Origin of the sequence: Microbacterium paraoxydans (genome assembly GCF_020524545.1) — a bacterium.
In the GTDB taxonomy this organism is placed as follows: Bacteria; Actinomycetota; Actinomycetes; order Actinomycetales; family Microbacteriaceae; genus Microbacterium; species Microbacterium paraoxydans_C.
Genome location: NZ_JAIVLG010000004.1, coordinates 56,809 through 514,237, shown reverse-complemented (window position 1 = coordinate 514,237; position 457,429 = coordinate 56,809). Strand labels below are relative to the sequence as shown.

The window sequence follows — 457,429 nt, the reverse complement described above, 5'->3', positions numbered from 1 at the left end:
TTCACCCGTACGCCGACCCCGGGCGTGTCGGCTGCGTTCGTCGCAGGGATCGTCGACCTGATCGAGGAGCGTCTCCAGGGCCGTCCCAACGAGGAGCGTGACCACGTGACATCGCTCCCCGGGGCGTTCGACGTCTGTCGGCCCGGCTGCTGCGAGAACGTCCGCGCGGGCTTCAAGCCTGCGGCTGCCGGCCTCGTCCCCTGACAGTCCGATCGCCCATCCGGCACTTCTAGGATGGAAGTCATGCGCATCCACATCGCCACCGACCACGCGGGACTCGACTTCTCCACACGGCTCCAGGCTCACCTGCGTGCCGCGGGCCACGAGGTCGTCGATCACGGTCCGATCGAGTACGACGCCATCGACGACTACCCCGCGTTCTGCATCCGCGCCGCGCAGGCGGTCGTCGCCGATCAGCGTGCGGGTGTCGAAGCGCTCGGTGTGGTGTTCGGCGGTTCCGGGAACGGCGAGCAGATCGCTGCGAACAAGGTCGGTGGCATTCGCGCCGCCCTCGTGTGGAATCTGTCGACCGCGGAGCTCGCTCGCGAGCACAACGACGCCAACGTGATCTCGATCGGCGCGCGGCAGCACTCCTACGAGGAGGTCACGTCGTTCATCGACCGGTTCATCGAGACGCCGTTCTCCGGCGATGAGCGCCATGTCCGTCGCATCGGCCAGATCGCGGACTTCGAGCGCGACGGCTCCCTTCTTCCGGACCCCCGGGCCTGACATGCCCGAGGGGCATTCCGTCCACCGGATCGCACGGCAGTTCGACCGGAACTTCGTCGGCAAGACTCTGAGCGCGTCGAGCCCGCAGGGACGATTCGCCGAAGGCGCCGCCGTCCTCGACGGGCGGGCGGCGGTGAGCGTGCAGGCCGTCGGGAAGCAGATGTTCCTCGAGACGGAGGGCGACATCTGGCTGCGGGTGCACCTCGGTCTCTACGGTGCCTGGGACTTCGCGGGCGAGATCCTCATCGACCCGACCATCGCATCGGCGAACGGCCGGATGGGCCAGACGAATCAGCGGGGCACCGTCCTGGACGAACCGATACTGGACGATGCGGGCGAGAACTCACTGGCATCGATCGGCGCACCTCGCCGCACGCGAGTCCACGTGCGCATGTCGGAGCAGACGAAAGGCCTCGCGGACGAGGGGCTGGAGTGGCCTCCTCCGGTCGTCGGGCAGGTGCGTCTGCGCCTCATGACGGACATCACCGCTGCGGACCTTCGCGGGCCGACGGCCTGCGTGTTGCAGACACCGGAGGAGATGCTCGCCACGGTTGCGAAGCTCGGCCCTGATCCGCTGGTGGGTGATCCCGTGGAGAACGAGGAGCGTTTCGTCCGCGCCGTGCGGAAGAAGCCCACGGTCATCGCGCTGCTGCTGATGGACCAGGCGGTCGTCAGCGGGATCGGCAACGTCTACCGCGCCGAGATGTTGTATCGGCAGCGGTTGAATCCGCACACGCCGGGGCGCGACGTCCCGGAGGAGACCGTGCGGGCACTCTGGCACGACTGGGTGCGCCTCCTCGCCGTCGGTGTCGAGACCGGACAGATGATGACCATGGACGGTCTCACCGGCGAGGACTATCGGGCGGCGATGGCGAACCGCGACGATCGACACTGGGTGTACCACCGGGCGGGACTTCCCTGCCGGATCTGCGGCACCGAGATCGCCCTCGAGGAGATCGGCGCGCGCAAGCTCTACTGGTGTCCTCGCTGCCAGGCGTGAGTTCGGTTCCCCGGACACGCGGGTGACCATCCGCCCCGGTCCGCTTCCTGTGAATATGGTGACAGCGTCGAAGACGCCGACACAGACAGGAGCCGAGATGGATCTCACCAACCTCCAGACAGTTCTCGAGACCGTGAGCGGATTCATCTGGGGACCGTTCTTTCTCATCCCGCTGTTGCTGGGCACGGGCCTGTACCTCACCATCCGACTGGGGGGCTTGCAGTTCGTCCGCCTCGGTTCGGCGTTGCGACTCGGACTCTTCACCCGAAACGACCCCGGTGCGGACGGCGACATCTCCCAGTTCCAAGCCCTCACGACGGCACTCGCTGCCACGGTCGGAACCGGGAACATCGTCGGCGTCGCGACGGCGATCGGCATCGGTGGGCCCGGCGCTCTGTTCTGGATGTGGATCACCGGTCTGCTCGGCATGGCGTCGAAGTACTCCGAGGCGTTCCTCGGCGTGCGCTTTCGCAAGACAGACGACGCGGGGGAGAAGTCCGGTGGCCCCCAGTACTACCTGGAACGAGGCATTCGCGGCCCCTTCGGCAAGGTCCTAGCGCTCTCCTTCGCCGTGTTCGCGGTGATCGCCTGCTTCGGCATCGGCAACATGACGCAGGGCAACTCGATCGCGCAGAACCTTCAGGCGAGCTTCGACGTGCCCACCTGGGTGACGGGCATCGTCCTCACGGCGTTCGCGCTCGTGGTCCTGGTGGGCGGGATCAAGTCCATCGGGCGTGTGACGGCAGGCCTCGTGCCGATCATGATCATCTTCTACGTCCTCGGGGCCCTCTACATCCTCATCGCGAACGTGGGGGCGATCCCTGCCGCGTTCGCACAGATCTTCTCCGAGGCGTTCACGGGCACCAGCGCCGTGGGCGGTTTCGCCGGATCGGCGATCATCATCGCCGTGCAGTTCGGCGTCGCGCGCGGCATCTTCTCGAACGAGTCCGGCATGGGATCCGCGGCGATCGCCGCGGCAGCCGCGAAGACCAGCCACCCGGTGCGGCAGGGTCTCGTGTCGATGACGCAGACGTTCATCGACACGATCATCGTCGTCACGTGCACAGGTCTCGTCATCATCTCGACCGGCACGTGGAAGGAGATCGACCCTGCGACGGGCGAGCAGCTGAGTCCCGCTCTGATGACCGGCGCAGCGTTCTCCCACGGACTCCCTGGGGACTGGGGACACATCATCGTGACACTGGGCCTGGTGATGTTCGCGGGCTCCACCATCCTGGGGTGGTCGTATTACGGTGAGCGCAACATCGAACGACTCATCGGCCGTCGTGCAGTCTTGCCCTTCCGGATCATCTTCTCGCTCGTCGTCTTCATCGGGTGCACCGTGCAGCTCGGCGTCGTATGGGCCTTCTCCGACGCGATGAACGGCTTGATGGCGCTGCCCAACCTCATCGGTCTCCTGCTCCTCTCCGGCCTGGTGGCGAGGGAGACCAAGAAGTACCTCGACAACGATCCGAAGCTGCGTGCGGACCGCGAGCAGATCGATGCCTTCATGGCCGGTACGCCGGGCTGGGAGGAGTGGAAGACCCAGGCGATCCCCGTGGTCGGGCGCCGTCGACGGTGACACGGCGAGTCGCTCGATGTCGCGGCTCTAGGCTATTGGCATGCGACAGAACCCCAGCTTCACCCTGGCGGATGTCGACGAGATCCGCCGTGTGATCGCCGCCCATCCGTGGGCCACGATCATGAGCGCGGGTGAGGGCGGACTCGTCGCTTCCCACTATGCGGTGCTTCTCGACGAGGAACGCGATGACTTGACGATCGTCGGGCATGTCGGGCGGCCGGATGATCTCATCCACGGCATGGGGGAGCATGAGCTGCTCGTCGTCTTCCAGGGGCCGCATGGCTACGTGTCTCCGGGGTGGTACGGGGATGTACCGGCGGTTCCCACGTGGAACTACACGGCCGTCCATCTCGCGGGCGTCCCCGAGATCCTCGACCCGGAGGAGAACCTCAGGGTTCTCGATCGCCTGGTCGCACGATTCGAGTCGCGCTTGCCGGACCCGAGGCTGATGTGGGAGCGGCCGAACGATCCCGCCTTCGTGGAACGTCTGGCCGCAGGAACGGTGGGCTTCCGACTCGAGCCGACACGCGTGGTCGCGAAGCGGAAGCTCAGCCAGAACAAGCCTCCGGAGACGATCGAGACGGTGATCGCCGCCCTCGACGCGGAGGGCCCCTATTCGAACCCGGCTCTGGCCGCGGAGATGCGGCGTGCACAGAACGCACGCAGCGGAGGAGAGCAGTGACGGAACGTGGAGCGGCGATCAGCACCGTTCGGGCCGCACGGATCGCGGGACCGGGGCGCGAGTTCCTGATCGATGACGAACCGGTCGACATCCACATCGCTGACGGACATATCGTCGACATCGCACCGACCGGCGCCTTGCGTTCCCGGGGCGCGGTCATCGATGCCGAAGGCGCGTGGGCGGTGCCCGGTCTCTGGGACAACCACGTCCACACCGTCCAGTGGGCGTTGGCGTCGGAGCGGGAACAGCTCGGGCACGCTCAGTCGGCTGCGGAGGCGGCGCGGACGATGAGCGGTGTCGAACCGCTGCCGGACGGCCGCCGTGTGGGCACCGGTTTCCGGGATGCCCTGTGGCCCGATCGACCGACGCAGGGAGTCCTGGATGCGGCGACCGGGGAGGTGCCGACGTATCTCATCAACGCCGATGTCCACAGCGTGTGGCTGAACAGCGCAGCCCTGGCTCGCGAGGGTTTCCGGAGCCCGGATGGGATGCTCCGGGAGACCGAGGCGTTCGAGATCTCCCGGCGCCTCAACGCGGTCGACGCCGAGCACGGCGATCGGGCGATGGAGCGTGCCGGACGGCAGGCGGCTGCTCGAGGCGTCACCGGACTCGTCGACTTCGACATGGCTTGGGGTGCGGAGGCGTGGCCACGACGAGTTCGGAACGGTTTCATGTCTCATCGAGTCGAGTTCGCCGTGTATCCCTTCGACCTCGACCGGGCGATCGCAGCCGGACTGCGTACCGGTGAGCTCCGGGAGGAGCCGGATGCCCCCGAAAGCGGGCAGGGGCTCGTGCATGTCGGATCGTTGAAGATGATCACCGACGGCTCGTTGGGAACGCGCACGGCCGCGTGCTCGCACCCGTATCCCGGTGATCCCCACAACTTCGGGATGTTGACCGTGCCCGCCGAGGAGCTGCTCGCTCTGTTGACGCGCGCGACGGGGGCAGGCTTGGCCGTCGCCGTGCACGCGATCGGGGATCGCGCCATCACGAACGCCCTGGATGCGTTCACGACGACCGGGGCTGTCGGTTCGATCGAGCACGTGCAGCTCGTGCGTCATACGGATCTGGCGCGTTTCGCGCGTCTCGGCGTGATCGCGAGCCTGCAGCCACAGCACGCCGTCGATGACCGCGACCTGGTCGAGAGACATTGGGCAGGACAGACGGCGATCGGATATCCTCTCGCCTCGCTGCACGCGGCCGGTGCAGAGCTGCGGTTCGGTTCGGACGCCCCGGTCGCGGCGCTCGACCCGTGGCACGCGATCTCAGCGGCCGTCTTTCGAACCGACGATGATCGGGAACCATGGCACCCCGAGGAACGACTCGGTATCGAGCAGGCGCTCCGGGCGAGTGTTCGCACTGCCCTGCGGCCGGGCGAACCCGCTGACATCGTCCTCTGCGGTGCGGATCCGCTCACCGCGAGTGGCGACCTGCTCCGGCGGATGCCGATCAGCGCGACGCTGCTGGCAGGAAACGTCACTCACTTCGGTTAGTCCGAACGAGGAATACCGAAGGGCCGGTCCGCCGACGTGCGGAGGACCGGCCCTTCGACGTGTTGGTCAGGCGGCGATGTGCGAGAGGAGGAACCAGCGGTCCTTCTCGAGGCCGCGCTGGATCTCGATCGCGACGTCCTGGCTGGTGAGGTCGACCTCGTCGAGGCCTTCGACTGCGGCCTTGACATCGACGAGGATCGCGTCGATGTCGGAGATGACGGCACGGATCAGCTCGTCGGACTGCGTGAAACCGGCCGGAACCGCAGTGGCCCCTGCCTTGTCGGCGACCGCGCTCACACGAGCGTCGATCGGAAGGCCCAGCGCAACGATTCGCTCGGCGGCGGTGTCTGCGAAGTCGCCGGCGTGGGCGACGATGGTGTCCAGCAGCTCGTGGACGCCGACGAAGTTCGCGCCTCGCACGTGCCAGTGCGCCTGCTTCCCGTTGACGGTCAGCGCCTGGAGGCCGAGGACGACGGGGGAGAGGAACTGGGCCGCCCCCGCAGCCACGGTCGGATCGATGGCGGTGGTGGAAACGGTCTGTGCCTTGCTCATCCTGTGCTCCTCTGGAACGGGTTCTGTTACCTGATGAAGACAACGCTACTCAGGCTCAGGCATTCCGCAAGCAAGCTGAGGCTCGGCTCACTTCCGCGTCATTCCGCGGGTTTGAGGCTAGTCTCGCCTTATGAGCATTGCGGCTGAAGCCTCCCTCATCGCCCTGCCGAACAGCAAACCGTCGATCGATCCCACGGCGTTCGTCGCAGCCGGAGCGCGCATCATCGGAGAGGTCTCCCTCGCCGCCGGGTCCAGCGTCTGGTACAACGCCGTGCTCCGCGGCGATTCGGCGGAGATCGTCATCGGCCCGGGGTCGAACGTGCAGGACAACGTCTCGGTCCATGTGGATCGAGGGCACCCGGTCCTCGTCGGTGCGAAAGTATCGATCGGGCACAACGCCGTGGTCCACGGCTGCACGATCGGAGATGGCTCGCTCGTCGGCATGGGCGCGATCATCCTCAGCGGGGTGGTCATCGGCGAGGGGTGTCTGATCGCCGGCGGTGCGGTCATCCTCGGAGGGATGGAAGTCCCCGCGGGCTCTCTCGTGGCCGGTGTGCCTGCGAAGGTCCGGCGCGCGCTCAGCGAGGAAGAGCGTGCGGGCCTGATCAGCAATGCCGACGTCTATCTGGGACACTCGCAGACGCACTCTGCGGCGACCTCGGTGTGCCCCGCCGAACGATAGGCTGAGCTGTGTACGGGGCGGTGGCCAAGCTGGTTAAGGCAGTGGGCTCATAACCCAACGATCGCGGGTTCAAGTCCCGCCCGCCCTACCCTTCTCCGCTGAGGTCCTCGCGCTCGCGGAGGCGACGAGTGCGCCATCCCAAGCCGATCCGCTGCTGTCAACCCCCTCCCGAAGGCATCTGAGCCACGCCATTCTTCGACCGAGCGGCATCGCGTCGCAGAACGGGAGAAACCATGAGCATCGGCAGCGGAATCGCGCTCTTCGTGATCGGAGCAATCCTCGTCTTCGCGGTGAACGTCGACATCCAGTGGGTCGACCTCGACATGGTCGGGTACATCCTCATGGGCGCGGGAGTCGTGATCTTCCTCATCGGGATCATCCTCCTCGCGCGGCGTCGTCGGACGGAGACGGTGTCACGGACATTCGTCGACCCCGCGACAGGGGAGCCGACGACTCGCCGCTCCGTCAGCTCGAGCGGCGACGAGGCGGTCTGAGGCGGAACCGAGGGGCCTCGGGCGGTCGCGCCACCGCAGGCCCCTCGGTCGCAGGGCGGCTCCGAGTCGGGAAGGCCCGTGGGCAACTCGTAGACTCGGATCATGACCGTGCCTTCCCCGTATGCGGACCGCTTGCGGCGCCTCCCCGTGCAGCGACTCGAGGTCGAGGTGCGTGGTGCGATCACCGCCTATTGGGTGTACGGGCCCGCGGACGCCGCGACCACCGTGATCGCCGTGCACGGCTTCCGCGGTGACCATCATGGCCTGGAGCCGGTGTTGGCCTATCTTCCGGAAGTGCGCGTGATCGCCCCTGATCTTCCCGGGTTCGGCGAGTCAGCGCCATTGCCTGGCCGGCGACACGACGTGGACGAGTATGCCGGCTGGCTCACGGACTTCGCAGCCGCGGTGGGGCCCGGCGCCGTGATCCTCGGGCACTCGTTCGGCTCGATCGTCACAGCCGCGGCTGTCGCGCGGGGCCTGGCGACCTCTCGGCTGATCTTGTTGAATCCCATCGGTGCTCCGGCGCTGGAGGGTCCGAAGGGCGTGATGACACGCCTTGCGGTGCTCTACTACGCGCTCGGCGCTCGTCTCCCGGAGAAGCTCGGAACCGCGCTGCTGCGCAACGGCCTCATCGTCCGCGTGATGAGCATCACGATGGCGAAGACGCGGGATCCTGCGCTGCGCCGGTTCATCCACGATCAGCACGACACGTACTTCTCCCGTTTCTCGGATCGCGACGTGCTGCGCGATGCGTTCGTCGCGAGTGTCTCGCACGATGTCCGGGAATTCGCGCCCGCGATCGATATCCCGACGCTGCTCGTGGCTGCGGAGCGCGACGACATCACCCCCATCGAGGCGGAGCGGAAGCTCGCGAAGATCTTCCCCGACGCCGAACTGGTCGAGATCGCTCATGTCGGGCATCTCATCCACTACGAGACGCCCGCAGAGGCGGCGGGTGCCGTTCGTCGCTTCCTCAGGATTCCCGTCGCGCGAGGCCGATGAGGCCCGCGACCCGGAAGGGGATGACCTCGCCCATCGCGAGGGAGGTCTCCGTGCGTTCCACTCCCTCGATCGACAGGATGCGGGCGTCCGTGTCGAAGAGATGGCGTGCGTCACGACATGCGACGCGCGCCAGCAGGTCGATCGATCCGCTGAGTCCGTGCGCCTGGAGGACCTCCGGGATCCGGGCCAGCTCATTGATGATGCGGGGAAGTTCGGTCTGTCGGACTCCGATGCTCACGAAGGCCTGTAGGGGGAAGCCCAAGACATCCGGGGAGAACGACCGCTCGTAGGAGAGGAAGATCCCGCTCTGCTCCAGGCGCGCCATCCGCGCTTGAATCGTGTTGCGCGAGAGCCCCAGATTCTCCGCCAGCGCCACGATCGTCGTCCTCGGATCGTCGGCGAGCGCAGCGAGAAGTTCGAGATCGATACGGTCCAGTCCGGGCATAGTGCCAAACCTTAGCAGCAGTGACCTGGCGCAAATTGAGCAACATGCTCAAGCCCGCTTCGAATGCTTGAGCGAGGTGTTGAGCGGACGTACTCTCGGACCATGCCGGTGATGACGCTGGCATCAATGCGCGGAGCCTCATGAGGGCCGCCGAGGACGAGGAGGACGATGATGTCACCGCAGATCACCCCCATCGCAGACACCGCCCAGGACTTGGAGCTCTCCGAGCGCATTCTGGGCCCGGATGGAAGCCGCGTCGCGAACCCTCGGTTGGACCCGTTCGTGTCAGATGTCGACGCGGAGCAGTTGCGCGCCTTGCTGCGCGACATGGTCATCCTCCGTCGGATCGACGCCGAAGGGGTGGCACTCCAGCGACAGGGGCAGCTCGGTCTCTGGGCGCCATGCCAAGGACAGGAGGCCACGCAGATCGGTACTGCCAGGGCGATCGCGAAGAACGACTTCGTGTTCCCCAGTTACCGTGAGACCGGCGTCATCTATGCGCGCGGCGCGCAGCCCGGAGACTACGTGCGCATGTGGCGTGGCGAAGAGGGAGCCGCCTATGACCCGGCCGCACTCGGCGTGGCGCCCCTGCAGATCATCATCGGCGCCCAGACGCTTCACGCGGTCGGCTACGCCCTGGGCATCCAGCATGACGGCGCCGAAGAGGTCGCGGTGACCTACTTCGGAGACGGAGCGACGAGCCAGGGCGACGTGAACGAGGCGATGATCTTCGCCGCGTCCTATCAGGCCCCCGTCGTCTTCGTCTGCCAGAACAACCACTGGGCGATCTCGGAGCCGGTCGCCGTGCAGTCGCAATATCCGATCGCCGGGCGGGCGCCCGGATTCGGCATCCCCAGCGTTCGCGTCGACGGCAACGACGTTCTCGCCTGCATGGCCGCGATGCGGTGGGCACTCGATCATGCCCGCTCCGGAAAGGGGCCCGCATACATCGAGGCGGTCACCTACCGCATGGGTCCGCATACGACCGCCGACGATCCGACGCGCTACCGCGACCAGGACGAACTCGAGTCCTGGCGCCGCCGCGATCCGATCGCGCGGCTGGAGGCGCACCTGCGCGCCACCGGAGACCTGTCGGAAGAGCATCTCGCGGAGACTCAGGCGGCCGCCGACGCCATCGCCGCGGAGATGCGGGCCGCGTGCCTGAACATGGTCACGCGCCCACCGTTGGCCGTCTTCGACGGGGTCTACGCCGATCCGCACACCGGGCTCGAGCGCCAGCGCGACGAGTACGCGGCGTACCTCGCCTCGTTCGAAGGCGAGGTCTGAGCATGACTGAACTCACGCTCGGAAAGGCCCTCGGGGCGGGGCTGCGCCAGGCGATGCGCGACGACGACAAGGTCGTTCTCCTCGGTGAGGACATCGGCAAGCTCGGTGGGGTGTTCCGCATCACCGACGGGCTCCTGGACGAGTTCGGCGCTGCGCGCGTGATCGACACCCCGCTGGCGGAGTCCGGCATCGTGGGAACGGCGGTGGGGCTGGCGTTCCGTGGCTACCGACCGGTGGTCGAGATCCAGTTCGACGGCTTCGTCTACCCGGCTTTCGATCAGATCGTGGCGCAGGTCGCGAAGCTGCACTACCGCACGCAAGGGCGCGTCAAGATGCCCATCACCATCCGGATCCCGTGGGCCGGAGGCATAGGCGCAGCGGAGCATCACTCGGAGTCCCCGGAGGCATACTTCGTGCACACGGCCGGATTGCGCGTGATCGCTGTCTCGAACCCGGAGGACGCGTACCGAAGCCTGCGGCAGGCGATCGCCTCCGATGATCCCGTGATCTTCTTCGAGCCGAAGCGGCTCTACCACCACAAGGGGGAAGTCGACCTGGACGCACCGCTCGCCGACGCACCCCCGATGGGACTTGCACGTGTCGTGCGGGCCGGCACGGATGCGACGTTGATCACCTACGGCGCGATGGTGTCCACCGCGCTCCAAGCCGCCGAAGCCGCCGAAGACGAGGGCGTCTCCCTGGAGGTCATCGACCTCCGCTCCCTCTCACCGGTGGACTACGACTCGGTCGCCGCCTCTGTGCGCAAGACCGGACGTGTCGTCGTCGCACACGAAGCTTCTCGCGAGGCCGGTGTCGCAGCCGAGGTGATCGCGAGCATCACGGAGCGCTGTTTCGAGTACCTCGAGTCCGCACCGTTGCGCGTCACCGGTCACGACGTGCCGTATCCGCCGGCGAAGCTCGAGAAGTACCACCTGCCGGACCTCGATCGGCTGCTCGACGCCGTCGATCGGGTGCTCGACCGGCCGAACAGTCTGACGGGAGCAGACGCATGAACGCCGAGTTCCGCCTTCCCGATCTCGGCGAAGGACTCACCGAGGCCGAGGTGGTGACCTGGCTGGTCTCGCCGGGGGACACGGTCACGCTCAACCAGACGCTCGCCGAGGTGGAGACGGCGAAAGCGATCGTGGAACTTCCCTCTCCCTATGCGGGGACGGTGTCGACGCTGCACGCCGAGGCCGGCGAGACCGTCGCCGTAGGAGCAGCTCTCATCGACTTCGAGATCGGCGGCGACGAGGCCGAGTCGGCTCCGGCCGCGTCGGCGGAGAAGGCCCAGCCCAACCTCGTCGGCTACGGGGCGGCGCCAACGGCCACAGGACGCCCGGCTCGACGTGCTCGACGCGTCGGTGTGACGGCGGCGGCGGTCGACACGGCCGTCTTGGAGGCCGCGCCGCATGATGCGACCTCGTCCGCCGCCGTCGATGCGCCGATCGAGCGACCACGGTCCACACCGCCGGTCCGCGCCCACGCCAAACGCCTCGGGATCGATCTGGTGCTCGTCGCCGCGGAGGTAGGGGACCGGGTCGTCACCCGCGCCGACGTCGACGCATATGCGGAGCGGATCGAGACGGCGGGAGCAGGGACCGAGCGATCCAGCAACAGCGGATCGTCTGCGCCGTCCAGTGCCGCAGCTGTCGGGGATGAGCAGCGCGAGACGCGCTTCCCGATCCGCGGTGTGCGCAGACACACGGCTGCGGCGATGGTGCAGAGCGCGTTCACGGCACCGCACGTCACCGTCTTCCACACAGTCGATGTGACCGCAACGATGGAACTCCTCGCCCGCCTCCGCGAGGACCGTTCGCTCGCGGAGCACCGCATCGGTCCACTCGCCGTCGTGGCGAAGGCCGTCTGTCTCGCCCTCAGCCGCACGCCGGGCCTGAACTCCCGGTGGGACGATGCCGCAGGTGAGATCGTTCAACACAACTACGTCGACCTCGGGATCGCCGCCGCGACGGATCGAGGTCTCATCGTTCCGATGATCAGGGATGCGGAGCAGCTCACCTTGATCGGCCTGGCGGATGCGGTGAGGTCGCTGGCCGAGGTCGCGCGTGCCGGCAAGACCTCGCCCGCCGAACTCGCCGGTGGCACGTTCTCGATCTCGAACATCGGTGTCTTCGGGGTCGATGCGGGTACACCCATCCTCCCGCCCGGACAGTCCGGGATTCTTGCAATCGGTGCTGTTCGGCGCCAGCCGTGGGAGTATCGCGGCGAGATCGCGCTTCGGGACCTCATGACGCTCAGCCTCTCCTTCGACCACCGGTTGGTGGACGGTGCGGAAGGTGCGCGGTTCCTCAAGGACGTCGCCGATCTCCTCGAGGAACCGGGACGGGCGATGCTCCTCAGGTAGTCGCGCGCAGAGCGGCCTCCGCCATCGCGATCAGCACGGTCGCGGTGGCGGAGCGCTGCCGGGTGGCGGCGCGTGTGCTGTGAGGGGTGGAGTTGATGAGTCCGAAGCACGCCTGGACGCGCAGCCGCAGTTCGTCCTGCTCGGCGGCGCCCGCGGGCGTCGTGTGCAACGGCGACAGCGCCGACATCCAGAGTTCGATGTACGAACGCTGCAATCGGCGGACGTCGGCGCGGTCCGCGTCGCTCAGGTATGCCAGATCGCGGTCCTGCACCTGAATGACCTCGGCGTTCCCGAGCGCGAAGTCGACGTGGAATCGGATCAGCGCGCGCATCCGCTCAGCGGGGATCGATGCCTCTTCGGCGACACGCCGCCCCCCTTGGATCAGGTCCTCGCTGACCTTGACGAGAACCGCGCCCAGCAATGCCTGCTTGCCGGCGAAGTGGCGGTATACGGCGGGACCGGAGACGCCGACGGCCGCGCCGATGTCTTCCAGGCTCACGCCGCTGTATCCCCGTGCGGCGAAGAGCCGTGCGGCGGCATGCAGGATCGCATCGGACCGTTCGGCCTTGGCACGGTCTCGGGCGGTGACCGGGCTTGTCATCTCAGTTAATCCTCGCTAACCTGAAGCAACGGGTTAGTGAACACTAACCGAAAATGCATGCACCGCGCCAGGGCTCGCCCGCGCGGACGTGGGTCGAGGAGGACATCACGATGCCCGCAACTCAGGAGTCCCTCGCACGGGAGCTGAGAGATCGCCTCGCGACGGCCGCCCTCGGCGGGCCCGAACTCTCCCGAGAACGTCATGTCTCGCGCGGGAAGCTCCTTCCTCGTGACCGTGTCGCACGCCTCCTCGACGAGGGCAGCCCGTTCGTGGAGGTGGCCCCGCTCGCCGCCGACGGCCTGTATGGAGGAGAAGCACCGGGAGCGGGCGTCATCGCCGGGATCGGGCTTGTGCACGGGCGCCACGTCATGGTGGTCTGCAACGACGCGACGGTGAAGGGAGGGACTTACTTCCCGCTCACGGTCAAGAAGCACCTACGCGCCCAGGAGATCGCACTCGAGAACCGCCTGCCATGTCTGTACCTGGTCGACTCGGGAGGGGCGTTCCTGCCGAAGCAGGACGAGGTGTTCCCGGATCGTGAGCACTTCGGCCGGATCTTCTTCAATCAGGCGCGGATGTCCGCAGAGGGCATCCCTCAGCTCGCCGCCGTGCTCGGGTCCTGCACCGCGGGTGGCGCGTACGTGCCGGCGATGAGTGACGAGACCGTGATCGTGAGAGGGCAGGGCACCATCTTCCTCGGCGGGCCACCGCTCGTGAAAGCGGCGATCGGTGAGGTCGTGACCGCGGAGGAGCTCGGCGGCGGCGAGATGCACGCGCGGCGCAGCGGTGTGGTCGACCATCTCGCCGAAGACGACGAGCACGCGCTCGAGATCCTGCGCGACATCGTCGCCACCCTCCCACCACCCGCCGCGCCGGCGTGGGACGTGGTCAGCAGCCGGCCGCCGTCGGAGTCGTCCAGTCTGTACGAGGCCGTTCCCGTCGACGTGAACGCGGCCTACGACGTGCACGAGGTCATCGTGCGACTGGTCGACGGCGGCACCTTCCTCGAGTTCAAGCCCGAGTACGGCACGACTCTGGTCACCGGCTTCGCCCGGCTCCACGGGCATCCCGTCGGTGTCGTCGCGAACAACGGGGTGCTGTTCGGCGAATCCGCCCTCAAGGGAGCCCACTTCATCGAACTGTGCGACCAGCGCGGCATCCCGTTGCTCTTCCTTCAGAACATCACGGGATTCATGGTCGGATCCGATGCAGAGGCCGGGGGGATCGCCAAGGACGGCGCGAAGATGGTGACAGCCGTCGCAAGCACAAGGGTGCCGAAGCTCACGGTCATCATCGGGGGATCCTTCGGTGCCGGCAACTACTCGATGTGTGGACGCGCCTACTCACCCCGCTTCCTCTGGACCTGGCCGGCCAGCCGCATCTCCGTGATGGGCGGGGCGCAAGCGGCCTCGGTCCTCGCGACCGTCAAGGAGGACCAGCTCTCCGCGCGCGGCCAGGACTGGAGCGACACCGAGCGCGCCGCCTTCGAGGCGCCGATCCGCGAGCAGTACGAACACCAGGGAGAGCCCTACTACGCGACTGCTCGACTCTGGGACGACGGCATCGTCGATCCTGCTCAGACCCGCGACCTCTTGGGGCTCGCCCTCGATGTCGTCGCCCGTAGTCCGCTGCCCGAACCGCGCTTCGGCGTCTTCCGGATGTGAGTGCCATGTCATCGTCACCCGAGATCTCCTTCCATACCGTCCTCGTCGCCAACCGCGGCGAGATCGCCAGGCGCGTGATCCGCACTCTTCGCGCCCTCGATATCCGCAGCGTCGCGGTGTACAGCGACGCCGATGCCTCGGCACCCCACGTGCGAGAAGCGGACATCGCCGTGAGGATCGGTCCGGCACCGGCCGCGGAGTCGTATCTCGATATCGATGCCGTGATCGCGGCCGCTCGCAGCACCGGCGCCCAGGCCGTCCATCCCGGCTACGGCTTCCTCTCCGAGAGCGTCGGACTCGCTGAGGCCTGCGCCGAGAGCGACATCGTCTTCATCGGCCCCTCGGTGAAGGCTCTGCAGATCATGGGGGACAAGGCTCGTGCTCGTGATCATGTGCTGCGCTACGGCGTCCCCGTGGTCCCCGGTTTCGATGCCAAAGGGCTGTCCGACCTCGAGATCGCCGAGGAGGCGGAGCGCGTCGGCTACCCGTTGCTGGTCAAGCCCAGCGCCGGCGGGGGCGGCAAGGGTATGGAGGTCGTCGCCGACGCGAAGGGGCTTCCAGGTGCTCTCGCCTCTGCACGACGCGTGGCCGCCGCGGCGTTCGGGGACGATGCTCTGATCCTCGAACGCCTGATCAGGCGCCCCCGGCACATCGAGGTGCAGGTCTTCGGAGATGCGCACGGTACGGTCGTCGCGCTCGGCGAACGGGAGTGCACGCTGCAGCGAAGGCACCAGAAGGTCATCGAGGAAGCGCCGTCGGCCGGCATCCCGGCAGATACCAGGGAGCAGCTGCTCACGGCGGCCGTGCTCGCGGCCGAGAGCGTCGATTACGTCGGTGCGGGCACCGTCGAGTTCCTCATCGACGCCGATGCTCCCGGCGAGGTGTTCTTCATCGAGATGAACACTCGTCTCCAGGTCGAGCATCCGGTCACAGAGGAGGTCACCGGGCTCGATCTCGTCGCGCTTCAACTTCGCACGGCCGATGGGCTCGCGCTGGAGGTCGCTCCACGTGTACGCGGGCATGCCGTCGAGGCGCGCGTCTATGCGGAGTCCCCGGAACGCGGGTTCCTGCCCTCCACCGGGACGGTGTTGCTGTTCGAGCCCCCGGCCGGTGTCCGCGTCGACGCGGCGATCGAGACAGGGAGCGCGGTGACCGGCTTCTACGACCCGATGATCGCGAAGGTGATCGCGGTCGCCGACGACCGAGCGACTGCGCTCGCCCGGCTCGATGAGGCGCTCGCGCACACGGTCGTGCTGGGCGTCGAGACGAACATCGCGTTTCTGCGTACGCTCTGTCAGGACGAGCGTGTGATCGCAGGCGACCTCGACACCGGCCTGATCGACACCTTGCTTCCCCTCAACGGAGTAGCGCCTTCACCCGCGCAGCTCGTCGCCGCGAAGGCGGCGGTCTCCGGGCCTTCCGAGCCGACGCGGACAAGCACCTTATGGCGTGAGCTACCGGGATGGCGCTCGGGCGCCCCGGCCGCGGGCGAGGCACCGTTCGTTGCGCTCACAGACGGCGACGAAGAGTTCACGCTCGACGCGACCTCGACCACGGGGTCGCGCGGCGCCGTCCGTTCCGCCGTCGATGGCGACGGAGCGGTGTGGGTCGCGGAAGGCGGTCGCACGCTGCGCCTCCGCCCCCTCGACAGGAAACAGCGGATGCACCGACGACTGTCGGCGCGCGAGGCGGGGGCTACGGCGACGGAACCGGAAGGACGTGCCCCGATGCCGGGCAGCGTCGTGGCGGTGCACGTCGTGGACGGCGATCCCGTGTCCGCCGGCGACGCGCTCGTCTCGATCGAGGCGATGAAGATGGAGCACCCCGTGCTCGCACCCCACGACGGGGTGGTGCATCTGCTGGTCGCGGTCGGCGATCAGGTACGGCGCGACCAGCCGGTCGCCCGTGTGACGACGGAGGAGAGCTGAACATGGAAGATCTGTCCGAAGAGGAGCGCGAGCTGGCCGCCATGGTGCGCGAGTTCGCCGACACCGTCGTCGCGCCGCAGGCCTACGAGGCCGATCGCACGCACACACTGTCGATGGATGTCGTGGCGCAGATGGGTGATCTCGGATTGTTCGGGCTGCCGTTCCCAGAGGAGTACGGCGGACAGGGCGGCGACTACATGGCGCTCGGTATCGCCATCGAGGCGCTCGGTCGCGTGGATCAGTCGATCGCGATCACGCTGGAGGCAGGCGTAAGCCTGGGCGCGATGCCGATCTTCCGCTTCGGAACCGAGCAGCAACGTCGCGAGCTGCTGCCGGATCTTCTCGCAGGACGAGCCTTGGCTGGTTTCGGTCTCACCGAGCCGGAAGCGGGAAGCGATGCCGGTGCGACCAGGACCACGGCTCGACTCGACGGTGACGAATGGGTCATCGACGGCTCCAAGCAGTTCATCACGAACTCGGGCACATCCATCACACGCTTCGTCACAGTCACCGCTGTCACGGGGAACGAGAACGGTCGCAAGGAGATCTCGACCATCATCGTCCCCAACGGCACGCCGGGGTTCACGGTCGAGGCACCATACGACAAGGTGGGCTGGAACGCATCCGACACGCATCCGCTGACCTTGGACGGGGTACGGGTGCCCGCATCGAACCTGCTGGGTGCGCGCGGAACCGGTTTCCGCAGCTTTCTGAGCATCCTCGACGAAGGGCGCATCGCGATCGCGGCGCTGTCGACCGGCGCGGCCGAGGGGTGCTTGGAGGCGGCCGTCGACTACGCGAAGAGCCGCACGATCTTCGGTGCCGCGCTGAGCACTCGACAGAACGCGCAGTTCACCCTGGCGCGGATGCGCGCTCGGGTGCACACGGCCCGACTCGCCTGGCATCACGCGGCGAGGCTGCGGGACACCGGGAAGCCGTTCGCCGAGGCGGCGGCCATCGCCAAGCTCGTCGGCGGCGAAGCCGCGATGGACAATGCCAGGGATGCGACCCAGATATTCGGAGGTAACGGGTTCATGAACGAGTTCCCGGTGGCGCGACACTACCGTGACTCGAAGATCCTCGAGATCGGCGAGGGCACGACCGAAGTGCAGCTCCTCGTGATCGCTCGGGGACTCGGGCTCGCCGGGTAGCGTGGCCGGTATGACCACGCACGACATCCTCCAGCGGGGCCTCTACTACGAGGAGTTCGAAGCCGAAGCCCGTTACCTGCATCGCCCGGGTCGTACGGCGACCGAGGCCGACAACGTGCTCTTCACGACGCTCACCATGAACACGCAGGCGCTGCATCTCGACGCGGCGTTCGCCGATGCCCAGGCACCGTTCCACGCGCGGTTGATGAACTCGATGTGGACGCTGTCGACGATGGTGGGCAGCTCGGTCGCCCAGCTCACGCAGGGGACGCTCGTGGCGCAGCTCGGCTTCGGTGACGTGGCGTTCCCGCATCCGCTGTTCGCCGGCGACACGTTGTACACCGAGAGTGTCATCGTGGAGAAGCGGCTGTCCTCATCCAGACCGGGACAGGGAATCGTGAAGGTCGCGCACACCGGACGCAATCAGGACGGGACGATCGTCGCCACCGCCGTGCGATCCGTGCTCGTGCACTGCCGTCCGGAAGGAGCCACCGAATGAGTTTCGACCTCGGGCCCGCTTTGCTGTTCTGTCCTGCTGATCGCCCTGAGCGCTTCCAGAAGGCCGCCGAGCGAGCCGATGCCGTCATCCTCGACCTCGAGGATGCCGTGCTCCCGGATGCGAAGGAGGCCGCGCGCAGGAACGTGATGGCTGCGGATGTCGACCCCGATCGAGTGATCGTCCGGGTGAACGCCCCCGACACCGACGCCTTCGCGTCCGACCTTTCGGCGCTCGCGAAGACAGATTTCCGCACGGTGATGGTGGCGAAGACGGAGAGTGCGGAGAGCCTTGCGGCTTTCGATGAGAGCTACTCTCTGATCGCCCTCTGTGAAACCGCCCGTGGCATCCACGCAGCGGACCGCATCGCCGCCCACCCACGGGTCTCCGCGATGATGTGGGGGGCTGAGGACCTCGTCGCCTCTCTCAGCGGAACTTCGTCACGGAAAGCCGATGGAACCTATCGCGACATCGCCCGCTACGCCCGCTCGCGCGTGCTCCTCGAGGCGGGAGCGCACGGCAAGGCCGCCATCGACGCCGTGCACATCGCGCTCGACGATGCCGAGGGACTCGATCGAGAGGCGAGGGATGCTGCGGCCTCCGGGTTCCGTGCGACCGCATGTATCCACCCGAGTCAGGTCGAGCCCATCCGCGTCGCCTACCGGCCCGACGACGCGACGATCGACTGGGCGCGCGCGGTGCTCGTGGCCGCCGAGAGCGAACGCGGTGTGTTCCGATTCGAGGGACGCATGATCGACGAACCCGTGCTTCGCCACGCGCGCTCGGTCGTCTCCCGCGCTCGCTGACGCCGCGGGCGGCGGTCCGATCAGAGGACCGGCGATTCCTCCAGGAGTCGCAGGTACCCGGGGGCGGCGACGAAGCGGTGCACGGAACCGTTTCGCAGGACGTCGCCCTCGCGGGGGAGCGTGCCACCGGAGACGTGGTCGATCACCGCGCGGATCACGCCACCGTGTGCGACGACCAGAACGGACTCCGCCTGCGGTGCCGATCGACGCCGTGCTTCGCGGGCGATCGCATGGAGCGCGGCGATGGCGCGCACACCGACCTCGTGCAGCGTCTCGGCCCCGGGCACCTCGGCGTGCCAGTCCCCATAGGTCCGGATGTAGTCCTCCACGAGCATGCCTTCGCCATCGCCGAACTCGCGCTCGCGGATGTCCGGGACGACGGCCGCGAGTTCCAGTCCGAGCCTGTCGGCGATGATCTCCGCCGTCTCCCTCGCCCGAAGCAGTGGGCTGGAGTACACGGCGTGATGGGTCGTCCCCGCGAGCGTCTCCGCGGCCCAACGCGCGTCTTCTCGACCGGTCTCGTTCAGCGGGATGTCCGTCGATCCCTGGATGCGCCGCGCGAGGTTCCAGTCGGTCTGGCCATGGCGGACGAGCGTGAGATAGGTCACGTGAGGAGCTCCTGGAGTGCGGGGAGCACGTCGCTGGTACCTGCGGCGATGGTGAGATCGGCCCAGGTGTCCGCACGTGTCGGCTCCCGGTTGACGATGATCAGGGGAATGCTGCGGCGGCGGGCACGCTCGACGAGGCGCACCCCGGAGTTGACCACCAGCGAGGAGCCGGCGACGATCAGAGCGGAGCTGGAGCGGAGCAGGGACTCGGCCGCACGGAAGCGGTCCTGCGGCACGTATTCGCCGAAGAAGACCACATCCGGCTTCAGCATGCCGTGGCATACCGTGCACACCGGGACGATGAACCCCTCCGTGCTCTCGGGCAGGACGTCGCCGTCAGGCGCGAGGGCGATGTTCTCGGGGACCGTGATCCAGGGGTTGAGCTCCTCGATCTGCACGGCGATGTCGCGGCGATCGAAGACCTGGCCGCAGCGCAGGCAATGCACCCGGCGCATGGTGCCGTGCACCTCGATCACGTGCGAGCTTCCGGCACGCAGATGCAGTCCGTCGACGTTCTGGGTGATGATCCCGGACACCTTCCCGGCCGCTTCGAGCCGGGCGAGAGCGATGTGCCCGGGGTTGGGGGCGGCGCTGGCGAATGCTCGCCAGCCCAGGTGCCCGCCGACCCAGTATCGTCGTCGCGCTGCTTCGTCGCCGAGATAGGTCTGGATCGTCATCGGATCGCTGCGCGTTCGTGCGCCCTCGCCCCGATAGGCGGGGATACCCGAGTCGGTGGAGATGCCGGCTCCGGTCAAGAGGGCTACGCGCTTGCCCTGCAACAGCTCAGCGGCGTAGGCGACCGAGGCCGACAGCTCGGCGGTGTTCGACACGCTCACGGGGACCTCCTCGAGCGAGTCTACGGTGTGCCGCGCACCCGGGCGCTCCGCGTCCACGGGAGGAGCGTGGCGATGGCAGAGTGGGAGTCGTGCAACTGTTCCCGGTGACCGACGTCCACGATCCGCGCCTCGACGACTACCGCGGGCTCACGGACACGGCGCTCAGAGCTCTGAGCGAGCCTTCGGGTGGCCTGTACATCGCGGAATCCACGAAGGTCATCGCCCGCGCGATCGCCGCCGGACACCGCCCACGCTCCGTCCTGGTGCAGGAGCGTCGTGTGGAGGACATCCGTGCGATCGTCGGCGGCTTCGACGTGCCGGTGTATGTCGTCCCGGACGAGGTCGCAGAGGCCGTCACCGGGTTCGCCGTGCACCGCGGGACGATCGCGTCGATGCACCGCCCGGAGCTCCCGTCCGTTCGTGATGTGCTGGAGGGCGCCACGCTCGTCCTCGTCCTGGAGAACATCGGCGACCACACGAATGTCGGGGCCGCGTTCCGCGCGGCGGCGGGACTCGGCGCCGATGCCGTGCTGGTGTCGCCGGGTGGTGCGGATCCGCTGTACCGGCGCAGCGTGCGCGTCAGCATGGGTACGGTGTTTCAGGTCCCGTGGACGCGTATCGTCGACTGGGGCTCCGCGGTCGAAGACCTCCACCTCGCGGGCTTCGACATCGCCGCGCTTGCTTTGCGTGAAGATGCGGTGACGCTCGATGCGTACGCAGGCATCCGGCCCGAGCGTGTCGCGCTCGTCATGGGATCTGAGGGAGACGGTCTGTCCCGCACGGCGATCGATGCGGCGGATCACATCGTCACCATCCCCATGAGCGGGGGAGTGGACTCGCTGAACGTGGCGTCGGCGGCCGCGGTCGCGCTCTGGGCGATGCAGCGCTGAGGCTCAGTCCTTGTCGGGGAGCTCGACCGGTGCGGGCTCCGGCCGCTTGGCGGCGACGTTGTCACCGGAAGACTGATGCCGCAGCCGACGCAGCACCCACGGAACGAGGTGCTCTCGTGCCCAGCCGAGGTCCTCCGATCGCGCTTCGCGCCAAGTCCGCAGTGGGAACGGCTCGGGCTGCATGGACTCGAGATCGTTCGGGACGTTGAGGGCGCGCAGCACCATCCGGGCGACTTCGTGGTGGCCGAGTGCGTTGTAGTGGAGGCGGTCATCGTCGAAGAAGCGCATGTCCTGCACGACCTTGAGCGCCCATTGGTCGGCGACGATGCAATCGTGGCGCTCGGCGATCGCTCGGACGTTCTCGTTGTAGATCGCGACCTTTCCACGGAAGGCGCGGAAGACCGGAGTGAAGCCGGTGTCGATACCGGTGAAGAGAAGCACGGCCGCTCCCGTCGACGCCAGGCGGGCGACGGCATCGTCGAGCTGGCTGGCGATCGCATCGGGGTCGGTCCCGGGGCGGATGACGTCGTTGCCGCCAGCGCAGAGGGAAACGAGGTCCGGTCGCAGCGCCACGGCCGGCTCGACCTGGTCGGCGACGATCTGCGCGATCAGCTTGCCGCGCACCGCGAGGTTCGCATAGGCGAAGTCGTCCACCTGCGCGGCGAGTACTTCGGCGACGCGGTCTGCCCAGCCGCGGTGGCTTCCCGGATGCGCCGGATCGGGGTCGCCGATCCCCTCGGTGAACGAGTCGCCGAGCGCGACGAATCGACGCCACGGATGCGCCGTCTCATTGGGTACGTAAGGAGTCCGAGTCGAATCCTGGTCGGTCATCCAGCTCTCCTTCGCGAACGTTCTGCGCAGCGATGATGGCCGCAGCGCAGTGACAGATCCTACCCCGAGCGACCGACCATCGGGCGGGGCGCGCGCGGGGGAGGGCGGCGGGTGATGCAGTGTCGTCGGCAACGATTATCGTGGAGTCGATGCTCTCTCCGTCCTTTCCTCAGCGTGCCCCATGGGGAACCGCGAGCAAGCTGCGTGCCTGGCAGCAGGAAGCTCTGGAGCAGTACTTCCGTGACGACCAAAGAGACTTCCTCGTCGCCGCCACTCCCGGTGCAGGCAAGACGACTTTCGCCTTGACGCTCGCGGTCGAGCTGATGCGCATGGGCGAGGTCAATCGCATCATCGTCGTGGCGCCGACCGAACACCTCAAGACACAGTGGGCGGACGCCGCCTCTCGAGTGCATATCCGTCTCGACCCCCGGTTCCGCAACAGCGATTGGGCACCGGCGCGGCACTATCACGGTGCTGTCGTGACGTACGCACAGGTCGCGGCGAAGTCGTCCGTGCACCGGCATCTGACCGAGGACGCGAAGACCCTCGTGATCCTCGACGAGGTGCATCACGGAGGGGATGCGTTGAGCTGGGGCGATGCCATCCGTGATGCATACGGCCCGGCGAAACGGCGCCTGCTGCTGTCGGGAACACCGTTCCGCAGCGATACGGCTCCGATCCCGTTCGTCGAGTACCACCCCGACGAGTCCGGTGCGCGCATCTCGCGGACCGACTACAACTACGGCTACGGGCGCGCCCTGGTGGACGGCGTCGTGCGGCCGGTGCTGTTCCACATGTACGCCGGAAAGATGCGCTGGCGCACGACCACGGGCGACGAGCTCGAGACGCATCTCGGTCAAGACAACACGAAAGACGTGACGTCACAGGCCTGGCGCACGGCACTCGATCCTGAAGGCGACTGGATGCCGGCGGTGCTGTCTGCGGCCGATCGACGTCTCACCGAGATTCGTCACCACGTTCCCGATGCCGGCGGACTCGTCCTGGCCACAGATCAGACGGTCGCTCGCGCCTACGCCAAGATCCTTCACAGCATCACGCGCCAGCAGCCGACGATCGTGCTCTCCGACGATGCCACGGCCTCCGAGCGCATCGAGAAGTTCAGCGCGAGCACAGACCGGTGGATGGTCGCGGTGCGCATGGTCTCCGAAGGCGTCGATGTTCCGCGGCTCGCCGTCGGCGTGTACGCCACGTCGTCCTCGACGCCCCTGTTCTTCGCGCAGGCGATCGGTCGGTTCGTGCGAGCGCGTCGTCGCGGCGAGGCCGCCAGCGTCTTCCTTCCGCAGGTGCCCGTGCTCATGGGCCTCGCGAACGAGATGGACAAGCAGCGCGACCACGCGCTCGACCGGCAGTCGAAGGAAGACGACGGCCTGGACGATTCGCTCCTGGAGAGCGCGAACCGCGAAGAGGAGACCTCCGACGCGCTGACACAGGAATTCAGCTATCAGGCGCTGTCGTCGGTGGCCCACTTCGATCGGGTCGTGTTCGAGGGCAAGGAGTTCGGGCAGCTGGCTGAGCCCGGAACGCCGGAGGAGGAGGAGTTCATCGGATTCCCCGGGCTCCTCGAACCCGAGCACGTGCACGAGCTCCTCATGCAGCGACAATCTCGCCAGTCCCGACTGCGCGAGGCTCGCGAGGCCGCTGCGGGGCCTGCCGAGACGACGACGCTGCCTGCGCCACTCCACCGCACGCTGAAGGAGCAGCGCCAGCTGTTGAACAGCCTCGTCGGCCTGTACGCCCGGCAGAAGGGCGAGCCGCACGGTGCGGTGCATGCAGAGCTTCGACGCATCTGCGGCGGTCCGGCAGTGGCACAGGCGACGGTCACTCAACTGCAGTCGCGCATCGATGTCCTGCGCAAGCGCGTGCGCTCCTGAACACGCGCTGCGCGTTGCTTCGGATGCCCGAAATGCTGTCAATCCGCGTCTGAGCGAGGTGTCGTAGCGACGGCCCGGATAGCGTGGAACGGTTGCCCACGCATCGGGCACCGTCACTTCTGGAGGAACCATGACAGCGCCTGCCGCAGCTGCCGCCACCCCCGCAGACCGTCGACGCTGGGCCCGCTATCTCGTCGAGGAACGCGCCGAGGGCTCCGTCTATCAGAAGCTCGCAGCACGGCGAACCGGGGAGGAGCGGGAGATCCTGCTCAGCCTCGCGGACGCGGAGCGTCGGCACGAGCAGCACTGGCTTGACCTGCTCGGCGCGGAGCCCGAGCGACTCCCTCGGGCGGGCATCAGATCGAGGATGCTCGGCTGGATGGCCGGTCGGTTTGGATCCATCTTCGTCCTGGCCCTCGCGCAGAACGCCGAAGCGCGTTCGCCCTATGACTCCGAGCAGTATGCGACGCCGGCGATGCGTGCCGACGAGAAGGTCCACTACGAGGTCGTCCGCGGACTCGCGGCGCGAGGTCGACGACGTCTCTCCGGTTCGTTCCGTGCTGCCGTCTTCGGTGCCAACGACGGCCTCGTCAGCAACCTCGCGCTCGTGCTCGGCATCGGTGCGACCGGGGTCAGCTCAGGATTCGTCCTCTTCAGCGGCATAGCCGGTCTGCTCGCGGGCGCCCTGTCGATGGGCGCGGGGGAGTTCGTCTCGGTACGGTCGCAGCGTGAGTTGCTCGCCGCCACAGCGGCGAACGAGGATGCGACGGCCGCCGCGGGGGACCTCGACATCGATGAGAACGAGCTGGCACTCGTCTACCGCGCGCGAGGCATGGCGCAGGACGAGTCGCTGGCGCGTGCGCGACGTATCGTCACGGCCGCTCAGGCAGGTGTCCGCGGGGCGGCGACCGGTCCGATCAACGCGCAGCGGGCGGACGACCACGAGATCGTCGGCAGCGACTGGACCGCCGCGATCTCAAGCTTCCTGCTGTTCGCGTCCGGTGCGATCGTCCCCGTGCTCCCGTGGATCTTCGGTCTGGACGGGACGAACGCGATCGTCGTCGCGCTGGTCTTGGTCGGTGTCGCGCTGCTGAGCACCGGCGCCATGGTCGGCGTTCTTTCGGGCGGACCGCCCCTGCGGCGCGCTCTCCGTCAGCTCGCGATCGGCTTCGGAGCGGCGGCGATCACGTATGTGCTCGGCGTGCTGTTCGGGGTCGGGGCCGTCTGACAGCTGCTGCTGGCGGGTGGCCGCCGGGGGCGGCGGCGTCTGCGCAGTCGGCTGCGCTGGAGCGGCTCCCCGGCCGCCATGACAGAGGGAAACGAAGAAGCCCCGGGGCATTCCTGGCGAACCAGTCATGCTCCGGGGCTTTACGTGCGCGGAGGGGGACTTGAACCCCCACGCCCTTACGGGCACTACGACCTCAACGTAGCGCGTCTACCATTCCGCCACCCGCGCAGGTGTTGGATGATCGTTGCCGACCGAAGAATGACATTACCACGTCCTCAGCGGGCACTCGAACCGGACCATACGCCCGGGCGTGGCGCGCGCTTTCGATAGCCTGGAGCCATGACCGATCCGTCTCTTCCTGAGGTCGCGCGCATCGCGAGCGATCTGATTCGCTTCGACACATCCAACTTCGGCGGAGGGAATGCGAAGGGCGAACGCGAGGCGGCCGAGTACGTCGGGGCCTACCTGGAGGCGCTCGGGCTCGACGTCGAGTACTACGAACCCGTTCCGCGGCGTACCAATCTGATGGCACGGGTTCCCGGGCGTGACCGTGACAAGCCGGCACTCGTCGTCCATGGGCACCTGGATGTCGTCCCGGCCATGGCCGAGGACTGGAGCGTCGACCCCTTCGCCGGCATCGTGCGCGACGGCATGCTGTGGGGGCGCGGTGCTGTCGATATGAAGAACATGAACGCGATGATCCTCACCGCGGTAGCGGAGATCCTTCGAGCCGGGGAGCGACCGGAGCGTGATCTGGTCCTGGCGTTCTTCGCAGACGAGGAGAACGGCGGCGTCGAAGGGTCGACGCTGGTCGTGCAGAACCGACCGGAATGGTTCGCCGGGGCGACGACGGCCATCAGCGAGGTGGGCGGCTACTCCATCACGGTGGACGACCGTCGGGCATACCTCCTGCAGGTCGGCGAGAAGGCGCTGATCTGGATCCGACTGGTGGCGAAGGGGCGCGCGGGGCATGGCAGTCGCCTTCATCCGGACAATGCCGTCACGAAGCTCGCGGAAGCGGTGGCGGCGATCGGTCGCACTCGCTGGCCGATCCGGCTGACGCCGACGACGTCAGCGCTGCTCGAGGGGCTCAGCGCACTGAGCGGGCGCAGTGTGGATGACCCCGATGCGCTTGCAGAGGCTGCCGGGCCGGCCGAGGCGTTCCTGCGTTCGTCGTTCCGGACCACCACGAACCCCACTGCTCTCAACGCAGGCTACAAGCACAATGTGATTCCCGAGCGCGCCGAGGCGCTCATCGACGTCCGTGTGATCCCCGGGACCGAGGACGATGTGCTCGCCGAGCTCCAGAGCATCGTGGGGGACGACATCGAGATCCAGACGGTCGTTCGGGACATCGGCATGGAGACGCCCTTCGAAGGCGAACTGGTCGAGGCGATGGTCGCAAGCATCGGGCGTCATGACCCCGGAATCCCGGTGATCCCGTACCTCCTGGGCGCTGGTACGGACAACAAGGCGCTCGCCTACCTCGGGATCACGGGGTACGGATTCGCTCCGCTCAAACTCCCCGCGGACCTCGATTTCACAGGGATGTTCCACGGTGTCGACGAGCGGGTACCCGTAGAATCGCTTGTCTTCGGCCAGCGGGTGCTGACCGATCTGCTGCGCACGTACTGAGCGCCGCGCGCTCCGTGCCTCCTCCGAACTGAAAGCCCTCCATGCACCTGCTCGAAGCCCTGATCCTCGGCATCGTCCAGGGACTCACCGAGTTCCTCCCGATCTCCTCCAGCGCCCACCTCCGTATCCTCGGAACCTTCCTCCCCTCGGGCGAGGACCCGGGCGCGGCCTTCACGGCCATCACGCAGATCGGTACCGAGGCAGCCGTCGTGGTGTTCTTCTGGCGCGATATCGTGCGCATCATCTCGCAGTGGTGCCGATCCCTCGTCGGCAAGGCCCCGCGCAACGATCCGGACGCCCGCATGGGGTGGATGATCATCATCGGCAGCATCCCGATCGTCGTGCTGGGGCTGCTCTTCCAGGACCAGATCGAGACCGTTCTGCGATCGATGTGGATCGTCGCGATCATGCTCATCGTCTTCGGAATCCTGCTCGGCGTCGCCGACCACGTCGGCGCGAAGCGTCGCAAGCTCAACGATCTGACCTACCCGCACGGCGTCGCCTTCGGGTTCGCGCAGGCACTGGCTCTGATCCCGGGGGTATCGCGGTCGGGTGGCACCATCACGATGGGACTGTTCCTGGGCTACGAGCGCGCCGCGGCCGCTCGCTACGCGTTCCTCCTGGCGATTCCCGCTGTCTTCGGCAGCGGCTTCTACCAGGTTTTCAAGAGCTGGGACGAGCCGTCCTTCTTCTCGTTCGGTGACACCCTCGCCGCCACAGGCATCGCCTTCGTCGTCGCGCTCGGGGTGATCGCGTTCTTCATGAGCTGGATCTCGAAGCGCAGCTTCCTGCCGTTCGTGATCTACCGGATCCTGCTGGGGACGGTGCTGCTCGTGCTGCTGGGAACCGGCGTCATCGCCGCCTGATCCGAGTTCAGCGCTTACGGTCGCCCGGGCCGTCGTCGCGCCGACGGAGGTACCGCTCGAATGCCTGCGCAATCGCGTCGCCGGAGGCTTCGGGGGAGTCCCAGGTGTCTCGGGTGCGCTCGAGTTGGCGGATGTACTCGGCCATGTCCTCGTCGTCGGCCGCGGCCGCGTCGATCGACGCTTCCCAGGCGGCGGCCTCGGTGCGGAGCGTCTGGCGATCGACGTCGACGCCTGTCAGCTCCTCGAGCCGGTCGAGGAGCGCGAGCGTGACCTTCGGCGAAGGTGTCGCCGAGGCGACGTAATGGGGAACGCTGGCCCAGAGGCTCGCCGTGGGGATCCCCGCGTTCTCGGCGAAGTGCTCGAACACGGTCAGGATTCCGACCGGGCCTTCGTAGAGCGAGCGCTCGAGTCCGTGCGCCTCGCGGACCTGCTCGTTCTGACTCGACGCGAAGATCGAGATCGGGCGGGTGTGCGGGACATCCGACAGCATCGCGCCGAGGGTGACGAATCCTGTGATGTCGTCGCGCAGAGCCACGTCGATGAACTCGGAGGCGAACGCCTGCCAGGTGCGTGCGGGCTCGGCGCCCGTGAGCAGCCAGAACTCGGGGCCGGGCGCGGGGTTCCGCGGGCGCCAGAGTCCGGCCTCGGGCCAGGTGAGCTGACGGCGACCCTCGGAGTCCATCCGGGTGGACGGGCGTGTGTACTGGTAGTCGAAGTAGAGCTCGGGGTCGACCGAGTGGACGAGGTCGTATTCCGTCGACGCTCGCAGTGCTTCTATGGCGGCGCTGGCAGCTTCACCCGCGTCGTTCCAGCCGTCGAAGGCTGCGATGACGATGCGCGGACCGAGAACATCCATCGAGGGCTCCCTTCGATTCGGCAGATGCGGTCCTTCCAGGCTAGTCCGCGACGGCGGGATGCGGGCGGCACCCCGGCTAGCATGGGTTCAGTGAGCAGAAAGCCCAGCGCAGTCCTGTGGGACATGGACGGAACCCTCGTCGACACCGAACCGTATTGGATGGCGGCCGAGACGGCGCTGGTCGAGTCCTTCGGTGGTTCGTGGACCCATGAGGATGCGCTGCGACTCGTCGGCAGCGGTCTGATCGACAGCGCCGTGATCCTGCAGAACGCAGGGGTGGCGATGGAGGCCGAGGCGATCGTCTCCCACCTGACCGACGTCGTGCAGCAGTCGCTTCGCACCCAGGGCGTCCCGTTCCGGCCTGGGGCGCGCGAACTGCTCCGTGACCTCCGGGCTGCGGGAATCCCCACCGGCTTGGTGACGATGTCCCTGCGTCGGATGGCACTGGACGTCGTCGAACTGATCGACTTCGCGGCGTTCGACATCATCGTCGCCGGGGACGACGTGGAGAACCCCAAACCGCACCCCGAGCCCTACCTGCAGGGAGCGGCACTCCTGGACGTCGACATCGCGGAGGCCGTCGTGATCGAGGACTCGCCGACCGGGGTGCGCGCGGGACTGGCCTCGGGGGCTGTGACGCTCGCGGTACCGCACATCGTGCCGCTGGACGGACTGGGAGCGCACGATCTCTGGGCGACACTCGCCGGACGCGGCGCCGATGACCTCACCGAGCTGGTCGACAACCACAGTGCCGCGACAGGAGCGATTCGATGACCGACACCACCGCGCCGCGGCCGAGCGGCCCGTTCCGCGCGGGTGACCGTGTCCAGCTCACCGGCCCCAAGGGGCGCCTGCACACCGTGACGCTCCGCGAGGACGGCGAGCTCCACACCCATCAGGGCGTCTTGCGCCACCGTGACCTGATCGGGCTCCCTGACGGCTCCGTCGTGGCCAACAGCTCGGGGCACGACTATCTCGCGCTCCGACCTCTCCTTCGCGATTTCGCGATGTCGATGCCTCGCGGCGCAGCCATCGTGTACCCGAAGGATGCCGCACAGATCGTGATGCAGGCGGATGTCTTCCCCGGGGCGACCGTGGTGGAGGCAGGTGTCGGCTCCGGCGCGCTCTCGCTTTCGCTGCTGCGCGCGGTGGGCCCGGCAGGAAAGCTGATCTCCTTCGAACGTCGCGCGGACTTCGCCGACGTCGCGCGCGCGAACGTCGAGACCTTCTTCGGCGAGAATCCCGACACCTGGCGCGTCGTCGTCGGAGACCTCGTCGAAGCCCTGCCGAACGAGGTGCCGGCGGCATCGGTCGACCGTGTGGTGCTCGACATGCTCGCGCCGTGGGAGTGCATGGATGCCGTCGCGGATGCGCTCACGCCGGGTGGCGTCGTCCTCTGTTATGTGGCCACGGCGACCCAGCTCTCGCGAGTCGCGGAGTACATCAGAGGAACCGGTCTCTTCACTGACCCGGATGCGTCCGAGACGATGGTCCGCGGATGGCACGTCGAAGGGCTGGCGGTGCGTCCTGACCACCGGATGGTCGCCCACACCGGATTCCTCCTCACCGCGCGCAGGCTCGCACCGGGAGCGATCGCCCCCTCGGTCAAGCGTCGTGCGTCCAAGAGCAGTTACGGCGATGAGGACGTGGAGGCCTGGACACCGGGAGCCGTCGGCGACCGTGAGATCACCGACAAGAACCTGCGCAAGCGTGCCAGGGAAGCGGAGAAGGCGGCGGAGGGGGCGCGCCTGGCCGCCGCCTCGCGCGATTCCTCGCACACGACGGAATAGACTGGAGCGCGTGCGTAAAACGTCCGCCGTTCTGGCCTCTCTCAGCCTCGCCGTCCTCGCCTTGACGGGCTGCACCGCGACAGCATCCGGCGGCGTCGCCGCCTGCGATCGTGGCGGCAACGACAAGATCCTGAACATCGCCGATGTGAGCGGTGACCTCGGCTCGGTCCCCGACGTCGAGGTCTTCGGCCCGGTCGAGACGGACGAGACCGCTTTCGCCGACGTGGTCGTCGGAGACGGCCCGGCACTGGGCTCGGATTTCCAGCCGGTCGTGTTGGACATCGCCTTCTTCGCTGGAGACAGCGGCACCGCGCTCTACACGTCCGAGTTCAACGGCGACCAGAGCCGCGTGCACAGCATCGACTACTGGGCTCAGCGTTCCGCGGGGCTTTCCGATGTGCTCGAGTGCGCCACGGGTGGCAGCCGTATCCTCGCCGTCCTGACTCCGGAGGACTTCGGGGCACAGAACGTCCAGGCGTTCGGACTCGACGAGGGCGAGAACATCGTCGCGGTCATCGACGTGCTCGACGTCATGCCGTCGAAGGCCTCCGGTGCGTTGCAGTTCAACGACGCGCGCGGTCTTCCCACCGTCGTCCGTGCTCCCGACGGCACGCCCGGCATCATCATCCCCGACGTTCCTGCACCGACCGAGATCGTCACGCAGACGCTGATCAAGGGAGACGGCCGAGAGGTCGAGGAGGGCGACATCGTCGTCTCCAATGTCATGGCCGTCGGCTGGGACGAGAAGACCGTGACCACGACCTCGTGGGGCAAGGACGCTCTCGTGAGCGTGGCTGACGAGCAGCTCGTGGGCGCCACCGTCGGTTCGCAGCTGCTCGTCGTGTCCCCCGCATCCGAGAGTGCTCCGGCCACGGCGATCGTCATCGACATCCTGGGCGCGGTCACGGCGCCGACGCAGTGATGGCTGCCCGTATCCCCGCGGAGGAGCGCCTGACGAATCTCGTCGTGGCGCTGATGGCCACGGAGATCGGGCTGACGAAGCAGCAGATCCTCGACAACGTCTCCGGCTACCGTCAACGCGCGGACGCGGGCACCCGCTCCGACGCGCTCGAGAAGATGTTCGAGCGCGACAAGGACGAATTGCGGACACTCGGCGTTCCGATCGAGACGATCGGTGACGCCACCGATCCGAACGATCTGCGCGAGGCCCGATACCGTATCCCACAGGCCGAGTACGACCTTCCCAGCGACATCGTGTTCTCCCCGGCGGAACTGGCGGTGCTGCGTCTGGCCGGAAGCGTCTGGAGCGCCGAGTCCGTCTCCGGGGACGCGCAGTCCGGTGTGCGCAAGATCCGCGCCCTCGGAATCGACGGCGACGAGCCGATCATCGGCTTCGCCCCGCGTATCACGGCGCGCGACCCCGCGTTCGCTCCACTCCAAGACGCCATCGAGCGCTGCCGGGTCGTCGCCTTCGACTACCTCAAGCCCGGTGAGGACGCGCCGCGGCGACGACGCATACGCCCGCTCGCCCTCGTGGACTACGAGGCTCGGTGGCATGTGTTCGGGGTCGATGTCGATGTCGACGAGGACCGGACGTTCCTGCTGGGGCGGATCGTCGGAGACGTCAAGGTGAGTTCGACGACCTTCGACGCGAGTCTGCGAGACGGCGCAGGGGAGAGGGCACTCGCCGGGCTCGAACGCGTCGCCTCGGCGAACTCGGCGCTGCTCGAGGTCACACCCGGGACCGAGGCTGCGCTTCGTCTCGGGCGGCGCGCGGTGTCAGCGACGCAGGGAATCCGTGTTCCGTTCGTGGATCTGCACATCCTCGCGGACGAACTCGCGTCCTACGGCCCGGAGGTCCGCGTGGTCGAACCCGCCCCTCTGCGCGATGCGGTGATCGCCAGGCTCCGAGCCGTCGTCGCGGCACATCACGATGCGCAGGAGGCAGGATGAACGCGAAGCCCAAGCCACTTCTCGCCGCTGACCGCGTCCGGCTCTATCTGACGCTCGTTCCCTACCTGCTCGAACACGGCCAGGTCTCGCTCGCCGAGGCTGCAGACGAGTTCGGCGTCACGCCTCGGGAGATGCGCGGCATGGTGGAGAAGCTCACCGTCATCGGGCTTCCCGGGGAGTCGGGGTACTGGCAGCAGCCCCAGGAGATGTTCGACATCAACTGGGACCTGCTCGATCTCGAGGACGTGATCGAGATCACGAATGACGTCGCGCTGCGCCGCGTGCCTCGATTCACTGCGCGCGAAGCCGCGGCCCTGCTCGCAGGCCTCCAGATGGTCGCTGCCGTGCCTGCGGTGTCGGACTCCGGACTCGTCGCGGGACTCATCTCGAAGCTGTCACGTGGCGCCGCCGATGCGCCGGCCGACGTCGTGGTCGCACCGAGCGCGGTCGACGAGGTCCGCGAAGCAGTCGCGCGTGGCCTGCACGAGGGCGTCGCGATCTCCTTCACTTACCAGGCACCCGATGCGGCTCCCACCACGCGCACGGTCGACCCCATGCAGATCCTGATCACCAACGGGCAGTGGTACCTGCAGGGCTGGTGCCATCTGCGGCAGGCGATGCGGACGTTCCATCTCGACCGGGTGAGTGCGCCGCAGCTGACGCAGATCCCGATCACGCACGGCGGGGACCAGGTGCCCGAGGCGTTCGCCGGCCTCGACGACGAGCGCGAGGTCACGGTGCGCGTGCCGGAGCGCCTCGCTCCATTGCTGGCCGGCTTCGTCCCCACCGGGGAGTTCGAAGTGGTCGACGGGTTCGTCGCGACGCAGCTGCACCTCGCAGACCCACGCGGGATCAAGCGACTCGCGGCGCGGTTCGGCGGAGCGATGGAGGTGATCGATCCCGGTGTCGCACGCACGTCGACGAGGGATTGGGCCGCTGCCGGACTCGCGCTGTATCACCAACCCGATGCAGAGAATTGATCTGTAGACTGAATCGAACGCTCACCGACGACGGGAATCCTGACATGTTCGCTGGAATGCAAGGCTGGCACCTGCTAATCGTGCTCGCCGTGATCCTCCTTCTGTTCGGTGCCGCCAAGCTGCCGGCGCTCGCGAAGAGCATGGGTCAATCCGCTCGTGTGTTCAAGGGCGAGATGAAGGCGATGAAGGAAGATGACGCAACTCGCGCCGACTCGTCGATCGCCGACCCCACCTCGACCAAGGACTCGGGCGCTGACCCTGAGACTCCGCCCCGCGCCTGACCGGCCGTGGCAGCCATCGAACCGTCCGTGATGCCGAAGGCGGATCGGGATCGGCGGATGTCGCTCGGTGCGCATCTCGTCGAACTGCGCAAGCGTCTGATGTACGCGGCGCTGGCGTTGGTGGTCGGAATGGTCGTCGCGTTCATCGTGGCAGACCCCGTGATCCACTTCATCACCGAGCCGATCCGTATCATCACCGAGAAGCGCGGGGATGATTTCAGCGCCCTGAACTTCGGCACGGTCACGGCCGCATTCGACATGCGCATGCGCATCGCTTTCTCGATCGGCCTGTTCATCTCCGCCCCGGTCTGGCTCTGGCAGATCTGGGCGTTCATCATGCCGGGATTGACACGCAAGGAGATCAAGTACACCGTCGGGTTCGTCATCGCCGCAGTACCGCTGTTCTTCGCCGGCTGCTACCTCGGTGTGATGATCATGCCGCACGTGATCGAGTTGATGTGGAGCTTCACCCCCGATGGCGCGACCAACTTCTACTACGCGCAGGAGTACTACGACTTCGTCTTCAAGTTGATGATCGTGATCGGCGTCTCCTTCGTGCTTCCCGTGTTCCTGGTCGCGCTCAACCTGTCCGGGGTCATGTCGGGCAGAGCGATCCTCAAGGGATGGCGCGTGGCCATCCTCATCGCCACCGTGTTCGCGGCGCTCGCGACGCCCGCCGCGGACGTGGTCAGCATGCTGATGCTCGCAGGAATCCTGATCGTCCTGTTCTTCGCGGCGGCCGGGCTCTCCCTGATCTTCGATCGGCGCAAGCGGAAGCGTGACGATGCGTCAGGGCTCCTGCCGGACGCGGTATGAGTTCACCCTCCGAGAAGTACGCCCAGGCGCGACAGACGGCGCAGCATCCGGAGTCCTCCGCGTTCGCGGCGTTGCAGAGGTTCCAGCTGGACCCCTTCCAGGTGGCGGGATGCCACGCGCTCGAAGACGGACGCAGCGTGCTCGTCGCCGCACCGACCGGCGCGGGGAAGACGATCGTCGGTGAGTTCGCGATCCACCTCGCGATGCGGACACCGACCGACAAAGCGTTCTACACGACGCCCATGAAAGCGTTGTCGAATCAGAAGTTCCGCGAGCTGGTCGACGTCTATGGTGCGGACCAGGTGGGATTGCTCACCGGCGACACGAACATCAACGGCAATGCGCGCGTCGTCGTGATGACCACCGAGGTCCTGCGCAACATGATCTACGCCGACTCTTCGGCGCTCCGGGATCTGCGGTACGTGATCATGGACGAGGTCCACTACCTCGCGGACCGCTTCCGCGGCGCTGTGTGGGAAGAGGTCATCATCCACCTGCCTGCCCAGGTGCGCCTCGTGTCTTTGAGCGCCACCGTCTCGAACGCGGAGGAGTTCGGGGATTGGCTCGACACGGTGCGCGGGGACACCGAGGTGATCGTCTCCGAGGTCAGGCCCGTTCCCCTGGAGCAGCACGTGCTCGTGCGGGACGACTTGCTGCCGCTGTTCGACGACCGCGCCGGCCTCGCCACCGCCCAGGTCAATCAGGAGCTGATGCGCATCCGCTCATCGACGGCGTCCACCTACGACAACAATCGGCAGGCGCAGGCGTATCGCAGCAACCGGCACGCGGGTCGTCAGGCCCAGCGCCCGCCTCGAGGAGGTCGTCGTCCGGTCCGCGCGGCGAACGCGCGTCGGATCGAACGGATGGATCGACCGGATGTCGTGCGACTTCTGGAGCGCGCGAACCTGCTCCCGGCGATCTTCTTCATCTTCAGTCGCGTGGGTTGCGACGCCGCCGTGCAGCAGGTCCGTCGCTCCGGCGTGCGTCTGACATCGACGCAGGAGCGGGCGGAGATACGCGCCATCGTCGAGGACCGCACCCGCACGCTCCAGGACGAAGACCTCGATGTCCTCGGATACTGGGAGTGGTTGGACAACCTCGAGCGTGGGGTTGCCTCTCACCACGCCGGTCTCCTGCCCGCCTTCAAGGAGGTCGTCGAGGAGCTGTACCAGCGCAAGCTCGTCAAGGTGGTCTTCGCTACCGAGACCCTGGCTCTGGGCATCAACATGCCCGCGCGGACGGTCGTGCTCGAGAAGATGGAGAAGTTCAACGGGGAGGCACGCGTCGCGATCACGTCGGGGGAGTACACCCAGCTCACCGGTCGCGCCGGACGCCGTGGAATCGACGTCGAGGGCCACGCCGTGGTGCAGTGGACCGAGGGGATGGACCCCCAGGCTGTCGCAGCGCTCGCGTCACGACGCACCTACCCGCTGAACTCGAGCTTCCGCCCGACATACAACATGGCCGTGAACCTGATCGACATGTTCGGCAAGCCCCGAGCGAGGCAGATCCTCGAGTCATCCTTCGCGCAGTTCCAGGCGGATCGTGCTGTCGTGGGACTCGCTCGACAGGTGCGCGAGGCGGAGGAGTCGCTCGCGGGCTATCAGAGCGCGATGGCCTGTGAGCACGGGAGTTTCCCGGAGTACGCCGCGATCCGCCGCGAGTTGAGCGACCTCGAGAAGAAGAACCGCCAGGACTCCCAGGCGCCGCGGGCGTCACGGGACAAGCGCATGAAGCGCATTCAGACGCTGCGGACACAGATGCAGCGCCACCCCTGTCACCGGTGTCCCGATCGCGAAGCGCATGCTCGCTGGGCGGAACGATATTGGAAACTCAAACGGCAGACGGACCGGATCCGGCGCCAGATCGAGACACGGACCGGAACCGTCGCGCGCGTGTTCGACCGCGTCGTCGAGGTCTTGGAGACTCTCGACTACGTGACACATGACGGTGCGGACACGAGCCTGACCGATGCCGGGCGCACGATGCGCCGCATCTACGGCGAGCGGGATCTGCTGGTGGCCGAGTCTCTGAGGCAGGGGCTGTGGTCGGGGCTGGATGCACCTTCGCTGGCCGCCATGGCGTGCTGCCTCGTGTACGAGCCGCGTCGTGATGAAGCCAACTCCGGGGAGCGTGGGCTGCCGCGAGGTGCATTCCGCTCCGCCTACGAGAAGACCACCACGCTGTGGGCGGAACTGGACGATCTGGAACAGGATCATCATCTCCCCGGCAGCGAGCCTCTCGCCGCCGGTCTTGCGGGAGCCATGCACGCCTGGGCCCGCGGGGGAGCGCTGGAGCGGGTGCTGATCGACGCCGACATGGCAGCGGGTGACTTCGTGCGCTGGGCCAAGCAGACGATCGATCTGCTGGATCAACTCTCGATCGTCGCGGAGGATGCCGCGCTGGCGCGGACGGCGCGGAGCGCTCTCGACGGAGTCCGCCGCGGCATCGTGGCGTACTCGACGATGTGAGGGGGGTCTCGATGCCCGAACGCCCCGCTCCGCAGCGCGCCCTTCTCCCGCTCTGGGCCGCGGCGCTGACGGCGGCCGCCGGAGCCGTCCTGATGAATCTGGCGTATCCGGAGGAGGCCGTCTGGGGCCTCGCCTTCCCCGCCGTAGGGCTTCTGCTCGTGTCGCTGATCGGGCGCCGCCTCGGTGGTGCTCTGCTTGTCGGACTCGTCTACGGCGTCCTCTTCTTCGCGCTGTTGGTCTCGTGGACCTCGCGCTACCTCGGCCCCCTTCCCTGGGGCGCACTCAGCGTCGTCGAAGGCGGGCTCACGGCCTTCGCCCTGGTTCCGATAGCTTTGGCCTACAGGTGGCTTCCTCGCGCGTTCCCCGGTGCCGCAGGACGCCTCCTGGGGCTTCCTGCGGTCGTCGCAGCTCTCTGGGTGGGCAGGGAGCTCTTCGTCGGCTCCTGGCCCTACGGAGGCTTCCCCTGGGCACGGATCGGCATGAGCCAGGCGGAGAGCCCGCTCGCGCCGGTGTCTTCCTGGTTGGGAGTCAGCGGGCTCAGCTTCCTGATGGTCCTGCTGGTCGCGATGCTGATCGAGGTCGTGCGGCTGGGCGTGTGGCGTCGACCGCTCCGATTGTCGGCGCCGGTCGTCGTCCTCCTGGCGTTGCTGTTCACACCGATCTTCCCGACATCCCCCTCGGGATCGATGCGGATCGCGGCGGTGCAGGGGAACGGACCGACGGGATACTTCGACGAACGCGAAGCGTTCTCCGTGATCCAGGCGCAGACCGACGCGACCGCACCCTTGTACGGCGAGGACGTCGATCTGCTCGTATGGCCGGAGGGGTCGTTGGACGCCGACCCGTTCCAGAACGACGCGATCGCCCGGAGGATGACGCTCGTCTCGAATCGGATCGACGCGCCTCTGCTCGCCAACGCGGCAACGGGTCGCGATGACGTCTATTTCAACACCTCGATGCTTTGGACTGCCGATGGCACGGCCTCGCAGTTGCACGACAAGAGACATCCCGTCCCGTTCGGCGAGTACGTGCCGGATCGAGCCTTCTTCAATGCCCTGGCGCCGGATCTGATCGGCCTCATCCAGCGGGAGTACACACCGGGATCGAATCCGCCGGTCATCGACGTGGATGGCGTCACGATCGGCCTGGCGATCTGCTTCGACGTCATCTACGACGACGTCATCTGGGAAGGGCTCAACGACGGCGCCGAAGTCCTGGTTTTCCAGACCAACAATGCCGACTTCCGTGGCACCGACGAGAACCTCCAGCAGCTGGCGTTCGCACGCATGCGCGCGATCGAAACCGGACGCAGTGTGGTGAACGTGTCGACGGTCGGTACCAGCCAGGTGATCCGCGCGGACGGCTCGACCGTCACGAGCCTGAACGCAGGAGAGGCCGGTGCGATGCTCGAAGATGTCGAGCTCCGCACCGGCCTCACGGCGGGTGTCGTCCTGGGCCCCGTGATCCAGCAGCTGCTGCTCTGGGGCGGTGTCGGCGCGCTTCTCCTCGGGTGGTGGCGCGCCAGGAGCCGTTAGGCTCCGATCTTCTCGCGGGTGGGGTCTTCTCCGGCGCCGCGTCGTGCGCGGATGAAGGCGAGGCGCTCCTCGAGGAGCTCCTCGAGTTCCGCACGCGTGCGTCGCTCCATCAGCATGTCCCAGTGGGTGCGCGCGGCCTTCTCGTCGCTGGCTTCGAGCGTCACGGCCTCGCCGTCGACGTTCAGGCGAGCCTCGGCGCCGCAGGAACGGCACTCCCAGGTCTGAGGCGGCTCGGCGTCCGCCGCGAACATCAGGTTCGTGACGTGTCCGCACGCGTCACAGGTGTAGGTGGTCTCGCGGCGCTCCATGAAAACGACGCCCTCTTCGCTCTGTAGGCTCTGGGCGCCGAGCCGGATGCCGCGCAGGCTGCGATCTGCCATTTTGTGGTCCTCTCGTCGCTGTCAGGTATAACGCTCCAGCCTGTGCGCTTCATCCACGCAGGCGACTTGACGGCGGAATTCACAGCCGAATCCCAGCGCCGGAGGTTATGGGGCGCGTCGACGCCTACTCAGGAGGAAGCGTTCGCATCGCGACATCGGCTCGGTCGGAGACGATGCCGTCCACTCCCGCCGCGACGAGTCGGAGCATGTCCGCCGGATCGTTCACGGTCCAGACGTGGATCTCGACGCCTCGTCGCCGAGCAGCGCGGAGAAGCGCGGGGGTGAGCACGGTCAGCATGCCGTGGCGCTCCGGGATCTGGAGTGCATCGATGTCCTGGAGGATGCGCCCGGGGGAGAGGCGCAGTGCGGAGAGAGCTCGGAGCGCGGCGATCGTGCGGCTTCCTCCGGAGGTGGCCGGGCGGAGCGCGGCGCCTGCCCGCAGTACGGAGGCGACAGTGTCACGGCGATTGGCGTCGGAGAAGCTCGTGACCAGTACGCGGTGGGTGTGATCGGCGAGGATCGGCCCGAGCGGCTGGACGGCGGAAGACGTCTTCACGTCGATGTTGAAACGGACCGCCGGGAAGGATGCGAGCGCCTCCGAGACCGTGAGCAGCCCGCCATGGTCGGCGAACAGTTCGCGAAGTTCGCGCGTCCGGACATCCCGGACGGCTCGTTTGTCGCCGAGGAGACGCTCGAGTGTCGAATCGTGGAACAGCACCACGTCCCGGTCGGCGGTCACCTGGCAATCGGTCTCGACGTACTCGACGCCGGCGGCATGGGCTGCGGCTATGGCCGCGGCGGAGTTCTCCCAGACGCCCGAGTCCTCGCCTGCCGCGGTGATCAGACCGCGGTGGGCGAGGACTCGGGGGCGCCGTGCCTTCGTGAAGTAAGGGTGCGTCACGCGCCCGGCAGCGTGTTGGTCGGACTCTGACCCGGCTTGGGGGTGAACGCACTGCCGATGCCCTTGAGCGCCTCGGTGAGCTCGCTGGGGATGATCCACAGCTTGTTGGACTCTCCCTCGCTGATCTTCGGCAGCATCTGCAGGTACTGATAGGCGAGCAGCTTGTCGTCGGGAGCTCCCTGATGGATGGCACTGAAGACGTTCTGGATTGCTTCGGCCTCACCCTGCGCACGGAGCACGGCAGCCTGCTTGTCGCCTTCCGCCCGGAGGATCTCGGCTTGGCGGGAGCCCTCCGCCTCGAGGATCGCCGACTGCTTGGTGCCCTCAGCGGTGAGGATCGCCGCTCGACGGTCACGCTCGGCGCGCATCTGCTTCTCCATGGAGTCCTGGATGGAGATGGGCGGGTCGATGGCCTTCAGCTCGACGCGCCCGACGCGGATGCCCCACTTGCCCGTCGCCTCGTCAAGCACGACACGCAGCTGCCCGTTGATGTTGTCGCGACTGGTGAGCGCTTCTTCGAGATTGAGTCCACCGACGACGTTTCGCAGTGTGGTCGTCGTCAGCTGCTCGACGGCGCCGAGGTAGTTGGCGATCTCGTACGTCGCAGCGCGGGCATCGGTGACCTGGAAGTACACGACGGTGTCGATCGACACCACGAGGTTGTCCTCGGTGATCACCGGCTGCGGCGGGAACGAGACGACTTGCTCGCGCATATCGATGAGGGGGCGAAGACGGTCGATGAAGGGGACCAGGATGTTCAGGCCGGGCGTGAGCGTCTTGTGGTAGCGCCCGAGGCGCTCCACCACGCCGGCAGTCGCCTGCGGAATGATGCGGATTGCTCGGGCGACAGTGACCACCACGAAGATGATCACGGCGATGGCGAGAATCCATCCGATCGCTGCGGGGATGAACGATGCGTCGTCCACGGGAGCTCCTAGTCGTTGACGGGTCGGACGATGGCGGTGGCGCCGTTGATCGCACTCACGGCGATCGGCGCCCCGGGGGGAATCGGTACCGGGGTCGAAGTCCGCGCGGTCCACGTGTCGCCGTTGGCGAGCTTGACTTGCCCGGAGATCTGCGTGATCTCGTTGAGGGCGACTCCACGCAGGTCGACGAGTGCGTCGACGTTCGACTTGGTCGGGTCTTCGCCCCGGTGCAGCCGCTTGAGCAACGGGGGTCGGAGGAACAGAATGAAGATCGCCGCGGCGGCCGCTGCGATGATCACCTGAACCCATACCGGCACGCCAAGCAGATCGGTGACGAGACCGACGACGCTGCCGAAGGCGAGCATGAGGAACGTGAAGTCCAGCGAGAGCATCTCGATGACGAGGAAGACGGCGATCAAGACCAGCCAGCCGATCCACGCCCATTGGTCGATGAACGAGACGAAAGTCGTGAAGTTGTCCATGCGGCCTCCTTTGTGGTCAACGTATCACGCGGAGGCCCGTCGATCAGGGTGCCTCGGCGCGCGCTTGATAGTGTGAGAGGGCCGTGCGATCACGGCTTTTTCACGCATCATGAGGAGTCACCGTGACCGACGTTCTTCCCGCAGGATCCCTCGAAGGCAAGGTCGCGCTTGTCACCGGCTCATCACGCGGAATCGGCGCCGACACCGTGCGCTACCTCGCCGAGGCCGGTGCGGATGTGGTCATCAACTTCCGCAACAAGGCGCCGCGGGCGGAGAAGCTCGCGGCGCAGTTGCGCGAGCTCGGGCGCCGCGCGCTCGTCGTCGGTGCGGACCTCACCGATCCCGCCTCGATCGCGGAGATGTTCGAGGCGGTCCGCGCCGAGTACGGTCGCCTCGACGTTCTGGTGCTGAACGCGTCCGGGGGCATGGAATCGGGGATGGCGGAGGACTACGCACTCACGCTGAACCGTGATGCACAGCTGAACGTGCTCGAGGCCGCGACGCCGTTGCTCGGCGACGGCGCGCGAGTGGTCTTCGTCACCAGTCACCAGGCGCATTTCATCCGCACCACCCCCACGATGCCCGAGTACGAGCCGGTCGCACTGTCGAAGCGCGCCGGGGAGGATGCGCTTCGTGAGCTCATCCCTGGCCTCGCGGAGAAGGGAATCGGGTTCACCGTCGTCTCCGGGGACATGATCGAGGGGACGATCACCGCCACCCTGTTGGAGCGGGCGAACCCCGGCGCGATCGCCGAGCGGCGGGAGTCGGCGGGCAAGCTCTACAACGTCTCCGAGTTCGCCGCCGAAGTGGCCAAGGCTACGGTCGACCCCGTTCCGGCCGACAACACACGTCTGGTCGGCGATGTGAGCGCGTTCGCAGCCGAGTGACTTCAGATCACGCCAACGGCCCCGCCCTGCTGGACGCAGGACGGGGCCGCTCTGTTCGTGACGAAGAGGTCAGCTGGCGGTGTCGCCTTGGACAGCGGCCACATACTCCTTCTCGTCCTTGCCGAGCGTGAACGCACGCACGATCTGGATGATGCCGAGAACGATCAGCGAAATGCCGAGCAGCAGCCAGAAGGCGAAACCTGCGATCAGGGGCGAGAACAGAACGATGATTCCGGCGACGATGCTCAAGAGCGCGTAGAGAACGGTCCAGACACGCGATCCATCGCTGCCCAGGAGCGTCAAGGCTACGACTCCGTCGACGATCCAGCTGATGCCGATGAAGATCACGACCACGAACGCGAGCGTGGCGGCGGCCGCGTTCAAGTTGAAGAACGCGATGATGCCGGCCGCGACGTAGAGCAGTCCGAGGACGATGTGCCCTACGCGCGCCCACCCGCCCTTGGCGCTGGAGAAGATCCCGAGACCGATATAGACCAGCCCGGCGATGACGAGGTAGGAGGCGAAGATCGCCGTCACGATGACCGCGGACTTCACCGGCCAGACGAGGAGGACGATTCCGGCGATGAGCGCGAGAACACCTGCGACTGCGAGAGAGATGCGAATCGACTTGAACAGCGACTTCGCCTCGGTGAGTGGTTCAGACATGGTGGGGGACCCCTTTCTGAGAAGATCCTGTGAGGATGCCTCCTCAGGTTAGCGCTCTCACCGCCCCAGAGGGGGAGGAGTCGCGTTCCGCGTTTCTTTCTGTCACACCACGACACGCGGGGTCGTGGCAAGATCGACTCGTGACGGGCCTGGATGACGCGCGCGTGCGTGAGCTCACGGTGATGCGAAGGGTGCGGGATCGCATCGACCGGGAGTATGCCAAGCCCCTCGATGTGGAGGCACTGGCCAGAGGCGTCCACATGTCGGCCGGCCACTTGAGCCGGTGTTTCCGGGATGCGTACGGCGAGTCCCCTTACTCGTACCTGATGACGAGACGGATCGAGCGGGCGATGGCGCTTCTGCGTCGCGGGGATCTGACGGTGACCGAGGTGTGCTTCGAAGTCGGATGCTCGTCGCTCGGCACGTTCAGCACCAGGTTCTCCGAGCTCGTCGGTGTCTCACCCCGCGTGTACCGTGAACGGGCAGCCACTGTCGAAGGGATTCCCTCGTTCCAGGCCAAGCACGTCACGCGACCGATCAGGAATCAAGAAGCGCCACGCATCGATGCCCATCTAACGTGAAGACCATGAACATCAGCATTCACTATGCCTTCCTCCCGCACACCGATGCCGATGCTGCGCTCGACTTCTACCGGGACGCACTCGGGTTCGAGGTGCGAAACGATGTCGGCTACGACGGTCTCCGCTGGCTCACGGTCGGCCCGAAAGGGCAGCCCGAGACCTCGATCGTGCTCCATCCGCCGGCAACGGATCCCGGGATCACCGACGCCGAGCGCCAGACGATCCTCGAGTTGATCGCCAAGGGCAGCTTTGCCGCTCTCACCCTCGCGAGCGATGATCTCGACGCGCTCTTCGAACGTCTCGTCGAAAGCGGGGCGGACGTCGTGCAGGAGCCCATGGACCAGCCGTACGGCGTCCGCGACTGCGCTTTCCGTGATCCGGCGGGCAACCTGCTCCGTATCAACCAGTCCGTCTGAACACTCCACCGAACCGACGAAGGACGCCGATGACCGCCGAGCACCCCGCCGATACGCACGACCTGATCCGCGTTCAGGGAGCGCGCGAGAACAACCTGAAGGATGTCAGCGTCGATATTCCCAAGCGACGCCTCACGGTGTTCACGGGTGTGTCGGGGTCCGGGAAGAGCTCCCTCGTCTTCGACACGATCGCGGCGGAGTCTCGTCGGATGATCGATGAGACGTACAGCGCGTTCGTGCAGGGGTTCATGCCGTCCGTGCCACGCCCCGATGTCGACGTCCTGGAAGGTCTGACCACGGCGATCATCGTCGATCAGGAACGACTCGGGGCGAATCCGCGCTCGACGGTCGGCACGGTCACCGACGCGAACGCGATGCTGCGCATCCTGTTCAGCAAGCTCGGACAGCCCTACATCGGGGGACCGACGGCATTCTCGTTCAACATTCCGACGCAGAAGGCCAGCGGCGTGATGACGGGACCCGGCGGCGAGAAGAAGATCGTGAAGGACGCGATCTATCTGGGCGGCATGTGTCCGCGTTGCGAGGGGAGGGGAGCGGTCTCCGATCTCGATCTCGCCCAGATCGTCGACGAATCGAAGTCGCTGGACGAAGGCGCCATCATGGTGCCCGGCTACACCGCCGACGGATGGATGGTCAAGGGCTTCTCTCAGTCCGGGTTCTACCCGTCCGACAAGCCGATCGCCGAGTTCACGGAGAAGCAAAGGCATCTCTTCCTCTACGGCGAGGTGACGAAGGTGAAGATCTCTGGGATCAACATGACCTACGAAGGTCTGATCCCGAAGATCACCAAGTCGATGCTCTCGAAGGATCTCGAGGCTCTCCAGCCGCATATCCGGGCGTTCGTCGAACGCGTCGCCACCTTTGCGGTCTGTCCGGAGTGCGACGGCACGCGACTCACGGAGGGCGCGCGCTCCTCGAAGATCGATGGTGTCAGCATCGCCGACGCGTGTCGTATGCAGGTGACGGACCTCGCCGAGTGGGTGCGAGGCCGTGACCTCCCCGGTGCGGGACCGCTGTTGCAGGCGCTCAGCGCCAACCTCGACGCTTTCGTGACGCTGGGACTGGGGTATCTCAGTCTCGAACGTCCGTCCGGCACGCTGTCCGGGGGAGAGGCGCAGCGAATCAAGATGCTGCGGCATCTCGGTTCCTCGCTCACGGATATCACCTACGTGTTCGATGAGCCGACGATCGGCCTGCACCCGCATGACATCCAGCGGATGAACGGCCTCCTGCGTCAACTGCGCGACAAAGGCAACACCGTACTCGTCGTCGAGCACAAGCCCGAGACCATCGCGATCGGCGATCACGTCGTGGATCTGGGGCCGGGAGCCGGAAGCGCGGGTGGGGAGATCTGCTATGAGGGTTCGGTCGAGGGGTTGAAAGCGAGCGGGACGAAGACCGGAGACCATCTCGAGGATCGCGCGAAGCTGAAGGACGAGGTGCGTACCGCGACGGGAATGATCGAGGTGCGCGGCGCCTCGGCGAACAACCTGCAGGATGTCGATGTCGATATCCCGACCGGAGTCCTCACGGTCGTGACCGGCGTGGCCGGTTCGGGAAAGAGCTCGCTCATCCATGGTTCCGTGTCCAATCGAGAAGGTGTCGTCGCGATCGACCAGGCCGCCATCAAGGGCTCCCGCCGAAGCAACCCCGCCACCTATACAGGCCTCCTCGAGCCGATCCGAAAGGCGTTCGCGAAAGCGAACGGTGTGAAGCCGGCTCTGTTCAGCGCGAACTCCGAAGGCGCCTGTCCGTCGTGCAAGGGTGCGGGGGTCATCATCACCGAGCTCGGCTTCATGGACACGATCGAGACGCCGTGCGAGGACTGCGGCGGCAAGCGCTTCCAGGCAGGAGTGCTGGAGTACAAGCTCGCGGGCAAGGACATCACCGAAGTGCTCGATCTGCCGGTCGCCGAAGCGCGCCTCTTCTTCGGCGACGGCGAGGCGAAGCTGCCCGCCGCAGCAGCCATCCTCGCGCGCATGGAAGACGTGGGTCTTGGCTATCTGTCACTCGGTCAACCGCTCTCGACGCTCTCGGGTGGCGAGCGCCAGCGTCTCAAGCTCGCGATCCAGATGGGGGAGAAGGGCGATGTCTACGTGCTCGACGAACCCACGACGGGTCTGCACCTCGCCGACGTGGACAAGATCCTGGGCCTGCTCGATCGACTCGTCGACGCGGGGAAGACAGTGATCGTGATCGAACACCATCAGGCGGTCATGGCACACGCGGACTGGATCATCGACATCGGCCCGGGTGCAGGCCATGACGGCGGGAAGATCGTCTTCGAAGGAGCCCCGGGTGATTTGGTATCCCAAAAGTCGACGCTCACGGGGGAGCACCTCGCGGAGTACGTCGGAGTCTGAGCAAGACGCGAACTCGGTCCGCCCGAGGCTGTGCCGCCTGTGAATCGGTGTCGGTGCCGACATGGCGCTATAGCTGCCACAGGACACTCGTGGTGAGCCAGCCATCCGGAAAAGGGTTCATCGCCATGTGGCGGCGGGCACGACGTCGTTGACCTGGTCCGGGTGGCCGAGTACGTCGTGACCACCCGGACCTTCGTGCGCAGGCGCGCAATCTGCCAAACCTCGCGTTTCATGCGTCGCGCTGCCTTCTTCACCGTGTATCTGTTCGGGGGCGAGCTCCCATGGACCGTCATCACGTTGGAAGAAGTATCCGATAATGCACATTATGTCAGGTCGAGTCAGTCCGGCCCCTTCTCCCGCTGCGGCGGATGACTCCCCCCGGCGGTGACTCCACGTGTCTCGTGATCTCGCGCCCGATAGGCTCCGATCGTGGACAGAGTGACAGATGACGTGGATGCGTTCCTCATGGCGGCGTCACGCGCCGAAGAACTCGTTCGCTTGGATGAGATCATCCGTGAAGCGCTGTCCGGTTTAGAACGTGTGCTGTGGCGAGGAAAGATGTGGGGCGGTACGGAGCAGGCGATCGTTGGCTACGGCATGATTGCTCAGCCCCGCCCTCGGGGTGGAGACGTCGACTGGTTCCTTGTAGGGCTCGCGGAGCAGAAGAACCACTTGTCGGTCTACGTGAACGCGGCCGAGAACGACGAGTACCTCGTGCGTGCGCACGCGCATCAGCTCGGGAGGGTAAAGGTCGGCGCCGCGGCGATCACCTTCCGATCCATCGACGACCTTGACCTCGCGAGGTTCCGCTCGTTGCTCCAACGGGCGCGGGAGCTCGAACTCCCCCGTTAGACGCCCCGTAGCGTCTGGGGCGCAGTGCCCTGTGCGCCTCCGCGGAGCGCCTACTGTGTGGACCAGACGCCGAGCTCGTTGCCCGTCGGGTCCGCGAAGTGGAGACGTCGTCCACCGGGGAACGCGTACGGCGCCTGGAGGATCGTGCCGCCGGCTCTCTCGATTGCAGCCTGCGTGGCGTCGAGGTCTTCGGAGTAGAGGAGCACCAGAGGACCACCGACCGGCCGCGGTTCATCCGCGAGCATCAGTCCACCGGCTTCATTGCCGTCGTCGCGCGGCGAAACGATCCCTGCGTATCCGGGGCCGTAGTCGTGGAAGCCCCATCCGAAGGCCTCACGGAAGAAGTCCTTCGACTTCTCCAGATCGGTGACGACGAGCTCGATGTAGTCGAGTGAATGGTGCAGAGGTGATCCTGTCATGACGCCACCGTAGCCACCATCACCGACAGCGCTCCGACGGCGCTGAAGCGCGACGACAGAAGAGTAGCGTGGAGGCGTGCCGCCGCTCTCCCCCTCCCCCGTATCGACGCCGGGGTTCCGCGCATGGATCATCTGGTCCGTCGGTGTCGCGGCCTATGTGCTCGCCATCACGAATCGCACATCCCTCGGCGCCGTCGGCGTCGAAGCAGCGGACCGCTTCCACGCCGACGCGTCAACGCTCGCCCTGTTCGCCGTGGTGCAGCTCGCCGTCTACGGCGGAATGCAGATTCCTGTCGGGGTGCTCCTCGATCGCTTCGGATCACGCCCGATCATGACGGTCGGAATGCTGTTGATGGCGGCTGGTCAATTGACGATGGCGCTGTCCCCGAACATCGGGATCGCGATCTTCGCTCGTGTTCTGCTCGGCGCCGGCGATGCCGCGATCTTCCCGGCCGTGCTGCGGCTCGTCGCGACCTGGTTTCCCGCGCAGCGCGGACCGCTCATGGTGCAGTTCACCGGGATCATCGGACAAGCAGGCCAGTTGGTCGCGTTGGTCCCGCTCGCGGCTCTGCTCCATGCGACGACCTGGAGCATCACATTCGGAAGCATCGCGGGACTCGGGCTCCTTTTCGCGATCCTCGTGGCGTTGGTCATCCGCAACCACCCCCCTGAGCGGGGTGCGGACGTCACGGTCAACACGGATACGGGCGTGGTCCGGGTCGTCACGTCCGCGATAGATACCGGTGTCGGCATACGCGCGGCATGGGCGCACCCCGGCACCAGACTCGCCTTCTGGTCGCATTTCACCACGCCATTCGCGGGTACAGCCTTCGTCTTGCTGTGGGGCATGCCCTTCCTCACCGCGGGCGAAGGCCTCGATACGGCGCATGCGGCCGGAATAATCTCTGTATATGTCGTTGCGGGAATGTTTCTCGGGCCGATCATCGGCGACCTGTCACGCCGGCATCCGAACCACCGCTCCCTCGCGCTCGTACTTCCCGCCGTCGGAGTGCAGATGGCTGCGTGGATCGTAGTCATCACCCTCCCCGGGTCGGCGCCTTTCTGGCTCCTCTACGCACTGGCAGTCGCTCTCGCCACCGGCGGCCCCGCTTCGATGATCGCCTTTGATCACGCGCGGACGCACAATCCGAGTCATCGTCTGAGCACCGCGACAGGAGTCACGAACGCCGGAGGCTTCATCGCGGCATTGATCGCGATCTTCCTCATCGGTCTTGCGCTCGACGTGCAGGGCGCCGGTACTCCCGAAACCTACACGCTCGAGGCCTTCCGGATCGCCTTCCTGATGCCGATCCCGCTGTGGATCATCGGGACGACCTTCATCGTGATCGAACGCAAACGCACTCGGATCCGCATGGGCCTCGACCCGGATCGCCGGCGCTGAGTCCGACTCATCACAGCAGGTGCTGGAGTGTTTCCACGATCAGCTCGACGCTGACATGCTCCGGTACGTCAGCGTCGCCGGCTTCGAACTCCGCGAGTTCGATCCCCCGCACGGAGTCCGACGGCAGAGCCGCGAAGATGGCGGCGATCTGGTGCGGCAGCAATCCTCCCCCGACACGATACGCGGCCGGGATGTAGCCGGGTTCGAGGACATCCCAGTCGACGTGGATCCACACCGGGCGTCCGGCGACCCACTCGAGGATGCGCTCGGGTGTGCTCCCCGACGGGGGGATGACGGTGACGCCGGCATCGGCGAGCAGTTGCCCCTCCGTAGCGTCGATGTCTCGGCCCCCGACCACCAGCACCTGTTTCGGGTCGAGACCGGCGCCGTGGCCGCTCTCCCAGAGGCCGCACGCGGCGGCCAAGACCATTCCCCCCAGGTATCCGGATTCGGTCGTGTCCGGGGTGTTGAAGTCGCCGTGCGCATCGATCCAGAGCACGACGGCCTCGGGATGATGCGCGGCCGCCGCCGGCAAGGTGCCGAGGCTCGCCGCGCAGGTGTTGGTGATCAGAAGCGGCGTCGTGCCCGTCGCGAGGGCATCCTTCACGGCAGTGCGCAATCCGCTCAGTGTCGCCTCCGCCGCGGGAAGCGCCACCGACCAATCGTCGATCGCGCTCGGCGACGGAGTGCCGATGATCCGCGATTCGATCGCGAGCAGCGTCGACACCGCCTCGCCCACGCGTCGCGCACCCACGAGCGCTCCGTCCGTGCGATCGGCGACGCGGCCCTGGGAGACGATGACGGAGTATGCGGATGCCATGGATCCAGTTTTCCACCCGTGTGGGCCTCGGGAGAAATCTGAGTGTGAAGATCCTCGCAGCGCCTCCCCCGGAACCCGCGAGCGACAAGTCACCGTCCTCGCGGCGTCCAACCCGAAGGGAGCGGTCCGTCCTGCACGGCGCGCTCGCGATCGGCCTGCGCCGACCAGCCCTGTGCCTGATCGACCGTGTCGAATGCTCCTCGAGCGAGCCGGAGTCCGACGTCTTCATGATGCATCCGTGGCGCTCCCCCACGGCGGACAGAGGCTCGGACGCTCCACGCATCGTCGGCGAATCCTCCACCGCGGAAGACGCGGTAGTCGTCATAGCGGGCAGGATCCAGCAGGTCCCAGCACCACTCCCACACGTTGCCGAGGGTGTCAAAGAGACCGTGGAGGTTCGGGAGCTTCCCGCCGACATCCTGCGGCGACGAGACACCGTCGGCATTCGTCCACGCCGCATCGGCGAGTGGCGCGTAGTGCAGACCGGTCGAACCTGCCCGACACGCGAACTCCCATTCCGACTCGGTGGGGAGCCGGTACCCGTCAGCAGTCGTGTCCCAGGAGACCTCCTCGCCGTCGAACAAATAGACCCTATCCAGTCCTTCCCATTCGGATGCAGCGTTGCAGAAGTGGACGGCGCGCAACCAGCTCACGTCGGATGCGGGGCGCCGCGGGTGCCGCATCGGAATGCCCATCACTTCCGTGAGCTGCGCCTCCGTCACCGGATACACACCGATCTCGAATGGTTCGAGCGTCACCTCGCGATGCTCACCGCGTCGTGCATCGTGCAGGGTCAGGACCCCGGCGGGGATCTGCGCGAGCTCTATGTCCGTCACGCCGAGTCGCTCCGCCGACTCACGAGGGAACCCGTTCGACCCAGGACGGGTATTTCGCCGTCCGACCGTCGCCGGACGAGGTGCGCGTCACTCGACGGCGCACCCAGGGGCCGACGAACTCGCGGTAGTACGCGAAACCCGATGGTCCAGCGCCCATGCAATCGCTCGGCGCCCACCAAGACTCCGGAGGCTCGAACCCGAGTGCATGGAGCACCCTGGCCGCGACGCGGTGATGGCCGGCCGCGTTCATGTGCAGCCGGTCGTCGGCCCAATAGGCGCCGCGAGACAGTTCACGATCCGGCCAGTTGAGCGCCCGGATCACGTCGGGGCGCCCTTCGATGCGCCGGAGCACCGCGTGGGAGAGCAGGTCTCCCCTGCGCTGGACGAGGGAACCCATCGGTAGCTGACCGCTCGGGTTGGCACCGGAGAGCAGGATCATGGTCACGCCCTCCTCGTCGCATCGGCGCAGCACCCGGCTGAAGGCATCGTCGATGTGCTCGACGTCCGTGCGCGGTCGCAGCATATCGTTGCCACCACCGTTGAAAGAGAGGTGGGTCGGGCGGAGCGCGAGCGCCGGCTCCAGCTGCTGTTCGACGATCGGCCAGGCCAGCTTGCCACGGATCGCGAGGTTCGCATACTGGATCGGGTGGCCGGCGGCATCAGCCCATCCTTGTGCAGCGAGGTCCGCCCAGCCGCGCTCCCGCCCATCCGGGAGGACGTCACCGACACCCTCGGTGAATGAGTCGCCGATCGCCACGAACCGAACCTCTGCCATCGTCCCAGCCTATTGCGGGTCGGCGACACCGGGTGTCAGCGGTCGTCGAGCGCCCGTCCGCGTCGATCCACGAGTCCCCAGGCAGCGGCCGCCGCTCCGAAGAAGCACGCCCCGAAGACTGCGAACAGCAGCGGCGCTCCCCCGGCGACCAGCAGCACGGGAACCGCGAGCGGCGCCACGATCGACGCGATGCGACCCACACCGGCCGCCCAGCCCGCTCCTGTGCCCCGCAACGACGTCGGGTAGATCTCGGGGGTCACCGCGTAGAGCGCACCCCACGCGCCCAGATTGAAGAAGGACAGCGCCATGCCGGCCGCGATGATCGCCCCCTCTGTCGTCGCCGTGCCGAAGATCACGGCCGAGACGGCCGAGCCGAGAAGGAACACCGACAGTGTCGACCGTCGCCCCCACACCTCGATCAGCCACGCCGCGACGGCGTACCCCGGGAGCTGGGCCAGGGTGATGATCAGGGTGAACCCGAACGAGCGCACCAGGTCGAACCCGGCATCCACCAGAATGCTCGGGATCCAGATGAAAGCTCCGTAATACGCGAAGTTCACACCCAACCACACGACCCACAGACAAAGGGTGCGCAGGCGGAACTCGGAACTCCAGAGCGTCGTCAGCCGCGCCCGTGCTGTGACCGCGATCGCACGGGAGGCAGGCTCCTTCCGGATCGCGGGGACGCCTCCCACGCCGGCGTCGGCCTCGAAGGCCGAGACGATGCGGTCCGCCTCCGCGATGCGTCCTCGCGAGGCGAGCCAGCGGGGCGACTCCGGCATGCGCCAGCGCACGAAGAGTGCGTACACCGCAGGGATGGCGCCCAGCGCGAAGGCCCAGCGCCATCCGTCATCAAAGGCCGGGATGACGAGGAAGCCGATCACCGCCGCAGCGGTCCAGCCGAGTGCCCAGAATGCCTCCAGGACAACGATCAGGCGTCCGCGGATCCGCGCCGGAGCGAACTCGCTCACGTAGGTCGACGCCACTGGCAGCTCTGCGCCGAGGCCGAGTCCCACCAGGAACCGCAGGACCAGGAGTGCCACGAGCCCTCCGACGAGCGCACTGGCTCCGGTCGCGATGCCGTATACGAGAAGCGTGAGCGCGAACACCTGCCGCCGGCCGAAACGATCGGCGAGGAGGCCGCCGAGCGTTGCACCGAGTGCCATGCCGATGAATCCGACCGAGGCGATCCAGCCGGCTTCGCTCTTGGTCAGTCCCCACTGCTGCGTGAGCGCTGCGAGAATGAAGGAGATCAGGCCGACGTCCATCGCGTCCAACGCCCAACCGACCCCTGACCCCGTCAGCAGGCGGAAGTGTCGACGTGTGAACGGCAGGACGTCCAGGCGCTCAGCCAGCGATGAGCGGCCCGGCAGGGCGGTGTTGGCCATGTCCTTCATCGTAGAGCCGAGTACCCGATGTCCTGAGCGTGATGGCGTCAGTCCTGCGCGTCGAGGATCCGCTTCACACGCGGGATCACTTCTGTCCCGTACAGCTCGATGCTGCGCATCATCGACTCGTGCGAGAGGGTGCCGGTGGCGTACTTCAGGTCGAACCGCCCGAGGCCGAGAGTGGTGACCGTCTCTGCGATCTTCGCGGCGACCCGATCCGGCGAGCCTGCGTAGATGGCTCCTTCCGGTCCGACGTCGTTCTGGAAACGGGCGCGGCTGTACGCGGGCCAGCCGCGCTCGCGGCCGATGGTGTTGTTCATCGCTTCGAACCCCGAGTAGGCGGCGTCCCAGGCCTCTGCGTCCGTCTCGGCGATATGGCCGGGCGAGTGCACGGAGACGGGGTGCGAGGTGGTTCCGAACGACGTCACGGAGCGATGGTAGAGGTCGACGAACGGCTTGAATCGCGCCGCCGGCCCGCCGATGATCGCGAGCATCAGACCGAGACCGTGACGGGCGACCCGCACGACGGATTCGGGGCTTCCGCCCACGCCCACCCAGGTGCGAAGGCCCTTCTCGGTCTTGGGGAACACGTTCGCGTTCTCCAGGGAAGCGCGCATGGTGCCCGACCACGTCACGGGCTTCTCCTTGAGGAGCTCGACGAACAACTCGAGCTTCTGCTCGAACAGTGCGTCGTAGTCCCGCAGGTCGTAGCCGAAGAGCGGGAAAGACTCGATGAACGACCCTCGACCGAGGACGACCTCTGCCCGGCCGTTCGAGAGAGCGTCCAACGTCGAGAAGCGCTCGAACACGCGGACGGGGTCATCGGACGACAGGACGGTCACCGCCGTGCCGAGACGAATGCGCTCTGTGCGGGCCGCGATCGCAGCCAGCACCATCTCCGGCGCGGACACCGCGAACTCCTCGCGGTGGTGCTCCCCCACCCCGAAGAAGTCCACTCCGACTGTGTCAGCGAGCTCCGCCTGCTCCACGACGTTGCGGATCGTCTGCGCCCCGGTGAGAAGCTCCCCGTCCGCGTTCCGCGTGATGTCGCCGAAGGTGTCCAGTCCGAATTCGATGCCCATGTCATCCCTTTCTATTCAGGTGAATGAACACTCTCCGGCTGCACCGCATTCCCGTCAGTGTGGGAGCAGAGCACTGCGCAGCGTGTCGAGGCCGACGCCACCGAGGTCGAGGGCCTTCTTGTGGAACTCCTTGAACGAGAAGGCCTCCCCCTCAGCGGTGCGGACGCCGTCACGCACCTGCTCCCAGATGCGCTGACCGACCTTGTACGACGGTGCCTGGCCCGGCCAACCCAAGTAGCGGTTCACCTCGAACTGCACGAACTGATCTGACATGTTCACGTTCTGGCGCATGAAGTCGAGCGCGTACTCCGCGTCCCACACACCGGTGCCGTCGAGACGCGGCTTGCCCAGGTGCACACCGATGTCGAGGACCACGCGGGCTGCCCGCATCCGCTGTCCGTCGAGCATGCCGAGCCGGTCGGCAGGGTCGTCGAGGTAGCCGAGCTGCTCCATCAGGCGCTCAGCGTACAGAGCCCAACCCTCGGCATGGCCCGAGGTACCTGCGAGCAGACGGCGCCACGAGTTGAGCTCGGCCCGGTTGTACACCGCCTGTGCGATCTGCAGATGGTGACCCGGCACGCCCTCGTGGAAGACCGTGGTGAGCTCCCGCCAGGTGTCGAACTCGGTGACCCCCTCGGGCACGGACCACCACATGCGTCCAGGACGAGAGAAGTCGTCGGTCGGGCCGGTGTAGTAGATCCCGCCCTCCTGCGTGGGGGCGATCATGCACTCGAGCGTGCGGATGGCTTCAGGAATATCGAAGTGCGAGACACCGAGTTCCGCGACCGCACGGTCACTCGTCTCCTGCATCCACCTCTGGAGAGCATCGGTGCCGACGAGCTTGCGAGCCGGGTCGGCTTCCAGATGCGCGACCGCTTCCTCGACGGACGCACCGGGAAGGATCTCGTTCGCGATCGCTGTCTGCTCTTCGACCATGCGCGCGAGCTCTTCGCGGCCCCACTCGTAGGTCTCGTCCAGGTCGATGGTCGCCCCGAGGAAGCGACGCGAGTTGAGCGCGTAGAGGTCACGACCCACCGCGTCCCCGTCGCCTGCAGCGGGAGCAAGCTCCTCCGCGAGGAAACGGCGCAGCTCGTCGTAGGCGACGCGCGCGGCCGCCGAGTTGTCGGCGAGGGTGCGAGCGAGAGAAGCCGGCAGCTGGCCTTCCTCGGGGTCCGCGTTCGCGACGAAGGCGGCGAAGAAGCCGTCATCGGCTGTGTAGCGGCCGATCTGCGTCGCCACCTCGGTCACCTGCCGGCGCGCCGGGACGATGCCTTCCGCGATACCCGTTCTGAGGGTCTCGACGTAACCGCGGAGGGCATCGGGCACGGCTGCGAGGCGGGTCGCGATCACGTCCCAGTCCTGCACCGTCGCGGTGGGCATGAGATCGAATGCCGCGCGCACATCCTGCGCGGCAGAGGCGATCACATTGAGATCGCGCAGGTGCCACTTCGCGTCGTGCAGCTCGAGGTCGAGCCGGAGTTCGGCGCCGAGGTCGGTCTTCGTCACCTCGTCGATCGCGTCCACAGGCTCGAGTGTCGAGAGCTTGTCCAACGTCGCGCGCGTCGCCGCGGCGATCTCTTCGTGCCCCGCAGGACTCAGGTCGCCGAAGCGGTCGTTCACCTCGTCACGCCCGATGTAGGTGCCGAGAGTGGGTGCCAGAACCGCGATCGTGTCGACCCATTCATCGGCGACGGCGTCGATGGCGGAAGGGGTGCGGGGAGCTGAAGTCATAACTGCCAGCCTAGCCCCGGCCCGTTCCCATGGCTGAGGTCAGTGCGCGGCTTCGTTCCAATCACGGCCGCGCCCGACCTGAACGTCGAGCGGCACCGAGAGTTGCGCTGCATCGCCCATCCGCGCGCGCACGATCTGCTCCGTGGCGTCCCACTCCCCCGGGGCCACCTCGACGACGAGTTCGTCATGGATCTGAAGCAGCACGCGCGAGGAGAGCTGCTGGGAGCGAAGGTCATCGTGGATGTGGAGCAGCGCGATCTTCATGATGTCGGCTGCGCTCCCCTGGATCGGCGCGTTGAGAGCGGCACGTTCGGCGTTCTCCCGAAGAACGCGATTGGGGCTTGCGAGATCAGGGAACGGCCGACGACGACCGAAGATCGTCTCGGTGTAGCCGACCTCTTTCGCCTTCATGACCGAGGCGCGCAGGTAGTCGCGAACCGCACCGAATCGTGCGAAGTACTCCACCATCAGCTGCTTGGCCTCGGACTGCTCGATGCGCAACTGCTTGGAGAGACCGAACGCCGACAGCCCGTAGACGAGACCGTAGGACATCGCCTTCACCTTTGTGCGCATCGCTGACGACACCTCGCTCGGCTCCACCCCGAACACGCGCGCTCCGACGAACCGGTGCAGGTCTTCGCCGCTGTTGAACGCCTCGATCAGCCCCTCGTCGCCGGAGAGGTGGGCCATGATCCGCATCTCGATCTGTGAGTAGTCGGCTGTCAAGAGAGCCTCATACCCCTGGCCGACTTCGAACGCGCTGCGGATACGGCGTGACTCCTCCGTGCGCACCGGGATGTTCTGCAGATTGGGATCAGTGCTGGAGAGTCGTCCGGTCTGGCTCCCCGTCTGCACATACGTCGTGTGCACACGGTGATCGTCGCCGATCGCGGTGTCGAGGGACTCGATGATCTGACGAAGCTTGGTGGCCTCACGGTGCTGCAGCAACAGGCTGAGGAACGGGTGCGGGTTGCTCTCCTGGAGGTCTGCCAGCACGGCGGCGTCGGTCGAGTAGCCGGTCTTGGTCTTGCGCGTCTTCGGCAGCTGCAGGTCGTCGAACAGGACCTCCTGCAGCTGCTTGGGCGAGCCGAGGTTGAACTCGCGACCGACGACCGAGAACGCCTCCTGCGCAAGGCCCTCGGCGCGGGCGGCGAGCTCTCCGGAGAACGTGGACAGCACCTCGTGTGAGACCGCGACGCCTGCGACCTCCATGTCGGCGAGTGTGAGCAGGGTCGGCAGCTCGATGTCGACCAGGACAGCGGCGACCGACTCGGGGATGTCTTCGCGCAGCGCATCGGCGACGCGCAACGCGAACCAGGCCTCCTGAGACGGCGTGGCTCCCTCGGTCTCCGGCACCAGCTGGGACGGGTCGGCTTCGGGCAGCTTTTCGCCCAGATAGCGCTCGACCAGATCCGAGAGGGTCTTGTCCGGGAAGCTCGGTCGCAGCAGCCAGCCGGCCAGGCTCGTGTCGTAGGCAAGGCCACGGAGACGGATTCCCTGTCGGATCAGAGCCTTGACCTGGGGCTTCGCGTCGTGCAGGACCTTCGGCGCGTCGGATTCGATCCATTCGCGCAGCCCGTCTACGGGTTCCTCCGTCCACTCCGATTCGCGGAGGTCGGTGAGGGTGGCGGCCCCGATCCGCGTGGGGACACCACCCTGAGTCATGATTCGAAGGGAGACACCACCCTCCTGTGCGGCTGCCCAGGCTGCCAGCTCGGCGGGCGTCACCTCGACGGGTGCGGGTACGACGACGACCGATGCCGGGTCGTCGGCCACCTCTCCGGCTCCGACGGCCTCGAACACCCGCGGCAGCAGCGTGCGGAACTCGAGCCGGGCGAAGATGTCGCGCACAGCCTGCGCGTCGATCGGTACCACCGCCAGGTCGGAAGGCCCCACCGGGAGTTCGACGTCGGTGAGGAGTCGGTTCAGCTTGCGGTTCCGACGGACATCGTCGATGTGGTCGCGCAGGTTGCCGCCGACCACTCCCTTGATCTCATCGGCGCGGGCGATCAGCTCATCGAGCGATCCGAACTGCGTGAGCCACTTGACCGCCGTCTTCTCTCCGACCTTCGGCACGCCGGGGAGGTTGTCGCTGGTCTCGCCGACCAGGGCCGCGATGTCGGGGTACTGTTCGGGACGGACTCCATAACGCTCCTGCACGGTCGTCGGGTCGTAGCGCTTGAGTTGCGAGACACCCTGCACCGAGGGGTAGAGCAGCGTTACGTCGTCGTTCACGAGCTGGATGGTGTCGCGGTCTCCAGAGACGACGAGCACATCGAAGCCCTGCTCGACGCCCTGGGAGGCGAGCGTCGCGAGGATGTCGTCGGCTTCGATCCCCTCCTTCGTCAGAACCGGAATGGACATGGCGGTGAGGCAGTCCTGCAGGAGAGGGATCTGACCCTTGAACTCCTGCGGCGACTCGGAGCGCGTGGCTTTGTACTCCGGGTACTCCTCGGTGCGGAACGAATGACGCGAGGTGTCGAAGGCGATCGCGAGGTGCGTCGGCTGCTCGGCCTTGATGAGGTTCACCAGCATCGACAGGAAGCCGTAGATGCCGTTGGTGTGCTGATTGTCCTTGGTGGTGAAGTTGTCGACCGGGAGCGCGAAGAAGGCGCGGTAGGCGAGCGAGTGGCCGTCGACGACCATGAGGGTAGGCTTTGCGGAGTCCGTCACCCTGTCAGCCTAACGAGGAGGACAGACACCCGCTGAGGAGGATGCATGAGCGACGTCGCGACGAGCGAGGGACTCGACTGGGCCACGGCCCGCGGAATGGGCGCCCTGGCCGAGAAGATGGGCATGGAGTTCGTCGAGTTCACCATCGACCGTTGTGTGGCGACCATGCCCGTCGAAGGCAACACCCAGCCCGTCGGACTCATGCACGGCGGTGCCTATGTGGTGCTCGGGGAGTCCCTCGGATCGATGGCGGCGAATCTCCACGCCGGCGTCGGCCGACTCGCCGTCGGCGTCGACATCAACGCGACGCACACCCGATCGGCGACGTCGGGCGTCGTCACGGGGGTCTGCACACCGGTGCACCTGGGGCGCAGCATCACCGTGCACGAGATCGTCGTCACCGATGATCAGGGCCGCCGCTGCTCCACGATCCGCATCACCAACATGATCAAGGACCTTCCCGCCGCGAGCTGAGCGGTTCCTCGAGCAGTCGCTGGAAGAGAACGTGGTCCTGCCACTCCCCCGCGATGCGGAGGTACTTCGGTGCCATCCCGATGCGCTCGAAGCCGTTGCCGAGCAGGACCCGCTGGGAGCCGAGATTGTGGAGCAGGGTGGCCGCCTGGAGCCGGTGAAGGCGCAGCTGCGTGCGTGAGTACTCCGCGAGCTGAGCCACGGCGCGGCCGGCGAGCCCGCGACGCAGCCGTTTGGCATCGACCCAGTAGCCGAGGTCGGCGCTCCAGAACGCACCCCGGACGATGTTGTTGATGTTCATCCGGCCGCGGATCTCCCCGTCCTCGGATTCGATGACGAAACGGATGCTGCGACCGGCGTCCGCGTCCTCGACGCACTGTCGCGCATGCTGCTCCTGCGCGGCGACGGTGAAGAACGCTTCCGATCGCGTCGGCTCCCACGGCGCCAGGTGCTCGCGGTTCACGAGATACGCGCGCGCGAGCGCAGGCCCATCCCCCACCTGCACCGGACGCAGGATGTGCTCGGCGTCGAGCCGGATCGCGCCGGCGGCCACCGCTACTTCTTGGGGGCGAGCTGTTCGATGATCGCCTTGGCGACGTCTTGCATCGTCAGTCGGCGGTCCATGGACGCCTTCTGAATCCAGCGGAAGGCCTCGGGTTCGCTCAGGCCCATCTTCTCGTTGAGCAGGCCCTTGGCTCGGTCGACGAGCTTGCGGGTCTCGAAGCGCTCGACCATGTCGGCGACCTCGGCCTCGAGCGTGATGATCTGCTCGTGGCGGGCCAGCGCGATCTCGATCGCGGGCAGCAGGTCGTTCGGGGTGAAGGGCTTCACGACATACGCGAGAGCACCGGCCTCGCTCGCCCGTTCGACCAGTTCCTTCTGGCTGAAAGCCGTGAGCAGGACGACCGGCGCGATGTTGCCCTTGTGCAGCTTCTCCGCGGCGCTGATGCCGTCGAGCTGAGGCATCTTGACGTCCATGATGACGAGGTCCGGGCGGAGCTCTGTCGCCAGCGCGACCGCGGTCTCTCCGTCCCCTGCCTCGCCCACGACGTCGAAGCCGTTGTCACGAAGGATCTCGACGATGTCGAGACGGATCAGCGACTCGTCTTCAGCGACGACGACGCGTCGGGGTGCGGATGACGTGGGCTGCTCAGCCTGCTCTTCTTGCTCTGTCACACCACCATCCTAGTAGAGAGCCCCTGTTCGCAGGCCTCAGGCTGCCGGTGCGGAGAATCCGAGTCCCGCCCTGCGCTAAAGTCGTAGACGCGACACACGAGCCGGCGTGGCGGAATGGCAGACGCGGAGCACTCAAAATGCTTTGTCCGAGAGGGCGTGTGGGTTCGAGTCCCACCGCCGGCACCGTTTGATCGAGATCTCTCAGGAGGGCTGCTCGGCGAGCACTGCCAGCTCGGCGAGCACCCGCGGATGCGCCAGTATCCGGAAATGACCTCCGGTGTCGAGGCGGACGTTCTTCGCGCCGACGAGCTCACTCCCTTCCGGGATGTGAGGGTCGAACTCGGCGAAGATCGACACGATCCGATCGTTGACCGACCGTCGCTGTGCGAGGCTCACGATGCCCGGGGCGTCCGGAGCGAACTCGCGCAGGGTCCGCGAGAGCATCAGCCGGGCATAGCTCGAACCGCCGAACGGCGTCGCGATCGCGAGCATCGAGCGCACACGACCGGCCGCAGGCCCCGTCATGACCAGCTTCCCGGCGAGCCCGCCCTTGCTGTGGGCGACCAGGATCACGTCGGTGAGGTCCTGGGATTCCAGGAAGTCGCTGACGCTCCGCGCCATGTCCACGACCGGTCTTCGATTGCGATGGAGGGTGTCGACGACCTGGACCGGATGGCCTCGATCGTGCATCGCTGTCACGAGCGGTTGCAGGAACTTCCAGGTCTCGTACACGCCCGGGAGAACGACGATCCTTGCAGCGGTTCCGGAGGCGAAAGACGCTGGATCCGTCCGATCGAACATCGCGCGCAACTGCCAGAGCCCCGCGTACGCGTAATCGGCGCACCACCATCCCGCCTTCGTCAGCGCGCCGATGACGTGCTCCTCGGAAGACGATACCGGCCCATGAGGGAAAACTACCGGATCGCACGACAGAGGGGGCGAAGCCGAAGCTCCGCCCCCTCGATGCGCTGTGTCAGACGCCGGCCTTGTAGATCGGCGCGGCCCCGCGGATCGCATCGCCGACCTTGTGCACGCGAAGGTCGTTCGTGGAACCGACGATTCCGGGAGGGGAACCGGAGATCACGACGACCTTGTCCCCCTCTTGAGCGAGCCCGTTGCCGAGCAGATATTCGTCCACCTGGTGATACATCAGATCGGTGTGCTGAACCATGTCGACCAGGGTGGAGCGGATCCCCCAGGTCAAAGCCATGCGGCGACGGATCCCCGGCTCCGGGGTGAACGCGATCATCGGGATGCGTGAGCGCAGACGCGAGAGACGACGAGCGGAGTCCCCAGACTGGGTGAACACGCAGAGGAACTTCGCCTCGACGAACTCCGCGACCTCGAGAGCGGCGAGAGTGATCGCACCACCCTGTGTGCGGGGCTTGGTCGTCAGCGGCAGGATGCGCTCGAGGCCGTGCTCCTCCGTGGAGGCGATGATCCGCGCCATGGTCTCGACCACCACGACCGGATAGTCGCCCACACTCGTCTCGCCCGAGAGCATGACCGCGTCCGCGCCGTCGAGGACGGCGTTGGCGACGTCCGAGGTCTCGGCACGCGTCGGGACGGGGCTGCTGATCATCGACTCGAGCATCTGCGTCGCGACGATCACGGGCTTCGCCATCCGGCGGGCGATCTCGACAGCACGCTTCTGGACGATCGGCACCGCTTCGAGAGGAAGCTCGACACCGAGATCGCCGCGGGCGACCATGATCGCGTCGAACGCATCGACGATCTCTTCGAGGGCATCGACGGCCTGCGGCTTCTCGACCTTGGCGATCACGGGGACCTTGACGCCCTCCTCAGCCATGATCTCGTGCACGCGGGTCACGTCGGCCGCATTGCGGACGAACGACAGCGCGATCAGGTCGGCGCCGATGCGCAGGCCCCAACGCAGGTCGTCTTCGTCCTTCTCGCTGAGAGCGGGAACGTTGACGGCGACGCCGGGAAGGTTGATGCCCTTGTTGTTGGAGACAGCACCGGCGACGATGACCTTGGTGGTCACCGTGACACCGTCGCTCTCGACGACCTCGACACGGACCTTGCCGTCGTCGATCAGCAGGAAGTCACCCGGCTTGACGTCCTGCGGGAGACCCTTGAAGGTCGTTCCGCAGATGTCCTTGTTACCGATGATGTCTTCGGTCGTGATCTTGAAGATGTCGCCCTTGGCGAGCTCGTACGGCCCGTCCTCGAACTTCCCGAGACGGATCTTCGGTCCCTGCAGGTCGACGAGGATCGCGACGGCACGACCGGCATCCTCTGCGGCGCGACGTACGTTCGCGTAGTTGTTCTCGTGGACCGAGTAGTCGCCGTGGCTGAGGTTCAGTCGCGCGACGTCCACCCCCGCATCGATCAGTGCGCGCACCGTCTCATACGTGGAAGTTGCGGGGCCCAAGGTGGCGACGATTTTCGCGCGTCTCAACAGATACTCCAGGGTAGAAATGGGGGATGTAAATCAGGCGACGGTGCCCGCCTCAGCCTACGCGGGCTGGAGACCGATCGCGACATCACTCGGGCGCACCGGCTCGGGAAGAACGGTGGTGCCCATGAGGAAGCGATCGACGTTCGCAGCGGCCGCGCGGCCCTCGGCGATGGCCCATACGATGAGCGACTGACCGCGACCGGCGTCGCCGGCGACGAACACTCCGGGGACGGTGGACTCGTACGACGAGTCACGACGGAAGGCACCGCGGTCGGTGACCTGGGGAAGCGTGTCCTCGGTGTACCCCTCCTGCTCGGGCCCGGTGAAGCCCATCGCGATGAGCACGAGATCCGCGGGGATCTCACGTTCGGTGCCGCTCTTGGGCACGCGACGACCGTCGATGTACTCGGTCTCGGCCACGCGCAGCGCACGGACTTCGCCGACCTCGTTGCCGAGGAACTCGACGGTGGACGCGAGGTACACCCGCTCGCCGCCTTCTTCGTGCGCGGAGGACACCTCGAAGAGCGTCGGCATCATCGGCCACGGCTGGTGGTCCGGACGGACGTCGCCGGGCTGCTTGCCGATCGCCAGGTTGGTGACGCTGAGCGCGCCCTGGCGGTGCGCGGTCCCGATGCAGTCCGCGCCGGTGTCTCCGCCACCGATGACGATGACGTGCTTGCCCTCGGCACTGATCTGGTCGGTGACCTTGTCGCCCGCGACCGCGTGGTTCGACTCGACCAGGTACTCCATGGCGAAGTGCACGCCGTCGAGGTCACGGCCGGGGACGGCGAGGTCGCGCGGAACCGTGGACCCGGTCGCGATGACGACGGCGTCGTAGCGCGCGCGCAGGTCCGGCCAGGAGATGTCCTTGCCGATCTCCACGCCTGCACGGAAGCGCGTGCCCTCCTCCTGCATCTGACGAAGTCGCGACTCGAGCTGCGACTTCTCCATCTTGAAGTCCGGGATGCCGTAGCGCAGCAGGCCGCCGATGCGGTCGTCCCGTTCGAAGACCGCGACCGTGTGCCCGGCTCGGGTGAGCTGCTGGGCGGCGGCGAGACCCGCGGGGCCCGATCCGACGACGGCGACCGTCTTTCCCGTGAGTCGCTCGGGCGGCTCCGGCTCGACCCACCCCTTCGCGAAGGCCTCATCGATGATCGAGACCTCGATCTGCTTGATCGTGACCGCCGGCTGGTTGATGCCGAGCACGCACGAGCTCTCGCAGGGCGCGGGGCACAGCCGCCCCGTGAACTCCGGGAAGTTGTTCGTGGCGTGCAGGCGCTCGATCGCCGCGCGGCCCTCACCGCGCCAGGTGAGGTCGTTCCACTCGGGGATCAGGTTGCCGAGCGGGCATCCCTGATGACAGAACGGCACACCGCAGTCCATGCAGCGACCGGCCTGGCGACGCAGAACCTGCTTGTCGCCCGGCTCGTAGACCTCTTTCCAGTCCATGATGCGCACAGGCACCGGACGTCGTGCGGGAAGTTCCCGCTCGGTCACCTTCAGAAAGCCTTTGGGGTCAGCCACCGGTCACCTCCAGGATGCGGTTCCATACGATGTCGCCGTCGGGGTCGATCCCCTCGGCCAGTGCTTCTTCGCGCATGCTCCGCACCGCGGCGAAGTCACGGGGAAGAACCTTCACGAACTCCGCCGCGACCTCCTCGAAGTTCTCGAGGAGTGCGGAGGCGCGCGGCGAGGCCGTGCGTTCGGCGTGCGTGACCAGGAGGCTGCGCAGAACCTCGAGATCGGCGCGATCCAGTGGCTCGAGCAGCAGCTCTCCGCTGCCGAGCGACTGGGCGTTCACCTTGCTGGTGTCGAGGGCATGCACGTAGGCGACACCCCCGGACATGCCGGCGCCGAAGTTGCGTCCGGTCGATCCGAGGATCACAGCCAGACCACCCGTCATGTACTCGAGCGCGTGGTCGCCCACGCCCTCGACGACGGCCGTCGCGCCCGAGTTGCGCACGAGGAAGCGTTCGCCGACGACGCCGGAGATGAACATCGTCCCCGATGTCGCACCGTAGCCGATCACGTTGCCGGCGATCACATTGTCCTCCGGAGCGATGGCGGAGCCCCGCGGCGGGCGGATGGTGATGTCACCCCCGGACAACCCCTTGCCGACGTAGTCGTTCGCATCGCCCTCGAGCCGGAGCACGATGCCCGGCGGCAGGAACGCGCCGAGCGACTGCCCGGCGGTGCCGTGCAGCGTGACATCGATGGTTCCCTCGGGCAAGCCGGCGGCGCCGTGGCGCGACGTGACCTGGTGACCCAGCATCGTCCCGACGGCACGCTCGGTGTTCGCGATGGGCAGCTCCGCCACGACGGGCTCGCCGTTGAGCAGCGCCCCCTTCGCGATGTCGATGAGCTGCACGTCGAAGTGCTTGTCGAGTTCGTGATCCTGGGCGCGACCGCTGCGACGCGGCTCTCCTGCCGGGAAGGCCGGGCCTTCGAGCACGGGCGTCAGGTCGAGGCCCTCTGCCTTCCAGTGCTCCACGGCGGCGTTCACCTCGATGAGATCGGCGCGTCCGATCACCTCGTCGAGCGAGCGGTAGCCGAGTTCGGCGAGGAGTTCGCGCACTTCCTCAGCGATGAACTCCATGAAGTTCACGACGAACTCCGGCTTTCCCGTGAAGCGCTCGCGCAGCACCGGGTTCTGGGTCGCGACGCCGACCGGGCAGGTGTCGAGATGGCAGACCCGCATCATGATGCAGCCGCTGACCACGAGGGGCGCCGTGGCGAAACCGAACTCCTCCGCGCCCAGCAGCGCGCCGATGATGACGTCACGGCCGGTCTTGAGCTGTCCATCGACCTGCACCACGACGCGGTCCCGCATGCCGTTGAGCATGAGCGTCTGCTGGGTCTCGGCGAGGCCGAGTTCCCACGGCGTGCCGGCGTGCTTGAGCGAATTCAACGGGCTCGCTCCGGTTCCGCCGTCGTGGCCGGAGACGAGGATCACATCGCTCAGAGCCTTGGCGACACCCGCCGACACCGCACCGATGCCGGACTGGCTCACCAGCTTGGTGTGGATGCGCGCCTCGGGGTTCGCTCGCTTCAGGTCGAAGATGAGCTGCTTGAGGTCCTCGATCGAGTAGATGTCGTGGTGCGGTGGTGGCGAGATGAGACCGACGCCCGCGGTCGCATGACGGGTGCGGGCGACCCACGGGTAGACCTTGGTCGGCGGCAGCTGTCCTCCCTCGCCCGGCTTCGCGCCCTGAGCGAGCTTGATCTGGATGTCGTCCGCCTCGGTCAGATAGAGGCTGGTCACGCCGAATCGTCCGGAGGCGACCTGCTTGATCGCACTCCGGCGTTCCGGGTCGACCAGACGATCAGGATCCTCGCCGCCTTCACCGGTGTTCGACTTCCCGCCGATCCTGTTCATGGCGATCGCGAGCGTCTCGTGAGCCTCCCTCGAGATTGAGCCGTAGCTCATCGCCCCCGTGGAGAACCTCTTGACGATCGCGGACACGGGCTCGACCTCGTCCAGCGGGACGGGCTTGCGCGTGCCGGTGCGTAGCGTGAACAGTCCGCGGAGCGTCTTCAGCTCCGCCGCCTGCTCGTCGACGAGCTTCGTGTACTCACGGAAGATGTCGTAGCGACGGGTGCGGGTCGAGTGCTGCAGCTTGAACACCGTCTCCGGGTTGAACAGGTGCGGAGACCCGTCCCGACGCCACTGGTACTCGCCGCCTGTCCACAGGCGCTCGTGCGCACGCGCTGCCGCGTCCTCCGGGTAGGCATAGTCATGGCGCGCCTGGTTCTCGGCGAAGATCTCCTCGATGCCGACGCCGCCGAGCTTGGACTCGGTGCGCGTGAAGTACGCGTCGATGAACTCCTGGCTGAGACCGACCGCTTCGAACACCTGAGCGCCGGCATAGGACGACACGGTCGAGATGCCCATCTTCGACATGATCTTGAGCACACCCTTGCCGAGGGCGTAGATCAGGTTCTTCACCGCCTTCTCGGGCGTGATCCCGTTGATGTAGCCGGTGCGCACCAGGTGCTCGACCGTCTCCATCGCGAGGTACGGGTTCACCGCGGAAGCGCCGTAGCCGATCAGCGTCGCGACGTGGTGCACTTCACGGACGTCACCGGCTTCGACGATGAGACCGACCTTCATGCGGTTCTCACGGCGGATGAGGTGGTGGTGGATCGCCGACACCATCAGCAACGACGGGATCGGGGTGAGGTCCTTGTTCGAGTCGCGGTCGGACAGGATGATGAACTCCGCGCCGTTCTCGATCGCCTCGTCGACCTCTTGGCACATCTCCGTCAGACGGTCCTGCAGCGTCTGAGGGCCTGCATCGAAGTGGTAGAGGCCGCGGATGGTCACGCTCGACCGGCCGGGCATCGCCTTGTCGATGTGACGGATCTTCGCGAGCTCGTCGTTGTCGATGACCGGGAAATCGAGCGACACGGTACGCGTGTGCTCCGGACCCCAGGAGAGCAGATTGCTCTCCGGCCCGAGGCCCAGCTTGAGACTCGTGACGACCTCTTCCCGGATCGAGTCGAGCGGTGGATTGGTCACCTGTGCGAACTGCTGCGTGAAGTAGTCGAAGAGCAGGCGCGGACGCTTGCTCAGCACGGCGATCGGCGTGTCGGATCCCATGGCCCCGAGCGGTTCGACACCGGTCTGCCCCATCGGCGTGAGCAGGATGCGGACCTCTTCCTCGGTGTACCCGAAGGTCCGCTGGCGGCGGGTGATCGACGCCGGAGGGTGCACGATGTGCTCGCGCTCCGGCAACTCGGCGAGACGGACGGCGCCGGCGTCCAGCCACTCCTGCCAGGGGTGCATGGTGGCGAGGTCGTTCTTGATCTCGCTGTCTTCGACGATGCGCCGCTGCGCCGTGTCGACGAGGAACATCTTGCCCGGCTGCAGCCGACCGCGACGCTTGATGCGCTCCGGCTCGAACTGCAGCACACCGGTCTCGGAGCCGATCACGACCAGACCGTCGGTCGTCTCCGTCCATCGCCCGGGGCGGAGACCGTTGCGATCGAGCGTCGCGCCGACGAGCGTGCCGTCCGTGAAGATGAGCGCGGCAGGGCCGTCCCACGGTTCCATCTGGTTGGAGTGGTACTCGTAGAACGAGCGCAGTTCGGGCGAGATGTCGGTCTGCTTCTCGTAGGCCTCCGGGACCATCATCATGATGGCGTGCGGCAGGCTCCGACCGGTGAGTGTGAGCAGCTCCAGGACCTCGTCGAACGAGGCGGAGTCGCTGGCGCCGTCCGTGCAGATCGGCAGCAGCGGGGCGACGTCGCCGAGCAGCTCCGACTCCAGCTGCGACTGGCGTGCGCGCATCCAGTTGCGGTTCCCGCCGACGGTGTTGATCTCGCCGTTGTGCGCGAGCATGCGCAGCGGCTGCGCGAGCGGCCACGACGGGAACGTGTTGGTCGAGTATCGGGAGTGGACGACCGCGAGCTCGGAGGCGAAGCGCTCGTCCTGCAGGTCCGGATAGAACGGCTCGAGCTGCAGCGTGGTGACCATGCCCTTGTAGCCGAGGGTGCGGGCGGAGAGCGAGACGAAGTAGGCGCCGAGTTCGTGCCCGGCGCGCTTGCGCAGGCGGTAGGCGACACGGTCGAGGGCGATGCCCGTCAACGGTGCGTCGGAGTGGCTCGCTCCCCCGGCGCTCACGAAGAGCTGCTCGAACGCGGGACGCGCCTCATCGGCGAGCTTGCCGAGGTTCTCGTTGGCCGTGGGGACATCACGCCAGCCGAGGACGCGGAGTCCTTCCGAGCGGGCGATCTTCTCGATCCCGGCCTTCTGCTGGCGGCGCTCGCTCGAATCGCGAGGCAGGAACGCCAGCCCGGCGGCGTACTCGCCGACCGGCGGGAGCTCGAAGCCGACCACGGCGCGCAGGAATGCGTCGGGCATCTGGGTGAGGATGCCCGCACCGTCTCCGGTTCCGGCGTCGGAGCCGATGGCTCCGCGGTGCTCCAGGTTGCGCAGCGCCTGGAGGGCCAACGCGATGATGTCGTGCCCGGCTTCGCCGCGCAGGGTGGCGACCATGGCCAGGCCGCAGGCGTCCTTCTCGAACGCCGGGTTGTACATGCCCTGCTTCGGGGGGTATGCGCCAGAGGCGCCGTAAGGGGGCTGGAAGTACACCAGTTACCGTCCTCAGATCGTCGAGTGAAACCCGGGGACGACGTCGGCCCGCTCGTTCAGTGCAATGGTTCTCCCGCTACGAGGCGGCGTTATCGAGAGCCGTCCTCGCTGGTGGGAGCAACGCTTGTGGCGGTGGCTCCTGCGGTGACTTCTTCGGTCGGAGGCTCGCTCACGTCTACGAAGTCAGAGGGATTGTTCTGCGATTGTACATCAGCGTCCGCATCGGTCCGTTCGCGGCCCGGCTGATACGGCGAGGGCTCGAGACCGGGGTGGCGACGCGTCTGCACGATGAGGATCGCGAGGCCGACGAGGACGCCGATGATCGCCGCGAGAACGTTGCTGCGCAGCCCCAGGATGATCTCGCTCGGGTCGATACGGATCGACTCCCAGACGATGCGACCCGCGCTGTACCAGATGAGGTACATCGCGAACAGCCGCCCCCACTGGAAGAAGAGCTTGCGACCGAGCCACAGCAGGACGATGACGCCGAGACCGTTCCAGATCACCTCGTACAGGAAGGTCGGGTGAAACAGCGTGCCCTCAGGGAGTCCCGGGGGGAAGGCCGAGTTGGTGGACGGGATCTCCAGCCCCCAGGGCAGATCGGTGGGAAGCCCGAAGAGTTCGTTGTTGAACCAGTTGCCGAAGCGACCCATGGCCTGTGCCAGCAGCAGACCGGGTGCCAGCGCGTCCGCGAACGTCCAGAACCGGATGCCCGTCCATCGGCACCCGAGGTACGCGCCGATGGCACCGCCGATGAGTGCGCCGAAGATCGCGATGCCGCCCTCCCAGATGGCCCAGACGGAGCCGGGCTGGAAGGGGTTCCAGGTGTTGATGCCCTCGCCGAAGTAGTCGTTCGGATGGGTGAGCACGTGGAAGATGCGTGCGCCGATGATCGCCAGCGGTACCGCGAGGATCGAGATGTCGATCACGACCCACGGCTCCGCGCCGCGCTTGGTGAGACGGCGGTTGGTCAGGAACGTCGCCGCGATGATGCCGGCGATGATGCACAGCGCGTAGAAGTGGATCCGTACGGGCCCGAGATCGAAATAGGAGACCGTGGGGCTCGGGATGCTGGCGAGCACGTCGGTGAAGGTGCTGTGGAGCGCGAGTGACATGAGTGCGATTCTAGTTCTCGTGATCGGGGCGCGCCGACGCGGTGCCGGAGGCCAGGTTGCGGGTGACTTCTGCGAGGGCCGGAACTCCGCCGTCCCGCAGAGCGCGGACGAGCGCCGTACCGACGATGGCGCCGTCCGCATACTCGGAGACTCCGGCGATCTGCTCGGCGGTGGAGATGCCGATGCCCACGCAGGCGCGGTGGGCTCCGTGCGCCCGCAGACGGCCGACGAGGGTGCGAGCAGCGCGGTCGAGTTCGGCGCGCTCCCCCGTGATGCCCATCGTCGAGACCGTGTACACGAAACCGGTGGAGGACTTCACGACGAGGTCGAGGCGTTCGTCGGAGGAGGTCGGCGCGGCGAGGAACACGCGGTCGAGGCCCGTCCGCTCGCTGGCGGCGATCCACTCCGCTGCCGCGTCGGGCGTGATGTCCGGCGTGATGAGGCCGGCGCCGCCCGCGGCGAGCAGGTCATCGGCGTAGCGGTCGACGCCGTACTGCATGACCGGGTTCCAGTAGGTCATGACGAGGACCGGCACATCGGTCGCGGCGGTGATCGCGCGAACTGCCGTGAAGAGGTCGGCCATCCGGAAGCCCGCGGCCAGGGCCGTGGTGGTGGCTTCCTGGATGATCGCGCCGTCCATCACCGGGTCGCTGTACGGCGGGCCCAGCTCGATGATGTCCACACCGTTGTCGGCGAGAGCGATGGCCGCCTGGATGCTCGTCTCGAGGTCGGGGAACCCGACGGGCAGGTAGCCGACGAAGGCGCTGCGGCCGGCATCCTGGGCGCGCTGGATCGCCTGTTCGACTCGGCTCATAGCTGCGGCTCCCCCTTCGACGCCAGCTCTTCCTCGGCGCTCTCCTCGGCGACCTCGTGGGCCGGCGCGGTCTGGTCGTAGAGCTCGAAGTAGCGGGCCGCGGTATCCATATCCTTGTCGCCACGTCCCGAGAGGCAGACGGCGATGAGTCCTTCTGGGCCGAGTTCTCGGCCGATGCGCAGCGCACCGGCGAGGGCGTGGGCCGACTCGATGGCGGGAATGATCCCCTCCGTCCGACTCAGCAGACGCAGAGCCTGCATCGCTTCGTCGTCGGTCGCCGGGATGTACTCCGCACGGCCTATGTCTGCGAGCCAGGCGTGCTCGGGTCCGACACCGGGATAGTCGAGCCCTGCCGAGATCGAGTGCGACTCGATCGTCTGACCGTCCTCGTCCTGGAGCACGTACGTCTTGGCGCCGTGCAGCACACCGGGACGGCCGCGCTCGATCGATGCCGCATGCTTCGCCGTGTCAACGCCGTCACCCGCAGCCTCCACTCCGTACAGAGCGACCCCCTCATCGTCGAGGAAGGCATCGAACATGCCGATGGCGTTCGACCCGCCGCCCACGCACGCGAGGACCGCATCGGGGAGCCGACCGACCTCGTCGAGGAGTTGCGCCCGCGCCTCTTCGCCGATGATCTTCTGGAAGTCGCGGACCATCGCCGGGAACGGGTGCGGCCCTGCGGCGGTGCCGAAGATGTAGTTGGTGGTCTCGACCGACGCCACCCAGTCGCGGTAGGCATCGTTGATCGCGTCCTTGAGCGTGCGTGAACCAGAGGTCACCGGCACGACCTCCGCACCGAGCAGGCGCATGCGGGCCACGTTGAGCGCTTGACGCTCGGTGTCGACCTCACCCATGTAGATCGTGCAGTCCAACCCGAACAGCGCCGCAGCGGTCGCGGTCGCCACGCCATGCTGCCCGGCGCCCGTCTCGGCGATCACCCGCGTCTTGCCGAGCCGCTTGGTCAGCAGCGCCTGTCCGAGCACGTTGTTGATCTTGTGCGAACCCGTGTGGTTGAGGTCTTCCCGCTTGAGGAAGACGCGCGCCCCGCCGGCGTGCTCTGCGAACCGCGGCACTTCGGTGATCGCGGAGGGGCGGCCGGCATATGAGCTCAGGAGGTGCGCGAGCTCGGCCCGGAAGTCCGGGTCAACGATCGCCGCCTCGTAAGCCACGGTCAGTTCGTCGATCGCGGCGATGAGCGACTCGGGCATGTAGCGCCCGCCGAACTCGCCGAAGAAGGGTCCGTGTTGGTCGCGCAGGCTCATCATGCCTCCAGGAAACTCTTGAGCGTGGCGACGGGGTCGCCGGTGACGAGCGCCTCGCCGATAAGGACGACATCGGCGCCGGCGGAGCGATAGTGCGCGACGTCTTCGGGGGCGAGCACTGCGGACTCGGCGATCTTCACCGCGGTCTCCGGGATCCGATCCACGAGGCGTCCGAACAGGTCGCGGTCGAGTTCGAGCGTCTTCAGGTCTCGCGCGTTCACTCCGATCAGCGGAGCCCCGAGGTCGATGGCGGCTTCGAGCTCGTCGGCGGAGTGCGTCTCGACGAGAGGCGTCATACCGAGCTCGGTGATGAATCCGAAGAGGTCGCGAAGGACATCGGCGTCGAGGCCGGCGACGATGAGGAGGACCAGATCAGCGCCCGCGGCTCGGGCTTCGAGCACCTGGTAGCGGGTGGCGATGAAGTCCTTGCGGAGCACCGGCAACGAGACCCGAGCGGTCACCGCCTCCAGGTCGGCGAGGCTCCCGCCGAAACGTCGTTCCTCTGTCAGCACGCTGATGGCGGAGGCACCCCCCGTCTCGTAGAGAGAAGCCTGCAGCGCCGGATCGGGGATCTCCGCGAGAGCGCCGCGGGACGGACTCGCGCGCTTGACCTCGGCGATGATCTTCACGCGATCAGCCGGCGCGAGGAACGCCAGAGCATCCTTCGCGGCCGGACGCGCGAGCGCATCACGCTCCACGTCGGCCAACGGGCGCACGGAAGCGCGACGCTCAGCGTCTGCGACAGCGCCGGCCGTCAGGTCGGCGAGGACCATTAGTGCGCCTTCGGAGCGTACTTCGGACCCTTCACGCCGTAGCCGGCCTTGGCCAGCACCCAGCCCATGATCGCGCCGATCGGAACGAGAGCGATCGAGATCATCACGAGGACCGGCTGCTCGAAGCAGAACGCGACAGTGGCGGCGGCAACACCCACCAGCATGATGACGACGGCGGTCCAGGCTGCAGGCGAGTGTCCGTGGCCGGGATCGGCGATCGGGTTGGTCATGTTCTCCTCCGGGGGGACGACGTGCAGTTCGAGAATCAGTCTATCGGGGTCAACGCGTCGGATCGGTTCCGCGGGACAGCTCGTCCCAGGAATCGACAGCGTCCACAGGCCCGTCGTGGGCGACGTCGACACGATCGGTGCGATACCGCCGTCCGCCCGCCTTCCACCCTCGCCACGTCAAGAGGACGACGACGGACGCCGCGAGCAGGATCGCCCAGCCCACGAGAGCGATATAGGGCCATGCGGACGGCACGATACGCAGGACCGTCTCGTGGACGGCATCCCCACCCGCCAGACCCGTCACCTCGGTCACGGTCGCCGCGACGGCTCCGATCGGCTCGGTGAGCAGGAGCTGCAGCGTCGACCAGCCGAGGAACAGCGCGGTCGCTGCCGCCAGCAGGCCGAAGATGAAGCGGACCGCCTTCCCGGCGATCGAGAGCGCCGCACCGAGGGCGAGCACCGCGAGGCTGAGCGGGGCGAGCAGCACCAGCGCAGAGGCGCCGGGCACGAGGATGGGTTCTCCCGCATCCGCGCGCTCGACCGTGAACCAGGTCTGTGTCGACGAGATGATGCCGATCGCGCCGGCGAGCAGGAATCCGGACACGGAGATCGAACGACCGCGTCTCGCGAGCGTCATCACTGCTCCTCCCCTGAGACAGCGCCGAGGTCGGTCGTGTCGAAGCAGGTGTGTGTGCCCGTGTGGCAGGCCGGACCGTGCTGCGCCACCAGGAGCAGAATGGCGTCCCCGTCGCAGTCGAGCCGCGCTTCTCGCACGACCTGGATGTGACCCGAGGTGTCACCCTTCCGCCAGTACTCCTGACGAGAGCGCGACCAGTACGTGGCGCGCCCCGTGGTCAGGGTCCGCCGCAGAGCCTCCGCGTCGACCCAGGCGAGCATGAGGACCTCTCGCGTGTCCCACTGCTGCACGATCACCGGCGCGAGACCGTCCGCGTTGAACTCGACCTGCGCGATGCGCTCGTCCCCAGCGGTCATCGGATCACCACTCCCTCTGCGCGCAGCGCATCCTTGACGTCGCCGACCGTGAGGGCACCGGTGTGGAAGACGCTCGCGGCGAGGACCGCGTCGGCTCCTGCTTTGATCGCGGGGGCGAAGTCGGCAGCCTTTCCCGCACCGCCTGAGGCGATCACGGGCACCGCGGCGACCTCGCGCATCAACCGCACCAGCTCGAGATCGAAGCCGTCCCGGGTGCCGTCGGCGTCGATGGAGTTCACGAGGAGTTCGCCGGCACCGCGTTCGACGGCTTCACGAGCCCAGTCGAGGGCATCGAGCGTGGTCTCCGTGCGACCGCCGTGCGTGGTCACGACGAAGCCGGAAGTCGTGGTCGGAGCGCGCTTGACGTCGAGGGAAAGGACGAGCACCTGGGCTCCGAAGCGGTCCGCGATCTCTCCGACGAGCTGCGGACGTGAGATCGCGGCCGAGTTGACGCCCACCTTGTCGGCGCCGACCGAGAGCAGTCGGGCGACGTCGTCCACGGTGCGCACTCCCCCACCGACGGTCAACGGCACGAAGACCTGCTCGGCCGTGCGCTGGACCACGTCGTAGGTCGTCGCGCGTGCGTCGACGGTGGCGGTCACGTCGAGGAACGTGATCTCGTCAGCACCCTGGGCGGCGTAGTGCCGCGCCAGCTCGACGGGGTCGCCCATGTCGCGCAGGTTCTCGAAGTTCACGCCCTTGACGACGCGACCGGCAGCGACGTCGAGGCAGGGGATGACACGACTGGCGAGCGTCATCACAGCCTCGCGTTGTGGATGGCTGTCACGAGGATCGCGCGCGCTCCGAGAGCGTAGAGCGCATCCATCACGGGGTTGACGCGCGAGCGCGCCACCATGACGCGCACGGCCACCCACTCGGGATCGCGCAGCGGCGAGACGGTCGGAGACTCCACACCACCGGCGATCTTCACCGCGTCGTCGAGGAGCGCGACCGGCAGGTCGTAGTCGATCATCACGAACCGTCGCGCTACCATCACGCCGCGCAGACGGCGGAGGAGCGTTTCCGCGCCGTCGGCATCGACCGGGCCGGCGATGAGCACGGCCTCCGACTCCAGGATGACCGGACCGAACACGTCGAGACCTGCCTGACGCAGCGTCGTACCGGTCTCGACGACGTCGGCGACCGCATCTGCGACCCCGAGGCGGACCGCGGACTCCACCGCGCCGTCGAGGGGCACCAGATCGACCGCGATGTCGCGCTCGTCGAGGAAGGCATCCACCAAACCCGGGTAGGAGGTGGCGATGCGCAAACCGTCGAGCTCCGTGACGTCCGTGTAACGGCCCGTCGGAGCAGCGAAGCGGAAGGTGGAACCGGCGAAACCGAGCGCCTCGATCTCGCGGGCGCCGGGCATCCGGGCGTCGAGCAGGAGGTCGCGTCCGGTGATCCCGACATCGATGGCGCCGGAGCCCACGTAGGTCGCGATGTCCTTGGGACGGAGGAAGAAGAACTCGACGTCGTTCTCGGCGTCGACGACGTGAAGGGTCTTGGGGTCACGGCGCCCGGCATAGCCCGCTTCGGCGAGCATGTCGGCGGCGGTCTCGGAGAGTGAGCCCTTGTTGGGAACGGCGATACGCAGCATGGATGGCTTTCAGTTCGAGGAGGTCGGAACGGAGCGCATCACAGATGTCGGTACACGTCCTGCAGGGTGAGGCCTTTCGCGAGCATCATCACCTGGACGTGGTAGAGCAGCTGGGAGATCTCCTCCGCGGCGGCTTCATCGGACTCGTACTCCGACGCCATCCACACTTCGGCGGCTTCTTCCACGATCTTCTTGCCGATCGTGTGCACGCCGCCGTCGAGCTCGGCGACCGTCCCCGATCCTTCAGGGCGAGTCTCTGCCTTGACGCTGAGCTCGGCGAACAGCTCGTCGAAAGTCTTCACGCTTCCAGGCTAGCGGCTCGCGCGAGGTCTCTCAGCCGGGTGACGGCCGCTTCGACGTCTTCGGCCCCGTACACGGCCGATCCCGCGACGAAAGTGTCGGCGCCAGCGGCGGCGGCCATCTCGATCGTGCGGTCTGAGATCCCGCCGTCGACCTGCAGCCAGATCTGGGATCCCCGCCGACGCGCCTCTGCGGCGAGTGACTCGAGTTTGGGCATCGTCTCCGGCATGAAGCTCTGCCCACCGAACCCCGGCTCGACCGTCATCACGAGGATCTGATCGAATTCGTCGAGGATCTCGAACAGGGACTCCACGGGCGTCGCCGGCTTGACCGCGACGCCCGCACGGGATCCGATGTCGCGCAGCCGACGGGCGAGGCCCACCGGGTCGGAGGCAGCCTCCAGATGGAACGTGACACTCGCCGCCCCGATCTCGGCATACTCCGGTGCCCACCGCTCCGGGTCCGTAATCATGAGGTGGACATCAAGGGGGATGGGGCTGGTCGCCTGGATCCGGTCGACCATCTGCGGGCCGAAGGTCAGGTTCGGCACGAAGTGGTTGTCCATCACGTCGACGTGAGCGAAGTCCGCGCTGGAGATCCGGGCGAGCTCCGCCTGCATGTTCACGAAGTCGGCGGCGAGGATGCTGGGGTTGATGCGCGGGGCGAGAGGCAGTTCCACGGTCCTAATCTTCCTTCCCGGATGAGGTGTCCTCGGTCGATGGGCGCTGCAGGAGCGCGAGGAACATGGCGTCCGTGCCGTGTCGATGCGGCCAGAGCTGAGCGCTGCCGGAACCGGATCGGCCCTCCTCTGCGAGATCGATCGGCGACATCGAGACAGCGGCGATCGCTGCGCGGGCATCGAGTTCCACGACGTCCGCGCGTCCGCGCAGCACCTCCTGCACGACGCCGGTCGTCTCCGCAAGATGCGGTGAGCACGTCACGTAGGCGACGAGGCCGCCGGGCGCGAGGGCATCGACCGCGGCCGACAGCAGCTCCACCTGAAGCGGGACGAGCTCGGCGACATCCGCCGGCGACTTCCGCCACCGCGCCTCGGGACGGCGACGGAGTGCGCCGAGCCCGGTGCAGGGCGCGTCAACGAGGATCCGGTCGAACTCCCCCGGTCGAGATTCGGCGAGAGCCCGTCCATCCTGCTCGTGGACGACGACCTCCCCCGGCACTGCCTTGAGCGCCTTACGCACGAGTCGTGCACGAACGGGGACGACCTCGTTGGCCTCCAGCGTGACGTCGTGCTCGCGCGCGATCGCGGCGAGGAGCGCGGTCTTCCCACCAGGGCCGGCGCAGAGATCGAGCCAGCGCTCGCCCGGCGTGATGCGAGCAGCGCCCGACAGCGCTAGGGCTACGAGCTGAGAGCCCTCGTCCTGCACGCGAACGGTGCCACCGGAGGCTTCGACCGAGCGTCGGGGGTCGCCTCCGGGCGACGCGAAAGCGGTCGATGCGTAGGGAAGATGCGGCGCGGCAGGCTCGGCAAGCCCCGGTAACGCGACGAGGGTCACCTCGGGCGAGACGTTGTCGGCTTCCAGGAGCGCCTCGAGCTCGTCGACACGGCCCTCCGCAGCGAGCGATCGACGAAGCGCTCTGATCACCCAGACCGGATGCGCGACCCGCAGAGCGAGGCGCTCGTCGTCGGACCGCGCCTGCTCCTCGACTCGCTCCTGCCAGGCCTCTCCTGAGTCACGGGTGATGCGACGGAGGACAGCGTTCGCGAAGCTCGACGCCCCGCGCCCCGATGTCGTCGCCACGAGGTTCACGGACTCGTTCACGGCCGCGTGCGAGGCGACGCGGGTGGCGAGGAGCTGATGCACCGCGAGCCGTAGCGCGTCGAGTACTGCGGGGTCGATGTCGTCTGTCGATCGGTCGGCGGCGGATGCGATGATCGCGTCATACGTGCCGAGCCGACGCAGGGTGCCGTAGGTGAGCTCCGTCGCGAGCGCCGCATCCTGCGGCGCGAGACCCGCATCGGAGATCGCGGTCGGGAGCACGAGGTTCGCATAGGCATCGGTCTCGGACACCGCGCGCAACACGTCATACGCGACCCGTCTCGCGGGTTGGACGGTGCGGACGGGACCACGCCGTTCGGCGCCTCCCCCGCCACGGGAGCCGTGGCCGGAAGGGCGCCGCATCTGCTGTTTCGAGGATCGTCTTTCCCGCTCTTGCCCGCTCATGAGCCTGCCTGCAATTCGTCGCCGCCGCGCTGCCCGCGCCACCAGTCGACCGCGTTCATCGCTCCCTTGCCAGCCGGCTGTACGCGCGTGACCGCCAGCGGCCCCGATCCCGTACCGATGAGGAGGGCCGTCTTGGTCCCGCGGAAGCGACCAGGTGCGAGGGGTTCCGCATCGACCGCGGGGATTGCCTCGAGCACCTTGAGTGCCTGCCCGCCGACCGTCGTGTGCGCGCCGGGTTCGGGCGTGACGCCTCGAAAACGCGCGAATACGGTGTCGAGAGGCTCGCTCCAATCGAGCATCCCGTCGGCGTGCGACAGCTTGGCGGCGAAGCTCGGCTCCCCCGCCTGCGGTCGCGCGCTGGCGGTGCCCTCGGCGATCGCGTCGACCACTTCGGCCGTGAGGTCGGCACCATCGCGGGCGAGGATCTCGAGCCCCTCGCCCGCAGTCGCCGTCTCCGGGATCGCGACCTCGCGGGTCGCATAGACGTCTCCCGCATCGAGTTCGGCGACCAATCGGAAGACACTCGCGCCGAGAACGTCGTCTCCTGCGATGAGCGCTCGTTGCACGGGCGCGGCGCCGCGCCACGCCGGAAGGAGGGAGAAGTGCAGGTTGATCCATCCCCGCATCGGCATCGACAGGAGCGGCTCGCGGACCAGGCCTCCGTAGGCCACGATCACCCCGAGTTCGACGTCCAGAGCCGCGATCGCCGCGGTCGCCTCATCGTCGAGCCGCGCGGCCTTGATCACGGGCAGACCGAGTTCGGCGGCCGCGTGCGCGACTGGCGACGGAGTGAGCACCCGCCGACGACCGAGTGCGGCATCGGGCCGTGTCACGACCGCGGCGATGTCGTGCGAGGTCGCGAGACGACGCAGTGTGGGCACAGCCGCAGCGGGTGTGCCGGCGAAAACGATGCGCATGAAGGTTCTCCGGAAGGGTCAGAGCTCTGGATCGAGGATATCGAGACGGACCGAGAGCGTGCTCTTCGTTGCCCGCCCCTTTCGCCGGCGGCCACTCACGGCTTCGGCGACCACGGCGGCGCGGAGGGCTGTGGCGACCCGGCTGCCTGCGCTGTAGTCGAATCGCACGAGGGCACGCACCCGGGGAGGGAGGTCGTCGGACTCGACGGGGACGGGACCGAGGACGGCATCGTTGGGCAGGGCGAGTTCCTTGAGCGCGCCGAGCGCGTCACCGACGGCGGAGACGGACCCCTGCACGAGTGCGACGCGCGTCGTTGGCGGCATGTGCAGAGGCGCGCGACTCTCCAGCTCGGCGCGTGCGTGGGCCGCATGGCTCCAGGTCGCGAGCGCCTTCGCCGCGGCTCCGTTCACGCCGACCAGGTGGACGGGTGCTCCGGGTGCGGCGAGTGCCGCGGCATTCGACCACCAGCGCAGACACGATTCGGCGACACGGAGGTCGGGTGCCTGGAGCATACGCGGACCGTCGAGCAGGACGACGGCGCGGTAGCCACCGTCGGCGATCGGCTCCGCCCCGCGGGTCGCGACCACGAGTGCGGGTCTGTCGGTGACGCGGTCGACCTGATGCGCACCGTCGGCGACGATCACACGAACGCCGGGAAAGGCGCGGCCGAGCTCATCGGCGGTCCGTTCGCTCCCGGACGACGCGAGGCGCAGCTTCGTCGAGGAGCACGAGGGGCACGTCCACGCACTCGCACCTCGCCCGCACCAGCCGCACACGGGCACGGCGCCACGATGTCTCGCGCCGAGCGGCCCTCCGCAGTGCGGACAGCGCGCAGGTGCGCGGCACTCGGCACACACCAGGGATGGGGAGAATCCGGGACGCGAGACCTGCACGAGAACGGGTCCTTCGGCCGCGGCCTTGCGAGCAGCGAGAAACGCCGATGACGGCATGCGCTGAGCCGTCGGCTGCTCCATCTCCTGTGCCGTGCTGAGGACGACACGAGGAAGCACGCGACGAGCGGCCCTGACATCCTGCAGCCAGCCGAGCGCGACGAGGCGCTCGACGTCGGTCGTGCGCGAATGCCCCGCGAAGAGGAGCGCCGAGCCTTCGAGTTCCTGGCGAAGCAGCGCGGCGTCGCGGGAATGGACGTACGGAGCGAGGGGTTCCCCGAGCAGCGGGTCGCCATCGTCCCAGATCGCCACCAGCCCGGCGACCACCGGCGAATAAACAGCAGAGCGGTTGCCGACGACGATGCACGGAGCGTCCTCGAGTGTGCGCAGAAAGGCGCGATAGCGATCGGGGTTGGTCTGTCGGGAGTCGTGGCGCACCACCGTACCGGCAGGTACGAGTGGCTCGAGCGCGGCAAGCAGGCGGTCGAGATCGCGATGGTCCGGAACGACGATGATCGAGGACTTGCCAGACGACAGCATCCGCGCGGCCGCCGAGGCGAGGAGCGTGGCCCACCCCTGCACACCGTCGAGGAGCTGCGGGATCGCTTCGACCGCGGCGCGTCCTCCCTCATCGAGCACGGCGCCGAGACCGTCATAAGCCGCGACGGTTTCCTCCGCGTTCTCGAGGGCAGCGGCATCCGGCTCCATCACCGGTGAGTCCGCGGTCCAGGCCTTCTCGACCCGCACTTGACGCTTGGGGATCACGAGGCGGAGCACATCCGAGGCCGACCCCGCAGCGCGATCGGCGACCCGCCGTGCGAGCGTGTAGAGGTGCTCGGGAAGAACGGGCACGGCGGAGACGACGCTCTCGACCTCGGAGAGAGGTCGGTCCGCGTCATCCTCGGTATCGATCGCGACGATGTATCCGTCGATGACCCGCCCCGCGGTGCGCAACGGCCCCCGCACACGAACGCCGAGCGGGACGTCGCCGAGCTCGGCGGGAAGTGCGTAGTCGAAGAGCCGATCGAGTTGAGGCAGCGGCGAATCGAGGAGCACACGCGCGATGCGCCGGCTCACCGGAGTCATCAGGACCGCGGGCCCATCAGAGACCGGCAGCGCGGCGAAGCTCTTCGGCGCGGTCGGTGCGCTCCCAGGTGAAGTCGGCGAGCTCTCGACCGAAGTGACCGTACGCCGCTGTCTGCGCGTAGATCGGGCGCAGAAGGTCGAGCTGCTCGATGATGGCCTGTGGACGCAGATCGAACACATCGGTGATGGCTCGGGTGATCACCTCGTCCGACACCTTTCCGGTACCGAAGGTCTCGACGTACAAGCCGACCGGACGCGCTACACCGATCGCATACGCCACCTGCACCTCGAGACGGTCCGCGAGTCCGGCAGCCACCGCGTTCTTGGCCACCCAGCGTGTGGCGTAGGCGCCGGAGCGGTCGACCTTCGACGGGTCTTTGCCGCTGAAGGCTCCGCCGCCGTGGCGCGCTGCCCCGCCGTAGGTGTCGATGATGATCTTGCGTCCGGTGAGGCCGGCGTCACCCTTCGGGCCTCCCGTGACGAAGGGACCCGCGGGGTTGATGTAGAGCGTGACGTCGTCGAGATCGAGGCCCGTCGTGGCGAGGACCGGCTCGATGACGTGCCTGCGGACCTGCTCCTGCAGGTCGCCCTGCGAGATCTCCGGGTGATGCTGGGTGGAGACGACCACCGCGTCGACCGTCTTCGGTGTGAAGCCGTCGTAGCCCAGTGTGACCTGGGTCTTGCCGTCGGGGCGCAGGAACGGCAGCTCTCCGCTGCGACGGACCTCGGCGAGGCGCTCCGCCAGACGGTGCGCGGTCCAGGCGGCCATCGGCATCAGCTGGGGCGTCTCGTTCGTCGCGAAGCCGAACATGATGCCCTGGTCGCCGGCTCCGAGTCCGTCGAGCGGATCGACGGACGACCCGTCGCGGTGCTCCTGTGCGCTGTCGACACCGTGTGCGATGTCGGTCGACTGCTCCCCCACCGAGACGCTCACGCCGCAGGACGCGCCGTCGAAGCCGGTGTCGCTCGAGGTGTAGCCAATGCCGTTCACGACCTGGCGGACGATCGTCGGGATGTCGACGTAGGCGTCGGTGCGGATCTCACCGGCGACGTGGACCAGGCCGGTCGTGACGAGCGTCTCGACGGCGACGCGGGAACCGCGGTCCTTGGCGATCAGGCCATCGAGGATGCTGTCCGAGATCTGGTCGCAGATCTTGTCCGGGTGCCCTTCGGTGACGGACTCGGACGTGAACAGACGCAGGGCGCTCATCGATTCTCCAGAACGGGACGGACAGAAGGGGGTGTGGCACCCATTCTGGACTGCGCCTCCGACAGACGGGAGGCGCAGCCTGGAATATCACTCCGCGTGACGCAGGCGGAGCTTGTCCTCGTTGATCTCGTGCAACGCGATGGTGAGCGGCTTGTCCTCGACGGAGGAATCGACGAGCGGGCCCACGTTGTCGAAGAGGTTTCCCTCGTGCAGGTCGGAGTAGTAGTCGTTGATCTGGCGCGCGCGCTTTGCCGCGTAGATCACGAGTTCGTACTTGGAGTCGACGCGGTCGAGCAGGTTGTCGATGGGGGGATCGATGATGCCGTTGTTGTGTCCGGCCATGGTGAGACCTCCTGATCAGGCGACGGGATCGTCGCGAAGACGGTGCGAAAGGCGCGCGAAGACGCTCAGCGCGCAGAGCTTGAAGACAATTCTACGACCTCGCGGGCCGCCGTGGCGACGTCCTCGTTCACGATCAGGTGATCGAACTCGTTCTGAGCCGCCAGTTCGACCTTCGCGGTACGCAATCGTCGCGCCCGCTCCTCGGCCTCTTCCGTGCCACGCCCGACCAGTCGATGCACCAGCTCGTCCCAGCTCGGCGGCAGCAGGAAGATGAGGGTCGCGGCGGGTTCAGCCTTCCGCACCTGACGTGCCCCCTGCAGGTCGATCTCGAGGAGGACCGTCTTGCCCTCCGCCAAGGCGGCATCGATCGGCGCGCGCGGCGTTCCGTATCGGGAGCGGTTGTGCACCACTGCGTACTCGAGGAGTTCGTCGTCGGCGATCAGCCGATCGAACTCCTCATCGTCCACGAAGTAGTAGTGGACGCCGTCGATCTCGCCGGGGCGTGGTGGCCGCGTCGTCGCCGAGACGGACAGATGGATCTCCGGGTTGTGCTCACGGATGTGCGCGGCCACGGTCCCCTTGCCCACGGCCGTCGGGCCGGCCAGCACCAGAAGGCGGCTGAGCTCTCCGCGCGGCGCCGGTATGGGGAAGCGCGCATCAAGCCACGTCTCCAGCGCACGGCGCTGGCGTGCGCCGAGGCCTCCGAGACGCTTGACCGGTGAGATGTGCAGCTCGTCCAGGATCCGGTCGCGCTTGCCCGCTCCGATCGCGGGAAGAGCCAGCAGGAAGTCTGTGATGCGCATCGAGCCCTCGACGGAATCGGCATCCGCCGTGGCACGACGTAGCACCGCCTGCGGCGTGACCACCCGCATCGTGAGGTCGCGCTTGACGGATGCCCTGGCACGGCGGCGTTCGACGGCACGGCGCGCGGCCGCCGCTCGATCGACTTCCGGAACGGTCCGCTGGGGGTCAGACACCGGCCACCTCGAGGTACTCGGCCGCGCGTGCGGCGACGGTCCGGGCCAGGTCCACCGGGCCTGCGGAGAGGATACTGCGACTCTCGCTCGCGACCACGGCGTCCGTCAGCGCACCGAAGCGAGGCCGAAGGTCGGAGGGAGCAGCCCCCTGTGCGCCGAAGCCCGGCGCCAGGATGGGGGCGACCGGCGCGAACGGCGCGATTCCCGCGCGACTCCAGTCCACCGTGGCCCCGATGACGAAGCCGAAGCACCCCCATTCCTCAGCCCCGAAACGCTCGGCGTTGCGAGCCGAGACCTCGGAGATGATCGATGCCGAGACAGTCGCCCCGCTCGAGGCTGTGGCGCGCTGAAGCCCCTGGGCCTCGGGGTTGCTGGTCGCCGCGAGGACGAAGAGCCCCTTGCCGTGCTCCGCGGCGAGAGCGAAGGCACCGTCGAGGGCACCGACGCCGAGGAAGGGACTCACGGTGAGCGCGTCGGCCTCCAACGGCGAACCCGGCGTGAGCCAGCCGCGGGCGTAGTCATCCATCGTCGAACCGATATCACCCCGCTTGGCGTCGGCGATCGCGACGAGGCCGGCGGCGCGCGCTGCGGCGAGGACGTCTTCGAGCGCGGCGATGCCCCGGGAACCGAAGCGCTCGAAGAACGACACCTGCGGCTTCACGAAGCCCACTCGTCCGGCGGCAGCCTCGACCGTTCGCAGGCCGAACTCGCGCACGCCCTGCGCGTCGTCGGACAGTCCCCAGGACGCGAGCAGCGAAGCATGGGGGTCGATGCCGACGCAGAGCGGTCCCCGCGCACCGAGCGCGGAGCGGACCCGCTCGCCGAAGCCTGCGCTCACAGCGCCGCCTTCCGGTCCAGCGCGTACTCCTGGAGGCTCTTGACCTGGAAGCCCTCGTGGGCGGCGTCCATTCCGCTCACCGCTGCCCCGAGCACCGCCATCGTGGTGAACAGCGCCTTGTCGGCGGCCACCGCTGCGGCGCGGATCTCGTAGCCGTCCGCACGAGCCGTACCACCGGAGGGCGTGTTCACGACGATGTCGATCTCGCCCTCGTTGATGAGGTCGACGATGTTCTTCGCCCCCGTCTCCTGGGTCGAGCTGTACTTCTCGACGACCGTGACGGCGATGCCGTTGCGCGAGAGGATCTCGGCGGTGCCCTCGGTCGCGACGATCGTGAAGCCGAGCTGCCGCAGACGGTGCGCGGGAAGGATGACGGCGCGCTTGTCCGAGTCGGCGACCGAGATGAACACCGTCCCCGACGTGGGCATGCCTCCATAGGCTGCTGCCTGGCTCTTCGCGAATGCCGTCGGGAAGTCGCGATCGATTCCCATGACCTCACCGGTGGAGCGCATCTCCGGTCCGAGCACGGAATCGACCGTCTTGCCGTCGGCGGTGCGGAACCGCTTGAAGGGAAGCACCGCTTCCTTCACGGACACCGGTGCGTCGAGCGGGACGCGCGATCCGTCCTGTTCCGGAAGCATGCCTTCCGCGCGCAGTTCGGCGATCGTCGAACCGGTCATCACACGGCTCGCGGCCTTCGCCATCGGGATGCCGAGCGCCTTCGAGACGAAGGGCACGGTGCGGCTGGCCCGCGGGTTCGCCTCGATCACGTAGAGCACTCCGGCGCTGATGGCGAACTGCACATTGAGCAGTCCACGCACGCCAACACCCTTCGCGATGGCGAGGGTGGCCTCACGCACACGGTCGACGTCGGTGCGGCCGAGCGATACGGGCGGCAGAGTGCAGCTGGAGTCGCCGGAGTGGATACCGGCCTCTTCGAGGTGCTCCATGACACCGCCGACGAACAGCTCGTTGCCGTCGTAGAGGGCGTCCACGTCGAGTTCGATCGCGTCGTCGAGGAACCGGTCGACCAGGAGCGGCTTGCCCTCCTCGATCACGACTTCACCCGCGGTGCGCACGAAGTAGTCCCGGAGCGACGCGGTGTCGTAGACGATCTCCATGCCGCGGCCGCCGAGCACGAAGCTCGGACGCACCAGCACCGGGTAGCCGATCTCCTCGGCGATGCGGACAGCTCCCTCGACGTCGATCGCGGTGCCGTTGCGCGGCGCGACCAGACCGGCGTCGTCGAGGAGACGCGAGAAGAGCTCGCGTTCCTCCGCCAAGTCGATCGCCTCGGGGCTGGTGCCGAGCACGGTGTACCCCGCGGCTTCGATGCCCTTCGCGAGACCGAGCGGCGTCTGGCCGCCGAGCTGGCACACCACACCGAGGATCGTGCCGCTCGCGGCCTCCGCGTCCAGCACCTCCAGCACATCCTCGAGCGTCAGCGGCTCGAAGTAGAGGCGATCCGAGGTGTCGTAGTCGGTCGAGACCGTCTCCGGGTTGCAGTTCACCATGACGGTCTCGAAGCCGGCATCCGAGAGCGCGAACGACGCATGGACGCATGAGTAGTCGAACTCGACGCCCTGGCCGATGCGGTTGGGGCCGGAGCCGATGATGACGACCTTGGTCCGGTCGGAGGGAGCGACCTCGGTCTCGAAGTCGTAGCTCGAGTAGTGGTAAGGGGTCAGAGCCGGGAACTCACCGGCGCAGGTGTCGACCGTCTTGTAGACCGGTCGGATTCCCAGACCGTGGCGCACCCCGCGCAGCTCCGCCTCCGAGGTTCCGCGGAGTTCGGCCAGCTGAGCGTCGGAGAAGCCGTGCTCCTTGGCATAGCGGAGGGTGGCGGCATCGAGCTCGGGAGCCGTGCGCACGATCTCGGCGACCTCGTTGATCAGCACGATCTGGTCGAGGAACCACGGGTCCATCGCCGTGGCCTCGAAGGCCTGCTCGACCGTGGCGCCCTTGCGCAGCGCCTGCTGCAGCGTGACGATGCGGCCGTCGGTCGGCGTCTTCGAGATCTCCAGCAGCTCCGCCACCGAACGCTCCTCCGCGCCCCAGTGGAAGCTGGAACCGCGCTTCTCCAGCGAGCGGAGCGCCTTCTGCAGGGCTGTCGCGTAGTTCCGACCGATCGCCATGGCTTCGCCCACCGACTTCATGGTCGTGGTCAACGTCGCGTCCGCGGCCGGGAACTTCTCGAACGCGAAGCGCGGCACCTTGACGACCACGTAGTCCAGTGTCGGCTCGAAGCTCGCCGGCGTGACACCGGTGATGTCGTTCGGGATCTCGTCGAGACGGTAGCCCAGCGCCAGCTTGGCCGCGAGCTTCGCGATCGGGAAGCCGGTGGCCTTCGAGGCCAGGGCGCTCGAGCGCGAGACACGCGGGTTCATCTCGATGACGATGATCCGACCGTTCTTCGGGTCGACCGCGAACTGGATGTTGCATCCGCCGGTGTCGACGCCGACGGCGCGGATGATGTCGATGCCGATGTCACGCATCTTCTGGTATTCACGGTCGGTCAGGGTCAGCGCCGGCGCGACCGTGATCGAATCTCCTGTGTGCACGCCGACCGGATCGACGTTCTCGATCGAGCAGACGACGACCGTGTTGTCGGCCGTGTCGCGCATGAGCTCGAGCTCGTACTCCTTCCATCCGAGGATCGACTCCTCGAGGAGCACCTCGGTGGTCGGAGAGTCGCGCAGGCCCGCTCCGGCGATGCGACGAAGGTCTTCCTCGTCGTACGCGAAGCCTGATCCCAGACCGCCCATCGTGAAGCTCGGACGGACCACCATCGGGTAGCCGAGCTCGTCTGCGGCGGCGAGTACCTCGTCCATCGTGTGCGCGATACGGGAGTCCGCCACGTCCGCACCGGCATCGATGACCAGCTGCTTGAAGATCTGGCGATCCTCACCCTTGTTGATCGCCTCGAAGTTGGCGCCGATGAGCTCGACGTCGTACTTCTCGAGGATGCCGTGGTTGTGGAGTTCGATCGCGGCGTTCAGCGCGGTCTGTCCACCGAGCGTCGGCAGGATCGCGTCGGGGCGCTCCTTGGCGATGATCGTCTCGATGACCTCCCAGGTGATCGGCTCGATGTAGGTCGCATCGGCGAAGTCGGGGTCGGTCATGATCGTGGCGGGGTTCGAATTGACGAGGATGACCCGGACGCCCTCCTCGCGCAGCACCCGACAGGCCTGGGTACCGGAGTAGTCGAACTCGCAGGCCTGGCCGATGACGATCGGGCCGGAACCGATGACGAGGACGGAGTTGATGTCGTCGCGCTTGGGCATTACTTGGAGTCCTTCTGGCTGGCGATGACCAGGTCGCGGAACCTGTCGAAGAGATAGTTGGCGTCGTGCGGGCCCGCTGCCGCCTCGGGGTGGTACTGCACCGAGAAGGCCGGGATGTCGAGGGCGCGGAGGCCCTCGACGACGTTGTCGTTGAGACCGACATGGCTGACCTCGACCTTGCCGTACCCGTTCGGGCTGTCGAAGATCCCCTCGATCGGGGCATCGACGGCGAAGCCGTGGTTGTGGGCGGTGATCTCCACCTTGCCCGTCTGCTTGTCCAGCACAGGCTGGTTGATACCGCGGTGGCCGAACGGCAGCTTGTAGGTGCCGAGGCCGAGCGCACGGCCGAGGAGCTGGTTGCCGAAGCAGATGCCGAAGAACGGCAGCCCGTCGTCGAGCACTGACCGCAGCAGCTCGACGTGGTCACCGGAGGCCGCGGGATCGCCGGGACCATTGGAATAGAAGACGGCGACGGGATCGACAGCGCGGATCTCATCGATGGTCACGTTCTGCGGAAGCACGTGCACTTCGAAGCCACGTGCAGCGAGGTTGTCGATCGTCGCCTGCTTCACGCCGAGGTCGAGAACGGCGAGGTTGCCGAGCCGCTCCCCCATCGCGGTCGTGACGGTCGCGACGTCGACGGAGACCTCCGCGGACAGATTGCGTCCCGCCATCTCGGGTGCTTCTCGGACGATGCGCACCTGCTCCTCGGGGTCGAGCGATGCATCGGCACCGGAGAAGATGCCCCCGCGCATGGAGCCGGCCGAGCGGATGTGGCGCGTGATCGAACGGGTGTCGACTCCGCTGATGCCCACGACGCCGTCCTGGACGAGCACATCGTCGAGCGACGCGTTGGCACGCCAGTTCGAGACGACGCGCGAGGGGTCGCGCACGATGTACCCGGAGACCCAGATACGGCGCGACTCGGCGTCTTCGTCGTTCATACCGGTGTTGCCGATGTGCGGTGCCGTCTGCAGGACGATCTGGCCCGCGTACGAGGGGTCCGTGATGGTCTCCTGGTACCCAGACATGCCGGTGGCGAAGACGACTTCGCCGAGGGTGCGTCCGCGAGCACCGTAAGCACGCCCGGCGTGACGTGTGCCGTCTTCCAGGACGAGGACGGCGGGGTCGGGGAGCTGGGCCGCGGGGGCCTGCCCGGAGGGTGTCGAGAGAGTCATGACGTTGCTCCTGTGTCGGGGGCCGCGGGGACGAGCCGCTGCAGGTCGGAGATGAGGTTCTGAGGTTCGCCGGTGGCGAGGCGGAGATAGCTGTCGACGACGGTGCCGTCGGCGATGTTCCAGGCGATGCGGACGAGGCCGCCCGGCTCCACGACGCGATCGATCGTGACCGTGGCGCGATCGACGGAGACGAGCCGGTCGTTCGCGAGGAAGACCGTCGGGGTGCCGTCGAGGCAGAGGGCGATGCCGCGATCCGTGAGGGCGAGTTCGCCGCGTGCCCGATACGCGAGCGGTGACACCGCGAGTCTTTCGAGCGGCTGTTCGTGTCGTGTCGTCGATACGTACAGCACCTCGTCGCGGCGGACGACCTCCGCATGCTCGGGGACTCCGAGCGGCGCCGTGAACACGGAATCGCGCCGCACTCGTCGTCGCCAGGCGAAGAGCATCGCCAGCAGCACCAGGAGCGCTATCGCGATCATGATCGCGACGGCGAGGTCCCGAGCGCTCATGCGCTGAGCTCCTCGACGAGGCTTCCGCCGTCGACGGTGAGCGTGCCGCCGTGGATCGTGTACTCCACGCGTCCCGGGAGCGTCCGGCCGAGGTAGGGCGAGTTCACGCTCCGGCCGTGGAGATCCGCCTCCGAGAAGACGCCGTCGACAGAGGCGTCGTACAGCGTGAGGTGGGCGGGCTGTCCGACTTCGATCGGCGTACCGTGATCGGCGAGCCGACCGATGCGCGCGGGCGTGGAGCTCATGACGCGTGCGACGTCCGACCACTCGAGCAACCCGGTCTGCACCATCGACTGGTGCACCACGCGGAGCGCGCTCTCCAGGCCCACCATGCCGTTCGCCGCCGCCTGCCACTCGCAGGCCTTGTGCTCGCTCGGGTGCGGTGCGTGGTCGGTGGCCACGATGTCGATCGTCCCATCGGCGAGGCCCTCGCGGACGGCGAGCACATCCTCTTCGCGGCGCAACGGCGGATTGACCTTGTACCGCGCATCGTAGCCGCGGACGAGTTCGTCCGTCAGCAGCAGATGGTGAGGGGTGACTTCAGCCGTGACGTCGATGCCGCGCTTCTTGGCCCAGCGGATGATGTCCACCGAACCCGCTGTGGAGAGGTGGCAGACGTGCAGGCGGGAACCCACGTGTTCGGCGAGCAGCACGTCGCGGGCGATGATCGACTCCTCGGCGACCGCGGGCCAACCGCTTAATCCGAGCTCGGCCGACACGGTGCCCTCGTTCATCTGTGCCCCCTCGGTGAGGCGAGGATCCTGAGCGTGCTGGGCGATGACGCCGCCGAAGGACTTCACGTACTCCAGTGCGCGGCGCATGATGAGAGGGTCGAACACGCAGAAGCCGTCGTCGCTGAAGACGCGGACCTTCGCGCGGGAGGACGCCATCGCGCCCAGCTCCGCGAGACGCTCGCCCTTCTGGCCGACCGTGACGGCGCCGATGGGTTGCACGGTCGCGTACCCGGCCGCCTCCCCCAGCCCGAGCTCCTGCTCGACCACTCCAGCGGTATCCGCCACGGGAGAGGTGTTGGGCATCGCGAACACCGCGGTGAAGCCGCCGGCCGCTGCGGCTCTCGTCCCGGTGAGGATGGTCTCGGACGCTTCATAGCCGGGTTCCCGCAGATGCGTGTGCAGGTCGACCAGACCGGGGAGGGCCACGAGCCCCGCAGCGTCGATGACGCGAGCTCCGGAGCGATGCAACGCCTGGCCGATGTCGGCGATGCGGCCGTCTTGGATCATGATGTCGGCGCGCTCGGCACCGAGCAGCTGTGCACCGGTGATGACGAGGGTCTCGCTCACAGGTCTCCCCCTCGTTCGTCGTCTCGTTCTCCTGCCAACAGCAGGTACAGCACCGCCATGCGGACGGATACCCCGTTCGTCACCTGTTCCAGCACCGTCGAGCGGGGGGAATCGGCTGCTTCCGAGGAGATCTCCAGTCCCCGGTTCATGGGTCCGGGGTGCATGACAATGCTACCTGCCGGAAGCGATGCCACACGCCGCGCGTCCAGGCCCCAGCGGCGGGAATACTCCCGCTCAGTAGGGAAATACGCCGCATTCATCCGCTCGAGCTGGATGCGCAGCATCATCACGGCGTCCGGTTCGTCCGCCAGCGCCTGATCGAGGTCGTAGACGACCCGGACCGGCCAGAGCGACACGTTCTGCGGCACCAGAGTGGGCGGCGCCACCAGCGTGACCTCGGCCCCCAAGGTGGTGAGCAGCCAGACATTGGAACGGGCGACCCGCGAGTGCAGCACGTCACCGATGACCACGACCCGCAGCCCGCTGAGGTCTCGACCCCGGCTGGCGTCACCGAAGCGGCGCTTGCGGATGGTGAACGCGTCGAGCAGAGCCTGCGTCGGGTGCTCGTGAGTGCCGTCGCCGGCGTTCACCACGCCGGCGGAGATCCAGCCGCTGGTGGCGAGCGTCTGCGGGGCCCCGGAGCCCGGGTGCCGGACCACGACGGCGTCGGCGCCGATCGCCTCGAGCGTCTGCGCCGTGTCTTTCAGGCTCTCGCCCTTGGAGACGCTGGAGCCCTTCGCGGCGAAGTTGATGACATCGGCAGAGAGACGCTTGGCGGCTGCCTCGAACGAGATGCGCGTGCGGGTCGAGTCCTCGAAGAAGAGGTTCACAACGGTCTTGCCGCGAAGCGTCGGGAGTTTCTTGACCTCACGGGACTGCGTGTCCGACATGTCTTCGGCGACGTCCAGGATGCGCAGGGCGGTCGCCCGATCGAGGGTGCGGGTGTCGAGGAGGTGCCTCATTCGCCGATCGTCACCTCCTCGGCCCCGTCGTTCTCGAAGAGGCGCACATTGACGCGCTCCGTTCGCGCGGAGGGGATGTTCTTGCCGACGAAGTCCGGCCGGATCGGAAGTTCGCGGTGCCCGCGGTCGACCAGGATCGCCAGCCGGACGACAGCGGGGCGGCCGATCGACTGGATCGCGTCCAGCGCAGCCCGGATGCTCCGTCCGGAGAAGAGCACATCATCGACGAGCACGACCGTCTTGCCGTCGATGCCGCCGACCGGGATCTCCGTAGGCTGCGGCGATCGCGTCGGATGCTTGGCGAGGTCATCCCGGAAAAGGGTGACGTCGAGCGCGCCGACGGGAACGGACTGTTGTGCGATCTCGCTGATCAGCAGCCCGAGGCGGTGGGCGAGAGTGACGCCGCGGGTCGGGACTCCCAGGAGGACGAGATTCTCGGCTCCCCGATTGGATTCGAGGATCTCGTGCGCGATACGGGTCAGCGCGCGTGAGATGTCGGCTTCGTGCAGCACGGTGCGCATGCTCATCGGCCGCTCCCTTCTCCGCCTCACAGGACGGTGTTAAAGGTTGCTAGTCACGCCAGTCTATCGGAGCGCGGGCTCTCCGCGATCAGCTCGCCTCCTGCAGCACCGGGTCGGTGACGTCGTCGACTTTGGCCGAGCGAATCGGGTGCCCGGCCGTGGAGAGGCATCGACCGCTCTTCAGATCCCACTTCCAGTCGTGCATGCTGCACGTCAGGATGCCGTCTTCATCGACCGTGCCCGTGCGAGTGAGGTCGGCGCGCAGGTGCGGGCAACGCCGCTGCACGATCCAGTCGCCGATCTCCGCGTCCTCGGTCTGATCCGTCTGCTCCTGGTACCAGTTCTCGACGTATTCGATCCGGTCGACCGAGAGGCATTTGAGGAAGGTCGTGAGGAACTCGTTGAACTTGCCGCTGCGCCCCACGGAGAACTGCATCGAGAGGAAGATCGAATTCGACCAGTCGATCTCGTGGTCGACGATGTTCGTGGAGACGAGATCTGCGGGGATCGTGTACCAGTACACGCACTCCTCCCCCGCATACTCGCGGACCTTCGCGCGAGGGAAGTCGACGACCATGTCGAGTTCGCCGATGCGGAAGCGCACGCAGCCGCCGACGCCCAGCCGGATCGTGCGGGACTTCTTCAGCAACGGCTCCCACCAGGTCTTGATCGCCTCGAGCATCTCGGCCGGAGGGATGATCTCGGCACGAGACGCCTCTTCGTCGCGGATCTCCTGCTGACGGCTCGCGCGCTGCTCCTCGAGGTACTCCCACTTCTCGTCGAAGATGTGAGCGATCTCGGCCTCGGTGTAGAGCGTCTGCTCGGAGGAGACACTGCCTCCCTCGACCGTGACGACGGTCCCGGGGATGAAGAGCTGACCGTCGTACTGCGGTGCGAGCTCCTTCATGTGCGCGAGGAACTGCTTCTGGTCCGTGAAGATCGATTCGCCGTTCTTGCCGAGACCGTTGAAGTCGAACAGGTCGTCGCGCAGGAACATCGGCGGACCGGCCATCGGGAAGACGTGCGGAGCATCGACCTTCTCGATGTAGTACATGGCGCGCTTGTTCTGTGCTTCGCGCTTGAGGCGGGCGAAGTTCTGCTTCGCGTCGAGCGGGAGATCGTAGACCATGGGCCACCAGATCGCACCGGAGACTTGGGTGAAGTACGCGTCTGGCTTGCCGAAGTCGAGCAGCTTCTCGAGATCGAGCGGATGCGAATCGTTCTGGTTGAGCACCGAACCCGTTCCGTCGTCGACGCTCAACGAAGAGTCGCCGATCGGTCCATCGCTGGGGGCGCGGAGCGGCGTGATCATCATCTTGAGGTCGCCGCGCTGGATCACCTGGCCGGCCGGGGCGTAGGTGATGTTCGTGTAGCCGAGGGCGCGGATGTCCTTCTCGAGATCATCGGTCGGATACTCCGGGAGCAGCACCTCGATGTCCTTGCGGATGAAGCGCTCGAGGAGCCTCGGATCGAAGTGGTCGCGGTGCCGGTGCGAGATCCAGAGAAAGTCGGCTTCGCGGCCGAATCGCTCCCAATCCAGCCCTCGGTTGTCCGGGAAGGGGAACCAGGATCCGTAGAAGGAGGGCCCGAGCACCGGGTCGCAGATGATGTTCCCGCCCACGGTCTCGATGAACATCCCGGCGTGGCCGAGTCCGGTGATCCGCATTGCATTCCTCCCGAAAGTGAACGGTTCGATTGTACCGAGGGCTCCCTGTGCGGCCGGTCGACCGAGCCGGGAGTATTCATCTCATCCCTCGAACAAGCCGCGGATGTCGTCGGCGGTCAGCGATTGCGCGAACAGCGCCTCTTCATCGAGGACGGCGGTGAACAATCGGGCCTTCCGGCGCTGCAGTTCGAGCACCTTCTCTTCGATGGTCCCGGTGGAGATCATCCGGTAGACGAACACCTGACGGTCCTGTCCGATGCGGTGCGTGCGGTCGATCGCCTGTGCCTCCGCGGCGGGGTTCCACCATGGGTCGAGAAGGAACACGTAGTCGGCCTCGGTCAGTGTGAGGCCGAATCCCCCGGCCTTCAAGCTGATCAGGAACACCGGCTGCTCCCCGGCGGTGAAACCGTCGACCACCTTCTGGCGATGCCTGGTCGTTCCGTCGAGATGGGCGTACGGGATTCCCGCGGCCTCCAGCCGGGCTGCGGCCAGATCGAGGAAGGACGTGAACTGACTGAACACCAGGGCACGGTGCCCCTCGGCCTGGAGCTCGATCACCCGCTCGAGGAGGACGTCCAGCTTGCGCGAGCCGATCTTCGCGTCTTCCGGGTCGATGAGACCCGGAGCGAGGCTGAGCATGCGCATCAAGGTGAGCGAGCGGAACACGATGAAGCGGTTGCGATCGAGGTCTTCGAGCAGGCCCAGCACCTTCTGCCGTTCCCGCTGCAGTACCGTCTCGTACAGAGCACGGTGGGACGCACCGAGCTCGACCTCGAGGATCTGCTCCTGCTTCGCCGGGAGTTCCGGAGCGACGATCTCCTTCGTCCGCCGCAGCATCAACGGGCGTAGCCGTCGCCGCAACTGCACGAGGCGTCGTTGCCGATACTCACCGCCCTCCTCGTTCTCCGGCACCTTTCCCCGCTCGATCGGCTGGATGTACTGCTCGCGGAACTTCCGTGCGGACGGGAAGAGTCCGGGCGCCGTGAGCTTCAGCAGTGCCCACAGCTCACTGAGGCTGTTCTCCATCGGGGTTCCGGTGACGGCGAAGGTCACATCGGCGGAGAAGGAGGCGACGGCGCGGTGCAGTTTCGTCGCCGGGTTCTTGACGAACTGCGCTTCGTCGAGGATGAGCCCCGCCCAGTCGACAGCCGCGTACTCGGCTTCATCGAGCCGCGCCACGGCATAGGTCGTGATCACGAGGTCGGTCTCGTCGAGGAGGTCGGCCATCGCCGGACCCTGTGTGCTCGTCCGGAGCAGTACTCGAAGAGAGGGCGTGAATCGAGCGGCCTCGCTCCGCCAGGTGGCCAGCACGGATGTCGGCACGACGACAAGGAACGGGCGACGCTCCCCCGTCTCCCTGGCGTGTGCGACGAGTGCGAGGAGCTGGAGCGTCTTGCCGAGGCCCATGTCGTCGGCGAGAATTCCGCCCAGGCGGTGGTTCCAGAGGAATGCGAGCCAGTCCAGTCCCTCCTTCTGGTACGGCCGGAGTGCAGCAGACAGCCCCGATGGCACCGGAGCAGAAGGGACGGAGGAGGCGCGACGGAGCGCATCTGCGGTGGCACGCCAGGAGACAGCGGGGAGCGCCTCGTCCGCGAGGTCCTCGAACTCCTCCCAGAGGTCCGTCTGATACCGGCTGATCCGAGGGCCGGTCTCCCACTCGTCCAGGGCTCCCGCTTCCTCGATGAGCTCCCGCAGGTGATCGAGGGCTCGATGGTTCAGCGCGAAGTAACTGCCATCGACGAGGAGGAGCTTCTTCCGCCCGGTGCTCAGCGCCGTGAACAGCGGTTCGAATGGAATCGTGCGTCCATCGATCTTGACCAGCACGCCGAGGTCGAACCAGTCCGGATCCGTGCTCTCGACGGTCGACACGGTGATCTCCGGCTCACCCGTCAGCTCCTGGTAGCTCTTGCGCCGGCCCGACACCACGACCGTGACGCCTTCGGCCTCGAGAGCAGGAACGACCCGTGTGACGAACTCGGCTGCCGCGACGTCGTGGAACGAGCCCGACGCCGAGAGGTCCTCCCCCAGCTGCTCCGTCCAGACGCTCTGAATCGCGTCGCGATGCAGCGCCTCCGCCGCAGGGTCACGAACCCCATGGTCGCTCGCGGCGAACGGAACCTGTCCGAATCCGCGATACTCCCACGCGAAGGCGTACGAGACCGTGTCACCACGGCGGAACGACAGTTCCAGCACGGCGCGAGGTGCGGGGAGCTCGGGCAGCTCGACGCCGCCCGCCGCACGCACGGCGACCCGACGCCCGAGCAGCGGGTACGCATGCTCGAAGAACGCCGCTTCCTCGCCCGCCGGAACCTCGAGACCTTCTGCGGCGCCGACGAGAGCGTGGACGGGATCGCTGAGCGATAACTCGGCGAGTGTCACGTGCAGGCGCGCGCCCCGCTGCACGACCTCATACACCCCGCTGCGACCGATCGTCCGGACGGCCAGGGGGTCGACCCCGCGTCCGTCGATCGTGAGGTCGGGGCGGACCACCAGCCCTCCCTCGACCTCACGTCCGATCGTCGCCCCGATCGAAGCGCGCTCGGCCAGAGCGACACTCGTGCTCTTCTGCGTGGCGACGAGAGGTATCCCGAGGTCCGCGGCCGCTCGCAGGTGCCCCCACAGCAGGCCGGAATCGATAAGATCAGCGACCAACCAATCACCGGCGGTACCCGACAAGAGAGTGTCCCGTGCGATGCTCAACAAATCGGCGAACCACCGGGATCGATTCCGTCCGTACTGCGAGGACGAACGCCGAACCGCGTCCCAGGTCGCGGCTCCGTGCACCCAGGCGTCCGTCGCGGCGCTCCGCTCGAGCGGCCGGATCCCGAGGAGGATCTCTCCCGTGCCCTTCGCCACGTCGCGCGGGGTCGCCGAGCGCTGCGGGCGCGAGGCCCAGGGATTCGCGCCACGTCCATCGCGCACGCGCAACTCGACACCGAGCGCGAGCGACGTCTTCGCGTCGTCACGGGAAGCTCCGAGCATCGCGCGCCAGTCGGCAGACGACGGGCCCCCGGATCGGGACGGTTCGGACGGAAGAGCCATGCGTCCATCCTCTCCGCCACCGCCGACAGTCGGGCGCGTCGGACGGTTCAGGCCGCGCGGGCCACCCGCGCGAGGACGCCGTGCACGAAGGCACCGGATTCGTCGGTGGAGAACTCTTTCGCGAGTTCGACCGCTTCATCGATCGCGACAGCCGTCGGCACCTCGTCGTTGTACAGGATCTCCCACACGGCGATCCGGAGCAGGGCTCGATCGACGGCGGGCATGCGCTCCAGCTTCCAATCCCGACTGTGCGTCGTGATCTGCTCGTCGATCTCGCCACGAGTGTCGATGATGCCGTCGACGATCTCGCGCGCATAGAGCCACGAGGCTTCGCGCGCGGGCTCACTCGCGGCGCGCTTCGCCTCGGCGGCCAGCGTCACCGCCAGGTCATCCCCGCGCACATCGGAGGAGAAGAGGATGTCGAGAGCGCGCTTGCGCGCCTTCGTCCGGGCGCTCACGCCTTACTTCTCGCGGCCGAGGTAGTCACCCGTGCGGGTGTCGACCTTGACCTTGGTGCCGGTCTCGACGAACAGCGGCACCTGGATCTCGTAGCCGGTCTCGAGCGTGGCGGGCTTGGTGCCGGCCGACGAGCGGTCGCCCTGCAGGCCCGGCTCCGTGTACGTGATCTCGAGGATCACGGACGCCGGGAGGTCGAGGTACAGCGGGTTGCCGTTGTTCAGGGCGATCGTGACGTTCTGGTTCTCGAGAAGGAAGTTCTTCGCATCGCCCACGGTGGCGGCCCCGACGGTGATCTGGTCGAAATCGCTCTGGTCCATGAAGACGTAGCCGTCCCCGTCGGTGTACAGGTAGGTGTAGTCACGGCGGTCGACGTTCTCGATCTCGATCTTGGCGCCCGCGTTGTACGTGCGGTCCACGACCTTGCCGGAGACGACGTTCTTGAGCTTGGTGCGCACGAAGGCGCCGCCCTTGCCGGGCTTCACATGCTGGAACTCGATGACGCTCCAGAGCTGCCCGTCGATGCTGAGGACGACGCCGTTCTTGATGTCTGCGGTAGATGCCATGCGCTGCGAGTTCCGTTCGTGTGTCTGCGGGGTCGGACGAGACCGACAGTCGATTCTACGGGATGAGTGCGGTGAGCTGCCGCACAGCGTCCGCGTACCCGTCGACGCCCCGGCCTGAAACGCGCACGGCCGCCACATCTTCCAGGTAGGAGTGGTGACGGAAGTCCTCACGCTGGAGGATGTCGGAGATGTGCACCTCCGCGAACGGCAGCGCCACTCCGGTGAGCGCATCGCGGAGCACCACGGACGTGTGCGTGAGTCCGCCGGGATTGATCACGATCCCGGCGCAGTCCTCCCGTGCCGCATGGATGGCGTCGATCAGCACGCCCTCATGGTTGCTCTGCAACGCCCGGATCTCGAATCCGGCCGCGGCAGCGGCGTCGGCGGCGATCCGCTCCACGTCTGCGAGTGTGGCTGTGCCGTACACGTCGGGCTCACGGGTACCGAGAAGATTCAGGTTCGGTCCGTTGAGCAAGAGGATCCGGCGGCTCATTCCCCGACCTCCTGATAGGCGGCGAACAGCAAAGACTCATCCGGCGCCTGCAGGACGGTGGGCTTCGCGAGATCGTCGAGGAGGATGAAGCGCAGCATCCCTCCCCGGCTCTTCTTGTCGCGCTGCATCGTGGCGAGCAACTGCGGCCACGCACCCGCGCGGTACGACGTCGGAAGGCCGAGTGATTCCAAGATGGAACGATGCCGTTCGGCCGCAGAGTCGGACAGACGCCCCGCGAGGCGCGAGAGCTCTGCGGCGTAGAGCATCCCGACCGAGATCGCCGCACCATGCCGCCAGCGGTACCGTTCCGCATGCTCGATCGCGTGTCCGAGCGTGTGTCCGTAGTTGAGGATCTCGCGGAGTCCGGCCTCGCGGAAGTCATCCGAGACGACCTTCGCCTTCATGTCGATCGCCAGTTCGACCGCGCGACGGAACTCCTCGGATGTCGTGTCAACGGCGCGGAGCGGATCGGCCTCGATGATGTCCAGGATCTCCGGAGCCCAGATGAACCCGGCCTTGACGACCTCGGCGAATCCGGCGGTCGCCTCGTTGGCACTGAGGCTGGCGAGTTCATCGAGGTCACCCACCACGGCACTCGGCGCCCAGAACGCACCCACGAGGTTCTTGCCCTCGGCCGTGTTCACGCCGGTCTTGCCGCCGACGGACGCATCGACGAGTCCCAGCACCGTGGTCGGCACCTGGATCAGCTGCACGCCACGCAGCCAGGTCGCGGCGACGAACCCGGCGAGGTCCGTCACCGCTCCCCCACCGTATCCGATGACCGCATCGCTACGGGTGAAGTCCGCCTGTCCCATGACCTGCCAGCAGAAGGCGGCGACCTCGATGCGCTTGCCCTGCTCCGCATCCGGGATCTCCGCGAGCAGTACCTCACGCGGTCCGTCAGCGGCGTCGGCGAGGAGCCGGTCGCGCAGCTCAGCCGCGCGGGTCGCGAGCGTCGGCGGGTGCACCACCAGGACTTTGCGGACGCCCGGCGCGAGCGCGGCGGAGACCCGATCGAGGATCCCGCGTCCGATCGTGATGTCGTACGCGTCGTTTCCCGTCACGCTGATGGTCGTCGTACTCATCGCTGTTCTCTCCTCCATGCCACGATGTCGTCCGCGATCTTCTGCATCGGACGACGCGAGGTGTCGAAGGTGGTCGAGGCGACCTCGGCGTACCACCCCCGGCGTTCCTCGAAGATCTTCTTCCAGCGCTCCACCGGATCCTCGTCCCCTGCCAGGAGGGGACGGCTGCTGCCGCGGAGTCTGTCCGCCACCGCGCTCGCATTCACCGTCAGGAAGACGACCGGATGCGCCTTCAGGAGATCTCGGGTGGCCGCCTGCGTGACCGCTCCGCCACCGAGGGAGATCACACCGCCTTCGGCGAGGGCCTCGGCAACCGCGGCGCGTTCGAGCTCCCGGAAGTGCGCTTCTCCGTACTCGGCGAAGATGGCGGGGATCGGTCCGTGTTCCGCCACGATGCGCTTGTCCGTATCGAGGAAGGCGACACCGAGCCTCCGAGCGACGCGGCGTCCGACGCTGGTCTTGCCGGCGGCCATCGGCCCCACCAGCACCAGCGTGAGCGGCTCAGTCGCGCTCGTCATGCGCGATGAGCGCCGCCTCGGACGCCGGTGTCGTGCGCAGTCCCGCCGGGATGCCGTCGAGGTACGCCTCGAGGTTGCGACGGGTCTCGCGGATGCTGTCGCCACCGAACTTCTCCAGCACGGCGTTCGCGAGCTCGACGGCGACCATGGCCTCGGCGACCACTCCGGCTGCGGGCACGGCGCACACGTCGGAGCGCTGGTGGTGAGCGGTGGCGTCGTCACCCGTGGCGGTGTCGATCGTGCGCAGAGCATGCGGGACCGTCGCGATCGGCTTCATCCCGGCGCGGACGCGTAACACGGTCCCGGTGGACATGCCGCCTTCCGTGCCTCCGGCTCTGTCCGAGCCGCGAGTGATGCCGTCCGCGGTGGCGAAGAGCTCGTCGTGCGCGGCCGAGCCTCGGCGGCGCGTGGTCTCGAAGCCGTCGCCGACCTCGACGCCCTTGATCGCCTGGATGCTCATGAGCGCCTGAGCGAGACGCGCGTCGAGCCGGCGGTCCCAGTGCACGTGCGAGCCGAGTCCCGGAGGAAGCCCGTATGCGAGCACCTCGACGATACCGCCGAGCGTGTCACCGTCCTTCTTCGCGTCATCGACCTCGGCCACCATCAGCGCGGAGGTCGCGGCGTCGAAGCACCGCAGCGGATCGGCGTCGAGCGCCTCGACATCGTCGGGCGTGGGGAGCGGAGACCCCTCGGGCACCCGCACGGGCCCGATCGACAGGGTGTGACTGACGAGGCGGATGCCGAGCTCACCGAGGAACGATCGGGCGATCGCCCCGAGCGCGACACGCGCAGCCGTCTCCCGAGCACTCGCTCGTTCGAGGATCGGACGCGCCTCGTCGAAGTCGTACTTCTGCATGCCCACGAGGTCCGCGTGCCCTGGACGTGGACGGGTGAGGGGCGCGCTGCGCCCACGGGACTTGTCGGTGAGCGCCACGGGCTCGGGGTTCATGACCTCGATCCACTTCGGCCACTCGGTGTTGCCGATGCGCAGAGCGATCGGGCTGCCCAGGCTCTTGCCGTGCCGCACGCCGCCGGAGATGGTCAGTGCGTCCTGCTCGAACTTCATGCGCGAGCCACGGCCATAGCCCAGCTTGCGACGAGCGAGATCGGACTGGATGGCTTCGGAGGACACCGGGACGCCGGAGGGCAGGCCCTCCATGACGGCGATGAGTTCTGGGCCGTGCGATTCGCCGGCTGTGAGCACGCGGAGCATTGCTCCAGTCTCCCACGGGTTGGCCCCCTCGCCGCGCCGCGTTTCGACGCGGCCCGCTCAGAGCGCGGCGCGCATGGCTGCGACGACGGCCGCCTCGTCCTCGAGCGGGATCACGGGGTCACCGTGCACGAAGATCCGGATCTGCCGCACGGCCTGATGGAGCAGCATCCCGAGCCCGGAGACCACCGGCGCCTCCCCCCAGGCGGAGCCCAGCGCGGATGGCCAGGGCGCGTAGGCGGCATCGAACAGCGCTCCCCCATCGGCGGCGAGCGAAGATGACGTCTGCGCCGGCAGCACGGTGCCGCTGGGCAGGGTGGCTATGGTGAGTTCCACGGACGAGGAGGACTCTTCCAGCGGGTGCGCCTGCACATCGAGACCGATTCGAGCACCGAGTGCGATCAGCGCCGCGGCCTTGTCGGGGCGCCGCGCATGCACCGAGACATCCGTCGCGCCGATCTCGGCCGAGGCGACCAGTGCAGAGGCCGCCGTCGCTCCCGCGCCGAGGATCCGCACGCGGGAGACTTCAGTGATGCCGGACTCGCGCAGCGCATCGACGATGCCGCCCACATCCGTGTTGAACCCTTTGATGTCGGCCCCCAGCAACAGGGTGTTGACGGCCCCTGTGAGTTCGGCGTGCCGATCCACGCTCGTCGCAGCGCGAAAGGCGGCCTCTTTCAGCGGCATGGTCAGGGAGAGGCCGCGCCACGTGCCGTCGAGGCGATCGAGGGCCGCCCCGAAAGCGTCTGAGGTGACTTGACGACGCCCGTACTCCCAGTCGAGACCGAGCACACGGTAGGCGGCAGCGTGCAGCTCGGGAGACTTGGAGTGCGCGATCGGGTCGCCCCAGACCGCGAGACGAGTGCGCGTCACCGGGTCAGCACCCGGCATCCGGGTTCGCGCGGCACCATTCGCGCCACTTCTCGATCCCCTGCTCATGCTCGGCCATCGTCTCGGAGAACTGCGTCTCCCCCGTGCTGAGGTTGATCGTGACGAAGTAGAGCCATGGGCCGTCGACGGGGTTCATCGCCGCCAGGATCGCGGCGTCGCTCGGATTCGCGATCGGCGTCACGGGGAGCCCCTCGTGCACGTACGTGTTCCAGGGGTTGTCGTCTTCCAGCGCCTCCTTGGAGCTCGACACGACGCCCTCGTGCAGCGAGCCGTAGCCGTACTGCGCAGTCGAGTCCATCTGCAGCTTCATGTCGATGTCGAGACGGTTCTGGATCACCCGCGACACCTTCGCGAAGTCATCGAGCCGACCTTCTCGCTGGATGATCGAGGCGATCGTCAGCACGCGCTCCTCATCGCCGGCCGGGACGCCCGCAGAGGTCAGCGACTCCCTGGTGCGGTCGACCATCCGCTGGATCACCTGCGTGGCCGTCACCCCGGGATCGAACTCGTACACCGCGGGGAACAGCCAGCCTTCCAGGCTCTGCGCCCCGACACCGTAGGCGGACGGATCTGCGACGGCCGCTTCGAAGTCGGCGAGCGGGATGCCCAGTGTCTCGGCCATGGTCGGCAACGACGACGCGATGGTCCCGCCTTCCGTCAGCCCCACCGCGTTCGCGACCCGGTTGTCCTCGTTCCGGAGAGCCTCGAGCGCCGCCTCCGCTGTCATCTTCTTCTGCAGCGTGTACACACCCGGGTAGAACGTGACCGCGATGTTCTCGTCGACGAGGTAGTCGTAGAACACGTCCTCCGTCTTCGTGACGCCGGCTTCGAACAGCGCGGTGGACACGGGCGCGCCTGTGTCGCCCTGCTTGATCGTGACCGTCGCCTCGCCGGTCGCCATCCCGGGCTCCCAGTCCTTCGGCTCACCCCAGCCCATGGCGTCACTGATCTTCTCGCCATAGGTGTTCGCCACCCAGACGCCGGCAGCGGCGATACCGCCAAGGATTGCCAGCCCGATGATCAGGGCGATCAGGCATCCCTTTCGGCGCTTCTTCCTCGGCGCCGCTTCGACGTGATCGTCATGGGGCACGAAGAGGTCGTCCAGCCCGCCGCCGAGCGCAGGCTCTGGCGTCGCCGCGGCACCGGACGACGACTCGATCCGGGGCACGACCCGCGTGGGGGTGTCTGCGGCATCTGCCGAGGCACGGACCGGAGTCGGCGATGGCAGCCCACCTGCGGCGGCGACGGCGTCGTCCGCAGAGGCACGAACCGGCACGGGCGAAGCCTCGGTCGGCGTATCAGCTCCGCGTACGGCGCGCGACTCCCCCGCAGCCGCCGCTCTCGCCGCCCGACGCGACCCCGGAACGGGCGCGCTGTTGTCGACCGTGGGAATCTGCGCGGTCGGCTCTGGCAGGTTCTCGAAGAGATCCCCCAGGCGGGAATCTGCGTCGTGCCGCGGCGTTTCGTTGTCGCGTTCGGACATCGTCAGGCGTGCTCCTCGTCAGGCGAGATGATGGCACCGGCCGGGTTTCCGGTGCTCTTCTCCATGTCGATCGCCTGCTGCAGAAGCACCACGGCGGCGACCTGATCCACAATGCTACGAGACTTCTTCTGGGATCTCCCGGAACTGCGCAATGCGGCATGCGCCGTCACGGTGCTCAACCGCTCATCCACCAGCCTCACCGGAGTGCCGCTGCGGCGGTGGAGTTCCGCCGCGAACTCCCGCGCGTCCGTGGTCGACGGGGTATCCGTGCCCTGCAGGTTCACCGGCAGGCCGACCACGAACTCCAACAGGTCGTAGTCGCTCGCGATCTGAAGGATTCTGGCGATCGAGGCCTCGTCGCGGGGCACCGTCTCCACGGGGACGGCAAGCATGCCGTCGGGGTCGCAGCGCGCGACACCGACCCGCGCGCGCCCCACGTCGATGCCGAGCCGTACGCCGCGGCGGAAAGTGCTCACGCGCCGCGCAACTCCTGAGCGATGGCCTCGAGCGCCGCGGGCAGAGCCGCCGCGTCTGCGCCGCCGCCTTGTGCGACATCGTCGCGCCCACCGCCACCACCGCCGAGCACGCCGGCCGCGCGCTTCGCGAGCGCACCGGCCTTGGCTCCCGCCGAGCGCGCCGCGTCGTTCGTCGCGACGACCACGACCGGCCGGCCGCCCACGACGGCGCCGAGGGCCACCACAGCGGCGTCCGAGCCGAGTCGATCGCGCACGCCGTTGACGAGGTCTCGCACGTCATCCGCCGATGCGACCTCACCCAGGCTCTGCGCGGCCAGTCGGAACGCGCCGACGCGCGTCGCGGCGTCGACGATGGCTGGCACCTGCCCGGCCCGCTCCTTCGCCTCGAACTGGGCGATGCGCTTCTCCGCGGCCTTGAGGCTGGCGGCGAGATCGGCGATCCGCTCCGGCAGCTGCTCACGCGGCGTCTTGAGGGAACTCGTCAACTGCGACACGATCGCCCGCTCAGCGGCGAGTTCACGGAACGCGTCGGCACCGACGAGCGCTTCGATACGACGGTTGGAGGCACCGACCGAGGACTCCCCGACCAGACTGACCAGCCCGATCTCGGCACTGGTGCTCACGTGCGTCCCGGCGCAGAGCTCGCGGGACCAGGGCCCACCGATGTCGACCATGCGCACGACGTCACCGTACTTCTCGCCGAACAGCGCCATGGCCCCGGCTTCCTTCGCCTCATCGAGCGAGACGATGCGCGTGGTCACCTCCAGGGCGTCCTGCACCGCGCGGTTGGTGATCTCCTCGATCTCGCTGCGTGTGTCGGTCGAGAGCGCCTGCGACCAGGCGAAGTCGAATCGCATGTAGCCGGCGCGGTTCAAGGATCCGGCCTGCGTCGCCGTCGGACCGAGGGTGTCCCGGAGAGCAGCGTGCACGAGGTGAGTGGCAGAGTGTGCCTGGCGAGCTGCACGGCGGTTCGCCGCGTCCACCACCGACGTCGCGACGTCGTCGACCGCCACGCTTCCGCGCGTGACCTCGACGGTGTGGCTGATGAGTCCGGGAACCGGCTTCTGCACGTCGAGCACTTCGAGCGCGTAGCCCGGGCCCACGATCGTGCCCTTGTCAGCCACCTGACCCCCGGACTCGGCGTACAGCGTCGTCTCGGCGAGCACGACTTCCGCGATCTGTCCCTCGGATGCGCTGCGCACCGGCATGCCGTCGACGAGGAGACCGAGCACCCGGGACTCGACCTCGAGTGCGGTGTATCCGTCGAAGCCGGTCTCTCCCAGGGCACGCAGCTCTCGGTAGACCGATACGTCGGCGAGCTGACGCTTGCGGTTGCGGGCGTCGTCCTTGGCTCGCTGACGTTGCTCCTGCATGAGCGAGTCGAAAGCGGTGCGGTCGACGTCCAGTCCGGCTTCCTCGGCGACTTCGAGGGTGAGGTCGATCGGGAACCCGTACGTGTCGTGGAGCAGGAACGCCTCGGAACCGCTGAGCGTCTTCCCGCCGCCCTTCCTCGTCTCGTCGAGGGCGAGATCGAGGATCGTGGAGCCGGCCACAAGGGTCCGGCGGAACGTCTCCTCTTCCGCGAACGCCGATGCCGAGAGCACCGGCCAGTCCTTCTCGAGCACCGGATACGCGGACTTCATCGCGTCGCGCGAGGCGGCGAACAGTTCCGGGAACACGGGCTCGTCGACGCCGAGCAGCCGCATGGCGCGGACTGTGCGACGCATCAACCGGCGGAGGATGTACCCGCGGCCCTCGTTCGATGGACGCACGCCGTCGGAGAGGAGCATGAGGGAAGAGCGCACGTGGTCGGCGACGACACGGAATCGCACGTCGTCCTCGTGCTGGGCACCGTAGGCGCGGCCCGAGAGCTCGATCGCACGGTCGAGCACCGGACGCACCTGGTCGGACTCGTACATGTTGTCGACGCCCTGCTTGAGGAAGGCGACGCGCTCGAGTCCCATCCCGGTGTCGATGTTCTTCATCGGCAGCTCGCCGACGATGTCGAACTCCGTCTTGCTGCGGATGTTCTCGATGAAGTCCTGCATGAACACGAGGTTCCAGATCTCCAGGAACCGTGAGTCGTCGACGGCGGGGCCACCGTCCTTCCCGTACGCCGGGCCACGGTCGAAGAAGATCTCCGAATCGGGACCGCCGGGTCCGGGCTGTCCCGTGTTCCAGTAGTTGTCCGCTCGCCCGAGACGCTGGATGCGCTCCGGCTTGAGACCGATGATGTCGCGCCAGATGGCCTCGGCCTCGTCGTCCGTCTCGTAGACGGTGACCCACAGATCCTTCTCGTCGAAGCCGAGACCGCCATCAGACTCGGAACTCGTCAGCAGCTCCCAGGCGTAGCGGATCGCGCCTTCCTTGAAGTAGTCCCCGAACGACCAGTTGCCCAGCATCTGAAAGAACGTGCCGTGACGGGCGGTCCGGCCGACCTCTTCGATGTCGTTGGTGCGGATGCACTTCTGCACGTCGGCGATCCGCGGATGCGGCGCGGGAACGACGCCCGTGAGATACGGGATCATCGGCACCATGCCGGCGACCGTGAACAGCAGCGACGGGTCGTCGCTGACGAGCGAGGCCGAGGGGACGATGAGGTGGTCGTTCTTCTCGAAGTAGTCGAGGTAACGCTGCGCGATCTCCGCAGTTTTCATAGAGTGCCGGGTGTCCTTGCGTGAAGATGCCGCGCCGGGGCGCTGCTGCGGTGGTTCAGTTGTCGCCCGGCTCCGTGAGCCGTGCCTCCTGCTCGCGGTAGGCGTCGCCGAGGATCGCGGTGAATCCGTTGATCCTGGCGTCGACCTCGGCGAGGATGTCGTGACCACGCGGGTCCTTGTTCATGAAGTGAGCCGCGACGAAGCCGCCGATCACACCGATCAGGAACCACAGCACGTTCTTCATGTCGCCATCCTTGCCTTTGACCCGCGAAGGCGCGGTGTCACCATCGTATGCGGAAACGACAGGAGGCGTCGGGAATCCCGACGCCTCCTGCCCGATTGCTCTTTCGCTGGATCAGCGAGCTGCGTAGTACTCGACGACGAGCTGCACTTCACAGGTCACGGGGACCTCGGCACGCTTCGGACGACGGACAAGACGCGACTGGAGCTTGTCGAGCTCGACCTCGAGGTAGCCGGGAACGGGGGGCAGGACCTCGGCGTGACCGCCGGCTGCTGCCACCTGGAAGGGCTCGGTGCCCTCGCTCTTGGCCTTGACGTGGATGAGCTGACCCGGCTTCACGCGGAAGGACGGGCGGTCGACGAGCTGGCCGTCGACGAGGATGTGACGGTGCACGACGAGCTGGCGAGCCTGTGCGGTGGTGCGGGCGAAGCCCGAACGCAGCACCAGAGCGTCGAGACGCATCTCGAGGAGCTCGACCAGGTTCTCACCGGTCAGGCCGTCGTGGCGACGGGCCTCGTTGAACGTGTTGCGCATCTGCTTCTCGCGGATGCCGTACTGCTCGCGAAGACGCTGCTTCTCACGCAGACGGACGGCGTAGTCGCTGTCTGCCTTGCGCTTGGTGCGGCCGTGCTCGCCGGGAGCGTAGGGACGCTTCTCGAGGTAGCGGGCGGCCTTCGGGGTGAGCGGGATACCGAGGGCACGGCTCAGACGAACCTTGCGACGATCCTGGGACTTCGTGGTCACGAAGCTTTCCTTCCGATGACGTGGTCGCGTCTTTCACGACTCACGGACGTATCGTCCGCGTTCTGCCTTGGAGCGCACGCCGGGGCGCCAGCAAGGTGGGGTGTGAACGAGGAGATGCCCGAAAACTCGGTTTCGAGCCGATCAAGTCTAACAGATCGCGGTTTGGCCCTGCGTGAGGGCTCAGCGGTCGCCGAGGATGCGGCGGATGCGCTCGAGCCGTGCGGCGATGTCGCGCTCGGCACCGAGGTTCTTCGGCTCGTAGTAGTGCTTGCCGTCGAGCTCATCGGGCAGGTACTGCTGCGGCACCACCCCGTAGTCGCTGTCATGGGAGTACACGTACCCCTTGCCGTGTCCGAGTCGCTTCGCTCCCGGGTAGTGGGCATCGCGCAGGTGCAGCGGCACCCGACCGAACCCGCCGGAGCGGATGTCGGCGATGGCCGCGTCGATGCCCACATAGGCCGCGTTGGATTTCGCCGTGGTCGCGAGGTACACCGTCGCCTCCGCGAGCGGGATGCGCCCCTCCGGCATGCCGATGAACGCGACCGCATCCGCCGCCGCGACCGCGATGCCGAGCGCCTGGGGATCGGCGAGGCCGACATCCTCCGACGCCGAGATGACAAGACGTCGGGCGATGAACCGAGGGTCCTCCCCCGCCTCGATCATGCGTGCGAGGTAGTGGAGTGCGGCATCGGGGTCGGAACCTCTGATCGACTTGATGAACGCACTGATGACGTCGTAGTGCTCGTCGCCTTGACGGTCGTATCGCAGCAGAGCCTTGTCGACGGCCTGCGCGATGTGGTCGGCGGTGATCTCCACAGCACTCGACGACGCATGCGTGGCTGCTGCCTCGTCGCCGGTCTCACCCTCGTCGCCGGTCTCACCCACGTCGACGGTGTCGGTCGCGTGCGAGACGGCGACCGCTGCGCCTGCTTCGAGACCGGTGAGGGCGCGCCTGGCGTCGCCCGACGCGAGGCGGATCAAGGCCGCACGCGCCTCGGGGCTCAAGACCACCGCGCCGTTCAGCCCCCGCGGGTCGGTCACGGCGCGATCGACGAGCAACCCGATGTCCTCGTCGGTGAGGGGCTGGAGCGTGAGCAGCAGGGAACGCGACAACAGCGGCGAGATCACCGAGAACGAGGGGTTCTCGGTCGTCGCCGCGATCAGGATGACCCATCCGTTCTCGACACCGGGAAGCAGCGCGTCTTGCTGGGCCTTGGTGAAGCGATGGATCTCGTCGAGGAAGAGGATCGTCGTCTGCCCGTAGAGATCGCGCTGCGTGATCGCCTCCTGCATCACCTCCCGGACATCCTTCACGCCTGCGGTGATCGCCGAGAGTTCCACGAAGCGGCGTCCTGATGACCGCGCGATCGCCTGAGCGAGGGTGGTCTTACCCGTTCCCGGTGGGCCCCACAGGATCATCGACACGGCGCCCGGTGACGTCGCCTGTGGGTCAGCGAGGGCGACGATGGGGGAACCGGCTCGCAGGAGATGACGCTGCCCCGCGACTTCATCGAGGGAGACCGGGCGCATGCGCACGGCGAGGGGCGTCTGCCCGGAGAGCAGCGCAGCGGGGGACGTCATCCATCCAGGCTACCGGCGGGTCCGGACACTTCGGGCGACCGCAGGCATCCCGGTAGGCTCTCAGGCGACGTCCTGTCCTGACGTCGAGATGGGAGATCCAGGCATGGCCGCACGCGGTTCCAAGAAGGCACAGTCGCGCACGACAGCCGAGCGCGCACGACTGCACGCCGCGCGCACGCAGTGGCACGAGGGCCAGATCCGTCGCCGCGCCCGGGACAACACGATCGCCGCGATCGCCGCGAGCCTCATCGTCGTCGCCGCGATCGGCAGCCAGGTCGTGCATGCTCAGGTCACCGCACCGGAGCCTGAACCCACGCCCGCCCCCACCGTGGAACCGACGACCTCTCCCACGGATGCCCCGTCGGAGACCCCCACGCCGCTTCCCTCGGACAACCCGGCTGAATAGAACGACGGAGAGAAGCCGTCCGGGTTCCGGGATCTGATCGCTACTCGGTGACGGCCAAGCGATAGCCGCGCTTGACGACGGTCTGCACCAGATCGATTCCGTCGAGCGACTCGCGAAGACGCGCCACCGCGACCTCCACCGCTCGGCCACTGCGCTGCCCGCCCGGGAGGACTCTGCCGATCTCCGCGCGCGAGAGCACCCGACCCCCGGCGAGAAACAGCGCCTCGATGACGCCCGTGGCCCCGCGGGACAACGGGATGAAACGTTCGTCGACCACGACACCTCCGCTTCGCACCTCGAGGCGGCCGGCGTCAGTGACCAATGCGGTCTTCCCGCTGTCGTAGTGCGCAACGACACCCCGGGCGAGTACTGCGGCGCTCGATCCCTCGGTGTGCATCACGGCGAGGCCGGCGAGGCGCAGGCGCTCCGCATCCTCCTCGTGGAGTGCCCCCAGGAGCAAACGACCTGAATCCGACCGCCGACGGATGGCCTCGAGCGCTCCGATGCTCTCGGCCGTCTCGAGCCAGGGAGCTGTGGGGGCGAGGAACAGCACGGCGTCGATCCCGCCCTTCGCTGCACGCTGGACGACGCTCCGCAGCGCGGCGGACGTCCGCGCACCGCTTCGCGGCACAGCGACCCGCCACACCGCAGCCCCCACCTCCGACAGGACCTCGGCGAGACCGTCCGACCGTCCTTCACCGGCGCGCACACCGTCGCGCGGAGGATCCGCGGATCTGGCGTCATCCGACACGATGATCCTGCACCCCGCTAGCGGCGGGCGGCGGCCGCTCACCGGGGTCATGAGGAGGGACTCCCCACTCGACGCAGCGACACTCGGGGGCTCACCTCGCCGGCGCGGGCGTTCCCCGCCTTCCCCCGATGGCCGCTTCCCCGCGCGTCCGATGCGTCTCGCGATTCGCCCAGCCGCGGGAGGTCCTCGGCGACGAGGCCCACCGCGTCTTCGCCGACGCCGGGCACTGACGAGAGTCCTGCCGCGGTGAGACGGGCGAGCACGGGCCCCACATCGTCGGCATGCACGCCTCGCAACTCGATCGTCGCGCCGGTAATGCGCGGTCGCAATCCACAGTGCTCTGCGAGCTCCCCGATCGCCAGCAGCTCAGCCGGGCTGAGCGTGCCGTCAGGCATCACCGGAGCGACGACGTACGTTCCGTCCGCCAGGAGGCCGGTCCTCACCCCCCTCTGCACCCCGAGCTCCCGTGTCTGGTGCAGGAGATCCTGCTGCGCGGCGAACTGCAGGAGCACCCGCGCGATCCCCAGGGTGCAGCGACGGCAGCCTCGTACGAAGCCGTAACGGGAGCGGATCGCCGTGAAGGTCGAGCCTCCGGTTTCGCCCACGGCGGCGAGGAGGTCCTGCGGTCGCACGGCCGTGTGATCGCAGATGTCCCCTGTGTCCGCACCGCCGACCGTCGAGAGCAACCGTGCGGCATGAGCGGGACGCCAGGCTTCTGAGACGAGGGCGCGCAGCGCCGCGTACCCGCTCGTGTCGCCGACGAGGATTCCACCGACCACCGTCCGCCCGTCATCCGAGATCACGAGCTTGCGATAGATCCCGGCCCCCGGATCCTCCTGGGTGACGACTTCGACCGCAGACACCGTCGAGGCCAGCGGATCTCCGAACGTCGCGATGTCGACCCCGCCGAGCGCGACGTTCCCTCCCTCGAGGTCGCGTGGGAATCGTGCATCCCCGCCTCCCACATTCGCTGCTGCGACGTCAGCCGTGGCCCGCACCGCCCCGACGAACCCGGGGCCACGTCCCTCGAGGCGCGCCACCTCGCCGATCGCGAGGATCCCCGGGACCGAGGTCTCACCTCGCTCGTCGACGAGCACGCCGCCTTCCGGGTGCACGGCGAGTCCCGCGTTGCGGGCGAGTTCATCGCGCGCACGCACGCCGACGGTGAGCACGACCACGTCGGCGCGTTGGAACGACCCGTCCTGGAACTCCAGCGAGGCGACCGAGCCGGAATCGCCCGGATCGATTCGAGTCGTGCGGATGCCCGTGCGCACCGATATCCCGCGCTTCAGGAGCGCCGCCTGCACCACTGCTGCGGCACTCCGATCGAGTTGGCGGGGCATCACACGATCCGAGAACTCGATCACCGTGGTGTCGACCCCCATCGCGTTCAACGCCTCGGCGGCCTGAAGGCCATGCAACCCTGCACCGACCACGGTGCCGCGAAGGGGGCGCCCGCGTTGTCGGGACGCCGACTCCACGAACGTCCGGATCGACTCGACGTCTTCGACGGTGCGGTAGCCGAAGCACCCGGGAAGACTCGCGCCCTCCACGGCGATCTTCGCGCCGAAGGAGCCGGTCGCCAGCACGAGAGTGTCGTAGCCGTAGGTGCGCCGTGCCCGGGTCCGCACCGTATGACCCGAAGGATCGATCCGAAGCACCCTGTCGTCCCGGATGAGTCGGACGCGGACGTCGCGGAACACGGAACGATCCAGTTGGATCTCCTCTGCGTCGACGCCCGACAACACCTGCGCGAGCGCCGAGCGATCGTACGGACCACGGTCTTCCTCACCGATCACCGTCACCCGCACCGGAGCATCGGGATCACGGAGGACCTGCTCGACGAATCGATGCGCACCGACACCCGCTCCGACGACCAGGATCTCGCTCGTCGCGGGTGCCGTGCCGTTCATCGTGCTCCTGTCGACCGGAAGACTGTCGTTCTGGTGACGATAGGAGGGTCGTGTTTCCCGAAGATGACGCAGCGTGTTTCCTCCGTCGAACTTTCTGCTCACAGAACGGTAACGACGCGGGGCCTGAAACCGCGGCCTCAACCCCGGAGGCTCTGGCGTACTAGGCTGAGCCTCGTCCTTTCCGCCTCCCGCGGCCCTACCGCGCAAGGAGAATCACGTGTCTGCCACCGAGCCCTCGAAGCCGACTCCCCCCGTCCCCGGACCGCCCGCCGTGCCGATGCCGCGAAAGGCGCCCACGCCGGCGGCTGTCGCCCCCGTCGCCTCCGTGCCTGCCGCATCATCGACCTCCGCCGAATGGGGCCGCGTCGCCGATGACGGCACCGTAGAGGTCCGCGAGGGCGAGAACTGGCGTGTCGTCGGACAGTATCCCGACGGCACACCGGAGGAGGCTCTCGCCTACTTCGTGCGCAAGTTCGACGACATCGCCTTCAAGGTGCACACGCTCGAACAGCGCCACCAGGCCGGAGGCGCATCCGCCGCAGACCTCGTCAAGCAGGCGGGTCATTTGCTCGACGAGGCGACGGATGCCGCCGCCGTCGGCGACCTCGAAGGGCTCCGCGTCCGGCTCAATGCCCTGACCTCCTCACTCTCGGAAGCCACTGAGCAGGAGGCGCAACACGCCAAGGAGCTCGTCGACCAGGCGATCGCCGAACGCACCGCACTGGTCGAGAAGGCCGAGGCGATCGCCGCCCGCGACCTCAGCAAGGTGCAGTGGAAGCAGGTGACCGCCGAGCTCGGAGAGTTGTTCGACGAGTGGCAGGCCCAGCAGCAGAACGGCCCTCGTCTGTCCAAGGGCATCTCGCAGCAGTTGTGGAAGCGTTTCCGAGACGCACGCGCCGTGGTCGACAAGCAGCGCAGGGCCTTCTACTCGGAGCTCGACGATGCGCACAAGATCGCGCGCGACGCGAAGACACGTCTGGTCGAGCGCGCCGAGGCTCTCGCTCCGCGCGGAACGGACGGCATCCCGGCGTACCGTAACCTGCTCGATGAGTGGAAAGCCGCCGGACGCGCGGGGCGCAAGGCGGACGACGCTCTCTGGGCCCGGTTCAAGACCGCAGGCGACGCCCTCTATGCCGCTCGCGCGGAACAGTCCGCCGCCGAGGAAGCGGAGTCCGCGCCGAAGATCGAAGCGCGCGAAGCTCTCCTCGTCGAGGCGAAAGCCGTCGCCGACGAGTCGAACATCAAGCGCGCACGCGCTCTTCTCACGCGCATCCAGCGACAGTGGGACGAGATCGGTCGCATCTTCCCTCGCGAGAAGGAGCGCGCTCTCGACGACAGACTCCGCACCATCGAGCAGGCGCTCAAGGCGCGAGAGGACGTGGACTGGAAGAAGAACAACCCCGAGACCAAGGCTCGCGCGAACGACATGAGCTCACAGCTGCTCGAGGCGATCGAGAAGCTCGAGGCGGAGGTCGCCGCCGCAGAGAAGACCGGCGACAAGAAGGCCGCGAAGGATGCGACGGACGCCCTCGAGGCTCGCCGCGCGTGGCTGAGCGCTCTGGGCGGCTAATCGGTCTCTCCACAGTTCTCCGCGATCACGGCGCAGGCGGGGTGCACTACGTCAGACTGGCGTGATGCACCCCGCTTTCCTCTATGTGCCCGGCGAGCGACTGAGTGAGAGCGAGCTCAGCGCAGCGCGGATCGATGGTCATGTCGTCGAGGTGGGCGACGCCTACATCCCCGCCGACCTCGTCGCAGGGCCCGACGTGCGAGCGAGCTCGGTGTCGATGCTCGTCCAACCGGGCACCGCCGCCTGCACGCAGACGGCCGCGTGGATTCACGGTGCCGGCGACGCTCCCCCGGTCGTGCATCATGTGAAACGCTGCATCGACCGTCGAATCCGACCGATCACCAGCGCACGCCTGGTCTTCCACGACACCGTGCTCCCGGACGTCGACATCGAGCTGATCGGCGGCGTTCCGGTCTCCACCCCTGCGCGCACGATGCTCGATCTCGCCACGACGCTCCACCGCGACCCTCGTGTCCTGATGTGGATGGATCGGCTCGCAGCCGCGCTTCCCGGCACGCCGAAAGCCGCCATCGCCGCGCTGCGCGATCTCCATCGCGTGCCGGGAAGTCGGGCCGGGCTGGCGGCGCTGGAGCGGCTCGTGCTCAGGAGGAGGTGACGCGATAGACGTCGTACACGGCGTCGATGCGGCGGACGGCGTTGAGCACACGGTCCAAGTGCACCGCGTCACCCATCTCGAACACGAAGCGGCTCAGCGCCAGTCGCTCATCCGTCGTCGTCACCGTGGCGGAGAGGATGTTGACATGGTGCTCGCTGAGGACGCGCGTCACATCGGAGAGAAGCCCCGACCGGTCGAGCGCCTCCACCTGGATCTGGACGCGGAACACGCTCTTCGTGGTCGGGGCCCAGGACACCTCGACGAAACGATCCTGCTCGGATCCCAGCGCCTTCACGTTCACGCAGTCCGCGCGGTGCACGGAGACCCCACTGCCGCGGGTCACGAATCCGACGATCTGGTCCCCGGGAACCGGGGTGCAGCACTTCGCGAGCTTCACGAGGATGTCGTTGGCGCCGCGCACGAGAACACCCGAGTCGCCGGAACGCGGCTCCCTGGTCGGCACGCTGCTACCCGGCAAATCGATAGCACCGGTGGTCGTGTCGTTCGCCGCCACGAGAGCGGTGACCTTCTCCAAGACCGACTGCGTTGAGACGTGCCCCTCGCCAACGGCGGCGTACAGCGCGGAGACGTCTTCGTAGTGCATCCCCCGAGCAACCTCGGCGAACGAGTCATGACTCATCAGACGCTGCAGAGGAAGGTTCTGTCGACGCATCGCCCGTGCGATGGCCTCCTTGCCCTGCTCGATGGCTTCTTCGCGCCGTTCCTTCGTGAACCACCCGCGAATCTTGTTTCGGGCGCGCGTGCTCGCGACAAAGCCGAGCCAGTCCTGGCTGGGGCCGGCATCGGGGTTCTTCGACGTGAAGACCTCGACGACGTCTCCGCTCTTGAGCTCGGACTCCAACGGCACGAGTCGGCCGTTGACCTTTGCCCCCATCGTCCGATGGCCGATCTCGGTGTGGACGGCGTACGCGAAGTCGACCGGAGTCGCACCGGAGGGGAGGCCGATCACGCGTCCCTTCGGCGTGAAGACGTACACCTCCTTCGCTCCGATCTCGAAACGGAGCGACTCGAGGAACTCCCCCGGGTCGGCCGTCTCGGCCTGCCAGTCGGAGATGTGAGCGAGCCACGCCATGTCGGTGTCGGAGGCGCGCACCTCGGTCTTCCCGCCGCCGTTCATCCGCTCCTTGTACATCCAGTGCGCGGCCACTCCGTACTCGGCCTGCTGGTGCATCTCGTGGGTGCGGATCTGGATCTCCACCGTTCGACCGGACGGCCCGATCACGGTCGTATGGAGCGACTGGTAGAGGTTGAACTTCGGAGTCGCGATGTAGTCCTTGAACCGTCCGGGCAGCGGCGTCCACCGTGCGTGGATCGCGCCGAGGACCGCATAGCAGTCGCGCACGGAGGCCACGAGCACGCGGATGCCGATCAGGTCGTAGATGTCGTCGAACTCCCGGCCGCGGATGACCATCTTCTGGTACACCGAGTAAAGCTGCTTCGGCCGGCCGACGACCTTGCCGCGGATGCGGAGGTCGCGCAGATCCTCGTCGATCTCCTCGACGACCTGGTTCAGATACTTCTCCCGCTGGGGAGTGCGCTGGGCGATGAGGCTGTGGATCTCGTTGTAGATCTTCGGGTGCAGGACCGCGAACGAGAGGTCTTCCAGCTCTGACTTGATCGCCTGGATACCGAGCCGATTCGCCAGCGGCGCATAGATCTCGAGGGTCTCCTTGGCCTTCTTCGCCGCCTTCTCGGGCGGGACGAAGCCCCAGGTGCGTGCGTTGTGCAGGCGGTCGGCGAGCTTGATCAGCAGCACGCGGATGTCCTTCGACATCGCCACGATCATCTTGCGGACCGTCTCCGCCTGGGCGCTCTCGCCGTACTTGACCTTGTCGAGCTTGGTGACGCCGTCGACGAGCATCGCGACCTCGTCGCCGAACTCGGCGGTCAGATCAGTGAGCGCGTAGCCCGTGTCCTCGACCGTGTCGTGAAGCAACGCGGCTGCGATCGCTCGCGGACCGAGACCGAGTTCGGCCAAGATCTGAGCGACCGCGAGCGGGTGGGTGATGTAGGGCTCACCGCTCTGACGCTTCTGCCCCTCGTGCTTCTCCTTGGCGACGGCATACGCGCGCTCAATGACGGAGAAATCGCCTTTGGGGTGGTTCACACGCACCGTGCGGATCAGATTGTCGAGATCGTTGATCCGCGACGCGCGGGAGAAGATCCGGGGAACCAGTCGTCGCAGACTAGAACCCTGCGTCGACGTCTGCGGTTCCGCCATCAACCCACCTCCAGATCAGTTCATCCTACGCGTGCTGAGCGGGTCGAGCTCCCGCTGAGGGTGGCCGATCAGGCGTCGACGGACGTCCTGCTACGGGCATCACGGATGCGCGCGTCCCGTTCCTTGATCTGCGGTTCGTTCTCGCGGAAGAGCGAGTACAGCGGTGCCGCGACGAACAGCGTCGAGTAAGTGGCCACCAGAATCCCGACGAAGATCGACAGGGAGATGTCGGTGAGCGACTCGGCACCGAGCCAGAAGGCACCGATGAAGAGGACGGCGCCGACCGGAAGGGCAGCGACGACGGATGTGTTGATCGAGCGAACGAGCGTCTGGTTCACCGCGAGGTTCACCGACTCGCCGAACAGACGGGCAGACTTCTCCCCGTCCTCCGTCGTGTTCTCTCGAATCTTGTCGAAGACGACAGTCGTGTCGTACAAGGAGTAGGCCAGGATCGTAAGGAAACCGATCACCGCCGCCGGCGAGATCTCGAATCCTGCCAGGGCGTAGACGCCCACCGTGATCACGAGCACGTCGAGCAGTCCGATGATCGCCGCAGCCGACATCTTCCAGGTGCGGAAGTAGATCGCCAGAATCAGGAAGGTGAGGGCGAGGAAGATCGCGAGCCCCCACAGGGACTGCTTCGTGACGTTCTCGCCCCACGCCGGACCGATGAACGACGATGTGACGTTCGCAGCCTCGACACCATAGGCGTCTGCGAGTGCTTCGGCGACCTGCTGCGTCTCGGCCGCGCTCATCTGGTCGGTCTGCACGCGGATGTCGGCGTTGTTCACCACGACGACCTTGGTCGACGCACCGGGCACGACGGATTGGACGGCCTCGGTCGCGACGCCCTGATCGAGCGTCGCCGGCGCCTGCACGGTGAACTGCGACCCGCCGGTGAACTCGATCGAGAACTGAATGGGCCGGAACAGCGGGACGAGCGCGGAGCCGACCACGAGGGCGATCGCGATGATGAACCAGAGCCGACGCTTGCCGACGAACGGGAAGGAGGTCTTCCCCGAATAGAGATTGTTGCCGAACTCATTCATGGAAGGCATCAGGCGTCTCCCTCACTTCCGGCGGTGGTCTGTCTGTCGCTCGCGAGCGCTTCCGCACGCTTGCGTTCGGCGATGGTCTGTCGGCGTTCGGCTTCGCCGCGGGATCTCGAGTTCTTCGCACCACGCCCGGCCGAGGACGTCGAGACCTCTCGGTACTGGGAGCGGCTTCGATAGACGGCTCCGAGCGCGGCGGGATCCAGCCCCGACAGCTTGTGCCCTCCGCCGAAGAAGCGGGTGCGGGCGAGCAGTTGCATCACCGGGTGCGTGAAGATCACGAAGATGAACACGTCGATGAGGGTCGTGAGCCCCAGAGTGAAGGCGAATCCCTTCACGGTGGCGTCGGCGAGGATATACAGCACGAGTGCGGCGAGAACGTTGATCGACTTCGAGATGTAGATCGTCCGCTTCGCACGACCCCAGCCGTCTTCCACGGCAGCCGTGATGGACTTGCCGTCTCGGAGTTCGTCTCTTATTCGTTCGAAGTAGACGATGAACGAGTCGGCGGTGAAGCCGATCGAGACGATGAGACCCGCGACACCGGCGAGCGACAGGCGGAAGCCGATGCGCCAGGCCAAGATGCAGATGATGATGTAGGTCAGGACGGCCATCACCGCGATCGAGGCGATGATCACGGATCCGAGGGCGCGATAGACGATGAGCGAGTAGATCGCGACGAGGGCGAGACCGATGAGTCCCGCGATCAGACCGATCTGGAGCTGCTGGGTTCCGAGCGTCGCGGAGATCGTGTCGGAGCTCTGCACGGTGAAACTGAGCGGCAGCGCTCCGAACTTGAGCTGATCCGCGAGCGTGGTCGCGGTCTCCTGCGTGAAGCTACCCGAGATGCTGGGGCGTCCGTCGAGGATGACGCCGTTCATCCGGGGGGCGCTGATCACGTCGCCGTCGAGCACGAAGGCGAACTGGTCCCGCGGAGACAGTCCGTCGAGCCGGTACTGGTTCAGACGAGTGCTGACCTTGCCGAAGGCGTCTGCGCCCTCACCGTTCATCGTCAGCTGGACGATCCACGCACCGGACTTCTGATCGCGACCGGCGGAGGCGTCGGTGATGGCGGTGCCGTCGAGTTCGGTCGGGCCGAGCAGGAACTTCTGTGAATCATCCGGCGAGCAAGCGACGACCGGCTCATCCTTCGGTGCCCGAGCCGGGTCGTTGTCGGGGTTCGCGCAGTCGTAAGCCTGGAACTCCGCGGCGAGCTTCTCCGTGACCCACGAGAGGTCGCTCGCATCGGTCGGCGTGGCGGTCGGCGTGGCATTCAACGTCGGATCGGGCGTCGGGAACGGTGTGGAGTTCCCGTCCTCGCCGACGAACTCGGTTCCCGCGGCATCCGTGTAGAGGACGGGGCGAAGCTCGAGCTGCGCACTCGCCTGGATCCGCTCGCGCGTCTGTGCGTCAGCCTCGCCAGGGATCTGGACGACGATGTTCTGGCCGCCCTCGGTCGTGATGTCGGCCTCAGCCACGCCCGAGGCATCGACGCGCTGCCGGATGATCGCCGCGGCCTGGTCGAGCTGCTCCTGTGTGGGAGCGGCCCCGTCTTCCGTTTCGGCGCTGAGGACGATCTGGGTGCCACCCTGGAGGTCGAGAGCGAGCTCAGGGGTCCAGGAACTCGCCGGCGCCCCCTCAGCGTCCTTGAAGACGTACACGCCCAACGAGTTGATGCCGAAGAGCACGCCGGTCACGAGGAGCAGGCCGAGGAGGACCCGCCAGGCGTGACGGACGGGAGAGGATGAAGCCACGTGTGTTCAGCTTTCTGAAAGGACGGAGATCCGACGGGCCGTATCGGCCGTGGAGTTACTTGTCGTCAGCGTCCCGCTCAAGACGGGCACGGGTCTCCTCGGGGGTCTCGACGGGAGGTGCGATCGACTCATCCGTCTCCTGCTCCTCGTCGGCGTCGACGGGCGTCTCGATGACGGCGTCCTTCGGCTCGACGACGCGCAGGATCGCCTGGCTGTGGACATCGATGATCGTGCCGGGCGCGATCTCGACGAGAGCCGGAGTGTCGAGGTCCTCGGGGTCGTACGAGACGATCGTCCCGTAGATGCCCCCCTGAAGGAGCACCTTGGCGCCGGGAACGGTCTTGGTCGCCTTCTCCTCCTGCTCGGCCTTCATCTGCTTCGTGCGCTTGCGCGTGTTGAAGATCATGAAGACGAGGAGGACGGCAAGAAGGCCGAAGAGCAGGAATTCCATGGGCATGGGGAAGCGCCTTTCTCAGGTGCACGCTCCAGCCTTTGGGCGCGCGAAGGTATCCGGGAAGTCTTCAGCGATTATAGGTCATCCAATTTAAGCATTCCGTCCGGATGCGGAACGCCCAGGTGCGTGTACGCCTCGGGCATCGCCACGCGGCCGCGGGGAGTCCGGCCGAGGAAGCCGATGCGCACGAGATACGGCTCGACCACGCTCTCCACGGTCTCCCCCTCCTCCCCAACCGCCACGGCGAGTGTGCTCAGACCGACGGGGCCGCCTCGGAAACGTCGCACCAAGGCATCGAGGACGGCCCGATCCAACCGGTCGAGACCGATCGCGTCCACATCGTAGAGATCCAGCGCTGCACGCACATCGCGGATCGTCGCCGAACCGTCACCGTGCACGAGCGCGTAGTCCCTCACCCTGCGAAGCAGACGGTTCGCGATACGCGGTGTGCCGCGAGATCGTCGCGCGATCTCGGTGAGCGAATCGGTGGGCAGGTCGACTCCCAGCACCGCGGCGGAGCGCGCGATGACCTGCTCCAACTCGGATTCTTCGTAGAACTCCAAATGCCCCGTGAACCCGAAGCGATCCCGCAAGGGGTTGGGCAACAGACCGGAACGGGTCGTGGCGCCGACGAGTGTGAAAGGCGAGAGCTCGAGCGGGATGCTCGTCGCGCCCGCTCCCTTGCCCACCATGATGTCGATCCGATAGTCCTCCATCGCGAGGTACAGCATTTCTTCCGCAGAGCGCGCCATGCGGTGGATCTCGTCGATGAACAGAACTTCCCCGGGCACCAGACTCGACAGGAGGGCCGCCAGATCCCCCGCATGCTGGATCGCAGGACCGCTCGAGAGACGCAGCGGACGCTCGCTTTCATGAGCGACGATCATCGCGAGGGTCGTCTTTCCGAGCCCCGGGGGGCCCGCCAGAAGAATGTGATCCGCCGGGCGGCTCTGGAGTCGCGCCGCCTCGAGGAGCAGCTGCAACTGCCCTCGCACCTTCTGCTGACCGACGAAGTCACCGAGGCTGGTGGGGCGCAGCGCGCCTTCGATCGCGAGTTCGGTCTCGTCTGAGGGTTCGGTCGCGTCGAGCGGGTCAGACATGCGACTGGCCTCCCTTCGCCGGCCCCAACAGGGCGAGCGTGCGGCGAAGCAGTGCCGCGACGGACGCGCGCTCGGCGTCCGTCGCCTCCTCCGCCGTCTGGGCCGCGGCGTCGGCGGCGATCTTCTCCGACCATCCGAGACCGACCAGGGCGGCGGAGACCTGGGTGATGACATCTGCGCTCCCCGCGGTGACCGCCTTGGGCGCGACAGCGAACGCCTGGACCTTGCCCGCGAGCTGAAGCACGATGAGCTTGGCCGTCTTCGGACCGATTCCGGAGACACGGCGGAAGGGAGCGTCGTCCTCCGCGGTCACGGCCTCCGCGATCTGGTCGGCGGTGAGATGCGACAGCACGCCGAGCGCCGACTTCGGCCCGACGCCCGTCACTCCGAGCAGGAGGCCGAAGATCTCGAGTTCACCGCGATCCGCGAAGCCGAACAGAGACAGCGAGTCCTCCCGCACGATGAGACTCGTGTGCAGAAGCAGCTTCTCCCCCACGGTCGCCGTATGTGCGACATCGGCTGGGACGGCGACGGCGAACCCGACCCCGCCCACGTCGATGACGACCTGATCGGACGTCGCGTGCAGAACGACGCCGTGCAGAGAGGAGATCATCCTCTCAGCCTACGGCGTCGATCGTAGCTATGTTCGAGCGACACGCTCCGCGGCGGCCCACGCGCGTTGGGCGGGCGTCAGCGCATGCTGTCCGGGCGCGGCCGGTCCCCCGCGACGCCAGGCGTGGCAAAGCGCGATCGCGAGGGCATCCGCGGCATCCGCGGGTTGCGGCAGCGCTTCCAGGCGCAGGATCCGGGCGATCATCGTCTGCACCTGGCGCTTGTCGGCAGCGCCATAGCCGGTGACGGCGGCCTTCACCTCGCTCGGAGTGTGTGTGGCGGCCGGAAGCCCGGATTCGGAGGCGATCAGCAGCGCGACCCCGCTCGCCTGCGCCGTTCCCATCACGGTGTGGGTGTTCTGCTGGGCGAACACCCGCTCGACGGCGACGGCATCGGGCCGGTGCTCGGCGATCACGGCGCGGATCCCCGCGGCGACGATCGCAAGGCGATCACCGATCTCCGCGTCCTGCGACGATCGGATCACCCCGACGTGCACGAGCGTCCCCCGACGCGAGCGGTCGACGTCGACCACACCGACGCCGCACCGGGTGAGGCCCGGGTCGATGCCGAGCACGCGTAGAGAGGAGGCCACTCCCCCAGGCTAGGCGGCGACGACGACACCGTCGGTCCGGCGCGCCTAGCCTTCCTCGTTCTCCAGCTCGGCCTGGACCTCGGTGCTCAGGTCGAAGTTGGTGAAGACGTTCTGCACGTCTTCACTGTCTTCGAGCGCATCGATGAGACGGAAGACCTTGCGCGCGGTGTCTGCGTCGATCTCGACCTTGAGATTCGGAACGAACTCGACGTCGGCGGACTCGTAGTCGATCCCCGCGTCCTGGAGGGCAGTGCGTACGGCCACCAGATCGGTCGCCTCGGTGATGATCTCGAAGCCCTCAGCGTGCGGCTCGATCTCCTCGGCACCGGCCTCGAGCGCCGCCATCATGACGTCGTCCTCGGTGGTGCCCTCTGACCCGACGACGATGACGCCCTTGCGGCTGAAGTTGTACGCGACACTGCCCGGGTCGGCCAGGGTCCCGCCGTTGCGGCTGAGAGCCGTACGGACCTCTGCGGCTGCGCGGTTCTTGTTGTCGGTCAGACACTCGATCATGAGCGCGACGCCGTTGGGCCCATAGCCCTCGTACATGATCGAGAGATACTCGACGGCTTCGCCGCCGATGCCGGCACCGCGCTTCACCGCACGGTCGATGTTGTCCTTGGGGACGGACGTCTTCTTGGCCTTCTGGACCGCGTCGAAGAGCGTCGGGTTGCCCGCAAGGTCGGGACCACCGAGCTTCGCCGCGACCTCGATGTTCTTGATGAGCTTGGCCCAGGACTTCGCGCGCCTGGAGTCGATGATGGCCTTCTTGTGCTTCGTGGTCGCCCACTTGGAATGCCCTGACATAAGTCTCCGCTCGTCGTATCCGCGTGAGCTCGCGCTCAGCGCGTCGTCCATTCTAGCGAACGGCGACGAGCGCCCGAGTGGCGCCTACCGAGTCACTCTGGCGCGAGCCGGCCCCCGGGTGTAGGCCTGAGGAATGAGAGAGATGGCTCCCGACGACCGGGCCCGCGCGCTCGAGACCGCACACCACGCCGCTCTTCGCTTCCTGGATTCGGTGGCCGAGCGCCCGGTGTGGCCGAGAGCATCGCTCGACGAGATGCTCACCCGCTTCGGCGGGCCCCTCCCGGAGCACGGTGTGGACGCCGCGACGGTGGTGGAGGAGATGGCCGTGCTCGCCGACCCCGGACTCGTCGCGATCCCCGGCGGCCGGTTCTTCGGCTTCGTGATCGGCGGCACCCACCCGGCTGCCCTGGCCGCTGACTGGCTCGTCTCGGCGTGGGATCAGAACTCGGGATCGTCGACTCTCACACCCGCCACCGTCGCGATGGAACGCGTCGCCGGACAATGGATGCTCGATCTCTTCGGCCTCCCCGCGACGGCCAGCGTCGGCTTCGTCACGGGCGGGCAGCTCGCCAACTTCACCTGCCTCGCCGCCGCACGACACTCCGTGCTGGCGCGCGCCGGGTGGGACATCGCCGAGCACGGATTCCGTGGTTCACCCCCGCTCCGCTTCGTCGTCGGCGCTCACCGGCACGGATCCATAGACCGCGCCGCCCGGTTCTTGGGTGTCGGACGGGCGGAACTGACAGTCGTCGCGTCCGACGACCAGGGGCGCATGAACCCGGATGCACTCCGGCACGCACTCGCTGGGGAGGAAGGGCCCCTCATCGTGTGCCTGCAAGCGGGCGAGGTGCACACCGGCGCCTTCGACGACTTCGCGGAGTTGATTCCCATCGCGCGCCGCTACGGCGCATGGGTCCACGTCGACGGCGCGTTCGGGCTGTGGGCGGCGGCCTCCCCCGGGCTGAGCCACCTCACTGCCGGCATGGCGGATGCCGACTCCTGGGCGACCGACGCGCACAAGACGCTGAACGTGCCGTACGACTGCGGCATGGCGATCGTGCGCGACCCGGCCGACTCCATCGCCGCCTTCCGCACCGGAGGCGACTATCTGATCTATTCCGGGCTCGACCCGTGGGATGTCACTCCAGAGCTCTCACGACGCGCCCGCGGGGTTCCCGCCTGGGCCGCATTGCGCAGTCTCGGCCGGTCGGGCATCGCCGCGCTGATGGACCGTCTGCATGCGAACGCCGTCGAGATGGGCGCGGGACTCCGAACGGTGGAGCCGCTGGAAGTCATCAACGACGTCGACTACACACAGGTGATGTTCCGCCTCGATTCGGATGAAGCCACACGTGCGCTCGGCGCGGCGATCCTCGTCGAGGGGACAGCCGCGATGACGGGTGCCGAATGGGAAGGTCGTGCGGCTCTACGGTGCTCGATGTCGTCTTGGGCGACCACCCCAGAAGACATCGCCCGCACGGTCGAGGCCGTCCGCGGCCTGGTCGCCGCAGGGTCACCCGCCGGTTGACCGAGACCGTGGGCTCCACATCCGGCTGCCCGCTCCGCACATCGTTCCCTCGGACGACCGCCACGGATGGCGCAGGATGGACACATGCGCAGATCGCGACACATCACTCCCGCCTCCCGCTCTTCGGGCATGCGGAACGGCGAGCCGACGCCGGCCGACTCCCTGCGGTACCTGCTCCATCTCCCGGACGACTACGACGCCGACCCCGACCGACAGTGGCCACTCGTCCTGTTCCTGCATGGTTCGGGTGAGCGCGGTACCGACGTCGAGCTCGCCGCCGTGCACGGTCCGCCGAGTATGGCCGATGCCGGACACGAGTTCCCTTTCGTCCTCGTCACGCCCCAGTGCAGCGAATCGAGTCAGTGGGTCGCCGAGCTCTCGACTTTGTCCGTACTTCTCGATGAGGTCGTCGCCGCGCACCGCATCGATCCGTACCGCATATCGGTGACCGGACTCAGCATGGGCGGATTCGGGACCTGGAGCCTGGCGGTGCGCTATCCCGACCGGTTCGCGTCGATCGCGCCGATCTGCGGAGGACTGTGGATGCAGAGCGCTGCGCCGCTCCGCGACGTGCCCGTCTGGGCTTTCCACGGTGATGCCGACGATGTCGTTCCGTTCTCCGCCACGGAACAGATCGTCAGCGAACTCCGGGGCCTCGGTGCCGACGCACGGTTCACTCGATATGCAGGCGTCGGTCACAATTCCTGGACCGAGACCTATGAGAACCCCAAGTTGTACGACTGGCTCCTCTCTCACCGGCGCCAGGTCTGACTCGGACCCTCGGCCGGACCTAGGGCGTGTCTAATAAAGTTCGAGTCCAGGCGATGGCGGTGTTCAGGTGGGCGACCCGCCAGGGGGGCGTGTTGACATGGCGGCGGAGGCCCCGTCACAGGCGGACACTTCACCAGTAGGCGGACACGAAGCTTGCAATTTGTTCCGAAGGCAAGCGGAGCGCTCGGAGTACCTTCAACACCGTGCTGGCTCTTACGGCCTGACCGGGAGCAGTCCTCGTATGCCGTTCTAGACGCGCGTAGGTTGATACGTCGATAGCGGCAGCGAAGGCGACGGCTTCCTGGGTCATGCCACGCTCCAAGCGTGCGTTGCGTAGCCACACTCCCACCTGGACTTCCCCAGGCGCCTGGGAGCTCAATCCGGACGACATCATCCGAGGATGGCAGTTTAATCCATTCGGCGCAATAACACTCTTGGCTAGATCAGTCCAGGGCAATTGCGCCCTGTTCTTCCCCACGGTCCCCGAGTTAGATCTTCTCCGAACTCACTGACGAGCGAAACGGAGACAAGGATGGGTGCTGCTATGAAATCGTCGCGCTACATGAGGAAGGGCAGGCTTCGCCGACTGACTGGAGCGATAGCCGCGCTCCTGCTCGCGGCGGGACTGGGAGCAGTTGCAGCGCCTCCTGCCAGCGCCACGTCTGCCGGAATATGCGACTTCGGCGTGCTGCTGACAGCCAGGGGCACGGGAGCCCCAGCGGGCGCAGGGCTTGCGCACAGCAATCGAGTATGGACTACCGGTGGTCACGGTGACGAATTGCTCTCGCTGGCCTGGCACTTCAAGAGCACAAGTCCTCTGCCGATGTATGTCGCTAGTGTCAACTATCCGGCATCCGGAGATGCCAACTACTTCAACAGCGTGATGACCGGCCGAGCCAACCTCGTCAACGAGATCAACTGGCTCGTCCAACAGTGCGGCACCTACACCCCCGCGATCTTCCTCGCGGGGCACTCACAGGGCGGTGCCGTGGTACTCGACTCACTGCTTCAGGTTTCCGCCGCCCCGAATCTCTCCGCGCGAGCCAAGAGCGCGATTCGAGCAGTAGTTGTCTTCGGCGACCCTAACTTCTCCCCCAATCAGCCTTACAATGCGCCGGGATCACCTACCAACACCGACGGACTGATGGGTGGGGGCATCCAGGCCTACAACGACCAATACGCGTCCTACCGCAGTTGGGGGTGGCCGATGGGAGGCTCAGGCGAAGGATGGGTCTACAAGGTTCGATCGTACTGCTACGCCGGGGACTACTTTTGCAACCGCGGAACAGGCCCGAACGCGATGGCGATCCACAACCTGTACGGTGAGAACTCCACCACCGCCGCCCGGCAGTGGATGGAATACATGGTGAATGCGTTCTAGGGTGATGGCATGAGTTCCCCTGCCAAGACCCAGAGCGGCATGCTCAGCACGGTGCTCTGGGGTCTGCAATTCGCGGTGGCTGGAGCGCTCATCGCCTTCGTCTACTTCAAACGCATCTACATCCCTCAGTGTGATCTGCAGTGCAACTTCGTGCTGCTGGACGCGACAGGAAACATCTTCGCGATCTTCGCGGTACTGCTCTTTGTCGCAGTTGGGGTACTCCAACTGACGCTCCCCGGCCCCTCCCGATGGTGGTTGCCCGCTGGCGGAATCACACTCACGGTAGTCGGTGCGATCGTCGCAAACTACGTGAGCGAGAACGCTCTGCTCGCATGAAATGTCTGCCTGTGATTGGGCTCAACGCCCGATCACAGGCAGGCGCCTTTCAACCGCGGCAACGGCCTTGCCACCGACCTACTTGGGGTCGCGGAAGCAGACACATACGCTCTCTCCCCCGGGCGTCCCGGGCTTCGCCCCGAATAGCCTTGCCAGCCAGTTGCCGCGTGTCTTCTGAGCGATGCGCGCTAGGATGTGCCTCCTAAACGGGCGGTCCAGGCGATGACGCTGTTTAGGACGGCTGCTGCGCGGTAGACGGTGGCCAGTTTGTCGTAGCGGGTAGCGATACCGCGCCATTGCTTGAGGGTGGCAAAGCGGCGTTCGACGACGTTTCTGGCCCGATAGTCGTCACGGTCGCATCCGACAGGTCGTCCGCCTCTGGACCCCCGTCGGAGGCGATGGCCGATCTGGTCCGATGGTTGCGGAATGACGGCTTGGGTACCGCGGTCGCGCAGGTGCTGACGGATGGCTCGTGACGAGTACGCATTGTCGCCGCGGACTCGATCAGGCCGGGTTCGTGGACGTCCTGTCGGACGCGTGACCCGCAGATTCTGCAGGAGCGGGATCAGCATCGGTGACTCTCCGGCCTGGCCCGGAGTGATAGCGATCACGAGCGGCAGACCGTGACCGTCGACGAGCTGGTGCAGCTTGGTCGAGAGGCCGCCGCGGGAGCGGCCGAAGCCGTGATCAGGCGGCTCGATCAGCGGATTGCTGTAGTTCGACGGAGCCCCCCGTGACGCGGGTGATGTTTGTCGAGTGTTGATGAGCGCGAGCGATGGTGGAGTCGACCGACACGGCCCAGTCGACCTTGCCCTCCGCGTCGGCGCGAGAAAGCAGCACCGAGTGAACACGATCCCAGGTTCCGTCGCCCGCCATCCGCCGATGCCACTTCCAAACCGTCTGCCACGGCCCGAACACCTCCGGCAGATCGCGCCATGCGATCCCTGTCCGATAGCGATAGGCGATTGCCTCGACCATTGTTCACGCGTCCGAGAACGGGCGCCCCCTCCGCCCCGTTGGACCAAGCAAGAACCCGCCATTCAGATCCCACTGGGCATCCGACAGCAATCGAAATCGCGACACAGCTCCAGCATCGCCGGATCGGCCCGTTCCTTCGGCAGGCGCGGCCTAGTCAGGCTCGCCCGCTGGATTCGAGTCCGGACGGAAGACGACTCGCGCGAGGAGCGTGGCTCCGCCAAGTAAACAGAGCCACGCGACTCCCCAGGCAACGAAGCCGAGCAAGGGGTTCGGATCGATCCAGGCTTGAACCGCACTGGCCCCCTTCAGAAGCATCCAGGCCAGGAAGATTCCGACTAGAACGATGCCGCTGACAGTGAGTCCGAGCTTCTTCCCCATGCCTCGAGGTTAGCGGTGCAGTCACCACCGACTTTGGGAGACACGAACTAGGCGCTCTGCGGAGCCCTCGTGCGGTGCCGCGACTCCACCAGTGCGAGGAAGCGTTCGTGAAAGCGGCGCTCCCCCGTGATCTCGGGGTGGAAGCTCAGCCCGAGCAGGTTCCCCTGCTCCACCGCGACCACGCGCCTGTCGGGCAACGCTGCGAGCACGGTCGCGCGCGGACCGACCGACTCGACCACAGGACCACGGATGAAGGCCGCCGACACAGGGTCCCCACCGAAGGCGGGGACATCGAGCTCCGCCTCGAACGACTCGACCTGGCGACCGAAGGCGTTGCGGCGGACGACGACGTCGAGACCCCCGAACGACTCCTGCCCGTCGATCGCGTCGATGATGTCATCGGCCAGCATGATCAGTCCCGCACAGGTGCCGAGCACCGGCATGCCCGTCGCGATCGCGTCGCGGATCGGCTCCTGCATGCCGAAGATGCGCGAGAGCTTGTCGATAACGCTGGACTCGCCACCGGGGATCACGAGCCCGTCGACCGAAGCGAGCTCGTCAGGGCGACGCACCAGGGCGACATCGGCGCCGAGCTTCGTCAGCAGGGCGACGTGCTCGCGCACGTCGCCCTGCAGCGCGAGGACGCCGACCCTGGGCTTACCAGCCACGCTCGGCGAGACGGTGCGGCGCCGGCAGGTCGCTGACGTTGATGCCGACCATGGCCTCACCCAGTCCGCGCGACACCTCGGCGATGATCTTGGCGTCATCGTAGAAGGTCGTCGCCTTGACGATGGCCTTGGCCCGCTCTGCCGGGTTGCCCGACTTGAAGATGCCGGAGCCGACGAAGACCCCGTCTGCGCCGAGCTGCATCATCATCGCGGCATCCGCAGGGGTTGCGACTCCTCCGGCCACGAAGAGGACGACCGGGAGCGTGCCGGTCTCCGCGATCTCGGCGACGAGCTCGTACGGCGCCTGCAGCTCCTTCGCCGCGACGAAGAGCTCGTCTTTGGGAAGCGCGGTGAGCGCGGCGATCTCTCCGCGGATCTTGCGGATGTGCTTCATCGCCTCGGAGACGTCACCGGTCCCGGCCTCACCCTTGGAACGGATCATCGCCGCGCCCTCATTGATGCGGCGGAGGGCCTCGCCGAGGTTCGTCGCGCCGCACACGAAGGGCACGGTGAAGCCGTACTTGTCGATGTGATTGACGTAGTCGGCCGGAGAGAGAACCTCGGACTCGTCGATGTAGTCGACACCGAGTTCCTGCAGCACCTGAGCCTCGACGAAGTGCCCGATGCGCGCCTTGGCCATCACGGGGATGGAGACGGCGTCGATGATGCTGTCGATCATGTCGGGGTCGCTCATGCGGGAGACGCCGCCCTGCGCACGGATGTCGGCCGGCACACGCTCGAGAGCCATCACGGCGACGGCGCCCGCGTCTTCGGCGATCTTCGCCTGCTCTGCCGTGACGACGTCCATGATGACGCCGCCCTTGAGCATCTCGGCGAGACCGCGCTTGACGCGCGCGGATCCGGTGGTTGTCTGCTCTGCCATGGGAACTCCTGTCGGATGCACCGAAGTGGGGTTTGATCTAGGACAAACATAGCACTGTCCGATTCGACCTAGAATCACAGAGGAGGACCATGAGCGACCAGATCACCGGCACCACCGCAGCGGACATCGCCGACAGTGTGCGTTCCTTGCGCGACCGCGGAATCCTCCAGGTCGGTGCTGTCCTCCCCCCGGTACGCGAACTCGCTGCCACGCTCGGGGTGAACCGCAACACGGCCGTCGCCGCGTATCGGCAGCTCGCCCAGGCGGGCCTCGTCATCTCCCGAGGGCGCGCCGGCACCGTCGTGGCGGGTCTCGAATCGGTGGCCCAGGAGGGGTACGCGCCGGACACCGTGCTTCGGGACATCGGCACGGGCAACCCCGATCCCCGGCTGATCCCCGATCCGGCGCCCGCCTTGATGACGATCGCCTCCCGTCCGGTGCTCTACGGCGAGCCGGTGATCGACCTCGGCCTCGCGGAATGGTCCCGGGAGTGGATCTCGCCCGATCTCCACGCCGACGACTTCCGGATCACGGTGACCAGCGGCGCCGTCGACGCCGTCGAGCGTCTGCTCGCGCAGGCGCTCATGCGGGACGACGCGGTGGCACTCGAAGACCCCTGCTTCCTCGCGAGCATCCACACGGTGCGCCTCGGTGGCTACCGGGCGGTCCCCGTGCCCGTCGACGGCGAGGGCATGACCGTCGACGGACTGCGTGCGGCGCTGGACGCCGGCGTCCGCGCCATCATCTGCACCCCGCGGGCCCAGAACCCGACCGGTGCGAGCCTCACCGCGAACCGGGCGGCCGAGCTTCGTGCGGTCCTCGCCGACCACCCCTACGTGCTGATCATCGAGGACGACCACTTCTCCATGCTGTCGCAGCGGCCCTACGAGTCCCTCATCGGCGCCGAGCACCGACGATTCGCCCTCGTCCGTTCGGTGTCGAAATTCCTCGGACCCGACATGTGCCTCGCGATCGCCGCGACGGATGCCGAGACGGCGGAACGGCTCGCGATGCGCCTGAGTCCCGGCACCACGTGGGTCAGCCATCTCCTGCAGCGCCTTGCGCTGGCGCAGCTGACCGATGAGACCGTCAGGACCGAAGTAGCCGAGGCCGCCGCACACTATGCGGGGCGGAATGCGTCGTTCGTCGCGCGGTTGCGCGAGAACGGGATCGACGCGACCGAGTCCGACGGGCTCAGCCTGTGGGTCGATCTTCCGCAGCCGGCTCGTACGGTTGCCGATCGGCTCATGCGGCGCGGGTGGCTCGCGCGCACCGGCGACGACTTCGCGCTCGACGAACGCGCCGAGCCTTCCCACCACCTGCGTCTGACCGTTCACGACCTGTCCGACGATGAAGCGGAGACGCTCGTCGCTGATCTCGTCGCCGCCGCCGGACGATGACCACCACCTGTCGCGGGCAACGCCCCGCCTTGAATGAAAGGGTCGGAGAATGAAGGTCCTCTCCATCCAGTCCGCCGTCGCCTATGGACACGTCGGCAACTCGGCAGCCGTGTTCCCGCTGCAGCGCATCGGCGTCGAAGTTCTGCCGGTGTACACGGTGAACTTCTCCAACCACACCGGCTACGGCGCGTGGCGGGGACCGCTGATCGCGCCCGATGACGTGCGTGAGGTCATCACCGGGATCGAAGAGCGCGGCGTCTTCGGGGGCATCGACGCGATCCTCAGCGGCTACCAGGGCGGAGAGGGCATCGGCGACGTGATCATCGATGCGGTCGCCCGAGTGAAGGCAGCGAACCCGAACGCCGTCTACGCGTGCGATCCGGTGATGGGCAATGCCAAGTCGGGGTGCTTCGTCGCCCCGGCCATCCCCGTGCTCCTGCGCGAACGCGTGGTGCCGGTGGCCGACATCATCACGCCGAACCAGTTCGAGCTGGGCTTCCTCACCGGCACCGAGCCGGACACGCTGGAATCCACCCTCGCGTCGGTCGATCTCGCTCACGCGATGGGGCCCCGCACCGTCCTCGTCACGAGCGTCGAACGGCCCGACCGTGAAGAGGGCACGATCGAGATGCTCGCCGCCGATGAGAAGGGAGCCTGGGTCGTGCAGACTCCGCACCTCCCGATGAAGGCGAATGGTTCCGGCGACGTCACGGCGGCACTGTTCACCGCGCACTACGTCGAGACCGGGAGCGCGAAGCTCGCGCTCGAACGCACGGCGTCCAGCGTGTACGACCTGCTCAAGGCGACGCTCGAAGCCGGCGAGCGTGAACTTCAGTTGGTGGAGGCGCAGGAGTTCTACGCGAACCCGCAGATGCAGTTCACGGCGCGTCAGGTGCGCTGACCTTCTCGGTCGGCCCCTCCTGCTGCGGCCAGGCTGCTGCCACGGCGTGACGCACCTCGCCCAGCAACTGCGGCAGCGCCTTGGTCTTAGCGATGATCGGGAAGAAGTTGGCGTCCGAGGTCCAGCGCGGAACCACGTGCTGATGCAGATGCGCGTCGACGCCGGCCCCGGCCACCGCCCCTTGGTTCATGCCGAGGTTGAACCCGTCGCACCGCGACACCTCCCGCAGCACCCGCATCGCTGTCTGCGTGAGAGCACCGATCTCGGCGACCTCCTCCGCGGTCGCCTGGTCGTAGGTGCCGATGTGGCGGTACGGGCAGACGAGCAGATGACCCGAGTTGTACGGGAACAGGTTCAACAGCACGTAGGCGGTCTCGCCGCGAGCCACCACGAGTCGCTCGGCGTCCGGGAACTTGGGCGCCTCACAGAACGGACATTCCTCACGGAGAGGTTCGGGTCCTGCCTGGATGTACGCCATCCGGTGTGGGGTCCACAGCCGCTGGAACTCGTCCGGCACACCGGCCAGTCGTCCTGCATCCTCCAGCGGCTGCTCCCCCTCGGTCACGCCAGGTCCCCTGCTGTCTGCACCAGGGCGTGGCTGTCGATCGCTGCGCGGATGCGAGCCACTGCATCCGCGATCGGAACACCGTTCTCCTGGGAGCCGTCGCGGTAGCGGAACGAGACGGTGCCGGCGGCACGGTCCTGCTCCCCCGCGATCAGCAGCAGTGGCACCTTGCCGGTCGTGTGCGTGCGGATCTTCTTCTGCATGCGGTCGTCCGAGATGTCGAGTTCCGCGCGCACGCCCTGGGACCGCAGCGTGTCGACGACATCGCCCAGGTAGTCGGCGAAGTCTTCGGCGACGGGGATACCCACGACCTGCACCGGGGAGAGCCACACCGGGAAGTCACCCGCGTAGTGCTCGAGCAGGATGGCGAAGAATCGCTCGATCGAGCCGAACAGCGCGCGATGGATCATGATCGGGCGCTTCTTCTGCCCGTCCTTGTCCATGAACTCGAGGTCGAAGCGCTCGGGCAGGTTGGGGTCGACCTGCACCGTGGAGAGCTGCCAGGTGCGGCCGATCGCGTCGCGCGTCTTGAGGTCGATCTTCGGTCCGTAGAACGCGGCCTCGCCCGGAACCTCGGTCAACTTGAGGCCGGAGGCGACGGCGACGCGACGCAGGGCATCGGTCGATGACTCCCAGAACTCGTCCGTGCCGATCCACTTCGACTTCTCGTCGTCCTTCATCGAGAGCTCGAGCTCGAAGTCGGTCAGACCGAAGTCGCGCAGCATCGAGAGGATGAAATCGAGGACCTTGGCGACCTCGGTCTCGAGCTGATCGGGCGTCACGAACAGATGCGAATCGTCCTGGGTGAACCCGCGCACACGAGTCAGGCCATGCAGCGCGCCGGAGAGCTCGTTGCGGTAGACGGTGCCGTTCTCCGCGAACCGCAACGGCAGGTCACGGTAGCTGCGCGCACGCTCCTTGTAGATGAGGATGTGCATCGGGCAGTTCATGGGCTTCAGGTAGTAGTCCTGGCCCTGCTTCGTGACGTTTCCTTCGTCGTCGCGCTCCTCGTCCATCACGATCGGCGGGAACATGCCCTCCTTGTACGTCACGAGGTGGTTCGACGTGAGGAACAGATCTTCCTTCGAGATGTGCGGCGTGTACACGTAGGTGTACCCACCCTCGATGTGGCGCTTGCGGGCGTGCTGCTCCATCTCGCCGCGGATCACGCCACCGCGGGGGTGCCAGACCGAGAGGCCCGACCCGATCTCCTCAGGGAACGAGAACAGGTCGAGTTCCTTGCCGAGGCGACGGTGGTCGCGCTTGGCCGCCTCCTCCAGACGGTGCTGGTAGGCGCGCAACTCATCCTTGGTGGGCCACGCCGTGCCGTAGATGCGCTGCAACTGCGGGTTCTTCTCGCTCCCACGCCAGTACGCGGCGGCGATGCGGGTGAGGTCCCAGCCGTTGCCGATCATGCGCGTGTTGGGCAGATGCGGGCCGCGGCAGAGGTCCTTCCAGACGACCTCGCCGTCGCGGGTGGTGTTGTCGTAGATCGTCAGCTCCCCCTCGCCGACTTCGACGGACGCGCCCTCCGCGGCTTCCTTGCCGCCTTTGAGACCGATGAGCTCCAGCTTGAACGGCTCGTTCGCCAGCTCGGCACGCGCCTCGTCATCGGTCACCACACGGCGGACGAAGCGCTGCCCCTCGCGGACGATGCGCTGCATCTCTTTGGTGATCGCCTTGATGTCCTCGGGCGTGAACGGGGTCTCGACGCCGAAGTCGTAGTAGAACCCATCGGTGATGGGCGGGCCGATGCCGAGGTTCGCCTGCGGGTTGATGCGCTGCACAGCCTGCGCGAGCACGTGGGCCGCGGAGTGGCGGAGAATGTTCAGCCCGTCCTGGCTGTCGATCGTGATCGGCTCGACCTCGTCGGTCTCGGTCAGCGTCGTGGCGAGATCCTTGAGTTCGCCGTTGACGCGCATCGCGACGACGTTTCGGTCAGTGAACAGGGCGAAGCCGTCATTCGGCCGGGCGTTTTCAGGCACAGAAACTCTCCATCTGGGTCGGTACCCAGGTTACTCGCTCGGAGTCCGGCCTTCGGTCCACCGGCGATCACGTAACGTGAACGGATGGACAGAGCAGTCGCACGGTGGATCCTCGCGAGCGCGCTCGGCGCGATCGGTGTCGGTCACTTCCTCAGCACACGCGGATTCCGGGTGGTGGTCCCGGACTGGGCCACCCGCGTGACCCGGCTCGACAAGGACGCGATCGTGATCGCCTCCGGTGCCGCGGAAGTCGCGCTCGCCGCAGGTTTGCTCGCGCTTCCGAAGGAACGCCGACGCGTGGGGTGGGCGACAGCCGCGTTCTTCATCGCCGTGATGCCGGGGAACATCCACCAGTGGCAGACCAAGCGCTCGACGCCGGGGCTCGACACGGATGCACGTCGGTTCGGCCGGCTCTTCCTGCAACCCCTCCTCGTCCTGTGGGCGCTGTGGTCGACCGGCGGGCAGACGCCACGACGCGGACACCGCGGGCACCGTTGAGTCACCAACCGTGTCCGCGACCTCCGGGAGAATGAATCCATGACCTCGCCTTCGATCGTATGGTTCCGCGATGATCTCCGTCTCGCCGACAACCCTGCGCTTCGAGCCGCTCTCGAACGAGACGAGCCGGTGATCGCGCTGTACGTGCTCGACGAGGAATCGCCGCGGGTACGTCCGTTCGGGGGCGCGGCGCGCTGGTGGCTCCACCATTCCCTCGAATCGCTCGATGAGCGCCTCCGCGACCGCGGTGGCGCGCTCGTGCTGCGGCGTGGCCCGGCCGAGCGGGTCGTCTGCGAGACGGTCGCCGACGTCGGAGCGGCTGCGGTGTTCTGGAACCGGCGATACGGGGGCGCCGAGCGTGCGATCGACTCCTCGCTGAAGTCGTCCCTCCGTGCCGACGGACTCGAGGTCACATCGTTCGCCGCCTCGCTGCTGCATGAACCGTGGACGGTGACGACCGGCAGCGGTACGCCCTATTCCGTCTTCACCCCGTTCTGGCGGGCCTGCCTGTCCCTCCCGGCGCCCCGTGCGCCGCTCCCGGAACCACGAGCGGTAGAGAGTCCTCATCGTGCGCCCGCATCCGATCTCCTCGACGACTGGGAACTGCTCCCGACTCGTCCGGACTGGGCCGGCGGGCTGCGCGAGACCTGGGAACCTGGCGAACTCGCCGCACGGCGGCGGCTGCGCCACTTCCTCGACGAGGACCTCACCGACTACGACCGGGCCCGCGATGAGCCGTCAGCAGGTGCCACGTCGCTGCTGTCGCCGCACCTGCGCTGGGGAGAGATCAGCCCGTTCACGGTGTGGCAAGAGGCCGTCGGCGTCGAGGGTTCCGGCGGCTTCCTCTCCGAACTGGGCTGGCGGGAGTTCGCCTGGCACACGCTCTATCACTCGCCCGACCTCGCGACCGAGAACCTGCGGCCGGAGTTCGACGCCTTCCCCTGGCCACCGCTGGACCCTGCCCATCTCGACGCCTGGCAGCACGGCGAGACGGGTGTGCCGCTGGTGGACGCCGGGATGCGCGAACTCTGGCACACCGGTTACATGCACAATCGGGTGCGTATGGTGGCGGCATCCTTCCTGGTGAAGAACCTGCTCATCGACTGGCGGCACGGCGAGGAGTGGTTCTGGGACACCCTCGTCGATGCCGATGAAGCCAGCAACCCGTTCAACTGGCAATGGGTCGCGGGCTCCGGAGCGGACGCCGCGCCGTACTTCCGGGTGTTCAACCCTGAGCTCCAGGCGAAGAAGTTCGACGCGCAAGGCCTCTACATCCAGCGCTGGGCTGCCGAGGCGCCCACCGAGCCGATCGTCGACCTCGCGGAGACGCGAAAAGCAGCACTCGCCGCCTATGACGTCGTCAAGAGGGCGCCGAGAACACGACGCGAGGAGAACGACGGCGACCGCGATCGGTAGGCCTGGGGCTGTCGTTCTCGCCGTCCGTGCCAGACTGGAACCGTGACCGAATCCAGGAAGCCAGCCGTCATCCGCGGCTTCGCTGCGTCGTCACTCGCGATCTTCGTCGCACTCGCCGGCCACGTCACCGGCGGCGGGCAGGTGCCCGGCGCGCTCGGCATCCTCGTACCGTGGATCTTCTCGTTCATGATCTGCGTCCTCCTCGCCGGACGGTCGCTGTCAGTCATCCGGCTCGGATTCTCCGTCGCGGTGAGTCAGTTCCTGTTCCACGCACTGTTCGTGCTCGGCACCGTCACCCCCTCCGGCGTCTCGGCGCCGCACGTGCACGGCGCACCCCTCGTGATCCCCGCGGGGCCCGGGCTCACGGAGGCCGTCGCCGCTGACACCTCGATGTGGCTCGGCCATACGGTCGCGGCTCTGCTGACGGTGGCCGCACTGTATCGGGGCGAGCGTCTTCTCCTCGCTGTGCGTGACCTCGCCCGCCAGCTGAGCAGGTGGCTGCGCCGCCGTGTCGATCGCGCCCTACGGCTCCCGGCGCTCCGCCTCCTCCGCCGTCTGCGGGGCGTCTTCGATCTCGCCTGCAGCAGCGAACTCATCCTCCTCGCGACCCTCCGCGGCCGCGCTCCTCCGCTCTCCGCTGCGCTCTGATCCGCGCCCTGGACGCACTCACCGGTCCAGAGGCGCTCCACGCCGTGCGCGATCATCGCGCGCGGGTTCTGAACGCATGCATGCACGCCGCCCACGCGGCGTCTGATGAGAGGCCATCCCATGTCCCCTGTCCGCAGGATTGCGGCCGGGTTGACGTTGGCGGCGATCGCGACCCTTGCGATCGCCACACCAGCGTCCGCCCACGACCAGTTGGTATCCAGTTCTCCGGCCGCCGATGAGCAGTTGGCGGCGGCGCCGGAAGAAATCACGATGTCGTTTTCCGGCGAGCTCCTCGTCCTCGATGACTCGCTGACCGGCGCTGTCGTCATGGTCGTCGATGCCACAGGGAAGGACTGGGTCTCCGGCGACGTCACGGTCGCCGGGCGCACGGTCACCGCCACTCTCGAAGCCGGGATGCCCGTTGCGGGCTACCAGGTGCGCTGGCAGGTGGTCTCGGAGGACGGTCATCCGATCGCCGGGGTCATCCCCTTCACGGTCGGCGATGCCGAACCGATGCAGGTCCCGGTATCGGGTGATACGGCGGTGACACCCTCATCAGGCGAAGAACAGACGGATCAGAGCGCGACGGATTCGAGCAGCACTATCCGGGTGCTGCTCATCGGCGCGGGTGGGGCGGTCGCGGCCGTCCTCGTCCTCGTGCTCATCAGATTCCTTCGTCGTCCTCGGACGACAGCAGATGACCTGTGAAAGGCACCATTGTGAACACCACCAAGAACCTTCCCCGACTCGCGGCTGTGATCGCGGTCTCCCTGCTCGCGCTCACCGGGTGCGCGCCGGAGAGCGCCACGAGCGAGCCCACGACACGTCCCGCCGGTGACTCCGTCACCATCGAGGATGCGTGGGTGAAATCCGCCGAAGAGGGGATGTCCGCCGGCTTCGGCACCCTCATCAACAACGGAGACGACGATGTGACCGTCGTGTCGGTCACGTCCGAGGCGTCGACGATGATCGAGTTGCACGAGACCGTCGAGAACGAGGCCGGCGAGATGGTGATGCGCGAGAAGGCCGGCGGGTTCGACATCCCCGCCGGAGGAACGCTCGCTCTGGAGCCGGGCGCGAACCACATCATGCTGATGGACCTCAGTGCCCCGCTCACCGCCGGCAACGACGTCACCTTCACCCTGACGTTCTCCGACGACTCCACCTACGAGTTCACGGCCCCGGTGAAGGACTACTCCGGCGCGAACGAGAACTATGAGGGCGGCGAAGAGCACGAGGGTATGGATCACTGATGTCGGCGCCCGCTGAGGGCGCCCGCTCCCGCCGCACCGGGTCGACCCGGCGACAGTTCCTCCTCGGAGGCGCTGTCGCCGGTGTCGGCGCGGTCGCGGCCGTCGGAGTGGACCTCGCCCTGAACCGCGCGGACGTCGACGAGACGTCCGCTTCCGCCCCGATGAACGGTGGGGTGACCGTACCGTTCTTCGGAGACCATCAAGCAGGCATAGACACGGCTGCGCAGGCGCACGGGGTCTTCGTCGGCCTCGACCTGCATGACGACGTCGACCGCGGCGGACTCGCCCGCCTGATGCGCCTCCTGACCGATGACGCCGCACGCCTGACGCAGGGCCGGGCCGCGCTCGCCGACTCCGAGCCCGAGCTGGCGCTCGCCCCCGCGCGACTCACCGTCACGTTCGGCTTTGGTCCGCGCTTCGTCGCGCGCGCAGGCGGAGCGGGGCCGTCGTGGTTGGCCCCGCTGCCTGCCTTCGGAGTGGATCGGTTGCAGGACGAGTTCTCCGGCGGTGATCTGCTCCTGCAGATCGCCGCCGATGATCCGCTGACCGTGGCCCACGCGACCCGGATGCTGTTGAAGGACGCACGGGGCTTCGCCGACGTCCGGTGGACTCAGCAGGGCTTCCGTCGCGCGTACGGAACGGAGCGCCCCGGCACGACGATGCGGAATCTGTTCGGACAGGTGGACGGCACCACCAACCCGGAACCCGGCACGGCGGACTTCGATGAGGTCGTGTGGAGCGCGGACGGCTGGCTCGCCGGAGGTACCGGAATGGTGCTCCGTCGCATCCGCATGGACCTCGACAAGTGGGACCGGCTGGATCGAAGCGGGCGCGACGCCTCAGTGGGAAGGGCTCTCGCCAACGGCGCCCCCCTGACCGGCACCGAGGAGTTCGATGAACCGGACTTCGAGGCGAAGACATCCCTCGGCTTCCCCGTGATCCCGCAGTTCGCTCACATCCGCCGTGCCCGCGGCGACGGTGCCGAACGCATCTTCCGGCGTGGATACAACTACGACGAACGACCTTCAGGCACCTCGGTCTCGGAATCTGGCCTGCTCTTCGCCTCCTTCCAGGCCGACGTCGACACGCAGTTCGTTCCGATGCAGCGGCGACTCGACGAACTCGATCTGCTCAATGAGTGGACGGTTCCGATCGGCTCCGCTGTCTTCGCGATCCCACCGGGTTGTGCGGAGGGCGGATTCGTTGGCGAGACGCTCCTGACGTGAACCGACCGCCTCCCGCCAGGAGGCACCCCGCGGCTGCGACGGTGTGGCCAGGTCGTGCGGCTGCGTTCTCGAGGGAGCATCGCGGACGCCGGAGTGCGTCGACTCCTGCGCTCGTGCGAGCGATCGCACAAGCGCAGGAGTCGCCCGACGCTCACGGCACGGCCGTGGACACACGAAAAAACCCCCGGAAAACCGGGGGTTTCTGTCTGTGCGCGATACTGGGATCGAACCAGTGACCTCTTCCGTGTCAGGGAAGCGCGCTACCGCTGCGCCAATCGCGCCCGTTGGGGCTATTCAGTTTTCCCGTGAGGTGGCGACGGGATTCGAACCCGTGTAAACGGCTTTGCAGGCCGGTGCCTAGCCGCTCGGCCACGCCACCGTGTGGATTGACCCCACGTGCGAAGGACCTCCGAAGAAGATTCTCTGCACTCGAGCGGATGACGAGACTCGAACTCGCGACCCCAACCTTGGCAAGGTTGTGCGCTACCAACTGCGCTACATCCGCATTTCGTTCCCGGTTGTCCCGGGCACTCATGAAACATTAGCCGAAGATTTCCCTTCCACCAAACCCGTGGCGAATCTCGCGCGTGTCTCGCTGACTGGTCCGCGAGGCCTCCCAGCGTCGGGTAGTATCGGTTGACGTACCCCGCGGGTATGGGCGATTGGCGCAGTTGGTAGCGCGCTTCCTTCACACGGAAGAGGTCATCGGTTCGAGTCCGGTATCGCCCACCACGACCTCCGTCTTCACCGCTCACCGAGTGCGATGCGGATGACCCTGTCGTCGCCGGCTGCAGGGCGACCGCGGCCATCCGTGTTGTTGGTCAGAACCCAGAGCGCGCCATCCGGAGCCACCACCACATCGCGGATCCGACCGTACTCACCCGGGAAGAACTCGGTGGAGGCGGACAGGTCGTCCAGCGGCACCCGGCGCACCCGCTCACCACGGAGGTTGGCGACGAAGATCGCGCCGTCCGCGATCGCGATCCCACTGGGACTCGCTGTGTCTGGGGCCCACTGCTGCACCGGATCGATGAAGGTGCCACGGTCTCCGACGCCCTCCACCTCCGGCCAACCGTAGTTGCCGCCTGCCTCGATGACGTTCAGCTCATCCCAGGCGTCCTGGCCGAACTCGCTCGCGTACATCGTGCCCCGATCGTCCCAGGCCAGCCCCTGCGGATTGCGGTGACCGAGGCTGTAGACGGGCGAGCCGTCGATCGGGTTGCCCTCGGGTACACCACCGTCCGGCGAGAGGCGGAGGATCTTCCCCGAAAGACTCGTCTCGTCCTGCGCCCTCTCGCGATCTCCGGCGTCACCCACGGTGATGTAGAGCATGCCATCCGGCCCGAACGCGATGCGGCCTCCGTTGTGATTCGTCGCGGCCGCGAGTCCCGACAGAACCGTGTCAGGTTCACCGAGCTCGAGCGATCCCGGGGAGCCGGATAGGAGGAACCGCTGTACACGGTTCTCGTCCGCCGCCGTCGAGTAGGCGTAGAGCCATCCATCGTGGACGGCGATCCCCAGGAGACCTCCTTCGCCTCGTGGCTCCACACCGTCGAGCACCGCGATCTCCCGCACATCCCCGTCGTCCGAGACCTCCAGAACCCGCGCCGTGTCGCGCTCGCTGATCAGCGCCGCTCCCTCATGGAAAGCGATGGACCACGGCGCGGCGAGGCCTTCGACGACCGTCGAGACCTCCCCCGGAGCGCCGCCGGCTGAGCCACCTTGAGGCGTCGGCGTGCAGGCGCTCAGAGCAGCCGACATGAGCGTCACGACAAGCACTGCGTGCAGGACGGTCCGCGCCTTTGACCCCATCACCGCTCCTTCCGCGCCGTCCGCTTCTCATCGAGGCTAGGCGCACGCTCGCTCCGGCAGAAGCCCCGAACCGCCGATTCTCGGTCGCGCCCCTCCGGAGTGTCCGCCCCTGTGCGTATCCTGCCCCGGTGTCGACGCCTCACGCCCTCCCCGGTCCTTGCGCGCTCTGCGGCAGCGAAGCAGGCCTCCGCACCGACGAGCACTGGTGCTGCGCGGCGTGCGGTTGGCGCTACGGCGACGTGCCGGACGCCGACCTCCCGCTCCCTCGCATCGACATCGTCTACTACATCCGATTCGACGAACGGGTGAAGATCGGGACGAGCAGCCGACCCCGCCAACGTCTCGCCGCGCTCCGGCACGATGAGCTCCTCGCCTTCGAGCGCGGAGGACGGGCGCTGGAGCAGCAGCGCCACCGTGAGTTCGCGTCGATCCGCGAGGGCGGCGAGTGGTTCACCTTCACCCCCGCGCTACGCATGCACGTCTCGCAGCTCCGCCATCAGGGCGAACCTTGGGTGCAGTATGCCCGTTGGCTGAGCGGAGCGCTACGAGGAGACGATGACCACTGGGGCACCGACACATGACGATGCCGGGCGACTGCTTCGGGAAGTCCAGTCGCCCGGCACCGCGTATCGGGCCGTGATCAGGCCGTGGCTGCGCGTCCGCGCGCGTTCGCCGGCTCCGGCTGCGAGAAGAGGACGACGACGATCACCGCTGCACCCACCACGACGTGCGGCAGCCAGACGTTGAGCGCCTCTCCGGAGAAGCCGAAGATCCAGGGCGACAGCGCGAGGAACAGGCTCGCGACGATGTCGAACACCAGGTGCACGGGCATCGGGATGAAGCCGAACGGACCCCATTCGTACTTCGTGAACAGGCTGTAGACGATGAGCCCGATGCCGAGGACGATCGGGATGATGACCGCTGGTCCGCCCATGTTCGCGAACCCGAACAGCCAGGGCGCGGCGATCAGGGCGATGCCGACGATGTAGTCGAGAGCTCCGTGGACCTTGGTGGGGATGAAACGCATGATTCCTCCTTGTGTGGCGCCGCTGAACGCGACTCACCACTGGTTCGAAGCCCTGCGCTCATCGGATTGCCTGTCTCCCCCTCATCTCGCCGCCGACCACCCATAGCGTCGCTCGAGAGCGGCACCGACGCGGTCGTAACGAGGGCGGCCGAGCACAGCGGCTTCGCGACGGAGCCCCCGCTCGTGCACGCTGTACAACTGTTCGATGTCCACCCAGGACTCGCGTCTCTGCGTGTCCCACCCGCCTGTACCGATCGAGATGTAGTCACGGTCGCCGTCATGGGGCCTGCTCGTCATGCGCACGGCGTACACGCGCTCCGGGGATTCACGCCCGATAACGAGGACGGGACGATCCTTGCCGCGTCCGTCGTTCTCCTCGTACGGCACCCAGGTCCAGACGATCTCACCGGCATCCGGTGCCCCGTCCCGCTGCGGTGCATAGGACACCTCCAGGTCCGCGATCCGGTCCGGATCGACCCGAACGGTCTCGCTGCCGCTCCTCCGTCCACGGTCGATCGCGGAAGACGCCACCGGGCGCCTCGGAGCTGTTGTCCGAGGCGCCCGGGGTGAACCGACTGCCTTGCGAAGGATACCGACGAGTGATGTCAGGATGCTGTTGCTCTTGCCCACTCGGTCACCCTAACCGCAGTTCACGCGTCAGCGAGTGCGTAGCCCTCCTCGCCGTGGACGACCTGGTCCACGCCGGCGATCTCGTCCTCGTTGGTCACGCGGAAGCCGATCGTCTTCTGGATCGCGAAGCCGATGATGAAGGCCACGACGAAGGAGTAGATCAACACACCGAGTGCGGCGATGACCTGAACGGCGAGCTGGCGAGCGTCTCCGCCCACGAACAGGCCGGTCTCGGTGGCGAAGAAGCCGAGGTACAGGGTTCCGATGAGACCACCGACGAGGTGGATGCCGACCACGTCGAGCGAGTCGTCGAAGCCGAGACGGAACTTCAGCTCGATCGCGAGGGCGCACACGACACCGGCGATGGCACCGAGCAGCAGGGCCCAGCCGGGCGTGAGGTTGGCGCAGGCCGGGGTGATCGCAACGAGACCGGCGACGGCACCCGAGGCGGCTCCGACCGAGGTGGGCTTGCCGTCCTTGATCTTCTCGACGAGGATCCAACCCAAGATGGCGGCCGCAGTGGCTCCGAGGGTGTTCAGCCCGATGAGACCGACTCCGCCCATGTCCTCTGCGAGCCACTCCGCACCGGCGTTGAAGCCGAACCAGCCGAACCACAGCAGCGCGGCGCCGAGCAGCGTCAGCGGCACGTTGTGCGGCTTCAGGATGCCCTTCTGGAAGCCGATGCGCTTTCCGAGGACCAGGGCGAGCGCGAGTGCGGCTGCACCGGCGTTGATGTGGACGGCGGTACCGCCGGCGTAGTCGATCACGCCGATGCCGCTGTCCTCACCGAACAGCGTCGTGCCGAGGTTCATGATCCAGCCACCGCCCCAGACCCACGCGGCGACCGGGAAGTAGCCGACCGTGGCAAAGATACCCGCGAAGATCAGCCAGCTGCCGAACTTGGCACGATCGGCGATCGCTCCGGAGATCAGCGCGACCGTGATGATCGCGAAGGTCGCTCCGTAGGCGACCCCCAGGAGTGCGACGTTCGATCCTTCACCGGACGCCAGGCTGGACAGCCCGAAGTCGGCGAAGGGGTTGCCTGCGAAGGCAGTCGGGCTGTCGACGGCGCTCATCGAGAAGCCGAAGAGAATCCACAGCACGGCGACAAGTCCGATCGAGCCGAAGCTCATCATCATCATGCTGACGACGCTCTTCGCCTTGACGAGACCTCCGTAGAAGAAGGCGACGCCGGGCGTCATGAGCAGAACGAGCGCTGTCGCGGTTATCGCCCACGAGATGTTGCCGGGAGCATCCATAGGAAAACCTCACATCCGAAGTAATTGAGAGCTTCAGTGTGACGACGCGCCGTTTCGCGCATGCGTGAGGTTTGTTTCCCCGCTGTTACAGCGCGGCTCCTGGTGTGAACATCGCGTTACGCCGCCCTTCGGGGTTACGCAGAATGCGTCAAGGCGTTGAGCCGAGAGACGGCGCGCAGGTACTTCTTGCGGTATCCGCCGGCCAGCATCTCCTCGGAGAACACCGAGTCGAGCCCGAGCCCGGTTGCGATGACGGGGATCTGGGCGTCGTACACCCGGTCGACGAAGGCGACGAAACGCAGAGCCTCGGACTGATCGGTGAGCTGATGCACGTCGCGCAGCCCGACCTGGTCGAGACCCTCGATCATGCGGATGTACCGCGACGGGTGCACCTGCGCGAGGTGACGGATCACGTCCTCGAATCGGTCGTCGGATGCCATGCCTTCGGCCTTCGCCGCCGCTGCTTCATACGCCTCGGCATCCAGCACCACGGCCTGTCCGTCGATCGCCCGCTGCCGGAAGTCCACTCCGTCGATGCGCAGGGTCTGGAAGCTGTCGGACATGGCGTGGATCTCGCGAAGGAAGTCCTGCGCGGCGAAGCGCCCCTCGCCGAGTGCGTTCGGCGGGGTGTTGGAAGTCGCTGCCAGGCGGGTCCCCGTGGGAACGAGTTCTCCGATGAGGCGGGTCATGACCATGGTGTCACCCGGATCGTCGAGCTCGAACTCGTCGATGCAGAGCAGGTCCGCACCCTTGAGCAGGTCGACGGTGTTCTTGTATCCGAGTGCCCCCACCAATGCGGTGTACTCGATGAACGAACCGAAGTACTTCCGGCGGGCCGGCATCGCGTGGTAGATCGAAGCGAGCAAGTGCGTCTTGCCAACGCCGAAGCCTCCGTCGAGATAGACACCGGGTTTGAGCTCGGGTTCCTTCTTCGCGCGGCTGAAGAGGCCGCCGCGCTTCACCGCGGTGCCGCGCCCCGCGAAACGCATCAGCGTGTCCTTCGCCTCCTCCTGCGACGGATAGGCCGGATCCGCGCGATAGCTGTCGAAAGTCGCCGTGTCGAACTGGGGCGGGGGCACAAGGCTCGCCAACATCTCGGGTCCGGTGACCGTCGGCTGACGATCGGTGAGGTGCACGGTGCGGCTGGTCGTGTCGGTCATCACGGTCCTGAATCGGGTGCTGGCCTGTGTCGAAGTCTTACGATTCGGGCGCAGGGTGCTCGGCGGGGATCTATCGTCGAAGGGACGGATCAACACTACGCCGTCCGCCCTCACCCCCTCGTCCGCTCACACGCTTCGGAGATCCCATGGCCATCGAGTTCGATTCCTCCTCCCCCAAGTTCGCCGAGTACGCCGAACCCGGCCGCCTCGTGACGACGGAGTGGCTCGCCGAACGGCTCGGAACCCCCGGGCTCGTCGTCGTCGAGTCCGACGAAGACGTCCTCCTGTACGAGACGGGCCACATCCCGGGCGCGGTGAAGGTCGACTGGCACACCGAGCTCAACGACCCTGTCGTGCGCGACTACGTCGATGGCGAGGGCTTCGCGAAGCTGCTGAGCCGCAAGGGAATCTCGCGCGACGACACCGTCGTGATCTACGGCGACAAGAACAACTGGTGGGCGGCCTACGCTCTCTGGGTCTTCTCGCTGTTCGGCCATGAAGACGTCCGCCTTCTCGACGGCGGACGCGACCGCTGGATCGCCGAGGGGCGGGAGATCACCCGCGAGGCGACCAGCCGTCCGGCGACCGAATACCCGGTGGTCGAGCGCGACGACTCGGTGCTCCGCGCCTACAAGGAAGACGTGCTCGCCCACATCGGCAGCCCGTTGATCGACGTCCGGTCCCCCGAGGAATACAGCGGAGAGCGCACCACCGCACCCGCATACCCCGAGGAGGGTTCGCTACGCGCCGGCCACATTCCGACCGCGCAGAGCGTTCCCTGGGCGAAGGCGGTGGCCGAGGACGGTGGCTTCCGCAGCCGCTCCGAGCTCGATGCGATCTACCGTGACGGAGCTGGTCTGAGCGATGGCGACGACATCGTCGCCTACTGCCGCATCGGCGAGCGGTCCAGTCACACCTGGTTCGTCCTCAAGCATCTCCTGGGATTCGAGAACGTGCGCAACTACGACGGCTCCTGGACCGAGTGGGGCAGCGCTGTGCGCGTTCCCATCGTGACGGGATCCGAACCCGGCACGCTCTGAACATGTGACAATGACAGGGATGAGCACAAGCGACGTTCCTGAAGCCCTCGCCGAGATCCGCGACGGTTTCCTGGAGATTCCCGAATCCGACCGTCTCCTGCTGCTGCTCGAGTTCTCGGACGAACTCCCCGACGTCTCCGACGAGGTCGCGGCCCACCCGGAGATGTACGAACGGATCGCAGAATGCCAGTCACCGGTGTACATCCACGTCGAGGTTCACGACGACATCGTCACCATGCACGCCTCAGCGCCGCCCGAGGCTCCCACGACGCGCGGGTTCGCGAGCATCCTGGTCCAGGGACTGACCGGTCTCACCACCGACGAGGTGCTCGCGATACCGAACGACTACCCGCAGTCGATCGGACTCACGAAGGCCGTATCGCCGTTGCGCATCGGGGGCATGACCGGCATGCTCATGCGGGCGAAGAACCAGGTCACGCACAAGCGCTGAAGCCCTGAGCCTCGAGCCAGTCGGTGATCGCCGTCGTCCAGGCGACCTGGTCGTAGTTCCACAGCTTCGTGTGGCGTGCCACTGTGAACCTCGGCATGGTCACGAGATCGGGACGTGCCTCCTGCAGCGCGTGCGAGGAATCCGCCGGCACGAAACCGTCGTCGTCACTGTGCAGGATCAGCACCGGCGCGGTGAGTTCGTCCGCACGAGCGACCATGTCCAGCCGGTCGAACGGGATCGGCGCCTCCGCTCCGCTGAGGCGTGCCGTGAGCGGCATCTCCAGCGCGCCCATGGCCAATTCCGGAAGCGGCGCACGCACGCCGGCGAGCCTCGCCTGGAATCGCAGCACCGTGCGCCAGTCGACGACGGGCGATTCGAGGATGATCCCGGCGATGCGATCGCGATGGCCGGAGGTGACCGCTGCCTGGAGTGACACCGCGCCTCCCATCGACCACCCCATCAGGATGACTCGTTCGGCACCGTGTCGCAGCGCATAGGCGATCGCTGCGTCGACGTCACGCCACTCCGAGGCGCCGAGCGCGTAAGCCCCCGCCCTCGTTCGCGGGGCCTCACCGTCGTTGCGATAGGAGACGACCAGGTTGGGGAGGCCTGCGGCATGAAGCGCCGGGACCGCACGGAGACACTCCGCGCGGGTCGCGCCCCGTCCGTGCACCTGGATCACCCAGGTCGACGACGACGCCGGGAAGAACCAGGCCGGGCACGGCCCCGCGGGCGAACCGATGAGCAGGTTCTCCCAACGTAGATGAAGCTCACTCGGCGAGGAATAGTAGTAGCCGCTGAAGGATGCTGAACGGTCGACGCGAGCACCGGGCTCGATCTGAGTGAGGAGCTTGCGACGCACGGTCGCCCCATCCGCACTGAGCACGGCGCCGAGCTTGACATATCCGTAGGTGCCCGTCGTGAACAAGCCGTAGCGACCGGGAAGCTCGGTGTCCAGCGTGCGCTGCAGTTCAATCGTCTGCGCGCCGGTGTCGACGGCGAGGATCTCGGTATCCGTCGCGCGCCGCACAGGCGTGACCACTCGCCGGGCCACGGCGAACACGACGAGAGCGAACGCCGCCCCGAAAGCGAACAGGGCGGGGACAAGGAGGGTAACGGCGTGCCTGAGACTCTTCATCGCTTCCTGACTCTAGCCTGTTGCCGTGACCGCACCCCCCGAAGCCGGGACGCCCTTCGAAGGCGCCGTGGCCGAACTGCGCGAGACCGAGTTCCGCGATGACATCACGGTGCGCGAGATCGCCACACCGCAGGGCCTCGCGCCCTTCGCGATCGCCCTCGCTGCCGACGTCCGCCCGGAGAGTGACGGCGAGTCGGTGTACGGCACCGGCAGGTTCATCCTGCTTCACGATCCGGACGAGCCCGGCGCCTGGGGCGGCTCCTGGCGCATCGTCATCTTCGCGCAGGCCCCGCTCGAGACCGAGATAGGCACCGATCCCCTCCTGGCCGACGTGACGTGGTCCTGGCTGGTCGATGCGCTCGACTCCCGCCAGGCCATCTATCACTCGGAATCGGGCACGTCGACCAAGACGCTGTCGAAGGGATTCGGCGGGCTCGCCGTCGAGGGCGACGGCGCCCAGATAGAATTGCGTGCGTCCTGGACTCCGGAAGGCCCGTTCCGACCCCACGTCGAAGCATGGGCCGAGCTGGTCGGAATGCTGGCGGGGCTTCCGCCCGGCTCCGAGGGCATCGCCGTGATCGGCGCGCGAAAGGCTGTACGTGACTGAATACTCCGTGATCTCGGACGCTGAGGAGTTCCGAGCGGCATGCGCCGCGCTCGCCGCCGGTACCGGGCCCGTGGCGGTGGACGTGGAGCGCGCGTCCGGTTTCCGCTACTCGCAACGCGCCTACCTGGTGCAGGTGTTCCGTCGCGATGCCGGGGTCTTCTTGTTCGACCCTCCGGCGATCGGAGACTTCGCAGCCCTCCAGAACGCCATCGGCGACGTGGAATGGGTGCTGCATGCCGCGAGCCAGGACCTTCCTTCCCTGCGCGAGCTCCGCCTCGAACCACCGACGATCTTCGACACCGAACTCGCCTCCCGCCTGCTCGGCCACGAGCGCGTGGGACTCGGGGCGGTCGTGGAGGACACGCTGGGCATCGCGCTCAAGAAAGAGCATTCCGCCGCCGACTGGTCCACGCGCCCGCTCCCAGACTCCTGGCTCGAATACGCCGCGCTCGACGTCTTGCACCTGATCGACGTCCGCGACATCCTCGTTCTCGAACTCGAGGAGCAAGGCAAGACGGAGTTCGCCGCGGAGGAGTTCGCCGCCACCCTGACGCGCGCACCCAAACCACCGCGCGAAGACCCCTGGCGGCGGCTCAGCGGCTTGCATCAGGTTCGCGGCGCGAGGAATCTCGCGGTCGCCCGTGCTCTGTGGCAGGCTCGCGAGGCGTTCGCTCAAGACCAGGACGTCTCCCCTGGACGACTGGTGCCGGACCGCTCGCTGGTGGCTGCGGTGATCGCGAACCCTCCGTCGAAGCAGGCGCTGGCCGGTGTCAAGGAGTTCCAGGGGCGCGCCAGTCGCACGCAACTCGACCGCTGGTGGCAGGCGATCGTCGAGGGCAGGGCCTCGGAGGACCTTCCCCGCGAACGCGTGCCGAGCGACAGCCTTCCCCCTCCTCGCGCGTGGGCAGACCGGAATCCGGAAGCGGATGCGCGGCTCAAGGCTGCGCGACCCGTCGTCGAGGCGACCGCCGAAGAGCTGAGGATGCCGACCGAGAACCTCCTCACTCCCGAGTATCTGCGCCGCGTGGCCTGGGATCTGCCCGGAGAGACGCCGGAGGAGATCGGCGCTGCTCTGGCCGCGCTGGGAGCCCGCCCGTGGCAGATTGCACAGACTGCACAGAAGATCGCTGCGGCCTTTGTAGAGGCCGCTCAAACGCCCGACGCGACCCCCACGACGGCTTCGTAGGTTCGATCCAACCGATTCCTCCCGGTTTCACGCGCTTCGTAGACTGAAGCCACGCACTAACTTGGAGGCAGAGTGGCCGAGATCTCGGACGTCTTCTTCGTCGATGGAGTACGCACCCCTTTCGGGCGTGCCGGCGAAAAAGGCATGTACTGGAACACCCGCGCGGATGACCTCGCCGTCAAGGCGACCATCGGGCTGATGGAGCGCAACGCTGCCGTCCCGGCGGACCGCATCGATGATGTCGCGATCGCCGCGACGAGCCAGACCGGCGACCAGGGGCTGACACTCGGACGTTCCGTGGCGATCCTCGCGGGTCTTCCGCAGACCGTGCCTGGGCTCGCGGTGGAGCGGATGTGCGCGGGCGCCATGACGAGCGTCACGACCATGGGCGCTTCGATCGGCGTCGGCATGTACGACTTCGCCCTCGCCGGTGGCGTCGAGCACATGGGGCACCACCCCATCGGCGGCAACGCCGACCCCAACCCGCGATTCGTCGCCGAGAAGATGGTCGACCCGGGCGCGCTCAACATGGGCGTCACCGCGGAGCGGATCTTCGACCGGTTCCCGCACCTGACCAAGGAGCGCTCGGACCGATTCGGCATGCTCAGCCAGCACAAGGTGCAGGCCGCGTACGACGCCGGCAAGATCCAGCCCGACCTCGTGTCGGTGGCGACCAAGGGACCGGACGGCGCCTGGGGTCTCGCGACCGAGGACGAGGGCCGTCGCCCGCAGACCACGATGGAGGATCTCGCGGCGCTCAAGACGCCCTTCCGCCCGCACGGGCGCGTGACCGCCGGCACGTCGTCTCCTCTCACCGACGGCGCGACGATGTCTCTGCTCGCCGGGAGCGGAGCGGTGAAGGAGTTCGGACTCGCGCCGAAGATGCGGATGGTCTCCTTCGCCTTCGCCGGCGTGCAGCCCGAGATCATGGGCATCGGACCGATCCCGTCGACCGAGAAGGCCCTCAAGAAGGCCGGACTCACGATCGGTGACATCGGCCTGTTCGAGCTCAACGAGGCGTTCGCCATCCAGGTGATCTCGCTGCTCGACCACTTCGGCATCGCCGATGACGACCCCCGGGTCAACCAGTGGGGCGGCGCGATCGCGCTGGGACACCCGCTCGCGGCATCCGGTGTGCGTCTGATGATCCAGCTCGCGGCTCAGTTCGCTGAGCGCCCGGACGTCCGTTACGGTCTGACCGCCATGTGCGTCGGCCTCGGCCAGGGCGGTTCGGTCATTTGGGAGAACCCGCACTACGACGGCAAGAAGAAGAAGTGAGCGCCACTGTGACCAACTACGACGAGATCGACTTCTCCCCCATCCAGGCACTCACCGAGGGCGAGGTCATCACACAATCTCCGGTGCGCGACATCCGTCTCGCCTCCGGCAAGGTGCTCGCCCTGATCACACTCGACAACGGCCGTGATCACACGCGTCCGAACACTCTGGGACCGGCGACCCTCACGCAGCTGGGTGAGACACTCGACGGCCTCAAGGTGCGCGCGGCCGCGGGCGAGATCCACGCGGTCGGCGTCACGGGGAAGCAGTACATCCTCGCCGCGGGCGCCGATTTGTCCGACATCAGCAAGGTCGGCTCGCGCGACAACGCCCGCCTGATCGCGCAGCTCGGTCACAAGGTCCTCGGCAAGCTCGGCGACCTCGGAGTCCCGTCCTTCGCCTTCGTGAACGGTCTCGCCCTGGGCGGCGGCCTGGAGATCGCGCTGAACTCCAGCTACCGCACGGTCGACGCATCGGCCGCGGCGGTCGCTCTGCCCGAGGTCTTCCTCGGCATCATCCCCGGTTGGGGTGGCGCGTACCTGCTGCCGAACCTGATCGGCATCGAGAACGCGCTCGAGGTCGTCATCTCCAACCCGCTCAAGCAGAACCGCATGCTCAAGCCTCAGCAGGCATTCGATCTGGGCATCTTCGACGCGATCTTCCCCGCCGCGAACTACCTCGAGAACTCCCTGTCGTGGGCGGACGCCGTTCTCGGCGGCAAGAAGGTCGAGCGCAAGAACGAGCCCGGTAAGATCGAACGCCTCACCAAGTGGCCGATCGCCATCAAGATGGCACGCGGAATGCTCGAGTCGAAGATCGGCACCGTGCCGAAGTCGCCGTACGCTGCACTCGACCTGCTCGACAAGGCCAAGACCGGGACCAAGGCCGACGGCTTCGCTCGCGAGGACGAAGCGCTCGCCGAACTCGTCACGGGCGACCAGTTCGCGGCGTCCATGTACGCCTTCGACCTCGTGCAGAAGCGCGCGAAGCGTCCTGTCGGCGCCCCGGACAAGCAGCTCGCGAAGAAGGTCACCAAAGTCGGCATCATCGGAGCCGGCCTCATGGCGAGCCAGTTCGCCCTCCTGTTCGTGCGCAAGCTGCAGGTGCCTGTGCTCATCACGGACCTCGATCAGGCGCGCGTCGACAAGGGCGTCGCGTACATCCACGAGGAGATCGGCAAGCTCGAGGCGAAAGGCCGCCTGGACTCCGACTCCGCGAACAAACTGCGTGCGCTCGTCACCGGTACCACGGACAAGAGCCTCTACGCGGACTGCGACTTCGTGATCGAGGCCGTGTTCGAAGAGGTCGGCGTCAAGCAGCAGGTGTTCGGCGAGATCGAGAAGATCATCGCCGAGGACGCGATCCTCGCGACCAACACCTCGTCGCTGTCCGTCGAGGAGATCGGCTCCAAGCTGGCGCACCCCGAGCGTCTCGTGGGCTTCCACTTCTTCAACCCGGTCGCGGTGATGCCGCTGATCGAGATCGTGAAGACACCCGCGACGGACGACGCCGCCCTGTCGACGGCTTTCGTCGTCGCGAAGAGTCTCGGAAAGAACGCGGTACTCACCGCAGACGCGCCGGGCTTCGTCGTGAACCGACTGCTGGCCAAGGTCATGGGCGAAGCCGCCCGTGCGGTCTACGAGGGCACACCGATCGCGGACGTCGAGAAGGCGTTCGGCCCGCTCGGCCTCCCGATGGGACCGTTCCAGCTGATCGACCTGGTCGGGTGGAAGGTCGCCGCCCATGTGCAGGACACGATGGTCCACGCCTTCCCCGACCGGTTCTACGCCAACGAGAACTTCCATGCGCTCGCAGAACTCGACGCGGTCGTGGAGAAGGACAAGGGCGGACGTGTCGTCGGCTGGACGAAGCAGGCCGAGAAGGTGCTGAAGCCTGCTGTCGGGAAGACCCCCGCCTCGGCGGCGACGATCCTGCAGCGTGTTCAGGACGGCCTGGCGCAGGAGATCAAGCTGATGCTGGACGAAGGCGTCGTGCCCGAGGTCGAGGACATCGATCTGTGCCTGATCCTCGGGGCCGGCTGGCCGTTCATCGACGGTGGCGCCTCACCGTACCTCGACCGCGAGGGCGCGTCCGAGCGGGCCTTCGGCGGCTCATTCCACACCCCGCAGATCCGGGGCGTCGAGAACCGCTGACCTCACACCATGACGCGAAGCGCCCCACGGGATTCCCAGCGAATCCGGTGGGGCGCTTCGTCGTCCAGCGCGCCCGCACGCCCTAGCCTGGATCGATGATGTCTCGCCCCTCGCCGCGCACGGCGGAGCACCCGATGGCCTTCAGCCGGTGGGAGTTCTGGCGCGGCGCGCTCACGGCCTGCATCACGTTCAACGCGCTGTTCCTCCTCGTGACGACCGTCGTTCTCACGATCCTGTCGCGATCCGTACAGGGAGTTCTCTCGATCCTGATCTTGGTTGCCTGGTTCCAGCTGTGCTTCGTCGTGGCCTTCTCGGTTCTGGCGACCGTCATCGGCGGCGCGGCTGCTTTCATGCTGGGGAGACTTCTGCGAACGGTGACGAGCATGCGCCGACACGTTCTCTCCTTCGCAGGGCTCGGTCTCATCGTCGGAGGTGCGGTCATCGCGCTCGTCGGCGTCTGGCCGGTGAGCGCGACGTCGGAGTTCGGCACCCTGCTGGGTCACATCACCGAGCCGTACATCGCGCTGCCGCTCTCGGCGTTGAGCGGGGTCAGCGTTGCCTTCGGCTGGTACCGGACGGCGTCGCGGGCGCTGTGCGAGGATCCTGTGCGAGCGATCCCGCTCACCAAGACTCAATCCGCGGGCTGAATCGGCCTCGCATCGTCCTCTCCGCATCGAGGCCAGAAGGAAAGCGCCCGCTCCGCGAGTGCGGTGATCGTGAGCGAGGGATTCACCCCGGGATTGGCGGGCACCGCAGCACCGTCGACGACGTGGAGCCCCGGATGACCCCAGACGCGGTGATACGCATCGATGACCCCTTCTGCGGACGACGCCGAGATCACCGCGCCGCCGAGCAAGTGCGCGGTGAGCGGGATGCCGAACACCTCCGGCCAGGAGCCGCGCGGAGCCGCGGGCATCCCTCCCTCTGCCTCGACCCGTGCAGCGATCGCCTCCGTCGCCGCGTGGGCCTGGGGCAGGTAGCTCGGGTTAGGGGATCCGTGCCCCTGTGCGCTCGTCATCACCAAGCGACCGAAGCGACGGCGCAGCGAGAGCGTGAGCGAGTTGTCCGCCGTCTGCATCACCAGAGCGATGATCCCCCGCTCGCTCCAGCGGCGGAGGCTCCCCAACCGGAATTGACGCAGCGGGGAACGGAGAAACTGCGCAACGACGCTGCGCAGCCGCACCCCCAGCGGCCGCCCTCCGGGGACGATCACGGTCGCCAGTACCCCCATCAGGTTCGACCCCGGGCCATAACGGACGTTCTCGACGTGCGTGCGCTCATCGATGTGGAACGACGTCGTGATCGCGACGCCTCGGGCGAGCTGGAGCGACTCCGGGACCTTCGTGGCGACCGCACCGTCCAGCGCTTCCGAGTTGGTACGCGTGAGGCGTCCGATCGACGCCGAGATCCGAGGCAGTGCCCCGGACTCCTTCATCCGATGCAGCAACTGCTGCGTGCCCCACGTGCCGGCCGCCAGCACCACCTGCCGAGCGGTCACGGTCCTCCGCGAACGTCGGAACCACGCCCCGCTGCGCTGCGTGGTGACGGCGAAACCCCCGCCCGGGAGCTCCCGCACCTCGCTGACCGTGCGCAGCGCCTCGATCGCGACACCGCGACGCTCTGCGAGAGCGAGATAGTTCTTCATGAGGGTGTTCTTCGCGCCGACCCGGCAGCCCACCATGCAGTTGCCGCAGAGGGTGCATCCGGTGCGATCCGGGCCTTCGCCGCCGAAGAAGGGGTCCGGCGTGCGCTCCCCCGGCCTCCCGAACCAGACACCGACCGGCGCGCGCCGGAACGTGGAGCCGACACCGAGGTCGTCCGCCGCGCCGGCCATGATCCTCTCCACAGGACCGGTGTGCGGATAGCGCTCCACGACACCGAGCATCCTCTTCGCCGTGGCGTAGTGCGGTGCGAGTTCGGTCTCCCACTCCGCGATATCGCGCCACTGCGGGTCCGCGAAGAAAGCCGGACCCGGCTGATAGAGCGTGTTCGCGTAGTTGAGCGATCCGCCTCCCACACCGGCCCCGGCCAGGATCATCACATGCGGCAGTCGGTGGATGCGCTGAATTCCGTAGCACCCCAGAGCCGGTGCCCACAGGTAGCGCCGGACGTGCCAGTTGGTCTTCGCGAAGTCATCGTCCTCGAAGCGGCGACCCGCCTCATAGACGCGGACACGGTAGCCCTTCTCCACCAGGCGCAGTGCGGCCACCGAGCCTCCGAACCCGGAACCCACGACCACGACGTCTTCGTCGAACTCAGTCATCGCTCTCCTTCGGCACCATCATCGTGAGCGCTCTCGGAAGCACCGAGATGGTGCATTCCCCCTCGCCGATCCGCTCACCGTCGGCGTAGACCACGAGACCAGGGGCCGACACCGTGACCGACCGTGCGCGACGATGCGCGACCTCACCGCGCGAGAGATGCCTGCCGCGGAGCAGCAGCGGGAACAGACGCAACAGGCGCAGCCGGCGAAGCGGTGCGACGTGAACGAGGTCGAGGAGCCCGTCGTCCGGAACAGCCCCGGCACAGATCGGCATTCCGCCGCCGTAGCTCGAGGTGCTGCCTGCTGCGATGAGCGTGCCCGGCGAGCTCCTGGCGGGTTCCTCGTCCACCGCGAGGGTGAAGTCCATCGGCTGCAGTCGCATCAGCTCGATGAGCAGTGCGAGGTAGTAGCGCGGCGCGCCGTGCGGCCAGCGGAGCCGGTTGGTGCGATCGCTGACCTTCGCGTCGAAGCCCAGCGCCGCGATGGTCAGGAACCTCCGGCTGCCCTCCGCGGTGCGGATCACGCCGACATCGATCCCTCGCGGCACGCCCGTCAGGGCGAGTTCGGCGGCAGCGCGTGCGTCTCCGCGCGGGAGTCCAAGAGCCCGGGCGAGATCGTTCCCCGTGCCCGCAGCCACCAGGGCGATGGGGACAGTGGCGCCGCACACCGTCTCGAGCACGCCGGAAAGCGTGCCGTCACCGCCCACGACCATGAGGACGCGGGGGTCGTCCGTCAACGCCACCGCGGCGAGCCGCGCGGTATCCGCCGCGGAGCCCCCCACGAAGGTGCGCACCTCGACGCCGCGTTCCCGAAGAAGCCCGACGGCCGCTTCGGCCGCTCGCCCGCCCCTGCCCTTGCCGGATGACGGATTCGCGAGCACGGCGATGTGCTCCGACATGTCAGCGCGTCCGCTCGATCTCGAGCACCGCACCCGGGTTGAGGACACCGGTGGGGTCGAGTTCGCGCTTGATGGCGGAGAGGATGCGGATGCCGGTGTCGCCGATCTCCTGACGGAGCCAGGGCGCATGATCCCTACCCACCGCATGGTGATGGCTGATGGTCCCACCCGACCCCAGGATGGCATCGTTGACGCGGGCCTTCACAGCCGTCCAGATGTCGAGCGGCTCCGGACGGAGCGCCGCGAGGACGGTGAAGTACAGCGATGCCCCGGTCGGATAGATGTGGGACACGTGGCACATGACGTACGCCTTCGCGCCAACATGACTGAAACCGGCCTTGAGCGCCTCTTCGACGGCAGAACGCAACGCGTGCAGGTTCCGCCAGGTCGTCGCGGTCTCGAGCGTCTCACAGAACACCCCGGCGTCGAGCAGTGAATCCCGCAGATAGGGGCCGTCGAATCGCCCCTTTCTCCAGTCCTCCGCCGGTCCTTCACCCGCCGAGACCCCTCCGGCCGCAGCGAGCTGGACCGCGGTGCGGGCGCGCCTCTCCGCGATGTCCACGCCCTCGTACACGGTCACCACGCTCGCGCCCTTCGCGAGGGCCTTGCCGATCCTGCCGACCTGGGCGAGAGTGACCGCGGTCTCCGCCTCGTCCGCGAGCCGGATGACCGTGGGGCCGTTGCCCTGCTGTGCGACCCTGCGCAGTCCCTCGGCTCCGCTGGCGAAGTCGGGGAAGCTCCACGACTCGAACACCCGGTCACGTGGGATCGGATGCACCCGCACCCGCACCTCGGTGATCACGCCGAAGATGCCCTCGGAGCCGAGGAACACCCTGATCAGATCGGGCCCCGCGGCAGAACCGGGAGCGCGCCCGAGCTCGATGTCGCCCGTCGGTGTCGCCACCCTGATTCCGGTGACCATCGTGTCGAAGCGCCCGTTGCCCGCGGAATTCTGGCCCGACGACCGCGCCGCTGCGAACCCTCCGATCGTGGCGTAGCGGAAGCTCTGCGGGAAGTGACCGAGTTCGAAACCATGGGCGGACAGCAGCGCTTCCGCCTCGGGACCCGTCGTTCCTGCAGCGAGCACGGCGTCACGGCTGACGTCATCGAGCCGGATCAGGCCCCTGAGGCGTCGCAGGTCGAGACTCACGACGGCGTGGTGCCCGCCCCGTTCGGGATCAAGCGCTCCGACGACGCTCGTGCCGCCGCCGAAGGGGATCACCGCGATCCCCCGAGCGACGGCGATGTCGAGACATGCTCGGACCTCCTCGTGATCGGCGGGGCGGAGGACGGCATCGGGCGCGTCCTGCTCGACCTCGCGGCGCCGGAGCAGGTCGGGTGTCGAACGCCCACCGGCGTGACGGATACGCGCCTCGGCGGCGTCATCCACGTTCTCGGGACCGATCGCGGCGCAGAAGGCCGCACGGTCCTCATCGGTCAACCGCGAGGGCCTCAGCTGCACGTGTGCGAGTTCTACCGCGGGCTCGGGCTTGCGTACGCGCCCGAGCAGCATCGGAAGCAGCGCCCGCACCGCCAGCGGCAGGTCCTTGGCCTTCGCCGGATCCCCCCAGCCGTTCCATCTCATCGACGGGTCCGCTTCGACCACGACATCTCCTTGCGCCATGCGTTACAGTGTGACACATCATGGAAGAACGTCAACCGGTGTGGGATGCGACGCAGACCCGGATCCTCGATGCCGCCGACGGGCTCCTCGAACGCCGCGGTGTGCGAGGTGTGACGGTCGCGGAGCTCGCGCGTCGCTCCGAGCTGAGTCGTCCCACGATCTACCGCAACTGGGCCGACGCCGACGATGTCGTCCGCTCCGCCCTTCTGCGCAGGGTGGAGCACATCCTGAGCGCGATCCCCGCGCAGGTGCACACGCGGACGGCACTCGTCGACGACATCCTGCTGTTCTCGGGCCGCTTCCGCGACGACCCGGTCTTCGCGCGCCTGCTCGCGGATGAACCCGAGGCGTTCACGCGATACACGCTCGAACGGGTGGGGTCGAGCCAGCACTCGATCCTGCGGTGGCTCACCACCGCGATCGACACGGTTCAGACCCACGATTCCATCCGCGTGGCGCCTCCCTCGGAGATCGCGGTCATGCTCCTGCTCGTGACCCAATCCGCGGTGCTGTCGCACGGGACGGTCTCGGAGCTCATCTCCGACGACGCGTGGGAACGCGAATTGCGGGCTGCGCTCGATGGGCTGCTCCGTCCATGACCCCGGAGTCGTCCGCGCTCAACATCGCACGCCGACGCGTGGAACTGACGCGGTCCGCGGAGGAGAGCGTCGACGTCCTCGTGGTCGGCGGCGGCATCACCGGGGCGGGCGTCGCCCTCGATGCGGCGTCACGCGGTCTTCGCGTCACATTGATCGAATCAGAGGATCTGGCGTTTGGGACCAGCCGGTTCAGTTCCAAGCTCGTGCACGGCGGACTGCGCTATCTCGCGACCGGTGATATCCAGACCGCGAAGGAGAGCGCGCTCGAACGACATCTCCTCATGACGACGATCGCGCCGCACCTGATCCGCCCTCTCGGCCAGCTCCTTCCCTTCGCTTCCCGCATCGCGCTGCATCAACGTGTCGCGGGCGCGGTGGGCATGGGAATGGGCGACCTGCTTCGCATGCGGGCGCGTACGCCCCGCGCGGTGCTTCCTGCCCCGTCCATCGTGTCGGCCCGCACCGCGACCCGGTTGGCTCCTGCGCTGGACCCACGCGGCCTCCGTGGTGGCATGCTGTCCTATGACGGTCAACTCGTCGACGACGCCAGGCTCGTGACGGTCGTCGCCCGCACGGCGGCGTCGCTCGGTGCCCGGATCCTCACCCGGGTCCGTGCCGTCGCGCTGCGTGGAGACGGCGCTTCCGTCGAGGAGACGACCTCCGGCGAGCGATTCGAGATCGGCGCGCGTGCGGTCATCAACGCGACGGGCGTCTGGGCGGGAGCCCTCGATCAGATGATCCGCGTCCGGCCGAGTCGCGGAACGCACATCATCCTCGACTCGGCGGACCTCGGAAGTCCGACCGCCGCACTCACCATTCCGCACGAGGGGTCCATCAGTCGCTACGTCTTCGCACTGCCCCAGGCTCACGGCCGAGTGATCGTGGGCCTGACGGACGAGGACGCTCCGGGTCCGATACCCCGGGTCGCGGAACCCACGGAGCAGGAGATCGCCTTCCTGCTGGCAAGCCTCAATCGCGTCGTCGCCACGCCGCTCCGACGCGAGCAGGTGCGCGGCGCCTTCGCGGGGCTGCGCCCCCTCGTCGACAGTGGAACCCGCACGACGGCGGATGTCTCACGGAGACACCTGGTCACGACCGCGGATGACGGCTTCATCACGGTGCTCGGCGGCAAGCTGACCACGTATCGGAGGATGGCCGAGGATGCCGTCGACCTCGCCAGCCGAACCCGCGCGCTGGGAGCCCCACCGAGTGGAACGTCCTCGCTCCGGCTCGTCGACCGTGTCGTCCCGGGCTCCGGCGAGGTGATCGACGCACCCACCGGCCTGACCCGGGCTGAGGTGGAGTTCGCCGTGGGCGTCGAGGGGGCGCTGACGGTCGAGGATGTCATCGACCGTCGCACGCGCATCGGTCTCGTCGCCGCCGACCGCGAACGCTGCCGAGGGTTGGTCGAACCGATCGTCGCGGACGCACTCGCCGGCTTCGACTGAGAGGCGGCGCAAGACGCCTTGAGCTGACTCCCGTGCGCGAGCGCCGGTCTCAGCGGTGTTCGCGTAGCGGCAGATCGATGGTTCCGGTCTCGCCGGCGTGACGCGCCTTCGGGATGCGGGTTCCGAGCACCTGGGAGACGATGTCCTGCGCGATCTTCGGCGCCGTCAGACCCGCGTCGGCGAGAATCTGGTCCCGCGACGCGTGATCGATGAACTCGTCCGGCAGGCCCAGCTCGTCGACAGCCGTGTCGATGCCCGCCTCTCGGAGCACCTGCCGCACCCGCGTGCCGATTCCACCGACACGGATCCCGTCCTCCATGGTGATCACGAGCCGATGTTGCCCGGCCAGCTCGACGATCGACGGCTGCACCGGGATCGCCCAGCGCGGGTCGATGACGGTCGCGCCGATCCCCTGCGCCCGAAGCCGGTCCGCGACATCGAGCGCGAGCTCGGCGAAAGGCCCGATCGCCACGATCAGCACGTCTTCGGACTCGCCGCGAGCGAGGACGTCGACGCCGTCACGCAGTCTCTCGAGCGCCGGGAGGTCCGCGGACACCTCGCCCTTCGGGAACCGGATGACCGTCGGTGCGTCATCGACCTGCACGGCCTCTTCGAGCGCTTCTGTCAGTCGAGCACCATCGCGAGGAGCCGCGATCCGGATGTGCGGAACGATCTGCAGCATCGCGAGGTCCCACATACCGTGGTGACTGGGGCCGTCAGGACCCGTGACGCCGGCACGGTCGAGCACGAACGTGACACCCGCCCGGTGGAGAGCGACATCCATCAGAACCTGGTCGAAGGCGCGGCCCATGAAGGTGGCGTACAGGGCGACGACGGGGTGCAGCCCGCCGAAGGCGAGTCCGGCCGCCGACGCCACCGCGTGCTGCTCGGCGATGCCCACGTCGTACACACGATCCGGGAACCGCTCGGCGAACGGCGCGAGACCCGTCGGCCGCAGCATCGCGGCGGTCATCGCGATGACGTCCTTCCGGCGCTCTCCCACAGACACCAGAGCGTCGGAGAAGACATCGGTCCAGCCGCGCCCGCCCGACGAGAGAGTCTCACCGGTCGTCGGGTCGATCTTGCCGACGGCATGGAACTGGTCCGCCTCGTCATCACGCGCTGGCTGATAGCCGCGGCCCTTCTCGGTGATCGTGTGGACGATGACCGGAGCACCATAGGACTTCGCCAGCTCGAGCGTCTCGAGGAGGGCAGGAAGATCATGGCCATCGACCGGGCCGAGGTACTTGATGTCGAGGTTCGAGTACAGCGCCTCGTTGTTGGCGAACCGGGAGAGGAACCCGTGGGTCCCGCCCCGGACACCGCGGAACACCGCACGCCCCACCGGGCCGAAGGCTCGGAACAGCCGGTCCGACTTGCGGTGGAGATCCTTGTAGGCCGCGGCGGTGCGAACTCGGTTGAGATACCGTGACATGCCGCCGATGGTCGGCGCATACGAACGTCCGTTGTCGTTGACGACGATCACCAGATTGCGATCGTTGTCGTCGGAGATGTTGTTCAACGCCTCCCAGGTCATGCCGCCCGTGAGCGCGCCGTCACCGACCACGGCGACGACATGACGATCCTCGCGCCCCGTCGCTGTCAGCGCCCGAGAGATGCCGTCCGCCCAGCTGAGGGAGCTCGATGCGTGCGACGACTCCACGACGTCGTGGTCGCTCTCGCCGCGTTGCGGGTAGCCGGCGAGTCCGCCGCGCACGCGGAGCCCGGAGAAGTCCTGCCGCCCGGTGAGCAGCTTGTGCACATAGGACTGGTGGCCGGTGTCGAAGATGAACGGGTCATCCGGCGACGAGAACACCCGGTGCAGAGCGATGGTCAGCTCGACGACGCCCAGGTTGGGGCCGAGGTGTCCCCCGGTTCGCGACACGTTCTCGACGAGGAAGGTGCGGATCTCCGCAGCGAGTTCTGCGAGCTGATCGGTCGAGAGCGCATCCAGATCACGGGGTCCTGAGATGCTCGGAAGAATGGGCATCTGCGCCTCCTCACAGGCTTCACCGGAAGCATCGGACAGGGCGCCGACGCCAACCTGATCCTATCGCGCTCGCACGTGAGACCCCCGTGAGCGAGCACCCCCTTGACAAGACAATGGGGCTCGGATCCGAAGACCCGAGCCCCATCGTCTCTGCGATCAGACCAGCGAACGCAGCACGTACTGCAGGATGCCGCCGTTGCGGTAGTAGTCGGCTTCACCGGGAGTGTCGATGCGGACGACGGCGTCGAACTCCACCGGCTGCTTGCCCTCGGGCGAGTTCTCGCTCGGGGTGGCCGTGACCTTGACGGTCTTCGGCGTGACTCCGTTGTTGAGCTCTTCCAGACCCGAGATCGAGACGATCTCGGTACCGTCGAGACCCAGCGACTCCCAGCTCTCGCCGGCGGGGAACTGCAGCGGGACGACACCCATGCCGATCAGGTTCGAGCGGTGGATGCGCTCGAAGCTCTCGGTGATGACCGCCTTGACGCCCAGCAGGCTCGTACCCTTGGCCGCCCAGTCACGCGACGAACCGGAGCCGTACTCCTTGCCACCGAAGATGACGAGGGGCGTGCCCTGTGCCTGGTAGTTCATGCTGGCGTCGTAGATGTACGACTGCGGTCCGCCCGGCTGGGTGAAGTCGCGCGTGAATCCGCCCTCGACGACCTGTCCGTCGTTGACGGCCGCGACCATCGCGTTCTTCAGACGGATGTTGGCGAAGGTGCCGCGGATCATGACCTCGTGGTTGCCGCGACGCGAACCGAAGGAGTTGAAGTCCTTGCGGTCAACGCCGTGCTCGGTGAGGTACTGGGCCGCGGGCGTGCCGGGCTTGATGTTTCCGGCCGGCGAGATGTGGTCGGTGGTGACCGAGTCGCCGAGCGTCGCCATGACGCGCGCGCCCTCGATGTCCTTCACCGGGGTGAGCTCCATCGTCATGCCGTCGAAGTACGGTGCCTTGCGGACGTACGTCGAGCTCTCATCCCACTGGAAGATCGCGTCATCCGGGGTGGGCAGGCTGCGCCAGCGCTCGTCGCCGTCGAAGACGGTGGCGTACTGCTTGATGAACTGGTCGCGCGAGATGGACGAGTCGACGATCTCCTGAACCTCGTCCGGCGTCGGCCAGATGTCCTTCAGGAAGACGTCTTCGCCGTCGCTGCCCTTGCCGAGCGCGTCGTTCTCGAAGTCGAAGTGCATCGAGCCGGCGAGTGCGTACGCGATCACCAGCGGCGGGCTCGCGAGGTAGTTCATCTTCACGTCGGGGCTGATGCGTCCCTCGAAGTTGCGGTTACCGGAGAGAACCGCGGTGACGGCGAGGTCGTGCGAGTTGATCGCCTCCGACACCTCCTCGATCAGCGGGCCCGAGTTGCCGATGCAGATCGTGCAGCCGTACCCGACGGTGTAGAAGCCGAGTCCCTCGAGATCCTTGTCGAGACCGGACTTCTCGTAGTAGTCGGTGACGACCTTCGAGCCGGGGCCGAGCGTGGTCTTGACCCAGGGCTTCTGCTTCAGGCCCTTCTCGAGCGCCTTGCGAGCGACGAGGCCTGCGGCGATCATGACCGACGGGTTCGAGGTGTTGGTGCACGACGTGATGGCCGCGAGCGTGACGGCGCCGTTGTCGAGGATGTACTTCTCCCCCGTCGGCGTCGTGACCGGCACGGGCTTCGAGGCGTTCGCCGGAGCGCCGCTGTTGATGTGCACCGGACGCGTGGAGGGCTCTTCGTCGCCGGGCGCCTGACCGGGGTCGGAGGCCGGGAACGAGTGCTTCGACTCGAGGTCGACGATCGAGTCCGAAGTGGAAGGAGAGGCGTAGCTCAGGATGTCGTGCTCGAACTGCGATTTCGCCTCGGAGAGGAGGATGCGGTCCTGCGGGCGCTTCGGGCCGGCGATCGAGGGGACGACCGTGCCGAGGTCGAGCTCGAGATACTCGCTGAAGGTCGGCTCATGCGCGGCATCGTGCCAGAGCTTCTGCTCCTTGGAGTACGCCTCGACCAGCGCGACCGCCTCTTCGCTGCGGCCGGTGAGGCGCAGGTAGTCGAGCGTCACGTCATCGATCGGGAAGATCGCCGCGGTCGAACCGAACTCCGGAGACATGTTGCCGATGGTGGCGCGGTTGGCGAGGGGAACCGATGCGACGCCCTCGCCGTAGAACTCGACGAACTTGCCCACCACACCGTGCTTGCGCAGCATGTCGGTGATCGTCAGGACGACGTCGGTCGCGGTCACGCCGGCCGGGATCTCGCCGGAGAGCTTGAAACCGACGACGCGCGGGATCAGCATCGACACGGGCTGACCGAGCATCGCGGCCTCGGCCTCGATGCCGCCGACGCCCCAGCCGAGCACGCCGAGACCGTTCACCATGGTGGTGTGCGAGTCGGTGCCGACGCAGGTGTCGGGGTAGGCGCGCAGCACGCCGTTGACGTCGCGGTCGTAGATGACCTTGGCGAGGTGCTCGATGTTCACCTGGTGGACGATTCCGGTTCCGGGCGGGACGACCTTGAAGTCGCTGAACGCCGTCTGGCCCCAGCGCAGGAACTGATACCGCTCGCCGTTGCGCTCGTACTCGATCTCGACGTTGCGCTCGAGGGCGTTCTCCGAGCCGAACAGGTCGGCGATGACGGAGTGGTCGATGACCATCTCGGCGGGCGAGAGCGGGTTGATCTTGTTCGCGTCACCGCCGAGAGCCGTGACCGCCTCGCGCATGGTGGCGAGGTCCACGATGCAGGGGACGCCGGTGAAGTCCTGCATGACCACGCGCGCAGGCGTGAACTGGATCTCGGTGCTGGGCTCTGCCGCGGCATCCCAGGACCCCAGCGCCTCGATCTGCGCCTTCGTCACGTTCGCGCCGTCCTCGGTGCGGAGCAGGTTCTCGAGGAGGACCTTGAGACTGAAGGGGAGCTTCTCGAAACCGGGCACCGTGTCGATGCGGAAGATCTCGTAGTCGGTGCTGCCGACTGTCAGGGTGCTCTTGGCACCGAAGCTGTTCACCGTGGACACGAATCCGTCTCCTTCTATTCGGATGGAAGCGACAGGCGCCTCCATCTTGCTCGCCAGCGAGCCCCTGCGGCTAGCAAGGCGGACCTAACCAGTCTGCTCCGCAGAGGCCGCGGGCGAAAGCCTGCGATTTATCTTGATGTCAAGATAAATCTATCATGCCTCGGAGCTGTCCTCGAGCGCCGGCTGTCGCGGATGCAGAGCACGGACGACGAGCCAGGTCACGGCGATGAGGGGAGCGAACAGCGGCAACCCCATCACGAGCTTGAGCGTGCCGAGTGCGGTGACGTCTCCCGCGAGATACAGCGGAAGCTGCACGGCGAGACGCGCGAAGAACAGTGCAGCCCATGCGATCCCGAGCCAGAAGTAGGCGCGGCGCTTGCGACGATCGCCGCGCCACGTGGTGCCCTCCCCCATCAGGAATCCGACCGCGAGGCCGATCAGCGACCACCCGATCAGTGCCGATACCAGGATCACCGATCCGTACACCGCGTTCGTGATCAGTCCGGGAACGAAGTTGTCCGCCCCTCGCCCTGTCCACAGCGCGAGGGCCGCGGCCGCCACAGCAGCGATGAGGCCGCCGAGCGCTGCCGACGGCGGCGACTTCTGCACGAGCCGGACGACCGTGAAGATCGCCGCGAGGCCGACGGAGACACCGAGCGACAGGATCAGCGGTTCGGGGCGGATCGTGAAGATGATGACGAAGGCGAGGCTGGGCAGCACCGACTCGAGGACCCCCCGCCACCCGCCCATCGCGGACCAAACGACCCTGTGGGTGCTCCCGCCCGCCGTCGGATCGAGGCCTGCACGGCGGGCGGCACCGCCGAGTGCCTCACCGAGGATCTCGGACGTGCGCTTGTCTCGCTCGGGATCCTGGCCCGGGGTGCTCACGCGGAACCCGGGGTCGCCGGCATCTTCAGCGGGATGAGGTCGCGAGGGGGCATCGGTGACCCGCCGCGTACGACGACGATCGATCGGAAGAGATCCTCGACCTTCGCCCCCGCCTCCGGATCGGATGCACCTGCTCCCCCGATGACCCCGCGCAGGAACCAGCGCGGGCCGTCGATGCCGATGAAGCGCGCGAGGCGAAGACCGGAGCCCTCGCTGGCTGTGGCCGGGACTTCGGCGAGGAGCTCCTTGCCGAGCGGACCCTCACGCTCTTCGACACGACCGCCCTGCGCCTTGACCTGATCGCGCAGCTGGACGCGCGTTTCGTCCCACAGGCCTCCGGAGCGCGGTGCCGCGAACGGCTGCACCTGGAGCGAGGAGTCCGCGTAGTCGAGTCCCACCGCGACGATGCGCTTGGTCTGCTCCTCGACCTCGAGTCGGAGATTCAGCCCCTCCCTGGGGAGGATCTTGATCCCGCCGAGATCGATGTAGGGGCGTACAGGATTCGCCTCGGAGTCGTCGAACGGACCCTCTGTGGCGCGATTCTCGGGCGCTGCCTTCGGGGATATCTCGTTGTTGTCAGTCATTGGTCTGCCCTGCTTCGTTCTGGGTGCGCCCCGCCTGGTAGCCGGTGGAGCCGAATCCGCCGGCGCCGCGGACACTTTCCGTCAACTCGTCGACCGGGAGGAACGTGGCGCGAGTCACCGGCATGATGATCAGCTGTGCGATTCGATCGCCGACCGCCACATCGTACGCGCTGTGGATATCGGTGTTGATCAGACTCACCTTGATCTCGCCTCGGTACCCGGAGTCCACGGTCCCGGGCGAGTTCACGATCGAGATCCCGTGCTTGGCCGCGAGACCGCTGCGCGGGACCACGAACGCGGCATAACCGTCGGGAAGGGCGATGCGCACACCCGTGCCGACCAGGGCGCGCTCGCCCGGCTCGAGATGCACCGCCTCGGCCGCGACCAGATCTGCGCCGGCATCACCCGGATGCGCGTATCCGGGCACCGTCGCGGCGATAATGGGGATATCAACGGAATCGGTCACCCCATGAGGCTAATGCAGAACACCGGCACAGACACACGCCCGCGCTATCGCGAACGACTCGCACCCAGCCTGTGGCTGCTGGTCACCGTCGCGGTGGCGGGGCCGATGGTGTCGCTCGTCTTCGTCCCGATCGGATCGACTGTGGCACTCGTCGTCGGAGCGGCGGTCTCCGCGTTCCTGGTCCTCGCGTTCGTCGCGGCGACGCCGGTCGTCTCGGTCGACGGCACCGTCCTGCGCGCCGGTCGTGCGCACATCGATGTCGCGCATCTGGGCGATCCCGCGGCACTGACCGGGGAAGATGCGCGTCACGCGCGCGGGCCGGGACTCCCGGCGCGCGGCTGGCACCTGATCCGTGGCGGGATCGACGGCATCGTGGTCGTCCCGAATCTCGATGCCGACGACCCGGTCGATGCCTGGAGCATCTCCTCCCGGACTCCCGACCGCCTCGCCGCGGCGATCCGCGCGGCGCAGACCGGAACCTGGTCCGAGACGACAGCGCGCCCCTGACCTCGATGGTCGGGGGCGCGTGAGACGTCGCTCGAAGGGCTGCTAGGCAGCGCACTCCTTGCAGATGGGCCCGGATGCGCCCTCGTGGTCGAGCTGCGAACGGTGCTTCACGAGGAAGCAGCTCATGCACGTGAACTCGTCCTGCTGCGCGGGCAGCACGACGACGTCGAGCTCGAGGTCGGAAAGGTCGGCACCCGGAAGGTCGAAGCTCGACGGGTTGTCGGAGTCTTCGTCCCCGCTTGAGCCGGAGTTCTTGTCCGGCACACGCTCCTTGAGGGCTTCGATCGACTCGGAGTCGTCTTCGCTCTTTCGGGGGGCGTCGTAATCGGTTGCCATGCGGTAGATCTCCACTTTCATGGTGCGAGTGGGTGGTGCGCCGTCGGGTATTCGGCGGCCATAGTTTGCACGACCAGAGGTCATAACGCAAATGCTCGTCCGTGCGACAGAGGAAACTCACGGCACGCCCAGGCTATTCCCTGCCGCGCGGCCCCTCGCGTGACACCATGAACGGACACCCATCAGAGGGGCATTCGCATGGAAAACGTCACCATCGTCGGCACAGAAGCAGGAGTCCTCGTACTCGCGACCGAGTCGGGCGAGCGGTTCGCGCTGCCCATCGACGACATGCTGCAGCGCGAGATCCGCCGCGCCACCCGCCAGGCCGAACCGACCGCCCAGAAACTGGCGGCGAGTCCTCGTGACATCCAGGCACAGATCCGCGCCGGACTCACAGCCCCGGAGGTCGCCGAGCTGCTCGGCATCAGCGTCGAGGACGTCGCCCGATTCGAGGGTCCGGTCCTCGCCGAGCGAGAGCACATCATCGGACAGGCGCTCGCGGTGCCGGTCTTGATCGGCAGCGAGGTCGAACCCGATGCTCAGCCCACCTTCGGTGTCGCGGTTCGCGCCAAGCTCGCCGAGATCGAGGCGAGTGCCGAGCGCTGGGCCAGTTGGAAGGAGGACTCGGGGTGGACCATCAAGCTCGAGTTCACGGCCAACGATGTCGAGCACGACGCACGCTGGAGCTTCGATCCTCGCCGCAGCGCACTGTCCCCTCTGAACGCCGACGCCACGCAGCTCTCCCGCCAAGGCTCGCTTCCGGAGGGGCTCATCCCCCGTCTGCGCGCCGTCGAAGCCGACCGCACGACGTCGCCCTACAAGGATGAGAGCCGCTTCGACTCGGGCGCGTTCGGTCCGCGTCTCCTGCCGAACCCGGAGGTGGAGTTCGAAGATCCCTCCCTCCCTGAGCGCTCCGATCCCGCTGCGCAGGATGCCGCCATCAAGCGCGCACCGTCGACCCCCAGCACCAACCCCGAGACGGCTGATCTGCTCGAGGCTCTGCGCCGCCGCCGCGGACAACGCGAAACAGCGCCCCTCCTCGAGGACGCCGAGGACGCAGAGCGCTCCGACCCCATCTCCCTCTTCGACGCGCTGGAACAGCCGGAAGACGAGCCGGAGACGCCGCAGCCCGCATCATCACAGACCACCACTGCGGATTCGAGCGAGTCGAGTGGGCGACGACGCCGCCGGAACGCGATGCCTTCGTGGGACGAGATCGTCTTCGGTGCCCGCACGGACGAATGATCTCGAGCCGCGTCGCTGCGGCGCGGTGATCAGCGAGCGAACGCCCCGAGTCTGATCAGCGGAACCTGACGCTCCTCCGGGGTGAGCGCGCCATGTTGACCGACCATCGCCCGACCGCGTTGGTCGGCAGCCGTGCCGTCGTACACGGCCCAGGTCCCGCGCGCGATCACCAGCACATCCCCGATCCGTGATGCCGCGGCCTCGGTGACCGTGGGCCCGAAGAGGCGTGCGTTCATCGCGTCGCTCCGGGCGACGACATCCGCCATCCCCTGGAGGTCGGACCGCCAGCGCGTGACCACGTCACCGGCACCGACATCAGGCTCGAGATAGGCGTGCAGCATCCGGGGTTCACCGCCGAGATGACGGATGCCGGCGAGATGCTCCTCCTCCAGGACGACCTGGCGCTTCTGCGGTACGTCGACCATGCCGTGGTCGGATGCGACGAGGACGCCGACCCCCGGAGGAACCCGTGCCGCGAGCGCCGCATCGACATCCTCCAACGCTGCCACCCACTCGCGTGAGGCGATGCCGTGCTTGTGACCGGCCTTGTCGACCTCGGGGAGGTAGCAGTAGACGAGAGCCCCCGGGTGGGTCTGAGCGAGCGCGTAGGCGGCTTCGATCCGCGCCGCCGCGGTGTCTGCCGCGACGAACTCCGCACCGCGAAGGGTCGCCTTCGTGAAACCGCTGTTCGCGTAGGCGGAAAGCCCCACGGCGAAACTCGCGTGACCTTTGCTGCCGGCCCGCTCGAAAATCGTCGGTGCCGTCTGCCAGCTGAGCGGGTCGATGCCGTCGCTCTCCCAGCCGCTCAGCTGGTTGACGAGCACATCGCGACTCGGATCCAGCACACGGTAGCCCACGAGGCCGTGCTCACCGGGCCATACTCCGGTGGTGATACTGGTGAGAGCCGCCGCCGTCGTCGAAGGGAACACCGACTGGGCGACGTCCTTCTTCGCCATGCCCCCCGTCAGCGCACGCGCGTGGCCGGCGTGTCCGCGAAGACTGATCGCGCCGAGGCCGTCGATGACGACGAGGACGACCGATTCGGCGCGGGGAAGCACCGCGGACTCGCCACGCAGCGCGGCGAACAGGTCTGCCGCCACCCCGACGACGCTCCGGGCGCTCGACGACTCGGACGGTAGCATGAGGGACATCCGAGCCAGTCTGACACAGGCTCCCGTACGCCCTCAGGAAGTCCATGCCGAAAACTCCGCCGCCCGAGCCCGTCGAGGAGCGCATCCAGGACATCGACCTCTCCACGGAGATGCAGGGTTCGTTCCTCGAGTATGCCTACTCGGTGATCTATTCGCGGGCTCTGCCCGACGCGCGCGACGGCCTCAAGCCCGTCCAGCGCCGCATCCTCTATCAGATGGCCGAGATGGGCCTGCGCCCGGATCGCGGCCATGTGAAGAGCGCCCGCGTCGTCGGTGAGGTCATGGGCAAGCTCCACCCCCACGGCGACTCCGCGATCTACGACGCACTCGTGCGCCTGGCGCAGGAGTGGGCGCTGCGCGTTCCGCTCGTCGACGGTCACGGCAACTTCGGTTCCCTGGACGATGGTCCTGCTGCTGCCCGGTACACCGAGGCCCGCCTGGCGGCTGCGGCGCTGGCCCTCACCGAGAACCTCGATGAGGACGTGGTCGACTTCATCCCGAACTACGACGGGCAGTTCCAGCAGCCGGCAGTGCTGCCGGCCGCGTTCCCGAATCTCCTCGTCAACGGTGCGAGCGGCATCGCGGTCGGAATGGCCACCAACATGGCCCCGCACAACCTCATCGAGGTCGTCGCCGCCGCGACCCACTTGCTCGAGAACCCGGACGCCACGACGGAAGAGCTCATGGAGTTCGTCCCCGGGCCGGACTTCCCCTCCGGCGGGATCCTGATGGGTCTGGACGGCGTCAAGGACGCGTACACCAACGGGCGCGGCGCCCTCAAGGTGCGGGGAAAGACCTCCGTCGAGCCCCTCGGCCCGCGGCGCACCGGGATCATCGTCTCGGAACTGCCGTACATGGTCGGCCCCGAGCGCCTGATCGAGAAGATCCGCGATGCGGTGCAGTCCAAGAAGCTGCAGGGCATCAGCGACGTCACCGACCTCACGGACCGCAACCACGGACTGCGCGTCGCGATCGGCGTGAAGACGGGTTTCGACCCGAACGCCGTCCTCGAGCAGTTGTACCGCCTCACTCCACTCGAGGACTCCTTCAGCATCAACAATGTCGCGCTCGTCGAGGGCCAGCCGCGCACCCTCGGCCTCAAGGAGATGCTGAGCGTCTACGTCGGTCACCGCCTCGAAGTGATCGCACGGCGTAGCCGGTACCGCCTCGCCCGTCGCGAGGAACGTCTCCACCTCGTTGAAGGCCTCCTCATCGCGATCCTCGACATCGACGAGGTCATCCAGGTCATCCGCTCCTCCGACGACTCGGAGCAGGCCCGGACCCGTCTGCGTTCGGTGTTCGATCTGAGCGAGCTCCAGGCCGAGTACATCCTCGAGCTGCGGCTGCGTCGCCTGACGAAGTTCTCGCGCATCGAGCTCGAGAGCGAGCGTGACGCCCTGCTCGCCGAGATCGCCTCGCTCCGCGAACTCCTCGGAAGCCCTGTGTTGCTCCGCGCGGCGGTCGCCAGAGAGTTGGACGCCGCTGCCGACGCCTACGGCACACCTCGCCGGACGCTCCTGATGAACGCGGCCCCTCCGAAGCCACGGGCGACCAAGGGCGCGGTCGACCTGCAGATCGCAGACGCCCCCACGGTGCTCGTCCTCTCGACCACCGGCAGAGCCGTGCGCGTCGATCTCGGCGAGGGCCAGGAGCTCACCGTTCCGGCGCGCCGCAGCAAGCACGACGCCATCCTCGCGACGGTGGAGACCACGGTACGTGCCGAGATCGGGGCGCTGACCACTCTCGGACGCGTCGTGCGGTTCTCCCCCGTCGACCTCCCCTCGGTCCCGTCTTCCTCGGTGCAGCTGGCGGCCGGAACGCCCTTGCGCGACTACCTGGGTATCACCGCCAAGAACGAGCGCATCCTCGGGTTCGTGCGCTTCGACAGCGATACCCCGGTCGCCCTCGGCACCGCTCAAGGAACGGTGAAGCGCATCGTTCCCTCAGCGCTCCCCACCCGTCCCGAGATCGAGGTCATCAACATGAAGGCCGGCGACACCGTCGTCGGCGCAGCAGAGGCACCGGATGACGCCGAGATGGTGTTCGTCACGACCGACGCCCGGCTGCTCCATTTCCCGTCGTCTGCCGTGCGCCCCCAGGGGGCCCCTGCCGGCGGCATGGCCGGGATGAAGCTCGGCTCGGGAACCTCCGTGCTCTTCTTCGGCGTCGTCGACCCGATGACCGACGCGGTCGTCGCCACGGTATCCGGCGGTGAGAGCATCCTGCCGGGGACGGATCCGGGCCGCGCGAAGGTGTCGTCGTTCGCCGAGTACCCCGCCAAGGGGCGAGCGACGGGTGGCGTTCGCGCGCACTCCTTCTTGAAGGGTGAGGATCGGCTCACGGTCGCCTGGGTGGGCTCCGCTCCGGCGCAGGCGGTGGATCCGACCGGTGCGGTGCGCAAGCTCCCCGAGGCTGGTGCCCGTCGCGACGCCTCAGGCCAGCCGATCGACGGTGTGATCGGGAGCATCGGACGCACGATCGTGTGACGTCGTCCGGGAGGTCCGTCGCCGGCGGCCTCCCGGATTCCTCCGAAGCGCTCTGGTCAGGCGTCGATCGACTCGCGCGAGAGCCGATCGGAGGAGTCGATGATGAACTCGCGACGCGGGGCCACCTCGTTGCCCATCAAGAGCTCGAACATTCGACCCGCTGCCTCCGCGTCCTCCATACGCACACGACGCAGCAGACGCCCGGAGCGGTCCATGGTCGTATTGGCCAGCTGCTCGGCATCCATCTCGCCGAGTCCCTTGTAGCGCTGGATCGGCTCATGCCAGCGCTTGCCGGCCTTGCGGAGCTTGGCGAGCAGAGTCTGCATCTCCTGCTCGCTGTACGTGTAGATCGTCTCGTTCGGCTTCGAGCCCGGGTTCATCACGATCACCCGATGCAGCGGTGGGACGGCGGCGAAGACACGGCCGTCCTCGATCAGAGGCCGCATGTAGCGGAAGAACAGGGTCAGCAACAGCGTGCGGATGTGCGCGCCGTCGACGTCGGCGTCACTCATCAGGATGATCTTGCCGTAGCGTGCCGCGCCGAGATCGAACGTACGGCCCGAGCCGGCGCCGATCACCTGGATGATCGACGCGCACTCCGCGTTCGAGAGCATGTCACCCACGGAAGCCTTCTGCACGTTGAGAATCTTGCCGCGAATCGGGAGGAGCGCCTGGAACTCACTGTTGCGTGCGTTCTTGGCCGTACCGAGAGCCGAATCACCCTCGACGATGAACAACTCGCTGCGCTCGACCTCGTTCGCGCGGCAGTCGACCAGCTTCGTCGGAAGCGTCGAGGATTCGAGTGCATTCTTACGTCGCTGGGTCTCCTTGTGGGCGCGAGCCGAGACACGGGCCTTCATCTCGGAGACGATCTTGTCCAGGAGCTGCGATGCCTGGTTCTTGTCGTCGCGCTTGGTCGACGTGAAGCGCTGCGCGAGATCCTTGCGGATCACCTGCGCCACGATCTGTCGCACGGCCGGGGTCCCGAGGACCTCCTTGGTCTGGCCTTCGAACTGCGGCTCGGGAACGTTGACGGTGAGCACCGCCGTGAGCCCGGCCAGCACATCATCCTTCTCGAGCTTGTCGTTGCCGACCTTGAGCCGGCGGGCGTTCTGCTCGACCTGGGTGCGGAGGACCTTGAGCAGCTCCTGTTCGAAGCCCTGCTGATGGGTTCCGCCCTTGGGCGTCGCAATGATGTTGACGAACGAGCGGATGCGCGTGTCGTAGCCGGTTCCCCAGCGCAGCGCGATATCGACCGCGCACACGCGCTCCACTTCGGTGGCGATCATGTGCCCGTCGGCCTGGAGCACCGGGACTGTCTCCTTGAACGTCCCTTCACCCTGGATGCGCCAGGTGTCGGTCACCGGAGGATCGATCGCGAGGTAGTCGACGAACTCGGAGATGCCGCCCTCGTAGAGGTACGAGGTCTCCACCGATTCGGGGGCGGCGACGGCCGCAGCTCCCTCCTCATCGGCGACGTTCGAAACCTCGGGGGCAGCACCCGCGCGCTCATCCTTCACCACGATCTCGAGACCGGGAACGAGGAACGCGGTCTGCCGGGCGCGGGTCTCGAGCTCAGCGAGCTGGAACGCCGCGTCCTTCGTGAAGATCTGACGATCCGCCCAGTAGCGCACACGAGTGCCCGTGACACCTCGTGGGGCCTTGCCGACGACTCGCAGCTCACTCTTCTCTTCGAAGGGGGTGAACGGCGCGTCAGGACGCTTCTCGCCCGAGTCCTGGAATATGCCCGGTTCGCCACGGTGGAAGGACATCGCGTAGGTCTTGCCGCCGCGATCGACCTCGACGTCGAGCCGCTCGGAGAGCGCATTCACCACCGAAGCACCGACGCCGTGCAGGCCACCCGACGCGGCGTAGGAGCCCCCGCCGAACTTCCCGCCCGCGTGCAGCTTCGTGTAGACGACCTCGACGCCGGTCAGACCGGTGCGGGGTTCGACGTCGACGGGGATGCCGCGTCCGCGGTCATGAACTTCCACACTGCCGTCACCGTGCAGGATGATGTCGATCTTCGCGCCGTTGCCGGCCACCGCCTCGTCGACGGAGTTGTCGATGATCTCCCAGAGGCAGTGCATGAGCCCCGGCGAGCCGTTCGACCCGATGTACATGCCCGGGCGCTTGCGGACAGCCTCGAGCCCTTCAAGCACCTGGAGGTGATGGGCAGAATACTCGGCATTCACAATCTCCGAGTCTATTCTCGCCGCTCCCGCTCGGGCTGCCGACACTCCCCACGCGGAGCCAGTCGGTTGCGCACGCGTACGCGCTGAGCGAAACACGCCGCAAACCGGGCATGTACACAGGTGCAGCGTGGTTGTATTGACCAAATCACGAAGCGAAGCCGACACCCGAGGAGGCACCGAGATGAACGCAACGACCGAACGTGACACCTCCACCGTCGAGTTCCGCCTGACCGCCATGGATCGTTGTGATTCCTGCGGCGCCCAGGCGTACATCGCCGCCGAGGTGAACGGTTCCGAGCTCCTGTTCTGCGCCCACCACGGTCGCAAGTACGAGGAGAAGCTCCGTAGCGTCGCCACCAGCTGGCACGACGAGACCGCGCGTCTCCTCGAGGCGGTCTGATCGCCCGCGACGGACGAACCCTCAGTCGACGACGGCCCTGCGCACGCGCGCGGTGAGCCGGGTGAGGATCTCCTCGCCGACCGTGTCGATGCGCTCTGCGAGCGTGGTCGCGGAAGACTCCCCGTGCGCGCCCGCGCCGAACAGCGTCACCTCGTCACCCGCACTCGCTCCCGGCCAGCGCCCGACGATCGAGGTCGTGTGCCCTACGGCCGTGAGCGTCCGGGGCCCCCGCGGCGTCCCCACGCTGACACCCCGCAACGTCGATGGAAGGCCGTCGAAGCTGCCGATCGAGATCACTGCATCGTCGCCGCCGACCTCGACCACCGTCGCCACCAGACTTGCCGCAGGTCGAACACCCTCGAGGTCCGGCCCCTCCGCGGATCGGATGCCGTAGCAGAACGCGCCGATGCGCGAGACCGAACCACGCATCTCCGGACGCCACCACGAGGCAGCTGATGCGGTCAGATGCAGTGCGGGCGGAACGGGACCGGACTCCCCCACCACACCGACCGCATCCAAGAACACCGCCTGAGCATCATCATCCTCGGCATCGCTCGCCTCGGCTATGTGACTCCAGACGCCCTCCAGCTCGAGGAGGCCTGCGGCCTCCGCCGCCCGCGCCTCCGCGACGACGCCGGCCCAGTCCTCCGGCAGGATGCCGTTTCGGTGCAGGCCGGTGTCGATCTTCAAGTGCACCCGGGCTTGCGCGCCCAACGCATCTGCGCGGGCGATGATGCGCTGCAGATACTCGGCGGTGCCGACCCCGAGGTCGATACGGTGCAGCAGGGCATCGTCGACCTCCGCGTCCGTCGATGTGGCCCACGCGAACACGCGTGCGTCTCTTCCGGCGAGACGCCGAACCTCCGAGCCGCTTGCGATGTCGTAGCTCCCGAACCAGTCGATGCCCGCCTTCGAAGCCGTTTCGACCGCCCATGCCAGGCCGTGACCGTAGGCATCGTCCTTGAGCACGAGCATGAGGGTCGACGGTGCGATGCGCGCTCGAACGGCCTCGACGTTCGCGCGGAAGACGGCACTGCTGATCCGCAGCTGCGGCCGGGTCATGCCTCCCACCCCCGCACAGCGTGTGCGCCCGCAACCGTGACGAGCTCCGCCGCCTCCATGCCGGTGATCGCGCTCCACCGCGCGACTCCCGCCTGCGCCGTGCCTCGCCCTCCGAAGTAGGTGACCTCCGAGCCGACATCCAGATCGGAACCTTGGAGATCGACGACGCAGACGTCCATGGCGACCCGTCCGATGATGGGTCGCGCAACGCCGTCGACGTCGACGTGGGCCTGATTTCCGAGTGCGCGGACGACTCCTTGCGCATAACCGCCGGTCACCAGCGCCACCGTGGTCTCTGCAGGTGCACGATATGTGTACCCGTACGACACCGCGTCCCCGGCCCGCAATCGCTTGACGGACAGCACATGGCCACTGAGGCGCATCACCGGCTGCGTCGCGAGGACGCCCTGCTCGTCCGGGAGCCCGTAGAGCAGAGTCGGTTCGATGTCCGCCTCCTCCGAGGTCACCCCGACGATCCCCTCCAACCGCAGCGCCTCGATCTCTCCGACGGAGTCGACCAGCACCCGTTCGGCGCCTGCCGCGGTCACCGCCTGTGCGACCGCGAGGATTCCGTGACCCCAGGCATCGCGTCGCAGATCCGCGATACGACCGCCGACTTGTACAGCCGCCGACGCTCCTGCCGCCAACGCCGAGCGGGAGATCATCGCGAACGGCAGGGCGCTGGAAGTCGTCTCACACACGTCCTCCACCCTAGCTTCCGGCTCCCAGGTCGACCTCCGAGTCCCCCGTAGACTGGAGGAGACCCCGACCCTGGAGCCACATGTCTCGTCTTTCCCTCGCGCCCCGCATCCGCTATCTGCTGGGACGTGCACGCCGCATCGATGTCGGATCGGTGGTGGAACGGGCCAAAGAGGCATCGGAACAGCACCACAAGGCGGTTCCTGCCATCGTCATAGACATGCTCTGGTCCGCGGCACGGCACAACGTCGGCTTCCAGGACTACATCGACTACGACTTCGCCATGCTCACCAGGGCGGAGCGTGAGACGTACATGACCCACCCCGTCTCGAATCAGCTCTCGCAGCGATTCGACCACCCCGACTACCGCTGGATCTTCCAGGACAAGGTCGAGTTCGACAAGCAGTTCTCGCGCTTCCTGAAACGCGAGTGGTTGACGGTCGAGGAAGGGAACGCCGATGCGGTGCGCGAGCTGACCGAACGCCTCGGCACGATCGTCACGAAAGAGCCGGTCGGGCAGGCGGGAACCGGTGTGCATCGCTATCACGCGGCGGACATCGAGGACTGGGACGAGTTCCATCGCGGGCTGCTGGACCGCGGCGAGCTCCTCATCGAAGAGGTGATCCGCCAGCACGACGCGCTCGCCGCCGTCTGCCCCGGCACCGTCAACACGACGCGCATCACCGCGTTCTTCGACGGGGAGAAAGCGCACATCCTCGCCATGGCGCAGAAGTTCGGCCGCGGCGCCGTCAGCGACCAGATGACGTTCGGGGGCTTCTACACGATGCTCGACCAGAACGGACACGCGATCGGCGCCGGCTACGACTCCCACGGGCACGTGCACGAGACGCATCCGGACTCGGGCTTCCGCATCGCCGACTTCCAGTTGCCGTACATGGACGAGGTTCGTGCCTTCATCGATGACGTCGCGCGCGTCGTACCGCAGGTGCAGTACGTGGGCTGGGACATCGTGGTGTCGCCGGACGGCCCCGTGCTCGTCGAGGGCAACTGGGGTGCCGGCGTATACGAGAACAAGCCCAGCGTGACCGGGATCCGCACCGGCCACAAGCCGCGCTACCGCGAGGTCATCGGCTTCTGAGGCAGATGGAGAAGGCCCCGGACGCGATGCGCGTCCCGGGGCCTTCTCTCCAGGTCTGAGCGGGTCAGACTGCCCGGACGATCCCGAGCGGCGTGGACTCCAGTCCCTGACCGAGCGGGTTGTCTCCGAGGATCTTCACGAGCCGGTGCTCACCGTCCTTGTCGAGCGTCGAGCCGAGGATGTTGCCTCCGAGGTCGTTGATGTCGACCACCGCGACCTCTGCCTGTCCACCGATCAGAGCCTTCAGCCGACGGGCGACGCCATCCGGGTCCTTGGGCCCGAGCACGACCGCCTCGTTGTAGGGCGGGATCGTGTGCTTGGTGGGACCGTCGATGGCGCGCGCCTTGTCTCCGGCGATGCGGTAGAAGTCACCACGGCGACCGAACGCCTTGGTGACGGCGGCCACGGCGGACGCGAACAGGATTCGAGGCGTTCCGCATTCGCGAAGAGCCATCTCCATCGTCTCCGGCATGCCGAGTCCGATTCCGTACGGCGTGCGTGTGACGTACTTCGACAGGAAGAGCGCGAGCTTTCGCGGCGTGATCTCGTCGAGACGGTATGACCGCCCCTGCGTGATCGCCACGATCTTCTCGGTCACGAACAGCAGGTCTCCCGGCTGCACCGCATCCTTCGCATACTCCGTGATGACGGCATCCAGGTCGTCTTCGGGCATTACCACCCGAGTGCGCAGAGGGATGCGCGCATAGGTTCTGCCGTCGACGCTCGTCTCGAGTGCCTTGCCGTCATTCGCCTGGCTCATTCGAGGTAGTCCCGCAGCGACTGCGAGCGGCTCGGGTGCCGGAGCTTCGCCATGGTCTTCGACTCGATCTGGCGGATGCGCTCGCGCGTCACCCCGAACGTGTCACCGATCTGGTCGAGGGTCTTCGGCTGACCGTCTCCCAGTCCGAAGCGCATGCGGATAACACCGGCCTCGCGCTCGGACAGTGAGTCCAGGAGCTGCTCGAGCTGGCGCTGCAGCATGGTGAAGCCCACGGCATCCGCCGGCACGACGGCCTCGGTGTCCTCGATGAGATCACCGAACTCGCTGTCGCCGTCCTCACCGAGCGGCGTGTGCAGGGAGATCGGCTCACGGCCGTACTTCTGGACCTCGACGACCTTCTCGGGCGTCATGTCCAGCTCACGGCTGAGCTCCTCCGGAGTGGGCTCGCGCCCGAGGTCCTGCAACATCTGACGCTGCACGCGAGCGAGCTTGTTGATGACCTCGACCATGTGCACGGGGATGCGGATCGTGCGGGCCTGGTCGGCCATGGCGCGCGTGATGGCCTGACGGATCCACCAGGTGGCGTACGTCGAGAACTTGAAGCCCTTGGTGTAGTCGAACTTCTCGACCGCGCGGATGAGACCGAGGTTGCCCTCCTGGATCAGATCCAGGAACTGCATGCCACGACCCGTGTAGCGCTTGGCGAGCGAGACAACGAGTCGGAGGTTGGCTCCGAGCAGATGGCTCTTCGCGCGCTGACCGTCACGGGCGACCCACTGCAGATCGAGTCCGAGCTGACTCGTCTTCTCGGCCGGCGTCATCGCGGACAGCTTCTCCTCTGCGAAGAGACCGGCCTCGATGCGCATCGCGAGCTCGACCTCTTCGGCCGCATTCAGCAGAGCGACCTTGCCGATCTGCTTCAGGTAGTCCTTGACCGGGTCGGCCGTGGCACCGGTGATCTGGGTCGAGTAGACCGGGACGTCTTCGTCGTCGTTCGACGAGATGACGATCGCGCCGGTCGGCAACGGCTCCGTGAACTTCGGCTTGGAGTCCTCGTCCTCTTCGTCGCCATCCTCCGCAGCGACGACAGGCGCGTCGTCTTCTTCGACGACGTCGTCGGACTTCTTCTTCTTGACCGGGGCGCGCTTGGCCGCGGCACGCTTGGCGGCGCTCAAAGGCGCGGGCTTCTCAGACGCTTCGGCCTCGACCTGGGCGTCGACGGCGGTCTCAGCGGCAGCCTTCTTCGTCCGGGTGTTCTTCGTCGTGGCAGGAGTCACGTTTCGCCTTTCACGGGGCGAATCTCTCGCCCCGGGACATTTCGGACACTAGTAAGACCCTTGTCAAGTCCAGTGTTCGAAAACGCCGATTGACAACGGGTCAGAGTCCTAGTATCGCACACGTGTGACGATGCCGGCACATTCCGACGAAGTTGTCGTCGGATGACCTCAACCGCGGCCGGGCTTGTCCTCGTCACCGGAGGGCCGGGAGGCGAGATAACGCTCCAGTTCTGCCGCCAGCTCGTCGGCGCTGGGGAGATCGCGCTCGCTGAACCCACCCTCGTCGTAGGCGTCGTCGTCGGGATTCCGTCCCGCCATGTAGGCGTCGTATCGCCGCTCGAGGTTGTGCACCATCTGCTGGAGCTCGTCATTCCCGGCGACCTGCTCGTCGACGCGGGCGACGTAGTCTTCGCGGCGCTCCTGCACCTCATCCAGCATCAGCACGAGCCCCGCCGAGGCCATCAGTCGCTCGGCGGCAGCGATCACCGCATCCGGGTTCTCCGTCTCGGCCAGGTAATGCGGCACCAGCAGCACGAAACCCACGGCCCTGTCACCGCGCTCGACGAAACGGAACTCCAGCAGGTGCCCGGCGGTCGCCGGTACCTGGGTGCGCGGACGCCACACGGAGTGCGCGACGGTCAGCTCACGGCGATTGCCGCTGACCGTCGTGCCGATGGGCCGCGTGTGCGGAACGGGCATGGCGATCGAATGCACCCAGTGGAACCCGGAGACCTCGAATTCGGCGGCCAGCGCGAGGACGGTGTCCGCGAAGCGGTTCCATGCGAAGTCGGGCTCGTAGCCGGCGAGGAGCAGGAACGGACGGCCGAGGGCATCCGTCGCGAGCGAAAGCTCGAGCCGCGACGGCGTGAACTCGGTGAGGTGGTCCTGATCGAACGAGATCACCGGACGCCGAGCGCGGTAGTCGAGGAGAGCATCGTTGTCGAAGACGACGACGGGCTCCGGAGAGGCCGTCGCACGCAGGTGGTCGATGAGCCCGGAGACGGCACTGCCCGCGTCCGTGAAGCCGGTGAGAAGCAACACCAGTGGCAGGCCGTGCGGCACTGACGGCGCATTCGCGACGCGTTCGTGAATCTCTCCGGAGAAGGGCATGTGTCCATGCTACGAGCAGGCCCAGGCACCTGGCCCCGAGCCGTCTCGCTGAGAGCGAACACACCCATCCGACGCGCGACACCCCGCACCGGCGGAGATCCTAGGATGGAGACATGACGCTTCCCGTGCTCTCGCACACCACCGCTCAGTTCCCCGGAAGCGCTGCCGATGCCGCAGTGCTCGTCGTCGCCGCTCTCCCCGAGTCGGCGGAATCACTGGCCGGTTATCCCGGCCTCGCGGACGCCCTGGCCGGTGTCGGGTTCACCGGCTCGGCCGGATCCTTCACCCGCGTGTATGCACCCGATGTCACCTCCCTGCCGTTCGCCGTCGTCGGGGCCGGCAACGCGCCGGATGCCGCGGCGGTGCGCAATGCGGCCGGCACGGCGCTGCGAACGCTCACCGGCTTCGAGCACGTCGCGCTCGCCCTCGCCGACGGGCTCGAAGGCTTCGCCTCGGCCGCCGCGGAGGGCGCTGTGCTCGGTGGGCACAAGTTCGACGGTTATCGCACCGAGAAGGGCAAGACGCGCGCCGGCGCGATCACCCTGCACGCCGTGCTCGACGACGACGACGCCGAGCACGCCCAGGTCATCGGCGACGCGGTCGCCCTCATCAAGGACCTCGTGAACGTCCCCGCCGAATGGCAGAGCCCCGCGCAGCTCGCGCAGAGTGCGGCCGACAGCGTCGCCGATCTCGATGTCACGGTCGAGATCCTCGACGAGAAGGCTCTCGAAGAGCAGGGCTTCGGGGGAATCCTGGGCGTGGGACAGGGTTCTGACCGTCCGCCGCGTCTCGTTCGGCTCGACTACTCCCCTGCCGGCGCGGAACGCCACATCGCGCTGGTCGGCAAGGGCATCACGTTCGACACCGGCGGTCTTTCACTCAAGCCCGCCGCCTCGATGGTCGGCATGAAGTTCGACATGGCGGGGGCCGCGACGTCTCTCGCCGCAGTCCGGGCTATCGCCGCGCTCCGCCTTCCCGTCCGCGTGACGGCTTGGCTCTGCATCACCGACAACATGCCCTCCGGGAGAGCATTGCGCCCCGGCGATGTGATCCGCATCCTTGACGGCACCACGGTGGAGGTCCAGAACACCGATGCGGAAGGCCGCCTCGTCCTCGCAGACGGTCTCGTCGCCGCGAGCCGAGAGAACCCGGACGTCATCATCGACGTGGCGACTCTCACGGGAGCCATCGTGGCCGCTCTCGGCCACCGACACACAGGAGTCTTCGGCGACGTCGAGACCGTGTCCTCGTTCATCTCCGCGACCGCGCAGGTCGACGAGCCCGCGTGGCACATGCCGCTGCCGGACTATATGGAGGAGTCGCTGGAGTCGCCCATTGCGGATCTCCAGAACGCGAACATGAGCGACCGGATGGGCGGCGCATCCTATGCAGGACTGTTCCTGCGTCGCTTCGTCGGTCGCACCTCGGACGCCGACGACGCCCCCCGTATCCCGTGGGTGCACCTCGACATCGCGGGGTCCGGCGAACACGCCGGCGCACCGTACGGCTTCACTGAGAAGGGCCCCACCGGAGCGATGGTCCGATCGATCATCGCCTTCGCCGAAGCATCCCACAAGGAGGCATGACCTATGACAACCCACACCTTCGACATCGTCGTCCTGGGCGGCGGGAGCGGCGGATACGCCGCCGCATTGCGCGCAAGCGAACTCGGCAAGTCCGTCGCGCTGATCGAGAAGGACAAGGTAGGCGGAACCTGTCTGCATCGCGGATGCATCCCGACCAAGGCGCTGCTGCACGCGGCCGAGGTCGCCGAGCACGTGCGCGACGCAGCCTCCGTCGGCGTGACGGCCACGCTGGAGGGCGTCGACCCGGCAGGTGTCCGCACGTATCGTGAGGGCATCGTCGCCAAGAAGTTCAAGGGACTCGAGGGGCTCGTCAAGGCACGCGGGATCACCACGGTCGCCGGACTCGGGAAGCTCAACCCGGACCGCAGTGTCAGCGTCGGCGACGACGTCTACGTCGGCACAGATGTCGTGCTCGCTACCGGCTCGTACAGCCGATCGCTCCCCGGCCTCGAGATCGGCGGGCGCGTCCTCACGAGCGAGCAGGCTCTCGCCCTCGACGTCATTCCGGAGCGCGTCCTCATCCTGGGCGGCGGCGTGATCGGAGTCGAGTTCGCCAGCGTATGGCGTTCCTTCGGCTCGGAGGTCACGATCATCGAGGCACTTCCCCACCTCGTCCCGAACGAGGACATCGCGCTCAGCAAGGGTCTGGAGCGGGCGTTCCGCCGCCGCGGCATCCAGTACTCTCTCGGGACCCGGTTCCAGAGCGCGGTTCAGGACGATTCCTCCGTCACCGTCACGCTCGAAGACGGGAAGGAGTTCACCGCCGACTACCTGCTCGTCGCCGTCGGGCGAGGTCCCGTGACCGCCGACCTCGGCTTCGAGGAGGCGGGGGTCACGCTCGACCGTGGCTTCGTGACCGTCGACGAAGACCTGCGAACCGGGGTTCCGGGGCTCTGGGCCGTCGGCGATATCGTCCCCGGCCTCCAGCTCGCGCATCGCGGCTTCCAGCAGGGCATTGCCGTCGCCGAACGGATCGGGGGTCTCTCCCCGGTGAACATCCCCGACGTGCAAATCCCCAAGGTCACCTACTCCAGTCCCGAGGTCGCCTCGGTCGGCGTGACCGAAGAAGCGGCTGCCGCCGAACACGGTGCGGACGCGATCGTCGCCTACGAGTACAACCTCGCCGGGAACGGCAAGAGCGAGATCATCGGAACCGGCGGCCTCGTGAAGATCGTCCGCCTCAAGGACGGTCCTGTCCTCGGTGTGCACCTTCTCGGCGATCGCGTCGGCGAGCTCATCACCGAGGGGCAGCTCGCCGTCGCCTGGGAAGCGCACCCCGAGGACATCGCTCCTCTGATCCACGCCCACCCGACCCAGAGCGAGGCGCTCGGCGAGGCCTTCCTCGCTCTTGCCGGCAAGCCCCTGCACGCCCTCTGAGCACCAACCGGTGCCCGAGTCACTAAGCTAGACAAGCGTCATACAACTTCCTGAAGGAGACTCAGTCATGAGCACATCCGTCGTCCTCCCCGCTCTCGGCGAGAGCGTCACAGAGGGTACGGTCACCCGCTGGCTCAAGCAGGTGGGAGACACCGTGCAGGCGGACGAGGGCCTGCTCGAGATCTCGACCGACAAGGTCGACACCGAGATCCCCTCCCCTGTCACCGGCGTGATCGAGGAGATCCTCGTGGCCGAGGACGAGACCGTCGAGGTCGGCGCCCTCCTGGCCCGCATCGGCGACGGCAGCAGTGCGGCTCCGGCCGAGGACGCCCCGGCAGCTGCCGCCCCGGCAGCGGAAGAAGCGCCCGCCGAAGCAGCACCCGAGGCACCCGCTCCGGCTGAGCCGGCGGCACCTGCGGCGGAGACACCCGCTCCCGCCGCTGAGTCCGCACCGTCGGCGCCCGCGGGCGATGCGACCGACATCGTGCTTCCGGAATTGGGCGAGAGCGTCACCGAGGGTACCGTCACCCGCTGGCTGAAGCAGGTGGGTGACGAGGTCGCCGTCGACGAGGCTCTTCTGGAGATCTCCACCGACAAGGTCGACACCGAGATCCCCTCGCCGGTCGCCGGCGTGCTGCAGGAGATCGTTGCCGGCGAAGACGAGACCGTCGCCGTCGGCGCCGTGCTCGCCCGCGTCGGTTCGGGTGCAGCACCTGCGCCCTCCTCTGCGCCGGAGGCTCCCGCCGCCGAGGCACCCGCCGAGGCACCCGCCGCCACTCCGGCGCCGGCCGCCGAGGCACCCGCTGCTACCCCGGCACCGGCAGCCGAAGCGCCGTCTGCCGCTCCCGCTGCTCCGGCGCCCGCTGCTCCGGCCGCCCCGAAGCTCACGCTGCCGACGGAGAGCGACAACCTGTACGTGACTCCCCTCGTGCGGCGTCTGGCCTCACAGCAGGGCGTCGATCTGGCATCCGTCCGCGGAACCGGCGTCGGGGGTCGCATCCGCAAGGAAGACGTTCTGAAGGCCGCCGAGGCCGCGTCTGCTGCGCCCGCCGCGGCCGGCGCTCCCGCCCCGGCACCGCTCGAGGTCTCTCCGCTGCGCGGTACGACTCAGCCGATGTCGCGTCTGCGGAAGGTCCTCGCGAAGCGCGCGGTCGAGTCGATGCAGCAGACCGCTCAACTGACGACGGTCGTCGAGGTCGATGTCACGGCTCTCGCCGAGTACCGCGACAGCGTCAAGGCATCCTTCCTCGAGAAGACGGGCGACAAGCTCTCCTTCCTGCCCTTCTTCGCGCTGGCGACCGCCGAGGCCCTCCAGGCTTTCCCGATCATCAACGCCACGGTCGACGGTGAGAACATCGTGTACCCGGCCAGCGAGAACGTGTCGATCGCTGTCGACACCGAGCGCGGGCTGCTCACGCCCGTGCTGCGTGACGCCGCATCGAAGAACATCGCGCAGATCGCTCACGAGATCGCTGATCTGGCCGCCCGCACCCGCGACAACAAGCTGAAGCCCGACGAGCTCGCCGGGGGAACGTTCACGCTGACCAACACGGGTTCCCGCGGCGCTCTGTTCGACACCCCGGTGGTCTTCCTCCCGCAGTCGGCCATCCTGGGCACGGGAACGGTCGTGAAGCGTCCCGGTCTCGTGAAGGTCGGCGGCGCAGATGCCATCGCTGTCCGGTCGTACGTGTACCTCGCGCTCTCCTACGACCACCGGATCATCGACGGTGCGGACGCGGCCCGCTTCCTGGGCGCCGTCAAGTCCCGTCTCGAGTCGGCTCAGTTCGCCGCTCAGCTCGGCGCCTGATCCGAGAGAACTCACCCTGGCTGGTCCGCGACGTCATACACGTCGCGGACCAGCCATTCCTCTGGCGTGCGAAGAAGAACGACGATGAGATGCCCTGACGTGCCGGTCTCTTCGTCCCCCTCTCCGCCAACTTTGACGCGCACGACAGCGACGTCGCCGTACTCATCGACCAACTCGAACGTCGGTGTTCCATCCTTCGCCGCGTCGAGAGCAGCCATGACACCGGTTGCCCCCTCGGCGACGGCCTCCCGGCACAAAGCATCGCCTTGAGCCCGGCAGCCGTCGATGGCATCGAGCAGCACCGCTGCCACCGTGGCTGGGTCGGCTTCCGATGGGGCGAGTTCGTCCGGCTCGGAAGTCTCCTCGTCGGCGTCGGCCGATCCGACGGGGCGTCTGGTGTCCGCTGCCCCTTCGGATTCCGACCCGGTCTCGGAGAGGGAGACCGCCGACGGCTCCGGAGAAGCCGGACCGCCCTCGACATCCGCTGCCTCTCCGGAGTCGCCGCCACTCGGCCACAGCAGTCCGGCTGCCAAGACCACCGACGCTGCCGCACCCGCGATGATGAGAACACGCCGCCGTCGCGATGCCTCGATGCTCCCGCGGCCCCCGGCCTCCGTCGATCGGCTCGACGCGTCTGAGGGCACAGACCCCGCTCGTCCCCTCACCATGCCGCCGAGCACACGGACGAAGGCGCCCACTGCCCGCACCGGATGCGCACTTCTCGTGTCATCGCGCGAGCGGGACCTCTCCCCCCTCAGGTGTCGACGATCACGCGGGATCTCTGCCGATCGCGGCGCTTCCGCACGTCCCGCCGACACGCGAACGTCCTGCGACGCGATGGCTCGCGCGACCTCCCGAGCGCGCTCCGGGGGGTGCAACGCGAGATCGAGCGGTTCCGGGGCAGCGACGGTCAGCAGCTCCTGCTCCCACGACGCGAGCAGCTTGACCGGGAGGCGTGGCTGCGCTGCTGTCTTCTCCACGCCTCGCCCGATGCTCTCGAGCACCCGCCTGACCACCTTGTCCGGGGTGTGCTCACGCAGCCGCCCGAGGATGGCGCCGACCCCCTCGCGCGCATCCGCTCCCTGTCCGAGGACGAAGACCGGACGGCCGCCGTCGGTCACCCACCACTCCCCACTGCGGGTCTCCTCGGGGCCCTCCCCGACCTCCTGGAGACCGCGCAGCAGGCTTATGACGAGGGTGCTGCACTCCCCAGGTGTCAGCGCTGCCCCCGCAGCCGCGCGACGGACCAGGAACCCCAGCACCCGGTCCGTGCACCACGGCAGCAGTACGTCGTGCCCTCCCCGACGACGCACCACATCGATGGGCGCGGCGACATGCTCCGCCCCGGCATGACGCCATCCCACCCACCCGCTGAGTGCCGCCGCATCGACGCGCACGGCCACCCCGTCCCCAGCGGTGACGAGCGCACCGGCGAAGGGTCCTTCCGCGCCGTCGAGAGTGCGGACCACCCGGTGCGCCCCGGGAAGGAGCACCGCTCGTCGTCCGCCGCCCGCCTCGTACTCAGCCATCGCTCCATCAGAGCGCACCGCGTGGTCACGGTGTGACCTCCGGGGGCAATGTGAATGGAGTCGGCCGGTTTTCACATATGTGCAGGAGGGGTGCGATCCTCTCCGCTTCGCGCGAACGCCGACATCACGGGGCCCGTTGACTCGGTAGGCTGGTGCTCATGGCAAAGCGTGCTCCTGAACCCGAAAAGCGTCCTGGGTTCTTCTCCCAGATCAAGTCCCTCTTCCGGTTCACCCGCGAGGCTTACGCATGGCTTCCCTGGGCACAGCTCGCCATCCTGATCGGCGGCGTTCTCCTCGGCCTCGTCGCCGGCTATCTGATCCCGCCCTTCCAGGTCTGGACCCTCATCCTCTGGGGCATCACCGGCCTGATGCTGGGCATCCTCGGTGCCCTGTTCCTCATGACGCGCCTGTCGACGTCGGCCATGTACGCGAAGATCGACGGCATGCCCGGCGCCACCGGCCACGTGCTCAGCACCAGTCTCGGGCGCAAGTGGCAGGCCTCGGAGACGCCCGTCGGAATCAACCCGAAGACGCAGGAGGCCGTCTATCGTACGATCGGCCGCGGCGGCATCGTGGTCGTGGGGGAAGGTGCGCGCGGCCGACTGACCCGCCTGGTCAACGAGGAGCGCAGCAAGGCACAGCGCGTCGCTCACGGTGTCCCGATCACGGTGCTCTACGTCGGACACGGCGAAGACGAGGTCGCGATCGCCGACCTGGCGAAGACGATCAAGAAGATCCCCAAGGCGATCGACAAGGCCACCATGGCCGCCGTCATCCGCCGTGTGGAGTCCGTGTCGCAGTCGCTGTCCTCGCTGCCGATTCCGAAGGGGATCGACCCCACGAAGGTGCGCTCCCAGCGTCCGCGTTGATCTGACACCCGAACGAAGAACGCGGCCGTCCTCTTTCGAGGGTGGCCGCGTTCTCGCTCATTCCGAGAGCGGCTGACGTGGCAGGCGGCGGACCTTCGCGCGACGACGGCGTCGCTCGGGGATCATCGAACGCATCTCGTCGAGCTTGCCGAAGCAGAACAGTCTGTCGTCCGCTTCCAGCACGACGTGCTTGCGGGGATTGGGGATCACGCTGACACCACGGTGGAGCGTGAGGACCGTGATGTCACGCTCCCAGAGACCGGCTTCGCCAAGGGTCTTCCCGACCAGATCGACCGCGCCGTGCACCATGAGCTCGGCGACGCCGTAGCCCGCGGAAACGGTCAAGCGCTGCCGCACGTCGATCTCGGGGAACGCGACCTGCCCGGCGATGTAGTCGATGATCGCACCGGCGACGTCGAGCTTCGTCGCGGTCTCGATGCCCTGAAGCCCCGGCGAGGAGTTGACCTCCATGATCAGGGGCCCGTCGTCGCCCTCGAGCATGTCCACACCGGCGACGCGCAGCCCCATGATCTGGGCGGAACGCACGGCCGCACGCTCGTAGGCGGGATCGAGTTCGACGGCCTCGACGGAACCGCCGCGGTGCACGTTCGAACGGAACTCGTCACCGGCGGCCGAACGGCGCATCGCCGCGACCACACGGTCACCGACCACCAGTGCCCGGATGTCGCGCCCACGGCTCTCGGAGATGAACTTCTGGATCAGGACGTTCTGCTTCGTGGAATGCAACGTCTCGATGATCGCCTCCGCCACCTTCACCTGCGGAGCGAGGATGACGCCGATCCCCTGCGTGCCCTCCAGAAGCTTGATCACGACGGGGGCGCCACCGACCCGCTCGATCGCCGGCCGCACGTCGGCGCGGTTGCGCACGAAAGCGGTCGGTGGCATCGCGATGTTGTGACGTGACAGGATCTGGTTCGCCCGCAGCTTGTCGCGGGCACTCGAGATCCCGTTGGCGGTGTTCGGCGTGTAGACGTCCATCTGCTCGAACTGCCGCACCACGGCGGTGCCGAAGTACGTGATCGAGTTGCCGATGCGCGGCAGGATGGCGTCGTAGTCGCTCAGCTGGCGTCCGCGATAGTGGAGGTCGGGTTCGTCGGCTGTCAGGTCGATCGCGAACCGCAGGGTGTTGAGCACCTTGACGTTGTGTCCGCGCTGAAGCGCCGCGGCGCGCAGTCGCTGTGTGGAATACGCCTGCGGCGCGCGGGAGAGCACTGCGATCTTCACGGGGAGTTTCCTGCCAGGATGTATCAGGTGAGTAGGTCTACCCCCCATTCAAACACCCTTACGGGGTGGCGAGAATGGGTGAGCCTGCCCGATCTCGGGGTGGACTGGATCAAGGCCAAGATCGACACGGGAGCGCGCACCTCGTCGTTGCACGCTTTCGACATCCTGGAGTTCGAACAGGACGGCGAGACGTGGGTCCGGTTCAAGGTCAAGCCGTGGCAGGACAGCCAGGAGGATGCCGTGGTCGTGGAGTGTCCCGTACACGACCGTCGTGCCGTGCGCAGCTCTTCGGGGCATGCGCAGGAGCGCCTCGTGGTGGAGCTGATGATCCGTCTCGTGGACCGCGAAGTGCTCGCCGAGGTGACACTGAGCAACCGCGACGAGATGGGATTCCGCATGCTCATCGGGCGCGAGGCGCTTCGACAGGGATTCTCCGTCGACCCGGCGCGCTCGTTCCTCGGAGGCCGCGCGCCCCGCGAAGCGCGACGACGCAACCGCGGGAAGGCCTGAGCGCGAGACTCAGGCGCGGATCAGGATCGTCCCGATGGCTTTGTCATGGAGGCCGCGCTGATCGGTATCCCAGATGACCGCAGGTACGACGACCACCAGCAGCAGCGTGCGCACCACAGGACGCCAAAGTCCGACCCAGCTGCCGTCTCGCCGGACCAGACGCATCCCGAGGATGCGGTGGCCCGGGCTGCCGCCGGCGGTCGGAATGAAGAGGATCTGCAGCACCGCGAAGACGAGCATCGGCGCGAACTGGGTGAGACCCGCCTCCGTGGGGAGCGCGAACTGGTCATATCCGAGGAAGCCCGTCGCGATGATCGTCGCTGCGGCGTAGTCGATCAGCAGGGCGCCGATCCGCCGACCGGGGCGGGCGATGCTCCCGGTACCCGATTCCGGAAGTCCGAGTCGCTCGCCGGGGTACGTGTTCACAGCATCCGTCACTCCCCCAGCCTACCGAGCCGGAAAAGTCGCGCTGACGACCTCGCGCCTGTAACACGCCCGAAACAAAGCGGATACCGTAGAGAAATCCCCCGTCCGTACTCTGCAGAGTGGCCGTGAAGCCATCGATCCGCATTACAGGAGTCGTACATGTTCAAAGATTCGTCCGAAGTACTGACCTACATCAAGGAGAACGACGTCAAGTTCCTTGACATCCGCTTCACCGATCTCCCGGGTGTTCAGCAGCACTTCAACATTCCTGCATCGACGGTCGACGAGGCATTCTTCACCGACGGCCAGCTGTTCGACGGTTCCTCGATCCGCGGCTTCGCGAGCATCCATGAGTCGGACATGCAGCTCATCCCCGACGTCACGACGGCGTACGTCGACCCGTTCCGCGAGGCGAGCACGCTCGTCATGCTCTTCGACATCTACAACCCGCGCACCGGCGAGATCTACTCGAAGGACCCGCGCCAGGTCGCCAAGAAGGCCGAGAAGTACCTGGCATCCACCGGTATCGCCGACACGGCCTTCTTCGCCCCCGAGGCGGAGTTCTACATCTTCGACGACGTCCGCTACTCCGTCACCGCCGGTGAGAGCTTCTACAAGGTGGACTCCGAGGAAGCGGCGTGGAACACCGGTCGTGAAGAAGAGGGCGGCAACCTCGCCAACAAGACTCCCTACAAGGGCGGCTACTTCCCGGTGAGCCCGGTCGACAAGACCGCCGACCTGCGCGACGACATCACCCTCAAGCTCATCGAGTCCGGCTTCACGCTCGAGCGTTCGCACCACGAGGTGGGAACCGCCGGACAGCAGGAGATCAACTACCGCTTCGACACGATGGTCCACGCGGCAGACGACATCCTCAAGTTCAAGTACATCGTCAAGAACACCGCGCAGGAGTGGGGCAAGGTCGCGACCTTCATGCCCAAGCCTCTCTACGGTGACAACGGCTCGGGCATGCACACGCACCAGTCGCTGTGGAACGACGGCGAGCCGCTGTTCTACGACGAGGCCGGCTACGGTCAGCTCAGCGACATCGCGCGCTGGTACATCGGCGGCATCCTGGCACACGCGCCGGCGCTGCTCGCGTTCACCAACCCGACCCTGAACAGCTACCACCGTCTGGTCAAGGGCTTCGAGGCTCCGGTCAACCTGGTCTACTCGGCCGGCAACCGTTCCGCCGCGATCCGCATCCCGATCACGGGATCCAACCCGAAGGCCAAGCGCATCGAGTTCCGCGCACCCGATGCCTCCGGCAACCCCTACCTCGCCTTCGCCGCCCAGCTGATGGCCGGCCTCGACGGGATCAAGAACCGCATCGAGCCGCACGAGCCGGTCGACAAGGACCTCTACGAGCTCCCGCCCGAGGAGGCCAAGGACATCCCGCAGGTCCCGAACTCCCTGCTCGACTCGCTCGACGCGCTGGCGGCCGACCACCAGTTCCTCCTCGAGGGCGGCGTGTTCACCAAGGAGCTCATCGAGACCTGGATCTCCTACAAGTACGAGAACGAGATCCTGCCGATGGCGCAGCGCCCGCACCCGTTCGAGTACGAGCTGTACTTCGGGGTCTGACGGCTTCATAACCGCACCCAGAGGGCCCCACCGCCGCGTCTGCGACGGTGGGGCCCTCCGTCACTCTGACACCCGCTGATCTCCCGCCGTGGCGCGCTTGACCGCGTGGCATCCGGGTGATCAACTTGTGAGTCTGAGCATCGACCGGGGGAACCATGCGCCGTAGAAGAGTGACCGTGAAGAGCGACCTGCGCACCCCTCCGGACGACACCGCGGCACAGCGGTCGAACGCGGTCGCCGCGTACGCGCGGACGAACCCCTTCATGTTCGGGTTGCTGGGCGCCCTCGGTGTGCTGGTGGCCCTGGCGATCGGCGGTGTCGTCGGTCAGCTCGCCACGGTGTTCGTGTACATCGGTGTGGCGATCTTCCTCGCGCTCGGACTCGACCCCATCGTCGCCTTCATCGAGAAGAAGCTCCCCCGCCCGGCAGCCGTCGCCGTCGTCGTCGCCGCGGTCCTGCTGGCGTTCGCCGGCATCATCCTCGCCATCATCCCGCTCCTGGTCGAGCAGATCAGCAATCTGATCAAAGACGGACCGCAGATGGTCGAGGACTTCATGGCCAGCGCCTGGTACAAGGACATCAGCGGCCAGTTCGGGTCCACCATCACGGACGCCGTCCAGGGCGTCCTCGACTTCGTTCAGGACCCGGACAACTTCCTCGACATCGGCGGTGGTGTCTTCGCCGTCGGAGCGGGGATCGCAGGCGGACTGACGGGGGTCACGATCGTCCTGATCCTGACCCTGTACTTCATGGCTTCGCTGCGGAGCATGAAGCACGTGGCGGCCCGTTTCGTACCCGCCTACCAGCGGGACACCTTCAGCGGACTCCTCGAAGACGTCTCCGGCGCCGTCGGTCGCTACGTGATCGGCCAGGTGAGCCTCGCGCTCGTCAACGGAATCCTGAGTCTCATCTTCCTCAGCATCATCGGCGCCCCGGTGCCGGCGCTGCTCGCGCTCATCGCGTTCATCGGGTCGCTGATCCCGCTGGTCGGAACGCTGACCGCGTCGATCATCAACTCGCTGATCTGCCTCTTCGTCTCACCGCTGACGGCGCTGATCGCGATCATCTACTACCTCATCTATATGCAGATCGAGGCATACGTTCTCTCGCCTCGCATCATGAGCAGAGCCGTTGCCGTGCCGGGGGCGCTCGTGGTGATCGCGGCGGTGGCCGGTGGAACGCTGGGCGGCATCCTCGGAGCGCTCGTCGCGATCCCGGTCGCCGCGAGCATCATCATCATCGTGCAGAAGGTGACGTTCCCTGCACAGGACCAGAAGATCGTCCCCCCGGAGACCGCTCGCTGACCTACCGGACGAGGAGGGCGCCGGGCTCCACACGCACCTCGAAGGCGGAGACTTCCCCCATCTCCTCGCCGTCGATCTCGAACATGAGCGGCGTCGCCAGCTCGACGTCGATGCGCTCGACGGGAAGATGCCGTGTGGAGTCCGTGCTGACGGCCTCGTCGCTGGCCCCGAACAGACGCCGGATACCGTTGTCCCAGACGAAGGAACGCAGCGTGTCCAGCCATTGCAGCGCGCCGTCCGCGCTGACCATGAGCACATCGAGCTTGCCGTCGTCGAGCACGGCGTCGGGCAGCAGTCTGATCCCGCCCTGCACCATCCCGCAGTTGCCGATCAGCATGGTGTGGCCGCGCACGGCGACAGCCTTCTCTCCGTCGATGGCGAGAGTGATCTCCGTCATCTCGGTACCGGCGAGGGCACGTCCCATCGCTTCGACGTAGGCGAGCCATCCAGCCTTCGACTTGAGGTCGTCGTCGGTCTCGACCAGCATCTGCGCATCGATACCGAATCCGACCATCACCGCGAAGGCATGCTCGGCTCCGTCATACGAGACCCACCCCAGATCGATGCGACGCGCCTCGGCGTCACGGACTCTTTCCAGCGCTGCGGTCACATCGTTCAGCGGAACATCGAGGTTGCGAGCGAGAAGATTGCCGGTCCCCTGCGGAACGATTCCGAGCATGGTCTCCGAACCTGCCAGCGATTCGGCGACAGCGCGCACGGTGCCGTCTCCGCCGACCGCGATGACGATGTGCCGGTCATCCTCGCGCGCTTCCCGAGCCATGCCTCGACCTGGGTCATCCGGAGTGGTCTCCCACCAACGGACATCGTATGAATCGTCGAAGACTCCGGCGACCGCGTCACGCAGATCGTCCTGCTCGACCTTCGAAGGATTCCAGACGATACCGATGCGTGCGCGAGTCATATCGTCAGCTTGGGACACGCGCCCCCATACTGCAAACTCGCGCGGCGGATTCAACCGTAGAACAAGTCCTCGAACGTCTTCCGCGCACGTCGCGTGACGCCCAGATAGTCCTCTTCGAGCTCGGTGGCCGCACGGTCGGGATAGCCGAGAAGACGACCGATCGCATCCAGCTGCCGCCGGTCCACCGGAAGCAGATCGCTCGTCTTCCCCGTCAGCAGCGTGATCGCCGACCGGAGTCTGCTCGACAGGCGCCACGCCTCGTGCAGCCGCTCGGCATCATCCTGCGCCACAAGCCCCGCATCGACGGCGGCGTCGAGCGCGCCGAGGGTCGAGGTCGTGCGCAGCCCCGGAATCGCGTGAGCGTGCTGAAGCTGGAGCATCTGCACGAGCCACTCGACGTCGCTGAGCGTACCCGGGCCGAGCTTCAGATGCCGCCTGGGGTCCGCCCCCTGCGGCAGTCGTTCCCCTTCGACCCTGGCCTTGATGCGTTTGATCTCGCGCGTGCTCTGGAGATCGACCGACTCGGGGTAGCGGATCGTGTCCGCCAGCGCGGTGAACTTCTCGATCAGCTTCACGCTTCCCGCGACGCCTCGCGCCCGGAGCAGCGCCTGCGCCTCCCACGACAACGACCAGCGACGGTAGTACTCGGCGTATGCCTCGATGGATCGAACGACGGGACCGTTGCGCCCCTCCGGACGCAGATCGGCATCGAGGTCGAGTGGGAGCCGGTGGTCGGTGACGTGCTCGCGGAGTCCTGTGACGATCTGCGTGGCGAGCTTCTGCGCGCGCTGGGGATCGACGCCGTTCGCGTCGTAGACGTAGAGGATGTCGGCATCCGAGCCGAAACCGAGTTCTGCGCCTCCGAAGCGTCCCATCGCGATGACGGCGAAGTCCAGATCATCGTCCTCCGCGGGGACCACCTCGCGGAGGACGGCACGGAGGGCGGCTTGGATGGTCGCTTCGGTGATGTCCGTCAGCGCCGTCGCCACCTCCTCGATCGTGAGGACTCCGAGAACCGCTCCCATCGCGGTGCGGAGAAGCTCCCGGCGGCGGAGGGCACGCACGGCACGCAGGGCATCGCCGATGGTCTCGTGACGCGTCTGGATCGCCCGCGCCTCCTCGTCGAGGGCCGCGGCTCCACGGGGCCGCAGACGTCCGGAGCTGTCGAGCCAGGCGACCGACTCGGGGATCCATTCCAACAGCTCACCGATGTAGCGAGACGAGGAGAGCAAGCGCGTCAGGCTCTCGGCAGCACCCGAGGAGTCACGCAGCATCCGGAGGAACCATGGCGTGTCACCGAGGCGCTCGCTGATCCGCCGGAACGCGAGGAGGGCGTAGTCGGGGTCGCTGCCGTCGGCGAACCAGCGCACCATGATGGGCATCAGATGCCTCTGGATGGTGGCCTTGCGGCTGAGCCCGCTCGTGAGTGCCCCGATGTGGCGCAACGCTCCCGCCGGATCTCGGAACCCGATCGCAGCCAGGCGGTCGTGAGCCTGCGCGGCCGAGAGCGTGCGCTCTTCCTCCGGGAGTCCGGCGACCGCGCTGAGCAACGGCCGGTAGAACAGTCGCGTGTGGATCTCTCGCACCTCACGCCGCACGCTCTCCCACCGAGCCCAGACGGCCCCGCCGCTGTCCGCCAATCCGGTGCCGCGAGCGAGCACCCGAAGCCCCGCGGGAGTCCGCGGCATCAAGTGCGTGCGGCTGAGCTCACGCAGCTGGAGACGATGCTCCATGAGTCGCAACAACCGGTAGTCGTCGGCGAAGGTGGCAGCGTCTGCGCGTCCGATGTAGCCCCCGTCGACCAGTGCGCCGAGGCTCTCGAGCGTGCCCCGGGTGCGCAAGGTCTCGTCGGTGAGGCCGTGGACGAGCTGCAACAGCTGCACCGTGAACTCGATGTCACGGAGTCCACCGGCGCCGAGCTTCAGCTGATACGGCGCGTCTTCGGGGTCGATGTGCTCCATCACCCGCTCGCGCATGCGTTGGACGCTCTCGACGAAGTCCTGCCGCGCCGCGCTCGACCAGATCTTCGGTTGCACGGCGGCGATGTACTCCGCGCCGAGCTCCGCGTCCCCTGCGAGGGGGCGCGCCTTGAGCAGAGCCTGGAACTCCCAGCTCTTGGCCCAACGGTCGTAATACGCCAAATGGGAGGCGACGGAACGAACCAGGGCTCCTTGCTTGCCCTCGGGGCGGAGCGCGGCGTCCACTTCCCACAGCGGCGGCTCGACCTCGATGCCGCTCAGGTTGCGCATGGTCTCGCGCGCGAGTCGAGTGGCGATGTCCATCGCCTTCGCCTCGTTCACGATGTCTTCGTCGTCGGTGCCGCCGACGAAGATCACGTCCACGTCACTGACGTAGTTCAGTTCCCTGGCACCCGCTTTGCCCATGCCGATGACGGCGAGGCGCGTAGCGGCGACCTCGTCCTTGTTCAGCGACTCCTGCAGACGCGTCCTCGCGACGGCGAGCGACGCTTCGAGTGCGGCACCGGCGAGATCGGCGAGTGCAGCCGAGACGTCGGCGACGATCGTCGCCGGCGACGGATGCGTGAGATCGTAGGCCGCAACGGCCGCGAGGCTGCGGCGGTACGCGACCCTGAGCGCGACGACCGCGTCGTCGTCCCCCGTCCGCGCGAATCCCTCTCGCGCGCCGACGGACGCGAGCAAGCTCTCGCGCAGCTCTGGTGACGTGGGCAGACCGCGGATCGGCCCGTCGAGAACCGAGAGCTGCTCGGGGTGACGGAGGAAGAAGTCGGCGAGCCCTTCCGACGCGCCGAACACGCGCCACACCTGGCGCCGGGTCACCTCGTCATCGAGCAGTGCCCGCAGGGGTGCTGCATCCCGACGCGCCACTCGAAGCAACCCGCGCACCGCGGCATCGGGGTCTGCGGCATCATCTGCCTCGAGCAGTACCCCGTGAGGTCGGTCGAGGATCTCCGCGAGTTCCGCGAGGGAAGCCGCGGCCTCGCTCAATTCTGCGAAGCCGAGCCTGGCCAGCGCAGAGAGCGAGACGGAGTCGTCCGGGCGGACCATGCGCGACTCAGAGCAGCTCGAGGTTGTTCTTCAGCTCCAGCGGGGTGACCTGCCCGCGGTAGGCCTCCCACTCCTTGCGCTTGTTGAGCAGCACATAGTTGAAGACCTGCTCGCCGAGCGTCTCGGCGACGAGCTCCGACTCCTCCATGTACTCGAGAGCATGATCGAGGCTCGCCGGCAGAGCCGAATAGCCCAGCGCACGTCGCTCGGCATCGCTGAGCGCCCACACGTTGTCCTCTGCCTCGGGCGGGAGCTCGTAGCCCTCTTCGATGCCCTTCAGCCCGGCCGCGAGCATGAGCGCGTAGGCGAGGTACGGGTTCGCTGCGGAATCGAGCGCACGGTACTCGACTCGTGACGACTGCCCCTTGTTCGGCTTGTACATGGGCACGCGCACGAGTGCGGAGCGGTTGTTGTGTCCCCAGGTGATGAAGCTCGGAGCCTCGTCGCCGCCCCATAGCCGCTTGTACGAGTTGACGAACTGGTTCGTGACCGCGGAGATCTCGTTGGCGTGCTTCAGCAGGCCTGCGATGAAATGGCGCCCGGTCTTGGAGAGCTGGTACTTGGCCCCCTCTTCGTAGAAAGCGTTCTGGTCGCCTTCGAAGAGGGACATGTGCGTGTGCATGCCGCTACCCGGCTGCCCGCTGAGCGGCTTCGGCATGAACGTCGCGTAGACGCCCTGCTCGATCGCCACCTCCTTGATCACGGTGCGGAAGGTCATCACGTTGTCGGCCGTCGTCAGCGCATCGGCGTACCGCAGGTCGATCTCGTTCTGCCCGGGACCGCCCTCGTGGTGGCTGAACTCGACGGAGATGCCCAGGTCTTCCAGCATGCGCACCGAGCGACGTCGGAAATCATGCGCGGTGCCACCGGGGACGTTGTCGAAGTAGCCGGCCGAGTCGACGGGGACGGGCCCGTCCGGGCCGAACGACGACGACTTGAGGAGGTAGAACTCGATCTCGGGGTGCGTGTAGAAGGTGAAGCCCGCATCCGCGGCCTTCGCGAGCGTGCGCTTGAGCACGTGCCGCGGGTCGGCGACGGCCGGCTGGCCGTCGGGCGTGGTCAGATCACAGAACATGCGTGCCGTCGGATCGATCTCGCCTCGCCAGGGCAGCGTCTGGAACGTGGTCGGATCAGGCTGCGCGAGCAGGTCGGACTCCTGCGTACGGGTCAGCCCTTCGATGGCGGAGCCGTCGAACCCGATTCCTTCTGCGAACGCGCCTTCGACCTCGGCCGGAGCGATCGCCACCGACTTGAGCGTGCCGATGACGTCCGTGAACCACAGCCGCACGAACTTGACGCCGCGCTCTTCGATCGTCCGCAGGACGAAGTCCCTCTGCTTGTCCATGGCTACTCCGCGCCCTGGCCCTTTGCGCCGCCCTTGACGTCCCAGCCCTGTTCGACGGCCTCTTCCTCCGCCCACGCGCGGGAACGCTCCCGAAGCACCTCGGGGGCGCGGCGGGCTTCCGCCTCCGTGTCGAACGGACCGATCCGATCGATGGAGGGCGAGATCATGCCGAACTCGACCTCGCCGGTCTGCGAGTTGTACCAGTACTTGTGGTCACCGTCAGTCATGTCTGCCCCTTCTGCACGTGATGTCATCGATCCTACTGGCGTGCACCGCGGTCGCTAAGCTATCGCCCATGGCAAAAGCGATCGGCGTCGACATCGGCGGCACGGGTATCAAAGCGGGAATCGTCGACCTCGAGCACGGTGTCATGGCATCGGATCGGGTGCGGGTCCCCACTCCTGCCGGCGCATCGCCGCAAGATGTGCTGGTGGCGGTGCAGACGGTTCTCAAGACCCTCGACGTGCATGAGTCCACGCTTCCGCTCGGCGTGGCGTTTCCGGCGATCGTCAAGCGGGGCAAGACGCTCTCCGCCGCGAACGTATCGAAGGAATGGATCGACTTCGACGCGGAGCGGTTCTTCCGCGACGGCCTCGGCCGCAACATCGTGTTCGTGAACGATGCGGACGCGGCCGGCGTCGCCGAAGCGCGCCATGGTGCGGCCAGGGATGTGCGCGGCTTCACCTTGCTCACGACGCTCGGCACCGGCATCGGCTCCGCCTTTCTCTACGACGGCATCCTGCTGCCGAACACCGAGCTCGGGCACCTCAACTTCCGCCAGTACGAGTCGGTGGAGACCTACGCCGCGACCTCGGCACGCGAGCGCGAAGGCCTCAGCTGGGCCGAGTGGGCGGAGCGCCTCCAGGCGTTCTACTCGCACGTCGAGTTCCTGTTCAGCCCCGACCTGTTCGTGGTCGGTGGCGGCGTGTCGAAGAACGCCGGGGACTTCCTCCCCTTGCTCGACCTGAAGACGCCCATCGTCCCGGCGATCCATCGGAACAACTCGGGCATCATCGGTGCGGCGTCTCTCGCCGGCGACTGATCCCCTCCCGTCCCGACGCCGAAGATCAAGCCCTCCGTCCACCCGTCTCCGCGTCCGGCCGTTCCCGTCGAACGCGGGGCTTCATCGCCAGACCCGCACCTGCGGCGGCGAGTGCGATGGCGGCGAGGAGCAGTGCGGGCCCGCTTCCGAGCCGATGCGCCGCGGCACCGACCACCGCGCCGCCTGCGAGCGATCCCCACAGCAGGAGAGGGCGGCGCCAGGCGGATGCGGAACGCCCCGTGAGCAGCTCCGCGACCGCGAGCCCCAGACTCACCAACGTGCCGGTCGCATACGTGATGGCGACGCGCGCGCGTCCGTCTGACAGGTACAGGGTGTTCAGCGCCCCCATGGCGAAAGCCAGCATCCAGAACCGGACCGCGCTCGTCGGGACGACCGCAGCGAAGACTGCGCTCAGAGCGACGACGGATGCGGAGGCCGCCACCGCCCAGGCGCGCCGTCGGCCGTTCCCGCCGATCATCGCGCCGACGGCGACGCCCAGAACGAAAGCGACGACCAGCGTCAAAGGCAGAAGCGACGCCCCCAGTCCCTGCTCGAGGATGTCCACACCGGCCTGGGTCGAGTTGCCGCTCATGAAGGAGACGAAGAAGCCCCCTGTGTCGATGAACCCGATCGCATCGACGTAGCCCGCGACGCCGCTGAGCACCACGGACAAGGCCAGACCCCGTCGTGTCACATCTCTCATGGAGTAGACCTCATGGGCGTGTCTTTCCGGGCTGCATACTCCGAGCCTAGGCGGTGCGGTTCGCCGCGCGCCGGCGCTCCCTCCCCGGAAGACAACGCTCCGGGACGCCGCCGGGGGCCGGGCGGAAGGAGACCTGATCAGATCTCGTTCATGCGAATGGGCCGACCTGTACGCCGGGTTCTGTTCCGGGGTTCTTCGCCCCTTCGACGGTCATCTCTCTCGGCGACACGTTGCCGTGGCACTCTAGCGGTCTACCCGAGGACTCGGCGAGCCGCGTCAACATCCTCTGTCTGACCTTGCTCCGGACGAGGTTTACCTGGCGGGCCTTGTCACCATGGCCCCCGGTGGTCTCTTACACCACCCTTTCACCCTTACCCCTCGCGGGGCGGTCTACTCTCTGTGGCACTTTCTCGCGGATTGCTCCGGGTGGGCGTTACCCACCGTCCTGCCCTGTGGAGCCCGGACGTTCCTCGGTGCGGTTTCCCGCAACGCGACCGTCCAGTCGACCCATTCGCGTAGCCAGTCTACTTTCTCCCCGTGAGCGCTCTCGCTACTTCTCCGCGGACTCGGCCACGCGCAGATCGAGGGGCACGTCGATCGGGAACGAGCCGAAGAGTCTGGTCGTCGCGACGGCTGCGGCCTCCCGGACGGCCTCGGCCGCCGAATCCGCGTGTTCCTGCGGGACGTGCAGGATGACTTCGTCGTGGAGGAAGAAGGCGAGGTGCGGCACGCGAGCGAATGGACCGGAGGCTGTGGCCGCGGTGGACACCTCCGGGATCTGCCGCAGGCGATGACGAATCTCGGCGAGCCAGATGAGTGACCATTCCGCGGCGGTACCCTGCACCACGAAGTTGCGCGTGAACCGCCCCCAATCGCGTGCTCTTCGGCGGGCGAGCGAAACGACCGTCGGATCGGCATCCGCCCCCGTCGCCTCCGACTGCAGATGCATCCACTCCGACGACGGACGTGGCGACGATCGACCGAGCCAGGTGGACACGATCCCGCCGTCCTCTCCCGTGCGTGCCGCAGCGTCGACCAGCGCCATTGCGCGCGGATAGACCTTGCGCAAGCGCGGCACCAACCGTCCGCTGTCTCCCGTCGTCGCGCCGTACATCGCGCCCAGGACCGCATACTTCGCCTCTTCACGAGTCGCGACCGCACCGGAGGCGACGACACCCGCGTACAGGTCGCTCCCCCGCGCCGCGAGCGCCATCTCCTCGTCGGAGGCCATCGCTGCGAGCATGCGGGGCTCCAGCTGCGCCACATCAGCCACCACCAGGGCCCATCCGGGATCCGCACGCACCGCTGGACGAAGGTTACGCGGCAGCTGCAGCGCCCCTCCGCCCGCCGATGCCCAGCGTCCGGTGACGACGCCGCCGGGGATGTAGACCGGACGGAACCGCCCGTCATGCACCCACTCTGCGAGCCAGGACCAGCCATTGGCGCTCAGCAGCCGCGACAGCTTCTTGTACGCGAGCAGCGGCGCGACGACCGGGTGGTCCTGCTCGGCGAGCTCCCACCGGCTGGTGGACTCGACCTGCACCCCCACGCGGTGCAGCGCACGGAGCAGCTTCTGCTGACTGTCGAGGTGAAGCGATGCGTCTCCCAGGAGGTCGCGCACGCGGTCGCCGAGCTCGACCATCCGACTCGGCACACCTCCGGCGACCGGACGGGTGCCGAGCGTGTCGGTCAGGATCGCATCGTGCACGCTCTCGTCCCAGGGCAATCCCGCAACCCGCATCTCCTCAGCGATGAGCCCTCCCGCCGACTCCGCGGCGCACAGCAACGTCAGTCGTCCATCCGGGGCAGACGCGATCACCCGGCGCTGCGCACGGTATTGATCGAGCGTCGTCGAGATCGCATCGTCACCTCGGCCCTCCTCGAACACATCGAACAGCGAAGGCGTCGCCGTGGCCGACTCGCGACGCTCCCACTCGGGGGATGCGGGCAGCGGCGTCGCCACCGAGGCGGTGTCGCGCAAGATCGCGTGGCAGAGCACCAGGTCGTGACTGCGCGCGACGCGCACCCCTCCAGCGAGAAGAAGGGCATACATCTCCGCGGCGGACCGCATGACCCATCGCGGCGCATCGGAAGCCTCGACGGAGCGCGCCCAGTCCACGAGGTCGTCCGCACGCAACGGCGTGCGGCGTTGCTCTTCGTCGTCAGCATCGAGTTCGATCGCGACGTAGTCGCGCGGCCCGACCGAGATCAGCGCGATACGCCGTTCCACACCCGATGCCGGCGCCGTCACGAGCCGAGCGTACGGGCGCCGCTCATGCGAGCCCGGACTCCTCGGTGCGAACCAGGATGCACCCGCACTCGGGGCACGACACCACGAGGTCATCCGCCGCACGACGGATGTCATTCAGGTCGGTGCTGGGGAGCAGGATGCGGCAGCCTTCGCAAGTTCCGCGGGTGAGCAACGCCGCGCCCGCACTGTTGGCCGCGCGGCGCGTGTACTCGGCCAGCAGCTGCGGCGGCACCCCCTCGGCCACCGCCGCACGGTCGCGAGCGAGCTGACTTCCCAGATCGGTCGCCGCCGCGACATCGGCCTTCGCCTCGGCGGTGAGCGTCGTGCCCTCCGCGGTGGTCGTCGCCAGCAGCGCCTGCTGCGCGGCAACACCGGCCTCGGCCTCTTCGAGCCGGCCCATCACGTCGAGCTGTGCGTCTTCGAGATCGCTCTGCCGCTTGGCGAGACTCGCCAATTCATGCTCGAGAGCCTGCGCGTCCTTCGGATTCGTCGCCGTCGCGAGACGCTCCGCGTCGCGGTTCCGACGTGCCGCGACGACCGCGACATCGGACTCGATCCGCGCCAGCTCGGTACGCACGTCGTCACGAGTGCCGGTCAGTGCGGTCAGCTCGCGGAGCTGCTCCTGACGGATCGCGACGAGTTCGGTGATCCGGCCCGCCTGACTCGGCTTCGTTCGCGCACGCTCCGCCTGTGCGATGCGCCGGTCCAGGTCGGCGATGTCGAGCAGGGTGCGCTGGTTCTCGGGGCTGGCGTTCACGCTCTCAAATGTAGTCGCAACGGCGACGTCCGCCCATCAGCTGACATCTCCGTCGACGTAGAGCCACTGTCGCTCCTCGCGCACGAAGCGGCTGCGCTCGCGCAGTGAGCCTCGCTCCGCGCCCTGACACCAGAACGCCTCGAACTCCACGACACCCTCCCGATCGAAGGGACCGCCCGCCGAGCGGTCGAGCACGATCAAGCGCCGCCAGCGAAGGTCCGGGTCCGACTCGACCGCCCTCGGCCTCGTCGTCGGGTGCCAGGTCCGCAGCAGATACTCCTCATCCGCGAGACAGAACGCCGTGTAGCGCGAGCGCATGAGACGCTCCGCGGTCGGAGCGGGTGCCCCGCCGAGCAGAGGGGCGCAGCAGTGACCGAAGACCTCACCGGAGGAGCACGGGCATCGCGAAGAGTCCGTTACCGAGACGCCATCCGCCGCCGTGTCAGCGTCCTTTGTCATCCCTCCAGCGTACGCTCGGGGAAAACGCCCAGAAGGAGAATCGTGACCACTCGACCTGTCGTCCCCTCGTTCACTGCGCACAATGGCTTCGTCCTCCCGGCCATCGGCCTCGGCACCTATCGACTCAACGGCGATCGCGGAGCGGATGCCGTCGCCGGGGGCATCGCTGCGGGATACCGACTCGTCGACACGGCCTTCAACTACGAGAACGAAGGCTCGGTCGGACGAGGAGTCGCCGCCGCGGACGTGGACCGCTCGGAGATCATCGTCACGACGAAGCTCCCCGGCCGTCATCACCCATCGGACAAGGCTCGCGACAGCATCGAGGAGAGCCGCTCGCGGCTGGGACTCGACATCACGGACCTGCACCTCATCCACTGGCCGAACCCCAGCCAGGACGAGTACGTGCAGGCGTGGACCGCCCTCGTCGACGCACAGTCCCGCGGCGTCGTGCGGCAGATCGGCGTCTCGAATTTCCTGCCGGAGCACCTGGAGCGGATCGAAAGCGAGACCGGCGTCCGTCCGGTCGTGAACCAGATCGAAGTGCATCCCTACTTCCCGCAGGAGGAACAGCTCGCGTACCACCGTGAGAAGGGCATCCTCACGGAAGCCTGGAGCCCGCTGGGCCGCGCGAAGGCACTGCTCGACGAGGCAGTGATTCTCGAGGTCGCCGCGGCGCACGGGATCTCTCCGGCGCAGACGGTGCTCGCCTGGCACGTGGCGCGAGGGACGGTGTCGATTCCGAAAGCGTCGTCCCTGGAGCACCAGGTCGCGAACCTCGCGGCCGCAGACATCGTGCTCGAGGATGACGAGGTCACAGCCATCACGGGGCTCGGGCGTCCGGACGGACGACTGTTCGCGGCCGATCCTCGCACGCACGAGGAGTCCTGACGCCCGATCGGCTCAGACGCGCTGCGTTCCCAGCACGCGGAGGAACTCGAGCTTGCTCGCCGATTCACTTCCGGGAGCAGCGGTGAGCACGATGAGCGCCTGCGACTCGTCCTCGCTGAAGAGCGCCTGGCAGTCGACCTCGATCTCCCCCAGCTCGGGGTGCACCATCACCTTGTGCTGCTCGAAGCGCCGACCGACCACGTGCGCTTCCCACAGCTCGACGAACTCCGGGCTCCGGGCTGACAGAGCCGTGACGATCTCCCCCGCCCGCGACTGCGAGCCCGTCACACCGTACGCGGCGCGCAAGGTGCCGACGAGGGCACGGGACTGTCGTGCATGATCGGCCTCGCGATAGCGGCGCCTCTCGACCTCGGGATACGCGAACCACCGGTAGATGCCGCTCCGATCGAGTCCGGTCAGCGCGCTCGCATCACCCACGAGCGCAAGGGAGGCATCGTTCTGGACGAGCACCTCGTCGAGGGGCGAGACGACGAACGCGGGAGTGTCGTGGAGACGGTCGAGCACGCGGAGGATGCCGGGGCGCACGTACTCCGAGATGCTGGCGCGGTCCGGGGCGCTGTGGCCGCAGACACGGAACAGATAGTCGCGCTCATCCTCCGTCAGGCGCAGGGCCCGCGCCAGGGAAGAGAGGATCTGCACGCTCGGCTGCGGTCCCCGCCGCTGTTCCAGACGCGTGTAGTAGTCCGTCGACATCGTCGCCAGCTGCGCGACCTCTTCTCGGCGCAAACCCGCGGTTCGACGACGAGGTCCGGCCGGAAGTCCGACGTCGGCGGGTCCCAGCGCCTCACGTCGGCGGAGCAGGAATTCGGCCAGTGCATCACGATCCACCACTGAAGTATCCCCCTGCATCCGCGCACATTCCAGGGACCGTCGATCCCTGGATGACCGCTCTCTGGAGGGACGACGCCGAGACACCGAAGCTGATCGCATGAACATCAGCGGAAACACCATCTTCATTCCGGGCGCGACGAGCGGCATCGGCCTCGCCCTCGCTCTGCGTCTGCACGCCCGCGGCAACACCGTGATCGTGGGAGGGCGCCGCGAGGACCGCCTCACAGCCATCGCCGGCGAGCACCCCGGCATCCACACGGTGCGTATCGACACGACCGACGCCGACAGCATCCACGAGGCCTCCCGAGCCGTCCTCGCCGAGCACCCCACCCTGAACGTGCTGATCACCATGGCCGGTGTCATGCGGGCGGAGGACTGGACCACGCCCGCAGGCTTCCTCTCCACGGCCGAAGAGACCGTCGACACGAACATCCTCGGGCCGATCCGGCTGATCGCCGCCTTCGTCGAGCATCTGCGTGCACAGCCGGAGGCGACGATCATGACGGTCTCGTCCGGGCTCGCTTTCGCGCCCCTGCGTGTGACACCGACCTACAACGCCAGCAAGGCGGCGATCCACATGCTCAGCGAATCCCTGCGCCTGCAGTTCGCGGGGAGCACGGTGTCGGTGCTCGAGCTGGAGCCGCCGGCTGTTCGTACTCCTCTCATGCCCGGACACGAGGACAACGAGTCGGCCATGCCGCTCGACGAGTTCATCGACGAGGTCATGACGCTGATCGAGACGCAGCCCGGCGCCACTGAGATCCAGGTGGAGCGGGTCAAGTTCCTCCGGTACGGGGAGGCCCGTGGCGACTACGACCGGGTCGTCAGCACGCTGAACGCCACCGACCCGCACGGGCGTTGATCAGAGGCGGGGTGTCGGTCCTGCACCGCCGCCCCGCTCACGGACGCAACGACGCCGCTGCCGCCGTCAGCGCGTCCGCGGACTGCCGCAGAAGCGCCAGCTCGTTGTCGGAGAACGATGTCTTGCGGATCGGCACCGCGCCGGTCGCACTCACGATCGAGGGCACCGACAGGGCGACTCCGTCGAGACCGTGGAAGTCTCGCAGCACCGTGCTCACGGGCATCACCGCGTGCTCGTCGTGGAGGATGGCCTCGACGATTCGCGCACTCGAAAGCCCGATGGCGTAGTTGGTCGCCCCCTTGCCGAGGATGACCTTGTACGCGGCATCACGCACGTCCACCGCGATCTCCTGCAACTCCTCGAGCGTGAACCGGGGGTGTCCCGGTGTCTCCCAGTCGAGGATCGGCACGGTGCCGATGGTCGCGCGCGACCACAACGGGAACTCCGTGTCACCGTGCTCGCCGACGATGTGAGCATGGACGCTGGCGGTGGACACGCCCGCGCGCTCGGCCAGCTTCCAGCGCAGCCGTGAGGTGTCGAGCACCGTCCCGGAGGCGAAGATCCGCTCGGGTGGGAGTCCGGTCTCCTGTTGAGCGATCACGGTGAGCACGTCGCACGGGTTCGTGACGATCACGTACACCGCGTTCGGTGCGACCTCGAGCAGCTCGGGCATCATGCGGCGGATGATGCCCGCGTTGACCTCTGCGAGTTCGATGCGGGTCTGGCCCGGCTTCTGCTTGGCCCCTGCCGTGATCACGACGACGTGTGATCCGGCGGCCACCGAGATGTCGCTACCGCCGATGATGTCGCTCGAACCTGTGAACTGCGTTCCGTGCGCGAGGTCGAGGACCTCCGCGTCGACTTTCTCGGTGGCGATGTCATAGAGCGCGACGTGCCGCGCCGATCCGCGGATCAGTGCGGCATAGGCGACGCTGGAGCCCACACTGCCCGCGCCGACGACAGTGAGCTTCGAGTTCTCGATGATCTCCATGCGCTCAGTCTCGCAGTGCGGTGCCCCGCTGCGGGAGGGGCGACGCCGTCGGAAATGTCACAAAGCGGCGGCGACCGCCTGCGCGACGGTCGGATGAGTGAACACGAAGCCCGTGCGCTCCAGAGCCCGCGGCCGCACATCGGCGTCCGGGAGCAGTAGCGAATCCGCCGCGTCACCGAGAGCGAAGCGCAGAGCCCACGCCGGAGCGGGGAACCAGAACGGCCTGTGCATGCGGGAGGCGAGTTCCCGGCCGATGTCGTTCGCGGAGGCGGGCGCGGGTCCCGTGAGGTTGACCGGGCCCGCGAGCTTCTTGTCGAGGACATGGCGGATTCCCCTGACCTCGTCGTCGAGCGAGATCCAGGGCCAGATCTGCGATCCACGTCCGAGGGGGCCGGATACGCCGAAGCGGGTGAGCTGGATGAGCGGCCTGAGCACGCCGCGCCGGTGGATCACTGGGGCAGTGCGCAGCAGCGCGACCCTGGTGTGGTCCTGTGCGCGTCGAGCTTCGGCCTCCCAGCGCACGGTGAGGTCGGCGAGAAACGTCTGTCCAGCCGCGGACTCCTCCGTGAGGATCTCGCCAGGGGCGGACCCGTAGTATCCGACCGCGGAAGCCGAGACCAGTGCCGGCGCGTCCGACCGAAGAGCACGCAGGGCCGTCGTGATCGTACGTGTCGTCTGGAGCCGCGAGTCCACGAGTTCAGCACGATAGCGACGCGTCCAGGGCAGACGACCGACGCTCGCGCCACCGAGGGCGACGACGGCTTCTGCACCGGCGAGCACGTCCGGATCGAGCGGGTACTCCCCTGGCGCCCACTCCACTTCGTCCCCGGTGCGTGGTGCACGCCGGACCAGAACGGTGACGTCGATGTCAGCGCTGCGCAAGGAAGAGACGAGAGCCGAACCGATCAGGCCCGAGGCCCCGCTCACGACGATGCGTCGCGCCATATCCTGCAGCTCCCTCCCCTTCGATCGCCGAGCGTGTGGTTCGTCCAGCGTACGCCGCCTCGGCGACGCCCCGTCTACGTCAGTCCGCGCGCCGGTAGTGCAGAGCGATCGCGCCGTTGCGGAACGACGTCGACGACACCAGAGCAAGGCGTCGAGTGGCAGGCAGCCCCCGCTCGTACAGGGTGGGGCCGTGGCCTGCGATGAGCGGATGCACGAGCAACCGGTACTCATCGATCAGGTCGAGCCGGTCGAGTTCGGTCGCCAGCATGCCGCTTCCGAGGAGGACCCCATCGCGCGTCTCTTCTTTGAGCCTCTGCACTCCGGCGCGAAGGTCGCCGTCGATGCGATGGCTGTTGGTCCACGGGAAGTCCTCGCGTGTGGAGGAGACAACGTACTTGGGCTTCGCCTCCAAGGCGACGGCCCAATCCCGCAGCGCCGACGGTGCATCCGTCTCGCCCCGCGCGACGGCGGGCCAGGCATCCTCCATCAGCTCGTAGGTGGTGCGTCCCCAGAGCATCGCGCCGGACTCGTCGAGGAGACGGGTGAAATAGGCATGGGTCTCGTCGTCGGCGATCCCCACCTCATGATCGACGCAGCCGTCGAGGGTGACGTTGATGCTGAAGGTCAGAAGTCCCATGCCGGGAGCCTAGGTCCGCGGCGCGGTGACCGCTACTGTCTCACGGTTCTCTCGGTGGGCCCTGCCGGGATCGAACCGACGACATCCACGGTGTAAACGTGGCGCTCTACCAGCTGAGCTAAAGGCCCTGGTGCCGACAGTCTATCGGGAGGCCGATGCGCACCCGTGTCGTGGAAGAGGGATAGGCTGAATCCGGCGCGCGTTGTGCACAGCTGACAAGGCTGCCCGTGTCGCTTCCCGTTTCCTTGGCATGACCTGCCAGCTTGACGAAAGGTTCCCCCGTGACCGTGCACGACCAGGATCCGTACTCCCAGGGCCCCCTCGACAGCGATCCGGAAGAGACCGGCGAGTGGCAGCAGTCCCTCGACGAGCTGGTGGATGCCAAGGGCCACGGCCGAGGCCGCGAGATCATGCTCAGCCTGCTCAAGCGTTCCAAGGAACTGCACCTGGGCGTCCCGATGGTCCCGACGACGGACTACATCAACACCATCGCCCCGGAGAACGAGCCCGAATTCCCGGGCGACGAAGAGGTCGAGCGCCGCTACCGGGCCTGGATCCGCTGGAACGCTGCGATCACGGTGCACCGTGCACAGCGCCCCGGAATCGGCGTCGGCGGTCACATCTCGACCTACGCCTCGTCGGCGGCCCTGTACGAGGTCGGCTTCAACCACTTCTTCAAGGGTGCCGACCACCCCGGTGGCGCCGACCAGATCTTCATCCAGGGCCACGCCTCCCCCGGCACCTACGCGCGATCGTTCCTCGAGGGTCGTCTGACCGAGGACCAGCTCGACGGCTTCCGTCAGGAGAAGTCGCACGCGCCCAACGGCATCCCCTCCTATCCGCACCCGCGTCTGATGCAGGACTACTGGCAGTTCCCGACCGTGTCGATGGGCCTCGGCCCGATCAACGCGATCTACCAGGCGATGTCGAACAAGTACCTCGAGAACCGCGGCCTCAAGGACACCTCGCAGTCGCATGTCTGGGCGTTCCTCGGCGACGGCGAGATGGACGAGGTCGAGAGCCGCGGCCAGCTTCAGGTGGCAGCGAACGAGGGCCTGGACAACCTGACGTTCGTGGTGAACTGCAACCTGCAGCGTCTCGACGGTCCGGTGCGCGGCAACGGCAAGATCGTCCAGGAGCTCGAGTCGTTCTTCCGCGGTGCGGGCTGGAACGTCATCAAAGTCGTCTGGGGCCGCGAGTGGGACGACCTGCTCGCCCGGGACACCGAGGGGGCGCTGCTCAACCTGATGAACGTCACCCCCGACGGCGACTACCAGACGTACAAGGCCGAGTCCGGCGCGTACATCCGCGAGCACTTCTTCGGCCGTGACGAGCGTGCCGCCGCTCTCGTCAAGGACTACTCCGACGACGACATCTGGAACCTGAAGCGCGGAGGCCACGACTACCGCAAGGTCTACGCTGCGTTCAAGGCCGCGACCGAGCACAAGGGCAAGCCCACCGTCATCCTCGCCAAGACCGTCAAGGGCTACGGCCTCGGTCCGCATTTCGAGGGTCGCAACGCGACCCACCAGATGAAGAAGATGACGCTGGACAACCTCAAGACGTTCCGCGACGCGATGCACATCCCGATCACGGATGCGCAGCTCGAGGAGAACCCGTACCTGCCCCCGTACTACAACCCGGGCCCCCAGGACGAGACGATCCAGTACATGCTCGAGCGTCGCCAGGCACTCGGCGGATTCCTTCCCGAGCGCCGGTCGACCCATGTGGGTCTCTCGTTGCCGGACGACAGCGCTTACGCGCTTCCCAAGAAGGGCTCCGGCACGCAGGAGATCGCCACGACCATGGCTTTCGTCCGTCTGCTGAAGGATCTCCTCCGCACGAAGGACTTCGGCCACCGCATCGTGCCGATCATCCCCGACGAGGCGCGCACGTTCGGCATGGACGCGTACTTCCCGACGGCGAAGATCTACAACCCGAACGGCCAGCACTACACCTCGGTCGACCGTGAGCTGCTCCTCGCCTACAAGGAGAGCCCGCAGGGGCAGATCGTGCACGTCGGCATCAACGAGGCAGGCGCCGTCGCGGCATTCACCGCAGCGGGCACCTCCTACGCCACCCATGGCGAGCCGCTCATCCCGATCTACATCTTCTACTCGATGTTCGGCTTCCAGCGCACGGGCGACGCCCAGTGGGCAGCGGGCGACCAGATGGCCCGTGGGTTCATCATGGGCGCGACGGCCGGTCGCACCACCCTCACGGGTGAGGGACTGCAGCACGCCGACGGTCACTCGCACCTGCTGGCCGCCACCAACCCGGCGACGCTCTCGTATGACCCTGCCTACGGCTACGAGATCGCGCACATCGTGCGATCCGGCATCGAGCGAATGTACGGTGGCGAGCACGAGGACCCGAACGTGATGTACTACATCACGCTCTACAACGAGCCCCTCGTACAGCCTGCCGAGCCGGAGAACGTGGATGTGGACGGCATCGTCCGCGGCATCCACCGTGTGTCCGTCGGCGAAGGCGACGGCCCCCGTGCCCAGCTGTTCGCGTCGGGCGTCGGACTGCCGTGGGCGCTCGAGGCGCAAGAGCTCCTCAAGAACGACTGGGGCGTGATCGCCGACGTCTGGTCCGTCACGTCCTGGACCGAGCTGCGTCGCGACGGCCTCGCCGCCGACGAGCACAACTTCCTGCACCCCGAGGCCGAGCCTCGCACCGCGTATCTCACCGAGAAGCTGCAGGGTGCCGAAGGTCCGGTCGTCGCCGTGAGCGACTTCATGCATGCCGTGCAGGACCAGATCCGCCCGTGGGTTCCGAACCGGTTCGCCACGCTCGGCGCCGACGGCTTCGGGTTCTCCGACACCCGTGCCGCCGCGCGCCGCTTCTTCAAGATCGACGGACCGTCGATCGTGGTACGCACACTGCAGTCGCTCGCCGAAGAGGGCACGGTCGACCGTTCGCTCGCGGCCCAGGCGATCCAGAAGTACAGCCTGCACGACGTGAACGCGGGAACCAGCGGTAACGCGGGCGGCGAAAGCTGAGCCCTCGGTGACAGGATCCTCTTCTTCCGGCATGGACAAGGCCGCGACGCTCACCTGGCTGCGCCGGATCTCCGGTGACATCGCCTCGGTGACGATCAAGCGGCTGGAGGACACCCTTCCGTGGTACGCCGACATGCCACCAGCCCGCCGCTCCGCGGTCGGGCTGGTGGCCCAGGCGGGCATCACGTCGTTCATCCAGTGGTACGAGGACCCCACCTCCACCCCGTGGATCGCGGCCGATATCTTCGCCGCCGCTCCGCGCGAGCTGCTGCGCAGTGTCAGCCTCCAGCAGACTCTGCAGCTCATCCGCGTGACCGTCGAAGTCACCGAGGAGCGCGTCGCCGGACGGGGGAATGACCTCCGCGAGGCGATCCTGCTCTACTCCCGCGACGTCGCCTTCGCCGCGGCCGACGTGTATGCCAGGGCCGCTGAGGCCCGAGGCCTCTGGGATGCACGCCTCGAGGCGCTCGTCGTCGACTCGATCCTCACCGGAGAAGCAGACGAGGAGCTCCCGAGCCGTATCGCAGCACTCGGATGGCATGGTCACGGCGAGGTCGCTGTGCTCGTCGGAACCACACCCCCGCAGTTCGACGTGGATCTCGTCCGCCGAACCGCCCGGAAGCTCGCCGTCGACGTCCTCATCGGTGTTCAGGGTTCCCGTCTCGTACTGGTCCTCGGACGCGCACGCGCCGAGGGACAGGAGAGCGAGGAGGACGAGCTCGGGTTCCAGGAGATCGCCTCCCGCCTCGAACCGTCGTTCGGGCCTGGCTACGTCGTCCTCGGGCCCGCCGTGGCGGCGCTCGTGGATGCGAGCCAGAGCGCTCGCGCCGCCCTTGCCGGCTTCGCGGTCGCGCGCGCCTGGCGCGGTGCTCCGCGCCCCGTCGAAGCCGATGATCTGCTTCCCGAGCGCGCACTGGCAGGCGATCCGCTCGCCAAGCAGACCCTGATCGAACGGATCTTCCGGCCCTTGCAGGCGCACTCCACCGATCTGGTCACCACGCTCTGGAGCTACCTCGACAACGGACGCTCCCTCGAAGCGACGGCACGTGAACTCTTCGTGCACCCGAACACGGTTCGCTATCGCCTCAAGCGAGTGAGCGAGGTCATCGGGTGGGACGCCACAGGTCCGCGCGAAGCGCTCATCCTGCAGACCGCCCTCATCCTCGGTTCCATCGGCGCTGCCGAACAGGTGCGCAGACGACTGCCGCAACGACGGCCGCAGCGCTGATCCCTCACCGGTCGTCTGTACGCCACACACAAGCGTTCTTCGGAATCTTGTGATGGATCATCCACCACGCTGCCGCGATCGTTGGCAGACTGGGTGGGTGATTGTCGTCGTATGCCCAGGTCAGGGCTCGCAGACCCCCGGTTTCCTCGCTCCTTGGCTCGAGCTCGACGGAGCGGCTGAGCGCCTCGCCGCGTACTCAGACGCTGCAGAGATCGATCTTCGCGAACACGGCACGGTCTCCGACGCCGACACGATCCGCGACACGCGCATCGCGCAGCCCCTGATCGTCGCAGCCTCCCTGCTCGCCGGTGATGCCCTCGCGCAGAAGGCGGGCCGGCGCGCCGATGGCATCGCCGGGCACTCCGTCGGTGAGATCGCCGCGCTCGTCGGCAGCAACGTCCTCGACGCCGAAACCGGTATGCGCCTCGTCGGTATCCGCGGCCGCGCGATGGCCGATGCTGCAGCGCACGAGCAGACCGGCATGAGCGCAGTGCTCGGTGGTGACGAGGACGCCCTCTTGGCGCGGCTCGCCGAACTCGACCTCTCCCCCGCGAACTACAACGGTGGAGGACAGATCGTCGTCGCCGGCGCGCTTCCGGCTCTCGCCGCTCTCGCCGAGAAACCCCTCAAGGGAACCCGTGTCGTTCCGCTGCAAGTCGCCGGCGCATTCCACACGCGATACATGGCCTCCGCCGTCTCCGTCCTCCGCGACGCGGTCGACGACGTCACTCCTGCGAACCCTGACATCACGCTCTGGACCAACCGCGATGGCTCCATCGTCGCCGATGGCGCCCAGGCGTTGAGCTTCCTGGTCGACCAGGTCTCGTCGCCGGTGCGCTGGGATCTGTGCATGCAGTCCTTCGCAGACGCCGGTGTCACCGGAGTCATCGAGCTCGCCCCCGCGGGCGCACTCGTCGGCCTCGCCAAGCGCGGCCTCCGGGGCGTGCCGACTGTCGCTGTCAAGACCCCCGAAGACCTCGATGCAGCCGTCGCGCTGCTGAACGGAGAAGCCGCATGAGCGCCACGCTCGCCCAGGTGACCGGACCGGCATACACGCGCATCTACTCGTACGGTGCCGCCCGAGGCGAGAACGCCGTGCCGAACGACGATCTGATCGGCCCGATCGACTCCAGCGACGAGTGGATCCGCCAGCGCACCGGGATCATCACCCGTGTACGCGCCGACAAGAGCACGGATGCGATCGACCTCGCGACCGCGGCGGCAGCGGAGGCGATCGAGAAGTCCGGTGTGCCAGCCGATCAGGTCGACCTGGTGATCGTGGCGACCATCAGCAACCCGAAGCAGACGCCGTCCGTCTCGGCGATCGTCGCCGACCGGGTGGGAGCCAACCCCGCCGCAGCCTACGACATCAACGCCGCCTGCGCGGGGTACGCCTACGCGGTCGCCCAGGCCGATGCCCTGATCAAGGCCGGCGCGGCGCGCTACGCGCTCGTGATCGGCACCGAGAAGCTCTCCGACATCGTCGATCCCGCTGACCGCAGCATCTCCTTCCTGCTCGGGGATGGCGCGGGCGCGGCACTGATCGGCCCGAGCGACACCCCCGGCATCGCGCCGGCGGTGTGGGGCTCCGACGGCTCCAAGGCGGATGCCGTGGGCATGAATGCGACCCTGACGGAGTTCCGCGACGGTGAGGTACCGTGGCCGACGCTCCGCCAGGAGGGGCAGACCGTCTTCCGCTGGGCGGTGTGGGAGATGGCCAAGGTCGCCCGCGAGGCGCTCGACAAGGCGGGTGTGGAGCCCGCGGACATCGCGGCGTTCATCCCGCATCAGGCCAATATGCGCATCATCGACGAATTCGCCAAGCAGCTGAAGCTCCCCGAGACGACGGTGATCGCCCGCGACATCGAGACCACGGGCAACACGTCGGCCGCGTCCATCCCGCTCGCGAGCCACCGGTTGATGGCCGAGCATCCCGAGCTTTCCGGCGGACTCGCCCTGCAGATCGGCTTCGGAGCAGGACTGGTGTTCGCCGCGCAGGTCGTCGTCCTTCCCTGAGAATGCGCTGAACTTCCCTAGACTGTTCCACGGTTCCGAATACAACCCGTAAGAAAGAGGAAGACCACATGGCTTTCACCAACGATGAGGTCCTCGCGGGCCTCGCAGAGCTCATCACCGACGAGACCGGCATCAACGCCTCCGAGGTCGCGCTGGAGAAGTCGTTCACCGACGACCTCGACATCGACTCCATCTCGATGATGACCATCGTCGTCAACGCCGAAGAGAAGTTCGGTGTCACCATCCCCGACGACGAGGTCAAGAACCTCAAGACCGTCGGCGACGCCGTCAACTTCATCGTCGCGGGCCAGGAGTAATCCCGGCAGGATGCCACCCCCGCACCTCGCGGGGAGTGGCATCCTCCGCCTTGCCCTCCCCCCGTTCGACTTCGTTTCGACAAGGAACCACACCCCATGACCAAGCGCATCGTCGTCACCGGCATCGGCGCCACCTCCGCCATCGGCGGAACGGCCCCGGAGAACTGGACGAACCTGCTGGCCGGCATGTCCGGCACCCGCACGCTCGAACACGACTGGGTCCAGCAGTATGAGCTGCCCGTCACCTTCGCCGCCGAGGCGATCGTCCGCCCGGAAGAGGTTCTCCCCCGCCATGAGGCGAAGCGCCTCGACCCGTCCTCGCAGTTCGCACTGATCGCGGCACGCGAGGCGTGGGCGGATGCGGGCACCCCCGAGGTCGCCCCCGAGCGACTCGGTATCGACTTCGCCACCGGCATCGGCGGTCTCTGGACCCTCCTCGATGCCTGGGACACGCTGCGCGAGAAGGGTCCCCGTCGGGTCATGCCCCTCACGGTGCCGATGCTCATGCCCAATGCGGCCGCCGGCAACCTCTCCCTGCAGTTCGAGGCCCGCGCCTACGCGCAGACCGTGGTGAGCGCGTGCGCCTCGAGCACCGAGTCCATCATCCACGCGTACCACCACCTGCAGGACGGTCTCGCCGATGTCGTGATCGCCGGTGGTACCGAGTCGGCGATCCACCCCATCACGATGGCCTCCTTCGCCTCGGCGCAGGCATTGTCGCGCCGGAACGACGACCCGGCCCATGCCTCGCGCCCCGGCGCGATCGACCGTGACGGCTTCGTCATGGGCGAAGGCGCCGCCGCGCTGATCCTCGAGACCGAAGAGCATGCCAAGGCTCGCGGCGCCAAGATCTACGGCTACGTTCTGGGCGGCGGAGTCACGGCCGACGCGTACCACATCACCGGCAACGACCCTGAGGGCAACGGCGCAGCCCGTGCCGTCACGCAGGCGCTCGAAGAGGCGGGCATCACCGCCGACCAGGTGACGCACATCAACGCGCACGCAACGTCGACCCCGGTCGGCGACCCCAACGAGTACGTCGCGCTCAAGAAGGTCTTCGGAGACCGCATCGATGAGATCCCCGTCTCCGCCACGAAGGCATCCACCGGTCACCTGCTCGGCGGCACCGGCGCGCTGGAGGCCATCTTCTCGATCCTCGCGCTCCGCGACCGTGTCGCACCGCCGACGATCAACATGACCGAGCCGGACCCCGCCGTGCCGTTCCGCCTCTCGGGCGCACCGACGGCGCTCGGCGACGGTCCGCAGATCGCCATCAGCAACTCGTTCGGCTTCGGCGGACACAACGCGGTTCTCGTCGTCGCCAGCGCCGACTGACGCCGCCCTGTAGCGAGAGGCCCTCCGGGATCCCGGAGGGCCTCTCTTCACGCATACGTGGGAATCCGGCGGATGGTCGTCTCGCGGCTACCGGTGACGCAGACGTGCGCCGATCATGCACGTCTCGAGCGCACCTCGATGCCGGGCGGATCGCTCAGACCGCTCGCATCGCTCAGACCGGTCGCAGCGCCCCGAGTCGCCGCGAACGGGCCTCGCGCCTTCGAGTGAGATGCGGGAGGAACACCCCAATCAACGGACCGACCCCGAACGCGAAGAGCACCGTACCGACGCCCACAGGCCCTCCGAGGACGAACCCGATCACCAGGACGCTGCCTTCTATCACGGTGCGCACGAACCAGACGGCCCACCCGGTGCGCCGAACCAGACCGGTCATCAGCCCATCGCGCGGACCGGGGCCGAAGTCGGCAGCGATGTAAAGACCCGTCGCGAACGCCAACAGCACCAGCCCGAAGATGAACATCGGGGCCCCGATCCATACCGAGGAAGGTTCCGGGATCAGCAGCAGCGCGAGGTCGGCGCTCGGCCCCACCAGGAGCGCGTTCAACAGAGTCCCGAGCCCCACACGCTGACGCAACGGGATCCACAGCAACAAGACCACGATCGAGACGAGCACGGTCATGGCGCCGTAGCCGACGCCGGTTCGACCGGACAGACCGAGCGCCAGGACATCCCACGGCGCCACCCCGATACCGCCGCGGACCATGAATCCGAGCGCGACCCCGTAGAGGAACAGGCCGAAGACGAGTTGAACGAGACGCTCGACGAGGTCCCTGCGGGAGGAAGCCTGGATGGGGAGCAGGACGGCACGGAGGAGCATGCTTCCACTCTGGCGTGCCGACGCCGTGGGACGCGGAGGCCACTGGCGACAAGTGGCCTGCCTATACGAGTCCAGTTTGCGTCATGCTGGAGACATGGGATCGCGACTCGTCGAACAGCTCGGAGCACACAACGTGGCCGGTGTCGCTGCGACCGTGCTCGCCAATCGCATCCGTGCGCTGGTTCTCGACGGCCGGTTGACGGTCGGTGAACGCCTGCCCAGCGAACGCGCCCTCGCACGGGAGCTACATCGGTCGCGCTCGACCATCACCCGCGCATACGGCCTGCTGGAGGGCGACGGCTACGTCACCCGTCTGCACGGGGGCAGCACGCGCGTCGCCCTGCCCCACGATCACGCGGCCCCCGGCGTCGACTCTGACGATACGGCCATCGACCTCTCCATCGCGTCCATGGACTCCACGCCAGGGCTCTATGACGCCACCGTGCGTTCGCTTCCCCGACTGGCCGCACTACGCAGCACGAGCGGGTACTCGCTCCAGGGACTGCCGGAACTCCGGGACGCCGTCGCGCAGCGGTTCCGCGAGCGCGGAGCACCGACGGCGGCGGAGGAGATCATCATCACCTCCGGTGCTCTCAACGCGGTCAACCTGATCCTGACGGCGATCGGCCGACGGAGCGAGAGAGCGCTCGTCGAGCAGCCGACCTTCCCCCACGCCCTCGAGGCGCTGCACCGCCACGGGTACCGCCTGGTTCCCACACCGGTCGACGTCGACGGATGGGATACCCGGCACCTGAACGAGACGCTGCTGAGCGCGCGCCCTCACGTCGCCTACCTGATCCCCGACTTCCACAACCCCACCGGAGCCACCCTCCCGGACGAGGACCGGCAGCGCGTCGTGACGACCTCGCGAAACGTCGGTACCCACCTGATCGTCGACGAGACGACCACCGAACTCGACATCGACCGGGGGTGGTCCCCCACACCCATGGCCGCAAGCGGACCCAATGTCATCACCGTCGGATCTATGTCGAAGATCGCCTGGGGAGGCATGCGGATCGGATGGATCCGCGCCGAACGTTCCGTCATCGCGCGGCTGCTCGCGGTGCGCCCCTCCTTCGAACTCGGCACCGCGCTGCTCGAGCAGTGCATCGCGATGGAGTTGCTCGCCGAGATGCCCGCCCTCACCGCTCACGTACGCCGACGTCTGCGAGCAGGACGCGCCGCCGTCGAAGCAGGAGTCGCCGGCATCCCCGGCTGGCGCATGCCGCGGACACCGGGCGGACTCTCGGCCTGGGTCGACATCGGCGGCCCGCTCTCCACCGCCCTCTCGCTCGCCGCGCGCGAACGGCAGCTGATCCTGCCGCCGGGCCCACGATTCACCACGGGAGGCGTTCTGGAGCGACGGCTGCGCCTGCCCATCACTCTTCCGCCCGACCGCGCGGCCGAGGCGATGACACGACTGGCTCAGGCCTGGGACGATGTGCGCGAGGGGACGGCCGCCCGCACCGACGAGCTCGAGCACATTGCCGTGATCTGATCCGGACGACGAGGACCCCGCCTCCCTTTCCGGGGCGGGGTCCTCATCGTGCGGGGTGGGGATACGTCTTCTCAGCGTCCGGGATGATTCACCGGCATCCGATACTCACGCCTCCCCGCCCCCGGTCTCTGGCGTCGGAACTATCCGACCTTGTGGAGCCACACGACCCTCGCGTCGTCGCTCGCGTGCCGGAAGGGCTCGAGCTCCTCGTCCCAGGCAGACCCGAGCGCGATGTCGAGTTCTCGCTGCAGTTCCACTGCGCTCCCCGCGGCGATCTCCATCGCGTAGCGGATACGGTCTTCACCGATGACGATGTTCCCGGCCGCGTCGGTCTGCGCGTAGTGGATCCCGAGATCCGGCGTGTGCAGCCAGCGCCCGCCGTCACTGCGAGGGGTCGGGTCCTCGGTGACCTCGAAGCGGAGATGCTCCCAGCCGCGGATCGACGTGGCGAGGGCAGCTCCGGTGCCGACGGGACCGTCCCAGTAGAACTCGGCGCGGCGCGCGCCGTCCAGTACGGGCTGCTCGGTCCAATCGAAGTTCACTGCACGCCCGATAGCGCGACCCACCGCCCATTCGAGGTGCGGGCAGAGCGCGCGAGGCGCGGAGTGGATGAACACCACTCCGCGTGCGTAAGCCGTCGCCATGATCTCTCCGTTTCATCAGGTGCGTCTTCCCCAACGACCTGAACCACGAAGTGGCGAGAATATGCGGTTGTGCGCCCATTCTCGCCGAGTTCGCCCGAAATCACAAGCATGTCATTCACGACGAAGGCCCCGGCCACAGGGACCGGGGCCTTCGGACCTCACTCGGTCCGGAGTCTGACGAGATCAGGCCTCGCTCATAGCCTGCTTCACCTGCTGGCCCTTCGCGGCGTAGTACGCCGCCCGAGCGGCGTCCTTGCGCGCCTGCTCGGCGTATCCGAACTCGAGGGTCTCCTGGTCGACCTCGTAGTTGGGCACGTCGTCGGTGCCGTGGTACTTCTCGATGTAGGCGTCGAGCTCGGGACCCGAGGTCCACGACGTGATGAGGCAGTAGCGCGGCTCGCTGCCGTTGTGCGTCGCCGCGTGCCACAGACGCTGCGTGTCGACGATGAGCTGCGCACCTGCCGGGAGGGCGATGCGGTACTCGATGCTCGGGTCGGTGCGGTTCTCACGAAGGACGAAGTAGCTGTCCTTGTCGTCCGTCAGGTTGAAGAACCCGCGCACGACCCAGCCCGTGCCGTCGGGGTTCAGACGGTTGTTGTCGTCCTGGTGCAGGTTGTAGAGGCAGTCGCCGTAGGGCGTCGGCTGCAGCTCGATCACGCGGCAGCGGCCGACGTTGGCACCGGGCTCCTGCGCGCGACGCGTCAGGTTCGGGGCCTTCTCGATCTGCGAGTCGATCCAGACGCCGTCCTTGTCGGTGCGCGGCGGCTTGTGGTTCCAGAAACCGTTGCACTCGATGTCACCGAAAGCGCTCGCAAGCGGAGCGAACCGGGTGTCGCCCGACGACTTCCAGTCGTTGTACTCGATGTCGAGCCACTCCTTGGGGTCGAGCTCCTGGTTGTAGCTGTCGAGGACGACGAATCCCTTGTCCTCGAGGGCAGCGGACTTGATGTAACCCATGATCGAGTCATGTTCCTTTCATCGGGGGCCAGCACGTTTTAACAGGCCCTGATAAGGCAAGCCTAACAGCGAAGCCTCCGCCCCCTTCGGAGGTCGGCCGTGCATAACCGAATAGACTGTTCGTGGTGCCAGGCGAAGTCTCGGCATCCGTCGCCACGGGAGGACGAGACACCAGCATGAGCACCGCGACCAACGTCGAGGCGACAGCAGTCAACACGATCGAATGGCTCGCGGCAGATACGTCGACCATCGTGGTTCCCGTCTATCAGCGCCAATACCGGTGGGACATCGGCGGCTGCGAACGGCTCCTCTCCGATATCCGTGCCGTCGCGCGGGAGGACGACGCGCACCGTCACTTCATCGGGTCGATCCTCTCCGCGCAGGACGGCGCATCGGCGGAGCCCGACCTCATCCTCATCGACGGCCAGCAGCGCATCACGACGCTCATGCTCCTCGTGGCCGCTCTGCATCATGCCATCCGCGACACCGATCCCGTGCTCGCCTCGTCACTCGAACGTGTGCTGGTGCGCTCCGATGATCCGGAACGCACCAAGCTGCGCCCCCACGACGCCTGGGCTGAGCTCTACGAGTCAGTCGTACTCGATCGTCGCGACGACGCGGATCGGGAGTCTCGCTTCGACGACAACTACGCCTTCTTCCGCAGCCAGGTCCACGCGGACGAGGTCCCCGTGATCTGGCGGGGACTGCAGCGTCTCGAGCACGTCTCGATCACTCTCGGCGCTGAGGCGAACGCACAGCAGATCTTCGAGAGCCTCAACTCGACCGGCGAGCCCCTGCGCGATCACGAACTCATCCACAACTACATCCTGATGGGCCTCAGTCACGCGGAGCAGGTCGACGTCGAGGCGCGCTACTGGATTCCCATCGAACACCACACGGGAGAGGCGATCGGAGCGTTCTGGCGGCACTATCTCGTCCTCGTGACCGGGCGCGAGGTCGCCGCGAACGGCGAGCACGGCGTGTACAGCGCCTTCCGGCAGTCGTTCCCCCGTGTCGACGTCGCACATCTCCAGGCCGACGCCGAGGAATGGCGGCACTACGCAGAGATCTACGGCATCCTGCTGGACCCGACGCTCGATCCGGACCCGGAGATCGCTCGGCAGCTGGGCTATGTCGCCACCTTCGGCCGCGCTTCTGCCCCGTTGGTGATGAACGCCTACAGCGACCACGTCCGCGGTCGCATCGACCGCACGGAACTCATCGAGACCCTGGAGTGGCTGCAGGCGCTGCACCTCCGTCGGGCGCTGGTCAATCTCCCGGCCGAACGCCTCATCGCGCGCCTCTGTCGTGCGCGTCGCGACGGACGAGACGCACTCGCACGTGCCTTCGCTCGCATCACCCCGTCCGACGAGCGGGTCAGCGCGGTCCTGAAGTACAGTGAGCTCCCCCACCCCGCCTATGTCCTCGGGCGTCTCGAAGGGGTCGACGACGTCGACGCGTACGACATCGAGCACATCGTGCCGACCGTTCCGGGCGACGTCTGGTCAGGCGACGGTGAACGCCCCTGGAGCGAGTACTCCGAAGACGAGCAGAACAGCCACAGGGCGCTCGCGCCGACCCTCGGCAACCTGACCCTGCTCGAGCAGCCGTTGGCCGAGCGGGTGTTCGGTGCTTCCTTCCCGCTCAAGCGCGCCGAGGCCTACGCCCGAAGCGCCGTGCCCGCGACGCGCGACCTCGCAGAGATCCCCACCTGGGGCACGGCGTCGATCACCCAGCGCACCGTCGCCCTCACGTCCGAGCTCGTCCGCATCTGGGCGCGCCCCGCTTTTCCGGAGATCGACGACGACGGACTCACCCCGATCCTGGACGCGGTGCGGCGTCGCGGCTGGCCGACCGGCTGGGAGCGGGAGTTCGACTATGTCGAGTACCGCGGTGAGCGCTGGGAGGTCCCCGACGTCAAGTACCTGTTCAACCGGGTCTTCCGCCGCGCCTGGACCGACACGAGAGACGCAGCCCTGGGCTATTGCGCCGCACACGGCGGACCGATCTACCAGGACAGGGCGTGGAAGGGACAGTGGGACCAGCTCGATGAGGACCACTTCCTCTACATGGGCTGGGACTCCAACTACATGATGACCGCTGTGCAGGGCGTACTCGAGGAGTCGGGCATCGCCTCGGAGGTCTTCGTCAAGTACTCCTACATCGGGAACGTGATGTGACCATGAACACGATCGTCCGCCGGCTGCTGGACCTCACCATCGAGGACCACACCCTCACCGTCCCCCTCGTGTGGGATGACGCGTCCGACCAGCGCACGATCGACGTCTTCGCCCGGGTGGTCACCCGCGCCGGTGGTGAATCGCTCCCCTATCTGGTCTTCCTCCAGGGCGGGCCGGGCCACGAGGCTCCGCGTCCGTTCCACGCGTCGACCTCGCCCGCGTGGCTCGACGACGCGCTCGCGCACTATCGGGTGGTGCTCCTCGATCAGCGTGGCACGGGACGATCCACCCCTGTCGGAGACCACGACCTGGAACGCGGCGCGGAGGCCGTGGCCGAGCATCTCACCCACCTGCGCGCGGATGCGATCGTGCGCGACTGCGAGGCCGTGCGCGAGCACCTGGGTGCCACGACCTGGAGCGTGCTCGGACAATCGTTCGGCGGCTTCACGACCCTCGCGTACCTCTCCACCGATGCTTCCTCGCTCGAAGACGTGTTCATCACCGGCGGCCTCAGCGCGGTGGGGCGCCACCCGGACGACGTGTACGCGCTCTGCTACGACAAGATGCGCGACGCCTCGGAGCGCTACTACCGCCGCTTTCCCGAGCATCGCGACGCGATGCAGCGCCTCGTCGAGCTGGCGGACGCCGGAGACATCGTCCTGCCCGACGGAGAAGTCGTCTCCCGCTCGCGGCTGCGGTCCCTGGGATCCGCCCTCGGCACCGACGACGGCTGGCAGACGGTGTGGTCGATTCTGGAGCGTGATCCGTCCTCCAACGCGTTCCGGTACGACCTGATGCACGCGATGCCCTTCGACGGCCGCAACCCGCTCTACTTCGCCTTCCACGAGTCGAGCTACGCCGACGGGCACGCCACGCGGTGGTCGGCTGAGCGCACCGAGCCCTCCGACTTCCGCGACGACCCGACGCTTTTCACCGGCGAGCACATCCGTCGCGAGTGGACCGAGACGGTGCCCGCTTTCCAGCCATGGCGCGACGTCACCCTCGCGCTCGCGGAGCACGAGTGGCCGAGCATCTACGACGCGGACGCGATCGCCTCATCCGGAGCGACGGGAGCCGCCGCGGTCTACGTCAACGACGTCTACGTCCCGATGGAGTTCTCCCTCGAGACCGCACGCCTGCTTCCCGACGTCAAGCTGTGGGTGACGAGCGAGCACGAGCACAACGGACTCCGCACCGGACCGGTGCTGTCGCGCCTGATCGATCTGGCCCACGGACGACGTCTGCGCTGACCGGCTCCCCCTCGAGGCGGATGCCCTCGGCCCCGCCCCCGCTTACCCTGGAGCACATGGATCAGGGTGTGGGCGTGATCGTGACGGTCGGAGTGCTGCTGCTCCTGCTTTCCGCCGTGATCGTCGCGATCGCCTTCGGGTTCTCGCGGATACCGATCGAGAAGAAGTACGAGACCGGTGGCGGCGGACTCGGCGGTGCGTTCGATGCCGTCTGGTCGCTGTCTGCGCATGAGGCGGGTATCGAGCGCGACCGTCAGACGCAGCGGACGGCCCCGGCACCATCCCCGGGCGATCCTCCGGACACGATCGAGGACGGCCGGATCCGGCTCGACCTCTGACGACCGGATACGACGCGCACGACCGAACGCAAGAAGGCCCCACGCTCCGAGGAGCCTGGGGCCTTCTTCATGGCAGTCGTTACTTGGACGAGCCGCCGAAGCCCTTGAAGCGCTGGTTGAACTTCTCGACGCGGCCAGCCGAGTCCATGATGCGCTGCTTGCCCGTGTAGAACGGGTGCGATGCCGAGGAGATCTCGACGTCGATCACCGGGTACTCCACACCGTCCAGCTCGATGGTCTTGTCGCTGGTGACGGTCGAGCGGGTGAGGAACGTCTCGCCCGAGCCGAGGTCGCGGAACACGACTGCCTGGTAGTCGGGGTGAATGTCAGTCTTCATGGGATTCCTTAGTTGCTGCCCTGGATTGTGCCAGGGACGAGGGAAGTCTGCGGTGCAGAGAGCACCAAGGGTCGATTCTATCAGACGCTGATCATGCAGCTGCGCGGGCGGCGTAGCGGCCGTCTTCGCTGCTGAGCACGATGGGCATGCCGAACGCATCGGTCAGCGCCTCGGCAGTCAGCGTCTCCGCGATGGGACCTGCGGCGACGACGGAGCCTTCACGGATCAGCATCACGTGCGTGAACCCCACGGGAATCTCTTCCACATGGTGGGTGACCATGAGCATCGCCGGAGTGGTCGGAGACGACGCGTATCCGCTGAGCAGCGCAAGGAGCTCCTCCCGAGAACCGAGGTCGAGGGATGCCGTCGGTTCGTCGAGCAGCAGCAGTTCGGGATCCGTCATCACGGCGCGCGCGATCTGCACGCGCTTCTGCTCCCCATCGCTCAGAGTTCCGAAGGTGCGGTCTGCCAGGTGGTCGAGGCGCCAGTCGCCGAGAACGCGGAGGGCACGACGCTCGTCGATGTCCTCGTAGTCCTCGTTCCAGCGGCCGAGCACCGAGTAGGCGGCGGTGAGCACGGTGTTGAGGACCGTCTCGTCACGAGGAACGCGCTTGGCCATCGCCGACGACGCGAATCCGATGCGCGGACGCACCTCGAACACATCGGTGCGCCCCAGGGTCTCCCCGAGGACGGTCACGGTTCCCGAGGTCGGGTGCATGAGCGTGTCGGCGAGCTGCAGCAGTGTCGTCTTGCCCGCGCCGTTGGGGCCGAGGATCACCCATCGCTGATCGTCGTCGACCTCCCAGGTCACGTGATCGATGATGTTGCGCCCCTCACGGCGCACGACGACGTCGGTGAATTCCAGAGCACTCGGCATGGTCCCAGCCTATCGGCTCAGGCAGTCAGCTCCGCGTAGAGCGCGCGCGTCGTCTCCGCGATCGACGCCCAGCTGAACTCACTGCGCGCACGCTCTCTTCCTGCCTCCCCGTAGGCGCGCGCGCGATCCGGATCCATCGCCACCTCGGCGAGCACGGCGGCGAGATCCGCCACGTAGCGGTCCGGATCGATCGGAGTACCGGTACCGTCCTGCATCTGCTCGATCGGCACGAGCCGACCCGTGCGCCCATCCGCGACGACCTCGGGGATCCCCCCTGTCGCCGTGCCGACGACAGCGGCACCACAGGCCATCGCTTCGAGGTTCACGATGCCGAGAGGCTCGTAGATCGAGGGGCACACGAACGTCGTCGCCGCGGTCAGGACCGCGGAGAGCTCGTCACGCGGCAGCATGCGCTCGATCCAGATCACACCGTCGCGGCTTCGCTGGAGGTTGCGCACCCCCTCCTGCACCTCCGCCATGATCTCCGGCGTATCGGGTGCCCCGGCGCACAGCACGAGCTGCACCTCGGGCGGGAGGAGCTGTGCAGCCCGGAGCAGATACGGCAGCCCCTTCTGCCGCGTGATGCGCCCGACGAAGACCACGGACGGTCGTGCAGGATCCATCCCGATCGATCTCAGGAATGCCGGGTCCTGCACCGGCCGCCAGCGCGCGACGTCTATGCCGTTGTGGATCACGCGCACTTTCGCGGGATCCACCTGGGGATAGCTCCGAAGGATGTCCTGCCGCATGCCGGCGCTCACAGCGATCACCGCGGCGGCCTCCTCGTAGGCGAGGCGTTCGATGCCGCTGGAGATGGCGTATCCCCCTCCGAGCTGCTCGGCCTTCCACGGGCGCAGTGGCTCGAGGCTGTGAGCGGTGAGCACGTGCGGGATGCCGTGCAGTTGAGAGGCGAGGTGCCCGGCGAAGTTCGCGTACCAGGTGTGGCTGTGCACCAGGTCGGCATCGGCGATGGCGGACACGATCTCGAGGTCCGTCCCCAGCGTCTGTAGCGCGGGGTTGGCATCGGCGAGCTCGGTGGGCGTGCGGTAGGAGAAAGTGCCCGCTTCTTCGCGCGGCGCCCCGAACGCACGCACCCGCACATCGACGTGCTCGCGGAGCGCAGCGACCAGTTCCGCGACGTGCACGCCGGCACCGCCGTAGATCGCGGGCGGGTACTCCTTCGTGATCATTTCGACTCGCATGTCTGAACGCTAGTACAGCAGCCGTGAACGCATCTATGGTGGAGCCATGTCCGCTCCAAAGAAGGTTTTCGGGATCATCCTCGCCGGCGGCGAGGGCAAGCGACTCATGCCTCTCACTGCGGATCGCGCGAAACCGGCCGTGCCGTTCGGCGGACAGTACAGGCTCATCGATTTCGCGATCTCGAACCTCATCAATTCCGGGCTGCGACAGATCGTGGTGCTGACGCAGTACAAGTCCCACAGCCTCGATCGCCATATCTCGCAGACCTGGCGCATGTCGGCTCTCCTCGACTCCTATGTCGCCTCGGTCCCCGCGCAGCAACGGCTCGGCAAGCGCTGGTTCTCCGGCTCCGCCGACGCGATCCTGCAGAGCATGAACCTGATCAACGACGAGAAGCCCGACATCGTCGTGGTCATCGGCGCCGACCACGTCTACCGCATGGACTTCCGGCAGATGCTCGAAGCCCACGTCGAGTCGGGGGCCAAGGCGACGGTCGCAGGCATCCGCCAGCCGCTCGCTCTCGCCTCGCAGTTCGGCGTGATCGATGCGGACGCGGAATCGGGCAGGATCAAGCAGTTCCTCGAGAAACCGACCGACATCGCCGGTCTGGAGGATTCGCCGCACGAGGTGCTGGCCTCGATGGGCAACTACATCTTCGACGCCGATGCGCTCATCGCGGCCGTCGAAGCCGATGGCGAATCGCCCACCTCCGGGCACGACATGGGTGGCGACATCGTCCCCTACTTCGTCGAGCGGGGCGAGGCCGGGTACTACGACATGAAGCAGAACGAGGTTCCCGGCTCCTCGCCGCGTGACCGCTCCTACTGGCGTGATGTCGGAACCATCGACTCGTTCTTCGACGCACACCGCGACCTCATCTCGACCCTGCCGGTGTTCAACCTCTACAACATGGAGTGGCCCATCCACTCGCAGGCGGTCAACTCACCTCCGGCGAAGTTCGTCCGCGACTCCGTCGGGCGCATCGGCAACGCGATCGACTCGATCGTGTCGCTCGGCTCCGTGCTCTCGGGGACCCATCTCGAACGCAGCGTCGTCGGACCGTGGACGCTCGCCGGTGGCGGGTCGACGATCACCGACTCGGTCGTGTTCGACCACGTCCAGGTGGGTCAGGGAGCCCGCGTGCATCGTGCGATCCTCGACAAGAACGTGGTGCTGGCCGACGGCGCGACGGTGGGCGTCGATCGGGAAAGGGACCTCGCTCGTGGCTTCACCGTGACGGAATCGGGCATCACGGTGGTCGGCAAGGGCGTCTTCATCGAACGCTGAAGACGTCACGCGGCGCGTCGACCCGCCGGGCGATGGATAGGCTCGACGAGTGACTGCTGCGCGATTCCTCGTCGTCCTCGATGCCGATTCCACCCTGATCCGCAATGAGGTGATCGAGCTGCTCGCTGACGAAGCCGGACGGCGCGACGAGGTACAGGCTGCCACGGAGGCGGCGATGCGCGGCGAGGTCGACTTCGCGACGAGCCTGCGTTCCCGGGTCGCCGCGCTGAAGGGCGTTCCGGTGTCGGCGTTCGAGCGCGTGCGCGCACGGATCGAACCAACCCCCGGTGTGCGCGAGCTCACCGCAGCCGTCCACGACCGCGGCGGTGTCGTTGGCGTCGTCTCCGGAGGCTTCCATGAGATCCTCGACCAGGTGGCGCCCGACCTGGGCGTGGACCGCTGGCGGGCGAACCGACTCGAGGTGGTCGACGGCTCGCTGTCCGGCCACGTCGACGGAGACATCGTCGACGGGGCGGCGAAGGCGCGCTCCCTCCAGGAGTGGTCCGCCGAACTCGGAGTGGCACCTCACGCGACGATCGCTATCGGTGACGGCGCCAACGATCTGGCGATGATGGCGGTCGCCGGGCTCGGGTTGGCGTTCAACGCGAAGCCGGCAGTCCGGGAGGCGGCACCCCTCGTGATCGGTCCGCAGGATCTCGCCGAGGTCATCGCACTGCTGCCGTAGTCGATCTCCTGGCGATTGTCCGAGCCCACCGCTACCGTCGGCTCATGGACATCATCCTCATTCCCGGACTCTGGCTCGACGCATCCAGCTGGGACGACGTGATCCCGGTGCTCGAGAAGGCCGGTCATCGGGTGCATCCTCTGAGCATGCCCGGACTCGGTGAGAGCGCATCCGCCTCGTCCGAGATCGGCATCGCCGAGTGGATCGCCGCAGCCACCTCTGCTGTCGACGCAGCCGAGGGTGAGGTCGTGGTCGTCGGGCACAGCGGCGGGGGCAACGTCGCGTGGGGCGTCGCGGACGCTCGCCCCGCCCGGGTGCGACGTGTGATCTTCGTCGACACCGCTCCACCCGCACACGGACACGGGATCAGCGAGTTCGACGTCGTGGACGGGGTCGTCCCCTTCCCGGGATGGGAGCACTTCCCCGAAGAAGACGTCAACGATCTCGACGACGCGACTCGCGCTCGGACGGAGCCGCTCACGCACAGTGTTCCTGCGCGGGTGCCGACGGATGCCATCACCCTCCGCGACCCCGCGCGCTACCGCGTGCCGGTCACCCTGCTGATGGGCGACCTCGACGAGCAGGCATTCGAGAGAGTGATCGAGCAGTGGGGTCCGTTCGCAGAAGAGTTCCACGCGATCGAATCAGCCGAGGTCGTCCGCATCGGATCCGGCCACTGGCCGCAGTTCTCCGTGCCGGAGCGGCTGGGTGAGCTCGTCAACGCCGCAATCTCGCGGTGACGGTTCAGGGAAGGATCAGTGCCCCATCCCGAGACCACCGTCGACCGGGATGACCGCGCCGGAGATGTAGCCGGCATCGTCACCGGCGAGCCACGTCACCACACCGGCGACCTCGTCGGGCGTGGCGAAACGAGCAGCCGGGATGTTCGCCTTGTACTGCTTCTGCGTCTCCTCCGGGAGCTCCGCGGTCATGTCGGTCTCGATGAAACCGGGAGCGACGACGTTCGCAGTGATGCCGCGCGCACCGAGCTCACGCGTGACGGAGCGGGCGAAGCCGACCAGTGCACTCTTGGACGCCGAGTAGTTCGCCTGGCCTGCGGAGCCGTACAGACCCACGACGCTCGAGATCAGGATGATCCGGCCGAAGCGTGCCCGGAGCATCCCCTTCGAGGCGCGCTTGACAACGCGGAACGTTCCGCCCAGGTTGGTCGCCACGACGCTGTCGAAGTCTTCCTCGCTCATGCGCAACAACAGCGTGTCCTTCGTGATCCCCGCGTTCGCGACGACGATCTCGATGGGGCCGAGCTGCTGCTCCACCTCCGTGAACGCGGCATCGATGGCCGCCGCGTCGGTCACGTCCGCGCGGACCGTGAGCGTGCCTTCGGGGCCTTCGCCGCTGCGGGCGGTGACGGCGACGCGGTAGCCCTCGCGCACGAAGCGCTCCGCGATCGCGCGGCCGATGCCGCGATTGCCGCCGGTGACGAGGACGACGCGCTCAGTGCTCATGGGGACACTCCTGACCTGGGGCGGTGGCGCGGGGTTCCGGGCCGTCATCGATCCTACCGATGTTGCTGACGCGGGCCGCCGCACAGCATTGACAGACATCGAGCGTGCTGGGAATCTGGGCACGACGAAAGGCTTCCTCGTGAGCGACAACCGAATCCCCTTTTCCGGAGACGAGGCGCCGGTCAGTCCGCCGCCACCGCCCGTACCGTCCGCGCCGCCGATCGCTCCGCCCCCGCAGAGCGGCATCGGCCCCGCACCGTTGTACACGCCCCCCGGCGCGCTGGCCCCCGGAACCGCCCCCGCAGCGCCCTCGCTGCCCGGTTACGGCCCGCCACCCCAGGTCGGCTACGCCCCGCCGCCGCAGCCAAGATACGGCGTCGCTCCGTCGCAACCAGGATGGGGAACGGCACCGGTCCAGCCCGGCTACGGCCCTCCTGCGGCGCCCGTGTACCCCGACGTCGCATCGCGCCCCACAAGCCCCCTGGCCGTCACCTCGCTGGTCTGCGGCCTCGCCGGGATCGTGCTCTTCTGGGCGGTCATCCCGCTCCTGGCGTCGGTGGCTGCCGTCATCACCGGCCATATGGCTCTCGGACAGATCAGACGCGATCCCGGGATCGGTGGCCGGGGAATGGCGATCGCCGGGCTGATCCTCGGCTACATCGTGGTCGTGGTCGGCGTGTTCGTCCTGGTCAGCACGATCATCAGCTTCCTGTTCCTCGGGGCCTTCAGCCTGCCGTTCATCTTCGCCGGCTGAGTCCCCGAAAGGCATCCGAGGGGTCTGCACCGGCGTAGGCTGGATGCATCGTGAAGAACGCGCGTCAAGTCCCGGCCGTCACCTCACTGCCGCAGTCCCCGCGAGATGAGGCAGACCATCGTGTGCGCCGTTATGCCTTGACGATGACGATCCGCATCGTGTGCTTCGGGCTCATGGTGCTGGTTCAGCCGTACGGGTGGTACACGTGGGTGTTCGGCATCTCCGCCGCCGTCCTGCCGTACATCGCCGTGGTGTTCGCGAACGCCGGGAGCGACAGCACCGAGACCACCGCAGAGTCTCCGCTGCGGGAGATCGATGCCCCGCAGCCCGCTCCGATCGACTCCGAGCCGTCCGCCCCGCAGATCTTCACGATCCATGAAGGCCCGAAGGAACCATGAACGACTTCGAGTGCTCGCGCGCCGGTTGCCGGAGCGCCGCGACCCGACAGGTAGTGTGGCGCAATCCCCGTATCCATGCCGCAGATCGCGAGAAGATCTGGCTGGCGTGCGATGCCCACGTCGACTTCCTCCGCGACTACCTTGCGGCGCGCGACTTCCCGGTGACCGTTCGCGATGGGGTTCCCGCATGAGCCAGCGCCTGACCCGCTGGACCGTGTACGTGCTCATCGCGATCGGCTTCGCGATCGCCTGCGTCTTCCTCTCGAACTGGCAGTTCGAGCGGAATGAGACGCGCGCCGCGCAGATCGAGCTCGTCGAGCGGAACTACGACGCGGACCCCGTACCGCTGTCCGCGGTGATCGGCGAAGACGGTGCGCTCGATCCCGACGACGAGTGGCGGCCCGTCACGCTGCAGGGTGAGTATCTGGCCGATCAGCAGCTGCTGGTGCGCAACCGCCCGCACGGCGGCACGAGTGCCTTCGAAGTCCTCGTCCCCTTCCGCGATGCCGACGGGCGCATCTTCATCATCGACCGCGGCTGGGTGCCCCCGGGCGAGGGCGCTGAACCGGACTCGGTGCCGTCGCCGCCGCAGGGCGAGGTCGAGGTGACCGTGCGCCTGCGCCCGGGCGAGCAGCTTCCCGCCTCAGGGCGCGGCGCCCCCGAGGGTCAGGTGCCCACGATCAACCTGCCCTCGATCGCCGAGTACGTCGAGGGCGATGTGATCACCAGTGCCTATGGCAGGGTGATCAGCGAAGATCCGGCAGGATCCGGGTCTTTGGGGGGATTCGACTCCCCCACCGACGATCCCGGCCCGCACCTGTCTTACGCGATCCAGTGGATCCTGTTCGCCCTCATGGGGTTCGTCTTCATCGGATACATCATCCGCACGGAGATCGTGAAGCACCGGGAAGAGGTCGAGGGAGTTCCTGCGCCCGTGAAGAGTCCACGGCGCCGGGATCACGATGCCGATGTCGAGGACGAGCTGCTCGACGTGCGGTGAGGTCTGAGAGGTCGCTCAGCCCGCCTGCTCCTCGATGCGCCAACCGGCGTCGGTACGGTCATAGACGATACGCGTGTGGTGCCGGTCGGGCGCGCCCTGCCAGAATTCGACGCGGGTCGCGAGGAGCCTCCAGAGGACCCACTCCCCGGGCGCCACACCGGCGCGGGCCTCGGCCGAGCGCGCCGCGAGGTCGGCTGCGCTCTCCTCGACGGGTGCCTCGTGAGTCCGTCCGCGGACACGCACGGCACGCAGGGCGGGCTGCCACCAGAAGTTCAGCGCGGCCACCGGGTGCGCGTCGAGCTGGGTGGCCTTGCGCGAGGAGCGCGAACCCGCGAAGGCCCATCCGCGCTCATCCACGTCCTTGAGAATCAGCGTCCGGGCATCGGGGATGCCGTCGAGGTCGAGCGTCGCCAGTGTCATCGCGTGCGGCTCCGGCACTCCCCTGGCGGCCGCCGTCGTGATCCAGTCCCGGAAGAGCGGTACCGGGCCATCGGGACGTTCGACGACTTCGCCCGGAGGTACCACTCCCGTGAGCGAGGGCTGCGCGCGCAACCATGCACTCATCTCTGAAGGCCGGGATCGCTGGTCAGTCGACATGCTCCCGACTATGCCATGAGTCGCCGTGTGGATCCGGCACCGACCTGCACAGCAGCGTGAGGGCGGTCAGGCGAGCTCGATGAGATCCTGGTACTCCTGGCTCCAGATGTCCTCGACACCGTCGGGGAGGATCAGGACACGCTCCGGGTTCAGCGACTGCACGGCACCGGGGTCGTGCGAGACGAGGACGACAGCGCCCTCGTAGTGCGCGAGCGCACCGAGGATCTCCTCGCGCGACGCGGGATCGAGGTTGTTGGTCGGCTCATCGAGCAGCAGCAGATTCGCGGACGACACGACGAGCGTCGCGAGGGACAGACGGGTCTTCTCTCCACCGGAGAGCACTCCCGCGGGCTTGAGCACGTCGTCTCCCGTGAACAGGAATGACCCGAGCACCTTGCGTGCTTCGGTCTCGGTGATGTGCGGGGCCGCGGAGACCATGTTCTCCAGCACGGAGCGGCTGACGTCCAGATTCTCGTGCTCCTGCGCGTAGTAGCCGACCTTCAGGCCGTGACCGGGCTCGAGCTGCCCCGTGTCGGGCTGATCGACCCCCGCGAGCATCCGCAGCAGCGTCGTCTTTCCCGCACCGTTGAGGCCGAGCACGACGACCTTCGACCCCCGGTCGATCGCGAGGTCGACATCGGTGAAGATCTCCAGCGACCCGTAGGACTTCGAGAGCCCGCTCGCCATCATCGGGGTCTTCCCGCACGGTGCCGGCTTCGGGAAGCGAAGCTTCGCGACCCGGTCCTCCTGGCGAACCTCGTCGAGACCGGCGAGCAGCTTCTCGGCGCGGGCGATCATCTGGTGGGCTGCCGCGGCCTTCGAGGCCTTCGCGCCGAAACGTGCGGCCTGCAGCTGCAGAGTCGTCGCCTTCTTCTCCGCGTTCGCACGTTCCTTCTTGCGGCGCTCTTCATCGGCCACCCGCTGGCGCAGGTAGTTCTTCCAGTTCATGTTGTAGGTGTCGATGATCTGACGGTTCGCATCGAGATAGAACACCCGGTTCACGGTCTCGCCGACGAGTTCGACATCGTGGCTGATCACGATCAGCCCGCCCTTGTAGCCCTTGAGGAACTCGCGCAACCACACGACACTGTCCGCGTCGAGGTGGTTGGTCGGCTCGTCGAGGATCATCGTCTGCGCGTCCGAGAAGAGGATGCGCGCGAGCTCGATGCGACGACGCTGCCCGCCGGAAAGCGTCGACAACGGCTGGTCCAGGATGCGGTCGGGCAGCGAGAGGTTGTTGGCGATGGATGCCGCCTCCGCCTCCGCGGCATAGCCGCCCTGGGCTTCGAACTGCTCGGTCAGACGCGCATAGCGCTTCATCGCCTTGTCCGCCACGGCAGGATCATCCGATCCCATCTCCAGCGCAGCCTCGGTCATCCCCACGTTCAGCTGGCCGAGGCCGCGAGCGTCGAGGATGCGGGTGCGCGCGAGGTCTTCCGGGTTGCCGGAGCGCGGATCCTGCGGCAGATAGCCGAGCTCTCCGGAGCGCGTCACGCTTCCGCCGGACGGCAGGACGTCGCCGGCGAGGACTTTGGTGAGCGTCGTCTTCCCGGCCCCGTTGCGACCGACGAGTCCGATCTTGTCTCCGTCGGCGACGCGGAACGAGACGTTCTCCATCAGCAGGCGCGCGCCAACGCGGATCTCGAGGTCGTGCACGGCAAGCACAGCGGACGTCCGTTCTTTCGGGGAGGGTGTACGGCCGATCGGCCAGCCTCCCAGTATATGCGTCACAGCCGGGGTCCGCGCTCAGCAAGATCACTCCGGAGAGTGACGGGGTCGATACCGCGGAGGGATGTCGACCGGCATGCCCGCTGCATAACGTGCTCGAGTGGACATCCTCAACGAGCTCATCATGCAGGCGATCGCCTCCCCGTGGCTGTACCTGCTCCTCTTCGCGGTCACGGTCATCGACGGCTTCTTCCCGCCTGTGCCCAGCGAGACCGTGCTCGTCGCCGCGGCGGCTGTCGCCGCGTCCACGGGCGGGGGAAACCTTCTGCTGCTCGGTACGGTCGCGGCGATCGGCGCTGCGATCGGCGACAACCTCGCCTTCCTGATCGGCCGCGCGATCGGCACCACACGCTTCGCCTGGATGCGGCGCCCCCGCGTGGCCGCGGCCTTCACGTACGCCCAGCAGGCGCTCGATCGCCGCAGCGCCACTCTCCTCCTCGGCGCCCGCTACATCCCGGTGGGACGCGTCGCTGTCAACATGTCCGCCGGCGCTCTCGGCTTCCCCTGGCGACGTTTCCTCCCCCTGAGCATGATCGCAGGCATCAGCTGGAGTCTGTTCAGCATCGCGATCGGTCTCCTCGCCGGGGCGTGGCTCAAGGATCAGCCACTCCTCAGCGCCGGCCTCGGAATCGTCATCGCCCTGGTCGTCGGACTCGTGATCGATCGGATCACCGCCGTCCGTCGCCGCCGCGCCCCCGCACCGCAGCTGGCAGGATAACGGTCATGGCACGGCACCGAGGAGAGCGCACACCGCTCCGCCAGCGGATCAGCGGTCGCACCGCCGCCCTCGTGGCCTTGGGCGTGGCGGTCGTGGCGCTGTACGCGATCCTCGTCACCCTCCAGACCGTGCTCTACGGCACCCCCCTGCCCCTGTCGTTCCTCCTCGGGGCGGCACTTTGCGGCGCTCCGATGCTCGCACTCTCCCGCCCCGCGTGGGCTCTCGCTCTCTTCACCGCCGGGGCGTTGATTCTCCCCCTCGCCGTGGTCCCGGACCTGGCGATCCGGTCCCCATGGCCGTGGTCCGTCCCCGCGCTCCTGACCTTCGTGCTCTTCGTGGGGGTAATGACCTTCCTGCACGGCGCACGACTCGGCGCGTTCGCCCTGCTCCTCGGCGCGATCGCATCGCTTCTCGCGCCGGTGATCCGTCCCGAACTGGTGGCGGAGCCGGAATCGTCGGCGAATGCCACAGCGGATCTCATCGTCACGACGGCGGTGGCGTCGGCGGTGTTCCTCATCGCCGCGCTCGTCGCCGGACGCGTCCGCGTCGCCGCGGAGTTGACACGGGAGAAGGAGCACAGTGCGCTCGAGGAAGCCAGGCGCGCCCTCGTCGAGGAGCGCACCCGGATCGCGCGCGAGCTGCATGATGTCATCGCGCACAGCATGTCGGTGATCCAGGTCCAGGCGTCGACCGCGCGCTACCGTCTCCCCGAGCTGGACGAGGTGGCGAAGGCGGAGTTCGACGACATCGCCGCGACCGCGCGCAGCTCGCTCACCGAGATGCGACGGATGCTCGGTGTCCTCCGAACCGAGGATCAGACCGCCGAGCTGGCTCCCCAGCAAGGCATCGATGACATCCCGGCCCTCGTCGACAGCATCCGTCGCGCAGGTGTCGAGGTCGGCCTCGTGCTCGAAGGCGGAGACACCACGACCGCCGCACCCGCCGTGCAGATCGCCGCCTTCCGTATCGTCCAGGAAGCGCTGAGCAACGCCGTCCGCCACGCACCGGGCGCGAGAATCGCCGTGCGGTTGCACGCGGACGCACGCAACGTCCACATCCGGGTGCACAACGCGGCACCACCGCACCGCCCGGATACCCATGCCGGCGGGTACGGCCTGCGCGGCATGCGGGAACGCGCCGAGATCCTCGGCGGGAGCCTATCAGCCGGCCACGCAGAGGATGGTGGGTGGGATGTCGACGCCGTTCTTCCTGTGAGCCCCGCCACCTCAGGCATCACCATCGCTTCACCCGACAAGGAGAACCCGTGACGATCAGCGTGCTCATCGCCGACGACCAGGCCATGGTCCGCGCCGGATTCGCCGCGCTCCTCGATACCCACGAAGGGATCCGCGTGGTCGGACAGGCATCGAACGGCATCGAAGCCGTCGCCGCAGCGGCACGCCTCGACCCCGACGTGATCCTGATGGATGTGCGCATGCCCGAGCTCGACGGGATCGGCGCGACACGACGCATCCTCGGCCCTTCGTACCCGGCGGCGCACGTTCCGCGGATCCTCGTGCTCACGACCTTCGACATCGACGACTACGTGTACGACGCACTCGAAGCCGGGGCGAGCGGCTTCCTGCTCAAAGACGCGTTGCCAGAAGAACTCGTCCACGCGGTGCGGGTCGTCGCCGGTGGAGACGCCCTCCTCGCACCGAGTGTGACGAGGCGGATGATCGAGCAGTTCGCCGGACGCCGCCCTCGTGCACCGCGATCGATGACGGCGCTCGCGGAGCTCACCGATCGCGAACGCGAGGTGCTGGTCCTGATCGGCAGAGGACGATCGAACACCGAGATCGCCGGTGATCTCTTCATCGCGGAGCAGACCGTGAAGACACACGTCGGCAAAGTGCTCGCGAAGCTGAACCTGCGCGATCGTGTGCACGCCGTGATCCTGGCGTACGACACCGGCCTGGTCGAGCCGTCTTCTTGACTCACTCCCTCGTAGGGGGTCGCAACGGCACTCGGGAGTGATGCTTCGGCGGTCGCCGCGTCCATAGTCTCCTCGGACACCGCTCCCGAGGAGGACTCATGACAATCGTCCAGGCGCCGCACGCCGCCGTTCCCGCGCAGCCCCGGCATCCGTCCCGCGACACCGGGATCGACTTCGTCCGAGCGCTGTGCGTGCTCGGAGTCGTCCTCCTGCACGCGATCATGGTGGGCGTCGCCGTCGCCGATCGCGGTCCCGTCTTCACCAATGCCAGCGACGACACCGCCTGGATCGCGCCGCTCAGTTGGCTGCTCCAGGTGATGCCGCTGTTCTTCGTGATCGGCGGGTTCTCCGGGCTTCTCGCCTACAGACGGATGCGACGGAACGGAGGCAGCGCAGTCGGGTTCGTCGCCGGTCGCGTGCACCGCCTGCTGCGACCGGCTGTCGTCACGATCGCGGTCGTCGGGATGGGGCTGGCGCTGCTCACGGTGTCCGGCGTCCCCGCAGAACTCGTCGCGACCGCCGGCTTCCGCTACGGACAGCCCCTGTGGTTCCTCGGCGTCTTCCTGCTCTGCCAGGCTCTGCTCCCCCTGCTCGTCTCCGCCCATGAGCGGGCTCCGCGCCGGACCATCGCCACGCTCGCGGCAGCGTCACTCACCGTCGATGTGCTGCGCGCCGCGACCGGGGTGGAGGGTCTCGGCTTCCTGAACCTCGCCTTCGTGTGGCTGACCCTGCAGCAACTCGGCTTCTTCCTCGCCGACGGACGCATCGACGCACTCAGCAGGCGGATCCGCGCGGCCGCTGGATTCGGTGCCGTGCTCCTGCTGGTCGCGACCTTCGCGACGGGGGCATACTCCGTGGATCTCATCGCGAACATCAACCCGCCGACGGCTGCCCTCCTGCTCGTCGGAGTCGCACACACGAGCCTGCTGTCGCTGCACCGCGATCGCCTGCAACGGTTCAGCCGTCGTCCGCGCGTCGCCGCCTTCACCGGATTCGTGACGGTCCGCACCATGACGATCTACCTGTGGCACATGCCCGTGCTGCTCCTGATGGCGGGAGTCACCGCGTGCTACGCGATGCTCGTCGGCGTCACACTGCCGGCGCTCGACAGCGCGGGCTGGTGGGCAGGTCGTCCGCTCTGGCTCGGCGCCGCCGTGGCACTCACCGCGCTCGCCGCTGTGATGTTCACGCGATTCGAGTCACGGCCCGCGCCGCAGGCGACGGCCTCCCGACGCCGGGTCGCGAGCGGCGTGTTGAGCGGCCTGATCGGCATCGTGCTCCTCCTCGTGCTCGGCACCTCGGTCGCCACCGCGCTGATCTCCGTCGCACTGCTCCTCGGTGCCCTCCGCCTCGTTTCCCCGGGGACGGGTTCACCGACAGCGACAGCAGGCGTCCCCGCCCCGGCCTAGAGCTCAGCCGATGCCCCGTGCAGTCAGCGCGTCGCCCACCTCGTCCGCGTGCTGCAGCGCCAGCACGAGCAGGGGGACGACGGCGCGCACACCCAGCCGCACTCCACGCGCACGCTCCGCCTCCCGGAGCCGCTGGAGGAATCCGGCGATCACCGGGATCGTCGTGAGGGTGAGTGAGACGCTGAGTGCCTCCGCGTCAGGATCCACCCCGAAGCGGTGGAGTGGCCGGAGCAGACGACGGAGCACCGCGAGAAGATCGGACGCCCGCGTCGTGAGCGTCAAGAGACTCGCGAGGAGAAGAACGGCCACGACTCGCCCCGTGTTGACCCATGCGGCAGCGGGCGAGACGAAGACCGCGAGCGCGATGCCCAACACGACGATGATCCAGCGCAGACGCCAGACCTCGAGGAGCGGAATCCGAAGCGGGAGACCACCGAGGGGGTACAGCGCGACCACGAGGGTCAGAGATACGGCGATGCTGAGCGGGTCATGCGGGTACAGCGACAGGACGAGGGATCCGAGCGCCAGAACAGCCAGCTTTAACGTGACGGGAGCCCGATGGAGGAACCCGTCTCCGGGAATGCACAGTGCGATCATGCGCACGCCCGACGGTAGGTCTCGATCACCGTCGCGGGCTCGCCGACGGCACCGACCCGCCCCTCCTCGAACAGCACGACGCTCTCACAGCGAGCGGCCAGCTCTAGATCGTGCGTCACGACCACCACTTGGGACGGCTGCGCGAGCAGGAGATCGCCGATGCGGCGCGCGTTGCGCAGGTCGAGGAGGGTCGTCGGCTCATCCGCCACGATCAGGTCGGGGTCGGTGATGAGCACGGAAGCGAGCGCGAGCATCTGCTTCTGTCCGCCGGAAAGACCAGACGCCGGGACATCCGCGTGCGTCGCGAGGCCATGTGCATCGAGCACGGCACTCACGAGTGCGTCCACCTCGGCTTTCGGACGCCCCCGCAGCGAGAGCGCGAGATCCTCTGCCGGCGTCGGCATGAGGATCTGCGCGTCGGGGTTGGTGAAGACGAACCCCACGCGCCTGCGGACTGCCCCGCGTTCCCGCCGCGGATCGACGCCGTGCACCGACACGTGACCGCGGCTCGGTGCCACCAGCCCGTTCAACAGCCGCGCGAAGGTCGACTTTCCCGACCCGTTCGCACCGATCACGGCGATGGTCGGCGCACTCAGCTCCAGCGTGACGTCGTCGAGCACGGAACGACCGCCGAACTCCACCGACACGCGATCGATCGTGATCACTCGCCGCGCGACCTTCGGGAGTCCTGCCATCGTCGTCGTTTCCTCCGTTGCCGCGCACCGAAAACCTGAACAGTGTTCACCTGAACATCGTTCACTATAATGGGCGTATGAGCCCCGAGCCCACTTCGGCACGACATGATCGAGACGGCGTCGCCCGCAGCGCTCTCGCACTCTTGGACGAAGTCGGTCTCGCCGACCTCTCGATGAGACGCATCGCCGCTCGGCTCGAGGTCCAGCCGAGCGCGCTCTATTGGCACTTCGCGAGCAAACAGGAACTGCTCGCCGAGCTCGCCGACCGCATCACCGCGGCGATCCCCCTCGAAGGAACCGAGGTTCTGGCGACCGCCCGCGGCATCCGGGACGCGTTGTTCGCCTATCGTGACGGCGCGGAGCTTGTGCTCAGCACGTACGCCCTGAAACTCGGCTCATCGCACGCGCAGTCCGCGCTGACGCAGGCGTTGCGCGCTCAGGGTGCGATCGATGCCGAGGAGCGCGGCGCCGCGCTCCTGCACTTCGTGCTCGGACACGCCACGCTCGTGCAGCAGAGAATGCACGCCGACAGTCACGGAGTCCTGCTCCCCGCTGCAGACCCGGATGTCACAGCCGGCCTCGATCGAGTCTTCGACCTCGGCGTCCTCGCCCTCGCCGGTGAGCTCCGCGCACAGCCGACACCGGTACCTCGCCGGGGCTGACGCCGGCTGCTCGGCATTGCTCCGGTGTCTTCACCGAGCGTCGAGCGCAGCGATACGCTCGACGGCTTCGGTGAGGATCTCCGGACTCGTGCCGAAGTTCAGCCGCACGTGCCCGGCGCCTTCGATCCCGAACGCGGGGCCGTAGTGCAACGCGACCTTTGCGTCCCTCAGGATGCGGCGTGCAGGGTTCTCCCCCCACCCCAGCGCGGAGAGGTCGATCCAGGCGAGATATCCCGCGTCGGGTAGGCGATAGCGCGCGCCGGGTAGATGCGAGGCGAGCAGGTCTTCCAGGAGGACGCGATTCTCGTCCAGGGTACGCAGCAGACCGTCGAGCCACTCGTCGCTCGGTTCCGAGAACGCAGCGACGGCCGCCAGGAGACCGAACTGCCCCGTGCGCCACTCCACCTCGACCGGAAGGCCCCGGACGATCGCGCTCGTTGCATCGTCCGCCGTGACCATCAGCGCGCACTTGAGCCCCGCCAGGTTGAACGCCTTGCTCGCGCTGACCACCGCGTATCCGACCCGCCGAGCGGCGTCGCTCACCGCCAGGAACGGGGTGAAACCTGCGCCGGGTTGAGCGAGCGGCGCATGGATCTCGTCCGAGATGACCGCGGCGTCGAATTCGTCGGCCAGCTCCGCGAGGGCTGCCAGGCTATCCCGAGCATGCACGGTACCGGTCGGGTTGTGCGGATTGCACAGGAGGATCGCCGTCGCACCGTCTTCGAACGCACCACGGATCCCGTCGAGGTCGAGCTCCCATCCGAGTCCCGTGTCGCGCAGCGGCACCCTCTCCACCTCGGCGCCGGACTCGGCGACCAGGTCGTAGAAGGGCGGATAGACGGGCGGGGTCACGATGACGCGCTCGCCGGGCTGCGTCACGCGACGCAGGATCTCGACGATCCCCATGCTGACATCCGCGGTACTGCGCATGCGAGCGGGATCCGGGGACCACCCGTATCGTCGCGCGGCGAACGCGGCGAACGACTCGGCGAGGGGGGTCCGGGAAGCCACATAGCCCGTGTCGCCGGTCTCTACCGCGCGCTGCAGCGCAGCGGACACCGCGGGGGCGAGCGGGAAGTCGGTCTCGGCGACGAACAGCGGAAGCACGTCAGCCGGGTACTCGCGCCACTTCTCGCTGCTGCGCTCACGGAGCTCGGCCAGAGGCAGTGCCTTCACCTGAAGCATTCGTTCTCCCGAGATTCGACACTCGCCATCGCGGTGTCGTCCGAATCGGTGCGCATCGATGCCGCCCACCGACGACGCTCCGAGAAGATCAGATCGCGAAGCCGAGAGCGCGCATCATGTCGCGCCCATCATCCGTGATCCGCTCCGGACCCCACGGCGGCATCCAGACCCAGTTGATGCGGAAGCGATCGACGACGCTGTCCAGAGCCTGGGCGGTCTGGTCCTCGAGGACATCGGTGAGTGGGCAACCGGCACTGGTCAGTGTCATGTGGATGACGAGAGCATCGTTCTCGTCATCCCACGCGAGGTCGTAGATGAGGCCGAGGTCGACGACGTTGATCCCGAGCTCGGGGTCCATGACGTCTTTGAGAGCCTCGGTGACCGCATCGTACTTCTCGTCCGTGAGGGTCGCTGTCATGCGATCAGCCTACGCCTCGATCGGGGCTGCCGGGTCGAGGAAACGGTCGTATCCCTCGTTCTCCAGCCTGTCGGCGAGCTCCGGGCCACCCTCTTCCACGATCTTGCCCGCGACGACCACGTGGACGAAGTCGGGACGGATGTAGCGGAGGATGCGCGTGTAGTGGGTGATCAGCAGCACGCCGAGCCCGGTGGACTCCTTCGCACGGTTGACACCCTCCGAGACGATCTTCAGCGCGTCGACGTCGAGGCCGGAGTCCGTCTCGTCGAGAACCGCGAACTTCGGCTTGAGCACCTCGAGCTGCAGGATCTCGTGACGCTTCTTCTCACCGCCGGAGAACCCCTCGTTGACGTTGCGCTGCGCGAACTTCGGGTCCATGCGCAGGTTCGACATGGCCGTCTTGACGTCCTTGGTCCAGCCGCGGATCGCCGGTGCTTCACCGTCGAGTGCGGTCTTCGCGGTGCGCAGGAAGTTCGTCACCGTGACGCCGGGGATCTCGACCGGGTACTGCATGGCGAGGAAGAGCCCCGCGCGAGCGCGCTCGTCGACGCTCATCTCCAGTACGTCCTGGCCGTCGAAGGTGATCGAGCCGGAGGTCACGGTGTACTTCGGGTGACCTGCGATCGTGTAGGCCAGGGTCGACTTGCCGGAGCCGTTGGGGCCCATGATGGCGTGCGTCTCACCGGTGTTCATGGTGAGGTTGATTCCGTTGAGGATCGGGGTGGTCCCCGCCTCGGTCTCGACCGTCACGTGCAGGTCGCGGATCTCGAGAACAGACATTCTTCAGACTTCCTTAATCACAGTCGGATCGATGAGCACGTCGTCGCCGTCGATCTCGACGACGTAGACCGGGACGGGCTCATATGCGGGGAGATTCTGGGGCTTGCCGGTGAGCAGCGAGAATGCCGAGCCGTGCGCCCAGCACTCCACGGTGTCCCCCTCGACGAAGCCCTCGGACAGCGAGATGTCGCCATGGGTGCAGGTGTCGCCGATGGCGTGGATGACGCCGTCGCCGTCCTTGATCACGGTGATGGGAACACCGCTGGGCTCGACGCGCAGAGGCGTGTCCTGTTCGAGGTCGGCGACGCCGCAGACGCGTTCGGCGGTCATGCGCTCACCTCGGCGAGCTCCGCTTCGATCGCCGCCAGCAGCTCGGCCTCGAGAGCGGGGATGCCGAGGCGCTGCACGATATCGGTGAGGAAGCCGAGCACGACGAGTCGTCGCGCTTCGTCCTCTGTGATACCGCGGGCCTGGAGGTAGAACAGCTGCTCGTCGTCGAAACGACCGGTGGCGCTGGCGTGACCGGCGCCGACGATGTCGCCGGTCTCGATCTCGAGGTTCGGGATCGAGTCGGCACGCGCGCCCTCGGTCAGCACCAGGTTGCGGTTCGCCTCATAGGAGTCGGTGCCGGTGGCGTCCGCGCCGATCAGCACGTCGCCGATCCAGACGCTGTGGGCGCTCTCGCCCTGCAGCGCCCCCTTGTAGAGGACGTCGCCCTTGGTGTGCGGTCCCTTGTGGTGCAAGTACACCTGGCTCTCCAGGTGCTGCCCGGCGTCCGCGTACGAGAGGCCGTAGAGGTAGCCCTCGGAGCCGGCCCCGGCGAGTTCGACGCTCGGGTTGACCCGCACGACGCCGCCGCCGAAGCTGACCACGAAGTGCTTGAGGGTCGCATCCGCGCCCACCCTGGCCTGGTGCGCGGCGGCGTGCACGGCGTCATCGGCCCACTGCTGCAGGCTGATGACGGTGAGCTTCGCCCCGTCGCGGACGATGATCTCGACGTTCTGGGCGAACTTCGCTGAGCCGGTGTGCTGGAGGACGACCGTCGCCGAGCTGTGTTCGAGTGCTTCGATGACGATGTGCGCATCGGCCCGACGCTCGGCACCCAGACCGGTGATGGCGATGAAGACCGGCTCCGCGACTTCTTCTTCACGCGGGATGCGCACGTGCAGGGCCTCAGAGCTGCCCTGCCACGCGACGGCGGCCGCGATGTCCTCCGCGAGGAAGACCTCCCCACGGGGCGCGACGCCGATGGCGAGCGGCGCGGAGATGTACTGCTCCCCTGCGCTGTACGAGTAGCTGACGCCGTCGTTCGGCGATGCGACCTCGAACAGCGGATTGAGCTGCGCGATCGGGGTGTGCTTCCAGTTGACCTCGCGCCCGGTGGGGGCACCGAAGTCGGACGGCTCGAACGAGTGCGGCCGCTCCGAGCGGGTCTGCACCGGGACGAATCCTGCTTCGGCGACGTGGGCCGCGGGGTCGATGTGCGCGTTCGTGTGCTGCGCCTCGGTAGGCGCTGTCGTAGCGGCGGTCACTAGCCGACCGATCCTTCCATGCCCATCTCGATGAGCTTGTTCAGTTCCATCGCGTATTCCATGGGCAGCTCGCGCGCGATCGGCTCGATGAAGCCGCGCACGATCATCGCCATCGCCTCGTCCTCGGGCATTCCACGAGACTGCAGATAGAACAGCTGCTCCTCGCTCACCTTCGAGACCGTGGCCTCGTGGCCGAGCTGCACGTCATCGACACGGATGTCGATCGCCGGGTAGGTATCGGAGCGCGACTTGGTGTCGACGAGCAGGGCGTCACAACGCACGGTGTTCGCCGAATGGTGCGCCGCGGCGTCCACGCGAACCTCGCCGCGATACCCCGCACGGCCACCGCCGCGCGCGATCGACTTCGAGACGATCGACGACTGCGTGTACGGCGCCATGTGGATCATCTTCGCGCCCGCGTCCTGGTGCTGGCCAGGGCCGGCGAAGGCGACCGAGAGCGTCTCCCCCTTGGCGTGCTCGCCCATCAGGTAGATCGACGGGTACTTCATCGTCACCTTGGAGCCGATGTTGCCGTCGACCCACTCCATGGTCGCGCCCTCGTGCGCCACGGCGCGCTTGGTGACCAGGTTGTAGACGTTGTTCGACCAGTTCTGGATCGTCGTGTACCGCACGCGGGCGTTCTTCTTGACGATGATCTCGACGACGGCCGAGTGCAGGGAGTCCGACTTGTAGATCGGGGCCGTGCAGCCCTCGATGTAGTGGACGTAGCTGCCCTCGTCGGCGATGATCAGGGTCCGCTCGAACTGGCCCATGTTCTCGGTGTTGATCCGGAAGTACGCCTGCAGCGGGATCTCGACGTGCACGCCCTTGGGGACGTAGACGAAGGAACCGCCCGACCACACGGCCGTATTCAGCGCGGCGAACTTGTTGTCACCCGCGGGGATGACGGTCCCGAAGTACTCCTCGAAGAACTCCGGGTGCTCACGCAGAGCCGTGTCGGTGTCCATGAAGATCACGCCCTGCTGCTCCAGGTCCTCGCGGATCTGGTGGTACACGACCTCGGACTCGTACTGAGCGGCGACACCGGCGACCAGGCGCTGACGCTCGGCCTCGGGGATGCCGAGCTTCTCGTAGGTGTCGCGGATCTCCGCCGGAAGGTCTTCCCAGGACTGCGCCTGCTTCTCCGTGGAGCGGACGAAGTACTTGATGTTGTCGAAGTCGATCTCGCTGAGGTCTGCACCCCACGTCGGCATCGGCTTGCGCCCGAAGAGCTGATAGCCCTTGAGTCGGGTCTTCAGCATCCACTCGGGTTCGTTCTTGAGAGCCGAGATGCCCCGGACGACATCTTCCGAGATACCGCGTTTGGCGACGGCACCCGCAGCGTCCTCATCGTGCCAGCCGAACTCGTACACCCCCAGACCGTCAAGCTCCGGGCGGTCGATCAGTACATCCGACATCCAACACTCTCCTCACAGGTCCCAAACGGTGTCATCCGCCCCGGCACACCTGATCCCCGTCGAGTCTGCGGGAGCGGGTGCCGTTGGTGGGCCCTCATCACCGGCGCTTCCATCGCGCCTAAACTGTTGACGATGCTTCAGCGCGGTCAGCGCTCATCGCAACAATCCGATTCTACAGGTTCCGCCTGACAGACGGGCCATGCCCGCCGCGTCGCGCGCGGTCCGGAGGACTTATGCCCGAGACGATGATCCCCGCCTCCCCGACGACGGACACGGCGCCGCCGCGTTCAGCGCTGTGGGGCCGTGCGTTGACGGTCTTCGCGTGGTTGTCGTTCCTCAGCGAGACGATCATCATCGGCACCGGCGGGGCGGTGCGCCTCACCGGCTCGGGACTCGGGTGCTCGGATTGGCCGTTGTGCACCCCGGACTCCCTCGTCCCGATCCTCGAAGTCCAGGGCATCCACGGGATCATCGAATTCGGCAACCGCCTGATGACCGGCGTCGTCGGGATCATCGCCCTCGTCGTCGTGCTCCTGGTCCTGCATCGGTACAGCGGGAAGCGCGGGCTGGTCAGGGCGCTGTGGTTCGCCGTCGGCGGCATCGTGGGAGCCGTTCTCGCCTACTTCCTCGTGACCGTCTTCTACGGCGTGGCCGGAGCGGGACAGGCTCTGCTCGCTTTCCCCTTCGCCACGGGCGTCCTCCTCCTCGCGATCATCGCGGCCGCGGTCTCCTCGGTGCGCACGACCGCCGCACGACGCGATCTCGTCGCTCTGGCATGGATCGTCCTGGCCGGCGTCGTGGCGCAGGCCCTCGTCGGCGGCATCACCGTCCTCACGGGACTCAACCCCTTCATCGTCGGTTTCCACTACACGTCATCGCTGTTGCTGGTCTGCGTCACAGCCGCCTTCCTCGTGCGTCTGAAGACCGCTCCCGGTCCTCGCGAACGCGCGGTGCCCCTGTGGTACGCCATGGTCACCCACGTGACCGGCCTCGTCCTCGCCGTGACGATCCTGTTCGGGGTACTGACGACGGGGTCCGGCCCGCACTCCGGTGACGCCGACGTGCTGCGCCATGGCTTCGACGCGACGATCCTCGCGCACGTGCACTCCTGGCCGGGGTACATCCTCGCCGGCCTGGTGCTGTTCCTGACGATCACCGCCTGGGCTCTCCGCCTGGAACCTCGGCGCTGGCTGCTCGTGCTGGTCCTCGCGATCCTCGTGCAGGTCGTCGTCGGCGTGTGGCAGGCCCGGGAAGGACTCCCCCCGCTGCTGGTGGGTATCCACATGGTCCTGGCCTCGCTCTCGGCCGCGACCTACACGGTCGTCGTGCTGCGCCTGAAGCGTCCGATCGCCGCTCGAGACTGACGCCGCACAGGCGATCCACAGGCGCCGCATCGCCGACTCATCAGGATCTCGGCGATGATGGCCGCATGAACAAGTCACTCTCACGAAGCATCGGCTTCTGGCTCCTGCTCGTCGTCTCCCTCGCCGCGACCGCGGTGGGTGGATGGCTGATCTCCGGTCAGATCGCCACGATGACGACCACGCTGCTCGATGGCACCGCCACCGGCATCGAGGTGTACGTCGGACAGTCGCTCGTCGTCGTGGGCGCCGGCGTGCTCGGCGCCGGTATCGTCGGCATCCTGCTGACGCTCGGACTTGTCGCCGCGCGCTCGCTCGTCCCCGCCCCTGCTCCGACCGTGGTCGAGGCGATCGATTGGACTGCGGAGGCCGAGGAGGAGCCGACTCCGGCCGCGCCCGAGTCCACGCCGTCCCCGACCGCCGAGGCCACTGGCGACGTCGTCCCCACGACGGACGCTTCCGTGGCGACGGCGCCGAGCACCGCCGAGGAGGCAGGCGACGAGGAGACGGCGAACGGCCCCTCCGTCACCCGCTGACCAGTCGAAAGAACACGAAGGGGCGGCACCGAGATCGGTGCCGCCCCTTCGTGTTCGAAGAGTGATCAGAAGGGCAGCAGCGGATCCACCGCGACCGCGACGAAGATCAACGTCAGATAGGTGATCGATGCGTGGAACACGCGCATCGGACGCGGCTCCGTGCCGCGCACCGCCCGGTTGTAGAGCCGGTGCGATTCGTAGATGAACCATCCGCCGAAGACCGCGGCGGAGACCGTGTACACGAGGCCCATGTCGGCGATCGGCACGAGCAGGAGCGAGCACGCGACCGTGGCCCACGCGTAGAGGATCACCTGCAGGCCGACCTGCGAGGCGTTGCGTGTGACCCCGAGCATCGGGACGTCGACGTCGTCGTAGTCGTCTTTGTACTTCATGGACAGCGGCCAGTAGTGCGGCGGGGTCCACAGGAAGACGAGGAGGAAGAGGATGAAAGCCGGCCAGCCGAGAGATCCGGTGACGGCGGACCAGCCGATGAGAACCGGGAAGCAACCCGCGATGCCGCCCCAGACGATGTTCTGTTCGGTGCGGCGCTTGAGGATCATCGTGTAGATCACGACGTAGAAGAAGATCGCGGTCGCCGAGAGCGTCGCGGTGAGCCAGTTGGTCGTGGCCAGTAACCAGACGGTCGACGTGATCGCGAGCGTCCAGGAGAACACGAGCGCGCCGCGCGCACTGACCTCGCCGGTCACCAGCGGTCGGTTCTCGGTGCGGTGCATGTGCGCGTCTATGTCGCGGTCGAGGTACATGTTGAAAGCTGCCGCGGAACCGGCGCTGAGCGAGCCGCCGATGACGGTGGCCAGCACGAGCCAGAGGTCCGGCAGCCCGCCCTGGGCGAGGAACATCACCGGCACGGTCGACACGAGCAGCAGCTCGAGGACACGCGGCTTGGTGAGTGTCACGTAGGCCTTCACCGTGCGACCGATGGACGACTTCCTCACGGTCTGATCAGACATCGTCGAGATCTCGATCGCCTCCTCCGCGCACGTTACCGGACAACCTCTCCAGTCTATGACACGGCATGACGTCCTCCGCGCCGTCGATCCGCGTAGCACGACAGTCGTCTTCGCTATGCTGAAAGCACTCGCGCGCCCGGCGCTGCGCACTCCCTCCATTCGTCCCCGCGACGGTGCAGGATGCGCCAGGGAAGTTGCGGATGCGCCAGGGAATACGGGCGCCCTCGAAACTGTCGGAAAGGGCATGAACGTGTCGGAATTGCAGTGGGATGAGATCGATCGACGTGCGGTGGACACCGCCCGGATCCTGGCGGCTGATGCCGTCGAGAAGGTCGGTAACGGGCACCCCGGCACGGCGATGAGTCTCGCTCCGGCCGCGTACCTCCTCTACCAGCGCGTGCTGCGCCACGATCCGACCGACACCGATTGGCTCGGTCGCGACCGCTTCATCCTGTCCGTCGGGCACTCCTCGCTCACCCAGTACGTGCAGCTCTACCTCGGTGGATTCGGTCTGGAACTGGATGATCTGAAGGCGCTGCGCACGTGGGGATCGCTCACCCCGGGGCACCCGGAGTACGGGCACACCAAGGGCGTCGAGATCACGACGGGCCCGCTGGGCCAGGGTCTCGCCTCGGCGGTGGGCTTCGCCTACGCGTCCCGCTACGAGCGCGGTCTGTTCGACCCCGAAGCCGCCGCCGGCACCAGTCCGTTCGACCACTTCGTGTACGTGATCGCGGGTGACGGCGACCTGCAGGAGGGGGTGACCAGCGAGGCGTCCTCTCTGGCGGGCCACCAGCAGCTCGGGAACCTGATCGCGATCTACGACTCGAACCAGATCTCCATCGAGGACGACACCAACGTCGCCTTCACGGAAGACGTCGCGAAGCGCTACGAGTCCTACGGCTGGCAGGTGCAGACGGTCGACTGGAAGAAGACCGGCGAGTACGTCGAGGACGTCGCGGAGCTGAACGCGGCCATCGAGGCGGCTCAGGGCGAGACCTCGAAGCCGTCGCTCATCATCCTCAGGACGATCATCGGGTGGCCCTCGCCCGGCAAGCAGAACTCCGGCAAGATCCACGGCTCCGCGCTGGGCGCCGACGAGCTGGCAGCGACCAAGAAGGTCCTCGGTTTCGACCCAGAGGAGACGTTCGTCGTCGCCGACGAGGTCATCGCCCACACCCGCGGACTCGCTGACCGCGCCGCCGAGGCCCGCGCCGCGTGGCAGGAGTCCTTCGACGCCTGGGCCTCGGCGAACCCGGAGAAGAAGGCCCTCCTCGACCGGCTCGAGGCCCAAGAGCTCCCCGCCGACATCACCGGTGCGCTGCCCGTCTTCGAGTCCGGCAAGGAGGTGTCGACCCGCGCCGCGTCCGGCCAGGTCATCAACGCTCTCGCCGCCGAGCTCCCCGAGCTGTGGGGCGGATCGGCAGACCTCGCCGAATCGAACCTCACCACCATCAAGGACGCGCCGTCGTTCATCCCCAGCGAGTGGTCGACCCACGAGTGGTCGGGCAACCCGTACGGACGCGTGCTGCACTTCGGAATCCGCGAGCACGCGATGGGTGCGATCGTGAACGGCATCGTGCTGCACGGCCCGACTCGTGCGTTCGGCGGCACGTTCCTCATCTTCAGCGACTACATGCGCCCAGCCGTGCGCCTGGCGGCGCTCATGGACATCCCGTCCGTTTTCGTCTGGACCCACGACTCGGTCGCTCTCGGCGAGGACGGGCCCACCCACCAGCCGATCGAGCAGCTCGCGACCCTTCGCGCGATCCCGAACTTCACGGTGGTGCGCCCCGCGGACGCGAACGAGACGTCGGCCGCGTGGCTGGAGATCCTGCGCCGCCACGGCGGTCCCGCCGGCATCGCCCTGACGCGTCAGAACATCCCGGTCTTCGAGCGCGGCGACGGTGAGGCGTCGGGTGACGTGTTCGCCTCCGCGGACAATGCGTCCAAGGGCGCCTACGTCCTGGCCGAAGCACCGAACGGAACGCCCGACGTCATCATCATCGCGACCGGCTCGGAAGTGCAGCTCGCCGTGGGCGCCCGTGAGGCGCTGGCCACGGAAGGCGTGAACGTCCGCGTCGTCTCCGCTCCTTCATTGGAGTGGTTCGACGAGCAGGACGAGGCGTACCGTGAGAGCGTGCTTCCGACATCGGTCACGGCCCGCGTCTCCGTGGAGGCGGGTTCGGTCCTCGGTTGGCGCGAGATCGTCGGCGACCGCGGCCGCTCGATCGGCATCGACCACTTCGGCGCCTCCGCCGACTACAAGACCCTGTTCGAGAAATTCGGGATCACGACCGAAGCCGTCATAGCGGCCGCACGCGAGACCATCGCCGCACACAGCACCAAGGAGAACGCATGAGCACCCCCACCGCCCAGCTCGCCGCCGCAGGTGTCAGCATCTGGCTCGACGACCTGTCCCGCACCCGTATCTCCTCCGGCAACCTCGCCGAGCTGATCTCGTCGCGCAACATCGTCGGAGTCACCACGAACCCGACCATCTTCGCGAATGCGATCACGGACAAGAACGACACCTCCTACGATGCGCAGGTGACGGAACTCGCAGCTTCGGGGGCGAGCGCCGAGGAGGCGGTCTTCGCCGCCACCACGCAGGACGTCGCTGCCGCGCTCGATGTCTTCCGTCCCGTCTGGGAAGCCACGAACCATGTCGACGGTCGCGTCTCGATCGAGGTCTCCCCCGATCTCGCCCACGACACCGCGGGCACCGTGGCACAGGCCAAGGAGCTGTGGGCGAAGATCGACCGCCCCAACCTCCTCGTCAAGATCCCGGCGACCAAGGCCGGTCTCCCGGCGATCTCCGAGGCGATCGGCGCCGGTATCAGCGTCAACGTCACGCTGATCTTCAGCCTCGAGCGCTACGCCGAGGTCATCGACGCCTACCTCACCGGACTCGAGACTGCGAAGGCCGCTGGCCTCGACCTCTCGACCATCCACTCGGTCGCTTCGTTCTTCGTGTCCCGCGTCGACACCGAGACGGACAAGCGTCTCAGTGCGATCGGCACCGAGACCGCCGAAGCACTCAAGAGCAAAGCGGGTCTGGCCAACGCACGACTCGCATACGAGCTCTTCGAGCAGAGCTTCGCCGGTGACCGCGCCAAGACCCTGCTCGACGCCGGCGCCAATCCGCAGCGGCCGCTGTGGGCATCGACGGGCGTCAAGGATCCTGCCCTGCCGGACACCCTCTACGTGACCGAGCTCGTCGCGCAGGGCGTCGTCAACACGATGCCGGAGAAGACCCTCGAGGCGACGTTCGACCACGGCGTCGTCACCGGCGACACCATCACGGGCGGCTACGAAGAGGCCCGCGCCGTTTTCGCCGGACTCGCCGAGGTCGGCATCGACTTCACCGATGTCACCCAGGTGCTCGAAGACGAGGGCGTCGCGAAGTTCATCGACTCGTGGCACGATCTGCTGGCGCAGGTCGCCGAAGGTCTGGAGTCCCAGCGATGACATTCTCTATCCATGCGTCCGGCGCAGCGCGCGCCGCGATCGACGAGACGGTGCCGAGCCTCGTCCACGACCTCGTCGCGTCGCGCATCACGGGCGGAGATCCCACGCTCTGGGGTACCGCAGCGGAGGCAGAGGCCTCCATCCGGCTCGGCTGGGTCGAAGCCGTTTCGGTCTCGCGCCCGCTCGTCGCCGAGATCCTCGCCCTGCGTGACGAACTGCAGGCCAAAGGGGTCACGCGCGTCGTCCTGGCTGGCATGGGAGGCTCCTCTCTCGCCCCCGAGGTCATCGCGCAGACCGCGGGCGTACCGCTGACGATCCTCGATTCGACCGCTCCCGGGCAGGTGCTCGCCGCCCTCGACGAAGGGCTGACGGAGACCGTTCTGGTCGTCTCCTCGAAGTCCGGATCCACGGTCGAGACAGACTCGCAGCGCCGCACGTTCGAGGCTGCTTTCCGCGACCTCGGCATCGACCCGGTGGAACGCATCGTGGTCGTCACCGACCCGGGCTCCCCGCTCGACGCCTCGGCGCGCGAAGCGGGCTACCGCGTCTTCAACGCCGACCCGAACGTCGGAGGACGATACTCCGCGCTCACTGCCTTCGGCCTGGTGCCGACGGGGCTCGCCGGCGTCGACATCGACGAGCTGCTGAACGAAGCCGAGGCATCGTCGCTCGAAGTCGCCGTGGACTCCGCCGAGAACCCGGCACTCCGCCTCGGTGCGGCCATCGCCGCGACGAGCCCCCGTCGCGACAAGCTCGGTCTGATCACCGACGGCACGCACATCAAGGGTCTCCCGGACTGGATCGAACAGCTGATCGCCGAATCCACGGGCAAGGACGGCACGGGCATCCTCCCGGTCGTCCTCCTTCCGGTCTCCCCCGAGCTCGACCCGGTTCCCGCCGATCTGCAGATCGTGCGGTTGGTCGACGACGCGAACGAGTTCCACTTGCACGAGCGCCACGAAGGAGAGATCCTCGTCAGCGGAACGCTCGGTGCGCAGCTCATCGTGTGGGAGTACGCGACCGCGATCGCCGGCCACCTGCTGGGCATCAACCCGTTCGACCAGCCCGATGTGGAGTCGGCGAAGGTGGCGGCGCGCGGCCTTCTCGATGCACGCCCCGAGCCGACCGCTCCGGCTTTCGTCGAGAACGGTGTCGAGGTGCGTGTGTCCGACCCGGCCCTCGCCGCGTCCGGCACGGTCGAGGGTGTCCTGGATGCGCTGTGGGCGCGACTCCCCGCCGACGGCTACGTGTCGATCCAGGCCTACGTCAACCGTCTCGAGGTGCCTCAGCTCCAGGGGCTGCGCGAACTGGTGGCGGCCGACTCCGGACGACCCACCACCTTCGGATGGGGTCCGCGCTTCCTGCACTCGACCGGGCAGTACCACAAGGGTGGACCCGCGCAGGGAGTGTTCCTGCAGATCCTCGAGCGCACGGACGTCGATCTCGAGATCCCGGATCGTCCCTTCACCTTCGGGCAGCTCATCCAAGCCCAGGCGGCCGGTGATGCCGCCGTGCTCGCCGAGCACGGACGTCCCGTCGTCACGCTGACGATCACCGAGTCCTCGGACGACGTGCTCGCCCTCTTCGAAGCCGCACAGAAGTAACAGCAGGAGAATCCCCCACTGATGTCTGTTCCCATCTCGCGCGGGCACAACCCGCTGCGTGACCCCGATGACCGCCGCCTCAACAGGATCGCGGGACCCAGCGCCCTCGTGATCTTCGGCGTCACCGGGGACCTCTCACGCAAGAAGCTGATGCCCGCGGTCTACGATCTCGCGAACCGCGGGCTGCTCCCTCCGGGTTTCGCCCTGGTCGGGTTCGCTCGCCGGGACTGGGAAGATCAGGACTTCGCGCAGGTCGTCTACGACGCCGTGAAGGAGCACGCCCGGACGCCGTTCCGCGAGGAGACCTGGACGCAGCTGCTGCAGGGCATCCGGTTCGTTTCGGGTGAGTTCGACAACCCGGACTCCTTCCGCAAGCTCCGCGAGACCGTCGAGAAGCTCGACCTCGAACGCGGCACCATGGGGAATCATGCGTTCTACCTGTCGATCCCGCCGAAGGACTTCCCACTCGTCGCGAAGCAGCTGAAGGATTCCGGCCTCGTCGGGGAGAACAGCGACGATGACGAGCGCTGGCGTCGGGTGGTGATCGAGAAGCCCTTCGGACACGACCTCGATTCCGCTCGTGCGCTGAACGCGGCCCTCGAGGTGGCCTTCCCGGCCGACTCGATCTTCCGCATCGATCACTACCTCGGCAAGGAGACGGTGCAGAACATCCTGGCGCTGCGCTTCGCGAACGAGTTGTACGAGCCGATCTGGAACCGCAACTACGTCGATCATGTGCAGATCACCATGGCCGAGGACATCGGCGTCGGCGGCCGTGCCGGTTACTACGACGGCATCGGCGCCGCGCGCGACGTGATTCAGAACCACCTCCTCCAGCTCCTCGCTCTGACCGCCATGGAAGAGCCGATCAGCCTGTCGGCCGCGGATCTGCGGGCGGAGAAGGAGAAGGTGCTCGCTGCCGTCCACGTCCCGGAGGACCTCTCCCTCGCCACCGCGCGCGGACAGTACGACGGCGGATGGCAGGGCGGCGAGAAGGTGACCGGCTTCTTGGCAGAGGAGGGGATGAACCCCGAGTCGACCACGGAGACGTATGCAGCCATCAAGCTCGAGATCGACACGCGCCGCTGGGCCGGCGTGCCGTTCTACCTGCGCACCGGCAAGCGTCTCGGACGACGCGTGACCGAGATCGCCGTGGTCTTCAAGCGCGCTCCCCAGCACCTGTTCGGACGCGGCAACGCCTCGGAGCTCGGACAGAACGCGCTCGTCATCCGTGTGCAGCCCGACGAGGGCGTCACCATCCGGTTCGGATCGAAGGTCCCGGGCAGCGGATCGAACGTCCGCGATGTGACGATGGACTTCGGCTACGGCCATGCGTTCACCGAGGCGAGCCCCGAGGCGTACGAGCGCCTGATCCTCGACGTCCTCCTGGGCGACCCGCCGCTGTTCCCGCGGCACGAAGAGGTCGAGCTCTCGTGGAAGATCCTCGACCCCGTCGAGAAGTACTGGGCTGCCGAGGGCGGCCCGGTCGAGCAGTACGCGCCCGGGTCGTGGGGACCGGCATCCGCCGATGACCTGCTGGCCCGCGATGGACGAGTCTGGAGACGCCCGTGATCATCGATCTTCCCGACACCACCGTCAGCCAGGTCGCGAAGCAGCTGGTCAAGGTGCGCGAGGAGGGCGGCGCCGTTGCTCTCGGTCGCGTCCTCACCCTCGTCATCTCCGCGCGCAACGGGGTGGCCGAGGCCGCCATCGATGCGGCCAACGATGCATCCCGCGAGCACCCCATGCGTGTCATCGTGCTCACCACCGGAGAAGGCGACTCCCGCCTCGATGCGCAGATCCGCGTCGGCGGTGACGCCGGCGCGAGCGAGGTCGTCGTTCTCCGTGCCTTCGGGGATGCGGCGAGCAACGAGGAGAGCTTGATCACCGGTCTCCTCTTGCCGGATGCTCCCGTCGTGGCCTGGTGGCCCGAAGCCGCGCCGGTGGCGCCCGCACAGTCACCGCTCGGCAGGATCGCGCAGCGACGCATCACGGATGCGGCGACGGCGGCCGACGTCCGCGACCGGCTCGCCCTCCTCGGCGAGACCCATGCACCGGGCGACACCGACTTGGCCTGGACACGCCTGACGCACTGGCGTGAACAACTTGCAGCGGTGCTGGATCAGCCGCCCTACGAACCGATCACCGGCGTCGAAGTCCGCGGCGCCGCGGCCTCCCCCTCCACCGCTCTGCTGGCCGCCTGGCTCCAGATGGCGCTCGAGGTCCGTGTCCGCTGGTCGTACGAGGATCCCGCACACTGGGAAGAGGGGATCAAGTCCGTGCGTCTGACCCGTGAGTCCGGCGACATCCTGCTGGAGCGACCCACGCCGGGCGTCGCAGTGCTCACACAGCCCGGACAGCCGAACCACGACCTCCACCTGCCGCGGCGGACCCTTCGCGAGTGCCTCGCGGAGGAGCTGCGACGGCTCGACCCCGATCTCCTGTACGGTCGAGTCATCACCGAGGGCTGGGAGAAACTGGGTCCGCCCGAGACTGGAGAGTGACGTCGATGCCGGTATCGTCCGCAGAGAAGCGGGTCGTGGTGGAATCCACACCTACTGCCCTCGCCCACCGTGTCGCCGATCGTTTTCTCACGCGCGTCCGCGCGCGAACGAGGAACGGTCGGTTGGCCCACATCGCGCTGACCGGCGGATCGATGGGCGGCGCCGTGCTGCGCGCGACGTCGGAAGACCCTCGGTCAGCCGAGATCGACTGGTCGCTCGTGCACTTCTGGTGGGGTGACGAGCGATTCGTGCCTCGCGATGACGCCGACCGCAATTCGCTGCAGTCCCGGCAGGCTCTCCTCGACCACATCCCCGTACCAGCCGAGAACGTGCACGAGGTGGCTGGCCCCGACACCGGACTCACGCTGGACGAGTCGGCCGCCGCCTATGCAGCCGAGCTCGCCCGCTTCGGCACTGCCGACCACGCGTGGCCGTCCTTCGCGGTCTGCTTCCTCGGCGTGGGACCGGATGGCCACGTAGCGTCGCTCTTCCCAGACCGCGAAGAGGTCACGGTAACGGATGCGGCAGTGCTCGCAGTCCGCGACTCGCCCAAGCCGCCGCCGGAGCGTGTGACTCTCACACGTCCGGTGCTCAACTCGTCGAAACGCGTCTGGCTCGTGCTCACGGGCGCGGACAAGGCCTCCGCCCTGGGTCTCGCCCTGGCCGGTGCAAGCTACACGAGCGTGCCCGCCGCCGGCGCCAAGGGACGCAAGCGCACGGTGTTCTTCGTAGACGAGGCTGCGGCCTCCGAAGTCTCTCCGGACCTCATCGATCCTGCCTACTGAGCAGACGTCACGTTCAGAAGACCGTCTACGGCTGTTCCGCCGAACCAGAACGCCACGGGGGTTGCTGCGTCTCAGGCCCCTCGGTGGGCCCGGCGGGTCTCGGAGAGGCCGCTGACGTGCTGTCGGTGTCCGATGTGGTCGGGGCCGGTCCCGGCAAGCTGCTGCCGCGTGAGATCCCCAGTTCCTGGCTCTCGCTGAGCACCTGTGGGTGGTAGCGGGCGAGGCCGACGACTCCCCACACCGCGATGGCTCCGGCGATCACGAAGATGGCCATCACCCAGGGCGGAGCTGCCGCGGCTTCACCGAGGACGACCATGCCGATCACGACGGCGACGAGTGGATCGACGACCGTGAGCCCTGCGATGACGAGGTCGGGCGGACCGGAGCTGTAGGCGGTCTGCACGAAGTACCCGCCGACGGCTGCTGCCGCGACGAGAGCGAGCACGCAGATCGCCGTGATCCACTCGAACTGGCCGGCCTCGATGCGCTTGATCACGACCTTCGCGAGCGTGGCGACGAATCCGTAGAGCACTCCGGCGCCGATCACATAGAACAGCGCGCGCATGCGGTGGCGGAGAATGAGCCACCCACCGCCGAGGATGATGATGACGACCAGGAGCAGAGTGAGGATCACGAAGAGCTCACGGTCGGTCACCTCCTGCTCGGTCGCATAGATCGCTGCGAAGAAGACGAAGAGGAAGATGCCGCCGACGCAACACACGATCGCGGTGAGCGACTGCTTCGTCGGAGCGTGACCGGACACCCGTGCATTCAGAAGGGTCGTGATCACAAGAGCGATCGCCCCGAGGGGCTGGACGACGATCAGCGGGGCCTTCACCAGTGCCGCGAGCTGACACACGACGGCGAGTCCGAGCATCAAGGTGCCGATGAGCCAGGACGGCCGCGTCAGCAGGCGCCTGATCTGATCGAAGCTGAGTCCGGAAGCGCCGTCAGAGCCGCTGAGACGCTCGACCTTCTCCACGCCGCGGTGCTGATACTGCGCTCCCAGCGACATGAAGACGGCGCCGGCGAGAGCAAGGGGGATCCCCAGCAGCAGACCGGGGTTCTGGAAGGCACCGACGAGCTGATCGCCGACGTCTTCCACCGCGTTCATCCACACCCCAGCAGTCACGGTAAGAGCCTACCTGCCGCGTGGCGCCGACTAGGGTTGTGACGTGGCTGTACTACCGATTCGCATCATGGGCGACCCCGTCCTGCACTCCCCCGCTTCGCCCGTCGACGAGATCACGGACGAGATCCGCACCCTCGTCGAGGACATGTTCGAGACGATGGACACCGCCCCCGGCGTCGGCCTCGCCGCACCTCAGGTCGGCGTTCCCCTGCGGATCTACACGTACGCCTACGTCGATGACGACGACGAGCCCTGGCGCGGCGTGCTCATCAATCCGGAGCTCTGGATGGTTCCCCTGGAGCCGGGCGACCCCGATCCTGATCTGGAGTCGGAGGGCTGCCTGTCTTTCCCCGGCGAGCGATTCCCGTTGCGACGCTCCGAGCGCGTCCACGTCACGGCGACCGACCTCGACGGAGAGCCGGTCTCGATCGACGTGGACGGATGGCGTGCCCGCATCATGCAGCATGAGTTCGACCATCTCGACGGCATCCTGTACGTGGATCGTCTGTCCGACGGTGACTGGAAGACAGCGCAGAAGATCGCGCGCAAGCGTGGATGGGGACGCCAGGGCGCGAGTTGGATGCCCGGCGTCGACGACCTCGAAGGATGACCCGCATGAAACTGCACCCCCGCCTCTCTCTGCTGCTCGCCACCGCCGCCCTGACTCTCCCGATCGCCCTGACCGGTTGTGGCGGTTCCGCCTCCGCACCTGATCCGAGCTCGACGGCGGACGACGCGGAGATGGGGAACGCCGCGGCTCATGCCGTGAAGGTCGGCGATTGTCGGCTCGAAGGCGCCACGGGCCTGCCCGAGGACGCCGAGGTCGTCCCCTGTGCCGAGGAACACGACGAAGAGATCTTCCACGGGGTCACCGCACGGGGAGAAACGTTCAGCATCGATTCCATCGACGCAGCGACGCCGGAATGCGCGGGTGAGGCGTTCACCGCGTTCGTCGGAGTGCCGAGAGAAGAGTCGGCACTCAGCTTGTACGCGATCCTCCCCACGGCGGAGACCTGGGATCAGCCCGACGGACGCGTGGTCTTCTGCGTGCTCTTCGATCCGGCCGGCCCGGTCGTAGGATCGCTCGAGGGCGCCGCCCGCTGACCGAGGCGCGATACCCGGCGTGCAGAACGCGGGAACGAGAAAAGCCCCCTCTTTGGAGGGGGCTTTTCTCGTTGGCTCCCCGGCTTGGACTCGAACCAAGAACCTGCCGGTTAACAGCCGGCTGCTCTGCCAATTGAGCTACCGAGGAATGTGCCCGCTGCGCGGGCAACTCGACAAGCTTAGCAAACTCCCGAGGAACTTCATGACACCGGGGCCCCCTTCGCGGATGCCGGGCGTGTCGGCGTCAGTGCCGCGAATCCGACTCCGCGTTCGGCACCCAGAGCAGGTCCCTGCCGACGCCGCGGGCGACGACGTGACCGGCACGGAGCATGAGCGTCTCGGCGTTCAGTTCGCGGATGAAGTCGGCATCGTTCGTGACGAGCAGAGCCGCCATCGACTGTTCCTTGCGGCGGCGGGTGATCGCGTCGAAGACCACCGGACGAACCTCGAGGTCGAGGTTCGCGAGCACCTCATCGGCGATGAGCACCTTCGGCTCCAGGACGAACGATCGGGCGATCGCCACGCGCTGGCGCATGCCGGCGCTGAGCTCGTAGGGGAACTTCGCCGCCGTCCCGAGCGGGAGATGGAGTTCGTCCAGCAGTGTGGCGACGCGGATCGACAGCGCCTTGGTATTGACCCGCCGCTCGCGGATGAGGATCGGCTCGGCGATCACCTCGTTGACCGTGAGCCGCGGAGGAAGATCAGCGCCCGCCCCCTGCGGGACGAACCCGGCGCGGTAGGTGAGGATCCGATGCTTGCGTCCGGGGCGGCGGACGTCCACCCCGCACACCTGCGCACTGCCCCCGACGACCTTCACCGAGGGATCGGTGGACCCGGCGAGAGCGGCCACCAGTGTCGACTTCCCGGATCCTGTCGGCCCCGCGACGCAGATGAGCTCTCCGGGGGCGAGCGAGAACGTGACGCCGTCCACCGCTCGGGTCGGCATGCCGTGGCCGATCCGGTCGATCACCAGATCGGAGCAATCGATCGCGTTCGTGGGTTCGGGCCTGCGGGACATGTCTCCATCCTGCCTGGTGCGCGAAGTCGTCCGGGGTTACGACTCGGCGAAGCGCTGACGCTCGGCGTCGATGTCGCGCAGACGCATGCGGAGGGCACGACCGCCGTCGGAGTCCGCAGGTACGCGCTGCACAGCGCCGAGGAGTTCCTGTTTCTCGGATTCGAGCTGGCGCAGCACGAGCCGGCGCGCCAGGTCCGAAACGGTGGCGACGGCCCGCTCCTCGTCGCGTGCGGGGAAGGGCGTCATCAGCAGTTCGCCGGCGAGCGAGCGGTACGGCTCACGCACGGCATTCACCGCCTCGGTCACCCAGCCGGCTCTCGTCCGGTCCGGGGCGCCCACCACGGCTTCGCGCACCGCGTCCAGCCCCGGAGTGCGAAACGGCACCGCCAAGGCCCTGCCCAGCAGCGCCTGGTCGACCTGATGCCCATACTGCAGGGCCCCCATCAGGGCGTCGCGCTCGACGGCGACGTCGGGACTGCGCGGAAGGCTGGCGAGCGTGACCGGCGCGATCACGGAGACCCCCGAATCCGCATCGACCTGCTGCGGGGCCTCCCGGCGCGCCTGCGGAGGCGACGACGCGCCGCGCGCCGCACGCTCGACCTCACTCCGGACCTCGGTCGGGTCCATCCCGAGCCGACGCGCCAGCACCCGCTCGTACCCCGGCCGCAGCAACCGATCGCGGATCTCCGCCACGATCGGTGCCGCGGCCCGCAGAGCGCCGACGCGTCCCTCGACCGTGCCGAGATCGAAGCCGGCCAGCTTGCGATCAATCGCGAACTCGAACATCGGCTGCTTCTTGTCCATCAACCCGCGCACGGCGGCATCGCCCCGCTGGAGTCGCAGGTCGCACGGATCGAGACCATCGGGGGCGACCGCCACGAACGTCTGCGCGTTGAACCGGTCGTCCTCGGTGAACGCGCGCAGAGCCGCCTTCTGACCGGCCTCATCGCCGTCGAACGTGAACACGACCTCGCCCGACGCATTGTCATCGCCCATCACGCGGCGCAGCACTTTGATGTGCTCGGTGCCGAACGCCGTGCCGCAGGTCGCGATGGCGGTCGTGAGACCGGCCAGGTGACACGCCATCACGTCGGTGTACCCTTCGACCACCACGACGCGTCGAGGATCGCCCCGTGCGATGTCGCGCTTGGCGAGATCGAGCCCGTAGAGAACCTGAGCCTTCTTGTAGATCGGCGTCTCCGGGGTGTTCAGGTACTTCGGCCCGTTGTCGTCGTCGAAGAGCTTGCGCGCTCCGAAGCCGATCGTCTGACCGGAGACGTCGCGGATGGGCCACACCAGCCGCCCACGGAACCTGTCGTAGACCCCACGCTGTCCGGTCGAGACGAGGCCAGCCGTGCTGAGCTCCTCGCGGGTGAAGCCCTGCGCCGTGAGGGCCTTGAGCAGCCCATCCCACCCGCGCGGCGCGAAGCCCACTCCGAAGTGCGCGGCGGCACCCGCATCGAATCCGCGTTCCCCCAGGAAGCGCCGGCCGGCCTCCGCGTCCGGGGACAGCAGCTGCGCACGGAAGAACTCCGCGGCCGCCGTGTTCGCGGCGTAGAGACGGCTCCGACCGCTCGTCTCCGGCGCCGCTCCCCCATCTTCGTAGTGCAGGGTGTACCCGATGCGTCCGGCCAGGCGTTCGACGGCCTCGGTGAAGCTGATGTGATCCATCTCCCGCAGGAACGAGTACACATCTCCAGACTCTCCGCAGCCGAAGCAGTGGTAGTAGCCCACCTGCTGCCGCACGTGAAAGCTGGGGCTCTTCTCGTCATGGAACGGGCACAGTCCCTTGAGCGATCCCACACCCGCCGACTTGAGGGCGACCCGCTCGCCGACGATGTCAGCGATGTTCGTGCGCGCCTTGACCTCGTCCACGTCGGCCTGTCGGATACGCGGCATCAGTGCGCCCCTTCGGCGACGGGCTGCCGTTCAGCGTGTGCGCGCGCACCAGGTCGTACGTGACGGGGAGTCCAGATCCCGACCTCGGCCGGATCGATCTCCCCGACCAGGCGATTGTGCCAATCGATCGCACTCTGATCGGTGAGACTGGCGATCTGATCGACCACGACGCGCGCGCGCTGGGCATCGTCCTCGGCCGCCACGAAGTCCGCAGCGAACGCCGGCTCGAGCACATCGGAACCGGCGGACCACAGCGCATCCGTCGACCAGAGCGCGTCGGCGAGACGCTTCAGCACCCGCCGCTGCTCCTTGTAGACGCCCTTTCGCGCTTCGATCGTCACGATCGCCTGGCCCATGATCCCCTTCAACACGGCGATCTCGACCTCGACCACGCGCGGCACGATCACATGTGCGTTGTAACGCACGAGCGCGGTCGAGCCGTAGGCGTCTGTGGTGGCGGAGACCGACGCGCGGGCGAATCGGCCGATCAGGTCGCTCGTGAGGTTCTTGAGACGGGCGAGAGCCTGGCGAGAGCGGTCGAACGACGAGAGCCACATCGGCTGCGAGGCCAGACGGTACAGCGCATCGGCGAGCTCGTCACGCGTGAAGTCGTACCCCACCCATTGCTGGATGCGTCCGACGAGGGCGTCGTGCTGGCGCGGATCGGCAAGCTGTGCGACGTCGACATAGCCGTTGACGATCGCATCCTCGAAATCATGCACCGAGTAGGCGATGTCGTCCGAGAGGTCCATGATCTCGGCCTCGATGCACCGCAGCCGACCGGGCGCCCCTTCCCGCATCCAGCGGAAGACAGCCTCGTCGTCGGGGTACACGCCGAACTTCAGACGCCCGCCGGGGTCAGGCACGGGGCTGTCCACCGTCCACGGATACTTGCACGTCGCGTCGAGGCTGGCACGGGTCAGGTTCAGTCCGACCGAGCGATCATCGTCGTCGAGGACCTTCGCCTCGAGCCGGGTGAGGATGCGCAGCGACTGCGCGTTTCCTTCGAAGCCGCCGATGTGCTCAGCCCACTCGTTGAGTGCCCGTTCGCCGTTGTGACCGAACGGCGGGTGTCCCAGATCATGACTGAGGCACGCCGTATCGACGACATCCGCCGAGACGCCGAGTGCCACCGCGAGCTCCCGCCCGACTTGGGCCACTTCGAGGGAGTGGGTCAGTCTGTTGCGCGCGAAGTCCGCCGTGCTCGCGGGGCTCAACACCTGTGTCTTGGCCGCGAGACGGCGCAACGCTGCGGAGTGCAGCACACGAGCGCGGTCTCTGGCGAAGTCGTTGCGCTCGGATCGATGGGTCTCTGCGAAGAAGCGCTCGGCATCTCGCGCGTCGTAGCCGTCGGCGCGAAGTCCGACCGGGGAGTCAGCCGCCACTGTTCTCGATCTCCGCTCCACGCATCATCTCCGAGGCAGAGGACGCGAGCTCGCGTGACTCCAACCACTTCTCCGGCAGCGCCGTGCGCTTGGGGTGTCCGGCCCGCCCGCGCTGGCCCTCCGCGTCGGCACCCGGGTACGGCGCCGTGTGATCGAGACGGCTGAGCAGCTCGTCGATCTCTGCGAGGCTGGAGGCGGTGGCCAGCCCCGTCCGGATGTCACCGCCGACCGGATATCCCTTGAAATACCACGACACGTGCTTGCGCACGTCCCGGCAGCCGCGGTCTTCATCCTCGAAGAACTCCACGAGCAGCTCGGCATGTCGGCGGAAGGCGTTGGCGACGAAGCCCAGCGTCGCATCGACGGTCTTTCCCTCGCCCCCGAACGCGGTGGCGAGTTCACCGAACAGCCACGGACGTCCGAGACAACCACGTCCGACCACGACGCCGTCGCAGTCGGTCTGGGCCATCATGCGCACGGCGTCGTCGGCAGACCAGATATCGCCGTTGCCCAGTACCGGGATGCTGGTGATGGCCTGCTTCAGCTCACCGATGGCGTTCCAGTCGGCGTGCCCGGAGTAGAACTCCCCCGCAGTACGCGCGTGCAGCGCGACCGCGGCCGCGCCCGCGTCTTCAGCCGCACGACCGGCATCGAGGAACGTCAGGTGATCCTTGTCGATACCCTTTCGCATCTTGACCGTGAGCGGCACTTCCCCGGCCGCTTTGACGGCCTGGTCGACGATGTCGGCGAACAGCTTCGACTTCCACGGCAGTGCTGCTCCCCCGCCGCGACGGGTGACCTTCGGCACCGGACACCCGAAGTTGAGGTCGATGTGATCCGCGTGGTCTTCGGCGACGATGATCCGCACCGCTTCCGCGATGGTCTTCGGGTCGACGCCGTAGAGCTGGATCGAGCGCGGGGTCTCGGACTCGTGGTGCCTGATCAGTCGCATCGTCGTCTCGTTGCGTTCGACGAGCGCACGCGAGGTGATCATCTCGCTCACATAGAGTCCGGCTCCGTACTCACGGCACAGACGTCGGAAAGCGGTGTTGGTGATCCCCGCCATGGGTGCGAGGACGACCGGCACGTCGAGATCGATCGGACCGATGCGAAGGGGGCGGGCAGTGGTGGCGAGAGTCATGTCCTCTCTATTCTCCCAGACGCGGAGCCGGGAGGGATGCGGCGATCTAAGCTGTGGATATGACCGAAACCTCGCTGCGCTCGATCCCGTTCACCGACGCGAAGGGCGAGCAGAAGACGCTCGACGATCTCGGTGCCGATGTGGTGCTGGTGGTGAACGTCGCGTCCAAGTGTGGCCTCACGCCGCAGTACGAACAGCTCGAGGAATTGCAGCGTCTCTACGGTGATCGCGGGTTCACCGTGGTCGGATTCCCCTGCAACCAGTTCTTCGGTCAGGAGCCGGGCTCGGTCGACGAGATCCTCGAGTTCTGCTCGACGACATACGGCGTCAGCTTCCCGGTCACCGACAAGGTCAAAGTGAACGGCAAGAACGCCGCCGAACTCTATAAGGCGCTCAAGGAGACGCCCGATGCCGGCGGGAAGGCCGGCCGGGTGGAGTGGAACTTCGAGAAGTTCCTCGTGCTGCCGGACGGGGACGTCCTGCGCTTCTGTCCGAAGCAGAAGCCGGACGCCCCCGAGATCGTCAGCGCGATCGAAGCGGCGCTCCCCCGCTAGACCGCGGCGGCCTCCGGCTCGGTCTCCCCGCGCTTCGCCCAGAGATCCCGCAGCACGTTCTCGAACGCGGCCGGCGGCTGCGCACCGCTGATGCCGTACTGGCCGTCGACGACGAAGAACGGGACCCCCTGGATCCCATAGGCGCGTGCCTGAGCCTGATCCTGGCGCACCGCCGGAAGGTACTGCTCGCTCACGAGAGCCGCACGGGCGCGGTCGGCGTCCAGGCCGACCTCGACCGCGAGTTCGACGAGGTCGTCGATGCGACCGACATGCTTGCCCTCGGTGAAGTAGGCGGACATGAGCCGCTCCTCCATCTCGTGCTGCAGCCCCTCGGCCTTCGCGAAATGGAGCAGCTCGTGCGCCTTCACCGTGTTGGTGTGCTGCAGCAGATCGAACCGGTACTGGAGCCCCGCGTCGGCGGCCACGCCGGTCACGTTCGCCAGCATCTGCTCGACCTGGTCACGGGGCATGCCCTTGTGGCCGGCGAGGAAGTCGATCTCATCCCCGTCGAAGTCAACGGGTGTGTCGGGTGAGAGTTCGAAAGAGTGGAAGGTGATGGCGACCTGCGGCGCATCCGCATCGCCCGCGACGGCTTCGAGACCCTTCTCGAGGTTGCGCTTGCCGATGTAGCACCAGGGGCAGGCGATGTCGGACCAGATGTCGATGGAGATGGGTTCAGTCACACTTTCATCCAACCGCACGCACCTGTGAGCTATTCCGCTGCAGTGGGGACCGGCGACACGCCACATGTCGGATGATCCGAGCGACACTGTCCGACATCTGGCGTTTCGGACGGCAAAGGTGAACGATGCATGCAGCATCACCCGCGCCCGTACCCGCACCCGCACCCGCACCCGCACGCGGCATGGAAGGCAGAGAAGCCGACCTGTCGTGCGCCCAACCATTGCATGACGCTTCCGACCGACTGACACACCAGATGTCGGACCGTTCTTCAGTCCGTGTCCGACATCTGGCGTGTCGGACGAAACCGGGGATTCGTGCAGACTGCCTCCACGCCCCGGCAGAGACTCATTGCGGGATTGGCGGGATTCGCGGGAGACGGAGCGGTGGCTGCGCGCTCACGCAGAGGCGTCGGGGGTGTCGATCGCGCCCCCGAAGCGGCGGTCACGCGCCAGATAGATGCCGATCGCCCGCCACAGCTCCTCCCGCGAGAAGTCCGGCCAGAGCGTGTCGAGGAACACCATCTCGGCGTACGCCGACTCCCACAGGAGGAAGTTCGAGGTGCGCTGCTCGCCGGAGCTGCGCAGGAACAGGTCGACGTCCGGCATGTCGGGCACGTAGAGGTTGCGGCGGATCATCTTCTCGTTGATCGCCCTCGGCTTCACCCGCCCGGCGGCGACGTCTTCGGCGATCGCCCGCATCGCGTCGACGAGCTCCACTCTTCCCCCGTAGTTCACGCACATCGTGAGGGTGAGGACGTCGTTGCCGCGGGTCAGCTGTTCGGCGTACTGCAGCTCCTTGATGACGCTTCCCCAGAGCCGCGGCTTGCGCCCCGCCCACCGGACGCGCACGCCCCACTCGTTCAACTGATCACGCCGTCGGTGCAGCACGTCGCGGTTGTACCCCATGAGGAAGCGGACCTCTTCGGGAGAACGCGCCCAGTTCTCGGTCGAGAAGGCGTACACGGACAGGTGTTTCACACCGGCCTGGATCGCGCCGGCCACCACGTCGAGGAGCACTTCCTCGCCCGCCTTATGGCCTTCGATGCGATTGAGCCCGCGACGGTTCGCCCAGCGACCGTTGCCGTCCATCACGATCGCCACGTGCTCGGGCACAGCGGCGAAAGCGGGGGGATGCACACCGGTCCAGTCCAGGGGACGATACGGAACAGCGTCTTTGTGCGTGTACGGCTTGGGAGTCACCGTGCTCCTTCGGAGGGGATGTCGGACACATGCGCGAGCGAGCGGATGCCGCGCTCCAGGTGCCATTGGGCGTAGGCGGAGACGAGACCGGAGGCTGCCGCTGTGTCGGTGTGCGAAGCGGCATCGATCACGTCCCACTCCCCGGTCACGAGGGAGCGCATCAGCGCCAGCGTCCGCTCTGCGACGCGCGGGCTTCCCGCCGGGGCGCAGTTCTCGCACACGACTCCGCCCAGCTGTGCGACGAACCGACCGTGCGGGCCCGGGACACCGCAGCGCGCGCACTCGTCGAGGGATGGCGCCCACCCCGACAACGACATCACCCTGAGCAGATAGGAGTCGAGGATGCTCCGCGCGCCGTGCTCGCCGCGCGACAGAGCACGCAGTCCGCCGACCAGGAGCAGGTACTGGTCGGACGTCGCTTCGGCATCGCTCAGCCGGTCCGCAGTTTCCACCATGGCATTCGCCGCCGTGAAGCGGTCATAGTGCGCGGCGATGTCCGTTCCGTAGGATCCGAGCGACTCGGCCTGCTGCACGATATCGAGTGAGCGCCCTTGGTAGAGCTGCACGTCTGCCACCATGAACGGCTCGAGTTTGGCGCCGAACTTCGACGACGTCCGACGCACTCCCTTGGCCACCGCACGGACTTTGCCGTGCCGTCGCGAGAGCATCGTCACGATGCGATCCGCCTCACCGAGCTTGTGGGTGCGCAGGATCACCGCTTCATCTCGATAGGTGGGCACCTTTCGATTATCCTCCGTGCGCGAGAATGGACGCGTGACCGAACCGCTCTTCACCATTCCGCTGTGGGCGGACCTGCTCGGCGTCGGCCTCGGCGGGGTCCAGGGTGCGATGTTCGCTTCGGGGTTCCAGGGCCAGCGACGGCTCGACTGGCTCGGTGTCGCCATCATCGGCATCATGATCGGGATGGGCGGCGGTCTGATCCGCGACATCCTGCTCGGACAGACACCCGCGACCCTCCAGAACCAGTGGTACCTCGTCACAGCGGGAGGTGCCGCGCTCCTCGGGATGCTGCTCGCCGGCCTCTTCACCCGCCTGAACACGGCGATCGTGGTCCTCGACGCCGTGGTGATCGGGATGTTCGGCGCTTTCGGGACGAGCAAGGCTCTCGCGTTCGGGATCCCCGAGGTCCCGGCCGTGTTCATCGGGGTCTGCGCCGCGGTCGGCGGAAGCGTGCTCCGCGACATGCTGATGGGGCTGCCGACCGCGATCATGCACGTCGGATCGCTCTACGCGGTCGCGGCGGGGGCGGGGTGCACTTTCATCGTGATCGCCGTCGCGCTGGGGATGCCGATCACGCTCGCGGCGATCATCGGCATAGCGGTCACCGCCGTGATCCGCGTCCTCGCAGTCACGTTCGACGTCTCCTTGCCGGAGCAGCGCCGCATCTACCGCCGCAAGGTCGCCGCGGAGACGGGTGCGATCGCGATCGTGAAGCCGCAGGACTGACCTCCGTCGTTCGAATCGCGTGATTGGTCGCAAAAAGCCACAAGATCGGACCATTCACGCGATTCGAACGAAGGAATGGACGATCAGACCGCTGCGAGTTCGTGCTGCCGGGTGCGGATCGAGCGATTCACGCCCGAGACGATCGCCTTGAGCGACGCCGTCGAGATGTCACCGTCGATCCCGACGCCCCACAGCCGCTGGTCGCCGACCTGCAGCTCCACGTAGGCCGCGGCCTGCGCGTCACCTCCGGCGCTGAGAGCGTGCTCGACGTAGTCGTACACCGTGATGTCGAATCCCTGGCCGCGCAACACCTCGACGAACGCGGCCACAGGACCGTTGCCGTTCCCGGAGACGGCCACCTGTGCGTCATCGTCACGCAGGACGACATCGAGCACGACGTCGCCCGACATGTCGCTGCGGGTCTGCGTGGCGAGCAGCTCGAAGCGCCCCCACTTGGCCGTCGAGTCGTCGGCCGGCAGGTACTCGTCGTTGAAGATCGACCAGATCTGGTCGGAGGTGACTTCGCCGCCCTCGGCATCGGTCTTGGCCTGCACGACCCCCGAGAACTCGATCTGCAGCTTGCGTGGCAGGTCGATCGCGTGGTCGGACTTCAGCAGGTAGGCGACTCCGCCCTTGCCGGACTGCGAGTTCACCCGGATGACCGCCTCATACGAGCGTCCGAGGTCCTTCGGGTCGACCGGCAGGTAGGGAACGGCCCACTCGATCTCGTCGACCGTGACGCCCTCGGCGGTCGCCCGCGCTTCCATCGCCTCGAAGCCCTTCTTGATCGCGTCCTGGTGCGATCCGCTGAAGGCCGTGAAGACCAGGTCCCCGGCCCACGGGCTGCGCTCGGGCACGGGGAGCTGGTTGCAGTATTCCACCGTGCGCTTGACCTGATCGATGTCACTGAAGTCGATCTGCGGGTCGATGCCCTGCGTGAAGAGGTTGATGCCCAGAGCGACGATGTCGACATTGCCCGTGCGCTCGCCGTTGCCGAACAGGCATCCCTCGATGCGGTCGGCGCCGGCCATGTAGCCGAGCTCCGCGGCCGCGATCGCAGTGCCGCGATCGTTGTGAGGGTGCAGGGAGAGGATGACGTTCTCGCGGTGGTTCAGGTGCCTGCTCATCCACTCGATGGAATCGGCGTAGACATTCGGAGAGGCCATCTCGACGGTGGCCGGCAGGTTGATGATCACCTTGCGGTCCGCCGTCGGCTCGAAGACCTCGATGACCTGATTGCAGATGTCGACCGCGAACTCGAGCTCGGTGCCTGTGTAGCTCTCCGGAGAGTATTCGTAGTACACCTTCGTGTCGGGGATCGTCTTCTCGAACTTCCGGCACAGTCGTGCCCCTTCGAGGGCGATGTCGATGATGCCCTGCTTGTCGGTGCGGAACACGACCTCGCGCTGCAACACGCTCGTGGAGTTGTACAGGTGCACGATGGCCTGCTTCGCACCGGCGATCGACTCGTAGGTGCGTTCGATGAGGTGCTCGCGGGCCTGGGTCAGCACCTGGATGGTCACGTCGTCCGGAATCAGGTTCTCTTCGATGAGCTGACGGACGAAGTCGAAGTCGGTCTGGCTCGCCGACGGGAATCCGACCTCGATCTCCTTGTAGCCCATGCTGACGAGCAGCTCGAACATGACCCGCTTGCGCTCCGGCGACATCGGGTCGATCAGAGCCTGGTTGCCGTCGCGGAGGTCGACGGCGCACCAGCGCGGCGCTTCGGTGATGCGGGCGTCAGGCCAGGTGCGGTCGGGCAGGTGGACGTTGATCTGCTCGTGGAACGGCCGATACTTGTGGATCGGCATCGCGGACGGGCGCTGAGTGTTCTGCATGATGGGGCTTCTTCTCTTCGTCAAGATGAACGGGCCAACACAAGCGCCGCGACGAGGAAGGCCCTAGCTTTAGGACTCGTCGCGGCAGCTAAGAAGAAGCAGACCGCCGAAAGGCATGTGATCATGCTAGCAGGGAACCCGTATCCGAATCGACGAATCCGAGACGATCAGGACCCGGGCGACGCTCCTCTGACATGAGCACATCGCCACGTCCTCTCGCCCTCGCCGCGGCACCCGCCGTCGGTCTCCTGTTCGTCGCCGGCTGTGCATCCATCGCCGGACCCGCTGCAGCACCGACGAGCACGACTGTTCCCTCTGATCAGCGACTGGAGGAAGCACACCCCGCACCGCCAGAGGGTCGTGTGATCGGAGTGGGCATGGTGCGGGATACGGGCGGCGACGTGCAGTTGTGCCTCGGAGCGATCATGGAGTCCTACCCGCCGCAGTGCGACGGCGTGCCGGTGGACGGGTGGACGTGGGACGGCCTCGAAGGCAGCGAGAGCAGCAACGGGACGACCTGGGGTGACTATGCGGTGTACGCCGCCTACGACGGCGAGCGACTCACCGTGACCGATCCGCCGATCATGGCCGCACTGTACGACTCGATCGCTCCGGAGGATCCGACGGGAGGAGTCGACGGCACGACCTCGGACGAAGAACTCGCATCGATCCAGGACGATCTCGAGGCGCGCCTCAGCGCGGAAGTGACCACGGTCGCGACGCATCGCGGATATGTCTGGGTGCAGGTCGTCTGGGATGACGGCACGATCCAAGCAGCCGCGGATGCGGAGTACGGCGAAGACGTGGTGGTCGTCAGTTCCGCACTTCGCGAGACCGATTGATCTCCGGGATCAGAGCCAGTTTGCCTCCGGGGTGCCCCGTCGCCAGGAGGCGGTGGGCCTCCTGCGCAGCATCGAGCGGGAAGGTCCGCGCGAGAGGCACCACGAGGTCGCCGTTCTGCGCCAGGGCGATGAGTTCGCCCCGCACCTCGTCGCGGAAGCGGGCACTGGCCGGCATGGACCCCGCGATCGCGAGGAAGCCATCGGCCTCGGCGCGGCCGGCGGCCGCGATCGTGACGATGCGGCGAGGGGTGGAGACGAGAGCGAGCGACACGTCCACGGCCTCGTCCGTACCGACGGCATCGAGTGCCGCCGCGATGGGGCCGGCCGCCACCCCTGTCACGCGATCCGCGAGACCCGTGCCGTAGCGGACGGGCACGCCGCCGAATCGGCTCACCTCATCGAAGCGGTTCTCGCTTGCCGTGCCGATCACACGGATGCCCCGCAGTCGGGCCTGCTGCAGGACGCTCACCCCGACCGCGCCCGAGGCGCCGTGGAGGAGGATGGTCTCCCCCGGCGCCGCACCGGTGACCGCGAGCATCTCGGCGGCCGTGGTGCCCACGAGCAGCAGGTTCGCGGCCTCCGGATGCGAGAGGGACGACGGTTTCGCGAACACCTTCTCGGCGGGAACCGTGAGGGCCGTCGCGTACCCGCCCCGCACGCGGAAAGCGACGACCTCATCGCCCACCGCCGCCGCTCCGGAACCGATCCGTGTGTCCGGTCCGATCGCGATGATCTCCCCGGACACCTCGTAGCCGATCGGGGCCGGAAGCGTTGCGCCGGGCCGCGCGGCTCCGACGTGCTTCGCGTCGGCCGGATTGACCCCCGCGGCGCGCACGCGGATCGTCACCTGACCCGCCGTGGGAGCCGGAAGGCCGACGTCGGTGAACTCCCATGCCTCGGGCGAACCCCACGACGTCGCGATCCAGTGCTGGGCCACGAGGGGTGCCTTCGAAGACGACATCGGCAGGAGCTCAGAAGACGCAGCGCAGGTTGGTCACCGTACCGGAGACGTTCGCCCAGCTCCCGGGACTCACCGTCTTCAGGACAGTGCCCGCGTTGCGTGCTTGTACGGTTTCGCTGCTGCGCGCGTTCGCCACGGACCTCACGGAAAAGCTCGACGGCACCGCGTTGGCTCCGCAGCCTCCGAACGTGAGCGAGCTTCCCCCCAGGGACGACCCGTTGTAGGCACAGATCTTGCCGGTCGCGCAGCTCCCGACGGAGCGCGCCGTCACGCCCGACGCCGACGGCACGCTCAACGCCATGCGCAACTCCGGCCACTCCGCATGCGTCGCGTCGATGATCACGCCACCGGGCACTTCGTCGAGTACCGCCGCGACCAGCGGATCAACCTCGCGATCGTCCGGCGTGGAGGCCATCGCCGGTGCAGCACCCCACACCGCCACGACGCCGAACAGGGCGGCCGCCAAAGCCGTGCGGAGCTTCATCGGACCGTGTCCTCATCGAGATCCCACATCCGGTAGGAGATGATGGCGCCCGCAGAGAAGACCCCGTCGTCCTCCAGCACCGTGCGCTCGACGCCGACGATCCGACCGGTCTCGCGCGACACCAGGATCAGATCGCTCACTGCCCCATCCGGAGACATGACCCGGACGCCTGACACAGGGCGTCCCAGTCGATCGGTCGTCGTCCCGAGGGCATCGCCGCCGCCCGCCTCCTCGAGGAGGAGGAGCAATTGCTCGTGCTGCGCGTCGGTCAGTGTCCACTGGTCGAGGACCGTGGTCATCGCCGTCTCCACGTCGAAGGCCGACGGCTCCTCCGGCATGCCGAACGCGCGGAGCATCGCGACCATGTCGTCCGCAGTCTCTCCGGGAACGGAGGGCCACGGGGTCTCGAAGTCGCCCGCTCCCATCACCAGATCGGTGATCACCTCGCCGCTGCTCGTGACCTCGGCGGCATTGCTGGCGACCGCGTCAGCCGGGTCGTAGGGGACGCCCGCGATGATGGTCATCCGGCCGGAGCCATCGGGCTCCCACATGAGGGTCGACAGCTGGGGGACGACAGTCGTGGTCTTCGTGTCGACCTCGACCGAGAATCCCCAGGAGGCCGCCCTGACCGTGCGCGACGGAGTCGAAGGCCCCGTCGCATCCGCCAGGGCGACGCCCGCCTCGTCGACGATCTGGGCGACGGTGGTGGGGCCGCTGAAGTCGAGAGGCGACGGCGTACCTGCGACGGCCGCGCCCTGCGGCGCGAGGACGGCGAATGCCAGAGCAGTGGTGGCTGCGACGGTGGTGAGACCGCCTGCCCATGCGAAGGCGCGTGTGCGACGGCGCTTCTTGGGAGCCTCGACCGCGCGGAGGATGCGATCCCGAGTCGCACGTGCCCGCGCGTCGGGCACCGCATCGCGGGGCGTCGAGGCGGGATCCGCATCGGTCAGCATGCGCTCGAGCACGGCGTTCTCCGTCATCACCCGACATCACCCCCTCCCAGGCCCAGCTCTGCACGCAGTCGATCCTGAGCTCGCGTCAACCTCTTCCGCACGCGGAACTCGGAGAGGCGCAACAACTCAGCGATCTCCCCCACCGCGAGTCCATCCCAGTACGTGAGCATGATGATACGCCGTTGAGCCTGAGTGAGAACACCCAAAGCGCGGATGACTTCGAATCGACTCTCGCGGCCAGGCTGTTCTTCGTCGCCGGAAACCCCCTGGTGCACGGCTTCGAGCGCGCTGTACGGCGTCGACGTCCGTCCCGCACGGGCGCGCAGTCGCCGGTCGGCTGTGCGGAGCAACCAGATCCGGCCCGGAGGATGAGCGGGCCGGAGCCGGGTCCATGCACTCAGGAAGACCTCCGAGACGATCTCGGTGACCTCTCCGTCATCCGCGACGACCCCTTCGATGTGGTGCCGCACAGCTGCCCAGTGCTCGTCGAACACTCGGGTGAAGACCTCGTTTCGCAGCGGATTCGGGTCTTCGCTGCGATCGCTCATGTCGGCGGGCTCGGCGGGCATCCCGCCGCCATCGACGTGTGACCTGATCCCATGTCAGAAGCCGAGTCTGCCGAGTTGCTTGGGGTCGCGCTGCCACTCCTTCGCGACCTTGACATGCAGGCCGAGGAACACACGGGTGCCGAGCAGCTCCTCGATGCCCGCGCGGGCACGAGCCCCGACCTCGCTCAGACGCTTGCCCTTGTGTCCGATGATGATCGCCTTCTGGCTGTCCCGCTCCACCACGATCGAGGCGTGCACGTCGGTGAGGTCGGTGCCCTCGCGCAGCGCGATGTCATCGATGACGACGGCGATCGAGTGCGGCAGCTCGTCGCGCACGCCTTCGAGCGCCGCCTCGCGGATCATCTCGGCGATACGGTCCTCCTCGGACTCATCCGTCGTGATCCCTTCCGGGTACAACGCCGGCCCCTTCGGCATCAGCAGGAGGATCTCGTCGGAGAGCACATCGAGCTGATCCCGGGTGAGCGCGGAGAGGGGGATGACCGCTGCCCAGTCCTCGCGCAGCGCATCCACCTCCAGCAGTCTGGCGGTGATCTCATCGCGGACCGCGGCATCCGTCTTCGTCACGATCGCGACCTTCTTCGCCCGCGGGTGGCCGTCCAGAGAAGCCGCGATCCGTCGATCCCCGGGGCCGACCTTCTCATTCGCCGGGACGCAGAATCCGATGACATCCACATCGCCGAGCACCTGTTCCACGAGATCGTTCAGCCGCTCGCCGAGCAGGGTGCGCGGCTTGTGGATCCCCGGGGTGTCGACGATCACGAGCTGCCCTTCCGGGCGATTGACGATGCCGCGGATAGCGCGTCGGGTCGTCTGAGGCTTCTCGCTCGTGATCGCGATCTTCTCGCCGACGAGAGCGTTCGTCAGCGTCGACTTTCCGACGTTCGGCCGACCGACGAAGGTCACGAATCCGCTGCGGGTCTCCTCAGTCATCGTCTCGCTCTCCTTCATCCTCCGAGGCGACAGGTTCCCCCGCCGCGCGTTCCACGAACACGGTCGCGATGCCGCGTCCACGACCACGCGAGGCTCCGCCGGTCAGCACCAGCCCTGCAACTGTCGCCGTCGCGCCGGGTTGGGGCACCTGTCCCAGCGCCTTGCCGAGCAATCCGCCGATCGAGTCGACGTCCTCGTCCTCGAGCTCGAGGCCGAAGAGGTCGCCCACGTCTTCGAGCGAGAGACGCGCACTCACCCGGTATCGCCCGTGACCGAGATCGACGAACTCCGCGGATACCTGATCGTACTCATCCGCGATCTCCCCCACGAGCTCCTCGATCAGATCCTCGAGCGTCACGAGCCCGGAGATCCCCCCGTGCTCGTCGATCACCAGGCACACGTGCACGGCGTCGCGCTTCATCTGCTGCAGCAGCGTCTCCGCGCGCATGGACTCCGGCACGAAAGCCGCCGGACGGGCGATGGGCCGGACCGACGCGGTCCGCCAGGCAGTGTCATCGCGATACGCGAACTGGACGAGGTCTTTGAGGTACAGCACACCGACGACGTCATCCGCGTCATCGTCCACGACGGGCATCCTCGAGACGCCGCGGTTCAGGAACATCGACATCGCCTCGTCGGTGGTCGCGGTCGCGTCGACCGTCACCATCTCCGTCCGGGGCACCATCACGGCGCGGACGAACTGATCGGTGAAGTCGAACACCGAGTGGATGAGGTCGCGATCGTCTTCCTCGATGAGGTCGTTCGAAGCCGCCTCGTCGACCATGCTGAGCAGCTGATCCTCGCTGGTGAAGGAGCTGCGGCCGGTGCCCGGCGTGACCTTGTTGCCCAGCACGACGAGTGCCTGGGCGAGCGGGCCGAGGATGATGCGGAGACCTCGCACGATCGAAGCAGTACGACGGATCATGCCTTCGGCGTGCTGCCGCCCGAAAGAACGCGGACTCGCACCGACGAGCACGAACGTGATCGCCGTCATCAGCACCGCAGCGGCGAGCATAGCCCACCAGTTGTTGTCGATGAGGATCGTGAACGCAACGGTGACGAGGACGGCCGCCGTGACCTCTGCCAGCACACGGATGAAGGCGACGGCGTTGACGTGCGCATCCAGATCGGCGGCGATGCGCCGCAGAGCGTTCGCCTTGCGGCCCGCGTCCGCCATGTCGGCCAGACCGACGCGGGAGGTGACACCGTACGCGGCATCGATCGCAGCCATGAGACCACCGAATGCGACCAGGAGGACGGCTCCGATGAGCAGGATGATGGCCGTCATCGTCGACGTTCGGCCGCGGCGAAGCCCTGGATCAGTTCCTTCTGCAGTCCGAACATCTCACGCTCCTCGTCGGGCTCCGCGTGGTCGAATCCGAGAAGGTGGAGCAGTCCATGCGTGGTCAGCAGGATGAGCTCGTCCATCAGGGTGTGCTTCGCTGCCTGTGCCTGTGTCTCGGCCACCTGCGGGCACAGGACGATGTCGCCCAGCAGTCCCGGGGCCGTCGGACGGTCCTCGGAGCCGGGGCGCAGCTCGTCCATCGGGAAGCTGAGAACGTCTGTGGGACCGGGCTCGTCCATCCACTGCACGTGGAGCGCTTCCATGGCCCCCTCGTCGACGAGGACGATGGCGACCTCGGCATCCGGGCTCACGTGAAGCTGCGCGAGGTTGTAGTCCGTGAGCCGCTGCAGCACGGTCTCGTCGACGTCGATGGCCGACTCGTTGTTGATCTCGATCATGAGAGTCCTCGTTTCGGCATGCGGTCCCGCGGTCCCGGGCGCTGTGCTCCTCTGCGGTCGGCCCTGTTGGCGAACTCGGCGGCCTGCTCGCGCTCGAAGCGCTGAGCGGTGCGCTTCTCGTCGTACTCGCTGTACGCATCGACGATACGACCGACCAGCGAGTGCCGCACGACATCGGCGCTGGTGAGCCGCGCGAAGTGGATGTCGTCGATGCCGTCGAGCACACGCGTCACGAGTCGGAGGCCGGACGAGCCCTGCGGAAGGTCGACCTGCGTGATATCCCCCGTGACCACCATCCGCGTACCGAAACCGAGCCGGGTGAGGAACATCTTCATCTGCTCCGGCGTGGTGTTCTGGGCCTCGTCGAGCACGACGAACGAGTCGTTCAGTGTACGACCGCGCATGTACGCGAGCGGGGCGACCTCGATGGTCCCCGTCGCCATCAGGCGAGGGACGATCTCCGGATCCATCATCTCGTTGAGAGCGTCGTACAACGGCCGCAGGTAGGGGTCGATCTTGTCGGTGAGTGTGCCGGGGAGGAATCCGAGCCGCTCACCCGCCTCGACCGCGGGGCGGGTGAGGATGATCCGGGTGACCTCCTTGCGCTGCAGCGCCTGCACCGCCTTCGCCATAGCGAGATAGGTCTTGCCCGTTCCGGCGGGACCGATGCCGAAGACGATCGTGTTCTCCTCGATCGCGTCGACGTACTCCTTCTGGCCGAGGGTCTTGGGACGGATCACCTTGCCGCGCGTCGTCAGGATGGCCTCGCCGAGCACCTCGCTCGGACGCGGTCCGCCCTCCTGCCGCAGCATGCGAGCGGAACTGGAGACGTCGCTCGGGGCCAGATCGTGCCCGGCCCGGGTCATCGCGAGAAGCTCCTCGACCAGCGCCTTCGCCTTCCCGACCGCTTCGGCGCCACCGCTGAGGGTGATCTCGTTCCCCCGGACGAGCACCTGGACGTCCGGATGCTCCCTCTCGAGCATCCGCAGCAGACGGTCCTGGGGCCCGAGCAGCTGCACCATCGCAACGCCGTCGGCATAGATCGTCTCCACCGACTCGGGAGCCCGTCCGCCCAGGCTGCGCTCTCGCGGTTCGTGGTTCTCAGGCACCGACACTCTTCTCGGTCAATCCTCCGGCCAGCACGTGCGCGTGGACGTGGAATACGGTCTGCCCGGCACCGGCGCCGGTGTTGAAGACGAGGCGGAAGTCACCCTCGTCGCTGTGCTGTGCGGCCAGCTCCTTCGCGAACGCGACCATCTCGGCCAGCAGGGAGGGGTCACCGGCAGCAAGCTCGGTGACATCGCGGTAGTCGGCCGACTTGGGCACGACGAGGAGGTGCACGGGGGCTTGCGGAGCGATGTCCCGCAGCGCGAAGACCCGATCCGTCTCCCCGAGGATCTCTGCGGGGATCTCCCCGTTCAGAATGCGCGTGAAGATCGAGGGTTCCGTCATGCACTCAAGTCTACTGATCGCGGCATGCGTGCTCTCCTGCCGCGTCGACGCGGCAGGTCACCATCGGCCGAGGGCCACCGAGAGCACAGCGATCGCGGCCGGGCCCGCCGTCGATGTGCGCAGCACCGTCTCGCCGAGCAGCACGCGCTCGGCACCCGCTTCGGTCAGCCGGTCGAGTTCCGCACCCGAGATCCCGCCTTCCGGCCCGACGACCAGCATCAGATCACGCCCATCGGCCTCGATCTCCGACAGGCGCACCGAGGCGGTGGGGTCGAGCACGAGGACACGCTGTGAGCTCGCGCGTTCGGCGAGTCGTCCCGTCGACACCGGGGCGAGGACCTCCGGAACCCATGCGCGGTGGGATTGCTTGGCAGCTTCCCGGACGATCGTCGCCCAGCGCTCGCGACCCTTCACCGCCTTCGCCCCTTCCCACCGTGAGACACTGCGATCCGCCTGCCAGGGGACGATCTCGTCGACTCCGAGTTCACAGGCGGCCTGCACGGCGAGCTCGTCCCGGTCGCCTTTCGCCAGCGCCTGGGCCAGGATGATCCGCGGAGAGGGGGCCGGGTGCTCCGAGCGTCGGGTGATCCGCACCTCGACGCGTGTCGGCGACACCTCCTCCGCTGCCCCGGTCAGCCACACTCCTGCGCCGTCGCCGACGGTGACCTCCTCCCCGCCCCGGAGCCGACGGACGACGGCTGCGTGTTTCGCCTCGGCCCCGGTCAAGGTGACGACGTCACCGGCGACCGCGTCCGACGCCGACTCGACCAAGAAGTGCAGCGCCATGATCAGTGACTGCGGAAACGATCGCGAAGCTTCGAGAAGAGTCCCTGCTGGAACTGCGCGAGCTGCGGATCCGGGGCCTTGGTCTTCTTGGCGAAGTCCTCGATGAGAGCCCGCTGCGCGGAATCGAGCCTGGTGGGGGTGAGTACCTGCACACCCACGCGCAGATCGCCGCGCTGCGTGCCGCGGAGCGGCGTGATGCCGCGTCCCTTGATGGTCAGCACATCACCGGACTGCACCCCGGCGCGGAGCTCCAGATCGACTTCGCCGTCCAGTCCCTGGATCGTGGTCTCGGTGCCGAGGATCGCGTCTGTCATGGACACCTCGAGCGTTGCGAGCAGGTCGTCGCCGTCCCGACTGAACGCCGGGTGGGCGTTGACCGTCACCTCGACGTACAGATCGCCGTTCGGACCGCCGGCCTTGCCGACCTCCCCGGAACCGGGAAGCTGAAGGCGGAGTCCGGTCTCGACACCGGCCGGGATGTCGAGCGAGACCGTCCGGCGCGAGCGCACGCGCCCCTGCCCGCCACAGGTTCCGCACGGATGCGGGATGGTGGTGCCGTAGCCCTCGCAACTACCGCACGGCTGGGAGGTCACGACGTTGCCGAGGAGGCTCCGCACCTGACGCTGCACGTGCCCCGAACCGCCGCAGATGTCACACGTGACCGGCGAGGTGCCTTCCTGGCAGCACGACCCCTGACAGGTCTCGCACAGCACGGCCGTGTCGACCTCGATGTCGCGATGTGCTCCGAACACGACATCGCCCAGATCGAGGGACACACGTACCAGCGCGTCCTGTCCGCGCTCGCGCCGAGAACGCGGACGCGCGCCGCGCCCACCGCCCTGAGATGCGCCGAAGAAGGTCTCGAAGATGTCTCCGAAGCCCCCGAAGCCGCCGAAGTTGCCCGCAGCGCCGTCTCCGCCGCCCATGTCGTAGCGGCGACGCGAGTCATCATCGCTGAGCACGTCGTATGCGTGGGTGACGAGCTTGAAGCGCTCGGCTGCATCTTCACCGGGATTCACATCCGGGTGCAGCTGCCGCGCAAGACGTCGATACGCCTTCTTGATCTCGTCGGTGGAAGCGTCCCGGGATACCCCGAGAACCTCATAGTGGTCCGCCACAATCGCCCTTCTGCGTGTGTTCTCTCGGCAGCCGCGTCAGCGGCCGGCCTCGTCTTCGTCGAGCATCCGCGACAGGTAGCGGGCCACGGCCCGTGCTGCGGCGAGGTTGCTCGGGTAGTCCATGCGCGTCGGCCCCATGACGCCGACGCGCGCCGTGCCGCTGGGGGCGGCGTAGTTGCTCGCGACGATCGATGCCTCGCCGAGGCCGAACGGCGCGTTCTCCGTGCCGATGCTGGCTGCGAGTCCGTGCTCGTCGGTCACCATCTCGCTCATCAGTCGCAACAGCGTCACCTGCTCCTCGATCGCTTCGAGGAGCGGATGGATGCTGCCACGGAAGTCCTGTTCGCGGCGCGCGAGGGTGGCCGCACCGGCCATCACCAGACGCTCCTGCCGGAAGCCGCCGAGTTCATCCATCACGACGCCGGCGATCGAGCGCAGCACCCGGTCTTTGGCCACCTCATCCGCGGCGAGCAACGCCTGGAGCCGATCGGATGCCTCGCCGATGCCCTGCCCGGTGATCAGCGCGGACAGGCGCGCGCGCAACACCGCCATGTCGGCCTCGTCGATCGCCTCGGGCAGCTGCGCCACCCGCTGCGACACGCCGCCGGCGTCGGTCACGAGGACGATCAGGAGCCGATTCGGCGCCAGCGCGACCAGCTCCACATGCGTGACGTGTGCGCGGGCGAACGAAGGGTATTGTGCGAGCGCGACCTGGCCGGTGAGCTGGGTCAGCACGCGCACCGTGCGCACCATGAGGTCGTCGAGGTCGGCCGGCTCGCCGAGGAACGACTCGATCGCGGACCGCTGCGCCGACGAGAGCGGCCGTAGCTGCGCGAGATGGTTCACGAAGACGCGATAGCCCTTGTCGGTGGGCACCCTGCCCGAAGACGTGTGCGGCGCGGTGATGAGCTCTTCATCTTCGAGCAGCGCCATGTCGTTGCGGATCGTCGCCGCGGAGACACCGAAGGAGTGGCGATCCACGATGGACCGGCTACCGACGGGTTCATGGGTCTCGACGTAGTCCTGCACGATCGCGCGGAGAACCTGGAGTCCTCGCTCTGTGACCATCGCCTTCCCTTCCGCTGGCACTCGGACGTTCAGAGTGCCAATCCTACCCCGTGCAGCCCGGAGTTCTCCGTACCGCAGGCGGACGACTCTAGGATGACCCTCATGACCACCTCGCCCCAGGCCACCCTGACGTGCGGCATCGTCCGCGGCACCGAGGAGGGTGGGGTCGCTCGCTACCTCGGCATTCCGTACGCGCAGGCACCGTTCGGGGAGCACCGATTCCGCGCGCCACAGCCGATCGGCACCTGGTCCCGCGTCCGGGAGGCGACCGATTTCGGGCCGACCGCTCCGCAGGTGCCTTACGCGGGCCCGATCGGCGAGCTCCTTGGTTCGGTGATCCTCGACGGCGACGACATCCTGACCGCGAACGTCTGGGCCCCGACCGAGGCCTCCGATGCCCCGGTCCTGCTGTGGATCCACGGTGGCGCGCTCGAGCGGGGCACGGCCGCACTGCCGCTCTACGACGGGGCGGTGTTCGCCAGGGCGGGTATCGTCTTCGTCTCGATCAACTACCGTCTGGGGTCCGAAGGCTTCTCGATCCTCGACGGCGCTCCCCGCAATCTCGGTCTGCGCGACGCCGCTGCCGCGTTGGAGTGGGTTCACCGCGAAATCGCGGCCTTCGGCGGGGATCCGTCGCAGATCACTGCGATGGGGGAATCGGCCGGTGGCGCGATCGTCTCGGCGCTGCTCGCACGAGACGACTCCCGTGCTCTGATCAGGCGCGCGATCATCGAGTCCGGACCGCTCCACGCGCAGCCGGCGAAGAAGGCAGGGCGTGTGACCGCGCAGCTCGCGAAGCGCCTCGGCGTCCGAGCCGAGAGAAGCTCGTTCGCCGCGCTCTCGCCCGCGCAGCTGCTCGACGCGAGGAGAGAGCAGTCCGCAGGCTCCTCGCCTCTCGGCGGGGCGCCCGGCTTCCAGATCGCGATCGACCCGGACAGCCTTCCGCGTTCCCCGCACGAGGTTCTGCGCGAGATCGACACGCCGCTCCTGATCGGCAGCAACACCGACGAGTACCGATTGTGGTTCCCGCCCGAGGCCCTCGCGGGCATCAGCGAGCTCAAACTGCAGGCCGCTCGACTTCTCTCGCGCGTCCCACGCCGCGCGGTGGCCGAGTACCGGTCCGCGTTCCCCGGAGCGAGCACCGGAGAGGTGTTCGGGCAGCTCGTCACCGACATGGTGCTTCGGGCGCCGCTGAGCCGCGTGGCGTCCGCACGGCCCGAGAGCACGCACGTCTACGAGTTCGCCTGGCCCAGTCCCGTACGAGACCTGCGGGCTGCGCACGCACTCGAACTCGGCTTCGTGTTCGACAGGCTCGACGACGAGGAGGCGCGACGACTGGCCGGGCCCGCAGCGCCGCGCGAGCTCGCCGCCGAGATGAACGCGGCCTGGATCGGTTTCGTGAGCTCCGGAGACCCCGGCTGGCCTGCGTACGGCTCCGAACGTCGGACGCGACTGTTCGACGCGCCCAGCGCGACGGTACCGCAGCGGCGCACCGCTGGCATGGACCTGCTGCCGGACTGAGAACGCGACGACGGTCAGTCGGTCAGCGCCCGCACCACGGCATCCGCAAGGAGCCGCCCCTTCAGCGTCAGCTGGATACGCCCCCGGATCGCGGCCGCAGGGTCGACGAGTCCATCGGCGATGAGGCCCGCGACGCGGCTCCGGTTGGCGGCGGGCACTTCGTCGACCGCGACCCCTTCGCGGATCCGGCTCAGCAGCAGGATCCGCTCCAGCGTGCGCGATTCCGCGTCGGGGCGCTCGGTTCCCGCCGCCGGCGACTCGGATGCCGCGAGCCGCTGCGCGTACGCGGCGGGATGCTTCACATTCCACCACCGCAGACCGGCCACATGGCTGTGCGCACCGGGGCCGAACCCCCACCAGTCACTCCCCCGCCAGTAGGCCAGGTTGTGCCGCGAGCGTCGCTCCGGAGTGCGCGCCCAGTTGCTCACCTCGTACCACTCGAAACCGCCACCCGCCAAGCGGGCATCGGCCAGCTCGTACATGTCGGCCTGCAGGTCGTCGTCGGGCCTCGGCACCTCGCCACGGCGGATCTGGCGCGCGAGTTTGGTGCCGTCCTCGATGATGAGCGCGTACGCCGAGATGTGGTCGGGTTCGAGCGCGAGCGCCGCATCGAGAGAAGCCTCCCAATCGGCGAGCGACTCCCCCGGTGCCCCGTAGATCAGGTCGACGCTCACCGCGAGACCCGCGTCCTTCGCCGCAGCTACCGCGGTGCGCACGTTCTCGGGGCGATGCGTGCGGTCGAGGGCAGCGAGCACGTGAGGAACGGCGGACTGCATGCCCACCGACATCCGCGTGACCCCGGCGTCGGCGAGAGTGCGGGCGACCGCGGGAGTCACGGTGTCGGGGTTCGCCTCGACGGTCACCTCCGCCCCGTCCGCGAGGCCGAATGCTCCGGTCGCCGCGTCGAGCATGCGGGCGAGATCTCCCGCGGGGAGGAGCGTCGGCGTGCCACCCCCGAAGAAGACCGTGTCCATGGGACGCACTGTCCCTGCATCAGTCAGCACGCGTCGGGCGAGAGCGATCTCGGAGATCAACGTCGATGCGTAGTCTTCCTGTTTCGCCCCGCGCAACTCGGTCGAGGTGTACGTGTTGAAGTCGCAGTAACCGCAGCGCACGGTGCAGAACGGAATGTGAAGGTAGACCGAGAACGGGACGCCCGGTTCGATCACGAGGTCGGAAGGGAGATGCCCGTCCGTCGGTGCCGGATCTCCGAGAGGGAGTGGTCCCGCCATCAGACGGGGGTCGCGTACAGCGGTGAGATCGCCCGGAGATAGCGCGCGAACAGCTCGCGGCGACGACGCTTCATGAGAGCGGGGATCGTCCGGTAGATGAGGGCGTTCGGGGCGTCGAACGCCCTCACGGTGAACCACACCTCGTCGTTGTCCTCACGCCAGTCGACGTCGAACGACTCCTCGCCGCTGACGACGGACCCGCCGACGGTTCCGAGCACGAAACCGATGCGCCTGGTCTCCTCCGTGACGGAGATCACGCGGAGCTCGGAGTCGGCGCGCATCCCCGCGACCCGCCCGCGCAGGTGCAGCGTCATCCCCGCACCGACGAAGGGCATGCCCTCGGCGTCATAGCGCTGTTCGACGTCCCGTTTGCTCGGCGCGATCGGATTCCCCTCGGCATCGAAGCTCACGCCCGCGTATGCGGGCCCGGGGGCCGGACGCACGTCTTCGACCGAGAGACCCGCCGCACGCTGAGCCGTCCAGGACAGGAGCGCTTCACCGGCCGTCTGAAAACGCTCGACACCGCTGCCGATCCGCCAGGATTCCTCCGCCGGGATACTGCGCTCCGGCGGGTACTGCATCAGATCGGGCGCATGGGTCGCACCCACGGCCGCATAGTCCACCGTGTCGTCTCGGAAAGTCCCGCGCCGCATGACTTCCACCCTACTTCGGGTTGCCTGAGCGAACACCCCCACGCGCCGCACAGGGCCACATGCTCCCTGGGATCCCTGCGTTCTCGGGCGGGACGACGCCGCGTGCGTCTCAGTGCGGGGTCTCTGCCTCCGCTGCCCGCGCCGCCTCCTGGACGATCCGGGCATACTCGGCGTGGGTCGAGCGCTGCATCCTCCGCAGCGCAGGCGCGAGTATCCGCCAGAACCACGTCGAAGGGCGCGAGACGGAACGCGCGGTGAACACCCCCCGCTCGTCGATCCGGAACGACTCCTCGCCGTAGACCGGATGCCCCGGACGGGTCTCGTAACCGAAACCACTCGCATCGGCCCACACGACCCGCACGGGCTCCGCGAAGCGGATGCCGAAGACACGCTTGGCGAGCACGCCCTCGAGTTCGGGCATCGGTGCGCCCACGGGCACCTCGAATCCCGCCCGCCGCTTGAACTCCCACGTGCTCACCAGCGCCGCGACCGCGTCGCGTGCTGCCGGTGCCACGGTGGTCGAATTCTCCTCGCCGAGCATGCCATCGGGCGCAGCGACGAGCGGATGACGTGTCATCCCCCGCTGATACGCGGGCAGCGGCACGACTACTTCTTGTCCTTGCCTTCGACGTCTCCCGAGAGCGCGGCGATGAACGCCTCCTGGGGGACCTCGACGCGGCCGACCATCTTCATGCGCTTCTTGCCCTCCTTCTGCTTCTCGAGGAGCTTGCGCTTACGGGTGATGTCACCGCCGTAGCACTTCGCCAGCACATCCTTGCGGATCGCTCGGATGGTCTCGCGAGCGATGATGCGCGCGCCGATGGCAGCCTGGATGGGAACCTCGAACTGCTGGCGAGGAATGAGCTTGCGCAGACGCTCGGCCATCATCGTGCCGTAGGCGTAGGCCTTGTCGCGGTGCACGATCGAGCTGAACGCATCGACCTTCTCCCCCTGGAGCAGGATGTCCACCTTGACGAGGTCGGCTTCCTGTTGTCCGGAGGGTTCGTAGTCGAGAGAGGCGTAGCCCTGCGTCTTGGACTTCAGCTGGTCGAAGAAGTCGAACACGATCTCACCCAGCGGCATGTTGTACCGCAGTTCGACACGCTCTTCCGAGAAGTACTCCATCCCGAGCAGGGTTCCACGGCGAGACTGGCACAGCTCCATCACGGTGCCGACGTAGTCCTTGGGCAGCAGGATGGCGGCCTTCACCATGGGCTCTGAGACCGATCCGATGCGCCCGTCCGGGTACTCGCTCGGGTTGGTCACGGTCACCGTCTCACCGGTGTCGCTCGTGAGCACCTCGTAGATGACGCTCGGCGCGGTCGTGATGAGGTCGAGCCCGAACTCGCGGGCGAGGCGCTCCGTGACGATCTCCAGGTGGAGCAGGCCGAGGAATCCGCAGCGGAACCCGAAGCCGAGCGCGACCGAGGTCTCCGGCTCGTACTGGAGCGAGGCGTCGGAGAGCTTGAGCTTGTCGAGTGCCTCGCGGAGTTCGGCGTAGTCGCTGCCGTCGATCGGGTAGATGCCCGAGAAGACCATCGGCTTCGGGTCGGTGTAACCCGGCAGGGGTTCCGACGCCGGCTTCCGGGACGTGGTGATCGTGTCCCCGACCTTCGACTGGCGAACGTCCTTCACACCCGTGATCAGATACCCCACCTCGCCGACCCCGAGCCCCTTGGTCGGGGTCGGTTCCGGACTCGACACGCCGACCTCGAGCGCCTCGTGGTTGGCCCCGGTCGACATCATCTGGATGCGCTCGCGCGGCGAGAGGCTGCCGTCCACCATGCGCACGTACGTGACCACTCCGCGATACGCGTCGTACACCGAGTCGAAGATCATCGCGCGGGCGGGGGCATCCGCGTCGCCCACCGGAGCCGGGATGTCCTGGACCAGCCGGTCGAGCAGGTCCTCGACGCCGACGCCGGTCTTGCCCGAGACCCGCAGCACATCCTCGGGCTTGCCTCCGATGAGCGAGGCCAGCTCCTTCGCGTACTTCTCGGGGTCGGCGGCTGGCAGGTCGATCTTGTTCAGCACCGGGATGATGTGGAGATCGTTCTCCAGCGCGAGGTACAGGTTCGCGAGCGTCTGCGCCTCGATGCCCTGCGCTGCGTCGACGAGCAGGATCGCTCCCTCGCATGCCGCGAGCGATCGCGAGACCTCGTAGGTGAAGTCGACGTGACCGGGGGTGTCGATCATGTTCAGGGCCACGGTCTGACCGTCGAACTCCCACGGCATCCGGACGGCCTGGCTCTTGATCGTGATTCCGCGTTCGCGCTCGATGTCCATGCGGTCGAGGTACTGGGCCCGCATGTCGCGGTCCGAGACGACACCGGTGATCTGGAGCATCCGGTCGGCGAGAGTCGACTTGCCGTGGTCGATGTGGGCGATGATGCAGAAATTGCGGATCTGCGCAGCCGGCGTCGCGGCAGGCTGAAGAGGTGTGAGAGCGCGTGGGGACATGTCCCCACGATTCTACGGTGAGGGGGCGCTAATCCCCGATTCCGGCATTCCGGTGATAGTCTCCCGAAGTTGCCTGGGAAATTCCGTGACACCGGATCCCGCAAGCGATAAGACTCCATCACAGACCCCGTGGCGTTGTCGCATCGCAGAGTTCGGTGGATGGCGATTCCGTAATCCAACTGACTCAGCGTTGCGTCGGCTGATCCCGAGCGCGTCTGTAGAAGAGAAAGACTGACCCCTTGATCAAGTACCTCCTGCGCCGAGCACTCGGCTGGCTGCTCATGATCGTGGTCGCGACGAACCTCACGTTCTTTCTGGCGTGGGGGTTCCTCGACCCGCGCAGCAACTACGTGGGGAGACGCCCACCCCTGACGCCGGAGCAGATCGACAACGTCCTGATCCCGCGCAACCTGAGCGACACCGTGCCGCTCATGGAGCGGTGGTGGAACTGGTTCAGCGGCATCCTGTTCCGCTGGGACTGGGGCGTGAGCCCCACCGGACAGTCGGTCAACGAGCAGGTCGCCTACCGCATGTGGGTCAGCGCGGAACTCGTGCTCGGCGCGACGATCATCGCCGCCGTGCTCGGCATCTGGCTCGGTGTCTACACCGCGTCCCGCCAGTACAAGCTCGCCGACCGCATCGGCCAGGCGACGTCGATCATCACGATGAACATCAACATCATCGTCGCCGGTCTCGCCGTCGTTCTCCTCGCCATCGCGCTCAACGAGTGGACCGGGGTACGGATCTTCTACGTCACCGGCTCCTCCAGCCCGGGCGTGACAGGGTTCTTCCCGACGATCATCGATGCGCTCCAGCACGTCACGCTGCCCACCATCGCCCTCGTGCTCGTCGGATACGCGCAGTACCACTTCCTCCAGCGGTCGCTCCTGCTGGACAACATCAACGCGGACTACGTGCGCACCGCTCGCGCCAAGGGACTGACCAAGGCCCAGGCGGTTCGCAAGCACGCCCTCCGCACCTCGCTCATCCCGGTCGCGACCCAGGTCGCCTTCACGATCCCCACGATCTTCACCGGCGCGATCCTGACCGAGTCGATCTTCGCCTGGCAGGGCATGGGCCGCTATTTCCTCGACACCATCAACCAGAACGACATCAACGGCGTGGTGGCAGTCGCCGCCTTCGGCGCCGTGCTGACCGCGATCGGCGCCGTCCTCGCAGACATCGTCGTCGTCGTCCTCGACCCGCGAGTGAGGGTGAGCTGATATGACCACCGAAATGATCGATCCGCTGGTCGAGCCGTCCGCCGAGGCAACGCCGCGCAAGTCCCTCTCGAAGTGGACGCTGTACACGCGCCGCTACATGCGCAACAAGCCGGCCGTCGGGGGCGTCGTCGTCCTGCTCGTCCTGATCCTGTTCGCGATACTCGGTCCGGTCTTCTCGCCATACGCCGTCAACGACATGGACTTCCTGGCGCTGAGCACTCCCCCGTCGGCGACGCACTGGTTCGGCACGAACGGCGCCGGCAACGACACGTACACCCAGACCGCGATCGGTCTCCAGCGCTCGCTCATGATCGCGATCACGGTGTCGGTCGGAACCACCATCCTGTCGGCCCTCGTCGGCACGGCCGCCGCCTACTTCCGCGGCTGGTTCGAGCGCATCGCCCTGCTGGTCATCCACTTCATGATGGTCGTCCCCACCTTCCTCATGCTCTCGGTCATCTCGAACGACTCGGGCGGTGTCTGGTGGGTCATCGCGCTCGTGATGATCTTCGTGAGCTGGTTCTTCCCCGCCCGCATCATCTGGACCATGGCGCTGTCGCTCCGCGAGCGGGAGTACGTGCAGGCGGCGCGCTACATGGGCGTCCCCGGCACACGCATCGTGCTGCGCCATCTGGTCCCCAACATCGGCTCGCTGCTGGTGATCAACTTCACGCTCGGCATCGTCACTGCCGTCACGACGGAGACCGGCCTGTCGTTCATCGGCTTCGGAGTGAAGATCCCCGATGTCTCCCTCGGATCGCTGATCGGAGAGGGAAGCACGTCGATCACGAGCTCCCCGTGGCTGTTCTACTTCCCGGCGTTGACGCTCACGCTGCTGACCGTGTCGATGGCGTTGATCGCCGACGGCCTGCGTGATGCCCTCGACCCCACCTCGGCTGCAGGAGGCCGCGCATGAGCCCCGTACTGTCCGTCCGCGACCTCACCGTCAGCTTCGCCTCCGAAGCCGGCCGCGTCGATGCCGTGCGCGGTGTCTCCTTCGACCTGGAGGCAGGTAAGACCCTCGGCATCGTCGGCGAGTCGGGCTCCGGGAAGTCGGTCACCTCGCTGGCCGTCATGGGCTTGCTCGACGAGAACGCGAAGATCTCCGGCTCGATCCTCTTCGACGGGCAGGAGCTCCTCGGCAAGACGGACGCACAGCTCTCCCGCATCCGCGGAAACGGCATCTCGATGGTCTTCCAGGATCCGCTGACCTCGCTGACGCCGGTGTACACGATCGGGACGCAGCTGATCGAGGCGCTCACCGTGCACCGCAACCTCAGCGCGAAGGAGGCGAACGCCCGCGCGATCGATCTCCTCAAGCTCGTGGGCATCCCCGAGCCCGAGAAGCGGATGAAGGCGTTCCCCCACGAGTTCTCCGGAGGAATGCGTCAGCGCGTCGTGATCGCGATCGCGATGGCCAACGATCCGAAGCTGATCATCGCCGACGAGCCGACGACCGCGCTCGACGTCACGATCCAGGCGCAGATCCTCGACCTGATCGAGAAGGCGCAGGCCGAGACCGGCGCCGCCGTCATGATGATCACGCATGACATGGGCGTGGTGGCCCGCACGGCCGACGACGTCATGGTGATGTACGCGGGCAAGCCCGTGGAACAGGCCCCCGTGCGCGAGCTGTTCCACCAGACGAGGATGCCGTATTCCATCGGTCTCCTCGGCGCCATCCCCCGCGTGGACAAGGCCGAGAAGGAGCCGCTCACCCCGATCAAGGGCAATCCGCCGCTCCTGATCAACCTCCCCGATGCCTGCCCGTTCGCCGATCGCTGCCCGATCGTGATGGACGCGTGCCGGACGAGCGAACCGGAGCTCCTCCCCGTCCTGACCAGCGGCGGCGAGGCGCATCGCGCGGCCTGCATCCGTTCGAACGAGATCGAGGACGGCGGCACGCTCGGCGGGCTGCCGGTGTATCCGGTCCGGGAGGCACCGGAGAGCGAGTTGACCCGCCTTCCCCGTGAGGAGCGTCCCATCACGCTCGAGGTGAAGAACCTCACCAAGACCTTCCCGCTGCTCAAGGGCGCATTCCTCAAGCGCAAGGTCGGCGAAGTGCACGCCGTCAAGGGCATCAGCTTCGACGTCCGCGAAGGCGAGACCATGGCGATCGTGGGCGAGTCCGGGAGCGGGAAGACGACGACGCTGCTGCAGATCATGGACATGGTCAAGCAGGCCGAGGGCGACATCGTCATCGCCGGAACGAGCGTCAACGACATCCGCAGTCGCAAGGTCGAGCGTGCGTTGAGGCGCGACATCCAGATCGTGTTCCAAGACCCGATGGGCGCCCTCGACCCGCGCATGACGGTCGCCGACATCATCTCCGAACCCCTGACGGCGATCGGCACCCCGAAGGCGGAGGTGCACCGGCGCGTCGGTGAGCTGATGGATCTCGTCGGCCTCAATCCGGCACATCGCGATCGCTTCCCGCAGGCGTTCTCCGGAGGGCAGCGGCAGCGCATCGGCATCGCCCGCGCACTGTCGACGAACCCCAAGATCGTGGTGCTCGACGAGCCGGTGTCGGCGCTCGACGTGTCGATCCAGGCGGGCGTGATCAACCTCCTCGACGACCTCAAGGTCAAGCTCGGCCTGTCGTACCTCTTCGTGGCGCACGACCTCTCCGTCGTGCGTCACATCGCGGATCGTGTCGCCGTCATGTACCTGGGCGACTTCGTGGAGCACGGCGACGTGGACGACGTCTTCGACAATCCCCGGCACCCCTACACCAGGGCGCTGCTGTCGGCGATCCCGGTCCCCGACCCCGACATCGAGCGGACGCGGCAGCGGATCGTCTTCGACCCGGAGGCCGCCACGGGCCTGTCGAACGCCTCCTGACCGGAGACGGATCACCGTCCGATAACGGTTAGGCGGCATTCACTTTCGCCGGCGACATTCGTGTACACGGCGAACTATTCTCCCCTTATGACACGCCGAAAGGCGAAAGGAGCACCATGAAGCAGTACAAGCTGATGGGAGCGCTGGCACTCACCGGCGCTTTCGCACTCGCGCTCAGCGGGTGCGCTGCCGGCAACAGCGGCAGTGGCGACAGCGGCGACAACGGCGAGAAGACCGATGTCGAGATGGCGGACTACAACCCGCAGCCTCGCGAGAACCTCCAGGAGGGTGGCGAGGTCAACTTCGCGATCCGCGAGGTGCCGCCGCAGCTGAACGCGTTCAACAGCGATGGCAGCGCAGACACCGCCCGCATCGCCGCGTGGTACACGCCGCAGCTCATCCTGATGAAGCCGGACGGCACGCAGTACAAGAACGACAACTACCTCGACGAGTGGAAGAACGAGGTGAAGGACGGCAAGACGGTCCTGACCTTCACGTTCACCGATGAGGCCCACTGGAACGACGGCACCGACATGGACTGGACCGCCATCGACGCCACGTGGAAGGCCAACCGCTCCTACGACGAGGGCTTCAACCCGAACGCCACCGACGGCTACAAGGACATCGAGTCCGTCGAGCAGGGCGACACCGCCAAGACGGCGATCGTCACCTTCAAGGGCGAGTTCGCCTGGCCGCAGATGCCCTTCAACGGTGGCGTCATCCACCCGGCGCTCGCGGACCCGACCACCTTCAACGAAGCGATGATCGAGAACCCGCACCCGGAGTGGGGCGCAGGTCCCTACACGGTCGACGAGTACGACGCGACCAAGGGGTACATCTCCTTCAAGCCGAACCCCGAGTGGTGGGGCGACGCTCCGCTGCTCGACAAGGTCACGATGACGGGTATGGACGGCCAGGCCGGCGTCAACGCCTTCAAGAACGGCGAGGTCGACATGGTGGAGACGGGCTCCCAGGAGCTCATCGACCAGGTCAAGGACGTCGACGGCGCCAAGGTCTACCGCGCGCAGCAGACGGCCAACACGATCCTGCAGGTCGACTCGTCGAAGCCGCAGTTCGAGGACGTCAAGGTCCGTGAGGCGTTCTTCAAGGCCATCAACATCGACCAGCAGAAGCAGATCGCCTGGAACGGCCTCGGCTACGAAGAGGACCCGGCCGGCTCGCTGACCCTGTTCTCGTTCCAGCCCGGTTACACCGACTCGATGAAGGCCGCCGGCTGGGAGTTCGACGTCGAGGGCGCCAAGAAGCTGCTCGACGAGGCCGGCTGGACCGAAGGTTCGGACGGCATCCGCGAGAAGGACGGCGTGAAGCTCTCGGTGGTCTACCCCATCTGGAACGACACCGCCACCTCCAAGGCCCTCGCACAGTCGCTGCAGGCGCAGGAGAAGGAGGTCGGCATCGACGTCCAGGTCGAGGTCCGCCCCGCCAGCCAGTTCTCTTCGGACTACACCTCGAAGAACTGGGACGTCTCCGGTCTCCGCTTCACCTCGTCCGACCCGTTCGGTGCCGCCTGGTTCTGCCAGCTGTACTGCTCGGACTCGGGTCTCAACCTGTCGGGTGTCGGTGACGCCGAGCTCGACGCCGAGATCAAGGACAAGGTCGAGTCGCAGTCCGACCCCGAGGCGCAGACCGCTGCCGCGATGGAGCTCGAGCCCGAGATCTACAAGCGCTGGGGCCTGATCCCGCTGTACAACGGCCCGCAGATCTACACGGTCCAGGAAGGCCTCGCCAACCTGACGCCGGAGCCCTACGTGGGTCTCGATCTGTTCGGCATCCAGCCGGTCGAGAACGTCGGCTGGGAGAAGTAACACCCTCTGACGCTCGCGTCGAAGCGGGGCCGGCGGTTCATCCACCGGCCCCGCTTTCCTTATGCTGTCCGGGTGAGCGTCCAGATCGTCCTCGTGCACGGTATTCGCACCTCGGCCACGATGTGGCGCGCTCAGACGACGTATCTCCGAGAACAGGAGTACGCCTCGACCGCGGTCGACCTCCCCGGCCAGGGGGCCGCATGGACGAGGACTTCACACTCCACGAAGCACTCCACACGATCGATGCCGCCGTGCGCGCGGCAGCGGCGAAGGGTCCCGTCGTGCTCGTGGGGCACTCGATGGGCGGCTTGCTCTGTCTCGCGTACGTGGGTGGGGAGCAGCGACCACCGGTGGCAGCACTCGTCGCGGCGTCGTGCACCTCGCTCCCCCACGGAGCGGGACTGCGCGCCTATCGACTTTTCGCTCGGGCCGTCGACTCGCTGCCGGATCGCGGCATGTGGCTGACCGGTCGCGTCCTCGAGGCCACCATCCCACCGGAGACCCGATCCGACTTCGCCGCCGGCGGCTATGCACTGGATATGCAGGACACCGCCCTACGTAGCCTGGCCGCACTGGACATCGCCGCTGCCGTCCCCCGGATCACGGTCCCGCTCTGGTTCGTGAACGGTCAGTACGATCAGCTGCGTCTGAACGAGTCGCTGTTCCGACGTCTCGCGCCCCATGCGGAGCTCGTCATCGTCCCCCGCACGACGCACCTGGTCACGGCGATGCGCCCGCGGATCTTCAACGCGGTGCTGCAGCTGGCGATCGCGACGGTGGAAGAGGATATGGCCGGCTCATGAGCGCGCCGGCTGGCGTGCGAAAGCGGTCAGCAGTCCTCCGACCAGCGACAGCGTTGCGGCAGCGACGAAGACGAGCCAGAAGCCGCCGACGAGAGCGACCAATGCCGCTCCGAGCACCGGGCCGATCAACTGTCCCAGGGCTGCGGTGACGTTGACGATTCCGAGGTCTCTGGCGTGATCCTGCGCGTCCGGGAGCAGATCCGCCGCGAAGGCGAGACCCACCGTCGAGAAGGCACCGTAGCCCAATCCCATCAGGGCCGCAGCCACCATGGTCATCTCGAACGTGGGCACCAGTGCGATCGCGACGCCCGACGCCGCCTGGACGACGGTCGCGGCGACGGTGAGCGTGCGCCTGTTCCCTGTCCGGTCCGACACGATGCCCGTGACCACGGAGGCGGCGACCACGAACACGGTGTACACCACGATCAGCAGCAGGAGGTTGTCCTGAGCGACAGTGGTCGGCTGTCCGAGACCGTGCAGGAGGAAGAAGAGGAACAGCGCCGTGCCGAGAGCGTTGCCGATGTTCGTCACGAGGCGCCCCGAGAGCATCCAGGCGAAGTCCCGATCACGGAGGGAGGCGAGCGCTCGGCGTCGGCCGGGTTTCGGTCGCAGCGCCTCGGTGCTCGGCGGGTCGGGCAGCACCAGCGCCGCACCGGTGCCGATGACGGCGATGACGGCGGCGAGCAGCAGGTAGCCGGCACGGACGTCGAGTCCGAGCAGGACCACCAGACCGACGCCGAGCACGATCCCCACCGCCTGGCTCGACCCCACCGCCGCAGACGCGGCACCGCGCTGCGTCGAGGGCAGCTGGTCGGCGATGAGGGCGGTGAAGGCCGCGGATGAGACGGCGACGCCGATCGACACACCGACCCACCCCGCGCCCACTGCCCAAGGGCCCTCGGCGAAGCCGGTGAGGATGAGACACACGGCGGTGAGCAGAACGCCGCCGAGAGCCCAGGGGCGGCGGCGATGGCGTCCCGCGGCCGCACGGTCCGACAGCGCCCCCGCGGCCGGACCGGCGACGATGCCGGCGAGACCTCCGATCCCGAGGACGAGCCCCGAGGAGACGACCCCGCGGATCCAATCGTCCTCAGGGGTGTCCAGCTGCAGCGGTAGCAGCAGTTGCACCGGCGTGAGCTGCACCGTCCAGATAGCGAGCCACGCCAGCGTGAACACCGACATCCAGCGGGCACCCACCTTGATCGTGCCGGGGCCGGAGACGCCGGTCACCGCTCCTCCTCCGCAGCGACGGCCGCTGTGCGCGACCGCGCGATGAGGTCGCGATACCAGTCGTAGGAGGCCTTGGGTGTGCGCTCGCCCGTCTCGAAGTCCACGTGCACCAGCCCGAACCGCTGGGTGTACCCGTCGGCCCACTCCCAGTTGTCCAACAGCGACCACACCGTGTACTCCTCCACGGGCACGCCCGCATCGATCGCCTCACCGACCGCGGCGATGTGCCCCGCGAGATAGGCGATGCGGTCGGTGTCGTCCACGAAGGCAGCCTGCTCGGGCTCCGGGAAGGACGCTCCGTTCTCTCCGATGATCACCGGCGGGAGATGCGGATGCCGTGCCTGCAGGTCGATGAGCAGGTCTCGCAGAGCACCGGGCATGATCGGCCACTCGGCCCCGAATCCGGTGACGGGGACACCGGGGGTCGGGACGATGTCGAAAGGTATCGGGCTTCCCTCCTCGGCAGCCGTGACAGTCGTGGGGTTGTAGAAGTTGATGCCGTAGAAGTCGATCGATCCGCGGATCTCCTCCAGATCACCGTCGCGTACGGGCAGAAGGGCTAGCCCCAGCGCCTCGAGGTCCGGGTAGGCGCCGGCGAGGAGCGGCTCGCTGAACACACGATTGTGGATCAGGTCGTACACGGCCGCCGCCTGGTGGTCCTCGGCGGTGTCCCGGAGAGGGAGGACCCAGGTGTGGTTGTTCACCAGGCCGACGGAGGCCGCACCGTGGGCGCGCAGCACGGTCGCCGCACGCGCGTGCGCGAGGAGCTGATGGTGAGCGGTGGGCAGCGCGCCGAAGAGGAGCTGCTTCCCGGGAGCGAGCGCCCCGACCGCGTAGCCCTGCAACGTCGTCATCGCCGGCTCGTTCAGCGTGTACCACTGCTCGACGCGATCACCGAGACGGGCGGCGACGATCGCCGCGTAGTCGGCGAAGCGCTCGACCGTGTCGCGCTGGAGCCAGCCGCCGCCGACCTCGACCTCGCTGGGCATCTCCCAGTGGAACAGAGTCGGGAACGGGGCGACCCCGGCCTCGAGCAGAAGATCGACCAGTCGGGAGTAGTGGTCGAGCGCCGCGCTATCCCCTGAGCTTCGTCCGCCGGGCTGCACACGCGCCCACGGGATGGAGAACCGGTAGCGGTCGAGGCCGAGGCCCGCGGCGAGAGCCACGTCGGACTCCGGTCGCCGGTAGCTGTCGCACGTGGGATCCGCAGTCGACCCGTCGATGATCGCACCCGGCCGATCGAGGAAGTCGTCCCAGATGGATCGTCCGGCCTGTCCCGTCGGACGGGACCCCTCGATCTGGAAGGCCGAGGTGGCGGCGGACCAACGGAGCCCGGCGGGCGCAGACGGACGATCGGGGGCGGGGATCATGGGGCTCCTTGACATCGATGTCGGGACAGTCATGATTCTGCACCCGGTACCACCGAATGCGCGACCGAGTTTCGCATTCTGCTCGCCGTTTCGCGCGACCGCCCCGTCTGCTGGTAGACTCGACTCTTGGCTTGCGTGTGGGTTCTTCCCTCACGACCGCTGTGCAGCAGCCCTCTTCTGCTGCCGGCATTCCGAACACTCCTGTACAGAAAGCGTCCACACGTGGCAAACATCAAGTCGCAGATCAAGCGCAACAAGACCAACGAGAAGGCGCGCGAGCGCAACAAGGCCGTCAAGAGCGAGCTCAAGACCCTCATCCGCACCACCCGCACGGCAGTCACCGCCGGCGACAAGGCAGCAGCCGAGGCCGGCCTGAAGAAGGCTTCCGTCAAGCTCGACAAGGCCGTCAGCAAGGGCGTCCTGCACAAGAACCAGGCGTCGAACCGCAAGTCGGCTCTCGCCAAGCAGGTCGCTTCCCTCTGAGCCGAAGCTTCTCAGAAAGGCCCGTCCCGTTCGCCGGGGCGGGCCTTCTTCGTCCCGTCGGCGATCGAGCGGAGCGGAGGCCGGCTACTCCCCGAAGGGTTGGCGCGTGGCGATCACGGTGACCATGCGCTCCAGCGCGAAGATCGGGTCGCGAGCAGCACCCTTGACCTCGCCATCGGCTCTGGCCGTCGCCTGGATGGCCATTCCGAGAGACCGCTCGTTCCAGCCGGCGAGGTCGCGGCGTGCGCGATCGACCTGCCAGTCCTTCATCCCCAGACGCTGTGCGAGCTGTCGGCTGGGCTCGCGGTTGCCGGCCACGCGCGCCATCGTCCGGAGCTTCATCGCGAAGGCGGCGACCATCGGCACCGGGTCGGCGCCGGAGGACAGCGCGTGCCGGAGGGCGACGAGAGCCTCGCCGTAGCGGCCGGCGATGGCCGTGTCCGCGACGACGAACGCCGAGACCTCCACACGACCGCCGTAGTACTTCGTGACGATCTCTTCGGTGATGTCGCCGTCGACGTCGCCGATGAGCTGCTGACAGGCTGCCGCCAGTTCGGTGAGGTCATCCGCGAAGGCCGACACGAGTGCGCGAAGCGCGGGAGGGGCAATGCGCTTCTTGGCCGCTCGGAACTCCCCGGCGGCGAAGTCGACACGGTCGCTGTCGCGCTTGACCGCCGAGCACGCGATCTCGATGCCTCCGCCGGTACCGGCTCGAAGAGCATCGAGCAGCTTCTTGCCACGCACGCTGGCGCCGGTATGGCGAAGAATGACCGTCGCGCCCTCCTGAGGGTTGTCGAGGTACGACACCGCCTCCTGGATGAAGGCGTCGGAGCACTTCTCCACGCCCGAGACGCGCACCAGCCGTGGTTCGCCGAACAGAGAAGGCGAGGTGAGCGACAGCAGCGTTCCGGGAGCGTAGTCGTCGGCACGCACATCGCTGACTTCGAGCGCGGCGTCTTCTGCGCGCAGGTAATCGCGCACGCCGGCGATCGCCCGCTCGGCGCACACCTCTTCGGGCCCCGAGACGAGCACGATCGGAGCGGGTCGCGGTTCGCGCCACGACACCTGCGGGATCTTGGTGGGCTTCGCACCACTGCGAGAAGGGGTACGCGAAGCTGCCATGGTTCCAGCCTACCGGCGCTCACCGACACTGCTCCGCTGCTCACTCACCCCCGCCCTCGGGGTCTGTTCGTTCCGTCCATACCTGCACCTCGTCTCTGTGCAGACCGAGCAAGATCGTCCCCCGCTGGTCCGTGCGCAGATCGTGTGCGCCGGTCGCGGTCAGAAGGTCGAGAGTCTCGATGCGCGGGTGACCGTAGTCGTTGTCCGCACCGACGCTGAACAACGCCACCCGCGCCTGAAGCTCCTCATACAGGCCGGGGTCCTGATCCGCGCTGCCGTGATGGGCCACCTTGACCACGTCGTATGTGCCGAGATGCGCAGCACGCCGCAGTACGCGCTGGGAGGCCGCGGCGAGGTCTCCGAGGAACAATGATCGGGGCACCCCTCCCCCGTCGAACTCCATCACCACGCTCGCGTCGTTGCCCGAGGGGAAGACGGGAGACCCCTCCTGCGGCCAGAGGACACGCCACGTCGCCTCGGCGAGCTCACCCCGTTGTCCTGCCCGAGCCTCCTCGACCCGAGCGCCCCCTGCGAGGAGCGAGGCGAGGAGGCGCCGCTCAGCGTCCTCGGTGACGGGCCCGTGCAGCACCGCGCCCACCCGCCCGATGACGGCGGCGGTTCCACCGACGTGGTCGAGGTCGAAGTGCGTCAGAACGAGGAGGTCGACCCGGTCGACCCCGAGTGACCGCAGACACGCTTCCAGAGGCTCGGGCACCGGTCCGGTGTCGATCAGCGCGACTCGGTCACCCGACCGCACGACCAGCGCGTCCCCTTGACCGACATCGCACGCGGCGACGGACCATCCCTCCGGCGACGCCACGGTCGCGAGCGGACCGTCGAGGAGAAGTCGAGCACCGGCAAGGGACGACACGATGATGAGAATCGCCGCCGCCCCGCGCCGCGTGAACTCCACCGCCCGCACGGTCGTCGGTCGGCGGGCAACGTCGGCGGATCGGAGGAGGACCACCGACACGCACCCGCTGACGAGCGCCACCAGGGCCGCGCTCCCGATCCCGGCCGGAAGCAGCAGCTGGGCGCTCGGCAGCCGCGCCGTCGTCGTCGCGGTCGCGGCGATCCAGGTCGCGGGGAGCCAGGATGCCGCTGTCAGCAGGTCGGCCAGAAACGGCAACGGAGCAGCGAGACAAGCCAGCAGACCGATCACCGTGGCGATCGGCGCAGCGGGAGCAGCGAGGAGGTTTGCCGCGACGCCGACCAGGGAGTGCTGCTCGGCGAACAGGGCGATGATCGGCCCGCACGCCAGTTGTGCCGAGAGCGGGACTGCGATGGCCATCGCCACCGTTTGCGGCATCACGGTCGCCAGCCCCCGGGCAAGGGAGGGTGCGAGGAGGATCAGCGCCCCGGATGCGGCTACGGAGAGCGCGAACCCCGGTGACGTCGCCAGCCAGGGATCGACGACCAGTATCCCCACGGTGCACAGGGAGAGCATGCCTGCTCCCGCGCTCGGACGCCCGAGCAGGACGGTGAGCATCCCGACGGCAGCCATGACCGCAGCGCGGATGACACTCGGTTCCGGGGTGACCAGGACGACGAACCCGGCCAAGCCCGCGATGGACAACACGACCCTCAGCCCGCGCCCTCCTCCGCACAACGCCGTCAGCCAGAAGATCGCGCCGACGACGATCGCGCAGTTCGCCCCGCTCACGGCGGTGAGGTGGCTGAGTCCGCTGGTGCGCATGTCGTCGTTCAGCGCGTCGGTGACCGCCCGGGTGTCGCCGACCGCGAGCCCCGGGAGGAGACCGGCACCGGGCTCGGGCAGCTGCAGCGACCGTTCGACGAACGCGCTCTTGAGAGCCGCGGCGACGCCGAAGACACCGGAGGCGGGCGAGACGACCTCGGCATCGTCTGCGAAGACGACCAGAGCGGACCTCTCACCCTCCTCTGTCGCCTGCACCTGTCCAACGACTCTAACCCGGGCACCGAGATCGAAGCCACCGCCCGACTCGACGCCGATACGCACGGGCGCAGACAGCACGGCTGGATGCTCACGCACCCCGATGGTCATCGTCTGCGCGTCGAACCACAGTCGCCCGTCCTGACCGATCGATACCGACGAGGCCACCGTCGCAGTGACTTCCGCCACGCGCCCCGACCACTCAGCGGCGCGCTCACGCGCGGGGAGCGCGAAGGCCGCAGAAAGGGCGGTGGCTGCTATCGCGGCGAGCACCAGCACGGCGAGACCTCCACCGCCCGGAACCCGTCGGACAGTTCGACGACGCGACGCGAGCAGGAGCACGACCACACCAGCGGCACAGCCGCCCACCGTCCACCACGAACACGCCGGGAGGGAGACACACAGCAGTGCCCCCGCCCAAACCGCTCCCGCCACCGGCAACAGCCGCAGATCACGGCGCCTCACACGCGGGCACCATCGCGAATGCCGGCGAGCAGCTTCTCCCCGATGCCGGGGACGGCGAGAAGGTCGTCCACGGACCGGAAGCGACCGTTCTCCTCCCGCCAGGCGATGATCCGTGCCGCGAGTGCGGGACCTATGCGCGGAAGGGTCTCCAGCGCGGCCTGGTCTGCACTGTTGAGGTCGATGCGGTCGTCCCCCGATGAGGCGACGCCCGACGCGTCGGGGCCCGCGCCGACCGTCGGCACGGTGATCTGTTCTCCGTCTTCGAGCACCCGAGCGAGATTGACCGCCGCGAGATCGGCGGCGTCCGTGGTCCCGCCGGCGGCCGCCAGCGCATCGACGAGGCGCGCACCCGGATCGAGCACGTAGAGACCGGGGGTCGCCACCGCGCCGAGCACGTGGACGTAGAGCTCTCCGGTGGTGCCGACGACCGCCTCGTCGTGCGCGAGCGACACGGCCTCGGCGGGTGGCGCCTGGCCCCGAAGGATGCCCCATCCCACGGCTGCGGACAGGACGGCGAGCCCCAGCACCACAGCCGCGCCGATGCTCAGGCGCAGCCGCCGACGGGGAGGTGGAGGAGATGGTGCCTGCGGGGAGGATGCCATCCGGCCAAGCTAGGCGAGCGCGTGGAGCTCCTGCGCACCCCGAGACATCCCCGGTGGACAACCCTTCGCGGGCGTCCACCGTGGAGGGGAGCCGATCAGCCCTTGACGACGAAGCTGACGATCTTGGGCGCCCTCACGACGACCTTCACGATCTCGCGGTCTCCGATGGAACGGATCACGCGCTCATCCGCGCGGGCGAGCTCCTCGAGCTCGGACTCGCCGATCCGTGCCGGCACCTCGAGCTGCGCCCGCACCTTGCCCCCGACCTGCACGACGGCGGTGACCGTGTCCTCGACCAGAAGCGCCGGGTCGGCGGAGCGCCACGTCACGAGGCCGACGGACGGCTCGTGGCCGAGCATCTCCCACATCTCCTCCGCGGTGTGCGGCGCGACGAGGTCGAGCATCACGGCGATGGTCTCCGCCGCCTCCCGCACGGCCGGATCCCCCGCGCCGGCCGCACCGTCGATCGTCTTGCGGGTGATGTTCACGAGCTCCATGAGCCGCGCGACGAGGACGTTGAACTTCGTCTGCTCGACGAGTGCCGGCGCTTCCGAGAGCAGCTTGTGCGTCGCACGGCGAAGCGCGGCGTCCCCGCCGTCGAAGACCACGTCGACCGGGCTCGACACCTCGCCGGCGACGCGCATCGCACGTGCCAGGAACTTCTGAGCACCGGTGGTCGACACGTCGGCCCAGTCCTTGTCGTCCTCCACAGGACCGGCGAACGCCAGTCCCACGCGGAGGGCATCGGCGCCGTGGGCGTCGAGCTCCTCCTGGAAGAGCACGAGGTTCCCCTTGCTCTTGGACATCTTCTGCCCGTCGAGCAGCACCATGCCCTGGTTGATCAGGTTCGAGAAGGGCTCGGTGAAGTCGATCAGCCCCATGTCGAAGAGCACCTTGGTGATGAAGCGCGCATAGAGCAGGTGCAAGATCGCGTGTTCGACGCCGCCGATGTAGGAGTCGACCGGCGCCCAGCGAGCGGCCTGTGCGGGGTCGAACGCCACGGTGTCGCTGTTCGGCGAGAGGAAGCGCAGGAAGTACCACGAGCTGTCCACGAACGTGTCCATCGTGTCGGGGTCGCGCAGCACCGGATCGCCCGTCTGCGGGTCCGTCGTGCGAACCCAGCTCTCGGCGCCCCCCAGCGGCGAGGTCCCCTTGGGCTTGAGGTCGAGTCCCTCGACGCTCGGCAGCTTCACGGGGAGCTTGTCCTCGGGAACCGGGATGATGCTCCCGTCCTCGGCGTGCAGCATCGGGATGGGCGTTCCCCAGAACCGCTGACGCGAGATCAGCCAGTCACGCAGACGGTAGTTCTTGGCGGCACGGCCGGTGCCCGAAGCCTCCAGCTGCTCGATCGCCCGCGCGATGGCATTGCGCTTGGACAGACCGTTCAGAGCGCCCGAGTTGATCATGCGGCCCTCGCCGGTGAGTGCGACGCCGGTGGCCGCGGGGCTCTGCTCCTCCAACGCGGCGCCGGTGTCGATCGGCACGCCGTCTTCGTCGACCTCGATCACGGGCATCGCGCCGGTGACGGGAGCCGTCGTGTCGACGACGACCTTGACCGGCAGATCGAACGCGCGGGCGAAGTCCAGGTCGCGCTGATCGTGCGCCGGCACCGCCATGACGGCACCGTGTCCGTAGTCGGCGAGCACGTAGTCGGCCGCCCATACCGGCAGCTTCTCGCCGTTGACGGGGTTGATCGCGTAGCGCTCGAGGAACACACCGGTCTTCGGGCGGTCCGTGGACTGCCGGTCGATGTCGGTCTCCTTCTGCACCTGCTCCAGGTAGGTCTGGAAACGCTGACGCACGTCCTCGGAGGCACCGGCGGCGAGCTCGGACGCCAGGTCGGAGTCGGGTGCGACCACGAAGAACGTCGCGCCGTGCAGCGTGTCAGGGCGCGTCGAGAACACGGTGACCGGCTCTTCACGACCCTCGATCAGGAAGTCGACGTCGGCGCCCACCGAGCGACCGATCCAGTTGCGCTGCATCTGCAGCACCTTGTGCGGCCAGAACCCCTCGAGCTGGTTCAGGTCGTCGAGCAGACGGTCGGCGTAGTCGGTGATCCGGAAGTACCACTGAGTGAGCTTCTTCTTGACGACCTCGGCCCCGCAGCGATCGCAGCGCCCGTCGACGACCTGCTCGTTCGCCAACACGGTCTGATCGTTCGGGCACCAGTTGACCGGGCTCTTCTTGCGATAGGCCAGCCCGCGCTCGTAGAGCTTCAGGAACAGCCACTGGTTCCAGCGGTAGTACTCGGGGTCGGACGTGTGCAGCACCCGGCTCCAGTCGAACGAGACGCCGTACGCCTCGAAGCCCACCTTCTGCTGGGCGATGTTCTGATAGGTCCAGTCCCGAGGGTCGGCGCCCTGGCGGATCGCGGCGTTCTCAGCCGGCAGACCGAACGAGTCCCAGCCGATCGGGTTCAGCACGTTGTGCCCACGGTGGCGCCAGAAACGGGCCACGATGTCGGAGTAGAGGTAGTTCTCGGCATGTCCCATGTGCAGGTCGCCGGACGGGTACGGGAACATCGCGAGCACGTACCGTCGCGGGCGGGTGTCGCCGTCGCCGCCCGTGAGGAAGGTGCCGTTCTCCGCCCAGTACTTCTGCCACTTGCTCTGGATGGCGTGCGCCGACGGGGCCTCGTCGTCGGCAGGAGCGGAGGACAGGTTTTCAGACAACGAACGCACGACCAATCTGAAGGGAAAAGCGGGATCAGTTCAGGATATCGGAACGCCAGGACGCGGGCGTTTCCGCACCGAGCGCCGCTAGTGGCGCCCGTGCCTTGGTCGCCACCTCAGCGACCTCGGCGGCCGCGACCGAGCCCCAGGTGATTCCGCCACCGGCGCCGACCACCGCCTGATCCCCGTCGATGAGGATGCTGCGGATGACCATGGCGAGGTCGAGTACGCCATCGACGCCGACGTAACCGAAGCACCCCGCGTACACTCCCCTCGCGCCCCCCTCGAGTTCGTGCAGCCTGGTCATCGCCGAGAGCTTGGGCGCGCCCGTCATGCTGCCCGCCGGGAAGGTGGCGTCGAGGAGGGAGCCGACCGTCGTCCGCGCCTCGGCTCTTCCGCTCACGGTGCTCACCAGCTGGTGCACGGCGGGATAGCTCTCGACCACCCAGAGCCCCTCGACGCGGATCGTCCCCGGCACGCACACCTGCGAGAGATCGTTGCGCATCAGATCGACGATCATGACGTTCTCCGCGCGTTCCTTGCGATCGGCCGCGAGCTCCGCGGCGAGCGCGGCATCCTCGAGGAGATCGGCGCTGCGGGGTCTCGTTCCCTTGATGGGACGCGTGCGGATGACGCCCCCTGCGGCGTGGAGGAACTGCTCCGGGCTGGCGCTCAGCAGGGTGCGTCCGCCGATCCGGACGAAGCCGCCGTGGTGCGCGGGCGTGGCTCCTCGAAGGCGGTCGTACACGGCGACCGTGTCCTGGACGCCGGAGACGGTGAAGCGGGTGGTCAGGCACAGCTGATAGGCGATGCCCGCACGGATGAGGTCACGGCAGCGCTCGATGAGCGCGGCGTACTCGTCCGGGCTGTGTCTGGCCTCCGCGACGTGCGGGGAGCGGGCCCGGCTCCCGGAGGCGTCTTCCGCACCGGGGGCGTCCACGGCCGCCGTCGCTGCGCGGATGTCATCTGTCCAGGGCCCGAGGTCATCAGGGGCGGAGAGCGCCCACGTGCGACGGCGTGCATGGTCGAACGCGACGACGTGAGTGGCGAGCAGCCAGGCCCCTCCGAGCGCGTGCTCCGACGGGGCGACCGGTGCGCCCGACGCAGATGCCCCGCTCTCGTAGTCGAGCCAGCCCACCCATCCTCCGGTGAACGGCGGTCGCGCGGGATCGCCCGAGGGAACGTCGAGAGACACGTGCCGCGGGAGGGTCGAACGATTCCCCGTTCCGACGAAGCTCCACCCTTCCGTCGCCCGCGCGCCGGCGTCGAGCCAGAAGAGGTCGATACCGCGGGCTTCGAGCATCCGGAACACGGACGAGGGCTCGACCCAGGAGGGGAGCAGTCGAGCGTTCAGCTGTTCGGGCACCTTTCCAGCCTAGGACCGGGATGCTCCCGTATCCTCGTGGGGTGGACGACCTCCTGATCTGGCTCCTCGACACCGTGCAGTCGGTCGATCCGGTCGCCCGCACCCTGATCGCGGGACTCGCCGTCATGCTCGAGACGAGCATTCTGATCGGCTTGGTCGTCCCGGGCGACACCATCGTCATCATCGCCTCGATGGGGGTCGCGACGCCGTGGGAAGGCATCGCGATGGGCATCGCGGTCGTGATCGGCGCATTGATCGGCGAGAGCATCGGATTCTGGCTCGGGCGCTGGCTCGGACCCCGCATCCGCGTGTCGTGGCTGGGACGCCGAATCGGTGAGCACAACTGGGTGCGTGCCGAGAACTACCTCGAACGCCGCGGTGGCATCGCCATCTTCCTTTCACGCTTCCTGCCGGTCCTGCATTCACTGGTGCCGCTGACCGTCGGCATGAGCGAGTACCCGTATCGCAAGTTCCTCGCCTGGACGACACCCGCGTGCATCCTCTGGGCGAGCGCCTACGTGAGCGTCACCTCGCTCGCGGCGGGCAGCTTCCGGGAGCTCGTCGACCGCGTGCACTTCGCGGGGTACATCTTCGTCGGCGTGATCGCGGTGTTCCTGCTGCTGATCTATCTCGGCAAGAAGCTTCTGCAGCGGGCCGAGTCCCGTCATCTGAAGGCTCCGGAGACAGAGGCCGACGCCGACGTGAAAGACTGAGGCAATGGCATCCGCTCCCCCGGCGCCCCGGATCCACTGGTTCGCCCGACTCGAACATCGCCTGCACGTCTGGCGTGAAGGTCGCGCGCGCCGTCGTGGCCGCGTCGCGACGATCCTCCCGTTCCCCGGATACGGCGGGCCCGGGTGGGTGCGGGTCGTAGGCCGTGTGCTGATCGTCCCGCCGCAGCGCCGCACACGCGACGGCGAGCCCGCGAGCGTACGCGGCTGGCGCAGCTTCGTCGGGATCCCCGTGGGCTTCGCCGCCGTGACCGTGCAGATCGGCGGCACCACGCACCAGGTCGTCGCGGACCGTGGAGGTGTGGTCGACTCGACGATCCACGTGGACCTGGAACCGGGTTGGCAGACCTTCTCGTTCTCCGTGGAGGGACAGGAGCCCGTCGAGGCACGGGTGTTCGTCGTCGCCGAGGGCACGACGTTCGGGGTCGTGTCCGACGTCGACGACACCGTGATGGTGACGGCGCTGCCTCGTCCGTTCATCGCGTTCTGGAACTCGTTCGTGCTCGACGAGCACGCACGCCTGCCCGTGCCCGGGATGGCCGTCCTGCTCGACCAGCTGCTGAGACAGCACCCCGGCGCCCCCATGGTGTACCTCTCCACCGGGGCGTGGAACGTCGCCCCGACGCTGTGGCGCTTCCTCGGCCGCCATCTGTTCCCCGCAGGTTCCATGCTCCTCACCGACTGGGGACCCACGCACGAGCGCTGGTTCCGCAGCGGGCGCGAGCACAAGCTCACCAATCTGCGACGTCTGGCGACGGAGTTCCCCGATGTGAAGTGGCTGCTGATCGGAGATGACGGACAGCACGACGAGGCCATCTACTCCCAGTTCATGGACGAGCACCCCGATTCGGTCGCCGGGGTCGCCATCCGTCGCCTCCTTCCCGCCGAGGCGGTGCTGGCCGGTGGCCGCGCCGGCCGCGAGCCCCATTCCGAAGACGTCGCTCCCTGGGTGAGCGCAGAAGACGGTGCCGGGCTGCGCGATCTGCTCGGCGAGGCCGGCATCCTGCACTGACATGTCCCTCGCCCGTCAGGACTGGCAGCTCCGCGAAGACGCACATCGCGAGCGTGCCGATGCGCTCACCGCCGCCCACCGGGATCGTGCGACCAGAGCAGAGAAGCACCCGGTGTGGGATTTCCTCTTCACGTACTACTCCTACAAACCCGCGCAGCTGCGTCGTTGGCACCCCGGAGCCGGTGTCGTTCTGGCCGACGCCGTGGAACGCCTGGACTGGCGCTGGTACTCCCCCGGACGATCCGCCGGCAGCGCTGTGCCCGATGCCGGCGCCTTCGGCCGGGAGAAGCCGGAGCTGGCGGCTCTCATCGAGAAGATGCTCCGCCGCACGGCGTCGCGGCCCGGGCAGTTCGGCTGCTTCGGTCTGCACGAGTGGGCGATGGTGTATCGCGCTGACGAGCATCGACACGCGGTGCCGTTGCGGCTGGGACAGGCCGGCACGGATGCCGTGGTCGAGGCCCATGACCTCCGCTGCACCCATTTCGACGCTTTCCGCTTCTTCACCCCCGAGGCAGTCCCCCGAAATCGCACCTCGTTGAGTCGCGACCAGCAGCCCCTGTTCGAGCAGCCCGGCTGCCTGCACGCGGGCATGGACCTCTACAAGTGGGCGACGAAGCTCGGACCCCTCGTCCCCGGCGAGCTCCTCCTGGATTCGTTCGAGCTCGCTCGCGACATCCGCCTTCTCGACATGCAGGCGGCGCCGTACGACCTCTCCGGGTGGGATGTGGTTCCCGTGCCCATCGAGAGACCCGAGGGAAAGGCCGAGTACGTGCGCCGACAGCGAGTGTTCGCGGAACGCGGGGCCACCCTGCGCACCGCCTTGCTGCGCGCCTGGCTCGGCGACGGAGCACGCGAGGCGGCCTGAGCAGCGGTCAGCCGACCGGCTCGCACTCGTCGCAGACCGCCCACGGAATCGTCGACGCCGCGAGTTCCAGCCGCAGTGCGACGACCCGTGTCGCTGCGTCCTCAAGCCGCTCGGCCGGCAGGGTCCCCTTCTCTACCGCCGCGGCGATACCGGCCGCCATCGATCCCGCCGTGCGCGCATCGGAACCGGCGATCATCAGTACGAGGTCGTTCCCCGCTGCGATCGCGGCCACTCCGTTCGCCACCGGGTCCGCGTAGGCGGGGTCACCGGAAGACAGCAGCATGCCGAGATCATCTGTGACGGCCACGCCGTCGAACCCGAGCTCGTCTCGGGCGATCTCGTGCCACGTCGCGGAAAGCGACGCCGGCGCCGCGTCGACCGCCGTGTAGGCGAGGTGCCCGTACATCAGCAGGGATGCCCCGGCGTCGATCCCCGCGGCGAAGGGCACCGCCACCGTGTCGCGCCACTGGTCGAGACCCATCGTCGTGCTCGGGATCGCGTGATGCGAGTCACCGGGCGCGGCACCGTGCCCCGGGAAGTGCTTCAGGGTGGAGGCGACGAACTGCTCCTGGGCGCCGGTCGCGGCCGACACCCGTTCCGCGGCGCTCGTCGGATCGGTGCCGAGAGCGCGGCCGAAGATGAAGGATCCCGGGTCTGGCGTGAAGTCGGCGACCGTTCCGAAGTTCACCGTGATCCCCGCACCCCCGACCAGCGAACCGCGAGCGGTGAACGCCGCCGCCGTATCGGCGACCGGGAGGTGCTTCAACGACGAGGACGCCGGGTAGTCATCACCGTGCAGGCGCGACACGATGCCGCCCTCCTGGTCGACGGCGATCAGCGGAGGCAACTCGGGATCCACCGTCAGAGCGGTGGTCAGACTCCGCAACTCGCCCTCGGTGGCCGGGATGTTCGCCCCCATGAGGATGAACCCGCCCAGCCCGGACTCCATATAAGCACGGAGCGCGGCAGGGTCGGTCCCCGCCACGTGCCCCATGACCACGGTGGATGCCTGCTCCGCCACCGACATTCCCCGCACGAGGACGGTCGCGCGCGCGGTCGGGTCACCGCGCTCGGCACCTGCTGCAGCGGCAGTCGGAACCGTGGTCGGCACTCCGCTCGATGCGGCAGCTGCCGGCGAGACGCAGAGCGCTGCTGTCGCGGCGACGGCGAGGGCGCCGAGCGTCCATCGGCGGGGTCGGGGCATGGTGACTTCCGTGCTGTGCCGCCGTATCAGCAGCCGAGCGCTTCGCTGATGGGTACTGCCGACGCCGGGTCGCCGTTGCCGAAGCGGATCGTCCGGCCGATCGTGCACGGCGCGTGCAGCGACGCGGCGATGACGGCCGACACGTCGGCCCGCGACACCGCGCCTCGTCCCGCGGGGTCGATCTGGATCCGCGAGGTCGGTTCGTCGAACGTGAGCGTGCCCGGTGCGAGGATCGTGCCGTCGAGCCCGCTCGCGCGCAGGTGCTCGTCCGCAGCCCACTTGGCATCGGCGTAGGGGAAGAAGGAGTCGTCCTCCGGAACACCGTGGTCCGCCGTCGAGCCGAGCCACGAAACCATCACGTAGCGCCGCACGTCGGCCCGTTCGGCGGCGTTCATCGATCGCTCCGCGGCATCGCGATCGACTGCGTACGTGCGCTCAGCGGACCCGCCACCGGCACCGGCGGACCAGACGACCGCGTCATGACCGTGGATGATCTCGGCGAGTGCCTCGACGTCCATGCTCTCGACATCGGCGACCAGGGCCTTCGCCCCGCCCGCCTCGACGTCGGCGACATGCGCCGGGTTGCGGATCACCCCCGTGACCTCGTCGCCTCGCGCGACGAGCAGAGGAGCGAGCAGGAGCGCGATGCGACCGTGGCCGCCGAAAACGAGGATGCGGGACATGCCCTCACCCTACGCGCCCGAACTGACGTCGGCGCGACTCGTGGTCGCTGACCCGGAACATCCGATCCTCTACACTCGAGGCGAAGGTGCCGGCTCGAACGGCATCCGCACACCAGGACGATGATGCCCACACCGCTGATCGAGCGTGAGATCACCCGACGCGTCTCCCTCACCACTGCAGAGGGAACGCTGAATCCGGGTGCCCTCGGGTGGTCACGCACACCGCTGCACGACACCTCCGGCATCCCCGGCCGCCGACGCTGGGGGCGCAACAAGCGCTGGGAGTACTGGAACGTGATGTCGCCCTCGCACATCATCGCGTTCACGATCTCCTGCGTCGACTACCTGTCTCTGCACGAGATCTGGGTTCTGGATCGGGCGACGGGCGAGGACATCGGATCCACCGTGATCTCCCCGGGCGGACGCAGCGCGATGCTGCCGTCGTCGCTTGGGGAGGGATCCGCCGCCGCGCGCACCCGCCGCCTCAGCCTCGAGGTCGATGACGCCGTCGAGGGGACGCGTCTGCGTGGCAGTGCTCCGCGGCTCTCGTTCGACCTGTACGCGGCACGCCCCGCGGGCCACGAGTCGCTCGGCGTGGTCGTGCCGTGGCGGCGAAGAGGGAGTACCCGGAGATTCCAGTACACGGTGAAGGACGTGGGTCGGCCCGCGTCGGGAACCGTCACGGTCGACGGCATCGCGCACGAGCTGCCGTCCGGCAGCTGGGCCGTGCTCGACCATGGTCGCGGTCGCTGGCCGTACCGCGTGCACTGGAACTGGGCGGCCGGAAGCGGCATCGTCGCTGGGCGGGTCGTGGGGTTGCAGCTCGGCTCGAAGTGGACGGACGGCTCGGGAGCGACGGAGAACGCCGTGGTGGTCGACGGACACCTGTCGAAGATCAGCGAAGAGCTGGTGTGGGACTACGACCCCTTGGACTTCCTGCGTCCGTGGCGGGTGCACGGCGAGACGGCCGACCTGACCTTCTCTCCCTTCTACGACAAGCGGGCCCGTACCAACGCCGTCGTCATCGCGAGCAGGACCGATCAGTTGTTCGGCGTCTGGACGGGGTGGGTGCTGGACGACACGGGAACGCGGGTTCGCGTGGACGGCATCGAAGGTTTCGCCGAAGAGGTGCTCAACCGCTGGTGACGCGTGTGTCCGCCGAGCGCAGTGCCCGCTGCACGCCTTTCGCTGCCGCGCGGCCGGCACGATTCGCGCCGATCGTGCTCGCCGAGGGTCCGTAGCCGACCAGCTGCACACGAGGATCGACCACGGTGGTCACGCCTCGCCCGTTCCGGTCGAGCTGGATGCCCCCGGCTGCGCTGCGCAGATGGAGAGGGGCCAGATGAGTGATCGCGGGGCGGAACCCCGTTGCCCAGAGGATGACGTCGACGCGCTCGAAACTGCCGTCGGCCCAGCGCACACCGTCGGGTTCGATCCGCTCGAACAGCGGTCGGCGGTCCGCGTACGCGCCGAGCCGCTCGGCCTCGCGCTCCTGCGGGCGGAGCATGAGCCCGGTGACGCTGACCACGCTCTGCGGAGGCAGCCCGGCGGCGACGCGCTGCTCCACGAGGGCGACCGCTGCGGCCCCTGCCTCGGGGGTGAAGTCGTCCTCCCGCCAGACCGGTGCCCGGCGGGTGACCCACAGCGTCTCGGTGATCGGCGCGAGCGCTCCGAGGAACTGCACCGCAGACGCGCCACCCCCGACCACGAGCACGCGCTTGCCGACGAAGTGCTCGGGCCCCGGATAGTCCACGGTGTGCAGCTGCTCCCCGACGAAGGTCTCCATGCCGGGGAAGTGCGGCAGGAATGGCTGCGACCAGGTGCCGGTCGCATTCACGAGGGTGCGGGTCATCCACTCCCCCTCCCGGGCTCGCACGACGAGCGATCCGTCCCGGTCTTCCACTCGCTCGACGTGCACAGGGCGGAGCACCGGAAGCGCGTGCGTCTTCTCGTATCGGGCGAAGTAGGCCGGCACCGTGGCGTTCGCGCGGGCCCCGTCGCGAGGCGGTGGAGTGTCGCCCGGAAGCTCCGCGACACCGTGCACGTCGCGCATCGTCAGCGCGTCCCACCGGTGCTGCCACGCACCGCCGGGCCGCTCGTCGGCATCGAGGACGACATGCGAGATGCCGAGCCGCGAGAGGTGGAACGATGCGGAGAGCCCGGCCTGCCCTGCGCCGATCACCAGACTGTCGAGGATGCTCACGCCGCTATCAACATCCTCGACGGTGCGCTTGTTCCTGCACGCCTCACCCCGCACGATGACGCGCCCGGGATGGCTACTCGGATTGGTGCTCGCGCCGATTCGTGTAGTACTCTTTTCAAGTTGCTCCGACCGGTTCGGAACAGCGTCTGGGCCTGTGGCGCAGCTGGTAGCGCACCTGCATGGCATGCAGGGGGTCAGGGGTTCGAGTCCCCTCAGGTCCACCGAAAAGCCCCCGGTTCTCCGGGGGCTTTCCCCGTCTGCGGATCCGCCCTAGCGTGCGTGCTCACCAGCGTCAACCCGGTTCGGCCCGCGCACGGCGCGATCTATCGTGAACGCATCTCGACGAAAGGATGCGATCATGTCGAACCCGATCATCCCCCCGATCCCGCCGATCCCCCACGACGACGACCGCGAGGGAGCACCCACCCAGGAAGTGGACGGGGAGCGCATCCTCGACCCGGATGTGGATGACGCTCTCATCGACAGCGCCGAAGCGGACCGCGTCGCAGCCGGAGCCGACGACGAGGACGACACCGAGGTCTGAGCCGGACGCACGCCCGTAGACTTACTCCCATGGCACCGGCGGCGGCGACGTGGTCCGGGAGAAGCTCGTCCAGCGTCTTCCGGGGTCTCCTGTCTGCGGTGCTGCTCGTCGCCGCACTCATCGTCGGGCTGCTCGGCATGCACACCCTGAATCTGCACGGAACCGCAGCAGCGGACAGCCCCGCAGCGGTGGCGACGTCCGCGGACGAATCCGCATCGGCGCACCATGGCGCAGTAGAGGCACACCCGTCCGGAACCCCCACCGGCTCGGCCGAGACGTCCTGCGCGGGCTGCGGCACCGATGACCATTCAGGCATGGCGATGATGTGCGTCCTCGCGCTCCTGCTCGCCCTCGTGCTCCTCTTCGCCCCGGGAGTGCTCCGAGGCTGGACGCAGCCTCTCCTCCGGTCTCCCCTCCTCGCATTCTCCCGCGCACGGGTTCTGCCGCGCGCCCCCTCTCTTCACGTTCTCTGCATCAGTCGCACCTGAGCCGCCGCGGAGCCCGCGTTCTTGCGTTGACGCTCCCGGTATCTCACTTCGCGTGCCGCCGTCCGGCGTGCACGCAACGACCATGCGTATTGGAGAACACCCATGAAGATTCGTGCTGCGGCGTTGGCCGCACTCACCCTGTCCGCCGCCCTGCTGCTGTCCGGTTGCGGGGCCGGCACCGACGAGGTTTCCATGCCCGGTATGGGCCATCGCTCGACGTCGTCCTCGTCCGGCGTCGACGAAGTCGACGTCATATTCGCTTCGATGATGATCGTCCACCACGAGCAAGCGATCGAGATGAGCGATCTCGTGCTCGATGCGGAGGGCGTCGACCCCGCGGTGGTCGACCTCGCCCAGCGGATCAAGGCCGCCCAGGGCCCGGAGATCGATCAACTCGAAGGCTGGTTGGACGACTGGGGCATCCGCTCGGACGACCGCGACGCGAACGGGATGGACCACGGCGACGGGATGATGAGCGGGGACGACCTCGCGCAGCTGCGTGCTGCTGACGGTCCCGAAGCGTCGCAGCTGTTCCTCGAGCAGATGATCGTGCACCACGAGGGCGCGGTCGAGATGGCGCAGGTGCAGATCGACAACGGAAAAAGCCCGGAAGCGATCGCACTCGCCCAGAAGATCATCGACGCGCAGAACGACGAGATCCAGGAGATGAAGGATCTCCTGGCCGCTCTCTGATCCCGGTGGGGCCGGGTGTCGACGTGCCCCGTACGACACCGGCCCCGCCTCAACCCACCCCACCCGAAGGACCTCACCGTGAACCACTCCCTCCGCCCCATCACACCCGTGCTCTCCGCTCCGCCCCGCCGAAGGAGACTGTCGGCAGCGATCGCCGCACTGGCCGTCGCCGCCATCGCGCTGGCGGCATGCACGGGGCCCGACTCCCCCGCCGGTGCCGCCTCGGGGGCGCAGGACCTGCTGGAAGCCCACGACCTCGCCGGTCTCGACGTCGTCGAGGTGATCGAACGACTAGACGCGATGCCCGTCGCGGACAGGCCGACCGATCTCCTCGCGTCCGTCGAACCCGATGCACTCGTCCTCCGCGACGCGGACGAGCGGGAGAGCCGGATGCCGCTGCCCGAAGATGCGGTGTACATCTCGGTAGCGCCGTTCCGCGAACAGACCCACGAGTGCCACTTCCACAGCCTCACGACGTGCATCGGGGAACTCTCCGACGCCGAGGTCCGGATCACCCTGACCGCCACCGACGGAACAGTGCTCGCCGACGACACGCGGCGCACTATGGACAACGGCTTCACAGGGCTCTGGGTACCGCGGGGCATCGAGGCGACGCTCACCGTCGAGAGCGCGGGGCTGACCGGCACCGTGCCGATCTCGACGACGTCGCCGGAGGACCGCACCTGCATCACCGATCTGCAGCTGCTCTGACCTCCGCGGTCTCGTCTAGGTCGCCAGCAGCGGCGGCCGACTCGGGATGGAGATCGGAGGTGTCGCGCGGTTCGAGTCCCGCAACTTCTCGACGTCCTCGAGCACCTCGAAGACCGTCCCGTAGCGGGTGGCGAGCGGCAGGTCTCGCAGCCACGTCACCTCCACTTCGGTGGCCGCGAGTTCGTACACGCACGCCACCACATGCCGAGGATCGTTGGGCGAGTAGCGGAGGTCGTTGATCACCCACTCCGAGGCCGTGATGCGGTTCAACATGAAACGCGGATCCGGAAGTTCAGACATGTGGGGCCCTCCAGGACTCTCTCTTCCAAAAGAGTGCGCCACGGAAGGGCGGGACGGAAGCCCCTTGACACTGCGCCCCGAGGGTGCCGTCGGAGGGTCGACCGCCTACGCCCCTGCTTCGACGGCCCCAGCCGAGGCCACCTGTGCCCTCCACCACGGAGTCTCGATGAAACCGCGCTTCATGAAGACGAGCTCCATCGCGGCGTTCCAGCCCCTGACCCCCTTGAGGTGGGCGATGGTCCCGGTGAGGAAGTCGTGCAGCGTCTCGGTGCTCGGCAGGATGATCTCGCAATAGAGCGAGTTCTCCTCGAGCGCGGCCGCGAGGAATCGCACCGACACGTGGTGGGCCAGTGTCTGCGCGACGGAAGCGATCCGCGACGGCTCGACCCGCAGGATCAGAAGTGTCTCCGCGCTCATGCCCAGCGCCGACGCCGGCACCATGGTCACCGTGGTCAGGCACCCGGCGTTGCGCATGCGCTCATAGCGACGACGCACACTGCTCTCGTTCATGTCGAGGGTGTCGCCGATCGACTGGAACGACGCGCGCCCGTTGTGGCGCAGCTCCTCCACGATCGCCCGGTCGGCGTCGTCGAAGTGCGTGGGGTCGCACGTGTTCGGCGCCGGCATGTACGACTGCGGGTCGCTCGCGGCCTCGGCGTGCGCGTCGTAGAGCTGTCGTCCCCAGTCGAAGCTCACCTTGTAGGTGTGCACGACCAGGTCGCTGCGCCAGCGCTCGACGCCCGGGATCGCCTGGAGATCCGTGAGCACGTGCGCGTACGTCGCGGAGTCTCCAGGGATGACGACCTCGGCGAACACGTCGAACTTTCCGGTGACCAGGGTCACGAACCGCACGTAGGGCGAGCCGATCAGCGCCTGCGCGACGGTCAGCTGCGCCCCAGGGGTGCAGTTGATGCGCACGAAGAAGGTCTCGACGTGGCCTTCGCTGCCCAGGGTCGGCACGATCCCCACCCGGACCAGCCCCTCGGCCAGAAGCTGCTGTCCGCGACGGGTCACTGTGGAGACGGGGGCTCCCGCGAACTCCGCGATCGATGTCCAGCTCGCCCTGCCGTCCTGCTGCAGTGCGACGACGATCCGTCGATCGAGATCGCTGACTTCCCTGGTCGGATGAACGCTGCTCATCGGGTCGGCGGGTACACCCGGTGCAGGAACGAGCGCACGGTCTTCGTCCACGCCTCTGCCTCCTCGATCTGCGGGGAGTGCCCCGATTTCTCGAACACCACCATCTCGGAGTCCGGGATGAGATCGGCGATCGTCTGGCTACACGATACTGGCGTGATCCAGTCCGTCCGCCCCACCGTGATGAGTGTCGGCACACCGATCTCGGGCAGCCGCGGCTTGAGGTCGTAGTTCGGGAGGTTCACGGAGAAGGCGTAGTTGTGTGCGCGATAGCGATAGGGCGTCGCCTGCACCTTGCGCTCGGTCGCCTCCGGATCGTAGACGAAGTCGTAGAGCGGAAGGATCTCGCGCCAGCAGTCCTTCAGATCCTCGTCGTCGTGCACCTGCCCGACATCGATACGGTCGAACTTCTCCATGTCGATCGTGACGCGGTCGGAGGCCAGGGCATTCTCACGCGCGAGATGCGCGTTGGAATTGTCGGGCGACGTATCACGCAGCACGATCGCCGACACGCGCTCCGGGTACCGCAGGGCGTACTCCATCGCCATGAAGCCGCCGTACGAGCCACCCGCCATCGCGATCTTGTCGGCGCCGATCCACTCCCGCAGACCGTCGATGTCCGCCGCCCACTGCTCGTGGCTGTACGTCCCTTCGCCCTCGCTCACGCCGCTGCCGCGCGCATCGAACACCACGACCCGGTACTCGTCGGCCAGGCGGCCGAAGCTGGCCCGGGGTTCGGCACGCGACCCGAGCCCCGGGGCGCCGTGATGGGTGATGATGACCGGCGCACCCTCGGGTCCGAGCACCTCGACGGCCAGGTGATTCCCGTTGATCTCGACCCATTCGTGGTCACTGGTGGCTGCGGCGAACTCCGGGGATACCGGCGGGGTGGATGTCATGTTCTCTGTCTCTCTCTCGAAGTCCGGGGCGTCAGAGCGCGATGGTGCAGTCGTCGAGGCTGCGGGGGAAGGAGGTCAGTGGCTCGGCACCGGCGTCGGTCACGAGCATGCTGTCGCTGATGCGGTATCCCGCATGCCCCGGCACGTAGATGCCGGGTTCGTTCGACACGACCATGCCCGTTTCCAGCATCGTCGGATCACCGTCCTCCAACCAGGGAGCCTCGTGCATGCCGAGGCCGATGCCATGTCCCTGGCGGTGCCGGATGAACTCGCCCAGCCCCGCGTCGCGGATCACGTCGAGGCACAGCCGATTCGCCTCGCGGCATTCGAGCCCGGCGCGGATGGTCTCACGTCCGCGCAGCTGCGCCTCGTGGATCGTGTCGTGGTAGCGCCGTTGCTCCGCTGTGGGCTCGCCCAGCACGAAGGTGCGTTCGCCCTCGATGAAGCGGCCGCCGACCGCGCAGCCCAGCGACAGCATGAACGTGTCGCCTGCCTTGAGACGGTTCACGGAAGGAAGCCCGTGCGGGAAGGCGGAGTTCGCCCCCGAATAGACGAGTCCTCCTGCGAGCAACGACGCCACCACCACGTTGCGATGCTCGGCGTACATGATGCCGGTACCGGTCGCCGTCACATGGCGTTCGAGTTCGGCCTCGGTCGGCAGATCTCCCCCGGCGCCGACCGCCTCCGCCACCAGCGCCACGCCGGCGTCGAGCATCCGATCCGTGATGCGCGCGGCCTCACGGTGCAGCACGATCTCTTCGGGGAACTTCACGAAGCGGGTGCGCGTCACCAGGTCCGACGCGACGAGGTGAGCGGCGGGCATCGCCTCTCGCGCAGCCGAGAGACGCGAGTACGGCATCGTCGAGGCGAAGCCCACGCGTCCCCGCGGTGTCACCGCACGCGCCAGGACCTCGAACGGCGAAACGACGCCGGGGAACTCGAAGAACGACACCGGCTCCGCCCGGGAGGACTGCGACTGGGCGTATTCGCGCTCCAGCTCGGGCAGCAGCATCACGGCCCTGCCCGTCGCTTCGAGCCAGATCGCCACCGGGCGCTCGGACGGGTGGTGGAAGAAACCGGTGAGGTAGGCGATGTCCTCCGGGCTGTCGGTGAGGAACGCGTCGAAGCCCTCCTCGACCATGCGCTCACGCAGCCGTGTCTGCACGCGGTCGAAGAACTCGGGCGCGAGTCGCTGATCGAACTCGATCATCACAGGCTCCTATCGGGCGAGGTGGCGCGGGTTGCGCGCGTCGTTGTAGGCGATCGACAGCAGCGTGGCGGAGAGCACCAGGATCAGGATCGCGATCGAGGGGAAGAGCGTCAGCCACCACGCGCTCACCATGGCACCGGCCTGCTGCGCCTCGTAGAGGATCCGCCCCCAGGACCAGGTGGTCGGGTCCCCGAGGCCGAGGAAGGCGAGTCCCGCAGCCGAGAGCACCGCGCGCGACGCCGTCACGACCACCGAAACCACCACGACGGGGGTCACGGCGGGGAGGATGTGCTTCGTGATGATCCAGACCGGTGAGGTGGTCATCAGGCGCGAGGCGTCGACGTAGGGCAGGCCGACGACGGTCAGCGCTTGCGAACGCACGAGACGGGTCACTTCGGGCCACGAGAACGCCGCGACGACGAAGATGATCGTCGACGTGCTCGGCCCCACGAGTGCGGCGATGAGGATCATGAGCGGCAGCACGGGCAACGAGAGCGTCATGTCGACGATCACGCTGATGAAGCTGTCGAGCTTGCGGAAGTAGGCGCCGAGCACGGCGATGATCGTGCCGAAGACGATGGCGATCACTGAGGCGGCGACCGCGACGAGCACGCTCTGCTGCGTCCCCCAGATCACCTCGGAGAACACGTCGCGTCCGAGGGCGTCGGTGCCGAACCAATGGTCGCCACTCGGCGGCCGCAGCACATCGGGGCCATAGCTGGCCGGGTACGGGGCGATCAGCGGAGCTGCAAGCGCGACGACGACGAGCAGGATCAGAAGACCGAGCGAGATCATGCCGAGGGGGTCGCGACGGAACGCACGCCAGGTGTGCGCGCTCGCTCGCTCGCTGCCCGTGGCGGTCGGATCGCTCGGGGCGAGGGTCTCGGAGGAGGGCATCGGAGCGGTCATGAGGTCTTCACTCTCGGGTCCAGGTAGCCGTAGATGATGTCGGTGATCGTGTTCGCGACGACGACGGTGATGGCGAGCATGAGGAACGCGCCCTGCAGCACGGGGAAGTCGAGCTGCGTGACGGCCTCGTAGATGCCACGGCCGATACCCGGATACGCGAAGACGGTCTCCGTGAGCACCGCACCGCCGACGAGGAAGCCGAGCTGCAGGCCGATCAGGGTCGTGGTGGGAAGCAGCGCATTGCGCAGCGCATGCTTCCAGAGAATGCGACTGCCGCGGAGACCGTTCGCCTTGGCCAGGAGGATGTAGTCCTCGCCGAGCGTCTCGATGAGGGTCGACCGCATCGTGAGCACATACGAGCCGACCTGGATGAGCATGAGCGACACCGCGGGGAGGACGAGATGCTGCGCGACGCTGAGATACCAGTCGAACCCGTAGGTGTTGTTGGTGTACGCGCCACCGATCGGGAACCAGCCCAGGTTCAGCCCGAACACGAACAGCAGGAGGATCGCGACGCTCGGGACGAACAGCGACTGCCCCGTCACCCCGAGCACCTGTACCGCCCTGTCGATGAACCGTCCCTTGTGCGAAGCCGCGGCGACGCCGAGCGGGACACCGATGAGGATGGTGAGCACCAGGGCCGTGACCGTCAGGAGGAGCGTCCAGGGCAGTCGCTGCATGAGCACGTCGGTGACCGGGATCGACTGCGTGAACGAGATGCCGAGGTTGCCCTGCAGCAGCTGCCACATGTAGAGCCCGTATTGCACGATGAGGGGCTGGTCCAGCCCATACTGCTCGAGGATGGTCGCCCGGATGTCGTCCGTCATGTTCGGACTCGCCAGCGCCAGCGCCGGGTCGCCGGGAAGCAGACGCAGGAGCAGGAACGTCACGGTCACGGCGAACCAGATCGTGAGCAGACCTCGACCTGCGCGACGGAGAATGAACGATGCTCGGGACACCCGGGCGACCTTCCTCGAGAATGCAGTGGTTGTTACTCGACCGGGTACGCGCTCGCGAGCGAGAGCGGGTTCACGATCGAGAGCAGCTCGCTCGGCTTCGAGATGAAGCCGGCCCATTCGTCGCTGGCCGCGAAGAACAGGTTCTGCGTGTACATGATGTTGTCGTAGACCTGCTCGTGCACGATCTTGTTCGCGTCACGCATGATCGAGATCTTCTCGTCCTCATCGAAGGTGACCATGCCCTCCTCAATCAGCGCGTTCAGGTCCGGATCGTCCACGTGGGTGTAGTTGATCGCTCCCCCGGGGAGGTACGACAGCGCGAAGTTCGTCACCGGGTCGTCCATGATGGCGAAGTTGCCCGCGTAGATGTCGTAGTCGCCCTCGTTGGTCATCGAGAGGTAGGTGTTGCGCTCCGTGCCCTGCAGCTCGATCGTGATGCCGGCCTCCGCCGCGCTGTCCTTCACCATCTGCGCCCACTGGCTGGTCACACTGTCCTGCAGCGAGTAGATCAACCGGAAAGAGAGGGGGAACTTCCCGCTGGCGTCGGCCGTGTAGCCGGCCTCTTCCATCAGGGAACGCGACTTCTCGGGGTCGAACTCGTACTCCGTCACCGAGTCGTCGTAGTACTTCGCGAGCACGGGCATCAGCGCGCTCGATCCCGTCGAGACGGCCTGTCCCTGGAGCACCACCGTGCGGATGGCGTCGTAGTCGACCGCATGGGCGAGCGCCTGGCGCACCTCGGTCTTCGCGAGGTCGGGCTTGTCCATGTTGTAGACCAGGTGGGCGTAGCCGAGACCAGGTGCCTCGATGACCTGCAGGCCGTCGGTGCTTCCGAGCTGTTCGACCTGTGCCGGTGGCAACGCGTTCGCGATGACATCGATCTCGCCGCTCTGCAGCGCCAGGATCTCGGTGTTCACGTCGGGGTACACGCGGTAGACGACCTCGGCGGGTCCGGGCACACCGCCCTCGACGAGCGGGTAGTCCTCCACCCGCTCCAGGGTGTAGTGCTGGCCGACCTGGAAGTCCGTCATGATGAACGGCCCCATGCCGACCCAGCCGCCGTCGCTGCCGTCGTTCGCGAACTCCGCGATCGACCCCTGCGGGTCGAACACGTGCTTCGGCACGACGACGCCCCAGAAGCCGATCTCCTCGATGATGGACGAGTCCGGCTGCGTCAAGGTCAGCTCGACGCGGGTGTCGGACACGGCGGTCGCGGTGTCGAGGTTGCCCAGCTGCCCGTAGAACGTACCGGGAGCCTGGTCGCGCTTGACGGCGTTGAGGGTCCACGCGACGTCCTCGGCGGTGAGCGGCTCGCCGTCGCTCCACGTCAGATCGTCGCGGATCTCATAGAAGCCGGTCGTGTCATCCACGTAGCCCCAGTCGGTGGCCACGTGCGCTTCCTTGGTGCCGTCGTCGCTGATGCTCAGCAGGTGCGGGTACATCAGATTCGTGATCCACGAGTCCGTGCGACTGTTGCCGAGCACCGGGTTGAAGTTCACGACATCCGTCGTCGTGCCGATGCTGATGGTCTCGTCGCTCGGGCCGGCGGAGCCGGATGACTCCCCCGGTTCCGGCGCCGAAGGGGCGCACGCGGCGAGACCGACGGCGAGAGCCGCGGCCGCGCCGAGGGCGAGGAACTTGCGGTATTTCATCAGACCCAGACCTCCTCGAGTACGCGCAGGGTGTTCCCACCGACGACGGCGCGAATCTCGTCGTCGGAGTAGTCGTGCTTCACGAGCCAGCCGATGATGTTGTAGAAGGCTTCGGCCGGGTTCTCGATGCCGTCCACGTACGGCTGCTTCTCGTAGTCGACGTTGGCGTGCGCCTGGCCGAGCGACAGGTTCGACGAGAAGGCATCGTGCAGACCGACGTGGTCGCCGAACAGCGTGTCGGGCCCGAAGCTGACATGCTCGAGTCCGACCAGGTCGACGCAGTACTGGAAGTGGTCCATGACCGATTCCAGCGAGTGCTTCGGGTGCTGGGGCGAGATCGTCGTATGCGGAGCGGCCTCGATGCCGATCACACCGCCCCGCTTCGCGCACTCGATGATCGTCTCATCGGTCTTCATGCGGTTCGTCGGCCACAGCCCGCGCGCACCGGCGTGCGTGATGAAGACCGGCTTGGTGGAGTGGGCGATGACGTCGAGACACGTCTGATCTCCCGAGTGGGAGATGTCGATCGCGATGCCGAGCTTGTTCATCCGCTCGACGGCGCGCTCGCCGAAGTACGTCAGCCCTCCGTCTCCGCGTTCCTTGAGCCCGCCCCCGAGCATGTTGGCCTCGGAGTAGGCGATGCCCATCTGACGCACCCCGAAGCCGTAGAGGACGTCGAGACGGTCGACCTCGTTCTCGATCATCGTCGAGGCTTCGAGCGCGAAGATGTGCGCCACACGGCCGGTCTCCGCGGCGTGGCGGATGTCCTTGATCGACTCGGCCTTGATCACGAAGTCCTGGTGCGCGAGATCTGCCATGCGCACTCCGAGGTCGAACAGCACGTCCTGGTACTTCCACCCGGCATCGCTGGAGATGCAGCACGTGCCGTCCATGCCGTTGTCGAACACGGCCGTCAGCCCCGACCGGGCGAGGCCCTGGTAGGCGGTGGGTTCGCGGCCCTGGCGGATGTGGTCGCGCAACTCGCCCATGTCCTCGGGGAACACCTGCACGTGCTCGTGCAGGGAGATCACGGTCTCCTCGCGGAGCAGACGCTCGGTGCGTTCCTGCTGAGCGTCGCTCAACCCGAGGTCGTAGGCGGGCACGCGGCCGATCTGCGCGGCGTAGCGGAACTCGCGGTAGTCCTTGCCGGCTTCCAGATAGTCGTACGCGGTGTAGCCGGTGTACCGGCCAGCTTGTTCGAGCACGAATGCGCTCCTTCGGTTCGATGATGCGGGTGCCACTCCCGATCGACGAGCGGGAGATTCCTCTGAATCTGGAGGATTTCGGCACAGATGTCAACCCTGGTGATTATCTTCGGCTGAAATGTTTCCTGTTCGAAACATTTCAGAGCCAGGATGCTGGCATGATGGCATCCATGGAGAACACATCCGCCCCCCAGAACGCCGTGGTCCTGGACGTGAAGGGACTCACCGTCACCCTCACCGGCGAGGGACGCCGCCACCGCGTGGTCGACGACATCGATCTCGTCGTGCGACGCGGAGAGGTGTTCGCGCTGCTCGGTGAGTCGGGCTCGGGCAAGTCGATGACCGCACGCGCGATCATGGGCCTCCTCGGCGACGGGGATGTCGAGGCTTCGACGATGTCTCTGAGCGGCACCGACCTCCTCTCCCTCTCCTCCGAACAGCATCGACGTCTACGTGGTGTGCGCGTCAGCCTGGTCATGCAGGACGCCCTTTCCGCGTTGAATCCGGTCCTCAGCATCGGCGACCAGATCATCGACCTCATCCGCGCTCATCGCAGCGTCGGCCGTCGCGCTGCCGAAGCGCGCGCGGTGGAGCTGCTGACACTCGTCGGTATCCCCTCCCCCGACAAGCGTGTGCACGACTATCCGCACCAGTTCTCCGGCGGTCAGCGCCAGCGCATCCTGATCGCCATGGCGATCGCACTGGATCCTGATCTCATCATCGCGGATGAACCGACGACCGCGCTCGATGTGACGGTGCAGGCGCAGATCCTCGATCTGCTGCTGTCCTTGCGCGACCGGCTGGGGATGGGCATCCTGCTCATCACGCATGATCTCGGCGTGGTGATGGAGGTCGCCGATGAGGTCGCCGTGATGCGCACCGGACGCATCGTGGAGTCCGGCTCCGCCGATGAAGTGCTGACGAATCCGCAGCATCCGTACACGGTGCAGTTGCTGAACTCGATGCCGCGGGAGGTGAGCGCCGCCGCAGACGACGACGGTGGCACCCCCATCCTCGAGGGCCGCGCCCTGGAGCGCACGTTCCGCTCCGGCAGTGGACGTCGGGCGCATCGCGTGGCCGCGGTCGCCGGTGTCGATCTCGAGCTCCATCAGGGCGAGATCCTCGCCGTGGTCGGCGAATCAGGCAGTGGCAAATCCACACTGGCGCGCATGCTCGTGGGTCTGGATTCACCGGATGCCGGCACCCTGCGCTACCGCGATCAGGACGTGACCAGGGGGCGACTGCGCGACAGGAAGATCCTGCGACGCGGCGTGCAGATGGTGTTCCAGGACCCGTACCTGTCACTCAACCCGCGGATGACGGTGCAGCAGATCATCTCGGAACCACTCGCCGCCACGCACACCGGGACACCGGCGACCCGACGCGCACGGGTCGCGGAGCTGCTCGAACTCGTCGGGCTCACGGCCGAGATGGGCTCCCGCTTCCCCCACCAGTTCTCGGGCGGTCAACGTCAGCGGATCGGCATCGCGAGAGCGCTGGCGCTCGACCCCGATGTCCTGGTGTGCGACGAACCGGTGTCCGCACTGGACGTGTCCATCCGCGCCCAGATCATCGATCTGCTGTGCGATCTGCGTGCACGCCTGGGCATGTCGATCGTCTTCATCGCACACGACCTGTCCCTCGTGCGCCATATCGCCGATCGCGTGGCGGTCATGTACCTGGGCAACCTTGTCGAGATCGGGGCCACGGAAGACGTCTACCGTCGTCCCGAGCACGCGTACACGCGGTCGCTTCTCTCGGCCATCCCCCCGCAGACGCGCGCCGATCGCGGCATGCTCGCCCGTCGAACACGGCTGACGGCCTGATGTCGAGCCGGCGCCGGGTCAGCGGCCAGGTCGCACCGTGAGGTCGGTGATCTCCGCGTCGCGCGGGAGGTCGAGTGCGGTCAGGATCGTCGTGGCGACCGACTCCGGCGTGATGAAGCGCTCGGCGTCGTAGTCCTGCCCTTCCTGTTGATGCACGCGCTCCTGCATGGGAGTGGCCGTGCGCCCCGGGTAGATCGAGGTGACCCGAACGCCGTGTTGCGCCTCCTCGGCGCGCAGCGCATCGGCCAGAGCCTTGAGCCCGTGCTTCGATGCTGCGTAGGCCGACCAGCCGGCGTTGGCGCGCAACCCCGCGCCGGAGTTCACGAAGACGATCTGCCCCTGGGACACACGGAGGACGGGAAGCAGAAGACGCGTGAGCTCGGCCGGAGCGACGAGATTCACCGCGAGCTGCCGCTCCCAGAGCGCGGCCGGCAACTCGGCCACCGCGCCGAGATCGACGACGCCTGCGACATGGATCAGCGAGTCGATCCGATCCGGGAGCTGTTGCTTCGACAGCGCCCACGACAGACGACCCGGTTGCGCGAGGTCGCCCACGAGCACGCCTGCTCCTGGAAGCGCCTCCGCGACCTCCTTGGCGCGCCCGGCGTCGCGAACGAGCGCGACCACGTCGTCACCGCGATCCCTGAGGCGACGGGCGAGGACGGCTCCGATCCCGGACCCTGCACCGGTGATGAGGTGCGTAGGCATGTCAGCTGGGGTCTGTAGCGGGCTCGACCACGTCGATCGGAACGACGGGGCAGTCCTTCCAGAGGCGCTCGAGACCGTAGTAGACGCGCTCTTCCTGATGGAAGACGTGCACGATCAGGTCGCCGAAGTCCAGCAGGACCCACCGCGCCTCCGCACGGCCCTCTCGACGAACGCGCTTGTGCCCCGACTCGATCAGGCGGTCTTCGATCTCGTCGGCGATAGCGGCGACGTTCCGCTCGCTGTTGCCCGTGACGAGCAGGAAGATGTCGACGAGCGGAAGGGGCTCGGAGACGTTGAGCGCGACGAGATCCTCACCGCCCTTGTCGACGGCGGCTTGTGCTGCGAGTCGCAGCATCTCTTCGGCAGTTTCAGGTGATTGCATCAAATCAATTTCGTGGTGAAGGCGATGACGAGAACGACGCCGATCGCGAGGGCCAGGCCGCCGGCGATGATGGCGAGGGTCACCATGAGCCGGTTCCCCTTCTCGGGGGCAGGAGGTCGGATGACCTCACCCGCGGGCTTGATGGTGCTGATCGCCGAGCTGGCGGCGATCGGCGTGGGCGAGGACGCCGGCGGCAGCTCGCCGTCGATGAGGACGGAGTCGATGTCCTTGCCATCGGTCGTCCCGAGCGCGTGTCCTTGCGAGCCCATGCCCTGCGGGAGCTCGTAGGAACCCGTGACCAGGATCTCACCCGTGGACGCCACGGGCCCCGAGAGCGACCCCTCGCCCGGAGACGGGGTGAAGATCAGTGCGTTCGGAGCGGAGTGCTGCGAGCCGGTCGAGTCGCCGACGGCGAGGAGCTCGTCGAAGGACGGGCGGAAAGGCGCATGCGTCTCGGGGGCATCCGCGAGCAGTCCCTCACCGAACGCGGAGTTGACCGTGGGACGCTCGTCGATGGCCTCGTCGTCCGAGCCCACATCGGCGAGGACGTCCTCATCGGCCGCCTCCCCCTCGCTGTCGGTCGCGAGACCGAGGACGGCGTGGACGTCGTCGTTCACCGGCTGTTCGACGGGCTCTTCCGTGGCTTCGGCTTCGACGTCGGTTTCGAGGGGAACCTCGCCCACGGCATCAGCCGCGACGGACGCACTGACCGGCGCCACCGCGACTGCATCGTCCACGTCGTCGTCGGCGTCGCCCGCCTCTTCATCCACGGAGACGAAGGTCGGGATCGCCGACACGATCTCCACCGGATCTTCCGTACCGGCCGTCGTGTCCGACGGCTCGTCGGTCTCACCCTCTTCCGAGACCTCCGCCTCGACGACGGGTACCGACGCGGTCCGAACCTTCTCGAGCTCGCGCGCTTGACGACGGGTCAACGGGGCTTCGCCGCGCGTGGCGTCGGCGCTGTTCCCTCCGTCGGCCACGGGGGCAGACCGGGGTGCAGCGTCCGATCCCGCCGTGGCGGACTCCTCGGCCCCTGGGGGTGCGGCGACAGGCGGCAACGGCGGCGCGGGCGGTGCCGCCTCGACCGCCGCAGCGGCCTCCGCCTTGGAGATCACCGGGGTGGAACCGGTCAACCGGATCTCTCGCAGTTGCTTGCGCGTCAGCGGACCCTGCCCCTGCTGATCCGATGTACTCATGCCTTGCTCCGATACAGATGATGCTTCGCGATGTACTGTACGACCCCATCAGGGACCAGATACCAGACCGGCTGATCGTCGCGAACGCGTTCACGGCAGTCCGTCGACGAGATCGACAGCGCCGGCACTTCCAGTTGGCTGACGTTGTCGCTCGGGAGGCCGTCTGTGCTCAGGACGTGTCCTGGTCGAGAGACCGCGACGAAGTGGGCCAACTCCCACAACTCATCATGGTCCCTCCAACTGAGAATTTGCGCCACGGCATCCGCACCGGTGATGAAGAAGAGGTCCGCATCCGGCCGATCCTTCTTCAGATCGCGCAGAGTGTCGATCGTGTAGGTGGGGCCCTCGCGGTCGACATCGACCCTGCTGACGGTGAACTGCGGGTTCGACGCGGTGGCGATCACGGTCATCAGGTAGCGGTGCTCGCTCGGTGAGACGCCCGACTTCTGCCACGGGTGCCCCGTGGGCACGAAGATGACCTCATCGAGGCCGAAGGAGTTCGCGACCTCGCTCGCTGCGACCAGGTGGCCGTGATGGATGGGGTCGAACGTACCGCCCATCACGCCGATGCGCGGGGTGCGCGGGGTCGCAGCTTCACTCATGGGGGCCTAGTGGCCGTGTCCCGCCTCGTGGCCGTCCTTGCCGTGCTTCGCCGCCCAGGCCTCCGCCTTCGCCGAGTGCCGGTTGGCGACGTTCTTGTAAGACAGGGTCACCAGCGCGAGGAAGGCGAACACGATCGCGGCGATGACTCCGAAGATCACCGTTTCGAGCGCGACGTTGCCGTGGTGCTCGGTTTCGGCAGCGGCCATCGCGATCTGTGCGACGAGGTTCATCCTGACTCCGTTTCGTGGCGTGCTGTTCGGGATCCTGTGAGGTACAGCGTCCCCCAGTCTAGCGCTCAGCCGCGGGTCTGCCCCGATCCACGCGCAAGCCATTTCGTGCTGGTGAGTTCGGCGAGGCCCATCGGTCCCCGCGCATGCAGCTTCTGGGTCGAGATCCCTACTTCCGCGCCGAAACCGAACTCGCCGCCATCGGTGAATCGGGTCGATGCATTCACCATCACGACGGCCGAGTCCACCTCTGCGAGGAAGCGCTCCGCGTTGCGTGAATCCGTGGTGATGATGGACTCGGTGTGACCCGTGCTGTAGCGACGGATGTGGTCGAGTGCCTCATCGAGCGAGTCCACCACCTTCATCGCGATGTCGAGACTCAGGTACTCGGTGGCCCAGTCCTCCTCGGTGGCGGGGATCACGTTCGACATGAGACCTGCCACCACATCGTCGCCGTGGATCGCGACACCCTCGCTCTGCAGGGCACTGGCCACCAGCGGCACGAGCCGCGGCGCTGCCTGTCGGTGCACGAGCACCGTCTCCACCGCGTTGCACACGCTCGGCCGCTGCACCTTGGCGTTCACCACGATGTCGCGCGCCCACTCGTCGGGGGCTGTCTCGTCGAGCACGATGTGGACGTTTCCCGCTCCTGTCTCGATGACCGGCACGGTGGACTCCGTCACGACGGCTTCGATCAGCCCGGCGCTCCCCCGCGGGATCAGGACGTCGATGAACCCGCGACCGTGCATGAGGGCCTTCGCTCCCTCACGCCCGAAGTCGTCGACGGTCTGGATCGCCTCCGCTGTGAGTCCTGTGCGCTCGATCGCTCCGCGCATGACCTCGACGAGCACGGTGTTCGACTCGCGTGCGGCACTGCCGCCACGCAGCACCACAGCGTTTCCGGAGCGGAGAGCGAGAGCTGCGATGTCGACGGTCACGTTGGGACGCGCCTCATAGATCGCACCGACCACGCCGAACGGCACCCGCACCTGTTCAAGGGCCACTCCGTTGGGCATCCGGTGTCCGCCCACCACACGGCCCACCGGGTCGGGAAGCGCAGCGACGTCACGCACCGCCGCTGTCAGAGCGTCGACGCGCTTCTCGTCGAGGCGCAGCCGATCGATCAAGGACTCCCCGATACCGTCCGCCCGTCCGCGTTCGATGTCGCGACCGTTGGCCTCGATGATGCGCGGCGCAGCTTCCTGGAGCGCGACGGCGATCGCTTCGAGCACCCGAGCCTTCTCGTCGCTCGTGAGGGCAGCGGTGGCTCGGGAGGCCTCTTTGGCGCGCTGCAGGCGCACCTGCGGGGTCTGGTCGGTCATCCGCCCAGTTTAGGAGGTGGCCGGCTCGAACCAGGTCCCTATTTCCGCACCGGCGAGTGCCTGATCCACCAGGTCGGCACTGGTGACGAGGACGCCGATTCCCGAGGCCGCGGCGAGCCGCGCCGCCGAGACCTTGGTGGCGGCGCCGCCGGTGCCGACGCTGTTGACCACGGTGGATCCGAATTCCAGGCCCGTGAGGTCGGCGTGGGGAGCGACGATGTCGATCGGCTCGGCATCGGGGTCCGTCGGAGGCTTCGTGTACAGCGACTCGATGTCGCTGAGCAGGATGAGCGCGTCCGCCTCGATCAGCTGGGCGACCAGAGCACCGAGGCGGTCATTGTCACCGAATCTGATCTCCTGCGTGGCGACCGTGTCGTTCTCGTTCACGATCGGGAGCGTGCGCAGTCCGAGCAGACGCTCCATCGCGCGACGCGCGTTGGAGCGCGAGGTGGGGTTCTCGAGGTCTCCGGTCGTCAGGAGCACCTGGCCCGCGACGATGTCGAACGGGCGCAGCGATTCCTGATACCGGTACAGGAGGATGTTCTGCCCCACGGCCGCCGCAGCCTGCTGCGTCGCGAGGTCGGTGGGCCGTGCCTCCAGCCGGAGGAACGGAAGCCCGGAAGCGATCGCCCCGGACGACACCAGCACGACCTCGGCACCGCGCGCGTGGGCGGCGGCCAACGCCTCCACGATGACGGGAATCCGCCAGGACGACTCACCGCTGATCGACGACGAGCCGACCTTGACGACGATGCGGGACGCGGTCGCGAGATCCGCTCGGGTTCGTGCGGTCACTCGCCGTCCTCGCGATAGGCAGCCAGACGCTGCGCCTCCACCTCGGCACGCGCTTCCGCCTTGGCGTCCATGCGCTCGTAGTACTGCTCCCGACGCTCCGACGTCGTCCGCCGAGCGTTGGGGGCGAGGCGGGGGTCTGTTCCACGAGGAGCGGTCATCAGCTCCGCGGCAGAGGACATGGTGGGCTCCCAGTCGAAGACGATGCTGTCGCCCTCCCCGATCACGACGGTCGAGCCCTGAACCGCACCGAGGCGGAAGAGCTCATCTTCGACGCCGAGCTTCTCCAGGCGGTCGGCGAGGTATCCCACGGCCTCCTCGTTCTGGAAGTCGGTCTGCTGCACCCACCGCACCGGCTTCTCGCCCAGGATGCGGTACACGTTGCCGTATGTGCCGCCCTCGACACGGATGGCGAAGTCGTTCTTGGAACCGCGCGGCCGGATGACCACACGCTCCGGCGGCGTCTCGATCGCCGCTTCCGCCCGATGCTTCTCCACGAGCTCACCCAGCGCGAACGTGAGGGGACGCAGCCCCTCATGCGAGACCGTGGAGATCTCGAACACACGGAAGCCGCGGGCCTCGAGGTCGGGGCGCACGAGTTCGGCGAGATCACGGGCTTCGGGGACGTCGACCTTGTTCAGCGCGACGAACTGCGGACGCTCGAGCAGGGGGGTCTGCCCTTCTGGCACCTCGTAGGCGCCCAGTTCGGCGAGGATGACGTCGAGATCGGAGATCGGGTCGCGTCCGGGCTCCAGCGTGGCGCAGTCGAGCACGTGCAGGAGCGCAGAGCACCGCTCGACGTGGCGGAGGAACTCGAGACCGAGCCCTCGCCCCTCGCTCGCCCCCTCGATGAGACCGGGCACGTCGGCGACCGTGTAGCGGAAGTCGCCGACCTGAACGACCCCGAGGTTCGGGTGGAGCGTCGTGAACGGGTAGTCGGCGATCTTCGGGCGGGCTGCGGAGATGGCACCGATCAGGCTCGACTTGCCCGCCGACGGATAGCCGACGAGAGCGATGTCGGCGACCGTCTTCAGCTCGAGGACGACGTCGCCCTCGTAGCCGGGAGTGCCCAGGAGGGCGAAACCGGGGGCCTTGCGCTTCGGGGTGGCAAGCGCGGCGTTGCCGAGCCCGCCCATTCCCCCCTTGGCGACCACGAAACGCTCACCGGGGATGATCATGTCGATCAGGACCTCGCCGGCGGTGTTCTTCACCACCGTGCCGACCGGGACGGTGAGCTCGAGCGTCTCGCCCAGGAACCCGGATCGATGATCGCCCATACCGGGACCGCCGTTCCCGGAGGAACGGTGCGGCGAGTGATGGTACGACAGCAACGTGCCGGTCTGCGGGTCGGCTACGAGCACGATGTCGCCGCCGTCGCCGCCGTTGCCGCCGTCCGGGCCGCCCAGCGGCTTGAACTTCTCGCGGTGCACGGAGACGCAGCCGTTGCCGCCCTTGCCCGCACGAAGGTGCAGTGTGACGGTGTCGACGAACGTGACCATGTCGTGGTTCCCCTGGGTTCCTGTGGTGGCGGTGTGCAGATACACGGACGGGGCGAGCCGAAGCCCGCCCCGTCCGGATGACTAGTGTCGCGCTGAGATCACTCAGCTGCGGCGACGATGTTGACGACCTTGCGGCCGCCCTTCGCGCCGAACTCGACCGCGCCGGCGGCAAGAGCGAACAGCGTGTCGTCGCCACCACGGCCGACGTTGACGCCGGGGTGGAAGTGCGTGCCGCGCTGACGGACGATGATCTCGCCTGCGAGGACCTGCTGACCGCCGAAGCGCTTCACGCCGAGGCGCTGAGCGTTGGAGTCACGACCGTTACGGGTTGAGCTTGCGCCCTTTTTATGTGCCATGTCCTAGTCCCCTCGGGCTTACTTGATGCCGGTGATCTTGACGCGCGTGAGCTCCTGGCGGTGGCCCTGACGCTTCTTGTAGCCGGTCTTGTTCTTGTACTTCTGGATGACGATCTTCGGGCCGCGGAGGTTGCCGATGACCTCAGCCGTGACCTTGACCTTCGCCAGCGAGTCAGCGTCGGTGGTCACCGTGGCGCCGTCGACGAGCAGCACAGCGGCCAGCTCGATCTTCTCGCCCTGGGCAGCCTTGACACGGTCGAGCTGAACGATCGTGCCGACCTCGACCTTCTCCTGCCGCCCACCGGCGCGCACTACTGCGTAAACCACTTCATACCTTGTTTCGTTGGGGAGCACTCGGCTCCGAGAATGTCACGGGAAGACTGTTGCTTGCATGCGTCGCAGGACGACGGGCGCGAACGCAAGGCTCTCCGCCTCAACCGACGAGGAAGACGCGGCATACGCACCAAGGGACTACTTTACCGGATGCGGGTCGGTGTCGCAAAGCCACGCCGACTCGGGCGGCTCCTGCGCACGCTCGGCGTCCCGCCCCGGCCGCACGGTCGTAGGCTGACCAGGTGACCGTGCTCGTCGACGCCCCCCTCTGGCCCGCTCACGGACGCCTGTGGGCGCATCTGGTGAGCGACGAGAGCCTCGATGAGCTGCACGACTTCGCCCGAGCGCACGACGTTCCGGCGCGCGCCTTCGACCTCGATCACTACGACGTGCCGGAGGAGATGATCCCTCGGCTCGTCGCCGCCGGCGCCGAGCACGTGCAGGGCAAAGAGCTGGTTCGCCGACTGATCGCGTCAGGACTCCGAGTCCGCGCCCGCGATCGGCGCTGACGGCTCCGAGTTCACCGACACCGGGGTGCCGGTCAGCGCTGCCGTGCTCACTCGACGGCGTCCTCGACCCTGACCCGGTGCCTTCGGCTCGGGAAGCGCGTCGAGAACCGAGTCGAGAAGCTCTTCCGCCGGGCTCTTGGGCCCCTTGCGGTCCCCGCCGCGCTTCTTTCGGGCCTTCTTGGGGCGCTCCGTTGCCGCAGGCGCCTCGTCCGGCACGACCGCCGCCGGTGTCTCCGCGACCCCGTCCGTCGTCGGAGCGATCGTCGACGCCGCGATCTGAGCCAGCGCGGATTTCGCGCCTTCGGTGATGCTGTGGGTGACGTGCGGCGTTGCCGGAGCACTCTGGCTCTGACCGTTCCCGCCGTTGCCGCCGCGCTGGCGACGACCGCCCTGGCCGTTGCCGTTGCCGCCGGAGCCGTTACTGCCGGAGCGGTGCTTCACGACGGGGTCGTGGTGCACGATGACACCGCGACCGGCACAGACCTCGCAGGCTTCGCTGAAGGTCTCCAGCAGGCCGAGGCCGAGCTTCTTGCGCGTCATCTGCACGAGGCCGAGCGAGGTGACCTCGGCGACCTGGTGCTTGGTGCGATCCCGGCTGAGGCACTCGATCAGACGACGGAGCACGAGGTCGCGGTTGGACTCCAACACCATGTCGATGAAGTCGACGACGATGATGCCGCCGATGTCGCGCAGACGCAGCTGGCGGACGATCTCCTCCGCAGCCTCGAGGTTGTTCTTCGTGACCGTCTCCTCGAGGTTTCCGCCCGAACCGACGAACTTGCCGGTGTTGACGTCGACGACGGTCATCGCCTCGGTGCGGTCGATCACGAGCGACCCCCCCGAGGGCAGCCAGACCTTGCGGTCGAGGGCCTTCTCGATCTGCTCCGTGATGCGGAAGGCGTCGAACGGATCCGTCTCGTCCTCGTACGCCTCGACGCGCTCGAGCAGGTCGGGGGCAACGCTCTCGAGGTAGGCGCGGATCGTCTGCTGCGCGTCCTCGCCCTGGATCAGCATCTTCGTGAAGTCCTCGTTGAAGACGTCGCGCACGATCTTGACGAGCAGGTCCGGCTCCGCGTGCAGGAGCGCAGGCGCCTGCTGGCTCTCGACCTGCTTCTGGATGTGCTCCCACTGCGAGGTGAGACGCTGCACGTCGCGGGTGAGCTGCTCTTCGGTCGCTCCTTCCGCCGCGGTGCGGACGATAACGCCCGAGGACTCGGGGAGGACCTCCTTGAGGATGCGCTTGAGGCGCGCGCGCTCGTTGTCGGGGAGCTTCCGGCTGATGCCGTTCATCGAACCACCGGGGACGTACACGAGGTAGCGGCCGGGCAGGGAGATCTGGCTCGTCAGGCGGGCGCCCTTGTGGCCGACCGGATCCTTCGTGACCTGCACGAGCACGCGGTCACCCGGCTTCAGTGCGAGTTCGATGCGCCGCGGCTGATTGCCCGTCTCGACGCCGTCCCAGTCGACCTCACCGGAGTACAGCACGGCGTTGCGACCGCGCCCGATGTCGACGAACGCGGCCTCCATGCTCGGGAGCACGTTCTGCACACGGCCCAGGTACACGTTGCCGATCAGCGACGCATCCTGATTGCGGGCGACGTAGTGCTCGACGAGGACGCCGTCTTCGAGCACACCGATCTGCGTGCGACCGTTCTTGGAACGCACGACCATCTTGCGGTCGACGGACTCACGGCGTGCGAGGAACTCGGCCTCGGTCACGACCGGACGACGACGACCGGCATCGCGCCCGTCACGACGACGCTGCTTCTTCGCCTCGAGGCGGGTCGAACCCTTGATCGCCTTCGGCTCGGTGATGTACTCGACGACGCGCTGACGCTGGCGCGGCTCTTCGCGCTGGTCATCCCCGTCGGAGCCGCCGCGACGGCGACGTCCGCGACCTCGCGGTGCGGAATCGTCCTGCGACTGATCACGATCGGCGCCGCGATCGCGGCCCGGACGCGCCGGCAGCGGCACGATCTCCGGGGCGTAGAAGTGCAACTGGGTGGAAACCTGCGAGACGAACACCTCGGGAAGCAGGCCCAGCGACACGGCGGTCACCGGAGCCGGAGCCTCGGGAGCAGCAGCCTCCGGCGCAGCAGCGGGCGCTTCCTCGACCGAGGTTTCGCCCGTCGAGGGCTTCTCCTCCGCAGACTCCGTCTTCGAAACCTGCTCATCGGCGGCGGCCTCGGCCACGGCGCTCTCGGCAGCATCGGAGGACTTCCCGGAGTCAGTGCTCTCGGACTCGCTCCCGTCGCGTGCCACGTCGTGGTCCACCGCGGCGGTCTCTGCCGCGTCTGCGGTGGCCTCGGTCGCCGCTGCGTCGTCGCTCGAAGACGCGGTGCGCTCGTCGGCCTCGGGAGCAGCAGGCTCCGTCAGCGCATCCGCGGCGTGAGCCGGGAGATCGAGGGTAGGTGCGTTGTTGTCATTGTTCTCATCGGCCATCTCTGGCTTGCTCCCTGCACGGATCACTGGGTGCTCCGTGAAATCTCATGCGGTACCCGCAGGTTCCGCGAACTCACTCGGTGTGCGACCGGCTCATGGCTCTGATCGCGTGGGGCATGGGGCCCCGAAGTCTGCGTCGACGCGTGTCGCGGCAGGGCCGTTCATCGCGTCACAGGCCATTATCGCACCAAGTCGCCCCGTTCACGGCATCCGGTCGTGACCAGCGCGTTTTCTCCGGCCTGTTCTCGCCCCATCCATAGCCGTCGCTGAGATAATCGCCGGTATGAGCGAGCAGCGCACCCGCCCCGTGTTCTATGCCGTGTGGTTGATCATCGCGAGCGTGATCGGGTGGTTCGCCGCTTTCGAGTTGACCGTCGAGAAGTTCGCGCTGCTGGAGAACCCGTCGGAAGCACTCTCCTGCGATCTGAGCCCCTTCATCCAGTGCAGCACGAACCTGGAGTCGTGGCAGGGATCGGTCTTCGGCTTCCCCAACCCGATCATGGGGCTCACCGGCTGGATGGCCCCCCTGGTGGTGGGCGTCGCGATCCTCGCCGGTGCGCGCTTCCCCCGCTGGTTCTGGGCTCTTTTCGGCCTCGGCATCACGTTCGCCTTCGGCCTCGTGTGCTGGCTCATCGGCCAGAGCCTGTACGACCTCTTCGTCCTGTGCCCGTGGTGCATGGTCACGTGGGCGGTCACGATCCCCACGTTCTTCGCGACGATGGTCCACCTGACCCGCAACGGCACGTTCACCCGGAGCGAGAAGGTCAAGTCCCGTGCAGAGAAGCTCATGCCGTGGGTTCCGCTGGCCACGATCGTCGCCTACGCGCTGATCATCATGCTTGCGCAGCTCCAGGGGCTCGACTTCCTGGGCGAGATGAGCCGGATCCTCTTCTGATCCTCACCCGTCGCACGACAAAGCCCGCCCGCCGAGACTCGGCGGGCGGGCTCTTGCTTGCGTGCGGACGGAGCCTCAGTCGAACCAGATGCCGAGCTCGCGTGCAGCCGACTCGGGGCTGTCCGAACCATGCACGAGATTCTGCTGCACGGGGAGACCCCAGTCGCGGCCGAAGTCTCCGCGGATCGTGCCGGGCGCTGCGGTCGTGGGGTCGGTGGTCCCCGCGAGCGAGCGGAATCCTTCGATCACCCGATTGCCCGCGAGCCGGATCGCGACAGACGGACCGGAGAGCATGAACTCGAGCAACGGCTCGTAGAACGGCTTGCCCTCGTGCTCCGCGTAGTGTTCGGCGAGAAGGTCGCGGTCGGGCTCCACCAGGCGGATGTCGACGAGGGCGTATCCCTTCGCCTCGATGCGGGCGAGGATCGCGCCGGTGAGGCCGCGGGCGACGCCGTCGGGCTTGACGAGGACGAGGGTTTCTTCGGTGGCCATGTCATTCACTCTCTGTCTGAGTCTCGGTCGTGGGCGCGGCGGGACGTCGTGCGTCCAATCGAGCCCCTCCGATGGTCGCATACGCCCACATGCCGCCGAAAATCAGGACGACCAGAAGAACCGCCGGCACGAAGAACGCCGACAGGGCGACGAGAGCCTGCACGACCCACCCGGCGGTGAGCGCCCACGGCTTCGTGATCATGCCGGCGATGATGATGCACGCGAGCGCGAGGACCGCACCGCCGACGATCCCCCACCACTGTTCGATGCCCTCGGGAAGCTGCCGCAGCCCGAAGATCGTGAGCCCGACCAGGAACACCACGATCGCCTCGAAACCCAGCACGACGGGCGCGAGCTTCTGCACCAGGGTGCGCGGCGGCCGAGGTGAGCGTGGGGCCGGTGCGTTCGCGGTCATGCGCGCCACCCCGATTTCCAGTCCTCTTCCTCGGCCAGGGCGATCGCCTCTCCGGCCAGCACGACGGAGCCCGCGATGATCACGGCGCGACGATCGGAGGATGCGGCCCACTCGCGCGCTGCGTCGGCGGCATCGGCGAGCGAGTGGTGCACGGTGGCTCGCTGCCCGGCCTGCTCGACGAGGTCGGCGATCGCATCCGCGTCGCTCGCGCGATCGGAATCCGGCGCGGTGGCGAACACGTGAGCGGCGCCGGGCGCCAGCTCTGCGACGATGCCCGCGGCGTCCTTGTCGGCGAGCACGCCGAGCACCAGGCCCCACTCGTCGAAGTCGAAGCTGTCGTCCAGTGCCTGCGCGAGCGCCTTGGCGCCGTGCGGGTTGTGAGCGGCATCGACGACCACGGTCGGCGCGATGCCGAGCAGCTGCAACCGGCCGGGCGACGTCGTCCCCTGGAGCCCGTCGGAGATGATGTCAGCGGCGATCGCCTGAGACGCACCGCCGATCAGCGATTCGACGGCGGCGACGGCGAGAGCGGCGTTGTGCCCCTGGTGAGCCCCGTACAGCGGCAGATACTCCTCGGCGTACTCCCCCGCCAGCCCTCGGACGCTGAGCAGTTGCCCACCCACCGCGAGCTTCTGCTCGGTGAGTCCGAACTCCTCGCCCTCGAACGCGATGGTCGCATTGCGCTCAGCCGCCACTCGGCGCAGGACCTCGGCGGCCTCCGGGGGCTGCTGAGCGGATACGACCGCGGCCCCCTCCTTGATGATGCCGGCCTTGATCTGCGCGATCTCCGCGATCGTCTCGCCCAGGCGGTCGGCGTGGTCGATGTCGATCGGCGCGAACACCGCGACGTCGCCGTCGGCCGTGTTCGTGGAATCCCACTCGCCGCCCATGCCCACCTCGAGCACCAGCACGTCGACCGGAGCATCCGCCACCGCGACGAAGGCCAGCACCGTGAGCAGCTCGAAGAACGTCAGCGGCGCGTCTCCCGCGGCCTCGAACTCGGCGTCGACGATGTCGACGAACGGCTCGATCTCGTCCCACGCATCCGCCACCGCCTCGTCGGAGATCGGCTCTCCGTCGATCATGATCCGCTCCGTGAAGCGCTCGAGGTGCGGGCTGGTGAACAGTCCGGTCCGCAGGCCGTGCGCGCGGAGGAGGCTCTCGATCATCCGTGCCGTCGAGGTCTTGCCGTTCGTGCCGGTGAGGTGCACGACGCGGTAGGTGCGCTGCGGGTCGTCGAGGAAGGCGAGGATGCGCGCCGTGCGCTCCTTGCGCGGTTGCACCCACCGCTCGCCCGCCCTGCTCAGCAGTGCCTCGTAGACGGCATCCGCTCGATCCCTGTCGCTCATGCCCCTGCTCCGATCCGGGTGACGGCGATCGTGAACGCCGCACGATTCGCGTACGTGCCCTTCGCGATGTCCGCGATGAACTCCGCCCCCGCGACCGGGCGGTCCTCGCGATGCAGCGAGTGCTCCAGCGCGAGGGTCTCCCCTGCCACATCGGCGATCTCGAAGGCGGAGGCGACGGCATCCGCATCCTCGTCGCTGGCGAAGCGGAGATCGAGGCGGATGCGGTCGCTCACATCGAAGCCGGCGTTCTTGCGCGTCTCCTGGACGGCGCGGATCACATCGCGAGCGAGTCCCTCCGCCTCCAGCTCGGCCGTGGTGTTGGTATCGAGCAGGACGAAGCCGCCGGTCGGCACGATCGCCAGCGCCTCGCCTTCCGGACGGCCGCTGGTCTCGAGCACGAGCTCGTACTCCGCAGGCTCGAGCGCGATACCGCCTGCGGTGACGACTCCGTCGGTCTCACTCCAGTCCCCCGCGCGCGCCGCCTGGATCGCCTTCTGCACGTCCTTGCCGAGGCGCGGACCGGCTGCGCGGGCGTTCACGCTCAGTCGGTGGTCGATGCCGTACTCGGTCGCAGTGCTATCCGTGAGCGGCACGAGTTCGACGGACTTGACGTTGAGTTCCTCGCGCAGAATGTCCTCGAACTGTCCGAGAGTCCCTGCGAACGGCGACACGACGGTGAGGCGCGCGAGCGGCAGCCGCACACGGAGCTTCTCCTTCTTGCGCAGGGCGTTGCCGACGCTGGAGAGTTCGCGCACCGCGTCCATTGCATCGCGGATCTCGTCCGCGGCCGGGAACCGCGCGTCGTCGGGCCAGTCGGTCAGGTGCACGCTGCGCCCACCCGTGAGACCCTGCCACACGCGCTCGCTGACGAGCGGCACGAGCGGCGCCGCCACACGGGTGAGCGTCTCGAGCACGGTGTAGAGCGTGTCGAAGGCCTCACGGCTCTTCGGGTCGTCGGTCACACCGGTCCAGAAGCGATCACGGGAGCGGCGGATGTACCAGTTGGTCAGCACCTCGGCGAAGTCACGCAGACGCGCAGACGCCGTGGTCGAGTCGAGACCCTCCAGATCCGCACGGACCTCGCGGACCAGATCGCCGAGTCGGGCGAGGATGTAGCGGTCGAGAACATCCGTGGAATCCGTGCGCCAGGATGCCTCGTAGCCGTCGGTGCCGGAGGCGTTCGCATACGTGGCGAAGAAGTACCACGAGTTCCACAGCGGCAGCAGGAACTCACGAACACCCGAGCGGATGCCCTCCTCCGTGACCGCGAGGTTTCCGCCGCGCAGCACCGAGCTCGACATCAGGAACCAGCGCATCGCGTCGGAGCCGTCGCGGTCGAGCACCTCCGACACGTCGGGGTAGTTGCGCAGCGACTTCGACATCTTGTATCCGTCGCTGCCGAGCACGATGCCGTGGCAGCTGACGCCCGTGAACGCCGGGCGGTCGAACAGCGCGGTCGACAGCACGTGCATGACGTAGAACCAGCCACGGGTCTGACCGATGTACTCCACGATGAAGTCCGCCGGCGAGTGCGAATCGAACCACTCCTGGTTCTCGAACGGATAGTGCACCTGCGCGTACGGCATCGACCCCGAGTCGAACCACACGTCGAAGACGTCCTCGATACGGCGCATCGTGCTCTTGCCCGTGGGGTCGTCCGGATTCGGACGCGTCAGGTCGTCGATGTAGGGCCGATGCAGATCGACCTCGCCCTCGGGATTGCGCGGCAGCGTCCCGAAGTCGCGCTCGAGATCCTCCAGCGAGCCGTAGGCGTCGACGCGCGGGTACTCCGGGTCGTCGCTCTTCCAGATCGGGATCGGTGAGCCCCAGTAGCGGTTGCGGCTGATCGACCAGTCGCGGGCGCCCTCGAGCCATTTGCCGAACTGACCGTGCTTGACGTTCTCGGGCACCCAGGTGATCTGCTCGTTGTTCGCGAGCAGATCGTCCTTGATGTCGGTCACCCGGATGAACCAGCTCGAGACGGCCTTGTAGATCAGGGGGTTCCGGCAGCGCCAGCAGTGCGGGTACGAGTGCTCGTAGCTCTGCAGCCGGATGAGACGCCCGTTCTCCCGGATCAGCCGAACCAGCGGCGTGTTCGCTTCCATCCAGAGCTGACCCGCGACGTCGGTGACGCTCGGGAGGAACCGGCCACCGTCGTCGAGCGAGAGGATCGTGGGGATGCCCGCAGCGCCCGCGACCCGCTGGTCGTCTTCACCGTAGGCCGGAGCCTGGTGGACGATGCCGGTGCCGTCGCTCACGGTGACGTAGTCGTCGACCAGGATCCGCCAGGCGTTCTCGGTGCCGTAGGTCTCGGTGTCGGCGTAGTAGTCGAAGAGGCGGTCGTAGGTGATGTCCTGCAGCTGCGCGCCACGCACGGTCGCGTCCACCGCGGAGAGCGCGTCCTCCGTGCTCTCGTAGCCGAGATCCTTGGCATAGCCGCCGAGGAGCTCGCGGGCCAGCAGGTACCGGTGCGCGGAAGACTCCACGGCGGCGTCCTCGGTCCCCGCGGCCTGATGCACGTCGGCCGCACCGGCGGGACCGGCCGGCAGCACGACGTACTCGATGTCGGGTCCGACGGCGAGCGCGAGGTTCGTCGGCAGCGTCCACGGCGTCGTCGTCCACGCGAGGGCGCGCACCCCGGTGAGCCCGAGCGCTTCGGCCTTCGCGCCGGTCAGCGGGAAGGTGACCGTGACCGACGGATCCTGTCGCGTCTGATAGACGTCGTCGTCCATGCGCAGTTCGTGCGCGGAGAGCGGGGTCTCGTCGCGCCAGCAGTACGGCAGGACGCGGTAGCCCTCGTACGCGAGGCCCTTGTCGTACAGGGTCTTGAACGCCCAGAGCACGCTCTCCATGTACCCGAGGTCGAGCGTCTTGTAGCCACGATCGAAGTCGACCCAGCGTGCCTGCCGCGTGACGTAGTCCTGCCACTCGCGCGTGTACGCGAGCACCGAGTTCCTCGCCTTCGCGTTGAAGACGTCGATGCCCATGTCCTCGATCTCGGACTTCTCGGTGATGCCGAGCTGCTTCATGGCCTCGAGCTCGGCCGGCAGACCGTGGGTGTCCCATCCGAAGACCCGATCGACCTTGTGGCCGGTCATGGTCTGGAAGCGCGGGAACACATCCTTGGCATAGCCGGTCAGGAGGTGTCCGTAGTGCGGCAGGCCGTTCGCGAACGGCGGACCGTCGTAGAACACCCACTCCGGTGCGCCCTCGCGCTGCTCGATCGAAGCGCGGAAGGTGTCGTCGGACTTCCAGAACGCGAGCACCTCCTCCTCGATCTGCGGGAAGCGAGGGCTGGGCGCGACGGAATCGGCGGCGGGGCCGAAGGAGGAACGGGGGTAGGTCATCGTGTCTCGCAGTGGTCGTCGTGGTGGATGCTCCTGCGAGGACGACCCTCACGGACCGCGGTACCACCTCGCGTGCCACGCCTTGCGACGCGACCACTCTCACTGCGGCTGTGACGGGCCTGCCCCGCTCGGTTCTACTGAGCGCCGCCCGGGGGCCGCGCCGTTCTTCCGAGAGCTCCCCGGTGATGCCGGATCGATGCTCGTCCCTCCAGTGTACGCGGCAACGGCGTCCCGAAGCTGTCCGTGGCTGCACCTACCCTCGAAGGATGGCCCGCACCTCGGAATCACCCGCCCCGCCCCGCGTGACCGCTCCCGACCTCCCGGCCGTCCTCGAACCCGCCGCTCCGGCGCGCGGCGGCGACATCCTGGGGTCGGAAATCGAACTCACCGGCACCGTCGATCTCGCCTACGCGACGCTCGAACAGTGCGTCGTGCGGGCCGACGCCGACGCGGTCGATCTCACCGGAGCGACCGTCGTCGACGTCGACATGTCGGGCGCGCGGATCGCCTCGCTCCGCATGCGCGACGCGGGTGTGCGGCGGGTGCGGATCAGCGGGGGCCGCATCGGCACGCTCGATCTGAGCGAGGCGCGCATCTCCGAACTCGACCTGCGCGATGTGCGTATCGACTACCTGAACCTCGGTGCGTCCAAAGTCACCGACCTCGAGATCTCGGGATGCACCATCCGCACGATCGACATGCCGCAGTCGGAGCTCACGCGCGCGCGGTTCGCCGACACGTCGACCGAGGAGGTCGATCCCCGAGGCATGCGGGCGAAAGACCTCGACCTGCGTGGTCTCGACGCCCTCGCCTTCCTCGACGCCAACAGCCTGCGCGGGGCCACGCTCACGTCGTTTCAGGTGCAGCAGCTCGCTCCGGTGATCGCAGCGGGCATCGGCATCCAGATCAAGGACTGACGGGCGATCAGCGACCCCCCGCGCCACCGGCGTCGAGCAGCTCCTGTGTGAACCGGTGCTGAGGAGCCGCGAACACCGCCGCAGTGGTGCCCTGCTCGACGATCCGGCCGTCCTTCATCACCAGCACCTCGTCTGCGACCGCTCCGACCACATCGAGGTCGTGGGAGACGAAGATCATCGTCAGCTGCCGTTCCTGCTGCAACCGTGCGAGCACCCGCAGTACCCTCTCCCGCACCGACGGGTCGAGTGCCGAGACGGGTTCGTCGAGCACGAGCACCTCGGGGTCCGCAGCGAGCGCCCTGGCGATGGCCGCCCGTTGCCGCTGCCCGCCGGAGAGCGCGCTCGGACGCCGCTCGGCGAGCTCCGGCGAGAGGTCGACCTCGCCGAGCAGCCGGGCGACACGCGCAGACCGCTGAGAGCGAGGCACTCCCCCCGCTTCCAGCGCCTCGCGCAGCGAACGACCGATCGTCCAGCGCGGGTCGAAGGCCCCGAGCGGGTTCTGGTGAACGAGCTGTACCCGGCGCGCCGAGGTCCACTGCACAGTCCCGCTGTCCGGGGCGTCGACGCCGACGATCATGCGGGCGAGGGTCGTCTTGCCCGACCCCGACTCCCCGACGATGCCGAGCGTGCGGCCGTCCTGGAGCGTGAAAGACGCTTCGACGACCGCCGGGACCGCCTCGAAGCTCCGGGACACGTTTTCGGCGATCAGCACCGGCGGGGAGTCGACGGGTACCGAAGATCGTGGTTCGTGGATCGTCGCTGCGATGAGCTGCTTCGTGTACTCGTGCCGTGGGTTCTCGAGCACTGCGGCCACCGGCCCGGACTCCACCACGACGCCGCGCCTCATCACCAACACGCGATCGGCGATCCGGCGGACGGCCGCGAAGTCGTGGCTGATGAACACGAGCGCTGTTCCCGCATCCGTGATCTCGCGCAGCAGCCCGAGGATCCGCGCCTGCACGGTCGCGTCGAGAGCGGTCGTCGGCTCATCCGCCACGAGCACGGCCGGAGCCGCGGCGAGCGCGGAAGCGATGAGCGCTCGCTGCCGCAGACCCCCGGACAGTTGATGCGGGCGCTGGCGTGCGCGTCGGTCGGGCTCCGGCATCCACACTCTCCGCAGAAGCTCCCGTACCCGAACCGCCCGCGCCGCGCGTCCGCGGACGAGTCGATGAAGCTGCAGCGGCTCGGCGACCTCGGCCGCGATCCGTCGCAGGGGATCCAGCGACACGAGCGCGTCCTGGGAGATGAGAGCGATGCCGGCCCCGCGCACGTCTCGCCACGCGCGCTCGGAGAGGCCCACCGCGTCTCTCCCGTCCAGGACGAGCTCGTCCAGCGAGACGTCGGCATCCGCGGGGGCCAACCCCAGCAGCGCCCGAGCCGTGAGGGACTTGCCCGCGCCGGACTCCCCCACGATCGCGATGCACTCGCCTCGGTCGACGGTGAAGGACACGTCTTCCACGACCGGTCTGCCGTGGAAGGAGATCCGCAGACCTTCTACCCGCAGTGCATCGCTCATGCCGCTCTCCCCTCACCGCGGGCACGCAGGATGCGCCCGACGATCGTCGCCGCGACGACGGTGAGGGTGATCGCGATCCCGGGGAACACCGAGATCCACCACGCCTGGCCGAGCACGTTGCGACCGCCCGCCAGCATCAGTCCCCACTCCGGTGTCGGCTCGGACGGCCCGAGTCCGAGAAAGCTGAGCCCCGCAGCGGCGAGGATGCTCGAACCGATGCCGATCGTCGCCAGCACGCTGAGCGCGCCGAGCACACCGGGAGCCACATGCCGCAGGAACGCCGTCGTCCGGGGTACGCCGAGGATGCGTGCGGCCTCCACGTGCTCGGCCGCCCGGAGCGTCTGCGTCTGAACCCGCGCCAGCCGGAGGTAGACCGGCAGGGCCGCCAGCGTCACCGCGATCGCGATGTTCACCGTCCCCGGGCCGAGCACTGCGACCACGACGAGCGCGACGAGGAACTCGGGAAAAGCCATCAGGATGTCGTTCGCCCTCATCACGGTGGCGTCGATCCCTCGCGGAGCGACCCCCGCGAGGGCTCCGAGGAGCAGACCGATCGTGAGAGCGACGACGGTCGCGAGCAGTCCGATGCCGAGGGAGCGTCCGGCTCCGTACACGACACGGGAGTACACGTCGCGCCCGCTCTGGTCGGTGCCGAACAGATGCTCCGCACTCGGAGGGAGCAGAGCGGAGCGCACCTCCGTCTGGAGAGGGTCGTGGGTCGCGAGGGCGGCCGGCCACAGCGCCGCGAACGCGATCACGGCGAGGGCGGCGACGGCGACCCAGAGCAGCACGCGCTGCGCCCGCGTCATCGGGGGCCTCGAGACGACGCCGCTTCCGCCCGGGGATCGATCAGCGGATGCACGAGCTCGACCACGAGGTTCACCATGACGAAGACCAAGGCGCTGAGCAGGATGATGCCGGTGATGACGGGAAGGTCGCGGTCGTTGATCGCGGCGAGCGTGACCCGGCCCAGTCCAGGGCGCGCGAACACGGTCTCCACGAGCACAGCGCCCCCGAGGACGGATCCCGTGAGGTATGCGGTGAGAGTGATGCCGGAGGCCGCGCCGTGGCGGAGCCCGTGCCGCACCGTGAACCACGAGGGGCTCGCACCACGGGCTCGTACCGTCTCTGCGAACGGCATGCGCTCCGCCTGCACGAGCCCGTCTCGCAGCACCTGGCTGAGCAGCGCGGCCACGGGAAGGGCGAGAGTGACCGCCGGCAGCACGACGGTGGCGGGATTGCGGGCACCGGACACCGGGAACCACCCCAATCCGAAGGCGAACACGCTGAGCAGGACGAGCCCGATCCAGAACACCGGCGAGGAGAGCACGACCAGCTCGATCCCGGCGGCGACCGTGCGTCCGAGCCGACCGCGGACGAACACCGCCACGGCGAGCGCGAGGACGACGGCGATCAGCAGCGCCAGCACGGACAGCTGCACGGTCGCACCGAGTTGACGCCCGATCACCTCGGTCACGGGCATCCGCAGCTGGTACGACTCTCCCAGGTCTCCCCGAGCGAGTTGACCGATGAAGCCGAGGTATTGCTCGAACGGTGGTCGATCGAGCCCGAGGTCGGCCCTGATGCCGTCCTTGACCGCCTCACTCACCTGCGCCTGGGGTCCCAGCATCACCGACACCGGATCACCGGGGATCACCCGGAACGCGAGGAAGGCGACGGTCGCCGCCCCCCACAGGACGAGCACGACAGAGGCGGCGAGGCCGGCGATACGGACGAGAGCAGTCTTCACCACTCGTGCCCTCCGCTCAGCCGGTGGTTCAGCCGACCGTCACATCGTAGAACAGCGGCCGGCCGTAAAGGTCGTACTGCAGGCCCTCGACCCGGTCGCCGACGGCCGTGATCGCCGACGGGCTGTAGAGCGGCACGATGGCCGTGTACTCGGCGTTCCACTGCTGCAGCTGCCTGTACAGGTCATTGCGCGCGTCCTGGTCGCTCGTCGCGACGGCCTGCTCGAGCAGTGCGTCGATCTCGGGATCGCTCACCTGCGACGCGTTCTGGAACCCGTCGGTGTGCAGGTGGCTGCGCAGCAGGTCGGGGTCGACGCCCGAGAAGCCCCAGTCGGTGAGGTCGAATGTCTTCGGCTCATACTGCTCGTTGTACGCGCCGGGCTCGAGAACCTCCCGCTCGACCTCGAAGCCGATCCCCTTGAGGTCGGACTGGATCGCGTTCGCGAGCGCGGCACGGTCATCCGGCACCGGGGTCCAGGCGATCCAGCGCACGGAGAGCCGCTCGCCGTCCTTCATCCGGATGCCGTCGGTGTCGCGCGAGGTCCAGCCGGCCTCGTCGAGAAGCGCGTTCGCAGCGTCCTGGTCGAACGGCCAGCTGCCCTCGAGCGACGCGTCGTAGCCCGGGGTCGTCGAACCGAGGATGCTCCACGCGCGCGGGAACTGGCCGAAGTAGATCTCTTCCACGGCGGCGTCGATGTCGATGCCGCGAGCGAACGCCTGGCGCACCTTCTCGTCCGCGAACACCCCGTACTTCTCGTTCAGATACAGCGAATAGGGCAGGCCGGGGTACTCGACCGAGTCGACAGTGATGCCTTCGCCGAGGTCCTTCGCGAGGTTCGGTGGGATGTTGCTGGCGAGGTCGGCCTCGCCGCTGGTCACCACGCCGGTGCGGACGGATGCCTCCGGCTGGATCTCCACGCGCAGCGTCTCGAACTTCGGAGCCTTCGCGTCATGCGGACCCCACGCGTAGTCGTCGTTGCGGGTGTAGACGATCTCCTGATCCGGCGTGTACTCGGTGAGCTCGAACGGACCGGTGCCGACGGTGACGTCGGGTCCGCCCGCCTTGAGCTGGTCCGCCGACGTCGCGAGGACCGCCGGTGAGTAGAACCCCAGCTGCGGCGTGCTGGCCGCTTGGAGGAACGGAGCGTACGGCTGAGTGAAGGTCACGGTGACCGTGTAGTCGTCGACGACCTCGGTGCCTTCGTAGAAGTCGGCGCCGAGCATGCTCGCCGCCTGCGCGGACGCGGTCGCGGGATCGACGATGCGGTCGAAGTTCGCCTTCACCGCGGCGGCGTCGAACTTCTCCCCATCGGTGAAGGTCACGTCGTCGCGCAGGACGAAGGTGTACTCGGTGCTGTCGTCCGAGACGGTCCAGTCCTTCGCGAGCCAGGGCGAGAAGGATCCGTCGTCCTCCTGGAACACGAGCGAGTCGAGCACGGCCCGCTGCACCATGCCGGAGACGTCGAGCTGGCTCACCTGCGGGTCCATGTGTCCGGCCGAGAGGTTCGCACCCTCGATGGACCAGACGAGTTCGCCGCCGCCGTCTTCGGAGCCGGGGGTGGCGCAGGCGCTCAGCACCAGGGCGGTGGCGGCGGCGAGCGCGGCGAAGGGCAGCAGGCGACGCGCGGGGTGTGCGGGCATGACGAGTCCTCAGAAAGAAGGGGTCGGGATGACTCCATCCTACGGTGAATTGTTGGACTGGGTCGATCTGTGAAGCCGGCTGCTCTCCCCGACGCTCGGTAGACTGTTCGGCACACCCACACTCAGGCACGCTCACACAGTGCCGCATACATCGCTCGAGGAGACCTTCCATGCCTGCATCCGAATCGACGCAGAACCAGATTCCCGACAAGCCCGTGCTCGAAGGCCTCGAAACGAAGTGGGACTCCGCCTGGGCGGAGCAGGGCACGTACCTGTTCGACCGCCTGCGTGCGGCACAGGCAGGCCGTGAAGGCGTGTACTCCATCGACACCCCGCCGCCGACGGCCTCGGGCAGCCTGCACATCGGCCACGTGTTCTCGTACACGCACACCGACGTGAAGGCGCGATACGAGCGCATGCGCGGCAAGACCGTGTTCTACCCGATGGGCTGGGACGACAACGGCCTGCCCACCGAGCGCCGCGTGCAGAACTACTACGGCGTGCGCTGCGACCCGTCCCTCCCCTACACCCCGGACTTCGTCCCGCCGTTCGAGGGAGGCGACAACAAGTCCAGCCGCGCCGCCGACCAGCAGCCGATCAGCCGTCGCAACTTCATCGAGCTCTGCGAGCGCCTCACGATCGAGGACGAGAAGCAGTTCGAGGCGCTGTTCCGCCAGCTCGGACTGAGCGTGGACTGGACGCAGACCTACCGCACCATCTCGGACGACACGATCCGCCAGAGCCAGCTCGCTTTCCTCCGCAACATCGAGCGCGGCGAGGCATACCAGGCACTGGCTCCGACCCTGTGGGACATCGACTTCCGCTCCGCGATCGCCCAGGCCGAGCTGGAGGACCGCGACCAGCAGGCGGCGTATCACACGATCGAGTTCCCCTTCGCCGACGGCTCGGGATCGATCGCGATCGACACCACCCGCCCGGAGCTGCTTCCTGCGTGCATCGCTCTCGTGACGCACCCGGACGGACCCCACAAGCACCTCATCGGCACGAAGGTGAAGACACCGTTCTTCGGTGCGGAGATCGAGATCCACGGTCATCACCTCGCCCAGCCCGACAAGGGCACCGGCGCGGCGATGGTCTGCACGTTCGGTGACGTCACCGACATCGTGTGGTGGCGCGAGCTGCGGACCACCGAAGACGAGCCACTGCCCAACATGACCACGATCGGCCTCGACGGCCGCTTCCTGCCCGAAGCCCCCTCCTCCGTCGAGAACGACGACGCGATCACCTGGTACACCGAGGCACTCGCGGGCAAGACGGTTTTCAGCGCACGCAAGGCGATCGTCGAGAAGCTGCAGGCGACCGGCGACATGACCGCGGTGGGTAAGCCCTTCAACCACGCGGTGAAGTTCTTCGAGAAGGGCGACCGCCCGCTCGAGATCGTCTCCACACGCCAGTGGTACATCCGCAACGGCGCCCGTGACGGTGAGCTGCGCGACAAGCTGCTCGCACACGGTCAGGAGCTGGCTTGGCACCCCGAGTTCATGCGGGTGCGGTACGAGAACTGGGTCGGCGGCCTGACCGGCGACTGGCTGGTCTCCCGTCAGCGCTTCTTCGGTGTGCCGATCCCGCTCTGGTACGCCCTCGACGAGAACGGGGAACGCGACTACGACCGCGTGCTCACCCCGGATGCGGCGATGCTCCCGATCGACCCGACGACCGATGCACCCGCCGGATACACCGAAGACCAGCGCGGCGTGGCGGGCGGGTTCGAGGCCGAAGCGGACATCCTCGACACGTGGGCGACCTCGTCGCTCACCCCGCAGCTCGCCGGCGGCTGGCAGCGCGACGAGGAGCTCTGGCACCTCACCGCGCCGTTCGACCTCCGCCCGCAGGGACAGGACATCATCCGCACCTGGCTCTTCTCGACGATGCTGCGTTCCACGCTCGAAGATGACCGGACGCCCTGGCGCAACGCCGCGATCTCCGGTTTCATCGTCGACCCCGACCGCAAGAAGATGTCGAAGTCCAAGGGGAACGTCGTCACGCCTGCCGACGTCCTCGACGCCCACGGCTCGGATGCCGTGCGCTACTGGGCGGCGTCGAGCCGCCTCGGCATGGACGCGGCGTTCGACCCGCAGAACCCCACGCAGGTGAAGATCGGCCGCCGCCTGGCTATCAAGGTGCTCAACGCCGCGAAGTTCGTGCTGTCGTTCCCCGTGCCGGAAGGTGCACAGGTGACGCACGCACTGGATGCCTCGATGCTGACGGCGCTCGACGAGGTGGTCGTCGAAGCCACGAAGGCCTTCGACCGGTATGACGCCGCACGAGCCCTGGAGCTCACCGAGGCGTTCTTCTGGACGTTCTGCGACGACTACCTCGAACTCGTCAAGGAGCGCGCCTACGACCAGACCGACGTGGGACAGGCCTCGGCGGCACTCTCGTTGCGTCTGGCGCTCTCGACGCTCCTCCGACTGCTCGCCCCGGTGCTCTCCTTCGCGACCGAGGAGGCCTGGTCGTGGTTCGAGGAGGGCTCGGTGCACACGTCCGCGTGGCCAGCACCTCTCGGTGGCGACGGCGATCCCGCCGTGCTCGCCGCCGCGAGTGAAGCACTGATCGGCATCCGCCGCGCGAAGACCGAAGCCAAGGCCTCTCAGAAGACGCCGGTCTCCCGCGCCGCGATCTCCGCTCCCGCGGTCAAGCTCGACGCTCTGCGCGCCGCAGCGGATGACCTTCGCGCCGTCGGGCGCATCGCCGAGCTCGAGTTCAGCGAATCCGAGGAGTTCGCGGTCACGGCGATCGAGCTCGCGCCGGTCGAGGCGTCCTGATGCAGCTCGGTACGCGCTGGGCCACGGGATCAGAGGCTCCCGCCTCGGTGCCCGCTTCCCTTCGCGCCGCCATCGCGGAGGTGGAATCGAAAGGTTTCACGGGCCACTGGACGCTCACGTGGCTCGAGGGCCGAGCGATCGCCGAGCTCGATGCCGGGTGGGAGGTCTTCCAGGCCGCCTCCGGCGAGATCGTCGCCCGCCCGTTCGAGGACTGACGGCGAGACCCCGCGCAGCGCCGGGACCCCCGCGCAGCGCCGAGACCCCCTGCTGGCCGCGTAGGCAGCAGGGGGTCTCGGCAGCGAGCGGGGGCATCGGCGCGCGTCCAGACAAGTCAGCGGCGGGGAGCCCCCAGCTGCGCGAGCAGGTGATCCACCGCACGGGGATCCTGTCGCCGCGTCTGCTGTTCGCGGAGGAGGTCGAGCGCGAGCACGCGCTTCTGTGCACGTCGGGCGATCCGGTGCTCCACGTAGGCGGTGAGCCGGTCGGCCAGCTTCAGCAGCCCCCGCTCGGTCTGCGTCGGCGCCACCAGGCGGAGTGTCGCACTCGTCATGATTCCTCCACAGCATCGTCGGTCGAACCCTGCACCGCGGTCGACGGCGTCGGCAGGTCGAAGAGTTCCGCGCGGAGCGACACCCGCCGCACGTCGGGTCCGGTCTGCCCTCGGTAGCGTTCGATGGCGCGCTCGACGGTCGCCTCGAGCTCCTGACGAAGGGACATCGCCTGATCGGGGGTCATGTCGAGGTGGGTCGTGATGGTGATCCCCACCTCGCGCCAGGCCTCTGGCACCTCGGACTGCGGGCGGTTCAGGTATGACATCAGGGTCTCGTGCCGCAGGCGGAAGAACTCCGAGGTCACGATCTGTGCCGCCGCGCGGTTCGCCGGCGATGTCATGTCATCGGGGCCGGGCACATCGATGCGCCCCTTGGGACGCTCCCACCAACGCTCCCGCGCGGTGCCCCGCCCCTCGACCTCGCGGATCAGGTCATGGGCGGCGAGAGCGCGAAGGTGGTAGCTCGTCGATCCGGAGGTCTCCCCCACGAGGGCCGCGAGCGAACTGGCAGTCTGCGGGCCGCGCGAGGCGAGCAGGTCGAAGATCTTCACTCGGAGTGGATGCGCCAGAGCCTTCAGCGCACCGGCGTCGAGGGTGCGCACCTGCGTCTCGTTCGTCATGTATGCAAAGATACTCTTGCAAAGACGTCTTTGCAAGCATTTCTTTGCACTCCTGTCTACGCGACGGCAGCACGAGCCGCGACGAACGCCGCGACACACCTCTCCACCTGCTCCGGCGTGTGCGCCGCCGACAGTTGCACACGAATCCGCGCCAGATCGCGGGGGACGACCGGGAAGCTGAAGGCCGTGACGTAGACGCCGCGCTCCTGCATCTCGTGAGCGATTCGCGCCGTCTTCGCGGCATCCCCGAACATCACCGGGACGATCGGGTGCTCACCGGGAAGCAGGTCGAATCCCTCGGCTTCCATCCGCTCGCGGAAGAGTGCCGCATTGCTGCGCAGACGCGATCGGAGCTCTGCCGACCCCTCCACGAGATCGAGTGCGGTCAGGGTCCCGGCAACGATCGCGGGCGCGAGCGTGTTGGAGAACAGATAGGGGCGCGAACGCTGACGCAGCAGCGCGACGATCTCCGCATGCGATGCCACGTAGCCGCCGGAGGCTCCGCCCAAGGCCTTCCCGAACGTTCCGGTGTAGATGTCGACGCGGTCGGCCACCCCGCAGAGCTCGGGCGTCCCCCTGCCGTTCTCCCCCACGAACCCGACGGCATGGGAATCGTCCACGAACACCAGGGCGTCGTAGCGCTCGGCGAGGTCGCAGATCTCCGCGAGGGGTGCGATGTAGCCGTCCATCGAGAAGACCCCGTCAGTCACGATGACTCGGTGACGCGCGTCCGACGCCGCCCGCAGCTGCTCCTCGAGGTCGGCCATGTCGCGATTGCGATAGCGGAGCCTGCGCGCCTTCGAGAGCCGGATGCCGTCGATGATCGACGCGTGGTTGAGCTCGTCCGAGATGATGGCGTCCTCCGCGGAGAAGAGCGTCTCGAACACTCCCCCGTTCGCATCGAAACACGACGAGTAGAGGATCGCCTCGTCCGTCCCGAGGAAGTCGGCGAGGCGGCGTTCGAGCTCGAGATGCTGTTCCTGCGTACCGCAGATGAAGCGGACGCTCGCGAGACCGTAGCCCCACTCCTGCAGCGCCCCGGTCGCCGCCTCCAGGATGCGCGGGTCGTCGGCGAGGCCGAGGTAGTTGTTCGCGCAGAAGTTCAACACCTCCATCCCATCGGCCGTGATCTCGGCACTCTGGGGGCCGCGAATGCCGCGCTCGTGTTTGGTGAGCCCGGCCTCCTCGATGGCCGCCAGCTCTCCCGCCACGTGGTCCTTGAAGGTTCCGTACATCACAGCTCCGTCCAGTCGAGGATGATCTTGCCCGTTCCCGCCGACTCCGCCGCGGCGAAGCCTCGTTGCCAGTCGCGCGCCGGGACGACGTCGGCGATCACACGCCCGATGGCATCGCGCAGGGTCGCGCTCGTCTGGAGCATCGCTCCCATCGCGTTCCAGGTCTCGAACATCTCGCGACCGTAGATCCCCTTGATCGTGAGCATGTGGGTGACCAGCTTGCCCCAGTCGATCTCGAAACCGCTGCTCGGCAGGCCGAGCATGGCGATGCGTCCGCCGTGGTTCATGTTGTCGATCAGAGCCGGCAACGCCGAGGCCGCGCCGCTCATCTCGAACCCGATGTCGAAGCCCTCCCGCATGCCCAGCGCCTGCTGTGCATCGCGGATGTCCCGCACCGATACGTCGACGACTTCGTCGGCCCCCATTCGGCGAGCCATCTCCAGCCGCGGCGCGCTCACGTCGGTCGCCGCGATGAAACGGGCTCCGGCGTGCCGGGCGACCGCGATCGCCATGAGTCCGATCGGTCCGCAGCCCGTCACCAGGACGTCTTCTCCGACCAGCGGGAAGGTCAGCGCCGTGTGGACGGCGTTCCCGAGCGGATCGAAGATCGCCCCGAGCTCCGGTGTCACCTCTGCGTGGTGCACCCAGACGTTCGCGGCAGGCAACGCGAGGAACTCCGCGAAGGCACCGTCCCGCTGCAGCCCGAGACCGATCGTGCGGATGCACATCTGACGACGCCCCGCCCGACAGTTGCGGCACGTGCCGCACACGATGTGCCCTTCTCCCGAGACGCGGTCCCCGACGGCGATGTCGTGCACCGAGGGCCCCACCTCGACGACCTCGCCGTAGAACTCATGACCGGGTATCAGCGGAGCGGTGATCGCCGAGGCCGCCCAGTCGTCCCAGCGGAGGATGTGCAGGTCGGTGCCGCAGATACCGGTGCGCAGGACCCGGATCACGACCTCATCGGGGCCGGCGGTCGGATCCGGACGCTCGACGAGCTCCAGCCCGGCACCCGGTGCGTCCTTGAACAGTGCCTTCATGCTTCCGATCCCACCGCATCCGACCATGTAGAGCAATCACCATCGTCTGCAGTGATCATTTAGCGAATGCTAATGTGTCGCGGTGGAACTCCATCAGTTGCAGATCTTGCGCGAACTCGGCGCGCTCGGGAGCGTCACGGCCGTGGCCGACGCTCTCCGCGTCACCCCCTCCGCGGTGTCTCAACAGCTCACGGCACTCCAGCGAGGTTTCCCCACCCCCCTCACGACACGGCAGGGTCGGACTCTCTCCCTCACCCCCGCCGGCGAGGTTCTCGCGGCAGCGGCGACCGAGGCGATCGATGCCATGGCCGCAGCCAGACACGCCGTGGAGGCGTTCGAGGACGCGCCGACCGGCGTCGTCAGCGTCAGCGGATTCCATAGCGTGGGCCAGGCGCTGTTCGGACCGTTGCTGCGTGAGTTCGCGGGCGACGAGGCCGCGCCCAGCGTGCAGATGACCGACGAGGATGTCGCTCAGAGCGAGTTCCCCGCACTGACAGCCCGCTACGATCTCGTCCTCGCGCACCGCATGGAGCATTCGGCGCCCTGGCCGACGCCGGGCATGCGGAGCCTGACGCTCGTGCGCGAGCCGCTCGACGTCGCCGTGTCGACCTCGCACCCGCTGTCCACCCGATCGAGCCTCACCCCTGCCGATGTCGCAGGGGAGAGGTGGGTCACCAGTCGCATCGGGTACTCGCCCGATGACGTGCTCCGCGCTGTAGCGGCCGTCGCCAACCGGCCCATCGAGATCCATCACCGCATCAACGACTACGGCGCGGTCTCCGCCGTCGTCGCCGCCGGCGGTGTGCTCGGGATGTTGCCGCGATACACATCGCGCAGCGTCGACGACCGCGACATCGTCCGCATCCCGCTCGAGGGAGTGAGCACCCATCGGATGATCGATCTGCTCGCGCGCCCGGAGAACCTGCGTCGGCGCTCCGTCCGCACCGTCGTGGAGGCGCTGCGACGGGTGATGACGCGTCTGAGCCGCGACGATTCCTGAGCCCGCACGGGTCGGTGGATAGGCTCGGAGGATGACCGACGCCACGAACCCGTTGCTGCAGCCGTCACCGCTCCCCTACGGCCTCCCCGACTACTCGGCGATCCGGCCGGAGCACTATCTCCCCGCGTTCCGGGCCGGGTTCGACGAGCAGCTCCGTGAGATCCGGCGCATCACGATGGTCCGGTCGATGCCGACGTTCGAGAACACCGTGGAGGCTCTGGAGCGCTCCGGTGAACTGCTCGACCGCGTCGCGCACATCTTCTACACCGTCAGCTCCGCCGACGCGACGCCCGACATCCAGGAGCTCGACGAGCAGCTCGCGCCGCTCATGGCCGCGCACCACGACGCGATCGCACTCGACGGCGCCCTGTACTGGCGGATACGGCAGGTGTTCGAGCACCGGGATTCGCTGAACCTCGACGCCGAACAGCGGTATCTGGTGGAGCGTCATCACCAGGAGATGACGCACGCGGGCGCAGGCCTCGACGACGAGGCCAAGACCCGGCTGACCGCGTTGAACCAACGACTGTCGACGTTGACGAACACCTTCGAGCGCAACCTGCTCAACGACACGAACGACCTCGCCGTCGTCTTCGACTCCGCCGCCGAACTGGAGGGTCTGAGCAGCGGTGAGCTCTCGGCAACCAGACGTGCGGCGGCCGACCGAGGACTGGAGGGGAAGTTCCTCATCACACTCCCGCTCTTCACCGGGCACCCTGCGCTGGCCCAGCTGCGCGTGCGGGAGTCTCGTCGGCGCATCATGGCCGCATCGCTCTCCCGGGCTTCCCGTGGCAACGCGAACGACAACCGCGCCGTGCTGACCGAGATAGTAGGTCTGCGCGCGGAGCGAGCCGCGCTGCTGGGATACGAATCGCACGCCGCCTACGTCACCGCCGACGAGACAGCGGGTACTCCGGACGCGGTCGAGCGGATGCTGCGACGGCTCGCCGGCCCCGCAGCGCGGAATGCGCGCGAAGAGCGGGCGGCGCTTCAGGCGATCGTCGACGAGACCGAGCCTGAGCCGTTCACCGTCGAAGCCCACGACTGGGCGTTCTACACCGAGCGGGTCCGCACAGCGCGCTACGACATCGACACCAGCGCCCTGCGCCCCTGGTTCGAGGCGGAGCGGGTCCTCCGAGACGGTGTCTTCTTCGCGGCGACCCGACTGTACGGCGTGAGCTTCGCCGAGCGTGAGGATCTCGTCGCCTACCACCCCGGTGCGCGGGTCTTCGAAGTGCGCAACGCCGATGACTCGCCCCTCGGCCTGTACGTGCTCGACCTCTACACCCGAGACTCGAAGCGCGGCGGTGCCTGGATGAACGCGATCGTGAGTCAGTCGCGGCTGCGCGGGACGGCTCCCGTCGTGGTGAACAACCTGAACGTGCCGCTGCCGGGTGACGGGGAGCCGACCCTGTTGACCCTCGACGAGGTGACCACTCTGTTCCACGAGTTCGGGCACGCCCTGCACGGACTCTTCGCGCGTGTGACGTACCCGCACTTCGCGGGCACGAACGTGTTCCGCGACTTCGTCGAGTTCCCGAGCCAGGTGAACGAGATGTGGATCCTGTGGCCGGAGGTCCTCGACAACTACGCGCGTCATCATGAGACGGGCGCACCGCTGGATCCCGCGATCGTGGAGCGTCTGCGCGCCACCGAGGCGTTCGACCAGGGCCACGCGACGAGCGAGTATCTCGCTGCGGCCTGGCTCGACCAGGCGTGGCACCGACTGGGCGCCGAAGCGGAGGTCGCCGACGTCGCGGCGTTCGAAGCTGCCGCGTTGGCGGACATCGGCCTGGATGATCCGGCGGTGCCGACGCGCTACTCCTCCACCTACTTCGCCCACGTGTTCTCCGGCGGATACAGCGCCGGCTACTACTCGTACATCTGGAGCGAGGTGCTCGACGCCGATACGGTCGAGTGGTTCCGCGAAAACGGCGGTCTCACTCGTGGCAACGGCGACAGGTTCCGCGACCGGCTCCTCGGGGTGGGAGGCTCGATGGATCCCCTCGCTGCCTACCGTGACTTCCGTGGACGCGACGCCGAGATCGAACCACTCCTGAAACGGCGTGGGCTCAACACCTGAGAAGAGACACGCGGGCGCGTCCGACACGGTCTCAGGCGTAACGGAACTCGATTTCGGCTCGCTGTCGGACGACCACGTCCACCGATTCCTCGAGAACACCGGCTGCGGAGAGTGAACTGCAGGTCGGCGATCCGTGTGTCATCGCCATCTCCACGGCGAGCCATCGACGGTGACGCTCCTGGGCTCCATAGCTACCTTCACACGCCCGTCCCTTTCACCCCGGCGAGCATCGGCCGGAACCCTCAGGCGCTCTTGCGCTTGCGCTCCATCACGATGGTCGGCGGTGCGCCCTCTTCAACGGCCGCACGGGTCACGATGACCTTGGCGACGTCTTCGGCCGAGGGGATCTCGAACATGATCGGTCCGAGGACATCTTCGAGGATCGCGCGGAGACCACGTGCGCCGGTCTTGCGTTCGACGGCGAGGTCGGCGATCGCTCGCAGTGCTTCCTCTTCGAACTCGAGCTGCACGCCGTCGATCTCGAACATGCGCTGGTACTGCTTCACCAGAGCATTGCGCGGTCCGGTGAGGATGTCGATCAGGGCGTCCTGATCGAGGGGCGACACGTTCGTGACGACGGGAAGGCGCCCGATGAACTCGGGGATCAGGCCGAACTTGTGCAGGTCCTCCGGGAGCACTTCGCTGAACAGATCGAGGTCTTTGCCCTTGTCGTGCAGCGGGGCGCCGAAGCCGATACCGTGCTTGCCGACTCGCGCCGACACGATGTCCTCCAGGCCTGCGAAGGCACCGGCGACGATGAACAGCACGTTCGACGTGTCAATCTGCAGGAACTCCTGATGCGGGTGCTTGCGTCCGCCCTGCGGGGGCACCGAGGCGACGGTGCCCTCGATGATCTTGAGCAGTGCCTGCTGCACGCCCTCGCCCGAGACGTCACGCGTGATCGACGGGTTCTCCGCCTTGCGGGCGATCTTGTCGACCTCGTCGATGTAGATGATGCCCTGTTCGGCGCGCTTGACGTCGTAGTCCGCGGCCTGGATGAGCTTGAGCAGGATGTTCTCGACGTCTTCGCCGACATAGCCGGCCTCGGTCAGCGCCGTGGCATCCGCGACGGCGAAGGGAACGTTGAGGCGCTTGGCGAGAGTCTGCGCGAGATAGGTCTTGCCGCAGCCCGTCGGGCCGATGAGGAGGATGTTGCTCTTCGCGATCTCGACTTCTTCGGCGCGCTGCTCCGCCGTCTGCAGGGTGCCGTGTGCTCGGACTCGCTTGTAGTGGTTGTAGACCGCGACCGCGAGAGCACGCTTCGCGGGTTCCTGACCGACGACGTACTCCTCGAGGAAGGAGAAGATCTCGCGCGGCTTCGGCAACTCGAACTCCGCTGCCCCGTCGGCGGACGACTCCGCCATCCGTTCCTCGATGATCTCGTTGCACAACTCGACGCACTCGTCGCAGATGTACACGCCGGGGCCGGCGATGAGCTGCTGGACCTGCTTCTGACTCTTTCCGCAGAAAGAGCATTTGAACAGGTCAGCGCTTTCACCGATGCGTGCCATGCGCGTCCTCCTATGGGGGATCAGAGATCGTTCTTCGAGCCTAACCGCTGCATGTGACACTGGGCCGCATTGGCGCGGACACGTCGGAAGCCGGACGATGATGCGGCGTCCCGCTCGGTATGCACCGGTCGAGACGCCGCATCGTTCGGAGAGATCAGAGGACGGGGATCAGACCATGCTCTTGGTGTGCCAGACGGTCTTCACCTCGGTGAAGGCGCCGATGCGCTCCGGAGAGGCGACGACATCGCCCGGCGTGAGCACGCGCTTGAGCGTGTCGGCGGCCGCGATCTGCATGTCGACCCAGTCGAGGTCGCCGGCGCCGGCGAGATCGAGGGCGTTCACGTCTTGATGCGAGGCGAGCCACGGCGCGATCTCGGCCGGAGAGCCCGTGAGCACGTTGACGACACCGCCGGGGACATCGCTCGTGGCCAGGACCTCTGCGAGGCTGATGGCCGAGAGCGGATGCCGCTCACTCGCGACGACGACGACCGTGTTCCCCGCGACCAGGGCCGGCGCGACGACCGAGACCAGTCCGAGCAGCGACGAGTCCTGCGGGGCGACGATGGCCACCACGCCGGTCGGTTCGGGGACGGAGATGTTGAAGTACGGACCCGACACGGGGTTCGCGTTGCCGGCCACCTGGGTGTACTTGTCGCACCATCCGGCGTACCAGACCCACAGATCGATCGCCTCGTCGACCTGGGTCGCCGCAGCGGACGACGAGACCCCCTCCTGCGCCACGATCTCGTCGATGAACTGCGCCCTTCGGCCTTCGAGCACCTCGGCGACGCGGTACAGGACCTGTCCGCGGTTGTAGGCGGTCGCCCCCGACCAGCCCTTCACCGCGGCACGCGCGGCGACGACGGCGTCGCGAGCATCCTTGCGCGACCCCTTGGCGGCGTTCGCGAGGAATGTGCCCTTGGGCGAGACCACCTCGTAGGTGCGTCCGGACTCGCTTCGGGGGAAGGCTCCACCGATCGCCAGCTTGTACGTCTTCGGAACGGTCAGACGCTTGCTCATGCTGCGGCTCCCTTGAGGTAGGCGGTGAGTCCCTGGCGTCCGCCCTCGCGGCCGTACCCGGATTCCTTGTAGCCGCCGAACGGGCTCGACGGGTCGAATCGGTTGAACGTGTTGGCCCAGATCACGCCGGCGCGCAGTCGATCGGCGACCGCGAGGATGCGCGACCCCTTGTCCGACCAGATGCCCGCGGAGAGACCGTAGGGCGTGTTGTTGGCCTTCGCGATCGCCTCGGCGGGGGTACGGAAGGTCAGCACCGACAGCACCGGGCCGAAGACCTCGTCACGGGCGATGCGGTGCGACGCCTCGACTCCGGTGAAGATGGTCGGAGCGAACCAGAACCCCTGATCGGGGATGGCGCAGTCGGCCGTCCACCGCTCCGCGCCCTCCGCCTCACCGATGTCGCTGAGCTCTCGGATGCGAGCGAGCTGGGCGGCGGAGTTGATCGCACCGATGTCGGTGTTCTTGTCGAGGGGATCCCCCAGGCGCAGCGTCGACAGGCGCGCCTTGAGGCGGTCCACGACCTCGTCGTGGATCGACTCCTGCACGAGCAGACGGCTTCCCGCGCAGCACACGTGTCCCTGATTGAAGAAGATGCCGTTCACGATGCCCTCGACGGCCTGGTCGATCGGCGCGTCGTCGAACACGATGTTCGCGGCCTTGCCGCCGAGCTCCAGCGTGACCTTCTTGTTCGTTCCCGCAACGGCGCGCGCGATGTCCCGCCCGACCCCCGTGGACCCCGTGAAGGCGACCTTGTCCACGTCGGAGTGGCGCACCAGCGTCGAGCCGGTCGCGCCGGCCCCGGTCACGATGTTCACGACACCGGCCGGAAGGTCGGCCTGTTGCAGGATCTCGGCGAACAGGAGAGCGGTCAGCGGGGTGGTCTCGGCGGGCTTGAGCACGACGGTGTTCCCGGCGGCGAGAGCGGGCGCGATCTTCCACGCGAGCATCAGCAGGGGGAAGTTCCACGGGATGATCTGTCCGGCGACGCCGAGTGCACGCGGATTCGCACCGAGTCCGGCGTGATCGAGCTTGTCCGCCCACCCTGCGTAGTAGAAGAACCAGGAGGCGACGAGGGGCACGTCGACGTCGCGGCTCTCCTTGATCGGCTTCCCGTTGTCGAGGCTCTCGGCGACCGCGAGCTCGCGGGCGCGCTCCTGCACGAGGCGAGCGATGCGGAACAGGTACTTCCCGCGATCGCGGCCGCTCATCTTCGACCAGGTCTTCTCATAGGCGCGACGAGCGGCGACGACCGCGCGGTCGACGTCCTCATCACTGGCCGACGCGATCTCGGCGATGTGCTTCTCGCTTGCCGGCGAGATGGTGGAGAAGGACGAGCCGGAGCCGTCGACGAACTCGCCGTCGATGAACAGGCCGTAGCTGTCCTTGAGGTTCAGGATCGCGGTGGACTCCGGTGCCGGAGCGTATTCCAGAAATGACATGTTCGTCTTCCCGTCAGTCGATCGTGACGTAGTCGGGGCCCGAGTAGTGGCCGGAGGTGAGCTTCTGACGCTGCAGGAGCACGTCGTTGAGGAGACTGGAGGCCCCGAAACGGAAGAGGTGCGGCTGCAGCCACTCCTCGCCCACTGTCTCGGCGACGGTGACCAGGTACTTCACCGCGTCCTTCGAGGAACGGATGCCGCCCGCCGGCTTCACACCGATCTTCTCCCCGGTCCCGCGATACCAGTCCCGGACGGTCTCCAGCATGAGCAGTGTCGTCGGGAGCGTCGCAGCAGGCTGGACCTTGCCGGTCGAGGTCTTGATGAAGTCACCACCGGCGAGGATGCCGAGCCAGGAAGCACGCTTGATGTTGTCGTAGGTGTTCAGCTCACCGGTCTCGAGGATCACCTTCAGGGACGCAGAGGAGCCGTCCTCGCGTCGGCAGGCCTCCTTGACCTGTGCGATCTGGTCGAACACCAGCCCGTAGCGACCGGAGAGGAACGCCCCGCGGTCGATGACCATGTCGATCTCGTCGGCTCCGGCGGCGACCGCCTCCGCCGTGTCGGCGAGCTTGATCGCGAGAGACGAACGCCCGCTCGGGAAGGCCGTGGCCACCGCGGCGACCGAGATCAGCCCGTCGTCGGGGTCGCCGTGCAGAGTGTCGAGCGCGCTGACCGCGTCGCCGACCATGTCGCCGTAGACGCAGACCGCAGCGACGCGCGGAGTCGACGGATCGGCCGCATCCGGGTTCTTGGCCTTGGCGACGAGGGAGCGCACCTTGCCGGGGGTGTCCGCCCCCTCCAGCGTCGTGAGGTCGATCAGCTTGATGATGGTGTCGAGCGCCCAGGCCTTCGAGGTGGTCTTGATCGAGCGGGTGCCGAGTCCGGCAGCGCGCTGTTCCAGCCCCACGGCGTCCACTCCCGGGAGTCCGTGCAGGAAGCGCCGGAGAGTGGCGTCGTCCGGCTCGGCGCCGAGAACATCCACCGCCGTCCTGCGGCTGAGTTCTTTGGTCGTCACTGTTCCTCCAACAATGCTCGTGCTGTGGTCTCATCGGTCACCAGAACGCCGCACAGGCCACTGGTCACGACTGTACGTGCGATGTCGTGCTTGGCGGGACCCGCCGTCACGAAGATCGCATGGGTGGCTCCGCGAAGACGGTCGAGCGAGACGCCGACCGTGCGGGCGTCCAGCTGCGAGTCGACGATGTTGCCCTCGGCGTCGACGTAGCGGCCGAGCACATCGCCGACAGCGCCGCGGCGCGCGAGTTCCTCCACGTCTTCTGCGCTGAGGTATCCGTTCTCGACATGAGCGGAAGAGGCATCGCACGGACCTGCCGTGAAAAGGAAAGCCTGGGACTCTGCGGCCTCTTCGAGCACGGCCGCGACGGTGCGGTCCGACTCGATGGCCTGCTTCGTCTCGACCCGCTCCAGGATCGCGGGACTGGGCAGCAGGGACACCTGGCCCGAGGCCCGCTGGGCGATCGTGACGGCCAGGCCCGCTGCGCCGCCCGAACGGCGGTTCAAGCTCACTCCCCCGTTGAGCTGCACCACGGTGACCCCGTTGGCCCACCCGTCGGGCAGGGCTTCCGCGACAGCGCGGAGGGTACGCCCCCAGCTCACGCCGAGCGTCCGAGGAACCGGTCGCAGCGCGGTGAGGAAGTCGGCGGCGGCCTGCGCCACGCGCTCCAACGTGCCGTCATCTCCCTCGGGCGAAGGAACGACGACGGCGTCCGTCAGACCGAACCTCTCGACGAGAAGCCGTTCGAGACCGAGGCGCCGGGCGCGGGGATGCACGATCTCGATGCGCACGATTCCGCGCTCGCGCGCCTGCGTGAGCAAACGACCGACCTTCCACCGAGAGATCTTGAGAAGTCCGCCGATCTCGTCCTGAGTCTTGTCCTCGTCGTAGTACAGCTCGGCGACGCGAACCATGAGCAGATCTTCTTCCACGGCATCCTCCTTCCTCCCCCAGCGTAGGCCCAATACCGCGTACGCGCACCTGTGTGCTCATATGCGCAGCCCACGTGGAGGACGATGCACATCCGCCGGAGACGACGAAAGGACGCCCGTCAGATCGACGGGCGTCCTTTCGAGGTCTCGACGCGCTCAGACGCGCTTGCGCGTGGTGAGCACCTGGTCGACGATGCCGTACTCGAGTGCCTCCGTGGCGGAGAGGATGTTGTCGCGGTCGATGTCGCGGTTCACCTGCTCCGGGGTGCGGTTCGTGTGCCCGGCCAAGGTCTCCTCGAGCCAGGTCCGCATGCGGAGGATCTCCGCGGCCTGGATCTCGATGTCGGAAGCCTGGCCGTGGCCCGCCTCCCCCATCGCGGGCTGGTGGATGAGCACGCGGGCGTTCGGAAGCGCGAGGCGCTTCCCCGGCGCGCCGGCCGCGAGCAGCACAGCCGCTGCCGAGGCAGCCTGTCCGAGGACGACGGTCTGGATCTGGGGCGCGACGTACTGCATCGTGTCGTAGATAGCCGTCATCGCTGTGAACGAGCCACCGGGCGAGTTGATGTACATCGTGATGTCGCGCTCCGAGTCCTGGCTCTCCAGAACCAGGAGTTGAGCCATCACGTCGTCGGCCGACGCATCGTCGACCTGCACGCCGAGGAAGATCACGCGGTCTTCGAACAGCTTGTTGTACGGGTCCTGACGCTTGAAGCCGTAGGCGGTGCGCTCCTCGAACTGCGGGAGCACGTAGCGGCTGGAGGGCAGATCACCGGATGAGCGGAAAGTGGGGGTGTACATGAGCGTCCTTTCGCTTTCCGTTACTCGGTGTCCTGGTCGGTTCCGCCGCCACCGATGACATCGGAAGCCGATTCGCGGATGTGGTCGACGAAGCCGTACTCGAGCGCCTCCTCGGCGGTGAACCAGCGGTCGCGGTCACCGTCCTCGTTGATCTGCTCGACCGACTTGCCGGTCTGCGCCGCCGTGATCTCGGCGAGGCGGTTCTTCATCGACATGATGAGTTGCGCCTGGGTCTGGATGTCACTCGACGTCCCGCCGAAGCCGCCGTGCGGCTGGTGCAGCAGCACTCGCGCGTTGGGGGTAATGTACCGCTTGCCCTTCGTGCCTGCCGTCAGCAGCAGCTGCCCCATCGAGGCGGCCATTCCGATACCGACCGTGACGATGTCGTTCGGGACGAACTGCATCGTGTCGTAGATGGCCATGCCGGCGGTGATCGAACCACCGGGTGAGTTCACGTAGAGATAGATGTCCCGCTCGGAGTCCTCTGCGGCGAGCAGAAGGATCTTCGCGCAGATCTCGTTGGCGTTCTCATCTCGCACCTCCGAGCCGAGCCAGATGATGCGGTCCTTCAGCAACCTGTCGAAGACGCTTGTCGCGACGAGGGGTTCAGCCATGTCAGCTCCTGATTCCGTGTTTCAGTGATTCGAATCTACCGGCGCGGGCGCAGCACCCAGGCCGTGTTCGCCGTCGGCATATCAGGTGTCGGCGTCGGCGACCTCGAGGGCGTATGCCGTCATCGACCGGTGGTAGCGCGGAAGGTGGGGCACCAGGGCGAGCAACGCCACCGAGAGCCCCTGCGCCGGTCGGCCCGCGCTCGCGAGGATGAGGGCGTGGACCGTGGCGACGGCGTCGCGGTACGGACCGTCGGCGGAGAGCTCCTCCTCCGCACGGATGACGGCGAGGGCGTCTTCGTACTCGCCGAGATTCCGCAGCGAGCTCGCCAGCTGGATCACGCACTGCGGTCGGTGCTCCTCGTCGAGGCCCAGCATGAGAGCGCGGCGATACAGCACGACCGCCTCTGCCGGCATCCCCGCGGAGTCGCGCGCACCTGCCCGTTCGAACTCCGCGCGGGCGTCGTCGGGGCCGCGCTCCGCAGCCAGCGCGTCGATGCGGGCGATCGTGTCAGCACCGACCTCCTCACCGGAGGCCTCCGCCCAGACCTCGTCCACGCGCTCGTCCCAGCTCTTCGTCATGGTCGTCTCCTCGATAGGAAAAGAGGGCGGATGCCGCAGCATCCGCCCTCTTCACAGGATCGTGTCGATCACTCGGCCTTGTCGGCGGCCTTCTTGGCCGGAGCCTTCTTGGCAGCGGGCTTCTTGGCGGCCGGCTTCTCGGCGTCTTCAGTCTCGGCAGCCTTCTTGGCCGGAGCCTTCTTGGCGGCCGGCTTCTTGGCGGGAGCCTTCTTGGCCGGCTTCTCCTCGGACTCGGCGGCCTCAGCCTCCGCAGCCTCGTCATCGGTCACGATGAAGTCGGACAGGTCGACGGCCTTGCCGTTGCTGTCGACGACCTTCACCTTGCCGAGCGCGATCGCGAGGGCCTTGTTGCGGGCGACCTCACCGACGAGCGCGGGGAGCTGGTTCGACGACTGCAGAGCCTCGACGAACTCCTGCGGCGCCATGCCGTACTGCGCCGCCGACTGGATGAGGTACTGGCTGAGCTCCTCCTGCGAGACCTGCACGTCAGCCTGCTCGGCGATCGTGTCGAGAAGCACCTGCGTACGGAACTGCTTCTCGCTCGCTTCGGTGACCTCGGCACGGTGCACGTCGTCCTCGAGACGGCCTTCGCCCTCGAGGTGGTTGTGGACCTCGTCCTCGATGAGCTGAGGCGGAACCGGGATCTCGATCTGCTCGAGCAGCACCTCCACGAGCTTGTCGCGTGCGGCGGAGCCCTGCGTGAAGACGCCCTGCTGAGCGACACGCTCTGCCAGGCTCTCCCGGAGCTCTGCGATCGTGTCGAACTCACTCGCGATCTGAGCGAAGTCGTCGTCAGCCTCGGGCAGCTCGCGTTCCTTGACGGCCTTGACCGTCACGGAGACCTCGGCCTCGGAGCCCGCGTGGTCGCCACCGACGAGCGCCGAGCGGAACGTGGTGTCCTCACCCGCGGTGAGGGACTCGATCGCGTCGTCGATGCCCTCGAGCAGCTCGCCGGAGCCGATCTCATACGAGACGCCCTCGGCGCGGTCGATCTCGGCGCCGTCGATCGTGGCGACGAGGTCGAGGTCGACGAAGTCACCCTTCGTGGCCGGACGATCGACCGGGACGAGCGTGCCGAAACGGGCACGCATGTTGTCGAGCTCAGCGTCGAGCGCAGCGTCATCCGCCTCGACGGCGTCGACGGTCACGGTGATGCCGTCGTAGGAGGGGAGCTCGATGTCAGGACGGACGTCCACCTCGATGTCGACGAGCAGGTCGCCGGAGAAGTCCTTCTCGCTCGGCCACTGCGTGATGTCGGCCGAGGGGCGACCGACGACGCGCAGCTTGTGCTCGACCGTGGCGTCGCGGAAGAACTTGTCCAGGCCCTCGTTCACCGCGTGCTCGATGACGGCACCGCGGCCGATGCGCTGATCGATGATGGGCGCCGGAACCTTGCCCTTGCGGAAGCCGGGGATCTGCACGTCCTGAGCGATGTGCTCGTAGGCGTGCGCGATGCTGGGCTTGAGGTCGTCCGGGGTGACCGTGATGCTGAGCTTGACCCGGGTCGGGGTCAGCTTCTCGACGGTGCTGTTCGCCATGCTGGTGTGTTCTCCTTGTGATTTCCGCGCGGTATCGCGGCTGTAAGGTCCGTGGGGCCGTGTCGGGGCGACAGGAGTTGAACCTGCGACCTCCCGCTCCCAAAGCGGGCGCTCTACCAAGCTGAGCTACGCCCCGGGGAATCCGCACGCAGATTCAGCCCCACAGAGTCTAACGGACCGGAGCATGCGCCAGAGTCCGGTATAGTCGTTGAGTCGGCACCGAGACTTCCAGAGTCCCGGATCCGGGGCTGTAGCTTAGTGGTAAAGCCTTAGTCTTCCAAACTAATGATGCGGGTTCGATTCCCGTCAGCCCCTCCGTTCCAGAAGGCCCCCACCCCGTGGTGGGGGCCTTCTTCGTCTGCTCCGCTCGGGAATCGAATACGCTGACAGCATTGATGCAGGCAGCCACCGGCCGGAAGGCCCCACAGGATGGGCACGACGTGACGATCCCGACCCCGCCACCTGTCGAAACGCCGACGCCCCTTCTCGGTGCGCACCACCTGCCCGTGGCGTTCTCATCCGCGCCGCCTCCCCTCTCCCCTCCCACACGCAGGAAGAGCCGCCGCGGTCTGATCCTGGGACTGGTCGGCGGTGTCGCGGTCGTCGCCGCGCTCTCGATCACCCAGGTGGCTGCGAACCTCGGATACGACAGCGCCGCATCGCGGTACGCGGAGGCCGCGGAGACGGCGTCCTCGGCGAAGACGGAGGTTCGCAGCGACATCACCGACCTGCGCGACGTCACGGATGCGGCGGGGCAGGTCCTGTCCGTCGAGAATCCCGCTCTCGCTGTGGATGCGCAGCTGGGGGCCGCGCTGACCTCCGCGTTCGAGAAGGCGCAGACGACCGCTTCCTCTGCGGAGGAGATCGTGGCGACCGAGGTCCCCTCTCCGGGCGAGAAGCCCGTCTGGTTCTGGGAGCTCTTCGGATCGACGACGCTCCTGGAGCAGCACCTGACGTCCTCGAGCCGGCTCTCCGACGATCTGCGCACGGCGCGAACGGAGATCGCCTCCGCCAGTGAGGGCGTCTCAGAGAGCGGAGTGGCAGTCCTCTCGACAACGGGCGAGGCGGCCGTCGCCTTCGAGAAGGCGCATCTCTCGGCCAGGAACGACGCCGTGATCTCCTTGCGGAAGGCGGCTTCGGTGGCCACCGCCACGACGATCCTGGACGACGACGCGGCGTCGACGTATCTGTCCTTGCAAGGAGCCGCGGCCGAGGTCATCGCCACCGAGGCCGAAGAACTGGCCGAGAAGGCGGGGCCGCTGAGGGGCGCGAGACTGGAGATCGAGTCCTTCGCACGATCGCTCGCCCCCGGGGTCCTGCTGGAGTTCGACTGGGCTCCCGTGGTGAACGGCGCAGGCTACAACGGAAGCATGGGCGGCTACACGACGTGGTGGTGGGACGACCCGGACCGCGCGATCATCGAATTGTCGAATTCGGTCGCAGAACAGTGGCCCGCCGAGCGGAGCAAGGCCCTCGTCGCGCACGAAGTGGGCCACGCGATCAGCGTGAAGTGCGAAGACATGTACGACGCCTCCACGCAGGACAGCATCGAGAAGTGGGCGACCGCCTGGGCGATCAGCATGGGGTACACCGATGATGCCAACGGAGTCTGGGCGTACGGCTACCCGCCGCAGGAGTACATCGATGCCGCCGCGGGGTGCCGTTGAGACCCCGCGCCCTTCCAGAGACGGAAGAAGCCGCCGCGATCACTCGCGGCGGCTTCTTCCGATGTCAGGTCGAGGTCACTGGCCCCGACGCTCACGCAGCTGGGCGAGGGCGTCGTCGAGCAGCTGGACGGCTTCCTCGTCCGTACGCCGCTCCTTCACATAGGCGAGGTGCGTCTTGTACGGCTCCGCTTTCGCGAGAGCGGGCGGGTTCTCCTTGTCACGACCGGCCGGCAGACCCGACTGCGGGTGGTCGATGATGTCGGGGATCTCTTCTTCCGGGAGACCGGCCGCGAAGTAGCGCACGGTCTCGTTGCCCAGCCCGTCCCAGTAGGACACCGCGATGCGGTCGGCGTGGTAGCCGTGGTCCTGCTCCCCCATCGGGCCGGAGCCCACGCGGGTGCCACGGATCGCGTTTCCACCGGTAGCCATCAGATGACCTCGAATTTCGTGATGAGGCCCAGCGCGACGATGGAGACGAACCACGTCAGCGCCAGGACGACGGTGAAGCGGTTCAGGTTCCGCTCCGCAAGGCCGGAGGAGCCGACAGCAGACGTCATGCCGCCACCGAACATGTCGGACAAGCCACCGCCGCGACCTTTGTGCAAGAGGATGAGGAGGGTCAGCAGGACGCTGGTGATACCCAGCACGACCTGCAGGACGAACTCAAGAATTGCCACGAGAAAGAGCCTTTCGATGGGGCAGGAGCGCCCCCGTAACGGTCAAGTATACGGTGCAGCGGGGCAGGAGCCCCGCTGCACTCACACGCCGACGTGCTTCTCGAAGCGGATGATCGCCGCGAATTCGTCCACGACGAGGCTGGCCCCGCCGACGAGGGCGCCGTCCACGTCGGGCTCACGCATGAAGCTGGCGATGTTCGCCGCCTTCACGGATCCGCCGTAGAGGATCCGTGTGCGCGCGGCGGCCTCGTCGCCCAGGACCTTCGCGATGACACCGCGCAGCGCGGCGCAGACGTCCTGCGCCTGCTGCGGAGTCGCCGCCTGACCGGAGCCGATGGCCCACACCGGCTCGTACGCCACGACGATGTCCGCCTTCGCGGAAACACCCTGGAGCGCGGCTTCGAGCTGGCCGGCGGGAACAGCGCTGGCGCCGAACTTCTCGAGGTCCTCTGCCGTCTCGCCGACGCAGATCACCGGGACGAGGTCGTGCTTGATCGCCGCCTTCACCTTGGCCGCCACCACGTCGTCGCCCTCGGCGTGGTACTCGCGACGCTCCGAGTGACCGATGATGACGTACTTCGCGTCCAGCTTCGCCAGGAACGCACCCGACACCTCACCGGTGTACGCACCGGAGTCATGCGCCGAGACATCCTGCGCGCCGAGGGCGAAGGGGATCTTGTCCGCATCGATGAGGGTCTGCACGCTGCGGATGTCGGTGAAGGGCGGGAAGACCGCCACCTCGACGGACCCGTCCTCGTGCTTCGCATCCTTCAGCGTCCAGTGCAGCTTCTGCACGAACGCGACCGCCTGAAGGTGGTCGAGATTCATCTTCCAGTTTCCCGCGATCAGCGGGGTACGGGAGTTCACGCCCATCCGAGGACCTCCAGCCCAGGTAGTTTCTTGCCTTCGAGGAATTCGAGGCTTGCGCCGCCGCCGGTCGAGATGTGACCGAACTGCTCGTCGGAGAAGCCCAGCTGACGAACTGCGGCAGCGGAGTCTCCCCCGCCGACGACGCTGAGGCCGTCGACCTCGGTGAGCGCCTGCGCCACCGCCTTGGTTCCGGCCGCGAACGCCGGGAACTCGAACACGCCCATGGGGCCGTTCCAGAACACGGTCTTCGACGCACGGATGACCTCGGCGAAGCGTGCAGCCGTCTCCGGGCCGATGTCCAGTCCGATACCAGCGGCGCCGAACGGCGTCGACTCGATCGCGTCGGATGCAGCGACCTCGTGGGCGGCGTCCGCGCCGAAGGACGCGGCGACGATGACGTCGGTGGGCAGCACGAGCTCCACGCCGCGCTCGGCCGCTTCGGCGATGTAGCCGCGAACGGTGTCGAGCTGGTCCTCTTCCAGGAGGCTGGAGGCCACGGCGTGGCCCTGTGCCTTGAGGAAGGTGAACAGCATTCCACCACCGACGAGGATCTTGTCGACCCGCGGAAGCAGGTGCGAGATGACGCCGAGCTTGTCGCTGACCTTCGAGCCTCCGAGCACGACCGCGTAGGGGCGCTCCGGGTTCTCGGTCAGGCGGTCCAGCACATCGAGCTCGGCGGCGATCAGCAGACCGGCGGCCGACGGCAGCAACTCGGCGAGTTCGTAGACGCTCGCCTGTTTGCGGTGCACGACCCCGAACCCGTCGGAGACCAGCACGTCGCCGAGCTCCGCGAGCTCTGCGGCGAAAGCCGCACGCGTCGCCTCGCCCTTCGAGGTCTCCCCCGGGTTGAACCGCAGGTTCTCGATGACGACGACTCCGCCGTCCTCGAGCGACGCGACCGCTTCCGTGGCCGACTCGCCGACCGTGTCCCGTGCGAATGCGACCGGAGAGCCGAGCAGCTCGGAAAGGCGCTGAGCGACCGGCTCCAGGCTGTACTGCGGGTCGGGCGTGCCGTCGGGCCGTCCGAGGTGGGAGCACACGATGACGCGGGCGCCCGCGTTGATCAGTGCGTTGAGGGTCGGCAACGAGGCGCGGACACGGCCATCGTCCGTGATGATCCCATCCCGCAGGGGGACGTTGAGATCACAACGGACGATGACACGCTTGCCCTCGAGCGACCCCAGAGTGTCCAGGGTACGCAGAGTCATGTTTCTGAGTTTAGAGGCGCTCGGCCACGTACTCGGTCAGGTCGACCAGACGGTTGGAGTAGCCCCACTCGTTGTCGTACCAGCTCGACACCTTGATCAGGTTGCCGCTGACGTTGGTGAGGGTGGCGTCGAAGATCGACGAGTGCGGGTTGTGCACGATGTCGCTCGAGACGATCGGGTCCTCGTTGTACTGGAGGAAACCGGCGAGGCGGCCTTCCGCTGCAGCCTTCTTGTACGCCTCGTTGACCTCGTCGACCGTCAGGTTGTCACGGTCGGTGATGAGGGTGAGATCGACGATCGAGCCGGTGGGAACCGGAACGCGGTAGGACGAGCCGCTGAGCTTGCCCTGGAGCTCCGGGAGAACCTCGCCGATGGCCTTGGCGGCGCCGGTCGACGCGGGCGTGATGTTGATCGCGGCAGCACGTGCGCGGCGGAGGTCGCTGTGCGGACCGTCCTGCAGGTTCTGGTCCGCGGTGTACGCGTGAGCGGTCATCATGAAGCCCCGGTCGATGCCGAACGCGTCGTTGAAGACCTGCGCCAGCGGCGCGAGGCAGTTCGTGGTGCACGACGCGTTGGAGATGATGTGGTCCGTCTCCGGGTTGTACGTGTCCTCGTTCACGCCCATGACGAACGTGCCATCGACGCCGGTGCCCGGAGCCGAGATGAGGACCTTCTTCGCGCCGGCCTCGATGTGCTTCTTGGCGAGTTCGGCCTTGGTGAAGAAGCCGGTCGACTCGATGACGATGTCGACGCCCAGCTCGCCCCACGGAAGACCGGCGGGGTCGCGCTCCGCGAAGGCCTTGATCGTCTGGCCGTTGACGGTGATGCTGTCGTCGTCGTAGCTGATCTCGGCGTCGAGGACGCCGCCGACCGAGTCGTACTTCAGCAGGTGCGCCAGGGTCTTGTTGTCGGTGAGGTCGTTGACGGCGACGATCTCAAGGTCCGCTCCCTGCGCGAGAGCCGCGCGGAAGTAGTTGCGTCCGATGCGGCCGAAGCCGTTGATACCGATCTTGACAGACACTCAGGTCTCCCTGTTTCTCGTGCGCAGTACGCGGCTTTCCAGCGTGCGTGATGCGCGGGGTTTTTTGGCTGAGAGAGCGTCCCGACGAGCCATGGCCCGCCGGGACGCAACCCGGTTACGACAGTACCAGCAGGCCGTTCGTCTGCTTACGGGCGACCTCGAGGCGCTGGGCGACGTTCTCCCAGTTCGCGATGTTCCACGCAGCCTTGACGTAGTCCGCCTTGACGTTGAGGTAGTCGAGGTAGAACGCGTGCTCCCACATGTCGAGCTGGAACAGCGGGATCGTGCCCTGCGCGGTGTTCGACTGCTGGTCGAACAGCTGCTGGATGATCAGACGCGAACCGATCGAATCCCAGCTGAGCACCGCCCAGCCGGAGCCCTGGATACCGGTGGCTGCAGCCGTGAAGTGCGCCTGGAACTTCTCGAACGAGCCGAAGTACTCGTCGATGGCGGCCTTCAGCTCGCCCTCGGGCTCACCTCCGCCGTTCGGCGACAGGTTCGTCCAGAAGATCGAGTGGTTCACGTGACCGCCGAGGTTGAACGCGAGGTCCTTCTCGAGCTTGTTGACGTTCGCGAGGTTGCCGCTCTCGCGGGCCTCGGCGAGCTGGTCGAGCGCGGTGTTCGCACCTGCGACGTAGGCCGCGTGGTGCTTGTCGTGGTGCAGCTCCATGATCTTGCCGCTGATGTGCGGCTCGAGCGCTGCGAAGTCGTAGGGAAGGTCGGGGAGCGTGTAGGTCGCCATATCGCTTTCATCCAATCCGCGCCGCGCCGCGGCGCTTGCCGATCCTCCGCGCCGCCGATGTGCGGCGTAGAGCGGACGTGATTCATCCTACTGACGACAACGCGGATGCGCCCTCGAACCTTCCGCCACATGACGAAGACCCGCCGCCCTCATGCCGGGCGGCGGGTCTTCGTCGAAGGGTGCGGGTCAGACGTCGAGTCCGACGGGCACAGCCGCTTCCGTTCCAGGGATTCCCTCCTGCTGTGCGCGCTTGTCCGCCATAGCGAGCAGACGACGGATGCGGCCGGCGACGGCGTCCTTCGTCAGCGGCGGGTCAGCGTGGTGGCCGAGCTCGTCGAGGCTGGCGTCGCGGTGCGCGAGACGAAGTTCGCCGGCCACCTTCAGGTGATCGGGAACCTCGTCGGCCAGGATCTCCAGCGCACGCTCGACACGCGCGCACGCGGCCACTGCGGCCTGTGCCGAGCGGCGCAGGTTGGCATCGTCGAAGTTCACCAGGCGGTTGACCCCGGCACGAACCTCACGCCGCTGCCGGAGCTCTTCCCACGCGATGGCCGTCTTCTGCGCGCCCATTTCGTTGAGTACGGTGCGAATCGCTTCGCCCTCACGCACCACGACCCGAGGCATGCCCCGTACTTCGCGTGCTTTCGCGGCGACGCCGAGACGGTGCGCAGCGCCCACGAGTGCCATCGCCGCCTCCGACGACGGGCACACGACCTCGAGCATCGCGGATCGGCCGGGCTCGCTCAGCGAGCCTGCCGCCAGGAACGCACCGCGCCAGAGACCGGCGACCTCGGCACGAGAGCCGGTCGTGAGGCGGTTCGGAAGTCCACGCACGGGGCGACGGCGCTGGTCGAGGAGGCCGGTCTGGCGCGCGAGGGTCTCGCCCTGGGCGATCACGCGGACGGCCCACCGCGCTCCATCGTTCGCGGTGCTCGACTGCACCTGCGCGATTTCGGGGCGCACCCCGTAGATCTCTGCGAGGTCCCGCGCGACGCGGCGTGCGAGGGTCTCAGCATCCACCTCGGCCTCCACGGCCACGCGACCGGCGATCGAATGCAGGCCACCGGCGAACCGGAGGATCGCGGTGACTTCCGCAACTCGCACCGTCGGGGGTGCATTGCGGATGCTGACCAGCTCGGCCTTGACGTCGGTGGTTAGTGCCACGACACTCCTTCACGTTCACGCGTCGGGTCGCGACGCAAACGTCCAGCTTACTCGGCCGGAAGGCTGTCTACTCGCGGCCGAGGTCCCGGTGACGGACGTTCACGGCGACTCCAGGGATGCTTGCGAGCCTGCGTGCCAGCTCCTCCGACATCGCGACCGAGCGGTGCTTCCCCCCGGTGCAGCCGATCGCGATCGTCGAGTGGCTCTTGTTCTCGCGTTGATATCCCTCGAGCACCGGAAGCAGCGCGGACGCGTAGGAATCCAGGAACTCCATCGCCCCCTCGCGGGAGAGGACGTACTCCCTGACCCGCTCGTCCTGTCCGGTGAGTCCGCGAAGCTCCTCGTTCCAGAACGGATTCGGCAGGAACCGCATGTCGGCGACGATATCGACGTCCGTCGGCAATCCGTACTTGAACCCGAAGCTGAGGAGGGTGACGCGGTGTCGGGCTTCTCCCTCTTCCGAGAAGATGTCGGAGACCTGGGTCGCCAGCTGATGGATGTTCAGGGTGGAGGTGTCGATCACGAGGTCGGCGCCCTCACGGATGGGGGCGAGCCGGGTCCGCTCGACACGAATTCCGTCGAGGAGCGTGCCTTCGCCCTGCAGGGGGTGCGGGCGCCGAACGGACTCGAACCGTCTCACCAGCACATCGTCTGATGCATCGAGGAACAAGACCCGGACAGAGCCGCGCGAGCGCAGGGCGCGCGCCACACCGGGGAAATCGTCGAAGAGATTGCCCCCGCGAACATCGACGACGGCAGCGACCTTCGGCAACGCGGTGCCGCCCATGTCGGTCAGATCGAGCAGGGGGCGCAGGATCTGCGGCGGGAGATTGTCGACGACGTACCAGCCGAGATCTTCCAAGGCGTTCGCCACCGTGGTCCGCCCCGCGCCGGACATCCCTGTGACGATGAGGAATTCGCCCTTCTCCTCGTCAGACATTGCTCAGTGCTCCTTCTCCCCCTCGGCCTCCAGCCTAGCGAGTGGACAGGTGCGTGTGGATGTTCTGGGCGAGCACGGGGCCGATTCCTTGGACTTCTTCGATCTGTGCCGGTGCGGCCGCACGAAGCGCGGTGACCGAGCCGAAATGCTTGAGCAGCACCTTGATCCGTGAGCTCCCGAGTCCCGGCACTTCTGCGAGCACCGAGGTGATGTCATTGCGCCGCTTCTTGCGCTGATGCGTGATCGCGAATCGGTGAGCCTCGTCGCGCAGACGCTGCAACAGGTAGAGCGCCTCGCTCGTGCGAGGCAGGATCACGGGAAAATCGTCTCCGGGCAGCCAGACCTCTTCGAGGCGCTTCGCGATTCCGCAGACCGCGATCTCGGTATGCCCGGCATCGCGCAGCGCGCGCGCTGCCGCCTCCACCTGGGGCTGACCGCCATCGACCAACAGGAGCTGGGGCGGGTAGGCGAAACGAGGCTTGCGACGCACGGTGGCCGTGCCGAGGTCCTCCGACACGACCTCATCCGTCGTCGGGTCTATGACTGCGGACTCCTCTTCGGGGCGGTCGAGGTAAGCCAACCGGCGGCGGAGCACCTGGTACATCGAATCGGTGTCGTCCGTGGTCTCGGCGATGTTGAACGATCGGTACTGGTCCTTACGAGGCAGCCCGTCTTCGAAGACGACCATCGACGCGACGACGTTCGTCCCGCCGAGGTGCGAGATGTCGAAGCATTCGATCCGCAGCGGAGCCTCGTCCATGCCGAGAGCTTCCTGCAGGTCGGTGAGAGCCTGAGTGCGGGCGACATAGTCCGTCGTGCGTCGGGTCTTGTGCCGGATCAGCGCCTGTTGCGCGTTCAACGTCGCCGTGCGCATCAGGTCAGCGCGCTGACCGCGCTGGGCGACCGCGATCTCGACTCTCTTGCCGCGACGCTCACGCAACCACGTCTCGAGCTCCGCGGCATCGTCGGGCAACGTCGGAACCAGGATGCGGCGGGGAATGTCCTGCGCCTCACCGTAGGCCTGCTGCAGCACCTGTTCGACGAGTTCGCCGCTGGAGATGTCGATCTCCTTCTCGATCGTCAGAGCGCGCACACCCCGCACTCTGCCGCCACGGATCACGAAGTGCTGCACGGCGGCGGAGAGCTCATCCTCCGCGATACCGAACAGATCCGCATCCTCGTCCGCGGGCAGCACGAGCGCGCTCTTTCCCAGCACGGCCTCTATCGCGGAAAGCTTGTCGCGGTACCTCGCGGCGGCCTCGTAGTCCATCGCCGCGGATGCCGCCAGCATCCGCTTCGTGAGTTCCCGGGTGAAGCGCTCGTCACCGCCGGCCATGAACGCGACGAAGTCATCGACCATCGCGCGGTGCTCCTCGATGCTCACCGTCATCGAACACGGGCCGCCGCACTTGCCGATCTGTCCGGGGAAGCACGGCCTGCCCGTCTGCATGGCGCGGCGGTAGCTGGAGTCACTGCAGGTACGGATCGGAAACGCCTTGATCATCAGATCGATCGTCTCGTGCACCGCCCAGACCTTCGGGAACGGACCGAAGTACCGCGCGCCGGGAATCCTCCGGTTTCGGGTGACGATCACGCGAGGAGCCTCGTCGGCGAGCGTCACCGCCATGAAGGGGTAGGACTTGTCGTCTTTGTAGCGGACGTTGAAGGGCGGATCGAACTCCTTGATCCACATGTACTCGAGCTGCAGGGAGTCGACATCCGTGGCTACGACCGTCCACTCGACGGAGGCCGCTGTAGTGACCATCCGTCGAGTGCGCTCGTGCAGTGTCTGCAGGGGGGCGAAGTAGTTCGAGAGCCGCTGACGGAGGTTCTTCGCCTTGCCGACGTAGAGCACACGGCCAGCGGCATCACGAAAGCGGTACACACCGGGATCGGTCGGGATCTCCCCCGGCCGAGGCTTGTACGGCAGCGCATCGGCCATCAGCTGGCCTTCCGCGCGGCGCGCCCTTCACCCAGGATCTCGCCGAGGAACAGGCCTGTGTGGCTCTCCTCGACGCGAGCGATCTGCTCCGGGGTGCCGGTGGCCACGATCTGACCGCCGCCGGAGCCACCCTCGGGGCCGAGGTCGATCACCCAGTCAGCGGACTTGATCACGTCGAGGTTGTGCTCGATGACGATCACGGTGTTGCCCTTGTCGACCAGACCGTTGAGGACCTCGAGGAGCTTGCGGACATCTTCGAAGTGCAGGCCCGTGGTCGGCTCATCGAGCACGTAGATGCTTCGTCCGTTGCTGCGCCGCTGGAGCTCCGTGGCGAGCTTGACACGCTGGGCCTCGCCGCCCGAGAGCGTCGTCGCCGACTGCCCCAACCGCACATAGCCCAGACCGACATCGACGAGGGTCTTCATGTAACGGTGGATCGCCTGGATCGGCTCGAAGAACTCCGCCGCCTCCTCGATCGGCATCTCAAGGACCTCGGCGATGTTCTTGCCCTTGTAATGCACCGCCAGGGTGTCGCGGTTGTACCGCTTGCCGTGGCAGACCTCGCAGTCGACGTAGACGTCGGGCAGGAAGTTCATCTCGATCTTGATCGTGCCGTCACCGGAGCATGCCTCGCAGCGACCGCCCTTGACGTTGAAGCTGAAGCGGCCCGGCAGATAGCCGCGGACCTTCGCCTCGGGAGTCTCGCTGAACAGGGTACGGATGCGGTCGAAGACGCCGGTGTACGTCGCGGGGTTCGATCGTGGGGTACGACCGATCGGCGCCTGGTCCACGTGCACGACCTTGTCGAGGTTGTCGAGCCCTGTCACACGCGTGTGCTTCCCCGGAACCGTGCGGGCACCGTTCAACCGCGCTGCGAGCACCTGGTACAGGATGTCGTTCACGAGCGACGACTTTCCGGAACCGCTCACGCCGGTCACCGCGGTCAGCACGCCCAGCGGGAAATCGGCCGTGACGTTGCGGAGGTTGTTCGCCCGCGCGCCGACGACACTCAGCATCCGCTTCTTGTCGATCTTGCGACGCTTCTCGGGCATCGGGATCTCGCGGCGGCCGGAGAGGTACTCCCCCGTCATGGACGCACTGTCGTTGAGCAGAGCCGAGTAGGGCCCGGAATGCACGACTTCGCCGCCGTTGACGCCGGCACCGGGGCCGATGTCGACGACCCAGTCTGCAGCTTCGATCGTCTCCTCGTCGTGCTCGACCACGATGAGCGTGTTGCCGAGATCGCGCAGCGTGAGCAACGTCTCGATCAGTCGGCGATTGTCACGCTGGTGGAGTCCGATCGAGGGTTCATCGAGCACGTAGAGCACGCCGGTGAGGCCGGAACCGATCTGCGTGGCCAAGCGGATGCGCTGTGCCTCGCCACCGGAGAGAGAGCCCGCCGAGCGGCTGAGGTTGAGATAGGAAAGGCCGACCTGCAGCAGGAAGTCGAGACGGAGCCGGATCTCCCGCAGGACCTGTGCAGCGATCTTCGCCTCGCGCTCGGTGAGGGTCAGTGTCTCCATGAATGCGCGGGCGTCAGCGAGGCTCAGGTGCGAGACATCGGCGATCGAGTGGCCGTGGACCTGGACCGCGAGCACCTCGGGCTTGAGTCGGTTGCCGTCGCACACCGGGCACGGGACCTCGCGGAGGTACTCGCCCCACCTGTTGCGCTGATTGTCGGACTCCGCCTGCAGGTACTGCCGCTCGATGTACGGCACCACGCCTTCGAACCCTGAGGCGTAGCGCATTTCCCGGCCATAGCGGTTCTTCCACTTGACGGTGACCTTGTAGTTCTCCCCGCGAAGCACGGCGTCCTGCACATCGGAGTGGAGATCGCGCCAGGGGGTGTCCAACGAGAAGTCGAGGTCGCGCGAGAGCCCCTCGAGAAGGCGCTCGTAGTACTGGAACAGCCCCTTGCCCTGCGTGGTCCACGGGATGATCACGCCCTCGCGGATCGAGAGGTCTTCGTCGCCGAGCATCAGGTCGACATCGACGGACATCCGCGTGCCTAGTCCGGAGCATGCGGGACAGGCGCCGAACGGTGCGTTGAAGGAGAACGTGCGGGGCTCGATCTCGGTGAGCGTGAGCGCGTGCCCGTTCGGACAGGCCAGCTTCTCGGAGAACGTCTGCCACGCATCGTCTCCCTCGCCGTCGACGTAGTTGATCTGCACCACTCCACCCGCGAGCCCGAGCGCGGTCTCGACGGAGTCGGTGACGCGACCGAGGATGTCATCGGACGCGACGAGGCGGTCGACCACCACGGCGATGTCGTGCTTGTAGCTCTTCTTGAGCGTCGGCGGTTCGGCGAGCTGGATCAGTTCCCCGTCGACGATCGCGCGGGAGTACCCCTTGGCGCCGAGCTCGCGGAACAGGTCGACGAACTCGCCCTTCTTCTGCGAGACGATCGGAGCGACGACCTGGTACCGGGTGCGCTCAGGCAACTCCATGAGCTGATCGGCGATCTGCTGCACCGTCTGCCGCTGGATGCGCTCACCGCACTCGGGGCAGTGCGGCACGCCGATGCGCGCCCAGAGCAGACGCATGTAGTCGTAGATCTCGGTGATGGTGCCGACTGTCGACCGCGGGTTGCGGTTGGTGGACTTCTGGTCGATCGAGACCGCCGGGCTCAGACCCTCGATGAAGTCCACGTCCGGACGGTCGACCTGACCGAGGAACTGGCGCGCATAAGCGCTCAGCGATTCGACGTAGCGACGCTGCCCTTCGGCGAAGATCGTGTCGAACGCGAGACTGGACTTCCCCGACCCGGACAGGCCGGTGAACACGACCAGGGAGTCGCGGGGGATGTCGATGTCGACGTTCTTGAGATTGTGGACGCGGGCACCGCGGACACTGAGTTTTCCTGAGGAAGCAACGGGGACGATGGGCACCAGACAAGTCTACGAGGGGCCACCGACATCGGCTCCGCCGTGGCCCCTCGTGCCCCGTCCCGACATCGGTGCGCGGGTCGAAGCGAGAGCAGGGACGAGTCAGCCGAGGTCGGGACGCCGCCCCGCGAACGGGCTGAGGCCGTCCCTGAGCGCGGCGATCTCGTCCACGCCCATGCCCACCGACTCCATGACCCGACGAGGAACGTCGACGGCTCTTGCACGCAAGGCCACCCCCGCCGGCGTCAGCGTGATCTCGAGCCGTCGTTCGTCCTCATCGCTGCGCTGTCGGGCCACCAGCCCCTCGGCCTCGAGTCGCTTGACCAGGGGCGATGCCGTCGCCGGTTCGAGTGCGAGGTCGACGGCCAGCTCGTTCAACGTCCGCGGGGCCTTCTCCCAGAGCGCGAGCATGACGAGGTACTGCGGATGCGTGAGCCCCAACGGTTCGAGGATCGGTCGATAGAGAGCGACGACGTTGCGCGCCGCTGTCACCAGCGCGAAGCACAGCTGGTTCTCCAACTTGAGCAGGTCATCGGTCGTCGCCACAGGGAAACTATACATCTGCACTAATCATTAGTACACTAACAAACATGGCCAAGGACTCCGATCGCCCACCCCTCCGCACCCGCATCCGCGAAGCCGGAGGCCTCTACTCCTGGGCGAACACGAACCTGATCCGGTTCGCGGGCCCCGCCTCCGTCGGTCCGTACGAGAAGACTCCTCCGCCCAGCCCCGCAGAACGCGCCGAGAGGGCATGTCCACTGTGCGGGTCACCCATGGCGGCGCACACGATCGATCGCTCCGGGCCGAAGACCCTCGTGCACTGCCCGTGACGTCAGTCCGACTCGGGCGCTTCCACCGCTGAACCCGTCGACTCCCTCGCGACGTCGAGCCAGAACATCAGCTCATCATCGTCCTCGATCGCACCGGGCACGACATCGAGCCATCCCGAGCTCATCGTCCGCGACCCCATCACCGCGCGCGCGACTCCCGGCCGGGTGAGCAACGTGGCCCCGCTCTCGTCATCGACCCGCACCAGGAGGATGCCGCCCGGGCGCGCTCCTAGGAGGATGTGGCCGTCGTCGAGGAACGCTCGCGTGCCGAACATGCGCCGTTCCTCGATCTCGACGTCGGCGCTCAGCAACGCCCTGATCCGGTCGGCGAGTTCGTCTCCTGCAGCATCCATCCGTCCCCGCCTCGATTACGCGTGTCCCGCGCGCTCCATCGCACGAAGCTCCTTCTTGAGATCCTGCACCTCGTCGCGCAGTCGCCCCGCGAGCTCGAACTTCAGCTCGGATGCAGCTGCGAGCATCTGATCCGAGAGATCCTGGATCGTGGCTTCGAGCTGCTGAGCCCCCTCGGCGGCGATGCCCGTTCGGCGCAGGTTGGGCGTGGGCGACTTGCCCTTGCCCGACGCGCGGCCACGACCGGACAGCATCTCGGCCGTGTCGGCGCCTTCCCTCGCCAGCACCTCGGTGATGTCCGCGATGCGCTTGCGGAGAGGTTGCGGGTCGATCCCGTTCTCCTTGTTGTAGGCGATCTGCTTCTCGCGACGCCGGTCCGTCTCCTCGATGGCCTTCGTCATCGAATCCGTCATCTTGTCCGCATACATGTGCACCTCGCCCGAGACGTTTCGAGCAGCGCGCCCGATCGTCTGGATGAGCGAGGTCCCCGAACGCAGGAAACCTTCCTTGTCGGCGTCGAGGATCGCCACGAGCGACACCTCGGGAAGGTCCAGCCCCTCCCGGAGCAGGTTGATGCCCACGAGGACGTCGTAGACACCCGACCGCAGCTCGCTGAGGAGTTCCACTCGGCGCAACGTGTCGACGTCAGAGTGCAGGTAGCGCACCCGCACACCGTGCTCGCCGAGGAAGTCGGTGAGCTCCTCGGCCATCTTCTTCGTGAGGGTTGTGACGAGCACACGCTCGTCACGCTCGACCCGGAGGCGGATCTCCTCGAGCAGATCATCGATCTGCCCCTTGGAAGGCTTGACGACGATGTGGGGGTCCACCAGTCCGGTCGGACGGATGATCTGCTCGACGACGCCGTCTGCGATCCCCATCTCGTACTTGCCGGGGGTGGCAGACAGGTAGACGGTCTGACCGATCCTGTTCTTGAACTCGTCCCAGCGCAGCGGACGGTTGTCCATTGCGCTCGGCAGTCGGAACCCGTGGTCCACGAGGGTGCGCTTGCGGGAGGCATCTCCCTCGTACATCGCACCGATCTGCGGCACCGTGACATGCGACTCATCGATCACCAGGAGGAAGTCGTCGGGGAAGAAGTCGAGCAGCGTGTGAGGCGGCTCACCCGGCTCCCGACCGTCCATGTGCCTGGAGTAGTTCTCGATCCCCGAGCAGAACCCCAACTGCTGCAGCATCTCGAGGTCGAAGGTGGTCCGCATGCGCAGACGCTGTGCTTCGAGGAGCTTGCCCTGCCGCTCGAACTCCGCCAGACGTTCCTCCAACTCCGCTTCGATGGTGCCGATCGAGCGCTGAATGACGTCGGTTCCGGCCACATAGTGCGAGGCGGGGAAGATCGGCACGGAGTCGAGCTTCTCGATGACTTCGCCGGTGAGCGGATGGAGTGAGTACAGCGCCTCGATCTCGTCCCCGAACAGCTCGATGCGGATGGCGTGCTCTTCGTAGACGGGGATGATCTCGATCGTGTCGCCGCGGACGCGGAAGTTGCCGCGGGAGAAGTCGACGTCGTTGCGGTTGTACTGCATGGCGATGAACTGCCGGATGAGTGCATCACGGTCGTAGCGCTCCCCCACCTGTAGAGCCACCATGGCCCGGAAGTACTCTTCGGGCGCGCCGAGACCATAGATGCAGGAGACCGTGGAGACCACGACGACGTCGCGGCGGCTGAGCAGCGAGTTCGTCGTCGAGTGCCGAAGCCGCTCGACCTCGGAGTTGATCGACGAGTCCTTCTCGATGAACGTGTCCGTCTGCGGCACATAGGCCTCGGGCTGGTAGTAGTCGTAGTAGGAGACGAAGTACTCGACCGCATTGTTCGGCAACAGCTCACGGAACTCGTTGGCCAGTTGCGCGGCCAGCGTCTTGTTGTGCGCCAGCACGAGGGTCGGACGCTGCACCTGCTCGACGAGCCACGCAGTGGTCGCTGACTTTCCGGTACCCGTCGCGCCGAGCAGCACGACGTCGGTCTCCCCCGCATTGATGCGCGCCGCGAGCTCGGCGATGGCTTGCGGCTGGTCGCCGGCCGGCGCATACTCGCTGATGACCTCGAAGGGGCGGACGCTACGCGTGGGTTGCATGACTCCAGCGTATGCCGCCCCTCCGACATCGAGGCCGTCAGGCGACGATCGTCGCCGTCTGCGCCGAGGGCTCGGTCGACCACGTGGTCGCGCCGCCGTCGACCAGGCTCATCGTGGCGGTCGAGGTGAGGGTGCCGGGTGCGGAACCGATCACGTTGAAGCTCAATGCATCGCCGAAGTTCGGCGGCGTCTTGGTGAAGGTGAAGGTCGTCGCGGACGACCCTCCGGCCGGCTCAGGAACCCAGGAACCGAACGACGATGCGGGATCGAGAGTGACCGGCGTGCTGAAGGTGACCACGACCACGATCGATGCACCGGCCGGAGGGTTGACCCACGGATCGGCCCGGTAGCTGATCTGAGTGCTGAACGTCGCTCGAAGCCCTCCGCTGGCGGGCACCAGCGAGGTGAAGCTCCCCTGGGCCTCCGTATCCCAGTAGTAGTTCGCCGCGTCATTGCTCGTCCCCGCGCTGGCAGCCGCCAGCGGCACAGCCACGGCCGCTGCGATCACGGGTACCGACCAAGCCGCTCCGACGACGACCGTCCGGCGTGAGACGCCATGATTACCCTGAGTCACTTTTCCACTCCTCAGAGCGCGGAAAAGCTATCCCCCAGCAGACCATCCCCTGGTGCGTCCCCACGCCCATAACCAGAATATCAGCGGCGGTCGCGCCTCCCGCTGAGAATCATCCCCGTTCCGCCGCCGTCCCGCGAAGCGCGCACACGGCTGCGAGCATCGCCACGGCGCACATGGCGACGACCGCGATCACGAACCAGGCCCAGCTCGCCGCCCCGAACACGATGCCGAGGAGCCAGCCGAACAGACTCGACCCCGCGTAGTAGGCGAAGTAGTACAACGACGATGCCTGTGCCCGACTCGCGGCACCGGCAGCGACCGGGGTCCACCCGGAGGCGATCGAGTGCGCGCCGAAGAAACCCGCGGTGAACACCAGGAGCCCGACCAGTACGACGCCGGTCACCGGCACGAGGAACGATGCCGCCCCTACGGCCATGCTCCCGGTCGAAGCGAGCAGCACGGGGAAACGTCCGATCCGAGACGCGAGCACGCCGGCTGACGGCGAGGAGACCGTGCCAGCGAGATAGGCGAGGAAGAGCAGCGTCACCACCCACGCCGGCAGCGCGAACGGCTCCGCCGCGAGGTGGAAGCCGAGGTAGTTGTAGACCGCGACGAACGCCCCCATCAACAAGAAGCCCTGCGCGTACAGCGCCCACTGGCGCGGTGAGCGCAACGGCGCACGGAGCTTCTCGAGGATGCCGGGGCCCCTGTCCGTACGCTGACGACCGGGGATGAAGCCTCGGGCGCGAGGCGTCAGCCAGAGGAAGAGCACGGCGGCGACCGCGCACATCACGGCGACGGCCAGGATTCCGGCGCGCCACCCGGCCATCTCCCCGACGATGCCCGCGCCGATGCGGCCGAGTAATCCGCCCATCGTGGTGCCGGCGATATAGCTGCCCGCGGCGGCAGCGGTGTAGCTCGCCGCGACCTCCTCACTGAGGTACGCAAGAGCCACGGCCGGAACGGCCCCCAATGCGACCCCCTCCACGAATCGCAGGGCGAGCAGAGCGAAGATCTCGCTGCTCAGGGGTGCCGAGAGACCCACGACGGTGGCCATGAGCACCCCCGCGGCCATCGCGGGTACGCGACCGATGCGGTCCGCCACCATCGACCAGGGGACCACGGCCAACGCCAGACCGAGGGTGGCCGCCGACACGCTGAGAGCGGCCGTCGCCGGGGTGACCGAGAGGTCTGACGACATCTGCGGCAGCACGGCCTGCGCGGAGTAGAGCTGCGCGAAGGTCGCGACGCCCGCGAAGAACAGGCCGACGATGAGACGCCGATACTCACGCGAGCCTCGCGCGTGACCGGAGAAGGTCACTTCGCGCTGATCCGCTCCCAGAGGGCATCCGTCTGCTCACGGGTCCGCTCCAGGGTGTCCGACGTATCGATCACGATGTCGGCGACGGCGAGCCGTCGCTCGTCAGACACCTGAGCCTCGATGCGATCCAGCGCCGCGCGTTCATCCAGGCCTCGCAGTTCGACGAGTCGACGACGTCGGACAACGGCAGGCGCGTGGGCGACCACGATGAGGTCCCAGGGGTCGTCCACGCGGGCCTCGACCAGAAGCGGAACGTCATACACGACCACGGCATTCGGATCCCGCGCGAACGCGTCGTCGAACCGTCGCTGCGACTCCTCGCGCACCGCGGGGTGCACGATCTCATTCAGCTTCGAGAGCAGCGCGGGCTCTCCGAAGACCCGCGAACCGAGCGCAGCCCGATCGAGCGCGCCGTCCTCGGCGATGACCTCGGCGCCGAAGGTCTCGGCGATCCGGTCGAGTACCTGTGTACCGGGAGCCTGCACGTCGCGCACGATCTGATCGGCGTCCACGACGATCGCACCGTGCTCGGCCAGACGCCGGGCGATGGTCGACTTCCCGGAGGCGATGCCGCCGGTGAGGGCGATGAGAGGCATGACGCCAGTCTAGGGTTCGCCCGAGCGCGGTTCAGCGTGCGAGCAGCTGCCGTCGCGAGCTGATCACGCCCGTGTCGAACCCGGCGAGGTGGAGGCCACCGTGGAAGCGCGCGTGCTCGATCTTGATGCACCGATCCATCACGACCGACAGCCCAGCCGATTCCGCGATCGCAGCCGCGTCCTCATTCCACGATCCGAGCTGGAGCCAGAGCGCCCGTGCACCGATGTCGATCGCCTCCCGCGCGACGCCGGGGAGGTCGTCGTGGCGGCGGAACACATCGACGATGTCCGGGACGACGGGCAGATCGCTCAGCGATGCGTAGACGGGCTGCCCGAGGATCTCCTTCTCACGCGGGTTGACGAGATACACGTCGTACGCCGTGCTCGAGAGCAGGTACGTCGCCACGAAGAACGAGGCGCGAGCCGGATTGTTCGATGCGCCGACGATCGCGATCGACGTCGCGCGGCGGAGCAGGGAGAACCGCTCCTGCTGGTTCGGCCCCAGCCAGCTCCGTTCCGGATGGGCGACTGCGACGCCCGGGAGCGCACACGAAACGGCCTCTGTCGCGGTCATCGGTTCGCTCCCGTCGCTGTCGTGAGTGCCTGGTCGAGGTCCCAGATGATGTCTTCGGCATCTTCCAGCCCCACGGAGATGCGGATCAGGTCGGAGCGTACTCCTGCGGCGACGAGCTGATCTTCGGTGAGCTGGCGGTGCGTGGTCGACGCGGGATGGATGACCAGAGTGCGCGCATCGCCGATGTTCGCGAGATGAGAGGCGAGTTGCAGGTTCTCGATCAGGCTCTCCCCCGCGCTCCGGCCGTCCTCCGCCGCGACGCCGAACGCGAAGACGGAGCCGGGCCCGAGCGGCAGGTATTTCGCTGCGCGCTCGTGGTGCGGGTGGCCCTCGAGGCCTGCCCAGGTGACGTAGGCGACCCTCGGATCGGCGGCGAGCCAGTTCGCCACGATGCGTGCGTTCGCGAGGTGCGCATCGATTCGCTGCGGCAACGTCTCGATCCCCTGCAGCAGATTGAACGCCGCCTGAGGGCTGAGCGCCGGGCCGATGTCGCGGAGCTGCTCCGAGCGGAGCTTGGTGAGGAAACCGTACTCGCCGAAGTTGTCCCACCATTTGATACCGCCGTACGACTCGACGGGCTCGGTCATCTGCGGGAACTTCCCGTTTCCCCAGTCGAACGTGCCCTTCTCGATCACCACACCGCCGAGAGTCGTTCCGTGACCGCCGAGGAACTTCGTCACGGAGTGGATCACGATGTCGGCGCCGTGCTCCAGCGGGCGCGCGAGGTACGGCGTGGCGAGCGTCGCGTCCACGACGAGCGGCACCCCGGCCTGATGTGCGACGGCCGCGAGGCCCTCGATGTCGGCGATCTCGCCGGAGGGATTGCCGATCATCTCGACGTAGACGACCTTGGTCTCCGGGCGGATCGCCGCGGCGAAATCAGCAGGGTCCGTCGAGGCGACGAAGGTGGTCTCGACGCCGAACCGCCGCAGAGTCACGTCGAGCTGCGTCACCGTCCCGCCGTAGAGCTGCGCCGCGGCGACGACATGGTCACCCGCACCCACGAGGGCCGCGAAGGTGATGAACTCCGCGCTCATGCCCGAGGCGGTCGCGACTGCGCCGATCCCGCCCTCGAGCGAGGCCAGACGCTCTTCGAGCGCAGCAACGGTGGGATTGCCGATGCGGGAGTAGATGTTGCCGTACTTCTGCAAGGCGAAGAGATTGCCCGCATCCGCGGCGTCGTCGAAGACGAAGGACGTCGTCTGATAGATCGGAACCGCCCTCGCACCCGTCGACGCGTCCGGGGTGCCCCCGGCATGCAGAGCTCGGGTACGGAATCCGAAACGGTGTTCTTCCGTCATGCTGTCCTCAGTTCGACGTCGGTGAGCGCGTCGGCGATGTCGCCGATGGCCCAGGGGTTCTGCAAGGAGGTGGTGTCACCGAGCGGCTGCGGCTCGCGCCCTGCGCGGCGATCCTGCTCGGCCTCCCACAACTGTGCCAGGAGTCGGCGCATGATCTTCCCCGAACGCGTCTTCGGCAGGTCGGGGACGATGATGATGTGCTTCGGCTTGGCGACGGGACCGATCACCCGAGCGACGTGGGTGCGTAAGTCCGACGGGGTCACGTCTGCACGCCCGGACGGCGTCACGAAGACCGCCACGGCCTGCCCCGTGACCGCGTCGGAGACTCCGGCAGCACCGGCCTCGCCCACCGTGTCGTGAGCGACGAGAGCCGACTCGATCTCGATGGTCGAGAGTCGATGCCCGGAGACGTTCACGACGTCGTCGAGACGACCGAGGATCCAGACGTATCCGTCCGCATCTCGGGTCGCGCCGTCGCCTGCGACATAGAATCCGCCGAACTCACCGAGCCCGGCGAAGGTGGACCAGTACGCGTCCCGGTACCGCTGCGGATCTCGCCACACCGTACGGGCCATCCCCGGCCACGGGCGTCGGACGACGAGAGTCCCGGAACGGCCGGGCGGAAGCTCACGTCCGTCCTCATCGACCACCGCTACGTCGATCCCCGGCAGCGGCAGCGATGCCGACCCCGGCTTGAGGCTCGTGATGCCGGGGAGCGGAGCGATCATCGCGGCACCGGTCTCGGACTGCCACCAGGTATCGATCACCGGGACCTCGTCGCGACCGAAATTGCGACGGAACCAGACCCATGCTTCGGGGTTGATAGCCTCGCCCACGGTGCCGAGGAGTCGAAGGGTCGAGAGGTCGTAACCGCCCGGGAGCTCAGGGCCGAACCACGTCATGAAGGTGCGGATCAGCGTCGGTGCCGTGTAGTACACCGTGACTCCGTAGCGCTCGATGATCTCGAGGTGCCGTTCACGACGCGGAGTGTCGGGTGTCCCCTCATAGATGACTTGCGTGAGTCCGTTCGAGAGCGGGCCGTAGATCTCGTAGGTGTGCGCGGTGACCCAGGCGAGATCTGCTGTGCACCAGTGCACGTCATCGGGTTTCGCATCGAAATGCGCCCAATGCGCCCAGCTCGCCTGCGCGAGGTATCCGCCGGAGGTGTGCACGAGCCCCTTGGGTTTTCCCGTGGTGCCGGATGTGTAGATGATGAAGAGCGGATGCTCGGCGTCGAACGAAGCCGCCTCATGCACCGGAGACGCCGTGTCGACGACGTCGTGCCACCACACGTCGCGACCGGGGACCCACGGCACGTCCTGGCCGGTGCGACGGAGCACGAGAACGCGCTCGAGCTCGGGAAGACCCGCAGCGGCGACGTCGGCCGTGGTCTTGACCTCCGTGGCGACTCCGCGCCGGTACTGACCGTCGCTCGTGACGAGGAGCTTCGCCCCGGTGTCCGAGAGCCGGAACCGCACCGCCTCCGCCGAGAACCCGCCGAAGACGAGCGAGTGCACGGCGCCCACCCGAGCGCACGCGAGCGTGATGACGATCGTCTCCACCAGGACAGGAAGGTAGATCACCACACGGTCACCAGGTTCGATGCCGAGGGCGACCAAGGCGTTCGCTGCCCGGGAGACGCTCTCCTGCAATTCGGCGTAGGTGACCGAGCGGCGATCACCGGGCTCACCCTCGAAGTGCAGGGCGACCTTGTCACCGAGTCCGGCATCGACGTGCCGATCGACGCAGTTGACGGCGACGTTGAGGCGCCCTCCCACGAACCAGCGCGCGGCGGGGACGGCATCCCCCGCCGGTGGGTCCCACTCGTGCGCCGTGTGCCACGGTTCAGACCAGTCGAGGCGACGCGCTGCCTCTTCCCAGAACGCGATCGGATCCACCGCGGCCCGTGCATACGCTTCTTCGGTGACGTTCACGTCGCGGAACCCGGGAGCGGCCGCGTACACACGCGACTCCTGCAATCGTGGCTCGGTCACCTTCATACCCACCGGCGCAGCAGGTACTTCTCCAGCAGCGCGAGGATACCGCTGGTCACCGTTCCGAGCAGGGCGAGCAGCACGATGGAGAGCAGGATGCGGTCGATGCGCCCGGTGCTCTGCGAGTCGGTCAGCAGGAAACCGAGGCCCATGGACGAAGCGATCAGCTCCGCCGCGACGAGGAACAACCAGGCCTGCGCGAGCGCGAGGCGAAGGCCGGACACGACCGAAGGTACGACGGCGGGTAGCTGCACCGTGCGGAACAGAGACCAGCCGCGCAGACTGAACGAACGTCCGGCCTCGACCAGGTGGGGATCGACGTGCCGAAGGGCAGAGGCCACAGTCGTGTACACCGGGAAGAAGGCGCCGATCGCGACCAACGTGACCTTCGACTCCTCGCCGATCTGCATCCACAGGATGAGGAGCGGCACCCAAGCGAGCGACGGTACGGCTCGCACCGCTGCGAGGGTCGGGCTGAGAAGCACGTCACCCCATCGGGACAGTCCGACGATGGCCGCGGCTGCGAGCCCGGTGACGGAGCCGATCGCGAACCCGAGGAGCACACGCTGCACCGAGATCGCGATGTGTGTCCAGAGCTGTCCGCTCTCGGCCAGCTCGACGCCGGCCTGATAGACCGATGCGGGCGTCGGCAGACGATAGGGCTCGACGAGACCGGACGTCGTCGTCAGTTGCCAGACGAGGAGGATGACTGCCGGCAGCAGGACCCCGCCGAGTATCCGGACGGCGGGACGGTCCCAGTTGCGGCGACTTGCGCGTTCCGAGCTCGCGACATCCCCCTTCGCGAGGTCGAGGGCATCCCGGGAGTCAGCAGGGACGATCAGTCGGTCCGGAATCGTCACTCGCCGCCGACCGCCTTCTTCGCGAACGTGTCGTTCACGATCGACGCCAGCGCCTTGTCGATGGACTCCTGGCCGCCCTGCACGTCGCCGGAGTCGACGAGCACCGGAGCGATCTTCTCCAGCACGGCAAGCTGGTCATCGCCCGGGATCCCGCTGACGTCGAGGTTCGAACGCTCCTGGATCACGGTCGTCGCGACCTCGGGGTCGATGCCTGCGACCTCGGCGAGCAGCGCCGCCGTCTGTTCGGGGTGCTCGAGAGCCCACTCACGCGCCTGCTCGTAGGCGTCCACGACGGCCTGCGCGAGATCGGGGTGGTTCGTGAGGAAGTCCTCGGTGGCGTTGAGGAACCCATACGTGTTGAAGTCCACGTTCCGGTAGATCAGCTTGTCCCCCGACTCGACCTCGGCCGCGGCCATGATCGGGTCGAGCCCGGCCCACGCATCCACCGATCCGCCGTCGAGCGCTGCACGACCGTCGGCGTGCTGGAGGTTCTGCACTTCGACGTCGGAGAGGGTCAGCCCGCCCTCTTCGAGTGCCTGCAGCAGGAAGAAGTACGGGTCGGTGCCCTTCGTTGCCGCGACGGAGGCGCCCTTGAGGTCTTCGATCGAAGTGATGTCACTATCAGGGCCGACCACGATGGCCGACCACTCCGGCTGCGAGTAGATGTCGATGACCTGGATCGGCGATCCGTTGGCGCGCGCGAGCAGCGCAGCCGAACCGGCTGTCGAGCCGACGTCGACCGAGCCCGAACGCAGCAACTCGTTGGCCTTGTTCGAGCCGGCTGACTGCACCCACTCGACGTCGACGTCGTCCCCGAGGATGTCCTCGAGAAGACCTTGGTCACGGACCACGAGGCTGAGCGGGTTGTAGGTCGCGAAATCGACGGACAATGTGTCCGAGGACCAGCCCGTGGATCCCGAGGTGTTCTCCGTGTCGGAGGCCGTGGCGTTCTCGCCGGCGACGCAACCGGTCGCTACGAGCATCATCGTCCCGGCGATCGCGATCGCAGGGATGATTCGGCGGGTGGTGATGCTCATCAGGACTCCTCGGTGGTGCGGTGGTGGGTGTCGACGCCGAGGCCTTCGAGAAGGTCGGCGCGCAGGTCGGCGAGTCCGCGATCGGCGCGGTCGCGAGGACGGATGCCCGGCACGAGGATCGTGCGGGAGATGGAAGGCTCTTCGAGGTCTTCACCGGTCAGCGTTCGCAGCAACAGCACGCGATCGGCGAGATAGAGCGCCTCTTCGACGTCATGTGTGACGAGGAGGACGGTGGTGGGCTCTGCGGCGTGGATCTCGAGGAGCAGATCATGCATGCGCAGGCGCGTCAGAGCGTCGAGGGCACCGAAGGGCTCGTCGAGCAGCAGCACGCCAGGGTTCCGGGCGAGAGCCCGGGCGAGTGCGGCCCGCTGGGCCATTCCGCCGGAGACCTCACGCGGACGCTGATCTGCGGCCTGCTCGAGGCCCACCAAGCGCAGCAGCTCCTGCACGCGCTCACGTCCGGCGCGACGGGCTGTTCCTCGTGGCAGGCCGAGTTCGACGTTCTGGGCGATCGTGCGCCAAGGGAGCAGCCGAGGCTCTTGGAACGCGACGGCAGTGCGCTCGTCGACATCGGTGACGCCGACGCCGTTCAGACGGATGGCACCCCGGGTCGGAGTGTCCAGCCCGCCGACGAGGCGCAGGAGCGTCGACTTGCCGCAGCCGGAAGGCCCGACCACCGCCAGGATCTCGCCTGCCGCGACGTCGAGGTCGAGCCCCCTGAGCACGTCTCGCCGCCCGTGCGACAGCGGGAAAGAGCGTTCTACGCTGTCGAGCTGCACGCTCTGCGCCGTCCCGGCCGCAATCGATGCGTCGGCGAGGCGCGGCGAGGGCAGCAGGGTCGTCATACCCTCATGCTGGCCGACGGGCTCCGATGTTACGAATGGGACCGTAATGTTCCGTCACGCAAGGGATGGAACAGGAATGCGGGTACGCGAAACGGGCCGCCGCACCCGCCCGAAGGCGAGGCGACGACCCGTTTCAGAGAGGTGCTTAAGCGTTGCCGCCCGAGAGCTTCTCGCGCAGAGCCGCAAGAGCCTCGTCGTCCGCCAGGGTGCCGGCACCGGCAACCTCGGTGGCGAAGGACTGTCCGCCGAAGTCTTCTCCGGCTGCAGCCTCGGCCTCGGCCGCCTTGACGACCTGAGCCTTGTGCGCTTCCCAGCGAGCCTGGGCTGCAGCGTACTCCTGCTCCCATGCCTCGCGCTGGGCGTCGAAGCCTTCCTTCCACGCACCGGTCTCGGCGTCGAAGCCCTCCGGGTACTTGTACTCGCCGTTCTCGTCGTACTCGGCGAGCATGCCGTAGAGAGCCGGGTCGAACTCGGTGCCGTTGGGGTCGACCGACTCGTTGGCCTGCTTCAGCGACAGCGAGATACGACGACGCTCCAGGTCGATGTCGATGACCTTGACGAAGACCTCTTCGCCGACCGAGACGACCTGCTCAGCCAGTTCGACGTGCTTGCTGGAGAGCTCGGAGATGTGGACGAGACCCTCGATGCCGTCTGCGACGCGAACGAACGCACCGAACGGAACCAGCTTCGTGACCTTACCCGGCGTGACCTGACCGATCGCGTGGGTGCGGGCGAAGACCTGCCACGGGTCCTCCTGCGTCGCCTTCAGCGACAGGGAGACGCGCTCGCGGTCGAGGTCGACCTCGAGGATCTCGACGGTGACCTCCTGGCCGACCTCGACGACCTCGGAGGCGTGCTCGATGTGCTTCCAGGACAGCTCGGAGACGTGCACGAGGCCGTCCACGCCGCCCAGGTCGACGAACGCACCGAAGTTGACGATCGACGAGACGACACCCTTGCGAACCTGGCCCTTGTGCAGGTTGTTCAGGAACGTGGTGCGCGACTCCGACTGCGTCTGCTCGAGCAGCGCGCGGCGGCTCAGGACGACGTTGTTGCGGTTCTTGTCGAGCTCGAGGATCTTCGCCTCGATCTCCTGGCCGAGGTACGGCGTGAGGTCGCGGACGCGACGCAGCTCGATGAGCGAAGCCGGGAGGAAGCCACGGAGGCCGATGTCGACGATGAGTCCACCCTTGACGACCTCGATGACCGTACCGGTGACGACGCCGTCGTTCTCCTTGATCTTCTCGACGTCTCCCCACGCACGCTCGTACTGAGCACGCTTCTTGGAGAGGATCAGGCGGCCTTCCTTGTCCTCCTTCTGGAGAACGAGTGCCTCGACCAGATCGCCGACTGCGACGACCTCGTTGGGGTCGACATCGTGCTTGATCGAGAGCTCACGCGAGGGGATGACGCCCTCGGTCTTGTAGCCGACATCGAGGAGGACCTCATCGCGGTCGATCTTGACGATCGTGCCTTCGATGATGTCGCCGTCGTTGAAGAACTTCAGGGTCTTCTCGACCGCGGCCAGGAAGTCCTCAGCAGATCCGATGTCGTTGATGGCGACCTGCTTGGTGGCCGGGGCGGTCGTTGCGGTAGTCATGTAGTGGGTTGTCCTTGTGAATGGAGACTCGGGCTGAGAGTCAACGACCGCGCACGGCCGACAGCATGCTTCTCAGCAGTTGGATTTTGGTTTTCTCGTCACGAGGGCATGCGTGTGCACGCCACGAGTGACGGTTAAGGCTATCAGAAGTTCGAGCACCGCAGGAGTCGGATTCGAACGCCCTCCCTGTGGAGAACTCGAACGGGCCGAACCTCATTCCCCTTACGGTGGCGGAGTGACACCGGCCACTCCCCTGATCCCTGCCTTTTCGATGCGACTCGCGGCCCTTGCGGCTTCGGTCGCGCTGCTCGCAGGGTGCTCCCCCGGCCCCGAGCCGACACCGACCCCGACCGCCGCCTTCGCCTCCGAAGAAGAAGCGTTCGCCGCTGCCGAGGCGACCTACCGCGCGTACAACGACGCGAGCAACGCCCGTCGATCTGGCGATGTCACCGCGCGACCTGACTCTTACCTAGTTGGAGCAGCGCTTGAGGCTGATCTAGAGGCCTCGGACTACTTGCGCGCCGAAGGCCTCCAGGTCACTGGAGATGTGAAGATCACGACGTTTCGCGGGCTGAGAGCGGACATCGATACCCAAAATGCGTCGCTCACAGCGCTCGTGTGTCTCGACGTGTCACGCACACGAGTAGTCGACGCGGCCGGAACCGACGTGACTCCGACCGCACGCGCGAGAACCATAGCGCTCTTCACAACCATGAGCGCGTCTGGAGACACATTCCAGGTCGAAGACGAAACGGACGCGCCGGTAGAAGAATGCTGAAACTAGCTGCGTCGGTCGTCGTTCTCCTAGCGAGCCTGCCCACGATAGTTCCGTCATTGAACGTCAATTCCGAGGGAACTCCCTGTGCTCGCGAACTTCAGATTGTTGGTTTGTGTACCGCTCAGAACGATGGCAGCCAGCTGACGATCTCCGCCACCGAGACGGGCACGTCTCCGGGCAGCGCCTCGCCTGACTCCCCCGGGGAGGCCGAGCCGCCGTCGCCGTGCACTCCGGACCCGGTGCGGGTGACCTCTTGCGGGATCTCCGCGGTCCGCGTGACGAACAACGATGGCGTGCCGCTCACGATCACCGACGTCGCGCAGTTCGCACCCGGGCCCACGACGACGGCCGGTGAGCCGGACAACGTCGGCGTCGCAGGGCTACCGGTGAACTTCGTGGCTTCGGCATCGGCGCAGAACCGCAGCGGCACTCTTCTTGGGAGACCGATCAGCGTGCGCTTCTCCCCCGTGCGCTTCGTCTTCACCTACGGCGACGGAAGCACGGCCGCCACGGCCAGCGGTGGCCACACCTGGTCCGCTCTCGGACAAGCGCCGTTCACCCCGACGCCGACGAGTCACACCTATCGCGCACGCGGAACCTTCCTCGCCCACGTGACGACGCACTACACGGCTGAGGTCGACATCGGCGGAGGCTGGTTCCCGGTGGCTGGCGAACTCGCCGTCGAAGGTCCGACCCAGCGGATCCGCATCTACGAGGCCGACACCGCGCTCGTGGCTCGCACCTGCGCTGAACGACCCGATGCCGCGGGTTGTTGACGACGAGAGCGTTCCCTTTCCGCGGGCTTGCGTCAGATCACCGTGCCAGACTGTCGTTCGTGACCGATCGACTGATGCTGCTCGACACCGCCAGCCTCTACTTCCGCGCGTTCTACGGCGTCCCCGACAAGGTGAAGGCACCCGACGGCTCTCCCATCAACGCCGCTCGCGGTCTCCTCGACATCATCGCCAAGCTCATCTCGCTCTATGAGCCGACGCATGTGATCGCCTGCTGGGACGACGACTGGCGACCGCAGTGGCGCGTCGACCTCATCCCCACTTACAAGACCCACCGCGTGGTCGAGGTCATCGCCGTCGGCCCCGATGTCGAAGAGGTCCCCGATCCTCTCGAAGCGCAGATCCCGCTCATCCGCGAGACGCTGGCCGCCATCGGCATCCCCATCATCGGCGTCGCCGAGCATGAGGCCGATGATGTGATCGGCACCCTCGCCACCAAGACCACGATGCCGGTCGACATCGTCACCGGCGATCGCGACCTGTTCCAGCTCGTGGACGATGCACGCGACGTCCGTGTCATCTACACCGCCCGGGGCATGAGCAACCTCGAGCTCGTGACCGACGCCACCGTGGTGGCGAAGTACGGCGTGCTCCCCTCGCAGTACGCCGACTTCGCCACCATGCGGGGCGACGCCTCCGACGGCCTTCCCGGCGTGGCCGGGGTGGGTGAGAAGACGGCGGCCACCCTGTTGCAGACGCACACCGATCTGGAGGGCATCCGAGCCGCGGCCGAAGCGGGTGCGGGGATGAGCGCGGGTGTGCGCGCCAAGGTGCTCGCCGCATCCGACTACCTCGATGTCGCCCCGACAGTGGTCGCGGTCGCAACCGGCCTGCCGATCACGGCACCAGATACCCCTCTACGCGTGCTCGACCCCGCCGAGGTGGACGCCGCAATCGCGCTCGCTGAGAAGTGGAACCTCGGCGGCTCGATGACACGTGCTCTCACGGCTGTGTCGAAAGCCGCCCCCGCCGCAGACTGACCGCCGGCGATCGACGGCGCATCACTCCGCCCAGGCGAGCAGCCGTTCGAGACCCCAGGTCGTCACGATTCGTGATGAGGGGACACCAGCGCGCTCAGCACGTTCGGCTCCGTGGTCGAGCAGCGAGAGCTGTCCGGGCGCGTGCGCATCCGAATCAATAGAGAACAGGCACCCTTCGGCGAGGGCGATCGCGATCAGGTCGTCCGGTGGATCCTGGCGCTCCGGTCGCGAGTTGATCTCGACCGCCACCCCGTTGTCCGCGCAGGCGGCGAAGACGGCCCGGGCATCGAAAGTCGACTCGGGGCGTGTCCCGCGATCGCCCTGGACCAGCCGCCCCGTGCAGTGCCCGAGCACGTTCACCCGAGGATGCGCGACCGCAGTGATCATGCGTGCCGTCATCGCCCGCGCATCCATGCGCAGTTTGGAATGAACCGATGCCACGACGATGTCCAGCTCGGCGAGCAGCCCGTCCTCCTGGTCGAGGCTCCCGTCCTCCAGGATGTCGACCTCGATGCCGGCGAGCAGGGTGAAGCCGCCACCGGATTCCGCGCGGACCAGCGGCATCTGCTCCCGAAGGCGCTCGGCCGACAGCCCCCGAGCGACCCGGAGGCGCGGCGAGTGATCGGTGATCGCCTGATACTCGTGTCCGAGCGCCCTGGCAGCGGCGGCCATCACCGCGATCGGCGTGGTCCCGTCCGACCAGTCCGTATGCGCATGAAGGTCGCCGCGGAGCTTCGCCCGGAGCTCCGATACCCGCTCGGGCTCGACATCGCCGCGCAGCTCGACGAGGTAGTCGGGGACCTGCCCGGCCTGTGCCTGGCGAATCACCGCGAATGTGGATTCGCCGATGCCTTTGGCCGCGCGCAGTCTCGTGGGATCACCCTGAACGTCATCCGGAAGATCTCGCAACGTCGCAGCGGCCTGACGGAAGGCCTTCGCGCGATACCGCGACGCACGCTCCCGCTCCAGCAGAGAAGCGATCTCGAGCAGCGCGTCGACCGGATCCACGGTCACTCCTTCGGCGCCGAGAGCTCGCGACTCACACCGATCCACTGGTCGAGCTTCGCCAGCGCACGGCCATCATCGACCGCGGCCGACGCCTTCTCATAGCCTTCGCGCAGGCGCTCCAGTATCGGACGCTGCACCTGACCCGCATCCTGCGACAGCTCGAACGCCACGATGCCGGCAGCGGCATTGAGGAGCACGATGTCGCGCACCGCTCCGGACTCCCCCGCCAGTGTGCGTCGGAGCACCTCCGCGTTGTGCTGGGGCGACCCGCCGATCAGGTCGGCGAGATCGGCGATCGGAATGCCCAGATCGCGCGGGTCGAGGTCATGTTCGTGGATGTCTCCGCGAGTGACCTCCCAGATCCGGCTGTGACCTGTCGTGGTGAGCTCGTCGAGCCCGTCGTCTCCGCGGAAGACGAGCGCCGTGGCGCCACGAGTCCGAAAGACACCGGTGATGAGCGGAACGCGCTCGATCTGCGCGACCCCCACAGCGTTGGCTTCCGCGCGCGCGGGGTTGCAGAGCGGCCCGAGCATGTTGAACACGGTGGGCACGCCCAGTTGCGCACGCACGGCGCCCGCGTGCTTGAAGCCGGGGTGGAAGGCACCTGCCCACGCGAATGTGATTCCGGTGCGGTCGAGGATGGTCGCGACGTCCGAGGGGTCGAGGGACAGCTCCAGTCCGAGCGCTCCGAGCACGTCCGACGAGCCCGAGGCCGAGCTCGCGGCGCGATTGCCGTGCTTGACCACGGGCACACCGGTCGCACCGATCACGATCGCCGCCGTGGTGGACACGTTCACGGTGCCGACACGATCGCCGCCCGTCCCGACGATGTCGAGCACATCCGGCGACACCGGCAGCGGCACGGCCGCCTCCAGGATCGCATCGCGGAAGCCGACGATCTCGTCGATCGTCTCCCCCTTCGCCCGCAGAGCGATGAGGAAGCCTGCGAGCTGAGCTTCGCTGACGCCTCCCTGCATGATCTGGCGCATCGCCCAGGTGGACTCCCACACGCTGAGATCGCGACGTTCCAGCAGAGAGGTGAGCACGTCGGACCAGGTCAGCGAATCAGCCATGTGTGCGATCCTATCGGCGCGCAGAAAACATGCAGGCCCGTCCGATCACGCGCTGGATCGATCACCGACCCTTGTTTCCCGCGGATTCACCGAGTATTCGCAGTGTTTTCTTAGGGTCCCCTAAGTCGCATGCGGGCGAATCGGAGGCCGCTGGTGCAAGAATCACGCCCGAGGATCGGCCATAATGGAGGGGTGACGACCTCAGCGACGTATGCCCCGGCGGCGAGAACGATCAAGCGGCCCAACCCGGTAGCTGTCGGCACCATTGTGTGGCTCGGCAGTGAGGTGATGTTCTTCGCGGGACTCTTCGCGATCTACTTCACCCTCCGCAGCACCTCACCGGAGCTGTGGGCGGACCGGACCGAGCTGCTGAACGTTCCGTTCGCCGCAGTGAACACGGCGATCCTGGTCCTGTCCTCGTTCACGTGCCAGATGGGCGTGTTCGCGGCAGAAGACCTGCAGCCCTACAAGATCGGCAAGGGGCAGAAGAACGGCGCAGGCCGCCGTCGCCTGTTCGGCTGGGGAATGGTCGAGTGGTTCTTCCTCACCTTCGCCCTCGGCGCGATCTTCGTCTCCGGCCAGGTCTGGGAGTACGCGCAGTTGGTCGCTGAGGGCATGCCGATCGGCGCCGACTCCTACGCCTCTGCGTTCTACCTGACGACCGGCTTCCACGCCCTGCACGTCACGGGTGGCCTCGTCGCGTTCCTGCTCGTCATCGGCCGCGCCTACGCCGTCAAGAACTTCCGGCACAAGGAGGCGACCTCCTCGATCGTGGTGTCCTACTACTGGCACTTCGTCGACGTCGTCTGGATCGTGCTGTTCCTCGTTATCTACTTCCTGAAATAAGAGCGGAGCTGATCCCCGAGATGGCACGAGAGAAGAAGCGCCGTTCCAGCGGTCGTCGCAGCCCTTTGGCGGCGGCCGCGCTCATCGGAGCAGGCCTCATGATCACCGGCGCGGTCTATGCCGGCGCGACCGCCGCATTCGCTGCGTCCGACACGCAGACCGCGACGACACAGCTGACCGTCGAGGACGGCGAGAAGCTGTTCACGGCGAACTGCGCCACCTGCCACGGTCTCGACCTGCAGGGAACCGCCAACGGCCCCAGCCTCTACGGCGTGGGCGAGCTGGCGACCGAGTTCCAGCTGTCGACCGGCCGCATGCCTCTGCAGATGCAGGGTCCGCAGGCGCCGCAGAAGGAGCCGCAGTTCACCGAGGACCAGATCCTCGCGATCTCGTCGTTCGTGCAGTCCACGGCCCCCGGCCCGACCTTCCCGGACGAGCGGATCCTCGACGGGGAGGGCGACGTCTCACACGGAGCCGAGCTCTTCCGAGTGAACTGCGCCATGTGCCACAACGTCGCTGCGGCCGGTGGAGCACTCACCGAGGGCAAGTACGCCCCGGCCCTGACCGAGACCAGTGCCCTGCACATCTATGCGGCCATGGTCACGGGCCCGCAGAACATGCCGGTCTTCGGTGACATGAACCTGTCCGACGAGGACAAGCGCGACATCATCTCGGCTCTGCTCTTCCAGCAGCAGTCCGTGCAGGTGGGCGGCTTCTCGCTCGGCTCTCTCGGACCTGTCTCCGAGGGACTGTTCGTGTGGATCTTCGGTATCGGCGCGCTCGTCGCCGCCACCGTGTGGATCACGGCGAAGTCCAACTGACGCTTATTCATCGAAGAGGAACGTACGAGGAGCACCATGGCACACGACGACGACTCGCAGGCTCTTGACAGGGCCTACCAGCCCTCTCCGGGGCTGGGTGTCGCAGTCAGCGATCCCGTGCAGAACCCCGGGCTTCCGCCCCATCGCGAGCGGATGACCGACAAGGACCCGCGCGCCGAGAAGGCCGCTGTCCGCACTGTCTACACGCTGTTCTACCTCTCGCTCGCGGGAAGCATCTGGGCGGTCGCCGCCTACATGCTCTTCCCGATCGAGAGCGGCGCGCTCATCGACATCCGCCAGAACAACCTCTTCATCGGTCTCGGCATCGCTCTCGCGCTGCTGGCCCTCGGAATCGGCGCGATCCACTGGTCCAAGGCGCTCATGTCCGACAAGGAGTTCATCGAGCACCGGCACCCGACTCGGGGCAAGGACTCGACGCGCGAGGCCGCCATCAAGGCGTTCTCCGACGCGAACGAGGAATCCGGCTTCGGGCGCCGCTCGATGATCCGCAACTCCCTGTTCGCCGCGATCGTCGCCTCCATCATCCCCGGGGTCACGCTGTTCCGTGGCCTCGCTCCGCACTCCACACCGGACGACCCCACCGCGGGAGACCCGGTCGCACTCCTCAAGCACACGATGTGGGAAGAGGGCAGCCGCCTCGTCCGCGATCCCGACGGCACCCCGATCCGCGCTGCGGACGTGACCCTCGGTTCCGCATTCCACGTGATCCCTGAGGAGCTGGCCACGCTCAGCCACCACGACGGGTACCTCGAGGAGAAGGCCAAGGCCATCGTCCTCATGATGCGCCTGCGTCCCGAGCAGCTGATCGAGGCCGAGGACCGCAAGGACTGGTCCTACGACGGCATCGTCGCCTACTCCAAGGTCTGCACGCACGTCGGCTGCCCCGTGGCTCTCTACGAGCAGCAGACACACCACCTCCTGTGCCCGTGCCACCAGTCGCAGTTCGACGTCACGGACCACGCCAAGGTCATCTTCGGCCCTGCGGCACGCCCGCTGCCGCAGCTGCCCATCACCGTCGATGACGAGGGCTACCTGGTCGCACGCAGCGACTTCAAGGAACCCGTCGGCCCGAGCTTCTGGGAGCGCCATTGAGCACCGCAACGCTGTCCAAAGAGGACAAGGACACCAAAGCGCCCCTCGGCGGCCGCTTCGTCGGTGCCGCGTCGAACTACATCGATGAGCGCACCAGCATCTCCGGCTTCGTCAAGGAACTCGGACGGAAGATCTTCCCCGACCACTGGTCGTTCATGCTCGGCGAGATCGCGCTGTGGAGCTTCGTCGTCGTGTTCCTCTCCGGAACCTTCCTGACGTTCTTCTTCCAGGCGTCGATGGTCGAAACCCACTACACCGGCGCCTATGCCCCGATGCGTGGTATCGAGATGTCGGCTGCGCTCGAGTCGTCGCTGCACATCTCCTTCGATCTGCGCGGCGGCCTGCTCGTCCGTCAGATCCACCACTGGGCCGCGCTGGTGTTCATCGCCGGCATCGGCGTGCACATGCTCCGGGTGTTCTTCACCGGCGCATTCCGCAAGCCGCGTGAGCTCAACTGGGTCATCGGGTTCATCCTCTTCATCCTCGCGATGGCAGAGGGCTTCACCGGCTACTCGCTCCCCGACGACCTGCTGTCGGGCAACGGTCTCCGCATCATCGACGGCATGATCAAGGGTCTCCCTCTGATCGGCACGTGGACCTCGTTCCTCCTCTTCGGTGGAGAGTTCCCAGGAACCGACATCGTCGGCCGTCTGTACACGCTGCACATCCTGCTGCTGCCGATGCTGGTCATCGCGCTGATCGTCGTGCACCTGATGCTGATGATCGTCAACAAGCACACGCAGTTCGCGGGCCCCGGCCGCACGAACGACAACGTCGTGGGCTACCCGATGATGCCCGTGTACATGTCGAAGATGGGCGGTTACCTGTTCATCGTCTTCGGCACCATCGTGCTGATCGCGACGTTCTTCCAGATCAACCCCATCTGGAACTACGGTCCGTACGACCCGTCGCCCGTCTCCGCCGGCACCCAGCCCGACTGGTACATCGGGTTCGCCGACGGTGCACTGCGTCTGGCTCCGTCGAACTGGGACGTCGTGTTCCTCAACCACACCTGGTCGTTCGGCATCATCGCCCCGGTTCTGGTGCTCGGTCTGTTCATCGTCATCGTCGCGATCTACCCGTTCCTCGAGGCGTGGGTCACCGGAGACAAGCGTGAGCACCACATCGCTCAGCGCCCCCGCAACGCGGCGACGCGTACGGCGATCGGTGTCGCGGGTGTCGTCTTCTACGCGGTCCTGTGGGCAGCAGCCTCCTCCGACCTCATCGCGACGCACTTCATGCTCACGATGGAAGGCGTGATCCACACGCTGCAGGCGCTCCTGTTCCTCGGCCCGATCCTCGGATACTTCGTCACCAAGCGCATCTGCATCGCGCTGCAGAAGAAGGACCGTGAGATCGTTCTGCACGGCTACGAGTCCGGACGCATCGTCCGCCTCCCCGGCGGTGAGTTCATCGAGGTGCACCAGCCCGTCGACAAGTACGACCGCTGGAAGCTCATCGACGTCGACGGCTACGAGCCTCTCGTGGTGCGTCCGAACGCCAAGGGCCGCATCCCGTGGACGGAGAACCTCCGTTCCTCGATCTCTCGCTGGTTCTTCGAGGACCGCCTCGCACCGCTCACGCAGGCCGAGGTCGAGGCCGCCGACGCCCATCAGCACCACGTCACGGCTCACAACGAGGAGACCGAGGCCGCGGAGATCCTGGGTGCTCACGAGCGCGCCGGCTTCCCTGACGCCCCTCTCACGGTCGACGAGACGCATGTCGACGAGACGCCGAACACTCCGAGCACCGTGATCGCCACAGAGCCGGTGAAGAAGCCTCGCAAGAAGAAGTCGGAGGACAGCGAGTAATCCCTCGCTCCTCCCCAACGAAGAAGGCCCCGCTCACCCGAACGGGGCCTTCTTCGTAACATGCCCGATGAAAGGACCAAACATGTCATCCGTCGTCAGCCTCATCCGTGCGGAGAACCTCGCCGCGACTCCCTACGCCTACGCAGCCACCGCACCGGCCGGATCTCGCCTCATCTTCCTCGCCGGCGCGTGCCCGCTCAACGATGACGGCTCGACCGCAGCACCCGGTGACTACGCGGCTCAGGCTGCGCACTGTGTCGAGACGCTCAAGGCGGCGCTGAAGGTCGCAGGAGCCGACCTGACCGATGTGATCAGCACGCGTGTGCTGGTGGCATCCACATCTCAGGCAGACCTCGTCACGGCCTGGGACGTGGTGCACGCCGCATTCGGCTCCCACGATGTGCCCAGCACTCTGCTGGGCGTCACGGTTCTGGGCTACGACGACCAACTCGTGGAGATCGAGGCGATCGCCGCCGTCGCAGACTCGTGATCATGGAAGTCTCGATCCGTCCGGCACGTCCGACCGACAACACGGCCATCGAGCGCATAGAGGTCGCCGCGGATGCGCTGTTGATCGAAAGGTTCGACGCCAGCGACTGGCCGCCGCCAACGCCTCCGCAAGAGCGAGCCACGGTGCCGGGTTTCGTTCTCGTGGCCGAACATGACGCGGTCGGGATCTCACCACTGGCCCTCGCCGGCTTCGTACACGTTCTGGAGGTCGAGGGAAGCGCTCACCTCGAACAGCTCTCGGTGCTTCCCGACTTCGGACGACAAGGGGTCGGACGGCAGCTGGTGACGACGGGGATGACCGAGGCACGACGCAGGGGTCACTCGACCATGACGCTCCGCACGTATATCGATGTTCCCTGGAATGCACCGTTCTACGCGTCATGCGGCTTCGCCGAGACGACGCCGGACACCCCGTTCCTGCGCAGTCTGCTCGGAGTCGAAGAGGAGCTCGGCCTGCTCGACTACGCGCCCCGCGTGCAGATGACAGCGCAGCTCTGACCCCGCCTGGCGACGTCGCTGACGGTTTTCGCACCCCGATCGGCAGGAATGCGGAGGGCTTCGTGCGCGGCAGCGACCTAGGCTGGACCCATGATCGACCGCGCCGACTACTACGCCGCCAAGCTCGCCTACGAGACCGACGCCAGTGACGTCCATGCTGCCCGCCAGGAGGAGACCGACATCGTCGTGGTCGACGTACGGTCCGAGGAGGCGTGGGCTCAAGTACGCGTTGCCGGTGCCATCCACATGCACTACAGCGAGATCGCGACCAGAGCACCGCGCGAGATCTCCCCGAACGCTGAGGTCGTGGTCTACTGCTGGAGCCCTGGGTGCAACGCCGGAGCGAAGGGCGCGCTCGAGTTCTCCCGCTTGGGCTACCACGTGCGCGAGATGATCGGCGGATTCGAATACTGGGTGCGTGAAGGCTACCCGGTGGAGGACGCCGATGGTACGCATCGACGCCCGGTCGATCCGCTCACCGGGGTCGCTCGCGTGAGAACCCGCGCCTGATCCCTGTCTCAGCACGAAGAAGGCCCCCGGACAGATCCGGGGGCCTTCTTCGTGTCTGTCGCGTCAGCGAGCGAAGTTGCCGCGGTAGTACTCGTACACCCAGCCGACGATCGCCACGACGAAGATCGCGAGACCGATCGGGAGCAGGAAGTGCCCGACGGCGAGACCGACGACGAAGACGCCCGCAGATGCCGCGAGCACGATCGGCCACCACGACCACGGGCTGAACTCGCCGAGCTCGGGGTCACCGTCATCGATGTCCGCGGTGAGGATGTCCTCGGGGAGCTCGCCGCTCTGCGCCTTGTGCGTGCGGTCCAGATAGAACGCGATCATCGCGGCCATGAACGCCGAGAAGAACAGAGCGACCGTACCGACCCACTCGATCCGCATGGCGAAGTTGTCTGCCGGTGTGGCCAGGATGTGCCAGCCGGTGTAGATCACGCCGACGAGGGCGAAGAACGCCGTCAGGATCCACCAGAGAATGACGTTGTCGCGCATGACTTAGTGGGCCTCTCGCTCGCCGGGTGCCGTGGTCGCGAACTCGGCGGCCTCCGGGTGGTTCAGGTCGAATGCAGGACGCTCGCTGCGGATGCGCGGGATCGACGTGAAGTTGTGACGCGGCGGCGGGCAGGACGTCGCCCATTCGAGCGAGGCACCGTATCCCCACGGATCGTTGACCGTGACCTTCGGAGCCTTGCGAGCCGTGATCCAGACGTTCAGGAAGAACGGAAGCATCGAGGCACCGAGGATGACCGCACCGATCGTGGAGACCTGGTTCTGCCAGGTCCAGCCGTCGGCGGCGGAGTAGTCCGCATAGCGTCGCACCATTCCGTCGACACCCAGCCAGTGCTGGATGAGGAACGTCATATGGAAGCCGATGAACAGCAACCAGAAGTGCACGTATCCGAGGCGCTCGTTGAGCATGCGCCCAGTCCACTTGGGCCACCAGAAGTAGAAGCCGGCGAACATGGCGAACACGACCGTACCGAAGACGACGTAGTGGAAGTGCGCGACGACGAAATACGAGTCGGAGAGCGCGAAGTCCAGCGGCGGGGCGGCCAGGATCACACCGGTCAGACCACCGAAGACGAACGAGACCAGGAACCCGAGGGCGAACACCATCGGCGTCTCGAAGGTCACGGAACCTCGCCAGAGCGTTCCGATCCAGTTGAAGATCTTCACACCGGTCGGCACAGCGATGAGCATCGTCATCAAGGCGAAGAACGGCAGCAGGACGGAGCCGGTGACGTACATGTGGTGGGCCCACACGGCCACGGAGAGCGCCGCGATCGCGATCGTGGCGTAGACGAGCGTCTTGTATCCGAAGATCGGCTTGCGGCTGAAGACCGGGAAGATCTCCGACACGATTCCGAAGAACGGCAGGGCGATGATGTAGACCTCAGGGTGACCGAAGAACCAGAACAGGTGCTGCCAGAGCAGGACGCCGCCGTTGGCCGGGTCGTAGATGTGAGCGCCGAGGATACGGTCTGCGGCGGCAGCGAAGATGGCCGCAGCGAGCACCGGGAAGGCCATCAGGATCAGAAGGCTCGTGATGAGCGTGTTCCACGAGAAGATCGGCATGCGCCACATGGTCATGCCCGGAGCACGCATCGTGATGATGGTGGTGATGAAGTTGACGGCACCGAGGATCGTTCCGAAACCGGAGATGCCGAGACCCACCATCCACAGGTTTCCACCTGCACCAGGCGAGAAGGATGCACCGGCGAGCGGTTGATAGGCGAACCACCCGAAGGAGGCGGCGCCCTGCGGCGTGAGGAAGCCCGCGACCGCGATGGTCGAGCCGAAGAGGAAGAGCCAGAAGGCGAAGGCGTTGAGACGCGGGAAGGCGACGTCGGGCGCCCCGATCTGCAGCGGGAGGATCGCGTTGGCGAATCCCGCGAACAGGGGCGTCGCGAACATCAGCAGCATGATCGTGCCGTGCATGGTGAACAGCTGGTTGTACTGCTCCTTCGTCGGGATGATCTGCATCCCCGGCGCGAAGAGCTCGGCGCGGATGACCAGCGCCATCACGCCGCCGAGGAGGAAGAACATCACCGAGGCGATCAGGTACATGTACCCGATCGTCTTGTGGTCGGTGGACGTGATCCACTTGACGACGATGTTGCCCTTCTGCTCCACCCGCGAGGAGCTCATGAGAGCGGCCTGACGCGCGGGCAGACTGGTGGGACGAGATCTGGGAGCCTCGTCGGTACGGGGAGCTTCGGTGGTCGACATGGCTTACTCCCCTCCTTCCTCGGTGTCGGTCGGGGTCGTTCCCGGGAAGTTCGAGAGACGGTCGTAGGCGTCGGTGATGTCGCCCGTGTTGCCCTTCTCTTCGAGCGTCTGGAGGTAGGCCTCGTAATCGTCCTCGGAGACGACCTTCACGTTGAAGAGCATCATCGAGTGGTATTCACCGCAGAGCTCGGCGCACTTGCCGGCGTACTCGCCCTCGCGGGTCGGGATGAAGGACCAGGAGTTGTCCTTCCCGATGTACATGTCCTTCTTGTAGAGGAAGTCGATGATCCAGAAGGAGTGGATGACATCACGCGACTGCAGGTTGATCGTGACCTTCTTGTCGACCGGCAGCACCAGCGTGGGCAGCTGCGCCTGGTCGATGTTGCCGTCCTTGTCGGGCTGGGCCTGAATTCCCATCGTCCAGACGGCGTCGGAGTTGTCCTCCTGGTCGCCGTCGTACTGGAAGTCCCACGCCCACTGCTTGGCGATCGCGGTGATCTCGACATCGGGGTCGTCCCACTTGGCTTCGATCGCGGTCTGGTCGCGAGCCGTGAAGAAGAACATGCCCAGCACGAGGATGAGGGGGACGATCGTGTAGAAGATCTCGATCGGCATGTTGTAGCGCATCTGCACCGGCAGGCCGGTCTGGCCCTTGCGACGGCGGTACGCGATCGCAGCCCAGGCCATCAGGCCCCAGGTGATGATTCCGACGGCGAGAAGCACGATCCACGAGTTCACCCAGAGCGAGGAGACGCGCTCGGTCTGATTGGTGGCCGCGGGGCCGTTCTCCACGAAGCCCGGAAGAAAGCCGTTCAGCTCGGTGGGAGAGCATCCCGCCAAGGCCAAGGCTGCCGCAACTCCCACGGGGAGGGCGGCCCAACGAAGGCTGCGTTTCGAGGGCACGATGCACCTTTCAGATCGCGAACAGAGCACACCCAAGTCTAGGGCAACCTCACACCTGATTCATGCCATCCACGCAGGTTGCCGGATGCAGAACGGCCGCCGTCACCGATCGGTGACGGCGGCCGTGGTCCGCGGAGCGGGGATCAGTGGAAGCTGTCGCCGCACGCGCAGCTACCCGCCGCGTTCGGGTTGTCGATCGTGAACCCCTGCTCGGAGATCGTGTCCTTGAAGTCGATCGCCGCACCGTCGAGATAGGGGACGCTCATGTTGTCGATGATCACCTCGACGCCATCGAAGTCGACGGTCTCGTCGCCTTCGAGGTAGCGCTCGTCGAAGTACAGCTGGTAGATCAGCCCCGAGCAGCCGCCGGGCTGTACGGCGACGCGGAGGCGCAGATCGTCGCGCCCCTCCTGTTCGAGGAGGTTCTTCACCTTCGTGGCGGCAGCGTCGGTCAGGGTGACGCCGTGTGCGCGGGTGGTCTCTGGGGAGAGGGTGGTGTCGCTCATGTCGCTCCTTGTGACGGGCCGCAGGTGCACGGCTTCTCGACGATTCTACCGCCGCAGACGCGGTGAGGCTCAGAGTTCGGTGGCATTCATCCGCGCCAGGAGCAGAGCCTCGCTCGCCACGGCATGGCGGAACGTCTCCAGGTGCAGCGATTCGTTCGGGCTATGGGCCCGCGAATGGGGGTCCTCGACGCCCGTGACGAGAATCTGCGCTGCGGGGAACTCCCGGACCAGATCGGCGATGAAGGGGATGGATCCGCCCACGCCGAGATCGATCGGAGCGACCCCGTAGCCGTCACGCATCGCGTCGCGCGTCAACGCCACGGCCCACCCGCTCGTGTCCACGAGGAAGCCGTCGCCGAGGTCGACATCGGAGAACGTGAGCTCCGCTCCGAACGGTGCATGAGCACGCAGATGGGCTTCGAGCGCCTCGTACGCTTCCTGTCCCGTCTGTCCCGGCGCCACCCGGGCGCTGATCACCACGGTCACCTCGGGAAGGAGCGTGTTGGAGGCCGCAGCCACCGTCGTGGAATCGATGCCGATGACCGTGACCGACGGCTTGTTCCAGATCCGACTGAGGATCGTCCCGTTGCCGATCGGGGTCGTAGCCGGAAGCAGTCCGGCCTCATCCCGCAGCGTGGCCTCGGTGTAGTCCGGGGTGTCGGCATCGCGCGCGGTCATTCCTTCGACGGCGACCGCCCCGTCCTCATCCCAGAGCGTTGCGAGCAGCGTGACCGTGGCCATCATCGCGTCGGGGACCGCTCCACCGAACATCCCCGAGTGGGACGCGTGGTCGAGCGTGCGCACGCGCAGCGTGAAGCGGGCGTTCCCGCGCAGCGAGACCGTGAGCCCCGGGGTCACGGAATCCCAGTTGCCGGAGTCGGCGACCACGATGGCGTCCGCGCGCAGAGCCTCCTTGTTGTCGGACAGGAACTGCGCGAAGGAGCGGGAACCGTATTCCTCCTCCCCCTCGATGAACATCGCGATACCGAGGTCGAGGTCGTCCCCCAGTACCTCGCTGACGGCGCGGATCGACGCGATGTGCGCCATGACCCCCGCCTTGTCGTCCGCCGCACCACGCCCATAGAGACGACCGTCCCGCACCGTCGGCTCGAACGGCGGCGTCTCCCACAGCGCGTCGTCACCGGGAGGCTGCACGTCGTGGTGCGCGTAGAGGAGGATCGTCGGCTTCCCGTTCCGCGCCGCGCGAGTGGCCAGCACCGCCGGCTGACCCTGCTCATCGGTGCCGGGGATCGCTGCGCGCAGTACGCGGACCTCGTCGAAGACACCGGTGTCCTCGGCCAAGGATGCGACAGCGGCCGCGCTGCGCTCCAGCTGGGTCTGATCGAACGCCGGCCACGCCATCCCGGGGATGCGCACGAGGTGACCGAGATCCGACAGTGCAGCAGGGATTCCGGTGGCCACGGCTTCGAGAACGGCAGCGTCGGACTCGGGGGGAAGAACAGGAGAGGTCATGCGAGTAATCTTAAGGTGATCCCCCGCCAGCGAACCGAGGAACTCCGTGTCCACTAACCCCGCCTCCCCTTCGACGAACGACGACGCCTCCGAGACGACTGCCGTCGGCAAGGGGCGCGCGACGCCGACCCGCGCGGAGCAGGAGGCAGCACGCCGCCGCCCCCTGGTCGCCAACACCAAAGAGGCGAAGGCGGCCGCCAAAGCCGAGCTCAACGAGCGTCGCGCGCGCGCCCAGGCCGGCATGGCCGCCGGCGAGGAGAAGTACCTCCCGGTCCGCGACAAGGGCCCGCAGCGCCGCTGGGTGCGCGACTACGTGGACGCGGGCTGGCACCCGGCCGAGTTCGTGATGGGCGTCATGGTGCTGGTCATCCTCGCCTCGCTCCTGCCGACGAACATGATGATCTCGTTCTACGCGTACATCGTCATGATGGGCTACCTCGTGATCGCGATCGGCGGCATGGTGCTGCTCGGGATGCGGGTCAAGCGGAAGGCGGCCGCGAAGTTCGGCAAGGAGCGCCTCGAGCGAGGCCTCGGCTGGTACGCCGCGATGCGCGCGCTGCAGATGCGCTTCATGCGACTGCCGAAGCCGCAGGTCAAGCGCGGGCAGTACCCCGACTGACCAGTCCCCTGTTGATCTCGCGGCCCCAGAACGGACCGCGGTACAGGAAACCCGTGTAACCCTGCACGAGCGTGGCTCCGGCCTCAACGCGCTCCTGCACATCGGCCGGGGTCTCGACGCCGCCCACCGCGATCACGCAGAACTCTGCCGGTACGGCGTCGCGCACGATCCGGAGCACCTCGAGCGAGCGCTTCTTCAATGGTGCCCCCGACAGTCCGCCGGCGCCCGCGGCCTCGATCGCCGCGGCGTCCGAGAGCAATCCGTCGCGACTGATCGTGGTGTTGTGCGCGATGATTCCGGCGAGCCCCTCGGTGACGGCCAGCTCCGCGATGGCGGTGATCTCCTCATCCGGAAGGTCCGGAGCGATCTTGACGAGCAGCGGTGTGGACCCCGACGCTTCCTTGACCGCGCGCAGCAGCGGCGCGAGCGTCTCCACCGCCTGCAGACCGCGTAGTCCCGGGGTGTTCGGGGACGACACGTTCACCGCGAGATAGTCGGCCAGTGGCGCGAGGCGGGTCGCCGAGGCCACGTAGTCGGCAGTCGCATTCTCGACCTCCACCACGCGACTCTTGCCGATGTTGACGCCGATCACCGTGTCGGGTGCTCCTCGGCGCAGTCGAGCAAGGCGACGGGCTACGGCATCGGCGCCGTCATTGTTGAAGCCCATCCGGTTGATGACAGCCCGGTCGGCCGTCAGACGGAAGAGACGCGGCTTGGGATTCCCCTCCTGCGGGATCGCCGTCACGGTGCCGATCTCCACGTGGCCGAAGCCGAGGGCCGCCAGCCCGCGGACGCCGACGGCGTTCTTGTCGAAGCCCGCGGCGACGCCGAACGGCGACGGAAAGCTCAGGCCGAGTGCTTCGACACGCAAGGACGGATCCGGGGCGGTCAGCGCACGGGTCACCCAGGAGACCGGGGGTATGCCGAGCACGCGGATCACCGCCATGGCGGCGTGGTGGGTGAACTCGGGATCGAAGCGCGAGAGGACAGCGCGGAAGAGCAGCGGATACATCCCTGCCAGATTACCGTTCCTCGGACTCCTGCTTCGTGTGGTCGGCGCGGAGGTCGGTGATCGCCGCCTCGAAGTCCTCGAGCGAGTCGAACGCCTGATAGACGCTGGCGAAGCGGAGGAACGCGACCTCATCGAGATCGCGCAGCGGACCGAGGATGGCCAGACCGATCTCGTTCGTATCGAGCTGAGACACCCCCGTCTGGCGAACAGCCTCCTCCACGCGCTGCGCCAGGATGGCGAGGTCGGCCTCGGTCACCGGGCGCCCCTGACATGCCTTACGCACTCCGGAGATGACCTTCTCCCGGCTGAACGGCTCCATCACTCCGGAACGCTTGATGACGTTCAGGCTCGCCGTCTCGGTGGTCGTGAAACGGCCACCGCACTCCGGGCACTGACGACGTCGCCTGATCGAGAGCCCGTCGTCACTGGTGCGGGAATCGATGACGCGGGAGTCGGGATGACGGCAGAAGGGGCAGTGCATCTGACCGATCCTACGCGGTGAAGCGCGCCTCGATCGCTTCACCGTGCGCCGGCAGCGCCTCGGATTCGGCGAGTGCGACGACTCCCGCTCGCACGGCTGCCAGCGCGGTCCGGTCGTAGGAGATCACCTGCTGAGGACGCAGGAACGTGTACGAGCCGAGTCCCGGTGCGTACCGCGCCTGACCGCCGGTCGGGAGCACGTGGTTGCTCCCCGCCATGTAGTCGCCCAGGCTCACCGGCGTCTGATCTCCGACGAAGACCGCTCCCGCGCTCGTGAAGGCCGCCGCGGCGCTCTCCGCATCGGCGAGGTGGAGCTCGAGGTGTTCCGGTGCGTAGGCATTGCTGAACGCCGTCGCCATGGCACGATCGTCGACGAGGACGATCGCCGACTGCGGTCCTCCCAACGACGCCGCAACGCGATCACTGTGGCGGGTGAGAGCGGCGATCCGCGCGACTTCGGTGGCGACGTCGTGAGCCAGTTCCACCGCGTCCGTGACCAGGACCGCGGATGCCTGTTCGTCGTGCTCAGCCTGGCTCACGAGGTCGGCGGCGATGAGGCGCGGATCGGCCTCAGCATCGGCGACCACCAGAATCTCGGTGGCGCCGGCCTCCGAGTCCGTCCCGACGACGCCGGCGACCGCGCGCTTGGCGGACGCGACGTAGTTGTTGCCGGGCCCGGAAACGACGTCGACAGGGTCGAGCCCGAGCGAGGAGACACCGTGCGCGAAGGCACCGATCGCGCCCGCTCCCCCCATCGCATAGACCTCGGTCACTCCCAGCAGGGCCGCCGCGGCGAGGATCGTCGGGTGGATGCGCCCTCCCTGGTCCGCCTGCGGGGGCGACGCCAGGGCGATCTGCGCCACGCCGGCCACCTGAGCCGGCACGACGTTCATGATCACGCTCGACGGGTAGACCGCCTTCCCACCGGGGATGTACACACCAACGCGGTGGACGGGCTGCCAGCGCTGTGTGATGACGGCGCCGTCGCCGATCCGGGTCACCTGCGTGGCCGGGACCTGGGCCGCAGACGCGAGCCGCACGCGGCGGATCGCCTCCTCGAGAGCGGTACGCACTTCGGGGGCGAGGTCGGCCAGCGCTTCGTCGATGTGCGCTGCGGGAACCCGGACGGAGTGTCCGGTGACCTGGTCGAAGCGTTCCGCCTGCTCACGCAGAGCGGCTTCGCCGCGGCCGCGCACGTCGTCGACGAGACGAGCGGCGGTGTCGAGTGCCTCCGCGCGCGCCTGCGTGGCTCGCGGTACGGCGGCGAGCATGTCAGCGGGCGAGAGCTCGCGCCCCCGCAGATCGATCGTGCGCATTTCAGCCTTTCGTGATGTCGGAGATGTCGTGGAGGTAGCCGATCCGTCCGTCGTCATGTCGGACGACGTAAGCACCTCCGCGGTCTTCGATCACGAGCGCCCAGGCGTTCGGCCCGATGCGGAACAACGCGTCGCCGCGCTCGTCGTGAACGTCACGCTCAGAAGGCGCGAGGATCCAGAACGGCTGCGCGACCGGAGTCGACTCGCGCGGGTTCGTCGCATCAAGGTCCGCATCTGCGAAACCCTCCACGATCGGAGCTTCCGTGTCGTCGGGGACGACAACCGTCTCGGAGGTCGCCGCGGTCTCGAGAAGGGACTCGATGCTTCCGGTATCCGAGACGATCTCCGGGTCCTGCGCCCGAGAACGCCGGGAGTACGTGGGCACGTACTCCTCCTCGTCCGCACCGTGCACCGTGCCGATGTCGCCACCGGACGCATGCGCCGTGAGTGGTACCTGGGCGGCGAGGTCGACACGGTCGACCTCATCCGTCGCGTGGGTCTCCGGTGTCTCGCCGTCGGCGTCCTCGATCGACGGGACCGCGGACTCGTCCACGGGCTCCGCGGCGACCGGCTCGGGTCGCGGGCGCGCGATGACGGGACGCACCGGGTTGGCGTTGCGGTGGGCGAGGGTGACCAGACGTCCGTGGAAGTCCTCCTTCAGCCCCGGGATGAGCGGAGCGAAGACCGTGAGCACGACCAGAGCCAGAGAGGTGACGGCCATCACCACCCCGTTCCACGGAAGCGACCAGAAGCCCGTCGCGATGAGCCCCGAGGTCGTGAGCCACACGTTCCCGGCCCAGACGACGGCTGCCACGGAGAACGCCACCGAAGCGAACTGGTCGATACCGAGCGATCCGACGCGACGGATGCCCTCAGGCGAGAAGCGGCGGAGCACGAGCAGGAACACGGCGACCGTGGGGAGACCCACCGGAAGGATCCACTGGATTCCGACGGCCCACAGTGAGGCACCCCCGGCCAGCGGGAAGAAGGATACGACGAAGGAGACCAGCCACACGCTGACGATGAGCAGCTCACGGAGGGTGAATCCGAGGATCCCGTACTCCGGAGTCACGTCTTCGTCGTAGAGGACGCCGTCGTCGTCGCCGAAGTCCGCGACTTCGACATCCGGCTCGGGGAGTTCCGTGCTCATGCGTGGTCCTTTCGTCACCGTGCTCGACGGGGGGATTCGTCGTGCTGCCGACGGCTCAAGATCCTACCCGCTCACCCCAGACAGGCGGGTCCGAGAAGGGACTTGAGGTCACCGAAGAGGTCTGCCGAGACCTTCACCGGCATGGGCACCTCGAAGACCTTCGCGGTGCCGCCTCGGTGCACGCGGAGCAGCACCTCCGTGTCGCCGTTGTGCCGGCGCAGGACCTCGGCGAGCTCCCCCATCACCCGCTCGGTGGCGCGTTGCTCCGCCAAGACCAACGACAGTGGCCCGGCGGCGTCGAACGAGCCGACGTCGGGCGCGAACGCGGACTGCGCGTGCAGGTTGAGGCCGTCATCACGCCGGGACACGCGCCCTCGAACGGCGAGGATCGCGTCCTGTTGCAGGGTGTGTTGGAACTCCGTGTACGTCTTGCCCATGAACATCACGGTGACCTCGCCGTTGAAGTCCTCGACCGTGATCATGCCGTACGGATTACCACTCGCCTTGGCCACGCGGTGCTGCACGCTGGTCACGAGCCCGGCCACGGTCACCTGATCGCCGTCCTGCAGGTCCTCGGAGTTGTTCAGGTCGTGGATCGAGATCGACGCATGCTTGGCGAGCGGCACCTCGAGCCCGGCGAGCGGATGATCGGACACGTAGAGACCGAGCATCTCCCGCTCGAAGGCGAGCTTGTCCTTCTTGACCCACTCGGGGCGCGCGGGCACCTTGGCCGGGGCGACCTCTTCCATGCCGTCGTAGAGGCTGTCGAAGTCGAACCCGATCGCTCCCTGTGCCTCGTTGCGCTTGCGGTCGACGGCTGCCTCGACCGCATCTTCGTGTACTTCCATGAGCGCCCGGCGGGTGTCGCCCATCGAATCGAAGGCGCCCGCCTTGATCAGGGACTCCACGGTGCGCTTGTTCGAGACATGCAACGGCACGGTGTCGAGGAAGTGGTGGAACGAGGTGAACCGCTCCTCCTTGCGCGCCTGCACGATCCCCTCAACGACGTTGCTCCCGACGTTGCGCACGGCGCCGAGGCCGAAGCGGATGTCGTCTCCGACGGCCGCGAAGAAGTTGATCGAGTCCGAGACGTCGGGCGGAAGGACCTTGATCCCCATGCGGCGGCACTCGTTCAGGTACAGCGCCATCTTGTCCTTGGAGTCGCCCACGCTGGTGAGCAACGCCGCCATGTACTCGGCGGGATAGTGCGCCTTGAGATAAGCGGTCCAGTACGACACGAGTCCGTATGCCGCCGAGTGGGCTTTGTTGAAGGCGTAGTCCGAGAAGGGCAGCAGGATGTCCCACAGCGCCTTGATCGCGTCCTCGCCGAAGCCGCGCTCCTTCATGCCGCCCGCGAAGCCCTCATACTGCTTGTCGAGCTCCGACTTCTTCTTCTTTCCCATCGCGCGACGGAGGATGTCTGCTTGTCCGAGACTGAATCCGGCGACCGCTTGAGCGATGGCCATGACCTGCTCCTGGTAGATGATGAGCCCGTACGACTCCTCCAGGATCTCCGCGAGCGGCGCTTCGAGCTCGGGGTGGATGGGAGTGATCTCCTGCACCCCGTTCTTGCGCAGTGCGTAGTTCGTGTGAGAGTTGGCACCCATCGGGCCCGGCCGATACAGGGCGATGAGCGCCGAGATGTCACCGAAGTTGTCCGGCTTCATGAGGCGCATCAGCGAGCGCAGCGGCGGACTGTCGAGCTGGAAGACGCCCAGGGTGTCTCCGCGCGCGAGCAGCTGGTACACCCCTGGGTCGTCGAGACCGAGGTGTTCGAGGTCGAGTTCTTCGCCGCGGTTCGTGCGGATGTTGTCGAGCGCATCAGAGATGATCGTGAGGTTGCGAAGCCCGAGGAAGTCCATCTTGATCAGTCCGAGCGACTCGCACGACGGGTAGTCGAACTGCGTGACGATCTGGCCGTCCTGCTCGCGTCTCATGATCGGGATGATGTCGAGCAGGGGGTCGGAGGACATGATCACGCCGGCGGCGTGGACGCCCCACTGACGCTTCAGCCCTTCGAGACCGAGAGCGCGGTCGAAGACGGTCTTGGCCTCCGGATCGGTCTCGATCAGCGCACGGAACTCGCTCGCTTCCTTGTACCGGGGGTGAGCCGAGTCGAACATGCCGTCCAAGGGCATGTCCTTGCCCATCACGGGCGGCGGCATCGCCTTCGTGAGCCGCTCCCCCATGCTGAACGGGAAGCCGAGGACGCGCCCGGCGTCTTTCAGCGCCTGCTTCGACTTGATGGTGCCGTAGGTGACGATCTGGGCGACGCGTTCGGAGCCGTACTTCTCCGTGACGTACTCGATGACCTCGCCGCGGCGACGGTCATCGAAGTCGACGTCGAAGTCGGGCATCGACACACGATCGGGGTTGAGGAAGCGCTCGAAGATCAGCCCATGCTCGAGCGGGTCGAGGTCGGTGATCCGCATCGCATAGGCGACCATCGACCCGGCACCGGAACCACGGCCGGGCCCGACGCGGATCCCGTTGTCCTTGGCCCAGTTGATGAAGTCCGCGACGACGAGGAAATAACCGGGGAATCCCATCTGCAGGATGATGCCGGTCTCGTACTCGGCCTGCTTGCGCACCTTGTCGGGGATGCCACCGGGGTACCGGTAGTGGAGGCCGGCCTCGACCTCCTTGATGAGCCAGCTGTCCTCGGTCTCACCGTCGGGCACCGGGAAGCGCGGCATGTAGTTCGCCGAGGTGTCGAACTCGACCTCGCAGCGCTCGGCGATCAGGAGCGTGTTGTCGCATGCTTCGGGGTGGTCGCGGAACAGCTGCCGCATCTCGGCGGCGGTCTTGATGTAGTAGCCGTCGCCGTCGAACTTGAACCGGTTCGGGTCGTCCATCGTCGAACCCGACTGCACGCAGAGGAGCGCCTCGTGCGCGTCGGCCTCGTGCTGGTGTGTGTAGTGCGAGTCGTTGGTCGCGACGAGGGGGATGTTGAGGTCTTTCGCGAGGCGGAGCAGGTCGGTCATCACCCGTCGCTCGATGGAGAGACCATGGTCCATGATCTCCGCGAAGTAGTTCTCCTTGCCGAAGAGATCCTGGAACTCGGCCGCGGCCGCGCGTGCGGCGTCGTACTGCCCGAGACGCAGGCGGGTCTGGATCTCACCGGACGGGCACCCCGTGGTCGCGATCAGTCCTTTGGAGTAGGTCTGGAGCAGCTCGCGGTCCATGCGCGGCTTGAAGTAGTACCCCTCCATGCTCGACCGGGAGCTGAGGCGGAACAGATTGTGCATGCCCTGGGTGCTCTCACTCCACATCGTCATGTGGGTGTACGCGCCGGACCCCGAGACGTCATCGCTCTTTTGCTCGGGTGATCCCCACTGCACTCGCGACTTGTCACTGCGGTGCGTGCCCGGGGTGACGTACGCCTCGAGTCCGATGATGGGCTTGACGCCCGCGGCGTTCGCCGCTTTGTAGAACTCGAACGCCGCGAAGGTGTTGCCGTGATCTGTGACCGCGATGGCCGGCATCCCGTAATCGGCGGCCGCCTGCGTCATCGCGGTGATCTTCGCCGCACCGTCCAACATCGAGTACTCGCTGTGCACGTGGAGGTGGGCGAAGGAGTCGGCTGCCATGCTTCGAGTCTACGGCGGAGCCCCGACACCGGAGGTCGGCGCCGGACCCTTCAGAGGTGCCCCCTCATCGAAGATCGAGCCTCATCAGCACCCGCGGGAACCCGTCCAGCACAGACCCGGTATCGGCCGCCTTCACGAACCCCGCGCTCTCGAAGAGCGCTCGCGTGCCGACATACGCCATCGTCAGGTTCACCTTCTCGCCCCCGTTGTCTACCGGATAACCCTCGATCGCGGGCGCGCCGCGCTCTGTCGCGTATGCGACAGCACCGTCGATCAGCGCATGGGAGATGCCCTGCTTGCGGTGACCGGGGCGTACTCGGAAACACCACAGCGACCAGACGTCGAGGTCATCGATCTGGGGGATGAGCCGATTGCGGGCGAAGCTCGTGTCGCGCCGCGGATGCAGTGCCGCCCAGCCGACAGGCTCGTCGTCGAGATAGGCGATCACGCCGGGCGGAGGGTCCTCGTGGCACAGCTCACGGACCCGGTCCGCTCGGGCGGGGCCCTTGAGCCCCACGTTCTCCTTGTTGCCGATGCGATAGCTCAGGCAGAAGCACACATTCGACGTGGACTTCTTCGGCCCGACGAGAGTCGCGACATCGTCGAAGACGGTCGCAGGACGAACCTCGATGCTCATGCGCTCAGTGTGCCGCAGCCCGCAGACATCGCATCGGAGAAGCGCGGACTACTCACCGCGGAGCACGTCAAGCGCGTGCCGGAAGTCCTCGGGGTACGGGGATTCGAACTGCACCCAGTCGCCGGTCGTCGGATGCGCGAAAGCGAGCTGATGCGCGTGCAGCCATTGGCGGGTGAGTCCGAGCCGGGCTGACATGGTCGGGTCGGCGCCGTACAGCGGGTCCCCGACGCACGGATGCCGATGAGCTGCCATGTGTACACGGATCTGATGCGTACGTCCCGTCTCGAGGTGGACCTCGAGGAGCGACGCACCCGGAAAGGCTTCGAGCGTCTCGTAGTGGGTCACCGAGGGCTTCCCGTCCGGAACGACGGCGAACTTCCAGGAGTGGTTCGGATGGCGCCCGATGGGCGCGTCGATCGTTCCCGCCAGCGGATCCGGGTGCCCCTGCACGACGGCGTGATAGATCTTCTCGACCGTGCGGTCCTTGAACGCCTGCTTCAGCGTCGTGTACGCCTGCTCGGACTTCGCGACGACCATGAGACCGCTCGTACCGACGTCCAACCGGTGCACGATCCCCTGACGCTCGGCAGCGCCACTCGTCGCGACGCGGAAGCCGGCGGCCTCGAGTGCTCCGACGACGGTGGGCCCCTCCCATCCGACAGACGGATGCGCGGCGACGCCTGTGGGTTTGTCGACCACGATGATGTCATCGTCGTCGTACACGACCCCGAGCTCGGGAACGGCGATCGGGATGACCCGCGGAGCCTCTTTCGGCGCCCATTCGACGTCGAGCCACCCGCCGCCGTGCAAGCGGTCGGACTTGCCGAGCGTCACGCCGTCCAGACGGACACCACCGGCCGCTGCGACATCCGCCGCGAAGGTGCGGGAAAACCCCATGAGCTTCGCGAGCGCGGCATCCACCCGCGTGCCGTCCAACCCGTCAGGAACCGGCAGAGATCGGGATTCCACGTCAGCGGCCTTCCGATGCAGGAGCCGCATCCTCCGAAGGCGCGTCATCGTCGCCCGCGTCGACTTCGTCCGCGTCCGTCTCGGTTGCGGCCTCGGCGGCGATCGCCGCTGCTTCCGCCTCTTCCTCGGTCTCGACCACCGCATGATCGCGCTCGCGCGTGCCGTCGAAGCGCAGGCCGAAGACCACGAGCAATGCCACCGAGATCATGCCGGTGACGATGAAGATGTCCGCGACGTTGAAGATGGCCGGCATCATCCACGGCATGGAGATCATGTCGACGACATGCCCCACCGGGAACCCGGGCTCGCGGAACAGTCGATCAGTGAGGTTGCCGAGCACGCCGCCCAGCAGGCAGCCGAGAACGACGGCCCAGAGGCGGGACTTGAGCCCGAACGCCTTCCACACGATGATCGATGCGACGACCGCGAGGGCGATCGTGAAGATCCAGGTGACCTCGGAGCCGAGTGAGAAGGCCGCTCCGGGGTTGCGGACGTAATACAGCTGAAGGAACTCGCCGAGAACAGGCACCGGCACCTGCAGCGGCAGGTTCTCGATCGTGAGGTACTTCACAAACTGATCGGCGGCCAGCACGATCGCTGCGAGAATCGCAACGATCGCACCGGCCGCCGACCGACGAAGGGGACGACGTCCTGACAAGAGGGCGCCTTACAGACCGATCGCGGAGACGGGCGTGGAGTCCGTGGACGCCGACTTCTCGTCGAGCTCGCGGAGCTGGCCTTCGATGTAGCCGCGCAGCTGCGAGCGGTAGTCGCGCTCGAAGTTGCGGAGTTCGGTGATGCGAGCCTCGAGCGTGTTGCGCTCGCGCTCCAGGCGTGCCGACTCCTCGCGCTGCTTGGCCTCGGCCTCGGTACGGATCCGGGCCACCTCGGTCTCGGCCTCGGCGATGAGCGCGTTGCGCTTCGCCTCGCCCTCGGCGACGTGCTCGTCGTGGAGACGCTGTGCGAGCTCGATGATGCCGGCAGTCGCAGTGGCGGAACCGGTCGGAGCGGGCTCTGCAGGAACCTCGGCGACAGGAGCCGGAGCCTCGGGGGCTGCGGGCGCCGCAGCGGGAGCAGCGGCCTCGGGAGCCTCACCGGACTCGTAGGCGGCCAGCTTCGCCTTCAGCTCGACGTTCTCCTCGAGAGCCTTGCGCCACTCGATGACGATCTCGTCGAGGAAGTCGTCGACCTCGTCCGGGTCGAAACCGTCCTTGAAGCGAACGTGCTGGAACTGCTTGGTGACGACGTCATCCGGGGTAAGTGCCATGAGTGGCTCCTCTTTCGATGAGTACGAATGCCAGTATCGATGTATGGCGTGGTCGTGATGTGGCGCGAACCCGGGGCGCGCACCTGGGTGCCAGCATAGCCCCCGCGCCTCGACGCCGCGATGTCGCGACACCCGGGAGCGCGAAGTCAGCGTGACGACCCCGCGCGAATCGCCGGGCGTTCACCGGATGAACAGGCGCACGATGTTCATCAGGATCAGCACGATCAGCAGAGTGAGCGTGAAGCCGAAGTCAAGCGACAGCGAACCGATCCGCAGGGGCGGGATGAGCCGCCGGAAGAACCGGATGGGCGGATCGGTGACGGTGTAGACAGCTTCAGCGGCGACCAAGCCGAATCCCTTCGGACGCCATTCCCGATTGAAGAGCGGAATGTAGTCCAAGATGAGGCGCGCGAAGAGCACGAAGATGTACAGCAGCAGCACCAGATGAAGGATGCTCGCTGCGACGGAGACCAGCTGCACGAGCTACGAGTGGTCGAAGCCCGCGGACTCAGCGTCCGCGTGCGCGATGCCCCCGTGCCCCGAGACGGCGATGTTCTCCGGCGAGAGCAGGAACACCTTCGAGGTGACCCGCTCGATGCGGCCGTACAGACCGAGGGAGAGCCCGCTCGCGAAGTCGATGAGGCGACGCGCATCGGCGTCGCTCATCTGGGAGAGGTTGATGATGACCGGGACGCCCTCGCGGAAACTCTCCGCGATCAGCTGAGCGTCGCGGTACTGCTTGGGGTGGACGGTGAGGATCTCGTTCACGGCTCCTGCAGAGGGCTGGCGGACGGCGACGGGACGACGGAGGGGCGTGACGGGAGCCGGAGCCGGCTCCTCACGGTCGCGCTCGCGCTCGCGTTCGCGGTGAGCGCGAGCCTGCGTTTCCTCCTCGTAGACCTCTTCCTCATCGGCGAGGCCGAGATACACCATGGTCTTCTTCAGCGGGTTACCCATCGTGTCCTCCGGTTCGAACGTTTCGGGCTGGTCTTTTCACAGGTTAACCCCGGTCGGGCCGGGGGCCGGTGATTGCGGAGCCGATCCGCAGGTGTGTCGCGCCAGCGGTGATCGCCTCCACGAAGTCGCCGGTCATCCCGGCGGAGATCCACGAGGCGGAGGGCTCGACGGCGCGGACACCGTCAGCGACGTCACGCAGACGCGCGAATGCGGCGCCGGGTTCCTCATCCAATGGCGCGACCGCCATGACGCCCCGAAGACGGAGCGAAGGCAGCGCCATCACGTGCTCGGCCAGCGCGACCGCGTCAGCGGGCGCCGCTCCCCCTCTGCCGGGATCGTCCGTGAGGTTGACCTGCACGAGCACGTCGAGGAGACCATCGTCATCCGCCGCGCGATCGAGAGCGTCAGCGAAGCGTCCACGGTCGACGGAATGGACGACGTCCGCGCTGCGCCGAATGGCCGCGGCCTTGTTCGTCTGACCCTGACCGATGAAATGCCAGGTCAGATCGAGGGAAGCGAGTTCCGCCCCCTTGGCCGACAGTTCCTGTTGCCGGTTCTCTCCGACGTCGCGCACACCGAGCGCGCGCAGCTCACGGACCAGAGACGCCGGGTGGAACTTCGTCACGACGATGCGGGTGATCTCGGCCGGATCCCTCCCGGCAGCGCGCGCAGCGACGGCGATGCGTTCGTCGATCGCCGTCAGGCGCGCGGCCAGGTTCGCCTGCCCCTGGCCGCCGACCGCAGTGGTCACTTCAGGAATTCGGGGATGTCGATGTCATCGTCCGCGAAAGCCGGTTCGATGCTCGTGGTCGGCACTCGCTGCTGCACGGGCTCTGCCGGTGCAGCGTCGCTCTTCGCCTCCGGCTCCTCCTCGAGAGAGACCTCGGGGAGAGTCGCCGCCGAAGGCCGGGAGACCACCATCGGGTCCAGTCGGAGCGAAGGCTCGCCTCCGTCGAACCCGGCCGCGATGACGGTCACACGTACCTCGTCGCCGAGAGTGTCGTCGATGACGGTTCCGAAGATGATGTTGGCCTCGGGGTGCGCCGCTTCCTTGACCAGGTCGGCCGCGTCGTGGATCTCGAAGATACCCAGGTTCGACCCACCCTGGATCGAGAGCAGCACGCCGTGCGCGCCCTCGATGGACGCCTCCAGCAGCGGCGATTCGACGGCGAGCTCGGCCGCCTTGATCGCACGATCGGCGCCGCGGGCGGAGCCGATGCCCATGAGGGCGGATCCTGCGCCCTGCATGACGGACTTGACGTCGGCGAAGTCGAGGTTGATCAGGCCCGGGGTCGTGATCAGGTCGGTGATGCCCTGAACACCGGCGAGGAGCACCTGGTCTGCGGTGGCGAAGGCCTCGATCATCGAGATCCCTCGGTCGCTGATCTCGAGGAGACGGTCGTTCGGCACCACGATGAGGGTGTCGACCTCTTCCTTGAGCTTCGCGACGCCCGCCTCCGCCTGGCTCTGGCGACGGCGACCTTCGAACGAGAACGGCTTGGTGACGACACCGATGGTGAGTGCGCCGATGGACTTCGCGATGCGGGCCACCACGGGAGCACCACCGGTTCCGGTGCCGCCTCCCTCACCGGCGGTCACGAAGACCATGTCCGCACCGGTAAGGGCCTGCTCGATCTCCTCGGCGTGGTCCTCCGCCGCACGGCGCCCGACCTCGGGGTCTGCTCCGGCGCCGAGTCCGCGCGTGAGTTCCCGGCCGACGTCGAGTTTGACGTCCGCATCGCTCATGAGCAGCGCCTGGGCGTCGGTGTTGACGGCGATGAACTCCACTCCGCGGAGACCGAGTTCGATCATGCGGTTGACGGCGTTGACGCCGCCACCGCCGACGCCGACGACCTTGATCACGGCGAGGTAGTTCTGGTTCTGGCTCATGGCCGGCCTCCGATTATTCGAGCCTGGAAAAGGATGAACCTTAAACCTCAAGTAGAGGTGTAAAGTATTTCCCGGTATTGCGTTCTCTTGATCGAAGGTAAGCGCCGCCTGCCCACGCGCACGCAACCCCGTGGGCGTGTCGCGCCATTCCCCCGCGAAAGCGGTCAGCCGACGACGGCGACCTCGGGAGACGTGACGTCGATGGACCCCGCTCCCGGATGGGCGGCCATCGCAGCCGAAAGCGTCAGTGCCTTGAGTCCGGACTCCTCCGCACTCCCCCAGACGACCGTCAGCCCGCTGCTCAGACGCAGAGTCACGTCATCCTGGGTGGTCGCCGTGACACCGGCCAACTGCGCCCGGATGTCTGCCGGCAACGACCTCACCACGAGGCCCGCACTGCGGAAGGCAGCGGAGTCGACCCCGCTGTCGATCTCGATCAGCGGCTGCCCCGCGGGCTGATCAGGCGTGGTCGAGAGCGCCACCCCCGCCGCGTCCACGAGCGTGAAGCCGGCATTCGAACGGATGACGCCGACAGGAGTGCGTTCGACGATGCGCACCGTCAGATCATGCGGAGGCCGCGCCTCCAGCGCGTAGGTCTCGATGAGCGGGAACGCGAGCAGCGCGGCCTTCACCTCGCTGGAGTCGACCAGAGCCAACGGTGTGCCGAGCTGATCGCTGAGCGCAGCCTCGACAGCGGAGGGGTCCAGGCTGGTCGCCCCGACGACCGTGATCTTCTCGACCGCGAACAGGGGGCTGTAGGCGGCTGCAACGCTCCCGCCGATCAAGACGAGCACGGCACCCAGGCTGCTCCACCAGATGATCCGTCTCCGCCGGGAGCGTTGGGTGAACCGACGGATCTCTGCGCGAAGCGCCTTGCGTCTGGCGCGCGCCGCTCGCCAGACATCCCGCGTCGACGTCGGCTGCGGGTCATCGGCCGACACCTCTTCCACCGGCGGTTCGCGCTCCTCCGAGGCGGCGGACGTCTCCTCCGCTCCAGCGCCGGGTCGTCGTGGACGGCGCACCATCTCCGTCGCGGCGCCCTTCTCCCCCGAAGTCTCCGGAGTGGACGGAAGCGGTGCGGGCCGACGCATCGGCTACGCCCCGTCGGTCCGGCGGAGGGATTCCAAGACCTGCGGGATGATCTGATACACGCTGCCGCAGCCGAGCGTGACGACGAAGTCGCCGTCGCGCGCCACGGTAGCCGTGTAGTCGGCAGCCTGCTGCCAGTCCGCAACGAAGTGCACGTGCGACGGGTCACGGAACGCGTTGCTCACCAGTTCCCCGGTGACTCCGGGGACCGGATCTTCCCGAGCCCCGTAGACGTCCAGCATCACGGTGTGGTCGGCGAGCTCCTCGAGGACATCGGCGAACTCCTGATACATGTGCTGCGTGCGGGAGTACGTGTGCGGTTGCTGAATCGCGATGACGCGCCCGGAGCCCGCGATGCTGCGCATCGCCTCGAGCGCCGCCCTGACTTCAGTGGGATGGTGCGAGTAGTCGTCGTACACGGTCACGCCGCGCGCGACGCCGTGCTGTTCGAGGCGGCGGACCGTGCCGGCGAACCCCTCGACGGCACGGACGGCGTCGGCGAGTGGATATCCGAGAGCGCGCAGGACCGTGACGACGCCGGCCGCGTTGATGGCGTTGTGTGCACCGGGGACGGCGAGCTGCATACGCACCTGCTCGTCACCGTGGGCGATGGTCGCCGCTACGCCGCCGACGGTCACGAGGTCGGTCACGCGCACATCCGCATCCGCCGCCTGACCGAAAGTGAGCACGTTCGGGTGGTTGATCCCCGCTCCGACGCGAAGAGCACCGGTGTCGTCGCTCGAGATCACGACGGCTTCCGAGGCGGCGTCCGCGAATCGGACGAACGCGTCGTGGAAGGCCTCGTCCGAACCGTAGTGGTCCAGATGATCGGGATCCACGTTCGTGATGAGCGCGACCGCGGTGTCGTACAGCAGGAAGGTGCCGTCCGACTCGTCCGCTTCGACGACGAAAAGATCCCCGGAACCGGTGGCGCTCGACGTGCCGAGCTGCTCGATCACGCCCCCGTTGACGAAGTGAGGATCGGCGCCGAGCTCTCGCAGCGCAGTGACGATCATGCCCGTCGAGGTCGTCTTCCCGTGAGCACCGGCGACAGACACCAGGCGACGCGACCCGATCAGCCAATGGAGCGCCTGGGAACGGTGGATCACATGCAGGCCACGTGCCTTCGCGGTGACGAACTCGGGGTTCTCGGGCCAGATCGCCCCGGTGTGCACGACCGTGTCGGCATCGCCCAGGTACGCGGCATCGTGACCGACATGGACGGTGGCTCCCGCCGCGGCCAGCGCCCGCAGGTTGTCGCTGTCGGCGCGGTCGCTTCCGGACACGCGGATCCCCGCGTCGAGGAACATCTTCGCGAGCCCGCTCATGCCGGAGCCGCCGATGCCGATGAAGTGCGCGGAGGTGATCGTCTCGGGAAGAGGGAGAGAGAGGTCGGGTCTGATCATGTCCGCTTCAGTCTACTTTTCGTTCGGTGTCGACCGCGTCAGGCCGCATGCAGCGCGCGGTCGATCAGGGTGATCACGTTCTCGGTGCCGTTGCGCGTTCCGGCCGTCTCCGCCGCGGCCGCCATCCGGTCGATCCGCTCCTTGTCGCCCAACAGGGGGACGACGATCCGACGTACCGCATCTGCGTCGAAGGTGGCGTCGTCGAGGAGCTCGGCAGCACCGGCCGCAACAGCGGAAGCCGCGTTCAGGCGCTGTTCGCCGTTGCCCACCGAATAGGGCACGTACAGCGCGGGGATCCCCAGCGCGCTGATCTCGCTCACCGTCGCCGAACCGGAGCGGGACACGATCAGGTCGGCGAGTGCGAAGGCCAGGTCCATGCGGTCCACGTACCGACGCAACGCGTACCCCTCGACCCCGGGATCCGCCAGTTCGCTGCGCTCCCCGGTCACATGCAGCAGTTGCCAGCCCGCCGCGAGGACATCGCGCCAGGAATCCGCCAGAGCCTCGTTGAGCCGCTGCGCGCCGAGCGAGCCGCCGAAGACGAGCAGCACCGGACGCTGGGCATCGAGCCCGAAGTGCTCCGCCGCCTCCGCGCGAGCTGCCGAACGATCGAGTTCGATCACCTCGCGGCGCAGGGGCATCCCCACCACTTCACTGCCGCGGAGGGGCGTGCCTTCGAACGCGACGCCGACGGCCGCCGCACGGCGGGCACCGAGCACGTTGGCCAGTCCTGGCTTGGCATTGGCTTCGTGTACCACGAACGGAACACCCTCACGACGAGCGGCCACGTACGCCGGCGCCGACGCATACCCGCCGAACCCGACGACGACGTCGATACCGTGCCGACGGATGTGCTCGCGGACTTGAGCGATCGCCCGTCGGAACCTCCCGGGGAAGGCGGCCGCCTGACGGTTCGGACGGCGCGGGAACGGAACCTTGTTCACGATCAACAGGTCGTAGCCTCGCTCGGGCACGAGCCGCGATTCGAGTCCCTCCGCCGTGCCGAGCACGAGGACCGAGTCGTCGGGGGCACGTTCGCGGAGCGCATCCGCGACGGCGAGCAGGGGATTCACATGGCCGGCGGTGCCACCGCCGGCGAGGAGATACGAGGTCACCTGGCGACCCTACCCCGCTCGGCTGACTGCTTCTCGGTCACGGGGATCGTGCGCGCGAACGCGAGCAGCACACCACAGGCGATCAGCACGGCGAGCAGTGCCGTGCCTCCCTGCGACATGAACGGGAGCGGCACACCCATCACCGGGAAGACACCGATGACGACGCCGATGTTCAGCACGGCCTGGCCGACGATCCACACCGTGATGCCTCCGGCCGCGACGCGGATGAAGGGGTCCGGGGTCTTCCTGATGATGTGGAACGCGCCGACCGTGAAGAACGTGAACAGGGCGAGGACGACGATGCAGCCGATCAGCCCGAGCTCCTCTCCGACGATCGCGAAGATGAAGTCATTGCCCGCTGCGGGCAACCATCCGTACTTCTCCTGGGAGTTGCCGAGTCCGAGCCCGAAGATCCCCCCGGATGCCATGCCCCAGATGCCATGGATCGACTGGTAGCAGTCGCCCTCGTACAGCGCCATGTCGTCGCACGTCGCGACGATGCGGCGCATGCGGTCCTGGCTGGACAGCGCGTAGGCGAGCACCGCGATGACGCCGAGAACCACGGGCAGGATGAACAATCGGAGCTTGACCCCGGAGAAGAACAGACACCCCAGAAGGATGAGGACCAGGACCATCGCGGTACCGAGGTCCTTTCCGGCGAGCACGGTGCCGATCGCGAGCGCGCCGACCGGGATCACCGGGATGAAGACGTGATGCCAGGTGCCGAGCATCGCCTGTTTGCGCAGCAGCACCGCGGCGATCCAGAGCGCGAGCGCGAGTTTGAGGAACTCCGAGGGCTGCAGCGTGAATCCGGCGATCTTGATCCAGTTCCTGTTCCCACCGTCTTCGATGCCCAGAGGTGTGAAGACGAGGAGCTGCAGCGCGACGGCGCCGAAGAGCGCGGGCCATGCCATCTTCTTCAGGAAGGCGACCGGCAGACGACTGACGAGGAACATCAGGGGGACGCCGAGCAGAGCGAACACCCCTTGACGCATCACACCGCCCATCGGGTCCTGACCGCTCGCGACGGCGGAGGCACTGGTGGCGGACAGCACCATGACCAGACCGAACAGCGTCAGGAGCAGAGCGGTGGATGCGATGAGCAGGAATTCCGTCGACACCGGAGTGAAGCGACGTCCGAGAGAGACTCGGGCAGCGAGTCCGCCGGACTCAGAGCGCGGAGGGCGGGACACCTGCGTCATCGGCGCTCCCCCGGTCGATCCAGTCCCGCACCGCCTCGGCGAAGCGGTGCCCGCGATCCGCATAACTGGAGAACTGGTCGAAAGACGCCGCAGCCGGGGCCAGCAGGACTGTGCCCTCACCGTCGACGATCCCCGACGCGATCTCCACGACACGGTTCATGACCTGACCAGTCTCGCCAGCATCCACCTCGAACACCGGCACCGTCGGCGCGTGTCGCCGGAATGCCGCGACGACAGCGGTTCGTTCCACGCCGATCACGACGGCCGCCCTGGCCGTCGTGCCGACCTCGGCGACGAGTTCGGCGATGTCCACCCCCTTGAGGTCACCGCCGACGATCCAGACGGCGCCAGGGTAGGCGCGCAGAGACGATGCGGCGGCATGCGGGTTCGTCGCCTTGGAATCGTCGACCCAGGTGATCCCCCGGTGTCGCGCGACCACCTCGATGCGGTGAGCGTCGAGGCGGAAAGACTGCAGCGCTGCGTGGATCGCCTCCGGCTCCACGCCGAAGGAGCGCGCCAGCGCACTCGCTGCGAGGATGTTCTGCACGATGTGCGGAGCCGCGAGGCCCGCCTCGTCGAGAGCGGCGACTGTCGTGAGCTCGAGCGCGCTGCGTGCACGGTCGTCCAGAAAAGCCCTATCGACCAGGAGCCCTTCCACGATGCCGAGGTCGCTCGGGCCCGGGATCCCGAGGTCGAAGCCGATTGCGCGTGCCCCCTCGACGACCTCCGCCTCCTCCACCATGCGGCGAGTGGCCTCGTCCGCCTTGTTGTAGACACAGGCGACACGAGTGTTCCGGTAGACGAGGGCCTTCGCATCACGGTAGGCCTGCGCGCCGCCGTGCCAGACCAGGTGGTCATCGGCGAGGTTGAGGCAGACGGCGGAGTACGGGAACAGCTCACCCTCGGGGCTGGACTGACCGAGGTACCAGAGCTGATGACTCGAGAGCTCGACCACCAGCACGTCAAAGCCCGCGGGATCGCGCACGGCATCGAGCACCGGCACGCCGATGTTGCCGCACGGTGCCGCCCGTACGCCTCCCGCGACGAGGAGCGATGCCGTCAGCTGCGTCGTGGTCGTCTTGCCGTTCGTCCCGGTGATCAGCACCCAGTCGGCCGGTGAGCCGTCGGCGCGGACGACCTTGTCGCGGACGCGCCACGCGAGCTCCACATCGCCCCAGATCGCCACGTCCGACTCCTGGGCCCACCGGATGAGCGGGTGCGAGGGGGAGAACCCCGGCGACGCGATGACGACGTCCGGCGCGAAATCCACCAGCACGGCGGGGACCTCAGCGAGCGGGCCGAGTTCGAGACGCGCACCGATCACCGGGAGCAGACGCTCGTACTCCTCGTCCGCGGATTCGCTGAGCACCAGGACGTCCGCCCCGAGCTCGGTGAGCGTGTCGGCCACGGAGAAGCCGGTCATGGAGAGCCCGAGAACCGCGACCCGGAGACCGCGCCAGTCGGCGTTCCAGCTGGTGAGTCCGGCGAGGCGCTCAGTCGACACGGGTGAGCCATTCGACGTAGAACAGGCCGACGGCCGATACGGCGAGCAGACCGGCGATGATCCACATGCGGACGACGATCGTGACCTCGGACCAGCCGCGCATCTCGAGGTGGTGGTGGAACGGGCTCATCAGGAACAGGCGCTTGCCACGGGTCAGCTTGAAATAGCCCCGCTGCAGGATGACCGAGCCGGAAGACAGCACGAACACCCCGGCGATCACGAGGAGGAGGAGTTCGGTACGGGTGAGGATCGCCATCGCTGTGATCACACCGCCGATCGCCATCGAGCCGACATCGCCCATGAAGACCTTCGCCTTGGGGGCGTTCCACCACAGGAACCCGATGAGGCTCGCCGCGACGGAGGCCGCGATGATGGCGAGGTTGAAGGGATCACGGACCTCGTAGCATCCGCCGAGCGCATCGGGATCACCGCCGATGCAGGGCTGCTTGAACTGCCAGAACGCGATGACGCTGTAGGCGCCGACGACGATCACGCCGGCACCGGCTGCGAGACCGTCCAGACCGTCCGTCAGGTTGACACTGTTCGACGTGGCGACGCCGATGACCGAGATCCACACGAGGTAGAGGATCCATCCGAGCACCACGCCGAAGGCGAAGAGGTTCAGCCAGGTGATGTCGCGGAAGAGGGAGATCGCGGAGCTCGCAGGCGTCTGCCCCCACTTGTTCGGGAAGTTGAGGGCGACGATGCCGAAGGGGATCATGACGATGAGCTGGCCGATGATCTTGCGCCAGCCCGACAGCCCGAGGCTCCGCTGGCTGCGCACCTTCATGTAGTCGTCGATGAAGCCGACGGCACCGAAGCCGACCATCAGCCAGATCACCAGAAGCGCCGAGAGTGCGGGGACCTCGCCGCTGACCAGGACGCCGGTGAAGTAGCCCACGATCGAGCCGAGGATGAAGATGACTCCGCCCATCGTGGGGGTCCCGCGCTTCGCCTCGTGGCTCGGATTGTGGACCGACTCGGGGGTACGGATGACCTGCCCCCAGCCCCACTTCCGGAAGAGCCGGAGGAAGACGGGGGTCAGGAACAGGGTGAAGGCGAGCGAGATCGCCGCCGACATGATGAGAGACCTCACGAGAACAATTCTCCCAGACGATCGCCGAGATGCCGGAGGCCCACGGAATTGGATGACTTCACGAGCACGCGGTCGCCGTCGCGGAGCTCGGTGCGGAGGTACTCGTACGCCGCGTCCTGGTCGGGAAGGTGCACGGCTTCGCTGTCCCAGGAGCCTTCGCCGACGGCGGCGAGATAGAGTCGCCTGGCCTCCGGCCCGACGACGACGATCCGCTGGATGTTCAGACGCACGGCGAGCAGACCGATCCGATCGTGCTCCTCCCCCGCGCTCTCGCCGAGTTCGCTCATCGCCCCGAGCACGGCGACCGTCCGCTCGTCGGGGCCCGTGATCTGGGCGAGGGTGCGCAGCGCCGCAGCCATCGAGTCCGGGCTCGCGTTGTAGGCGTCGTTGATGATGCGGACGCTGTCACTGCCGAGCGGCTGCATGCGCCATCGCTCGGCGATCTCCACCGTCTCCAGACGCGCGACGGCCTCTGCCGGAGCGACGCCGAGCACGACAGCGGAGGCGATCGCCGCCAGCGCATTGGTGATGTGATGCGCTCCGAGCACGCGAAGCCGCAGCGGCAGGCGCTCACCGCCGATCTCCACGATGCAGGATGTACCCGCTGCCGATACCTCGATATCGAGCGCGCGCACGTCGGCGACGGGGCTCTGGCCGAAGCCGACGACGTTCAAGCCGCGGGAGAGCGCGAGGTCCTTCATCGCGGCCACTCGCGGATCGTCGATGTTGAGCACGGCCGTGCCGGGCACCCGTGCGGCCGAGACGAGCTCCGACTTCGCCTTGGCCGTCGCTTCGATCCCGCCGAAACCTCCGGCGTGGGCCATGCCGACCATGAGGACCACGGCGAGATCCGGCTCCACCAGGCCCGCGAGGTGCGCGATGCTCCCCGGCGCGGCCGCGCCGAACTCGCTGACGAGGAAGCGCGTGCTCTTCGTCACGCGGAGCATGGTGACGGGGGCGCCGACCTCGTTGTTGAACGACCTGACGGGCGCGACGGTCTCGCCTTCGTCCTCCAGGATGCGCGCGAGGAAGTTCTTGGTCGTCGTCTTGCCGTTCGAGCCGGTGATGCCGACGATGCGGAGGCGGCCCTCGGCGCGGACGCGGGAAACGACTTCGCGCGCGAGGGCGCCGAGAGCCGCGACGGCGTCCGGCACCACGATCTGGCTGACGGGGACGTCGACGGTGTGCTCGACGATCGCCAAGGCGGCTCCCGCCGCGACTGCCGCGTCCACGAACCGGTGGCCGTCGGTCTCCGCGCCCGGCTTCGCGACAAAGATCGACCCGGGGACCATCGTGCGGGAGTCGGTGTCCACGATCCCGTCGACGACGGTCTCGGCGGTGTCTTCTCCGGCCACGCGCAGTTCACCGCCGACTGCGGCGGCGATCTCAGCGAGCGTCAGGGCGATCATTTCATCTCCATGCGCGGCTCTCGCCGACTATCCGAACTTGGGAAGGAGCTCGTCCATCGGGACAGTGGACGGCATCACGCGATAGGTCTTCATCACCTGCGTCATCGCCTTCTGGAAGGCGGACGCGGTGGCCGCGGACGATACAACCTTAGTCGGCTCATCCAGAGTCACCACGACGACGTACTGCGGATCGTCCACCGGGGCGAACCCCACCATGCTGGTGTAGTAGACCCCGGCCTTGTAGCCGCCGTTGCCGTCGGACACCTGCGCGGTACCGGTCTTGCTGGTCACGCGGTAGCCCGGCACCTGGATGCGGTCCGCGTTGCCGCCCTGCACAGCCACGTTCTCCAGCATGCGCGTCAGCTCGGCCGCGGTCTCCTTCTTGATGATCTGCTCGTGCTTCGGCGCCTCGGACTTCACGACGGTGCCGTCCTGGGCCGTGCAGGACTCGACGAGCGAGAGGTCGATCTTCTCGCCGTCGTTGGCGATCGCCTGATAGGCGCCAGCGAGTTGCGGGGCCGTCACCGTGAAGTACTGGCCGAAGGTCGTCGTGTAGAGGGATTGGCTGTCCCAGTCGCTGACCGGGTGGAGGATGCCCCCGACCTCCGAAGGGAAGTCGAGTGTCTTCTGACCGACCCCGAACCTTTCGAGGTAGTCGTAGCGCACGTCCGGGGAGACCATGGTGCCGAACTTCGACAACGCCACGTTCGACGAGTCGATGAGTCCGCCCGCGAGCGTGTAGTTGTAGGCGGGGTGGCTGAACGCGTCGTTCACGACGGCGCCGTTCGGGAACGTCTCCCGCGATGAAGCGGTGACCGTGCTCAGCGGCGTCAGCCCCGCGCCCTCGATGACGGCCGCGGCTGTGATCGCCTTGAACGTGGATCCCGGCTCGAAGTCCTTGTGGAAGATCTGGCTGTACCGGGTCTCCGGCGTCGAGGAGTCCAGGTCGTTGGGGTCCATGGAGGGCCACTCGGCCGCCGCACGGATCTTGCCGGTCTCTACCTCGACGACTGTGACGGTGCCGCCCTTGGCACCCTGCTTCTGCGCCTCTTCACCGATCATCTGCTGCAGATACCACTGGAGGTCGCTGTTGATGGTGAGCTTCACGGAACCGCCGTCGACCGCCTCCACCGTGCGTTCGCTGCCGGGGATCACCACGCCGTTCGATCCCCTGCGGTACGACTCCTCCCCATCGACGGGTGCGAGGCACTTCTCGCCCAGTTGCTCGATGCCGGCCTGCGCCGTACCTGATCCGTCCAGGAAGCCGAGGATGTTCCCGGCGACCGCACCATTGGGGTAGACGCGGGTCTCCCGCCCCTCCATGTGGAGGTAGGCCAGCTTCAGGTCGCGCAGCTCGATGTACTGCTCCGTGGTGAGCGAGTTCTTGAGCGGTGCGTACTGACTCTCCGAATCCCTTGCGAGCGCGTCCGACACCAGGGCCCGCACGTCGTCCCCGCTCTGACCGGTGATCGCGGCGATCTTCTCGGATGCCTCCGCCCACGGCACCTTCGGGTCCTTTTCCTCGAGCTGCATGATGACCTTCGGGTTCAGCTGCGCGTCGTAGACCAGCACGCTCGATGCCAGCACCGTGCCGCCGGAGTCGACGATCGATCCGCGTTGGCCCGGAATGGTGTTCCCCGCTCCGATCTTGGTGAGGGATTGTGCGACGTGCTCGTCGGCGCTCACGACCTGGATGTCGATCAGGCGTACGACGAAGGCCGCCAACACGGAGAGGATGACGGCGAGAGCGACGACGGTGCGTCGCCGAGGACCGCGGGTTGCTCGTGTCGTCATGCGATCTCTCCGTCGATCAGTTCGTGGTGGTCAATGCGTGGTGGGACTCGGAAGTCCGTCGGTGATGGCCGGCGGGAGGTCCGGCGTCGTCTGGCCCGTGTCGCCGTCATCGGTCACGGTCTCCGCCGGCGGGGGTTCCACGATCAGGGAATTGGCCACTGCGGCCGCCCCGTCAGGATTCACGGTCGAGATGCCCTCCGCGCCCGCTCCGGTTCCGAAGAGTGCTCCGTCGCTGAGTCGCAGATACGAGGGCGATCCGGCGACGACCATGCCGAGTCCGGCGGCACTGCTGGCGAGCACCTGCGGTGAGCTGAGGCCGGTGAGCTCTTCCTGCAGCGCGTGCGAGCGGAGGTCCAGTTCACGCTGTTGCGACGAGAGCCCGGCCAGGGTGAAGGAATCCTGGGTGATCGCGAGCGACAACCCCACCTGTGCCGCACCGATCGCCAGGGCCCCACCCAGGGCGACGAGCGCGTAGGCGAGCTTCGGCTTGCGACGGACCGTCGGCCGTGTGACGGGCTGCAACCGCCTCTGCGGCTCGTGGTTCGGCGTGAGGGGCGTCGTGGGTTTGCGGACCGCCGCGTTCAGGCTCATGCGCTCTCCCGCAGTTTCTCGGCGGCGCGCAACCGCACCGGGATCGCCCGGGGGTTGCGTGCGCGTTCGTCGTCGTCGGCGAGTTCCGCACCCTTGGTGAGGATGCGGAAACGCGGAGCATGCTCGGGCAGCTCGACCGGAAGCCCGGCCGGCGCCGTCGAGGCCGAAGCCGCGGCGAAGGCCTGCTTGACGAGCCGGTCCTCGAGCGACTGGTAGGACATCACCACGATCCGTCCGCCGACATCGAGCGCATCCATCGCTGACGGGATCGCGTCGGCCAGCACGTTGAGTTCGGTGTTCACCTCGATGCGCAGCGCCTGGAACACACGCTTGGCCGGATGCCCGGCGCGCTGCGCGGCGGCTGGAGTCGCCGCGATCAGGATCTCGACGAGCTCACCAGAGCGGGTGATCGGCTGCTTCTGCCGCGCCTCGATGATGAAGCGCGCGTAGCGACCGGCGAGCTTCTCTTCCCCGTAGCGCTCGAAGATACGGCGCAGATTGCCCTCGCTGTAGGTGGCGATCACATCGGCGGCCGTGACGCCCTTGGTCTGATCCATGCGCATGTCGAGAGGAGCATCCTTCGAGTACGCGAACCCGCGCTCGGCCTCATCGAGTTGGAGGGACGAGACCCCGAGGTCGAAGAGGATCCCCGCCGCGCCCTGCGCGTGCAGTCCGATCTCGTCGTACACCGCGTGCACCAGCGTGACGCGGTCCCCGAAGCGGGAGAGTCGCTCCCCCGCGATGCGCAATGCGTCGGTATCGCGATCCAGCCCGATCACGCGGATGTTCGCAAAGCGCTCGAGCAGTGCTTCGGAGTGGCCGCCCATGCCGAGCGTGGCATCGACGAGCACCGCTCCGTCCGCCTGAAGGGCGGGAGCGAGCAACTCGACGCAGCGGTCGAGCAGGACGGGGGTGTGGATGTCTCGGAGGTTCATGATCTTTCTCGGGGTGACCATCGGCTCTGATCCCCCTCCGCTTCTCGACCCGGCACCGGGGAAGTGTGTCGGGGCGGGAGCGGCGGGGCATCACAGCCGTGGTCAGAAGAGTCCCGGAATCACCTCCTGCTCGAGGTCGGAGTAGGTCTCCTCACCAGCGGCGAGGTAGGCGTTCCAGCTCTCCGCGTCCCAGATCTCGGCGTGGGCGCCGACACCGGTGACGATGAGCTCCTTCTGCAGCCCTGCGTACTGACGCAGGTGCGCGGGGATGGTGATGCGGTTCTGACTGTCGGGCATCTCCGCACTCGCGCCGGAGAGGAACAGACGCATGAAGTCGCGCGCCTGCTTGTTGGCGAGCGGGGCCTGGCGGATCCGCTCGTGCATCGCCTCGAACTCGGCCGTGCTGAACACGTAGAGGCACCGCTCCTGGCCACGGGTGACGACGATGCCGCCGCCGAGATCCTCGCGGAACTTCGCAGGAAGGATGACCCGCCCTTTGTCGTCCAGCTTCGGAGAGTGCGTACCCAGCAACATCGGCCATCACCCCCTCTGCGTCCGGCCAACTCGAGGTGCGCCCCACTTTACTCCACTTTCCTCCACTTACCTACGATCAATCCGGGAATTCACGGGTATGGCCCGAACGGGCATGCCGAAACTCCGCGGAATTCCGCGGTGGAGTGAAGTGGAGGCTCAGTGGAGGACGGCGGCGAACCGCGCGTTAACGGAAGAAGCCCGGATGCTCAGCATCCGGGCTTCTGTCGTGAAAGTGAGTGGGGGTCAGTGACCGTCCTGCCGACGATCCCAACGATCGTTCATGCGGTCCATGAACGATGCGGAATCCTGCCGCTTCGCACCGGAGCGCTCCCGGGGCTGCGCAGGAGCCGTGCGCCGCACCGGCGTGACGGCCACGATGACGCCGGCGAGCATCGCCACGAACCCGATCACGCCGACCACGATGCCCCATACCCCGCCGAGGATGACGCCGGCCACGAGGCCGCCGACTCCGGCGAGCAGGAGGAGAGCGCCGTAGACCAGATTTCGGTAGCTCAGCGCGCGATCGCCGGACGGCGCGCTCACGACGTCGGCATCATTGTGGAGGAGATGGCGTTCCATCTCGTCGAGCAGACGCTGCTCCTGTTCGGAGAGTGGCATTTCGTCCCCCTCGGGTATCGTGCCTCCCATTCTACGCGCGCGGAGGCGTCCGGGGCTAGCAGTTCGGCCTCCCCTTGCTTTACGTATGCTGGGAGTCGTGTCGCCCTCCTCCCCCGTCCCCGGCGCAGTCGCCGCTCGCCTCGAGCTCTTCCTCACACGGATGCGCGATGAATCCGCCGACTACGGCCCGGACGCCGTGTCCTTCGTCGACGCCGCGGCCGGCACTCTCGAGGGCGGGAAGAGGCTGCGCGCTCGGTTCTGTCATGCCGGCTGGCGCGCCGTCGCACGCTTCCAGGAGCGCGAGGCAGTCGAGCCCGAAGCGCTCTGGGACGTGTGCACCGCGTTGGAGATCTTCCAATCGGCGGCCCTCGTGCACGACGACCTGATCGACAACTCCGACACCCGTCGCGGACGACCGGCAGCCCATCGTGCGCTCCAAGCGTCACACCGCGACGCCGGGTGGTCTGGGGATGCCGAGGCGTTCGGCCGCGCCTCGGCGATTCTTCTCGGCGACCTTCTCGTCGCCTGGAGCGACGACCTGCTCGAGGCTGCGCTCGACGACCAGCCCCATGCGCGCGCCGTGCGCTCCGAGTACGCGCGGATGCGACGGGACGTGACCACCGGACAGTTCCTCGATATCGCCGAAGAGTCGGCCTGGAGCGTCAACGACGGAGCTCTTCACGCCGATCGCGCGCTGCGGGTGGCGTCTCTCAAGTCGGCCAGATACAGCATCGAGCAGCCGCTGATTCTCGGTGCCGCGCTCGCCGGTGCCGATGCCGATCAGCGTGCCGCGCTTCGCCGTTTCGGTCACCCGATCGGGATGGCCTTCCAACTGCGCGACGACGTGCTCGGAGTGTTCGGTGATGCATCCGTGACCGGGAAGCCGGCCGGTGACGATCTTCGGGAAGGCAAGCGCACCGTCCTGATCGCTCTCACCAGGCAGGCGCTCGACACCTCCGCAAGGAAGCTGCTCGACGAGCTGCTCGGAGACGTCGAGCTGACGCCGGAGCAGGTGACGTCGTTGCAGGCGACGATCACCGGCTCGGGTGCGCTCGCTCAGGTGGAGACCATGATCGCCGACTACGCGCGGGAGGCCGATCGCGCCCTCTCCGGCACACCGCTCGACAACGGCGCGGTGGGCGAACTGCGTGAACTCGCGCGCGCGGCGACGGTCCGTTCCGCCTGACGACGGAACGCCTCAGGCGAGAGTACGCGCGAGGCGGCGTACCGCACTCTTGTGCCCCGCCAGGAGCGCATCGATCGGCGAACGCCCCAAGCTCTCCTCGTCCGCGAGAAGCCAGTCGATCAGCTCGTCGTCGGTGAAGCCCGCGTCCTGCAGCACGATGATCGTTCCCCGCAGCGAGCTCAGAGGACGACCGTCCACGATGAACACCGCCGGCACGGCGAAGGTGCCGTTGCGACGGGACCCGACCAGGTAGTGCTCGTCGATCAGACGGCGCACACGACCGAGCGGCTCGCCGAGCACCTCGACGAGGTCGGGCATCGTCAGCCACTCGACGGCAGCGGCGGCAGGGGTTCCAGCAACGTTCTCAGACACGCTGCCACTATCTCATCTTCCGCCGGGATGCTGCATATCGACCCATCAGCCCCATGCGTCACTTCCTTCACTTCTGTTGACTTCCGTTAACATCCGTGTCAGCGTGAAGTGCTCGAAAAGGGGGCTCGCCTTGGGAATCAAGACCGCCACGCGTCGAACGCGCAATCTGCAGCTCGGACTGCCTGCGGCCGTCCTGGGGGCTCTGGCCGCCACGCTCACCGCTGCTCCCGCCGACGCCGCCTCGGCGACGACGACCGACTTCACGCCGATCGAGCGCCCGCGCAACGTCCCCGCGCGCACGGTTCCCGCCCAGTCCGCACCATCGAGCTATGTCGTCCAGCCCGGTGACACCGTCTCGGCGATCGCCTCACGCTTCGGGCTCCGCACGGTCGACGTGCTGTCCTGGAACGGACTCTCCTGGCGTTCGGTCATCTACCCGGGCCAGGCTCTGACCCTGCAGGCGTCGGCCGCACCGGTCGTCGCACCGACTCCTACCGCGACCTCGACATCGCATCAGGTCGCCGCTGGCGACACCGTCTACGCGATCGCCCGGAAGTACGGCACCACCGTGGACGCCGTGCTCGCTGCGAACGGCCTGACACGCGCGTCGGTGATCTACCCCGGTCAGCGCCTCGTCGTCTCCGGCTCCACCGCTCCGCAAACGGCCGCAGCACCGGCCGCCGCTCCCACCGGCGCACCTGCATCCGCAGCTGCCCACACGGTCGTCGCGGGCGACACCCTCTTCGGGATCGCCCAGAAGTATGGAACGACCACTCAGGCGCTGTTCGCCCTGAACGGACTCGGCCCGTCGTCGATCATCTATCCCGGTCAGCGACTCGCCGTCCAGGCGGCGGCCGTTCCCGCGGCGTCGAGTGCCGCGGCGACGGGGGGACAACGGTCTGCGACCCTCACCACCGAGCAGGCGTCGAACGCCGCGCTCATCATCCGCGTCGGCCGTGAACTCGGTGTCACCGATCGAGCCATCGCCCTGGCACTCGCGACCGGCATGGTCGAGTCGGGCCTGCGCAACCTCGATTGGGGCGACCGCGATTCGCTCGGCATCTTCCAGCAGCGCCCGAGTGCCGGATGGGGAACACCCGCGCAGATCATGGACGCGGAACGCAGCACGCGCGTGTTCTACGGCGGTCAGCACGATCCGAACGGCCAGACGACGCGGGGCCTGCTCGACATCCCCGGCTGGGAGAGCATGTCGTTCACCTCTGCCGCGCAGGCCGTGCAGATCTCGGCGTATCCCGACAGGTACGGACAGTGGGAGACGCAAGCCTACGCCTGGCTCGCGCTCCACGGCTGACGACATCCGGAAAACCGAGATCGCCGAGAGGTGAGCCGCTCCCCTGACTTTCAGGCAGTCCTCCATAGAATTCTGACGTGACGACCAATCAGCAGGCCGACCCCCTCATCGGGCGGCTTGTCGACGGCCGCTACCGCGTGCGTGCTCGGATCGCCCGGGGTGGGATGGCGACCGTGTACGTCGCCACCGATCTGCGACTCGAGAGGCGCATCGCCCTCAAGGTGATGCATGCACATCTCAGTGACGACTCCGCGTTCCAGAGCCGCTTCATCCAGGAGGCCCGAGCGGCCGCCCGCCTCGCGGATCCGCACGTCGTCAACGTCTTCGACCAGGGGCAGGACGGCGAGCTCGCCTACCTCGTGATGGAGTACCTCCCGGGGATCACTCTGCGCGAGCTACTGCGAGAGCAGAAGCGTCTCACCATCCCGCAGACCATCACGATCATGGATGCGATCCTGGCCGGGCTCTCCGCCGCGCACCGAGCCGGCATCGTGCACCGTGACGTCAAGCCGGAGAACGTGCTGCTCGCGGAGGACGGACGCATCAAGATCGGCGACTTCGGACTTGCCAGAGCGACGACCGCGAACACGGCGACCGGGCAGCAGCTGCTCGGAACCATCGCCTACCTCGCGCCGGAGCTCGTCACCCGAGGCACGGCGGACGCGCGCAGCGACATCTATGCGCTCGGCATCATGCTCTACGAGATGCTCGTCGGCGAGCAGCCGTACAAAGGCGAGCAGCCCATGCAGATCGCCTTCCAGCACGCCACCGAGTCGGTTCCGCGCCCGAGCGTCCGCAACCCCGCTGTGCCGGAGCAGCTCGACGAGCTCGTGCTCTGGGCGACCGAGAAGTCGCCCGATGAACGCCCTGACGATGCCCAGCAGATGCTCGAACGTCTGCGCGAGATCGAACGCGACCTCGGCGTCACTCCGATAGCAGCCCGGGCGACCGCTCCGCAGCGCAGCCCCGGCGACTCCGGCGATCTCACCAAGGTGATGCCGAGCACGATGGTCATCGCCGACCCCGCCGCTCCCGCGGCCGCACCGATCGACAACGCGACCCTTCTTCGACGGCGCGCGTCCAAGCGGCGCGCGCGCGGCGCCTTCCTCCTCACGCTCGTCCTGCTGCTGGCCGTGCTGGCGGGTGGCGTCGGGTGGTGGTTCGGCTCCGGTCCCGGATCGCTCATCGCCGTGCCGAGCGTCGCAGGCAAGACCTACGACGATGCCGCGGCCGTGCTGGTGGATGCCGGCTTCGTCCCCACGCAGAAAGACGAGTTCTCGGTCGACATCGACGCCGGAACCGTCATCGAGACCGACCCCGGCGAAGGCACCCGCCTCGACAAGGGGGACGCCGTCACGGTGATCGTGTCCGCCGGTCCCGCCTCCCACGACGTCGACAAGCTCAACGGAAGAGCGGAGCAGGACGCGCGCGACTATCTCGCCGGACTCAACGTCAACGTCGACGACGAGACCCTCATCCTCTTCTCGAACGCTGACGCGGGCATCGTCATCAACGCCTACGTCACCCCGCGCGCGGGCGGTGATGCCTATGCCTGCGGCGACGGATGCACGGTCTTCGAAGACGACTCGGTGGAACTGTACGTCTCGGCGGGAGCTTTCCCCGACGTGTCCGGCATGTCCGTCGACGAGGCGACCTCGACCCTGACCGGGAAGGACCTGGTCGTCAACGAGGAGTCCCAGTACGCCTTCAGCAACGATGTCGCCAAGGACATCGTCATCGGCGTGGCGGACCGGGCGTCCGAGGGCAACTGGCGCCCCGGCGACACGGTGCAGCTCATCGTCTCGAAGGGACCCGAGCTCTTCCCCGTCCCCGACGTCACGAACAGGACTCTGAACGAGGCGAAGCAGATCCTCGCCGACAACGGCTTCAAAGCCAGTTACGCAGCCTGGGGCGACCTGCCGGGATTCGCGGAGATGGCCACGGTCACCGGTCAGGATCCGGGCGCGGACAAGTCGCTGCCGCGCGGGGGCACCGTAAACCTCTCCATCCAGCTCACCGGCTGATCCCACAGCTCACGACAGAGAGCCGCCCTCCCGAGGTTCGGGGAGGGCGGCTCTCTTCGCGAAGGGAGGAGCTGATCAGCGCTTCTCGAGCTCCTCGGCCACCAGAAACGCGAGCTCCAGGGACTGCATGTGGTTCAGGCGGGGGTCGCACAGGCTCTCGTAGCGCGTCGCCAGAGCCGCCTCGTCGATCTGCTCGGATCCGCCGAGGCACTCCGTGACGTCGTCACCGGTGAGCTCGACGTGGATGCCGCCCGGGAAGGTCCCGACGGCGCGGTGAGCCTCGAAGAAGCCACGCACCTCATCGACCACGTCATCGAAGCGACGCGTCTTGTAGCCCGTCGGGGTGGTGATGCCGTTTCCGTGCATCGGGTCCGTGACCCACAGCGGCTGCGCACCGGAATCGCGGACCGCCTCCAGCAGGGGCGGCAGGGCGTCGCGGATCTTGCCGGAGCCCATCCGCGTGATGAAGGTGAGCCGGCCGGGCTCGCGATCCGGGTCGAGCTTGTCGATCAGCTGCAGCGCCGTCTCGGGCGAGGTCGTCGGTCCGAGCTTCACGCCGATGGGGTTGCGGATCTTGGAGAAGTAGTCGACGTGCGCACCGTCGAGCTCGCGGGTGCGCTCCCCGATCCAGAGGAAGTGAGCCGACGTGTTGTACGGGGTGTCCGTCCGCGAGTCGATACGCGTCATCGGTCGCTCGTAGTCCATCAGCAGGCCTTCGTGGCCGGTGAAGAACTCGACGCGCTTCAATTCGTCGAAGTCGGCGCCCGCCGCTTCCATGAACTTGATCGCGCGATCGATCTCGGCCGCCATGCGCTCGTAGCGCTGATTGGCGGGGTTCTGCGCGAAGCCCTTGTTCCACGAGTGCACCTCACGGAGGTCGGCGAAACCGCCCTGGGTGAACGCGCGGATCAGGTTCAGCGTCGACGCGGCCGTGTGGTAGCCCTGGAGCAACCGCCCCGGGTCGGCCGTACGAGATCCCTCGGTGAAGTCGTAGCCGTTGACGATGTCGCCCCGGTACGCCGGCAATGTGACGTCGCCGCGCGTCTCGGTGTCACTCGATCGCGGCTTCGCGAACTGACCGGCCATGCGGCCCATCTTCACGACCGGCATCGAGGCGCCGTAGGTGAGCACCACGGCCATCTGCAGCACCGTCTTGATGCGGTTGCGAATCTGTTCGGCCGTCGCGCCGGCGAAGGTCTCGGCACAGTCGCCGCCCTGGAGCAGGAAAGCCTGCCCCGAGGCCGCGCGGGCGAGCCGGTCACGGAGGTTGTCGACCTCACCCGCGAACACCAGCGGCGGAAGGGTGGCGATCTGGCGCGAGACGTCGGCGACGCGGTCCGCGTCGGGCCACTGCGGCTGCTGCTTGATGGGAAGCGAACGCCATGCATCAAGTGCTTCGATGTGGTGCGGGAGCATGCGTTCCAGCCTAGTGGTCACGGGGACCACGCAGATGCGCGCAGCAGGCTATGTGACGCGGGTGGGAAGCCGGTCCTTGACCGTCGATGCGTAGACGTCTTCGTACTTCTGCTCGCCGAGGCGCTGCAGAGCCACCATGATCTCGTCGGTGACCGACCGGAGGATGTAGCGGTCGTTCTCCATCCCGGCGTAGCGGGAGAAGTCGAGAGGCTCCCCGATGACGATCCCGACCCGGACGATGCGCGGCAACCGCCGTCCGATCGGCATCGCCGTGTCGGTGTCGACCATGATCACGGGGATCACCGGGACCTTGGCCTCGAGCGCCATCCGGGCGATCCCGGTGCGGCCCCGGTACAGCGTGCCGTCGGGGCTCCGCGTCCCCTCGGGGTAGATGCCGAGGAGGTCGCCGCCGCCGAGAACCTGGAGGCCCGTGTTCAGCGACGCCTCCGAGGCCTTGCCCCCGGAACGGTCGATCGGGATCTGCCCGGTGGCTTTCATGAAGAACTTCGTGGACCACCCCTTCAGGCCCCGGCCCGTGAAGTAGTCGCTCTTGGCCAGGAACGACATCGACCGGTCGATCATGAGCGGCAGGAAGATGGAATCGGCGAACGACAGATGGTTGCTGGCGAGGATCGCCGCACCGCTTGCAGGCACGTTCTTCCGCCCCACGATCCACGGTCGGAAGACCGCCTTGACCACAGGGCCGATCACCACGTACTTCATCAGCCAATAGAACATCGTGTGGAAGTCTAGCGCCGAGGGTCGCATCCACCCCGGTGTTCTCCGCGGCGCTTCCCGGTGAGCGACCCAGTTTCATCCCGAACGCAACTGGGTTCCATGCCCTAGACTCGAAGCCACGCCCTGCCCGACCGGTACCGAAGGAGCTGCCGTGGTCCAGTTTGAAGTCCCCGCGATCGTCCCCGCCGACCCCGACGCGAACGTCGCCGACCTCCTGGTCAAGCGCGTCGAAGCCACTCCGGATCGTGCCCTCTTCTCCGTGCCGGAGGGCGACGGGTGGCGCGACATCTCCGCCGCCGACTTCCAGACGGCAGTCATCGCGCTGGCGAAGGGCTTCACCGCCGCCGGCATCCAGCCCGGCGAGAAGGTCGGGTTCCTGGCGCGCACCACCTACGAGTGGACCCTCGTGGACTTCGCCCTCTTCTATGCCGGTGCCGTTATGGTCCCGATCTACGAGACGAGCTCGCCCTCGCAGATCCAGTGGATCCTCGAGGATTCCGGTGCGATCGCACTGATCGTCGAGTCCCCCGAGCACTTCGCCCGCTTCGACGAGATCCGCGGTGACCTGCCGCTGATCCGAGAGGTATGGCAGCTGCACCTCGGAGCCATCGACACCCTCACCGCGCAGGGGGCTTCGGTGACGGATGGAGAGATCGAGCGGCGCCGCGGCCTCGCCGTCGGGTCCGACATCGCCACGCTCATCTACACCTCCGGCTCGACGGGCCGCCCCAAGGGGTGCGTGCTCACGCACAGCAACTTCGTCGAGCTCTCCCGGAACGCGGCCAAAGCGCTGGACGAGGTCGTCCAGACGCCTGGGGCATCCACGTTGCTGTTCATCACCACCGCGCACGTGTTCGCCCGCTTCATCTCGATCCTCGACATCCACGCCGGCGTCCGCACCGGACACCAGCCGGACACCCGTCAGCTGCTGCCGGCGCTCGGCTCCTTCAAGCCGACGTTCCTCCTCGCCGTTCCCCGCGTCTTCGAGAAGGTCTACAACTCCGCGGAGCAGAAAGCAGAGGCAGGCGGCAAGGGCAAGATCTTCCGCTCAGCCGCCGACGTGGCCATCGAGCACTCGAAGCTGCTCGAACAGGGCAAGAAGATCCCCTTCGGGATGAAGCTCAAGTTCGCGCTGTTCAACAAGCTCGTCTACAGCAAGCTCCGCGAGGCCATGGGCGGCAACGTCGTGTACGCCGTTTCGGGCTCCGCTCCCCTGGGCTCACGCCTGGGCCACTTCTTCCACAGCCTGGGAGTGGTGATCCTCGAAGGCTACGGTCTCACCGAGACGACTGCTCCGGCGACGGTCAACCTGGCCGACAAGTCGAAGATCGGCACGGTCGGCCCTGCGCTCCCCGGTGTCGGACTGCGCCTCGCGGAAGACGGCGAGATCGAGGTCCGCGGCATCAACGTCTTCAAGGAGTACTGGAACAACCCCGAAGCGACGGCCGAGGCCTTCAGCGACGGCGGGTGGTTCCACACCGGTGACATCGGCAGCTTCGACTCCGAGGGCTTCCTCACGATCACCGGGCGCAAGAAGGAGATCATCGTCACCGCCGGGGGCAAGAACGTCGCCCCCGCCGCGCTCGAGGATCCGATCCGCGCGAACCCCATCATCGGGCAGGTCGTCGTGGTCGGCGACCAGCGGCCGTTCATCTCCGCTCTGATCACGCTCGACCCGGAGATGCTTCCGACCTGGCTCGCGAACAACGGTCTCGATGCCAAGATGTCGCTGGCGGATGCCTCCGCGAACCCCGCCGTCCGCGCCGAGGTGCAGCGCGCGGTCGACGCCGCGAACGACCGGGTGTCGCGCGCGGAATCGATCCGGAAGTTCACGATCCTCGACTCCGAGTGGACGGAAGCGTCCGGCCATCTCACGCCGAAACTCTCGATCAAGCGCAACGTCATCATGAACGACTTCGCCGACGAGATCGCCGCGATCTACGACGAGCCCGTCGCCACGACCAACGTCGCCATCGGCGGCTGACCCCCGGACAGCAAGAAGGGCCCCGCTCGCGCGGGGCCCTTCTTCGTCGGTCGGACGTCGGAGGTCAGAACCAGGAGCTCTCCCGCACCTCGCGCATGGCGACCTTCCGCGTCTCGGCGTCGAGTCGCGTCAGGAAGAGCTTGCCGTCGAGATGGTCGGTCTCGTGCTGCAGTGCCTGGGCGAGCAGTCCGTCGCCCTCGAGCACCACGGCATTGCCGTCGAGGTCGATCCCCTCCACTCGCGCCCACGGATGCCGCAGGGCGTCGTGCCAGAGACCGGGCACCGAGAGGCACCCCTCGCCCGTCGGCTCCGGTTCACCTCGCACTTCGGTGAGGACGGGGTTGAGCACATAGCCGATGTCGCCGTCGATGTTGTAGCTGAACGCACGCAGCGCGACGCCGATCTGCGGGGCGGCGACGCCGGCGCGCCCCGGCAGTTCCACCGTGTCGACGAGGTCGCCCACGAGCGCTCGTACCCCCTCGTCGATCTCCTCGATCGGGGCGCACACCGTGCGCAGGACGGGGTCTCCGAAGATGCGGATCTCACGAACCGACATCAGGCGGCCCTGGTCCGCAGGCCCTCGACCAAGAGCGCCGCCAGCTCGCGCGCGGCGATGCGGGTCTCCGGCGACAGGTTCGCGAACACGATGGTCCCGCCACCGGCGATCTGCGGGTCGTACGGGACGCGGACGACACTCCGTGCACGGGTGGCGAAGTGCGATTCCAGCTCGTTCAACCGCACCAACGGTGTCCCGGGGGTGGATTGGTTGAGGACCACGATCGCTTCGCGCGCCTGCTCCGCGTAGCCGTTGGTCTCGAGCCACGTGAGCGTCTCGGACGCCAATCGGGCTTCGTCGACGCTCAATCCCGAGACGATGACGATCTGGTCCGCAAGGTCGAGCGTCGCCGACATCACGGAGTGGACGATCCCGGTGCCGGTGTCGGTCAGGACCAGCGAGTAGTAGTGGGCCGCCACGCCGGCGACATCGCGATAGTCGCTGTCGCTGAACGCCTCGGCGACACGCGGATCGGAGTCGGAGGCGAGGACATCGAGACGCGTCGCGTCTCGCGCGACGATGGCGGAGATGTCGTGATAGCCCTTGACGTCATCGTGGATCCGGACGAGATCGCGCACCGACTTGCTGTGGTGCGGACGCACGACACGCTCGGCGAGGGTTCCTCGATCGGGGTTGGCATCGACAGCGATCACCCGGTCTTCGCGGGCGTCGGCCAGCGCCATCCCCAGCAGCGCGGTGATCGTCGTCTTGCCGACACCACCCTTGCGGGAGAGCACGGCGACGAAGCGCGCGCCGCCCGCGAGCGGAGCTGCGATCCGCGCCGACAGCGCCTTGCGTTCACGCGCGCGCCTGCCGTCGCCGATGTTGATGCGACGTCGGGAGATCGAGTACAGGAAGTGGCTCCATGCGCCCTCCGGCTCCGGCTTGGCCACGCGGTGCGGATCGAGCAGCCTGTCGGCGGTGAGGAGATCGGCAGACTCGCGCGAGGACTCCCCCAGGTCGTCCAGGCGCTTGGACGTCAGCGTCACGTCGGTACGCGGAGTCGCGCGCGTGGGCTGCGAGATGACGGACTTCTTCTCCTCAGGGGCGGACACGGATCTGTTCTCCTTCTCGGTGGAGGTGCGCACAGGAGCGGGTGTCGAGGGGGACGACGGCGCTTCAGCATTCGCTCGTGCGAGGAATCGTGCGGCGACGGCCGCCTCTTCGGCCCGTTCCCGAGCGTCGTCGGCGACCTCGACGACCGCGGGGGCCTCGGGCTCGTCGATCACCACGGCATCGACGACCTTCTCCGCAGCCGGCCCGACGATTCGGGGCGCGGCGACGGCGGGCGGGTCGACCGGGTCGGCGTCGGTCGCCTGCTCCCCCACGAGAGGCGGATCGATCACGAGTTCTCCGACGACCTCGCCGTCCACGATCCCGTCGTCGGCGAGATCGTCGTCGTCGTCCTTTGGCAGCGTCACACTGACCTGGGCGGTCGAGCCGAGAATGCCGATGCCTGCCGTGTCGAGTGACGCGGCTTCGTCGAGCACCCCCAGCGGGTTATCCTCGGGGTCCGTGGTGTTCTTCGGTGTCACGATGTCGCTCCAAGCCTGTGCGGGCCCCGGGTACGCACATCGTGCGCTGGCCTCGCCCGCACAAGATTAGTGCGCCGGACGGATCACGACCAAAAGATCTCCGGCGTCCACCTGCTGCGTCTCGGCGATCGCGAGACGTTCGATGACGCCGTCCACGGGGGCCGTGATGGCCGCCTCCATCTTCATCGCCTCGATCGACGCGACCGGTTCGCCGGCGCGGACGGTCGCACCCACGTCGACCTTCAGAGTGACGACCCCGGAGAAGGGCGCCGCGACCTGGCCGGGCACGGAAGTGTCGGCCTTCTCGATCTCATGCACGTCCACGACGATCGATCGATCCCTCACGAAGACGGGCCGGAGCTGCCCGTTGAGAGTCGTCATCACGGTGCGCATCCCCTTGTCGTCCGCGTCACCGATGGCCTCGAGGCCGACGTAGAGCTGGACACCGCGATCGATCTCGATCAGATGCTCCTGCCCTGCCACGAGCCCGTAGAGATAATCGCCGGTGTCGAGCACGGAGAGGTCTCCGAACAGTTCGCGCCGTTCCGCGAACTCGGCACTCGGTCCGGGGAACAGCAGGGTGTTCAGCCGTGCGCGGCGTTCGGCACTGGTCCCGGCGAGTGCGGCCTCGTCGTCTGCACTGATCTCGGTGAGGCCGACGCGCACCGTGCGTCCGGCGAGCACCTTGCTGCGGAAGGGCTCGGGCCATCCACCCGGAAGGTCGCCGAGTTCGCCCGCCATGAAGCCGACGACGGAGTCCGGGACATCGTACTTCTCGGGGTTGGCCTCGAACTCGACCGGATCCGCCTTCACCGCAGCCAGGTGCAGAGCGAGGTCCCCGACGACCTTGGACGACGGAGTGACTTTGGGAACACGACCGAGCATGCGGTCGGCCGCGGCGTACATGTCCTCGATGAGCTCGAAGTCATCGGCGAGCCCCAGCGCCTTGGCCTGCTGGCGGAGGTTCGACAGTTGGCCCCCGGGGATCTCGTGGTGGTAGACACGTCCCGTGGGTCCCGGAAGCCCGGACTCGAACGGTGCGTACTGGCGCCGCACCGCCTCCCAATAGGGTTCGAGATCCGAGACACCGTCGAGCGAGATGCCGCTGTCACGGTCGGTATGGGCGAGGGCGGCGACGAGGGACGACAGCGACGGCTGGCTCGTCGTGCCGGAGAGGGGCGCGGAGGCGGCGTCCACCGCATCCACCCCGACGGCGCTCGCGGCGAGCAGGGTCGCCAGCTGCCCGCCGGGGGTGTCGTGCGTATGCAGATGCACCGGCAGGTCGAACCGCTCCCGGAGCGCCGACACGAGCTTCGCCGCAGCAGCCGGGCGCAGCAGTCCCGCCATGTCCTTGATCGCGAGGATGTGTGCCCCCGCGTCGACGATCTGGTCTGCGAGGTGCAGGTAGTAGTCGAGCGTGTAGAGGTCCTCGGCCGGATCGAGCAGGTCCCCGGTGTAGCACAGCGCCACTTCCGCAACCGCTGTGCCTGTCTTGCGCACCGCCTCGATCGCCGGACGCATCTGCTCCACGTCGTTGAGAGCGTCGAAGATGCGGAAGATGTCGACACCACTGGCCGCGGCCTCCGCGATGAAGGCCTCGGTCACCGCGGTCGGGTAGGGCGTGTAGCCGACGGTGTTGCGTCCGCGCAGGAGCATCTGGATGGCGACGTTCGGCAGCGCGGCGCGCAGCTTGTCGAGACGCTCCCAGGGGTCCTCGCCGAGGAAGCGGAGGGCGACGTCGTAGGTCGCGCCGCCCCAGGCCTCGACGGACAGGAGTCCAGGGGTCGACCGCGCGAGGTACGGCGCGGCTGCCACGAGGTCCTTCGTGCGCACTCGCGTCGCCAGGAGGGACTGATGCGCATCGCGGAAGGTCGTGTCGGTGATCGCCAGCGCCGTCTGCTCCCGCAGGCTGCGGGCGAATCCCTCCGGGCCGAGCTCGAGAAGGCGCTGCCGGGAGCCGGGAACCGGTTCCGAGCTCAGGTCGATCGCCGGCAGCTTGGACGCGGGATCGATCACGCCGGGGTGAGCGCCGTGAGGCTTGTTGACCGTGACATCGACCAGCCAGTTCAGGAGCTTCGTGCCGCGGTCCTTCGAAACACGTCCGCGCAGCAGTCCCGGGCGCTCGTCGATGAACGACGTGCTCACATCACCGGCGATGAAGGCGTCGTCCTCGAGGAGGGCCTGCAGGAAGGGGATGTTGGTCGCGACGCCACGGATGCGGAACTCGGCGAGTGCGCGGCGCGCGCGGGCGACCGCCGCCGGGAAGTCGCGCCCGCGGCAGGTGAGCTTGGCCAGCATCGAATCGAAGTGCGGGCTGATCTGCGCTCCCTGGTGCACGGTACCGCCGTCGAGACGGATCCCGGCCCCGCCCGGCGAGCGGTACGTGGTGATCTTCCCGGTGTCGGGGCGGAAGCCCTGCGTCGGATCCTCGGTCGTGATCCGGCACTGCAGCGCAGCACCCCGCAGATGCAGGTTCTCCTGCTGCAGACCGAGGTCGGCGAGCGTCTGCCCCGAGGCGATCCGCATCTGGCTCTGCACGAGGTCGACATCGGTGACCTCCTCGGTCACGGTGTGCTCGACCTGGATGCGGGGATTCATCTCGATGAAGACGACCTCGCCCGCGCGCTCCCCCGCCGTCTCGAGGAGGAACTCGACCGTGCCCGCGTTCTCGTATCCGATGGAGCGCGCGAACGCGACGGCGTATCCGTGCAGCGCGGTGCGGACATCGTCGTCGAGGTTCGGTGCCGGAGCGATCTCGACGACTTTCTGGTGGCGACGCTGCACGGAGCAGTCACGTTCGAACAGATGGACCGTCTCGCCAGTCTTGTCTGCGAGGATCTGCACCTCGATGTGCCGGGGGCGCACGACCGCCTGCTCCAGGAACATCCGCGCATCGCCGAACGCGCTCGCGGCCTCGCGCATGGCCTCGGCCAACGCCGGGGCGAGATCGCCGAAGGTCTCGACACGGCGCATCCCACGGCCGCCACCACCGGCGACCGCCTTCGCGAAGAGCGGGAAGCCGATGTCCTCCGCCTGCGAGACGAGCGCGTCGACATCGTCCGATGCCTCGGTGGACCTCAGGACCGGGACTCCCGCTTCGATCGCGTGGCGCTTGGCCTCGACCTTGTTCCCCGCCATCTCGAGCACGTTCGAGGGAGGTCCGACGAAGACGATGCCGTTCGCCGCGGCCTTCTCCGCGAGTTCGGGATTCTCCGAGAGGAAGCCGTAGCCCGGATAGATCGCGTCCGCCCCCGACTCCAACGCGACCCGGATGATCTCGTCGACATCGAGGTATGCGCGCACCGGATGCCCGCGCTCGCCGATCTCGTAGGCCTCATCGGCCTTGAGCCGATGCACAGACCCCCGATCCTCATGGGGGAAGACGGCGACGGTGCGCGCCCCCACCTCGACAGCCGCACGGAAGGCGCGGATCGCGATCTCGCCGCGGTTCGCCACAAGGATCTTCTGGAACATGCACACCTCTGAGAGCTCGATGCACAGCGTTTTCGATGCGCATGGGGCGGGGCTGAGTGTTCCCCCAGCCTAGGGGAAGGTAACGTGGAGTCCGTGCACGTACTCAGCGTCAGCTCTCTCAAAGGGGGCGTCGGCAAGACGACCGTGACACTCGGGCTGGCCTCAGCGGCTTTCGCCCGGGGCGTCCGGACTCTCGTCGTCGACCTCGATCCTCAGTCCGACGTCTCCACCGGGATGGACATCCAGGTGGCGGGGCGGCTCAACATCGCCGACGTCCTGGCCAACCCGAAGGAGAAGGTCGTCCGACAGGCGATCACCTCGAGCGGATGGGCGAAGGTCCACCCCGGCACCATCGACGTGCTGATCGGGAGCCCCTCGGCGATCAACTTCGACGGACCGCACCCGAGTGTTCGCGACGTGTGGAAGCTCGAGGAGGCACTCGCCGCGGTCGAGACCGACTACGACCTCGTCCTCGTCGATTGCGCTCCCTCCCTGAACGCGCTCACGCGCACTGCCTGGGCCGCGAGCGACCGCGTCATGGTGGTCACGGAGCCCGGCCTGTTCTCGGTCGCGGCCGCCGACCGCGCCCTCCGCGCCATCGAGGAGATCCGCCGGGGACTCTCGCCGCGACTCCAGCCCCTCGGCATCGTCGTGAACCGCGTGCGCCCGCAGTCCATCGAGCACCAGTTCCGCATCAAGGAGCTGCGCGACATGTTCGGTCCCCTCGTGCTCTCCCCGCAGCTGCCCGAGCGCACCTCGCTGCAGCAGGCCCAAGGCGCCGCGAAGCCCTTGCACATCTGGCCCGGGGACTCGGCGCAGGAACTCGCCGCCGACTTCGACCAGCTTCTGGACAGGATCATCCGTACCGGTCGGATCGCCGTTCCCGAGAACGGCCCGCAGAGCTGACCCGCACGACGCACACGACGAAACGGCCGCCCTCATCGAGGGCGGCCGTTCTCCGTATGACGCGGAAACTCGTGGTCAGGCGGATCGCTTCGCGCGACGAGCGGTGAGTTCGTCGACGGGGTCCGGGGCTGTCGGATCGAACGCCACCAGCGTGGACTCCACTTCACGGAGAACCTTGCCGACGGCGATGCCGAAGACGCCCTGGCCACGGCTCACGAGGTCGATGACCTCGTCGTTCGACGTGCAGAGATAGACCGAAGCACCGTCGCTCATCAGAGTCGTGCCCGCGAGGTCGCGGATACCGGCGCGGCGCAGTTCTTCGACGGCGGTGCGGATCTGCTGGAGGGAGATGCCGGTATCGAGAAGGCTCTTCACGAGCTTCAGGACGAGGATGTCGCGGAAGCCGTAGAGGCGCTGCGAACCGGACCCGCTGGCGCCCCGCACGGTGGGCTCCACCAACTCGGTGCGTGCCCAGTAGTCGAGCTGACGGTACGTGATGCCGGCCGCACGAGCGGCGACGGCGCCCCGGTATCCGACTTCGTCGTCCATGGCCGGCAGTCCGTCGGTGAAGAGGAGTTCGGGTACGAACCGCGGGTCGCCTGCGAGCTCATCCGCATTCATCTGAAATCCTCCCTGGAACGGTTTCTTCCACGGTAGAGCAGTGCCTGGGCACCGGCAATGACATCCGTGCGACCACGAAGGTGTGTCGCAATCAGTTCGTTACGAAAGCACTCGCGACAGTGCGTCTTTGACGAAGAGCGAGCGCACCTCATCGATCCGCGTCGCCAGTTCGGGCGCCAGTTCGTTGGCCTTCGCACGAGAGGTGGCGTCCGTCCGTCGCAGGAGAGCGGACATCGCTGATTCGATGAGCGCGACCTCCCGCTCGGCCCCCTGGCGCAACGACCGCAGGTGGCGCGGTTCGATGCCGTGGCGGTCCAGGGCGACGAGACCGCGCAGCAGGGTGACGGTCGATTCCTGGTAGCTCTCCTGCGCCGTGATGACGCCGGTGCTGATCGCGTCGTTGAGCAGCTGCGGCCCAGCACCGGCGGCGGCGAGCAACTCGTCTCGGCGGTATCGGCGCGGCGTGGGTGCGATCGAGGGCGGCGGAGCGAGAGCAGACGCCTCCCCACCCGCGGCAGCTTCATCGAGCTGCTCGCGGATGACGCTCAGCGGAAGGTAGTGATCGCGCTGCAGGGTCAGACCCAGGCGCAGCCGCTCGATGTCGGAGGCCGAGAACTTGCGGTAGCCCGACTCCGTGCGGGACGGACTGACGATGCCCTGCACTTCGAGGAAGCGCAGCTTGCTGGACGTGAGGTCGGGGAACTCCGGTGTGAGCCGAGCAAGGACCTGGCCGATACTCAGCAAGCCCGCGGACGCGGAACGTTCGCGGGCGGGAGTGGCCGCCATCAGTCGTTCGCCGCCGCGCGATCGTGGGGGGAGACGAAGAAGTTCAGGCGGAACTTGCCGACACGCACCTCGGAGCCGTCCACGAGCGGGCTGCGATCGACGCGTTCGCCGTTCACGTACGTTCCGTTGAGGGAGCGCTGGTCGATGATCTCGAAGGTCGACCCGCTGCGGGTGATCTCCGCGTGCCGACGCGAGACGGTCACATCATCGAAGAAGATGTCCGCCTCGGGGTGCCGCCCGACCGTGGTCACGTCGGTATCGAGCAGATAGCGCGCACCGGCGAGAGCGCCGGAACGCACCAGCAGCAACGCCGATCCCGCAGGCAGCGCGGCGATGGCCGACTGCTCCACATCGGTCAATTCCACCCCGAACGGCACGAAGGACAAGTCGGAGTCGTGTCCGAACGTCTGCGTCACGTCGTGTTTCTGCTCGCCGGAACGGTGGATCGCGGCTTCACCGGCCGGTCGGCTGTCGCTGTCTGTCACTGTGCCCTCCTGGTCATCCAGACTAACGGATGCCGAGGCGCTCGCGGGAGGTCGCATTCATACACAGCCGCCACATACGGCTCATCCATAAGCTGGGGTGGTGAAGACCAAAGCTCTGCGCCAGTCGACCGCTCCGATCGCCCTCGCCGCGACCCTGCTCGCCGCGTTCCTCGTGCTCTTCTCCCCGCTCTCGGCGTCCGCGCACGACGCGCTCGTGTCGTCGTCGCCCGCTGCCGATGAATCGGTCGAGACCGTCCCGGAAGAGCTCACGCTGACCTTCAGCGCCAAGCTCATCGACGGGGAGGGTGCGACGGAGGTCGTCGTGACCGATCCCGACGGCACCTCGGTCACCGACGGCGCGGCGACGGTCGATGGCGCGATCGTCACCCAGCCCCTGCAAGGGTCCGGTCCGGCCGGCGAGTACCACGTGATCTGGAAGGTGGTCTCCAGCGACGGGCACCCCACGTCCGGCGAGTACTCCTTCCTGGTGACCGTCGGCGACGACGGGTCTGCGACCGCGGAGCCCACGGCCGCCCCGACCAGCGCGGCGCCGACGGAAGAACAGACCACGGAGCCCGAGGTGACAACGACACCGGCGCCGATCCCCGACGATGCCGATGCCGGTTCCGCCTGGGTCTGGGTACTCGCGATCGTCGCCGTCCTGGTCGTCGCCGGAGTGGTCATCTGGATCGTCGCGAGCCGCCGCCGAGGTGGGGCTCCGACCGATTCCGACGCCCCGTCGGAGCGATAGGCTTAAGGCATGCCACACTACGACGTCGTCATCCTTGGTGCAGGTCCTGGCGGATACGTCGCTGCGGTTCGCAGCGCGCAGCTCGGTCTGTCCACCGCCATCATCGAGGAGAAGTACTGGGGCGGTGTCTGCCTCAACGTCGGCTGCATCCCCTCCAAGGCGCTCCTGAAGAACGCGGAGCTCGCGCACACCCTGAACCACAAGGCGGACTTCTTCGGGATCTCCGGCGAGTTCACGATCGACTTCGGCAAGGCGTTCGACCGCAGCCGCGAGGTCGCCGAGGGGCGCGTCAAGGGCATCCACTTCCTGATGAAGAAGAACAAGGTGACCGAGTACAACGGTCGCGGCACCTTCACGGGCCCGAAGGCGATCTCGGTCGCCAAGGCCGACGGCACGTCCGAAGAGGTCACTTTCGACAACGTGATCATCGCCACCGGCTCCAAGGTCCGTCTGCTGCCGGGCGTGACGCTCAGCGAGAACGTCGTCACCTACGAAGAGCAGATCATGACCCGTGAGCTGCCGAAGTCGATCGTCATCGTCGGCGCCGGCGCGATCGGCATGGAGTTCGCCTATGTGATGACGAACTACGGGGTCAAGGTCACCATCATCGAGTTCCTCGATCGTGCGCTCCCCAACGAGGACGCCGACGTGTCGAAGGAGATCACGAAGCAGTACAAGAACTACGGCGTCGACATCCTGACCTCCACCAAGGTGGAGACGGTCGTCGACAACGGCTCCTCCGTCACCGTCACCTACACGGGCAAGGACGGTCAGCAGTCGTCGATCGAGGCCGACAAGGTGCTGATGTCGGTCGGCTTCGCACCGAACATCGAGGGCTTCGGCCTCGACAAGACCGGGGTGAAGCTCACCGAACGCGGCGCGATCGACATCGACGACAACATGCGCACGAACGTCGAGGGCATCTACGCCATCGGCGACGTGACCGCCAAGCTGCAGCTCGCCCACGTGGCCGAGGCACAGGGCGTCGTCGCCGCCGAGACCATCGGCGGGGCCGAGACCCAGACGCTGGGCGACTACCGGATGATGCCCCGTGCGACCTTCTGCTCGCCCCAGGTCGCATCGTTCGGACTCACCGAGCAGCAGGCCAAGGACGAGGGACGCGAGATCAAGGTCGCGACCTTCCCCTTCATGGCCAACGGCAAGGCGCACGGCCTCGGCGAGCCCGTCGGCTTCGTCAAGCTGATCGCCGATGCGGAGCACCTCGAGCTCATCGGCGCCCACATGATCGGCCCCGACGTCTCGGAGCTCCTGCCCGAGCTGACCCTGGCGCAGAAGTGGGACCTCACGGCGCTCGAGCTGGCCCGCAACGTGCACACCCACCCGACGCTGTCGGAGGCACTGCAGGAAGGCTTCCACGGCCTCGCAGGGCACATGATCAACTTCTGATCCTCCTCATCACGACGGCCCGGTTCGCGTTTCGCGGACCGGGCCGTCGTGCGTCACAGCCCGCGCATCGTGAGGAGCTCTGCCGTCCAGCCGCGCAGCGGGGCCGCCCCGAGCGCGCGCATCACGATCTCTCGACCGCGCACGACCGGCGCCGGCGCGGGCGCGCCCATCGCCATGTAGAACGCCGAACGATGCTGCGCCCGGGCCGCCGAACGGCGCACTCGTCGGTCGTACGGGGCCAGGTCCGGCACCGCGCCCTTCCGTGTGCAGGCGAGTCGCTCCGCGAGGCGAACGGCATCGACCCACCCGAGGTTCATGCCCTGTCCGCCGATCGGGCTGATCTCGTGTGCGGCATCGCCCAGAAGCACCACCCGGCCGGAATGCAGGCGTCTCGCCGCATGCTGTGCAGCGAGGAACGAAACAGGGGCGTCCTCGGCGGCCGGTTCGATGCCGATCCCTGTGCGCCGTTCGATCGTCGCACGGAAGTCATCGGCGGTGTGGAGGGCCTCTGCGCTCCCCCGCACGACCCATCGACGAAGACCGCCCGGCAGGGGGAAGGACTCGACCAGACCTTCCGGCTCGCAGTGCAGGATGGCCCGGCTCTCCGACGTCGGGTCCTCGACATCGAGCATCGAATACGTTCCACGTCCGGTCCGACGATGCCATCCCGCATCGAGTTGCTCGCGCAGACGGCTCCGTACGCCGTCGGCGACGACGACCACGGCTGCCGAGATCACGCTCGGTCCCTCCGCGGATTCCACGGTGACGTGCACAGCATCCGCCTGTTGTCGGACGAGACGCACGGTGCACCCGGTGATCAGCGCCCGCTCCGAGAGCGAACGCAGCCGGTCACGCAGCAGTGCGCCGCTTCGCGGTTGCGGAAGGATCAGGACCGGACGCTCCGGGGCGAAGTCGAGTGCCGCCAGGGTACGCCGACGGCTGCGCACCTCACCGCCCTCGAGCCGAAGCGCCTCTGCGCGCACATCGTCCCCGATGCCCGCGGCGTCCAAGGCGTCCAGCCCCGGACGGTGGATGCCGATCGCTCTGGTGCGTTGGTCGACCTCGGTGCGGCGCTCGCAGACGGCCACCCGCAGACCGCGCTGAAGTAGCAGGCACCCCAGGAGCAGGCCCACCGGCCCCGCACCCACGATCAGCACGTCATGGTCGGGCATGGGCCCCGTCCCAGCGCAGCTCCACGCGGAACGGCGCACCGCCGCGCACGATCCACCCGTCCGGGACGACCGCCGCGAGCTCGGCGACGGTGTAGGAGCGGCGGATGCTGATGAGGCCGTCCTCCCGGATGAAGGAGTCGGCGAGGAGGCTGCGGGAGATCGGCCAGGTGGCCGCGTCGAAGAGGGCGTACGCGGCACGGCTGCGGGCGATGTCGTGGTGCGCCACCACCCCGCCGGGAGCGACGAGCCGCGCAGAGTCGCGGAGCACGCCCTGGAGTTCGGCGTCGTCGAGATGGTGGAGCACATGATTGGAGACGACGAC

At 67.4% G+C, this 457,429-nt stretch carries 434 protein-coding genes, 12 tRNA genes, 1 other RNA gene and 1 pseudogene (2 of these 448 running past the window's edge); 161 read left to right on the top strand and 287 right to left on the bottom strand.

The features are described 5' to 3' along the window. The 6 genes from LC041_RS11620 to LC041_RS11595 form a co-directional block, all read left to right on the top strand. Window positions 1-204, top strand: partial view of a ferrochelatase gene (locus LC041_RS11620; RefSeq protein ID WP_226533236.1) — the final stretch only. It extends 981 nt beyond the left edge of the window; only the last 204 of its 1,185 coding nucleotides appear in the window; its start codon lies beyond the left edge, outside the window; the stop codon is at window positions 202-204. Window positions 205-243: 39 nt separating this feature from the next. Beyond that, window positions 244-729 carry a ribose-5-phosphate isomerase gene (locus LC041_RS11615; protein WP_226533235.1) on the top strand — a complete coding sequence of 162 codons (486 nt, stop codon included), beginning with the start codon at window positions 244-246 and terminating at the stop codon, window positions 727-729. A gap of 1 nt (window position 730) precedes the next feature. After that, on the top strand, window positions 731-1,729 hold the full coding sequence (locus tag LC041_RS11610) for an Fpg/Nei family DNA glycosylase (protein ID WP_226533234.1): 999 nt from the start codon (window positions 731-733) through the stop codon (window positions 1,727-1,729). A gap of 97 nt (window positions 1,730-1,826) precedes the next feature. After that, window positions 1,827-3,311 carry an alanine/glycine:cation symporter family protein gene (locus LC041_RS11605; protein ID WP_226533233.1) on the top strand — a complete coding sequence of 495 codons (1,485 nt, stop codon included), beginning with the start codon at window positions 1,827-1,829 and terminating at the stop codon, window positions 3,309-3,311. 40 nt (window positions 3,312-3,351) lie between these two features. Further along, window positions 3,352-3,993, top strand: coding sequence for an FMN-binding negative transcriptional regulator (locus LC041_RS11600; RefSeq protein ID WP_226533232.1), 642 nt, complete (start codon window positions 3,352-3,354; stop codon window positions 3,991-3,993). After that, entirely contained in the window at window positions 3,990-5,486 is a 1,497-nt protein-coding gene (locus LC041_RS11595) for an amidohydrolase (RefSeq protein WP_226533231.1), read from the top strand. The genes LC041_RS11600 and LC041_RS11595 overlap by 4 nt, the downstream gene beginning before the upstream one ends. Window positions 5,487-5,552: 66 nt before the next feature. Here the strand turns inward: LC041_RS11595 and LC041_RS11590 are convergent, their stop codons facing one another. After that, a complete protein-coding gene (locus LC041_RS11590) occupies window positions 5,553-6,038 on the bottom strand; it encodes a Dps family protein (protein ID WP_226533230.1) in 486 nt (161 codons plus the stop codon). A gap of 130 nt (window positions 6,039-6,168) precedes the next feature. Here LC041_RS11590 and LC041_RS11585 point away from each other — a divergent pair, with 130 nt between their 5' ends. The 4 genes from LC041_RS11585 (at window position 6,169) to LC041_RS11570 (ending at window position 8,216) form a co-directional block, all read left to right on the top strand. Then, window positions 6,169-6,720: a gamma carbonic anhydrase family protein gene (locus LC041_RS11585; RefSeq protein ID WP_226533229.1), complete on the top strand. Its 552-nt coding sequence runs from the start codon at window positions 6,169-6,171 to the stop codon at window positions 6,718-6,720. Between the two features lie 14 nt (window positions 6,721-6,734). Continuing rightward, window positions 6,735-6,808, top strand: a tRNA-Ile gene (locus LC041_RS11580). 145 nt (window positions 6,809-6,953) lie between these two features. Further along, complete coding sequence (locus LC041_RS11575) at window positions 6,954-7,214, top strand: DUF6458 family protein (RefSeq protein WP_153244104.1); 261 nt, start codon at window positions 6,954-6,956, stop codon at window positions 7,212-7,214. A 102-nt stretch (window positions 7,215-7,316) separates the two neighbouring features. Next, window positions 7,317-8,216 carry an alpha/beta fold hydrolase gene (locus LC041_RS11570; protein WP_226533228.1) on the top strand — a complete coding sequence of 300 codons (900 nt, stop codon included), beginning with the start codon at window positions 7,317-7,319 and terminating at the stop codon, window positions 8,214-8,216. Here LC041_RS11570 and LC041_RS11565 read toward each other — a convergent pair. Further along, the gene (locus LC041_RS11565; protein ID WP_226533227.1) at window positions 8,188-8,661 is read right to left on the bottom strand and encodes an Lrp/AsnC family transcriptional regulator; all 474 of its coding nucleotides are present in this window, start codon (window positions 8,659-8,661) and stop codon (window positions 8,188-8,190) included. The two genes, LC041_RS11570 and LC041_RS11565, sit on opposite strands and share 29 nt — an antisense overlap. Window positions 8,662-8,832: 171 nt before the next feature. Between LC041_RS11565 and pdhA the strand changes: the two genes are divergently transcribed. The 3 genes from pdhA to LC041_RS11550 are packed head-to-tail and all read left to right on the top strand — an operon-like array spanning window position 8,833 to window position 12,313. Further along, complete coding sequence (pdhA, locus tag LC041_RS11560; RefSeq protein ID WP_226533315.1) at window positions 8,833-9,948, top strand: pyruvate dehydrogenase (acetyl-transferring) E1 component subunit alpha; 1,116 nt, start codon at window positions 8,833-8,835, stop codon at window positions 9,946-9,948. Between the two features lie 2 nt (window positions 9,949-9,950). Continuing rightward, window positions 9,951-10,961 (top strand): alpha-ketoacid dehydrogenase subunit beta, encoded by a 1,011-nt coding sequence (locus tag LC041_RS11555; RefSeq protein ID WP_226533226.1) that lies wholly within the window; start codon window positions 9,951-9,953, stop codon window positions 10,959-10,961. Next, the gene (locus LC041_RS11550; RefSeq protein ID WP_226533225.1) at window positions 10,958-12,313 is read left to right on the top strand and encodes a dihydrolipoamide acetyltransferase family protein; all 1,356 of its coding nucleotides are present in this window, start codon (window positions 10,958-10,960) and stop codon (window positions 12,311-12,313) included. Before LC041_RS11555 ends, LC041_RS11550 begins: the two co-directional genes overlap by 4 nt. Here LC041_RS11550 and LC041_RS11545 read toward each other — a convergent pair. After that, window positions 12,306-12,914 (bottom strand): TetR/AcrR family transcriptional regulator, encoded by a 609-nt coding sequence (locus LC041_RS11545; RefSeq protein WP_226533224.1) that lies wholly within the window; start codon window positions 12,912-12,914, stop codon window positions 12,306-12,308. The two genes, LC041_RS11550 and LC041_RS11545, sit on opposite strands and share 8 nt — an antisense overlap. Before the next feature lie 110 nt (window positions 12,915-13,024). On the opposite strand from LC041_RS11545, the gene LC041_RS11540 reads away from it, so the two are divergent. Genes LC041_RS11540 through LC041_RS11520 form a run of 5 tightly spaced genes read left to right on the top strand, consistent with a single transcriptional unit; the run spans window position 13,025 to window position 18,959 of the window. Next, window positions 13,025-14,578 carry a carboxyl transferase domain-containing protein gene (locus LC041_RS11540; RefSeq protein ID WP_226533314.1) on the top strand — a complete coding sequence of 518 codons (1,554 nt, stop codon included), beginning with the start codon at window positions 13,025-13,027 and terminating at the stop codon, window positions 14,576-14,578. A gap of 5 nt (window positions 14,579-14,583) precedes the next feature. Beyond that, window positions 14,584-16,506, top strand: coding sequence for an acetyl/propionyl/methylcrotonyl-CoA carboxylase subunit alpha (locus tag LC041_RS11535; protein ID WP_226533223.1), 1,923 nt, complete (start codon window positions 14,584-14,586; stop codon window positions 16,504-16,506). A gap of 2 nt (window positions 16,507-16,508) precedes the next feature. After that, window positions 16,509-17,657: an acyl-CoA dehydrogenase family protein gene (locus LC041_RS11530; protein ID WP_226533222.1), complete on the top strand. Its 1,149-nt coding sequence runs from the start codon at window positions 16,509-16,511 to the stop codon at window positions 17,655-17,657. Between the two features lie 10 nt (window positions 17,658-17,667). Next, a complete protein-coding gene (locus LC041_RS11525) occupies window positions 17,668-18,156 on the top strand; it encodes a MaoC family dehydratase (RefSeq protein WP_226533221.1) in 489 nt (162 codons plus the stop codon). Continuing rightward, the gene (locus LC041_RS11520; protein ID WP_226533220.1) at window positions 18,153-18,959 is read left to right on the top strand and encodes an HpcH/HpaI aldolase/citrate lyase family protein; all 807 of its coding nucleotides are present in this window, start codon (window positions 18,153-18,155) and stop codon (window positions 18,957-18,959) included. Before LC041_RS11525 ends, LC041_RS11520 begins: the two co-directional genes overlap by 4 nt. 20 nt (window positions 18,960-18,979) lie before the next feature. On the opposite strand, the gene LC041_RS11515 is transcribed toward LC041_RS11520, so the two are convergent. Both LC041_RS11515 and LC041_RS11510 read right to left on the bottom strand, forming a co-directional pair. After that, on the bottom strand, window positions 18,980-19,567 hold the full coding sequence (locus tag LC041_RS11515; RefSeq protein ID WP_226533219.1) for a histidine phosphatase family protein: 588 nt from the start codon (window positions 19,565-19,567) through the stop codon (window positions 18,980-18,982). Further along, window positions 19,564-20,403, bottom strand: a complete 840-nt coding sequence (locus LC041_RS11510) for a Sir2 family NAD-dependent protein deacetylase (protein ID WP_226533218.1) — start codon at window positions 20,401-20,403, stop codon at window positions 19,564-19,566. Before LC041_RS11510 ends, LC041_RS11515 begins: the two co-directional genes overlap by 4 nt. Before the next feature lie 89 nt (window positions 20,404-20,492). On the opposite strand from LC041_RS11510, the gene LC041_RS11505 reads away from it, so the two are divergent. Further along, entirely contained in the window at window positions 20,493-21,293 is an 801-nt protein-coding gene (locus tag LC041_RS11505) for a TrmH family RNA methyltransferase (RefSeq protein WP_226533217.1), read from the top strand. Window positions 21,294-21,296: 3 nt separating this feature from the next. On the opposite strand, the gene LC041_RS11500 is transcribed toward LC041_RS11505, so the two are convergent. Then, entirely contained in the window at window positions 21,297-22,124 is an 828-nt protein-coding gene (locus tag LC041_RS11500) for an SGNH/GDSL hydrolase family protein (RefSeq protein ID WP_226533216.1), read from the bottom strand. A gap of 149 nt (window positions 22,125-22,273) precedes the next feature. Here LC041_RS11500 and LC041_RS11495 point away from each other — a divergent pair, with 149 nt between their 5' ends. After that, window positions 22,274-24,016, top strand: a complete 1,743-nt coding sequence (locus LC041_RS11495; protein ID WP_226533215.1) for a DEAD/DEAH box helicase — start codon at window positions 22,274-22,276, stop codon at window positions 24,014-24,016. A 130-nt stretch (window positions 24,017-24,146) separates the two neighbouring features. After that, window positions 24,147-25,244, top strand: a complete 1,098-nt coding sequence (locus tag LC041_RS11490; RefSeq protein ID WP_226533214.1) for a VIT1/CCC1 transporter family protein — start codon at window positions 24,147-24,149, stop codon at window positions 25,242-25,244. Window positions 25,245-25,389: 145 nt separating this feature from the next. Here LC041_RS11490 and LC041_RS11485 read toward each other — a convergent pair. Further along, window positions 25,390-25,472 (bottom strand) — tRNA-Leu (locus LC041_RS11485). Window positions 25,473-25,583: 111 nt separating this feature from the next. On the opposite strand from LC041_RS11485, the gene LC041_RS11480 reads away from it, so the two are divergent. Together LC041_RS11480 and LC041_RS11475 are read left to right on the top strand one after the other, a co-directional pair. Then, the gene (locus LC041_RS11480; protein WP_226533213.1) at window positions 25,584-26,879 is read left to right on the top strand and encodes a M20/M25/M40 family metallo-hydrolase; all 1,296 of its coding nucleotides are present in this window, start codon (window positions 25,584-25,586) and stop codon (window positions 26,877-26,879) included. Window positions 26,880-26,920: 41 nt separating this feature from the next. Continuing rightward, window positions 26,921-27,745, top strand: a complete 825-nt coding sequence (locus LC041_RS11475; RefSeq protein WP_226533212.1) for an undecaprenyl-diphosphate phosphatase — start codon at window positions 26,921-26,923, stop codon at window positions 27,743-27,745. Between the two features lie 7 nt (window positions 27,746-27,752). Here LC041_RS11475 and LC041_RS11470 read toward each other — a convergent pair whose 3' ends face one another. Next, window positions 27,753-28,601: a PAC2 family protein gene (locus LC041_RS11470; RefSeq protein ID WP_226533211.1), complete on the bottom strand. Its 849-nt coding sequence runs from the start codon at window positions 28,599-28,601 to the stop codon at window positions 27,753-27,755. Between the two features lie 90 nt (window positions 28,602-28,691). On the opposite strand from LC041_RS11470, the gene LC041_RS11465 reads away from it, so the two are divergent. The 9 genes from LC041_RS11465 to lnt are packed head-to-tail and all read left to right on the top strand — an operon-like array spanning window position 28,692 to window position 38,388. Beyond that, entirely contained in the window at window positions 28,692-29,375 is a 684-nt protein-coding gene (locus LC041_RS11465; RefSeq protein WP_308012774.1) for an HAD family hydrolase, read from the top strand. Then, complete coding sequence (locus tag LC041_RS11460; RefSeq protein WP_226533210.1) at window positions 29,372-30,391, top strand: tRNA (adenine-N1)-methyltransferase; 1,020 nt, start codon at window positions 29,372-29,374, stop codon at window positions 30,389-30,391. Before LC041_RS11465 ends, LC041_RS11460 begins: the two co-directional genes overlap by 4 nt. A 10-nt stretch (window positions 30,392-30,401) precedes the next feature. Then, window positions 30,402-31,313 carry a hypothetical protein gene (locus tag LC041_RS11455; protein WP_226533209.1) on the top strand — a complete coding sequence of 304 codons (912 nt, stop codon included), beginning with the start codon at window positions 30,402-30,404 and terminating at the stop codon, window positions 31,311-31,313. Then, complete coding sequence (locus tag LC041_RS11450) at window positions 31,313-32,305, top strand: helix-turn-helix transcriptional regulator (protein WP_226533208.1); 993 nt, start codon at window positions 31,313-31,315, stop codon at window positions 32,303-32,305. Before LC041_RS11455 ends, LC041_RS11450 begins: the two co-directional genes overlap by 1 nt. Next, entirely contained in the window at window positions 32,302-33,285 is a 984-nt protein-coding gene (locus LC041_RS11445) for a helix-turn-helix transcriptional regulator (protein WP_226533207.1), read from the top strand. Before LC041_RS11450 ends, LC041_RS11445 begins: the two co-directional genes overlap by 4 nt. A gap of 44 nt (window positions 33,286-33,329) precedes the next feature. Further along, the gene (tatA, locus tag LC041_RS11440; RefSeq protein ID WP_226533206.1) at window positions 33,330-33,566 is read left to right on the top strand and encodes a twin-arginine translocase TatA/TatE family subunit; all 237 of its coding nucleotides are present in this window, start codon (window positions 33,330-33,332) and stop codon (window positions 33,564-33,566) included. Window positions 33,567-33,623: 57 nt separating this feature from the next. Further along, window positions 33,624-34,382, top strand: a complete 759-nt coding sequence (gene tatC, locus LC041_RS11435; RefSeq protein WP_226533312.1) for a twin-arginine translocase subunit TatC — start codon at window positions 33,624-33,626, stop codon at window positions 34,380-34,382. Then, entirely contained in the window at window positions 34,379-36,853 is a 2,475-nt protein-coding gene (locus LC041_RS11430) for a DEAD/DEAH box helicase (protein ID WP_226533205.1), read from the top strand. The genes tatC and LC041_RS11430 overlap by 4 nt, the downstream gene beginning before the upstream one ends. A gap of 11 nt (window positions 36,854-36,864) precedes the next feature. Next, complete coding sequence (gene lnt / locus LC041_RS11425) at window positions 36,865-38,388, top strand: apolipoprotein N-acyltransferase (RefSeq protein WP_226533204.1); 1,524 nt, start codon at window positions 36,865-36,867, stop codon at window positions 38,386-38,388. On the opposite strand, the gene LC041_RS11420 is transcribed toward lnt, so the two are convergent. The 4 genes from LC041_RS11420 to LC041_RS11405 form a co-directional block, all read right to left on the bottom strand. Continuing rightward, a complete protein-coding gene (locus LC041_RS11420) occupies window positions 38,385-38,768 on the bottom strand; it encodes an RNA polymerase-binding protein RbpA (protein WP_226533203.1) in 384 nt (127 codons plus the stop codon). The two genes, lnt and LC041_RS11420, sit on opposite strands and share 4 nt — an antisense overlap. Before the next feature lie 124 nt (window positions 38,769-38,892). After that, complete coding sequence (locus tag LC041_RS11415; RefSeq protein WP_226533202.1) at window positions 38,893-39,669, bottom strand: glycerophosphodiester phosphodiesterase family protein; 777 nt, start codon at window positions 39,667-39,669, stop codon at window positions 38,893-38,895. Then, window positions 39,666-40,595 carry an SPFH domain-containing protein gene (locus tag LC041_RS11410; protein ID WP_226533201.1) on the bottom strand — a complete coding sequence of 310 codons (930 nt, stop codon included), beginning with the start codon at window positions 40,593-40,595 and terminating at the stop codon, window positions 39,666-39,668. The genes LC041_RS11415 and LC041_RS11410 overlap by 4 nt, the downstream gene beginning before the upstream one ends. A gap of 8 nt (window positions 40,596-40,603) precedes the next feature. Next, window positions 40,604-41,077, bottom strand: a complete 474-nt coding sequence (locus LC041_RS11405) for an NfeD family protein (protein WP_226533200.1) — start codon at window positions 41,075-41,077, stop codon at window positions 40,604-40,606. 122 nt (window positions 41,078-41,199) lie between these two features. On the opposite strand from LC041_RS11405, the gene LC041_RS11400 reads away from it, so the two are divergent. After that, entirely contained in the window at window positions 41,200-41,964 is a 765-nt protein-coding gene (locus tag LC041_RS11400; protein WP_226533199.1) for an SDR family oxidoreductase, read from the top strand. A 69-nt stretch (window positions 41,965-42,033) separates the two neighbouring features. Here LC041_RS11400 and LC041_RS11395 read toward each other — a convergent pair whose 3' ends face one another. Beyond that, the gene (locus LC041_RS11395) at window positions 42,034-42,630 is read right to left on the bottom strand and encodes an HdeD family acid-resistance protein (RefSeq protein WP_226533198.1); all 597 of its coding nucleotides are present in this window, start codon (window positions 42,628-42,630) and stop codon (window positions 42,034-42,036) included. Window positions 42,631-42,812: 182 nt separating this feature from the next. Here LC041_RS11395 and LC041_RS11390 point away from each other — a divergent pair, with 182 nt between their 5' ends. From LC041_RS11390 to LC041_RS11375, 4 genes are all read left to right on the top strand, one after another. Then, the gene (locus LC041_RS11390) at window positions 42,813-43,211 is read left to right on the top strand and encodes a helix-turn-helix transcriptional regulator (RefSeq protein ID WP_226533311.1); all 399 of its coding nucleotides are present in this window, start codon (window positions 42,813-42,815) and stop codon (window positions 43,209-43,211) included. Between the two features lie 5 nt (window positions 43,212-43,216). Continuing rightward, complete coding sequence (locus LC041_RS11385; protein WP_226533197.1) at window positions 43,217-43,627, top strand: VOC family protein; 411 nt, start codon at window positions 43,217-43,219, stop codon at window positions 43,625-43,627. Window positions 43,628-43,656: 29 nt separating this feature from the next. Next, window positions 43,657-46,011, top strand: coding sequence for an ATP-binding cassette domain-containing protein (locus tag LC041_RS11380; protein WP_226533196.1), 2,355 nt, complete (start codon window positions 43,657-43,659; stop codon window positions 46,009-46,011). 429 nt (window positions 46,012-46,440) lie between these two features. Then, entirely contained in the window at window positions 46,441-46,863 is a 423-nt protein-coding gene (locus LC041_RS11375) for a DUF1801 domain-containing protein (protein ID WP_226533195.1), read from the top strand. A gap of 50 nt (window positions 46,864-46,913) precedes the next feature. Here the strand turns inward: LC041_RS11375 and LC041_RS11370 are convergent, their stop codons facing one another. Next, window positions 46,914-47,282: a VOC family protein gene (locus LC041_RS11370; RefSeq protein ID WP_226533194.1), complete on the bottom strand. Its 369-nt coding sequence runs from the start codon at window positions 47,280-47,282 to the stop codon at window positions 46,914-46,916. A gap of 76 nt (window positions 47,283-47,358) precedes the next feature. Between LC041_RS11370 and LC041_RS11365 the strand changes: the two genes are divergently transcribed. Continuing rightward, complete coding sequence (locus tag LC041_RS11365) at window positions 47,359-48,684, top strand: MFS transporter (RefSeq protein WP_226533193.1); 1,326 nt, start codon at window positions 47,359-47,361, stop codon at window positions 48,682-48,684. Window positions 48,685-48,694: 10 nt separating this feature from the next. Here the strand turns inward: LC041_RS11365 and LC041_RS11360 are convergent, their stop codons facing one another. From LC041_RS11360 to polA, 7 genes are all read right to left on the bottom strand, one after another. After that, window positions 48,695-49,504 carry an arginase family protein gene (locus LC041_RS11360; protein ID WP_226533192.1) on the bottom strand — a complete coding sequence of 270 codons (810 nt, stop codon included), beginning with the start codon at window positions 49,502-49,504 and terminating at the stop codon, window positions 48,695-48,697. Window positions 49,505-49,593: 89 nt separating this feature from the next. Further along, complete coding sequence (locus LC041_RS11355) at window positions 49,594-50,340, bottom strand: formylglycine-generating enzyme family protein (RefSeq protein ID WP_226533191.1); 747 nt, start codon at window positions 50,338-50,340, stop codon at window positions 49,594-49,596. A 19-nt stretch (window positions 50,341-50,359) separates the two neighbouring features. Further along, window positions 50,360-51,115, bottom strand: coding sequence for an SGNH/GDSL hydrolase family protein (locus LC041_RS11350; RefSeq protein WP_226533190.1), 756 nt, complete (start codon window positions 51,113-51,115; stop codon window positions 50,360-50,362). Window positions 51,116-51,150: 35 nt separating this feature from the next. Beyond that, window positions 51,151-52,503 (bottom strand): MFS transporter, encoded by a 1,353-nt coding sequence (locus LC041_RS11345; RefSeq protein ID WP_226533189.1) that lies wholly within the window; start codon window positions 52,501-52,503, stop codon window positions 51,151-51,153. Between the two features lie 47 nt (window positions 52,504-52,550). Continuing rightward, window positions 52,551-53,585, bottom strand: coding sequence for an LLM class flavin-dependent oxidoreductase (locus tag LC041_RS11340; RefSeq protein WP_226533188.1), 1,035 nt, complete (start codon window positions 53,583-53,585; stop codon window positions 52,551-52,553). A gap of 54 nt (window positions 53,586-53,639) precedes the next feature. Beyond that, window positions 53,640-55,316 carry a DUF885 domain-containing protein gene (locus LC041_RS11335; RefSeq protein ID WP_226533187.1) on the bottom strand — a complete coding sequence of 559 codons (1,677 nt, stop codon included), beginning with the start codon at window positions 55,314-55,316 and terminating at the stop codon, window positions 53,640-53,642. Window positions 55,317-55,355: 39 nt separating this feature from the next. Next, a complete protein-coding gene (gene polA / locus LC041_RS11330; RefSeq protein WP_226533186.1) occupies window positions 55,356-57,989 on the bottom strand; it encodes a DNA polymerase I in 2,634 nt (877 codons plus the stop codon). 45 nt (window positions 57,990-58,034) lie between these two features. On the opposite strand from polA, the gene LC041_RS11325 reads away from it, so the two are divergent. Next, window positions 58,035-58,463: a hotdog fold thioesterase gene (locus LC041_RS11325; RefSeq protein WP_226533185.1), complete on the top strand. Its 429-nt coding sequence runs from the start codon at window positions 58,035-58,037 to the stop codon at window positions 58,461-58,463. Here LC041_RS11325 and LC041_RS11320 read toward each other — a convergent pair. Together LC041_RS11320 and LC041_RS11315 are read right to left on the bottom strand one after the other, a co-directional pair. Then, window positions 58,438-59,013, bottom strand: a complete 576-nt coding sequence (locus LC041_RS11320) for a GNAT family N-acetyltransferase (protein WP_226533184.1) — start codon at window positions 59,011-59,013, stop codon at window positions 58,438-58,440. The genes LC041_RS11325 and LC041_RS11320 overlap by 26 nt on opposite strands. Before the next feature lie 2 nt (window positions 59,014-59,015). After that, window positions 59,016-59,636, bottom strand: coding sequence for an ANTAR domain-containing response regulator (locus LC041_RS11315; RefSeq protein ID WP_017830602.1), 621 nt, complete (start codon window positions 59,634-59,636; stop codon window positions 59,016-59,018). Window positions 59,637-59,736: 100 nt separating this feature from the next. Between LC041_RS11315 and LC041_RS11310 the strand changes: the two genes are divergently transcribed. Then, window positions 59,737-59,819: transfer RNA gene (locus LC041_RS11310), tRNA-Leu, on the top strand. A gap of 18 nt (window positions 59,820-59,837) precedes the next feature. On the opposite strand, the gene LC041_RS11305 is transcribed toward LC041_RS11310, so the two are convergent. The 43 genes from LC041_RS11305 to LC041_RS11095 form a co-directional block, all read right to left on the bottom strand. After that, window positions 59,838-60,368 (bottom strand): esterase/lipase family protein, encoded by a 531-nt coding sequence (locus LC041_RS11305; protein WP_308012772.1) that lies wholly within the window; start codon window positions 60,366-60,368, stop codon window positions 59,838-59,840. Between the two features lie 241 nt (window positions 60,369-60,609). Beyond that, on the bottom strand, window positions 60,610-62,058 hold the full coding sequence (pyk, locus tag LC041_RS11300; RefSeq protein WP_226533182.1) for a pyruvate kinase: 1,449 nt from the start codon (window positions 62,056-62,058) through the stop codon (window positions 60,610-60,612). Between the two features lie 57 nt (window positions 62,059-62,115). After that, on the bottom strand, window positions 62,116-63,582 hold the full coding sequence (locus LC041_RS11295) for a glutamate synthase subunit beta (protein ID WP_226533181.1): 1,467 nt from the start codon (window positions 63,580-63,582) through the stop codon (window positions 62,116-62,118). Then, on the bottom strand, window positions 63,575-68,098 hold the full coding sequence (gene gltB / locus LC041_RS11290; protein WP_226533310.1) for a glutamate synthase large subunit: 4,524 nt from the start codon (window positions 68,096-68,098) through the stop codon (window positions 63,575-63,577). Before gltB ends, LC041_RS11295 begins: the two co-directional genes overlap by 8 nt. Before the next feature lie 143 nt (window positions 68,099-68,241). Continuing rightward, window positions 68,242-69,267, bottom strand: coding sequence for a prolipoprotein diacylglyceryl transferase (gene lgt / locus LC041_RS11285; protein ID WP_226533180.1), 1,026 nt, complete (start codon window positions 69,265-69,267; stop codon window positions 68,242-68,244). Between the two features lie 10 nt (window positions 69,268-69,277). Further along, window positions 69,278-70,081, bottom strand: a complete 804-nt coding sequence (trpA, locus tag LC041_RS11280; protein WP_226533179.1) for a tryptophan synthase subunit alpha — start codon at window positions 70,079-70,081, stop codon at window positions 69,278-69,280. Next, the gene (gene trpB, locus LC041_RS11275; protein ID WP_226533309.1) at window positions 70,078-71,346 is read right to left on the bottom strand and encodes a tryptophan synthase subunit beta; all 1,269 of its coding nucleotides are present in this window, start codon (window positions 71,344-71,346) and stop codon (window positions 70,078-70,080) included. Before trpB ends, trpA begins: the two co-directional genes overlap by 4 nt. Beyond that, a complete protein-coding gene (gene trpC, locus LC041_RS11270) occupies window positions 71,346-72,119 on the bottom strand; it encodes an indole-3-glycerol phosphate synthase TrpC (RefSeq protein WP_226533178.1) in 774 nt (257 codons plus the stop codon). Before trpC ends, trpB begins: the two co-directional genes overlap by 1 nt. Then, the gene (locus LC041_RS11265; RefSeq protein ID WP_047519551.1) at window positions 72,119-72,349 is read right to left on the bottom strand and encodes an HGxxPAAW family protein; all 231 of its coding nucleotides are present in this window, start codon (window positions 72,347-72,349) and stop codon (window positions 72,119-72,121) included. Before LC041_RS11265 ends, trpC begins: the two co-directional genes overlap by 1 nt. Window positions 72,350-72,398: 49 nt before the next feature. After that, window positions 72,399-72,986 carry a Trp biosynthesis-associated membrane protein gene (locus LC041_RS11260; protein WP_226533177.1) on the bottom strand — a complete coding sequence of 196 codons (588 nt, stop codon included), beginning with the start codon at window positions 72,984-72,986 and terminating at the stop codon, window positions 72,399-72,401. Beyond that, window positions 72,986-73,342 carry a phosphoribosyl-AMP cyclohydrolase gene (gene hisI, locus LC041_RS11255; protein WP_226533176.1) on the bottom strand — a complete coding sequence of 119 codons (357 nt, stop codon included), beginning with the start codon at window positions 73,340-73,342 and terminating at the stop codon, window positions 72,986-72,988. Before hisI ends, LC041_RS11260 begins: the two co-directional genes overlap by 1 nt. Beyond that, window positions 73,339-74,100, bottom strand: a complete 762-nt coding sequence (hisF, locus tag LC041_RS11250) for an imidazole glycerol phosphate synthase subunit HisF (protein ID WP_226533175.1) — start codon at window positions 74,098-74,100, stop codon at window positions 73,339-73,341. Before hisF ends, hisI begins: the two co-directional genes overlap by 4 nt. After that, complete coding sequence (gene hisG / locus LC041_RS11245) at window positions 74,100-74,942, bottom strand: ATP phosphoribosyltransferase (RefSeq protein WP_226533174.1); 843 nt, start codon at window positions 74,940-74,942, stop codon at window positions 74,100-74,102. Before hisG ends, hisF begins: the two co-directional genes overlap by 1 nt. 38 nt (window positions 74,943-74,980) lie before the next feature. Beyond that, the gene (locus LC041_RS11240; protein WP_226533173.1) at window positions 74,981-75,244 is read right to left on the bottom strand and encodes a phosphoribosyl-ATP diphosphatase; all 264 of its coding nucleotides are present in this window, start codon (window positions 75,242-75,244) and stop codon (window positions 74,981-74,983) included. Then, on the bottom strand, window positions 75,241-75,921 hold the full coding sequence (gene rpe, locus LC041_RS11235; RefSeq protein WP_226533172.1) for a ribulose-phosphate 3-epimerase: 681 nt from the start codon (window positions 75,919-75,921) through the stop codon (window positions 75,241-75,243). Before rpe ends, LC041_RS11240 begins: the two co-directional genes overlap by 4 nt. 4 nt (window positions 75,922-75,925) lie before the next feature. Beyond that, the gene (locus tag LC041_RS11230) at window positions 75,926-77,383 is read right to left on the bottom strand and encodes an RsmB/NOP family class I SAM-dependent RNA methyltransferase (protein ID WP_226533171.1); all 1,458 of its coding nucleotides are present in this window, start codon (window positions 77,381-77,383) and stop codon (window positions 75,926-75,928) included. A gap of 38 nt (window positions 77,384-77,421) precedes the next feature. Continuing rightward, window positions 77,422-78,342, bottom strand: a complete 921-nt coding sequence (gene fmt, locus LC041_RS11225; RefSeq protein ID WP_226533170.1) for a methionyl-tRNA formyltransferase — start codon at window positions 78,340-78,342, stop codon at window positions 77,422-77,424. An 18-nt stretch (window positions 78,343-78,360) separates the two neighbouring features. Continuing rightward, window positions 78,361-80,319: a primosomal protein N' gene (locus tag LC041_RS11220; protein ID WP_226533169.1), complete on the bottom strand. Its 1,959-nt coding sequence runs from the start codon at window positions 80,317-80,319 to the stop codon at window positions 78,361-78,363. 16 nt (window positions 80,320-80,335) lie between these two features. Beyond that, on the bottom strand, window positions 80,336-81,529 hold the full coding sequence (gene metK / locus LC041_RS11215; RefSeq protein WP_226533168.1) for a methionine adenosyltransferase: 1,194 nt from the start codon (window positions 81,527-81,529) through the stop codon (window positions 80,336-80,338). An 87-nt stretch (window positions 81,530-81,616) separates the two neighbouring features. Beyond that, window positions 81,617-81,871, bottom strand: coding sequence for a DNA-directed RNA polymerase subunit omega (gene rpoZ, locus LC041_RS11210; protein ID WP_017204385.1), 255 nt, complete (start codon window positions 81,869-81,871; stop codon window positions 81,617-81,619). 65 nt (window positions 81,872-81,936) lie between these two features. Continuing rightward, entirely contained in the window at window positions 81,937-82,848 is a 912-nt protein-coding gene (gene gmk / locus LC041_RS11205; protein WP_226533167.1) for a guanylate kinase, read from the bottom strand. Beyond that, window positions 82,841-83,686 carry an orotidine-5'-phosphate decarboxylase gene (gene pyrF, locus LC041_RS11200; RefSeq protein ID WP_226533166.1) on the bottom strand — a complete coding sequence of 282 codons (846 nt, stop codon included), beginning with the start codon at window positions 83,684-83,686 and terminating at the stop codon, window positions 82,841-82,843. Before pyrF ends, gmk begins: the two co-directional genes overlap by 8 nt. After that, entirely contained in the window at window positions 83,683-86,970 is a 3,288-nt protein-coding gene (gene carB, locus LC041_RS11195) for a carbamoyl-phosphate synthase large subunit (protein WP_226533165.1), read from the bottom strand. The genes pyrF and carB overlap by 4 nt, the downstream gene beginning before the upstream one ends. After that, the gene (carA, locus tag LC041_RS11190; RefSeq protein ID WP_226533164.1) at window positions 86,970-88,148 is read right to left on the bottom strand and encodes a glutamine-hydrolyzing carbamoyl-phosphate synthase small subunit; all 1,179 of its coding nucleotides are present in this window, start codon (window positions 88,146-88,148) and stop codon (window positions 86,970-86,972) included. Before carA ends, carB begins: the two co-directional genes overlap by 1 nt. Beyond that, window positions 88,145-88,657, bottom strand: coding sequence for a PH-like domain-containing protein (locus tag LC041_RS11185; protein ID WP_226533163.1), 513 nt, complete (start codon window positions 88,655-88,657; stop codon window positions 88,145-88,147). The genes carA and LC041_RS11185 overlap by 4 nt, the downstream gene beginning before the upstream one ends. Further along, window positions 88,654-89,958, bottom strand: a complete 1,305-nt coding sequence (locus tag LC041_RS11180; protein ID WP_226533162.1) for a dihydroorotase — start codon at window positions 89,956-89,958, stop codon at window positions 88,654-88,656. The genes LC041_RS11185 and LC041_RS11180 overlap by 4 nt, the downstream gene beginning before the upstream one ends. Next, window positions 89,955-90,920 carry an aspartate carbamoyltransferase catalytic subunit gene (locus LC041_RS11175; protein WP_226533161.1) on the bottom strand — a complete coding sequence of 322 codons (966 nt, stop codon included), beginning with the start codon at window positions 90,918-90,920 and terminating at the stop codon, window positions 89,955-89,957. Before LC041_RS11175 ends, LC041_RS11180 begins: the two co-directional genes overlap by 4 nt. After that, window positions 90,917-91,447 (bottom strand): bifunctional pyr operon transcriptional regulator/uracil phosphoribosyltransferase PyrR, encoded by a 531-nt coding sequence (pyrR, locus tag LC041_RS11170; protein WP_226533160.1) that lies wholly within the window; start codon window positions 91,445-91,447, stop codon window positions 90,917-90,919. The genes LC041_RS11175 and pyrR overlap by 4 nt, the downstream gene beginning before the upstream one ends. An 82-nt stretch (window positions 91,448-91,529) precedes the next feature. Continuing rightward, window positions 91,530-93,107 carry a Rieske 2Fe-2S domain-containing protein gene (locus LC041_RS11165; protein ID WP_226533159.1) on the bottom strand — a complete coding sequence of 526 codons (1,578 nt, stop codon included), beginning with the start codon at window positions 93,105-93,107 and terminating at the stop codon, window positions 91,530-91,532. A gap of 81 nt (window positions 93,108-93,188) precedes the next feature. Further along, a complete protein-coding gene (locus LC041_RS11160) occupies window positions 93,189-96,149 on the bottom strand; it encodes a DEAD/DEAH box helicase (RefSeq protein WP_226533158.1) in 2,961 nt (986 codons plus the stop codon). 47 nt (window positions 96,150-96,196) lie between these two features. Beyond that, a complete protein-coding gene (gene nusB / locus LC041_RS11155) occupies window positions 96,197-96,607 on the bottom strand; it encodes a transcription antitermination factor NusB (protein ID WP_226533157.1) in 411 nt (136 codons plus the stop codon). Window positions 96,608-96,610: 3 nt separating this feature from the next. After that, window positions 96,611-97,171, bottom strand: coding sequence for an elongation factor P (gene efp / locus LC041_RS11150; RefSeq protein WP_226533156.1), 561 nt, complete (start codon window positions 97,169-97,171; stop codon window positions 96,611-96,613). A 55-nt stretch (window positions 97,172-97,226) separates the two neighbouring features. Beyond that, entirely contained in the window at window positions 97,227-97,664 is a 438-nt protein-coding gene (locus LC041_RS11145; protein WP_226533155.1) for a type II 3-dehydroquinate dehydratase, read from the bottom strand. Then, window positions 97,661-98,749 (bottom strand): 3-dehydroquinate synthase, encoded by a 1,089-nt coding sequence (gene aroB / locus LC041_RS11140; protein ID WP_226533154.1) that lies wholly within the window; start codon window positions 98,747-98,749, stop codon window positions 97,661-97,663. The genes LC041_RS11145 and aroB overlap by 4 nt, the downstream gene beginning before the upstream one ends. Next, entirely contained in the window at window positions 98,746-99,267 is a 522-nt protein-coding gene (locus LC041_RS11135; RefSeq protein WP_226533153.1) for a shikimate kinase, read from the bottom strand. Before LC041_RS11135 ends, aroB begins: the two co-directional genes overlap by 4 nt. Then, window positions 99,251-100,480, bottom strand: coding sequence for a chorismate synthase (gene aroC, locus LC041_RS11130; RefSeq protein WP_226533152.1), 1,230 nt, complete (start codon window positions 100,478-100,480; stop codon window positions 99,251-99,253). Before aroC ends, LC041_RS11135 begins: the two co-directional genes overlap by 17 nt. 57 nt (window positions 100,481-100,537) lie before the next feature. Next, on the bottom strand, window positions 100,538-101,350 hold the full coding sequence (locus tag LC041_RS11125) for a shikimate dehydrogenase family protein (RefSeq protein WP_226533151.1): 813 nt from the start codon (window positions 101,348-101,350) through the stop codon (window positions 100,538-100,540). A gap of 4 nt (window positions 101,351-101,354) precedes the next feature. After that, window positions 101,355-102,851, bottom strand: coding sequence for an endolytic transglycosylase MltG (gene mltG / locus LC041_RS11120; protein ID WP_226533150.1), 1,497 nt, complete (start codon window positions 102,849-102,851; stop codon window positions 101,355-101,357). A gap of 2 nt (window positions 102,852-102,853) precedes the next feature. Continuing rightward, the gene (gene ruvX / locus LC041_RS11115; protein WP_226533149.1) at window positions 102,854-103,327 is read right to left on the bottom strand and encodes a Holliday junction resolvase RuvX; all 474 of its coding nucleotides are present in this window, start codon (window positions 103,325-103,327) and stop codon (window positions 102,854-102,856) included. Beyond that, a complete protein-coding gene (alaS, locus tag LC041_RS11110) occupies window positions 103,324-105,984 on the bottom strand; it encodes an alanine--tRNA ligase (RefSeq protein ID WP_226533148.1) in 2,661 nt (886 codons plus the stop codon). The genes ruvX and alaS overlap by 4 nt, the downstream gene beginning before the upstream one ends. Window positions 105,985-106,039: 55 nt before the next feature. Then, entirely contained in the window at window positions 106,040-106,228 is a 189-nt protein-coding gene (locus tag LC041_RS11105) for a hypothetical protein (RefSeq protein WP_017202147.1), read from the bottom strand. 111 nt (window positions 106,229-106,339) lie between these two features. Then, window positions 106,340-106,969 carry a 30S ribosomal protein S4 gene (gene rpsD, locus LC041_RS11100; protein WP_047519497.1) on the bottom strand — a complete coding sequence of 210 codons (630 nt, stop codon included), beginning with the start codon at window positions 106,967-106,969 and terminating at the stop codon, window positions 106,340-106,342. 180 nt (window positions 106,970-107,149) lie between these two features. Beyond that, window positions 107,150-108,550 carry a replication-associated recombination protein A gene (locus LC041_RS11095; protein WP_226533147.1) on the bottom strand — a complete coding sequence of 467 codons (1,401 nt, stop codon included), beginning with the start codon at window positions 108,548-108,550 and terminating at the stop codon, window positions 107,150-107,152. A gap of 103 nt (window positions 108,551-108,653) precedes the next feature. Here LC041_RS11095 and LC041_RS11090 point away from each other — a divergent pair, with 103 nt between their 5' ends. Beyond that, the gene (locus LC041_RS11090; protein WP_226533146.1) at window positions 108,654-108,956 is read left to right on the top strand and encodes a hypothetical protein; all 303 of its coding nucleotides are present in this window, start codon (window positions 108,654-108,656) and stop codon (window positions 108,954-108,956) included. A gap of 40 nt (window positions 108,957-108,996) precedes the next feature. Here the strand turns inward: LC041_RS11090 and LC041_RS17370 are convergent, their stop codons facing one another. Both LC041_RS17370 and LC041_RS11080 read right to left on the bottom strand, forming a co-directional pair. After that, the gene (locus tag LC041_RS17370) at window positions 108,997-109,707 is read right to left on the bottom strand and encodes a winged helix-turn-helix domain-containing protein (protein WP_226533145.1); all 711 of its coding nucleotides are present in this window, start codon (window positions 109,705-109,707) and stop codon (window positions 108,997-108,999) included. A 47-nt stretch (window positions 109,708-109,754) separates the two neighbouring features. Next, window positions 109,755-111,620: an FAD-dependent oxidoreductase gene (locus LC041_RS11080; protein ID WP_226533144.1), complete on the bottom strand. Its 1,866-nt coding sequence runs from the start codon at window positions 111,618-111,620 to the stop codon at window positions 109,755-109,757. A 217-nt stretch (window positions 111,621-111,837) separates the two neighbouring features. Between LC041_RS11080 and LC041_RS11075 the strand changes: the two genes are divergently transcribed. Both LC041_RS11075 and LC041_RS11070 read left to right on the top strand, forming a co-directional pair. Further along, window positions 111,838-113,190: a DUF349 domain-containing protein gene (locus LC041_RS11075; RefSeq protein ID WP_226533143.1), complete on the top strand. Its 1,353-nt coding sequence runs from the start codon at window positions 111,838-111,840 to the stop codon at window positions 113,188-113,190. A gap of 64 nt (window positions 113,191-113,254) precedes the next feature. After that, window positions 113,255-113,806 (top strand): type IV toxin-antitoxin system AbiEi family antitoxin, encoded by a 552-nt coding sequence (locus LC041_RS11070; RefSeq protein ID WP_226533142.1) that lies wholly within the window; start codon window positions 113,255-113,257, stop codon window positions 113,804-113,806. Here LC041_RS11070 and LC041_RS11065 read toward each other — a convergent pair. The 8 genes from LC041_RS11065 to LC041_RS11030 all read right to left on the bottom strand — a co-directional run bounded on the left by LC041_RS11065 (window position 113,793) and on the right by LC041_RS11030 (window position 122,419). Further along, a complete protein-coding gene (locus LC041_RS11065; RefSeq protein ID WP_226533141.1) occupies window positions 113,793-116,048 on the bottom strand; it encodes a RelA/SpoT family protein in 2,256 nt (751 codons plus the stop codon). The genes LC041_RS11070 and LC041_RS11065 overlap by 14 nt on opposite strands. A 68-nt stretch (window positions 116,049-116,116) precedes the next feature. After that, window positions 116,117-117,106: a protein translocase subunit SecF gene (secF, locus tag LC041_RS11060; protein WP_226533140.1), complete on the bottom strand. Its 990-nt coding sequence runs from the start codon at window positions 117,104-117,106 to the stop codon at window positions 116,117-116,119. Beyond that, window positions 117,106-118,854: a protein translocase subunit SecD gene (gene secD, locus LC041_RS11055; protein ID WP_226533139.1), complete on the bottom strand. Its 1,749-nt coding sequence runs from the start codon at window positions 118,852-118,854 to the stop codon at window positions 117,106-117,108. The genes secF and secD overlap by 1 nt, the downstream gene beginning before the upstream one ends. A gap of 55 nt (window positions 118,855-118,909) precedes the next feature. Continuing rightward, on the bottom strand, window positions 118,910-119,311 hold the full coding sequence (locus LC041_RS11050) for a preprotein translocase subunit YajC (RefSeq protein ID WP_374197668.1): 402 nt from the start codon (window positions 119,309-119,311) through the stop codon (window positions 118,910-118,912). 71 nt (window positions 119,312-119,382) lie between these two features. After that, a complete protein-coding gene (ruvB, locus tag LC041_RS11045) occupies window positions 119,383-120,408 on the bottom strand; it encodes a Holliday junction branch migration DNA helicase RuvB (protein ID WP_226533138.1) in 1,026 nt (341 codons plus the stop codon). Beyond that, window positions 120,401-121,021, bottom strand: a complete 621-nt coding sequence (gene ruvA, locus LC041_RS11040; RefSeq protein WP_226533137.1) for a Holliday junction branch migration protein RuvA — start codon at window positions 121,019-121,021, stop codon at window positions 120,401-120,403. The genes ruvB and ruvA overlap by 8 nt, the downstream gene beginning before the upstream one ends. A gap of 27 nt (window positions 121,022-121,048) precedes the next feature. Continuing rightward, window positions 121,049-121,612 carry a crossover junction endodeoxyribonuclease RuvC gene (gene ruvC / locus LC041_RS11035; protein ID WP_226533136.1) on the bottom strand — a complete coding sequence of 188 codons (564 nt, stop codon included), beginning with the start codon at window positions 121,610-121,612 and terminating at the stop codon, window positions 121,049-121,051. Window positions 121,613-121,657: 45 nt separating this feature from the next. Continuing rightward, on the bottom strand, window positions 121,658-122,419 hold the full coding sequence (locus LC041_RS11030) for a YebC/PmpR family DNA-binding transcriptional regulator (protein WP_226533135.1): 762 nt from the start codon (window positions 122,417-122,419) through the stop codon (window positions 121,658-121,660). Window positions 122,420-122,561: 142 nt separating this feature from the next. Here LC041_RS11030 and LC041_RS11025 point away from each other — a divergent pair, with 142 nt between their 5' ends. Next, window positions 122,562-123,947, top strand: coding sequence for a pyridoxal phosphate-dependent decarboxylase family protein (locus LC041_RS11025; protein ID WP_226533134.1), 1,386 nt, complete (start codon window positions 122,562-122,564; stop codon window positions 123,945-123,947). Between the two features lie 84 nt (window positions 123,948-124,031). After that, window positions 124,032-124,718: a carboxylesterase family protein gene (locus LC041_RS11020; RefSeq protein ID WP_226533133.1), complete on the top strand. Its 687-nt coding sequence runs from the start codon at window positions 124,032-124,034 to the stop codon at window positions 124,716-124,718. Between the two features lie 130 nt (window positions 124,719-124,848). Here the strand turns inward: LC041_RS11020 and LC041_RS17445 are convergent, their stop codons facing one another. Then, window positions 124,849-125,109 carry a helix-turn-helix domain-containing protein gene (locus tag LC041_RS17445; RefSeq protein WP_226533307.1) on the bottom strand — a complete coding sequence of 87 codons (261 nt, stop codon included), beginning with the start codon at window positions 125,107-125,109 and terminating at the stop codon, window positions 124,849-124,851. Window positions 125,110-125,262: 153 nt separating this feature from the next. Between LC041_RS17445 and LC041_RS11010 the strand changes: the two genes are divergently transcribed. Then, window positions 125,263-126,099, top strand: coding sequence for a cutinase family protein (locus LC041_RS11010; RefSeq protein WP_226533132.1), 837 nt, complete (start codon window positions 125,263-125,265; stop codon window positions 126,097-126,099). 9 nt (window positions 126,100-126,108) lie between these two features. Continuing rightward, window positions 126,109-126,435 carry a hypothetical protein gene (locus LC041_RS11005; protein ID WP_226533131.1) on the top strand — a complete coding sequence of 109 codons (327 nt, stop codon included), beginning with the start codon at window positions 126,109-126,111 and terminating at the stop codon, window positions 126,433-126,435. A gap of 188 nt (window positions 126,436-126,623) precedes the next feature. Here the strand turns inward: LC041_RS11005 and LC041_RS11000 are convergent. From LC041_RS11000 to pdxS, 4 genes and pseudogenes are all read right to left on the bottom strand, one after another. Next, window positions 126,624-127,518 (bottom strand): annotated as a pseudogene (locus tag LC041_RS11000) (IS5 family transposase). A gap of 45 nt (window positions 127,519-127,563) precedes the next feature. After that, window positions 127,564-127,791, bottom strand: a complete 228-nt coding sequence (locus tag LC041_RS10995) for a hypothetical protein (protein WP_226533130.1) — start codon at window positions 127,789-127,791, stop codon at window positions 127,564-127,566. Window positions 127,792-127,838: 47 nt separating this feature from the next. Further along, on the bottom strand, window positions 127,839-128,459 hold the full coding sequence (pdxT, locus tag LC041_RS10990; RefSeq protein ID WP_226533129.1) for a pyridoxal 5'-phosphate synthase glutaminase subunit PdxT: 621 nt from the start codon (window positions 128,457-128,459) through the stop codon (window positions 127,839-127,841). Then, window positions 128,449-129,342, bottom strand: coding sequence for a pyridoxal 5'-phosphate synthase lyase subunit PdxS (pdxS, locus tag LC041_RS10985; protein ID WP_226533128.1), 894 nt, complete (start codon window positions 129,340-129,342; stop codon window positions 128,449-128,451). The genes pdxT and pdxS overlap by 11 nt, the downstream gene beginning before the upstream one ends. An 89-nt stretch (window positions 129,343-129,431) precedes the next feature. Here pdxS and LC041_RS10980 point away from each other — a divergent pair, with 89 nt between their 5' ends. Both LC041_RS10980 and pdxY read left to right on the top strand, forming a co-directional pair. Beyond that, window positions 129,432-130,742 (top strand): aminotransferase class I/II-fold pyridoxal phosphate-dependent enzyme, encoded by a 1,311-nt coding sequence (locus LC041_RS10980; RefSeq protein ID WP_226533127.1) that lies wholly within the window; start codon window positions 129,432-129,434, stop codon window positions 130,740-130,742. Between the two features lie 49 nt (window positions 130,743-130,791). Then, window positions 130,792-131,643 carry a pyridoxal kinase PdxY gene (gene pdxY / locus LC041_RS10975; protein WP_226533126.1) on the top strand — a complete coding sequence of 284 codons (852 nt, stop codon included), beginning with the start codon at window positions 130,792-130,794 and terminating at the stop codon, window positions 131,641-131,643. Here pdxY and LC041_RS10970 read toward each other — a convergent pair. Then, entirely contained in the window at window positions 131,621-132,208 is a 588-nt protein-coding gene (locus tag LC041_RS10970; RefSeq protein WP_226533125.1) for an HIT family protein, read from the bottom strand. The genes pdxY and LC041_RS10970 overlap by 23 nt on opposite strands. Next, the gene (thrS, locus tag LC041_RS10965) at window positions 132,205-134,130 is read right to left on the bottom strand and encodes a threonine--tRNA ligase (protein WP_226533306.1); all 1,926 of its coding nucleotides are present in this window, start codon (window positions 134,128-134,130) and stop codon (window positions 132,205-132,207) included. The genes LC041_RS10970 and thrS overlap by 4 nt, the downstream gene beginning before the upstream one ends. Window positions 134,131-134,277: 147 nt before the next feature. On the opposite strand from thrS, the gene LC041_RS10960 reads away from it, so the two are divergent. The 6 genes from LC041_RS10960 to LC041_RS10935 all read left to right on the top strand — a co-directional run bounded on the left by LC041_RS10960 (window position 134,278) and on the right by LC041_RS10935 (window position 139,234). Further along, window positions 134,278-134,691, top strand: coding sequence for a DoxX family protein (locus LC041_RS10960; protein WP_226533124.1), 414 nt, complete (start codon window positions 134,278-134,280; stop codon window positions 134,689-134,691). Between the two features lie 39 nt (window positions 134,692-134,730). Beyond that, entirely contained in the window at window positions 134,731-136,107 is a 1,377-nt protein-coding gene (locus LC041_RS10955; protein WP_226533123.1) for a cryptochrome/photolyase family protein, read from the top strand. A 42-nt stretch (window positions 136,108-136,149) separates the two neighbouring features. Continuing rightward, window positions 136,150-136,755 (top strand): hypothetical protein, encoded by a 606-nt coding sequence (locus LC041_RS10950; RefSeq protein ID WP_226533122.1) that lies wholly within the window; start codon window positions 136,150-136,152, stop codon window positions 136,753-136,755. 120 nt (window positions 136,756-136,875) lie between these two features. Next, on the top strand, window positions 136,876-137,463 hold the full coding sequence (locus tag LC041_RS10945) for a copper resistance CopC family protein (RefSeq protein ID WP_226533121.1): 588 nt from the start codon (window positions 136,876-136,878) through the stop codon (window positions 137,461-137,463). A gap of 11 nt (window positions 137,464-137,474) precedes the next feature. Further along, a complete protein-coding gene (locus LC041_RS10940; protein ID WP_226533120.1) occupies window positions 137,475-138,008 on the top strand; it encodes a copper chaperone PCu(A)C in 534 nt (177 codons plus the stop codon). Continuing rightward, complete coding sequence (locus LC041_RS10935; protein ID WP_226533119.1) at window positions 138,008-139,234, top strand: Dyp-type peroxidase; 1,227 nt, start codon at window positions 138,008-138,010, stop codon at window positions 139,232-139,234. Before LC041_RS10940 ends, LC041_RS10935 begins: the two co-directional genes overlap by 1 nt. A 209-nt stretch (window positions 139,235-139,443) precedes the next feature. Here the strand turns inward: LC041_RS10935 and LC041_RS10930 are convergent. From LC041_RS10930 to LC041_RS10920, 3 genes are all read right to left on the bottom strand, one after another. Continuing rightward, window positions 139,444-139,515: transfer RNA gene (locus LC041_RS10930), tRNA-Val, on the bottom strand. A gap of 27 nt (window positions 139,516-139,542) precedes the next feature. Then, window positions 139,543-139,613 (bottom strand) — tRNA-Cys (locus tag LC041_RS10925). Window positions 139,614-139,666: 53 nt separating this feature from the next. Continuing rightward, window positions 139,667-139,739 (bottom strand) — tRNA-Gly (locus LC041_RS10920). Between the two features lie 151 nt (window positions 139,740-139,890). Here LC041_RS10920 and LC041_RS10915 point away from each other — a divergent pair. Further along, window positions 139,891-139,966: transfer RNA gene (locus tag LC041_RS10915), tRNA-Val, on the top strand. Window positions 139,967-139,978: 12 nt separating this feature from the next. Here the strand turns inward: LC041_RS10915 and LC041_RS10910 are convergent. Further along, window positions 139,979-141,046, bottom strand: a complete 1,068-nt coding sequence (locus tag LC041_RS10910; protein ID WP_226533118.1) for a PQQ-dependent sugar dehydrogenase — start codon at window positions 141,044-141,046, stop codon at window positions 139,979-139,981. Between the two features lie 128 nt (window positions 141,047-141,174). Between LC041_RS10910 and LC041_RS10905 the strand changes: the two genes are divergently transcribed. Beyond that, window positions 141,175-141,627, top strand: coding sequence for a GIY-YIG nuclease family protein (locus tag LC041_RS10905; protein WP_226533117.1), 453 nt, complete (start codon window positions 141,175-141,177; stop codon window positions 141,625-141,627). A 59-nt stretch (window positions 141,628-141,686) separates the two neighbouring features. Here the strand turns inward: LC041_RS10905 and LC041_RS10900 are convergent, their stop codons facing one another. The 4 genes from LC041_RS10900 to zapE all read right to left on the bottom strand — a co-directional run bounded on the left by LC041_RS10900 (window position 141,687) and on the right by zapE (window position 145,122). Continuing rightward, window positions 141,687-142,073, bottom strand: a complete 387-nt coding sequence (locus LC041_RS10900; RefSeq protein ID WP_226533116.1) for an SPW repeat domain-containing protein — start codon at window positions 142,071-142,073, stop codon at window positions 141,687-141,689. Between the two features lie 81 nt (window positions 142,074-142,154). Continuing rightward, window positions 142,155-142,703, bottom strand: a complete 549-nt coding sequence (locus LC041_RS10895; protein ID WP_374197667.1) for a type II toxin-antitoxin system PemK/MazF family toxin — start codon at window positions 142,701-142,703, stop codon at window positions 142,155-142,157. A 20-nt stretch (window positions 142,704-142,723) separates the two neighbouring features. Further along, window positions 142,724-143,962 carry an ammonium transporter gene (locus LC041_RS10890; RefSeq protein ID WP_226533114.1) on the bottom strand — a complete coding sequence of 413 codons (1,239 nt, stop codon included), beginning with the start codon at window positions 143,960-143,962 and terminating at the stop codon, window positions 142,724-142,726. Window positions 143,963-144,096: 134 nt separating this feature from the next. Then, entirely contained in the window at window positions 144,097-145,122 is a 1,026-nt protein-coding gene (gene zapE / locus LC041_RS10885) for a cell division protein ZapE (protein WP_226533113.1), read from the bottom strand. A gap of 146 nt (window positions 145,123-145,268) precedes the next feature. Between zapE and LC041_RS10880 the strand changes: the two genes are divergently transcribed. Further along, window positions 145,269-146,162, top strand: a complete 894-nt coding sequence (locus tag LC041_RS10880) for a sulfurtransferase (RefSeq protein ID WP_226533112.1) — start codon at window positions 145,269-145,271, stop codon at window positions 146,160-146,162. 19 nt (window positions 146,163-146,181) lie between these two features. After that, window positions 146,182-146,613, top strand: a complete 432-nt coding sequence (locus LC041_RS10875; RefSeq protein ID WP_226533111.1) for a SufE family protein — start codon at window positions 146,182-146,184, stop codon at window positions 146,611-146,613. Here LC041_RS10875 and LC041_RS10870 read toward each other — a convergent pair. After that, window positions 146,597-147,751, bottom strand: coding sequence for an alpha/beta hydrolase family protein (locus tag LC041_RS10870; protein WP_226533110.1), 1,155 nt, complete (start codon window positions 147,749-147,751; stop codon window positions 146,597-146,599). The genes LC041_RS10875 and LC041_RS10870 overlap by 17 nt on opposite strands. Before the next feature lie 25 nt (window positions 147,752-147,776). On the opposite strand from LC041_RS10870, the gene LC041_RS10865 reads away from it, so the two are divergent. The 5 genes from LC041_RS10865 to LC041_RS10845 all read left to right on the top strand — a co-directional run bounded on the left by LC041_RS10865 (window position 147,777) and on the right by LC041_RS10845 (window position 153,622). Continuing rightward, window positions 147,777-148,358, top strand: a complete 582-nt coding sequence (locus tag LC041_RS10865; RefSeq protein WP_226533109.1) for a DUF3000 domain-containing protein — start codon at window positions 147,777-147,779, stop codon at window positions 148,356-148,358. Beyond that, on the top strand, window positions 148,351-149,544 hold the full coding sequence (locus LC041_RS10860) for an HRDC domain-containing protein (RefSeq protein ID WP_226533108.1): 1,194 nt from the start codon (window positions 148,351-148,353) through the stop codon (window positions 149,542-149,544). The genes LC041_RS10865 and LC041_RS10860 overlap by 8 nt, the downstream gene beginning before the upstream one ends. A gap of 72 nt (window positions 149,545-149,616) precedes the next feature. Further along, window positions 149,617-150,822, top strand: coding sequence for a thiolase family protein (locus tag LC041_RS10855; protein ID WP_226533107.1), 1,206 nt, complete (start codon window positions 149,617-149,619; stop codon window positions 150,820-150,822). Window positions 150,823-150,830: 8 nt separating this feature from the next. Beyond that, the gene (locus LC041_RS10850; protein WP_226533305.1) at window positions 150,831-152,975 is read left to right on the top strand and encodes a 3-hydroxyacyl-CoA dehydrogenase NAD-binding domain-containing protein; all 2,145 of its coding nucleotides are present in this window, start codon (window positions 150,831-150,833) and stop codon (window positions 152,973-152,975) included. Window positions 152,976-153,070: 95 nt separating this feature from the next. Further along, window positions 153,071-153,622, top strand: a complete 552-nt coding sequence (locus LC041_RS10845) for a hypothetical protein (RefSeq protein WP_226533106.1) — start codon at window positions 153,071-153,073, stop codon at window positions 153,620-153,622. On the opposite strand, the gene LC041_RS10840 is transcribed toward LC041_RS10845, so the two are convergent. Genes LC041_RS10840 through LC041_RS10830 form a run of 3 tightly spaced genes read right to left on the bottom strand, consistent with a single transcriptional unit; the run spans window position 153,607 to window position 157,760 of the window. Then, a complete protein-coding gene (locus LC041_RS10840; RefSeq protein WP_226533105.1) occupies window positions 153,607-155,238 on the bottom strand; it encodes a GMC family oxidoreductase in 1,632 nt (543 codons plus the stop codon). The two genes, LC041_RS10845 and LC041_RS10840, sit on opposite strands and share 16 nt — an antisense overlap. Continuing rightward, the gene (locus LC041_RS10835) at window positions 155,231-156,136 is read right to left on the bottom strand and encodes a YegS/Rv2252/BmrU family lipid kinase (RefSeq protein ID WP_226533104.1); all 906 of its coding nucleotides are present in this window, start codon (window positions 156,134-156,136) and stop codon (window positions 155,231-155,233) included. Before LC041_RS10835 ends, LC041_RS10840 begins: the two co-directional genes overlap by 8 nt. 1 nt (window position 156,137) lies before the next feature. Further along, on the bottom strand, window positions 156,138-157,760 hold the full coding sequence (locus LC041_RS10830) for an FAD-binding oxidoreductase (protein WP_226533103.1): 1,623 nt from the start codon (window positions 157,758-157,760) through the stop codon (window positions 156,138-156,140). 20 nt (window positions 157,761-157,780) lie between these two features. Between LC041_RS10830 and LC041_RS10825 the strand changes: the two genes are divergently transcribed. Beyond that, on the top strand, window positions 157,781-158,359 hold the full coding sequence (locus LC041_RS10825; RefSeq protein WP_226533102.1) for a TetR/AcrR family transcriptional regulator: 579 nt from the start codon (window positions 157,781-157,783) through the stop codon (window positions 158,357-158,359). Then, a complete protein-coding gene (locus LC041_RS10820; protein ID WP_226533101.1) occupies window positions 158,356-159,807 on the top strand; it encodes a glycerol-3-phosphate dehydrogenase/oxidase in 1,452 nt (483 codons plus the stop codon). The genes LC041_RS10825 and LC041_RS10820 overlap by 4 nt, the downstream gene beginning before the upstream one ends. A gap of 49 nt (window positions 159,808-159,856) precedes the next feature. Here the strand turns inward: LC041_RS10820 and dxs are convergent, their stop codons facing one another. The 5 genes from dxs to dut all read right to left on the bottom strand — a co-directional run bounded on the left by dxs (window position 159,857) and on the right by dut (window position 166,726). Continuing rightward, window positions 159,857-161,797: a 1-deoxy-D-xylulose-5-phosphate synthase gene (gene dxs, locus LC041_RS10815; protein WP_226533100.1), complete on the bottom strand. Its 1,941-nt coding sequence runs from the start codon at window positions 161,795-161,797 to the stop codon at window positions 159,857-159,859. A 156-nt stretch (window positions 161,798-161,953) separates the two neighbouring features. After that, window positions 161,954-164,788, bottom strand: a complete 2,835-nt coding sequence (locus tag LC041_RS10810; protein WP_308012771.1) for an aconitate hydratase — start codon at window positions 164,786-164,788, stop codon at window positions 161,954-161,956. Window positions 164,789-164,941: 153 nt separating this feature from the next. Continuing rightward, on the bottom strand, window positions 164,942-165,676 hold the full coding sequence (locus LC041_RS10805) for a DUF3159 domain-containing protein (protein ID WP_226533098.1): 735 nt from the start codon (window positions 165,674-165,676) through the stop codon (window positions 164,942-164,944). Then, window positions 165,673-166,260, bottom strand: a complete 588-nt coding sequence (locus LC041_RS10800; protein WP_226533097.1) for a DUF3710 domain-containing protein — start codon at window positions 166,258-166,260, stop codon at window positions 165,673-165,675. Before LC041_RS10800 ends, LC041_RS10805 begins: the two co-directional genes overlap by 4 nt. Continuing rightward, entirely contained in the window at window positions 166,253-166,726 is a 474-nt protein-coding gene (gene dut, locus LC041_RS10795; RefSeq protein ID WP_226533096.1) for a dUTP diphosphatase, read from the bottom strand. Before dut ends, LC041_RS10800 begins: the two co-directional genes overlap by 8 nt. 12 nt (window positions 166,727-166,738) lie before the next feature. On the opposite strand from dut, the gene LC041_RS10790 reads away from it, so the two are divergent. Beyond that, a complete protein-coding gene (locus LC041_RS10790) occupies window positions 166,739-167,233 on the top strand; it encodes a DUF3093 domain-containing protein (RefSeq protein ID WP_226533095.1) in 495 nt (164 codons plus the stop codon). A 42-nt stretch (window positions 167,234-167,275) separates the two neighbouring features. On the opposite strand, the gene LC041_RS10785 is transcribed toward LC041_RS10790, so the two are convergent. Continuing rightward, complete coding sequence (locus LC041_RS10785) at window positions 167,276-167,569, bottom strand: DUF4193 domain-containing protein (RefSeq protein ID WP_046747247.1); 294 nt, start codon at window positions 167,567-167,569, stop codon at window positions 167,276-167,278. Window positions 167,570-167,767: 198 nt separating this feature from the next. On the opposite strand from LC041_RS10785, the gene sepH reads away from it, so the two are divergent. Next, a complete protein-coding gene (gene sepH, locus LC041_RS10780; protein ID WP_226533094.1) occupies window positions 167,768-168,814 on the top strand; it encodes a septation protein SepH in 1,047 nt (348 codons plus the stop codon). Window positions 168,815-168,843: 29 nt separating this feature from the next. On the opposite strand, the gene LC041_RS10775 is transcribed toward sepH, so the two are convergent. Beyond that, window positions 168,844-169,965: an alkaline phosphatase family protein gene (locus LC041_RS10775; protein WP_226533093.1), complete on the bottom strand. Its 1,122-nt coding sequence runs from the start codon at window positions 169,963-169,965 to the stop codon at window positions 168,844-168,846. A gap of 44 nt (window positions 169,966-170,009) precedes the next feature. On the opposite strand from LC041_RS10775, the gene LC041_RS10770 reads away from it, so the two are divergent. Beyond that, the gene (locus LC041_RS10770; RefSeq protein ID WP_226533092.1) at window positions 170,010-172,451 is read left to right on the top strand and encodes a DNA gyrase/topoisomerase IV subunit A; all 2,442 of its coding nucleotides are present in this window, start codon (window positions 170,010-170,012) and stop codon (window positions 172,449-172,451) included. 56 nt (window positions 172,452-172,507) lie between these two features. Here LC041_RS10770 and LC041_RS10765 read toward each other — a convergent pair whose 3' ends face one another. Beyond that, a complete protein-coding gene (locus LC041_RS10765; protein ID WP_374197666.1) occupies window positions 172,508-174,646 on the bottom strand; it encodes a DNA gyrase/topoisomerase IV subunit B in 2,139 nt (712 codons plus the stop codon). Between the two features lie 181 nt (window positions 174,647-174,827). Between LC041_RS10765 and LC041_RS10760 the strand changes: the two genes are divergently transcribed. Then, on the top strand, window positions 174,828-175,046 hold the full coding sequence (locus tag LC041_RS10760; RefSeq protein ID WP_226533091.1) for a DUF7455 domain-containing protein: 219 nt from the start codon (window positions 174,828-174,830) through the stop codon (window positions 175,044-175,046). Window positions 175,047-175,067: 21 nt separating this feature from the next. Here the strand turns inward: LC041_RS10760 and LC041_RS10755 are convergent, their stop codons facing one another. Together LC041_RS10755 and LC041_RS10750 are read right to left on the bottom strand one after the other, a co-directional pair. Then, window positions 175,068-176,108, bottom strand: a complete 1,041-nt coding sequence (locus LC041_RS10755; RefSeq protein WP_226533090.1) for an alanine racemase — start codon at window positions 176,106-176,108, stop codon at window positions 175,068-175,070. Further along, window positions 176,105-176,809 (bottom strand): alanine racemase, encoded by a 705-nt coding sequence (locus tag LC041_RS10750; protein ID WP_226533089.1) that lies wholly within the window; start codon window positions 176,807-176,809, stop codon window positions 176,105-176,107. Before LC041_RS10750 ends, LC041_RS10755 begins: the two co-directional genes overlap by 4 nt. A gap of 80 nt (window positions 176,810-176,889) precedes the next feature. Between LC041_RS10750 and LC041_RS10745 the strand changes: the two genes are divergently transcribed. Then, on the top strand, window positions 176,890-177,906 hold the full coding sequence (locus LC041_RS10745; protein WP_226533088.1) for a sugar-transfer associated ATP-grasp domain-containing protein: 1,017 nt from the start codon (window positions 176,890-176,892) through the stop codon (window positions 177,904-177,906). A 64-nt stretch (window positions 177,907-177,970) separates the two neighbouring features. Here LC041_RS10745 and LC041_RS10740 read toward each other — a convergent pair whose 3' ends face one another. The 3 genes from LC041_RS10740 to LC041_RS10730 form a co-directional block, all read right to left on the bottom strand. Next, window positions 177,971-178,666 (bottom strand): coenzyme F420-0:L-glutamate ligase, encoded by a 696-nt coding sequence (locus tag LC041_RS10740; RefSeq protein ID WP_226533087.1) that lies wholly within the window; start codon window positions 178,664-178,666, stop codon window positions 177,971-177,973. Next, entirely contained in the window at window positions 178,663-179,904 is a 1,242-nt protein-coding gene (locus LC041_RS10735; RefSeq protein WP_226533086.1) for an RNA polymerase sigma factor, read from the bottom strand. The genes LC041_RS10740 and LC041_RS10735 overlap by 4 nt, the downstream gene beginning before the upstream one ends. Before the next feature lie 168 nt (window positions 179,905-180,072). Beyond that, window positions 180,073-181,014, bottom strand: coding sequence for a proteasome assembly chaperone family protein (locus tag LC041_RS10730; protein ID WP_226533085.1), 942 nt, complete (start codon window positions 181,012-181,014; stop codon window positions 180,073-180,075). 113 nt (window positions 181,015-181,127) lie between these two features. On the opposite strand from LC041_RS10730, the gene LC041_RS10725 reads away from it, so the two are divergent. The 3 genes from LC041_RS10725 (at window position 181,128) to sucB (ending at window position 185,784) form a co-directional block, all read left to right on the top strand. Next, on the top strand, window positions 181,128-182,600 hold the full coding sequence (locus LC041_RS10725) for a leucyl aminopeptidase (protein WP_226533084.1): 1,473 nt from the start codon (window positions 181,128-181,130) through the stop codon (window positions 182,598-182,600). 3 nt (window positions 182,601-182,603) lie between these two features. After that, window positions 182,604-183,977, top strand: a complete 1,374-nt coding sequence (lpdA, locus tag LC041_RS10720) for a dihydrolipoyl dehydrogenase (protein WP_226533083.1) — start codon at window positions 182,604-182,606, stop codon at window positions 183,975-183,977. A gap of 67 nt (window positions 183,978-184,044) precedes the next feature. Beyond that, the gene (gene sucB / locus LC041_RS10715; protein ID WP_226533082.1) at window positions 184,045-185,784 is read left to right on the top strand and encodes a 2-oxoglutarate dehydrogenase, E2 component, dihydrolipoamide succinyltransferase; all 1,740 of its coding nucleotides are present in this window, start codon (window positions 184,045-184,047) and stop codon (window positions 185,782-185,784) included. An 11-nt stretch (window positions 185,785-185,795) separates the two neighbouring features. On the opposite strand, the gene LC041_RS10710 is transcribed toward sucB, so the two are convergent. Beyond that, window positions 185,796-187,313 carry a hypothetical protein gene (locus tag LC041_RS10710; protein WP_226533081.1) on the bottom strand — a complete coding sequence of 506 codons (1,518 nt, stop codon included), beginning with the start codon at window positions 187,311-187,313 and terminating at the stop codon, window positions 185,796-185,798. 158 nt (window positions 187,314-187,471) lie between these two features. Here LC041_RS10710 and LC041_RS10705 point away from each other — a divergent pair, with 158 nt between their 5' ends. Further along, the gene (locus LC041_RS10705) at window positions 187,472-188,182 is read left to right on the top strand and encodes a DUF4191 domain-containing protein (RefSeq protein ID WP_226533080.1); all 711 of its coding nucleotides are present in this window, start codon (window positions 187,472-187,474) and stop codon (window positions 188,180-188,182) included. Window positions 188,183-188,239: 57 nt separating this feature from the next. Here the strand turns inward: LC041_RS10705 and LC041_RS10700 are convergent, their stop codons facing one another. Then, complete coding sequence (locus LC041_RS10700) at window positions 188,240-189,427, bottom strand: RimK family alpha-L-glutamate ligase (RefSeq protein WP_226533079.1); 1,188 nt, start codon at window positions 189,425-189,427, stop codon at window positions 188,240-188,242. 18 nt (window positions 189,428-189,445) lie between these two features. On the opposite strand from LC041_RS10700, the gene LC041_RS10695 reads away from it, so the two are divergent. After that, window positions 189,446-189,937, top strand: coding sequence for an ATP-dependent zinc protease family protein (locus LC041_RS10695; RefSeq protein WP_226533078.1), 492 nt, complete (start codon window positions 189,446-189,448; stop codon window positions 189,935-189,937). Between the two features lie 9 nt (window positions 189,938-189,946). On the opposite strand, the gene LC041_RS10690 is transcribed toward LC041_RS10695, so the two are convergent. Next, a complete protein-coding gene (locus LC041_RS10690; RefSeq protein WP_226533077.1) occupies window positions 189,947-190,375 on the bottom strand; it encodes an RDD family protein in 429 nt (142 codons plus the stop codon). Between the two features lie 147 nt (window positions 190,376-190,522). Between LC041_RS10690 and glnA (LC041_RS10685) the strand changes: the two genes are divergently transcribed. Both glnA (LC041_RS10685) and LC041_RS10680 read left to right on the top strand, forming a co-directional pair. Next, window positions 190,523-191,947 carry a type I glutamate--ammonia ligase gene (gene glnA, locus LC041_RS10685; RefSeq protein WP_226533076.1) on the top strand — a complete coding sequence of 475 codons (1,425 nt, stop codon included), beginning with the start codon at window positions 190,523-190,525 and terminating at the stop codon, window positions 191,945-191,947. A gap of 155 nt (window positions 191,948-192,102) precedes the next feature. Continuing rightward, the gene (locus tag LC041_RS10680; protein ID WP_264189174.1) at window positions 192,103-193,251 is read left to right on the top strand and encodes an AI-2E family transporter; all 1,149 of its coding nucleotides are present in this window, start codon (window positions 192,103-192,105) and stop codon (window positions 193,249-193,251) included. Between the two features lies 1 nt (window position 193,252). Here LC041_RS10680 and LC041_RS10675 read toward each other — a convergent pair whose 3' ends face one another. The 4 genes from LC041_RS10675 to LC041_RS10660 are packed head-to-tail and all read right to left on the bottom strand — an operon-like array spanning window position 193,253 to window position 198,771. Beyond that, window positions 193,253-194,173, bottom strand: coding sequence for a diacylglycerol/lipid kinase family protein (locus tag LC041_RS10675; RefSeq protein ID WP_226533074.1), 921 nt, complete (start codon window positions 194,171-194,173; stop codon window positions 193,253-193,255). A gap of 50 nt (window positions 194,174-194,223) precedes the next feature. Then, window positions 194,224-197,199 (bottom strand): bifunctional [glutamine synthetase] adenylyltransferase/[glutamine synthetase]-adenylyl-L-tyrosine phosphorylase, encoded by a 2,976-nt coding sequence (locus LC041_RS10670; protein WP_226533073.1) that lies wholly within the window; start codon window positions 197,197-197,199, stop codon window positions 194,224-194,226. A 7-nt stretch (window positions 197,200-197,206) separates the two neighbouring features. Then, complete coding sequence (glnA, locus tag LC041_RS10665) at window positions 197,207-198,544, bottom strand: type I glutamate--ammonia ligase (protein WP_226533072.1); 1,338 nt, start codon at window positions 198,542-198,544, stop codon at window positions 197,207-197,209. 2 nt (window positions 198,545-198,546) lie between these two features. Continuing rightward, window positions 198,547-198,771, bottom strand: a complete 225-nt coding sequence (locus LC041_RS10660) for an SPOR domain-containing protein (RefSeq protein ID WP_226533071.1) — start codon at window positions 198,769-198,771, stop codon at window positions 198,547-198,549. 68 nt (window positions 198,772-198,839) lie between these two features. Here LC041_RS10660 and ppgK point away from each other — a divergent pair, with 68 nt between their 5' ends. Further along, a complete protein-coding gene (gene ppgK, locus LC041_RS10655; RefSeq protein ID WP_226533070.1) occupies window positions 198,840-199,586 on the top strand; it encodes a polyphosphate--glucose phosphotransferase in 747 nt (248 codons plus the stop codon). 25 nt (window positions 199,587-199,611) lie between these two features. Here ppgK and LC041_RS10650 read toward each other — a convergent pair whose 3' ends face one another. The 5 genes from LC041_RS10650 to LC041_RS10630 form a co-directional block, all read right to left on the bottom strand. Beyond that, entirely contained in the window at window positions 199,612-200,289 is a 678-nt protein-coding gene (locus LC041_RS10650; protein ID WP_226533069.1) for a YoaK family protein, read from the bottom strand. A gap of 153 nt (window positions 200,290-200,442) precedes the next feature. Further along, window positions 200,443-200,799, bottom strand: an RNA gene (gene rnpB, locus LC041_RS10645) — RNase P RNA component class A. A gap of 40 nt (window positions 200,800-200,839) precedes the next feature. Beyond that, a complete protein-coding gene (locus LC041_RS10640; RefSeq protein WP_226533068.1) occupies window positions 200,840-202,540 on the bottom strand; it encodes a bifunctional 3'-5' exonuclease/DNA polymerase in 1,701 nt (566 codons plus the stop codon). A gap of 22 nt (window positions 202,541-202,562) precedes the next feature. Then, complete coding sequence (locus LC041_RS10635) at window positions 202,563-203,297, bottom strand: zinc ribbon domain-containing protein (protein WP_226533067.1); 735 nt, start codon at window positions 203,295-203,297, stop codon at window positions 202,563-202,565. A gap of 36 nt (window positions 203,298-203,333) precedes the next feature. Then, entirely contained in the window at window positions 203,334-203,756 is a 423-nt protein-coding gene (locus tag LC041_RS10630) for a YchJ family protein (RefSeq protein ID WP_226533066.1), read from the bottom strand. Window positions 203,757-203,798: 42 nt separating this feature from the next. Here LC041_RS10630 and LC041_RS10625 point away from each other — a divergent pair, with 42 nt between their 5' ends. Beyond that, the gene (locus LC041_RS10625; protein ID WP_226533065.1) at window positions 203,799-204,647 is read left to right on the top strand and encodes an aldo/keto reductase; all 849 of its coding nucleotides are present in this window, start codon (window positions 203,799-203,801) and stop codon (window positions 204,645-204,647) included. A gap of 12 nt (window positions 204,648-204,659) precedes the next feature. On the opposite strand, the gene LC041_RS10620 is transcribed toward LC041_RS10625, so the two are convergent. After that, window positions 204,660-205,496, bottom strand: a complete 837-nt coding sequence (locus LC041_RS10620) for a helix-turn-helix transcriptional regulator (RefSeq protein WP_226533064.1) — start codon at window positions 205,494-205,496, stop codon at window positions 204,660-204,662. A gap of 100 nt (window positions 205,497-205,596) precedes the next feature. Between LC041_RS10620 and LC041_RS10615 the strand changes: the two genes are divergently transcribed. Next, on the top strand, window positions 205,597-206,361 hold the full coding sequence (locus tag LC041_RS10615) for an SDR family oxidoreductase (RefSeq protein ID WP_226533063.1): 765 nt from the start codon (window positions 205,597-205,599) through the stop codon (window positions 206,359-206,361). Between the two features lie 37 nt (window positions 206,362-206,398). Here the strand turns inward: LC041_RS10615 and LC041_RS10610 are convergent, their stop codons facing one another. The 4 genes from LC041_RS10610 to LC041_RS10595 form a co-directional block, all read right to left on the bottom strand. Further along, window positions 206,399-207,352, bottom strand: a complete 954-nt coding sequence (locus LC041_RS10610) for an L-lactate dehydrogenase (protein WP_226533062.1) — start codon at window positions 207,350-207,352, stop codon at window positions 206,399-206,401. Window positions 207,353-207,409: 57 nt separating this feature from the next. Beyond that, window positions 207,410-208,297, bottom strand: a complete 888-nt coding sequence (locus tag LC041_RS10605) for a TIGR01777 family oxidoreductase (RefSeq protein ID WP_226533061.1) — start codon at window positions 208,295-208,297, stop codon at window positions 207,410-207,412. A 79-nt stretch (window positions 208,298-208,376) separates the two neighbouring features. Beyond that, window positions 208,377-208,934 carry a dihydrofolate reductase family protein gene (locus LC041_RS10600; protein WP_226533060.1) on the bottom strand — a complete coding sequence of 186 codons (558 nt, stop codon included), beginning with the start codon at window positions 208,932-208,934 and terminating at the stop codon, window positions 208,377-208,379. 55 nt (window positions 208,935-208,989) lie between these two features. After that, a tRNA-Val gene (locus LC041_RS10595) sits at window positions 208,990-209,062 on the bottom strand. 153 nt (window positions 209,063-209,215) lie between these two features. Here LC041_RS10595 and aceE point away from each other — a divergent pair. The 6 genes from aceE (at window position 209,216) to LC041_RS10565 (ending at window position 216,838) form a co-directional block, all read left to right on the top strand. Next, window positions 209,216-211,942: a pyruvate dehydrogenase (acetyl-transferring), homodimeric type gene (gene aceE, locus LC041_RS10590; protein WP_226533059.1), complete on the top strand. Its 2,727-nt coding sequence runs from the start codon at window positions 209,216-209,218 to the stop codon at window positions 211,940-211,942. A 31-nt stretch (window positions 211,943-211,973) separates the two neighbouring features. Next, window positions 211,974-213,170 (top strand): PucR family transcriptional regulator, encoded by a 1,197-nt coding sequence (locus LC041_RS10585; protein WP_226533058.1) that lies wholly within the window; start codon window positions 211,974-211,976, stop codon window positions 213,168-213,170. A 97-nt stretch (window positions 213,171-213,267) separates the two neighbouring features. Further along, on the top strand, window positions 213,268-214,188 hold the full coding sequence (locus tag LC041_RS10580; protein WP_226533057.1) for an ACP S-malonyltransferase: 921 nt from the start codon (window positions 213,268-213,270) through the stop codon (window positions 214,186-214,188). Then, window positions 214,185-215,186 (top strand): beta-ketoacyl-ACP synthase III, encoded by a 1,002-nt coding sequence (locus LC041_RS10575; RefSeq protein WP_226533056.1) that lies wholly within the window; start codon window positions 214,185-214,187, stop codon window positions 215,184-215,186. Before LC041_RS10580 ends, LC041_RS10575 begins: the two co-directional genes overlap by 4 nt. A 68-nt stretch (window positions 215,187-215,254) precedes the next feature. After that, complete coding sequence (locus LC041_RS10570; RefSeq protein ID WP_017202249.1) at window positions 215,255-215,503, top strand: acyl carrier protein; 249 nt, start codon at window positions 215,255-215,257, stop codon at window positions 215,501-215,503. A gap of 96 nt (window positions 215,504-215,599) precedes the next feature. Beyond that, window positions 215,600-216,838 carry a beta-ketoacyl-[acyl-carrier-protein] synthase family protein gene (locus LC041_RS10565; protein ID WP_131491155.1) on the top strand — a complete coding sequence of 413 codons (1,239 nt, stop codon included), beginning with the start codon at window positions 215,600-215,602 and terminating at the stop codon, window positions 216,836-216,838. Window positions 216,839-217,010: 172 nt separating this feature from the next. On the opposite strand, the gene yczE is transcribed toward LC041_RS10565, so the two are convergent. Further along, window positions 217,011-217,676 (bottom strand): membrane protein YczE, encoded by a 666-nt coding sequence (gene yczE / locus LC041_RS10560; RefSeq protein ID WP_226533055.1) that lies wholly within the window; start codon window positions 217,674-217,676, stop codon window positions 217,011-217,013. A 94-nt stretch (window positions 217,677-217,770) separates the two neighbouring features. Here yczE and yczR point away from each other — a divergent pair, with 94 nt between their 5' ends. Beyond that, the gene (yczR, locus tag LC041_RS10555) at window positions 217,771-219,174 is read left to right on the top strand and encodes a MocR-like transcription factor YczR (protein WP_226533054.1); all 1,404 of its coding nucleotides are present in this window, start codon (window positions 217,771-217,773) and stop codon (window positions 219,172-219,174) included. 140 nt (window positions 219,175-219,314) lie between these two features. Here yczR and LC041_RS10550 read toward each other — a convergent pair whose 3' ends face one another. Then, the gene (locus LC041_RS10550) at window positions 219,315-219,818 is read right to left on the bottom strand and encodes a DUF3145 domain-containing protein (RefSeq protein ID WP_017830431.1); all 504 of its coding nucleotides are present in this window, start codon (window positions 219,816-219,818) and stop codon (window positions 219,315-219,317) included. 183 nt (window positions 219,819-220,001) lie between these two features. Then, window positions 220,002-220,775 (bottom strand): hypothetical protein, encoded by a 774-nt coding sequence (locus LC041_RS10545; protein ID WP_226533053.1) that lies wholly within the window; start codon window positions 220,773-220,775, stop codon window positions 220,002-220,004. Between the two features lie 125 nt (window positions 220,776-220,900). Between LC041_RS10545 and LC041_RS10540 the strand changes: the two genes are divergently transcribed. Genes LC041_RS10540 through LC041_RS10530 form a run of 3 tightly spaced genes read left to right on the top strand, consistent with a single transcriptional unit; the run spans window position 220,901 to window position 224,543 of the window. Beyond that, entirely contained in the window at window positions 220,901-222,955 is a 2,055-nt protein-coding gene (locus tag LC041_RS10540) for a DUF262 domain-containing protein (RefSeq protein ID WP_226533052.1), read from the top strand. Next, window positions 222,952-224,205 carry an alpha/beta fold hydrolase gene (locus LC041_RS10535; RefSeq protein WP_374197665.1) on the top strand — a complete coding sequence of 418 codons (1,254 nt, stop codon included), beginning with the start codon at window positions 222,952-222,954 and terminating at the stop codon, window positions 224,203-224,205. The genes LC041_RS10540 and LC041_RS10535 overlap by 4 nt, the downstream gene beginning before the upstream one ends. 56 nt (window positions 224,206-224,261) lie before the next feature. Next, window positions 224,262-224,543 carry a hypothetical protein gene (locus tag LC041_RS10530; RefSeq protein ID WP_226533050.1) on the top strand — a complete coding sequence of 94 codons (282 nt, stop codon included), beginning with the start codon at window positions 224,262-224,264 and terminating at the stop codon, window positions 224,541-224,543. 79 nt (window positions 224,544-224,622) lie between these two features. Here LC041_RS10530 and LC041_RS10525 read toward each other — a convergent pair whose 3' ends face one another. The 3 genes from LC041_RS10525 to glgA form a co-directional block, all read right to left on the bottom strand. Next, window positions 224,623-224,880: a type B 50S ribosomal protein L31 gene (locus LC041_RS10525; protein ID WP_047520045.1), complete on the bottom strand. Its 258-nt coding sequence runs from the start codon at window positions 224,878-224,880 to the stop codon at window positions 224,623-224,625. A 91-nt stretch (window positions 224,881-224,971) separates the two neighbouring features. Beyond that, the gene (locus LC041_RS10520) at window positions 224,972-225,757 is read right to left on the bottom strand and encodes an ABC transporter ATP-binding protein (protein WP_226533049.1); all 786 of its coding nucleotides are present in this window, start codon (window positions 225,755-225,757) and stop codon (window positions 224,972-224,974) included. Window positions 225,758-225,774: 17 nt separating this feature from the next. Next, window positions 225,775-226,959, bottom strand: a complete 1,185-nt coding sequence (gene glgA / locus LC041_RS10515) for a glycogen synthase (protein ID WP_226533048.1) — start codon at window positions 226,957-226,959, stop codon at window positions 225,775-225,777. 46 nt (window positions 226,960-227,005) lie between these two features. On the opposite strand from glgA, the gene LC041_RS10510 reads away from it, so the two are divergent. Genes LC041_RS10510 through LC041_RS10500 form a run of 3 tightly spaced genes read left to right on the top strand, consistent with a single transcriptional unit; the run spans window position 227,006 to window position 229,672 of the window. Then, window positions 227,006-228,247, top strand: a complete 1,242-nt coding sequence (locus LC041_RS10510; protein WP_226533047.1) for a glucose-1-phosphate adenylyltransferase — start codon at window positions 227,006-227,008, stop codon at window positions 228,245-228,247. A 49-nt stretch (window positions 228,248-228,296) separates the two neighbouring features. Then, window positions 228,297-228,932 (top strand): phosphoserine phosphatase SerB, encoded by a 636-nt coding sequence (gene serB / locus LC041_RS10505; protein WP_226533046.1) that lies wholly within the window; start codon window positions 228,297-228,299, stop codon window positions 228,930-228,932. 44 nt (window positions 228,933-228,976) lie between these two features. Beyond that, window positions 228,977-229,672, top strand: a complete 696-nt coding sequence (locus tag LC041_RS10500; RefSeq protein ID WP_226533045.1) for an alpha/beta fold hydrolase — start codon at window positions 228,977-228,979, stop codon at window positions 229,670-229,672. Between the two features lie 15 nt (window positions 229,673-229,687). Here the strand turns inward: LC041_RS10500 and LC041_RS10495 are convergent, their stop codons facing one another. After that, window positions 229,688-230,398: a beta-ketoacyl-ACP reductase gene (locus tag LC041_RS10495; RefSeq protein WP_226533044.1), complete on the bottom strand. Its 711-nt coding sequence runs from the start codon at window positions 230,396-230,398 to the stop codon at window positions 229,688-229,690. A 139-nt stretch (window positions 230,399-230,537) separates the two neighbouring features. On the opposite strand from LC041_RS10495, the gene LC041_RS10490 reads away from it, so the two are divergent. From LC041_RS10490 to LC041_RS10475, 4 genes are read left to right on the top strand one after another with little or no spacing between them, the layout of a single operon-like run. Further along, a complete protein-coding gene (locus tag LC041_RS10490) occupies window positions 230,538-231,152 on the top strand; it encodes a DUF4190 domain-containing protein (protein ID WP_226533043.1) in 615 nt (204 codons plus the stop codon). Window positions 231,153-231,202: 50 nt separating this feature from the next. Then, on the top strand, window positions 231,203-231,550 hold the full coding sequence (locus LC041_RS10485; protein WP_226533042.1) for a DUF3099 domain-containing protein: 348 nt from the start codon (window positions 231,203-231,205) through the stop codon (window positions 231,548-231,550). Beyond that, window positions 231,547-231,741 carry a hypothetical protein gene (locus LC041_RS10480; RefSeq protein ID WP_047520029.1) on the top strand — a complete coding sequence of 65 codons (195 nt, stop codon included), beginning with the start codon at window positions 231,547-231,549 and terminating at the stop codon, window positions 231,739-231,741. The genes LC041_RS10485 and LC041_RS10480 overlap by 4 nt, the downstream gene beginning before the upstream one ends. Then, the gene (locus tag LC041_RS10475; protein WP_226533041.1) at window positions 231,738-232,550 is read left to right on the top strand and encodes an SURF1 family cytochrome oxidase biogenesis protein; all 813 of its coding nucleotides are present in this window, start codon (window positions 231,738-231,740) and stop codon (window positions 232,548-232,550) included. Before LC041_RS10480 ends, LC041_RS10475 begins: the two co-directional genes overlap by 4 nt. Window positions 232,551-232,565: 15 nt before the next feature. Here the strand turns inward: LC041_RS10475 and LC041_RS10470 are convergent, their stop codons facing one another. Next, complete coding sequence (locus LC041_RS10470; protein ID WP_226533040.1) at window positions 232,566-233,114, bottom strand: pyridoxine/pyridoxamine 5'-phosphate oxidase; 549 nt, start codon at window positions 233,112-233,114, stop codon at window positions 232,566-232,568. A gap of 99 nt (window positions 233,115-233,213) precedes the next feature. Beyond that, window positions 233,214-234,812 carry an ABC-F family ATP-binding cassette domain-containing protein gene (locus tag LC041_RS10465; protein WP_226533039.1) on the bottom strand — a complete coding sequence of 533 codons (1,599 nt, stop codon included), beginning with the start codon at window positions 234,810-234,812 and terminating at the stop codon, window positions 233,214-233,216. 163 nt (window positions 234,813-234,975) lie between these two features. Between LC041_RS10465 and LC041_RS10460 the strand changes: the two genes are divergently transcribed. From LC041_RS10460 to LC041_RS10445, 4 genes are all read left to right on the top strand, one after another. Then, a complete protein-coding gene (locus LC041_RS10460; RefSeq protein ID WP_226533038.1) occupies window positions 234,976-235,593 on the top strand; it encodes a DedA family protein in 618 nt (205 codons plus the stop codon). A gap of 5 nt (window positions 235,594-235,598) precedes the next feature. Further along, the gene (locus tag LC041_RS10455) at window positions 235,599-236,861 is read left to right on the top strand and encodes a sensor histidine kinase (RefSeq protein WP_226533037.1); all 1,263 of its coding nucleotides are present in this window, start codon (window positions 235,599-235,601) and stop codon (window positions 236,859-236,861) included. After that, complete coding sequence (locus tag LC041_RS10450; protein WP_226533036.1) at window positions 236,858-237,529, top strand: response regulator; 672 nt, start codon at window positions 236,858-236,860, stop codon at window positions 237,527-237,529. The genes LC041_RS10455 and LC041_RS10450 overlap by 4 nt, the downstream gene beginning before the upstream one ends. Before the next feature lie 98 nt (window positions 237,530-237,627). Beyond that, window positions 237,628-238,938: an acyltransferase family protein gene (locus LC041_RS10445; RefSeq protein ID WP_226533035.1), complete on the top strand. Its 1,311-nt coding sequence runs from the start codon at window positions 237,628-237,630 to the stop codon at window positions 238,936-238,938. A 3-nt stretch (window positions 238,939-238,941) separates the two neighbouring features. Here LC041_RS10445 and LC041_RS10440 read toward each other — a convergent pair whose 3' ends face one another. Both LC041_RS10440 and LC041_RS10435 read right to left on the bottom strand, forming a co-directional pair. Beyond that, window positions 238,942-239,535 (bottom strand): CbiQ family ECF transporter T component, encoded by a 594-nt coding sequence (locus LC041_RS10440; RefSeq protein ID WP_226533034.1) that lies wholly within the window; start codon window positions 239,533-239,535, stop codon window positions 238,942-238,944. After that, the gene (locus LC041_RS10435) at window positions 239,532-240,230 is read right to left on the bottom strand and encodes an energy-coupling factor ABC transporter ATP-binding protein (RefSeq protein ID WP_226533033.1); all 699 of its coding nucleotides are present in this window, start codon (window positions 240,228-240,230) and stop codon (window positions 239,532-239,534) included. Before LC041_RS10435 ends, LC041_RS10440 begins: the two co-directional genes overlap by 4 nt. A gap of 77 nt (window positions 240,231-240,307) precedes the next feature. Between LC041_RS10435 and LC041_RS10430 the strand changes: the two genes are divergently transcribed. Next, entirely contained in the window at window positions 240,308-240,892 is a 585-nt protein-coding gene (locus tag LC041_RS10430; RefSeq protein WP_226533032.1) for a TetR family transcriptional regulator, read from the top strand. 30 nt (window positions 240,893-240,922) lie between these two features. Here LC041_RS10430 and LC041_RS10425 read toward each other — a convergent pair whose 3' ends face one another. The 6 genes from LC041_RS10425 to sufB all read right to left on the bottom strand — a co-directional run bounded on the left by LC041_RS10425 (window position 240,923) and on the right by sufB (window position 246,225). Further along, window positions 240,923-242,077, bottom strand: a complete 1,155-nt coding sequence (locus LC041_RS10425; protein ID WP_226533031.1) for a MalY/PatB family protein — start codon at window positions 242,075-242,077, stop codon at window positions 240,923-240,925. An 88-nt stretch (window positions 242,078-242,165) separates the two neighbouring features. Next, complete coding sequence (locus LC041_RS10420) at window positions 242,166-242,495, bottom strand: metal-sulfur cluster assembly factor (RefSeq protein WP_021200756.1); 330 nt, start codon at window positions 242,493-242,495, stop codon at window positions 242,166-242,168. A gap of 9 nt (window positions 242,496-242,504) precedes the next feature. Continuing rightward, a complete protein-coding gene (gene sufC / locus LC041_RS10415) occupies window positions 242,505-243,275 on the bottom strand; it encodes a Fe-S cluster assembly ATPase SufC (RefSeq protein WP_226533030.1) in 771 nt (256 codons plus the stop codon). Window positions 243,276-243,278: 3 nt separating this feature from the next. Next, on the bottom strand, window positions 243,279-243,605 hold the full coding sequence (locus LC041_RS10410) for a non-heme iron oxygenase ferredoxin subunit (protein ID WP_226533029.1): 327 nt from the start codon (window positions 243,603-243,605) through the stop codon (window positions 243,279-243,281). Next, window positions 243,602-244,807: a Fe-S cluster assembly protein SufD gene (gene sufD, locus LC041_RS10405; RefSeq protein ID WP_226533028.1), complete on the bottom strand. Its 1,206-nt coding sequence runs from the start codon at window positions 244,805-244,807 to the stop codon at window positions 243,602-243,604. The genes LC041_RS10410 and sufD overlap by 4 nt, the downstream gene beginning before the upstream one ends. Continuing rightward, window positions 244,807-246,225 (bottom strand): Fe-S cluster assembly protein SufB, encoded by a 1,419-nt coding sequence (sufB, locus tag LC041_RS10400; protein ID WP_226533027.1) that lies wholly within the window; start codon window positions 246,223-246,225, stop codon window positions 244,807-244,809. Before sufB ends, sufD begins: the two co-directional genes overlap by 1 nt. 233 nt (window positions 246,226-246,458) lie before the next feature. Here sufB and LC041_RS10395 point away from each other — a divergent pair, with 233 nt between their 5' ends. Both LC041_RS10395 and LC041_RS10390 read left to right on the top strand, forming a co-directional pair. Continuing rightward, window positions 246,459-247,589 (top strand): COX15/CtaA family protein, encoded by a 1,131-nt coding sequence (locus LC041_RS10395; RefSeq protein WP_226533026.1) that lies wholly within the window; start codon window positions 246,459-246,461, stop codon window positions 247,587-247,589. Between the two features lie 65 nt (window positions 247,590-247,654). Beyond that, window positions 247,655-248,122, top strand: a complete 468-nt coding sequence (locus tag LC041_RS10390; protein WP_226533025.1) for a hypothetical protein — start codon at window positions 247,655-247,657, stop codon at window positions 248,120-248,122. A 65-nt stretch (window positions 248,123-248,187) separates the two neighbouring features. Here the strand turns inward: LC041_RS10390 and LC041_RS10385 are convergent, their stop codons facing one another. Beyond that, window positions 248,188-249,093, bottom strand: coding sequence for a heme o synthase (locus LC041_RS10385; protein WP_226533024.1), 906 nt, complete (start codon window positions 249,091-249,093; stop codon window positions 248,188-248,190). A 250-nt stretch (window positions 249,094-249,343) separates the two neighbouring features. Between LC041_RS10385 and tkt the strand changes: the two genes are divergently transcribed. From tkt to pgl, 6 genes are read left to right on the top strand one after another with little or no spacing between them, the layout of a single operon-like run. Further along, window positions 249,344-251,455: a transketolase gene (gene tkt, locus LC041_RS10380; protein ID WP_226533303.1), complete on the top strand. Its 2,112-nt coding sequence runs from the start codon at window positions 249,344-249,346 to the stop codon at window positions 251,453-251,455. After that, window positions 251,452-252,564, top strand: coding sequence for a transaldolase (gene tal, locus LC041_RS10375; RefSeq protein ID WP_226533023.1), 1,113 nt, complete (start codon window positions 251,452-251,454; stop codon window positions 252,562-252,564). Before tkt ends, tal begins: the two co-directional genes overlap by 4 nt. Then, on the top strand, window positions 252,561-254,168 hold the full coding sequence (locus LC041_RS10370) for a glucose-6-phosphate isomerase (RefSeq protein WP_226533022.1): 1,608 nt from the start codon (window positions 252,561-252,563) through the stop codon (window positions 254,166-254,168). Before tal ends, LC041_RS10370 begins: the two co-directional genes overlap by 4 nt. Before the next feature lie 21 nt (window positions 254,169-254,189). After that, the gene (zwf, locus tag LC041_RS10365; RefSeq protein ID WP_226533021.1) at window positions 254,190-255,740 is read left to right on the top strand and encodes a glucose-6-phosphate dehydrogenase; all 1,551 of its coding nucleotides are present in this window, start codon (window positions 254,190-254,192) and stop codon (window positions 255,738-255,740) included. Continuing rightward, entirely contained in the window at window positions 255,737-256,672 is a 936-nt protein-coding gene (locus LC041_RS10360; protein WP_226533020.1) for a glucose-6-phosphate dehydrogenase assembly protein OpcA, read from the top strand. Before zwf ends, LC041_RS10360 begins: the two co-directional genes overlap by 4 nt. 5 nt (window positions 256,673-256,677) lie before the next feature. Continuing rightward, a complete protein-coding gene (gene pgl, locus LC041_RS10355) occupies window positions 256,678-257,457 on the top strand; it encodes a 6-phosphogluconolactonase (protein ID WP_226533019.1) in 780 nt (259 codons plus the stop codon). A 25-nt stretch (window positions 257,458-257,482) separates the two neighbouring features. Here the strand turns inward: pgl and LC041_RS10350 are convergent, their stop codons facing one another. Continuing rightward, entirely contained in the window at window positions 257,483-258,571 is a 1,089-nt protein-coding gene (locus tag LC041_RS10350) for a DMT family transporter (protein WP_226533302.1), read from the bottom strand. Window positions 258,572-258,632: 61 nt separating this feature from the next. Here LC041_RS10350 and def point away from each other — a divergent pair, with 61 nt between their 5' ends. Beyond that, window positions 258,633-259,199 carry a peptide deformylase gene (gene def / locus LC041_RS10345; protein WP_226533018.1) on the top strand — a complete coding sequence of 189 codons (567 nt, stop codon included), beginning with the start codon at window positions 258,633-258,635 and terminating at the stop codon, window positions 259,197-259,199. Window positions 259,200-259,204: 5 nt separating this feature from the next. After that, window positions 259,205-259,693, top strand: a complete 489-nt coding sequence (locus LC041_RS10340) for a hypothetical protein (RefSeq protein WP_226533017.1) — start codon at window positions 259,205-259,207, stop codon at window positions 259,691-259,693. Window positions 259,694-259,765: 72 nt separating this feature from the next. On the opposite strand, the gene LC041_RS10335 is transcribed toward LC041_RS10340, so the two are convergent. The 5 genes from LC041_RS10335 to dusB form a co-directional block, all read right to left on the bottom strand. Next, window positions 259,766-259,841 (bottom strand) — tRNA-Asn (locus LC041_RS10335). 96 nt (window positions 259,842-259,937) lie between these two features. Continuing rightward, window positions 259,938-260,711, bottom strand: coding sequence for an ATP-binding cassette domain-containing protein (locus LC041_RS10330; RefSeq protein ID WP_226533016.1), 774 nt, complete (start codon window positions 260,709-260,711; stop codon window positions 259,938-259,940). A gap of 36 nt (window positions 260,712-260,747) precedes the next feature. Continuing rightward, complete coding sequence (dnaG, locus tag LC041_RS10325; protein WP_226533015.1) at window positions 260,748-262,610, bottom strand: DNA primase; 1,863 nt, start codon at window positions 262,608-262,610, stop codon at window positions 260,748-260,750. Beyond that, window positions 262,610-263,995: a deoxyguanosinetriphosphate triphosphohydrolase gene (locus LC041_RS10320; RefSeq protein ID WP_226533014.1), complete on the bottom strand. Its 1,386-nt coding sequence runs from the start codon at window positions 263,993-263,995 to the stop codon at window positions 262,610-262,612. The genes dnaG and LC041_RS10320 overlap by 1 nt, the downstream gene beginning before the upstream one ends. After that, window positions 263,985-265,136 carry a tRNA dihydrouridine synthase DusB gene (dusB, locus tag LC041_RS10315; RefSeq protein WP_226533013.1) on the bottom strand — a complete coding sequence of 384 codons (1,152 nt, stop codon included), beginning with the start codon at window positions 265,134-265,136 and terminating at the stop codon, window positions 263,985-263,987. The genes LC041_RS10320 and dusB overlap by 11 nt, the downstream gene beginning before the upstream one ends. Before the next feature lie 59 nt (window positions 265,137-265,195). Between dusB and LC041_RS10310 the strand changes: the two genes are divergently transcribed. Continuing rightward, entirely contained in the window at window positions 265,196-265,690 is a 495-nt protein-coding gene (locus LC041_RS10310) for a glutathione peroxidase (RefSeq protein WP_226533012.1), read from the top strand. Here LC041_RS10310 and LC041_RS10305 read toward each other — a convergent pair. The 3 genes from LC041_RS10305 to recO form a co-directional block, all read right to left on the bottom strand. Next, entirely contained in the window at window positions 265,687-266,373 is a 687-nt protein-coding gene (locus LC041_RS10305) for a DsbA family oxidoreductase (protein ID WP_226533011.1), read from the bottom strand. The two genes, LC041_RS10310 and LC041_RS10305, sit on opposite strands and share 4 nt — an antisense overlap. A gap of 396 nt (window positions 266,374-266,769) precedes the next feature. Then, entirely contained in the window at window positions 266,770-267,573 is an 804-nt protein-coding gene (locus tag LC041_RS10300; protein ID WP_226533010.1) for an isoprenyl transferase, read from the bottom strand. Then, window positions 267,570-268,313 (bottom strand): DNA repair protein RecO, encoded by a 744-nt coding sequence (recO, locus tag LC041_RS10295; RefSeq protein ID WP_226533009.1) that lies wholly within the window; start codon window positions 268,311-268,313, stop codon window positions 267,570-267,572. Before recO ends, LC041_RS10300 begins: the two co-directional genes overlap by 4 nt. Before the next feature lie 34 nt (window positions 268,314-268,347). Between recO and LC041_RS10290 the strand changes: the two genes are divergently transcribed. Further along, window positions 268,348-269,040 (top strand): trimeric intracellular cation channel family protein, encoded by a 693-nt coding sequence (locus LC041_RS10290; RefSeq protein ID WP_226533008.1) that lies wholly within the window; start codon window positions 268,348-268,350, stop codon window positions 269,038-269,040. A gap of 83 nt (window positions 269,041-269,123) precedes the next feature. On the opposite strand, the gene leuA is transcribed toward LC041_RS10290, so the two are convergent. Next, entirely contained in the window at window positions 269,124-270,878 is a 1,755-nt protein-coding gene (gene leuA, locus LC041_RS10285) for a 2-isopropylmalate synthase (RefSeq protein ID WP_226533007.1), read from the bottom strand. 194 nt (window positions 270,879-271,072) lie between these two features. Between leuA and LC041_RS10280 the strand changes: the two genes are divergently transcribed. After that, entirely contained in the window at window positions 271,073-271,720 is a 648-nt protein-coding gene (locus tag LC041_RS10280; RefSeq protein WP_226533006.1) for a hypothetical protein, read from the top strand. Here LC041_RS10280 and LC041_RS10275 read toward each other — a convergent pair. The 12 genes from LC041_RS10275 to hrcA form a co-directional block, all read right to left on the bottom strand. Next, window positions 271,692-272,681, bottom strand: a complete 990-nt coding sequence (locus LC041_RS10275; protein WP_226533005.1) for an NADP-dependent oxidoreductase — start codon at window positions 272,679-272,681, stop codon at window positions 271,692-271,694. The two genes, LC041_RS10280 and LC041_RS10275, sit on opposite strands and share 29 nt — an antisense overlap. Window positions 272,682-272,691: 10 nt before the next feature. After that, entirely contained in the window at window positions 272,692-273,165 is a 474-nt protein-coding gene (locus LC041_RS10270; protein ID WP_226533004.1) for a hypothetical protein, read from the bottom strand. Beyond that, window positions 273,162-274,145, bottom strand: coding sequence for a hypothetical protein (locus LC041_RS10265; RefSeq protein WP_226533003.1), 984 nt, complete (start codon window positions 274,143-274,145; stop codon window positions 273,162-273,164). The genes LC041_RS10270 and LC041_RS10265 overlap by 4 nt, the downstream gene beginning before the upstream one ends. Beyond that, window positions 274,145-274,687, bottom strand: coding sequence for an RNA polymerase sigma factor (locus tag LC041_RS10260; RefSeq protein ID WP_226533002.1), 543 nt, complete (start codon window positions 274,685-274,687; stop codon window positions 274,145-274,147). The genes LC041_RS10265 and LC041_RS10260 overlap by 1 nt, the downstream gene beginning before the upstream one ends. A gap of 33 nt (window positions 274,688-274,720) precedes the next feature. Then, on the bottom strand, window positions 274,721-275,635 hold the full coding sequence (gene era, locus LC041_RS10255; RefSeq protein ID WP_374197664.1) for a GTPase Era: 915 nt from the start codon (window positions 275,633-275,635) through the stop codon (window positions 274,721-274,723). Beyond that, window positions 275,610-276,905 carry a hemolysin family protein gene (locus LC041_RS10250; RefSeq protein WP_226533000.1) on the bottom strand — a complete coding sequence of 432 codons (1,296 nt, stop codon included), beginning with the start codon at window positions 276,903-276,905 and terminating at the stop codon, window positions 275,610-275,612. Before LC041_RS10250 ends, era begins: the two co-directional genes overlap by 26 nt. Beyond that, window positions 276,902-277,360, bottom strand: coding sequence for an rRNA maturation RNase YbeY (gene ybeY / locus LC041_RS10245; protein ID WP_226532999.1), 459 nt, complete (start codon window positions 277,358-277,360; stop codon window positions 276,902-276,904). Before ybeY ends, LC041_RS10250 begins: the two co-directional genes overlap by 4 nt. Further along, window positions 277,357-278,382, bottom strand: coding sequence for a PhoH family protein (locus LC041_RS10240; protein ID WP_226533301.1), 1,026 nt, complete (start codon window positions 278,380-278,382; stop codon window positions 277,357-277,359). Before LC041_RS10240 ends, ybeY begins: the two co-directional genes overlap by 4 nt. A 79-nt stretch (window positions 278,383-278,461) precedes the next feature. After that, window positions 278,462-278,812, bottom strand: a complete 351-nt coding sequence (locus LC041_RS10235; protein ID WP_226532998.1) for a histidine triad nucleotide-binding protein — start codon at window positions 278,810-278,812, stop codon at window positions 278,462-278,464. Between the two features lie 57 nt (window positions 278,813-278,869). Next, window positions 278,870-279,598, bottom strand: coding sequence for a 16S rRNA (uracil(1498)-N(3))-methyltransferase (locus LC041_RS10230; protein WP_226532997.1), 729 nt, complete (start codon window positions 279,596-279,598; stop codon window positions 278,870-278,872). Between the two features lie 2 nt (window positions 279,599-279,600). Then, a complete protein-coding gene (gene dnaJ / locus LC041_RS10225; protein WP_226532996.1) occupies window positions 279,601-280,716 on the bottom strand; it encodes a molecular chaperone DnaJ in 1,116 nt (371 codons plus the stop codon). Between the two features lie 36 nt (window positions 280,717-280,752). Beyond that, the gene (hrcA, locus tag LC041_RS10220; protein ID WP_226532995.1) at window positions 280,753-281,784 is read right to left on the bottom strand and encodes a heat-inducible transcriptional repressor HrcA; all 1,032 of its coding nucleotides are present in this window, start codon (window positions 281,782-281,784) and stop codon (window positions 280,753-280,755) included. A 102-nt stretch (window positions 281,785-281,886) separates the two neighbouring features. On the opposite strand from hrcA, the gene LC041_RS10215 reads away from it, so the two are divergent. Further along, complete coding sequence (locus tag LC041_RS10215) at window positions 281,887-283,305, top strand: carboxylesterase/lipase family protein (RefSeq protein ID WP_226532994.1); 1,419 nt, start codon at window positions 281,887-281,889, stop codon at window positions 283,303-283,305. Window positions 283,306-283,319: 14 nt separating this feature from the next. On the opposite strand, the gene hemW is transcribed toward LC041_RS10215, so the two are convergent. From hemW to lepA, 4 genes are all read right to left on the bottom strand, one after another. After that, the gene (gene hemW, locus LC041_RS10210) at window positions 283,320-284,537 is read right to left on the bottom strand and encodes a radical SAM family heme chaperone HemW (protein WP_226532993.1); all 1,218 of its coding nucleotides are present in this window, start codon (window positions 284,535-284,537) and stop codon (window positions 283,320-283,322) included. Beyond that, a complete protein-coding gene (locus LC041_RS10205; RefSeq protein WP_226532992.1) occupies window positions 284,537-285,190 on the bottom strand; it encodes a DUF1990 family protein in 654 nt (217 codons plus the stop codon). Before LC041_RS10205 ends, hemW begins: the two co-directional genes overlap by 1 nt. Before the next feature lie 109 nt (window positions 285,191-285,299). Continuing rightward, the gene (locus LC041_RS10200) at window positions 285,300-285,794 is read right to left on the bottom strand and encodes a DUF1990 family protein (protein WP_226532991.1); all 495 of its coding nucleotides are present in this window, start codon (window positions 285,792-285,794) and stop codon (window positions 285,300-285,302) included. A gap of 2 nt (window positions 285,795-285,796) precedes the next feature. Then, a complete protein-coding gene (gene lepA / locus LC041_RS10195; RefSeq protein ID WP_226532990.1) occupies window positions 285,797-287,650 on the bottom strand; it encodes a translation elongation factor 4 in 1,854 nt (617 codons plus the stop codon). Window positions 287,651-287,889: 239 nt separating this feature from the next. Between lepA and LC041_RS10190 the strand changes: the two genes are divergently transcribed. The 5 genes from LC041_RS10190 (at window position 287,890) to LC041_RS10170 (ending at window position 294,343) form a co-directional block, all read left to right on the top strand. Then, window positions 287,890-288,873 (top strand): ABC transporter permease, encoded by a 984-nt coding sequence (locus LC041_RS10190; protein ID WP_226532989.1) that lies wholly within the window; start codon window positions 287,890-287,892, stop codon window positions 288,871-288,873. 1 nt (window position 288,874) lies between these two features. After that, window positions 288,875-289,789, top strand: a complete 915-nt coding sequence (locus LC041_RS10185; RefSeq protein ID WP_226532988.1) for an ABC transporter permease — start codon at window positions 288,875-288,877, stop codon at window positions 289,787-289,789. Continuing rightward, window positions 289,786-291,714 (top strand): ABC transporter ATP-binding protein, encoded by a 1,929-nt coding sequence (locus LC041_RS10180; RefSeq protein WP_226532987.1) that lies wholly within the window; start codon window positions 289,786-289,788, stop codon window positions 291,712-291,714. The genes LC041_RS10185 and LC041_RS10180 overlap by 4 nt, the downstream gene beginning before the upstream one ends. Before the next feature lie 116 nt (window positions 291,715-291,830). After that, window positions 291,831-293,540 (top strand): ABC transporter family substrate-binding protein, encoded by a 1,710-nt coding sequence (locus tag LC041_RS10175; protein ID WP_226532986.1) that lies wholly within the window; start codon window positions 291,831-291,833, stop codon window positions 293,538-293,540. Window positions 293,541-293,740: 200 nt separating this feature from the next. Next, a complete protein-coding gene (locus LC041_RS10170; protein WP_308012768.1) occupies window positions 293,741-294,343 on the top strand; it encodes an alpha/beta fold hydrolase in 603 nt (200 codons plus the stop codon). Here LC041_RS10170 and LC041_RS10165 read toward each other — a convergent pair. Beyond that, complete coding sequence (locus tag LC041_RS10165; protein ID WP_226532985.1) at window positions 294,338-295,573, bottom strand: MFS transporter; 1,236 nt, start codon at window positions 295,571-295,573, stop codon at window positions 294,338-294,340. The genes LC041_RS10170 and LC041_RS10165 overlap by 6 nt on opposite strands. Further along, complete coding sequence (locus LC041_RS10160; protein ID WP_226532984.1) at window positions 295,570-296,943, bottom strand: glycoside hydrolase family 1 protein; 1,374 nt, start codon at window positions 296,941-296,943, stop codon at window positions 295,570-295,572. The genes LC041_RS10165 and LC041_RS10160 overlap by 4 nt, the downstream gene beginning before the upstream one ends. A 222-nt stretch (window positions 296,944-297,165) precedes the next feature. Between LC041_RS10160 and rpsT the strand changes: the two genes are divergently transcribed. Continuing rightward, on the top strand, window positions 297,166-297,426 hold the full coding sequence (gene rpsT, locus LC041_RS10155) for a 30S ribosomal protein S20 (RefSeq protein ID WP_226532983.1): 261 nt from the start codon (window positions 297,166-297,168) through the stop codon (window positions 297,424-297,426). Window positions 297,427-297,510: 84 nt separating this feature from the next. On the opposite strand, the gene holA is transcribed toward rpsT, so the two are convergent. From holA to LC041_RS10130, 5 genes are all read right to left on the bottom strand, one after another. Next, window positions 297,511-298,548 (bottom strand): DNA polymerase III subunit delta, encoded by a 1,038-nt coding sequence (gene holA, locus LC041_RS10150; RefSeq protein WP_226532982.1) that lies wholly within the window; start codon window positions 298,546-298,548, stop codon window positions 297,511-297,513. Between the two features lie 40 nt (window positions 298,549-298,588). Continuing rightward, complete coding sequence (locus LC041_RS10145; protein WP_226532981.1) at window positions 298,589-300,895, bottom strand: ComEC/Rec2 family competence protein; 2,307 nt, start codon at window positions 300,893-300,895, stop codon at window positions 298,589-298,591. A gap of 26 nt (window positions 300,896-300,921) precedes the next feature. Further along, on the bottom strand, window positions 300,922-301,527 hold the full coding sequence (locus LC041_RS10140) for a ComEA family DNA-binding protein (RefSeq protein WP_226532980.1): 606 nt from the start codon (window positions 301,525-301,527) through the stop codon (window positions 300,922-300,924). Between the two features lie 95 nt (window positions 301,528-301,622). Beyond that, window positions 301,623-304,199, bottom strand: coding sequence for a leucine--tRNA ligase (gene leuS, locus LC041_RS10135; RefSeq protein ID WP_226532979.1), 2,577 nt, complete (start codon window positions 304,197-304,199; stop codon window positions 301,623-301,625). Window positions 304,200-304,233: 34 nt separating this feature from the next. Beyond that, on the bottom strand, window positions 304,234-305,565 hold the full coding sequence (locus tag LC041_RS10130) for an anthranilate synthase component I family protein (RefSeq protein WP_226532978.1): 1,332 nt from the start codon (window positions 305,563-305,565) through the stop codon (window positions 304,234-304,236). Window positions 305,566-305,606: 41 nt separating this feature from the next. Between LC041_RS10130 and LC041_RS10125 the strand changes: the two genes are divergently transcribed. The 3 genes from LC041_RS10125 to LC041_RS10115 are packed head-to-tail and all read left to right on the top strand — an operon-like array spanning window position 305,607 to window position 308,173. Beyond that, window positions 305,607-306,278, top strand: coding sequence for a DedA family protein (locus tag LC041_RS10125; RefSeq protein WP_226532977.1), 672 nt, complete (start codon window positions 305,607-305,609; stop codon window positions 306,276-306,278). A 4-nt stretch (window positions 306,279-306,282) separates the two neighbouring features. Then, entirely contained in the window at window positions 306,283-307,308 is a 1,026-nt protein-coding gene (locus LC041_RS10120; protein WP_226532976.1) for an App1 family protein, read from the top strand. A gap of 1 nt (window position 307,309) precedes the next feature. Next, window positions 307,310-308,173: a 3-methyladenine DNA glycosylase gene (locus LC041_RS10115; protein WP_226532975.1), complete on the top strand. Its 864-nt coding sequence runs from the start codon at window positions 307,310-307,312 to the stop codon at window positions 308,171-308,173. 7 nt (window positions 308,174-308,180) lie between these two features. Here LC041_RS10115 and LC041_RS10110 read toward each other — a convergent pair whose 3' ends face one another. Further along, window positions 308,181-309,377 (bottom strand): glycoside hydrolase family 3 N-terminal domain-containing protein, encoded by a 1,197-nt coding sequence (locus tag LC041_RS10110; protein WP_226532974.1) that lies wholly within the window; start codon window positions 309,375-309,377, stop codon window positions 308,181-308,183. 26 nt (window positions 309,378-309,403) lie between these two features. Continuing rightward, window positions 309,404-310,060 carry an SDR family oxidoreductase gene (locus LC041_RS10105; protein ID WP_226532973.1) on the bottom strand — a complete coding sequence of 219 codons (657 nt, stop codon included), beginning with the start codon at window positions 310,058-310,060 and terminating at the stop codon, window positions 309,404-309,406. A gap of 120 nt (window positions 310,061-310,180) precedes the next feature. Between LC041_RS10105 and LC041_RS10100 the strand changes: the two genes are divergently transcribed. Further along, window positions 310,181-311,206, top strand: coding sequence for a DUF2804 domain-containing protein (locus LC041_RS10100; protein ID WP_226532972.1), 1,026 nt, complete (start codon window positions 310,181-310,183; stop codon window positions 311,204-311,206). Here LC041_RS10100 and LC041_RS10095 read toward each other — a convergent pair. Then, window positions 311,193-312,263 carry an NAD(P)-binding domain-containing protein gene (locus LC041_RS10095; RefSeq protein WP_226532971.1) on the bottom strand — a complete coding sequence of 357 codons (1,071 nt, stop codon included), beginning with the start codon at window positions 312,261-312,263 and terminating at the stop codon, window positions 311,193-311,195. The two genes, LC041_RS10100 and LC041_RS10095, sit on opposite strands and share 14 nt — an antisense overlap. 148 nt (window positions 312,264-312,411) lie before the next feature. Here LC041_RS10095 and LC041_RS10090 point away from each other — a divergent pair. From LC041_RS10090 to LC041_RS10070, 5 genes are all read left to right on the top strand, one after another. Further along, window positions 312,412-312,484, top strand: a tRNA-Ala gene (locus LC041_RS10090). A gap of 137 nt (window positions 312,485-312,621) precedes the next feature. Beyond that, on the top strand, window positions 312,622-312,807 hold the full coding sequence (locus LC041_RS10085; protein WP_226532970.1) for a hypothetical protein: 186 nt from the start codon (window positions 312,622-312,624) through the stop codon (window positions 312,805-312,807). A gap of 29 nt (window positions 312,808-312,836) precedes the next feature. Further along, window positions 312,837-313,295, top strand: a complete 459-nt coding sequence (locus LC041_RS10080; RefSeq protein ID WP_226532969.1) for a DUF6153 family protein — start codon at window positions 312,837-312,839, stop codon at window positions 313,293-313,295. 102 nt (window positions 313,296-313,397) lie between these two features. After that, entirely contained in the window at window positions 313,398-313,988 is a 591-nt protein-coding gene (locus LC041_RS10075) for a DUF305 domain-containing protein (RefSeq protein WP_226532968.1), read from the top strand. A gap of 78 nt (window positions 313,989-314,066) precedes the next feature. After that, on the top strand, window positions 314,067-314,699 hold the full coding sequence (locus LC041_RS10070; protein ID WP_226532967.1) for a CueP family metal-binding protein: 633 nt from the start codon (window positions 314,067-314,069) through the stop codon (window positions 314,697-314,699). Window positions 314,700-314,714: 15 nt separating this feature from the next. Here LC041_RS10070 and LC041_RS10065 read toward each other — a convergent pair whose 3' ends face one another. The 8 genes from LC041_RS10065 to LC041_RS10030 form a co-directional block, all read right to left on the bottom strand. Continuing rightward, window positions 314,715-314,999 (bottom strand): hypothetical protein, encoded by a 285-nt coding sequence (locus LC041_RS10065; RefSeq protein ID WP_226532966.1) that lies wholly within the window; start codon window positions 314,997-314,999, stop codon window positions 314,715-314,717. 105 nt (window positions 315,000-315,104) lie between these two features. Then, window positions 315,105-316,190: an Lrp/AsnC family transcriptional regulator gene (locus tag LC041_RS10060; RefSeq protein WP_226532965.1), complete on the bottom strand. Its 1,086-nt coding sequence runs from the start codon at window positions 316,188-316,190 to the stop codon at window positions 315,105-315,107. After that, a complete protein-coding gene (locus LC041_RS10055; RefSeq protein ID WP_226532964.1) occupies window positions 316,136-317,035 on the bottom strand; it encodes an alpha/beta fold hydrolase in 900 nt (299 codons plus the stop codon). Before LC041_RS10055 ends, LC041_RS10060 begins: the two co-directional genes overlap by 55 nt. A 31-nt stretch (window positions 317,036-317,066) precedes the next feature. After that, the gene (locus LC041_RS10050; RefSeq protein WP_226532963.1) at window positions 317,067-318,245 is read right to left on the bottom strand and encodes a M24 family metallopeptidase; all 1,179 of its coding nucleotides are present in this window, start codon (window positions 318,243-318,245) and stop codon (window positions 317,067-317,069) included. 9 nt (window positions 318,246-318,254) lie between these two features. Next, window positions 318,255-319,154, bottom strand: a complete 900-nt coding sequence (locus LC041_RS10045) for an ABC transporter permease (protein WP_226532962.1) — start codon at window positions 319,152-319,154, stop codon at window positions 318,255-318,257. Then, window positions 319,151-320,113 carry an ABC transporter permease gene (locus tag LC041_RS10040; RefSeq protein WP_226532961.1) on the bottom strand — a complete coding sequence of 321 codons (963 nt, stop codon included), beginning with the start codon at window positions 320,111-320,113 and terminating at the stop codon, window positions 319,151-319,153. The genes LC041_RS10045 and LC041_RS10040 overlap by 4 nt, the downstream gene beginning before the upstream one ends. Window positions 320,114-320,145: 32 nt before the next feature. Next, on the bottom strand, window positions 320,146-321,765 hold the full coding sequence (locus LC041_RS10035; protein ID WP_226532960.1) for an ABC transporter substrate-binding protein: 1,620 nt from the start codon (window positions 321,763-321,765) through the stop codon (window positions 320,146-320,148). After that, on the bottom strand, window positions 321,765-322,970 hold the full coding sequence (locus tag LC041_RS10030; protein WP_226532959.1) for a dipeptidase: 1,206 nt from the start codon (window positions 322,968-322,970) through the stop codon (window positions 321,765-321,767). Before LC041_RS10030 ends, LC041_RS10035 begins: the two co-directional genes overlap by 1 nt. Before the next feature lie 170 nt (window positions 322,971-323,140). Between LC041_RS10030 and LC041_RS10025 the strand changes: the two genes are divergently transcribed. After that, complete coding sequence (locus LC041_RS10025; RefSeq protein WP_226532958.1) at window positions 323,141-324,796, top strand: dipeptide ABC transporter ATP-binding protein; 1,656 nt, start codon at window positions 323,141-323,143, stop codon at window positions 324,794-324,796. 18 nt (window positions 324,797-324,814) lie between these two features. Here the strand turns inward: LC041_RS10025 and LC041_RS10020 are convergent, their stop codons facing one another. The 10 genes from LC041_RS10020 to rplU form a co-directional block, all read right to left on the bottom strand. Then, window positions 324,815-325,504, bottom strand: coding sequence for an SDR family oxidoreductase (locus LC041_RS10020; protein ID WP_226532957.1), 690 nt, complete (start codon window positions 325,502-325,504; stop codon window positions 324,815-324,817). A gap of 1 nt (window position 325,505) precedes the next feature. After that, a complete protein-coding gene (gene rsfS, locus LC041_RS10015; RefSeq protein WP_226532956.1) occupies window positions 325,506-325,886 on the bottom strand; it encodes a ribosome silencing factor in 381 nt (126 codons plus the stop codon). Further along, window positions 325,886-327,085 (bottom strand): hypothetical protein, encoded by a 1,200-nt coding sequence (locus LC041_RS10010; RefSeq protein WP_226532955.1) that lies wholly within the window; start codon window positions 327,083-327,085, stop codon window positions 325,886-325,888. The genes rsfS and LC041_RS10010 overlap by 1 nt, the downstream gene beginning before the upstream one ends. After that, a complete protein-coding gene (nadD, locus tag LC041_RS10005; protein ID WP_226532954.1) occupies window positions 327,082-327,687 on the bottom strand; it encodes a nicotinate-nucleotide adenylyltransferase in 606 nt (201 codons plus the stop codon). The genes LC041_RS10010 and nadD overlap by 4 nt, the downstream gene beginning before the upstream one ends. A 6-nt stretch (window positions 327,688-327,693) precedes the next feature. Next, window positions 327,694-327,918, bottom strand: a complete 225-nt coding sequence (locus tag LC041_RS10000) for a hypothetical protein (protein WP_047519875.1) — start codon at window positions 327,916-327,918, stop codon at window positions 327,694-327,696. Window positions 327,919-327,983: 65 nt separating this feature from the next. Then, on the bottom strand, window positions 327,984-329,237 hold the full coding sequence (locus tag LC041_RS09995; RefSeq protein ID WP_226532953.1) for a glutamate-5-semialdehyde dehydrogenase: 1,254 nt from the start codon (window positions 329,235-329,237) through the stop codon (window positions 327,984-327,986). A 9-nt stretch (window positions 329,238-329,246) separates the two neighbouring features. Further along, entirely contained in the window at window positions 329,247-330,032 is a 786-nt protein-coding gene (gene proB / locus LC041_RS09990; RefSeq protein ID WP_226532952.1) for a glutamate 5-kinase, read from the bottom strand. Continuing rightward, the gene (gene obgE, locus LC041_RS09985) at window positions 330,029-331,528 is read right to left on the bottom strand and encodes a GTPase ObgE (protein WP_226533300.1); all 1,500 of its coding nucleotides are present in this window, start codon (window positions 331,526-331,528) and stop codon (window positions 330,029-330,031) included. The genes proB and obgE overlap by 4 nt, the downstream gene beginning before the upstream one ends. 98 nt (window positions 331,529-331,626) lie before the next feature. After that, entirely contained in the window at window positions 331,627-331,884 is a 258-nt protein-coding gene (rpmA, locus tag LC041_RS09980) for a 50S ribosomal protein L27 (RefSeq protein WP_017202370.1), read from the bottom strand. 18 nt (window positions 331,885-331,902) lie between these two features. After that, window positions 331,903-332,211, bottom strand: a complete 309-nt coding sequence (gene rplU / locus LC041_RS09975) for a 50S ribosomal protein L21 (protein ID WP_226532951.1) — start codon at window positions 332,209-332,211, stop codon at window positions 331,903-331,905. Window positions 332,212-332,459: 248 nt separating this feature from the next. On the opposite strand from rplU, the gene LC041_RS09970 reads away from it, so the two are divergent. Continuing rightward, window positions 332,460-332,726, top strand: a complete 267-nt coding sequence (locus LC041_RS09970; RefSeq protein WP_226532950.1) for a DUF4031 domain-containing protein — start codon at window positions 332,460-332,462, stop codon at window positions 332,724-332,726. Here LC041_RS09970 and LC041_RS09965 read toward each other — a convergent pair. Then, the gene (locus tag LC041_RS09965) at window positions 332,691-335,168 is read right to left on the bottom strand and encodes an Rne/Rng family ribonuclease (RefSeq protein WP_226532949.1); all 2,478 of its coding nucleotides are present in this window, start codon (window positions 335,166-335,168) and stop codon (window positions 332,691-332,693) included. The genes LC041_RS09970 and LC041_RS09965 overlap by 36 nt on opposite strands. Before the next feature lie 283 nt (window positions 335,169-335,451). Between LC041_RS09965 and LC041_RS09960 the strand changes: the two genes are divergently transcribed. Beyond that, entirely contained in the window at window positions 335,452-336,063 is a 612-nt protein-coding gene (locus tag LC041_RS09960; protein ID WP_226532948.1) for a vitamin K epoxide reductase family protein, read from the top strand. Window positions 336,064-336,138: 75 nt separating this feature from the next. On the opposite strand, the gene ndk is transcribed toward LC041_RS09960, so the two are convergent. The 4 genes from ndk to ileS are packed head-to-tail and all read right to left on the bottom strand — an operon-like array spanning window position 336,139 to window position 341,666. Further along, complete coding sequence (gene ndk, locus LC041_RS09955; RefSeq protein WP_047524000.1) at window positions 336,139-336,555, bottom strand: nucleoside-diphosphate kinase; 417 nt, start codon at window positions 336,553-336,555, stop codon at window positions 336,139-336,141. Window position 336,556: 1 nt separating this feature from the next. Then, window positions 336,557-336,970 carry a DUF4233 domain-containing protein gene (locus tag LC041_RS09950; protein ID WP_226532947.1) on the bottom strand — a complete coding sequence of 138 codons (414 nt, stop codon included), beginning with the start codon at window positions 336,968-336,970 and terminating at the stop codon, window positions 336,557-336,559. Continuing rightward, complete coding sequence (locus tag LC041_RS09945; protein ID WP_226532946.1) at window positions 336,967-338,319, bottom strand: bifunctional folylpolyglutamate synthase/dihydrofolate synthase; 1,353 nt, start codon at window positions 338,317-338,319, stop codon at window positions 336,967-336,969. The genes LC041_RS09950 and LC041_RS09945 overlap by 4 nt, the downstream gene beginning before the upstream one ends. Next, on the bottom strand, window positions 338,316-341,666 hold the full coding sequence (gene ileS, locus LC041_RS09940; protein ID WP_226532945.1) for an isoleucine--tRNA ligase: 3,351 nt from the start codon (window positions 341,664-341,666) through the stop codon (window positions 338,316-338,318). The genes LC041_RS09945 and ileS overlap by 4 nt, the downstream gene beginning before the upstream one ends. A gap of 266 nt (window positions 341,667-341,932) precedes the next feature. On the opposite strand from ileS, the gene LC041_RS09935 reads away from it, so the two are divergent. Next, entirely contained in the window at window positions 341,933-342,583 is a 651-nt protein-coding gene (locus LC041_RS09935) for a pentapeptide repeat-containing protein (protein ID WP_226532944.1), read from the top strand. Between the two features lie 7 nt (window positions 342,584-342,590). Here the strand turns inward: LC041_RS09935 and LC041_RS09930 are convergent, their stop codons facing one another. The 4 genes from LC041_RS09930 to LC041_RS09915 are packed head-to-tail and all read right to left on the bottom strand — an operon-like array spanning window position 342,591 to window position 347,488. Then, the gene (locus tag LC041_RS09930) at window positions 342,591-344,099 is read right to left on the bottom strand and encodes an ATP-binding cassette domain-containing protein (protein ID WP_226532943.1); all 1,509 of its coding nucleotides are present in this window, start codon (window positions 344,097-344,099) and stop codon (window positions 342,591-342,593) included. Beyond that, the gene (locus LC041_RS09925; protein WP_226532942.1) at window positions 344,096-344,908 is read right to left on the bottom strand and encodes an ABC transporter permease; all 813 of its coding nucleotides are present in this window, start codon (window positions 344,906-344,908) and stop codon (window positions 344,096-344,098) included. The genes LC041_RS09930 and LC041_RS09925 overlap by 4 nt, the downstream gene beginning before the upstream one ends. After that, window positions 344,905-345,849 carry an ABC transporter permease gene (locus tag LC041_RS17365; RefSeq protein WP_226532941.1) on the bottom strand — a complete coding sequence of 315 codons (945 nt, stop codon included), beginning with the start codon at window positions 345,847-345,849 and terminating at the stop codon, window positions 344,905-344,907. Before LC041_RS17365 ends, LC041_RS09925 begins: the two co-directional genes overlap by 4 nt. Before the next feature lie 28 nt (window positions 345,850-345,877). Further along, window positions 345,878-347,488 carry an ABC transporter substrate-binding protein gene (locus tag LC041_RS09915; RefSeq protein WP_226532940.1) on the bottom strand — a complete coding sequence of 537 codons (1,611 nt, stop codon included), beginning with the start codon at window positions 347,486-347,488 and terminating at the stop codon, window positions 345,878-345,880. A 170-nt stretch (window positions 347,489-347,658) separates the two neighbouring features. Between LC041_RS09915 and valS the strand changes: the two genes are divergently transcribed. After that, window positions 347,659-350,274, top strand: coding sequence for a valine--tRNA ligase (gene valS, locus LC041_RS09910; RefSeq protein WP_226532939.1), 2,616 nt, complete (start codon window positions 347,659-347,661; stop codon window positions 350,272-350,274). Further along, the gene (locus tag LC041_RS09905; protein WP_226532938.1) at window positions 350,274-350,489 is read left to right on the top strand and encodes a hypothetical protein; all 216 of its coding nucleotides are present in this window, start codon (window positions 350,274-350,276) and stop codon (window positions 350,487-350,489) included. The genes valS and LC041_RS09905 overlap by 1 nt, the downstream gene beginning before the upstream one ends. 116 nt (window positions 350,490-350,605) lie before the next feature. On the opposite strand, the gene LC041_RS09900 is transcribed toward LC041_RS09905, so the two are convergent. Genes LC041_RS09900 through tdh form a run of 4 tightly spaced genes read right to left on the bottom strand, consistent with a single transcriptional unit; the run spans window position 350,606 to window position 353,722 of the window. Further along, window positions 350,606-350,824, bottom strand: coding sequence for a hypothetical protein (locus tag LC041_RS09900; protein ID WP_226532937.1), 219 nt, complete (start codon window positions 350,822-350,824; stop codon window positions 350,606-350,608). Further along, entirely contained in the window at window positions 350,821-351,444 is a 624-nt protein-coding gene (locus LC041_RS09895) for an ArsR/SmtB family transcription factor (protein WP_226532936.1), read from the bottom strand. Before LC041_RS09895 ends, LC041_RS09900 begins: the two co-directional genes overlap by 4 nt. 56 nt (window positions 351,445-351,500) lie before the next feature. Then, entirely contained in the window at window positions 351,501-352,679 is a 1,179-nt protein-coding gene (locus LC041_RS09890) for a glycine C-acetyltransferase (RefSeq protein ID WP_226532935.1), read from the bottom strand. Beyond that, on the bottom strand, window positions 352,679-353,722 hold the full coding sequence (gene tdh / locus LC041_RS09885) for an L-threonine 3-dehydrogenase (protein WP_226532934.1): 1,044 nt from the start codon (window positions 353,720-353,722) through the stop codon (window positions 352,679-352,681). The genes LC041_RS09890 and tdh overlap by 1 nt, the downstream gene beginning before the upstream one ends. 82 nt (window positions 353,723-353,804) lie before the next feature. Between tdh and LC041_RS09880 the strand changes: the two genes are divergently transcribed. Continuing rightward, the gene (locus tag LC041_RS09880) at window positions 353,805-354,722 is read left to right on the top strand and encodes a LysR family transcriptional regulator (protein WP_226532933.1); all 918 of its coding nucleotides are present in this window, start codon (window positions 353,805-353,807) and stop codon (window positions 354,720-354,722) included. A gap of 31 nt (window positions 354,723-354,753) precedes the next feature. Next, window positions 354,754-356,805 (top strand): M3 family metallopeptidase, encoded by a 2,052-nt coding sequence (locus LC041_RS09875; protein ID WP_226532932.1) that lies wholly within the window; start codon window positions 354,754-354,756, stop codon window positions 356,803-356,805. 242 nt (window positions 356,806-357,047) lie between these two features. On the opposite strand, the gene clpX is transcribed toward LC041_RS09875, so the two are convergent. The 10 genes from clpX to LC041_RS09825 form a co-directional block, all read right to left on the bottom strand. After that, window positions 357,048-358,316, bottom strand: a complete 1,269-nt coding sequence (gene clpX / locus LC041_RS09870; RefSeq protein WP_226532931.1) for an ATP-dependent Clp protease ATP-binding subunit ClpX — start codon at window positions 358,314-358,316, stop codon at window positions 357,048-357,050. 168 nt (window positions 358,317-358,484) lie between these two features. Beyond that, on the bottom strand, window positions 358,485-359,336 hold the full coding sequence (locus LC041_RS09865; RefSeq protein WP_226532930.1) for an aldehyde dehydrogenase family protein: 852 nt from the start codon (window positions 359,334-359,336) through the stop codon (window positions 358,485-358,487). Then, on the bottom strand, window positions 359,333-360,775 hold the full coding sequence (locus LC041_RS09860; RefSeq protein ID WP_226532929.1) for an aldehyde dehydrogenase family protein: 1,443 nt from the start codon (window positions 360,773-360,775) through the stop codon (window positions 359,333-359,335). The genes LC041_RS09865 and LC041_RS09860 overlap by 4 nt, the downstream gene beginning before the upstream one ends. Before the next feature lie 13 nt (window positions 360,776-360,788). Beyond that, window positions 360,789-361,757, bottom strand: coding sequence for a deoxyribose-phosphate aldolase (gene deoC / locus LC041_RS09855; RefSeq protein ID WP_445241957.1), 969 nt, complete (start codon window positions 361,755-361,757; stop codon window positions 360,789-360,791). 29 nt (window positions 361,758-361,786) lie between these two features. After that, on the bottom strand, window positions 361,787-362,722 hold the full coding sequence (locus LC041_RS09850; protein WP_226532927.1) for a sugar-binding transcriptional regulator: 936 nt from the start codon (window positions 362,720-362,722) through the stop codon (window positions 361,787-361,789). 156 nt (window positions 362,723-362,878) lie between these two features. Continuing rightward, complete coding sequence (locus LC041_RS09845) at window positions 362,879-363,520, bottom strand: ATP-dependent Clp protease proteolytic subunit (protein WP_226532926.1); 642 nt, start codon at window positions 363,518-363,520, stop codon at window positions 362,879-362,881. A gap of 20 nt (window positions 363,521-363,540) precedes the next feature. Then, window positions 363,541-364,134 carry an ATP-dependent Clp protease proteolytic subunit gene (locus LC041_RS09840; RefSeq protein WP_226532925.1) on the bottom strand — a complete coding sequence of 198 codons (594 nt, stop codon included), beginning with the start codon at window positions 364,132-364,134 and terminating at the stop codon, window positions 363,541-363,543. Window positions 364,135-364,215: 81 nt separating this feature from the next. Further along, entirely contained in the window at window positions 364,216-364,713 is a 498-nt protein-coding gene (locus LC041_RS09835; protein ID WP_226532924.1) for a tetratricopeptide repeat protein, read from the bottom strand. A 68-nt stretch (window positions 364,714-364,781) separates the two neighbouring features. Beyond that, window positions 364,782-366,251 carry a trigger factor gene (gene tig, locus LC041_RS09830; RefSeq protein WP_226532923.1) on the bottom strand — a complete coding sequence of 490 codons (1,470 nt, stop codon included), beginning with the start codon at window positions 366,249-366,251 and terminating at the stop codon, window positions 364,782-364,784. Between the two features lie 62 nt (window positions 366,252-366,313). Further along, a tRNA-Pro gene (locus tag LC041_RS09825) sits at window positions 366,314-366,387 on the bottom strand. Window positions 366,388-366,495: 108 nt separating this feature from the next. Here LC041_RS09825 and LC041_RS09820 point away from each other — a divergent pair. Both LC041_RS09820 and LC041_RS09815 read left to right on the top strand, forming a co-directional pair. Continuing rightward, window positions 366,496-366,566 (top strand) — tRNA-Gly (locus LC041_RS09820). Window positions 366,567-366,691: 125 nt separating this feature from the next. Then, the gene (locus LC041_RS09815; RefSeq protein ID WP_226532922.1) at window positions 366,692-367,918 is read left to right on the top strand and encodes a hypothetical protein; all 1,227 of its coding nucleotides are present in this window, start codon (window positions 366,692-366,694) and stop codon (window positions 367,916-367,918) included. A 75-nt stretch (window positions 367,919-367,993) separates the two neighbouring features. On the opposite strand, the gene LC041_RS09810 is transcribed toward LC041_RS09815, so the two are convergent. The 11 genes from LC041_RS09810 to LC041_RS09760 form a co-directional block, all read right to left on the bottom strand. Further along, window positions 367,994-368,347, bottom strand: coding sequence for an RNA polymerase-binding protein RbpA (locus LC041_RS09810; protein WP_226532921.1), 354 nt, complete (start codon window positions 368,345-368,347; stop codon window positions 367,994-367,996). Further along, window positions 368,347-368,595, bottom strand: a complete 249-nt coding sequence (gene secG, locus LC041_RS09805; RefSeq protein ID WP_017202783.1) for a preprotein translocase subunit SecG — start codon at window positions 368,593-368,595, stop codon at window positions 368,347-368,349. Before secG ends, LC041_RS09810 begins: the two co-directional genes overlap by 1 nt. Window positions 368,596-368,676: 81 nt before the next feature. Continuing rightward, window positions 368,677-369,468 (bottom strand): triose-phosphate isomerase, encoded by a 792-nt coding sequence (gene tpiA, locus LC041_RS09800; RefSeq protein WP_226532920.1) that lies wholly within the window; start codon window positions 369,466-369,468, stop codon window positions 368,677-368,679. Beyond that, on the bottom strand, window positions 369,459-370,673 hold the full coding sequence (locus tag LC041_RS09795; protein ID WP_226532919.1) for a phosphoglycerate kinase: 1,215 nt from the start codon (window positions 370,671-370,673) through the stop codon (window positions 369,459-369,461). Before LC041_RS09795 ends, tpiA begins: the two co-directional genes overlap by 10 nt. A 10-nt stretch (window positions 370,674-370,683) precedes the next feature. Beyond that, complete coding sequence (gap, locus tag LC041_RS09790) at window positions 370,684-371,694, bottom strand: type I glyceraldehyde-3-phosphate dehydrogenase (protein WP_226532918.1); 1,011 nt, start codon at window positions 371,692-371,694, stop codon at window positions 370,684-370,686. Window positions 371,695-371,809: 115 nt separating this feature from the next. Beyond that, window positions 371,810-372,436: a superoxide dismutase gene (locus tag LC041_RS09785; RefSeq protein ID WP_226532917.1), complete on the bottom strand. Its 627-nt coding sequence runs from the start codon at window positions 372,434-372,436 to the stop codon at window positions 371,810-371,812. A gap of 186 nt (window positions 372,437-372,622) precedes the next feature. After that, complete coding sequence (gene whiA / locus LC041_RS09780; protein ID WP_226532916.1) at window positions 372,623-373,600, bottom strand: DNA-binding protein WhiA; 978 nt, start codon at window positions 373,598-373,600, stop codon at window positions 372,623-372,625. Window positions 373,601-373,667: 67 nt separating this feature from the next. After that, window positions 373,668-374,540 carry an RNase adapter RapZ gene (rapZ, locus tag LC041_RS09775; RefSeq protein WP_226532915.1) on the bottom strand — a complete coding sequence of 291 codons (873 nt, stop codon included), beginning with the start codon at window positions 374,538-374,540 and terminating at the stop codon, window positions 373,668-373,670. Between the two features lie 34 nt (window positions 374,541-374,574). After that, window positions 374,575-376,482, bottom strand: coding sequence for an excinuclease ABC subunit UvrC (gene uvrC, locus LC041_RS09770; protein WP_226532914.1), 1,908 nt, complete (start codon window positions 376,480-376,482; stop codon window positions 374,575-374,577). Further along, window positions 376,482-379,370, bottom strand: coding sequence for an excinuclease ABC subunit UvrA (uvrA, locus tag LC041_RS09765; RefSeq protein ID WP_226532913.1), 2,889 nt, complete (start codon window positions 379,368-379,370; stop codon window positions 376,482-376,484). Before uvrA ends, uvrC begins: the two co-directional genes overlap by 1 nt. Before the next feature lie 99 nt (window positions 379,371-379,469). Further along, entirely contained in the window at window positions 379,470-379,913 is a 444-nt protein-coding gene (locus tag LC041_RS09760) for a MarR family winged helix-turn-helix transcriptional regulator (RefSeq protein ID WP_226532912.1), read from the bottom strand. A gap of 44 nt (window positions 379,914-379,957) precedes the next feature. On the opposite strand from LC041_RS09760, the gene LC041_RS09755 reads away from it, so the two are divergent. Further along, window positions 379,958-380,200, top strand: a complete 243-nt coding sequence (locus LC041_RS09755; protein WP_226532911.1) for a hypothetical protein — start codon at window positions 379,958-379,960, stop codon at window positions 380,198-380,200. A 2-nt stretch (window positions 380,201-380,202) separates the two neighbouring features. On the opposite strand, the gene LC041_RS09750 is transcribed toward LC041_RS09755, so the two are convergent. The 12 genes from LC041_RS09750 to rpsA all read right to left on the bottom strand — a co-directional run bounded on the left by LC041_RS09750 (window position 380,203) and on the right by rpsA (window position 393,343). After that, window positions 380,203-380,553, bottom strand: a complete 351-nt coding sequence (locus LC041_RS09750; protein ID WP_226532910.1) for a TfoX/Sxy family protein — start codon at window positions 380,551-380,553, stop codon at window positions 380,203-380,205. 15 nt (window positions 380,554-380,568) lie between these two features. Continuing rightward, window positions 380,569-382,641, bottom strand: coding sequence for an excinuclease ABC subunit UvrB (uvrB, locus tag LC041_RS09745; RefSeq protein ID WP_226532909.1), 2,073 nt, complete (start codon window positions 382,639-382,641; stop codon window positions 380,569-380,571). 37 nt (window positions 382,642-382,678) lie between these two features. Next, on the bottom strand, window positions 382,679-383,215 hold the full coding sequence (locus tag LC041_RS09740; RefSeq protein WP_226532908.1) for a hypothetical protein: 537 nt from the start codon (window positions 383,213-383,215) through the stop codon (window positions 382,679-382,681). Between the two features lie 109 nt (window positions 383,216-383,324). Beyond that, entirely contained in the window at window positions 383,325-384,536 is a 1,212-nt protein-coding gene (locus tag LC041_RS09735) for an MFS transporter (protein ID WP_226532907.1), read from the bottom strand. Continuing rightward, window positions 384,533-385,132 (bottom strand): dephospho-CoA kinase, encoded by a 600-nt coding sequence (gene coaE, locus LC041_RS09730; RefSeq protein WP_226532906.1) that lies wholly within the window; start codon window positions 385,130-385,132, stop codon window positions 384,533-384,535. The genes LC041_RS09735 and coaE overlap by 4 nt, the downstream gene beginning before the upstream one ends. 31 nt (window positions 385,133-385,163) lie before the next feature. Beyond that, a complete protein-coding gene (locus LC041_RS09725; protein WP_226532905.1) occupies window positions 385,164-385,706 on the bottom strand; it encodes a CoA-binding protein in 543 nt (180 codons plus the stop codon). Continuing rightward, the gene (locus LC041_RS09720) at window positions 385,703-387,007 is read right to left on the bottom strand and encodes an O-acetylhomoserine aminocarboxypropyltransferase/cysteine synthase family protein (RefSeq protein ID WP_226532904.1); all 1,305 of its coding nucleotides are present in this window, start codon (window positions 387,005-387,007) and stop codon (window positions 385,703-385,705) included. The genes LC041_RS09725 and LC041_RS09720 overlap by 4 nt, the downstream gene beginning before the upstream one ends. Further along, window positions 387,004-389,007 (bottom strand): acetate--CoA ligase, encoded by a 2,004-nt coding sequence (gene acs / locus LC041_RS09715; RefSeq protein ID WP_226533299.1) that lies wholly within the window; start codon window positions 389,005-389,007, stop codon window positions 387,004-387,006. Before acs ends, LC041_RS09720 begins: the two co-directional genes overlap by 4 nt. Then, the gene (locus LC041_RS09710) at window positions 389,004-389,855 is read right to left on the bottom strand and encodes an ABC transporter permease (RefSeq protein WP_374197671.1); all 852 of its coding nucleotides are present in this window, start codon (window positions 389,853-389,855) and stop codon (window positions 389,004-389,006) included. The genes acs and LC041_RS09710 overlap by 4 nt, the downstream gene beginning before the upstream one ends. 2 nt (window positions 389,856-389,857) lie before the next feature. Next, window positions 389,858-390,898, bottom strand: coding sequence for an aliphatic sulfonate ABC transporter substrate-binding protein (locus tag LC041_RS09705; RefSeq protein ID WP_226532902.1), 1,041 nt, complete (start codon window positions 390,896-390,898; stop codon window positions 389,858-389,860). Further along, window positions 390,898-391,743 (bottom strand): ABC transporter ATP-binding protein, encoded by an 846-nt coding sequence (locus LC041_RS09700; protein ID WP_226532901.1) that lies wholly within the window; start codon window positions 391,741-391,743, stop codon window positions 390,898-390,900. Before LC041_RS09700 ends, LC041_RS09705 begins: the two co-directional genes overlap by 1 nt. A gap of 145 nt (window positions 391,744-391,888) precedes the next feature. Continuing rightward, window positions 391,889-393,343 carry a 30S ribosomal protein S1 gene (gene rpsA, locus LC041_RS09695; RefSeq protein ID WP_226532900.1) on the bottom strand — a complete coding sequence of 485 codons (1,455 nt, stop codon included), beginning with the start codon at window positions 393,341-393,343 and terminating at the stop codon, window positions 391,889-391,891. 235 nt (window positions 393,344-393,578) lie between these two features. Between rpsA and LC041_RS09690 the strand changes: the two genes are divergently transcribed. Continuing rightward, window positions 393,579-394,121: a hypothetical protein gene (locus tag LC041_RS09690; RefSeq protein WP_226532899.1), complete on the top strand. Its 543-nt coding sequence runs from the start codon at window positions 393,579-393,581 to the stop codon at window positions 394,119-394,121. A gap of 121 nt (window positions 394,122-394,242) precedes the next feature. Here the strand turns inward: LC041_RS09690 and LC041_RS09685 are convergent, their stop codons facing one another. After that, on the bottom strand, window positions 394,243-394,407 hold the full coding sequence (locus LC041_RS09685; RefSeq protein WP_226532898.1) for a hypothetical protein: 165 nt from the start codon (window positions 394,405-394,407) through the stop codon (window positions 394,243-394,245). Here LC041_RS09685 and LC041_RS09680 point away from each other — a divergent pair. Together LC041_RS09680 and LC041_RS09675 are read left to right on the top strand one after the other, a co-directional pair. Continuing rightward, the gene (locus LC041_RS09680; RefSeq protein ID WP_226532897.1) at window positions 394,397-394,897 is read left to right on the top strand and encodes a hypothetical protein; all 501 of its coding nucleotides are present in this window, start codon (window positions 394,397-394,399) and stop codon (window positions 394,895-394,897) included. The two genes, LC041_RS09685 and LC041_RS09680, sit on opposite strands and share 11 nt — an antisense overlap. Window positions 394,898-394,956: 59 nt before the next feature. Continuing rightward, on the top strand, window positions 394,957-395,895 hold the full coding sequence (locus LC041_RS09675; protein WP_226532896.1) for a 5'-3' exonuclease: 939 nt from the start codon (window positions 394,957-394,959) through the stop codon (window positions 395,893-395,895). Window positions 395,896-395,916: 21 nt separating this feature from the next. On the opposite strand, the gene LC041_RS09670 is transcribed toward LC041_RS09675, so the two are convergent. Continuing rightward, on the bottom strand, window positions 395,917-396,903 hold the full coding sequence (locus LC041_RS09670; protein ID WP_226532895.1) for a PHP domain-containing protein: 987 nt from the start codon (window positions 396,901-396,903) through the stop codon (window positions 395,917-395,919). 2 nt (window positions 396,904-396,905) lie between these two features. Next, window positions 396,906-397,976, bottom strand: a complete 1,071-nt coding sequence (gene trpD, locus LC041_RS09665; RefSeq protein ID WP_226532894.1) for an anthranilate phosphoribosyltransferase — start codon at window positions 397,974-397,976, stop codon at window positions 396,906-396,908. A gap of 192 nt (window positions 397,977-398,168) precedes the next feature. On the opposite strand from trpD, the gene ctaE reads away from it, so the two are divergent. The 7 genes from ctaE (at window position 398,169) to LC041_RS09630 (ending at window position 404,085) form a co-directional block, all read left to right on the top strand. Next, window positions 398,169-398,822 carry an aa3-type cytochrome oxidase subunit III gene (ctaE, locus tag LC041_RS09660; protein ID WP_131491265.1) on the top strand — a complete coding sequence of 218 codons (654 nt, stop codon included), beginning with the start codon at window positions 398,169-398,171 and terminating at the stop codon, window positions 398,820-398,822. A 20-nt stretch (window positions 398,823-398,842) separates the two neighbouring features. Beyond that, window positions 398,843-399,643, top strand: a complete 801-nt coding sequence (qcrC, locus tag LC041_RS09655) for a cytochrome bc1 complex diheme cytochrome c subunit (protein ID WP_226532893.1) — start codon at window positions 398,843-398,845, stop codon at window positions 399,641-399,643. A gap of 36 nt (window positions 399,644-399,679) precedes the next feature. Continuing rightward, window positions 399,680-400,756 carry a cytochrome bc1 complex Rieske iron-sulfur subunit gene (gene qcrA, locus LC041_RS09650; RefSeq protein ID WP_226532892.1) on the top strand — a complete coding sequence of 359 codons (1,077 nt, stop codon included), beginning with the start codon at window positions 399,680-399,682 and terminating at the stop codon, window positions 400,754-400,756. Beyond that, window positions 400,753-402,567 (top strand): cytochrome bc1 complex cytochrome b subunit, encoded by a 1,815-nt coding sequence (gene qcrB, locus LC041_RS09645; RefSeq protein ID WP_226532891.1) that lies wholly within the window; start codon window positions 400,753-400,755, stop codon window positions 402,565-402,567. Before qcrA ends, qcrB begins: the two co-directional genes overlap by 4 nt. Before the next feature lie 82 nt (window positions 402,568-402,649). Further along, a complete protein-coding gene (locus tag LC041_RS09640; RefSeq protein WP_226532890.1) occupies window positions 402,650-403,057 on the top strand; it encodes a RidA family protein in 408 nt (135 codons plus the stop codon). Between the two features lie 2 nt (window positions 403,058-403,059). After that, on the top strand, window positions 403,060-403,575 hold the full coding sequence (locus LC041_RS09635) for a GNAT family N-acetyltransferase (protein ID WP_226532889.1): 516 nt from the start codon (window positions 403,060-403,062) through the stop codon (window positions 403,573-403,575). 90 nt (window positions 403,576-403,665) lie between these two features. Next, window positions 403,666-404,085 (top strand): rhodanese-like domain-containing protein, encoded by a 420-nt coding sequence (locus LC041_RS09630; protein WP_226532888.1) that lies wholly within the window; start codon window positions 403,666-403,668, stop codon window positions 404,083-404,085. Between the two features lie 63 nt (window positions 404,086-404,148). On the opposite strand, the gene LC041_RS09625 is transcribed toward LC041_RS09630, so the two are convergent. The 5 genes from LC041_RS09625 to LC041_RS09605 all read right to left on the bottom strand — a co-directional run bounded on the left by LC041_RS09625 (window position 404,149) and on the right by LC041_RS09605 (window position 409,202). Continuing rightward, the gene (locus tag LC041_RS09625) at window positions 404,149-404,583 is read right to left on the bottom strand and encodes a cytochrome c oxidase subunit 4 (RefSeq protein WP_047524053.1); all 435 of its coding nucleotides are present in this window, start codon (window positions 404,581-404,583) and stop codon (window positions 404,149-404,151) included. 3 nt (window positions 404,584-404,586) lie between these two features. Then, window positions 404,587-406,320, bottom strand: a complete 1,734-nt coding sequence (gene ctaD / locus LC041_RS09620) for an aa3-type cytochrome oxidase subunit I (protein WP_226532887.1) — start codon at window positions 406,318-406,320, stop codon at window positions 404,587-404,589. A gap of 3 nt (window positions 406,321-406,323) precedes the next feature. After that, entirely contained in the window at window positions 406,324-407,223 is a 900-nt protein-coding gene (ctaC, locus tag LC041_RS09615) for an aa3-type cytochrome oxidase subunit II (RefSeq protein WP_226532886.1), read from the bottom strand. A gap of 143 nt (window positions 407,224-407,366) precedes the next feature. After that, window positions 407,367-407,729: an iron-sulfur cluster insertion protein ErpA gene (gene erpA, locus LC041_RS09610; protein WP_017830247.1), complete on the bottom strand. Its 363-nt coding sequence runs from the start codon at window positions 407,727-407,729 to the stop codon at window positions 407,367-407,369. A gap of 69 nt (window positions 407,730-407,798) precedes the next feature. Continuing rightward, window positions 407,799-409,202, bottom strand: a complete 1,404-nt coding sequence (locus LC041_RS09605; protein ID WP_226532885.1) for a dipeptidase — start codon at window positions 409,200-409,202, stop codon at window positions 407,799-407,801. 46 nt (window positions 409,203-409,248) lie between these two features. Between LC041_RS09605 and LC041_RS09600 the strand changes: the two genes are divergently transcribed. Further along, window positions 409,249-409,821 (top strand): DUF3043 domain-containing protein, encoded by a 573-nt coding sequence (locus tag LC041_RS09600; protein ID WP_047524057.1) that lies wholly within the window; start codon window positions 409,249-409,251, stop codon window positions 409,819-409,821. Here the strand turns inward: LC041_RS09600 and LC041_RS09595 are convergent. The 25 genes from LC041_RS09595 to LC041_RS09475 all read right to left on the bottom strand — a co-directional run bounded on the left by LC041_RS09595 (window position 409,796) and on the right by LC041_RS09475 (window position 436,382). Beyond that, window positions 409,796-410,833: a quinone-dependent dihydroorotate dehydrogenase gene (locus LC041_RS09595; RefSeq protein WP_226532884.1), complete on the bottom strand. Its 1,038-nt coding sequence runs from the start codon at window positions 410,831-410,833 to the stop codon at window positions 409,796-409,798. The genes LC041_RS09600 and LC041_RS09595 overlap by 26 nt on opposite strands. Window positions 410,834-410,843: 10 nt before the next feature. Further along, window positions 410,844-411,314, bottom strand: coding sequence for a transcriptional regulator NrdR (nrdR, locus tag LC041_RS09590; RefSeq protein WP_226532883.1), 471 nt, complete (start codon window positions 411,312-411,314; stop codon window positions 410,844-410,846). Window positions 411,315-411,324: 10 nt separating this feature from the next. Then, window positions 411,325-412,629, bottom strand: a complete 1,305-nt coding sequence (gene hisD / locus LC041_RS09585) for a histidinol dehydrogenase (protein ID WP_226532882.1) — start codon at window positions 412,627-412,629, stop codon at window positions 411,325-411,327. 1 nt (window position 412,630) lies between these two features. Beyond that, window positions 412,631-413,779: a hypothetical protein gene (locus LC041_RS09580; RefSeq protein ID WP_226532881.1), complete on the bottom strand. Its 1,149-nt coding sequence runs from the start codon at window positions 413,777-413,779 to the stop codon at window positions 412,631-412,633. 71 nt (window positions 413,780-413,850) lie between these two features. After that, the gene (gene dnaE, locus LC041_RS09575) at window positions 413,851-417,369 is read right to left on the bottom strand and encodes a DNA polymerase III subunit alpha (RefSeq protein WP_226532880.1); all 3,519 of its coding nucleotides are present in this window, start codon (window positions 417,367-417,369) and stop codon (window positions 413,851-413,853) included. Between the two features lie 64 nt (window positions 417,370-417,433). Beyond that, on the bottom strand, window positions 417,434-418,006 hold the full coding sequence (locus LC041_RS09570; RefSeq protein ID WP_226532879.1) for a GNAT family N-acetyltransferase: 573 nt from the start codon (window positions 418,004-418,006) through the stop codon (window positions 417,434-417,436). 48 nt (window positions 418,007-418,054) lie between these two features. Continuing rightward, entirely contained in the window at window positions 418,055-418,975 is a 921-nt protein-coding gene (locus LC041_RS09565) for an RluA family pseudouridine synthase (protein WP_226532878.1), read from the bottom strand. Window position 418,976: 1 nt separating this feature from the next. Then, window positions 418,977-419,633, bottom strand: a complete 657-nt coding sequence (gene lspA / locus LC041_RS09560) for a signal peptidase II (protein ID WP_226532877.1) — start codon at window positions 419,631-419,633, stop codon at window positions 418,977-418,979. A gap of 9 nt (window positions 419,634-419,642) precedes the next feature. Further along, on the bottom strand, window positions 419,643-420,242 hold the full coding sequence (locus LC041_RS09555; protein WP_226532876.1) for a DivIVA domain-containing protein: 600 nt from the start codon (window positions 420,240-420,242) through the stop codon (window positions 419,643-419,645). A gap of 180 nt (window positions 420,243-420,422) precedes the next feature. Then, window positions 420,423-420,722: a YggT family protein gene (locus LC041_RS09550; protein WP_226532875.1), complete on the bottom strand. Its 300-nt coding sequence runs from the start codon at window positions 420,720-420,722 to the stop codon at window positions 420,423-420,425. 3 nt (window positions 420,723-420,725) lie between these two features. Next, complete coding sequence (locus LC041_RS09545) at window positions 420,726-421,199, bottom strand: cell division protein SepF (protein ID WP_226532874.1); 474 nt, start codon at window positions 421,197-421,199, stop codon at window positions 420,726-420,728. A 43-nt stretch (window positions 421,200-421,242) separates the two neighbouring features. Next, window positions 421,243-421,950, bottom strand: a complete 708-nt coding sequence (locus LC041_RS09540) for a YggS family pyridoxal phosphate-dependent enzyme (protein WP_226532873.1) — start codon at window positions 421,948-421,950, stop codon at window positions 421,243-421,245. Beyond that, window positions 421,947-423,089, bottom strand: coding sequence for a cell division protein FtsZ (gene ftsZ, locus LC041_RS09535; RefSeq protein ID WP_226532872.1), 1,143 nt, complete (start codon window positions 423,087-423,089; stop codon window positions 421,947-421,949). Before ftsZ ends, LC041_RS09540 begins: the two co-directional genes overlap by 4 nt. A gap of 164 nt (window positions 423,090-423,253) precedes the next feature. Continuing rightward, window positions 423,254-424,180, bottom strand: a complete 927-nt coding sequence (locus LC041_RS09530) for an FtsQ-type POTRA domain-containing protein (protein ID WP_226532871.1) — start codon at window positions 424,178-424,180, stop codon at window positions 423,254-423,256. A 3-nt stretch (window positions 424,181-424,183) separates the two neighbouring features. Next, the gene (murC, locus tag LC041_RS09525; protein WP_226532870.1) at window positions 424,184-425,584 is read right to left on the bottom strand and encodes a UDP-N-acetylmuramate--L-alanine ligase; all 1,401 of its coding nucleotides are present in this window, start codon (window positions 425,582-425,584) and stop codon (window positions 424,184-424,186) included. A gap of 38 nt (window positions 425,585-425,622) precedes the next feature. After that, entirely contained in the window at window positions 425,623-426,699 is a 1,077-nt protein-coding gene (locus LC041_RS09520) for a UDP-N-acetylglucosamine--N-acetylmuramyl-(pentapeptide) pyrophosphoryl-undecaprenol N-acetylglucosamine transferase (protein ID WP_226532869.1), read from the bottom strand. Continuing rightward, on the bottom strand, window positions 426,696-427,901 hold the full coding sequence (ftsW, locus tag LC041_RS09515; protein WP_226532868.1) for a putative lipid II flippase FtsW: 1,206 nt from the start codon (window positions 427,899-427,901) through the stop codon (window positions 426,696-426,698). Before ftsW ends, LC041_RS09520 begins: the two co-directional genes overlap by 4 nt. Continuing rightward, window positions 427,870-429,405 (bottom strand): UDP-N-acetylmuramoyl-L-alanine--D-glutamate ligase, encoded by a 1,536-nt coding sequence (gene murD, locus LC041_RS09510; RefSeq protein ID WP_226532867.1) that lies wholly within the window; start codon window positions 429,403-429,405, stop codon window positions 427,870-427,872. Before murD ends, ftsW begins: the two co-directional genes overlap by 32 nt. Further along, a complete protein-coding gene (mraY, locus tag LC041_RS09505; RefSeq protein WP_226532866.1) occupies window positions 429,395-430,501 on the bottom strand; it encodes a phospho-N-acetylmuramoyl-pentapeptide-transferase in 1,107 nt (368 codons plus the stop codon). Before mraY ends, murD begins: the two co-directional genes overlap by 11 nt. Then, on the bottom strand, window positions 430,498-431,910 hold the full coding sequence (locus LC041_RS09500; RefSeq protein WP_226532865.1) for a UDP-N-acetylmuramoyl-tripeptide--D-alanyl-D-alanine ligase: 1,413 nt from the start codon (window positions 431,908-431,910) through the stop codon (window positions 430,498-430,500). The genes mraY and LC041_RS09500 overlap by 4 nt, the downstream gene beginning before the upstream one ends. A 27-nt stretch (window positions 431,911-431,937) precedes the next feature. Next, window positions 431,938-433,704: a peptidoglycan D,D-transpeptidase FtsI family protein gene (locus LC041_RS09495; protein ID WP_226532864.1), complete on the bottom strand. Its 1,767-nt coding sequence runs from the start codon at window positions 433,702-433,704 to the stop codon at window positions 431,938-431,940. Window positions 433,705-433,734: 30 nt separating this feature from the next. Continuing rightward, window positions 433,735-434,295: a hypothetical protein gene (locus LC041_RS09490; protein ID WP_226532863.1), complete on the bottom strand. Its 561-nt coding sequence runs from the start codon at window positions 434,293-434,295 to the stop codon at window positions 433,735-433,737. Beyond that, on the bottom strand, window positions 434,292-435,230 hold the full coding sequence (gene rsmH / locus LC041_RS09485; protein ID WP_226533297.1) for a 16S rRNA (cytosine(1402)-N(4))-methyltransferase RsmH: 939 nt from the start codon (window positions 435,228-435,230) through the stop codon (window positions 434,292-434,294). The genes LC041_RS09490 and rsmH overlap by 4 nt, the downstream gene beginning before the upstream one ends. A 102-nt stretch (window positions 435,231-435,332) precedes the next feature. Then, window positions 435,333-435,764 (bottom strand): division/cell wall cluster transcriptional repressor MraZ, encoded by a 432-nt coding sequence (gene mraZ / locus LC041_RS09480; protein WP_017830220.1) that lies wholly within the window; start codon window positions 435,762-435,764, stop codon window positions 435,333-435,335. Window positions 435,765-436,007: 243 nt separating this feature from the next. Further along, window positions 436,008-436,382 (bottom strand): DUF3040 domain-containing protein, encoded by a 375-nt coding sequence (locus LC041_RS09475; RefSeq protein WP_226532862.1) that lies wholly within the window; start codon window positions 436,380-436,382, stop codon window positions 436,008-436,010. A gap of 97 nt (window positions 436,383-436,479) precedes the next feature. On the opposite strand from LC041_RS09475, the gene LC041_RS09470 reads away from it, so the two are divergent. Then, complete coding sequence (locus LC041_RS09470) at window positions 436,480-437,568, top strand: polyprenyl synthetase family protein (RefSeq protein ID WP_226532861.1); 1,089 nt, start codon at window positions 436,480-436,482, stop codon at window positions 437,566-437,568. Window positions 437,569-437,580: 12 nt separating this feature from the next. On the opposite strand, the gene LC041_RS09465 is transcribed toward LC041_RS09470, so the two are convergent. Continuing rightward, window positions 437,581-437,940: an Rv2175c family DNA-binding protein gene (locus LC041_RS09465; protein WP_374197663.1), complete on the bottom strand. Its 360-nt coding sequence runs from the start codon at window positions 437,938-437,940 to the stop codon at window positions 437,581-437,583. 130 nt (window positions 437,941-438,070) lie between these two features. On the opposite strand from LC041_RS09465, the gene LC041_RS09460 reads away from it, so the two are divergent. Both LC041_RS09460 and pknB read left to right on the top strand, forming a co-directional pair. Next, entirely contained in the window at window positions 438,071-439,252 is a 1,182-nt protein-coding gene (locus tag LC041_RS09460) for a LysM peptidoglycan-binding domain-containing protein (RefSeq protein ID WP_226532860.1), read from the top strand. 77 nt (window positions 439,253-439,329) lie between these two features. Next, on the top strand, window positions 439,330-441,276 hold the full coding sequence (gene pknB, locus LC041_RS09455; RefSeq protein WP_226532859.1) for a Stk1 family PASTA domain-containing Ser/Thr kinase: 1,947 nt from the start codon (window positions 439,330-439,332) through the stop codon (window positions 441,274-441,276). Window positions 441,277-441,351: 75 nt separating this feature from the next. Here the strand turns inward: pknB and LC041_RS09450 are convergent, their stop codons facing one another. Both LC041_RS09450 and LC041_RS09445 read right to left on the bottom strand, forming a co-directional pair. Further along, entirely contained in the window at window positions 441,352-442,692 is a 1,341-nt protein-coding gene (locus tag LC041_RS09450) for a class II 3-deoxy-7-phosphoheptulonate synthase (RefSeq protein WP_226532858.1), read from the bottom strand. Between the two features lie 48 nt (window positions 442,693-442,740). Next, complete coding sequence (locus tag LC041_RS09445) at window positions 442,741-443,430, bottom strand: lysophospholipid acyltransferase family protein (protein WP_052193411.1); 690 nt, start codon at window positions 443,428-443,430, stop codon at window positions 442,741-442,743. 151 nt (window positions 443,431-443,581) lie between these two features. Here LC041_RS09445 and LC041_RS09440 point away from each other — a divergent pair, with 151 nt between their 5' ends. Beyond that, a complete protein-coding gene (locus LC041_RS09440) occupies window positions 443,582-445,414 on the top strand; it encodes an AMP-dependent synthetase/ligase (protein WP_226532857.1) in 1,833 nt (610 codons plus the stop codon). Window positions 445,415-445,478: 64 nt separating this feature from the next. Here the strand turns inward: LC041_RS09440 and LC041_RS09435 are convergent, their stop codons facing one another. The 3 genes from LC041_RS09435 to LC041_RS09425 form a co-directional block, all read right to left on the bottom strand. Beyond that, window positions 445,479-445,970: a peptide deformylase gene (locus LC041_RS09435; RefSeq protein WP_226532856.1), complete on the bottom strand. Its 492-nt coding sequence runs from the start codon at window positions 445,968-445,970 to the stop codon at window positions 445,479-445,481. Beyond that, complete coding sequence (locus tag LC041_RS09430) at window positions 445,970-447,505, bottom strand: MinD/ParA family ATP-binding protein (RefSeq protein ID WP_226532855.1); 1,536 nt, start codon at window positions 447,503-447,505, stop codon at window positions 445,970-445,972. The genes LC041_RS09435 and LC041_RS09430 overlap by 1 nt, the downstream gene beginning before the upstream one ends. A 66-nt stretch (window positions 447,506-447,571) precedes the next feature. Then, entirely contained in the window at window positions 447,572-450,979 is a 3,408-nt protein-coding gene (locus LC041_RS09425) for a pyruvate carboxylase (protein WP_226532854.1), read from the bottom strand. Window positions 450,980-451,072: 93 nt separating this feature from the next. Here LC041_RS09425 and LC041_RS09420 point away from each other — a divergent pair, with 93 nt between their 5' ends. Then, a complete protein-coding gene (locus LC041_RS09420) occupies window positions 451,073-451,885 on the top strand; it encodes a ParA family protein (protein ID WP_226532853.1) in 813 nt (270 codons plus the stop codon). 75 nt (window positions 451,886-451,960) lie between these two features. Here the strand turns inward: LC041_RS09420 and LC041_RS09415 are convergent, their stop codons facing one another. The 3 genes from LC041_RS09415 to LC041_RS09405 all read right to left on the bottom strand — a co-directional run bounded on the left by LC041_RS09415 (window position 451,961) and on the right by LC041_RS09405 (window position 453,777). Continuing rightward, the gene (locus tag LC041_RS09415) at window positions 451,961-452,506 is read right to left on the bottom strand and encodes a MerR family transcriptional regulator (protein ID WP_047521931.1); all 546 of its coding nucleotides are present in this window, start codon (window positions 452,504-452,506) and stop codon (window positions 451,961-451,963) included. 99 nt (window positions 452,507-452,605) lie between these two features. Next, window positions 452,606-453,292 carry a transcriptional regulator FtsR gene (ftsR, locus tag LC041_RS09410; RefSeq protein ID WP_226532852.1) on the bottom strand — a complete coding sequence of 229 codons (687 nt, stop codon included), beginning with the start codon at window positions 453,290-453,292 and terminating at the stop codon, window positions 452,606-452,608. Then, complete coding sequence (locus LC041_RS09405) at window positions 453,292-453,777, bottom strand: FHA domain-containing protein (RefSeq protein ID WP_226532851.1); 486 nt, start codon at window positions 453,775-453,777, stop codon at window positions 453,292-453,294. The genes ftsR and LC041_RS09405 overlap by 1 nt, the downstream gene beginning before the upstream one ends. Window positions 453,778-453,877: 100 nt before the next feature. Between LC041_RS09405 and LC041_RS09400 the strand changes: the two genes are divergently transcribed. Next, on the top strand, window positions 453,878-454,528 hold the full coding sequence (locus tag LC041_RS09400; RefSeq protein ID WP_226532850.1) for a copper resistance CopC family protein: 651 nt from the start codon (window positions 453,878-453,880) through the stop codon (window positions 454,526-454,528). A 9-nt stretch (window positions 454,529-454,537) separates the two neighbouring features. After that, window positions 454,538-455,935: a dihydrolipoyl dehydrogenase gene (gene lpdA, locus LC041_RS09395; protein ID WP_226532849.1), complete on the top strand. Its 1,398-nt coding sequence runs from the start codon at window positions 454,538-454,540 to the stop codon at window positions 455,933-455,935. Between the two features lie 53 nt (window positions 455,936-455,988). Here lpdA (LC041_RS09395) and LC041_RS09390 read toward each other — a convergent pair whose 3' ends face one another. Both LC041_RS09390 and LC041_RS09385 read right to left on the bottom strand, forming a co-directional pair. Further along, on the bottom strand, window positions 455,989-457,107 hold the full coding sequence (locus tag LC041_RS09390) for an FAD-dependent oxidoreductase (RefSeq protein WP_226532848.1): 1,119 nt from the start codon (window positions 457,105-457,107) through the stop codon (window positions 455,989-455,991). After that, window positions 457,094-457,429 carry the 3' end of a methyltransferase domain-containing protein gene (locus LC041_RS09385; RefSeq protein ID WP_226532847.1) on the bottom strand. The gene runs 390 nt beyond the window's last position, so 336 of the gene's 726 nt are visible here — the last part of the coding sequence; the start codon falls outside the window, past its right edge — the gene reads right to left on this strand; it ends in the stop codon at window positions 457,094-457,096. The genes LC041_RS09390 and LC041_RS09385 overlap by 14 nt, the downstream gene beginning before the upstream one ends.

Bases quoted from the DNA above. Each gene is read 5' to 3' on its own strand.
- LC041_RS11615 (WP_226533235.1), top strand. From the start codon at position 244: ATGCGCATCCACATCGCCACCGACCACGCGGGACTCGACTTCTCCACA.
- LC041_RS11610 (WP_226533234.1), top strand. From the start codon at position 731: ATGCCCGAGGGGCATTCCGTCCACCGGATCGCACGGCAGTTCGACCGG.
- LC041_RS11605 (WP_226533233.1), top strand. From the start codon at position 1,827: ATGGATCTCACCAACCTCCAGACAGTTCTCGAGACCGTGAGCGGATTC.
- LC041_RS11600 (WP_226533232.1), top strand. From the start codon at position 3,352: ATGCGACAGAACCCCAGCTTCACCCTGGCGGATGTCGACGAGATCCGC.
- LC041_RS11590 (WP_226533230.1), bottom strand. From the start codon at position 6,038: ATGAGCAAGGCACAGACCGTTTCCACCACCGCCATCGATCCGACCGTG.
- LC041_RS11585 (WP_226533229.1), top strand. From the start codon at position 6,169: ATGAGCATTGCGGCTGAAGCCTCCCTCATCGCCCTGCCGAACAGCAAA.
- LC041_RS11575 (WP_153244104.1), top strand. From the start codon at position 6,954: ATGAGCATCGGCAGCGGAATCGCGCTCTTCGTGATCGGAGCAATCCTC.
- LC041_RS11570 (WP_226533228.1), top strand. From the start codon at position 7,317: ATGACCGTGCCTTCCCCGTATGCGGACCGCTTGCGGCGCCTCCCCGTG.
- LC041_RS11565 (WP_226533227.1), bottom strand. From the start codon at position 8,661: ATGCCCGGACTGGACCGTATCGATCTCGAACTTCTCGCTGCGCTCGCC.
- pdhA (WP_226533315.1), top strand. From the start codon at position 8,833: ATGTCACCGCAGATCACCCCCATCGCAGACACCGCCCAGGACTTGGAG.
- LC041_RS11555 (WP_226533226.1), top strand. From the start codon at position 9,951: ATGACTGAACTCACGCTCGGAAAGGCCCTCGGGGCGGGGCTGCGCCAG.
- LC041_RS11550 (WP_226533225.1), top strand. From the start codon at position 10,958: ATGAACGCCGAGTTCCGCCTTCCCGATCTCGGCGAAGGACTCACCGAG.
- LC041_RS11545 (WP_226533224.1), bottom strand. From the start codon at position 12,914: ATGACAAGCCCGGTCACCGCCCGAGACCGTGCCAAGGCCGAACGGTCC.
- LC041_RS11540 (WP_226533314.1), top strand. From the start codon at position 13,025: ATGCCCGCAACTCAGGAGTCCCTCGCACGGGAGCTGAGAGATCGCCTC.
- LC041_RS11535 (WP_226533223.1), top strand. From the start codon at position 14,584: ATGTCATCGTCACCCGAGATCTCCTTCCATACCGTCCTCGTCGCCAAC.
- LC041_RS11530 (WP_226533222.1), top strand. From the start codon at position 16,509: ATGGAAGATCTGTCCGAAGAGGAGCGCGAGCTGGCCGCCATGGTGCGC.
- LC041_RS11525 (WP_226533221.1), top strand. From the start codon at position 17,668: ATGACCACGCACGACATCCTCCAGCGGGGCCTCTACTACGAGGAGTTC.
- LC041_RS11520 (WP_226533220.1), top strand. From the start codon at position 18,153: ATGAGTTTCGACCTCGGGCCCGCTTTGCTGTTCTGTCCTGCTGATCGC.
- LC041_RS11500 (WP_226533216.1), bottom strand. From the start codon at position 22,124: ATGACCGACCAGGATTCGACTCGGACTCCTTACGTACCCAATGAGACG.
- LC041_RS11495 (WP_226533215.1), top strand. From the start codon at position 22,274: ATGCTCTCTCCGTCCTTTCCTCAGCGTGCCCCATGGGGAACCGCGAGC.
- LC041_RS11490 (WP_226533214.1), top strand. From the start codon at position 24,147: ATGACAGCGCCTGCCGCAGCTGCCGCCACCCCCGCAGACCGTCGACGC.
- LC041_RS11480 (WP_226533213.1), top strand. From the start codon at position 25,584: ATGACCGATCCGTCTCTTCCTGAGGTCGCGCGCATCGCGAGCGATCTG.
- LC041_RS11475 (WP_226533212.1), top strand. From the start codon at position 26,921: ATGCACCTGCTCGAAGCCCTGATCCTCGGCATCGTCCAGGGACTCACC.
- LC041_RS11470 (WP_226533211.1), bottom strand. From the start codon at position 28,601: ATGGATGTTCTCGGTCCGCGCATCGTCATCGCAGCCTTCGACGGCTGG.
- LC041_RS11460 (WP_226533210.1), top strand. From the start codon at position 29,372: ATGACCGACACCACCGCGCCGCGGCCGAGCGGCCCGTTCCGCGCGGGT.
- LC041_RS11450 (WP_226533208.1), top strand. From the start codon at position 31,313: ATGGCTGCCCGTATCCCCGCGGAGGAGCGCCTGACGAATCTCGTCGTG.
- LC041_RS11445 (WP_226533207.1), top strand. From the start codon at position 32,302: ATGAACGCGAAGCCCAAGCCACTTCTCGCCGCTGACCGCGTCCGGCTC.
- tatA (WP_226533206.1), top strand. From the start codon at position 33,330: ATGTTCGCTGGAATGCAAGGCTGGCACCTGCTAATCGTGCTCGCCGTG.
- tatC (WP_226533312.1), top strand. From the start codon at position 33,624: ATGTCGCTCGGTGCGCATCTCGTCGAACTGCGCAAGCGTCTGATGTAC.
- LC041_RS11430 (WP_226533205.1), top strand. From the start codon at position 34,379: ATGAGTTCACCCTCCGAGAAGTACGCCCAGGCGCGACAGACGGCGCAG.
- lnt (WP_226533204.1), top strand. From the start codon at position 36,865: ATGCCCGAACGCCCCGCTCCGCAGCGCGCCCTTCTCCCGCTCTGGGCC.
- LC041_RS11420 (WP_226533203.1), bottom strand. From the start codon at position 38,768: ATGGCAGATCGCAGCCTGCGCGGCATCCGGCTCGGCGCCCAGAGCCTA.
- LC041_RS11405 (WP_226533200.1), bottom strand. From the start codon at position 41,077: ATGGACAACTTCACGACTTTCGTCTCGTTCATCGACCAATGGGCGTGG.
- LC041_RS11395 (WP_226533198.1), bottom strand. From the start codon at position 42,630: ATGTCTGAACCACTCACCGAGGCGAAGTCGCTGTTCAAGTCGATTCGC.
- LC041_RS11390 (WP_226533311.1), top strand. From the start codon at position 42,813: ATGCGAAGGGTGCGGGATCGCATCGACCGGGAGTATGCCAAGCCCCTC.
- LC041_RS11385 (WP_226533197.1), top strand. From the start codon at position 43,217: ATGAACATCAGCATTCACTATGCCTTCCTCCCGCACACCGATGCCGAT.
- LC041_RS11380 (WP_226533196.1), top strand. From the start codon at position 43,657: ATGACCGCCGAGCACCCCGCCGATACGCACGACCTGATCCGCGTTCAG.
- LC041_RS11370 (WP_226533194.1), bottom strand. From the start codon at position 47,282: ATGACAGGATCACCTCTGCACCATTCACTCGACTACATCGAGCTCGTC.
- LC041_RS11360 (WP_226533192.1), bottom strand. From the start codon at position 49,504: ATGGCATCCGCATACTCCGTCATCGTCTCCCAGGGCCGCGTCGCCGAT.
- LC041_RS11350 (WP_226533190.1), bottom strand. From the start codon at position 51,115: ATGGCAGAGGTTCGGTTCGTGGCGATCGGCGACTCATTCACCGAGGGT.
- LC041_RS11345 (WP_226533189.1), bottom strand. From the start codon at position 52,503: ATGGCCAACACCGCCCTGCCGGGCCGCTCATCGCTGGCTGAGCGCCTG.
- LC041_RS11340 (WP_226533188.1), bottom strand. From the start codon at position 53,585: ATGGGCATCGAATTCGGACTGGACACCTTCGGCGACATCACGCGGAAC.
- LC041_RS11335 (WP_226533187.1), bottom strand. From the start codon at position 55,316: ATGACTTCAGCTCCCCGCACCCCTTCCGCCATCGACGCCGTCGCCGAT.
- LC041_RS11325 (WP_226533185.1), top strand. From the start codon at position 58,035: ATGAGCGACGTCGCGACGAGCGAGGGACTCGACTGGGCCACGGCCCGC.
- gltB (WP_226533310.1), bottom strand. From the start codon at position 68,098: ATGTACAACCCGGCGTTCGAGAAGGACGCCTGCGGCCTGGCCATGGTC.
- lgt (WP_226533180.1), bottom strand. From the start codon at position 69,267: ATGTCACTCGCGCTCCACAGCACCTTCACCGACGTGCTCGCCAGCATC.
- trpA (WP_226533179.1), bottom strand. From the start codon at position 70,081: ATGAGCCGAGTCGAACAGGCGATCCAGCGCGCCCAGGATGCCGGCCGC.
- trpB (WP_226533309.1), bottom strand. From the start codon at position 71,346: ATGAGCCTGCGCGACCAACACGGACCCTTCTTCGGCGAGTTCGGCGGG.
- trpC (WP_226533178.1), bottom strand. From the start codon at position 72,119: ATGGTCCTCGCCGACCTGACGGCCGGCGCTGTCGCAGACGCTGAGCGT.
- LC041_RS11265 (WP_047519551.1), bottom strand. From the start codon at position 72,349: ATGACCAACCCGATCGCCGATCCCGGCCACGGACACTCGCCTGCAGCC.
- LC041_RS11260 (WP_226533177.1), bottom strand. From the start codon at position 72,986: ATGACGCTCGCGAGACGCGGTCGTTCGATCTCCGTGTCCGGATTCCTG.
- hisI (WP_226533176.1), bottom strand. From the start codon at position 73,342: ATGACCGCTGGGGACGAGCGCATCGCGCAGGTCGAGTTCAACGCGGAC.
- hisF (WP_226533175.1), bottom strand. From the start codon at position 74,100: ATGACGCTCGCCAGTCGTGTCATCCCCTGCCTCGACGTCGCTGCCGGT.
- hisG (WP_226533174.1), bottom strand. From the start codon at position 74,942: ATGCTGCGTATCGCCGTTCCCAACAAGGGCTCACTCTCCGAGACCGCC.
- LC041_RS11230 (WP_226533171.1), bottom strand. From the start codon at position 77,383: ATGCGGCGCCCTTCCGGCCACGGCTCCCGTGGCGGGGGAGGCGCCGAA.
- fmt (WP_226533170.1), bottom strand. From the start codon at position 78,342: ATGCGCATCGTTTTCGCCGGCACACCCGCTGCGGCTGTGCCCACACTG.
- LC041_RS11220 (WP_226533169.1), bottom strand. From the start codon at position 80,319: ATGACTCCGGTGAGCCGGCGCATCGCGCGTGTGCTCCTCGATTCGCCG.
- metK (WP_226533168.1), bottom strand. From the start codon at position 81,529: ATGAGCGCCCTGCGTCTGTTCACGTCCGAGTCCGTCACCGAAGGGCAC.
- rpoZ (WP_017204385.1), bottom strand. From the start codon at position 81,871: ATGGCCGGACACAACAACGGCATCATCGATCCCCCCATCGACAACCTG.
- carB (WP_226533165.1), bottom strand. From the start codon at position 86,970: ATGCCCAAGCGCGACGACATCAACTCCGTCCTCGTCATCGGTTCCGGC.
- carA (WP_226533164.1), bottom strand. From the start codon at position 88,148: ATGACTCTCTCGACACCCTCCGGGCAGGCCCCCGCGGCCCAGCTCCCC.
- LC041_RS11185 (WP_226533163.1), bottom strand. From the start codon at position 88,657: ATGAGCGCTCGGGACCTCGCCGTCGCGATCATGATCGCGATAGCGCTC.
- LC041_RS11175 (WP_226533161.1), bottom strand. From the start codon at position 90,920: ATGAGGCACCTCCTCGACACCCGCACCCTCGATCGGGCGACCGCCCTG.
- pyrR (WP_226533160.1), bottom strand. From the start codon at position 91,447: ATGAGCATGCGCACCGTGCTGCACGAAGCCGACATCTCACGCGCGCTG.
- LC041_RS11165 (WP_226533159.1), bottom strand. From the start codon at position 93,107: ATGCGGATCACCGGACTCGGCCACGCCGGGATGTTCATCGAGACCGTG.
- LC041_RS11160 (WP_226533158.1), bottom strand. From the start codon at position 96,149: ATGGCTCTTCCGTCCGAACCGTCCCGATCCGGGGGCCCGTCGTCTGCC.
- efp (WP_226533156.1), bottom strand. From the start codon at position 97,171: ATGGCATCTACCGCAGACATCAAGAACGGCGTCGTCCTCAGCATCGAC.
- LC041_RS11145 (WP_226533155.1), bottom strand. From the start codon at position 97,664: ATGAGCCGCCGGATCCTCTTGCTCAACGGACCGAACCTGAATCTTCTC.
- aroB (WP_226533154.1), bottom strand. From the start codon at position 98,749: ATGAGTACGACGACCATCAGCGTGACGGGAAACGACGCGTACGACATC.
- LC041_RS11135 (WP_226533153.1), bottom strand. From the start codon at position 99,267: ATGACGAGCGCGACTGAGCCGCTCACGCTGGTGCTGGTGGGGCCGATG.
- aroC (WP_226533152.1), bottom strand. From the start codon at position 100,480: ATGCTCCGCGTGCTCACAGCCGGCGAATCGCACGGCCCAGAACTCATC.
- mltG (WP_226533150.1), bottom strand. From the start codon at position 102,851: ATGTCCGAACGCGACAACGAAACGCCGCGGCACGACGCAGATTCCCGC.
- alaS (WP_226533148.1), bottom strand. From the start codon at position 105,984: ATGAAAACTGCGGAGATCGCGCAGCGTTACCTCGACTACTTCGAGAAG.
- LC041_RS11105 (WP_017202147.1), bottom strand. From the start codon at position 106,228: ATGAAGAACGTGCTGTGGTTCCTGATCGGTGTGATCGGCGGCTTCGTC.
- LC041_RS11095 (WP_226533147.1), bottom strand. From the start codon at position 108,550: ATGACGTCCCCCGCTGCGCTGCTCTCCGGGCAGACGCCCCTCGCCGTG.
- LC041_RS11090 (WP_226533146.1), top strand. From the start codon at position 108,654: ATGGCCGCACGCGGTTCCAAGAAGGCACAGTCGCGCACGACAGCCGAG.
- LC041_RS11080 (WP_226533144.1), bottom strand. From the start codon at position 111,620: ATGAACGGCACGGCACCCGCGACGAGCGAGATCCTGGTCGTCGGAGCG.
- LC041_RS11070 (WP_226533142.1), top strand. From the start codon at position 113,255: ATGCACCCCGCTTTCCTCTATGTGCCCGGCGAGCGACTGAGTGAGAGC.
- LC041_RS11065 (WP_226533141.1), bottom strand. From the start codon at position 116,048: ATGGCGGAACCGCAGACGTCGACGCAGGGTTCTAGTCTGCGACGACTG.
- secF (WP_226533140.1), bottom strand. From the start codon at position 117,106: ATGCCTTCCATGAATGAGTTCGGCAACAATCTCTATTCGGGGAAGACC.
- LC041_RS11050 (WP_374197668.1), bottom strand. From the start codon at position 119,311: ATGCCCATGGAATTCCTGCTCTTCGGCCTTCTTGCCGTCCTCCTCGTC.
- ruvB (WP_226533138.1), bottom strand. From the start codon at position 120,408: ATGTCTGACCCGCTCGACGCGACCGAACCCTCAGACGAGACCGAACTC.
- ruvA (WP_226533137.1), bottom strand. From the start codon at position 121,021: ATGATCTCCTCTCTGCACGGCGTCGTTCTGCACGCGACGTCCGATCAG.
- LC041_RS11030 (WP_226533135.1), bottom strand. From the start codon at position 122,419: ATGTCAGGGCATTCCAAGTGGGCGACCACGAAGCACAAGAAGGCCATC.
- LC041_RS11025 (WP_226533134.1), top strand. From the start codon at position 122,562: ATGGCTCCCGACGACCGGGCCCGCGCGCTCGAGACCGCACACCACGCC.
- LC041_RS11020 (WP_226533133.1), top strand. From the start codon at position 124,032: ATGCGCAGATCGCGACACATCACTCCCGCCTCCCGCTCTTCGGGCATG.
- LC041_RS17445 (WP_226533307.1), bottom strand. From the start codon at position 125,109: ATGTCGTCCGGATTGAGCTCCCAGGCGCCTGGGGAAGTCCAGGTGGGA.
- LC041_RS11010 (WP_226533132.1), top strand. From the start codon at position 125,263: ATGAAATCGTCGCGCTACATGAGGAAGGGCAGGCTTCGCCGACTGACT.
- LC041_RS11005 (WP_226533131.1), top strand. From the start codon at position 126,109: ATGAGTTCCCCTGCCAAGACCCAGAGCGGCATGCTCAGCACGGTGCTC.
- LC041_RS10995 (WP_226533130.1), bottom strand. From the start codon at position 127,791: ATGGGGAAGAAGCTCGGACTCACTGTCAGCGGCATCGTTCTAGTCGGA.
- pdxS (WP_226533128.1), bottom strand. From the start codon at position 129,342: ATGGCAGAGCAGACAACCACCGGATCCGCGCGCGTCAAGCGCGGTCTC.
- LC041_RS10980 (WP_226533127.1), top strand. From the start codon at position 129,432: ATGAGCGACCAGATCACCGGCACCACCGCAGCGGACATCGCCGACAGT.
- pdxY (WP_226533126.1), top strand. From the start codon at position 130,792: ATGAAGGTCCTCTCCATCCAGTCCGCCGTCGCCTATGGACACGTCGGC.
- thrS (WP_226533306.1), bottom strand. From the start codon at position 134,130: ATGCGCGTCAACGGCGAACTCAAGGATCTCGCCACGACGCTGACCGAG.
- LC041_RS10960 (WP_226533124.1), top strand. From the start codon at position 134,278: ATGGACAGAGCAGTCGCACGGTGGATCCTCGCGAGCGCGCTCGGCGCG.
- LC041_RS10955 (WP_226533123.1), top strand. From the start codon at position 134,731: ATGACCTCGCCTTCGATCGTATGGTTCCGCGATGATCTCCGTCTCGCC.
- LC041_RS10945 (WP_226533121.1), top strand. From the start codon at position 136,876: ATGTCCCCTGTCCGCAGGATTGCGGCCGGGTTGACGTTGGCGGCGATC.
- LC041_RS10935 (WP_226533119.1), top strand. From the start codon at position 138,008: ATGTCGGCGCCCGCTGAGGGCGCCCGCTCCCGCCGCACCGGGTCGACC.
- LC041_RS10910 (WP_226533118.1), bottom strand. From the start codon at position 141,046: ATGGGGTCAAAGGCGCGGACCGTCCTGCACGCAGTGCTTGTCGTGACG.
- LC041_RS10900 (WP_226533116.1), bottom strand. From the start codon at position 142,073: ATGCGTTTCATCCCCACCAAGGTCCACGGAGCTCTCGACTACATCGTC.
- LC041_RS10890 (WP_226533114.1), bottom strand. From the start codon at position 143,962: ATGGATGCTCCCGGCAACATCTCGTGGGCGATAACCGCGACAGCGCTC.
- zapE (WP_226533113.1), bottom strand. From the start codon at position 145,122: ATGACCGACACGACCAGCCGCACCGTGCACCTCACCGATCGTCAGCCG.
- LC041_RS10880 (WP_226533112.1), top strand. From the start codon at position 145,269: ATGGCCATCGAGTTCGATTCCTCCTCCCCCAAGTTCGCCGAGTACGCC.
- LC041_RS10875 (WP_226533111.1), top strand. From the start codon at position 146,182: ATGAGCACAAGCGACGTTCCTGAAGCCCTCGCCGAGATCCGCGACGGT.
- LC041_RS10870 (WP_226533110.1), bottom strand. From the start codon at position 147,751: ATGAAGAGTCTCAGGCACGCCGTTACCCTCCTTGTCCCCGCCCTGTTC.
- LC041_RS10845 (WP_226533106.1), top strand. From the start codon at position 153,071: ATGATGTCTCGCCCCTCGCCGCGCACGGCGGAGCACCCGATGGCCTTC.
- LC041_RS10840 (WP_226533105.1), bottom strand. From the start codon at position 155,238: ATGACTGAGTTCGACGAAGACGTCGTGGTCGTGGGTTCCGGGTTCGGA.
- LC041_RS10835 (WP_226533104.1), bottom strand. From the start codon at position 156,136: ATGTCGGAGCACATCGCCGTGCTCGCGAATCCGTCATCCGGCAAGGGC.
- LC041_RS10830 (WP_226533103.1), bottom strand. From the start codon at position 157,760: ATGGCGCAAGGAGATGTCGTGGTCGAAGCGGACCCGTCGATGAGATGG.
- LC041_RS10825 (WP_226533102.1), top strand. From the start codon at position 157,781: ATGGAAGAACGTCAACCGGTGTGGGATGCGACGCAGACCCGGATCCTC.
- LC041_RS10820 (WP_226533101.1), top strand. From the start codon at position 158,356: ATGACCCCGGAGTCGTCCGCGCTCAACATCGCACGCCGACGCGTGGAA.
- dxs (WP_226533100.1), bottom strand. From the start codon at position 161,797: ATGCCCATTCTTCCGAGCATCTCAGGACCCCGTGATCTGGATGCGCTC.
- LC041_RS10800 (WP_226533097.1), bottom strand. From the start codon at position 166,260: ATGACTGACAACAACGAGATATCCCCGAAGGCAGCGCCCGAGAATCGC.
- LC041_RS10790 (WP_226533095.1), top strand. From the start codon at position 166,739: ATGCAGAACACCGGCACAGACACACGCCCGCGCTATCGCGAACGACTC.
- LC041_RS10785 (WP_046747247.1), bottom strand. From the start codon at position 167,569: ATGGCAACCGATTACGACGCCCCCCGAAAGAGCGAAGACGACTCCGAG.
- sepH (WP_226533094.1), top strand. From the start codon at position 167,768: ATGGAAAACGTCACCATCGTCGGCACAGAAGCAGGAGTCCTCGTACTC.
- LC041_RS10775 (WP_226533093.1), bottom strand. From the start codon at position 169,965: ATGTCCCTCATGCTACCGTCCGAGTCGTCGAGCGCCCGGAGCGTCGTC.
- LC041_RS10770 (WP_226533092.1), top strand. From the start codon at position 170,010: ATGCCGAAAACTCCGCCGCCCGAGCCCGTCGAGGAGCGCATCCAGGAC.
- LC041_RS10760 (WP_226533091.1), top strand. From the start codon at position 174,828: ATGAACGCAACGACCGAACGTGACACCTCCACCGTCGAGTTCCGCCTG.
- LC041_RS10755 (WP_226533090.1), bottom strand. From the start codon at position 176,108: ATGACCCGGCCGCAGCTGCGGATCAGCAGTGCCGTCTTCCGCGCGAAC.
- LC041_RS10745 (WP_226533088.1), top strand. From the start codon at position 176,890: ATGTCTCGTCTTTCCCTCGCGCCCCGCATCCGCTATCTGCTGGGACGT.
- LC041_RS10740 (WP_226533087.1), bottom strand. From the start codon at position 178,666: ATGAGCCAGGCGAATGACGGCAAGGCACTCGAGACGAGCGTCGACGGC.
- LC041_RS10730 (WP_226533085.1), bottom strand. From the start codon at position 181,014: ATGCCCTTCTCCGGAGAGATTCACGAACGCGTCGCGAATGCGCCGTCA.
- LC041_RS10725 (WP_226533084.1), top strand. From the start codon at position 181,128: ATGACGCTTCCCGTGCTCTCGCACACCACCGCTCAGTTCCCCGGAAGC.
- lpdA (WP_226533083.1), top strand. From the start codon at position 182,604: ATGACAACCCACACCTTCGACATCGTCGTCCTGGGCGGCGGGAGCGGC.
- sucB (WP_226533082.1), top strand. From the start codon at position 184,045: ATGAGCACATCCGTCGTCCTCCCCGCTCTCGGCGAGAGCGTCACAGAG.
- LC041_RS10710 (WP_226533081.1), bottom strand. From the start codon at position 187,313: ATGGCTGAGTACGAGGCGGGCGGCGGACGACGAGCGGTGCTCCTTCCC.
- LC041_RS10705 (WP_226533080.1), top strand. From the start codon at position 187,472: ATGGCAAAGCGTGCTCCTGAACCCGAAAAGCGTCCTGGGTTCTTCTCC.
- LC041_RS10695 (WP_226533078.1), top strand. From the start codon at position 189,446: ATGTATCAGGTGAGTAGGTCTACCCCCCATTCAAACACCCTTACGGGG.
- glnA (WP_226533076.1), top strand. From the start codon at position 190,523: ATGTTCAAAGATTCGTCCGAAGTACTGACCTACATCAAGGAGAACGAC.
- LC041_RS10680 (WP_264189174.1), top strand. From the start codon at position 192,103: ATGCGCCGTAGAAGAGTGACCGTGAAGAGCGACCTGCGCACCCCTCCG.
- LC041_RS10675 (WP_226533074.1), bottom strand. From the start codon at position 194,173: ATGACTCGCGCACGCATCGGTATCGTCTGGAATCCTTCGAAGGTCGAG.
- LC041_RS10670 (WP_226533073.1), bottom strand. From the start codon at position 197,199: ATGGTCCGCCCGGACGACTCCGTCTCGCTCTCTGCGCTGGCCAGGCTC.
- glnA (WP_226533072.1), bottom strand. From the start codon at position 198,544: ATGGACAAGCAGAGGGACTTCGTCCTGCGGACGATCGAAGAGCGCGGC.
- LC041_RS10660 (WP_226533071.1), bottom strand. From the start codon at position 198,771: ATGACTGACGGTGACCACAAGTACTGGTACAACTCGCAGACCGGCGAG.
- ppgK (WP_226533070.1), top strand. From the start codon at position 198,840: ATGGCAAAAGCGATCGGCGTCGACATCGGCGGCACGGGTATCAAAGCG.
- LC041_RS10650 (WP_226533069.1), bottom strand. From the start codon at position 200,289: ATGAGAGATGTGACACGACGGGGTCTGGCCTTGTCCGTGGTGCTCAGC.
- LC041_RS10630 (WP_226533066.1), bottom strand. From the start codon at position 203,756: ATGACAAAGGACGCTGACACGGCGGCGGATGGCGTCTCGGTAACGGAC.
- LC041_RS10615 (WP_226533063.1), top strand. From the start codon at position 205,597: ATGAACATCAGCGGAAACACCATCTTCATTCCGGGCGCGACGAGCGGC.
- LC041_RS10610 (WP_226533062.1), bottom strand. From the start codon at position 207,352: ATGGAGATCATCGAGAACTCGAAGCTCACTGTCGTCGGCGCGGGCAGT.
- LC041_RS10605 (WP_226533061.1), bottom strand. From the start codon at position 208,297: ATGGCGCGACGCATCGTCGTGAGCGGGGCCTCGGGCCTGATCGGTTCG.
- LC041_RS10600 (WP_226533060.1), bottom strand. From the start codon at position 208,934: ATGGGACTTCTGACCTTCAGCATCAACGTCACCCTCGACGGCTGCGTC.
- LC041_RS10585 (WP_226533058.1), top strand. From the start codon at position 211,974: ATGGACAAGGCCGCGACGCTCACCTGGCTGCGCCGGATCTCCGGTGAC.
- LC041_RS10575 (WP_226533056.1), top strand. From the start codon at position 214,185: ATGAGCGCCACGCTCGCCCAGGTGACCGGACCGGCATACACGCGCATC.
- LC041_RS10570 (WP_017202249.1), top strand. From the start codon at position 215,255: ATGGCTTTCACCAACGATGAGGTCCTCGCGGGCCTCGCAGAGCTCATC.
- LC041_RS10565 (WP_131491155.1), top strand. From the start codon at position 215,600: ATGACCAAGCGCATCGTCGTCACCGGCATCGGCGCCACCTCCGCCATC.
- yczE (WP_226533055.1), bottom strand. From the start codon at position 217,676: ATGCTCCTCCGTGCCGTCCTGCTCCCCATCCAGGCTTCCTCCCGCAGG.
- yczR (WP_226533054.1), top strand. From the start codon at position 217,771: ATGGGATCGCGACTCGTCGAACAGCTCGGAGCACACAACGTGGCCGGT.
- LC041_RS10550 (WP_017830431.1), bottom strand. From the start codon at position 219,818: ATGGCGACGGCTTACGCACGCGGAGTGGTGTTCATCCACTCCGCGCCT.
- LC041_RS10545 (WP_226533053.1), bottom strand. From the start codon at position 220,775: ATGGGTTACATCAAGTCCGCTGCCCTCGAGGACAAGGGATTCGTCGTC.
- LC041_RS10530 (WP_226533050.1), top strand. From the start codon at position 224,262: ATGGATCAGGGTGTGGGCGTGATCGTGACGGTCGGAGTGCTGCTGCTC.
- LC041_RS10525 (WP_047520045.1), bottom strand. From the start codon at position 224,880: ATGAAGACTGACATTCACCCCGACTACCAGGCAGTCGTGTTCCGCGAC.
- LC041_RS10520 (WP_226533049.1), bottom strand. From the start codon at position 225,757: ATGCCGAGTGCTCTGGAATTCACCGACGTCGTCGTGCGCCGTGAGGGG.
- glgA (WP_226533048.1), bottom strand. From the start codon at position 226,959: ATGCGAGTCGAAATGATCACGAAGGAGTACCCGCCCGCGATCTACGGC.
- LC041_RS10510 (WP_226533047.1), top strand. From the start codon at position 227,006: ATGTCCGCTCCAAAGAAGGTTTTCGGGATCATCCTCGCCGGCGGCGAG.
- LC041_RS10500 (WP_226533045.1), top strand. From the start codon at position 228,977: ATGGACATCATCCTCATTCCCGGACTCTGGCTCGACGCATCCAGCTGG.
- LC041_RS10495 (WP_226533044.1), bottom strand. From the start codon at position 230,398: ATGAGCACTGAGCGCGTCGTCCTCGTCACCGGCGGCAATCGCGGCATC.
- LC041_RS10480 (WP_047520029.1), top strand. From the start codon at position 231,547: ATGAACGACTTCGAGTGCTCGCGCGCCGGTTGCCGGAGCGCCGCGACC.
- LC041_RS10475 (WP_226533041.1), top strand. From the start codon at position 231,738: ATGAGCCAGCGCCTGACCCGCTGGACCGTGTACGTGCTCATCGCGATC.
- LC041_RS10470 (WP_226533040.1), bottom strand. From the start codon at position 233,114: ATGAGTGCATGGTTGCGCGCGCAGCCCTCGCTCACGGGAGTGGTACCT.
- LC041_RS10455 (WP_226533037.1), top strand. From the start codon at position 235,599: ATGGCACGGCACCGAGGAGAGCGCACACCGCTCCGCCAGCGGATCAGC.
- LC041_RS10445 (WP_226533035.1), top strand. From the start codon at position 237,628: ATGACAATCGTCCAGGCGCCGCACGCCGCCGTTCCCGCGCAGCCCCGG.
- LC041_RS10440 (WP_226533034.1), bottom strand. From the start codon at position 239,535: ATGATCGCACTGTGCATTCCCGGAGACGGGTTCCTCCATCGGGCTCCC.
- LC041_RS10435 (WP_226533033.1), bottom strand. From the start codon at position 240,230: ATGGCAGGACTCCCGAAGGTCGCGCGGCGAGTGATCACGATCGATCGC.
- LC041_RS10430 (WP_226533032.1), top strand. From the start codon at position 240,308: ATGAGCCCCGAGCCCACTTCGGCACGACATGATCGAGACGGCGTCGCC.
- LC041_RS10425 (WP_226533031.1), bottom strand. From the start codon at position 242,077: ATGCTTCAGGTGAAGGCACTGCCTCTGGCCGAGCTCCGTGAGCGCAGC.
- LC041_RS10420 (WP_021200756.1), bottom strand. From the start codon at position 242,495: ATGACAGCGACCCTCACGGACGAGAAGTACGATGCGGTCACCGAGGCT.
- sufC (WP_226533030.1), bottom strand. From the start codon at position 243,275: ATGTCTGTTCTCGAGATCCGCGACCTGCACGTGACGGTCGAGACCGAG.
- LC041_RS10410 (WP_226533029.1), bottom strand. From the start codon at position 243,605: ATGACCGCCGAACGCGTCTGCGGCGTCGCCGACCTCGAACAGGACACG.
- sufB (WP_226533027.1), bottom strand. From the start codon at position 246,225: ATGTCGGATGTACTGATCGACCGCCCGGAGCTTGACGGTCTGGGGGTG.
- LC041_RS10395 (WP_226533026.1), top strand. From the start codon at position 246,459: ATGCCCGAGACGATGATCCCCGCCTCCCCGACGACGGACACGGCGCCG.
- LC041_RS10390 (WP_226533025.1), top strand. From the start codon at position 247,655: ATGAACAAGTCACTCTCACGAAGCATCGGCTTCTGGCTCCTGCTCGTC.
- LC041_RS10385 (WP_226533024.1), bottom strand. From the start codon at position 249,093: ATGTCTGATCAGACCGTGAGGAAGTCGTCCATCGGTCGCACGGTGAAG.
- tal (WP_226533023.1), top strand. From the start codon at position 251,452: ATGAGCACCCCCACCGCCCAGCTCGCCGCCGCAGGTGTCAGCATCTGG.
- LC041_RS10370 (WP_226533022.1), top strand. From the start codon at position 252,561: ATGACATTCTCTATCCATGCGTCCGGCGCAGCGCGCGCCGCGATCGAC.
- zwf (WP_226533021.1), top strand. From the start codon at position 254,190: ATGTCTGTTCCCATCTCGCGCGGGCACAACCCGCTGCGTGACCCCGAT.
- pgl (WP_226533019.1), top strand. From the start codon at position 256,678: ATGCCGGTATCGTCCGCAGAGAAGCGGGTCGTGGTGGAATCCACACCT.
- LC041_RS10350 (WP_226533302.1), bottom strand. From the start codon at position 258,571: ATGAACGCGGTGGAAGACGTCGGCGATCAGCTCGTCGGTGCCTTCCAG.
- LC041_RS10340 (WP_226533017.1), top strand. From the start codon at position 259,205: ATGAAACTGCACCCCCGCCTCTCTCTGCTGCTCGCCACCGCCGCCCTG.
- LC041_RS10330 (WP_226533016.1), bottom strand. From the start codon at position 260,711: ATGTCCCGCAGGCCCGAACCCACGAACGCGATCGATTGCTCCGATCTG.
- dnaG (WP_226533015.1), bottom strand. From the start codon at position 262,610: ATGCCGCGTATCCGACAGGCCGACGTGGACGAGGTCAAGGCGCGCACG.
- dusB (WP_226533013.1), bottom strand. From the start codon at position 265,136: ATGACTCTCGCCACCACTGCCCGCCCCCTTCGCATCGGTCCGATCGAT.
- LC041_RS10310 (WP_226533012.1), top strand. From the start codon at position 265,196: ATGACCGAAACCTCGCTGCGCTCGATCCCGTTCACCGACGCGAAGGGC.
- leuA (WP_226533007.1), bottom strand. From the start codon at position 270,878: ATGCAGAACACTCAGCGCCCGTCCGCGATGCCGATCCACAAGTATCGG.
- LC041_RS10280 (WP_226533006.1), top strand. From the start codon at position 271,073: ATGAGCACATCGCCACGTCCTCTCGCCCTCGCCGCGGCACCCGCCGTC.
- LC041_RS10275 (WP_226533005.1), bottom strand. From the start codon at position 272,681: ATGTCGTCTTCGAAGGCACCCCTCGTGGCCCAGCACTGGATCGCGACG.
- LC041_RS10270 (WP_226533004.1), bottom strand. From the start codon at position 273,165: ATGAAGCTCCGCACGGCTTTGGCGGCCGCCCTGTTCGGCGTCGTGGCG.
- LC041_RS10265 (WP_226533003.1), bottom strand. From the start codon at position 274,145: ATGACGGAGAACGCCGTGCTCGAGCGCATGCTGACCGATGCGGATCCC.
- LC041_RS10260 (WP_226533002.1), bottom strand. From the start codon at position 274,687: ATGCCCGCCGAGCCCGCCGACATGAGCGATCGCAGCGAAGACCCGAAT.
- era (WP_374197664.1), bottom strand. From the start codon at position 275,635: ATGAAGGAGAGCGAGACGATGACTGAGGAGACCCGCAGCGGATTCGTG.
- LC041_RS10250 (WP_226533000.1), bottom strand. From the start codon at position 276,905: ATGACGGCCATCATCCTGCTCATCGGAGCCGTCCTCCTGGTCGCATTC.
- ybeY (WP_226532999.1), bottom strand. From the start codon at position 277,360: ATGATCGAGATCAACAACGAGTCGGCCATCGACGTCGACGAGACCGTG.
- LC041_RS10240 (WP_226533301.1), bottom strand. From the start codon at position 278,382: ATGGTGCAGCTGCTCGGGCCCCAGGACCGTCTGCTGCGGATGCTCGAG.
- LC041_RS10235 (WP_226532998.1), bottom strand. From the start codon at position 278,812: ATGACGGAACCCTCGATCTTCACGCGCATTCTGAACGGGGAGATCCCC.
- LC041_RS10230 (WP_226532997.1), bottom strand. From the start codon at position 279,598: ATGGCGCTGCACTTCTTGGTCGAGTCGGCGTCGGACGCGGTCGCCGGT.
- hrcA (WP_226532995.1), bottom strand. From the start codon at position 281,784: ATGGTCACAGAGCGAGGACTCCAGGTTCTCCGCGCGATCGTGCAGGAC.
- LC041_RS10215 (WP_226532994.1), top strand. From the start codon at position 281,887: ATGACCACCTCGCCCCAGGCCACCCTGACGTGCGGCATCGTCCGCGGC.
- hemW (WP_226532993.1), bottom strand. From the start codon at position 284,537: ATGGCGGGACCACTCCCTCTCGGAGATCCGGCACCGACGGACGGGCAT.
- LC041_RS10205 (WP_226532992.1), bottom strand. From the start codon at position 285,190: ATGCGGCGCGGGACTTTCCGAGACGACACGGTGGACTATGCGGCCGTG.
- lepA (WP_226532990.1), bottom strand. From the start codon at position 287,650: ATGTCCCCACGCGCTCTCACACCTCTTCAGCCTGCCGCGACGCCGGCT.
- LC041_RS10185 (WP_226532988.1), top strand. From the start codon at position 288,875: ATGACCACCGAAATGATCGATCCGCTGGTCGAGCCGTCCGCCGAGGCA.
- LC041_RS10180 (WP_226532987.1), top strand. From the start codon at position 289,786: ATGAGCCCCGTACTGTCCGTCCGCGACCTCACCGTCAGCTTCGCCTCC.
- LC041_RS10175 (WP_226532986.1), top strand. From the start codon at position 291,831: ATGAAGCAGTACAAGCTGATGGGAGCGCTGGCACTCACCGGCGCTTTC.
- LC041_RS10170 (WP_308012768.1), top strand. From the start codon at position 293,741: ATGGACGAGGACTTCACACTCCACGAAGCACTCCACACGATCGATGCC.
- LC041_RS10160 (WP_226532984.1), bottom strand. From the start codon at position 296,943: ATGATCCCCGCCCCCGATCGTCCGTCTGCGCCCGCCGGGCTCCGTTGG.
- holA (WP_226532982.1), bottom strand. From the start codon at position 298,548: ATGGCAGCTTCGCGTACCCCTTCTCGCAGTGGTGCGAAGCCCACCAAG.
- LC041_RS10140 (WP_226532980.1), bottom strand. From the start codon at position 301,527: ATGGCATCCTCCCCGCAGGCACCATCTCCTCCACCTCCCCGTCGGCGG.
- LC041_RS10120 (WP_226532976.1), top strand. From the start codon at position 306,283: ATGGCATCCGCTCCCCCGGCGCCCCGGATCCACTGGTTCGCCCGACTC.
- LC041_RS10115 (WP_226532975.1), top strand. From the start codon at position 307,310: ATGTCCCTCGCCCGTCAGGACTGGCAGCTCCGCGAAGACGCACATCGC.
- LC041_RS10110 (WP_226532974.1), bottom strand. From the start codon at position 309,377: ATGCCCCGACCCCGCCGATGGACGCTCGGCGCCCTCGCCGTCGCCGCG.
- LC041_RS10105 (WP_226532973.1), bottom strand. From the start codon at position 310,060: ATGTCCCGCATCCTCGTTTTCGGCGGCCACGGTCGCATCGCGCTCCTG.
- LC041_RS10100 (WP_226532972.1), top strand. From the start codon at position 310,181: ATGATGCCCACACCGCTGATCGAGCGTGAGATCACCCGACGCGTCTCC.
- LC041_RS10085 (WP_226532970.1), top strand. From the start codon at position 312,622: ATGTCGAACCCGATCATCCCCCCGATCCCGCCGATCCCCCACGACGAC.
- LC041_RS10080 (WP_226532969.1), top strand. From the start codon at position 312,837: ATGGCACCGGCGGCGGCGACGTGGTCCGGGAGAAGCTCGTCCAGCGTC.
- LC041_RS10075 (WP_226532968.1), top strand. From the start codon at position 313,398: ATGAAGATTCGTGCTGCGGCGTTGGCCGCACTCACCCTGTCCGCCGCC.
- LC041_RS10065 (WP_226532966.1), bottom strand. From the start codon at position 314,999: ATGTCTGAACTTCCGGATCCGCGTTTCATGTTGAACCGCATCACGGCC.
- LC041_RS10055 (WP_226532964.1), bottom strand. From the start codon at position 317,035: ATGACATCCACCCCGCCGGTATCCCCGGAGTTCGCCGCAGCCACCAGT.
- LC041_RS10050 (WP_226532963.1), bottom strand. From the start codon at position 318,245: ATGATCGAGTTCGATCAGCGACTCGCGCCCGAGTTCTTCGACCGCGTG.
- LC041_RS10045 (WP_226532962.1), bottom strand. From the start codon at position 319,154: ATGACCGCTCCGATGCCCTCCTCCGAGACCCTCGCCCCGAGCGATCCG.
- LC041_RS10035 (WP_226532960.1), bottom strand. From the start codon at position 321,765: ATGAAATACCGCAAGTTCCTCGCCCTCGGCGCGGCCGCGGCTCTCGCC.
- LC041_RS10025 (WP_226532958.1), top strand. From the start codon at position 323,141: ATGGAGAACACATCCGCCCCCCAGAACGCCGTGGTCCTGGACGTGAAG.
- LC041_RS10020 (WP_226532957.1), bottom strand. From the start codon at position 325,504: ATGCCTACGCACCTCATCACCGGTGCAGGGTCCGGGATCGGAGCCGTC.
- rsfS (WP_226532956.1), bottom strand. From the start codon at position 325,886: ATGCAATCACCTGAAACTGCCGAAGAGATGCTGCGACTCGCAGCACAA.
- LC041_RS10010 (WP_226532955.1), bottom strand. From the start codon at position 327,085: ATGAGTACATCGGATCAGCAGGGGCAGGGTCCGCTGACGCGCAAGCAA.
- nadD (WP_226532954.1), bottom strand. From the start codon at position 327,687: ATGAGTGAAGCTGCGACCCCGCGCACCCCGCGCATCGGCGTGATGGGC.
- LC041_RS10000 (WP_047519875.1), bottom strand. From the start codon at position 327,918: ATGAACCTCGTCGCACAGATCGCGATGGCCGCTGCCGAAACCGAGCAC.
- LC041_RS09995 (WP_226532953.1), bottom strand. From the start codon at position 329,237: ATGACCGACCAGACCCCGCAGGTGCGCCTGCAGCGCGCCAAAGAGGCC.
- obgE (WP_226533300.1), bottom strand. From the start codon at position 331,528: ATGGTCACGTTCGTCGACACCGTCACACTGCACCTTCGTGCGGGCAAG.
- rpmA (WP_017202370.1), bottom strand. From the start codon at position 331,884: ATGGCACATAAAAAGGGCGCAAGCTCAACCCGTAACGGTCGTGACTCC.
- LC041_RS09965 (WP_226532949.1), bottom strand. From the start codon at position 335,168: ATGGCCGATGAGAACAATGACAACAACGCACCTACCCTCGATCTCCCG.
- LC041_RS09960 (WP_226532948.1), top strand. From the start codon at position 335,452: ATGAGCGAGCAGCGCACCCGCCCCGTGTTCTATGCCGTGTGGTTGATC.
- ndk (WP_047524000.1), bottom strand. From the start codon at position 336,555: ATGGCCACCGAAGAAACCCTCGTCCTCGTCAAGCCCGACGGCGTCGCC.
- LC041_RS09950 (WP_226532947.1), bottom strand. From the start codon at position 336,970: ATGACCGCGAACGCACCGGCCCCACGCTCACCTCGGCCGCCGCGCACC.
- LC041_RS09945 (WP_226532946.1), bottom strand. From the start codon at position 338,319: ATGAGCGACAGGGATCGAGCGGATGCCGTCTACGAGGCACTGCTGAGC.
- ileS (WP_226532945.1), bottom strand. From the start codon at position 341,666: ATGACCTACCCCCGTTCCTCCTTCGGCCCCGCCGCCGATTCCGTCGCG.
- LC041_RS09935 (WP_226532944.1), top strand. From the start codon at position 341,933: ATGGCCCGCACCTCGGAATCACCCGCCCCGCCCCGCGTGACCGCTCCC.
- LC041_RS09930 (WP_226532943.1), bottom strand. From the start codon at position 344,099: ATGAGCGATGCACTGCGGGTAGAAGGTCTGCGGATCTCCTTCCACGGC.
- LC041_RS09925 (WP_226532942.1), bottom strand. From the start codon at position 344,908: ATGACGCGGGCGCAGCGCGTGCTGCTCTGGGTCGCCGTCGCCGCCCTC.
- LC041_RS09915 (WP_226532940.1), bottom strand. From the start codon at position 347,488: ATGCCCGCACACCCCGCGCGTCGCCTGCTGCCCTTCGCCGCGCTCGCC.
- valS (WP_226532939.1), top strand. From the start codon at position 347,659: ATGCCTGCATCCGAATCGACGCAGAACCAGATTCCCGACAAGCCCGTG.
- LC041_RS09905 (WP_226532938.1), top strand. From the start codon at position 350,274: ATGCAGCTCGGTACGCGCTGGGCCACGGGATCAGAGGCTCCCGCCTCG.
- LC041_RS09900 (WP_226532937.1), bottom strand. From the start codon at position 350,824: ATGACGAGTGCGACACTCCGCCTGGTGGCGCCGACGCAGACCGAGCGG.
- LC041_RS09895 (WP_226532936.1), bottom strand. From the start codon at position 351,444: ATGACGAACGAGACGCAGGTGCGCACCCTCGACGCCGGTGCGCTGAAG.
- LC041_RS09890 (WP_226532935.1), bottom strand. From the start codon at position 352,679: ATGTACGGAACCTTCAAGGACCACGTGGCGGGAGAGCTGGCGGCCATC.
- tdh (WP_226532934.1), bottom strand. From the start codon at position 353,722: ATGAAGGCACTGTTCAAGGACGCACCGGGTGCCGGGCTGGAGCTCGTC.
- LC041_RS09875 (WP_226532932.1), top strand. From the start codon at position 354,754: ATGACCGACGCCACGAACCCGTTGCTGCAGCCGTCACCGCTCCCCTAC.
- clpX (WP_226532931.1), bottom strand. From the start codon at position 358,316: ATGGCACGCATCGGTGAAAGCGCTGACCTGTTCAAATGCTCTTTCTGC.
- LC041_RS09865 (WP_226532930.1), bottom strand. From the start codon at position 359,336: ATGAGCAAGCGTCTGACCGTTCCGAAGACGTACAAGCTGGCGATCGGT.
- LC041_RS09860 (WP_226532929.1), bottom strand. From the start codon at position 360,775: ATGTCATTTCTGGAATACGCTCCGGCACCGGAGTCCACCGCGATCCTG.
- LC041_RS09845 (WP_226532926.1), bottom strand. From the start codon at position 363,520: ATGTACACCCCCACTTTCCGCTCATCCGGTGATCTGCCCTCCAGCCGC.
- LC041_RS09840 (WP_226532925.1), bottom strand. From the start codon at position 364,134: ATGGCTGAACCCCTCGTCGCGACAAGCGTCTTCGACAGGTTGCTGAAG.
- LC041_RS09835 (WP_226532924.1), bottom strand. From the start codon at position 364,713: ATGACGAAGAGCTGGGACGAGCGCGTGGACGAGGTCTGGGCGGAGGCC.
- tig (WP_226532923.1), bottom strand. From the start codon at position 366,251: ATGGCGAACAGCACCGTCGAGAAGCTGACCCCGACCCGGGTCAAGCTC.
- LC041_RS09810 (WP_226532921.1), bottom strand. From the start codon at position 368,347: ATGGCTACCGGTGGAAACGCGATCCGTGGCACCCGCGTGGGCTCCGGC.
- tpiA (WP_226532920.1), bottom strand. From the start codon at position 369,468: ATGGGCGTGAACTCCCGTACCCCGCTGATCGCGGGAAACTGGAAGATG.
- LC041_RS09795 (WP_226532919.1), bottom strand. From the start codon at position 370,673: ATGACTCTGCGTACCCTGGACACTCTGGGGTCGCTCGAGGGCAAGCGT.
- LC041_RS09785 (WP_226532917.1), bottom strand. From the start codon at position 372,436: ATGGCGACCTACACGCTCCCCGACCTTCCCTACGACTTCGCAGCGCTC.
- rapZ (WP_226532915.1), bottom strand. From the start codon at position 374,540: ATGTCTGACGAGGAGAAGGGCGAATTCCTCATCGTCACAGGGATGTCC.
- uvrC (WP_226532914.1), bottom strand. From the start codon at position 376,482: ATGGCCGATGCGCTGCCGTACAAGCCTCGGCCGGGGGAGATCCCGACC.
- LC041_RS09755 (WP_226532911.1), top strand. From the start codon at position 379,958: ATGGCCAAGGACTCCGATCGCCCACCCCTCCGCACCCGCATCCGCGAA.
- LC041_RS09750 (WP_226532910.1), bottom strand. From the start codon at position 380,553: ATGGATGCTGCAGGAGACGAACTCGCCGACCGGATCAGGGCGTTGCTG.
- uvrB (WP_226532909.1), bottom strand. From the start codon at position 382,641: ATGCAACCCACGCGTAGCGTCCGCCCCTTCGAGGTCATCAGCGAGTAT.
- coaE (WP_226532906.1), bottom strand. From the start codon at position 385,132: ATGCCTCTCATCGCCCTCACCGGCGGCATCGCCTCCGGGAAGTCGACC.
- LC041_RS09725 (WP_226532905.1), bottom strand. From the start codon at position 385,706: ATGACCGCGACAGAGGCCGTTTCGTGTGCGCTCCCGGGCGTCGCAGTC.
- LC041_RS09720 (WP_226532904.1), bottom strand. From the start codon at position 387,007: ATGACGGAAGAACACCGTTTCGGATTCCGTACCCGAGCTCTGCATGCC.
- acs (WP_226533299.1), bottom strand. From the start codon at position 389,007: ATGAAGGTGACCGAGCCACGATTGCAGGAGTCGCGTGTGTACGCGGCC.
- LC041_RS09705 (WP_226532902.1), bottom strand. From the start codon at position 390,898: ATGAGCATCACCACCCGCCGAATCATCCCTGCGATCGCGATCGCCGGG.
- LC041_RS09700 (WP_226532901.1), bottom strand. From the start codon at position 391,743: ATGACGACCCTGCTGCCCTCGCCGCGCCTCGCCGACGCATCGATTGCG.
- rpsA (WP_226532900.1), bottom strand. From the start codon at position 393,343: ATGACTACCGCAACGACCGCCCCGGCCACCAAGCAGGTCGCCATCAAC.
- trpD (WP_226532894.1), bottom strand. From the start codon at position 397,976: ATGGCTGATTCGCTGACCTGGTCCGACGTGCTCACCTCTCTGCTGGAA.
- qcrC (WP_226532893.1), top strand. From the start codon at position 398,843: ATGGCACGAGAGAAGAAGCGCCGTTCCAGCGGTCGTCGCAGCCCTTTG.
- qcrA (WP_226532892.1), top strand. From the start codon at position 399,680: ATGGCACACGACGACGACTCGCAGGCTCTTGACAGGGCCTACCAGCCC.
- LC041_RS09640 (WP_226532890.1), top strand. From the start codon at position 402,650: ATGTCATCCGTCGTCAGCCTCATCCGTGCGGAGAACCTCGCCGCGACT.
- LC041_RS09635 (WP_226532889.1), top strand. From the start codon at position 403,060: ATGGAAGTCTCGATCCGTCCGGCACGTCCGACCGACAACACGGCCATC.
- LC041_RS09630 (WP_226532888.1), top strand. From the start codon at position 403,666: ATGATCGACCGCGCCGACTACTACGCCGCCAAGCTCGCCTACGAGACC.
- LC041_RS09625 (WP_047524053.1), bottom strand. From the start codon at position 404,583: ATGCGCGACAACGTCATTCTCTGGTGGATCCTGACGGCGTTCTTCGCC.
- ctaD (WP_226532887.1), bottom strand. From the start codon at position 406,320: ATGTCGACCACCGAAGCTCCCCGTACCGACGAGGCTCCCAGATCTCGT.
- erpA (WP_017830247.1), bottom strand. From the start codon at position 407,729: ATGAGCGACACCACCCTCTCCCCAGAGACCACCCGCGCACACGGCGTC.
- LC041_RS09605 (WP_226532885.1), bottom strand. From the start codon at position 409,202: ATGACCTCTCCTGTTCTTCCCCCCGAGTCCGACGCTGCCGTTCTCGAA.
- LC041_RS09595 (WP_226532884.1), bottom strand. From the start codon at position 410,833: ATGTATCCGCTGCTCTTCCGCGCTGTCCTCTCGCGCTTCGATCCCGAG.
- nrdR (WP_226532883.1), bottom strand. From the start codon at position 411,314: ATGCACTGCCCCTTCTGCCGTCATCCCGACTCCCGCGTCATCGATTCC.
- hisD (WP_226532882.1), bottom strand. From the start codon at position 412,629: ATGCGCACGATCGATCTGCGGGGGCGCGAGCTCTCGCCCGCTGACATG.
- LC041_RS09580 (WP_226532881.1), bottom strand. From the start codon at position 413,779: ATGAGCACGGAACTCCCCGAGCCGGATGTCGAAGTCGCGGACTTCGGC.
- dnaE (WP_226532880.1), bottom strand. From the start codon at position 417,369: ATGGCAGCCGACTCCTTCGCCCACCTCCACGTGCACAGCGAGTACTCG.
- LC041_RS09570 (WP_226532879.1), bottom strand. From the start codon at position 418,006: ATGAGCATCGAGGTTCGTCCTGCGACCGTCTTCGACGATGTCGCGACT.
- LC041_RS09555 (WP_226532876.1), bottom strand. From the start codon at position 420,242: ATGGCACTTACCCCGGATGACGTCGTCACCAAGCAGTTCCAGCACGTT.
- LC041_RS09545 (WP_226532874.1), bottom strand. From the start codon at position 421,199: ATGGGTAACCCGCTGAAGAAGACCATGGTGTATCTCGGCCTCGCCGAT.
- ftsZ (WP_226532872.1), bottom strand. From the start codon at position 423,089: ATGAGCCAGAACCAGAACTACCTCGCCGTGATCAAGGTCGTCGGCGTC.
- LC041_RS09530 (WP_226532871.1), bottom strand. From the start codon at position 424,180: ATGCGTCGGCCCGCACCGCTTCCGTCCACTCCGGAGACTTCGGGGGAG.
- murC (WP_226532870.1), bottom strand. From the start codon at position 425,584: ATGATCAGACCCGACCTCTCTCTCCCTCTTCCCGAGACGATCACCTCC.
- ftsW (WP_226532868.1), bottom strand. From the start codon at position 427,901: ATGACGCAGGTGTCCCGCCCTCCGCGCTCTGAGTCCGGCGGACTCGCT.
- LC041_RS09500 (WP_226532865.1), bottom strand. From the start codon at position 431,910: ATGATCGCCCTGACGCTCGCTGAGATCGCCGCCGCAGTCGGCGGTGAA.
- LC041_RS09495 (WP_226532864.1), bottom strand. From the start codon at position 433,704: ATGACGACACGAGCAACCCGCGGTCCTCGGCGACGCACCGTCGTCGCT.
- LC041_RS09490 (WP_226532863.1), bottom strand. From the start codon at position 434,295: ATGAGCCTGAACGCGGCGGTCCGCAAACCCACGACGCCCCTCACGCCG.
- rsmH (WP_226533297.1), bottom strand. From the start codon at position 435,230: ATGAACCTCCGAGACATCCACACCCCCGTCCTGCTCGACCGCTGCGTC.
- mraZ (WP_017830220.1), bottom strand. From the start codon at position 435,764: ATGTTGCTGGGTACGCACTCTCCGAAGCTGGACGACAAAGGGCGGGTC.
- LC041_RS09475 (WP_226532862.1), bottom strand. From the start codon at position 436,382: ATGCCACTCTCCGAACAGGAGCAGCGTCTGCTCGACGAGATGGAACGC.
- LC041_RS09450 (WP_226532858.1), bottom strand. From the start codon at position 442,692: ATGCTCCCGCACCACATCGAAGCACTTGATGCATGGCGTTCGCTTCCC.
- LC041_RS09445 (WP_052193411.1), bottom strand. From the start codon at position 443,430: ATGTTCTATTGGCTGATGAAGTACGTGGTGATCGGCCCTGTGGTCAAG.
- LC041_RS09435 (WP_226532856.1), bottom strand. From the start codon at position 445,970: ATGTCGGTTCGTGAGATCCGCATCTTCGGAGACCCCGTCCTGCGCACG.
- LC041_RS09425 (WP_226532854.1), bottom strand. From the start codon at position 450,979: ATGTTCCAGAAGATCCTTGTGGCGAACCGCGGCGAGATCGCGATCCGC.
- LC041_RS09415 (WP_047521931.1), bottom strand. From the start codon at position 452,506: ATGAATGCGGATGAGCTCGCAGGCGACCCGCGGTTCGTACCCGAACTC.
- ftsR (WP_226532852.1), bottom strand. From the start codon at position 453,292: ATGGCGGCCACTCCCGCCCGCGAACGTTCCGCGTCCGCGGGCTTGCTG.
- lpdA (WP_226532849.1), top strand. From the start codon at position 454,538: ATGCCACACTACGACGTCGTCATCCTTGGTGCAGGTCCTGGCGGATAC.
- LC041_RS09390 (WP_226532848.1), bottom strand. From the start codon at position 457,107: ATGCCCGACCATGACGTGCTGATCGTGGGTGCGGGGCCGGTGGGCCTG.